This window comes from Clostridium nigeriense (genome assembly GCF_900086595.1).
GTDB lineage: Bacteria > Bacillota > Clostridia > Clostridiales > Clostridiaceae > Clostridium > Clostridium nigeriense.
In genome coordinates this window covers 2,334,687-2,796,059 of the sequence record NZ_LT575472.1, presented here as the reverse complement: position 1 = coordinate 2,796,059, position 461,373 = coordinate 2,334,687, and the positions used below count along the sequence as shown (strand labels likewise).

Genomic DNA, 461,373 nt, shown 5'->3' with positions numbered 1-461,373 from the left:
AAGTAATTGAACTTATTTCTGAAAGGGATGATTTGCTTTTAGAAAGATATTTAAATGGAGGTTACAACGAAGAAGAATGGATACTATCTTTAAAAAATCTTATTAAAGAAAATAAGATTTTTCCATGTCTTTCTGGTAGTGCTCTTCAAGATGAAGGAATAGATAATTTTCTAAGAATATTTAATATGTTAACCGTTAGTAGCTATGATGAAAATAGAAGTTTTTCTGGAAGAGTATATAAGATTAGGCATGATGATAATGGGACAAGACTTACCTTTATTAAAGCTTTAAGTGGAAGTCTTAAAGTTAGAGATGAAATATCTTATGGAAAAAATAATGATATAACTGAAAAAATAAGTAGTATAAGATTATATAACGGAAATAAATTTACAACTGTAGATAAAGTTTCTGCAGGGGATGTTTTTGCAGTTACTGGGTTAAGTGGCTTAGGAGCAGGAGAAGCTATTGGTAACTTAGAAGGAGATATAAATTTTAATATGGTACCAACTTTAATGTCTAAGGTTATTTTTGATAAAAGTTATAATGTTAAGGATGTTTTAAAATATTTTAGAATATTAGAAAATGAAGATCCTGCATTAAATGTTATTTGGAATGAAGTATTACAAGAAATACAAGTTTCAATAATGGGAAAAATTCAATTAGAAGTTTTAAAGGAAGTTGTAGAAGAAAGATTTAATTTAAAAATAGAGTTTGGTCCTTGTGAAATTATGTATAAAGAAACTATTAAAAATGCTACATATGGATATGGACACTTTGAACCATTAAAGCATTATGCAGAAGTGCACTTGAAATTAGAACCTAATAATAGAGGAGAAGGAATAACCTTTGAAAATAGATGTCATGCAGATGATTTAACTACAGGAAATCAAAACTTAATTAAAACGCATATATTTGAAAGAAATCATCATGGAATTTTAACTGGATCACCTATTACAGATATAAAAATTACTTTATTAACAGGTAGAGCTCATAATAAGCATACAGAAGGTGGAGACTTTAGAGAAGCTACTTTTAGAGCAATTAGACAAGGATTGGAAAAAGTAGAAAATATACTTTTAGAGCCATATTATAAGTTTAAAATAGATGTGGAATTAGACTATATGGGAAGAGTTATATCAGATATCCAAAGATTAAATGGAACCTTTAATACTCCTGATGCAAAGCTTAATAAAGTTACCATAACAGGGAGAGGGTCTGTAGCTACTTTTATGGATTATAGTGCTGAAATACTTACATTTACAAAGGGGAAGGGAAGTATAAATTTAATTTTTGATGGATATGATATATGTCATAATAGTGAAGAGGTAATAGAAAAAATAGGATACAATAAAAATGCAGATATAGAATACTCATCTAGTTCTATTTTTTGCTCTAAAGGTCAAGGTTTTGTGGTTCCATGGAATGAAGTAGAAAAGTATATTCATTGTGAAATAAAAGAATAAAAATATAAAAAGTACCATATTGATTATGACATATAAATTTTTAAGTCAGCACAATATGGTATTTTATATTTTGAAAATAATTTATCTTAATGAAAAACTTTTTAGTTCCCATTGAGAGGTGTCGTAATTAAAAGAAAGAGTTGCTATAATAGAAGGCTTTTCAAAATGCTTTCCTAAATGAACGGTAGTTTCTTCTGGAGTTCCAGATTCAGTTAGAACAGCTAAGTTTTTTACGGTTTCTTGGTTTAATTTATTTTTCACTCCATTAAATTCAAAGTAACCATTTGTTGTTAAGTCATTATTTATTTTATTTAATATATACCTTCCAGCAGATTCTCCTGGACTTATATCTTTTTCTTCAATATCTTTTATTTCAGATAATATCCACTTTTCATCTTTAAATTGAAAAATTAAATTACAATTTGTATCAATTTCTACAGTTTTATAGTTTATTATTAAATCTACATTTAAGGTGTAAGTTTTTCTATTGATTCTAGTTAAGTCATTTGTATTGAATAAATTAAAATAATATAACTCTCTATTAATTCCTGCATTTTGTGATGTAGCTTTATTCAAAGTATTAGGGAGATCAATATCGTAATTCATAATTTTTATTGCTTTTTCCTTAGTTAGTTCTGGAATATATAATAAGCTTTTCATTATAAATGAGAAAGGGATAGATAGTCCAAATATAATTATTAAAAAAAATGCAAATCTAAATTTAAATTTATCTGAAATCTTTTTTTCTTTTTTATTAATGAAAACTATATTATTGCTGTAGTTACCCATAAAACCTCCTAATATGTAAAGTTATTAATAAATATGTTAAAATAATTATATAGTAAAAAATAGCTAAATTAAAGGGGCTGGTATTAATGGAAATTAAGTTTAGATATATTGATAATGATTATATTGAATTAAATAAGTTTTATAATGAAGAAATAGGAATTGCTAAAACTGGAAGAATAGCTAATGCTATATTAATTCCAGCAGTTCTCTTTTTGGCTTTAATGATTATTGGAAAAGATTTAGATACTTTTATTGTTATACCTTTTATGGCTTGGATAATTGTAACTATAATTTGGTTGATTTTTAACAAATCTATTTATAATTATAGGCTAGGCAAAGCTTTTAAATATACTTTTAAGGATGAAAAATTAAAGGGAATAGACTTTTATAAAGATACTAGAATTACTTTAAATCATGAGGGAATAAAAAAAGAAATTGAAGGAATAGTAACACATGTAAAATGGGATGCTGTAGAGAAGGTATATATATCAGAAAAAAATATCTTTATAAGACTTGTAAATGCTACGTATATTAACGTTCCAATAAGAGCTTTAAAGAATAAATCAGGAAAAGAAGAGTTTTTGCAAATTATAAATGAAAACATAAAAAGTGATTTTAGTTTAATATATTAATTTAATATTAGTTTAACAATAGAAAGCTAAGTGGCTGTTTTTAGCAGCCACTTAGAATAAATGTGCAAATAGTTTATTGCCTTCTTCAAAAACTGTAACTGTAAAGTAGTTCCAAGGGACTACTGTTGCACCTACTCTAGATATTGCAACTCTTATTTTAAAGGTTGAGCCTGTATTAGTTTTAGAACTTGGACCTTCATAAGTAACTTTATCTAATCTTACTACCATCTCTGAGCCAGGAGTCAGCTCCATTTGAGTTCTAAGAGAATTTAAATCCTTCATAAGTTTTTCTTTATCTTCTTCAGTTATTGGAATATATCCTTTTTCATTAAGGGTATCATAAGATACTAAAAAGTCATAAATAGAAGGATCTTCATTTAGATATAAATATAATAAATCATTAGTAAAGTCTAGTTCCTTATATTCACCTTGAGTGTAATGAATTAATTGTTGGTCATCGTAAATATTAGTTCCTATTTCTATTTGTGATAAATCCTTTGAAGAAGTATAAGTTTTTCCTAAAGCATTAAATTCAGTTATCTTTTCAGGTTCTTCAACCACTATTTCAGGTTCTTTAGTATTTAAGTTTTCTTCATTAGTTGGTTTACTAGATGAGCAACTAATAAAAGTTAAAGCAAATAAAAGTAAAAATAAAATTAGCAATAGATTTTTTTTCATTACATCCTCCTAGAGTTATATATTCAAAAAATACCATGTAAACTAATTTTATGATAAAAACTAAGTAAAGTAAAACAATAGAAGAAAATTTAATAAAAGTTGATTAATTTATGATAAATAAATATAATGATGATATAAAAAGATTAAATAGGAGGATAAAATAATGTCAGTTAAAATGTTGCATACTTGTATAAGAGTAATGGACTTAGAAAAGTCATTAAAATTTTATAAAGAAGCTTTAGGATTAATTGAAACTAGAAGAAAAGATTTTCCTGAGCATAAATTCAGCCTTGTTTACTTATCAAATGAAGTAGGAGGATATGAAATAGAACTTACTTATAACTATGATGTGGAAAAGCCATATGAGTTAGGAAATGGTTTTAGTCATATTGCAGTAGAAGCAGTAGATTTAGAGGCTATGAGAGAAAAACATATTTCTTTAGGTTATGAAGTGACACCTTTAAAAGGGCTTCCAGGAACTAAGCCTTCATATTATTTCGTAACTGATCCAGATGGATATAAAGTAGAAGTAATAAGAGCTAAATAATTTATATAGTCTAGTAACTAGAAAAAGTTACTAGACTTTTTTTTGTAAATTTGCATAAAATAAAGAATGATTATATAATTGATAGTTATTATTAATTAGTATATAATATAAATAGATAAATAATTCTAAAAAAAGGATGAAGGTGTATATTTATGAGTAAAATATCAATCATTGGAGCAGGATCAATTGGAGCTACAACTGCCTTTGCCTTATTACAAAAAGAGGTTGCAAGGGAAATAGTTATAAATGATATTAATCAAGAAAAAGCATTAGGTGAAGTTCTTGACTTAATGCACGGTAGCTCTTTAACTAGTCCTTGTAACGTTACTTTAGGATCTTTAGAAGATACAAAGGGATCAGATATTATAATAATTACTGCAGGAGTTGCTCAAAAACCAGGAGAAACTAGACTTGATTTAGTTGATAAAAATTATAAAATTTTTAAGAGTTTTGTACCAACGTTAGCTAAGCTTAGTCCAAATGCAATACTATTAGTTGTTTCAAATCCTGTGGATATACTATCCTATATGACTTATAAACTTTCAGGATTCCCACGAGAAAGAGTTATTGGATCAGGAACAGTACTAGATACAACTAGACTTAGAAGCTTACTTGGAAAATATTTTGGTGTTGATGGAAGGATAGTTCAAGGTTATGTTTTAGGAGAACATGGAGATAGTGAGTTTGTTCCATGGTCATCTTTAACTATAGGAAATATTCCAATTAAAAACTTTTCGGAACAGTTATCAATTGAATGGGATAAGGAAACAGAAAAAGTTATAGCAGATGATGTAAAAAATGCTGCTTATGAAGTTATCAATAGAAAAGGAGCAACTGCATTTTCTGTTGCTGCTGTTTTAACAAGAATTGTAGAGGCATTTTTAAAAGATGAAAAGACTATATTATCAGTATCAACTTTATTAAATGATTACTATGGTGTAAATGAAACTTATTTAAGTGTTCCAACAATAGTAGGTAAAAATGGAGTAGAAAAAGTATTGAATATTGAATTTTCTGAAGAAGAAAAAGAAAAGTTTGTTTCATCAGCGAATTTAATGAAGCAGTATATAGATAGAATAAATGAAAATTAAATAATTATATTACAAAGTAAGAAGTGGATTATAACTTTTATATAGAGTTAAAATCTACTTCTTTTTTTCTATATTAGGCTATTGAAGTTTTAAAACAATGAAAATAAACATAGTATAGATTAGTTATTATTTTATTATAAGAAAGGTAGAGGGTATGATTAAAGAATTTATAAATAGAATAATTAAAAATAAGCTTATAGGTAAGGCTATTATAGTAATATCTTCTATAATTTTATTATACTTACTTTCTTCAATGTATTTTATTAATCATTTTTTCTTTAATACTAAAGTTAATGGAGTTGATTTATCTTTAAAGAATTATAAAGAGGCCAATAAGATTTTAGAAGAATCGGTAAAAGAATATAGTATTAAAATTGTAGGGAGAGATAATAGAATTGAGGAAATTAGAGGGAGTTATATAGACTTATTATTCAAAGAAAAAGATATTATAAAAGAAATAAAAAAAGAACAAAATTTATTTAAGTGGATAGCATCTTTAATTAATAAAAAAGAATATTATATCTATGGATTAGTTGAATTTAATGAAGAAATGCTAGTTGATGAAATAAATAGCTTGGATATTGTTAACAAAGATATTATAGAACCAGTAAATGTAACTTTTAAATATACTAATGGAGTTTATGAAATGGTTCCAGAAGTTTATGGAAATAAAATAAATAAAAATAAGCTAATAAAAACTATAATTGATAGCGTAAAAAAAGGTAATAGATTAATTGATTTAGATATAGAGACATGCTATGAAAATCCAGAATATACTATGGACTGCGAAAAAGCAATTGAAACAAAGAAATTAATAAATCAATATATATCTACTAAAATAACTTATTTATTTGGTGAAAATAAAGAGGAATTAAGTGCAGATATAATATATAGTTGGTTAACTGTTGATGAAGATTTAAACGTAGTAATCAATGAAAAGTATTTAAAGGAATACATAGCTAATTTAGGTGAAAAATATAATACTGTTGGTATAGAAAGAGATTTTAAAACTTCTATAGGAAAGGTTATAAAGGTAAAAGGTGGCTATTATGGTTGGAAAATTAACTCAATAGCTGAAGAAAAAATGCTTCTTGAAAATATTAAATTAGGAGCAGTTTTGGAGAAAGAGCCTATATATACTCAAAAAGCATTATATAGAGACGGCGATGATATAGGTAATACCTATGTAGAAATAAATATAACAAGACAATATATTTGGTTCTATAAAGAAGGAAAAGTAGTAGCAGAGGGATCAATAGTAAGTGGCGATCCAAGAAAAGGATATTCAACAGCTTTAGGAACATATATGATTAACTATAAGCAGAAAGATGCAATATTAAAGGGGCCAGGCTATGAAACTAATGTTACTTACTGGATGCCTTTTAATGGAAATATAGGAATTCATGATGCTAGCTGGAGATACTCCTTTGGATCTAACATTTATCAAAATAATGGAACACATGGGTGTGTAAATGCTCCAATTAGTTTAGCTAAAAAGATTTATGAGAATATTGATGCAGGTACCCCTGTTATATGTTATGAAGAATAAATAAAACAATAAAGTATTATATACCTCTTTGGTAAATTATGCTATAATGATAAAAAGGGGGGATATATTTATGAAAGATGAGAGAGTATTAACATTAACAAAATCATTAGTTTGGGGTTTAATATGGCTTATTATAGCATCTATAGTAGGTTTTATACTAACTAAATTTATGACTTCTAGAAGCTTTCAGGATATATTGTTTATTGAGGGATTAGTATTAATTTTTGCAGGGATTTTCGCTTCAATTTCTGGAGATCCTAGAGGAGTTTCTATGCAAGGATTAGGACAAAATAATGCTCAATATATAAATAATGCTAATTTAGAAGTAGCAAGGATGGAAAAAGAAAAAGTTCATATTAAAACTGATATTAAATTTGCACTAAGTACTTTTTCCTTAGTTATTGGTGGAATTCTATCTGTTGCATTAACTTTTATAATTTAGATTATAGTAATAATAAATACAAAAAGGAGTATATTTATGAAAGATGATAGAATATATTTACTTGGAAAAACTATAACTTGGTCATTAGTATGGTTTGCATTAGCAACAATAGTAGGAATAGTAATAACGAGGATTACTCAATTTAAGAGTCTTCAAGATATATTATTTATAGAAGGATTGTTACTAATTTTTGTAGGGATTTTTTCATCAATATCAGCAGATTCTATATCATTTTTTTTGAATGGAGGATTTAGAACTTATAGGAATAAAATAAATTTATTATTTTCTTTAGGAACATTCTCGTTATTTGTAGCAGGAGTTATATCTTCAGCAGTAACTTTTATAATGTAAGGAAAATTTAATAAGATATAATTAATGGGTTGTCTAAAACAACCCATTTTTATTTTTTATATATAAGAATTGAAGATAAGGTTTAAATTGTTATTAGTTAATAGAAATTATTAATTATACTTGCTTTAATAGTATAGGTTATAGTATTATTTAGTTACTAAAGGAGAAATATAATTTTATTAATATAGATTATGGAGGATACAATGTTAAATATAGGATGTCATTTATCAACAACTAAAGGTTTTGAAAATATGGGGAAGGAAGCTTTAGAAATAGGAGCAAATACTTTTCAATTCTTTACTAGAAATCCTAGGGGTGGTAAAGCAAAGGATATAGATATGAGGGATATGGAAGGTCTATTGAAAATTGCTAGGGATAATAATTTCGCTACTATTCTAGCTCATGCTCCTTATACATTAAACGCATGTTCAGCAGATGAAAGAACTAGAGAGTTTGCAAGAGAAATGATGGAAGATGATTTAAAGAGAATGGAGCTTATGCCAAATAATTTGTATAATTTTCACCCAGGTAGTCATGTTAAGCAAGGTGTGGAAATAGGGATAAATTACATAGTAGAGCTTTTAAATAATGTATTAAGAGAAGATCAAACAACTACAGTTTTATTAGAAACTATGGCCGGAAAAGGTTCAGAAGTAGGTAGAACTTTTGAAGAAATAGCAGAAATAATATCTAGAGTTAAGCTTAAGGATAAAATGGGAGTATGTTTAGATACTTGTCATATTTATGATGCTGGATATGATATTGTAAATAATTTAGATGGAGTTTTAGAAGAATTTGATAGAGTTATTGGTCTAGATAGATTAAAGGCAATTCATTTAAATGATAGTAAAAATCCATTTAAAAGTCATAAAGATAGACATGAGAAAATTGGAGAAGGATTTTTAGGATTAGAAGCAATAACTAATATAATAAACCATCCAAAGCTTAAGCACCTGCCATTTTTCCTTGAAACACCTAATGAATTAGAGGGATATGCTAAGGAAATAGAACTTTTAAGAAGCAAATACCAGGAGTAGATTTTTTCTTGCCAGATATTAATTTCTTGTATAATATTAAATAAGATTGCGAAGCAATCTTTTAATTTTACATTATAAAAATGCTAGCATTTTTATTCAAGGAGAGTTTTACATGGATGATTTAATAAAGGCAATTAAAGATATACTAAATGAAGAAGTTATAAAGGTTGTTATTAGCAATAAGGCTAATAAAGATATAGAGTATAACAAAATTAATATAACTTTGAAAACAAATAACAAAGGGAAAGGGTATTATCAAATAGAAAAATTTACAGATAAGCAAGTTTTTCATGAAAATATCCAGGTTAATGATTTAGAAAAGACAATATTTAATTTAGTAAATGATAATTATAAACAATTGTCAGCTTGGTCAAGTAATTTTACTTTTGATTTAAAAATATCTAAAAAAGGCAAGATTTTTCTTGGAAAGAAAAAAGCTAATAATGAAAACTTAGTTAACAAAAGTCATAATAAAGAAAAAAATTATATCTTAAAAGAAGGCATGATAATAGAGCCTTTAATAGATTTAGGTGTTTTTACTAAAGAAGGTAAAGTGGTAAATTCAAAATATGATAAATATAAGCAAATTAATAGGTTTATAGAAATTATTGATGATGAAATAAAGAAAAATAATTATAAAGAACTTACTATTTTAGATTTTGGTTGTGGAAAATCTTACTTAACCTTTGTATTATATTACTATTTTGTAGAAATAAAAAATATTAAAGTTAAGATGATTGGTTTAGATCTTAAGGCTGATGTTATAAAAAAATGTAATGAAATTGCTAAGAGATATAAATATGATAATTTACATTTTGAATTAGGAGATATAAATGGCTATAAGTATGAAAATAAGGTAGATATGGTTATAACTTTACATGCTTGTGATACTGCAACAGATTATGCCTTATATAATGCAATAAAGTGGAATGCTAAAATGATTTTTTCAGTTCCTTGTTGTCAGCATGAGTTTAATTCTCAAATGAATCCAGAATCATTATCCATACTTTCTAAATATGGAATAATTCAAGAAAGAGTTTCTGCATTAATGACAGATGCAGTAAGAGGTAATTTATTAGAGGTAGCAGGATATAAAACTCAACTTTTAGAGTTTATAGATATAGCTCATTCACCTAAGAATATTTTAATTAGAGCAACAAAGTCTAATATTTCATTAGAAAAGAAAGAAAAAGCTTTAGATGAAATTAATAAGTTAATTACTGAATTTAACTTTAAACCAACACTATTAAATTTATTAAAAAACGATAGCCTTATATAAAGAGTTGCCTTAAAGGCAACTCTTTTAACAATTATGGATTTAATTTATTATTTATTGTGAGTAAGCACTAAAATCTTTAATGTTATTAACATCTGTATTTATATATTCATTATCATTAAAGAGAATATGGCTACCTTCATAAGGTTTTCCATCGATTAAAATTATAACTTTGTTAACATTATAATTATAACCGTAAGTTAATGCTAAAGTTCTTAGAGCAGCTGCTTCAGTACCTGAACCGAAATTTTTTAGTAAATTGTAATAAGAATTAGATAAGTCAACAGTTAAATTATCATTATTTAATTTTGCAGATTTTACAACTAAATTATCACCGAATTTTAATAAGTTATTATTAGGGATATTTTTAATTTCTTTTGTTAAAGCTGTTACTAAGGCACTATCTACAACTTCAATTGATTTATCTTTATAATAGTACATATCATCATTAACACTATAATAATAAATTCTACAATTCATATTCTTTATAGTTGAGGATGTTGAGACATCCTTGTTATAATTTTCTTTAGAATAAGCAATAGCACCACTATAATTAACATCAAAATAGCCTTTAGGTAAATCGCCTCGAAGTGATGTATATAATTCGTCTTTAAAATATATAGCTACTTTTTTTACATTTAAGTTATATCCATAGGTTGAAATTAAAGAAGTTAAAAGACCACTTTCAGTAGCTGAACCTAGAAGCATCTTATCCACATAGGATGATGAAAAAACAACCTTTAAAACACCAGTAGATTCATCTATTGTAGCTGATGTTACTTCAACATCTTCAGTAAGATTTAAAAAGTTTTTATTTGGAGAATAGGTCTGAAGTTCAGATGTTAATGATTTAATTATTGCTTTATCATTAACTTCAATTTCTTTATCAACGTAGTATAATTCATAGTTTACTGTATCAAAGTAAAATAGTCTAACATTTCGTTTAGTGAAGTCTTCATTACTGCTAGAATTATTATTTTTTTCTTCATTAGTATTTGGATTTTCTTTTTCATTATTATTTTCTTCTTTAATGTTTTCATTTGGCTTATTAGGTAAATTAGAAGGGGGATTATTTTTATTGCATCCAATTAATATAAAAGAAAAGATTAAGGAAAATAATAATAAAAAGAATTTTTTTCGCATTAAATCACTTCCTTATTACATACTCAGTATATTCTATTTACTTATATTGATATTATTGACAAATATAATATAAAATAATGGTAAAATATATTAATAAATATTATTTACATAAAGGAGAGGATTATGAAGAAATTTTTTAAAGTTTTAAGTATCATTTTACTGCTAACAATATTTATAGGTGGAATTTTTCTCTTTTCCATTAAAGATAAAATAACATTGACAGTAAATATATTAAAAAAATATTCAGAGTTTATAGATGAAAATAATATATCTAAGGAAAATATTGATTCAATAGATTTAGAAAGCAATAAAGATTATAAGGAAGTTGAATATAAAAATACTAATGGAGTTCCTTTGACATTAGATATATTTGAGGCGAAGAAGGTTTTGAAAAAAGGATCACCTGTTCTTCTTTATGTTCATGGAGGAAGTTGGGTTTATGGAAACAAAGAAATTCCAGAAGCTATATCACCCCTTCTTGATGCCTTTAGGGAAGAGGGGTTTGTAATAATAAGTACAAGTTACGAATTAATGAGAGGGGAAGAAAATTTTAATAAACAAATATGCGATGTTAAGGATACTATTAGATGGATATATAAAAATAAGGAGGAGTATAATTTCAATACTGATAAAATTGGAGTAATAGGTGCCTCCTCTGGAGCACATTTATCATTAATGGCTGCATATAGTGGTGATAGTGAATTTATTGATGCTGATGAGCTTAAGAACTATCCATCTGATGTAGAGTTTTTGATTGATTTCTTTGGTCCAACAGATTTAAATACATTAGATATGAATAATGTTAATTGGGATTTACAACAAATAATAGATTCAGTAGGAAATGAAAAAGAAGAAATCTTAAATAAATATAGTCCAATTAACTATATAGATAATAAAGAACCAAATACATTAATAATTCATAGTAAAAAAGATTCCATAGTTCCATATGATAATGCTGAAATACTTTATAATAAATTAATAGAGAAAGAAAATAAGGCGACTATTATTACTTTAGAAGGTGCAAGTCATGATTTTTCGGAGTTTGATATAAATGAGGTAGTAGAAGTTGGAACAAAGATGCTTAAATTTGTAATTCAAAATATTTAATAATAGAATATTATAATTATCTTTAGCTAATTATATTTAATGAAATAAAAGATTTGAAAAGGAGAATATTTATGAAGGTAATAGTAGTAGGTTGTACACATGCTGGTACATCGGCAGTTGTGAATTTAAAGTTATTACATCCAAAGGCTCAAGTAACTGTTTATGAAAAAAACGATAATATATCATTTTTATCTTGTGGTATTGCGTTAAGTGTTGGAAAGATAGTAACAGAACCGGAAAAATTATTTTATAACTCTCCAGAAAACTTAGCTAAAGATGGAATAGTTACTAAAATGAAGCATGAAGTTTTAGAAATAGATTTTGAGAATAAAAAGGTTAAAGTTAAAGATTTAGTAACTAATGAAGAATATGATGATGTTTATGATAAATTAATACTAACTTTAGGTTCATGGCCAATTGTGCCTAACCTTGAAGGGATTGATTTGGAAAATATATTATTATGTAAAAATTATAATCATGCTAAGATTATAGATGAGAAAAAAGTAGATTCAAAAAATGTGGTTATTATTGGGGCTGGATATATTGGTGTAGAACTTGCAGAAGCTTTTGAAAGATTAGGAAAATGTGTTACTTTAATAGATGCTGAAGAAAGAATAATGTCTAAATATTTAGATAAGGAATTTTCAGATATTGCAGAAGAAGAATTTACAAAAAGAGGAATAAAATTAGTATTAGGTGAAAAAGTAGTAAAATTTGAAGGGAATAAAGGTAAAGTAGAAAAAGTTATTACAGATAAGGGAGAATATGAAGGGGATTTAGTAATATTATGTATAGGCTTTAGACCAAACACTAAGATAATTGAAGGTAAGTTAGAAACCTTAAAAAATGGAGCAATTATAATAGATGATTATATGAGGACCAGTAAAAAAGATGTTTTTGCTGCTGGTGATTGTTGTATGGTAAGATATAACCCAGCAAAAGATAATAGATATATACCACTTGCAACTAATGCAGTTAGAATGGGAATGTTAATTGCAAGAAATATAGAAAAACCAATACTAAAATATATGGGCACTCAGGGCACTTCTGGAATTAAAATTTATGATGTGTCTATTGCTTCAACAGGATTAACATATGAAAGTGCAAAAGCTACAACTAAGTTAGAGGTAGATACTGTTACTATACATGAAAATAATAGACCGGAATTTATGCCTACATATGAAGATGTCATGGTTAAATTAGTGTTTGAGAAAAATACTAAGAGAATAATAGGAGGACAAATAGCTTCCAAAGTAGATATGACTGAATTTATGAATACTTTATCAGTAGTAATTCAAAATAATATGACGATAGAAGAACTTGCTATGACAGATTTCTTCTTTCAACCACATTTTAATAAGCCGTGGGGAATACTAAATTCAGTAGCTTTAAAGAAAATAGATTAAAGAATGAAAACGGTCTTATCAAAATGATAAAAAGGGCAAAAAATAGCCTTAAAGCTAAGAAAATACTATAAATAACCAAAGTGATAAAGAGTTATCAATATGATAATTCTTTATTTTTTTTATAGAAAAGGCACATGTATAACCTTGAAATTTGATAAAAAACGAAAAAAATGTCTTAAAAAAGTTGGCACGGATTTTGCTTATAAGTATTAGTGAAAAGATTTAAAAAATAATATTTTATATAAAACTAAAAGGGGGAAAAAAACATGGATTTTAAGCAAATTAAATTAAGTGCAGAAGGTTATGAAAAACAAATGACTAAATTCTTAAGGGATTTAGTAGCTATTCCAGGTGAAAGTTGTGAAGAAAAAGGCGTTGTTGAACGTATAGCTGAAGAAATGAGAGCTGTAGGTTTTGATAAAGTTGAAATAGACCCACAAGGTAATGTTCTTGGATATATGGGAACAGGTAAGACTTTAATAGGATTTGATGCTCATATCGATACAGTTGGTATAGGAAATAGAGCAAACTGGGAATTCGATCCATATGAAGGATATGAAACTGAAACTGAAATTGGTGGACGTGGAACTTCTGATCAATTAGGTGGAATAGTTTCTGGTGTTTATGGAGCTAAAATAATGAAAGACTTAGGTCTTTTAAATGAAGAATATACAGCATTAGTTGTTGGTTCAGTTCAAGAAGAAGACTGCGATGGATTATGCTGGGAATATATAATTAAAGAAGACGGAGTTAAGCCTGAATTTGTAGTTTCTACAGAACCAACAGATGGTGGTATATATAGAGGACAAAGAGGACGTATGGAAATCCGTGTTGATGTTCAAGGAGTTTCTTGTCATGGTTCAGCACCAGAAAGAGGAGACAATGCAATCTATAAGATGGCTGAAATATTAATGAACATCCGTGATCTTAATGAAAATGATGCAGCTGATGATAAAGAAATCAAAGGCTTAGTAAAAATGTTAGATGAAAAGCATAACCCAGAATGGAAAGAAGCTAATTTCTTAGGAAGAGGTACTGTTACAACTTCTGAAATATTCTATACTTCACCAAGCCGTTGTGCAGTTGCTGATTCATGTTCAATTTCATTAGACCGTCGTATGACTGCAGGAGAAACTTGGGAAAGCTGTTTAGAAGAAATTAGACAACTTCCAGCTGTTAAGAAATACAATGCAACAGTAAGCATGTATAACTATGATAGACCAAGTTATACTGGATTAATTTATCCAATCGAATGTTATTTCCCAACTTGGGTTATTCCAGAAGATCATGTTGTAACAAAAGCAATGGAAGAAGCTTATGAAGGACTTTATGGAACAACAAGAAGTGGATCAGTTCAAACTGATGAAATGAGAAAAGCTCGTCCTCTTACTGATAAATGGACATTCTCAACAAATGGAGTTTCAATAATGGGACGTAACGGAATCCCTGTAATAGGATTTGGTCCTGGTGCAGAAGCTCAAGCACATGCTCCAAACGAAAAGACTTGGAAAGAAGACTTAGTTAAGTGTGCTGCTGTATATGCTGCATTACCAACAATTTATTGTAACAAGACAAAATAGAAATTTATTTAAATAACATATAAATAATAAAATAGATAAATGAAGGGTAGGAATATTAAAATGACTTTAATGGACAAACATATTAACGAACTTAACAAATTAGATTTTTCAAAAATGTATAATGATGATTTCATGGAAACTTGGAAGAAGAGCGATGACGAATTAAAAGCTGTATTCACAGTTGCAGAAGCTTTAAGAGATTTAAGAAAGAACAACATTTCAACTAAAATATTTGATAGTGGACTTGGAATTTCTTTATTCAGAGATAACTCAACAAGAACAAGATTTAGCTTTGCATCAGCTTGTAACCTTTTAGGATTAGAAGTTCAAGATTTAGATGAAGGAAAATCTCAAATAGCTCATGGAGAAACAGTTAGAGAAACTGCTAACATGGTATCATTTATGGCTGACGTTATAGGTATCAGAGATGATATGTATATCGGAAAAGGAAATACTTACATGAGAGAAGTTTCTAAGGCTGTAAGAGAAGGACACGAAGAAGGAACATTAGAGCAAATACCTACTTTAGTTGACTTACAATGTGATATCGATCACCCAACTCAAGCAATGGCTGATGCTTTACACTTAATCAATGAATTTGGCGGAATCGAAAACTTAAAAGGTAAGAAAGTTGCTATGACTTGGGCTTACTCTCCATCATATGGTAAACCATTATCAGTTCCTCAAGGAATAATTGGATTATTAACAAGATTCGGTATGGACGTTGTTTTAGCTCATCCAGAAGGATATGAAGTAATGCCAGAAGTTGAAGAAATAGCTAAGAAAAATGCTGAACTTTCAGGTGGAAAATTCACTAAGACTAATTCTATGGAAGAAGCATTTAAAGATGCTGATATAGTATATCCAAAGAGCTGGGCTCCATTTGTTGCTATGGAAAAGAGAACTGACTTATATGGAAATGGCGATTTCGATGGAATCAAGGAATTAGAAAAAGAATTATTAGCACAAAATGCTGAACATAAAGATTGGCAATGTACTGAAGAATTAATGAAGACAACTAAAGATGGAAAAGCATTATACTTACACTGCTTACCAGCAGATATAACTGGTGTTAGCTGTGAAGTTGGTGAAGTTGATGCTACTGTATTTGATAGATACAGAAAGCCTCTTTACAAAGAAGCTAGCTACAAGCCATATGTAATTGCAGCTATGATTTTCTTAAGCAAAGTTAAGAACCCACAAGAAGTTTTAGCTAAGTTAGAAGAAGCTAAAAAAGATCGTCAAGTTAAATAATCTTAACACTATATAATATAGGGGCTTTTATCCAATAAAATAAAAGGGTAAAGGCCCTAAACATTCAAGAAATCATATATTCGAAGAATTCGAGGGAGAGAATTATGAAAAAGAAAATTGTAATAGCATTAGGCGGAAATGCTTTAGGAAATAATTTAGAAGAACAAATGTCAGCAGTTAAATCAACTGCAAAAGCTATTGTCGACTTAATTGAAGAAGGACATGAAGTAGTTATATCTCATGGAAATGGTCCACAAGTTGGGATGATAAATCTTGCTATGGATGCTTTAACAAAATCAGATAGTAAGTACTCAACAATCCCAATGTCTGTTTGCGTAGCAATGAGCCAAGGATATGTAGGATATGATTTACAAAATGCGTTAAGAGAAGAATTAGTAAATAGAAATATCAATAAGTCTGTTGCTACAATAGTTACTCAAGTAGAAGTTGATAAAAATGATAAAGCATTTGAAAATCCTACAAAACCTATAGGAAGCTTTATGACAAAGGAAGAAGCAGATGCATTAATTGCAAAGGGAATTAATGTTGTTGAAGATGCAGGTAGAGGATATAGAAGAGTTGTTGCTTCTCCAAAGCCACAAAGCATTATAGAAATTGAAACTATTAAAAGTTTAGTAGATTCAGGAAATGTTGTAATTGCTTGTGGAGGTGGTGGTATTCCAGTAATTAAAGAAGGAAACCATTTAAGAGGAGCAAGTGCTGTTATCGATAAGGATTTTGCTAGTGCAACATTAGCAAAAGAATTAGATGCAGATTTCTTAATAATATTAACAGCTGTAGAAAAAGCTGCTATAAATTACGGTAAGGAAAATGAAAAGTGGTTGGATAATGTTTCTGTAGAAGAAATGAAAACTTATGTTGAAGAAGGACATTTCGCACCAGGATCAATGAAGCCAAAGGTTGAAGCGGGTATAGATTTTGCTCAATCAAAAGAAGGAAGACAAGCTTTAATAACATTGTTAGAAAAGGCTAAGGATGGGATACTAGGTAAGACTGGTACAAGAATAATAAAATAGTTTTAGGGGGAAATAAAATGTCAGAAAAGATTATGTGGAAGGAAAATACAATGCCTAAAAGCGAAGTAAGCTTAGACTTCTTAAGTAACGAAGAAATCAATAAGGTAAGAAATTTTCACAAAAGCTTCCCAGAATATAGTGTAACACCATTAGTTAATTTAGAAAATCTAAGTAAAAGAATAGGTGTTGGTGGAATTTATTTAAAGGATGAATCATATAGATTTGGACTAAATGCGTTTAAGGTACTTGGTGGATCTTTTGCAATGGCTAAGTATTTAGCTCAAAGATTAGATATGGATATCAATGATTTACCATATGAAAAATTAATTTCAGATGAAATAAGAGAAAAGCTTGGAGATATTACTTTTGTTACAGCAACTGATGGAAATCATGGTAGAGGAGTTGCTTGGACAGCAAATAGATTAAAACAAAAATCAGTAGTTTATATGCCAAAGGGATCTTCTTTAACTAGACTTGAAAATATCAGAAAAGAAGGTGCTGATGCATCTATTACTGATATGAACTATGATGATGCAGTAAGATTAGCAGCTAAATATGCAGATGAGCATAATGGTGTAGTAGTTCAAGATACAGCGTGGGAAGGCTATGAAGAAATACCAGCATGGATAATGCAAGGTTATGGAACTATGGGATTAGAAGCTTTAGAGCAATTAAGAAATGATTATAAAGTAAATAGACCAACTCATATTTTCTTACAAGCTGGAGTTGGTTCATTAGCTGGTGGAATTCAAGGATTCTTTGCATCAGTATTTGGAGAAGATTGTCCAACAACTGTTGTAGTAGAAGCTCAAGAAGCAGCATGCTACTATGAATCAGCTATAGCTAATGATGGAAAGCCAAGAGCAGTTGGTGGTGATATGCCAACAATAATGGCTGGACTTGCTTGTGGAGAAGTTAATATAACTGGATTTGAAGTATTAAAGAATTACTCAAAAGTTTTCGTTTCAGCACCAAACTATGTTGCTGCAAATGGAATGAGAGTTCTTGGAAACCCAATGACAGGAGATGACAAAGTAATATCTGGAGAATCAGGTGCAGTTACTTTAGGTCTTGTATATGAGTTAATGACAAATCCAGAATATAAAGATTTAAAAGAATCTATTGGATTAGATGAAAATTCTAGAGTACTTTTATTTAGTACTGAAGGAGATACTGATCCAGACAAGTACAGAGAAATTGTTTGGGAAGGTAGCTACAATAGATAAATTAATTAATAATATAAAGAAGCAATTTGTTTCAAGTTACTTTTTTTAATTCAAGGTGGATATATGTAAAAATTACATTTCTCTCATTTAATGAGAGTGTGTAGATTTACATAGTCCACTTTTTATTTATTAAAATTTTTAAACAATAATATTCTACTATAAATTTCTTAAAGAATAAAAAAATTGCTATATTAATAACTCTTTAGCATAAATTGGGTTATAATTATGAATATGAACCTATTAGATAGTTAAAACTGAATAATGCATAAAAATAGAAGTAGGAGGAGAAGGATGTTATCGTTAAAAAATATAAAAAAGTCATATGTAACAGGAGATTTTAAGCAAGTTGCATTAGGTGGAGTAAGTTTAAATTTTAGAGAAAATGAATTTGTTGCTATTTTAGGACCAAGTGGATCTGGTAAAACTACTTGTCTTAATGTAATAGGTGGATTAGATAAATATGATAGTGGAGATTTAATTATTAATGGAAAATCTACAAAGGAATTTAAAGATTCAGAATGGGACGCATATAGAAATAATAGTATAGGATTTATATTTCAAAGTTACAATTTAATTAGTCATTTAAATATTTTAGATAATGTTGAAATGGGAATGACTTTAAGTGGAATTTCAGCTGCTGAAAAGCATAAAAAAGCAAAAGAAGTATTAGAAAGAGTGGGCTTAAAAGAACATATGCATAAAAAGCCTAATCAACTATCAGGTGGACAAATGCAAAGAGTTGCTATTGCAAGGGCCCTTGCTAATGATCCTGATATAATTCTAGCTGATGAGCCAACAGGAGCTTTAGATACTAAAACTAGTATCCAAATAATGGAGCTTATAAAGGGTATAGCTAAAGATAAATTAGTAATAATGGTAACGCATAACCCAGAACTAGCTGAAAAATATGCCGATAGAATAGTGGAATTTAGAGATGGAAATGTTATATCAGATACAAATCCTTTAGAAGAAGAAAAAAGTAATATATCATATAGCCTTAAGAAAACAAGCATGAGTTTTCTTACAGCACTAAAGCTATCTGGAATGAACATAAGAACTAAAAAATGGAGAACATTTTTAACAGCCTTTGCTTCAAGTATAGGTATTATAGGAATAGCATTAATATTATCTTTATCTAATGGATTTGACAAACAAATTGATATATTTGAATCAGATACTTTATCTGGATTTCCTATTATGATAAGTCAAAAGGCTGCTGAAGTAGATATTAATAAGATGATGGAACATAGTAAAGAAATGAGAAAAGAAATGCTTGGAGAAGAGAAAGAAGATAGTAGTAAGTATCCAAATTCAAATGTAATATATCCTTACAATAGTAAGGAGAATACTTTTATGCATACTAACATAATTAATGATGAATATATCAATTATATTGAAGACATAGATAGCTCGCTATTATCAGGAATTTCTTTTACTCGTTTAGTAAATATGAATCTTTTGAAGAGTGATGGAAATGTAGCAACTCCAATTAATGCTTCAGACTTAAATCTATCTTCTTATCCAATAAAGATAGATAATGACACAGAAGGTTACTTAGAAGCATCATATGATTTATTATCTGGAAGTTATCCTAAAAGTATGAATGATTTAGTTTTAGTAGTTGATGAGTATAATAAAGTTGATACAGCAATTTTAGATGCTTTAGGAATAGAAAGTAATAAAGAAGAAATAAATTTTGATGATATTATTGGTTATGAAATAAAGGCAATTTTAAATAATGATTATTATACTAAGATTGGAAATTACTTTACTTTAGCTGGAAACCCTAAGGATATGAGTGAATTATATAATAATGAAAGAGCTATACCTTTAAAAATATCTGGTATCTTAAGAATAAAAAAGGATGTTACGATTCCTGTTTTACAACCAGGGTTAGCTTATTCAGATGAATTAAGTAAATATTTTATTGATGATGCTAAAAATTCTGAAGTAGCTAAGGCTCAAAAAGAAGTAAATTATAATATATTTACTGGAGAGAGCTTTAAAAAGGAAAGTAATAGGCCAGATTCTAATAATTCAAATACTAAGGAAAATATCCTAGCATCAATAGGAGCTACTTCAACTCCATATATGATAACATTATATCCTAAAGATTTTGCTACTAAGGAGAAAGTAACAGAGTATTTAGATAATTGGAATGAGGGTAAAGAAAAGGAAGATGTAATTATTTATAATGATATGGCAAGTACATTTGTAAGTTTATCAAGTGGGATAATGGATGCTATAACAATGGTATTAATAGCTTTTGCAGCTATATCACTAGTAGTTTCATTAATTATGGTTGGAATAATAACTTATATTTCAGTTCTTGAAAGAACAAAGGAAATAGGTGTACTTAGAGCTTTAGGTGCTAGAAAGAAGGACATAACCAGAGTATTTAATGCAGAAACTTTCATAGTAGGTAGTTGTTCGGGATTATTAGGAATATTTATTGCATATTTATTAACTTTTCCAACAAATAGTATTTTGTATAAAATTACGGATTTAAAAGGAGTAGCAGTATTAAACCCAATCCATGCTATTATCTTAGTAGTTATAAGTGTATGCTTAACTATGATAGGTGGTTCTATTCCTGCTAAAATGGCATCCAAGAAAGATCCCGTTGAAGCATTAAGAACAGAGTAGTATTTAAGGTTATAATATCTGTAATAAATCCGTATAAATATATACATTATTATATATTAACTAGGTGTTTACTATGATTATAAAAAGGGATATAATAGTAATAATTTTAATAAGAGAGGACGGATTTATATGAGATTAAAAGATAAGGTTGTATTAGTTACAGCTTCTACAAGAGGGATTGGGTTAGCTATAGTTAAAGCTTGTGCTAAAGAAGGAGCTATAGTATATATGGCTGCTCGTAATTTAGAGAAGGCAGGAGAAGTAGCTAAAGAATTAAATGATAAAGGTTATAGAGTAAAAACAGTATATAATGATGCATATAAAAAAGAAACTTATGTATCTATGATTGAAGAAGCCGTTAAAAATGAAGGTAGAATAGATGTGCTTGTTAATAATTTTGGTACTTCTAATCCGAAGTTAGATTTAGATATTAAAAATACAAGTTATGAAGAGTATATAAATACAATTGATACAAATTTAGCTAGTGTATTTATATCATCACAAAAAGCTATAGAGTATATGAGCAAAAATGGTAGTGGATCTATAATTAATATATCTTCAATTGGAGGTCTAGTACCAGATATTTCACAAATTGCTTATACTACAAGTAAGGCTTCAATAAATTATTTAACAAAACTTATAGCTGTCCAATGTGCTAGAGACAATATACGTTGTAATGCAGTATTACCAGGTATGACAGCTACTGATGCAGTTAAGGATGGTTTAACTGAAGACTTTAAAGAATTTTTCTTGAAACATATACCTATTAAAAGAATGGGAGAACCAGAGGAAATTGCAGCAACAGTAGTTTATTTGGCTAGTGATGAATCATCATATACAACTGGTCAAATTATAGATGTATCTGGTGGCTTTGGATTAGCAACTCCGATATATGGTGATATGATTAATCTAAAAAACAAAAGATAATTATATAAAAAAGTCTGTGATACTTTAATTAATATGATTTTTATCATATCAGCTAAATGTACACAGACTTTTCTGTTATCTTTTAGATAAAAATTCTTTTAAGGTAGTAACTACTTTAAATATATCATCTTTCTTTATCCAATAATGGGTAACAAATCTCATAAGTCCATTTTCTACATCATTAATTTTAATATCATTTTCTAAGAAATAATTAACTAATGCTTTAGTATTTATGGAGTTGTCATTGAATTTAAAGAATACCATGTTTATTTTTAAGTTATGTAAATCCACATCTATTTCAGGAATTTTATTTAACTCTTCAGCAAGTAGTTTTGCATTATCATGATCCTCTCTTAATCTTTTGGTCATTTCTTCCAAAGAAACTATACCAGCAGCAGCTAAAAATCCTGATTGTCTTAAACCTCCCCCCATTAACTTTCGTTTCTTTCTTGCCTTGCTAATAAATTCCTTACTTCCAGCTAAGATAGAGCCAACTGGAGCACAGAGACCCTTAGATAAGCAGAACATAACTGAATCACAATATTTTGTAATTTCGGTAACATCCACATTTAAAGCTGTGGAAGCATTAAATAATCTTGCACCATCTAGATGAATAGGTAAATTGTATTTTTTTGCAACTTCATATACCTCATTCATTTCTTCAAGGGTCAAAACATTACCACTTGAATGAGCATTTTCAATACAAATTAGAGAGGTAGATGGAAAGTGAATATCTTCATTTTCAAATCTTATTCTCTTTTCTATTTCTTTAGCTTTTAAAACCCCATTAGGAGCATCTATTGCTCTTAATTGTACTCCAGCAATAACAGAACTTGCTCCTACTTCATGTGCGATAATATGATTAGAATCAGCAATTATAACCTCACTACCTCTTGTGCAATGAGTAAATAAAGCTAGTTGATTTCCAAAGGTACCCGTTGGAACAAATAAAGCAGATTCTTTTCCAACAATTTTAGCAGCTAAAGATTCTAACTTAAGAATTGTTGGATCATCTCCGTATACATCATCACCAACTTCTGCATTAAACATAGCTTCTTTCATAAATATAGGTTGCTCAGTAACTGTATCACTTCTTAAATCGATAAATTTCATATTTTACGTCCCCTTTTATAGTTTATTAATACATTTTAATTTAATTATAATATAATAAAAGTAGGTAGTTAAGAAAATTTTTGCAAATAAGGAGTAGTTATTATGGGAACTATGGGATCTGAAAGACGAAATTTAGAGCAGTTAAGAATATTTTTTGCTTTTGGGTTAGTAATGGGCTTAATAGGAAATATATTATATTTTTGCAACTACAAAGGAATAAATATGGAGTTTTTAAAGCCTATTGACTTAAATGGGCTAAGTATAACAATGGCATTTTCAGTCTTAATTATAGGTATATTTTCTATTGGAAATATTAAATTAGATATAAGTGAAGATATTTTATTAGATGTTAAAAGAAAAACCTTATTTTACAAGATATTATGTGTATGTTTTTCCATATACACTATAGTAATAGCAATAATATTTAGAGACTTACTTTTAATAAGATTGGAGATACTAATTGAAGCTATTTTAATTATGCTTTATATTAATGAAAGAAAAATAAAGTCTATTCAATTAACAGACAAACAACTTAGATGGAAAAGAGATTTTGATTATCCAGGTAGTCTTGATAAAGAAAGTAATGTTTTTTGGAAAATGAAAATTAAGTTTTTTCCTCGTATTAATGTTAAGTGGGAAGACAGAATTAATAGAATAAGAAAATATAATATATTTGTTTTAACTCTATTAATTTTAAGTAGATTTGATGTAGGTATATTTATATTTTTAATAATTTTTATACCAGATATAATATATTTTTTGGAAGTTATATTTGGATTATATACAAAAACTAGTGGAATATGTACTGGAATTATAGACATTACAAGTAGTAAATCTAGAGTTCCAGTATACAAGATTTTTATAACTAATTATGAAACAGAAGAGGAGATTACATTTAAGGTTAGAAACTATTGCTATATTCAAGAAAGAGATGAAGTAGTAGTTGTTCATGGAATGATAAGTAAAAGAGTAATAGAAGTACAAGGTGTTAGAATGGATTTTATATAATAGCTTTTGGTTTGTAGTTCATTAATAGAAGATAATTTATTTATATGTTATTATAATTGTAAAATATTTTATAAAATTAAACAAAGGATAGGTGAAAATATGAAAACTAATTATCATACACATAATTATAGATGCAACCATGCTGTTGGAACTATAGATGATTATATAGAAGAAGCAATTAAAGAAGGATATGATGAAATAGGTATATCTGACCATTTGCCTCATCCAGGTAAAGATATAGACAATGAAAACAGAATGTCATATGAAGATTTAAAAGTATATTTTAAGGAAATAGATGAAGCAAAAGAAAAGTATGGAGATAAAATATCTATAAAAAAAGCTATAGAATGTGAGTATTTTGAAGACTATCATTGGTTATATGATGAATTTAAAGAAAAATATAAAGTAGATTACTTAATTCTTGGAGCTCATTTTTTCCCTTGTAATGGTGAGTGGTTATATGTAGGAGCAGTTAAGCTAAATCCAGACCTTTTAGAAATATATATAGATTATGTTATAAAGTCTATGGAAAGTGGATATTTTGATTGTTTAGCTCATCCAGATTTGTTTGGTGTTAGATATAGAGATTGGGATGAATATGCTATAAAAGCATCTAAAAGAATATTAGAAGCTGCTGAAAGGCTAAGTATGCCAATAGAAGTTAACATAAATGGGTTTAAAAGAGGGAAAGTTAAATATAACTTAGGAGAAAGAAACTTTTACCCTATAGAAGAGTTTTGGAGTTTATCTAAAGAATATAATGTAAAAAGAATTTTAGGAGTAGATGCACATTTTCCAGAAGATTTAAGAAATAGATATATTGGAGAGGAATTTGCTAAAAAGTTAAATTTAGAATTAATAGAGAAATTATAAAATGTAACTTATGTTACCGAATAAGAATATTTTTTATGTTAGACTATTTATAGAAAATTAAATTGTTGGAGGAAGAATATGAGTTTATTTTTAGGCAAAATTCATTATTGGTTATTTAATAAGATAGTTTGGTTTGAGGATCTTGAGGAAGAAATAAAAGTTCTAGCAAAAGAAGAAGGATTAGATGTAAAGGAATTATCAAAAGAAATTAATAATAGATATGGAGAAAGATTACCTAATCTTCCATTAGAAGAAATGATAGATACTTCTAATATACATGGTTGGCTACAAGAAAAAATTCATTCTGCAGAATATAGATTAGCAACTTGGACTGTAAATTTACTAGAAAAAGATAAAAGTAAAGAAAAACTTGAACTTTTGTATAAAAGTCAAGGTGCTAAAGCTGGAAAAGAAGCTATAAAAGAAGGTAAAGAATTAAATAATGCAATTAATATATTTAATTCTATAAATGACTATATTTTAGATGGAATGCCATGTGATAGAGTAAATGAAGTGATTTCACAAGAAGAAAATAAAGTATTGTGGAAGAGAAGAATTTGTGTTCATAAGGATATATGGGATGAAGTTAATGGTGATGTAGATTTATTTTATGCATTAAGAGATTTATGGATTGAAAGCTTTGTAAAAGAAGTTAATAGTAATTATAAATATAATTTCCTAGGAAATAATGAATTTTCTATAGAAAGAATATAGGTGATTATATGAATGCTATTGAATTAATGATGGAAGAACATAAAAATATAAAGGTTATGCTAAAAATAGTGAGAAAAGTATGTTTATCTATATTAGAGGGTAAGGAAATTAATTATGAAGATTTTAATAAAATAATTTATTTTATTAAAAATTATGCTGATTCACATCATCATAAAAAAGAAGAAATAATGTTATTTAATAGAATGATAGATGAAATAGGAGAAACAGCAGAAAAAGTAGTTAAATATGGAATGTTAGTAGAACATGATCTTGGAAGATTATACATTACAAGTTTAAATGAGGCTTTAGAGGCTTTCAAAAATGGAAATGATGAAGCTAAGTTAGATATAATAGCAAATGCAATTTCATATACTAATCTTTTAGAAAGACATATTCATAAAGAAGATAATGTGATTTACAAATTTGCTCAAAGAGAATTAAAAGAAGATACTATTTCTGTAATTAATAATGAATGCAATGAGTTTGAAGCTAAATTTAATAATATTAAAGACGAAAACTTATTAATTTTATCAGAATTAAAGGAAAAATATTGCATATAATTTCTGATACATTTAAAATTATTATATATTTAAAATAAATATAAGGATAGGTGATAAAATGATTACTAAGGATATGACAATAGGTGAAGTAGTAAAAATGAAGGAAAATGCTCCAGAAATATTAATGAGCTTTGGAATGGGATGTATTGGATGTCCTTCAGCTCAAGCTGAAAGCATTGAAGATGCAGCAAAAGTTCATGGATTAAATTTAGAAGATTTATTAGAAGCGCTAAATAAATAATTTTAATTGAAACTGTACTAAATAATTAAATTTAGTACAGTTTTTTTATTTCACATATTTTATACTTTTACATAATATATATTATAAACATTAAGGTTAATTAAGATTTTTATAAGAGCATATTTAAATAGTTAAGTAAATAAAATTAATTTTTTGTAAGTTTACAGAATAAATGAAATAGTAAAGTTTTCTAAAGAAAAAAATAAATAAAAACTAATATGGATAAGTTATTAAAATGGAGGATATATCTATGAATTCATGTCCAATTTCTTATTATGAATATGATAAAAGGGATAGAAAAAAAGAAGAAAAGAAATATCATACAATTATAAAATGTGGATGTCCTAGTTCAGCTTTAATTCCAACAGGAACTGCAGTAGGAACTACTTTTACACTTGAATCACTTAATTTAGATACTTCGTGCTTATGTAATCCAATTGTGAGGTTAGACTTTGTAAGTAATTTAATTTTAACAGGATTTACAGGAGCCTTAAGCATAAGAGTATTTAAACAATGTAGAGGTCAATTTAATCAAACACCTGTGGGACCTGCATGGACTTTTTCAGTTACAACAGGAACAACTGATGCAAGAATTTTCTCATTCTTTGTTTGTGATACGGATTCTTGTAATAAAGATTGTTGTAATTATTCAGTAGTTGCAACAGTTACAACAGCGACAGCGGGAACTATTAACGTTGTAAATGCAGAACTTTCGGCAATTGCAACTTCTAAAGAAACTTGTGAAGATAACTGTGGAAGAAACCTTTAATACTAGTAAATATAAAATAATAAATATTTAAAAATTAAATTAGTCCCGGATATGAATTTTTCATACCGGGATATAATTAATTTAGATCATTGTCATCTGAAGAATCACAATCAGGAAATAATGGCTCTAGGTTTTGATCAGGATAAAATTTAGGAACTGGAGCTTTTTCAAAAACTTCACAAGGATCTTCTTCCGGCTCATCCTCACAAGCAATTCTTATATTAGGACAATAATCATAAGCTGGAATCAATAATTGAACTAAAAGTTCACATTTAACAACAATATAATAGCCTAAAGTTATGTCTAGAACCTCATCACCGTTCTTATCTGTTAGTAAATCACCTCGTAACACATCTGCTACCATTTCAAGTTTTATTAAGTTGTTATCACATAAATCATCATCAAGACTTGTTGTAGCCTGGGAAACTGAATCTGGACAGTAGAACTTCCCGATTATATCAGTTCTATTAATTTCAAAGAATTCACTACGAGTTAACCCATCATAATCAATAAAATCAGCATAGAAAGTAATTAAATAATTTAAAATTATCTTTTTAAAACCTGGAGAATTACCTATGGGAATTTTATCAACATCTATTAATGTTATTTTAAAATTTCTGCTTGAAATATATCTTTTAGGATTAATAAGGGGATTACTTCTTAATTCACAATCAGTTGTATCAGTATCAGGCCCTGCACCATAAGTTAAACATCTTTTAATTAAACATTGATCAAAAACTTTAGGTACCTCTATACATACTAATTCAGAAGGATCAGGAAGACGTCCCTGCTTATTTACAAGTCCAGGTCTAGGTATAAACTTCTTAAATTTAATGGACATATATATTCTCCTTTATAAAATAGTAAATTATTACTTTACTAATAACAATATATGATATGAACTAAGGTAAAATGTGATATAAAAAGTAATAAATAAGTTTTCTTAGTATAAAATTGCATAATAATAGTTACTTATAAATATAAATTTATAAGTAGTTTATGTAATGTTGTAATTTCTTTATATATTAAAGAAATAAAAAGGAGCGATTTAATATGAGAGGGGTATGTCCGTGTTTATATATTGACTATAAACAATGGGTATGGAGGTTCTTTTTAAATAGAAATAATGAATTATGCTATGGAATAATGTACACAAATGGAAAATGGACAAAAGACAATTTAATTGATGTTAATATAATAGATTTTAATTTATTTATAGATGGTAATGAAGGGATTCATTTAATTTATTCAAATACTAAAGGCGAATTGAAATATTGTACTTTAAAGAAAAAACAATGGTTTGGAAAAGTTTTATATAAGATAGAAGATGAAAGCTATGGCATAGAAAGTATAAAAGTAGAAATGTTAGGGAGAGAAATGCATATTTTTTTTATTTTAGCTAGTAAAATTGGTAATCAACATGGTGTATTAATGCATTGTATATTGGATGATAATAAAATTAGTTTTAATAAGCTACAAGATATAATTTTGGAAGATGAAGTAAAGGAGCATTACCTAATTAAAATAAAGGATAATAAAGAAATTTACTTATTCTATTTATCAGATATGGGGGATGAAATATCATTAAACTACTCAATTTATAAAATTAATAAGTGGGGGGATTTTAGCAGACTTTATGGAATTAACGGTGAGTATATTTGTTTTGATGTTGAAATAGATGGTAGTAAGATACATATTTTAAATAGATATAAGGAAAATTCATTATACACACTAGATTATATAATGATAGATTATTTGGGAGTATATAAATATTACAATATTTATAATAGTAATATTCATATTAAAGATCCATTTATATTTAAAGAAAGCAACAACATTTGTGTATGCTGGATAGAAGATAATAAAATACAATACTCAAAATTTAATAATATTAAATGGGATAAACCTCTAAAGTTTATAAATGAAAATAATGATTGTCTAGAGAGGTATAACACGTATATAAGTAATATTAAAAAAGGGACTATTGATAAGTGTAAATTATATGGAACTACAGGATTAGACTTGTATTTATATTATCCAAAGTATTTTACGGTTAAAGAGAATAAAAATGAAAAGTACAATAGTGAAGTAAAAGAATATATTAATGAAATAAAGTTATTGCAAAACGAAATAGATATATTAAATAAAAAAATATCTTCTTTAATGGAAGAAAATAAAAGAATAAAAACTGAATTAGAAGTAGAAAAACAATCAGTAATGGAAAGACTTTTAAGAAGAGGAAAGGGGGGGCTATGAATAAAAATACTTATTATATATCTAACTTAGGTAAGAATACTGTATCTATTATTGATGGAGAAAAATGGGAATTGATTAAAGAAGTTCAAGTTGGATTAAGACCTTGTGATATTACTATGGATAATAAAAAAAATATATATGTTGCTACTGATAGAGATGATAAGATTTTTGTCATTAATCACTTAGATAAAACTAATAAAATTCTGGATATACCTAATAATGGGTATACTAAAATTGATCCTAATTCAAATAAATTTTATGTATCGAATACAGAAGAATTAAATATATATAACTTAGATAATGGTGATTTAATAGGTAGGTTAAAAGGATTTAGAGCTATTGATTGTATTAGGTTAAATAGTAGTGGTAGTAAACTTTTTATTCTTGATATAGTACAAAATGAAATAAGAGTTTATGATACTTTAACATTAAAGTTGATAAAAGCATATAATAATATTTGTTACTGTCCTAATTATATTTTTATAGGAGAAAATGAAAGGTATCTATATATAGCAAATAAGTATATAAATAAAGGTGAATATATTAGTAATATTTTAATATTAGATTTGATAAATGACAGTATATTAGAAATAGGATTCCCTAAAGGCTCCTTGATTAAATGCTTAGAAGGAAATTCAAATTATCTATATGCAATTAATGAGAATTTAGGGAGAATTGAGGTTATAGATATTGTAAAAAATAATCTAATTAGAAATATAAAAACCACCTTAGATTATCCGCAAAGAATGAAGATATCTCCAGATAAAAACTTCCTTTTAGCAACTAGTATAGATGATAAAGGAAGAGGAGCTCTAGATTTAATTAATATAAAGAATAATAAAATTGAATATACCTTTAAATTTAAAGAAAATAATTGTATTCCTTATGATATAGCAATTATTAACGAAGAGGTTTATAAAGATAAAAATTTTTTATACAGTAACTTATATAAGAAATTTGGAGAAGATCAAGATACATTTATTTTGGCTAAAAAAATAATATCTACTTATAAAGAAAAGACAATTTTTAAACAAGTTCATACTAAAATAATTTCAGAACATGAAGTGAAAATAAACAAAATAAATTTTGAAAAATGCCTAATAATTGAAGAGAGAAAAAGCAAAGAATTTATTAGGGATAAGGATAATTATATAATATTTAAGTTTGAATTTTATATTCCATACTATATGAATTGTATTAACTCAAAAAAAGAAAAATTTCTTTTAAAGGGAAATTTAAAGGGAAAACATAAGGCAATTTTATATATATCAGATAATGAAGATATAAGTGAGTTAAATTTTATAGTAAAAGCAAAAAACATAATTACATCAACGCCTTATAAAAAGGGAAACTTTTTATTATTTGATGTTACTTCAACAATTGCTACTTATGTTACTAAAGAAGAAGTTATTTTTTTGCCTTCTAAAATAGATATTTATTTTAAAAAAGGGGAGGTATAAAGGTTGAAAGAGAAAAATACAGATATTTTATTAAAGGTTGGAGAAGAGAAATTATTAAGATTTTCTTATAGTGATGAGCTTGGAATATATTATGAAATTATAAATAAGTGTAAGATTATAAAAAGAAAAATTATTTTTAGAAATAGTTTTAAATATTTTTTTGTAACATTAGATGTTAATAGAAATATTAATTTGATTTGTCAAGATGAAGTAGGGAATATAATATTATGTATTTTAATAGAGGGTAAATGGAAGTATAAAATACTTTTCCATATGAAGTATAATTTTATAACACCTATAAAGGCAAAAGGGTTCTTCAATAAAAAAGAACTTAAAATTTTATTTAATTTAGATAGTGATTATAAAAATATATATTATAGCGATAATTATAAATCTTTAAGTACAATTTATAATGATAATAACGACATTGATATAGACTATGATATTCTAGAGAATTATAAATATGTTTCTTTAATAATAAATAGTGTTTCATTTAATATATATAAGTTAATTTTTAAGAATTTTAATAAGGATGATAATATATGGAGCAATAATGAAATAATATATATATCAAGAAAAGATTATATAGATAAATCCTATTGTTTAGTTAATAATAAAATACATTTTTTAATTGTAACTCAAGAAGAAAATGAAAAGTTAATTGTTTATAAAAATATAACTTTATGTGAGAAGGAAGAGTTAACAAGGGAAACTATCATTTTTAATGATGAAAATATAGATTCATGTTTAATAATTGAATCAAAGGAAGTTTTATGGACTTTTTGGATAAGTAAAAATAAACTTTTTGGTTCCTACTCTGTAAATGAAGGAGAAGATTTTTCAAGTCCTTTAGTATATAAAATTTTTAAAAATGAAGATGTAAGAAAAATAAAATTTATTGAAGGAAATAAAAGTAGAGAAGTATATTTTTATGAAGAGGATGGAAAAATTAGGTTATTCCTAGAGGATATTTTAAAAGTTAATGAAGTTAAATTTAATATAAATTATAAAAGTATATCTTGTGGTTTAGATATAAAAGATGAAAAGATTATTGATAATGATAAGATAAAGAAATCAAAAGAATTTGAGGATAAACAAAGAAAATATACAATAAACTACTAATATAAGCTATATTAAACAAAAGAATTTTGAAATTAATTAGAAATAATAGTATAATGTGTATATAAAATAATCTTTATATAAAAGGGAGGGAATTAAATGGAATACAATATCTTAATCGGAGGAAGTGCTGGACAAGGTCTTGATACAGTAAGTGATTTTTTAGAAAGAGTTATTAAAAAATCAGGATTTTATTTGTTTTCTAATAAGGATTATATGTCAAGAGTTAGGGGAGGACATAATTTTATACAAATTAGGTTTGGGGAAAAGAAAGTATTTGCTCACAAGGATCAGTTAGATTTAATACTTGCTTTAGATGAAAATACAGTTTTTAATCATAAAAATAAATTAAATGAAAATGGAGTAATAATTGCGGACAAAGGGTTAAAAATAGATGATGAAAAAATACTAAAGTTGCCATTAATAGACGTAGCAAAAAGTTTAAGTCTATCAAAAGCCTTTACTTCAGTAGCGGCTGGAGTAGTGCTAAAATATTTTTCATTAAGTTTAGAGGGAATAGAAAGATTTTTTAGCACTAAATTGTCAGAAGATATTAGAATTAAAAATATTGAAGCAGTGAAGCTTGGATATGATTTAGTTGATTCAAAATTTAAATTAAAAGGAAAAGATTTATCAGGTCATATATTAATTAATGGAAATAATGCAATAGCATTAGGTGCAATAGCTGGAGGGTTAGATTTTTATTCTGCATACCCTATGACTCCAGCTACAAGTATAATGACTTATTTGTCTAAAAAGCAAAGTGAAATTGGAATTGTTGTGGATCAAGCAGAAGATGAAATTGCGGCAATAAATTTTGCAATAGGAGCATCTTATGCAGGAGCAAGAGCTATGACGGGAAGTTCTGGTGGGGGAGTTTCACTAATGGTAGAAGCCTTTGGACTTGCGGGAATTACAGAAACACCAGTAGTAGTTGTAGATTCTCAAAGACCAGGCCCAGCAACAGGATTACCAACAAGAACAGAGCAAAGTGACTTAAGTTTTTTAGTAACAGCATCACAAGGAGAGTTTCCTAGAGCGGTAATAAGTGTAAGAAATGCAGAGGATGCATTTTATAAAACTGTGAAAGCTTTAAATTTAGCAGATAAATATCAAACATTGGTAATATTATTAACTGACCAATATCTAGCGGATTCTAATATAACTATTCCGAAGTATGATTTAAGTAGTGTTAGAATAGAAAAGTATGTATCTAATGGAGAAGAATTGGATAATGGAGAAGATTATAAGAGGTATAAGATAACTGAAAGTGGAATATCTCCAAGAATGATACCAGGGAATGTTAAGGGACAAGTAGTTTTAGTTGATAGTGATGAACACAATGAAGAGTCACATATAACTGAATCAGTAGATATAAGAAATTCTCAAATGAAAAAGAGGATGAAAAAGCTTGAATTAATAAAAGAAGAAATGGAAGAGCCTGAATTTATCGGGGATGAAGATTTAGATATTCTTTTAGTAGGATTTGGTTCAACTTATGGAGCAATAAAGGATGCTATAAATGAATTAAATAAAAATGGTAAAAAAATTGGAGCTTTAAGCTTTGGAGATATTTATCCATTACCAGAAAAATTACTAATAAAATATGCTAATAAGGCAAAAAAAATTATAAATGTTGAACAAAATTTTAATGGTCAACTAGGAAAACTTATAACTCAAGAAACAGGAATATTAATGACAGGTAGCATATTAAAATATGATGGAAGGCAGATAACTGGAGAATATATTATTGAAAAACTAGGAAGGGAGGAGTTTTAATGTTAGATTTAAATATTTACAAAAGCAATGATGATAATGCATGGTGCCCTGGCTGTGGTAATTTTGGAATATTAGCATCCTTAAAAGAGGCTTTAGCAGAGTTAAATTTAAAACCAGAGGATGTAGTATTAGTATCAGGAATAGGTCAAGCTGCTAAAACACCACATTATATTAAAGCAAATGGATTTAATGGACTTCATGGTAGAGCTCTTCCACCAGCTCAAGCTATAAAGATGGTAAATAACAATTTAAATGTGATAGTAACTAGTGGTGATGGAGATTCCTATGGAGAAGGAGGAAATCACTTTATCCATTGTATTAGAAGGAATGTAGATATGGTTCATCTAGTTCATGATAATCAAATTTATGGATTAACAAAGGGGCAAGGCTCACCAACTACGGGAAAGGGACATGTAACTTCTATGCAATTTGAAGGGGTATATGTGGAACAGATGAATCCATTAGCAGTTGCAATTAGTGCTGGAGCTACTTTTGTAGCAAGAAGTTTTTCAGCAGATAAGGAACATTTAAAATCTATGATAAAGGCAGCTATAAATCATAAGGGATATGCTTTATTAGATATAATGCAACCTTGTGTTGTATTTAATAAGGTTAATACTTTTAAATGGTATAAGGATAGAATTTATAAATTAGATGATAAGTATGATCCAAGGAATAAATTTGAAGCTTTAAAGAAAGTAGAAGAATTTGGGGATGAAGGCATACCTATAGGTATAATTTACAAGGAAGAAAGTAAAGATAGCTACGAAAAATTACATCCAGTACTTAAAACTGGTAGGAATTTAATAGAAAGAAAATGGGATGTTAAAAATACTGAAAAGTTAATTGATGAATTTTTATTTAACTAAATTAATTTAAGGAGTATTATGAGAGTTTAAAGTATGAAACACTATATTGCATTTACTTTATAAAAGAAGGTAAATGCAATATGATTTCATACTTTTTATTTTATTTTAATGATTTTAAATATTCTATAATATCTGTAGAATTTCCTTCGAAAATTATTTTATTATTATCCTTGTCTTTTTGTAAGGTATAACTATACATAGGATCATAATATTCTTTTAAAAATAATTCTATCCAATATTTGTGATAATCTATTTTTTGAGTAGATAATTGAGTCTTATAAGCAAAATTTAATTCATCTAATACTTTTTTAAACCTATCGCCACCTAGCTTTTTCTTAAGTCTTTCCATACTTGAATATATGTAGTTAAACCATTCTGTAAGTCCATCTTCAACACCATAAACTTTTATGTATTCTTTTTGAGCATCAACTACATATTCAATTAAAGTATTTTCTATACGTTCTTCAATTGTAGAAGATACTAAGATTTTTTTGCCACTATGAAAAAAGTTATAAAAGTCTTGAGGAATAAAATTTTTACCAATATTTCTTCCTTCATCTTCAAAAATTAAATGCTGAAAATTTTTATTTTGTTTTTTTATTAAATCATAGGCTAAGTTATTTTCAAAATTAATTTGAGTAGGTTGTGGCGAAACGTGAGATCCGAAGGAAGATCCCCTATGATTAGCAATTCCCTCTAAATCTATTGAGTTATTTATTTTTTTGAGAATTTTTGTTTTACCTGAACCAGTATATCCTGTCAAAATAATAGGAGTATAATTTTGGTTTTCTACAGATAAATTTTCTATTAAGTAATTTCTAAAAGCTTTATAGCCACCTCTTAATCTAAAAATATCTTCCTTTAAAGTTTCAACTATCCATTCTTGCGCTATTCTAGAACGAGATCCCCCCCTAAAGCAGTAAAGTATAGAATTAGGATTAGCTTTTATAAAGTTTATCCAAGAATTCAATCTATTTTCTTTAATTTTTCCTGAAACTAATTTATACCCAAGCTTTGTAGCTTCTTCATTTCCTTTTTCTTTATAGCAAATACCTATTATATGTCTTTCTTCATTATTTAATATAGGAATATTAATAGAATTAAAAAAAGCCCCCTTTTCATATTCAATTGGTGCTCTAACATCAATTAATGGAATATTATTTAATACTATTTCTTTGAATTCACTTGTTTGTTTATCTTTTTTTAACATAATTCCATCCTTTTTAAATTTTTTGAAGTTTATCTTAAGATTTCTTGCTATGTAATAATTTGCAAGAAATATAAATGTTATATATACTTATTATAAAATTTTACTTCAATAATCTCAATAATTCAACAATTGTGACTTAGTTACATAAAAATTATAAGATTTAAGGTAGAATAAATATAACAAGTTAAGAGGAGATGATGTTATGTTTGGTTTATTTAATAAAAATTCAAGCAAAGTAATAAATGTTAATGATATTGATAATTTAATAGGAAAGATTAATTTAATAGATATAAGAGAGCCCTTTGAATATAAAAGTGGAAGTATAAAGAGTGCGAAAAATATTCCAATGGGAAATCTTTTAGATGAACCAGAAAAATATTTGGAAAAAGATAAGGAATATCATATAGTTTGTCAATCAGGGGCTAGAAGTTCTAGAGCTTGCAATAAGCTAAGTGGATTAGGATTCAATGTAGTAAATGTTTCTGGAGGGGTTGGATCTTATGTAGGAAGCAAAAGAAAATAAGAATATTTTCTAATGTATAATGCATGTTATTAATTATTAATTTGGCTGACTAAGACAGCCACTAGGAGGTTTTATTATGAAGAAGATATTAATAGTTGGTGGAGTTGCAGGTGGAGCTTCAGCAGCAACAAGACTGAGAAGACTAAGCGAAGAAGATAATATAATAATGTTTGAAAAGGGACCTCATGTTTCATTTTCAAATTGTGCACTACCTTACCATTTAAGTGGATTAATTGATGAAGCAGATAAGTTAGTTCTTATGAGTCCAGAGAAATTTAAAGCACAATATAATATAGAGGCTAGAGTAAATAGTGAAGTAGTTTCAATAGATAGAAAAAATAAAGAAATAGAAGTTAAAAATTATTTAACCGGAGAAATATATAAGGAAAGCTATGATAAATTAATTTTATCTCCAGGAGCAAAGCCAATAGTACCTAATATAAAAGGTTTAGATAAGGTTAATGTATTTACAATTAGAAATGTTGTTGATATAGATAAACTAAATAGATTTGTTAAGGAACTTAATGCTAAAGATATAGCTGTAATAGGTGGAGGATTTATAGGTGTTGAAGCTGCCGAAAATTTAAGAGAAGCAGGATATAATGTTTCTTTAATAGAAGCTATGAACCAGATATTAAAGCCTTTTGATTATGATATGGTTCAAATTCTACATAAAGAAATGTACGATAAGGGAATTAATTTAATTGTAGGAGATAAAGTTGAAAACTTTGAAGAAAATAAAGTAGTTTTAAGTTCTGGAAAAAAGGTAAATGCAAAGGCTGTAGTTATGGCAATAGGAGTTTCGCCTGAAATAACTTTAGCAAAAGAAGCTGAGCTTGAGATTGGTGTGACTGGAGCAATTAAAGTTGATAGTAATTATAAAACAAGCGATGATGATATATATGCAGTAGGTGATGCTATTGAGGTATATAATGCTTTAACTCATTCTATGACTAAATTATCATTAGCTGGCCCTGCATTAAAACAAGCTAGATCGGTAGCTGATCATATTAATGGAAAAAAAGGCATAAATAAAGGCTATATAGGATCTTCAGCCATTAAAGTATTTGATTATAATGCTGCTTCTACTGGTTTAAATGAAGGATTAATTAAAGCTTTAGATATGAATATCAATTATGATATAGTAAGGTTAATTACTAATGATAAAGTAGGAATTATGCCTGATGCTAAACCTCTTCACTTTAAATTGATATTTGAAGTTCCTACAGGAAAGGTATTAGGGGCTCAAGCTATTGGTTTAGGTGATGTAGCTAAGAGAGTTGATGTAATTGCAACTATAATTAAACTAGGTGGAACTGTAGAGGACCTAAAGGATTTAGAACTTTGTTATGCACCGCCATATAGCACAGCAAAGGATGTTGTAAACTATGCTGGATATATAGCATCAAATATATTAAGTGGAGACTTTAAACAAGTTAATGTAGATAAGGTTAGGGAACTTGTGGAAAGCAATGCTTATATTGTAGATGTAAGAGAAGTTAGAGAATTTGAAAATGGTCATATTAAAGGAGCTAAGAATATTCCTTTAAGTGAACTTAGAGAAAGAGTAAATGAAATACCGAAAGATATTCCAGTTTACTTACATTGTAGAACAGGTCAAAGAAGTTACAATGCAACTTTAGCATTGCAAAATCTTGGATATAAGAATATTTATAATATAACAGGTAGTTTCTTAGGATTATCTTTCTATGAATATTATAATGATGTGACTACAAATAGAGAAAGTATAGTTAATAAATATAATTTTAGATAAATATAGGATACTTATTGAGTTTAATATCTTTGTCTAATAATAGGATTAAATTATAAGTATTTAAAATGAAAAAATAGGTTGTGGCACTAATACTTTAGTGAGACAACCTTTTATATACAATAAAATGGATAATAATTATTATATAATAATTATTGAGTGATAGTTTTATAAGATTTTATATAAGGAGGATTTATTAATGGAACGTTTAAAGAATAAAGTAGCTATTATTACAGGGGGAGCACGTGGAATGGGTGCAGCTCATGTAAGACTATTTGTAAGGGAAGGTGCAAAAGTTGTCTTTACAGACTTAAATGAAGAGGAAGGTAGAATGTTAGAACAAGAAATGGGTAATAGTGTAAGATTTATTAAACACGATGTTACCGATGCTAAAGGCTGGGATAAAGTTGTAGAACAAACTGAAGAAATATTTGGACCAGTTAATATTTTAGTGAATAATGCTGGCATAGCTACAAATAAATCTATTTTAGAAATGACTGAAGAAGAATATAGAAAAATTGTAGATATAAATCAAGTATCCATTTTTCTTGGAATTAAAGCATTAGTTCCTTCTATGAAAAAAGTAGGAAATGCTTCAATAATAAATATTTCATCTATGAACGGAATAGTAGGAGGTGCAATTGGCTATACGGATACTAAATTTGCAGTTCGTGGAATGACAAAGGCAGCAGCGCTTCAGTTATCACAATTTGGAATAAGAGTTAACTCAGTACATCCAGGGGTAATAGAAACACCAATGGTTACTGAAGGTGGCGTAAACGAAGCAACTAAGCAGTTTGCTAAACAAATTCCAATGAGAAGAATGGCTAAACCAGAAGAAGTTTCAAAGTTAGTTCTTTATCTTGCTTCAGATGAATCAAGTTATTCAACAGGATCTGAATTTATTGTAGATGGTGGATTAACTGCAATGTAGGTTGATGCTAATATATATAAGCAACTATGTAATTATTATAGAAAAACCCTCTGTTTTTAAACAGCAGGGTTTTTTATTATCTTTATATTAAATATAATTTATAGATTATCAATTTTATTCTAAATTTGTTTATATAATAATTTTTGCTTTTGAAGTTTATTATATTGATATGTTAAAATATAGAGTATAAGATAAATAATGTAAAGTTAATATTTATGCTTATAGGTATAATTTATATAAATAAGTAATAAAACAATAGAAGAATGGAGAGTGACGTAATGAAAAAAGTAGAAGAAAGATTCTTAGAATACGTTAAGTTAAACACAAAATCAGATGAAACAACTAGAGTTACACCAAGTACTAAGGGACAGTTAGTACTTGCCGAAAAGTTATGTAATGAATTAAAGGAATTAGGATTAAAAGATGCAAGAATAAGTGAGCATGGATATGTATATGCTACATTAGAAAAAAATTGCAATAGAGATATACCGAAAATTGGATTTATAGCTCATATGGATACTGCACCAGATTATAGTGGAGAAAATGTTAATCCAAAGATTATAGAAAAGTATAATGGAGAAGATATTAAATTAAATGATTCTGTAGTATTATCTCCAAAGTTTTCACCAGAATTAAAAGAGTATATAGGACAAAGATTAATAACAACTGATGGTACAACTCTTTTAGGAGCTGACGATAAAGCAGGCATTGCAGAGATAATGACAGCAGTAGAATATTTAATAAATCATCCTGAAATAGAGCATGGAGACATAAAAATAGGATTTACTCCAGATGAAGAAATAGGTGAAGGTGCAGATCATTTTGATGTTGATGGATTTGGTGCAGATTTTGCTTATACTATGGATGGTGGAAGAATTGGAGAACTTGAATTCGAAAACTTTAATGCTGCAGGAGTAAAAGTAAAAATCAAAGGAGTAAATGTTCATCCAGGATATGCAAAGAATAAGATGTTAAATTCTATAATAGTAGCTAATGAATTTATAAATAGTCTTCCTTTAAATGAAGTTCCTGAAAAAACTGAAAAATATGAAGGTTTTTACCATCTTACAGATATAAATGCTACTGTTGAAAATACTACTTTAAGTTATATAATAAGAGATTTTTTTAATGAAAGCTTTGAAGAAAGAAAAAATAGAATAAGAAAACTAGAAAAAGAATTAAATGAAAAGTATGGAGAAGGAACTGTAGTAGCTGAAATAAAAGATCAATATAATAATATGAAAGAAAAAATAGAACCTGTAATGCATATAGTAGAAAATGCAAAGGAAGCTATGATAGAAGCTAAGGTTACTCCAAACATAAGACCTATAAGAGGTGGTACTGATGGAGCAAGATTATCATTTATGGGACTTCCAACTCCTAATATATTTGCAGGTGGAGAGAACTTCCATGGAAAATATGAATATGTACCAGTTGAGTCTATGGAAAAAGCTGTAGAAGTTATTGTTAATATAGTAAAACGTTATGGAAAAGCCTAAAGATAATAAATAATTAAAATGAATACTTAATAATTATATAAAAACTCCCTTAGGGGAGTTTTTAATTCTAAATTACTGCTGGGGGTGTTTATAATTAATAGTTATGATATATATATTTCAATTAAGTTAATATTAAGTATATATATAGCTTGGACAAGTATAGAAGAAAATAAGTTGAGCTTAATAGTAGTTTCTTTTATGATAATTTATATTATAGTTATTTTTCTTAAAGGGATATTAGAAAATAATAAATTTTATTTTAAAATTCTTTCTTTAATTGAGGGAATTTTAGTATTATTATTTAGTGCAAAATATATACAAGCAGCAATTTTAATGTTCAGTGTATTAGTAGCAGAATATTTTATAAAAGAAAAAAAGTCTATTTTTATTTTATCTTTTTCTATAGTTCCAATATTGTTTATTCTAAATAATAATAATTTGAAAAATATATTTATAATACTAGGTTTAATATTAATATTGATAATTAATAATGAAAATAAAAATAGCAAAATAAAAAATATAGATTTAACTCAAGAGGAACAAAGAAAAGTAATTTATGGATTACAAAAAAAGATATTAGAAGATAAAAATATTCAAGAGCAAATATTACATACTGCAAGATTAGAGGAAAGAAATAATATATCATCAAGATTACATGATAAAATAGGACATACTATTTCAGGTACTTTACTTCAACTAGAAGCAATTAAAATAATTTTGGATAGTGATAAAGTAAAGGGATTTTTAATGTTAGACACTTGTATAAATAATTTAAGAAATGGTATGGAAGAAATAAGAATGACTCTTAGAAATATAAAACCAGCAGAAGAAGAACTAGGAATTAATAGAGTTAAAAAGATATTAGATGAAAAAATAAAGAATACAAGTATAAGAGGAAAAGTTTTATATAGTGGTGACTTGGAAAAAATAGATTCTAAATTATGGATTATATTTATACAAGCTATAACGGAGTTGACAACTAATTCTGCAAAGTATTCTAAAGCAAAATTAATAATAGTTAATATAGAAGTACTAAATAGGTTTATAAAGCTAGAAGTTAAAGATGATGGCATAGGGTGTAAAGATATAAAAAAGGGTATAGGACTAAGAAATATAGAGGAAAAGGTAAGCGGTATAAATGGTAAATTAATAATAAATAATGAGGATGGATTTGGAGTTATTATTTTAATTCCATACTTGGGGGATATATGAGTATAAGATTAGTAATTGCAGACGATGATGCTTTAATAAGAGATAGTTTAAGGATAATTTTATCTTATGATAAGGAAATTGAAGTTGTAGAAGTGTTCGAAAATGGTAAGGATTTAGTTGACTTTTTACTTGATAATGAAGTTGATGTAGCATTAGTTGATATAAGAATGCCTTTAGTAAATGGTGTTAAAGCAACCTTGGAAGTATCTAAGAATACTAAAACTAAGGTAATAATTTTAACTACCTTTGATGAAGATGAATATATAAGAGAAGGAATTAAAAATGGTGCTAAGGGGTATTTATTAAAAAATACAAAACCTGAGAAAATAATTGAAACCATAAAGCTTGTTAATAAGGGGATAGCAGTTATACAGGAAGAGGTATTAACTAAGCTTAGCAATAATATCATTTCAGTAAAAAATAATAATCAAATAGATACAAGCCTATTTACTGAAAGGGAATTAGAAGTTATGTTAGCAATTTCAGAAGGGTTAAATAATAAAGAAATATCAAAAAAACTTTTTATATCTGAAGGAACAGTAAAAAATTATATAACATCTATACTACAAAAAACTAATTTAACACATAGAACTCAAATAGCTATTTACTATATAAAAAACTTGGAGAGTTAAATTTTTTATTATGTGGATTTATTTAAAGTCAAGATGGTTGTATGCTTAAATTTAAAAGAGAAAAATATATGACTTTTGTCATGGATAAAAGGTGACCTTTGCTAGATTATTTAGCAAGGTCTTTTTTATATAATGAAACTAAGATATAGGGAGGGGTATTTATGAAGGTAGTAGAAATAAAAGATTTAGTAAAGAAGTACGATAGTACAATAGCAGTTGATAATATTAATTTAAGTATAGAAGAAGGAGAGATATATGGAATTTTAGGTCCAAATGGAGCAGGAAAAAGCACTACTATAAGTTTAATTTGTTCTTTATTAAATCCAACATTAGGAGAAATAAAAATTTTAGGAGAAGATATAAGAAAAAAATCAATTAGTATAAAAAAGAATATAGGATTAGTTCCACAAAACATTGCACTTTATAGAAATTTTACTGCTTATGAAAATGTTAAATTTTTTGGAGAGCTATATGGGTTAAGGGGAAAAGAACTTAGTGAAGCAATAGATAAGTCTTTAGAATTTACAGGACTTTTAGAATTTAAAAAGAAGAAGGCAGAAGAATTTTCAGGTGGAATGTTACGAAGGTTAAATATAGCATGTGCTATAGTCCATAATCCTAAAATATTGATTATGGATGAGCCAACGGTAGGAATAGATCCTCAATCCAGAAATAATATTATGCAGGCAGTTAAATTATTAAATAAAAAGGGTGTAACAATAATTTATACAACTCATTATATGGAAGAAGCAGAAAGTTTATGTAGTAAAATTGCTATTATAGATAATGGGAAAATAATAGTTGAGGGTACTAAGGAAGAATTAAAGGATATGGTTAGTGATAAAAAGATTCTTAATATTGGGGTAGATAATGTATATAAAGTTAGTATAGATACTTTAAGAAATATAGAGGGAGTTATTGATGTTTCAATTGATGAAGGAAATATAATTATTACATCTTCTAAGGAAGTAAATAATTTAAGTAAAATAATTAAAGAAATTTCAGAAGAAGAGTTAATAATTAATGATTTAAGATTTAAAGAAATAACATTAGAAACTGTATTTTTATCTTTAACAGGTAAAAAATTAAGAGATTAGGGGGAAGAATATGATTGCAGTTATAAAAGCTACAATATTAAATTGCGTTAGGGATAGAAAAAATCTTATATTTATGATATTTTTCCCTTTATTTCTAGTTTTCTTAATTGGAAGCACCTTATCTTCTTATTTTGATAAAATGAATAATAATGTAGCAATAGAGGATTTGTTAATTTGTTATATAGATGAAGGAGACAATAAGATAAATGAAGTTTTTAATACCTTTACTAGTATTGTTAAAGAAAGTAAAGACATTAAAAATGTAGAGATAAAAGAAATAAGTAATATTGAGGAAGGCAAAAGAGAAGTAAGAGTTAATAGAGCAATATTATTATATTTAAAAGATAATAATATTGAAATGTATTCTAATGATAATTCTTATATAAGGTCATCTATTATATATCAAATATTAAAAAGTATATCTGATAGATATAATGCTGTGGCAGAAATTTATAGTATTAATCCACAAAGTGCTGAAGAAATAATAAAACAAAAAAAAGATAATTATATAGAAGAGAAGACTATTCCTTATAAAAAAAGTCCAAGTTCCATGGATTATTATGGTGTAGCAGAAATAGGTCTTATGTTATTTTATTTTGTAAGTTATCCATTATTTATTTTAAAGGATGATAAGAGAAGTAATATTAAGGACAGAATAAAAATATCTGGGTTATCTACTCCAAAATATTATTTATCATCATTTATAGGATTCTTTTTCTTTTCATTTGGGGTTTCATTAATAACTTATATATTAAGTAGTATTTTATTTAATATTAATTATGGGGATAATTTATTAGTAATGCCATTAGCTATGGTACCATTTTTAATACTTGTAAATGGAATAGGGACTATAATTCCTATAATATTTAAAGATAATAAGGTCTCATCAATAATATTGCAAAATATAATAATCCCAGTTTTATGCTTTTTAGGGGGAGGATATGTCGCTTTATATGGAGAAATGGATGGAATATTTAATTTAATAACTAAGATATCTCCACTTAGATGGTTTAATAGTAGTGTGTTCAGATATATATATTCTGATGATACTAGTTTATTAATAAATTGGATTATATTTGGAGTAATAACTTTAGGCTTAATAATAGTAGTGATTTATTTAATAACAGGAAGGGAGGATAATATGAATGAAAAATATATTAACATTAGTAAAAAATAATTTAAGAGTTGATATAGTTAAAAATCCCTTTGAATTTTTAATTGGATTGCTTGCTCCTGTAATAATTCTTTATATAATGCTTATAGTAATGAATACAAACTCTGGCTATATAAATATTGGGATTATTGATAATGATAATAGTAAAACAAGTAGTATTATTATAAACTCTTTAAAAAATAAAGAGGGATATAATGTAAATGAAATTAATAAGACAGATATTAACAACTTGTTTTCAGAAAAAGCTATAAATGTAGTAATAGAAATTGAAGACGAATTTGAAAAAGGAATAATTGAAGGAAATATTAATAAAGTTAAGGTTACTTCAATTGAAGATGATGGAGTTGGAAATTTAATTAAAGAATTTATTAATATGGATATGATGAATATTAAAGATATTTCATTAGCTAGTAATAAAGATGAAGAGGTATATTATAAGGCAATAGATAATTATAGTAAAAATATTTCTGTAAATATAAAGAAAGAAAGTTTAAGTGATTTGCATTCAGATTATTCTTCAAGTCAAATATATATAGGTTTTTTAATTATGTTTATGTTAATAAGGGGGATGAGGACAGCCTATAGGATATTTGATGAAAAAGATGAAAATATATATATGAGAATATTTATGGCACCAGTTAGAACATTAGAGTATTATTTAGCGAATGTAATAAGTGGGTATATATCTATTTTAATACAAGTTATATTAGGAATAATAAGTATTAATATGCTTAGTATTGAAATAGGATTAAAAAATATTGAACTATTTATAATACTTTCTTTAGTAGGATTAGTTTCAATAAGTCTTGCTTTATGTTGTGGTGCTTTTGCTAAAAATAGAACAGAAGCATCAAATACATTTAATTTTGCAAACATGTTGCTTCTTATGGTTGGAGGAGCATTTGTTCCACTTGAGATAATGCCATCTTTAATAGAGAAAATATCATATTTCACACCAATAAGGTGGGCAATGAAGACTATATCAGATATACAGCAAGGATATAATTTTAGTGAAACTTACAAATATTTATTCATACTTTTTTTATTTTCAGTAGCATTTTTTGTAATTGCGGCTCATAAGACAACTAAATCTGAGAAGAAAATTATGATAAACTAAAATATAAAAACTCCTTAAATAAGGAGTTTTTATAAATTTATTAAAGTTATTTATTACGCATTAATCTTCTATGTTGGTGCTTTCAGCATCAATTATATCAGATTTAGGGACTAGTGTATCTGAAGCTGAACTTTTATTTACAAAGTCGTTTATTACTTTTGATAAGTCAACACCTGTTAAATCTTTTAATACTTCAAAGCCATTAGCAGCTACATCTGTGACTATTTTAGAAACTTTAGAAGCACCTTGGTTTCCACCGTTGTCTATAACAGTCAGCTTGTCTATTTGATCTAATGGACTTGCAATTTCTTTCATTACATCAGGTAATCTATTTACTATCATTTCAACTATAGCAGCTTCTCCATACTTAGCCATAGCTTCTGCTAATCTATCTTTTGCTTCAGCTTCTGCAATACCTCTTGCTTTAATAGCTTCAGCTTCAGCAAGTCCTTTTGCTCTTATTGCAGCTGCATCAGCTTCCGCTTGTATTTTCTTAGCTTCAGCTTCAGCAATTGCCTTAACCTTAATGGTTTCAGCTTCAGCTTCAGCTTTTTTTATTGCTTGTATTTTGCTTGCCTCAGCAGCAACTTCTACTTCATACTTTCTTGCATCTGCTGGTTTTTTTACTTCAGCAATTAATTTCTTTTCTACAACTAAAGCTTCTTTTTCAGCAAGTTCAGCTTGTTGCTCTGCAAGTAAAGCATTATTTTCAACTTCTTGTAATTTATAAGCAACGTCGGCATTAGCCTTTGCTTTATCTTGTTCTGCTCTAAAGGATTCTAATTTTAGTTTTTTATCTCTTTCACTTTGAGCTATTTCAGTTTCTGCTTCAAGCTTTGCTTTTTGACCTTCTCTTGTAGCAATAGCAGTTTTAATTTCAGTATCTCTTCTTCTTTCAGCTTCAGCAATATCCGCTTCAGATTTTGCAGCTGCTATTTGTGGCTTGGCTCTATTTTCTAAATAGCCACCTTGAGTACTAATTTTTAATATTGTATAAGAAATTAATACTAATCCCATAGAACCAAGTTCATTTCTAATATCATCTTCAATTCTTTGCTCAAAAGAAGATCTATCTTCATTAATTTGTTCTACAGTTAAAGTTGATACTATTCCTCTAAGCTTACCTTCTAAAATTTGTTCAACAATTGTTCTTATAACATTAACAGTATTTTTTTCTCCACCATTACAAAATTGTTCAACGGCCTTTAAAACATTTTCAGAATCATTTTTTACTTTTACAACAGCAGTACCTACTATATTTACAAATATACCTTGCTTTGCTGGTGCTTCGCTTACATCTGTGGTCATAGAAATATTTTCAAGGGAAATAGTAGAAGCCGTCTCTAGTATAGGAATCATTAATCCCCCTCTACCTAATAAAACTCTTTTTCTTAGTCCTGTTATTACCATTGCCTTATCTGCAGGTACTCTTCTCCAGAATGAAAGGAAAAGCACTAGAACTACAACTACTATAATTATTATAGGTAGTGCAGCAATTAATTTTTCAAGTAAAGCATCCATTATTATTCTCCTCCTAAATTTTATAATATACATTATTATTTTAACATAAAATTACAGTAAAAGTAAAAATATCAAAATAATATTTAATAAAATAATATGATATAATATTGGTAGTTAATGGGGGTGAATTTAATGAAAAAGAAATTTGAAATATTTTTATTAATTATAGTTATAGTATCAGTAGGATCATATATTTATGCAGTATTTCCAAGGCGTGGAACTATAGAAACCTTGATATTAAATAAAATAGATAATATAGATTTTACTAACATTACAATAAGAGAAAGTAATGATAAAGAATATAGATATGAAAATAAATATGATATTAAAAACTTCTTAGATAATATAAAAGGAATAAAAATAAAAGAAGATAGGATAAAACAAGATAAAAGAAATGTTACTGAAGTTAGAATGTATTCAAAATACTCTTCAGGAAACTTAGGATTTGTTATTTTTGATGATAAATATATTAAGGTTTATAGTGATACAAAGGGAAGGCATAATACTGTAATATATAAAGTTACAGATGATACAAGTATTATTAATTATTTAGAGAATATTAAGAGTGAATAAATATTAGGGGGAGAAGATATGGGGATAATTCTTATTTTATTATATTTTATAGTACCTATTTTTATATTGTACTTTATTATTAAGTTTGCAGTAAAAAATGCTATAAAAGAAAGCTTAGAAGATGTAGAAGCTAGCATAAAAAAGTCTGTAAAATCAGTTTTAAATGAAAGAGATTTTAAGTAAGAGGGAGTTAGAAGAGATGAATCATTTATAAATGATTAATTTCACAATGTTCATATTATGAATTTGAGGAGTAGGTATTATGATAAAAAGAGTAATGAGGGAATTGAGGAATATTGCTATAACAATCACAGGAAGTATAATACTATTATCATTAATTAATACAAAGGTTTTTGCTATGGCAAAGGTTCAACAAAAATCTATGGAAAATACACTTCATAGTGGAGAAAAGCTTTTAGTAGATAAGCTAAGCTATAATTTTATAACTCCTAAAAGAGGAGATATTGTTATATTTTTAAAAGACGAAGAAAAAGGAAATTTGATAGAGGAAAGTTATACATACATAAAGGAAGTTATTTCATTAAATAATATTTCTGATAGTAGAATTAGATATGTGAAAAGAGTAATAGGAATACCAGGAGATGAAATTAATATTGAATCCGGAAATGTATATGTAAATGGAGAGAAATTAAATGAATCTTATATAAAGGGAGAAACTTATGGAAGGGATATAAGTTTTCCATTAATTGTTGGAGAAGATGAATTATTTGTACTAGGGGATAATAGAGAAGCAAGTAAAGATAGTAGAGACTTTGGAACTATTAAAATAGGACAAGTAGAAGGACGAGCTAATTTTAGAGCATTTCCTATAGAAAAGATTAAAAGTTTAAAGTAAAGAGAACTGGTTGTTTAAAAGGAAAATAAAATTTAATTATTTAATATATAAGGAAATAAATGCAACATTTTTGAAATGAAGTTCTATATTTAAAAAGTTTTGAGAAAGATAATACAGTAAGATATTATTTTGTTAATGATGATACTTTGACCTATGATGAAATAGAGCGTTATTTAAGTGAAGAAAATGGTTACGATATAATGCAGATATTAATTTTAAATAGAATATAAATTATTGCAAATATATTACAATTTTAAAAGGATATTTAAGTAAATTATTTATTTGGGTATAATTAGTAGTACTATAGCTTTGAAAATATAAATTTTAAGGAGTGTATATGAGTACTCAAATTATAATAGTATTAGTTTTAAATTTTGTAATTTCATTAATAGGGACCTTAGCTTATTCAACTAGATTAGTAGGAGTTAGAACAGGTAAAATAGCTGTTACTTTTGCGGTATTTAATGTCCTTATGTTAGTATCAAGAACCGCAGTTACATTTCAAAGCCCTTTATTAACTAAATTTGTAGAAAGTAACCCAAGTAGTAATGAGCTAATAAAAATATTTAACTTAATAATAATAATTTCAGGAGTAGCATCTATTGTAGGAGCTTTTTTAATACCAACCTTTCAAAAGATGTTTAGTAAAGCGGTGAATCACTTTTCTATTGAAAGATCAATACCTAAACTAATAATTCATAGCTTTTCTAAAACAGGAGTTAAGTATATGAAGGAAAGTATAGCTGTTCCTGTAAAGGAAAGTATAACAAGTATTAATTTTAAAAATCTTCCTAAAAGGATTTTATTTTATAATTTTATATCTGTAGCAATAATTACAGCAGGAGCATTTGCTCCTATATATGCAGGAAGTATAGTTCCAAAGTTTAGGTCAACTTGTCTATCACTTTCTCCAATAATTAATGGTACAGCAACTATATTAACTTCAATTTTTATAGATCCACATTTATCTATAATGACTGATGATGTAATAGAAGGGAAATGTAGTGAGGAAGATTTTAGAGGTTGTGTTATTGGAATGGTAGGAAGTAAGGTTATTGGAACCTTTTCAGCTTTATTAATATTTATTCCAGCAGCATACTTAATTGCTTTTGTTGCAAATTATATTTAGTCAATAAATAAGAAATTAATATAATAATTTTAAATTGTACACTAAGGGACTGCTTTTAACAGTCCCTTAGTTTTTATTTATATAAAAGTAGGAAGTAGTTCAGAAAAGGAGATACTTTTGCAGATAATAGGATTTATTTATACGTTTACATTTGATATTATTTAAATAAATCAAGTAAGTATTAAAATTTAAAAATTTAGGGGGAAATTATTATGAAAAAAGTTTTAGCTACATTAGTTTGTGCTTCAATGATGGTAAGTATGGTTGCTTGCGGTGGTAAAAATGAAGCAAATAGTTCAGGGGGAGAAGATACTGGCTCTAAGAATTTAGTAGTATATTGTCCTCATCCGCTAGAGTTTATAGATCCAATAGTTGCAGAGTTTGAAGATGAAACAGGGATACAAGTAGATGTTGTTGCTGCAGGAACAGGAGAACTATTAAAGCGTATTGAATCTGAAAAAGACAACCCACTAGGAGATGTGATGTGGGGAGGATCACTTGGAACCTTACAACCAAAGGTAGATTATTTTGAGGAATATACTTCAGCAAATGAAGGAGATATCTTAGATGATTGTAAAAATACAGATGGAAAAATAACAAGATTTTCAAATATTCCAAGTGTACTTATGATTAACACTAATTTAATAGGAGATATTAAAGTTGAAGGTTATGAGGATTTATTAAATCCAGAATTAAAGGGTAAAATTGCTCATGCAGATCCATCAAAATCATCATCATCTTTTGAACATTTAGTAAATATGTTATATGCAATGGGAAATGGTGATCCTGAAAAAGGTTGGGATTATGCAGATAAGTTAGCAGGAAATTTAGATGGTAAATTGCTTTCGGGTTCATCTGCTGTATATAAGGGAGTAGCAGATGGTGAATATACAGTAGGTTTAACCTTTGAAGAGGGTGGAGCAAAGTATGTAAAAGATGGAGCTCCAGTAAAAATAGTCTATATGAAAGAGGGAGTTATTTCTAAACCAGATGGAGTTGCAATAATCAAGGGTGCTAAAAATATGGATAATGCTAAGAAATTTATAGATTTCTTAACTAGTAAGGAAACGCAAACAATGGTAGCATCTGAATTAAGTAGAAGATCGGTAAGAAAAGATGTAGATCCAGCTGAAGGATTAAAAGCTATGAGTGATATAAATATTATTGAAGATGACTCAGAAGTTGTAAAGGAAAATAAGCAAGTTTGGATAGATAAATTTAAGGAAATATTCACTAACAAGTAAATATAACTAATAAATTAGTCTACTTCTCTATAGGTTGTAGACTAATTTTATAAAAGATAAGGAGGAAGTAGAAATGAGTGTATCAATTAAAGCAAGAGATATAATTAAAAAATATGGTGATAATATTGTAATACCAAATTTGAATTTAGATATAAATAATGGGGAGTTTTTTACTTTACTTGGACCTTCTGGTTGTGGAAAAACAACATTTCTAAGAATGATTGCAGGTTTTAATACAATTGAAGGAGGGGAGATAAGCTTTGAAGATAAGGTTATTAATGATATCCCAGCTCATAAAAGAAATATAGGGATGGTTTTTCAAAACTATGCTATATTTCCTCATTTAACGGTTAAACAAAATGTAGAGTATGGATTAAAATTAAGAAATCTCTCTAAGAAAGAAATGGAAAATAAAGTATCAGATATTCTGAAAGTAGTAAAAATAGATGACTATAAGGATAGATTACCAGAAAGATTATCAGGAGGACAACAACAAAGGGTAGCTTTAGCAAGAGCAATTGTAATTCATCCAAGTGTTTTACTTATGGATGAGCCTCTTTCAAACTTAGATGCTAAGTTAAGAGTTGAAATGAGAGGTGCTATTAGAGAAGTTCAAAAGGAAGTAGGAATAACTACTGTTTATGTTACTCATGATCAAGAAGAAGCTTTAGCAATTTCAGATAGAATTGCAGTCATGAAAGATGGAGTAGTTCAACATGTAGGAACACCAAAGGAGATATATACAAGGCCTAAAAATACTTTTGTATCAACATTTATAGGACATTCTAATTTATTTAAAGGAACTATAGAAATAAAGGAAAGAGAAACCTTTGTTAAGTTTGAAAAAGGCTATGCTGTAAAGATGGAAAATTTAAAAGATAATATAAAAGATGGAGAAAAAGTTATTATTGCTGTAAGACCAGAAGAGTTTTTAATTTCAAATAAGGGCTTAGAAACAAAAATAAAAACAGCTACTTTTCTTGGAAGATATACTAATTATGAGATTGTATTCAACAGTGATGAAATATTAGAAGGACAAGCAGCTATAGAATTATCAGAAGATATTGGTAGCGCAGAGCGTATATATGATGAAGGTGATAGTTTGTTTTTAGAAGTTAATCCAAAGAAAATTAATGTTTTCACTGAAAATGGAGAGGAAAATTTAATAAAAGGAAGTGAAAACTAATGAGCAAAGAAAAAAGAAAAATTAAATTGAATTTTGATTTTTGGACAGGAGTAACCTTAGTTATAGCACTTATATTTCTAGTATTTTTTATATATCCATTATTCTCGTTGTTTATTAGTGGCTTTAAGGATGCAGCCACAGGTGAGTTTACATTTGCAAATTTTATTAAGTTTTTTGAAAAAAAATATTATTATAATGCATTAATGAATTCCTTTACGGTTACTATTTGTGTGACTATATTAGCTATTTTAATTGGTTCACCTTTAGCTTATTTAACAACAGCTTTTAATATCAAAGGTAAAAAGCTGATAGAAATATTAATAATTATTTCTATGTTATCACCACCATTTATAGGAGCTTATTCATGGGTACTATTATGCGGAAGAAGTGGTGTTCTTACAAAATTTTTTGAAAATAATTTAGGAATAAGCCTTCCACCTATATATGGATTTGCAGGAATTCTTTTAGTATTCACCCTTAAGCTATATCCATTTATATATCTATACGTTTCTGGAGCTTTAAAGAAAATAGATGTTTCATTATTAGAAGCAGCAGAAAGTTTAGGCTGTAAACCAATAAAAAAAATAGTTACAGTAATATTACCATTAATATTACCTACACTTTTAGCAGGTGGATTATTAGTATTTATGAATGCTTTAGCTGATTTTGGTACTCCTATGTTAATAGGTGAAGGCTATAATGTAATGCCGGTATTAATATATTCAGAATTTATTAGTGAGGTTGGAGGACAAGCTAATTTTGCAGCAGCTCTAGCAACAATAATGGTTATTATAACTTCAATAGTATTTATTGCACAAAAATATGTTGTTAATAAAAAGTCATTTACAATGAGTTCATTAAGGCCTATGGTGTCTAAAAATTTAAATGGAGCTAAGAATATTTTTGCACATTTATTTGTTTATTTGGTAGTATTACTAGCAATAATTCCACAATTAACGGTAATATATACTTCATTTTTAAATACAAAAGGATCAAGATTTGTAAATGAGTTTTCATTAAAAAGCTATAAAACAGTATTTAATAAACTTGGTTCAGCTATAACTAACACCTATACTTATGGAGTCATTGCTATTGTAATAATTGTAATTCTAGGTATGTTTATAGCATATATATCAACTAGAAGGAAAAATCCACTTACTTCAGTTATTGATACTATAACAATGTTTCCATATATAATTCCGGGGTCAGTTCTTGGTATAACTTTACTACTTGCATTTAATAAAAAACCATTGGTATTAAGTGGGACTTTTGTTATAATTATAATAGCTTATGTTGTTAGAAGACTACCATATACTTTAAGGTCAAGTGCAGCAATACTATATCAAATTAGTCCAAGTATGGAGGAAGCATCTATTAGTTTGGGATATTCTCCAGTAAAGACATTTTTTAAAGTTACAGCTGTAATGATGTTACCAGGAGTATTTGCTGGTGCAATACTAAGTTGGATTACAGTAATAAATGAACTAAGTGCTTCAGTTATATTATATACAGGCGGAACGAAAACCTTATCAGTATCAATATATACAGAAGTTATTAGAGCAAGCTATGGAACAGCAGCAGCTTTATCTACAATATTAACAATTACCACTGTAATATCATTATTGATATTCTTTAAAGTTTCTGGAAGCAAAGAGATTAATCTTTAAAATAAGTAAAATTAATTAAATAAGGTCAGCTTTGCTGGCCTTTTTTGTAATATAAGGAAGAGATTTATGGGTAAAAAATACAAAAAATATAGTGAAGTAATTAGAAATACAATTATTTGGTATGGTATAGTTCCAATAATAGTACTTTCTTTAGTGGCATATTTAATTTTGTTTATTTGGGGAAATAAATTAATAGTTAAGGAAAATACTGATAGTAATAAAAAAATATCTAAATTAATGGAAGAGAATTTAAGTGAATATAGTTTATTAATAGAAAATATATCAAAGGATGAAGGAATAATATCTATAATTAATGATGGGGTGAAATCTCAAAAAATCTATGAAATATTGTATAAATTCGTAAATAAAAGAAGTGTTAAAAGTAATTTTTACGTATTCGATAAAGACGGGAATATGATTGTCTCTAATAAAAATATAAAACCGAAATATATTAGCGATGATAACTTATTTATGTGGGGAATCTTTAGTAGGATGAGGCTAAGGAAAGAAGAAGTAATTACAATGGTAAATAAAGTACAGCAAGATAAATATACTTATGGAACTTTAACATTGGGAAAGGCAATTAATTATAATGATGAAATCATAGGATATATTGTTTTTGATTTTTCGGAAGAAGATATATTTAATTTAATTACGGGATATACAACAAGTGATATTATTATAACTGATAAACACAACATTATAGCAGCTACAAATAACAAGTATAGTGATCAATTATATAGATTGAAAAATGATTTTAGACAAAAAGATGGATATTTAAAAATAGAAGGTAAAAATTATTTTGTTAAAGTAACATCATTAAAAGACACTAATCTTTTTGTTTATACAATAACAAATTTAGATTTCTTTAATAGAGCTTTTTTAATTGGAGGAATATTTCTATTTGTATTATTTCTTATTATATTTTATATAATGTTATTTATATCAAAAAAAGTAGCCTACAGTAAAACCTTGACTATTAACGAGATTGTAAAGGCAATAGAGAGTATTCAAGAAGGAAACTTAGATGCCAAGCTTAAAATTGAATCAGAAGATGAATTTGGAATAATTGCAAAAGCATATAATAATATGTTAGTAGATATAAAAAGATTAATAGAAAGCAATAAGGAAGAAGTATCACTAAGAATGCAAAGCGAAATAAAGCAATTAGAAGCGCAATTTAATCCACATTTTTTATTCAACACTTTAGAAACTATTAGGATAATGATAAAAATAGATAAGAATGTAGCAAGTGATATTATCATTAATTTATCATCACTATTAAGATATGGTATAAATAACGAAATTCATTCTGTTAAAATACGTGATGATATTGAGTATATTAAAAATTATTTAGCTATTTTAAAATATCGATTTGGAGATAAATTACAATTTAAAATAAATATTGATGATGAAGTATTAGATGCAATAGTTCCTAAGTTACTATTACAGCCAATTATAGAAAATTCAATAAAATACGGTTTTGAAAAAAAATCTACTATTAATTTAAATATAACTTCAATGATTAATGATGAAAAAATATATATAGTTATAGAAGATAATGGTTGTGGAATTAATAAGGAAAGAATGAAGTATATAAAAGAATTAATATATAAGAAGCAAAATGATACAGATACCATAGGATTATATAATGTACAAAGAAGACTTAGACTTATTTATGGTGATGAATATGGAATTGATATTAATAGTAGTGAAGGTGAAGGAACTACGGTAAAAATAATTTTACCATATATTAAAAAGGAGGTTTAAAGTTGTACAAGCTAATTATAGTTGAGGATGAAGAAATAATAAGAAAAGGTCTAGTTCATACTATAGATTGGCTATCTATGGGATTTATAGTTGTAGGAGAAGCAGAAAATGGAGAGGATGGTCTTAAACTTATAGAGGAATTAAAGCCAGATTTAGTAATAACAGATATTAAAATGCCATTTATGAATGGATTACAAATGTTATCTCTAGCTGAAAATAAAAGGTATTTTGAAAGCATTATATTAACTAGTTACAGTGAATTTGATTATGCAAAAAAAGCAATTTCTATTGGAGTTAGTGACTATATATTAAAGCCTATAAATGAAGAGGAATTATTTAAAATAGTAACAAAAATCAAAAATAAGATAGATGAAAGAAAATTATATGAAAATATAAAAAATTGCACAGGAAATAAAGAAAAAATTGAGTTTACAAATTTAAAAATATATATAGATTCTAAGGAAATTAATATTTATGTAAAATATGTAATTAATAAGATAAAAGAAAATTATAGTGAAAAAATTAGTATAGAAAATTTAGCTGAAGAGGTTGGAGTTAGTCCAAGCTATTTAAGTAGAAAATTTAAACAAGAAACATCTTATACTTTTTTAGATATGCTTAATAAATATAGAGTGCAAAAAGCTGTAGAATTAATGATGAAAGAAAAAGATAGGTATAGAGCATATGAAATTGCAGATATGGTAGGCTTTGGGGATTATAAACATTTTTGTACTGTTTTCAAGAAGTATACAAATTATGCACCTAAGGATTTTATGAAAGCTACAAGTATTATAATAAATTAATAGACCTTGTAAATAACAATCAAAGTTATATAATTAGCTTATATAAATTATACATTTAAGATATTAATATTGGAGGAAAAATGAATAGAAAAGTTATACTATATATTGCAGTTAGTTTAGATAATTATATAGCAAGAGAAAATGGTGAAGTAGATTGGTTAATGGGGGATGGAAGTAATCCTGAGGAGGATAATGGATATGAGGATTTTTATAAAAATATAGATGTTGTAATAATGGGAAAATCTACATATGATCAAGTAATGGATTGGGGAGATTATCCATATAAAAACTGTGAAAGTTATGTTTATACAAGAAAAGAAGTAAAAAATAATAAATATGTAAAATTTACAAATGAAAGTCCAAATAAATTAATTTCAAAATTAAAAGGAAAGCAAGGGAAAGATATTTGGATAGTTGGAGGTGCGGATATAGTAGATTTATTTTTAAAAGAAGATTTAATAGATGAATTTATTATAGCAACTATACCAACTATTTTAGGAAAAGGAATACCTTTATTTAAAGAAAATAATAATGAAATAAAATTGAAATTAAAAGAAAGTAAAATTTTTGACGGAATTGTTCAAAATCATTATATAAAAAAATAATAATCAAAGGAGAAGAAATATGAAAAGTGCAGAATATTATATAAAGAATTTAGAGATGGAAAAGCATATTGAGGGTGGATATTTTAAAGAATCTTTTGTTTCCGTAGACGAAGTAAGAAGTGATAAAAAATTATGGAGCAGTATATATTTTCTTCTAGAAACGGGGGAAGTATCTAACTTCCACAGATTACAATCAGATGAATTATGGTACTATCATGATGGTGAAGCTTTAACAATTTATATGATAAGTCCAGAAGGAGAACTTATAACTAGTCAGTTAGGAAATAACATTGAAAATGGTGAAAGACCTCAAGTTTTAGTACCTAAGGGGTATATTTTTGGATCAGCGATGAACAATGATGGATATGCATTAGTTGGATGTATGGTTTCACCAGCTTTTGAATATGACGAATTTGAATTATTTGATAGGGAATATTTATTAAATCTTTATCCTCAGCATAAAGAAACAATAATTAAATTAACAAGAGAAAGTAAATAAAATCTAAATAAAAAGGGACTGGGCTGTGTTAAATGTGAAATTAACACAACTCAGTCCTTTTTTATANAAATTTAATCTCATATTATTAATATGAGGATTAATGAAGAGGTGAAGAATTTGCGATATATAGGACCATATTTTAGAATGAATAAGTTATCTCATAAAGAGATTAATGGCCAGCTTTTTCACTTATCGAAAGAGGCCATAAGAACCTTGGTTCTAGAGTCAAAATGTGGATTAGTTGATTCTATTAAAAATTATAAAAAATTATCGTCCTCCATTGATATTACCACATCTACCAATTTTTCTCCACTACTATGTATATATAGAAAATCATCTCCTAACTATATTCATAGTAAGAATTACAATGGATTTGATGAAGAATCTTTTAAAAAAGATATATCACCAGCAACTAATGCACTTTTGACTACAAGTATACTTAATTTATCTACTTATTATTCAAGATTTAAAGATGTAGATGAAAAATTATATTCTTATAGTAAAGCCTATAAGAAGCTTTCCAAAAAGCAACTTGAATTTTACTCAATAAATCTTAGAAATAATGAAGGTATTTTTGTTGAAAAAAAGAACCTATCAGAAAATAACTACAAGGGATTTAATCTTGTAGATAAAAATGATAAATTTAAATTTTCTGATCAAGCTTTTATGATGGTTTCATATAACCTTTATTCAATATTATATCCAGAAGATGAAATTTCAGTAGACTATAATAAGTTTTCACTTGAAATACTTCATACACTAATTGAGTTTAAAGAAAAAATATATGATTGCTCCTTTGAAGAAATATGCAAAATCCTCCTAGCAATAAATATATTTTACAGCAATTCTAATAATAATGATGCCAAAATACTAATTATAGATTTAACAGATTTCTTAATTAATAAATTTGATGAAAAAGACTATTATGTTGATGAATTAGACTTCGCTTCATTATTTGCAATAAATCTAATGCTATCTTTTAAACATACTCAAATGATTACTTTCAATGAAAAAGCCAAAGAAATATTAAATAAACTAATATCTTTATATGATAATGAAAAGGATGCTTTTCTTAAACTATCTAGTAAAAAAGAATTAAAATACTCGTGTTTTGATATAGCTTTCTATTTCCTAGCTATATTTATGTATTCCAAAGAAGATAATAGAGAAAAAGAATATAAGAATATAATTTCTTCATTATATAGAAAATACTTTATTAACTCAGGAATAATTACTTCTTGGCCTGATGCTCCTACGTTAGATGATGCTGAAAGATATAGAGGATTAACTTTTAATTCCTCTGATATGTTAGAAGAAAACTTCTTTAAAATGGTTACTACAGCAACACCTTCTAGTTTAGGAATAGCACCGATATTTAGACGAAATGTTACTTATTCAAAAAAGAAAGATTCATTTTCTTCCTCTAATTCATCCTTCGATAGTTATAAAAATATTTTTATATATCAATTAATTATATTTTTGTTTAAGGATGATTTCATGATAGAAACATGTTTACCTAATAAGTCAATGTCCTTTAGACAGTTAGATGATATTAACGATGATACTATTGAAGAATCAGAGTTAGATGATACTGATGACTTAGAAAGAGAAGTTGATAATGAATGTAAAAAAGATATTTTAGAAGATACTTCAAATATAAAATCATAAAGACTGAGGATAAACTCAGTCTTTATGATTTTTGTATTTTGCTGAAATTGAGAGTGTAAAATAGTCTGTGTAAACTTCAGAAGATAATGTATAATAAATTATCTATACGAGGAGGACACAGACTATGTCATTTTCAAAAGAAGAAATTAAAAGGATTATAGCAGCAAATCCAAATATGAAAACAGCTGATGATGTTCAGAATGTTTTAAAGGATCTCTTTGGAGAATTGCTTCAGCAAATGCTTGAAGCGGAGATGGATAACCATCTTGGTTACTCTAAATATGATTATCAAAACAAAAATACTACTAACAGTCGTAACGGAAAAAGTAGTAAGACTATGAAATCTAATCTAGGTTATTTTGACTTAGACGTTCCAAGGGATCGAGAAGGTTCATTTGAACCTGAAATTGTTAAGAAACATCAAACGGATGTATCACACTTAGAAAACTCTATAATAGGCATGTATGCTAAAGGAATGAGCACAAGAGATATTGCAGCACAAGTTAATGAGATTTACGGTATGGATGTTTCACCGACACTTATATCTAATATAACTGACAAAGTAATTCCTATGATTAAGGAATGGCAAAATAGGCCTCTTGATGAAGTATATCCTATTATATTTATGGATGCTATTCACTTTAAGGTTAGAAAAGATAATGCAGTAGTTTCTAAGGCTGCTTATGCAGCAATCGGTGTGAATATACAAGGTAAGAAAGAAGTACTTGGGATTTGGATAGGTGCATCAGAGTCATCAAAGTATTGGCTTTTAGTTCTTAACGAATTAAAAAATCGAGGAGTAAAAGATATTTTAATAACATCTGTAGATGGATTAAATGGATTTACTGAAGCTATTAAAGCAGTATATCCTAATACTGAAATTCAAAAATGTATAATCCATCAAATAAGAAACTCAAGTAGATATCTATCATATAAGGATTTAAAGGCATTTAATGCAGACTTGAAACTTGTATATACTGCCAGCACTGAAGAACAGGCGTTAGCGCAGCTAGATAAGTTAGAAGATAAATGGGGAGAAAAATACTTGATTGCTATAAAATCCTGGAGAAATAATTGGGATGAGCTAGCTACATTTTTTAAGTATCCACCTGAAATAAGAAAGATTATCTATACTACCAATGCGATGGAAAGTTATAATCGCCAATTGAGAAAAGTAACTAAAACTAAGTCGATATTTCCAAATGATGAATCATTAATGAAAATCTTATATCTAGCTACAATTGATATTAGTAAAAAATGGACTCAATCTATTCGAGGATGGGCTCAAATATTAGCACAGCTTTCTATCTTCTTCGAAGGGCGTTTAGACGACCAATTGTTTTAAATTAAAATTGGGAACTCTTATTAAATCACAGATATCATTTCATATATTTTCTATAAATATAAAAATAAGGTTGGATGTATAAAGTATACTTCCAACCTACAATAAAAAAATATTTTTTCTAAAGTTTACACAAAATTATTGACATACTCTTTTTATATTTACAAATTAATTCTACTAATTAAACAAAAGCCTTGTAAATTGAATTTATAGCTTTTTCGAAGTCGTCAGTTTCTATTCCAATAAGAATGTTGATTTCGCTAGAGCCTTGATCTATCATTCTAATATTAATATTAGATTCACTTAAGGAATTGAATATTTTAGCAGCCACACCCTTATTTGAAGACATACCATTTCCAACTGTTGCAATTAGTGCCATATTAGGATGTACTACTATAGAATCAGGGTTGCATGTCCTTTTTATTTCATCAACTAATATTTCAGTTTTGTTTTTTAATTGAGCATCTGAAATAACTACACATACTGTATCTATACCAGAAGGCATGTTTTCAAATGAAATACAGTTTTGCTCTAAAATAGATAAAACTTTTCTACAAAAACCAAGTTCTGAGTTCATCATTGCTTTTTCAATAGAAATTACAGTGAAATCTTTTTTGCCGGCAATACCCTTTATTGGATTATTAAAGTCTGGCTCCATATCCTTTACTATTAAAGTACCAGGATCACTTGGAGAATTAGTATTTTTAATATTAATAGGAATACCTGCATTTCTTACTGGAAACACAGATTCTTCATGTAAAACAGAAGCTCCCATATAAGAAAGTTCTCTTAATTCTCTATAAGTAATTTTTCTGATTTGCATGGGATTTTTAACAATTCTTGGATCAGCCATTAAAAATCCAGAAACATCTGTCCAATTTTCATATAATTCAGCATTTATACTAGCGGATACTAAAGCACCAGTAACATCAGAACCACCTCTAGAAAATGTAACAATATTACCTAGTGAATCAGCTCCATAGAATCCTGGAATTACTGCTCTTGTATTTTCATTAATAATGTTTTGTAAGGCTTTATATGTAGCCTCTGTATCTATACATCCATACTTATTAAATAAAATAACATCTTTAGCATCAATAAATTCAAAATCAAGATAATTTGCAAGAATAATACCATTTAGATATTCGCCCCTACTTGCAGCATAATCTTTAGATGCACCATTTTCTATATCATTTTTTATTTTATTTAAATAGTAGTCAATATCTAATTGAAGATTAAGTTCTAAAACTATAGCCTTATACCTATTAGATATTAGATTAAAGACATCATCTAGTGGAATACTAGATTCAATATGCCCATGACAAAGATATAAAAGATCAGTGATTTTAAAGTCTTTAGAATTTCTTTTACCTGGTGCAGAAGGAACAACTATTTTTCTACTATTATTAGATAAAATAATTTCCTTAACCTTTTTAAATTGATTAGCATCAGCTAAAGAACTCCCCCCAAATTTTGTTACAATCATATTCAATTTTTAGCCCCCTTAAAAAAAGTATTTACTATATATTAGCAATAATTTAAAAAAATCTCAAATAAAAAATTAAATTAATTGGAGTAGGATAAGTTTTTTTAGGAATAATAAAATATAAATTTATATGTAGGTGATAATATGAAATATAAATTATTTATTATAAGTACTCTATTTTTATTTAATATATTAACTTTAAACCCTATGGCACTAGAGAATGAAGATAACTTATATATAATTAATTGTAAGAGAGATATTTTAACTTTAATGATGGCATATCCAGATGAAATAGAAGATATAGAAGTATCAGAAGATGGGTTTATTTATTTAATATTAAACAATAAAAAAATAATTTATGATGATAAAAAAGAAAAGAATAAATATGAAAAAATTTCAAATGCAGATATCCAAGATACCTTAGAAGTAGTATATCCTTTAGGTGATATAAATTCTGTAGTAGAAGGAATAGATCCAGGAAGAGCAAGAGCATATATATTTCTTAGCAATATATATGGAGAAAATCAAAGTGAAATAGAAAAAAATTTATCGTTTTTTTCAACATCTTGTGGGAATATAATGTTTAATAAAAATGCTAAAGCTGGTGAAGCTTTAAAAAAATCTTTGGATGAAGCTAAGAAACTAGCAGAAAAAGATAGTAAGATTAATAATTATATTTTTCCAATAAGTGGTAGTTATAATTATAGAGTTATTCAGGATACAGGAAGACTTAGTCCTCATGCTTATGGAATAGCTATTGATTTAACTAGAAATGATTCAGATTATTGGAAATGGGTCGATAAATCTAAGGGAAGCAAAAGAATAGAGGGATATCCTAAGGAATTAGTAAGAGTATTTGAGAATAATGGTTTTGTATGGGGAGGGAAATGGGAGCATTTTGATATTTTACATTTTGAGTATAGACCTGAAATAATTTTAAAAAGTAAATTTTTTGGTGATAAATTAGACCTTAATAAAAAAGAATGGTACGAAGGAGTTCCTATTAATGAACAAACTGAAGAAATAATAAAGATTATAAATAATAAGTTGTAAAGTATTACAAAAACTAAAGTGATTTAAAAATTAAATATAGGTATAAAACAAAAGTAAACTTAGATAAGTGTAATTTCATAAGGATTCTTTAAGAAATTTAAAAGTTGAAAAAATGCAAATCAAAAAATTTTATTGTATAATTGAAAAATGAATGTCTAAGAAAATATAATATAAAGTTTTATAAGTATTGAATTTTTAAAACTTAAAGGGGAGTAGATGGGTTAAATGAAAGTTATCAAAAGGGATGGAAGCGTAGTAAATTTCGATAAGAGCAAAATAAGAGAAGCTATAACGAAAGCTATGAAAAATGGTAGTGGGATTTATTTAGGGGATATAGCAAAGCTAATAGCTAATGATGCTGAAAAGTATTTTAGTAATGAAAATGAAACACCAACAATACATAAAATTGAATCCTATGTATATGATAGATTGGTTCATTATGGTCAAAGTGTAACTGCAAAATCTTATGAGGGCTATAGAGCAGTGCAAGAATTTAAAAGAAATACAAATACAACAGATAAGAGTATTTTAAGTCTTTTAAATAAAACTAATGAAGATGTAATAAAGGAAAATTCAAATAAAAACTCTGTAATAGCTGCTACTCAAAGAGATTTAATTGCAGGAGAAGTTTCAAAGGATATATCTAGAAGAAGACTTATACCAGCGCATATAGTTCAAGCACATGATGAAGGCGTAATTCACTGGCATGATATGGATTATACCCTTTCACCAATATTTAATTGCTGTTTAATTAATTTAGAAGATATGCTTGAAAATGGAACTGTTATTAATGATAAACTAGTAGAATCTCCAAAATCTTTTGGAACAGCTTGTACTGTCACTACTCAGATAATAGCGCAAGTTTCAAGTAATCAATATGGTGGTCAAAGTATTACAGTTAAGCATTTAGCTAAATATTTGAAAGTTACAGAAGATAAGGCTTATAAGCATTATTTAGAGTTATTAAATGATGAAGAATTAGCAAAAAGACTTGCTTATGATATGAAAATGAAGGAACTTAAAGATGGTGTTCAAACAATAAGATATCAACTATCTACTTTACAAACAACTAATGGGCAATCACCTTTTTCAACTATTTATTTAGAAATAGAAGAAGGTCATCCTTATGAAGAGGAAATGGCTTTAATTTGTGAAGAGATGATTAAGCAAAGATTAGAAGGAATGAAGAACTATAAAGGACAAGAAATAGGAGAAGCATTCCCGAAACTTGTATATCTTTTAGAGGAACATAATTGCCTAGAAGGTGGAAAGTATGATTATATAACTAAGCTTGCTGCTAAATGTACTGCTAGAAGATTAGTTCCTGATTATCAATCAGCTAAGATAATGAGACAAAATTATGAAGGAAATGCATTCCCACCAATGGGATGTAGATCTCACTTATCTCCATGGAAAGATGAAAATGGCAATTATAAATGGTATGGTAGATTTAATCAAGGTGTTGTAAGTTTAAACTTACCTCAAATAGCTATAGTTTCAGAAGGAGATATGGAATTATTCTGGGATATGCTAGATCAAAGATTAGAATTATGTAAGGAGGCATTATTAACTAGACATAACATGCTTCTTGGAACAAGTTCTGATGTTTCACCTATTCATTGGCAACATGGTGCAATAGCAAGATTAAATAAGGGTGAAAATATAGATAAGTTATTAAAAAATGGTTATTCAACTTTATCATTAGGTTATGTAGGAATACATGAGATGGTACAAGCTATGCTTGGAGAGAGCCACACTAGTGAAAAAGGTGAAAAATTTGCATTAGATGTAATGAATCATATGAATGAAGCGTGTCAAAAGTGGAAAAAAGAAACAGGCTTAGGCTTTAGTTTATATGGAACTCCAGCAGAAAATCTAATTTACAGATTCTGCAAATTAGATAGAACTAAGTTTGGGATTATTCCCAATGTAACAGATAAATTATACTATACTAATTCTTATCATGTTCATGTATGTGAAGAAATAGATGCTTTTAGTAAGCTAAAATTTGAGTCACAATTCCATGGAATTAGTTTAGGTGGATGTATTTCTTACGTAGAAGTTCCAGATATGAGCAAAAACTTAGATGCTGTAGAACAAATAATTAATTTTATATATCATAACATACAATATGCAGAAATTAATACAAAGCCAGATACATGTTATAAGTGTGGATATACTGGCGAAATAAAATTAGATGATAATTTAATTTGGTATTGTCCTTCTTGTGGAAATAGAGAAGAATCAGAAATGCAAGTAATGAGAAGAACCTGTGGATATATAGGAACTAATTTCTGGAATAAAGGAAGAACAGCTGAAATAGGTGATAGAGTATTACATTTATAAGGATGGTTTTATATGAACTATGCAAAAATCAGAAAGTTTGATGTTAGTAATGGGCCAGGAGTTAGGGCAACATTATTTGTAAGTGGATGTACTAATAATTGTGCTGGATGCTTTAATAAAGATTTACAAGACTTTAATTATGGTAATAAATGGACTAAAGAAGTTGAAGATGAATTTATTAAACAAATTAAAAATCCTAATGTAGTAGGAGTAAATATTTTAGGTGGAGAACCTATGGATCAAATTAAAGATAAATGTTTACCTAATTTATTAAAGAGAATAAAAGAAGAAACTAATAAAAGCATCTGGTTATGGTCAGGTTACATTTATGAAGATATAATTAATTGTAGAAAAAAGAGTGAAATTTTATCTTACGTAGATGTTCTAGTAGATGGAAGATTTGAGTTAGATAAGAGGAATATATCATTAAAATATAGAGGTTCATGGAATCAAAGAGTTATAGATATAATAAGAAGTAAAGAAAATAATAAAGTTATAGAATTAGAATATTAGATCTTTTAGAACTAGATAAAAATCGTCAAAAGGACTTAAATTTCCTTTTGACGATTTTTTAATTCTTTTGACAAAATTTATATTATAAAGGATAATTATGGAGTAATATTTTAAATTGATTGGGATGGTATAAAATATGATTAATAACCTAAAAGTACGTACTAAAATATTTATTTTAACTGTTATATTAAATATTATGCTTATTATAGTTGGTTTAATAGGGATATTTCAACTGAATAATGCTGATAAAAGAATGGAAAAGTTATATGACGAAAATTTTTCTTCAGTATTTAATTTATCAAATGCGTTAAATGAGGAATCTAAAATTGAAGCAAGCATTTATAAAATAATATTAAATGTGGAAAATAAGGAATATCAAAAACAGGAGTATGAAGCTTTAGTTAAGAGTAAAGAAAATTTTGAAGATATTTATAATAAGTTTAAAAATATAGAAAATGATGAATATACTAAAAAGGCCATAAAGAATTTAGATAGCAATTTAAAAAGCTATAGGAACCAGCAAGAAGAGGTAATTAACTTAGCAATGAGTGGTAATGATAAAGAAGCATATAAAAAATTAGAAGAAATAGAGTCCGATATTGGTGAATGGTTTAAATATGATTTAAATAGAATTTCTTCCTATAGTAGTTCTTTAGCTGAAACCATTAAAGTTGACAATGAAAAAACAATAGAAATAGCAAATAAAACTCTAATTGCCAGTGTTCTAATTGCATTATTAATTGATATAATTGTAGCTATTGCTATTATTAGAAATATAGTAAGACCATTAAAAGTTACTGTTGAAGAAATGACTATAATTTCTAAAGGAGATTTATCAAGGGATTTAGATAAAAAGCTATTAAAGAGAAAAGATGAGCTTGGAGTTATATTAAATAACCTAAAATCAATACAAAATTCTTTAGGCAAATTAATTTATAATGTGAAAAATGAATCTAATAATACAGAGAAAGCGATAAACCATATAGATAAAAATATTTATCAGTTGAATTCTAATTTAGAAATTATGGCTACTACATCAGAAGAAATAACTGCTGTAATGCAGGAAACTTCAGCATCAACTGAAGAAATCAATAATTCTATACATAATATTGAGTTTATTATTGAAACTATTAATAAAAAAGCTAAGGATGGAGTAAAGATTTCTAAAGAAAGTAGTAAAAGAGCATTATCTAATAAGAATTTTATAGTTTCTAACTTAAATAATGCTAATATCATTCTAGAAGAATCTAAATATACATTAAAGAAAGCAATAAATGAAACAAAGGTAATAAATAAAATTTATGAATTATCAGAAATAATAATAGGAATTACTGAACAAACTAATCTTTTAGCTTTAAATGCATCAATTGAGGCTGCTAGAGCAGGTGAAGCCGGTAAAGGATTTTCAGTAGTTGCAGAAGAAATTAGGAAATTAGCTGAGGAATCAAAGGAGTCAGTTATAAAAATAAAGGAAACAGGAAGTGCAATATCCAAATCAGTTAATGGACTTGTTAATGGATCAAATAGTCTAATAAGATTCATGGATGAAGATTTACAAAACGAGCTTAATAATATGATAAATATTATTGAAACATATGAAAAAGATGGAGAAGAGATAAATGAAATAATAAATGAATTTAGTAAGAATTCTAGTGAGTTATTAGCTCATATGAAGGAAATTTCTGATGCTACAGAAGGAGTTTCAAGAGCTACCATGGAAGGTACAAATGGTATAACAAATATAAATGATAAAATTTTAGATGTAAGTAATCAGTCGGAGATTACAAAAAATAATTCTAAAATTGCAATGGAGAGTTCAAATAACTTAAAGAAGTCCATTAATATATTTAAATTAAAAGAATAAGAAATAGCCTATAGCATTCTATAGGCTATTTTAATTTTATAAATTAATAATCTGCATTTTCGATAAAATCATCAACAAGGATTTCATTAGAAGTATCTCTTGAATAGTATTTATCTATATCAAAAGAGCCTTCTGATTTACTTATTATTATGGTGCAAATACAGTCGCCCATGGTATTTACTGTACTTCTACACATGTCTAAGATTCTGTCTATTCCAAGAATCAATCCTATTCCCTCAATAGGAAGACCAACAGATTGTAATACCATGGAAAGCATAACCATACCTACTCCAGGAACACCAGCAGTACCAATTGAAGCTAATGTAGCGGTAAGAATTATTGTTAATATGGCCGGTAGGCCTAATTCAATTTTGTAAACTTGAGAGATAAATATGGCAGCAACTCCTTGCATTATAGCAGTACCATCCATATTTATAGTAGCGCCTAAGGGAATTGTAAATGAGGAAATTGAATTATCAACTCCCATTTCGTTAATTGTTTCCAAAGTTACAGGTAATGCAGCATTACTAGAAGCAGTGGAAAAAACTATTGATGCTGGTTTTATAAATTTTTTGAAAAATGGTCTTATACTTAATCTGGTAAATATCTTGAACATACCTCCATATATAAAAAGTGAATGTATAACTAAAGCAAAAAGAATTACAAGCATATATTTTATTAGAGGTAACATAGCACTAAATCCAATAGTTGCAAAAGTATTTGTCATCAAAGCAAAAACTCCTATAGGAGCAAAATACATAACTATTTGAACAATTTTCATTATAACTTCATTTAAAGATTCAAAAGCTTTTTTTACTATTTCTGCTTTTTTTCCTATTAGACTAATTGAAATACCTAATAAAATTGAGAAAAATATAATTTGTAACATATCACCTTTGATTAATGATTCAAAAGGGTTTGTTGGAACTATACCAACTATAATGTCTATAAAAGATTTATCTTGGCTAATAGTAGGCTGGCTAATTAATAAATGAGACATATCTAATCCAAGCCCTGGCTTTACGGTTAATGCAAGAATTACACCAATGGTAATAGCAATACAAGTAGTTAAAATATAAAAAGAAAAGGTCTTAATACCAACTCTTCCAAGTTTTCTTATATTTTCTATGGAAGCAGCTCCGCAGGTTAATGAAATAAATACCAGTGGAACAACCATCATTTTTATTGAAGATAAGAAAATATCAGATAAAACCTTTACAAATCCATTTAAGATTATTGTGTTTTTTATAAAGTCAGAACTTATAGATTGAATTAGGATTCCTAGTATTGCTCCTAAAAACATAGATATAAATATTTTTTTTGTTAGACTTAAATTTTTCTTCATAAAAATCCCCCTTATAATAAAATTCCTTAAATTACCATAATAATATTATTATATAAAACATTACAATTGACAAGCTCTTTTTTAAAATAAGTTGTCAGATTTTTGCTTATAATTATAAGTTAAAAATTGTAAATTTGCTTTATGTTTTTGGATTTTAATACAAAAGCATTTAAAATTATAGAGAAAAAAATATAAATAAATTATACTTATAACAAGAATGTTTCTAATAAATGGTTATTAAGTTTAAAAATGGAAACGTTTCCAAGGTTCTTTGATAATTTAATAAAAGGAGGATTATTATGAGGGTAAATAATTTTTTAAAGCACAAATCTAAACTAGCTCTATTTACAGTATTAATGTTTATATTAACCCTTATACCTATTCCTAATAGTATAGCTAAAGCTAATGCTGAAACTATGGAAAAGGTAAAAATAAGGTTTGTAAAAGAAGATACTGATTATAGTAATTGGAGTATTTGGACTTGGTGGACAGGTAACGATGGAAAAGAGGTGAAATTTACTCACCAAGATGAACAAGGAGTTTATGCAGTTATTGAGGCACCTAAGGATTCAAAGCTTGGTTTTATTATAAAAAAAGGTAGTTGGGAGACCAAGGCAACTGGTAATGTTGAATATAATTTATCGGAGGGACCTAGAGAAATTATAGTTACATCAGAAAAAATAGATAAAGATAATCCAAAGGCGAAAATAGATTATGCAGATTTATATAAAGACTTTGATAAGATTAATGTTAAAGTTAATTATAATAGATCTGATAAGAAATATGATGGTTGGCAATTATGGAATTGGATAGTTGATGGGCAAGAGGGCTCAGAGGATACTGTAGTTAATTTAAGTGAAACAAATGATTATGGTTCATATGGAAATTTGATTTTTAATAATATATCTAAAAATAATAAAAAAATAGGAGTTATAATTAGAAAATCAGATTGGACAAAAGATGATACAGAAAAGTTCATAGATTTAGCATATTTAGATTGTAATGGTAATTTAGAAGTTTATTATAAGGAATTCGATAAAACAACTTATTATTCAAAACCTGAAATAATAAATGACGATATTGTAGCTGATGAATTAGTAAATCAAAATGGTGGAAAAAATACATGGTATATTCCTGGATTACTTAGTAATTGGAACAATTCAAGCAATGAATTGAAAATGAAACATTTAGTTGATGGATTCTTTGAGTACTCAATTGTATTACCAAAAGGAGATCATGAATTCAAAATAGTAAAAAATGGAACTTGGGATGGCTTTTCTGATAATGGTGGAAATTTTAAATTGAATTTGAAAGAAAAAACTAAAGTTAACATTTATGTTAATGAGAAGTTAAATGAGGCAAGAATTAATGTAGCTGGTGTTAATGGCTTATCTCAATATATTCCAGAATTGAGTAATGATAAATGGCCAAGATTAGTAGGAGATATTCAGGAAGTTTTTGGCGAAGGAAAGTGGGATCCAGGAAAATCTAAGCAAATGTTTGTAGATTATAATTTTGATGGTAGTGTATATAAATTACAAAGAAATATACCTATTGGAAAATTTGAAGCTAAGGTAGCATTTGGAGCAAACTGGGATGAAAGTTATGGATCAGATGATAATGGTAGCAATTTAATAATTAATACTTTAGATCCATCAGATGTAGTATTCACTATAAATTATAAAGGTGATAAGAAATTAACACATAATTATAAACCAAAAGAAGGCAATTATGATGGGCTAATAGATAAATCAAAGATAGTATTTGATTCAAGAAGTATAACCTATAAAAAGCCTTTTGGAGCTATTAAAGAGCAAACAGAAGACTTAACCTTAAGAATAGGTGTAGCAAGAGATGATGTTCAAGTTGCTAAGGTTGAAGTTACGGATGGTAATGGAATAGCAAAGAGTTATGATATGAGAAAAGCAACTACAATAGGAGATAAAGATTATTATGAGGTAACTATATTTAAAAAAGAGTTTGTTGGTATAGGAGTATGGGGGTATAAATTTATACTTGTAGATGGAAAGACTAAAATTGAGTATGGTGATGATAGCTTAAGTGGAGGAACTGGAGTGGCAGTTGAAGAAGGAGCTTTACCATATAATTTAACTGTATATGATAAAAACTATAAAACTCCAGATTGGATGAAAAACTCTACGGTATATCAAATATTCCCTGATAGGTTTTTTGATAGTAATAAAGAAAATAATAGAGCAAAGCTTATTGATGGCTACCGTGGATATGTTATGGAAGATGGAAAACTAGTTCCATACGATCTTCAATACTATGATGGAGGAGTAAAAAATGATCCAGCATCATCTAAAGTTTGGGGAAGTTGGGAGGACTATCCTGAAAACCCAAGGCAATCAACGCCTGAAAATAAGCCATATTATCCAAATGCTAAAACAGATAATATTTGGACAAATGAATTTTATGGTGGAGATATCCAAGGAATTCAAGAAAAACTTAATTATTTAAAAGATATTGGAATTACAGCAATTTATTTAAACCCTGTTGCTTGGGCATCATCAAATCATAAGTATGATGCAACTGATTATAAACATTTGGACCCAATGTTTGGTGGTCCTGTATATAATAAAGCTGGGGATCCAACTTCGGGATTAAATTACGAAAAAACAAGGGCAAAATCAGATAGAATTTATCAAGCTTTTGCAGATGCAGCAAATAAGGTTAACATTAAGCTTATTGCTGACGGAGTTTTTAATCATGTAGGAGATGACTCTATTTATTTTGATAGATATGAAAAGTATCCTGAAATAGGTGCATATGAGTACTGGAAGAGAGTTTTTGATAAAGTTAATGATGGAAAATCACAAGAAGTAGCTGAAAAAGAAGTAATAAAAGAGTATGAAAGCAAAATTAATCCTTTAACAAATAAAAGATATTCTTATCCAGAGGATTTTAAATTCACAACTTGGTTTAAGGTTGAAAATAAGTGGGTTGTTAAGGATAAGGATGGAAATTCTTTAGAAAAAAAGGATCAACATTATCAGTATGAGGGCTGGTGGGGATATGATTCACTACCTGTTATGGAATCTAAAGAACCACAAGAAGGTGACGAATTAGCTTTAGATGGTTATCATGAATGGAATAATGTAGACTATAGGGAAAACGTTATAGGATACAATCTAAGTGGTTTAAGTGAGAAAGAGGCACAAGAAAAAATGGAATTTGCAGCATCACAAAGATGGATATGGATGGGGTCTAGAGGTTGGAGATTAGATGTAGCACCAGATGTATCTACAGGAACATGGCAAAAGTTTAGAGAAGCTGTAAAGTCAACTGCTGGAAGAACTGATGCAAATGGTAATATTATTGATGACCCAGTAATATTAGGAGAAGAATGGGGAGTAGCAACTAACTATCTATTAGGAGATCAATTTGATTCAGTTATGAATTATCAATTTAGAGCTGCCCTCCAAAATTATATTATAAATGGAGATGCAGTAACCTTTAATAATGCTTTAGAGGTAATTAGGGAGAATTATCCTAAAGAGGCATGGCAAGCTATGTTAAACTTAGTTGATTCCCATGATACAGTTCGTAATATAACCAAAATAGACAATCCAACTTGGGAGGAAGAAAATACAAAAATTGCTCCAGAAGCTAGCGATAAGGCTTTAAAATTACAAGAGTTAACTGCAATATTCCAATTAGGATACTCAGGTGCTCCAACTATTTATTATGGAGATGAAGTAGGAGTTACTGGAACTAAGGATCCAGATTCAAGAAGAACTTTCCCTTGGGAGAGAATTAAAGAAAATAACGGAGAATATAGTGCACTTGGAAGGTATGAAAGTTTATTCAATGTATATAAAAGTGCAGCTAAAGTAAGAAATGAAAATTTAGATGTTTTTGCAACAGGCGATATATACACTGCTTATGCTGAAGGAAATACTATTGCTTATGCAAGAAAGAGTGAAAGCAAAGGCGGATTATTAGTTATTAATAAGGAGACAGTGGAAAAAACTATAGAAGCAAAGGTAGCGGGATTTTTACCAGATGGATTAGAGCTAAAAGATCAGTTATATGGAAAGATAAAAGCTAAAGTTCAGGATGGAAAAATAATAATAACTGTACCTGCAGAAACAGGCTTAATGATGGTTTCAACTAATAATATAATAAAAGTTAATAAGGTTGAGGGGTTAAAAGCAAAAGCAGAAGAAGGAAAAGTAAATTTATCATGGAAAGAAGTTTCTGAAGCTAAAGAATATAAGATCTACAGAACAAATTTAGAAGGTCAAAATATAGAGTTAATTGATACTGTAGATAAAGCAAGCTATGAAGATATTAATGTAGAAAATGGAGTTAGATATTATTATTATGTAACGGCCTTAAAAGATGGAGGAGAAAGTGAACTAAGTGAAGCAGTAACAGCTCTACCTTCTTATACAATTAAAGAAGTTTCAAAACCAAGCTTAGTTAAAGATATGATAATTGGAGTTGGAAATAAAACAGAGGAAATAACTATAAAGGTTAATATACCAGGTGTAACTAATAATAATGAATATACTGGAAAAGAGGTTCCAAATTTTGAAGCTAAGTTAATGTATTATAAGGCTGGAACTTTAAAAGATAATGCTTATAGTACTAAGCTAAGATATAAAGAAGATTCAAAGGAAGATGGAACGAAGGTTTACTTTGCAGATTTTGAGCCTACAGAAGAAGGCATTTATAAATATTATGCAAAGGCAACTACAAATTTTGGAGATACTTATGTGGAATCAGTAGAATGTGAGTTTAATGCACTTAAAAATGAAGATGATAGCTTAGCTATAGAAGCACCTATTTTAAAGGATATATTAGTTGAATCTAATAGAAGTAAGTTGGAATGGTCATCAAATGGAGAAAATGTTGAAGGATATGAAGTATATCGTAAAGAAGAAAATGGAGAATATGTAAAGGTTGCTGTTTTAGATAAATCTTCAAGAGAGTACATTGATTTTACTGTTAGTAATGGTAAAAAGTACACTTACAAGGTTTCAGCTTATAATAAGTTCTATAATAGAGCTTATTCAGATGAAAGGGATGTAACACCAACTTTAGTTATGGTGGATGTAACGTTAAGACTTCATATTCCAAGTTATACTCCAGTTACAAATGACATTTATATAGCTGGAGACTTTAATGGATGGAATGCATCAGGTGGAAAATTAAATGTACCAAGTGGTGCTACTTCTAGAGATGTAGTAGAGTATAAATTCAAAATGATGGCTGGAAAGAGCATTCAATATAAATATACAAGAGGTTCATGGGATACAGAGGCATATACTAGCCATAAACGTATTGCTAATGATACTGAAGATTATGGCAATTGGGCATATAGCTCAACAGATACTAATATGAAATTAACTATACAAAATCAAGGCGGAAACTCAATGATAATTGAGGATTATGTATTAGGATGGGTAGATATGCCTATGATAATTACAATGCCAAGAATATCCTATGGAGAAAATATTGAATACGAAACAACTGAGGAGAATTTTACTTTAAAGGCAAAGGTACCATATGGGGTTGAGTTTACTATAAACGGAGAAGACATTAATAATCTATATGAAAATGCTATGGATGCCTATGGTAATGTATATATGGAAGGGATTAAATTAAATCCAGGATTAAATGAGTATAAAATCCATATAGAGCCAACAGAGGAAACAATTAATTTACCATGGTACACTGATGATGGAAGAGCCTCTCAAGCTACTAGAGATATATTAATGAAAATTAATTATAAAGCTGATGATAGTTCTGAGGATATAAAGGTTACAGGGATTTCATTAAATAAAACATCTGCAAATTTAAAAATAAATGAAGAACTTAAATTAGTGGCAAGTATTTTACCAGAGAATGCAACTAATAAAGCAGTTTCTTGGACAAGTAGCGATGAAAAAGTAGCTATAGTAGACAATGATGGAAAGGTAAAAGCTTTATCAGAGGGAAAAACTATAATTACAGTTACTACTAAGGATGGAGAATTTGTGGCTAATTGTGAAGTAATAGTTAGTGATAAGGACTCAAATGGTGGAAATGGAGAAAATCCAGGAGAAAATCCAGGAGAGAATCCGGGAGAAAAACCTGGAGAAAATCCAGACAATGAATTTGAAGTTATAATTGAAAAATTAGAGAATATAAATGGTCAAAATTTAATAATTTTAGATAAAGAATCTAATAACCTTAAAGTTGAAATTAAAGATATTGAAGCTATAAAAAATGGTAATGGATACATTGAAATTAGAAATGGAGAAAACAATATAGTACTACCGTTTTCATTAATAGATAAAGATTTATTAAAAGAGGGAGCAACATTAATATTTGAAATGAAAATTACTCCTGATAAGATTATTACAGCTGGAATTAAGGGCGTAAAGAAAGTATTTGAGTTTAATTTATTTATAAAAAATGATAATGAGTCTATACCAATTCATAATTTCAAGGATGGATATGCTACTATTAAGTTAAAATTATCAGATGAAGAGCTAAAGGGATTAAATAAGGACAAATTAGCCGTATTCTATTATAATGAAGTAAATGGTGATTTTGAAATAATGGAAACAACTATAAATGGAAATGAGATAACATTTAAAACAAATCATTTTAGTAAATTCATTATTGCTGAAAAAACTACAAACGAAGAAGGACAAATATTACCACAAACAGGAGCTAACAATCCAACTTATATATTAATATTAGCCATGATAGTTGTTGGAATAGGAAGTGTGTTACTTTTAAAGAATAAAAAATCAAAGGAAAATAATAATATAGAAAATTAAATCAATAAAAAACTGCTGATTTTTATCGGCAGTTTTTTTATTAGGCTTTAAGTGTGCTATATAAATTTGAAATGGCTTAAAGGTAACATAAGGAGTAAGAAAATTTGTAAAACATACTTTTTATTAAAAATAAAGTAATTTAATGTATAAATATGAAACAATTTTTGGAAAATTAATAAATGTAAACGATGTTTTTTGACAGTATATTTTATTTGAGAATGTTAGAATTAACTTGATAAATAATTATATTTTAATTAGATATAAATTTTACCTTTTCATAACCTTTATTTAACATAAAATCAATATATTAACTTAAATATAACATATAAAGTAATTTTTTATTGCTAGAATATGAGTATAACCTACAAAGGAGGTGAATGCATGAGGAGATAGATAGTACTCTAAAAATTAAAATTTTTTTATTTATCTTAAGGGGGATGAAAATGAAAAAGCTTTTAAAAAGCAAATTGTTAAGTTTATTTTTAGCATTTACTATGACATTAGGACTAATAACTATTCCAGTAAAAGAAGTTAAAGCTGAAATAGCTACTTATATTGTAATAAGTGAAGTCTATGGAGGCGGAGGCAATACTAGTGCAAAATATAAAAATGACTTTATAGAATTGTATAATCCAACAGAAGTGGATATTGATTTATCTAGTTGGAAAGTACAATATGCATCTAAAACAGGAAGTTTTAGTGATAAAGATAATACCATATTAAGTGGAGTTATAAAGTCAAAGGGATATTTCTTAATACAAGAAGCAAAAGGTTCTAATGGTGATGTTGATTTACCTACACCTGATATAGCTGGAAATATAGCAATGAGTGGTACTGATTGTAAGGTAAGACTTGTTGATAATGCTGGTAATGTAATTGATTTAGTTGGGATTGGAACAGCTAATGAATCAGAAGGTAATAAATCAGCAAAAGGAATGAGCAATACTCAAAGCGTTCAACGTAAGGACAATGATGGTTCATCAGAAGGAATTACAAACGGTTGGGACACAAATAATAATGAAGCAGATTTCTATGCAAAGGAACCAACTCCAAGAAACTCTAAATATTCAATTGATATAGAGGTAATTGAATTAACATCTTTAAAAGTTGAAGAAGGTGTAACTTTAGAAGTTGGTGAAAGTAAAGCTCTAAAACTAGAGTACATCCCTGAAGATACAACAGAAAAGGGTGTAGAATACACAAGTTTAACTCCAGAAATAGTAGCAGTAGATGCTACTGGAAATATTACAGGACTTAATGAAGGTCAAGGCACTATAGAAGTTAAATCAAAAGTAAAACCTGAAATAAAGACAATAAGTAAAGTAACTGTAAATAAGGCAGTAGATAAGGTTGGACCAATAGTTACTGACTTAAAGCCAGCTAATGGGCAAAATATAGGGGAGTTAAGAAGACCAGAAATTAGCGTAACATTCCAAGATCAAACAGGCGTAGATATGGACTCAGTTAAACTATCCATTAATGGAGAAGATGTAAGCGCTAACATAACAAAGGAAGGAGAAACTATAAAATATTTAGTAGATAAAGATTTAGCTGATGGTTCATATACTGTTTCAGTTGAAGTTAAGGATAGTATTGGAAATTTAACTAAAGAAGAATGGAGTTTTACTGTTGGTAAGCAGGAAAAGAATTTGTATTTTGGACAACTACACTCTCATACAAATATATCAGATGGTACTGGTAGCATTGATGAGGCTTACCAATATGCATCAAATATTTCAGGGGTTGACTTCTTAGCAGTTACAGATCACTCAAACTGGTTTGATAACGATACTAAGGCTAATATTTCAGATGGATCAGCTAGTACAAAGTGGAAAACTGGAAAAGAAGCTGCTGATAAATATAATAAAAATGGTGATTTTGTAGCTATCTATGGATACGAAATGACTTGGTCTGGCTCTACAGGAGGGTATGGACATATAAACACCTTTAATACTGAAGGTTTTGAAACTAGAAGTAATAGTAAAATGAATTTACAAGCTTATTATAGTGCATTAAAAACACAATCTCAATCTTTATCACAATTTAACCATCCAGGAAAGACTTTTGGAGATTTTAGTGATTTTGCACATTATGATGGGAATATTGATAAGGTAATGAACTTAATTGAGGTTGGAAATGGAGAAGGAGCAATTAGAAGTTCTGGATATTTCCCTTCTTATGAATATTATACTAGAGCATTAGATAAGGGGTGGCATGTAGCACCAAGCAATAACCAAGATAATCATAAGGGTAAATGGGGAAATGCTAACACAGGAAGAACTGTTATAGAGGCTTCTGAACTTACAAGAGAATCAGTTTATGATGCAATAAGAAATATGAGAGTTTATTCAACAGAAGACGAAAACCTAAGGATTTCATATGAAGTAAATGGAAATACCATGGGATCTGTTTTATCTAAAACTGATAAGCTAGATTTTAATATTAATGTTAAGGACATAGATAATGGAGACAATATAAAGAGAATATCTATTATAGGTGATGGTGGAAAAGTTGTTAAAGCTATAGATGATGTAAATTCTACTAATAAGGAATGGAAGTTCAGTTTAGATAAGTCAAATAGTTCTTATTATTATGTAAAAGTAGAACAAGCTGATAAGGATATAGCTGTAACTGCACCTGTATGGGTTGGAGAAAGAGAGAACTTTGGAATATCTACAGTTGACAAAGATAAAGAAGTTATTGTAGCTGGAGAAACATTTAATGTAGAGACAAATATCTACAATAATGAAGGTAGTTCAGTAAGTAATATTAAAGTTGAATACTTTAAAAATGATGAAGAAAACCCTATAAAATCTGAAGTTATTGAAAGTATAGCTGCTGGTAGCACTCATATTTCAAAATTACCTTATAGTTTTGAAAAGCCTGGGGAGTATTCATTTGTAGTAAAAGTATCAGCAACAATTAATGGTATATTAAAAGAATTTAAGTCTTCAATTTCTATAGAAGTATTAGGGGAAAATGAAGTATCAATAGCTGTTATAGATGGGGCTCATCAAAATCAATATGTTACAGGAGATTATTCAGGAAAAGTTAGTACTTTAACTGCCTTAATGTCGCAAAATAATATTAAGTCAGTAATCAATACTGAAAAGATTACTGATAAAGTGTTGGAAAAGGCATCTCTATTAATATTATCAGACCCACAAAGTACAACTAATGCAACTTATGGATTAGTACCGCATAAGTATGCTCAAGATGAATTAGATGCAATAGCTAGATTCGTACAAAAGGGTGGTAATGTTGTAATATCCTCAAAGGCTGACTACAAAGATGCTACTGGAGAGTATGGAAATGCTACTCAAGGAAATTCAGTACTTGAAGCAATAGGTGCTAAAATTAGATTTAATGATGACCAAGCTACTGATGACGTTAACAATGGAGGACAAGCATTTAGACTTTATTTCGATAAGTATAATACAGATAGTCCTTGGTTAAATGGAATTGATACAAGTAAAAAATATAGTTTTTATAGTGGATCAACATTAATACTTCCATCTGATAAATCAAATATAGATGTATTAGTAAGAGGTCATGAGACAACTTATGGTAATGATGCAGATAAACAATCCGATAATACCCAAATAGGTAAAGGTGAAGTTGTTGGATTAGCTGTTGAAACTTTAAGTAATGGAGCAAAAGTATTTGTATCTGGTGCAACTTTCTTCTCAAACTTTGAAATGGATGGATTAGATTATTCCAATTATCAAATAACTGAAAAAGTTTTAAAAGAATTAGCTCCAGTACCAGAAATATCTGTAAGTAAAATAGCAGACGTTAGAGTAGATAAAGATAATGATAATATTCCGGATAGATTTGGTGAAACTGTAGTAGTAGAAGGCTATGTTACCTCTGCTTCAAATGCAGCAGCTCCAGGTAATTCATTCTTTGATGTAATTTATATTCAAGATGAAACAGCTGGTTTAACAGTATTTGGAGTCTCTGATTTAAATATAAAACTTGGACAAAAGGTAAGAATAAAAGGAAAAGTTTCATCTTATTTAAATGATGCTCAGGTAGCAATAAAGAATGAAAGTACAGACGTTAAAATAATTGATGAAAATATAAATTTAATTAATCCAAATAAGCTTTCTACCAAGGATAGTATGTTAGAAGAAAAAGAAGGACTTTTAGTTAAGGTAGAAGGAAAGGTTACTAGAATCGAAGGTCAAAATATTTTTGTTGATGATGGTTCTGGAGAAGCAAGAGTATATGTTGAAGGATATGTTAGAAGTAGTGAAAACCCTGGAGTAGATGATGAATGGAAATCAAGAATTGAAGTTGGAGATACCATATCTGCAATTGGACTTGCATCAGAAGATCCAGATGGTCATAGATTAAGGGTTAGGGATTCAGCAGAAATAGTAAAGCTAAAGGCTAAAGATATAGAAATTACATTATTCCATACAAATGATAGTCATGGTAGAGTTAAGACTGACAAGGATGTTATTGGAATAGATGTAATATCCGCAATAAAAAATAATACAATTAATTCACTTCTTTTAGATGCTGGTGATACTCTTCATGGATTACCATTTGCTACTTTAAAGAAGGGAGAGGACATTATTTCATTAATGAAGTTAGCTGGATATGATGCTATGACACCTGGAAATCATGATTTTAACTATGGATATGAAAGATTACTTGAATTAGCAAAAATGGCTAATGAGGGTGAAAATGGTTTCCCTATTATTTCTGCAAATGTAATGAAGGGAAAGGATAATTTAATTAATGCTAATACAATTAAAGAGGTTGCAGGAGTTAAAATTGGTATATTTGGTCTATCTACACCTGAAACTGCATATAAGACTAATCCTAATAATGTAAAAGGAATTACATTTGCTGAGCCTATAGAATCTGCAAGAAAACAAGTAAAGGACCTTAAGGAAAAGGGGGCTGATGTAATTGTTGCTTTAGCTCATATAGGTATAGATGAGTCTAGTGAAGTAGTATCTACTATGGTTGCAGATGAGGTAGATGGAATAGACTTAATAATAGATGGCCATAGCCATAGCACTTTAGCAGAAGGAATAACTACAAAAAATGGAACTCTAATTGCAAGTACTGGGGATTATGAAAAGAATTTAGGAAAAGTAGTAATTTCTTTAGATACTAATTCAAAAAATATAGTTAGCAAAAAGGCTAGCTTGATAGCTAAAAAAGATACAACAAGTATTAAAGGAAATATAGTTGTTTCTGATAAAATTAAAGAAATTGACAATGAGCAAAATGAGTTCTTATCAAAAGTTATTGGAAATTCTAAGGTTTATTTACAAGGAGCTAGAGAATATTCAAGAACTCAAGAAACTAACTTAGGAAATTTAATTACAGATGCTATGTTATATGAAACAGGGGCAGAAATTGCAATTACTAATGGTGGAGGAATTCGTGATAGTATAAATGAAGGAGAAATAACAAAGGGAGAAGTTATTAAAGTTCTTCCATTTGGAAACTTCATAGTTACTAAGTATTTAACTGGAGCGCAAATTAAGGAAGTTCTTGAGCATGGTGTTAAATCATATCCAGCAGCAGCAGGACAATTTACACATGTAGCAGGAATAAAATATGTGTTTGATGCAGATAAAGAAGCAGGAAATAGAATAATTACTGTAACTATAGATGGAAAATCAATAGATATGAGTAAAAAATATTTAGTAGCAACAAATGACTTTATGGCAGCTGGTGGTGATGAATATCCTCACTTTAAGGATGCTAAAACAGAAAATGAGTTCAAAGCTTTAGATGAAGCATTAGAAGGATATATTAAAAATTTAGGAGATATTAAACACTCTGTTGAAGGTAGAATAGTAGTAGGAAAGAATAATCTTCCAAATATAACAGCTAATGATTTAATTTTAGCAGTAGGAGATAACTTTGATCCACTTAACAATGTAACTGCAGTAGACCTAGAAGATGGAGATTTAACAAATAAAATTGAAATTCTTGAAAATACTGTAGATACCACAAAAGCAGGAGAATACAAAGTTGTATATCAAGTAAAAGATAGTCAAAATGAAGTTACTACTAAAGAAATAAAAGTTATAGTTAAAGTAAGGGTAACAGGAGTAGTTTTAGACAAGACTTTAGCAGAATTAAAGGTAAATGAAAGCATACAATTAAAAGCAACAATTTTACCAGCAGAAGCAACAAATAGAGAAGTTAATTGGGCATCAAGTGATGAAAAGGTAGCAAAGGTTGATGATAATGGAAAGATAGTTGCAGTAGGAGTTGGAAAAGCAACAATAACTGTTATAACTAGAGATGGAGGCTTTACAGCTACAACAGAAATAACAGTTAAACCTGAAGACGTAAGGGTAACAGGAGTAAGCTTAGATAAGACTTTAGCAGAATTAAAGGTAAATGAAAGCATACAATTAAAAGCAACAATTTTACCAACAGAAGCAACAAATAAAGAAGTTAATTGGGTATCAAGTGATGAAAAGGTAGCAAAGGTTGATGAAAATGGAAAGGTAGTTGCAGTAGGAGTTGGAGAAGCAACAATAACTGTTATAACTAAAGATGGAAACCTTACAGCTACAGCAAAAGTAATAGTTAAGCCTGAAGATGAAGATAATACTTTAGAAAATATAGTAGAAAAAATAGAAAATCCTAATGGTAAAAATGAAATAGTTATTAAGAATCCATCAAATTCAATTAAGGTTGAAATAAGAGATATAGAAGCTATAAAAAATGGTGAAGGTTCTTTAGATGTAAAAAATGGAAACCATACAATTTCTATACCATTTAATTTAATAGATTCTAATTTACTAAAAGAAGATTCAGTTATAATATTTGAGATGAATGTTATAGAGGATTTATCTATTACAACTGGTATTAAGGGAGTGAAAAAAGTATTTGAATTTAATTTATTTATAAAGAATGGAAATGAAAATATACAAATTCACGACTTTAAAGATGGATTTGCTACCATTAAATTAAAATTATCAGATGAAGAATTAAAGGGATTAAATAAGGACAAATTAGCCGTATTCTATTATAATGAAGTAACTGGTGATTTTGAAATAATGGAAACAACTATAAATGGAAATGAGATAACATTTAAAACAAATCATTTTAGCAAATTTATTGTGGCAGAAAAAACTACAAAACCAGAAAATCCAAAGCCAGAAGAACCAAAACCAGATGAAAACAAACCAGGATCAGGAGTAAACAATAATACTAATTTACCAACCACAGGTGGAAATAATCCAACTTATATACTATTAATAGCTATAGTAGCTATAGGGGTTGGTGTAACTTTATTCTTGAAGAAAAAGAAGAAAGATGTAGTTAATAAATAAATTTATGGTGGAAGATGTGTTAAATATATCTTCCACCTTTTTGATAATGTATTTAATTTTTAAAATACTCTTAAGAATGCTAATATAATTAGCATTGACCCAGATAACCAAGCAAGATTTAAATTTGTATTTTCAACAAATTTTTTACCAATAAATGAACCTAGTAAAATTACTAAAAAACCAATAATAATAGCAAAAATAAAAACCTCAATATAATTAATTGTTATAAGGCTACTACCAAAACCTACAGCTAAGCTATCTAAAGATAAGGCAAAAGCTAAATAAAGAGCTTCTTTAGAAGTAAGAATTTTAGACTTATCAAAATCAGCTTTTATTTCATCTGCATATACTTGGAGTACAAAGTGAAAATCAAATAGTCTAAATTTAAAAGGTGATAAATCACTGGATCTATTGTTAATATAAGATTTTAATAGCCCTTCAAATAGTCGATAGATACCTAAAAAAAATAAAATCATAAAGCTAATAGTTTTTGCTATGTTTAATGATATATAATCCTGAAGAAAGGTCCCAATTAGTAAAGAAATACCAAGCATAGTAGATGAAATTATATCTAATATTAATATTGAACTAAAGGGTATTTTTATTTTACTAGTACCATAAGAAATACTTGCTAAAAATGAATCTATAGATACAGATAAGACTAATATTAATGTTTCTAACATAACTTTATCCTCTGAAAATAAATTGATAATTTATCATATGAAAATAAATATACTATAGTTACATAAATTATTTCTAATATAAGATTAAAAAATGTAGAAACTACTAGAAAAAAATGAATTTTAAATATAAAATATAATGGACAATTAACATAAAGGAGAATAAAATGGATAAAAAGAATTTAAATATAAGTGAAGATGAAAAAGTTGTTATGAGTTTTTTAGATGAAAATGGAGAAAAAGTAGATTTTGAAGCAGTAGCAAAAGTTTACTTGAAAGAAATAGAATACTTACTTTTAGCTCCTATGGATGAGGAAAGTGAAGATGTATATGTTTTTAGAGTAGATGAAGTGGATGGAAAAGAAGAATTGAATCTAGTTGAAGATGATAAAGAATTTCTTGATGTAAAGAAGGAATATAAAAAACTATTATATTAATTGGAGGTTATTATGGATAGTAATAAGATAATTAAAATACTTGAAGAAAATAATCTATCAGAAATAGAAGAACTAAAGAATGAAAATGGAATTTTTCTAGTTAAGTTTTTTTTAGATTTTGATGAAGATGTACTAAGTGCAGCTAGAAGCTATTCAAATGAAGAAAGTGATTATGAAGAAGAAAGTAATGAATGGTTTAAAGAATACTTTATACCTTATCTTTATGAGTATGGTAATGATGAAGTCGTAGATATAATAGAAGAAATAGTAGAAGATTTAGATATATGTGGTGAAGTTATGGCCTTTCAAATGAATTCTTCAAATTATGAATTTATGCAGGTTATGGCGCTATTTACCGCTGAAGATCAAGATTTAACTATAGAAGAAGTGGCAAAAGAATTTATTTGTTAAAGGTTTACTTTACTTCCAGAATAATCTATTGCATTAGAGAGAATATATGATATAATAAAATCATAATTAATCCTGAGATGTGCGCTTAGCTTAAAATATTCAACCTACATTGAATATACGGGATTTGTAATATCTAATTATATGTCAGGCTCCAGTAATTCACAATAAAGTGGCAGGAGAAGGCAGAAGATTAGTGCGCTTAACCCACCTGCGAGGAGCAGGTATGAATATTTAAGTGACCGGCATGTTGGGAATATATTAGTATGTAATACCTCGAATACGAGGTATTTTTTTATTCTTTAGAAATTATATTATAATAAAAATATTAAATAATAATATATAGTTTAATATTTTCTAGAGAATAAAAAATAAAATACACTATACTAGTCTTTTATTTAATAAATTAATAAAATCTAGAATGTGTTGAAAATATCATCAATTCCAAAGTGGATATGACAAATTTTCTTTATGTTTATTTTAATAATTACAAAAGCAAAGATAAAAGTTTTTATACGCAAAAAGTAATATATATTAATCTTCTAAGAATTAATTGAATTAACATACTACATAATTTCAATATAGTAAAGTACTTAAGCAACCTTCTTTAGAGTATTTATATGTAAATTTTTACGCTTATACTTATTATAGATGCTTTTTTGATATTTACTTATTAGTTTGTCCAAGTCTTGAGAAATATATACTATTATCCTATTACTAGGAGAAAGATATCTTAATAAAAAATTAAGAAGAGCTTTTTTAAACATTAATTTTTTTCTACATCTCTTTATCAAATTTCACACCTCCGTCTATTTACAAAATCTATCTTGATATAACAATATTATACCAAAAAGTGTAAAAATGTAAAATAAAACTGTAATACAAAAATCTACAAATTAATGTAAAATTTATGGTGATAGCTATAGTAATTAATAGAGGAAGTTAATAGTAATAGTTTTAAAAAAGAATGTAATTAATTACAGATGTTGAAATTATATAAGTTGATATTGGCTTCAAATGAATGTAAAATATAATAAAAGAAGATTATTCAGAAAGGATGAACTAAAGATGGATTACGAAAATATGAAGATGGATGATGTAATTAAAAGGATAAATGAACTTTACAAAAAGAGTAAAGAAGAAGGCTTAAATGAAAAAGAAAAAGAAGAACAACAAATACTAAGAAGAAAATATATTGATAGTGTTAAAAGCAACTTCAGAGCTCAATTGGAGACGGTTGAACTTAAAAAAAGAAATTAAAGGGTGATAAATTTGTCAGTTACAGTTGAAAAGTTAATAAAAGATTTTGATTTAGAAATCTTATCAGAGGGCGAAAAAGGAATAGAGGTAGCAGTAAATGATATAAATAGACCTGGATTACAATTGGCAGGTTTTTATAACTACTTTGCACCTGAGAGAATTCAAGTTATTGGAAAAGCTGAATGGAGCTTTTTAGAAACTATGGGAGTAGAGCTAAGAAGAAAAAGAATAGATAAGTATTTTAGCTTTAATTTAAAGTGTCTAATTATAACTAGAGATTTAGAACCTCAAGAAGAATTAATGAAAGCAGCATTAAAAAATAAAGTCTGGTTACTTAGAACTAATTTAGTTACAACTAAATTTATGAGTAAATTAACAATTTATCTTGCAGGTCAACTAGCTCCAGAGACAAGACTTCATGGTGTTCTAGTAGATGTATATGGAATTGGTATTTTAATTACGGGTGAAAGTGGAATTGGCAAAAGTGAAACAGCTCTTGAGCTTATAAAAAGAGGTCATAGATTAGTAACTGATGATGCTGTAGATATTAGAGAAGTAGATGGAGAACTTATAGGAACCTCTCCTAGAATAACAATAGGAATGCTTGAGGTTAGAGGAATAGGAATTATAGATGTAGCATCTCTATATGGATTAAGTTCTGTACTTCCAGAAAAAGATATTCAACTTCTTATGCATTTTGAACATTGGAAAGATGATGGAGATTATGATAGACTAGGTCTAAATGATGAAAGACAAGATATATTAGGTGTAAAACTAAAGAAGTTAAGGGTTCCTGTAAGACCAGGAAGAAATATTGCAGTTATTATTGAAGCAGCAGCAGTTAACTACAGACATTCACTTATGTCAGATGTGACTCCTGTTGATATAATTGAAAGTAGAATGGATAAAATAATAGAATAAAATATAAATATTTTTACATGGAGGATAATTATGGGTAAACTTGAAGAAAAGAAAAATCCTTGGTTAGAGTATCAAGGAGAAAAAAGAGAGGAATTATTTGAATTTTGCAAAGGATATATAGAATATATGTCTACTTGTAAAACAGAAAGAGAATGCGTATTGACTAGCATAGATATGGCAATGGCTTTAGGCTTTAGAGATTTAGAAGAAATAATAGAAAATAAAGAGTCTTTAAAGGCTGGAGATAAGATATTCTTAAATAACAAGGATAAAGCTTTAGCTTTGTTTATAATTGGAGAAGAGCCAATGGAAAAAGGATTAAGAATTATAGGCTCTCATGTGGATTCACCAAGACTAGATTTAAAACAAAATCCTTTATATGAAGATTCAAACCTTGCTATGATGGAAACTCACTATTATGGTGGAGTTAAAAAGTATCAATGGGTTGCGCTACCACTAGCTTTACATGGAGTTGTAGTAAAAAAAGATGGTACTAAGATAGACGTTGTTATAGGAGAAGATGATACTGATCCTGTAATAGGAATTTCAGATTTATTAATACACTTATCACAAGATCAGCTTCAAAAGAAAGCTAATGTTGTTATAGAAGGTGAAGATTTAAACATATTAGTTGGAAGTATGCCTCTAGACGGGGAAGAAAAAGATACTGTGAAGGCTAATATTTTAAAGATTTTAAAAGAAAAATATGATTTTGAAGAAGAAGACTTTATATCAGCAGAAATAGAAGTGGTTCCAGCTGGAAGAGCTAGAGAATATGGGTTAGATAGAAGTATGATAATGGCTTATGGTCAAGATGATAGAGTATGTGCTTATACATCATTAATGGCATTATTAGACATAGATAAAACTAAATATACAAGTGTTGTACTATTAGTAGACAAAGAAGAAGTAGGAAGTAATGGAGCTACAGGTATGCATTCAAAATTTTTTGAAAATGCAGTAGCAGAAGTTATGGATAGAGTTGGAGATTATTCAAGCTTAAAGTTAAGAAGAGCATTAACTAATTCAAAGATGCTATCTGCAGACGTATCTGCAGCCTTTGATCCTAATTATCCTTCTGTAATGGAAAAGAAAAACTCAGCTTATTTTGGTAGAGGATTAGTATTTAATAAATATACAGGAGCTAGAGGAAAATCAGGCTGTAATGATGCAAATCCAGAGTTTATTGCTTGGCTAAGAAACATAATGGATAAAAATAATGTAGTATATCAAACTGCTGAGCTTGGAAAAGTAGATCAAGGCGGTGGTGGTACTATAGCTTATATATTAGCTGAATATAATATGGAAGTTATAGACTGTGGTGTAGCGTTACAAAATATGCATGCACCTTGGGAAATTGCAAGTAAGCTAGATATATATGAAACAATGAAAGGCTATAGAGCTTTCTTAGTAGAAGAAGATTAATAATAAGTTAATATAGTTTATAAGGAAATATTATATTGAGGTAGCTTAAATTTAAGCAAAATCAGTATAATATTTCCTTATTTTATTGAAGAAATTTACCTATATAATTTTGCGATAACCTGAAGTAAAGTATAAGCAAAGTTTATATAGGTGAATTTTTTTGTTCACATAAATAAATTATGTGAATAAAATATAATAGATATAATAAGGAGGAATTAAGATGAATTTTAATTGGTCAAGATTTAAAAATTATGGTTTATGGGTATCTATTATTGCCCTAATACCAATGATCTTAAATTCATTTGGAATAAAAGTAATACCAGAAGAATATCAAGCAGTATCCAATACAGTTCTATCAATTTTAGTTGCATTGGGAATAATAAGTAATCCAACTACTAATTGTAAATGGTATGTTGATGATAATTCCAAGAACAATAAAGAGTAAATAAATAGGTGTAAAAAATAAAGTTACAAGGCATTAGCCTTGTAACTGTAACCACCTTAACATATGTAATATACTATCATCTTGTGGTATATTTACATCACCAACATTTCCATGAGAAATATCATTGGGGATTCCATGGCAATCAGAACCACAAGAAATATATAAATTTAATTTTTGGGCTAAATCTAAAAATTTAATAGTATCAGTTTTAGAATTTCTATAATAAATTGCTTCAAGTCCATCAAAACCTAAATTTAATATATCTTCTACAGGAGTTTTTTTTATTAATACAGGGTGAGCTAAAAAAACTAAAGCATTAAATTCTTTTAATAGTTTTATTCCATCAATGGTAGATAGCTTTGTAGAAGGAATATAGGCAGGACAATTATTTCCTATGAAATTATTAAAAATATATTCATGATCATAATGGTATCCAGCATCTATGATAGCTTTTGCTATATGTGGTCTTGCAATAGTATCCTTTCCATTAGATAAAACCTTATTTATATCTAATTTTATATTATGGAGTTTCTTTAAATTTTCAACGATTTTATAAGCTCTTGCGATTCTATTTTCTTTAAATTCATTTAAAACTTTATTTAGTTTAGGATTATTATAAGTTTCTTTAGTAAAGAAGCCTAAAACATGAATTGACTCCCCATTATATTCTGTAGATAATTCAATTCCAGGAATAAAATTAACATTAAGTTTTTCAGCTTCTTCAATGGCTTCGTTTATTCCAGTAAGGGTATCGTGATCTGTTAGGGATATATAATTAAGTTCTTTTTTCTTAGCCATTCCAATTATTTCTTTAGGTGTAAATCTTCCATCAGAGCAAATTGAATGAGTATGTAAATCACATTTAAACATCCTATCTCCTTTCAAATTAGCAAATTAATATGATATAATCTATTCATTAAAAACATTTTAGCATATATAGAATATTTTTAACACAAAACTTGGAGGATAAAAATGCTTTTAATGATAGATAATTATGATTCTTTTGTATTTAATTTAGTTAGATATTTTGAAGAATTAGATGAAGAAGTTTTAATTTATAGAAATGATAAAATTTCAATAGAAGAAATTAAAAAATTAAATATAGATGGAATAATAATTTCACCAGGTCCTAAATCACCTAAAGAGGCAGGAATATCCTTAGATATTTTGAATAACTTTAAAGGTGTAAAGCCTATACTTGGAATATGTTTAGGACATCAATGTATTGGTGATTATTTTGGAAATAAAATTATAAAAGGAAGGGAACCAGTACATGGTAAAATAAGCTATATTAATCATAACGGAAAAGATTTATTCAATGAAGTGAAAAATCCATTAAGAGTAACAAGATATCATTCTCTTATAATTGATAATGATAATCTTAATGGAGATATGGAAGTAGTAGCTTATACAAATGATAATGTTATTATGGGAATTAAACATAAAAAGTATCCTATTTTTGGACTACAATTTCATCCAGAAGCAGAAATGACTGAAGAAGGTCATAAGATGCTGAAGAATTTTATAAATATTACGAAAAAGTTTAAGGAGGATAAAAATGATTAAAATAAGAGAAGTGAAAATAAATTTTAATCCTCTTGAAGTTTATAGTGTTTTTAAGAATGAAAAAGATACAATATTATTAGATTCATCAAATAAAGATGATAATTTATCCAAATTTTCATTTATAGGTATAAATTCATTTATGTCCTTTGAATCTAAAAAAGAAAAAGCCTTTATAGATAATTTTGAAGTTGAGGGCGCCCCCTTTGAAGTTTTAGATAATCTTATAAAAAAATATTATAATAATGAATCCAATTATAGTTATATTCCTTTATTATCAGGTGCTATAGGATATATTTCATATGATACTTGTAGAATATTAGAGGATATTCCTAATAAAAGTGAAGAAGACTTTAGTATAAGTGATATGAGATTTATTTTTTATAATAATATTATTATTTTTGATTTAATAAATAATAAACAGTTTATAACCTCTTTAAATGGAAAAGAAGATGAAATAGATTGGATTTTAAGTAAAATAAATAAATGTAAGCAAATAAAAGAAACTGAAGTAAAAGAAATAAATAAAAAGTTTGTATCTAACTTTAAGAAAGAAGATTATAAAGCAGCTATAAGAAAATTAAAAGACTATATAGTAAGTGGTGACGTATATATTGCAAATATGACTCAAAGATTTTATACGGAAAATAATGAGGATGCTTTTGAAATTTATAAAAAACTTAGAAGTATAAACAAAGCGCCGTTTTCAGCTTTTTTAAATTTTAGTGATTTTCAAATAGTAAGTTCTTCACCTGAAAGGTTTATTGAAATAAATAATAAAAAAGTTATTACTAGACCTATTAAAGGTACAAGGCCTAGAGGGGGAAATAAAGAAGAGGACATTAAAAACAGTCTAGAACTTTTAAATAGTGAAAAGGATAAAGCAGAATTATTAATGGTTGTAGATTTGGAGCGAAATGACTTAAGTAAGGTTTGTAAGCCACATTCAGTAAAGGTAACAGAGCTTTTTAAATTAGAAACCTATGCTACAGTATTTCATTTAGTTTCAACTATTGAAGGTGAGTTAAGAGAAGATGTATCAGCTATAAAATGCATTAAAGAATGTTTTCCAGGAGGTTCAATTACAGGAACTCCAAAAATTAGGGCTATGGAAATAATTGAAGAGCTCGAAGGTTTAAAAAGAAATATATATACAGGTTCTATAGGATATTTTGATTTTAGAGGAAATGCAGATTTTAATATTGCTATTAGGACTATAGTAAAAAAGGAGAATAAGGCTTATTTAGGCGTTGGTGGAGGAATTACTTACGATTCAAATGAGGAAGATGAGTATAATGAAACTTTAGACAAGGCAAAGGCGTTAATGAGGGTGTTATAATGAGAAAAGTAGTATTTAGTGAGGATTGTGTTGAAGTAGATAATGGATTTTTCTTTGGAAAAGGAGTATTTGAAACAATATTAATTAAGGATGAACCTGTTTTTTTATATGAGCATATAAAAAGACTTAATAAAGGAATAAAGTTTTTAAATATAGGTGAAGAAGTTAGTGAGTACCAAATAATAAATTTAATAGAAGAATTTAATATTAGGAATTGTGCTTTGAAAATTGTTGTTACTGAAAAAAATATAGTTTTAAGCACACGTAGTATTAGTTATAAATCAGGAGATTATTTAAGGGGATTTTCTTTAAAAATTTCTAAAGTTAATAGAAATTCTAAATCAAAATTAACATATTTAAAATCATTAAATTATTTAGAAAATATTTTAGAGAGAGAAGAAGCTATAAAAAATGGATATGATGAAGCTATATTTTTAAATGAATATGGATTTTTAGCAGAAGGAAGCATGTCAAATGTATTTATTATAAAGGATAATAAGATTTTTACACCTAGTATTAAATGTGGCTTGCTGCCAGGAGTAGTTAGAGGTTTCCTTGTAAAAGAATATGATGTAATTGAAAAAGAAATTACTTTAGAGGAATTATTAACTGCAGACGAAATATTTATCACTAATAGTTTATTGGGTATAATGGGAATAAGTAAAATTGAGAATAGAATTTTAAAAGAAAATAAATTAACCAATCTTATTAGAAAAGAATATGAAGCAAAAATTGAAAATTAGGAGGAGAATTTAATGATAGATAGTGAAAAAATAAAAGAAGGGGTAAGGCTTATAATTGAAGGAATAGGAGAAAATCCTAATAGAGAAGGATTGTTAGAAACTCCTGATAGAATAGCTAGAATGTATGAAGAAATCTTTTCAGGTATAGGCAAAACAGCAGAAGAAGAATTATCAAAAACTTTTACAGTAGAAGGAAATGACTTAGTTTTAGAAAAGGATATAACATTTTATTCTATGTGTGAACATCATCTAGTACCTTTTTATGGAAAAGCCCACATAGCTTATATACCAAAAGGAAAGGTTGCAGGTCTTTCAAAGCTTGCTAGATGTGTAGAAGTTTATTCTAAAAAACCTCAACTTCAAGAAAGACTTACAACTGAAGTTGCAGATGCATTAATGGAATATTTAAATGCAGAAGGTGTTATGGTAGTTATTGAAGGTGAACATATGTGTATGACTATGAGAGGCGTTAAAAAGCCTGGAACTAAAACTGTGACAACAACATATAGAGGATGTTTTAAAGAAGATTATCAACTAAGAAAAGAAGTAATGAGTTTAATTAAATAAATCACAACAAAAGAAGGTGATAGTTTGGAAAATGTAAATAGAATCTTAACTCATCCTAAGTATAAATCTTTATTAAAAGAATTAAATGAATTGGAAAGGCATAGAGAGTTTTGTAATCATACCTTGGAGCATTTTTTAGATGTTGCAAGAATTGCTTATATAACTGTGTTAGAGGAAGGACTTAACTATAGTAAGGAAGTGGTTTATTCTATAGCCTTATTACATGACATAGGTAGGGTTTTAGAGTATAATTATGGAGTAGATCACCATGAAGGAAGCGCAATCATAGCTGAAGAATTGTTAGAAGAAACATCTTTTAGTAAAGAAGAAAAAGCTTTAATTATTAAGGCTATTAAAGAACATAGAAGAGAAGCGGAAGATGAGCTATCTAAAATAATTTACAAAAGTGATAAGCTTTCAAGAAATTGCTTTAATTGTAAGGCATATAATAAGTGTTATTGGAAGGAAGATAAAAAAAATAATCATATAAAGATTTAGTAAAGGGAGAAAAGCATGAGGATAGGTAATAAAATTATTAATTTAGATGAAAGAACCTATGTTATGGGAATATTAAACGTAACTCCAGATTCTTTTTCTGATGGTGGTAATTATAATGAGATTGAAGCAGCTGTAAAAAGAGCTAAAGAAATGGTGAAACAAGGAGTAGATATCATAGATATAGGTGGAGAATCTACAAGACCAGGTGCAGACTTCGTTTCAGAAGAAGATGAAATAAAGAGAGTTGTACCTATAATTAAGGCTATAAAAAAAGAACTAGATATTTTAATTTCTATAGATACTTATAAGAGTAAAACTGCTGAAGAAGCTATTAAAGCAGGTGCAGATATAATAAATGATATATGGGGATTTAAAAAAGATAGTAATATGGCAAAGGTAGCAGTAAAATATGATGTTCCCTGTGTTTTAATGCATAATAGAGAAAAAAATAATTATACAAATTTAATGAAAAATGTGTTAGATGATCTAGTAGAGAGTATAAATATTGCATTAGATGCAGGAGTTAAAAGAGAAAATATAATACTTGATCCAGGTATAGGCTTTGCAAAGAATTATGAGCAAAATTTAATTGTAATGGATAATTTAGAAAAAATAGTAGAAATGGGATTTCCAGTATTACTAGCTACATCAAGAAAATCTATGATAGGACTAGCTTTGGATCTTCCGGTAGATAAGAGGGTAGAAGGTACTATTGCAACTACAGTTATAGGGATAATGAAGGGCTGCAAAATGGTTAGGGTGCATGATGTTCTTGAAAATAAAAGAGCTTGTGTTATGACTGATAAAATATTAAATAAGAAATAGAGGAAAAGCTATGGATAAATTATACTTAAAAGATGTAGAAATATTTGCTAATCATGGTGTGTTTCAAGAGGAAAAAAATCTAGGGCAAAAGTTTATATTATCTTTAGAGTTAGATGTTGACTTAAGAGAAGCAGCAGTAACTGGAGATTTAAACAAATCTGTTCATTATGGAGAACTATGTCATAATATTGAAAGGGAATTTCAAAAAGAAAGTTATGATTTAATTGAAACTGCTGCAGAAAAAATAGCAGAATATATTTTATATAATTATAATTTAGTAAATGGAGTTAAGATTTTACTTAAGAAGCCTTGGGCACCAATAGGAAGACATTTAGATACAGCTGCTATTGAGATATATAGGAAGTGGCATAAATGCTATATTGCTTTAGGAAGCAATATAGGAGATAGAGAATACAATATAAAGACAGCAATAGAAAGGCTTAAGGAATTTAAAGAAATTAAGGTTAAAAAAATTTCAAACATAATCGAAACGGAGCCTTGGGGATATGAAAACCAAGATAGTTTTAAAAATGCAGCAATAGAAATAGAAACCTTTCTTAATCCAAAAGAACTAATGTCCATATTATTAGATATAGAAAAAGATATGAAAAGAGAAAGAGTTATTAGATGGGGGCCAAGAACAATAGATTTAGATATTATTTTCTTTGACGATTATATAACATCTGATGATTATATAACTATACCACATCCAAGAATGGAAGAAAGAGAATTTGTTTTAGGACCATTGAATGAAATAGCACCAAATTTTATTCATCCATTGAGTAAAAAAAGAGTTTTTAAAATGTTAGAAGAAATTAAAAAAAATAAATAGAAATATTTTTTATTAGAGGAGGAATTTATAAAGAACTTACCTGTGAATAAGTTTTTATAAATTCCTTCCTTTAGCTGTTAAGTATTCCTATTAATTTTGTGATGACTTGAAGCTAATGCTACGGAATAAGCAAAATTATATAGGAGTACTTTTTTTATCCTTCAAATCCATGTGAAATTTTTTTGATATATTCACAATATTTATATAGGTTATAATAGTCGGGAGTATCTTCCATGGATATAGTATCCTCAGGATAAATTCCATCCCAAGGGTGGATAGATATTAAATTTTCATTGTAAGCATTTATTATATATTTACTATTAGGAAATTCAATTATTATTTTATATTCAGCCTTAAGGTTTTCATCTATTTTCATATCAAAATTATCTATGTTAATATTGTCTATAAATTCAGGAAGAATGCTATGTTCATTTTTATTAACTTCATAATATTTATATATATTCAAATCAAAAATTTTAATAGTATATTCTTCATTTTTGTTTATATGTTCTTTTATTTCTTTTGTGTAATAATTTGATATAGGTTTAGCTTTGGGCCTTATGTATTGGGATTCATTAAAGTTACAACTAATAAATAAGGATGTAACGGCTATTATTAAAATAAATCTAATAAATTTTTTCATAGAAACCTCCCTTGGATTAAGTTCTATATTAACTTATTCTTTATAAAAAGACTTTAGAACATTTTAAATAAAAAGGGAATAAAATGAACAAATAATATATTTTTATTGGAGGTAAGGTGAAATACGGTATTGATATAAATAATAAAAGAATATTTAATGATATATCGGAGGGGTTAAAAAATAAAGGGAATTTTATAGTAGACTTAACAGAAAATAGAATAACTACTGGTAGAACATTATTAAAAAAAGTATTAATTGCTAATGTAACTAATATAGATTTTTATTTTGCAATAGATTTTAAAAATGAAACTTCAAAATGTGAAATTTTTTATGATGAATATGGTGCTTCAAAAGTATGTGCAGAGAAACTAACAAATATTTTAAATAGAAAATTCCCTAATATAAGTTGTGAAAAAGGAGAGTATCTTTACTTAGTAAAGAATATCAATGCTGCTGTTCTTTATATAAGATTACCTGTAGGGGATGAAGATAAATTTGAAAAAATGGTTTTAGAAAATTTAATTAATATATTAGATAGTATTGAATTATGATACAAAAATCTATTAAATATAAATATTTATAGAAATTATATTTAATAGATTTTTGTAATAAAAGAGATATTTTTATAGTAAAGATAATTAATAATAATAATTTGGAGAGGAATATGAACATAATTGCAACTATAGGACCAAAATCTACTGATAAATGGGTAATTAAAGAGCTTATAGAAAACGGAGTAAATACCTTAAGATTAAATTGCTCCCATTTTAATAAGGAAGAGTTTGAAAATGTCATAAGCTATTCAAGAAATTTAAAAAGTAATGTACATATACTTGTTGATTTATCAGGGAAAAAAATAAGAATATCCAAAGATTTAAAATATATTTATAAAGTTTACAATAACCAAGAAGTATTTTTTTGTGGAGAAGATTACTATAAAAATTTAGATTTTGATAAACATAAGGATAAAAAATATATTCCATTAAACTTAACTTCAGATAAAATAAAAAAAAGCAATGTAGTATCAATATCTATGAAGGATAATACAATGAGTTTTAAAGTTTTAGGAGTAAATAATGGAGTAGTAAGAGCAAGGGTATTAAAAGGTGGAATAATAAGGGGGGGAAAAGGTTGTAATATTTCTGAAATATATGAAGATGGAAACTTACTAAGGGAAAAAGATAAGGAAAATATTTTATGGGCTATAGAACAAGATATTGATATAATATGCCAGTCTTTTGTGGAAGAAAGAGAAGATATAGAGAATATTACAAAATTAATAAATAAGAATAAGGGTAACTATAAATATGATATTTGGGCAAAGGTAGAGACTCCCAAAGGCATAGATAATTTGGATGAGATATTAGAAGTAGTGGATACTGTAGTTATAGGAAGAGGAGATTTAGTACCTGAATCAGGAATATTAAATTCTGTGAAGTTACAAGAGGTAGCAATAGAACGAATTAAAGAAAAAAACAAGAAAATAATTATAGCTACTCACTTATTAAATAGTATGAAAAATGGACATTTAGCTACATTGCCGGAAATAGAGAGTATTTATAGATTTGTTAAATTAGGAGTCGATGGATTCCTATTAGCAGGAGAAACCTCTATAGGCAAGGCACCTATACAAACTGTTAAGTTTTTGAAAGATTTACTAGAATACTATAATAGGTGAAAAGAATATGAGTAATGAAAAAAAGATAATTACATTTTTGTGGATAATTATGGGTATAATATTATTAACATTACTTCTATATTTATATAATATATTAATTAAGTTTTAGTAATAAAGATGAAATAAATTTTTATGGATTTTGTAACAATATTGACATATAGTCATAGTATTATATAAATATAGTTGTTAGTGCTTAACAATTAATTATTTATCCCCTTAATGAAAAATGATATCCTTACTTGGATATCATTTTTCATTTATTTTTATTTCTTACAAAAACTTTCACAACTTGTTTCACTATATAAATTAGCTCCATTACCAGAAACATGAATTGAGTCAAGGGAACATAGTTGATTATCATTATATTTGCAACTTTCAACATTACAAACTAAGCAATCACAAGGATTACCTTCCTCAAAAATATTATTAGTTAAGGTGCCATAGGTTTTACTATCTAAAAAGGACCCACAACAAGTATCATCATCTTTAGTAGAGTTTTTTCCAACAATGTTTATTCTATTAGAATGGCAAACCATGTCTTTATTATGAGAGCAGTTAACTGCATTACAATTAATCATATTCATTGAAATCTCTCCTTTATTTAAAATATCTATCTAATAGGCCTTTGAAAGCACATCCATGTCTAGCTTCATCTTTACACATTTCATGAACAGTATCATGAATAGCATCTAAATTGAGTTCTTTTGCTAAAGTTGCTAATTGTTTTTTACCATCACAAGCACCATATTCAGCTTCAACTCTTGCTTGAAGATTTGCTTTTGTATCAGCTACAACAACTTCGCCTAAGATTTCAGCAAATTTACTTGCATGCTCTGCTTCTTCATAGGCAATTCTTTTATAGGCTTCTGCAACCTCAGGATAACCTTCGCGATCAGCTTGACGAGACATTGCTAAATACATACCAACTTCTGTGCATTCAGCAGTAAAGTTAGACCTTAAAGCTTCTAAAACTTCTGAATTAAGATCTGATATAGTACCAATTCTATGTTCATCAGCCCAATCCATTCCTTCCTTTATTTCCTTAAATTTATCAGCACCTACTTTACAAACAGGGCAGATTTCTGGTGGGGTATCCCCAGTATGGATATAACCACAAATAGTACATACAAACTTTTTCATTAATATTCCTCCTTTTAGTAAATTTATCTAATATCTAAAAGACAATAGTAGTATTTACTAAATTAAATAAAAAATACATAAAAAAAGGAGTTTGCAAAATAATTATTCTGCAAACTCTATAATATTTAAAATAATTCATATATATCAGATAATTCTCTTAATATTTTTTCATCATCAACAATATAGTTATATTGATTTTCTCTAATAAAGCCATTTTTAAAATTATTAGGAAGTGATATTACAAATTCGCACCCGTTTGTATATTCTGTGTTTAATTCTATTTTTCCACCATGCATTTCAATTAAGGCTTTAGCAATGGTAAGTCCTATTCCGCTGCCTTCTGTGGTTCTTGATAATGAGGTATCAACTTTATAAAACCTATTAAATATTGAGTCTTGAAGGGAGTTAGGAATTCCAATTCCTGTATCTTTAATAGAGATATATAAATTTTTTTCACAAGTAGAGGTTGAAACTACAATATCCCCATTTTTTTTATTAAATTTTATGGCGTTGGATAGAATATTAAGTAAGATTCTTTCTAAGGCTTGAATATCAACCTTTAAATAGTGTTTTTCTATATCAGTATCAAAGGTGATATTTAAGTTTTTGTATCTAGTATAAGGAATTAGCGATAGTGTTAAATCTTCAATAAAAGGAATTACATCTAAAACTACTAAATCTAGTTTAGCAAGCCCAGAATCTATTTTTGTTATATCAATTAAATTATTAATAAGCTTTAGCATTCTTAGACAATTTTGCTTTATGCTTTTTTCATATTTATTAAAATATTCTGTTAAGGATTGGGAATCTCTATTTTTAATAGCTCCCATTAGTTGAATAGAAGAATATATTATATTAACAGGAGTCTTAAGTTCATGACTAAGATTAGAGAAAAAGTTATTATTAACTAAATTTGATGTGATTTTATTATTAAAATCTTCAAATAGATTAATATATAAAGGATAATTGTTATAATTATTATTACTTTCTAATATTTTTACGGACTCTTTATAGTATTTAAGAGATTCCTTATAATTAAAAAGATTTTCATAGTCTTCAGATATTAATCTGTATAATTTAATATTATTTTCATTTTGAGGTTTCTCTGAAAATAACAAAGCTTTTTTATGATGAAGTAGAGCTTTCTCATAATTGCTTAATGCAAAGTATAAGTTTCCATAAGATATTTCTATCCAATATTCAAATTCCATAAAAGTAAATTTATTAAAATTACTTTTATATATATAAGATGCATTATCTAAATAACAAAATAATTCCAAAAGAGATTTATGATTATAGGAATTTTTATTTTTAATTATTTTATAATAAACAATTAAAAGATTATATCTAGCGAGGTAAATATCGATATAAAAAGAATCTAATTTATATAAATTTTCTTTATATAACTCTAAGAGTTTTTTTGCATCATTAAGATTTTCTTTTGAATTGCAAAAACATTCTACAATATGACTATATATATTTAACCTTAAAATAACGGGTAAATCATCATTATAATAATTTAAAATATTTTTTAATATACTTATACCTTTATGTTTTTGAGACATAAATAAATAAGTGCACCCTATATTATACATTATTAAAATTTTTAGATTTGTATTATTATGTACTTTACAGTTTGATAATGCTTTTTCAAATAATTCAATTGCAATACTATATAGGTTTAGATATTTATAATAAATAATTCCAAGAATTAAAAAAGATTGAGAATGGTATATTCCATCATATTCAATTAATATATTAAATGAATTATTAATATTACTATATAAAATTTCATCCATGGTGTACATTTCTAATTTATTTAAAGAAGTATTTAAATATAAATAAAGTAAAAGATCATTCATGTTTTTTCTTTTCAAATATTTTAAGATAGTATTAAAATACTTAATATGTTTATCAATATTATTTAATTTTAAATAAGAGATAGATAATATTGTATATAGATAGCCTTTGATTTTATGATCAGAATTCAAGGATTCATTATTAGATAAATCTTCAAAAATATTAATAGCAGAAAAATAATCATTTAATTTATATTTACATAAACCAATTATAAATTTTATATATATAATTTCATTAGATTCTAAGTCATCTAATAATAATTTATTTTCCAATTTTAAGTTCATATCTTTAATATAAGTATTGCTAATAAAAGCATCTGGAGAATAAAATATGTAGTTAATTGTACTTAAATAAAACTCATTATTATTCAAAATTTTACTGTTAATAATTTGCATTTAAAAAACCTCCATATAATATGAAAGATATGATAATATATTACCATAAATAGAAAAAAATGAAAATAAATTGTATTTATTTATATAAAAAACTAGATTATATTTTATATTTTTTATGTTTTATTTGTTTATTATAATATATTTTGTTAAAATATAGTAAAGTATTTATTAATTATATGAGGTAGAGAAATATGAGACTTGTAAAAAAAATTATAAATATGATGAAAAATAATTTGAAGGTAAAAATAGGAATATCTATTTTTCTTATATTATCACTTGTTAGTGTAATAGTAAGTGGTGCGATATATTCTAATAATTTAAATAGCAAAAATTTATCTTTAAAGGTACTTAAAAAGAGTAATTCAACGGAAAGCAATAAAATAAACAAAGAAATAGAGAATGAAGAGAAAAAGAAAAATCAGTTAGAAGAAATAAAAAACAAGATTAAAGAATTAGATAACAATGTAGATTTAAGTAAAACTGAGGGTAGTTTAGATAAAGATATAATTTATTATGATAATTTATATAAAGAATTGATTAAAAATAAAGAAGATGAGGAAAGTAAAGAGAATGAAGAGGAAGTTTATATAGAAAATACATATAGTCCAGATGTAAATAATGGCAATAATAATCAAAATACCAATATAAAACCACCAGATACTAATACAAAACCACCGGCAGTGCCTATGAATCCAAAACCTGATACGAATAAACCTATAGAGCCTGCACCACCAAGTAATAGTGACGATGAGAAGGAACCAGTAATACCTCAAGAACCAGAAACTCCTCAAAAACCCGTAATACCAGAAAAACCAATTAATCCTGAAGAAGGAAACCAAGGTTCAGAAGATATAAATCAAGGGAATAGTGATAAGGAGCCAATAACAAATAGTGAAAATAAACCTAATAGTTTGGAGTAAAATTTAATATTAAATATATAAAAGATAATGAAAAAATTTTCATTATCTTTTTTGTTTCATTATAATTTTATAGAATATTCTGCTTGGCCAATTTTTCTTACTTCTAAATTGTTAGATTTTAGTACATCTATTAGTTTACTAACAGGATCTAAAGCAGAAAAATCAATTTTAATAATAATTTCATCTTTTGAATTTTTATCCATACCCATTGCTCCCTTTTATTTAAATAATTTCATATATAATTATAAGAAATTCACAAAAGTTTTACAAAGTTAATTAATGGTTTATAAACCATAAAAGCGCTAAAAATACAACTGGTTTTGTATATTGAAAATAGAGTTTGCATAAAGTATAGTAATAATAAAAGGAGAATTAGATATGGATTATATTATGAAGTGCCCAGTATGTGGCCATGAAGTAGATATGTTTGATATTTGCGATAACTGTGATTATAAGAATAGTGGACCAAAGGAAAATTTAGATGGCCCAACGGGTCCTAATAAAATGACATTAAGAGAAGCAAGAGAAGCTTATAAAGAAGGTAAAAAGATTGTTTAAAAGCACTTACTAAGTTAATAGTAGGTGCTTTGATTTCGCTTTAAGAAATACGAAATCAAGGTTTATTCTAAAAAGTTTACTTAGAGTAAACAAAAACTAGAATATTTTAATTTTAGGAATGGCTTAAAATTGTTAGTTATCTATATTTCTTAAAATTATGATTATACGAAATATAGATAAGAAATAAAAAAATATATTATATATGAAGGATTTTTACATTATTTGTAGAATTTTACAGTAAAGGAGGATGATGAGATAATGGAAAAATCGGATGTGCTTTATGAAAGTGAACCAGTAAAATGTTCTAATTGTGGCAAGGATCTATTTCAAGATCTATCTTTATCTATGGTACAGATAGCGACAAATGATGAAGAACTTATAACTAAAGTTGTACCTTGCTGTAAAGGTGAATGTGATAGAAGGTTAAAAAGATTATTAAGAGACAATGAACATGATGGGTGGAAGGATCTAGAGGACTTCACTAATCCTTATTTATTTTTAAAACATATAATGTCAGTCTTGAATTGCATGCATGAAGGTAAAGGTTTTGAAAATAAGGAAGCTTTTGAGGCTTATAAGGATTTAATAATAAAGTGTTATCCTTATATTTCAAAAAGTATGACAGAAAAAGAAAAAGAATCAGCAAGAATGAGCGAAATATTTCCTTTTTAGATTAAAGAACTCTATTAAATAGAGTTCTATTTTTTTATTTCCTAATTGTTGCAAAAGTTGTTGCAAAAAAAGAAAATAGCTTTATCAAAAGGGGTTTAAATCTAGTGATAAAGCCATTTCTTATATTTATTGGTGCCGGCAGTGGGAATCGAACCCACACGGTTTCCCGCATGATTTTGAGTCATGTGCGTCTGCCAGTTCCGCCATGCCGACCAGTCGCAAGAATTATTATAGCAAATTAGGTTCAAAATAGCAAGAGAGAAATTTTTATGAAGAAATGATAAGTTTTTTGTAAAAAATATTGTTAGACTTTTACTCTTCTGTTATTATAGATGTAGGATAAATATGCCCACAGTGGGATGTTGTTTGTCCCGATTAAAGTAGTTAGGTTTGAAAGTATATATAAACTATAATAACTACAGCGATCTATAATTAGGGAGGAGATATAATATGATGTATTCAAGAGAAGTGGAAGAAATGTGCGTTGTTGCTAAGGGACCAAATCATGGACCTGCACCAATTCCTGTTGAAGGAAGATGGGTACAAGCTAAAGAGGTAAAAGACATTTCAGGATTAACTCACGGAGTTGGTTGGTGTGCACCACAACAAGGAGCTTGTAAATTAACTTTAAACGTTAAGGATGGAATAATAGAAGAAGCATTAGTAGAAACAATAGGATGTTCAGGAATGACTCACTCAGCTGCTATGGCTTCAGAAATTTTACCAGGAAAGACTATATTAGAAGCATTAAATACTGACCTAGTTTGTGATGCAATTAACACAGCAATGAGAGAATTATTCCTTCAAATAGTATATGGAAGAAGTCAAACTGCATTCTCAGAAGGTGGACTACCTATAGGAGCTGGACTTGAAGATTTAGGAAAGGGGCTTAGATCACAAGTTGGTACTATGTACGGAACAGTTGCTAAGGGATCTAGATACCTAGAAATGGCAGAAGGATATGTTACTAAAATAGCTTTAGATGCTAATAATGAAATCATTGGATATAGATTCGTTCACTTAGGAAAGATGATGGAAATGGTTGCTAAGGGTATGGATGCTAATGAAGCTATGGAAAAAGCTACAGGACAATACGGTAGATTTGACGAAGCAGTTAAAGTTATCGATCCAAGACACGAATAATTTGAAGGGGGAACAGTATTATGCCATTATTTGAAAGTTATGAAAGAAGAATAAATCAAATCATTCCTGTATTAGAAAAGTATGGAATGAATAAAATAGAAGATGCAAAAACAGTTTGCGATGAAAAAGGTATAGATGTTTACGAAATAGTAAAATCAACTCAACCAATCGCTTTTGAAAACGCTATGTGGGCTTATACTTTAGGTGCTGCTATAGCTATTAAAAAAGGATGTACAAAAGCTGCTGATGCTGCTGAAGCTATCGGTGAAGGTTTACAAGCTTTCTGTATCCCAGGATCAGTTGCAGATGATAGAAAAGTTGGTTTAGGACACGGAAACTTAGGAGCTATGCTTTTAAGAGAAGAAACTAAATGTTTTGCTTTCTTAGCAGGACACGAAAGCTTTGCCGCTGCAGAAGGCGCTATTAAAATAGCTGAAAAAGCTAACAAAGTAAGAAAAGAGCCATTAAGAGTTATATTAAATGGTTTAGGAAAAGACGCTGCATATATCATATCAAGAATAAATGGATTTACTTATGTTGAAACAAATTTTGATTTCTTCACAGGTAAATTAGAAATAGTTAGAGAAGTTCCATATTCAAATGGACCAAGAGCTAAGGTTAAGTGCTATGGTGCTAACGATGTTAGAGAAGGTGTTGCTATAATGCATCACGAAGGAGTTGACGTATCTATTACTGGTAACTCAACTAACCCAACAAGATTCCAACATCCAGTTGCTGGAACATATAAAAAAGAATGCGTAGATCAAGGTAAGAAATACTTCTCAGTAGCATCAGGCGGTGGTACAGGAAGAACTCTTCACCCAGATAACATGGCAGCCGGTCCAGCTTCTTATGGTATGACAGATACAATGGGAAGAATGCACTCAGATGCACAATTTGCAGGATCTTCATCAGTACCAGCTCACGTTGAAATGATGGGTCTTATCGGAATGGGTAACAACCCAATGGTAGGAGCTACTGTTGCAGTTGCTGTTGCAATTGAAGAAGCAATGAAATAAAGTAAAATTAATTGTTGTGTAGGTTTTAAATTATTTTGTAAGTATATTAAAATCTAATAAAAACAAATAAAAATTGATTTTGTTAACGGATTGTAAATGGATTTTTATATACGTTGACATCATGTTAACAGATAGGAGAGAGTGACTATTATAATAGTTGCTCTTTTTTTATTTAGTATATCTAATGTTTTCTTTCGCATTTCATCTGTAACATTAGTATATACCTGCAAGGCTAGTAGTAGAGATACTTACTAGCCTTTTTATTTTGTCGAAAAATATGATGTAAAATATTAAGATAATTAATAAGCTTCTAAAATATAACTATTTAGAAGATGTAGATTAACTTATAGACAAAACTAAAAAACAGTTATTGACAAAATATACATTTATTATAAAATTATATTGAGAGGGGATAGAAGTATGAAAAAAGAAAGAGTAAAAAAGAAATTTTATAAGAAGTGGTGGTTTTGGTTAATAATTATAGTTATCTTTATTTCAGCTTTAGCTGGTGGTGGAAAAAATAACAATAATGATAACTCAAAACAAGCAATTTCAGATAATGCAAATAGTGATAATAATTCAAAAGAGGAAGTCAAACAAGAAGAAAAGAAAGATGAGAATAAAATAAAAGCAGGAACATATAAGGTAGGTACCGATATTCCAGCAGGTGAATACATGGTTATATCTAAATCGCTAGGATATATTGAATGTGCTAGTGATAGTACAGGAACGTTAGAAAGTATTGTATTTAATGATAATTTATCCAAAGGAAGTAATAGTTATGTTACTTTAAATGATGGAGAGTACTTTAAAATGACAGGAGCAGAAATGTATTCAATAGATTCGGCACCATCTATTGTTCCTGAAGATGGGCTATATAAAGATGGAATGTATAAAGTAGGTACTGATATTCCAGCAGGCGAATATAAAATAATATTAGATAGTTCTAGTGGATTAGGATATTATGAAGTATCTGCAGATAGTAGTCACCAATTGACAAGCATTATAACAAATGAAAATGTGCAAGCGGATACTTATTTAACGATTCAAGAAGGGCAATATCTAAAAATATCAGGAGTTAAAATTCAAAAATGATAACATAAAAGCACTTAGATTAAAACTAGGTGCTTTTTTATACTTTACAAAAGAACATTTGTTCGCTATAATTTTATTAAGAATTACCAATTAGGGGTGTTATTATGAAAGTTGTAGCAAAACCAATTCAAATGATAGCATGGTTTAATAAGGATGGATCTATTAATCCTATTAGATTTAAGATTGAGGAGGATGGGAATAAGGTTATTAAGGTAGATAGAGTACTAAAGGCAGAAAAAGAAAGATTATCAGGAAATATAATGGAGAAATTTACCTGCTCTAGTGTGATAAATGGAATAGAAAGATTATATGAAATAAAGTATGATTCTAATACTTATAAATGGATACTGTTTAAGTATTAGAAGTGGGGGAAATACCTTGAATGAAAGAGTAATATTTCATATAGATGTAAATTCTGCATATTTATCTTGGACTGCTGTTAGGATGTTACAGTTAGGGGAAACTAAAGAAGATATTAGGGAGATTCCATCTATAATTGGGGGAAATAGTGATGAAAGACATGGAATAGTTTTAGCAAGGTCTATACCGGCAAAGAGGTATAATATTCAGACTGGAGAATCTATAGTAGATGCATTAAAAAAATGTCCTAAACTTAAAATATTTAGACCGAATTATAGATTATATATGGATTCTAGTAATGCTATGTTTAATCTATTAAGTGAGTATTCTCCTAAAATACAAAGATACAGTGTAGATGAAGTATTCATGGATGTTAGCCATTATAAGGATAATTATCTTGAAATGGCTAAAAAAATTCAAGATAGAATAAGAGAAGAACTAGGTTTTAATGTCAACATAGGAATAAGTACAAATAAATTACTAGCCAAAATGGCTAGTGATTTTAATCCTAAAAATTCTATTCATACATTATTTCAAGATGAAGTAAAGCAAAAGATGTGGCCTTTACCAGTTGAAAACCTATTTATGGTTGGAAGGGCTACAAAAAGAAAACTAGAAAAATTAAATATAAATACTATAGGTGAATTAGCTGTATTTAATTTAGATATTTTAGAAAGTTTATTTAAGACTCATGGAAAAGTTATAAAAAATTATGCAAATGGAATTGAAAATTCAGAAGTGAGAAGATACAACTATATAGAAGTGAAGGGGATAGGAAATTCTACGACTATTTCTTGGGATGTATCTTCTAAAGAAGAAGCATTAAAGATAATATTGTCTTTAACTGAATCAGTATGTAGTAGGTTAAGAAGTACTAATAGCTTATGTAAAGTAGTATCTATATCTTTGAAGGATTATAGATTTAATATATATATACACCAAAGGACATTGCAAAATTATACTGATTCTACAGAAGAAATATACAAGGAGCTAATTAAGGCATTTATAGAAATTTGGAAGGGTGAAGCTATTAGGCAAATAGGTGTGAAAGTTACAAAACTATGTAGCAATGAATTCTTTCAAAATTCATTATTTGATAGTAAAACATTAGATAAACAAAAGACCTTAGATAAGACAATTGACAATATAAGAAAAAGATATGGTAATAACTCAATTATAAGGTCTACATTTTTAAATTCAGGTATAAAGCCTATTAATGGTGGTGTTGGAGAAGAAGATTATCCAATGATGGGAAGTATATTATAAATTATAAAATAGCACTTAGAATAATCTAGGTGCTTTTATGTTATAGATAATATAGCAATAATTACAAGTGAAATAAATATTTTTTCAAGTTGATATGCAATTAAGATATAAACTTATGGATAATGAATCACATATATAGAAGGATATATAATTAATAACATATATTGTTAATTGATAAAATATAACATAGTTCTTATATTGATTGATAAATTTAAAGGTAATTACAAAATATACTTATCAAATATTAAAAAAAATGATAAAAAATTAAAGAAAGTGAAAAAAACACATTGACATTATTAAATTTATAAGATAATATCTGTATAAGGAAATATTAACTAGATTTATAAAAAATATAAATAAAGATATATATTTACTTAAAAGGATATAAAAGTTAATTTACTAACAGATAAATTTATTGGGGTTAATAAATAAAATTTATATAAACATAATATTAAGGGGGAAATTTTAATGAAAAGCAATAAGCTAAGAAAAATTTGTGCTGTAGCACTAACTCTAGCTCTTGGAATGTCTGTTTTTGCAGGCTGTGGAAAGAGTGGTGGAGCAGCAGAAAGTGGAAGAAATTTAATTTATAATTTAGGAGCAGATCCAGAAACAATAGATCCTACATTAAATACTGCATCAGATGCTGGAACTATTATAGAAAATGCTTTTGAAGGATTAATGAGACTTGATGAAAATGAAAAGGCAGTTCCAGGAGTTGCTGAAAAAATGGATGTTTCTGATGATAAATTAGAATATACTTTCCATTTAAGAAAGAATGCTAAATGGTCAGATGGAGAGCCTGTTACTGCAAAAGACTTTGAATTTTCATGGGTTAGAGCATTAACTAAAGAAACAGCAGCAGAATATAGCTATCAATTATATTATATAAAAAATGCAGAAAAGTTCTATAATGGACAAGCTACTAGAGAAGAGTTAGGTATTGAAGTAGTAGATGATCATACTATAAAAGTAACTTTAGAAGCTCCAACAGCTTACTTCCCAGAACTTACAGCATTTACAACTTACTTCCCAGAAAGAGAAGATATAGTTACAGCTGATCCAGAAGGATGGGCAACTAATCCTGAAACTTATGTTTCAAATGGACCTTTCAAATTAGTTCAATGGGATTTAAAAGATCAATTAGTATTTGAAAAGAATAAAGAGTATTGGAATGCTAAAGAAATTAAACTTCCAGGACTTGTTTTTAAATTAGTTACTGATGAAAATACTGCTTACGCATCTTTAAAATCAGGTGAGTTTGATATGGTTGATACTGTTCCAGCAGCAGAAATTGCAGCAGGAAAAGAAGAAGGTTTAGTTACAATTTATCCAAACCTTGCAACTTATATGTTAGTATTTAATGTTGGTAAACAATCAACATTACCAGAAGATGTTAAAAAAGTATTAAGCAATGTAAAAGTTAGAAAAGCTTTAGCAATAGCTATAGATAGAAAAGCAATTACTGATAATGTTACTAAATCTGGACAAATTCCTGCATATAGTTTTGTTCCAAAGGGAATTTTAAATGATAAGGGAGAAGATTTTGCAGATAGAGAATACTATGATGCAAATAAGGCTAATATAGAAGAAACTAAGAAGTTATTAGCAGAAGCTGGATATCCAAATGGAGAAGGTCTTCCAACTTTAGAATTCATGTACAATACTGAAGGAGCTCATAAATTAGTAGCTCAAGCTATACAACAAGACTGGGCAAAAATAGGTGTTAATGTTGAATTAACTAACCAAGAATGGAAAGTATTCTTAAATACTAGACAACAAGGTGGTTATGAAATAGCTAGACACGGTTGGTCAGGAGACTATGTTGACCCAATGACATTCTTAGATTTATGGGTAACTGGTGGAGGAAACAACGATGCTGGATATTCAAATCCTGAATATGATAAGCTAGTTAATGATGCTAAGAAAGAAGCTGACTTAGAAAAGAGATGGGATATAATGAAAAAGGCCGAAGATATGGTAATGGCTGATATGCCAATTATCCCATTATATTACTACACTAAGGTTAAGGGAGCTAAACCAGAAGTTAAGGGTGTTAGAGTTTCTACTTTAGGACATGTATTCTTTGATAAGGCTTATATTGAAGAAAAATAATATATTTAAAGGACTGTACTTAGTACGGTCCTTTTCTATTCATAAAATTAAAGGGTATAATTAAACTTTTTAAACGATAATATATATCTCTTATTGAAAAAAATTATATTTTATGGTATAATGACCTCAAGTTAGAGAAAAATAATATTATTAATTAAAGAGGTAATTGATATGAGTGATAAGATTAAATCCTGGTTATTTATAGTGAGTACAATATTAATAATAGGTATAGTAGGAGTTCTAGCTTTTAAAATTCTATTATTCTTACTTCCAATATTATTAGTTATCTATATTATATTTAAAATTAAAGGATATATAGATAGAAAAAGTGAAAAAAAGAGGACAATTAACTATACATATGAATATAAAACAAGTTATAATAATGAAAGTATGGAAAATGTTGATGATTCTGTGGGAGAAGTCATTGATGTTGATTACGAGGATGTAGATAAATAGATATTTAATAAACTCAGCTTAGGCTGAGTTTTATTTAAAGGGGAGAAAAAATTTGAATTTTAGAAAGCTAAAAATATTTTATGAAACAGCAATGTATTTAAATATGACGAAGGTTGCAAAAGAGATGTATATAAGTCAGCCATCAATTAGTCAAAGTATAAATGAGTTAGAAGCTGAACTTGGAGTTAAACTTTTTGATAGAATAGGGAAAAAATTATTTTTAACACATGAGGGAGAGGTTTTTTTAAATTATACAAGAAGAATTCTTAATTTATATGATGAGGGAGTAAAAACTATTAGAGATTTTAATTTAAATGAAAAAGGAAGAATAGTTATAGGAGCTAGTACAACTATAGGAATATATATACTTCCAGAAATAATAAAAGAATTTTCAAGTAAATATAAAGATATAGAAATATCATTGATTATTGAAAATACTAAAAATATAGAAAAGTTAATTTTAGAAAATAAAGTAGATTTTGCTTATGTAGAAGGTGATATTCATTCTGAAGAAATAGAAAGAGAAATAATATGGAAGGATGAATTAGTATTTATATGTGGAGATAAGAATAATTTAAGGAATTATGATGAAATAGAAGGTAGGGTTCTTGAAAATGAAAAATTAATTATGAGAGAAGAAGGTAGTGGGACAAGGGAACATACGGAACTATTTCTAAAAAAGAATAAAGTTAAATTTACTACTTTTTTAGAACTTGGAAATACTGAGGCTATAAAGAAAACTGTAGAAGCTAATTTAGGGGTAGGATGTTTATCTTATAGAGTTGTAGAAGATAAGGTTAAAAGTGGTGAATTATATATGTTTAGACTATTAGAAGGGAAAATAGAAAGAGATTTATACTTAATAAGTCACAATGATAAGTTTATATCTAATAATATGAAAACTTTTATTGAATACACAAAAAAATTTTATATAGGTAAATAGTTATTATAATAATAAAATAATAGTATTTTTATTTTATGCTAATAATATCTATAATAAATTCTAGTGAAAAAATTATAGATATTGAGGTGTTAGTTTTGAAAAAATTAAAAAAATTATTACCAGGATTGGTAATCTGTTTAATTATTGGAATAATATCAGAGGTTCTTGGTAAAAAGTTTTCCACGGTAGGAGCGGCAACTTTTGCAATTTTCATAGGAATATTTGTTGGAAATACTATGTTTAAAGGTAAAAAGTATGATGATGGAACTAAATTTGCAGAAAAAGATCTTTTAAATTATTCTATTGTTTTAATGGGAGCAAATATTAATTTAAGTGAAATTTTAGGATTAGGATTTAATGGACTTATTTTTATAGTTTTACAAATGACTTTAACTATAATTGCAGCTTATTGGATAGGAAGAAAGCTAAAGTTTAATGAAAAATATTGCTTATTAATGGCTTCTGGAAACGCAGTTTGTGGTTCTTCAGCTATAGGGGCAACAGCACCAGTTATTAAAGCAAGTGATTCGGATAAAGTTATTTCTATTACAATCGTTAATGTAATTGGTACTATACTTATGATTTTATTACCAGCAATAACTTTGGCATTATATAATCATGAAACATTACATACATCAGCAATGATGGGAGGTATACTACAATCGGTTGGACAAGTAATTGGCTCTGCTAAATTTGTTTCTGATGATGTAGTTAAGTTAGCAACAGTATTTAAGATTATAAGAATAATATTATTAGTAGCTGTAGTTATAATATTTGAAAAGATAGAGTTAGATAAAGAGGAAAAACAAGATCAAGCAATGGAAGAAGTTGCAGTAGAAAAGAAAAGAAAATTCAATATTCCATGGTTTATAACAGGATTTTTTATAATTTGTGTTTTATATACTGTTGGTTTTGTACCACAATCAATTTCAAAAATATTTAAATGGATAAGTGGAAATTTTGAAATAATAGCACTTGCTGGTATAGGTATGAGAGTTAAAATCGGAGATTTAGTTAAAGAAGGACCTTTAGCAATGTTATACGGTGGAGCTGTAGGAGTTTGTCAAATAATATTTGCTATAGTGCTCATAAGTATTTTTATTTAAGTATATTTTTTAGAGTTTAACGACTTTAATGGGACTTTTAATATCTTATAAGATAAATAATTATGAAATAAGGATGGGATTGTTTAATACAATCCCTTTTTTATTTCAAAAATTAAAGATAATTGTAAAAACATAGCTTATAAGGTATAATTTATTTATTAAAATGATATGGGGGGCTAAAAATGAAGAAAATTAATATGATAAATCCATTAGTTGAAATGGATGGGGATGAAATGACAAGGATTTTATGGGGCATAATCAAAGAAGAATTATTAAATCCTTTTATTGAATTAAAAACTGAATACTATGATTTAGGTTTAGAGCATAGAAACGAAACTAATGATAAAGTTACAACTTTAGCAGCAGAAGCTATAAAAAAGTATGGTGTAGGAGTAAAATGTGCAACTATAACTCCAAATGCAGAAAGAGTTAAAGAGTATAATTTAAAGGAAATGTGGAAAAGCCCTAACGGAACTATTAGATCTATTTTAGATGGAACAGTGTTTAGAGCACCTATTATTGTAGATTCTATTAAGCCTTATGTTAGAACTTGGGAAAAACCAATAACAATAGCAAGACATGCTTATGGTGATGTTTATAAGGATGTTGAAATGAAGGTAGAAGGTAAAGGAAAAGCAGAAATTGTTTTTACTGATGAAAATGGTAAAGAAAAACGTGAATTGATTCATGATTTTAAGGATGGTGGAGTAATTTTAGGAATGCATAACCTAAATAAGTCTATAGAAAGCTTTGCAAGAAGTTGTTTTAATTTTGCAATAGATACAAAGCAAGATTTATGGTTTGCAACTAAAGATACTATTTCAAAGAAATATGACCATACATTTAAGGATATTTTTCAAGAGATATTTGATGCTGAATATAAAGAAAAATTTAAAGAACTTAACATAGAGTATTTTTATACATTAATAGATGATGCTATAGCTAGAGTTGTAAAATCACAAGGTGGATATATTTGGGCATGTAAAAATTATGATGGTGACGTAATGAGTGATATGGTTGCTACAGCATTTGGTTCTTTAGCAATGATGACATCTGTATTAGTATCACCAGATGGTTATTATGAGTATGAAGCTGCACATGGAACAGTTCAAAGACATTATTATAATTATCTAAAAGGAAAAGACACGTCTACCAACTCTATGGCAACTATATTTGCTTGGTCAGGAGCTTTAAGGAAAAGGGGAGAGATGGATAATAACAATGAGTTAATTGAATTTGCTAATAACTTAGAAAGAGCCTCTCTACAAACCATAAACGAAGGATATATGACTAAGGATTTAGCCTTATTGTCAGATTTAGATAATGTAAAAGTAATGAATTCTAAAGATTTTATAAAAGAAATAAGAATAAGATTAGAGAAAATATATAATAATTAATATTAAAGTAGTTACGATTTTCGTAACTACTTTTTTCCTAGAATAAAAAGATTCATATAAATTAACACTATCTTTGGAGGTGTTTTTATGTCTCATAAAAATAATAAAAATTCAAAGAAAAATAAAAAATCAGGTCAAAAAACTAAGGCTGAATTAAGGAAAATGCAAGTAGAAACTGCCGATGAAGTTGGATACTCAAAGGAATCTAGAAAACTTGGAAAAGATAAGCCTAGAAAAGAAGATAATTAGAATGAAAAAATAAAAGGATATGTAATCCTTTTATTTTTTTTATAGCTATTTTCTTAAAAAAATGTAATAATACTATTATAAGGATTTAAAACAAGGGGGATTAGAATTGAGTAATTATAATATAAAAGTAGTTATAAACCATCCATTAGAAAGGACTTTTAAAGTTTTTATAGACTTAAATAAAAGAGAGATTCCTAAATTTAATGATAAAGATCCTGTAGGTTGTAGCAATAAAAGAACAATAAAATATGTTGCTAAGCAAAAGATAGAAATGATTACTACTGTTACTGGTTATGAGAAAAATAAATTGTATGAGGTTACTAATACAATAAATGAAGATAGCTATATTTCAAGATATGAATTTAGTGAGATAGATGAAAATACAACAGAAATATACTTAAGTGAAATGCAAAACGTTAAAGGTTTTACTTCTTGGATAACTTTATTATTTGAAAAACTTAGTGCTAAAAAGAAACTAAAAAATAAGGCTAATAATATTAAGGAAGTAATTGAAAGTGAAGTTGAAAGAAGAGATAAAGGAAGTAAAAAATTAGAAGAAACAGATGATAATATAAATGAAATGAATTTAGAATAATGTAAAGCTGCTATACTTTAAAGTATAGCAGCTTATTTTTAGATATTAAAATGCCCAATTACCATTTCTAAATATTTCAATTTCCTTATTATCATAAGTATAGCCAATTATGTTTAAATCGTTTGTTCCTATCATAAAATCAACATGTATTATAGAATCGTTAGCACCTTTTTTAGAAAGTGCCTCTTTGTTTAAATTATCTCCATTAATTAAACAAGTTGGATAAGCCTTACCAAAGGCTAAGTGGCAAGCCGCATTTTCATCAAATAATGTATTATAAAAAATTAAATTTGAATTAGAAATAGGGGAGTCAAAAGGAACTAAAGCAACTTCTCCTAAATAACTAGCTCCTTCATCATTTTCCAATAAATCCTTTAATGTTTCATAACCTTCTTTTGCGTTGAAGTCTATTACTTTTCCATCTTTAAAAGTTAAGGAAAAATCATTAATTAAATTACCACCGTAGCTTAAAGGTTTAGAAGAAGTAACTGTACCATTGACTCCATTCTTTTTCGGTAGTGTGAATACTTCTTCAGTTGGCATGTTAGCATTAAATTCTATTCCTAAATTACATTTTTCAGAGCCTCCAAGCCAAATGTGTTCCTCTGGCAATTCAATAGTTAAGTCTGTTCCGTTAGAGTTTGTATAATGTAATGTTTTAAATTTGCTATTATTTAAAAATTCTAGCTTTTCAGCTATTTTAGCATTATGTTCATCCCAAGCTTTAATAGGATCTTCTTTATCTAATCTTACAACATTAAAAATTACATTCCAAAGTTTTTCTATAGCTTCCTTAGAAGTTGAACCTTCAAATACTTTTAATGCCCAAGCTTCAGTTGGTACTGAAACAACTGTCCAACGAATTTTATTTGACATAGAGTATTCATAATATTCATTTAAAGCTATTTGTCTACTTTTTTGATATGAAGATATTTTTTCCATTGGAATTCCTTTATAAGCATCTGGATCAGAAGCAGAAATAGAAATAACACAACAACCCTCTCTTGCATAAGAATTATAGGATTCAGAAAGCCAATTAGGTACTTCTTTTAAAGTATCAATTGAAGCATGCTCAAGTTTAAGTCTTTGTATATTTTGATCGCCATAGTGAACAATAACTTCTTTTGCACCTTCTTCATAAGCAACTTTGGCTATGGCTCTTGCAAAATCTATACATTCTACAGGGGAATTAACTAATAATACTTGGTTTTTTTGTAAGTTAACACCCTTTTTAACTGCTAATTTTGCATATTTTTCTAACATATTTTTCATATCCATTAAAATCACCTCTAGATTATATTTTATACTTACTATATAATTTATTCTTACATAATATAGTAAAATAGTCTAGTAAAAATATATAAGTATAAAATTTCTTGTCTATAATAATAAATATTAATATAATATAAATTGCAATAATCATAGGAAAATAAGAGGTGAAGCTTTATGTTTAGTTTGTTAAATACACTAGTAGAAAAAAATAGAGAATATGGTAAAGAAGGAAAGGTTGCATCTTATATTCCTGCATTAAGTGAGGCAAATCCAAATGAGCTTGGAATATATGTGGTAGATTCAAGAGGAAAAGAATATTATTCGGGAGATTATAATAAGAAATTTACTATGCAAAGTATATCTAAGATTGTTAGTCTTATTCTAGCTATAAGAGATAATGGAAGACATAATGTGTTTAAAAAAGTAGATGTAGAACCAACAGGTATGGGATTTAATTCAATAGTTAACTTAGAAGCTAGGGATAGCGGAAAGCCATATAATCCAATGATAAACGCAGGTGCCATAGTAACTACTTCATTAATAGATGGAAAAGATGTAGATGAAAAACTTGAAAAAATATTAGATTTCATGAGAACAGTAACAAATAATGATGATATTTCAGTTAATGAAAGAGTATATTTATCAGAAAAGGAAACTGGAAATAGAAATAGAGCTTTAGCATATTTTATGAAGAGTACTGGAGTTTTAGAATGTGATGTAGAAGAGGTCTTAGATTTATATTTCAAACAATGTTCTATAGAGTTAACAGCTAGAGACTTAGCTAGATTTGGGGTAGTGCTTGCTAATGATGGAGTTATTCCATGGACTAATGAAAAGTTTATTCCTAAGGAAGTATGCAGAATAGTTAAAACAATAATGGTTACTTGTGGTATGTACGATGCATCTGGAGACTTTGCTGTAAATGTTGGAATTCCAGCTAAATCAGGTGTTGGAGGGGGAATAATAGCTACTGTACCAAGAAAGTATGGTATTGGAATCTATGGCCCATCTCTTGATGAAAAAGGAAATAGTATAGCAGGAATTAATTTAATTAAGGATTTATCAAAGGAATTAGATCTAAGTATTTTTTAATTTAGTATTAATTAAAATGTAATGATTTATTTCATTAATAATAGTATAATTTATATTAAAAATAGCTTTAAGGAATTAACGCCTTAATTTGGAGGAAAAAATGGAAAGATTATTAATTTTAGATTCAAATGCCCTTTTAAATAGAGCATTTTATGCAATTCCAGAGCTTACAACTTCTGAGGGTATTCATACAAATGCAGTTTATGGATTTGTAAATATGTTATTTAAGATGAAAGAAGAATTAAAACCAGATTATATTGTAGCAGCCTTTGATAAAAAAGGTCCTACTTTTAGACATAAGGAATATGAAGATTACAAAGCAGGAAGAAAAAAAATGCCACCAGAACTTGCGGAGCAATTTCCTATTATAAAGGATTTGTTAGAATTATTATCAATTACAAAATATGAATTGGATGGTTTTGAAGCTGATGATATTATTGGTTCTTTAGCAAAGCATGCTGAAAAAAATAATATAGAAGTTTTTATAGTTACAGGAGATAGGGATGCTCTTCAATTAGCATCTGAAAATATAAATGTAGTTATAACTAAAAAAGGTGTAACTGAAACTGCAACATATAACTATAAAAGCTTTGTTGATGAATTTGGAGTTACTCCTACTCAATTTATAGATGTTAAAGGGCTTATGGGAGATAAGTCTGACAATATTCCAGGAGTTCCTGGAGTTGGTGAAAAAACAGCATATAAATTAATTCAAACTTATGGTTCTATTGAAGAAGTATTAAATAATATAGATAATATTAGTGGGAAGAAATTAAAAGAAAATTTAGAAACATATAGAGAACAGGCTATATTTAGTAAAAAGCTAGCAACTATAATAACAGAGGTACCAATAGAATTTGATTTAGAAGAAATTAAAAGCCAAGATTCTTATAATAGAGAAGGATTAAAAAAACTTCTCTTAAAGTTACAAATGAAGTCCATGTTAGATAAAATCTCAAAAGGTGAGGATATAGAAGAAGAGCAGAGTGAAAATATAGATATTAAGTATATAGATAACTGTAAGGATTTTTTAGATTTAGCTAATTTTCTAAAAGATAGAATTTATATCACTTATGAAGTGAAAAATAGTGAGAAGTATTCAGAAATTCAATTAGTTAATATAAATATATCCTTTAATAAAGAAAATCATTATATAAAGTTTGATGAATTAGTAAAAGAAGATAAAGAAACTTCTTATTTAGCTTTGAAAAATATAATGGAAAATAAGGATATTAAAAAGGTTATTCATGATGGAAAATCTCTAATTACAATACTAAATAAATTAGATATTGCAATTGAAGGTTTTGAATTTGATACAGCAATTGCTGCTTATTTAATAAACTCAGCAAGAAACTCTTATGATTTATTATCATTAATTAATGAATATCTTGGAGAAGATGTTAAAGGAAATGATGATGGATTTAAGTGTAAAATAAATAGCAAGCTTGAAGAAATTTATAATATACTTAGTATTAAGATTAAAGAAGAAAATATGGAAGAACTTTATTATAAAGTTGAGCATCCTTTAATATTTGTTTTATCTTCCATGGAATCTTTAGGTTTTAACATAAATCAAGATATGCTTAATGATTTAGCAGTAAAATTTAAAGAAGAAATAAAAACAACTGAAAAAGAAATCTTTGATTTAGCAGAGGAAGAATTTAATATTAATTCTCCAAAGCAATTAGGTAAAATCTTATTTGAAAAATTAGATTTACCAGTTATTAAGAAAACAAAAACAGGATATTCAACTAATGCAGAAGTTTTAGAAAAGCTTCAAGATAAACATGAGATAATACCTAAGATTACTTATTATAGGCAAATAACAAAACTTAATTCTACTTACGTGGAAGGACTTAAAAATGTTGTAGATGTTGATGGAAAAATACATTCAACCTTCAATCAAACAGTTACTACTACAGGGAGATTATCAAGTACAGAGCCTAATCTTCAAAATATACCTATAAAATATGAAATGGGAAGAGAAATAAGGAAGGTATTTATACCTAATGAAGAAGAAGATATATTATTGTCTTGTGATTATTCTCAAATTGAGCTTAGAGTTTTAGCGGAATTATCTAAAGATAAAAATATGATAGAGGGATTTAAACATCATAGTGATATTCATAGAAAAACTGCTTCTGAAGTATTTAAAGTTCCATTAGAAGAGGTTACTCCATTAATGAGAAGTAGGGCTAAGGCTGTTAATTTTGGAATAGTATATGGAATAAGTGATTTTAGTCTTTCACAAGATTTACATATAACTAAAAAAGAGGCTTCAGAATATATGGAAATATATTTTGATAGATATCCTAAAATAAAAGGTTATTTAGATAGTTTAATAGATGAAGCTAAGGAAAATGGTTTTGTTCTAACTATTTTAAATAGAAGAAGGTTTATACCAGAGATAAAGTCTTCTAATAAAATAGTTAAAGCTTTGGGGGAAAGACTTGCTATGAATGCACCTATACAAGGAAGTGCTGCTGATATTATTAAGTTAGCAATGGTTAATGTTTATAACACATTAAAGGAAAAAGAATTGAAAAGTAAGATTATTTTACAAGTTCATGATGAACTTATATTGAATGTTAAAAAAGATGAGCTAGAGCAAGTACAAAATATAGTTAAAAATGAGATGGAAAAGGTATTAGATATGAATGTACCTTTAGAGGTAGATATTAATACAGGAAATACATGGTATGAAGCTAAATAGGGGGGCCTAGTAAAAATGATAAAAATAGGGTTAACAGGAGGTATTGGTTCAGGAAAAAGCACTGTATCAAAAATGCTTATTAATAAAGGATTTACAGTAATTGATGCTGATAATATAGCAAGAGATGTATTAGTAAAATATCCAGAGATAATAGATAAAATAAAAATAGAATTTGGAACAGGCTTTTTTGACTGGAGAGGCGAATTTAGAAGACGAGAATTTGGAAATCATATTTTTAGGTTTCCAAAGCAAAGAAAAAAATATGAGGAAATTATAATGCCATATATTAAGAGTGAAATATTTAAGGCAATAGAAGAGTATGAAAAAAAAGGTGAGAAACTAATTGTCCTTGATGCTCCAACTTTAATAGAAAATGATCTTCATAATAATATGGATTATATAATAGTTGTTTGGGTTGATAACAATACACAAGTTATTAGATTAAAAAATAGAGATAGATTATCTAGAGATGAAGCTATAAATAGATTGAATTCTCAATTATCATTAGATAAAAAAAGAGATTATGCTCACATAATTATAGATAATAATGGAGACTTATTAAAAACTAAAGAGCAGGTAGATAAGGTAATAGATTTTTTAAATGTAATTAATAAGTAAGGAGAAAAGGATGAAATTTAAGCGTATATTAACTATTTTAATTGCAGTACTTATAGCTTATTTTGGATTTATGTTTGCAATGAAAAAATATGTATATCCTTATAAATATGGTGAATATGTAGATAAATATAGCGAGGAATATGAATTAGATCCTTATCTTGTTTTAGCAGTAATAAAGACGGAGAGTAATTTTGATAAATCTGCAGTATCTAAAAAAGATGCTAAAGGATTAATGCAAATAATGGATACTACTGGGGAATGGGTAGCAAAAGAGCTAGATATTAATTATTTTTTAACCTCAATGCTTTTTGATCCAGAGCTAAATATAAGAATGGGATGTTGGTATTTAAAAAACTTAGAAAAAGAATTTGATGATGACTTAGATTTAGTTTTAGCTGCTTATAATGGTGGAAGTGGTAATGTTAATAAGTGGCTAAATCATGAAGAATATTCTGAGGATGGAGAGACTTTAGATTACATTCCTTTTCCAGAAACAAAAAAATATGTAGATAAGGTAAAGGCGAATTATAACATATATAAGTATTTATATAATAAATAATCACTGATTTTTAATTTAAATAGGACTATGACACTAAAAGCAATATCTTTTACTTTTAGTATCATAGTCCTTAAATTACTTTTTATTATTTTGGAATAAATTATATTTATAATTTTGAGTTTTTAAATTTTCAAATTTAATTGAAAATTGCAGTTATCCATTCGTTAGTTTGATATTTCTCTTCTAATTTAAATCCATGACTTTCAACTATAGATTTTACTTTATCAAAGCTCCATTCAACTAAACCAGATACTAAAATCTTACCATTATTCAATAAGTGATCCTTTATAAATTCCATAAATAATTCAGTTTCTTCTCCGCCTATATTTATGTAAATCCAATCAAACTTATCATTAATTGTTATTTCTCCGTTAAGAGCATTTCCAATTAGAGTTTCTATATTATAAATTCCGTTTAATGAAGCGTTTAAATTTACTTCGCCTTTAACATCTCTAATATCTAAAGCTGTAACCTTAGAAGCACCAATTATTGCAGAAGCAATAGATAAAATACCAGATCCAGTTCCTATATCCAAAACTTTTTTATCAGTTAAATCAATTTTGGTTAAAATAATATTTAATAAGTCTTTAGTTGTTTCATGCAAACCTGTACCAAAAGCACCTTGAGATATGAAAGAAATTTTACTTATATTTTTATCACAAATATCATCATTAGGGGATGCTAGTACCCAGTTATCATTAATTTTAATAGTAGGAAAGTCATAATTTTCATAATCATAATTAACTTCCTCAACAGAAATACAGTCACTATTTAGTAATGAAGAAACCTTTTCCTTAAATGATTCTAAGTAATCTTTATCTTCATCATAAGCAATTTTTATTTCAATTGAATTAACTTCTTTTTCGAAATAGCCATATCCATATTCATCAGTTGTTATTTCTAAAGGGCTTTCATAAAAAACATTGAAGATATCGTTAATTTGTAATATTTCTATTTTTTCATCTAGTGCTTTAAATCCAATATTATAAGTTAATATAAACATAGCTTAATCCCCCGAACTAATTAATTATAACATTATAGAGTATAGATAGATTTTCAGCTAATGTCAAGGAAGCTATTGGAATTATGTAAAAATAATTATAAATTTTTGTATGTAATTTTATCCATAAATAAATTTTATTTTTTTCTTTTTTTCTTTTTTATTGAATATCCAAAGGAACCTAAAGGTTTTGCATTTAATCCAAAGTATTCGCCATGGTTATAACAAATAAGATTTGCTTTATTAAAGCAAATTTTTCCTTTATCATCAATAATATCTTCATTTACCTTAACATTAATAACATCTAGTAAAAACAAGTCATGAGTTCCAAGGGGAGTTATACTTTTTACTTTACATTCAAGAGCTACAGGAGCTAAGTCTATTGATGGTGTACTTATAGAGACTCCTTCATTTAATTTATAACCAAAGTGTTTAATTTTATCAATTTTTCTTCCTGATACTACACCGCAGTAATCAACAAATTTCACCATATCTCTTGAAGGTAAATTAATAACACATTCTCCACTTTCCTTAATATATTCATAAGATAAGCGTTCAGGTCTTACCCCCATAGCTAAGATAGGTTCTTTTGTACAAACTGTACTAATCCATCCTACAGTAAAGGCATTCACCTTATCCTCTTTATTTTTACTAGTAACCACAACGACAGGGGTTGGGTTTAACATTACACTTCCTTTAAAATTTTTCTTTTTCATAATATATCCTTTCTTTAACTATATAATTTTTGAAAAAGATAAGGTAGATTTAGTAACTAAACCTACCTATAAACTATTAATAATATCTTCTTCTACTTCTTCTTTTTCTAGTATTAATTATTCTAATAATAAATAATACTAAAACTAATATAATAACTATAATTAATAATGATAGTAAGTACAATGGTAAGTTGGCTTTAAGAAGTTCCATAGCTGAAATTTTAATTGTTCCAGTAACATCTTGTGAGTAACTAGGTGTTGAATAAGTTAATGTAACTTCCTTATTGCCACTTAATTTCCACGCATCTTTTATATCACCATTATAAGAAATAGTAGCATTTTTATCATTAAAATCATTTTTATAATATTCTACATTTTCATTCACATATATAGGAGCAGTTATTTGTTTTTCGGGTCCAAAGAATCTAAAAGTCTTATAAGTTAAGTCTATAGTACCTACTTCGTCACCAGCATTTTTAAACACTTCTTTTTCTGCACTATAACTGTAGTTTGCTATTTTTTCTGTATCTTCAAAGACATTAAGACCAGTTGCACCATATTCAGATTTAAGAACTACTGTGACTAAATCTCTTCCATCCTTTTCAAAGAAACCAACAAAACAATGACCAGCTAATTCTTCTGTACCAGTTTTACCACCTATATTGCCATATTTACCAAGAATTTTATTTCTAGATTCTATTTGCATTGGAGAACCGGATAAATTAATGGTAGTATCAATATTTTTAGGTGATATAGTATCTCTAACCCATTCATTATTAAATGCAGCAATACCAAGCTTAGCTAAATCATAAGCTGTAGTTTGATTAACTTCCGTATTACTTGGGTTTAAAGGGTCTATTTCAAGGCCGGAAGGATTAACAAAGTGAGTATCCTTAAGACCTAGTTCAGCAGCTTTTTCATTCATCATATTAATGAAATTGTCTACTGTTCCACCAACAGATTCTGCCATTAAATAAGCTGTATCATTTGCAGAGAAAATTAATACTGCTTTCATAGTATCTTCTGCTGATATCTTATCACCAGATTTTAAAGCTTTATAATTATTTAATGAAGTTTCCTTTACCTTTAAAACCGTATCTGAAAAAGTGAGCATATCTGCTTTAGATTTGTTTTCAGCAAATAGTAATGCTGTCATTAATTTAGTAGTACTTGCAGGTGAAAGTTTTAAATCAGCATTTTTAGAATAAATAACTTCACCTGTATTAATGTCCATAGTTATAGCAGCTTCGCCTATAATTTCTGGAGCTTGAATATTTGTCTCTTGTGCACTAACTTTATTAGCAAGTGGAGCTAATAGTGAAACAGAAAGAGTAAGTGCTAGCGTTTTTAATAAGTTTTTTACCTTCAAGTTCATCTCCCCATTTCTTTAGAATTTAAATTGTTATGTATACTTACTTTAACACTGTTTACAGTATAACATCTACCATAAATAATAACAATAATTAACCTTGTTGTTAAGTGGTTTAAATTACATATAATATAAATTTAATAATTGAACAAAATAGAATTATATAAAGGAGGTGGTTATTATAATAAAATTTAGAAATTTTGTTATTTTATTAATTTTTTTTCTAGTAACATTTAGTAGTAATTATATCCAGGTTTCAGCTCTGTATTCAGAGAAAATAAATAAAACACTTTACTTAACCTTTGATGATGGACCATCAATTAATGTGACAAAGGATATTCTTAAAATATTAAAGGAAAATAATATAAGGGGGACATTTTTTGTAGTTGGAGATTCTGTGAACTTATATCCTCATTTAATTAAAGAGTTAAATGAAAATAAAATGTGTATAATGCCTCATTGCAATATCCATGATTATAAAGGTATTTATAAAAATGAAGATAATTATTTTGAAGATTTAAATAAGTGTAAAGAAAATATCAATGCAATTATTGGAAATAAGAAAATGAATTTTATAAGGATGCCTGGAGGTTCAGACAATGAAATATGTAGCGATGAAGTATTATCTAAGATTAAGGGGAAAATACTAAATGATGGTGAGAATTATATTGATTGGACAATAGCAGTTGGAGACGCAGAAAATTTTGAGGTTTCAGCAGAACTAATAAAATCAAGAGTTAGAGATGAAGGGGGATTATACAATGTAGAGGTTGTATTAATGCATGATTCAGGTGTGAAAAAGTCTACTGTTGAAGCTTTGCAAGATATAATAAATATTTACAAAGAAAGAGGTTATACCTTTAAAGCTTTAGATGAAATTGAACCTTGGGAAATTGAATATCTTAAGGAAATTAATGTTTTAAATAAATAAAATAGCAAGATAAAAATTTTATCTTGCTATTTTATTTATTTATTTTCTAACTTATCTATTATTACTTTTTTTGCTTTAAGTTCTAAAGTATCGTCTAAAGGTTCTAAATTAATTTCTCCATACTTCTTCGATAATGCAATTTTTAAAAATCTATCAGCTAACTCAGGATTTTTAGATAGAAGAGAACCATGGAAATAACTGCAATAAGTGTTTTTATAAATACAACCTTCATAACCATCTTCACCATTATTTCCATATCCATGAAGGCATTTGCCTAAAGGTTTTAGTCCATTAATATATGTTCTTCCAGAGTGATTTTCAAAACCTACATAAGTTTCATTAAAATCCTCATTATATATTACAGTATTACCTATAAAACGATTTTCTCCAGCTTCAGTATAAATATCTAAAATTCCAAGACCTTCAATTTTTTCTCCATTTGGAGCTATATAATAATTCCCTAATAATTGATATCCACCACAAATAGCGATTACTACCTTTTCATCTTCAATATACTTTTTAAGCATAGGCTTTTTTATAGTCTTTAAATCATCAGAAACTATTGATTGCTCAAAATCTTGACCTCCACCAAAAAATAGAATATCAGTATTTTCTGCATCAAATTCATCATTTAAAGATAAGTTTATTAAGTTAACCTTTATACCTCTTTCTTCTGCTCTATGTTTTAATATTAATATATTACCAACATCTCCATAAACATTAAGTAAGTCAGGATAAAGATGACAAATATTTAATTCCATTTATAGGCCTCCTTTCTTACCAAAGCTTTTTAATATAACCTTTTGAGTATAAGTGTTTTCTATAATTAATCATTGCTGTGTATGTGGCTAGAATATAGATCTTATCATTAGCACTATTTTTAATTTTATTAGTTAATGAATCAAAGCTTTCTTCAATAATAAACTTTTCTTTATTTAGGCCAGCAATTTTAAGTCTTACTGCCATATCATAACATCTAATTCCTGAAATAAATAATTCATCAATATTTAAATCTTGGAGTTTTTCAAAATCAACATCCCAAATCCAAGATACATCTGTACCATCTGCATAGTTATCGTTTAATAAGAAAGCAGTAGAAAAACTTTCTTTGTTTAAACAAAGAGTATCTAAAGCTTGATTATAGCCAGCTGGATTTTTTACTAATATTATTTTAACTTCTTTTCCATCGATGTTTAAAGCTTCCTGCCTTCCAAAGCTTGAGTCTTGATTTTGTAATGATTTTTTTATTGAATCATTATCAATATTTAGTTCTTTAGTAATTGCATAAGCACATAATGCATTATAAATATTATAAACCCCTGATTGGCTTACGGTAATTTCTAAGTCATTTATCTTAACAGTAGAGCTGTCTGGAGTCAATTCTAATATTTCATTTACAGCATATTTTAAATCAGCCCTTTTGAAACCACAGCCTGTACAGTAAAAATCCCCCAAATGATTATAGGTAATATGATTATACTCATAAGGCGATTTACAGAACTTACAGAACTTAGCATCTGCATTGACTTCTATGTTTTTATTTTCATTTATCTTAGCATTGAAGCCATAAAAAATAGTTTTATTAGGAAGATCTAGTTTACCTAAAAGTGATTCATCACCATTTAAGACTAAAGTAGTATTTGGAGAAAGAGTTATACCTTCTAGTATTTTAGAAAGTGTTGTATAAACTTCTCCATATCTATCTAACTGATCTCTAAAAAGGTTCGTTACTGTAATTATTTCTGGAGAAATAAATTCAGTGATATACTTTAGATTGGCTTCATCTACTTCGATGATTGCATAAGATTCTTTCTTAGGATTAAAGAATTTGTAGTTATCTATAAAGGTTGTAACTATTCCTGGAAATAGGTTTGCGCCTGTATTGTTAGTTATTGCTTCTTTTCCAGATTCTTTAACTATATTGTAAATCATACTAGTCGTAGTAGTTTTACCATTAGTTCCTGTAACTAAAACAACCTTATAACCTTGGGAAACCTTTTTTAAAATATTTTTGTCTATTTTTAAGGCTACTTTTCCAGGAAAGGTAGTTCCCCCCTTTAGTATTGTTTTTGTTAGAAAAATTGTAATTTTTGAAGCTATAATGCTTATCGTTGATTTAATACTAATTTTTTTCACCACCTTATAATACTTATCAAATATTATGTACAATAATATCAATAGATAATCAAAGATTAAACTAATATTTGATTTTACTATGAATAGTATATCATAACTTTATATACTTAAAAATAAAGTTATGATAAGATTTTATTAAGAATTATTAAAAGGAAGTGTATTAATTGGAACAATATAATTTTAAAAATAAAGAAAATTCAACTATTATATATTATAAATGGGGAAATAATACAAAACCTAAAGCTATAATTCAATTAGCCCACGGCATGTCAGAATGGGCAGGAAGATATGATTACTTTGCTAATAAATTAGTTGAAGAAGGTTATTTAGTTTATGGAAATGATCACTGTGGGCATGGAAAAAGTAGTGAGAACATTGATAAGTTAGGGTATTTAAATGGTAATGATAAGTTTTATACAATGGTAGAAGATATAAAACATTTAAATGATATTATTAAAAATGAAAATAAGGATATTCCAATTATTTTATTTGGTCATAGTATGGGATCATTTTTAAGTCAAAGATATCTTGAGGAGTATGGTGATACTATAGATGGATTAATTTTATCTGGTAGTAATGGCAAACCAAAATTTTTTACTAAGATAGGATTGTTAGTTTGCAAACTTGAAATATTACTTAAAGGTACGGGGAATAGAAGTAAACTTATGGATAAGCTTTCTTTTGGAGGCTTTAATTCTAGTGTTAAAAATCCACAAACAGATTTTGATTGGTTATGTAGTGAAAAAGCAGAGGTTGATAAATATATAAAAGATGAATTTTGTGGATTTATCTATCCAACAGAATTTTATCAAGATTTAATTAATGGGCTATGGGATATTCATAAGGAAGAAAATTTGAATAAGATAAAAAAAATAGACATTCCAATTTATATACTTGCTGGAGATAGAGATCCTGTTGGATATTTTGGGAAAGGAATTTTAAATTTATATAATACTTATAAAAAGCTTGGTGTAAAGGATTTAAATTATAAATTATATAAAGAAGGTAGACATGAGATGTTAAATGAAATAAATAAGGATGTTGTGATTAAAGAGATAGTTTATTGGATAAATAGTCATAAATTTTGTTGATACTAAATTTTTTAGGGCTGCTTGTTAAAAAATGTTATATTTAAAATATATAATTATATTCACTTATAAAAGGAAATGATGTAAAATTATGTAGTAATGATATTGAATAAGGAGAAAAATAGTGGATTATAATAATTTTAAAGAAAAAATTTATTATATGAATTTAAAAGATATATTAGGGTATAGCTTCATTACTACATGTATATTTTCTTTTGCACTAATAATGTCTTTTTTTAATGAGCAGATTACATATAATTTATTTGATATGTTTGCTCTTATACTAAGTATAATTTTATTAATGTTTTCGATACATCTAGAAAGTATTACTAAAAAGCCAATTTATGGTTTGTTACAATTATATTTTTTAATAAATTGCTTTATTCAAATGATAGCATTAACACCAGATGGATATTTTCAAGTACTAAAGGTTTTCTTGAAAAAAATTGAATATAGCCAAGTTTATAATTTTAGATTCATTAATAGAATATTATTATATTATATGTTATCAAAATATAGAGAGATAGATAATAAGGATAAAAAAATATATATAGAATATTTTAGTATATTAATTTCTTTAACCACGTTAATATATTTAAATTCAAAATATTATTGGATTATAACCCCAATAATATATATTATATCTATTTCAGTATTATTGATATTAGCTTATAAATACATTTACTCATATAATATAGAGTTTAATAAAAAGATAGATTTACTTAAATTAAATTTATTTTTTACAACTTTTGACTATGTTATAAGGATTTTGGCAACTAGATATAGTATATATACTATAAATAATATTTCAGGGGTAGTTATGCAAATAGTTTTTATCTCAACTCTAATTGCTATAATTTTTAATATAACTAAAGAAAATTATAATTTTGTTTTTAAGGAAACAATAGATACAAGTAAACACTTAGAAAATATAAATAGAAAAATAATAAAAAATAATTATAAATTAGAAGAGACTTATAGAAAGTTAAAGGATAAACAGGGGTTATATAAAAGTTTCTTAGGAAGACTACCCAATCCAATAGTAATAATAAATAATAATTTAAGAATTGTTTACTGTAATTCAAAATTTTTGAAAGAAGTTCAAAAAGATAATTTAAGAGAAGTAGTAAATAAAAGAATAGATAATTATATAGATTTTAATTATGATTTAAGTAAAATAGGGAAGGAATTTAAGGGTTCTCCATATGCTTCTACTATTACATTGAACAATAAAAAAATAGAGTTACGGCTATTTAACCTGAATATTGAAGAATTAGAATACATTATATTATTTAAAGATTTAACTGAAGAAATAAAGTTATCAGAAATGAAAGAAGAGCTTGAAAATATTAAAATTAGAGAAGAGATAAAGAAAAATTTTTTATCAAATATATCTCATGATTTAAAAATACCTGTTAATGTAATATATTCAGCTATTCAACTTGAAAAAATATTAATTGATAATAATAATATAGAAAAAATAAAAATGTATAATGATATAAGCAAGGAGAATTGTTTTATATTAACAAAATTCACTAATAATTTAATCGATATAAGTAAAATAGATTCGGAAAATTTACAAGTAAATTTAATTTTAGATAATATAGTTGAGTTTATTGAGGATTATTTATTTTCTTTGTCCCCTTATATTAATAATAGTGGAATTGAAACTATATTTGATACTGATGAGGAAGAAATATATATTTATTTTGATAAAGAAATGATGCAAAGAGTAATATTAAATTTAGTATCGAATTCAATTAAGTTTACAAGTTCTGGAGGAATAATCTCTATTAAGATAAAAAATTTTAAAGATTATGTATTAATAGAAGTAAGTGATAATGGATTGGGAATGAGTAAAGAGTTTATTAATAAAGCTTTTAATAAATATGAAATGGAAAGTAGGTGCAAAAATAATAATCCTACAGGTTTTGGAGTTGGGCTATTTGTTGTATATAATCTAATAAAAGCTCAAAATGGATCCATAAATATCAATAGTGAAGTAGGAAAGGGGACTACTTTTATTATAAAGTTGTATAAGTAAAGGGTGTAATAGTATATATGATTGGGGAGAAGATAAATTATAAACATATTGGATTAATGTCTCACATATTTCTACCTGCAATTTTAGTTCTTATTATTATTGAATTAATTTTTAATATGACAAATGAATATATTTTTATAAATAGAGTATTATGTTTATCTATATCAGTGCTAATTTTTATTATAAGTATAGTAAAGGTGAAGAATAGAGATCTAGGAATATTAAAATATTTAGGGATAGGATGTTTTTTTATAGCTATTATTAGATTTTTAGATATAGAATTATCCCATTTTATAACGGATAATAATATAGTAATAGCCTTTACTCAAATTATAGTATATTTCGAAATGTTAAATATAATTCTAAGTATGATATTATACTACAAAAATTATAAAGAAAGAATTCAATGGATAATTCTATTTTTTATTATGATAATTATAAGTTTTATCTTAAAAGATGAAAATAATATTTTGAGTAAATTAGCTTTAATTTTTACAAGCAGAAGGGGAATTATTATAAATCAAGTAGTAGTTTCTATATTGTTTATATTAAGTGTAGTTTTATATAATAATTTTAAGTTACAAAAAGAAGATAGATGGATTCTAAGAATAAGTTTTTTTTCATTATTAAGTAACACTTTTTTATTTATTTCCTTATTAGTAAATATAGAATTGAATTTTTTTATTTGGATTAGCAAATCAATTTCATATTTTTTATTATATGATAAATTTGAAGAAACTTTATTATCAAATGCATATTCTAGTGCTTATGAAAGCTTAAATAGAGCAAAGGAAATTAAGAAAAGTTTAAATAAGAACTTAAAAAGAAGAGAAAAAGAATTAAAAGAGTTAAACTTATTACTAGAGAAGAGTGAAAAAAAATATTTTGATGTTGTACAAGCTTTTTCAAATGGAATTTTACTTTTTGAAAATGATATATTAACTTACTCTAATTATTCAGAAAATAAATATTGCAATATAATAAATGAACTTCAGTGTAATGATAGAATGTTAAATCTTAATGAAATTTTAAATGTTATAACAGGCAAAGAATATTCTAAAGAGAGGGAAGTTAACGAATTTTCAACTGAAATAAGAATAATAGCTGAATCTGGAGAAGAAAAGTATTTAGAAATATTATTAATGAAAATTTATGATAATAGAAAAATACTTGTATTTAATGATATTAGTGAAATAATAAAACAAAGAGAAGAAATAGTAAAAATAGAAAAAAAGATAAAAGAGGAAAATATTAAAGATGAATTTTATTCAAATATTTCTCATGAATTAAGAACTCCTATAAATGTTATTTATTCAGCACTTCAATTAAATGATGTGTACTTAGATAATAATCAAATACACAAAATAAATAATAATAATAATATAATTAGGCAGAATTGTTTAAGACTAATTAGAACTATAAATAATTTTATAGATAGCAATAAGCTATCAGAAGGATATTTAGAGAGAGATTGTAAAATTTATAATGTTGTAGATATAATTGAAAATATAGTTTTGTCTTGTGATTTTTATATGAAGCTGAAAAATACTAAATTAACTTATGATCCACAGTATGAGGAAATATACTTATATTGTGATAAAAGTCATATTGAGAGAATAATGCTAAATATATTATCTAATTCATTAAAATATGGAAAGGATAATGGAAATATTTATGTCACTACTAAGGTGTGCAATAATGAAAAAATAATTATTGAAGTAGTAAATGATGCAGAAGCAATACCAGAAGATAAAAGAAATGAAATATTCGATAAATTTACAAAGGTAAATACTTCTTTAAATAGACCATCAGAAGGAAGTGGACTTGGTTTATATTTAACAAAGGGGTTAGTTGAACTTCATGGGGGAGAAATAAGTATTAATGCTGGAAAGAAATATGGGAATATATTTAAAATAGAGTTACCTTATGACAAGAATATAAAGAGTAGTAAGGCTATAGTAAATAATAATATAGAAATTAATAATTTTAATCAAAAGATAGATATTGAATTCTCTGATATTTATTTTTAATAACATAACTTTATTTTTTTAGACATATATAATATAGAATAATATATGGGAGTGTATTAAATGAAAAATAAAGTTAAAAGAAATATAAAAATTATTCCTTTATTATTAAATATAATTATTCCTTTATTAGGAGGACTCATTGTAGGATATATTAATAGAAATTCTATGGATACATATAGAAATCTTAAAAAATTTGTTTTTACACCTCCGGATATAGTTTTTGCTGTGGTATGGATAATATTATATATATTAATGGGAATTGCAGCTTACAGAATTTATGTTAAGAACAAATCAAATATAGATGATAAGGGGGCTTATTTCTTTTATATAATCCAACTTATTTTGAACTTTATGTGGAGTTTTATTTTCTTTACTTTTAGATTGTATGGAATATCATTTTTATGGATAATAATGTTATTTGTTTTTGTAATAATAACTTTTATAAAGTTTATTAAAATCGATAAAATTGCAGGATTATTACTTATTCCATATATGATTTGGTTAGTGTACGCTGGATTTTTAAATTTCTTTATATGGGTTTTTAATGAAATGTAAAAAAATATATAGTATAATAAAAATAAACCTTCATATGAAGGTTTATTTTTATTAGAAAGGAAGTTTCTATGGGGAAAACTTTATTTATTGCAGAAAAACCTTCAGTAGCTATGGAATTTGTTAAGTTGCTAAATGTAAAGGGGAAAAGAAACAATGGATATATAGAGGGTGAAAGAAGCATATTCACTTGGTGTGTTGGACATATGGTAACTATGAGTTATCCGGAAGTTTATGATGAAAAATTGAAATTTTGGAATTTAAGAGACTTACCTTTTTTACCTAAAGATTATAAATATGAAGTAATACCTTCTGCTTCGGCACAATTTAATGTTGTAAGTAGTTTAATGAATAGGGAAGATGTAGATACTATATATGTTTGCACAGACTCCGGTCGAGAAGGAGAGTATATATATAGATTAGTTGATGATATGGCTGGAAAGCCTAATAAGGTAAAAAAAAGAGTGTGGATAGACTCTCAAACTGAAGAGGAAATAAAAAGAGGTATAAAAGAAGCCAAACCTTTAGAAGAGTATGATTCTTTAGCACATTCTGCTTATTTAAGAGCTAAAGAGGATTACATATTTGGTATAAATTTCTCAAGACTTTTGACATTATTATATGGAAAGACTTTAGCAAATGCATTACAAAAAGATAAGAATGTTGTTGTAGCAGTAGGGAGAGTTATGACATGTGTTCTTGGAATGGTCGTAGAAAGAGAAAGAGAAATTAGAGAGTTTAAGAAAAGGTCTTTTTATAAGATAATTGGAAATTTTTCTAAGGAGGATGATAATTCTGAGATAATAGCTGATTGGAAAGCTATAGAAGGCTCGGAGTATTTTGAGTCCCCTAAATTATATAATGAAGTTGGATTTAATAAAAAAGAAGAGGCAGAAGAATTAATAACTAAACTTAGAGATATTGGAAATGGTACTATAAAGGAAGTTAAAAAGACTAAGGAAAAGAAAAATGCGCCTCTTTTATATAATTTAGCTGAACTTCAAAACGAGTGTACAAAAAGATTTAAAATTAGTCCAGATGAAACATTAAAGATAGTACAAAATCTTTATGAAAAAAAGATGGTTACATATCCAAGAACAGATGCGAGAGTATTATCAACAGCAGTTGCAAAAGGGATAAAGGGTAATATTATAAAGCTTAGAAATATGCCTATAGGAGAAGAGTTATCCAATATAGCAAATGAAATTATAGATAAGGATTATTCTAAGGGAATATTAAAAAGTAAATATGTAGATGATAGTAAGATTACAGATCACTATGCAATTATACCAACAGGAGAAGGAAAAGATACTCTATTAAAATTACCTAGTTTAGATAAACAGGTTTATTTTGTGATTTTAAGGAGATTCCTATCTATATTTTATCCAGCAGCTCAATATAGTAAAATGGCTATTACAATTTTAGTTGGAAAAGAAAACTTTATTTTAAATAAAAAAGTATGTATTGATAAGGGTTATTTAATAGTACTTGGAAATGATAAAGAAGAAAGTGAAGAAAGTTTTCCTGAAAATTTAAGAAAAGGAACAAAAGTAGTTATAAATGAGTTAGAAATAAAAGAAGGGGAAACATCACCTCCCAAAAGATATACTACTGGGTCTATGATAATAGCTATGGAAAATGCAGGTAAGCTTATAGAAGATGAAGAACTTAGGGAGCATATTAAGGGAGCGGGAATTGGTACTTCGGCTACAAGGGCAGAAATACTAAAAAAGCTAATTAATATAGAATATATGCAAGCAAATAAAAAGACACAAATTATAACTCCAACTAATCTTGGAGAAATGATTTACGAGGCAATTAAGGTTTCAATACCTTCTCTTTTAAATCCAGCATTAACGGCATCTTGGGAGAAAGGGCTAAAGCTTGTAAATGATAAAGAAATTAAGCCGGAAGAATTTATGACTAAGCTTGAAGTATATACAAGAAATAATACATTTAGAGTATTAAAAGCTTCAAATATAGGGATATTAAATACTAAGTTATTGAAAATAAAAAATCAAGGATAGATAAAAAGGGGCTGTAAATAGCCCCTTTAATTTTAAAATAATCTTATTTTATTAACATAGATAGTAAGGCATAACAAGAAGGTGCTAAAAATACAGTCATAATTCCTGCGATTCCTATAGAGAGTGAACTCATAGCTCCTTCTGTTTCTCCAAGTTCTAAGGCCTTTGTAGTTCCAAGAGCATGGGAAGCTGTTCCAAGGGCTATTCCAATAGCTACATTATCATTTATTTTGAAAATTTTGCATAGAATTGGTCCTATAATCGCACCGAAAATTCCAGATATTACTATCGCTAAAACAGTAACAGGAGGTAATCCTCCAAGTTGATTAGTAATTTCTATGCCTATTGGTGTTGTAACAGATTTTGAAAGTAAAGATATAGTTAATATTTTTTCCATACCGAATATGTTAGCTAATAAAATAACTGAGGAAATACCTATAGCACTCCCTATTAAAATACCAATAAGTATAGGTAATAAATGTTTTTTTAATAATTGTAATTGCTTATATAGTGGTACTGCTAATACTACAGTAGCAGGTCCTAAAAACATATTTATAAACTGCCCACCTTTATTATATGAATCTACATTAATATCGAAAACAATTAAAAAACCAATAACTAATATTATTGCAATTAGAAGTGGATTGAAAAGAGGAAATTTAGTCTTCTTATAAATAAATAATCCTATTTCAAAGGCAATAAGTGAAATTATTATTCCAAATAAAATATTTTCTGATAAAATTCCCATTATTTTTTTTCATATCCTTTCTTAACTCTTTTTTCTTGAATGTTGATTATATATTGAACTATTAAACCAGTAAATATAATAACAATAGCTGTAGTAATTAGACATAAAATTAAAATATGTACAAGGCTATTCTTTATAGAATCAAAAGACGACATTAATCCTACCCCAGCTGGAATAAAGAAAAATGATAGGTGATTTAAAAAAAATGTAGATATACTTTCAACTTTTTCAACCTTAATTACTTTAGTACATAGTAATAATAATAAAATTATCATTCCAATTATATTACCAGGTAGTGGTAAGGAAAGACCTTTAGAAATAAGTTCTCCAATTAAGTAAATACCAAGAATAATAATGGATTCTCTAAAAATTTTCATTAGTTTAACCTCCTTAGTTACTATTAATAATTTATCACTATTAAAAACAGATGTAAATGGCATATAACCTTTACATTATTATAACCTTAAAAAATTATAATATCTTATTTTTTAACAAAATTTGCTATTAAGTCATATTATAAACCATAGATAAATTATAAATCTTTATGGAGGTTTAAATGAAAAGCAAGTTTATTAAAATTGCTTCAATAGTGGCTTTATTAGGAGTAACAACATTAAGTTTAATTTCTTGTAATAAGAAAACTGTTGATACAAACAAAGAATTAACAAAAGTTAGGTTAAATGAAGTAGTAAGATCAGTATTTTATGCACCTATGTATGTTGCTATAAACGAAGGATTTTTTAAAGAAGAGGGTATAGAAATAGACTTATCTACTGGACAAGGTGCAGATAAAACTATGCAACAAGTATTAAGTAAAAATGCTGATATTGGATTCTGTGGGCCTGAACAAACTATATACATTAATAATCAAGGTAGAGAGGATTACCCAGTTCTTTTTGCACAATTAACTCAAACAGATGGAGCCTTTCTAGTAGGAAGAGAAGCTAAGGATAACTTTAAATGGACTGATTTAAAGGGAGCTGAAATAATAGGTGGAAGACCTGGTGGAGTTCCTGAAATGGCCTTTGAATATGCACTTAAATTAAATGGTTTAGACGCTAAGACAGATGTAAACATGGTAACAAACATTGATTTTACGGCTACATCAGGTGCTTTCAAAGCAGGAACTGGGGAATATGTAACTTTATTTGAACCTACTGCTTCTATGCTTGAAAAAGAAGGTAGTGGAAAAATAATAACTTCTATTGGAAAGGAAGTTGGAAATTTACCTTACACTTGTTTCTTTGCTACAAAGTCATATATGGATAAGAATCCAGAAAAAATTCAAAGCTTTACTAATGCAATTTATAAAGGACAAAAATGGGTTGAGAGCCATAGCAATGAAGAAATAGCTGATTCTATAATATCCTTTTTCCCAGGAACAGATAAGGATATTATTATTTCCGTAGTTAAGAATTACAAGGAAATTAATGCTATTGCAACTAAGCCTACAATAGAAGAAGAAGATTTAACAAGATTAATGGATGTTATAGAAAGTTACGATAGTAACTTATTACCAGCAAGACCTTCCTTTGAAAAAATAGTTAATAATACATTTGCAAAAGAATCAATGAAGAAGTAGCAAAAATGTAAAAGAATTATGTATTGTTTACTATTAATTTGGCTGCCATTATGGCAGCCCTATACATATAGAAAGGAGGTTTAAAAATGAGCTTAATAGAGATTTCTGATATTAGCCTAACTTATTACTCGTTAAAGTCAGAGACAAAAGCAATAGATAATTTGAATTTTTCGATAGAAAAAGGAGAATTTGTAAGCATAATTGGGCCATCAGGTTGTGGAAAATCAACTTTATTAAATATAATTAGTGGCTTATTAAAGCCTACAGGTGGAAGAATAATTTACAATGATAAAGATATTAAAAATAGATTAGATAAAATGGGGTATATGTTTCAAAAGGATTATTTATTTGAGTGGCTTTCAGTTAAAAGTAATATAATGCTTGGACTTAAGATTAAAAAGTTAGCTACAGAAGAGAATATTAAAAGGGCAGAAATTCTTTTAGAAAATTACCAATTAGGTAGATTTAAAAATCATAAACCAGGAGAATTATCAGGTGGGATGCGACAAAGGGTTGCTTTAATAAGGACATTAGCCTTAAATCCTGATGTTTTACTTTTAGATGAGCCATTTTCTGCCTTAGATTATCAAACTAGACTAAAAGTTTGTGATGATGTAAAGGAGATAATAAAAAAAGAAAATAAAACAGCTATAATGGTTACCCATGATTTAGGTGAAGCTATAGCAACTTCAGATAGGGTAATAGTTCTTACTAAAAGGCCTGCAGTAATAAAGCTAGATGTAAAAATAAATTTTAATAACAAAGAAGCAACTCCTTTTCAAAGGCGAAAAGAGCCTGAATTTAATGAATACTTTAATTTATTATGGAAGGAGCTTGACATAGTTAATGAGTAAGGAACATTTAGAATATATAAAAAAAGTAAAAAAAGAGCTTATTAGTATTACTATATTTAGAGTTGCTATTTTAGTAATTTTTATTGCTTTGTGGGAGATATTAGCACAGCTAAAAATATTAGATCCATTTTTAACATCTAGTCCTAGTAGGATATTAGCATCATTAATATCTTTTATAAAGGAAGGAACATTATTAAATCACATACTAATAACCTGTTATGAAACAATACTAGGTTTTACCTTAGGTACAATATTAGGAGCAGTAATTGCAATAATTTTATGGGCATCACCTTTTGTATCAAAAATACTAGATCCATATCTGGTTGTATTAAATGCATTACCAAAAGTTGCACTAGCACCAATAGTAATATTTTGGGTTGGAAATGGCATGACTGCAATTATAGTTATAGCTCTTCTTATATCGATAGTTACAACTATAATTACTGTTTTAACTGGATTTAACGAAGTTGATAAAGGAAAATTAAAACTTATGGAAACACTACAAGCTACAAAGTTTCAAACCCTTAAGTATCTTGTTTTTCCAGCTAATATTCAAGTCATTATATCAGCTTTGAAAATAAATGTAGGTTTATCTTGGGTTGGAGTTATTATGGGGGAGTTCTTAGTTGCAAGAAAGGGATTAGGATTTTTAATAGTGTATGGAGGACAAATATCTCAATTAGATATGGTAATGATGAGTATAGTTATACTTTCAATTATAGCATTTATAATGTATAAGGCTGTTTCAAAGCTAGAAGAAAAATTGAAAAATATAAGTTGATTTAGTATAATGAAAAGCTAATAATATCAAGTATTATTAGCTTTTTAAATTTATAAGTATTATAATAGTGGTAAAATATTAATTGTAAATATTATAAATTTTTGATAAAATCAATTATGTATAAAAATAAGAACAAATAGATAAAGTTGTTTTGGAGGGAATTATGAAAGAAGTAAAGGGACTTTTTTCTAGGGTTAATAAGAACTTGAAATCGTTTTTTTTTAAGGTGAAAAAAGTATTAAAACCAGTTTATAAGACTTTAAATGATGGCTGTAAGAAATTAGCAGATAAATATAGAAAAGCAAATATGAAGAACAAGTATGTAGAACCAGTAATTGTTATTACAACCTCATGTATTTTTGTATTGATTATGATTTTAACTATTAAAGGATTTACAACTGTAGAAGAAGTTAACATAACTAAAAATTCTGGAGAACAGTTATATTATCAAAGTAAATATGATGAAGCTATAGAAGAATATAAAAAAATGCAAGAAAAAGATACTTGGCCAGAATGGACAGTAAAAATTGCAGATATATATTCTTTAAGAGGAGAAACTAAAAAATCAAGTACATTATTGAAAGAAGCTATAGTAAAAAGAGACAAGGTAATAAAAGATGAAGGTTACAATAAATTTAAAGATAAAGATGTAGAATTAATTAATTCTATGCTACGTACCTTTACTTTAAACAATGAATATGACGAGGCTATTTCTTTTGGGGAGCAGTATATTAGTGATTATGGAAAAAGTAAAGATATATTGAAAACTTTATTTATGGCATATATTTCTAATAATTATATTTACAAGGCTGAAGAACTTACAGAAAATTATCCTTTAGATGAAAAATCATCATATGACATTTCAGTATTGGCTAATATGAATATGCTAATAAATAGATGGGATAAAGGATTAGAATTACTTAAAAGTGCCTGGGAATTAGATAAGAATGAACTTAAAATTTATTATGTAATTGAGAGTATATATGAGTTTGATAAAGATTCATTAATTAAGGAATTAGAGACTAAAATAAAGGAATCTAATGATGATGCCTATAAAGTATTTTTAGCCAATGTATATGCAATGAATGCTGAGAGTGCTAATAAAGCATTTGATTTAATAGAGGAAATAGATAGTAAGGGTATAAATAATATAGGAATTGATTATATAAAGTATAAGATAAGTAAAAATTTAAACAATAAGGATGAAGCAATTGCTTATTTAGATGATGCTATAAATAAATCAAAGGTTATAGATAAAGAGTCATATACAACGTTTTATTTACTATCACTTAAAGCACTAAATAATAATAAGTATGACGAAGCTTTAAGTTATGCTAAAAAAAGCATCAATGCGAATAATAAATATGCTGAAAGTTATGGGATATTAATACCAGAAATTTTAATAAATAAAAATAATTTTAATTCCATTGAAGCATATTATAGAGAAGCTATAAAGAAAGAGCCTTATAATTATGAATTAATTATTAAATTAGCTGATTATTATACAAGTTATGTATCTAACAATGAAAAAGCTAAATATTACTATGGGATTGCATTAAAGTTTAATAAAGATAATCCAATAATATATAGTAAGATGATAGATATATATATAAAAGATAATAAAATTGATGAAGCTATAGAAAAATTAGAAGAGGCTATAAAAGTAGATGAAAGTAATCAAGATTACTACAGAATGCTTGGAGCTTTATATTTTGAAAAAGGTATGAATGATAAGGGGATTGAGCTTACACGTAAGGCGTATTCAATGAATGAAAAAGACCCAATTTCACTAAATAATGCTGCTTGGTATTATATAATGGTAGAAAATGATATAGCTAGAGGATATGATAACCTTAAAGCCGCTTATGAAGATATTTCAGCTGGATTAGATGAAGAAATTAAGACAATATTAATTGAAAATTATAATAAGGTGAAAAAAGTTTATGAAGAATTCCTAAATGATAATAGTAAAGAATTTGATAAAAAAGGAATTAAGTTAATTTATTAAAAGTGCTTTTTAGCACTTTTTTTATAAATAAAATAGTTTTGGATAATTATGGAGGGGTTTTGATGAGAAAGACTAAAAAAATTATTAATTCCATATTAGTAATATTGGTAGTTAGCATTGGGTTTACATTTATTTTCAATAATAAATTTAAGAAAGATTTATCAATAGAAAAATGGGATAATATTTATAATGAAAATAATATTAATTTTTTCTATAGTAACGAAGATGAGGATAAAATTAAAATATTGAAACAGACCTACAACCTAGAAGAAAAGGTTAAAGATGAGAAGGATTTAATTAAAAAAGCAATAAGGGTTTCAGAAGCTCTTAATGAAATAATAACTTTTGATGATATACCAAGTTCAAATAAAATTAATGGCTTTGATATATTAAAGGAGAAAAATGGATCTAAAAAGGCTTCAGGCAGAGATCTTGGAATAATATATAGAGATTTTCTTCAAAGCTTAGGATATACAGCAAGACTAGGGGAATTTAAAAGAACTAATGTTTCTTTTAGTAAAGAAAAATCTTATTATGTAGTTGAATTTTGGAGTAAAGAGTATAATAAGTGGATAATGATAGACTTTATTGATAGAGGTTATTTTGATAATAAAGACTTTCCATGTAGTGCTATGGAACTGTTAGATATAGACATAAGAAATTTAAACTATACCGGCAATAGTAAGAGAAGTGATTATATTCCTATGCTTAAAAAAGTTCTATATACTTATACAATAAGTATAGATAATACTTCAACAATGGAAAAAAGTAATAGTTATATAACTTATATAAAGGATGAAGATGATATAGCATTAAAATTCAAGGGAAATTTTTTACCACCAACTATATTTACTGAAAATAAGGACATAATGAATAGAAATCCAATTGAAAATAGTGTTATAAAAGATGAAAAAGCTTATATAGTTTTAATGAAGAAGCAAGAAAATAATGAAGAAGATAATTCTAAAGCAAAATCCTTTATTATAGGAGGATTTAAGGATGGTAAAATATTAGATGAATACTATATTAGAGAAAAAGAAGGAGAATTTATAAAGGTAAAAAAATATAAAGATATTCTCTTAACAGAAGGAGATAATATTTTTGAATTATCTTTAAATGGTAAAGATGTAATAAGCAGTATTGAAATTTATTTTAAATAATAAAATCTTAAGATTTTATGTAATAGACAGCCCTTATAGATAAGGGTATAATAAAATTTGTTGTGAAGAAGAAGTCATAAGGGAGGAAAAAGAATGGGTTTAGATTTTATCTATATACTTAAAGCTATAGTTATTGCTGTAGTAGAGGGTCTAACAGAATTCGTACCAGTATCATCAACTGGACATATGATTTTAGTTGGAAGTTTAATTGGATTTAGAACAGGATTACCTGGAGCGGAAGCATTTGCGAAAATGTTTGAAGTTGTAATACAACTAGGAGCTATATTAGCTGTTGTTATTCTATATTGGAATAAACTTTGGGGAGCAGTTGTAGAATTTTTCACTTTTATATTTTCACTAGGTAAAAAAGGTGAGAAAGGTTTTAAATTTGGAATAAATATATTAATAGGTTCTATTCCAGCCTTAATAGTGGGACTAACTTTATATGATAATATTAAAAGTTTATTTAAACCATCTGCCGTGGTTGTTGGATTTATAGTAGGTGGTATACTGCTAATAGTTATTGAAAATAGGTTTAGAAATAAGATTTCTAAACGAGGTAACATGGCAACTACGGATGTATTTGATATAACACCTATACAAGCAATAAAAGTTGGACTATTTCAAGTCTTATCAATGTGGCCTGGTATGTCAAGAAGTGCTTCTACCATTATGGGTGGTTGGATTGCAGGACTTTCAACACCTGTAGCTGCAGAATTTTCATTCTTCTTAGCAGTTCCAGCTATGGTAGGTTCATCAGCTATGGATTTATTTAATTTTGATTATTCAATTATGAATTCTACATTTATAGTAGCCTTAATAGTAGGATTTATAGTGGCTTTTATAGTATCTATAGTTGTTATGGATATGTTTGTAAGTTACTTAAAGAAGAAACCTATGAGAATATTTGCTATATATAGGGTTATAGCAGGAATAGTTTTATTAGCATTATCAGTTGCAGGAATTGTAACTTTAACAATGTAAATAAAAATAGGGATAAACTCCCTATTTTTATTTTTTTATTTCTTCCTCTAGTTTTATTTTTAAATTTTTTAATTCTTGTGTACAAATACTAGATCTATTATTTAAATTCATTTGTATGTTTGTTACTTTAGCTTTTAATTCAATACTTGCCTCTAATGCAGAGTTTATTTTCCCTTGAACAAAGTAATCAGTAAAGAAGTTATCAAATAAATAATCCATTACGCTAGATAAACCATCTAAGTTTAATGATATGTTTATTTTATCACTTAAATCATTTAATTCACTATTATATTTTTTCAACATCACTTTAATAGAATTAATAGCATTAGATGCTTCACTCATTTTAGAACGTTTAGCCATGGTAGCTATTAAATCTCCACCCATCATATCGTAAATACCCCAATTTTTTGCACTATTCAAATAGGAAATAGCTTTTTCTATACAGGGAATAAGTTTATCTCCTTCATATAAAGCTTCCCTAATTTCTCTTTGCTCAATAGAAGTAAATTTCATTTTCTCTAATATTTCAGAGACTATTTTACTTTTTTCATTATTTATCTTTAGTATGTATTCAGATGATTTATTTAATAAATCATCATGTTTTAAATCAATATCACCAATATTAGAAATTGATTCTAACAATTCTTTTTTATTAGAAATTAATCTTTTAAGGTAGTCATTAGCTTCTAAAAACTTTGCTTGAGCTTCTAAAAATTCAAATTTTTCCTTAGATATTTTTTCATCAATGCTACCTTTCATTTTATAATAAATATAAGATAAGCTAAAGGATTCTAATTTATCAACATCTGATTTTTCTTTAGATAGCCTTACTTTTAAATCTTCAACAGATTTATTAGTTTTATCAATTTCTTTTTCTAGATTTAAAAGTTTTGTTTTTAATTTTCTTAAAATAGTTCTTTCTTCTTCTAATTTTATAAATTCTTCATTAAAATTTATCATTTTCCCCTCCAACCAATATTAATAAATATATTATAAAGTATATAATACTATATATCAATGTTTTTTTGTTAAAAGTCATAAAGTTTTATTGGAATTTATTATATATTTACTAAATTCAAAAAATTCTTAAAAATATAAATAATTGCACTTTTCAGTCTAATATCTTTATGATATTATAAATATGAAAAGAAAAACAGTATTTTGAAAACAATTGCAGATATAAAAATCAGTAAAGAATAATATTTGATAGCAATTGACAAAATGTTTCAAAAAACTTTATGAATTCAAAGTAACTAAATGGGTAGGGGGAATTTTTATGACAGAACAAATTAGAAAAATAGCACTACTAACAGGTGGAGGAGATTGTCCAGGATTAAATGCAGTTATAAGAGCCGTAACAAGAACAGCTATCTTAAATTATGGAATGGAAGTAATAGGCTATAAATTTGGTTATAGAGGATTATATAACAATGATTTTGTACCTCTAACATTAGATAGTGTATCTGGAATACTTCATAGAGGTGGAACAATTTTATACAGTTCAAATAAAGATAACTTATTTGATTATTTAGTAGAAGAAGATGGAGTTATGGTTAAAAAGGACGTTTCAGATGTTGCAGTAGAAAATCTTAAGAAAGAAGGAGTAGATGTATTAGTTGTAATTGGAGGAGATGGAACATTAACTTCTGCAAGAGACTTTGCTAGAAAAGGTGTTAAAGTTATAGGAGTTCCTAAAACAATTGATAATGATTTAGCTTCTACAGATGTTACTTTTGGATTTAATACAGCCATTGATGTAGCAACAGAAGCTTTAGATAGACTTCATACTACAGCGGAATCTCATCATAGAGTTATGATTTGTGAAGTTATGGGCAGAGGTGCAGGATGGATTGCATTAGAATCTGGAATAGCTGGCTCAGCAGATGTTATACTTTTACCTGAAATTCCTTATGATATTAATAAAATTGTTGAGAAGGTCAAAGAAAGAGAAGCTTCTGGAAGACGATTTAGTATAGTAGTAGTAGCTGAAGGTGCTAAACCAAAGGATGGAGATGTAGTCGTTGCTAAAATTGTTGCAGATAGTCCAGACCCAATTAGATTAGGGGGAATAGGCAATAAATTAGCAGATGATTTAGAAAAGCTATTACCAGATAAAGAAGTTAGATGTACTGTTCTTGGGCATATCCAAAGAGGAGGAACAACATCAACATATGACAGAATTCTTTCAACTAGATATGGTGTAGGGGCAGTAGAGTTAATAGCTGAAGGAAAATTTGGAGAAATGGTTTGTTTAAAAGATAGTAGAATCTCAAGTGACAGCTTAGAAAACGTTATTGGTCAAAAATCGAAATTAGTTGATCCTAATGGCGAGTTGGTAAAAATGGCAAAGAAAATAGGTATTTCTTTTGCAGATTAGGGAATTATAAGTGGTGGAGATTTTCTTCACCACTTTTTGTATTAAATAATTTTGTTGAATACTTCAAAATTTTCTGACAATATGATATAATTATATTAGGCGGAGAATACAGTAAGAAAGCTGGAGGGTATTATGAAAGAGATAAAGAAATATTTAGAATCAAGGATTGGAACATATGGATTCTTTTTCGAGGATTTAAAGAGCGGTTATATTTATGCTTACAATGAAAACGTTCAAATGATTGCAGCAGGTTGTATGAAATTACCTATAGCTGTTTCATTGATCAAATCTGTACAGGATAAGAAGATAGACTTCTTAGATAAAATTAAAATAGATGGTAAGGATAAGGTTTATGGTACAGGAATAATTCATGAATTTAATGAAAGAGAGTACACGCTTTTTGAACTATTAGTTGCAATGTTAATTCAAAGTGACAATACAGCTGCGAATAAAATAATTGATATACTAGGTATGGAAAATATTAATAATGATATAAGAGCTATGGGATTAAAAAATACTGTATTAAATAGAAAAACTACTGATGAAAGAAATTGTAAAGATGAAATAGAAAATATGACATCAGCTTATGATCTTGCTCAAATATGGAAACACTTATATAATGGAACATATTTAAATAAAGAAAATAGCCAAATGTTAATAGATATATTAATGAGGCAACAAATAAAAAATAAATTAGCCTTGTATATTCCGGATGATTTAAAATATGAAATTTCTAGTAAAACTGGTGATAAAAATGGAGTTGAAAATGATACTGAGTTAATCAGATTGTCAAAGGGGAACTTTTCATTTACAGTTTTATCTATGGGAATACCTAACAGTGTATATGGAACAGTAACCCTTGCTAAATGCGGCAAAATGATGTGGGATGAAGTTATGAATAATTGGAACTAAAAGTATATTTAGTCTTTAATAAAAATTAGATAAGTATATAAAAATAAGGATTCAAACTTGAATCCTTATTTTTATGTTAATAATTCAATTTTATTACAGTTATAATGTTTTTAATTAGAAATTTTCTTTTCATAAGAAGAATATAGTAATATTGCAATAACTCCAAAGATAATAGGACCAGCAATTTGAAATATAGTTGATATATAGTCTTTTGTTTCTAAGGCAGGTTGCAATATTGTAAATACATTAGCAAAGCCAACTGTTAAAGTAACTATAATAGCAGCTACAGTTGCAAGTTTTGTGCTTTTATAGATTTCAAAAGGCTTTTGTATTTCCTTCTTTTTCTTAAAACTAATAAAAGCATAGGATAAAAACATATAAGGAATAGTCATTGCAACATTTCCCATTAGAACTAAGTAATTTAAAAATACGCTTGCACTTTTTCCGCCAAAGGAAGATATAAGAATAATTGCTACTACTATAATACATTGTACCCACATAGCATTTTTATGCATATTGTTTTCATCTTTTTCATTCCAGGATTTTGGCCATATACCAGATGGAGTACCTTCAATTAATTGTTTAAGTGGAGAATATGCCAAGGTAAAGAATGCACCTAATAATGCTAGAAACATTGAAAGCCCAATATATCTTGCAAATAATGATCCTAAAAGGTCTATAGTACTTTGTGAAAGGTTAAGAGCCTTTCCAATTTCAATACCTAAGTTTTTAATGACTATGTAAGATACGTTAGCCATATTAACCTCTGATCCAGTTAAAACTTCAGTCCAGTTTATAAAGAATCCTACAAATAAAATTGCTAATGAATATCCTATTGCAATAACAATTGCAGCAATTTTAATACCTTTAGGAAAGGTTACTTTAGGATTTTCAGTTGAGTCAACTAATCCTCCTACAACTTCTAAACCGCCATATGCAAATAAAGCAAAGACCAAAAATCCTAATATTCCAAGTGGAGTTTGATAGAAAGGGTTAGGTGATACCATAAAGGCACTTGCAGTTATAGGTTGAGCTAATTTAAAATTATTTGTGAACAATACTATTAATCCACCTATTAGTAAAACTAAATTTGCACTTGTAACAAATATACCACCAATAGAAGCTACTTTAGCTATTCCTTTTAAACCTTTAGAAGATATATAGGTTATTAATATTACAAAAATTATTCCTAAAATCCCTAAGGTTCTTGGAGCATTTAAACCGAATAAAGACCACGATGAAGTTATATCTTTTCCAAAGATTAAATTTGATAATGGTACCCAAATAGATGAAGATACATTAACCATCCAAATTAAATAGGAGCTATACCACATAAATGTTCCTACAAAGGCATATTTAGGACCAATAGATTTGTCCATCCAAGTATAAATACCTCCAGTTTCTTTTCTAAAGGCTGCCCCGAATTCTGCCATCATAAAGGCATAAGGGATAAAGAAAAATATTGCTGAAAAAATGTACCAAGGTATTGCAGAATATCCCATTAAGTAAAATGCTCTAGGAATATTATTAAATCCATATACAGATGTAAAAATCATTAATATAAGAGCTGACAATGTTAATTTATCAGTATTATTTTTATTAGACATTATTAATCCTCCTTTACAAGTTTATAGTTTATTTTGCTCATATTTTCCTTAATTATTAAGGGAAGTTTAACCAAGTAAAACTAGATAATTTAATTAAGAGAATAAATTTATGATATAATAAAAATATTTAGAAGATAGGGAGGATTAAAATGGAAAGAATTAAAATTAAAGATGATTTAGAGCTTTCAAGAATTATACATGGGTATTGGAGATTAATGGATTGGAATTTAAATAGTAATGAGATATTAAATTTAATCGAAGAAACATATGATTTAGGGGTAACAACAGTTGATCATGCAGATATATATGGTAACTTTTGCTGTGAAGAGAAGTTTGGTGAGGCTTTAAAGTTAAAAAAAGGCTTAAGAGAAAAGCTTCAGATAGTGACAAAGTGTGGGATAAAGTTTCCATCTGAAAATAGACCAGAAAATAAATCTCATTGTTATGATACAAGTAAAGAACATATAATTAAGTCTGCTGAAAGATCTTTAAAAAATTTTAATACGGATTATCTAGATGTATTATTAATACACAGAGTAGATGCTTTATTAAATCCAGAAGAAGTTGCTGAAGCCTTTTCAAAACTTAAAAAAGATGGGAAAGTTAGATATTTTGGTGTTTCTAATTTTTTACCATCTCAATTTAATATGTTAAACTCATATCTAGAAGAGGAACTTGTAACTAATCAAATTGAAATTTCTCCTTTATGTTTAAACTCTTTTGAAGATGGGACTTTAGATTTAATGCTTCAAAAAAGAGTAAAGCCAATGGCTTGGTCGCCACTTGCAGGAGGAAGAATTTTTAGTGGAGAAGAGGAAAAAGCTTTAAGAGTTAAGGAAGTATTAAATAAAATAAAAGATGAAGTTGGAGCAGAAGATATAGATGAAGTAGCATATGCATGGTTATTAATGCATCCAAGCAAAATAATGCCAATAGTTGGATCAGGTAAGATAGATAGGATAAAATCAGCAGTAAGAGCTACAGATATATTATTAACTAGGGATCAATGGTTTGAAATTTATGTAGCTTCAAGAGGAGTAGATATTCCCTAAGATATAATTAAGATCAGATATAACCTATTATTAAATAATTAAAAAAGGGGGCTCAATAGATGGCCCCTTAATAAAAAACAGTAATTATGTTCTAAAATCAAATTTATGAGAGCAACGTTTGCATGTAACAACTATTTTTCCTTTTTTTCGTGGAAGTCTTAGTTTTTGGCCACAATTAGGACATTTAGTTATTTTATAGTTTTTCTTTTCATTTAAGTTATTTTTTAAAACTTTAAAGGCATATGAAAAACTAGTAAAATCTATTGGTTGAGAATTATAAGGAATTCTTACTCCAAATCTTGATAGAAACTTATTTAAAAATGAAATTAATGCATTATTTTCAGCTTGTCTCTTATAAATATTTCTAGAAAATATTCTATATAATGAGATTATAATAAGTGCAGTACCAATAAACCATGTATATTTAGATAAATTAAATAATGAAGATAAAAATATTAATATTATGGATAATAAATCAACTCCATAAATACCTTTTAAAAAATTCATGCTAACACCTCTGTAAAATATATTAAATATATTATAGTACAAAGGTGATATCCTATCAATGAAGATAATATTATATTTTTATAAAATATATAAGTATAAGGAGTGAAATTATGAAGAATAATGTTCCAAAAGATTATATAAGTAGAATAACAAAAGCTTCAAGCTATTTTACTTTTAGGAATGGACCAATAAAAAAATTATATGAGGATGGAAAAATAAGTGATGATGAACTTAAGAAAGTTCAAAAATATATGGAAAGTCATTTAGCTTATCTTTTTAATATATTATTAGAAGAAAATAACTTAAATAAATTTGAACTAATTATATCCACTATGGATAAATTTTATATTAATGATAATGAAGAAGTTAATATGCAAGATGATGGATTTGATGAAATATATAATAGTATATTTAATTTAAATGGAAATAATAATGGTATCAAATTAAGTAAGTAATGAATTAATATAAAAATATTTTGTAATATTAATTATAATTTGGAGGTAAATATGTACATAGCTTTTGGAAAAAGAGTAGTTGACACAGAAGAAATAAAGAAGGAAATAGAAGATAATACTGAGTTTAATGTATTAAAGGATATGAGTAAGGGAACAAAAAGAGAAGACACTTTTGCATATAATTTAAGTATATCAATAGAGGTGTTAAATGAGATAATTAAAGATGATTACAATATTGATGATTTAAGTGAAGATGATTTGTTTGAAGAATATATGAGCCTAGCAGAAGAACTTGCGACAGATATGGAAGAAATATTACCAGAGGAATCTTTAATAGATGTTAAAGCTTATAAATGGGATTTATCAGATAATGATATAAGAGTAATAATAGCGGGGGTAAATGAGGAAACTGGAGAAGGAAAATTAAAGGACGTAATGAGAAGATTAATTACTCAATTAGAATAAAAACAAAAAATCACCAAATATATGGTGATTTTTTTGTTTTTACAAATAATTCAAAATATGATATTATAAGGATGAGTATATATAGGGGGGGAAGGGAATGGATAATAAAAAAATTACAAATAAGGTAGTTATATATTTAATGGGTATAATTATTTCCACTTTATTGATAACGTCTTCAGGAGCTTATTTTTTTGCAAATCAAGGATTAGATAAAATTAATGCCAAGGCTATATCAAATTCCTCAACATTTAATTATTTAAATAATTTAAGGATTTGGTTGATAGTATCTTCTATTTTTATTATTGTTATCAGTTTTATTATTATAAAAAGAATTTTTAGGAATTTAGCAAGGATGCTAGATGTTATTAAGAATAACATGGATGAGTTTGCTAAAGGAAACCTACAAAACACTTTTAATGAAAAGTATATTAATAGGGAGGATGAAATTGGAGGTATATGTAAATCTGTAGAAGAAGCAAGAAAATCAGTAGCCAGTACTATTAATGGAGTTATGGAACAGTCAAATGATACATTAGAAGACTCGGCAAATTTAGCATACATTTCTGAAGTATTAAATACTTCAACAGAGAATATTTATTTAGCTATGAATGAAGTAGCTAAGGGGACTGAAAAGCAATCCAATGAAATTTCAAATATAATTCATATAGTAGAGAATTTAGGAGAAAGTATAAAAGAGGCAGATTTAAATATTAAAGGCATAAAGTCTGTTTCGGAAGGTATAGATAAGGATTCCGAAAAAAGTAATGAGGACATGCTTAATTTAATAGAATCTATTAATCAATTTGATAAAAAGTTTAGTGAATTTATTCGTAGCATTAAGGCTATGAATAACGATATAGATACTGTGAAGAATATTTTTGTTCTAATTGATGATATAGCTGATCAAACTAATTTACTTGCATTAAATGCAGCTATTGAAGCTGCAAGAGTAGGCGAGGCCGGAAAAGGTTTTGCAGTAGTTGCTGATGAAGTAAGATCATTAGCGGAAACATCAAAGGAAGCTTCAAATAATATATATACAATACTAAATAACATAATAAACAATATGAAATTGATTACGGATGAAACAGAAGATATGGGGAAGGAAGTAGTAAATCAAAGAGAAGTTGTTCAAGAAACAATAAATTCATTTAATAGTATTTCAGATTCAATAAAAATTGTTAATCCTAAAATAAAGGATATTAATAATTCTTTTGTTAAAGTTGATGAAAATAAAAGCGTATTAATAGAAACTGTACAAGAAGTTTCGGCTTTATCAGAAGAAATAGCAGCATCGGCAGAAGAAGTTTTATCTTCAGCTGAAGAACTGAAGAGTAATGCTAATATGGTTGCAAAAAGTTCGCATAATCTAGCTATAAAAACAGCTAATATGAATGAAATAGTAGACAATTTCAATATATATTAAAAAATAGAGACAGTAAACTACTGTCTCTATTTTATTTTAGCACATTCCGCCACCCATATTATTTCCACCACCACACATATTCATATTATTTTGTTGTGGTTGATTACCTTGATTAGGTTGTTGAGGGTTTTGATAATTATTTTGTTTATAATAGTTTATAATATCTCCAGAGCGATTTCTAAGAGTAGTTAAAGTATCTTCATATTCTTTATTTCCTGGATCTAACTCTATAGACTTTACTATGTGCTGAACACCAATATCGAACCAACCTTTCTTAAAGTAAACAAAACCCATTAAATAATTCCATTCAGCTGAATTTTTTAAGTCTAAAAGATTTAATTTACTTTCTGCGATAGCAATATTATTACTATCTATATAAGATCTAATTTCTTTATAGACAGCACCATTTGTTAAAATGTCATAAGCCATATTAGCATCTTTAATGACATCTTCTGCTAAAGGGCGAGTATCGATAGAAGAATTTCCTAGGGAATATTCTTCTAATATATTTTTATAAGCTCTTTTAATTTCATCATTAGAAGCAGTAGGAGATATTCCTAAAACCTTATATGGATCCACTATATTTCACATCCTTTATAATTTAATTAATTACTTCATAATATTTAATATATTGGAAGAATGAATATAATATGATAAATTAATTTTATAAAAGTAAAAAAAGGAGATAGATTATGACAAGATTTAAGAAAATATACATAGAGACAACTAATATATGTAATTTAAGTTGCAATTTTTGCCCTAAAACAAATAGAAAATTAGGGTTTATGAGTACAGAAAGTTTTAAAGAAGTAATTAATAAAATAGATGGATATACAAATCACATATATCTTCATCTTATGGGAGAACCATTTTTAAATAAAAATTTAGAAAGTTTTCTTAAAATCTCAAAAGAAGCAAATATAAATGTTAATATTACAAGTAATGGAACTTTAATAAATAAAGTAAAAGAAGTTTTAATTAATTCAGAAGCTATTAGGCAAATAAATATATCTCTCCATAGCTTTGAAGCAAATGATAATGATATAGATTTCTATGAATATTTAGACAATGTATTAGAATTTATTAAAGAGGCAAATGAAAAATCAAAAATAATATGTGCTCTTAGACTTTGGAACATGGATACAGAAGAACTAAAGGCCAATAATGATTTGAATCTAAAAATTATAAAAACAATTGAAGATAAACTTGATATAGAGTTTTCTTTATTAGAAGCTTTTAAAGAAAAAAGAGGAATAAAACTAAAAGAAAGAATATATTTAAATATGGCTGAAAAGTTTAGCTGGCCAGATTCAAGTATTTCCTTAATAAGTGATGAAGTATTTTGTCATGGACTTAGAGATCAAATAGGGATATTACTAGATGGAACAGTAGTGCCTTGTTGTTTAGATAGTGAAGGAAATATATCTTTAGGAAATATATTTAATCAAGATTTAGAAGAAATTATTAATTCTAAAAGAGCAAAAGACATATATGATGGATTTTCAAGGAGACGTGCAGTAGAAGAACTTTGTAAAAGGTGTGGTTACGCAAAAAGAAATTTCAAATAGGGAGGGAGTTATTTGAAATATATATATAATTTAGCTTTTAAGATGTCTATATCAGCTACTATTGCTTTGATTTTAGCTAATTTAATAAATGTACAATTTTCATCTGTAGCAGCCGTTATAGCAATATTAAGCATACAAGATACTAAGAAAAAAGCATTAATTATAGGGAGAAATAGAATATTTGCCTGTATAATAGCTATCTTTTTATCTTTTATGGTGTATAAGGTCTTAGGACAAAATCCAATTACCTTTGGATTATTTTTATTAATGTTTATACCACTAACCTCAAGGTTAAGGATATCCGAAGGTATGGTACCAGCAGTGGTATTATCTACTCACTTGTTAGTTGCAACAGATATTGGTTTATATTGGATAATAAATGAATTATTAATAATGATAATAGGTATTGGTATCGCATCAATTGCAAATTTATTTATGCCTTCATTACACTCAGAGTTTAATAAGGATAAAGAATATATAGAAAAAAGCTATAAAGTAATTTTAACAAAAATGTCTAAATCTCTTTTAACTTGTTCTGTAGATAGAGATGAAGAAAAAATTATAAGAGAGATAGAAAAGAGATTGAATGAAAGCTTAGAAAGAGCTTATAAGATTTCTAATAATTATTTAATGAAAAGTAACTCTTATTATTTAGATTATATAAATATGAGAAAAAATCAATTTGATATTATTAAAAAGCTAAGATCACACTTTGAAAAATTTTATATGTCTTTTGAGCAAACATATATGATATCAAAGTTTACTAAAAATGTTGCTGATCAAATAAAAGATGAAAATGATTGTAAAGAGCTTCTAGAAAATTTAGAAATTTTAAAGTTAGGTTTTAAAGAAATGGCATTGCCAAAAACTAGGGAGGAATTTGAAAATAGGGCTCAGTTATTACAATTTTTAAATGATATGGAAGATTTATTGAGAATAAAAAGAAATTTTGTATCAACCTATAATCTATATAGTAGTAATAATTAATAATTTATCACCTTAAATTTACAATAAAGTAATTTAGATGTAAAATTAAGATGGGGGTGGAGATATGGAAAATAATAAAGTATTAGAATTAATAAATTTAAGAAAAAGTTTTGGAGAAAAAGATGTTCTAAAAGGAATTAATTTAACAGTAAATAGGGGGAGTGTAATAGGTTATATAGGGCCCAATGGAGCAGGAAAAAGCACAACTGTTAAATTAATAATGGGGTTAATTACTGGATATACAGGGGAAATAAAAATATTTGGAGAAGATATCTCAAAGATTGATGAAAGCTATAAAAAGAAAATAGGTTATGTGCCAGAAGTACCTGATATATATGACAGTTTAACTGGCAAAGAATATTTGACTTTTATAGGTCAGCTTTATGGTATAGATTATAATAAGGTAAATGATAAAGCACAAAGACTCATGGAGATATTAGGAATTTTAGATTCTTATGAAAAAAGAATATCATCCTATTCTAAAGGGATGAAACAGAAGTTGATTCTTATATCTAGTTTAATTCATAATCCGGAGATATTATTTTTAGACGAACCATTAAGTGGATTAGATGCTAATAGTGTAATGATAATAAAAGAAATTTTATTGAATTTAGCAAAGGAAGGTAAGACGATTTTTTATTCTTCTCATATTATGGAGGTAGTAGAAAAGATAAGTGATAGAATTATTTTAATTAATAATGGTGAAATAGTTGCTGATGGAAATTTTGAAGAATTAAAAAATAGCTTTAAAGAAAGTTCCCTTGAAAATATATTTAATGAAGTTACAGGATTTCATGAATATAAGGAGCTTTCAGAAGAATTTATTTCAGTAGTAAAAGAGGTATAGCTATGAAAGAATTTAAAGTATTAAAAATTTTAGATAAGCTATCAGGATTATATACAAAAGCTGGAGTAGATTATGATATGCTTAGAATAATAATAAATACTAAGCTAACTATGGATGGAAGAAGAAAGGCAACTGTTTTTAATAATGATGCTAATAAGAAAAATAAAGATTCTAATGAATTTTATAAAGCCTTATTAATGTATGCTTTTATTGGCCTTTTTCTTGGACTTACGCTTATTTTTGATATAAATAAGATGTATTTAATGTCTGGATTTTTTTCAATAATAATGTTTATGATTTTAACTATTTTTATTTCTGATTTTTCTTATGTTATTTTAGATGTGAGAGATAAAAATATTATATCAACTAAAGGAATAGATAATAGAACAATAAATGCATCTAAAATAACCCATGTTTTTATTTATATGACTTATTTGACTTTAGCCTTAGTAGGAGTTTCTTTTATAGTATCGTTAAAATATGGAATAATTTATTTTTTGTTATTTTTTATTGAGATTATATTGATAGATATATTTATGATAATTATTACAGCTTTAGCTTATCTTTTAGTATTAAAGTTTTTTGATGGAGAAAAATTAAAAGATGTAATTAATTTTGTACAAATTGGATTAAGTATATTTATGGTTGTAATATATCAGATTGTACCAAGATTATTTAATATTATTGATTTATCAAAGATAGATTATAATGAAAAAATATGGCATTTATTAATTCCGCCAATGTGGTTTGCTGCTCCATTATCAATTATTTCAGGTGAAAAAATAACAGGCATTAAGATTATAATGATTATTTTAGCACTAATTGTGCCTATTATATCTATAAGTCTTTACTTAAAACTTACGCCAACTTTTGAAAAAAATCTTCAAAAATTAAATAATAATGAAGCTAATATAAAAGAAAAAGGTAAGCATCTTATAAAAATAAATAATTTGTTTTGTAAAGATAATACAGAAAGGGCATTTTTTAATTTCTCTCTTGGAATTATGAACTCTGAAAGAGAGTTTAAGCTTAAGATTTATCCCAATTTAGCATTGGGAATGGTTTTACCTATAGTATTTATGATTACTGGAATAGATAGAAACAACCCAATGGGAATATTTGAATCTTTAAGGAACTCTAGACAATATTTATCTATATATGCTTTTGCACTAGTGATTCCTAATATATTAATTATGATTAGGTACTCAGAAAAATATATGGGAGCATGGATATATGAAATTGCGCCTATAAAAAATATAGCATCAATATTTAGAGGAGTAATAAAAGGAACAATATATAAGTTTATATTGACTCCATATTTACTTATTTCTTTAATTTATATTATAGTTTTTGGACCTAAAGTAATATTTCATTTAATTATAGCATTTTTAGTTATGATTTCTTTAATGATACTAAATTTCATGATTTTAAAGAAATATTTTCCATTTTCTAAAAAATTCGAAGCTACTAATGGTGGTGAAAGTATGGGAGCTATGATTCTTTATATGTTTACCGTACTAATAGCATTAGGAATTCATTTTGCTGTAAGTAATATTAAAATAGCAAGCTATATTTATATTGTATTTTTAGTAATATTTAATTTATTACTATGGAAATATTCATTTAATATATCTAAAGATAAATTAATAAATAAATAGAATATGTATCTAGTCTCTTTATTAATTGACATTTTTAGATTGGCAATAGTACCTTTCTATTTAACACATTATATTTTTAGTATATAATATACTTCAAGGATTAAGAAGAAATTAAGGAGATACATTATGGCAAAAGTTATAGTTATTGGAGCAGGACCAGCAGGAATAATGGCAGCATTATCAGCTTCAAAAAATAATGAAGTTATTTTAATAGAAAGAAATAATGAAATCGGTAAAAAATTAAAGCTTACCGGTGGTGGTAGATGTAATATTACTAATAATAGAGATATAGAAGAATTTTTTGAAAAAATAGTTACAAATAAGAAGTTTTTATATAGTGCTTTATATACCTTTTCTAACACTAGCCTTTTAGATTATTTTTCTAGTAGAGGTTTAGAATACAAAGTTGAATATGATCAAAAGGTATTTACAAAAAGTGATAAAGCAGACGAAGTAATTGAAATATTTAAAAGAGATTTAATGAAAAATGATGTTAGAATTTACTATAACACTAAGATAAATGATTTAATAATAGAAGATAATATTATTAAAGGTGTAATTACTGATGAGGGAAAAGAAATAATTGGGGATAAGGTAATAATTACAACTGGAGGAAAGAGTTATCCTACAACAGGATCAGATGGAAGCATGTTTGATATATTAAAAAAATATGGGCATACCATTAATAATTTTTACCCAGCATTAATACCATTAGTTATTAAAGAAGGATTTATTAAAAACCTTCAAGGTATAGCTATGAAGGAAGTAATTATAAGCACAAATGTAAAAAAGAGAAAAATTCAAAGACAAGGGGATATGATTTTTACACACTTTGGAATATCAGGACCTGGAGTTCTTAAATTTTCTTCATATATAAATAAATTATTAATAGATAATGACGTTAAAATATCAATAGATTTTTTGCCGGAAATTACAAAGGATGAATTATCTAAAATAATAAGAGCTAATAATAAAAGTATATTAAATAATTTAAAAACATATCTTCCACAAAATTTTGTTAAAGAAATAATAAACATTTTAAATTTAAATGAAGTAAAGGTTTCTGAATTAAAAAAAGAAGATGAAATAAAATTAATAGAATATATTAAGGAAATGGAATTAACAGTAGAAGATACCATTACTATTAAAGCTGCAATGGTAACAAGTGGTGGTGTAAGTGTCAAAGAGATAAATGCTTCAACTATGGAATCAAAAAAAATTAAGAATTTATTTTTTGCTGGAGAGGTAATAGATATAGATGCTGAAACAGGGGGATATAATCTTCAAATGGCATTTTCAACAGGATATTTAGCTGGAATGCAAGAGTAATTAAGAATATAAAATAATTTTTTCAATTAAAGAAGGCTGCCTTTATGGCAACCTTTTTTAATTTGGAAGTGGTTGATAGGTGCTCCTATCAAGATATTGATTAATTACTAATTCACCATTAGAATTATATCCATGTAAATAAGCATCTGCGCTTAAGGGACCTAGAGGGACTGAAACTGGTTCATAGGTTATCCCATTTTTAACTGAATTGTTAGACCAAAACTCTATAGTTAATGTTCCGTTCCCTGCATAAGAATTAACAACTATTGGATAGTCAAATTCATTTACAAATTTTAAATCTATAAGGTTATCTGCTAAAGTTGCATCAAGACCAATTGGAACATAAGAAACCTTCATCATATGATTTAATCTTTCAGTAGGGATAATACCAGCTCTTAGCATAGTATTATATAAAGTAGAAGCAACCTGACAAACTCCTCCACCTACTCCAGGGACTACCTCCCCGGCAACATAAGTATTGGCTTCAACAAATCCATTTTCTATTGTAGTTGGACCTATAGCTTTTTCTGTAGAGAATGTTTCTCCAGGCATAACTATTATATTGTCAATATTATTAGCAGCTATTTGAAGGTTTGTACCGCTTGGACCAGCTGGATAATGAGTTGTAAAGCTAGAAATTTTATTATTAACAGTACCTAAAGCATTAGCTTTAATATTTGCTTCTACAACTTCAACATCTCCAGTAATTTCAACTACATTAGGAGCCTTCATATCCTTTATTTTACTTTTAATATTATCTAGCAATGCTGAAGAATTTAATTTAAGTCCAGTAGAATCATTAGATATATTAATTCCAGCACCAGAGATATTTATGGATGCATTTATTGGAGAAACATCTACTGAATTTGAAATGCTAGATACAAATGAAGTTAGCTTTTCATCATTAAAAAGAACCTCAAATTCATATTCTCTATTTTCAGGCTTTTTAATTAGTTTTAATTTTTTAAAAAAGCCTTCATTTTTCCCAAAGCTTAAAATTTTATCTTCAAGCTCATTATAATTAATATTTGCATCTAAATCCTTATAAGAAATATTAAAAATCTGATCATTAGCTAGTACAGATACTTCTTTATTACTTATGTTATCTACTAAAGATACAAGGGTATTATGCAATTCATCTTTATTTAATCCTGATAAATCTTTACTTAATATATAAGCACCTGGATAAGTTCTGTTTGCATAATTATTAATTAAATTAATATTCCTAAAAAACCAGTAGCCTACTCCAATAATTAAAATTAAGGATATAATAAGTGTAATTTTAAGGAACTTTGGGGTGAAAATTGTACTTTTTTTATTGCTTTTTACCACTTCCTTTGGTGTTTTAGTGTTAAGATTGTTATTCTCCATAAGTACCAACTTTCTTTGTAAATTAATTTATCCTTTTATGGATATATATAGTTTAACGCGAATATATAATAATTTCAACAATTAATGGGAAAAATTACAACTTATGTAATGCTTTTCATTTGTTGATTTTTACAAGAAATTTTTGGGAAATAAAAATTTTACATTTTTATTAGTAAAAATATAATTATTTACAAAAAGATGCTAAAAGATTAAAATTATAACAGAAGTTATTTTTACATAGGGGGCAAATATGATTAAAAAATGTAACAATAAAAAAAGTAGAACAAAAACAATAGGCAAAAAGATCTTTAGTGCAACGGTAACAGTAACAGTTGTAGCAATGATTGCATTATTAGCTATTAACGTATTAATGTTTAATAGGATTTTAAACTCAATAGAAGGAGATATATTAACAAAGGGGAAAAATGTAAGGGGAGCTATATCAACAGCTGATATAGAAGCTGTTGTAAAAGATAGAACTACTGGTAGCTATGATTATAAAAAGCTTAAAAGTGACTTAATTAATGGAAAAAGTAATGAGAATATTAATTACGCTGCAGTACTGATAAAAAATGATTCAAAAAATATTGAAGTAATTAGTGATACAGAAAATAATTCACTTAATTTTGGGAAAAAACGTCCTTTGACAAATGAGTTAAATAAAGCTTTAAATGGAGAAGTAGTGTCTCAGACAGTTAAAGATAAAAATGCTACTAATATAATTGTATATTATCCAATTAAAGTAGCAAACAATGAAATAAATACAGTTTTAGAAATAAAGTCAGATGTTACAAATATAGTAAAAATAAAAGAGGTTATTTTACTGCAATTAGCAATATTATCAATAATATTACTTATAATTTATGCAGTTATGTCTTGGATAATTTCTAAATCAATAAATAGAAATGTGAAAACAGTTATTAATTCATTGGTTACAATTTCAGATGGAAATTTAACAAGTAAAATTAATATTAAGGGAGAAGATGAAATTGCCGTAATTGCAATTTATATAAATAAATTACAAGAGAAAATAACGCAAGTTATAAAAAAAATAATGGATTCATCAGAAAAGGGATTGAATAATATAGAAATATTATCGACTTCAAGTAAGGAAATGGCAGCTGCCTCTGAAGAAGTGACAGCAACTTTGCAAGAAATTGATTCTAACATCTTTATTCAAAATGAGGATACAAAAAAGATTAATAGATTATTAGATGGGTTTGGAAATCTAATTGAAAAAGTTAAGATATCTATGAATGAAATTAATGATTTATTAGTATCAATAAATCAAAAATTAGATTTAAATAATAAATCTTTAATAATGCTACAAAACTCTAAAAGTGATATAGAGAATTCAACTTATAATATGAGTGAAAAACTAGAAGGATTGTATTCTTCTTTAAGTAAAATTAAAGATATCACTACATTCATTGATTCGATTGCAGATCAAACTAATCTTCTGGCATTAAATGCGGCTATTGAAGCTGCTAGAGTAGGGGAAAGTGGAAAAGGATTTGCCGTTGTTGCTAATGAAATAAGGAAATTAGCTGAAGAAGTAAAAAATTCATCTTTAGATATAAATAATCTTTTAGTGAATGTTATCAATGAAGGAAATGAGGTTAAAGATATATCTTTAATAATGAATAATAAGTTAGTAAATCAATTTGAGGTTATAGATAATTCTATAATATCTTTTAAGGAAATAGTAAATAGAATAGTTAAACTAATTCCTGAAATATCTAATGTAAATAGCGAAATGGATAGTGTTCTTGAGGAAAAGGAAGTAATATTTGATGCTATTGATAAAGCAAGTAAGCTTTTAGATGAAATATCACATTCTTCAGAAGAAATAAAGAATTTTTCAGAGGAATTAAATATAATGGCTCAAGGAATATCTGAAGTAGGTGAAGAATTAAGTAGTAATACAAATGAAATGAATAGAGAGATAAATAAGTTTAAAATTAAATAGAATACAAAATTTGTGTATAAATATATTATTGAAAAAGTACTTTTATGCTTTTTGGAATAAAGTAGAAAAAACGAAATACCCATATTAATTGAAGTTATATACCACTTTAATGAGTTGAGACAAAGATAATATAAGAGTAGAATAATATCATTAGATTTTATTTTAAGGAGTGATATTATGAAAGCGGAAAGCAAAATGCTTAGATATTCAGCTGTTGGTGGATTGTTCTTCGCTATTTTGGGTATTGCATGGGGATGAGCTATAAAATCAGAAATGATTAGTTTTGATGGTTTATATTCATTAATAAGTTTAGGACTAGCTCTATTTGCAATTATAACAACTAATTTTATTAACAAGAAAGATTTTAAAAACTATCCGTTTGGTAAATACAATTTGGAGCCAATAATAGTTATTATTAAGTCTATTGTACTTTTAATAATGTGCTCTATAACCATGGTTTCAGCAATTAAACAAGTTTTAAATGGTGGTAATAGTGTTGAAGAAGGATTTGCACTTAGTTATGCTTTAATTTCTTCAATTGGATGTACTTGGATTTACTTATATATGAAGCGATCATCAAAGAATCTTAATTCTGAAATTGTAAAAGCAGAAAGTAATCAATGGCTTATGGATTCTATGTTAAGTGTAGGTGTACTAATAGGTTTTTTAATATCAATGTTATTTAAGTATATTGGATTTAATAATCTATCTAAGTATGTTGATCCAGGTATGGTAATCTTATCTTCTAGTATATTTTTGAGGATGCCAATAACTTCAATAATTGAATCTTTTAAAGAACTTATTTATTCTTCTGCTAATGATGAGATAAATTATGATATAAATAATTTAGTCAAAGAAATAGAAGAAGAATATAAATTAGAGGATTCTATAGCAAGAGTAGCAAAAGTAGGAAGAGAGCTTAGAATAGAAATAGATTTTATAGTTTCTAATGATTCTAAAATAAAATCAGTAGATGATATGGATAAAGTAAGAGAATTTATTGATAAAAACACTAATCATTTTGACTTAAAGAAATGGTTAAACATATCATTTACAAAAAATAAAAAGTGGGCAATATAATGTGATTAATAATGTACTTTGTATTATAAGCTGTGAAGCATTATAGTATAAGGTGCATTTTATTATTTTTAGGGAAATAAAAATTTACTAATTGGTAATTTTGTGATATTTTAAAATAGTTAATAAATTTTGAAAATGTAGTAGGAGGACCTATTGTGTACACAAAATATTCCGATATTAATATAAAAGAGATAATTAGTGAAGTCATTGAGGAAATTAATTTTGGCAAAAGCAAGATATTTAACATAGCTGATAAAATGAGGGATGAAATTGAAATAAAGAAGGAAGAACTTAAATCTATTAAAACGAAGTTATCCATAGTAATAGATGAAGTGGATTATTTAGAGAAGTTAGATAAATCCATGAGAGTAAAATTAGTTGAAGAGTCTAAAAAAGTACATAATTCAAATCAGGATTATTTTAAAAATATATATGAAGAGGCTTTAGATATAAGGGTAAAATATATTACAAAGCAAAGTGAAGAAAAAGAATTAATATTAAAAAGAGATGAAATTGAGAGATCTCTAAAAGGATACAATATTAGTATAGATGAAGCTGAAAGTGCAGTTAACCAAATTAATATTGCTTTAGGATATTTAGAAGGAAATATATTAGATGGGCTTAAAAGTAATGATGATAATTGTAGAATGTTAAATGAAATAAATATATTAGAAAATCAAGAAATAGAAAGAAGAAGAATAGCAAGAGAAATACATGATGGTCCAGCTCAATATATTGCTAATGCTATGATGAGAATAGACTTTTGTAAAGTGGTTTTAAAAAAGGATTTAGAAGAGGGTATAAAAGAATTAGATGATTTAAAAACTAATGTGAAAATGGCTTTAAAGGAAGTAAGAGGAATAATATATGATTTAAGACCACTATCCTTAGAAGAGAGAGGATTGAATGAAGCTATTAAAGAAATGATAAATATTATTTCAACTGAAAATAATATTGAAGTAAATGCTTTTGTACAAGAATATAATGGAGAAGTTGATAAAATAATTCAAATAGCAGCTTACAGAATAGTGCAAGAAATATTAAATAATATGAAAAAACATTCTGGTGCTAAGGTAGTGGATTTAAGATTTGACTATATAAAGGATTACATATATATTTTTATACAAGATGATGGAATTGGTTTTAATGTTAAAGAGACTTTGATAAATACAAAGAAAAAAGGAAATTGTTATGGTTTACTTGGCATTTATGAGAGAGTTAAATCGTTAGGGGGAAGAATTGATATAAAATCCTCTTTAGGGGAAGGAACTACATATAAAATAAAGCTTCCTATAGATAGAAAGGTTAAGAAAGATGAGTAATATGAAAATTAATGTTATGGTAGTTGATGATCATGATTTAATAAGAGAGGGATTAAATAGAATTATTAGCTTTGAAGATGATTTGCTTATCACAGGACAATATAGTAATGGTGAAGAACTACTAAGTAATATAAAGGATAAAGTACCTAATGTAGTATTATTAGATATAAATATGCCTATTAAAAATGGACTAGATACTTTGAAAATCTTAAAAAGTTTATATAGGGATATTAAAGTGGTTATGTTAACTGTGGAAAATGATAAAAAGACTATAATGGAGGCTATAGATATGGGAGCAGATGCATATATTTTAAAGGAATCTGCTGGAGTTGAAGTAGTTACAGCTATAAGAACTGTATTTTTAGGTGAAAAATACATAGATAAATCTTTGATAAAAGTAATGTTCTCTGATTTTAAAAGGGGAGGAGAAATAAATAATAAAGAAAGGGAAGTTTTAGATTTATTGACTAATAGAGAATTAAGTATACTTTTTGAAATATCTAGGGGATTAAAAAACAAGGAAATAGCTGAAAAATTGTTTTTATCAGAGAAAACTATAAAAAATTATATTACTAGTATATTTAAAAAAATAGGGGTAGAAGATAGAGTACAAGCTACCATTTATGCAATTAGAAATAATATAGATGAATTTTATAAAAATAAATTTAATTAAATAAATGTATTAAAAGATGCTTTAAGACTAAATATAAATTAAAGCATCTTTTTATAATTCTTTTAAAATTTAAAGATATGTATGTAAGCTTGTTTAAATAGCAGAAAGCACATATTTTATTGAGAATTATTATTGACAAAGCTACTAATAAGAGTATAATAAAACTATACTACACCCGTGGGGGGTGGTCTAGGAGGTTAATATGAAAGAAGAAAAGGTTAAGATAACAGGTATGACTTGTGCAGTATGCGCAAATAGAGTTGAAAAATTTGTTGGTAAACTAGATGGAGTCAGTGAAGCAAGTGTAAATTTTGCTACTGAAACTTTAAGTGTTAAATATGATAATAATAAATTAAATAATGAAGAAATAGAAAAAACTATAGAAAAGGCTGGGTATGGCGTAGAAAAAAAATTAAAGAACTATAGCTTGAAGGTAGAAGGGATGACTTGTTCAGCATGTGCAAATAGGGTTGAAAGAGTTACTAAAAAAGCTGATGGCGTTAGGGACTCGTCTGTAAATTTTGCTAGTGAAAAACTTAATATTACTTTGGATGAAAATAAAATAAGTATAAATGAAGTGAAATCAATAGTAGAGAAGGCAGGCTACAAATTAATTGTAGACGAGAAAAAGGATTTAAAGGAAAAGGATATTCCTCAATATAAGAAACTTTGGTATAGGTTCATTTTATCTGTAGTGTTCACCATTCCATTACTAATTATATCTATGGGACATATGGTAGGGATGCATTTACCACAAGCAATAGATCCTATGATAAGTCCATTAAATTTTGCCATAACACAATTAGCTTTAACTATTCCAGTTATGGTAATAGGATATAAGTTCTATATTGTAGGTTTTAAAAACTTGTTTAAGTTAAGTCCTAATATGGACTCTCTTATTGCTATAGGAACATCTGCAGCAGTAATATATGGTTTCTTTGCAATATATAAAATTAATATGGGAAATCATGATTATGCTATGCATTTATATTTTGAATCTGCAGCAGTAATACTAACATTAATTACATTAGGAAAGTACCTAGAGGCTGTTTCAAAAGGTAAAACCTCGGAGGCTATTAAAAAGCTTATGGGGTTAGCACCTAAAACTGCTAATATTATTAGAAATGATAAGGAATTAATAGTCCCTATTGAGGAGGTTATGGTAGGAGATATAGTAATTGTTAAACCAGGAGAAAAGCTGCCAGTAGATGGAGAAGTAGTTGAAGGTAATACTTCAATAGATGAATCAATGCTTACAGGGGAGAGTCTTCCAGTAGAAAAAAATATAGGAAGTAAGGTTGTAGGTGCAAGTATTAATAAAACTGGATTTATTAAATATAGAGCAACAAAAGTAGGAGATGATACAGCTCTTGCACAAATTATAAAGCTAGTTGAAGATGCGCAAGGAACTAAGGCACCTATAGCAAAATTAGCTGATGTAATTTCTGCGTACTTTGTTCCTGTGGTTATTTCACTTGCTATTATTTCAGCATTAGGATGGTATATATCTGGAGAATCAACGATTTTTTCACTGACAATATTTATTTCAGTTCTAGTAATAGCATGTCCATGCGCCCTTGGATTAGCAACACCTACAGCAATTATGGTTGGTACAGGTAAGGGAGCTGAAAATGGAGTTTTAATAAAGAGTGGTGAGGCTTTAGAGACAGCTTATAAAATACAAACTATAGTTTTTGATAAAACAGGTACTATTACTGAAGGAAAACCAAAAGTTACAGATATTATAACAAGGGGTTTAAGTGAAGATGAGATTTTAACATTAGCAGCTAGCGCCGAGAAAGGATCTGAACATCCTCTTGGTGAGGCTATAGTAAGAGCTGCTGAAGAAAGGGATATTAAACTTAAGGATATAGATAATTTTAATGCAATTGCAGGCCATGGAATAGAAGTAAAAATTCAAGGAAAAAATATTTTATTAGGTAATAAAAAGTTAATGATAGATAGAAATATAGATTTAGATATATTTGAAGAAAAATCTAATAAGCTTGCTGAAGAAGGAAAAACTCCTATGTTCCTTTCAATAAATAATGATTTAGAAGGAATAATAGCAGTTGCTGATACTGTTAAAGTAAATAGTAAGAAGGCAATAGAAGCAATTCATAATATGGGAATAAAAGTTGCTATGATAACTGGTGATAATGAGAGAACAGCTAAAGCAATAGCAAGAGAAGTTGGAATAGATATAGTATTAGCAGAGGTTTTACCAGAAGATAAGGCTAATGAAGTTAAAAAGCTTCAAGAAGGAAATAAAAAAGTGGCAATGGTTGGTGATGGGATAAATGATGCCCCTGCTTTAGTTCAATCAGATATAGGAATAGCAATAGGTTCAGGTACTGATGTTGCTATGGAATCTGCAGATATAGTTTTAATGAAGAGTGATTTAGTAGATGTAATAAAGGCAATTCAATTAAGTAAATCTACTATAAATAATATTAAACAAAATCTATTTTGGGCCTTTGCATACAATGTATTAGGAATACCTATAGCTATGGGAATACTTCATATATTTGGTGGACCTTTATTAAATCCAATGATAGCAGCTGGAGCTATGAGTTTAAGTTCGGTATCAGTACTGTTAAATGCTTTAAGACTTAAAAATTTTAAAGCTAATATATAAGGTTAAATATATTGACAAAAAAATATTTTTTGATAAACTTATAAAGTAAAAAAATAATAAACTTGATAGAGGCTGCAATAATTAAGAGTAGTATTAATGAGGTAAGCACGATGACTTAATATGAAAGGAGTTATTGCCGAAATGTATATCTTAGCTGAATGGATATATGTTGGGTTTGTATAAAATATATGCAAAACTGTCACAATAAAATTGTGGAGTGCTATCTTTGTAGTTGTTGATTTTGCGAAAATACAAGCTCAAAGAGACTTCTCTTTGAGCTTAATTTTTTAGGAGAAAAAAATGAAAGAAAAACAAATGAAGAAGGAAATCAACTTATTTATGGCAACGATGTTGGTTTGCGGAAATATGATTGGATCAGGGGTATTTATGTTGCCAGCTACACTAGCAGAAGTATCAGGACCATTAGCAACTATTATTGCGTGGGTATTAACAACAATAGGCTCTATATTAATAGCTTTATCTTTTGCTAATTTAGGTTCTAAGTATCCATCTACAGGAGGAGCTTATCAATATACCAAAGAAGCTTTTGGTGAATTTGCAGGTTTTTTAAGCGCTTGGCTATATTGGAATGGTTCTTGGATTGGAAATGCAGCTATAATAGTAGCTTTAGCAAGTTATAGTGCAGCTATAATTCCAGCATTAAATAATCCAATAATTTCGATAATATACACAAGTTCTATTTTATGGATTTTTACTATTATTAATATTATTGGGGTTAAAAAAGCAGGTAAAATACAATCCTTTGTAACTGTATTTAAAATTGGATTTTTTGCCTTATTTATTATAGTTGCATTTTTAAATTTTGATGTTAATAATATTATTCCACTTATGCCAGAAGGGAAGGGTATTAATACTATACCTTTAGCTGCAACATCAACTCTTTGGGCATTTGTAGGATTAGAAAGTGCTACTGTTACTGCAGGAGAAATAAGTAACCCTGAAAAGAATGTAAGGAAAAGTACAATCTATGGTTTGTTAATTGCTTCTGTAATATATATATTAATAAGTGTAACAAGTATGGGAGTAATGAGTAATAGTGAGTTAGCATTAAGTACTGCACCATTAACTGATATATTAACAAAAATTTTAGGAACTGGAATAGGGAAACCTTTAGTAATAGCAGTAGTTATATGTATTTTAGGTACAACTATAGGATGGCTTTTATCCACTGCAAGAGTTTCTTTTGCAGCAGGTGAGGATGGAGTGTTTCCTAAGATATTTGGTAAGTTACATCCTAAGTATGGGACTCCTGTGAATTCTTTAGTGATTGGCTCTATTTTAGTTAATATATTATTAGTTATGAATTATCAAAAAAGTATGGTATCAGCTTTTACATTTATTACGATTTTAGCTACATTAACATTTTTACCAGTTTATTTATTAACCGCAGCTGCAGAAATAATGATTTTATTTAAAAATGAAAAGAGTATAAATTTAAAAATTTTCTTAAAAAAATCTTTTGTTCCATTATTAGCTTTTATCTATGCTTTATGGACTATATATGGTTCGGGAGCAGAAATAGTAATGTGGGGATTTATATTAATGCTAATAGGAATACCGTTCTATATTTATAATTATCATAAAAATAAATTATCTTAGAAAACTCTATTTAACTGCCCTCATTGAAGTAATGAGGGCAGTTAATATAGGGTTTTTTATTTTCTCAAATTTTTATGCTCTACTATATTATTTCTTAAAAATATATTTAATGTAAATAATATAAATTTATGTTAAAATAAGTACTATGAATAAGTTTACATTAGATGGAGGGGGATTATGAGTAAAATTAAGGAAGTTTATAATGCTTTAAAGACATTAGAATTGAAAAATACTAAGGGAATAACAGCAAGTGAAGTTAGCAGTTTTATGAACTTAGACAGAGCTAATGTAAGCAGATATTTAAATCAGCTTTATAAAGAAGGTATAGTGAAAAAAAGTGATGGACATCCTGTTAAGTACACTTGTGCTACGGAAACTAGTGAAAAAGATAATACTGGAACTAAAAAAGCGCTTAAAGAAATACAAAGAAATACACTAGATACATTAGTTGGTGCAAAGCTTAGTTTACAAATGCCTATTCAACAAGCAAAAGCTGCTATTTTATATCCACCTAGAGGATTACACACTTTGATTTTAGGGGAAACAGGTGTTGGTAAATCTATGTTTGCTGAAGCTATGTATAATTTTGCAATTGAATCAAAAGTGGTAAGTGAAGAAGCGCCATTTATAAGGTTTAACTGTGCAGATTATGCAGATAATCCACAGTTAGTTATGGCTCAAATATTTGGGGTTAAAAAAGGAGCTTATACAGGAGCTGATTCTGATAGAGATGGATTATTGAAAAAAGCTAATGGTGGAATTCTATTTTTAGATGAAATTCATAGATTATCTCCACAAGGTCAAGAAATGTTATTTACTTATATAGATAAAGGGCATTTTAGAGTTTTAGGAGATACAGAAAAATTAGTTCATGTAGAAGCTCAAATCATTGCAGCAACTACAGAGGATCCTCAATCATTTTTATTAAAAACATTCACTAGAAGAATTCCAATGGTAATTACTTTACCATCATTAAAAGAAAAAAATATAAAAGAAAGGTATTATTTGCTAAGAGAATTTATAGAAAATGAATCACAAAGGGTGCAAAAAAGTATCTATATAAATAAAAGTGCATTTATATCATTCTTACTATATGATTGCCCTAATAATATTGGGCAACTTAAAAGTGATATTCAATTATCTTGTGCTAGAGCTTTTTTAAAGTATAAGGCAAAAAATAAAGATTATATATTATTAGAGCAAGAAGATTTACATCAAAGAGTAAAAATGGGGCTTATGAAGCTACAAGACTATAGAGATGAAGTTGATGAAATCTTGAGTAATATGGGAGATGTGCTCAAATTTTCATATAGAGACAAGATTAATTTAATAGAAGATGAGTATAGATTAGAAGAAATTAAAGAAGGTGTAATATTTTATGATAGGATAGAACAAAAGATAGAAGAACTTAAAAATGAGGGGATAGAAGAAAAAGAAATAGATGAGATTTTAAATATAGATATAGAAAAATATTTTAGAAAATATATTAGGGATCTTCCAGAGAAGTTTAGAAAAGATGGAATTTCTAAAGTAGTAGATGTGGAAATAGTAGACTTTGTAGAGGAAATATTACTATATGCTTCTAAAAAACTAAATAGGGATTTTGATGAAAAAGTATACTTTGGATTAGCACTTCATATACAAGGTAGCTTAGAAAGAATTAGAAAAGGAATAAAAATTTTTCATCCTAAACTAAATTTTATTAGAGGCGAATATGCTAAAGAATTTATAGTATCTATGGAGATAGCAAATATAATAGACAAAAGGTTTGAAGTAGAGGTTCCTCTTGATGAGATAGGGTATATTACTATGTTTTTAGCAAGTAATCCTTTTGAAAAAGATAAAGATAAAGTAGAAAAAGTATCAGTTTTAGTAATAATGCATGGACATTCTACAGCATCTTCAATGGTAGAAGTAGCAAATTCATTAATAGGTGAAGAATATGTTAGAGCATTAGATATGCCGCTTAGTATGAAGGCAGAGGATATGTATAAAATTACTATGGAAAAGATAAAAAACATAGATAATGGTAAAGGAGTATTTTTACTAGTAGACATGGGTTCATTAAATAATTTTGCTGATATGATTAGAGAAGAAACTGATATAAATGTAAAAGCTATTGATATGGTAACAACCTTGTTAGTTATAGAAGCAGGAAGAAAGGCACTAAATGGAAGGACTTTAAATGAAATATATGACTCCTGTTTAGGAATTAAGAAATATGGAATTCAAGGTGCAGGATTTAAAATAGATAGAAAAGAAAATATTATCATTACTTCATGTTTTACAGGAGATGGTTCAGCTCAAAGGCTTAAAGAAATAATAGAAAATAGTATGAATATAAATTCTAATATAAAAATATATGCTTTAAATATTATTGATAAAGATGATTTCTACAGCAATATTGAATCCTTGAACAAAAAGTATAACATTTTAGCCATAGTAGGAGTAATGAATACTTATGTTCCTAATATACCTTTTATATCAGCAGCAGATGTGCTTTCTGGAGAGGGAATAGAGGATTTGGAAAATATTGTAACACAGGAAGAAGAATATTATAAAATAGTCGAAAGTATGGAAAAGCAAATTGAAGGTATAGATTCCTATAAATTAGTATTTGATATTAGGGAAAGTTTGTTGAAAATTGAAGAACATTTAAGTATTAAGTTAATACATGAAGTAAAAGTAGGAATATTAATACATGTTTGTTTCCTTATAGATAAATTAAATAAAGGTGGTAAGGAAACTCCTTTTGTGATGTTAAATGAGTTTAGGCACTCGAATAATAGAGAATTTATACTCATTAAGCAATGCCTAAAACTTCTTGAAGAAAGATATGATGTAAATATTGGTGAAAATGAATTAGCACATATAGTTAAGATGATAATTAATAACAAAATATCTGTGTAAATATAAAATAATATTTTTTTATAATTATTAGTGTGTAAAGTTTTTTACACACTAAATAACTTTTGAAAATCTATTCTAATATTGATAGTACAAGGCTTTATATAGAATTTTTTATTTATTTTAATTTGGCATTAAAATTGCTTAATAATATAGTGTAATTAATTACAAAGTGAGGAGGATGAAAAATGAAAAGAATTTTATTAGTTTGCTCAGCTGGAATGTCTACATCTCTATTAGTTACAAAGATGCAAGCAGCTGCTAAAGCACAAGGTGTTGAATGTTCAATTAATGCTGTAGGTGAAGCTGAATTAAAGAAACATGAAAATGAAATAGATGTATTATTATTAGGACCACAAGTTAGATTTTTATTAAATAAGATGAAAACTAAGTTTGAGCCAAAGGGTATTCCTGTAGAAGTAATAAATACAGTAGACTATGGAACAATGAATGGTGAAAAAGTTTTAAAGCAAGCATTAGGAATGATGAATAAATAGCAGAAACTTAAAAGGGGTGTAACCAATGGAAAAAATTATAATGGATTTAATAATCTTTAGTGGAGAAGCAAGAAGTTACGCTATGGAGGCTATGCAGTTAGCTAAGGTAGGACAAATTGATGAAGCAAGAAATTTAATTGAAAAGTCCAAAGAAACTTTAGGTAATGCCCACGCAACACAAACTAGCTTAATTCAAAATGAAGCAGCTGGTGATAAATGCGAAGTATCTTTACTATTAGTTCATGCACAAGATCATTTAATGACTTCTATAGTTGTGAAAGATTTAGCTGAAGAAATAATAGATCTTCATGAGAGATTAAGTAAGGTGGAATGTAAAAATGCATAGATTAGGTATATCAATATATCCCAACAATTCGTCAGTTGAAGAAATTCAAGATTACATTAGACTAGCTGCTAAGTATGGATTTGAAAGGATATTTACATGCTTAATATCTGCAAGTGATAAGGACATTGAGTTAGTATTAGAAGAATTTAAAGCTATTTTAAAGGTAGCTAATGAAAATAGTATGGAAGTTATTGCAGATATTGATCCTTCAGTATTTAATAAATTAAAAGCATCAATATTTGATTTAAAAGTGTTTAAGGATATGGGGCTTTCAGGTATAAGGCTAGACATGGGGTTTAGTGGATATGAAGAGTCAGTAATGACTTATAATGAGTATGGTTTAAAAATTGAGTTAAATATTAGTAATGGGACAAGGTATGTAGATAATATATTATCCTACAAAGCTAATTTGAATAATTTATATGGGTGTCATAATTTTTATCCACATATTTATACAGGATTATCTTATGACAATTTTATATCTTCAAGTAAGCAATTTAAAGACTTAGGTATAAGAACAGCAGCTTTTGTTAATTCTCCTTCAGCAGAATATGGTCCTTGGCCAGTTTCAGAAGGTTTATGTACATTAGAAATGCATAGGGAATTACCTATAGAAGTTCAAGCAAAGCATTTATTTGCTACGGGGGTAATTGATGATGTAATAATTGCAAACGCATTTGCATCAGAAGAAGAGCTTAAAGCATTAAGCAATGTAAATAGGGATATGTTAGAATTTAGCGTTGAGTTAATTGATGGTATTAGGGATTTAGATAAGAAGATTGTTTTAGAAGAATTCCATTTTAATAGAGGAGATTCTTCAGAATATATGGCAAGAAGTACTCAAAGTAGAGTTAAATATAAAGGGGAAAGCTTCCCGCCATATAATGTGGTATATATAAAAAGAGGGAATATATTAATTGATACGGATTTATACACTAGATATGCAGGTGAATTACAATTAGCCTTAAAGGATATGAAAAACACTGGAAAAACTAATGTAGTTGGTAAGATAGTTGATGAAGAAATATTTTTACTAGACTACATTAAGCCGTGGAGTAAATTTTCATTTAAACTTAAGGAGTAAATCCTAATATTTAGTGGTAAAAAAATTCTGGTTTTTACCAGGATTTTTTTATATTATTTATTAATAAAATGTTACACAATTAAATTTCAATAAACATTGTGTAATTTGATTACACAGACTTTAAAAAGAGAGTGTGTAAAACTAAAAACTGCTTAAAGCTAGATATATCAATGGTTATACGAGAAATAAAAAACTTAAAAAGTTGGCATGCAATTTGCTTAATATATAAGTAAGAAAATTAAAAAAATTTACAATGTCTATTGTAAAGGATTTTAATTTTTGGAAATTATAAAATTATTAACTGATTTACTCTTTGTAATGAAATTATTAGTACAAATATTTTAGGGGAAATCAGTAAATATAAAAAATTTAAGGGGGAATTCAAATGCAAAAATTTATGGACTGGATGGAACGTTACATTGTTCCAATAGCATCTAAAATAGGTGCTCAAAGACACTTAGTGGCTATTCGTGATGGTTTTGCAACTATAATGCCACTTATGATTATAGGTTCTTTTGGACTTTTAATTCATAACTTCCCAATTCAAAAAGTTAAAGATATGTTCCCAGCAGGACAACCTTTACACTGGTTAGATGTTATTGGTCTTAATGTATATGGTGGATCAATGTTCTTAATGGGATTATTTGCTGCATTATCAATAGGATATGCATTAGGTAAATCTTATGATGTTGATGGATTTGCAACAGGATTAGTAACTATGGCATCAAGTTTAGTCTTAACTAATATGTTTGCTTACAAAGCACCAGTTACTTGGGGAGGATTTGACCTAGGAACAGTTGGTTGGGAGCCAGGTATATTTACAAAATGGCTTGGACCTTCAGGATTAGTAACAGTGCTTATTACTACTTTAATTACTGGTACAATCTTTGCTAAATTAATAAAGAGTGGTAAATTAAACATTAAATTACCAGAAGGAGTACCACCAGCAGTTGCAAGATCATTCTCAGCTTTATTACCAACAATGGTTACTTTAACTTTAGTAGGTATAGTATTTGCTATATTTGAAGCAGCTGGACTTGCAGATGTTTATCTACATGTTTATAATGGAATTTCTAAACCTTTAATGGTATTCTCAAATTCATTACCAGTATTACTAGTATTAATATTTATACAACAAGTTTTATGGTTCTTTGGATTACATGGATCAAATATACTAGCTCCAGTTATAAATGGTATATTCTTAGCTTTAACAGCTGAAAATATGGCAGCTATAGCAGCAGGTAATACAGAAGGAATATATATTATAAATAGCCAATTCTTAGATTCATATGTTAACCTTGGAGGATCAGGTTTAACAGCAGCATTAGTAATAGTAATGTTCTTTAAATCTAAGAGCCAAATTAACAAACAAATTAGAAACGTTGCAGGTGGACCAGCATTCTTTAACATTAACGAACCTATTATATTTGGATTACCAATAGTATTAAATCCAATATATATAATTCCATTTATTGCAGCACCTATGGTTTCAGCTTGTATCGCTTATGCATTTAGTGCAATTGGATTTGTTAGACCTGCAATAGCAGTGGTTCCATGGACTTGTCCTCCGGTAATTTCAGCATGGTTAGCATCAGGACAATGGCAAGGAGCAGCAGTAGCTTTAATAAATATTCTAGTTTCAGCTTTAATTTACTTCCCATTCGTAGCTTATGCAGATAAGAAGAACTTAGAGCTTGAACAAGCAGAGATAGCTGCAGCTTCAGCATCTCACTAAAAAAGCCCTATAAATAATAATATTAAAATAAATGTAAAAGGGATAGTTTTTATACTATCCTTTTTGCACAATATTTAGGAGGTGGCATAATGAGGAAACTTTTATATAAATTTACACATTTGTTTTCTTATACTACTGAGGATAAGAATGATGAAAGTGTACAAAAAAGAAAATCACAAGCTATTACTAATATTTGCGCAATTGTAAGTATACTTTTATTCTTTTATTTATTAACAGGTTTGAAATAAAAATAAATATTTTATTTAAAGATGGGAAAGTTATTAATGATTAAGAATTAATTTTAAGGAGGTTCCTATTATGAAATTTAAATCATTGATAATTCCTATGACGCTTTTGACTTTATTATCCGTTGGATGTGGGAAAACAGATAATAAGGCTAACGAAAACAATTCTAATGTTACAGAAGAAAGCAAGCCTAATACAGATAATAATGGTGGAACAGTTGATATGGTAACTTCACCATCTAGAGCAACAGATGAAGCAAAATTAATAAAGGCAGTTAATGAAAGCTGGATTGTAATATTAGAAAATGACATTACTACTACCAAGGATATTACTTTAGAATCAGGATTTAAAAAAGCTGATAAAGATGACCCAAGTAAAATGGTTGAAACTTCAAGAGTAGTAGCTTTATATAAACAAAATGAAAATAAAGAAAAAGTGGCTAACTATACTTTAACAGTACCTAAATTAATAATTAAAGATGAAAATGCTAAAATTGAAGGTGGCACTATTAAAGGGGATGTTTATATAGAGGCAAAAGGAGTTAAAATAGAAGGAACTACTATAGAGGGAAATGTCTATTTTAGCAATGAAGAAGAAAAAAATACTTTCCATATGGATGATAATTCGAAAGTAACAGGAACTATGGAAGTTAAATAAGATATTATAGGTAAATGAGTATTCATTTACCTTTTTTATTTTTATACTATATAGTATTTTGCAACTATGCACAATATAATATATAATAAATATTAAAATGTAAAACTTTCAATCTGCCTATTTTGTGCAACAACTATTATATGGAGGAGTAAATTTGAAAACTAATTCAACAGTTATTGAAAGAGCTAATATAAAAGCTAAGAAACCAAAGAATTATAAAGTTATTATGCATAATGATGATTTTACAACTATGGAATTTGTAGTTGCTATTTTAAATATTATCTTTAATAAGGATCTTGAAGAGGCTAATAAAATTATGATGGATGTCCATAAAAATGGTAAGGGTATAGCAGGGGTATATCCTTATGATATTGCTATTTCTAAAGCCAATAAGGCTATGTTAATGGCGAAAAATGAGGGATTTCCATTTAAACTTACAGTAGAGGAGGATTAAAATGGATATAAGTAAAATAGTAAGAGATGTTCTTTTAAGAGCATATAGTAAAGCGAAGGAAGATAAAAGTGAGTATGTTACACCAGAACATTTGTTGTTAAGCGCTTTAGAAGAAGACAGTTTTAAAGATACAATAATTAAATTAAATGGAAATGTTGATGAGTTAAAAAGTGATTTAAACAACTATATTGATGAATATATAGATAAAATTGAAGATGGGGAACCAGAAGAAAGTTTAGGAATTAAAAATATATTGATAATTGCAACACAGCAAGCTGTGTTTAGTGAAAGAAAATTTGTTGCTTTAGAGCATGTTATATCAGCTATTTATACTTTAAAAGATAGCCATGCTATTTATTATTTAGAAAAACAAGGAATAAGTAAACAAGAACTATTATTTGAACTCTCTCATAATAAAAGAGAAGAGGAGGATTTAGCAAAGGATGCAATTAAAATAATTAGAATTAATAAGACAGAAGAAAAAGAAGAGAAGGGTCTTGTTAATAATTTCTGTAGTAATTTAATAGATTTAATTGATGAAGATGAAAATTATTCCTTAATAGGAAGACAGGATATAATAGATAGAACTATACAGATACTTTGTAGAAGGACGAAAAATAATCCCATTCATATAGGTGAGCCTGGAGTTGGGAAAACTGCAATAACTATGGGGCTTGCAAAATTAATTAAAGAGGGTAATGTTCCAGATAAGCTGAAAAATGCAGAGATTTTCTCCTTAGATATAGGAACAATACTTGCAGGAACTAAATATAGGGGAGATTTTGAAGAAAGAATAAAGCAAATTTTAGATGAGATAAAAACTCATAACAATCCTATAGTTTATATCGATGAAATCCATAATATTGTTGGTGCGGGAGCTTTAAATGGAAGTTCTTTAGATGGAGGAAATTTAATAAAAAAATATTTATTAGAAGGTAAAATTAGATTTATAGGAGCAACTACCTATGATGATTATAAGAAGCACTTTGAAAAGGATAAAGCTTTAGTAAGGAGATTTCAAGTTATAGATGTAAAGGAAACTTCTATAGATGAAACAGTAAATATTTTAAACGGAATTAAGGAAAAGTTTGAAGAGTATCATAATGTTATTTATACAGATGAAGCTTTAAAGTCTGCTGTAAAATTAAGTGCAAAATATATAAATGATAGATTTTTACCAGATAAAGCTATTGATATTATAGATGAAGCAGGAGCATATGTTGATATTAATAGAAATAAATATAAAGAGCCAGTAGTGGATGGAGTTATTATTGAAGAAATAATTTCTAAAATGTGTAATATACCTAAGCAGACCATTGAAAATACGGAGATAAAATCTCTAAAAATACTAGAAAAAGAACTTAAAAACAGTGTTTTTGGACAAAATCAAGCAGTTGAAGAGGTTGCTAGATGCATTAAGATGTCAAGAGCTGGCTTAAATGATGAAAATAAGCCTATAGCTTCTATGCTTTTTGTTGGACCTACTGGAGTTGGTAAAACTGAAATAGCTAAGGTTCTTTCTAAAACTCTAGGGGTGGAATTAGTAAGATTTGATATGAGTGAATATGGAGAAAAACATTCTGCAGCAAAACTTATAGGGTCACCACCGGGATATGTGGGATATGAAGAAGGTGGTCTTCTAACAGATACCATTAGGAAAAAAAATAATTGTGTTTTGCTTTTAGATGAAATTGAAAAGGCCCATCCAGATATTTTAAGTGTGCTATTACAAGTAATGGATTATGCAACTTTAACTGACAATAAAGGAAGAAAAGCTGATTTTAGAAATGTAATCTTAATTATGACATCTAATGCTGGAGCTAGGGATATAGGAAAAAATCTAGTTGGATTTGGAAGAGGAACTGTAAATATCGAAGCTGTAGATGAGGAAGTAAAGAGAGCCTTTACTCCTGAATTTAGAAATAGGTTAGATAAGATAGTAGTATTTAATCAAATAAATGAAGAAGTAGCATTGCAAATTACTAAAAAAGAATTAAATAAGTTTAAGAATAAATTGAAGAATAGAAATATTAACTTAACATTTAGTAATAAGTGTGTAAAAACTATAAGTGAACAAGGATTGTCTAAAGAGTTTGGTGCAAGAGAAATTTTACGTGTAATAAACTCAGAAATAAAACCTTTATTAGTAGATGAACTATTGTTTGGAGAGTTATCAAATGGTGGGAATTGTTCTATAGTTGTTGAAAATAATAAGTTTAAAATAAGAAATAAAAAATAGTATAAAGCTGCCTAAAGGTAGCTTTATACTATTTTGTTTATTAAGTTTTCAATATGTAGTTTAAAAAAAACTACATATATATTAAAATGTATGGTATATAGTAAATTGTAATTGGAGGGGTTTTACTTGGGTTTATATATCTTTTTATTAATATGGGGAACTATAGAACTATTAATTGGAGGAATTGTAGCAACACAAAGAAAATTATTAATGATTAAAGGAATCGTTGAGAGCTTTTCCTTTATAAATAGAAATTTTAGTATAGAAAAAATAAGTGATATTAAGGCTTTTTCAAGGTGGATTGGAGAAATAGTTTTGCTTGAAGGTGCTTTATACATTTTTTTATCTTCTGCTTCAATATATTTTCAAATAAATATTTTTATAGTAATTATATTTATTTGTTTAATTGAGATTTTTTTCTTTAATGTAATAAACAAAGGCTTAAATAATTATACAGAAAAATAAATGAGGTAAAGATGGTAGATAAAAGATATATTTTTGAAAATTATTTAAATATAGCAAGAAAATTTATTTCGGAAAAAGAATATGCAAAAGCTTTAAAATTTTATAAAAAAGCATATAAGCTTGAAGAAGGGAAAAATGATATTGAGTTAATATTAGATATTGCTCTCTTATATGATAAGCTTGGCTACAAGGATTTAGCTGAAGAAAAGTATAAAGAAGTTATAAAAATTGAAAGTAATGATGCTAGAGCTTATTATGGATTAGGTGTTTTATATGATGAGGATTGTTTTTATGAAGATGCAATAGAGTATTATAAGAAAGCTATAGCTATTGATGAAAAGTACGATAGAGCATATTTTTACTTAGCTAATGCATATGATGAGTTAAATGACATTGAAAATGCTATAAAGTACTATAATAAAACTTTAAAGTTAGTTCCAAATGATCTTTGGGCTAATGCAAATTTAGGATGTATTTATGAAGAAATGAAGGATTATAATAAAGCTTTGTTTTATATGAAAAAGGCTCTTGAAATTAGTAGTAATAATTTTAGAATTTTATTTAACATGGGAGTGTTAATGAAGAATTTAAATAAGGAGAAAGAAGCAATACACTATTATAAAAAATCTATAGAAAGCAATCCTAATTACCCATATAGTTATTTAAACTTAGCTGTTATTTATAGAGAAAATGATGACTATAATAAGGCTATTGATGTTATATCTGAGGGAATTGAAAATAATAATGATGCTAGTTTTTTATATTATAATAGAAGTTGTTTTTATGCTAACGTAAATAACTTAGAGTTGTCTTTAAAAGATTTAGAAAAAAGTATTGAGATGAATGAAATCTTTTTAGATTATATGAAAAAAGATAGGGAGTTAGATAAAATAAGAAAATTAAAAGAATATGATGAATTATTTGGGAGTAAGCTTTAATAATGGCTTACTCCTTTTTAATGTTAAAAAAATAACTAATACTAATAAATATTAAAGAGAAATATAGAAAATATAGGTAAAAAATATAGAATTAATAAAAATTTATACAAAATATTTGAACATTTTATTAATTTTATCGTTAAAAAAATTTCAAAAGTTGTGGGAGGTCTGTAATTATGGTAATATGAAAATGTTCGTCAAATTATAAACTAAATAAGGGATGAGTACAATGAAAAAAGGAATTATTTCTAATTTGTATATATTTGTTTCAGTCCCTATAATAGGAGGTTTTTATAGTGTTAAGTAATCTTTTTAGCAATGTAAATGTCACTAATAAGCTATTTACATTAAATGATGCTAAAATATTTAAAACTTTGGCTAAAGAAGATAATTCAGAGGAATTATCAGCTAAAGAAATTGACGAAAGCTTAAGCTTACCTTTTGAAAAGAATAAAGGTAAAAAAGCATTAATTAAAGCTTTTAGCTTTCAACCTAATCTAAATGGATATGGAGTTATAGTAAAAGAAAGAAAAGAAGAACTAGAGAAGGGACTAGAAAAGATTAAATCTTTAAATGAAGTTAAATTTGTTGTTAGCAAAAAGGATAAGGTTATATCTGAAGATTTAAAAGCTTATGGAGATGTATTAAGAGTTTCTCCAATGACAGATTTATATGAAAAGAAGCTTATTTCTAAAGCTTATGAAGATAATGATGATGTTGTAATTTATGATATTTTAGATGTAATAAAACTAGGACAGGCTCTATTAGGAAAAGATATAGAAAGTTTTATTACTGTTTATGGAAGTGCTGTTAATGGAAATAAAGTAATTTCTATAAATAAAAATACAACTTATAAAAATGTATTTGAAGCCTTAGATGGAAAAGAAGACATTCTAATTAAAGTTATTGATGGTGGAAGCTTAAATGGTACACCAGTATATGACTTGAACTCAGTTATTAAAAGTGAATCAAGAGGAATATTATATTTAACTGATAAGGATGTACCTTCTAATAAAAGCTATAGCTGCATTAACTGCTCAAAATGCTTAAGAGTATGCCCAGAAGGATTAAATCCAATAAAATTAATGGATCTTTATAAAAGAAAAGAAAAAGAAGAATTTATAAAATTTGGTGGTAATAAGTGTATTGATTGTGGATTATGTAGCTTTGTTTGTCCAGCTAATTTAGAAATTGCTCAAACTATAAAAACTGCCAAGAAATTCAACTAATTAATAAAAATCTGAATAGGAGTGAAAAAAGTGGAAAGTAGAAATCTTAAAATATCACCAGGGCCTTATATAAAAAGGGGATTTGGTATTAATAAGATAATGATAGATTTTATTATAGCATTAATTCCAGCTATTTTTGCAGGTATTTATTTTTATAAAATGGATGCCGCTATAATAGTTATGACCACAGTTTTAACAAGTATAATAGCAGAAGGTCTATGGAATAAATTTGTAAAGAAAACATCATTTTTAACAGATTTAAGTCCAATAGTTTTAGGTCTTATATTAGCTCTAATAATGCCAACATACGTGCCTTTATGGATACCTATTATTGGTTCTATTTTTGCAACAATAGTTGTAAAACAATTTTTTGGTGGTCTTGGACAAAACTTTATGAATCCAGCAGCAGCAACTAAAGCTTTTCTAATTGCTTCTTGGGCTGGAGTTATGGCAAAACCAGCTACAGATGCAACTTCTTCTGCATCAGCAGCTGCTGAAGTAGTAGTTCCTTTAATAGATAAAATTATAGGACAGCCTTCAGGAAGTATTGGTGAAACTTCAATTTTAGCTTTATGTATAGGTGGGCTTTATTTAGCTCTTAGAGGAAGAATTAGTTTAAGAGGTCCAGTAGCATTTATATTATCTGCAATGTTTATGTATAATATATTTGACAAGGATTTATTATTACCAGGAACTTTTTTTGTGGCAGCTATATTTATGACTACAGATTATGGTACAACTCCAATGACAAGAATTGGACAATACATATTTGGAATTATAGCAGGGGTTTGTGCTTCAGTTATTGCAGTTAAGGGATTTAACCCAGAAGGACCTTATTATGCAATAATAATTATGAATTTATGTACTCCTCTTATAGATTATCTTGCAACTAAAAAATATAAGGTTAAGAAGGAGGCTTAAGAATATGAAAGAAAATTTTAAGCTAGGAGGAATCCTTCTAATAATAACTATGATAGCAGGACTATTATTAGGTTTTGCAAATGACTTAACTAGAGAAGCAATTATAGAAAACTCTAAAATAAGTAAAGAAGATTTAAATTATATAATGCCAGAAGCAGAAAAAATTCAAGATTCAAGTATTGAGTTAGATTCTGAAGGAAATATAAAGGAAATATACGAAGCAGTAAATGGAAGTGATGTTATTGGTTATGTTTTAAAGGTAACTAGTAAGGGTTTCCATGGAGCAATAGATTTTGTTGTTGGTATTTCAAATGAAGACACAGTTTCAGGAGTTAAAGTTTTAGCTCATAGTGAAACACCAGGACTTGGAGCAAAGATTTCTGAAGAAAAATTTACTTCAAGATTTAAAAATAAGCCAGCAACTGGTTATTTAGAAGTAGTTAAAGTAACTCCTAATAAGGATACTGAAGTGGAAGCTATATCAGGAGCTACAACTTCAAGTAAAGCATCTGTAAATGCAGTAAATGAAGCTATTACCTTTTATTTAGAAAAAATAAAAGGTGAGTCAGTTGAACCAAAGGAAGATACTGATGCAGATACAGGGGCTAGTTCAAATTAATAAAAAATTAGGAGGAAAGCAATGAATAAGTTAATTGAAAGATTAAAAAATGGAATAGTTACTGAAAATCCAATTTTTGTACAAGTTTTAGCTATGTGTCCAACTCTTGCAGTTACAACAAATGCTAAAAATGCCTTAGGAATGGGACTAGCTTCTACTGTAGTTTTAATATTTTCAAATATGATAATTTCAGCAATAAGAAAATTAGTTCCAGACAAAATTAGAATTCCAGCTTATATTGTAGTTATTGCATCTTTTGTTACTATTGTAGATATGTTAATGCAAGGATATGTTCCAAGCCTTTATTCTTCACTTGGAATATTTATTCCTTTAATAGTTGTTAACTGTATAATATTAGGTAGAGCAGAAGCTTATGCTTCAAAGAATCCTATTTTACCTTCTATATTTGATGCTATTGGAATGGGACTTGGTTTTACTATAGCACTATTTTTAATAGGGACTTTTAGAGAAATATTAGGTGCAGGTCAAATATTAGGAATTCAAATAATTCCTGAAACTATTAAACCAGCCTCTATTATGATATTAGCACCAGGAGCTTTCTTTACATTAGGTGGGCTAATGGTTGCTTTAAATGCTTATAATATGAGAAAAGCAGAAAAAACAGGTGAAGCAGTTAAGACTTTAGAACATAGTTGCGGAAGTTGCTCTGGATGTGGAACTGGATCTTGTGGTACTAATTCAGGAATTGAAATAAAAGAATCTAAGAAAAACTAAGAGGGGTGGAACTTATGGAATTATTTATGATCTTTATAGCAGCAATGCTTGTAAATAACTTTGTACTTTCAAAATTCCTAGGGATTTGTTCATTCCTTGGAGTTTCTAAGAAAAAAGATGCAGCTATAGGTATGGGTCTAGCTGTTACATTTGTTATGACTTTAGCTTCAATAATGTCATGGCTTGTTTATACACAAATATTGGTTAGATTTGAGCTTGAATATCTAAAAACAATAGCTAATGTATTAGTTATAGCAGCATTAGTTCAATTTGTTGAGATGGCAATGAAAAAATTATCTCCAGCTCTACATAAAGCTTTAGGTATATATTTACCTCTTATAACTACAAATTGTGCTGTTTTAGGTATGGCTACATTAAACATTCAAGAAGGATATAATTTTATAGAATCAATAGTTAATGGTTTAGGTGCTGCATCAGGCTATATGTTATCTATAGTATTATTATCTTTTATTAGAGAAAGAATAGATAACAATGAAAATATACCGGTTGTTCTAAGAGGGTTGCCAATTACATTATTTACAGCAGCTTTAATGTCAATTGCCTTTTTAGGATTCCAAGGATTAATTCACTAGGGGAGGGTTAGTATGAATATTTTATATGCAACTTTAAGCTTAGGAGTTCTAGGATTAGTTTTTGGAGTACTATTAGGTTTTGCGTCAAAGGCTTTTGAAGTAAAGGTTGATCCTAAAATACCTAAGTTAAGAGAGTGTTTACCAGGTGCGAATTGTGGTGGATGTGGTTTTGCAGGTTGCGATGCTTACGCAGAAGCAGTTGTAATGGAAGGTGCAAAGCCTAATCTATGTTCTGTTGGTGGTGCTAAAACAGCGGAAGATATAGGGGCAGTTTTAGGAATAAAGGTAGATTCAACTGAAAAAATGACTGCTTTTGTAAAATGTAATGGTAATTGCGATTCAGCGAAAACTAGATATGACTTAGAAGGAGTTAATGATTGTTTAACAGCTTCTCTTATGATAGATGGTGGATCTAAAGCGTGTTCATATGGATGTTTAGGTCTTGGTAGCTGTGTGAATGTTTGTGAATTTGGCGCTTTAGAAATTGTAAATGGCATAGCAAAAGTTAATATGGATAAATGTACAAATTGTGGAGCTTGTATAAATATCTGTCCTAAGGGATTAATTGAATCAGTTCCTGTTTCAAAGAAGGTAAGAGTTGAATGTAACAATATTGAAATAGGAAGACACGTTAAAGAAAATTGTTCTGTTGCATGTATAGGATGTAAGTTATGTGAAAGAAATTGTCCTAAAGATGCAGTGCATGTAGTAAATAATTTAGCGAAAGTAGATTATGACAAGTGTGTAAACTGTCAAATATGTACTAAAAAGTGTCCAACTGGAGCAATAAAATTAATTAATAATTAATAATATAATTTATAAAAGTCAAAACTCTGTAGAGAGTTTTGACTTTTATTTTTGACTTACAACTCTTTAATTTTAATCTTTATTGAATACTCCAATTAGAGATAAAGATTCAACTCTACTTTTAATTTTAATTTTATCGGTTGTATATAAATTTAATTTTTTCATTCTTTCAAAGTAATCTCCACCAGAGAAAGTATGCCTTAGACTTTTACCACTCTCTATATTTAAAGTTTCATTAGCAAAGGCTATAATATCTCCTATAGCAAGTTCTCTAGGTAGTTCTAAAAGAGATTGACCTAATACGTATTTTACTGCATTATATCCTGCTAGTGCCCCTGTTGCCATAGCCTCAGTATGACCTACAAAAAAACCTGATTTCTCACCTGCACAAAACATATTATTAAGCCCCTTAATTTTCATTGTATTATCTCTAGGACTTGAAGCTAAATATCTTATAGAGTTAGATGTTCCTCCAGATAAAGGATCTATATATCTTGCATCTTCAAGACCAGGGAGCTTTCTTAAAGTTTCAATAGGATAATAAGAAGTCATAAGCTTAATATGTCCAGTATCAAGTAAAATTACATTTTCTGCAAATTCCTTTAAAGCATATTGTTGACAAACTTTTTGCCCTAGCTTATCTAAATTAATATCTTCTCTAGGAATGGGTATTACAGCAACTCCTTTAGAGGTAAGCTCTTCTAATAATTGAGGAGATAAGGATTCTCGTGGAAGTTCACAAGAGCCACTCATTGCTCCTGGAGTACCATTTGCTCTTTCACCAATAATATCTGGTATACCAGCTTTGGAGCTTAAACTTTCCCTGCCACCGAATGTAGGACATCTTAACACACACATAGAGCAACCATTTCCATACCTATTACAGTTTGTCATAGGCCCAGTAGAACCTGTAGTTTCGATAAAAACATCTCCATCTATAAAGGAGCCATCAGATAACTTTATTTTAAGAATTGAATTATTATCTAAAACTACATTAACTGCTCTACTTTTAAAGTGTATGTTAATTCCTAAAGACAAAATATATCTTCTAATTTTAGGTTCAGCCTTGCCTATATCAGTTAAACTTGCATGTTTATGCCCAGCAAAATCAATATTTTCATGAAGAGCTAAATTGTCCATAATATCTATTATTTCATTAGCACCAAGATAAGACAATTCCTCAGCAGCAGTAAATCTTCCATTATTCCTCATTATACCTCCAACGTTTCCTACCCCAAGAAGCATATCCGTTCTTTCAATGATATGAACTTCAGCCTTCATCTTTCTTGCTTGTATTGCAGCTTGGCATCCTGCAAAGCCTCCACCTATAACAACAACTTTCATTATAAAATACCTCGAATATTACTATTTATAATAAAATATTCTAATATTTTAAAAGTGGTACTTATATATTTAATTAATAATAGGGATTATGTTGTATACTGGCTCTTCATATGGATGAATAGCTTTGATTACATTGATTACTTCTAAAGCTAAATCTTTATGACATTGAAATTCCATTTTTGCTTCCTTCTCAATAGATAAACTGTTTTCCTTACCTAGATAAGGAGTTGAACCTTTTAATGGTCTAAAGTAACCTGTAACTTCAGTTATGGAAATACAATTATCATAATTTCCAATAGTTAAAGCTCCAGTCTTGTTTATAGATTCCATAAGTTTATCAACATGGTTATAAGGAAGATAGATTTCAAACTTAACTTTTGTATAGTTCATAATAAGACCTCCTATAATAGCTATAATTAAATAATAGACTATTGTTAAAAGTTAGTAAACCAAATAAATGTCTAATAAAAATAAAAAATAAATTTATAAAAAATCATAAAATCCCCTAAATAACTAACAAATTATTATAAAAAATAAAAATAATGAAAAATAATATCAGATAATCAAATAAATTATTATAAAACTATGAAAGATAATCTATCATATATCTTTTGATAATTTGAAGCATATTATATAGTGAAAGAAATAAATTTAATTTGAGGGGATTGAAATGGGAGTTTTGTTTTCAATTATTGGTGTAACCTTAAGTTTTATTGCAGCTTTTACTTTAATTAGGAATATTATTATTGACAAAGTATTTGTTATCAAAAAAGTTAAAGTAATAGGATTTGATGCATATACCTACCTAACACCTGGATTAGAATATAATACTGTATATAATGCTAAAATCTATCCAATTGTAGAAATAGAAGAAAATAACAAGAAGATAAGAGTAGCCGTTTCTTTATTGGGAGATAGATGTAAATTAGAAAAGGGAGATGAAATAGAAGTTATATATCCAAGGGGAAAAGTTAATAAAATAAGATTATACACTAAGGAAGATATATATAACTTTTATTATTTAACTTTATTAATTGGAATACTGATAACTATTTTATCTATTGGAACGATTTAAAGATTCATATTATGCATTTAGAATATAGAGATAATAATTGCTATGATAGAATATAGTAATTATTATCTCTATCTTTTATTTTTAATAGAATTAACATTTTAATTTCATATTATAGAATTAGAAATATAATAATGAAAAATTTATGCTTTCTTTTCATTATATAAGGGGGCAATAGGAAAGATGAATTTAACTGTAAAAGAAATAATTCTAAGAATAGTTTTAGCCCTTATAATAGGGGGGATTATTGGCTATGAAAGAGAGTTGCAAAATAGAGCAGCTGGATTTAGGACTCATATATTAGTTTGCCTAGGAGCTACTATAGTATCTTTACTTCAAATTGATATAGGAAATAAAGCTATGGAAATTATAGAAGTAAATAAAAGCTTATCTGATGTAATTAAAATTGATTATGGAAGACTTGGAGCACAAGTAATCACTGGAGTTGGATTTATAGGTGCTGGAGCTATAATTCATACTAAGGGAAATATAAAGGGTTTAACAACAGCGGCAACTTTATGGATAGTAGCTTGTTTAGGATTAACCATAGGCATGGGTGGATATTTAATTAGTATATTTTCAACTATACTTATATTCATTACTTTAGTATTTCTTAAAAGGATAGAAGATAAATTTATATCAAGAAATACAATAATGGTATTAGAAGTAAGATATTTAGAAAATGAAAATATGAATTATGAAATTGATAATTTACTAGAAAAGAAAAAAATAAGAATAAAAAGGATAGAATATTATCATCAAGGAAATGGGAGTAAAGAAATTTATTCAAAGTATATAATTTGTAAACCTAGATATGTACATTTAGATGAAATTATAAAAGAATTAAAAGATAAAAACTATATAATAAGTATAAATATAATTAGTTAGTGGAAATATTTTGATTATCAAAATATTTTAGGACAAATATAGGATATCTAATTGAATTTTGTTGAAGTTTAGATTATTATTTAATAAGGAACAATAGAAAAAGGATGGGATATTTCATTATGCAAAAAGATGTAAGTATAGTTAATGAACTTTTAGTCAAAATATTTAACGAAATACTTCAAATTGAAGAAAAAACTTTAAAAAATGGGCATTTTTCAGATTTGTCAGTAAGAGAAATGCATACTGTTGAAGCTATAGGAAGAAAAGAAAAAAGAATGATGAGTGAAGTTGCACAAGATTTAGGAATAACAGTTGGAACATTAACTACATCAATAAATAGACTGATAAAAAAAGGGTATGTTGAAAGAAGTAGGATAGAAGAAGATAGAAGAGTTGTTTTAGTTGAGTTAACTAAAAAAGGTAAGGTGGCTCATAGATTACATGAAAGATTTCATAATGAAATGGTAAGAAGTATGATGGACAGTCTTTCAGAGAGAGAACAGGAAGTATTAATAAGTTCTTTAGGGAAGTTAAATAATTATTTTAAAATAAAATGTGAATCTATAAAATAATATAATTAATATGTGTAAGAAGTACGGGAGGATATTATGGTAAACACAAGTTTGGAAGTTGCTAAGTATGCAACAAGAATGGCTATTTCATCAAGGGAAGAAGAAGAGGAGCTTAAGATCGAACTTAAGAAGAGAGGGATTATAGTGACTGCTGTAAATATAGGTGGAAATATAAATGAGTCAACTTCCAAAATATTAGAAAGAGCATTAGTTGCATCTAAAAGAAATGGACTTATTAGAGAAGAACATTTACATGAAGGTGGAGTTATAGGAGCTACTAGGGATGCTTTAATGCAAGTATGGAATAGAGCGAGCGGACAAAATGTAGGTGGGAAAGTAGGAATTGCTAGAAGAGGAGAACATTTAAGTGTTTGTATATTTCTAAGTGTTGGACTTTTACACTTAGATGAGGTTGTAATAGGAATAGGACATAGAGCTATACCAGAGTAAAATTTTAAATGTGTATTGAATTTAATAATTCAATACACATTTTTTTTAGTATATTTTATTTATTTACAAAAAAAGCTAATTATGATATTATATGATAAATATCAAAATATCAATAATATATTAAATTAGATGATAGAATATTACTATATAAAGAAAATTATAGAATAATTAATAATAAATCTTTATATAAAATAGAAATGTAGAATTGTAGGTTGTAATGTTTTATTATTTTGGATAGCATTGATATAAAATAGGAGGATAGTTAATATGGTAGGAAAAAAGAAAATAGCAATAGTGCTAATGGCACTAATTGCATCAAGCTTTCTAGTAGGCTGTAAAGGGGATGAGAAAGCTTCATCTAATGAAGAAAAGAAATATAAGATAGGAATTAATCAACTAGTACAACATCCAGCTTTAGATTCTGCAAGAGAAGGGCTTATTGAAGGATTAAAAGAAAAGGGATATGAAGAAGGAAAAAATATTACTATTGATTATCAAAATGCTCAAGGTGATAATCCAACCTCACAAACTATAGCACAAAAGTTTGTTTCTGAAAAGAAGGATTTAATTTTAGCTATTGCAACAACTTCAGCACAAGCTGTATATAATGCAACAAAGGATATACCAACAGTATTTACTGCAGTAACTGACCCAATAGCAGCTGGAATAGCAAAGGATTGGAAAAATTCGGGAACTAATTTAACAGGTGTTTCAGATATGGTTCCGGTAGACAAGCAATTAGAGTTATTAATTAAGCTAAAGGGAGATATTAAAACTTTAGGGGTTATATACAATACATCAGAAGCTAATTCAGTAGTACAAGTTAATTCTTTAAAAGAAGAAGCTACTAAATTAGGAATAAACATAAAAGAAATTGGTATTACAAATATTAATGAAATAAATCAAAATTTAAGTGCAGTAATTAAAGATATAGATGCATTATATACTCCAACAGATAATACTGTTGCATCTGCTTATGATTTAGTTGGGCAAATTGCTATTAAAAATAATGTTCCAATTCTTGGAGCAGAAGAAGCGGTAGTATCAAAAGGGGGATTATGTTCAATAGGAATAGATTATTTTAAGCTAGGAAAAGAGACAGGATATAAGGCAGCAGAAGTATTAAATGGAAAGAATCCCAATGAAATAGAAATAACTACTTTAAGTGATATGAGCATTACTATAAATACAGATGTAGCAGCTAAATTAAATATAAGTATACCTAGTGATATTGAGAAGGATGTAAACAAGGTTACTGGAGGCGTGAATTAGTGGATTTAATTATTAATGTATTAGAACAAGGATTATTATTCGGAATAGTTGCTATTGGAGTTTATATAACTTACAAAATATTAGATTTTCCAGATCTTTCTGTAGATGGAACTTATCCATTAGGTGCGGCAATTTGTGCAGCATTACTTTTTAAGGAAATAAACCCTTGGTTTGCATTAATAATTGCAACTATTGGGGGAGCTTTAGCAGGATTTGTCACAGCATTTTTGAATGTAAAATTAAAGATAACTAATTTAATGTCAGGTATATTAGTTATGATTGGATTATATTCAGTTAATTTAATTGTTATGGGACAATCAAATATTCCTTTATTTAATACTAAAAGTGTTTTTAATGGTGAGAATAAAATATTTATAATCATAACTGTTGTTTTATTAATAAAATTAACTTTCGATTTATTCTTAAAAACTAAGCTAGGGAATTTATTGATTGCAGTTGGTGATAATGAACAATTAGTTACTTCTTTAGGAGTAAATAAAAGTAATATAAAAATATTAGGTCTTATGATAAGTAATGGATTAGTTGCTTTAAGTGGTGCACTTACTGCACAATATCAAGGATTTTCAGATGCTAGTATGGGAACAGGAGTAGTTGTAATGGGATTAGCCTCTGTAATAATTGGTTCATCAATGTTTAAAAGGATATCCTTTATAAAAGCGACAAGTCTTTCAATATTTGGAGCTATTATTTATAAATTAGCTATAGCAATGGCTTTAAAATTTGGTTTAAATCCTAATTATTTAAAACTTATGACAGCCATCATAGTTATTTTAGCTTTAAGTTTAAATTCTGATACCTTTAAGTATAAAAGTAGGAGGAAATCTAAAAAAGTTATATTGGAAAATGAAGGCGGTGATTTAAATGCTGAAGATTCAAGCATTGCACAAGGTCTTTAATGAAAACACAATTAATGAAAATAGAGTTTTTTCTAATTTTTCTTTTGAAGTAAAAGAAGGAGATTTTATTACTATAATTGGTTCTAATGGAGCAGGAAAATCTACACTATTAAATATTATTTCTGGAAATATAGATTGTGATGAAGGAATAATTGAGTTAAATGGTAAAGATGTTTCAAATATAGGTGAATTTAAAAGAGCTAAACTTATAGGGCGGGTTTTTCAAAATCCATCTTTAGGTGTAGCACCTAATATGACTATATTAGAAAACCTATCTTTAGCAGATAATAAAGGAAAGAAGTTTGGATTGGGTCTTGGAATTACAAAAAAAAGAATTCCTTATTATGAAAGTCTTTTAAAAGAATTAGACTTAGGCTTAGAGGGGAAGTTATATAACAAAGTCAATTTATTATCAGGAGGACAAAGACAAGCTTTGACTATGTTAATGGCTGTAATGTCAGAGCCCAAATTATTATTATTAGATGAGCATACTGCAGCATTAGACCCTAAAACTTCAATAAAAATAATGGATATTACTAAAAAAATATTGAAAGATACTAATATAACTACAATGATGGTTACTCATAATTTAAAGCAAGCTATAAAAACTGGAAATAGATTAATAATGATGCATAGAGGAAAGATTTTACTTGATGTTAGAGATAAAGAAAAATCTGAGCTTACAACAGAAAAACTTATGTATTTATTTAAGGATGCAAATATTAAAGATGATTTAAGTGATAGAAGCCTTTTAATATAATTATATTTAGTAGAGTATTTATAATGAATACTCTACTTTTTTATGTATAGAAAAAAATAAAAAAGTAGAATATTTTTTACATGTATATTAAATAAGTTTAAATGGAAAAGTAATAATATTTAAAGTTAAAATATTAAAAAAGAAAGATTGTTATATATATAACGAAAAATCTTTTCTAAGATATGTTTTTATAAAAATATATTAAGTTATCAATTTATCATAATACATGAAATTATTCAAAAAAATTTAAAAAATCAGAAAATAGCGAAAATAAACTTTCTAAGTTAGGATTTTTATATCAAATATTAGAAAAAAATGACTGATATAAGCATATAAAAGCCGTTTTTAAAGAATGAAAGAAAAAAATAGAAAAAATATGATAAAAATTTAACAAAAAAGATTGACAAAAAATAAACAATGAAATACAATGATATTGTAATCAAGTTAAGGAAATTTTATAAATAAAGAAAATAATTTAAAAATTATAAATCTTATTATTTTAGGAGGATTTAAAATGGCTGTAACAAATGCACAAGAATTAACTCAAAGAATCAAAGAATTAAGAGAGGCTCAAAGAAAGTTTGCAACTTATACTCAAGAACAAGTTGACGAGATTTTCAGACAAGCGGCTATAGCAGCAAATGATAATAGAATTAAGTTAGCTAAAATGGCAGTAGCTGAAACTGGAATGGGTATAGTTGAAGATAAGGTTATTAAAAACCACTTTGCAGCTGAATATATATATAATCAATATAAAGATATGAAAACTTGCGGTGTTTTAGAAGAAGACAAAACTTTTGGTATAACAAAAGTAGCTGAACCAATAGGAGTTATAGCTGCAATTGTTCCAACAACAAATCCAACTTCAACAGCAATTTTCAAAACTTTAATAGCTTTAAAAACTAGAAATGCAATTATAATATCACCACATCCAAGAGCTAAGAATGCTACTATTGAAGCAGCTAGAATAGTTTTAGAAGCAGCAGTTAAAGCAGGAGCTCCAGAAGGAATAATTGGATGGATAGACGAACCATCAGTAGAACTATCACAAAATGTTATGAGAGAATCAGATATAATTCTTGCAACAGGTGGTCCAGCTATGGTTAAGGCTGCATATTCATCAGGAAGACCAGCATTAGGAGTTGGAGCAGGAAATACACCAGCAATTATAGATGAGACAGCTCATATAAAAATGGCAGTAAACTCAATATTATTATCTAAGACTTTTGATAATGGTGTTATTTGTGCTTCAGAACAATCATTAGTAGTTTTAGAACAAGTTTACGATGAAGTTAAGAAAGAGTTAAGTGATAGAGGGGCTTATATACTAAAGGGTGAAGAAGTAGATAAGGTTAGAAAAGTAATCTTAAATGAAAAAGGCGGTTTAAATGCAAATATAGTTGGTCAATCAGCTTGTAAGATTGCTGAAATGGCAGGAGTTAAGGTTGAAGCTTCAGCTAAGGTTTTAATAGGGGAAGTAGAATCAGTAGAATTAGAAGAGCCATTTTCACATGAAAAGTTATCACCGATTTTAGCTATGTATAAGGTTAAATCTTATGAAGAAGCTTTAGAAAAAGCAGGCAGATTAATTGAATTAGGTGGTATGGGTCATACATCAATTCTTTACACAGATCAACTTAAGTCAAGAGATAGAATATTACAATTTGGCGAAAAAATGAAAACTGCTAGAACATTAATTAATATGCCAGCATCACAAGGTGCAATAGGTGATATATTTAACTTTAGATTAGCACCATCATTAACTCTTGGATGTGGATCATGGGGAGGAAACTCAGTTTCAGAAAATGTTGGTCCAAAGCATTTAATTAACATCAAGAGTATAGCTGAAAGGAGAGAAAATATGCTTTGGTTTAGAGTTCCAGAAAAAGTTTACTTTAAATATGGTTGTTTACCAATTGCTCTTGAAGAGTTAACTGATATGGGTAAAAAGAAAGCATTTATAGTAACTGATAAAGTATTATTTGATATGGGATATACTAATAAAGTTACAGAAGTTTTAGAAAGAAATGGAATACAATTTAAAATATTCTCAGATGTAGAACCAGACCCAACGCTTAGATGTGCAAAAGCTGGTGCAAAGGAAATGTTAAACTTCAACCCAGATGTTATAATAGCATTAGGTGGTGGTTCAGCAATGGATGCTGCTAAAATTATGTGGGTTATGTATGAACATCCAGAAGTTAACTTCCATGATTTAGCTATGACATTTATGGATATAAGAAAGAGAATATACAAATTCCCTAGAATGGGTGAAAAAGCTATGATGGTTTCAATTGCAACATCAGCTGGAACAGGATCAGAAGTAACACCATTTGCAGTTATTACTGATGAAACTACAGGAGTTAAATACCCACTTGCAGATTACGAGCTAACACCTGATATGGCTATAGTAGATGCTGAACTTATGATGACATCTCCAAAGGGATTAACTGCTTGTGCAGGTATAGACGTATTAGTTCACTCAATAGAAGCATACGTATCAATAATGGCTTCAGAATATACAAATGGATTAGCATTAGAAGCAATTAGATTAGTATTTAAATATTTACCAGATGCTTATGCTGAAGGAACAACTAATGTCAAGGCAAGAGAAAAAATGGCTCATGCGTCATGTATGGCTGGAATGGCGTTCTCAAATGCGTTCCTTGGAATTAACCACTCAATGGCTCATAAATTAGGTGCATTCCATCACTTACCACATGGTATGGCAAACTCATTATTAATGAATGAAGTTATAAGATTTAATGCTACAGATGCACCAACTAAGCAAGCTGCTTTTGCTCAATACAAATATCCAAATGCAGCATGGAGATATGCTAGAATTGCTGATCATCTTGGCTTAGGTGGAAATACTGAAGAAGAAAAGGTGGAACTGTTAATTAAAGCAGTAGAAGAATTACAAGCAAAAGTTAATATGCCAAAGACTATTAAAGAAGCTGGGGTATCAGAAACTAAGTTCTATGCAACTTTAGATGAAATGGTTGAGCAAGCATTTGATGATCAATGTACAGGTGCTAACCCAAGATACCCATTAATGAGCGAATTAAAAGAAATGTATATAAGAGCTTATGAAGGTCCAAAGGCTAAAGAAGTAAAAAAAGAAACTAAGAAAAAATAATAGTTAAAAGTATATAAATTTATCCAAAGCACTCCGAAAGGGGTGCTTTTATTATATTAAATATTATTAATTATTCTTATATATGAAGGATTTTATATAAATTAAGAAGGAAAAGATATTTTTTATAACATAATATATATTAATCTATATAATAAATAGAGAGAAGATTTAAAGAATAATTAATAAACTAAAGAAATAAAATTATATTTTTAAAAGGGTGGATATTAAAATGGTTAATATATTTGGTATAGATGTAAGTGTATGGCAAGGAAATTTTAATTTTAAGCAAGCTTCTGAAGAAGGAGTTAAATTTGCTATTATAAGAGGTGCTTATAACACAAGTAAGGATAGTAGATTTGAAGAATATTATAAAAATGCTAAAGCTATGGGATTAAGTGTTGGAGTTTATCAATATAGCATGGCAACTTCAGTAGAAAAAGCCATAGAAGAAGCTAAATTTTTAGAATCAAATGTTTTAATTAATAAAAAATTTGAACTCCCAATATACTTTGATATAGAAGACAATGTTCATAAGAATTTAAGTGCTAATGAAATTTCTAACATTTCGAAAGGGTGGTTAGACTATCTTGAGGAAAGAGGATTTTTCGTTGGAGTTTATTCAAATAAATATTTTCTTGAAAGTTATATTAATAATGAAATAAGAAGAAGGTATGCAATATGGGTTGCTCAATGGGCAGAAAAATGCACTTATGAAGGTCAATACGGAATGTGGCAATTTGGTGGGGAAACAAATTTAATTAGAAGTAATAAGATTGCTGGAGTGGTTTGTGATCAAAATTATATGTTAGTGGATTATCCTAGTATAATTATAGAAAAAGGTTTTAATGGATATGGAAATTCAAGTGATAATTCAAGTGGTAGTACAAATGAAAATAATAGCACAAGTTCTACTATAACTTATGTTGTTCAACCAGGAGATAATTTATCTTCAATAGCAGTAAAATATGGAACAACTTATCAAGAGATAGCTAGAATAAATGGGATAAGCAATCCCAATTTGATATATCCAGGGCAAGTATTAAAGATAAACTCAACAAAAGAAAATGAAATATATTATACAGTTAAGTCTGGAGATACATTATCTTCAATAGCAGCGAAATATGGAACAACTTATCAAGAAATAGCTAGAATAAATGGGATAAGCAATCCAAATTTAATATATCCAGGACAAGTTATAAAGATAAATTAAAAATAGATATTGGTAAAATTTATTCTAACATCTTATAATTATTTAGTTTTTAAAACTCCTTCGGGAGTTTTCTATTATTTATAGCATTATAAAAATACTTTATTGACAATAGATAGTATAAATGTTATTCTATAAAAAAAGATTACCTTTAATTTAATCCAGAGAGGTTAGTAAGGGAGATAAGAAGTATTATATACTTAGGTTTATTATGTCTTCCTTTAAATAAGGAAGTTTTTTTATGCGTAAAAACCTTTAAATTTAACACAGAGATGTTAACAAGGAGTGATAATTATGAAAAATAAACATTTAATTGATCCAATGGATTTTTCTAAGGAAGAATTAGAAGAAATATTCAATTTAGCTCATCAAATAATAGAAAATCCAAATGAGTATTCACATGTTTGTGATGGAAAGATATTAGCAACACTTTTTTATGAGCCAAGTACTAGAACAAGATTTAGTTTTGAAGCTGCAATGATGAGACTTGGAGGAAAAATTTTAGGCTTTTCTGAGCCAAATTCAAGTTCAACAGCTAAGGGAGAAACTTTAGCAGACACTATTACTATGGTATCTATCTATTCAGATATAATTGCAATGAGGCACCCTATGGAGGGATCAGCGAAACTTGCAAGTATGTATTCAGAAGTTCCAGTAATTAATGCAGGTGATGGTGGACATCAGCACCCAACTCAAACTTTAACAGATCTTTTAACAATAGAATCCTTAAAAAATGGTTTAGAAAATCATACAATTGGAATATGTGGTGATTTAAAAAATGGAAGAACAGTTCATTCATTAATCAAAGCAATGTCAAGATACGAAGGAACAAAATTTATACTTATATCACCAAAGGAATTATCAATTCCTTCATATATTAGAGATGAAGTATTATTAAAAAATAATATTGAATTCAAAGAAGTTGAAAAATTAGAAGATGTAATAGATGAATTAGATATACTTTATATGACTAGAATTCAAAAAGAAAGATTCTTTAATGAAGAAGAGTATTTAAGATTAAAAGATAGTTATATATTAGATGTTGAAAAAATGAATTTAGCAAAAGATGATATGATAGTTCTTCATCCATTACCAAGAGTAAATGAAATTGCTATAGAAGTTGATAAAGATAAGAGAGCATGTTATTTTAAACAAGCTGAATTCGGAATGTATGTAAGAATGGCTCTAATATCAAAACTTTTGGGGGTGCTATAAATGTTAGAAATAACTAGTATAAAAGATGGATTAGTAATAGATCATATAAAAGCTGGAATGGGAATAAAAATATTTAATTATTTAAAGTTAGACAAAGTTAATAGTCAAGTTGCTTTAATTATGAATGTTAAAAGCGAGAAAATGGGAAAAAAAGATATTATTAAAATAGAAAATTCTTCAGAGGTTGACTATACAGTGCTTAGCTTATTATCACCACATTTAACTATAAATGAAGTTAAAGAAGGGGAGATAAGAAGAAAGCTAAAACCAGAATTACCAGAAAAAGTGGTAGAAGTTTTAATATGTAATAATCCAAGATGTATAACTACAGCAGAAAGTTATGTACCTCACACATTTAGTTTAATAAATGAAGATAAAGGAACATACAAATGTGATTACTGTGATAATATTACAAAATTATCAGATTTGTAGACCTAGGAGGTTGAATTATGAATTTGCTTATAAAAAATGCTAGAATTGTGGATAGTTTACAGGATTTCAATGGAGATATTTATATTGAAAATGGGTTAATAAAAGAAGTCGGATTAAATTTAAATATAGAAAATGTAGAAACTATAAACGCAAAAGGCAGTGTAATAATGCCGTCTTTTATAGATACACATGCTCATTTTAGAGAGCCAGGATTAACTTATAAAGAAGATATAGAAACGGGTTCTAGATCAGCTTTAAGAGGAGGGTACACAGGGGTATGCTTAATGGCAAATACTCAGCCTATATGTTCAAATAAAGAAGTTTTAGAAAAGGTTAGAACTAGAGAAAAAGAATTAAAATTAATAGATTTACATCAGTGTGTTTCCGTTACTAAAGGATTTAATGGAAAAGATTTAAGTCACCTAGATAACTTTATAGATGATAAAAGACTTAAAGCAATTTCAGATGATGGTGTAGGGGTGATGGATTCTGAGATAATGTATAATGCTATGCTTAAGGCTAAGGAATATGGATGGGTGATTATGTCCCATGCAGAAGATAAAGGTTTTTCAGAGTTTGATATGAGAATAGCTGAAAATATAATGACTTTAAGAGATTTATATTTAGCAAAAGAAACAGGGGCTAGGCTTCATATGTGCCATGTTAGTACAAAGGAAGCAATTGAATATATTAGAGATGCAAAGAAAAGCTTTAGTAATATAACTTGTGAGGTTACTCCACATCATATATGTCTGACTAAGGATATTAATGATTACAGAGTTAATCCTCCAATAAGAGAAAAAGAAGATGTAAGTGAAGTAATAAAAGCCATTAAAGATGGTGTAGTAGATTGTATAGGAACAGACCATGCACCACATACAAAAGAAGACAAAGAAAAAGGTTCTCCTGGAATGATTGGGCTAGAAACTGCTTTTCCAATTTGTTATACAAGTTTAGTTAAAAGTGGAGAAATAACTTTAAATAAACTAAGTGAGATAATGTCTAGGAATGGAGCTAAAATACTTGGAATGAATAAAGGAATTATTAGCCCAGGTATGGATGGAGATTTAGTAATACTAAATTTGGATAAAAAGATAGTTGTAAATTCAGAGGATTTTCATTCAAAAGCTAAGAATACACCTTTTGAAGGTATGGAGTTTTATGGTGAAGTTCAAATGACTATAAAGTCAGGGAGAATTCTTTATAAGAAGTAGGAGGATAATATGAAAAGTTTTATAATAGATAAGTTATATAAGAGAGTAGAGGAAAGAGGAGTGGTATGCGTAGGTTTAGATACTGCTATTGAATATATACCAAGTCATCTTTTTGAAGGAAGAAGTGAGACAGAAGCTTTAGTTGAATTTAATAAACAAATAATAGATGCAACTATAGATGTGGCTTCTTGTTTTAAAGTTCAAATAGCTTATTATGAAGCTTTAGGATTAAAGGGAATGCTTGCATATAAAGAAACATTAGATTATTTAAAAGCAAAGGATGCAATTATAATTGCAGATATAAAAAGAGGGGACATAGCAGCAACAGCTAAGCAATATGCCAAAGCTCATTTTGAAGGGGATTTTGAAGTTGATTTTATCACTTTAAGTCCTTATATGGGAATGGATAGTATAGAACCTTATATGCCATATATGGAAAAAGGGAATAAGGGAGTTTTTACACTAGTTAGAACTTCAAATCCAGGTGCGGAAGATATAGAAATGTTAAAAGTAGAAGACGGAAGAGATGTTTACAAAGTTGTTGGAGATAAACTAATTGAAATGGGAAGTAAAGTGTCTGGAGACTGTGGTTATTCAAGTATAGGTGGAGTAATAGGATGTACTCATGTTGAAGAGGGAATTGAGATAAGAAAAAGATTTAAAAATATGTTCTTTTTAATACCTGGATATGGAGCTCAAGGTGGAAAAGCAGAAGATGTAGCTTTATATTTAAACAATGGAAATGGCGGAGTTGTTAATTCTTCAAGAGCTATACTTTTAGCTTATAAAAAGCAAGAAGGAAGAGAAAAAGAATTTGCAGCATGTGCAAGAGAAGAAGCTATTAGAATGAGAGATGAAATAAAAGCTGCAGTGGATAGTCTATAGGAGGAGAGCTAATGAAGATGGCTTATACTAAATCAAAAGTTATATCAAATGAGAATATAGTTCCTGGAATATACAAAATGGTTGTAGAGGATAACAATGAAGTAAGAGCTGGACAATTTTACATGTTAAAATTAAATGGACAAACTCTACTTCCAAGACCTATTAGTGTATGTGAAAAAAATGAAGGGACTATAACTTTCTTATATGCTGTAGTTGGAAATGGTACTAAAGAATATGTAGACCTTAAAAAAGGAGATTACATAAATCTTACAGGCCCCTTAGGTAATGGATTTAATGTTTATGAGGACCTTGGTAAAGTAGCATTAGTTTCAGGGGGAATCGGCACAGCGCCCATGTTAGAGGTGGCTAAAAAGCTAAGAGAAAATAATAAGGATTCAAAAATAGACTTATATGCAGGATTTAGAGATGATATTTATTTAATAGATGAAATAAAGGAATATGCTGATAATACATATGTAACTACTAACACTGGAAAGCATGGACATAAGGGATTTGTAACTGATATTCTTAAAGTAGAAGAATATGAAACAGTTCTTTGTTGTGGACCAGAGATAATGATGAAAAAAGTAATAGATATGTGTAAAGAGAAGAATGTAAAAATTTATGTATCTATGGAAAAGCATATGGCTTGTGGAGTAGGTGCTTGTTTAGTATGTACTTGCAAGACTAAGGATGGTAATAAGAGAACTTGTAAAGATGGTCCAGTTTTTGATGGATATTATGTTGAGCTTTAAAATCAAGGGAGGAAATTAAAATGTTAAAGGTAAATATAAATGGAGTAGAATTTAAAAATCCAGTAATAGCTGCCTCAGGAACCTTTGGATTTGGAGCAGAATATAATAATTTTTATGATGTAGGAATATTAGGTGGAATATCCTCAAAAGGACTTACCTTAAATCCTAAGGAAGGTAATGATGGAATTAGAGTTTATGAGACACCATCAGGAATGATGAATTCAGTAGGATTACAAAACCCAGGAATAGATAAGTTTATATCTGAAGAACTTCCAAGAATGAAAACTTTAGGAACTAACATTATTGCAAATGTTGGTGGAGGTTGCATGGAAGATTATGAAGAAGCTATAGAAAAATTAAGAGGAACTGACATTGATATGATAGAGCTTAACATATCATGCCCTAATGTTAAATCAGGTGGAATGGCTTTTGGAATAAAGTCTAATGTAGCTTATGATGTAGTTTCTAAAATAAAGAAAATAGCTGATAAGCCTTTAATGGTTAAATTATCCCCAAATGCAGAAGATATAGTTAGAATGGCTATAAGCTGTGAAGAAGCAGGAGCTGATTCTATATCTTTAATAAATACATTAAAGGGCTTTGCAATAGACCCTTATAAAAGAAAGCCTGTATTTAATAATATGTATGCAGGAGTTTCAGGTCCAGCTGTTAAACCTATAGCCCTTAGGATGGTTCATGAAGTATCAAAAGCTGTTAATATACCTGTAATAGGGTTAGGTGGTATTTCGAATGGACAAGATGCAATAGAGTTTATGATGGCAGGCGCTTCAGCAATTCAAATAGGAACTATAAACTTTATTAACCCTATGGCTGGTAAAGAAATTATTAATGAAATGGAAGCATTCTGTATATCACAAGGTATCAAGGATATAAATGAAATAGTAGGATGCATAAGATAATTAATAGTAAGTAATGTAGAAATAGTAAAAAGTATATTATAAAGGCTGTCTTAGACAGCTTTTTTTATTATACCAGTAATTGATAAAAGCAATACATTATATATAACTATTTCTTAAGAAAATTTTAAGAAATAGCTTTATATTGTTTGGCAAATAAGGTAGAATATATAATGAACAATAATATAATAAAATCATTGTATGAATAGAACTTTAGAGTTTTATTAATATAGTAGTTAAGGAGGATACAATGAGAATAAAAAAAGCAAGTATAGTTTTTAGTGTAGTTATTATAGTATTGTTATTACTTATAGGACTTATAGTAAGTAATATACTAAATAGAGGCACAAAGGAAGTAAAAGTTGCAAAGAACTTTATTTCAGATTTATATGATAGTGGAGTAATAGAAGAAAATAAAGAAATAAAAAATGAAGTTGTTAAAGAAGAAGCTTTAAATAAAGCCTCTAACGAAAATTCTAAAATAAAATATTCTGTAATAGTTGGAGATTATGCAGTTAGTATAGATAAGGATTATAATATATTAGGTTTTTTAAATAAAAGTATAGAGGATGCTAATACTAGATCAAATTATATTAAAGAAGATGATGCAATATATCTGGCAAAATCATATTTATCTAAAATTACTAAAGACGATTGTAAGTTTAAAGAAATTAGAGTTCAAGAAGGGGTAGCTAGTCCAGTATATAATATAATATTTTATAAATATAGAGATGGTTATCCATATTACACACAGGAAATAAATACGTTAATTAATAAAATTACAGGAAAATTAGAAGGTTATACTAATTATCCTATAAATGATATGAAATATATTGAAAAAATCAACATTGATGAAGAAGAAGCAACTAATATTTTAAAGGATAATTTTAAAAGATTAAAGTTAGATATAACTTTAGTAGAAGAACCAATGTTAGGATATGTTAATATTTCAGATAAAGAAATGGTACTAGCATATATATTTAACATAAAAATAAATAATGATAATAAAGAAGAAAATAAAAAAGATACTTGTATTTCATTAGTAAGAGCCGATACAGGCGAAATAGTTAATTACAATTTAGAAGCAGTAGCAAGAAAATAATAAAGAGCTGTCATTAGGCAGCTCTTTTAATATTACCATTCTGTTACTTCATTATCTAATTCTGAGATTGAGGATGCATTAAAGATTGGGTCTTTGATGCCTTTTCTTTTCTGAGATTTATAATCTTCTAAAGCTTTAAAGGCTACTTTACTTAATAAAACTATAGCTATTAAGTTAATAATTGCCATTAATCCCATAAATACATCAGCTAAATTCCACACAAGATCCATGCTTACTAATGATCCAAAGAAAACCATAAATCCAACAAAGACTCTATATATATTTAAGTAAATCTTTTTAGTAGTTATAAATTGAATATTAGCTTCACCATAATAGTAATTTCCAACTATTGAACTAAAAGCAAAAAGTAATATACAGATAGATATAAATATTCCACCCCATGATCCAACTTGGTTAATTAAAGCTAATTGAGTAAGTTCAATACCTTTGACTGAGGCATCTAGTGGAACATTAGATAATAGAATAATAAATGCTGTACAGCTACAAATTATTAATGTATCAGTGAAAACACCGAGAGTTTGAATAAATCCTTGTTTAACTGGGTGGGACACTGTTGCAGTAGCAGCTGCATTTGGTGCAGAACCCATACCAGCTTCATTAGAAAATAATCCTCTTTTTATACCTTGCATTAAGGCAGCTCCAATTCCACCACCTACAACTTGATGTACTCCAAAAGCATTTTCAAAAATCATTTTAAGTACATTAGGTAATAAGCTAATATTTTTGAAAACTATAAATAAAGCAACAACTATATATGCAATAGCCATAATAGGAACAAGAACTGATGAAACCTTTGCTATTCTATTTACTCCACCGAATATAATAACTAAAGTTAATATAGTTATAATAGAACCAATTACCATTTTATTAAAGCCAAAAGAGCTATTTAAGGAAAGTGCAATTGTATTGGCTTGGACAGAGTTAAATACTAATCCAAAAGCTATAGTTATTAGTACTGCAAATAGTACTCCCATCCATCTTTTTTTAAGCCCTTTTTCCATGTAATATGCAGGCCCACCAATAAAGTTATCTCCATCTTTTTGTTTATAAACTTGTGCTAAGGTAGATTCAATAAAGCTTGATGCGGAACCTATTAAAGCTATTAACCACATCCAAAATATAGCGCCAGGTCCACCAATAGAGATAGCAGTAGCTATTCCTGCAAGATTACCAGTTCCAACTCTTGAAGCTGTACTGATACAAAAAGCTTGAAAGGATGAAACTGAATTAGTATCTTTATCACCGGTTGCTCCATCAGATAATAATCTAAACATTTCTTTAATATTTTTAAACTGAACAAACTTTGTTTTAAAAGTAAAGTAAAGGCCAATTATTATTAGCATTGCTATTAAGATATAAGTCCATAATACGTCATTAAATGCGAGTATTGCATTATTTATATATTCCATAAAATTAGTCCTCCTTGTCATTAGTTATATTTTTATAAAAAATATAATATATTAAAATCAAAAAAAATGCAAGAAAAAAGTAATTATATTTCATATATTGTTAAAAAGAACCGATTTTTATATGTTGAAACTACATATATTGAATAATGTTTAAATATATTATTCATATTTTAAAATGAAAAATGAGAGCAATTTGCTCTCATTTTTTTATTATTAATCTTCAGCATCTTCTGTTGGATTTTCCACAGTAGGGGAATCATTACCATTACCAGTACCATTACCAGTACTGCTTTCTAATTCTATTATAATAGTATCACCTTTTTTAGCTTTATCAGAAGATAAACTCTTGATTTTTCTATTTGTAGATTCATTATTCTTAATATTCACAGTAACACCTTTAGATTTTAGTATATTTACTGCTTCATCAGCATTACTTCCTATAGTAATACCTAAATCTGATAACTTAAATTCTTCATTTTTTACAACTGCTTTTGTATCATCTTTTTCAGTTGGAAGAACATATTTATAATCAGCAGCATCCTTAGATGCATTTTCTTTCTTTATAAATACCCTTTCTTCTATTAAATCTTTTGGAGTATTTTCAGTAGCTAATTTATTATTATTTTTATTTACTTTAGCTGTTACGTGAACATCACATACTCCTGAAGGTTCTGTTCCAGATATAAACATTTCTGTATAAACTCTAGAGCCTCTTTGGTCTTTTGTACAAAGATCTGTAGCTCTTTTGCCTGAATCCTTACAAATTGCAACTGTAGTAACTCCACCAGGGTTTCCATCAAATTCCTTATATTCTAGATTGGCATGAATAGGAGCCATCATAGCACCCCATAATGATGCTGCAGATGAACTATAGCTTGCACCTCCCATTGGATCATGGTTATCATATCCAATCCAAACAGCTCCTGAATAATAAGGTGTTAATCCAGCAAATAAGAAATCTGTAACACGACTAGTAGTCCCTGTTTTACCTATAACAGGCATATTAGGAAGCTTTGCTAAAGCTCCATCAAAGGTTAAAGGTCCCTTTAACAAGTCTCTCATTATATAAGCTGTTTGTGGTGAAAAAATTTGCTCTTGGTTAGGTTTCTTTTCTAATAAAACTTTTCCATTAGCATCTACAACTTTAGTATATAGCATAGGTTCAGTGTATAATCCATTATTTCCAAATGTACCAAAGGCAGAAGCTAATATAAATGGATTTCCGCCATCAATGGTACCGTCACTGTTTGTACCAGTAAACTCACCTAATGATAAAACTGATATAGTTTTTGAATCTGGGCCATAAATTAGTCCTAATTTTTCTCCATAAGATAATCCGTTTTCAACCCCAAGTTTATCTTCAACCATAACAGTAGGTACGTTTTTAGATAATGCAAGTGCTTCTCTAACTGTAATATATCCATCAGATTTAAAATTCCAGTTTTGAGGATTATAATTATTATATTTAGCCCTAATTGAAGCAGGTAATAAAGCATCATCAAAAACTGTTCCAGCAGTTACTGCTTTTGTATCTATAGCAGGTCCATAAACTGTTAATGGTTTAGTAGTAGAACCTATGGATCTTAATGCATCATAAGCTCTATTAGTTGATCTTGCAGGTTGTTCACCTCTACCACCTACTAATACTTTAACTTCACCTGTTCTATAATCCATAATTGCAGCAGCAGCTTGAAGTGCTGGAGTTCCATTTTCATCAGTTACTTCTGGATTTGCATATATATCAAGTTGCTTTATACTATTTCTATCATCTAAAACAGCTTGAGTAGAATCTTGCATTTCTCTATCCATAGTAGTATATATTTTAAGACCACCTGTAGAGAAAAGCCTATCTACATCTTCATCAGTGTATTTATATGTCTCTTTTAAGTCATTTCTTACTTGTTCTAATGCTGGGTAAACAAACCATTCATAATTTATTTTATAAGTAACAACTGTTTGAGAAAATGCAAATTGATTTGCATCAACAAAAGCATATGCTTCATCATATTCCTCTTGAGTTATTTTACCTAAGTCCCTCATTTTCATAAGAACAGTTTTAGTTCTATCTAAGTAAATAGTTGGATCCTCAATATTATCTGGATTATATGGACTGTATGCTGAAGGTGCTTGAGTTAAACCTGCTATAAAAGCTGATTCTGGTAAATTCAAATCTTTTGCACTTTTATCAAAGAAATATTTAGCAGCAGCTTCAACACCATAAATCTTACCACCTAAAGGAATAGTATTTAAGTATGCTTTTAAAATTTCATCCTTTGAAAGTTTATTCTCTAAACTTATAGAAAGATAAATTTCTCTAATTTTTCTTTCTATCTTAACATCATTAGTTAATAAGGTGTTCTTTATTAATTGTTGTGTTAAAGTAGAACCACCTTGAATATTTCCTTTACCAGTAAAGAAATAAATTGCAGATCTAAAGGCAGATCCTAAAGTTCTCTTTATATCTATACCATTATGTTTATAAAAACGCTCATCTTCTATTGATATATAAGCATCCTTAAGATAGTCAGACATTTCATCTAAACCTATTTTATATCTTTCTTCGTTGGTTGGTAGGTTATCAATATATTCCCCTTTACTATCATAGAGCATAGAAGGTTCATTTAAACTTAAAACCGCATTTACATCTAGAGGCGGAGTGCTTTTTATTATTGCAAATACATAACCAAGTCCAACTACAAAGCATAGAAGGCCTGCTATTAGTATTCCAAGAAATGTACCTTTCAAAATTTTCTTATATTTAGGTTGATTTTTATTCTTTTTATTTTTTTTGCTATTGTTCTTATTTTTCTTAACATTAGCTTGGCTTTTTTCTGTTCTAGAAGTGTCTTTATTAGCCATTTGTTCCTCCCTTATAATTTATAATTATTTAATGGTGTAGAATAAATAATATAGTATATTATAGCATATTTATATAAAGAGTAAAATAATAACTCTAGAAGGTGCCCATGAAGTATTATACAAAAAAATCCAAAATACGATTTCAATTAAAACACCCTAAGATTATAATGGTTATTATTGCCATTTTTGTATTATTTAATTCTATTCTGTACTTTTTTAATAAAAATATTTTACCAGCTGTATTATCTATAGGAGAAGAAAGCCTAAGAAGAGAAGCTACAACTATAATTAATGAAACTGCTTTAGATATTTATTCAAAAGATTTCAATTATAATGATATTATAGTTACGGAAAAAGATAATGAAGGAAATATTACTATGCTTAGGGCAGATACTGTTAAACTTAATTATCTAGCATCAAAATTAATTTTGGCTTCAAATAATAAAATAAGTGATTTAGAAGCAGTTGGGTTAAAGGTGCCATTAGGTTATATGACTAAAAATTTTGTATTTTATAACTTAGGACCAAAGATTAATATTAAAATGACACAAGTTGGAAACATTACAAGTAGTTATGAATCTGTATTTGAAAGTGCTGGAATTAATCAAACAAGACATAAAATATATCTTAATGTAAATATGAAGATGAAAATAATAGTCCCTTTAAACAGTAAAGATGTAGAAATAGTTTCTCAGATTCCAATTTCAGAAACTATTATAGTTGGAAAAATACCGAACACTGCTATAGAACTTAATAAGCAATGAAATTTAAAGGATTAAAAATGAAGAATAAAGGAAAAACTCCCGAAAGGGAGTTTTAAAATTCTTTAAAGCAATTTATATAAATTACAGTATTAATTTCTAATTATTAAATGTTAATTATCATTGTTTTCCCAATTAAAAACATAGGGAACATTTCTATAAAAGCTTTCATAGTCAAGACCATATCCTACTACAAATAAATCTTCAATTTCAAAACAACAATAATCTGGCTTTAAATCTACCTTTCTTCTAGAAGGTTTATCTAATAATGTGCAAGTCTTTACAGATTTAGCACCACGTTTTTTTACATAATTAATAACGAATTCCATTGTATATCCAGTATCAATTATATCATCCACTATAAGAACATCCCATCCTTCAATATTATCAGGAATATCGTTAACTACTTTAACTTCCCCAGTACTTTCTTCTCCATGACCATAGCTTGAAGTTGTCATAAATCCAACTTTGGCTTTACAATCTATAGCTCTAAATATATCAGCTCCAAAAATAAAGCTTCCTCTAAGTAAAGGTAGAACATAAAGTTTTTTATCTTTATAATCTTCAGTAATTACTTTACCAAGATCCTTTATCCTATTTTTAATTTGTTCTTCTGTAAAAAGAATATTTCTTTTTTTATCTTCCATTTAAATGAATCCTCCTAAATAAAAATATAGACCTTAATAAACTTTATATTATATTTAATAGTACATATTTTTTATAATATTTGCAACTTTATTTTAAATATGTAAAAGAACATAAACTAATATATAAAAGTAATAATTATGTATTTAATGTGTAATAATTTTGTAACTTATCAATATGAAATGGGATTATAATTTTAAATAGAAAATTATATAAGAGGTGCTACTAATGAAAAGATGGTTATTAATTTTAGTAGGGATAGTTTTAATGTACGCAGGGATAAGAGGTATTTTTTTTAGCTCTAAATTGTTAAATGATCCTAAAAATATTAATGAAGCAATAATACGTTTGAAAAAAGATGAGGAAAAAGAGTTAGTTAAAATTAAAAATAAAATCGAAGAAGAAGAAAAGAAAAATGAAACTAAAAGTAGTATTGAAGACTATAAGGATGTAAGTTTTTTTCAATTTTATAAGGATACTATGTTTTTAGGGGACTCAATAACTGAAGGATTAATTGATTACCAATTTGTTAATGAATATAATGTTATGGCTGATAAGGGTGATAATGTAAAGGATGCTTTTAATAAAATAGAAAAAGTAAAACAAGTAAACCCTGATAATTTAGTGTTGTTTTATGGAATGAATGATGTCATTGAGTTTGATAGTCTAAATGAATTACTTACACCAAGCAATTTTAAAAAAATATATATAGACTTAATAAATAAAGTAAAACAGGATTTGCCAAATACAAAAATATATATAATTTCACCAACTAATGTAACTGATGAAGCTATAAATACAAATTATAGATTAACAAATAAAAATATCTCAATGTTTAGGGGCATCATTCAAGAAGTTTGTAATGAAACCGGCGTAATGTATATTGATATAAATTCAAAAATTATTGATAGAAGTGATTTGTATGAAGGCGATGGAATTCATTTTAAGTACGAGTTCTATAGTATATGGTTAGAAACATTAAAAGAAGGCATTTTAAAAGGAGCATAATATAAATGATTAGGGGAAAATATTTTAAGATATACATTATAGAAATTATTTTAGTAATGCTATTTTTTATACTAGCATATCCTTTTTTAAAGGTAAAAGAATTAAATATGACAAGCCTAAGAGAGAGTATTAGACAAAGCTTAGATGAAGATCTTAATGAAGGAACTCTAGAGGATATTAGAAAGATATATGGTATATCTAAAAATGATATAAATGAGTTTCTATTTTTTAAAACAAAAAATAATATGAATCCCAAAGAAGTCTTAGTAATTGAATTTAAAAATGAAACTTCATTAAATAATAATAAGAAAAATATCGAAAATGTTTTAGAAAATAAAAAAAATAGTTTTAAAGATTATAATGCAGATGCATATTCACTTTTAGATAAGAGTATTTTTGAAGTTAAGGGTTGTAACTTAATATTGATTGTTGAGGAAGATAACAAAAAAATAGAAAAAATAATAAATGAAAATTTTAGATAGTGTAAAAGAATGAGGTAGTAAATATGGTATTTAGTAGTTTAGCTTTTATTTTTGTATTCTTACCAATAGTATTAGTATTTTATCATATATCACCTTTTAAATATAAAAATATAATTTTATTAGGTTTCAGTGTTTTATTTTATACATTAGGTGAGCCAAAATATATTTTATTAATAATTATAAGTATGATGATAAATTATATATTATCTATATTAATGTATAATAATAGAAATGATAAAGAAAAGAAAAATATGATACTTTTTACAATAGTATTATTCAATATAGGAATTTTAATATTTTTTAAATATTATTCATTTTTAATAGATAATATAAATATAATTTTTAATTCTAATTTAAGAGTTAAGGAAATATCATTACCTTTAGGTATATCATTTTATACTTTCCAATTAATTTCTTATATAGTAGATGTTTATAGAGGAAAGATAATTCCACAAAGAAATATAATAAAATTTTCCTTGTATGTACTTATGTTTCCACAGTTAGTAGCTGGTCCTATTGTAGTGTACTCTGATATAGAAAAGCAGATAGATAACAGAAAAATAACTTTAATTAAATTTGGACAAGGTGTTGAAAGATTTATAATAGGCCTAGGAAAAAAAGTAATAATAGCTAATAACTTAGGAATTATATGGAGTGAAGTTAAGTTGGTTAATCAAAGTAATTTATCATTATTGTCAGCATGGATAGGTATAATAGCATTTACTTTGCAAATATATTTTGACTTTAGCGGGTACTCTGATATGGCTATTGGATTAGGGAAAATGTTTGGTTTTGATTTTTTAGAAAACTTTAATTTACCTTACATATCAAAAAGTATTACTGAATTTTGGAGAAGATGGCACATATCTCTTGGAAGTTGGTTCAAGGAATATTTATATATTCCTTTAGGAGGAAATAGAAGAGGAGAGTTAATACAATTAAGAAATATAATTATAGTATGGTTTACAACTGGATTATGGCATGGTGCAAGTTGGAATTTCATTGTATGGGGACTCTATTTTGGTAGTGTATTGTATTTAGAAAAAACATTCTTTAAAAAGCTATTAAAAAGGTTGCCAGGAAGGATATGTAATTTATATACCATGCTAATTGTTGTAATAGGATGGGTGTTTTTTGATTTTGAAAACATTAGTGTAGCTATAGATTACATAAAAGTAATGTTTGGATTTGGAAGTATTAATGTTGATAATTTAGGAATGTATTTATTAAGAACTAATATTATATTGATTATAATTTCCATTATGCTGGCAACAGGATTTTTTGATAATACATTAGAAAAAATGAAAAAATTTTTTAAGCTGAAGGACCTAACTTTAATATTATTTATAAAATTTATAATTTTTATAATAAGTATATCATATTTAGTTTCTGAAAGTTATAATCCATTCTTATATTTTAGATTCTAGAAACAGGTGAATGTATATGAAAAGTAATAATAAATATAGAAACTCAATAATTGAGAAAAAAATTAAAAAATTTAATAAAACATATTTTATAAGTATATCTTTAATTTTTATACTAATGCTATTTATTTTTGTCATAGCTAATATTATAACGGATGATAAAGAATTTTCAGAAATTGAAAATAGAAACTTGCAAAATAAGCCTAAAATTACATCTGAAAATTATGTGGAAAAATTTAATAGCTATGTATCAGATCAATTCTTTAGTAGAGAAAAATTTATTTCACTTAAATCAAGAGTAGACATAATATTAGGAAAGAATAAAATAAATGATGTTTATATAGGTAAAGACAATCAATTATATGAAGACTTTAAAATAAAATCAAAGGATGATTTACTTAATAAAGTAGATGTTATTAATGAATTTAAGAAGCAAAATAATGATTTAAATGTTAAGTTTATATTGGCACCTACGGCAACAAGTATTATTAATGATAAATTACCTAAAGATGCTCCTGTAGATGATGAGATAGAATATATAAAAAAGGTAGAAGAAAATCTAATAGATGACATTGAATTTATTGAAGTTTATGATGAATTAAAAAAGTATAAAAGTGATTATATTTATTATAAGACTGACCATCATTGGACTACTGATGGGGCATATATTGCTTATGATGCTTTTTGTAAATCTGTAGGAATAGAAGCTAAGAAAAAAGAAGATTTTGAACAAATTGTAGCTTCTAATGATTTCTATGGAAGTTTGTCTTCGAAGATTGGTTTATTTGGTTTAAATAAAGATGAACTTAAATTATACATTCCAAACAACTTAAATGTAATAGTTAATTATGTAACAGAGCAAAAAAAGGAGACTAGCCTATTTAGTAGTAAAAAGCTTGAAAGTAAAGACAAGTATCAAGTTTTTCTTGATGGAAACTATCCACTTATAGAGATAGAAAATGATAAAAATGTTGATAAAAAAATATTAATAATAAAAGACTCATATGCTAATAATTTTGTTCCATTTTTATCAGAAAATTATGGGAAAATATATCTTATAGATTTGAGATACTATACAGATTCCCTTAGGGATTTTATTAAAAATAATAATATAGAAGAGGTTCTTTTATTGTATAATGTGAATACTTTTAATGAAGATGATTCTATTTTTAACTTATCAAGCTAAGTTATTATGGCATAAATACTTGACAATAACTTATAATATAAACATAATTAATAGAAAGTAATAGGCTATATAGTTAATATAATAAAGTAGGGTGATATTTAATGATATTTGGAAATATAGATGGAGTAAAAAAGGCGTATATTGAGGAACTAGAAAATATTTATAGAATAAAAGTTCTTAAAGATGAAGTGTGTAGTGAGGAAATAATAAACATTATTTCAAGACTATCTTCTACAATAGAAAGAGAAATAAGTGTAGCTATAGATAGAAGAGGAAAAGTAGTTTCCGTTACTATTGGTGATTCTACATCAGTGGAAATTGGAATGATAGATATAAGAGAAAAAAGACTATCAGGAGTAAGGGTCGTTCATACACATCCAAATGGATTTTCTAATCTTTCGGCCTTAGATATGTCAGCTTTATTAAAATTAAAGCTAGATGCTATCGTAGCTATAGGCGTATATAACGGAAATATAACTGATTATTCATTAGCAATGATTACAATTAATGATGATTTGTTAGATTATGAAGAATACTTAAATCTTTCTTTAGATAAATTACTTTCAATTAATATATTAGATAAAATACACTATATAGAAGGCTTAATTAAAGAAGGAGAGGTTACAGAAGAGCAGGGAGAAAAAGCTATTTTAGTAGGGTCAGATACAAAAGAAAGCTTAGATGAGCTTAGAGAATTAACTAAAGCATGTGATATACCAGTTTTAGATTTAGTTTATCAAAGTAGAAGCAAGGTAGATCCAGCTTTTTATATAGGAAAAGGAAAAGTTTTAGAAATTGCTTCTTTAAGACAGAACAGACATGCAAACTTAATTATTTTTGATGATGAGCTTTCCGGTTCACAAGTAAGAAATTTAGAAGCAGCCCTTGGAGCTAAAGTAATAGATAGAACAACATTAATCCTAGAGATATTTGCTAGGAGAGCTAGAAGTAAAGAATCTAAAATTCAAGTAGAGCTTGCTCAATTAAAATATAGAATGAGTAGACTTCAAGGTCTTGGTACAGTTCTTTCAAGAACAGGTGGCGGAATTGGAACAAGGGGACCTGGAGAAAAGAAACTAGAAACTGATAGAAGACATATAAAAGAAACTATTTATGATTTAAATGATGAACTTAAAAAAATTAAGAAGAATAGAGAAGTTCAAAGAGAAAAAAGAAATAAGGAGAGTATTCCAAAGGTTTCTTTAGTAGGATATACTAATGCAGGTAAGTCAACTCTTAGAAACAAGTTATGTGATTTAGCAGCTCAAAAGGAAGTACAAGGGAAAGAAAAAGTTTTTGAAGCAGATATGCTCTTTGCCACTTTAGATATAACAACAAGATCCATTGTACTTAAAAATAAAGGTGTAGTAACTATAACAGATACCGTTGGATTCGTAAGAAAGCTTCCTCACGATTTAGTTGAAGCATTTAAATCAACGTTAGAAGAGGTTATTTATTCAGATCTTCTATGTCATGTGGTAGATGCATCTAGTAACTATGCATTAGATCAAATAAATGCAGTAGAGGAAGTACTCCAGGAGCTTGGGGCAAAAGATAAGGATACGATTTTAGTATTAAACAAAATAGATAAGGCTAGTGAGGAAAATCTAGAAAACTTAAGGGAAGCTTGTGCTGATTATTTAGTAATAGAAATATCAGCTAAGGAAGGTAATAATTTAGATGGATTATTAGATTTAATAGAAGAAAAACTACCTTATAAAATGAAAAAATGTGAATATCTAATACCTTATGATAGAAGTGACATGAATTCATATCTTCATAGAAATGGAAGGGTATTAGAGGAAGATTATAAAGATAACGGAACTTATATGTTAGTAGAAGTTGATGATGAAATATACAATAAGTCTAAAGAATTTGTTACTAATATATCTGTTTAAGTTTTATAAAATGAAAAACTGCAATAAAGGCTTCACTTTATTGCAGTTTTTATATATATTCTATATAATAATTGTAATAATACAATTCTATAACTAGGGGGAGTAGCATGGCAAAATCAGTAATAGATTATCAAAATGCCTATAAAGAAATAACAGAAATACTTAAAAAAAATACTAATATCCTTTCTATATTTGTTTTTGGTAGCATGGTAAGTGGTGACTTATGGGAAGGATCAAACATAGATTTATTTGCAATTTACAAAGATGATTTCAACGAAATTAGAGATGTATATTCAGAAGTTTTAGAAATACCTGTACATATAAAATTTTTAAGTAAGGATTCTTTTAAAAATTATTATAATGAAGCTGGAAAAATAAATTTAATTAAAGATTATCTAATATCTTCAAAATTAATTTACTCTATAGATAGTGAAATAACTGATTTATATCAAAAAATAATTTATATGATTGATTCAGATAAAGGTAGGTGGAACTTAGTTTATCTAGGAAATTTTCTTAAAGACGTTGGAATATGTAAAAAGTATTTAAGTAAGGGAAGTATGTATACTGCTCATGAACTTTTAATAAGAGCTTTAAATAATTTTTCTATGATTTATCTAAGTATAAATGGATATAATGTCAGTAAAGATTCATTAACAATGGCATGTAACTTAAATGATAACCTTAATGAAAGGGTAAAAAAATTATTATATAGCGATGTTAGTGAGGAAAACATAAATGATTTATTAACTTATACGGAAATTTACTTAGAATATAATATGGAGAAAATATCAAAGGATTTAATTAATTTTATTAAAGATCAAAATAAACCTTTAAGTTCTTATGAAATAAAACTTAATCCATATTTTAAGAATTTTAAGATAAAAGTAGAAGAAGTTTTAAAGGTTCTTTACGAGAATAATATTATAAATAAAGAAAAAAGAGAGTTTAGAGACTCTAATGGAAGCCTTTTAGCTATGGAAAATGTTTATAGCTATAAGAAATAATTGGGGGATTTATGAAAGAAGTTTATGAGATATCTTTTAAAGAAGATGTTCCTAAATATATTCAAATTGCTAATCATTTAAAGAAGTTAATAGATAGTAAGAAAATTAATGATGGAGAAAAATTACCTACAATAAGAGATTTATCTAATAATTTAGAGGTGAATAAGGTTACCATTGTAAATGCATATAAAAAATTACAAGCCGATGGATATGCTTATCAAAAGGTAGGTTCAGGAACATATGCCAAAAGAAAAGAAGTTATTTCTGTTTTTAATAGAGAATATTCTAAAATATTTAAAAATCTATCTTCTGATGATTTCCAGAAAATCATAGATTTTACAGGTGAAACAAATTCAGAGGTTTATTTTCCAATGGATGATTTTAAAACTGTAATTAATAAGGTTTTAGATAGGGATGGAGCTAATGCATTAATAATAAAAGAATCTCTTGGATATGAAAATTTAAGAAAAACAATAAATAAGTCTTTTTGGGAGAATAAATTAGATTTAAATAATATCCTTATAGTATCAGGTGCACAACAAGGAATAGATATTGCATCTAAGGCTATTGTAAATATAAATGATAATGTTATAGTAGAAAAGCCAACTTATGGTGGTGCTATATCCGTATTTAAATGGAGAAGAGCTAATATATTTGAAGTGGAATTAGATAAAGATGGAATAAATTTAGAAGTTTTTGAGGAAATATTAAAGAAAAATAGTATAAGCTGTTTTTATACTATGAGCTATTTTCATAATCCAACAGGAATAAGTTATAGCTTAGAGAAAAAAATAAAACTATTAGAGTTAGCTAATAAATATGACTTTTATATTATTGAAGATGATTATTTATCAGAACTTATATATAGTGATGAGATAAAACATGAACCTTTAAAAAGCTTAGATAAGTATGAAAGAGTTATTTATATAAAAAGTTTTTCGAAGATATTTTTACCTGGAATAAGACTTGGATATATGATTACACCATCTTCTTTTACAGAAAGTATTCAAAGATCTAAGATAAATACTGATATCGCCACTTCAAGTCTTATGCAAAGAGCTTTGGAACTATATATAAATGAAGGCTTTTGGAAAAAGAATATAGATTATCAAAAAAGCATATATAAAGAAAAATATTTATTAATGAAGGAATTAATAGATAAAGAACTTAGTGATGAGATAAAGTATATAGATCCACTAGGTGGATTATATATATGTTTAGAGTTGAAAAATAAAAGTATTACATCAAAGGAATTATTTTATAAATTAAAGAAGAAAAATCTTTATATTACTCCTGGAGTAATATTTTTTAAGGATTCTGTTAGGGGAGAAGAGTTTTTTAGGGTTAGTTTCTCACAAGCAAGTAAAGAAAAGATAAGGGAAGGGATAGCTTTAATAAAGGAGGAACTTAAATGAATTACGTTACAATAAGAAATTTTGGTGAAGATAAATTTATTGAAAAAAAATCAGAATTTATAGGTTATGCAAAAAGATGTGAAAATGAAGAGGAAGCTAAGGCCTTTGTAGCTGAAATAAAAAATATGCATAAGCAGGCAACGCATAATTGTTTTGCTTATATAATTGGAGAAAACATGGGTATTCAAAGATATAGTGATGATGGAGAGCCGCAAGGAACTGCTGGAATACCTATTTTAGAGGTAATGAAAAAAAGTAATATAACGGATTGTGCCATTGTAGTTACTAGATATTTTGGTGGAATACTGCTTGGTGCGGGTGGACTTACAAGGGCTTATACAAAGGGAGCTTCTGTTGCTTTAAAAGCAGCAGGAATAGTTGAAAAGGTAAGAGGAATTAAATTATCTTTAGAAATGGAGTATGATATGCTTGGGAAAATTCAATATACTTGCAATGAAAATAATTGGCATATTGAAGACACTGAATATACAGATAAAGTTGTAGTACATTTATTAGCTGAATTAGATTTAGCAAAAGAAATAGAAGAAAAAGCTATCGAAATATCTAATGGGAAAATATTAATTAGCAAAAGTGATGAGGATATTTATTTTAAGGAAGATAATAGACTGTATAAGTTAATTTAATAAAATTTGTCAGAGAAAAATAATTGTGATATAATTTCCACTGTATTTATAAATTTTAATTAATGTTGGGAGGAATAAAAAATGTCAGGACATTCAAAATGGCATAATATACAAAATAAAAAAGGAAAAGCAGATGCAAAAAGAGGAAAGATCTTTACAAAGTTAGGTAAAGAAATCGTTATAGCAGTTAAAAATGGTGGTCCTGTTCCCGACACTAACCCGAAATTAAGAGATGTAATTGCTAAAGCTAAGGCAGCAAATATGCCTAATGATACAATAACTAGATCAATTAAAAAAGCTTCAGGAGAACTTTCTGCAGTAAACTACGAAAAGATAGTTTATGAAGGATATGGTCCATCAGGAGTTGCAGTAATAGTAGAAACATTAACAGATAACAAAAATAGATCAGCAGGAAATGTAAGAAGTGCCTTTACTAAAGGCGGTGGAAATATGGGAGCTACAGGTTGCGTAGGTTTTATGTTCCAAGAAAAAGGAGAAATAGTTATAGAAAAAGAGGGTAAGGATGAAGATGAAATAATGATGCTTGCCTTAGATGCTGGAGCAGAAGATTTTTCAGCAGAAGAAGAAGTATTTATAATAACAACTACTCCAGAAGATTTTGGTACAGTAAGAGAAGCTTTAGAAGCAGAAGGATTAGAATTCTTAGAAGCAGCAGTTAAAATGATTCCAGATACATATACTGAAATCAACGAAGATGATGCTAAGAAGTTCCAAAAAATGTTAGATTTACTTGATGACGATGATGACGTTCAAGAAGTTTATCACAATGCTGAATTCCCTGAAGGTTGGGACGAATAGGTCTGTTTAAGTAATATGATAGATGACATAAATAACTTTTTAATATATAAAAGGAGCTTAAAGGCTCCTTTTATTAATTTAAAAAAGAGTAAACTTTTAAAATACACTTAAAATGGTGCATTTCCGATGTTTTATAATTAAATAGAATGTAAACAATGGTATTTACATTTATCAGCTTTTTAAAAAGAAATTCAGTAAAAATAACGAAATTGACAGTAAAAAACAAGGAATATATAATAGTGCTAAATACCGAGAAATAATTAACAAATATTTATTTCGGTTATATGTCATGAAGGAGAGCTTAATATGAAATTGTTAAAAAAAGTAAGCCCAGGCAGAATAATTGTTTTGGGATTTTTTTCTGTTATTGTATTAGGAACTATATTATTAAAGCTACCCATATCTATTCGTGAAGGAGCAAGTGTTTCTTTGGTAGATGCACTTTTTACATCAACTAGTGCAGTTTGTGTAACAGGTTTAATTGCAGTAGATACAGCTGACACTTTTACAGTTTTTGGACGAGCTGTAGTAGCTTTATTAATTCAAATAGGTGGGCTTGGAGTTACTTCTGTTGGAGTAGGCTTTATTTTATTAATGGGAAAAAAGATTGGAATTAAGGAAAGAGTTTTGATTAAAGAATCGATGAATTTAGATTCTATGAAGGGATTAGTTAAGCTTGTAAAATCAGTTTTACTTTTAACATTAAGTTTTGAAGTAGTAGGAGCAATATTAAGCTATATAGTATTTTCTAAGGATTATAAACCTTTGGATGCTTTAGGAATAAGCGTATTCCATTCAATAGCTGCTTTTAATAACTCAGGATTTGATATTTTAGGAGGTTTAAAAAATTTAATACCTTATCAAAACAATATATTATTAAATTTAACTACTTGTGGATTAATTATATTTGGTGGACTTGGTTTTTTAGTTATTAAAGAGATAATTAGAAAAAGGAATTTTAAGAAATTTAGTTTACATACAAAAGTAGTAATAACAACTACAGCAATATTGCTTATTGTAGGAACACTATTCTTAAAAGCTACTGAGGATATTACATGGCTTGGAGCATTTTTCTTTAGTACTTCTGCAAGAACAGCTGGATTTAGTACCTATCCTTTAGGGAATTTTACTAATGCAGGATTATTTACACTTACAATATTAATGTTTATAGGAGCATCACCTGGATCAACTGGTGGTGGGATAAAAACAACAACAATATTTACTTTATTTAAGAGTATATATAGCACTGCAACTAATAAACATTGTGTGGCTTTTAAAAGAAAAATACCAACAACAGTTATTTTTAGAGCCTTTAATATTATAATATTAGCTTTAGCTGTAGTATGTTTTGGAACATTTGCACTAAGTATAATAGAACCTCAATTTTCTTTTATACAATTATTAGTTGAAGTGACTAGTGCATTTGGTACAGTAGGTTTATCTACTGGAATTACACCAAATCTAACAGATTTAAGTAAGATTATTGTCTCAATAATTATGTTTATAGGAAGGCTTGGACCTATGACAATGGCTACAATTTGGTCTTTTAAAGAGTCATCTAATGCTTGTTACTCAGAAGAAACAGTTATAATTGGATAGGGGGATATATATGTTTAATCATAAGGCATCAATAGAATTTGGAATAATAGGAATAGGGAGATTTGGTTTTGCATTAGCTAAAACCTTAATTGAAGCAGGTAAGGATGTTATAGTTCTTGATAGTGATGAAAATAAAATAAAACAAATTAGATCTTTTACTGATAATGCATTTGTAGTAAATAACTTATCTAAAGAAACTCTAGAAGAAACAGGAATACAAAATTGTGAGACTGTATTTATTTGTATTGGTGAAAAAATAGATGTTAGTATATTAACAACTTTAAATATTATAAATATGGGGGTTAAGAGAGTAATTGCAAAGGCTAATACTTATGAGCAAGGCTGTGTATTAAAAAAAATAGGTGCAGAGATTGTGTATCCTGAAAATGATATGGCAATAAGAATTGCAAATAGATTATTAAATGAGGAAGCTTTAGAGTTTATAGAGTTAAATAATGATATTCATATAGAAGAAATAAGAGCTACAGAAATTATAGATGGAAAATCAGTTCTTAAATCTAAAATTAGGAATGAGTTTGGATTAAATATAATTGCGTTAGAAAGAAATGATGAGACTATTATTGAATTAGATCCTAACTTTATTTTAAGGGAAAATGACTTAATAGTAGTAATAGGTAAAAAAGATAGTATAAGAAGATTTGAAGATTATTTATATAGTCGATAAAAAGATGCTAGGGCATAATATGCCTTAGCATCTTTTATTTTACAAGAATAGGTTCAACATGAATTATTAAGTCAATTTTTTTATTAAGTCTATGAGAAAGAGTATCTTCAATATCATGTACTAGTTTATGAGCCTCATCAACTTTTAAGTTAGAATCTACTTTAATATGCATATCTAAGAAAATATAATCTTTATGTCCTCTAGACCTAATGTTATGGATATCCTTAATGGATTTAAATTCTTTAAGAATATCTAAAATAGCTTCTTCTTCTATCATAATTTTATCAGTTAGTGATGAAAGATTATCTTTAATTATTTCATAGGATGCATGTAAGATAAATAGAGCAACAATAAATGAGGTAATTGTATCAACAATAGGGGGAAGTCCTAATTTCATTGTTAGTAGAGCAAATAGAACTCCAATAGAAACAAATATATCGCTTTTAGTATGAAGAGAGTCAGCTATTAATAATTGACTATTTAATTTATGCCCTTGCTTATTTTCATATATAGCAACGAAAATATTTATGGCTAAAGTTATTAATATTATAAGTAAGCTTACAAAGGAAATTTCTAAGATAGAGGGATTAAACAGTTTATAAATAGAGGTTTTAATAACATTAAATCCTAGTATCAAGAGCATTAAACCTATAATTATACTTGAAATAGTTTCGAATTTTTTATGCCCATATGGATGTTCATTATCTTTAGGCTTAGATGCTAAGGTTATTCCTATAATTCCAACTATATTAGATGCACTATCTGATATAGAGTGAAAACCATCAGCCATTACACTAGAGCTATTAATTATTAAACCTACTATAATTTTAGATATTGCAACAAATAAGTTAGCACCCAAAAGTATTATTAGTATGGTTTTGACTTTTTTATAAGTTAACTCTATTTTAATCTCTCCCTTATAAATTAATATAGTTTATTTTATTCTTATTAACTATAAAAGTTACAATATATAAATATGTGTATTTTAGAAAGAAAAATGGTTAAACTAAGGAAGAAATTTATTAAGGGATGGTGTTAATATGACAATAATAAATTTTACTATATTTAATTTAATATTATATTCTATAGTAGGATGGATAATTGAAGGAGTATATAACTATATAATTACAGGAAATTTTAAAAAAGATGGTTTTTTAAGGGGACCTTATAAACCTATGTATGGCATAGCATTTACCATATTAGTTTTACTTGATAAGTATTATAATTTTAACATAATTGTCAGACTATTATTATATTTTATAGTTCCAACAGTAGTAGAATTTACAAGTGGATATTTAATTTTAAATTTATTTAATGAGAAGTACTGGGATTATTCAAAATTAAAGTTTAACTATAAGGGGTTAGTAACATTAAGATTTTCTTTTTATTGGATGATTTTATGTTATTTAGGAATAAATTATGTTCAACCATTTATAAATAATTTTTACATAAGTTTAGAGAAGTATTTTAAAGTATTTAATTTAGTAATGATATTAATTATAGCAATAGATTTAGTTTTTACATTAAGAACAAAGTTAAAGCTTAAAAAATTCAAGGTTGCTTAATTCTTAGTAATTTTATATGATATAAATAAGAAATTTTATTTATAAAAGGAGAACAATATGTCATTTGAATTATTAGATACCAAAGAAACTACAATTAATGAAGGAAGAAGTTGCATTATATTATGTAATTTTAATGGAAAAGAAGTTAAAACTGTAGGAAACTTAGCAGGAATGCTTGGAATAAGGGATAAAATCGTTATAAGCTATAAAAATGGAAATACATTAGTTAAAGATGTTTTGGATGGAAACTTATTAAATGATGCTGAAGATGGAGTTAAGAGCAGAGCTATAATATTTAATAATATACCAGGAGCTAAAATTGGATTGTTTATAGAAAACTTAAAAAAATTTAGATTAAACAATGTTTTAAAGGCTACAGTTACTGAAACTTCTAAGGAATGGACAGTAGATATTTTATTAAAGAATTTAGCTGCTGAAAAAATAGCAATGCAATCTGGAAAGTCTTATGATCATGAAGAATAATATAAGATTGAGAAGCAATCTTTAAATTAAGAATGAAGAATTAAGGGTGTTTTGAATAGCAAAACTTAATTCTTCATTCTTAATTTTTTATTATAAAAATGCCAATATTTTTATACAAGTTCCTTCATAACAGCTACTGCTAATAATCTTGGACCTGAATGAATTCCAACAGCAGGAGTTATAGTACCTTTGTACATAAAGGTTGTGTTATGATGAGATTTTAATATTTCTTTAAGTTTTTCAGCTTCTTCATGCATTGTACCAGTCATAACAATTACCTTTCCTTTTCCTTTATCTAAGATATTTGAAGCTAAGGAAGCTAGCTTTTTAAAAGCTTGTTTTGAGCCTCTTACCTTAGTGAAAGTTGTGTAAGCACCATCTTCATCCATGGTTATTATAGGTTTTAAATTAAGAATTTCTCCTATTCCACCAGTTACTTTTCCTATTCTTCCACCTTTAATTAAATATTCTAATGTGTCTACTGTAAAATACATCCATAAATTTTCTCTTAACTTTGGAATTTTATCACAAATATACTCAAAATTTTTATTAGCTTCTATCATTTTTCCTACTTCAATAACCATTAAACCCACTGCCATAGATAATATTTTTGTATCGAAAATGAATGTATTTATGTTTTTAAAGTTTTCACTAGCTAATCTAAAACTATTAATAGTTCCAGATAATCCAGAAGATACAGGTAGAACTACTGCATGAGTGTATCCTTCTTTTACTAAACTATCATATAAAATAGATACATCCTCTACAGAAGGCATAGAAGTTGTAGGAAGTTCATATGGTAATTTTGAATAAACTTCATCGGGAGTAATATTAACTCCATCTATAAATTCTTTATCTTTATAAAGTATTTTCAAAGAAGCAATTTTAACATTATATTTCTCTACGTATTCTTTAGGTAATCCACAAGTACTATCTGTTATTAAAGCAATTTTATTCATTACAACATCCCTTTCAATCATAGTATATTAATAATATACTATAAAATATTAATGTATGCAATATGTAGTTTATAAAACTATATGATATTTTAGGTGTATCTAGGTATCATAAAAGTAACTTATTTAGTTATTTTAAATATTATGATATATTAATAAAAAAGGAAAAGGAGTGGTTAAGTGAATTATTTTATTCTTTTTTTAGAGGGAATAATAACGTTTATTTCCCCATGTATTCTACCTATGTTACCTATATACATTTCATATTTTATGGGAGGTAATGAGGGTAAAAAGAATAGCAATGCTTTAATTAATTCTATTGGTTTTGTAGTTGGATTTTCAGTAATATTTACGATTTTAGGAGCGGCATCTGGCACCTTTGGGGTTTTTATACAAAAATATATGACAACATTTAATATAATTGCAGGTTTATTATTAATAATATTTGGACTAAATTATATTGGAATATTTAAAATTCCTTTATTAGAAAGAAGTTTTAAACTTAAAAATAAGACTAATTTAAATGATCTTAATTTAACAGCATCAATTATCTTTGGAATGATATTTGCAATTGGATGGACTCCATGCGTGGGAACATTTTTAGGATCAGCCCTGATGATAGCAGCTAATAGTCAAGATACATTAAAGGGAGTATTTATGCTTTTAGCTTATAGCTTAGGCTTGGGAATTCCTTTTATAATATCTGCATTACTTATAGATAGCCTAAAAGGTGCATTTAAATTTATTAAGAAAAATTACAAGATTATAAATGCTATTTCAGGAGTATTATTAATAATAATAGGATTACTTATGATGACTGGATATTTAAATTTATTATTATCTTGGTTAACATTTATTTAGGAGGGGATTGATTTGAAGGATAAGCAAAAATTAGTAGTATTATTAGTTTCATTAGTGTTATTAATATTAATAGTGAAATTTGGATATAGTTATTTATCAGGATCATATAATGAAATTGATAATAATATATCTTCAACAAATATGAAAGAAGCTAGAGATTTTACTGCGTATGACGAAGAGGGAAATAAAGTTAATTTATCAGATTTCAAAGGCAAAAAGCCAGTAGTAGTAAATATTTGGGCAAGTTGGTGTGGTCCATGTAAAGCTGAAATGCCTTATTTTGAAGATGCAATAAAAAAATATGGTGATCAAGTTGAGATTTTAATGGTGAATTTAACAGATGGTAAAAGAGAAACAAAGGAAAAAGCAATAAAGTTTTTAAAGGATAATAATTTAGATATGAAAGTCTTATTCGATGAAGATTTAAATGCTGCCAATACTTATACTATAATGGGAATACCAAGAACAATATTTATAGATATAAACGGTAAGATATCTTATGATAGAGAAGGATTAATAGATGAAGATATGCTAAAGACTAATATAGAAAAGATAATAAAATAATACAAATGATAGAAATATTATTAAATAATGTTTCTATCATTATTTTTTGAGTAATATATTATAAAGATAATATAGGTGGAGGTATAAATGGATAGCAAAAAATTACTTTCTTTGATAAAGAAAGAAGAAGGAATAAAATTAGATTTTAAATTAAAGCTATCCCTTGAACATGAAAGTAGTAAAAAAGAAATAGCAAAAGATATTTGTGCAATAGCAAACTCACGAGGTGGGAGAGGGTATATAATAGTTGGAATTGAAGACAAAACGAAAAAAGTTATAGGCTTAGAAGAAGGAGATGTTATAAGGGAAGAGCAACTACAACAAATTATAGCTTCTAGATGTGAACCACCTATACCTATAGCTGTAGATAATATTTTTATTGGAAGTAAGAAATTATGTATAATTACTATATTTTCTGGAGATCAGAAGCCATATCAAATTAGAGAAAATGGAGCTTTTTATATAAGAAGAGGCTCTACAACTGATACAATGAGAAAACAAGAGTTAATAGAAGCTTTTGAAGAAAATTTAGATTTTTTTATGGAAACTGCTATGATAAATAAGAGTGATAGTAGCTTTTTAAATGAGGATTTAATTAAAAATTATTTCAAAAATAAAGGAATAGAAATTAATGATGATAATAAAGATTTTCTTTTAGAAAGTGCAGGAATTACTAAAAGAGATAAAGAAGGTGGAAAAATTAATTGTTCTCTTGGAGGACTTCTTGTATTTTCTAGCTATAATAGTATGTGGTTACCTCATAATATGATAAAAATAATAAATAAAATAAATAAGAAAAAAGATGAAATAATAATAATACAAGGAAGTATATTAGAAATTATAGATAAATTTGAAAAAGAAATATTAGATATTTTTCCTAGAAATTATCCAATAAAAGCTATAATGGAATCAATTAATAATGCTGTTTTGTATAGAGATTATTCTACTTATGATAAGTTTATTGAAGTATATATTGATTTTAAAGAAATTAAAATTATAAGCCCTGGAGCTTTAATTACTAGGAGAGATATCTGTCAAAGCAAAAGAAATATGTGGCTATATGAAAAATTAATAACTCTAGATGATAATAAAAGGTTTTTAAATGATGGATTAGGATTTTATAGAATAAAAAAAACTTTTGTGAGTATTGGGAAAGTAAGATTTATTAACTCTATAAAAGAAGATTATTTTAAAGTTGTTTTATCTGGAATAAATGCATTTAAATAAGAGAAGTAGGTTTGTGATAAAATCACAAACCTATTCTCTTATTTAGTTTATAATAAAATTGAGGTGATAAGTTTGAAAAAATTTCTAATTGTAATATTAACGGCTTTAAGTATATTTATAATTTCAGGGTGTTCTAACTTGAACAAAGATGTAAATAATATAAATGAAATTAATAAAATAATAAAAATAAGTGCTGTTCAAGCTAAAGAAGAAATGAAAGATAGTAATACTATAGTATTAGACGTTAGAAGCCAAGAGGAGTACAATAATGGACATATTGAAAATAGTATACTAATTCCAATAGATAATTTAGAAGATGATGCAGAAACTAAATTAATTAATAAAGATCAAAAAATATTAATTTATTGTAGAAGCGGAAATAGAAGTGAAAAAGCCGCTGATTTATTATTACAAATGGGGTATACTAACATATATGATTTTGGAGGGATAAATGATTGGCCATATGAATTGGTTAAATAAAATTAATTAGTTGAAAAAATCATAAATTATGTTATAATAATTATTATTAAATAATAATAGGATTATAGAACAGGGGAGTTTAATATGAATAGTAAAGTGGAATTAATATATGAAAATAATGAATATAGTGTTTCAGTAAATGGATCAGTAGTGAATAAAGAAAAAGATTTAGATAAGGCTTTTGAACAATTTAAAACTGTTATAAATAATAATAAAACTTCTGAAGCAAGAGCTTGGGATGATATAGTTACTAAATTTGAAGCTTTAGATAACGATAATTTAGAAATAAATAATGAGTTTAGGACTATGACTTATGGAAACATGAAGTATTTCTACAATATGGGAAAAGTGTTTTACATGGGCAATGGACAAATGGTTCCATTAATAGGAGGATATAGCTTATTTAAATTTAATTTAAATATAGCAAGTGAAGGCAATCTAGAAAAAGCAAATGATTTTGCAGAATTTTGTAAGGATGTTATGCTTTCAAATGTAAACTATAGAGTAATTGATTCTAGTATAATAGTATCTAGTGCAAGCTTTAATTATGGATCAGCAGAATATAATTTTATGAGTGAAAAGATAAATAAGGGAGCATCAATAATTAAAGGATCATTTGATGAATTTAAAGAATATGTATTAAACATAATAAAATAAAGTTTAAATTTAAAGAATCATTTTATAATGGTTCTTTTTTATTTGATTAAAAGTAGCTTAATTTAAACGAGTTAAAATAAGCTAAAGAAATAAATATACTTAAATATATAAGTTTTTTAATATATAATAATTTATATTATATATTAAGAAGAAGAGGTAAAAATGAGGTTAGAAAAAAAATTAACTAGATTGACTATTGGAATTTTTATAACTGTTATATTAATTATAAGTGTATTTTCTTTAGAGATAATTAAGTTTAAGGTAACAGATGCAATAGGAAAGAGTTTAATAGATATAGCTTTTGTTGTATCTTCAAATCCTATGATACAAAACGAATTAGCTAATAATGCAGATCCAACTCATCTAAAAATTCAAAATTTTACTGAAAGAGTAAGATTAAAGACAGGTTTATTATTTATTACTGTTATGAATAATGATGGGATAAGATATTCACATCCAATTCCAGATAATATAGGGAGAAAGTTCATTGGAGGAGATGAAAAATTAGTTTTAAGTGATGGAGAAACCTATGTTTCAGAAGGAGAAGGTCATTTAGGGAAATCCTTAAGAGGATTTACACCTATATATAAAGATGGTGTTCAGGTTGGAGCTGTATCTGTTGGGATTTTAAAAAGAGATATAGTTAGTGAAGCTAGAGAGTATTTTATAGGTCTTATTCCTGTGTTTGTTGGAGTTCTAGTAATTATTATATTTCTAGCAAAAAAATTAGCTAGAAATATTAAATCAGATATTTATGGATTAGAGCCAGAAGAGATTGCAAATGAACTAAGAGAAAAAGAATCAATTATAAATAATATTGAGGAGGGGTTAATTGCAATTAACAATTTAGGAGAAGTTACTGTTATTAATAGTAAGGCTTATGAAATATTAAAGATAGGTTCATTTCAAGAAATAGATGAAAAAATAATTAATTTGCTTTACGAAGTTATATATAGAAGAGGCAGGATATTTAATAAAGAAATAAGACTTAAAAATAATATTATAATTATGGGGAATTTCTATAGTATTATTGGGGAGTATGGGAAAATAATAGGTGCTATAGCAAGCTTTCAGGATTTTACAAAAGTTCACAATATGGCTGAAGAATTGACAGGTGTAAAAGAATTAACTTGGAATCTTAGAGCTCAAAATCATGAGTTTATGAACAAGCTACATACAATTGCTGGATTAATTCAATTAGAGGAAAATGATAAGGCTTTAGAGTACATTTTTCAAACAACTGAAACAAGAGGAATTATAACAGATTCTTTAAAAAAGATAAAAGAACTATCTATTCAAGGATTAATTTTTTCAAAATATAACAAGGCTGATGAACTTAAAATAAAATTTGAAATTGATGAGGATTCCTTTTTGAAAGAAATTCCAAGTAATATTATGATACAAGAAATACTGACTATAATAGGAAACTTACTTGAGAATTCTATAGAAGAAGTTAAAGGAAAGAAAGATGGATACATTTATATAGGAATTTTTCAAACAGAAAAAATAAATATAGTCATAAAAAATAATGGAAGAAAAATAAATGATGATTTAAAAGAAAAAATATTTAATAGAGGATATAGTACTAAAGGAAGTCTTAGAGGATTAGGACTATATAATGTTAAAAATATAGTAACTTCTTTAAATGGAAATTTAAATTTAACATCTGATGAAATAACAATATGGGAGGTAGAAATTTAATGAATAAGATTAAAGTTTTTATTGTAGAAGATGATCCTATGGTTAAAGAAATAAACAAAAAATTTCTAGAAAAGCTAGGAGAATTTGAAGTTGTCGATGATGCAAGTAGTATAGAAGAAGCTAAAAGAAAAGTTAGAAAAATTGAAATTGATTTAATTTTATTAGATGTATTTCTACCTGATGGTAAAGGAATTGACTTCTTAAAGTGGATAAGAGTAGAAGAACTTTATTTAGATACTATTTTAATAACAGCAGATAAATGTAAGTTATCAGTAGATGAAGCTTTCAAATATGGAGCTATAGATTATTTAATAAAGCCTTTTAAATTTGAAAGATTTAAAGAAGCACTAATTAACTATAAAAATAGATTTATAGAGTTAAAAAACACTGAAGATATTAATCAAAATTATATAGATAAATATATTTTAAATATAAATATAGAAGATAAGGAAGAAGTTGATCTTTGTAAGGGGTTAAATTTAAATACATACAATAAAGTAATAGAATTTATAAAAAATAAAAGAAATGAAAAATTAACAGCTGAAGAAATTGCCAAAGGATGCGGTCTTGCAAGAGTCACAGCAAGAAGATATTTAGAAAAAATGGTTGAAGAAAACAAGGTTGATATTTATCAAGAATATGGAAAAATAGGAAGACCTACTAATTATTATAAAATGAAATAATTGAGAACAAAAAGACCAAAATAAACAATAAGAGCATAATATTGAATGTTTATTAATTAACAAATATACTAATGTTGTAAAAAAACTATAAGTTAAGGGGAGAAATAATACATGAAAAAGAGAACTTTAGCGTTAATCATGTCAGCTTTAATTTTAGTTCCTACAACATTAGTTGGGTGCGGTTCTAAGAAAGAAACTGCTGACATAGTTATCATAGGAGCTGGTGGAGCGGGTTTATCTGCAGCTGTACAAGCTAAACAAGAAGGTGTAGAAAATGTTGTGCTTTTAGAAAAAATGCCTATGGTAGGAGGAAATACTAATAGAGCTACGGGTGGATTAAATGCAGCAGAAACAGAACAACAAAAAGCTAAAAATATAGAAGACTCAATACAAACTATGATTGATGACACAATGAAGGGTGGATATAATAAAAATAACCTAGAATTAGTAGAAAAATTAGCAAATGAAGCAAAGGACTCAGTAGCATGGTTAACTGAACTTGGAGCAGATCTTACAGATGTAGGTAAAATGGCAGGTTCTACAAACTATAGAACACATAGACCTACTGGGGGAGCTGCTGTTGGAGCACATTTAGTAGATACTTTAAAAGTAGCTGCTGAAAATGAAAAAGTAGATTTAAGACTTTGGAATGAAGCAAAAGAAATAGTATTAGATAAAGAAGGTAAGGTTTCTGGAGTAAAGGTTATCGATAAAGAAGGTAAAGAATATACAATTAATACTAAAGCAGTAGTTATAGCTGCTGGTGGATTCTCAGCAAATCAAGAAATGGTAGTTTCTTATAAGGAAGATTTAAAGGGATTTGCTACAACAAATCATAATGGTGCAACTGGAGATGGAATAGTTTTAGCTGAAAAGCTTGGAGCAGACTTCGTTGATATGGGAGAAATTCAAACTCATCCTACAGTTGTTCCTGAAAAGGCTGTAATGGTTACAGAAGCTGTTAGAGGTAATGGCGCAATACTTATAAATAAAGATGGTAAGAGATTTACAAATGAATTACTAACTAGAGATGTTGTATCTAAAGCTATATTAGAACAAAAAGATGGTATTGCTTACTTATTCTTTGATGATGGACTTAGAGAAAGTTTAAAAGCTACAGAAGAGTATTTTAATATGGGATTAGTAACAGAAGCAGATTCTGTTGAAGAATTAGCAGAAAAATTATCTATAGATAAAGAAAATATGGTTAATAGCATTAAAAAATATAATGATGCTGTAGCAGCAAAAAAAGATTCAGAATTTAATAGAGAAGATCTTCCTAGACAGTTGAATAACGGAAAAGTATATGCTATACCTGTTACTCCAGCGGTGCATCATACTATGGGTGGAATAAAAATTAATACTAACGCTGAAGTTATTAATAAAGATGGAAATGTGATTCCAGGATTATTTGCAGCAGGAGAAGTTACTGGAGGAGTTCATGGTGGAAATAGACTTGGTGGAAACGCTTTAGCTGATATAGTAACTTATGGTAGAACAGCTGGGAAAAATGCAGCAGTATTTATAAATAATTAATAATAACTAATGGAGGAAGAATAATGAAAAAAACAATTAAAGTTATTGGATCAATTTCACTATTAGCTATGTTATTAGTTGGTTGTGGTGGAAAATACATTGATGGTAATTATACTGGTGAAGGACAAGGAGCTTCTGGAGTCATAAAGGTAGAAGTCGTAGTTGAAAAGGGCAAGATTTCAGAAATTAAATTAGTTGAACATAATGAAACTAAAACTTTAGTTGAAGGTGTTGAAGAAAATTTAGTTCCAGAAGTAATAGAAAAACAAGGAACGGAAGATGTACAAGCTATATCAGGTGCTACAAGCTCATCTAAAGGAGTAATAGAGGCCATTAATAATGCTTTAGAATCAGCTTCAAAATAAAATTAACCCTTAAATTTTAATATACAAACAGGTAATTTATTGAATAGATTACCTGTTTAATTTTTATATAAAAATATACAAATTGATGATTTTGATGTAAAATTTTAGTAAGATATTGAAGGGCTTTTAATAAATAGAATATAATATGTATATAATTATCATGTATATGGGGAGAGAATAGTTATGAATGATGGATATGAAAGCTTTGAATCAGATTTTAATATTTTTAATAACAAGATGTCTTTACTAATTGAATCTAGGGATAAAGAAGAAATAATAAAAACTATTAAGGAAAAACATATTTCAGAGGTTAATGATGATGTTGATAAAGATCATAAGAGGGATGATTTAATAATTTGGAATGCAATTTATACAAGAGAAATTATAAGAAACGGAATAGCTAAAAAATATTTACATCCAATGTATAATAAATTTTATAGAAAAATAAAAGAATCTACTTCTATTCAAGGATTGCAAGAAATAGAATTAAATATGATAAATGAATATATGGATTTGCTTATTAATGATACTGAAATAACAGATAGTTTTACAGTTAACAAACTTCTTCAAGCACTTCATTTAAATATAGAAAATCACACATCTTTAGAAGAGATATGTAAGAATTTAAATATATCAGTTGGATATGCTTCTACTTGTTTTAAAAAGTATAAGGGAATATCAATAATGAGATATCTTAGAGAAATAAAAATAGAAAGAGCAAAGACGCTACTTTTAAGTACTGAAAAGAGTATTTTAGAAATAAGTATTTTACTAGGGTTTCATGATCAAAGTCACTTTACTAACACTTTTAAAAAACTAGTTGGTATTTCTCCATTAAAGTTTAGAAATAAAAATTATACTATATAGTTGGATATTTATTGAAAAAATATTAAGTTAAGAATATAATCGTAATAAAAGATTAAAGGGGGCAATTGAATGTCAAATAATTGGAGTTTAAAAGAACTATATGATTCATTTACATCAAAAAAGTTTCTTGATGATTTAAATATGATAGATAAAGAAATCAATAGTTTAAAGGTATTTTCTGGAGAGTTAAATAATAGTGCTAATATTGAGGAAACATTAGAAACTGTAATAAATAAAATGGAAAAAATTTATTTATTAATAAGCAAAACTGGGTCCTTTGCAAGTTTAACTATAAGTGCAGATTCAAAAAATGCTGAGGGGAGAAAATACTTAGATGTTATAAATGCTAAGTCTAGCCTTTTAGCAGAACCGTTAACTAAAATATATAAATGGATAGCATCTATAGAAAATATAAATGAAGTTATAAATTCATCTAAATTATTAAAGGAACATGAATTCATAATTAAGGAAATAATTCAAAAAAATAAATATATGTTAAGTGATAAGGAAGAATCTATAATTGCTAAGATGAAGACTACAGGATCAGATGCTTGGTCAAATTATAAAGATTATTTAATATCAACACACAAAGTGGATATTGAAATAGATGGGAAGGAAGAATCTATTCCTCTTACTATGGTTTTAAATATGGCTTATAGCAAGGATTCTAACTTAAGAAAGAAAGCTTACGAAGCAGAAATAAAATCTTATGAGAAAATTGAAGAAGGTGTAGCAGCTGCTTTAAATGGTATTAAAGGTGAAGTTATAACTACTTCTGAACTTAAAGGCTATAAATCACCTCTTCATATGACTTTAGAAGAATCAAGAATGGATGAAGATATTCTAAATGCTATGCTTACAGCTATAAAGGAAAGTTTACCTACATTTAGAAAATATTTAAGAAGAAAAGCAGAACTTTTAGGACATAATAATGGACTTCCATTTTATGATTTATATGCTCCTGTAATAGAAAAAGAAATGAAGTTTAGCTTTGAAGAAGGTAAGGCTTTTGTTGAAAAGAATTTTAGAAGTTTTAGTGATAATTTAGCTAACTTTGCCCTTAAAGCTTTTGAAAATAATTGGATAGATGTATATCCAAAGGAAGGTAAGGTTGGAGGCGCTTTTTGTGCTAGTGTGAAAGACATTGGAGAGAGCAGAATATTATTGAATTATGGTGATAGTTTTAGTGATGTTGTAACTATGGCTCATGAGCTTGGACATGGCTTTCATGGTGAATGTTTGAATAAAGAAACAATGTTAAACTCAGAATATCCTATGACTTTAGCAGAAACTGCATCAAATTTCTGTGAAATAATAATTAAGAAAAGTGCAATAAAAGAAGCTGGTAAGGAAGAGGCATTTGCAATTCTAGAAGCAGAAATTTCAGATTGTAATCAAGTAATAGTTGATATATACTCAAGATTTTTGTTTGAAAGTGAAGTTTTTGAAAAGAGAAAAGAAAGCTCCTTATCGGTAGAAGAAATAAATAATGCCATGATTAAGGCTCAACAAGAAGCTTACGGAGATGGCTTAGATAATAATTATCTGCATAAGTATATGTGGACTTGGAAACCACATTATTATTATGCTAGCGCAAATTTCTATAACTTCCCATATGCTTTTGGAAATCTATTTGCTAAGGGATTATATGCTGAATACTTAAATAGAGGAGATAGCTTCTGCAAGGAATATGAAGATTTATTAGCAGTTACAGGCAAAAATATGGTTGCGGATGTAACTAAGATAATGAATATTGATGTTCATGATGTTAATTTTTGGAGAAATTCATTAAAAGTAATCGAAGAAGATATAGAGAAATTTATAGAGTTAAGTTACGAAATATAGATTACAGTTATATAGTGTAGAAATGAAATTAAATATTGTAAAACTAAATGGAGCAGTTGATAAAACAGCTCCATTTTTAATGTATAGGAAATTATAAAAATGTTATCATATGAAAAAGCCTATATAATTTCATTTTTTATTTTAAGTTAATTTGAACTATTTCGCTTTTACTTCCTAGTCTTAGAGGAGGTCCCCAGGTTCCGTAGCCTGAAGATACTACAACATTTAGACTATCTTTTTTAAAATATCCATAATGAATATCAAATAGTTTATTTGTAACTATATTGCCAGGGCTTATTTGACCTTTATGAGTATGACCAGATAGTTGTAAATCAATATTGTTATCTAAGCTTTCATTAACATATTTAGGGTTATGATCTATTAGAATTAATGGTTTATTTTTGTCTAAATTTATTGTTAAATCATTTAATGAAAGTCTAGGTTTATTATTAAGTTTATCTACAGAAATATCATCACGTCCAATAATATAAAAACTATCATTAATTAGAATTGCTTCGTCCCTTAAGACTTTAACAGAATTTTCATTAAGTATATTTACTATTTTCTCTTCAGATTTTGTTAGTATATCGTGATTGCCTAAGGTAGCAAAAGTTCCATATTTTGATCTAAGTTTTGAAAACTCTATTGCCATATTATTATTTAGAAATGGATTAATATCACTATCTATAATATCTCCAGCAATTATTATTATATCTGGATTTAATTTATTTATTTCTATAACCATGTTTTTTAGTCTATTATTTTTAACAATATTACCTAAATGTATATCGGAAACCATAACTATATTTAAAGGATATTCTAAGTTTTTGTTATGTAATTTAATATCAAAAGTTTTTACATATGAGTGTTTAGCATTATAATTTCCTATTAATAAGATTATAAAAAGCAATAAAGTTATTAATATAGCTTCGAATTTATATATTTCATTATTAAAATAAAATGATTTTTTTAATATATAGTTTAAAAGGCTTAAGAGTGGAAAAGTTAAAAGTGAATACATTATTAATCCTAGCCAGTAAGCACCTATTAAAGAAAACAAATCAATTATTTTATAAGATAAAAATTTGTTAGATATTATTGATATTATATAAGAAAATGCAAGCATCCAAAAAAAAGTCCAAAATATTAAAGGTGATATATTGAAAAAATAATTTATGTTTTTAAATATAACTTTACCTATATAATAATTTATTAAAGAATATAGACTAATAAAAATAGTAAATATTATAATATATTTTTCTTTCAAATTAAACAACTCCTTAATATTTTTAATAATTATAGCATATTAGCAATTTTTGTAAAGTTTTCGTTAGTTATTAATTAGAATATCAATAATTATTTGAAATAAAAAAGAATATGATAGAATAATATTATTAGTAATCAGGGGTAGGAGGTTTAAAATGATTTTAAATGAAGAGCAGGCCCTAGTTATAAATGAGCTAGAGAAAAATATATTACTTCTTGCATCAGCAGGTACAGGAAAAACTAATACATTATCACATAGAATTTCAAATATTATAGATTCTAAAAAAGCAAAGGCAGAAGAAATTTTATGTATCACTTTTACAAATAAAGCTTGCTTTGAAATGAGAAGTAGAATAGAAGAAGTTGTAGGGGAAAGTGCCAAAGATATTACAATAAGAACTTTTCATAGTTTTTGTTTTGATTTAATAAAAAGCGAAGCTAAAAAAAGATCAGATATATTTATAGATTCCTTAGTTTTTGATGAAGAAGATTGTAAGGAAATAATTAAAGAATGCAATTTTTATAATTATACAATAAGTAAACTTCAGCAATTTATAGAATTAGTAAAGCTAGAAAAAACTAAGCTTAATATTTCTAGTAAAGACTTACTTAAAGATTATAATATAGCTGTAAAAAGTATTTTTAAGTTTCAAACAGATAAAATTAATTCAATTTGCAGTAATAGAGGTAAACTAGATTTTAAAATGAAAGAAGATTTAGAACGGCAAGGTGGAGCTTTGGTAATGATCTATAATTCTTTACTTTATAATAATCATGGCCTTGATTTTATAGATTTAACTACTAAAGCTAAGGAATTGTTGTTAGATGAGGATTTAGTAATATATTTAAAAAATAAATTTAAATATATTAGTATAGACGAGGTACAAGATACTAGTACACTAGAGTATTCAATTATAGAAAAAATATTTGGCAATAACAATATTTTACTTTGTGGAGATATGTTTCAAACAATATATGGATGGCGAGGATCTGAACCTGATAAAATACTTAATTTATTTAAAGAAAAATATAATCCTAAGGAAATTATTTTTAATAAAAATTATAGGTCTACAAAATATATAACAAATGCTTCTTTAAGTTTTCTAGAAAATGCTTTTAATAAAAAGTATAATTCTATATATAAAGAAAAAATAACAGCTAACACAGAAATAGAAGGAAAGAAAATAAAAATTAAAAAGGCTAATACTTTAAGAGAAGAAGCTAGATACATATTTGATGAAATTAGAGACTTAGATAAAAATAATGAAGATATATCAAAGGTTTGTGTATTAAGTAGAGATAACAATTATAATATAAGTTTAAGCAGAGAGTTTCAAAATATAATAGGCTATGAAGGGTCTAGTTTTGAGTTTATATTAGTTGATCAGTTTAAGTTTTTTAGAAGGCAAGAAATAAAGGATATAATTGCATTTTTAAAACTTATAGCTAATAGGTACGATAATATAAGTTTAAAAAGAATAGTGAAAAGATTACCAACTGGTATAGGAGAATCTACTTTAAATGCTATAGACTCAAAAGAATATAGAGAGGTAGGAATATCATTAACAGATTTTATTGATGAAAATGCAAAAATATATGGTGAGAAATATTCATTATTAATAGAGGAATTTCAAAATGATAATATTATTGTTTTTGATGTTGAAAGTACAGGAACAGATGTTACAGAGGATGAAATAATTCAAATTGCAGCAATAAAAATAAATAAACAAGGAAAAGTAATAGAAAACTTTGAAAAGTTTTTGAAAAATAAAAAATCTGTACAAAGTTCCTTTAGGGTACATGGATTTAGTGATGAATTTTTAAATGAAAATGGTGAGGATAAAGAAAAGATATTAAAAGAATTTATTGAATTTTCAAAGGATGCAGTTATTGTTGGACATAATGTTCAGTATGATATAAATATTTTAACTAGCGAACTTACTAGAAATAATATTACTGGTCTTAGATTTAAAACATTTTATGACACTTTAGATATATATAGAAGATTTCATACAAAATTACCTAATTATAAGCTTGAAACCTTAAGTGAAATTTTTAGTACTGAAAACAAGCCAAGTCATGATGCTATGGATGATATATTAGCAACTAAAGACTTATTAGTAAGAGCAATAGAAAAAGATATAATAGCAACTTCTTTTAAAAGAATTAGTTTAATGAGTAAGCATTTGAAGTCCTTTAATAAAATTAATGATGCCTTAAATAACCTTTTTTCCAGAGCTAATGAGAAGAGGCCACAAGATATAATAGTTGATGTAATTAAAGGCTTTAATATAAAAACTTTATATAGTGGAAGAGGTAGTGAAATTGAAAAAGAAGCTAGTGAAAAAATAGATAGACTTAGAGATTTCTACGTATTAGTAAAGGATTTAGATGATAAAAGTAAAAGTAACAGAGATTCATTATTAGATATAATTAAAATAACAGGGCTTTCTAATGGAGAATTAGAAAATCTTATAGTAAATAGAATAAATAAAAAAAGAATACCTATAATAACTGTTCATCAATCAAAAGGTTTAGAGTTTGATACTGTATTTATATGTGGACTTCAAGATGGGGTATTCCCTTCCTATATGTCATTAAAATCTAATAATATTGAAGAAGAAATGAGAACTTTTTATGTGGCATTAACTAGAGCTAAACAGAGACTATATATAACTTATCATCTATATGAAGAGTATGGAAGAGAGAATAAAATTAGTAGATTTATTAATTTTATTAATAAAGAACATATGGATAATGATTATTAATTGTAGTATAATGAAGAAAATTTTATTTATACAGTGAGGAATTAAGTGATGAAACATGAATTAAATATTTATGAACTTGGACAATTATTAACCAAAGTTACAGAAGAATATAAACTTGAACTATTATCTAAGTTAAAATTAAGTGGTGGTTGGATGACTATGACAGGAGAAGTTAAAGTAGTGTCCGTTCCAGAAAATAAAGTGGTACTTAAAGGAAACAATATAATTACTTTAAATATTAATGATATTAATTGTAAAGGAAGCTTACTAAAAATTACGGGAGCAAAGGACGGTATTTTTAAAATAGATGTTGCACCTACTAAATATAAAGAATTTGGGGCAACTGGACTTAATTTAAATAAAACAAAAATCAATAATAATGAAACTAAGATTAGAATAGACGAAGATATGATATTTACAGTAAGAGAGGCATCAGTTGATTCTATTAATAATATAATAAAAAGTATTTAATTTATCATATAAAGTTGTATTTTTTCAATTTTGAAGTGTATTTATTAATTTTATTATGACTTAAATGTAAGTAGAGGTTATAAGCAAAATTGTATAAATACACTTTTTTTATTTATAAAATTATATTTTATAATATTTTGGTAATAAAAGTTGTATTTGATAGGCGCAAATATATTTTATTATTGAGTAAAATAAAACTAAAAAATATTATAATTTTTATAAAAAATCAATATAGACATGCTAAAGGCTATGATTGTATAATAAATATCAGTTGATTTTTATAAGAAGGGATAAAAAATGGAGATAAATGAAATACTTGAAGTGGCATCTTATGCAGGAAAGATAATGTTAGAAAGTGGTGCAGAAGCTTATAGAGTTGAGGAGACTATGAACAGAGTTTGTATGTCCTTAGGTGTAGATACAGCTAGTAGTTATGCAACTCCTACAGTAATAATAGCTTCGGTATCTTATAAAGGAATAATTAAATCTTTAGTTGTAAGGATATCTAATAGATCAGTAGATTTACAAAAGATTCATAAGGTTAATGATTTAGCAAGAAGGTTAAATAGTGAAAATATAAATTTAGAAGAACTAAAAAAAAGACTTAAAGAGATAGAAGAAGAAAAAAGATATTCAAATAATACCACTATTTTATTTTCAGCTATAGGAGCTTTTGGGTTTGTATTTTTATTTGGAGGTTCAATTAAAGATGCAGTAGCAGCTTTTATAATTGGACTAGCAGTAAAATATGTTTCAATAAAATGTGAAGAAATGGGTTTGAATTCATTTTTTATAACAAGTATTTCAGCTGGAATATTAGCCTTGCTAGCAATATTATCAATTAAAATTAATTTAGCTAATGATATGGACAAGGTTATTATTGGTTCTATAATGCTTTTAGTCCCAGGTCTTGCTATAACTAATGCAATTAGAGATACAGTAGCTGGTGATTTAGTTTCAGGATTAGCAAGGGGAGCAGAAGCTTTCCTAACAGCAATTGCTGTAGCAGTTGGTACAGGTGTAGTTTTAAGTTTTTGGATAAGTATATTTGGGGGAGTATAAAATGATAATTGAAGTTATAGCGGCATTTATATCATCTTTTGCATTTGGAATAGTTTTTAATATAAAAGGTAAAAATTTATTTTTTGCAGCATTATGTGGTGCTTTAGGATGGTTTGTTTATAAACTTTCCTTAAAATTAGGAATAACAGATACGACATCATTATTTTTAGCATCTCTAGCACTTAGCATATATTCTGAAATATTTGCAAGAATATTAAAAACTCCTGTAACCACCTTTGTTATTGCTGCTTTAATACCATTGGTACCCGGTGGTGGAATGTATTATACAATGGTAGAAGCAATAACTGGTGATGTTATGAAATCATTAGAAATAGGTATAAAGACAATAGCATCGGCAGGTTCTTTAGCATTAGGAATAATATTAGTTTCTACAATTACTAAGACTGTTATAAAAAATAAGAAAATCAAAATAGATGTGAATAAAAATATAATAAGCCACAAATAATAGAAGTGTAGTCAGAAGTTATTTATATTTTTTATTTGACTATGGCTATGGGGCGCTGCAGGACAAAATGTAGCGCCTTTTGACATTTTTAAAATTAATACATATAATATTTATTACTAAAAAATAAATAGGAGGAAAAACTTTGACTAAAGAAAATGACTTAAAAAAAGCCTTTGTTAGAAATATGAAAAAAAATAAAGGAAATAAAAAGGCTCAATTACTAACTATTATATTGTTTGGAGCTATAGCTGCCTTTTCATTATACTTTGGGAAGGATATAACAAAAACTAATATAGGAATACCAAGTGGAACTTTAGAAATTTCTTATTTAGATGTTGGACAAGGAGATTCGGCTTACATTAAGGTAAATGATTTTGATATACTTATTGATGCTGGTCCAAGAAGTGATTCAGATAAATTAATAAAGCAATTGGAAGATAAAAATATAGACGATTTTGAAATAGTTATAGCAACACATCCTCACGAAGATCATATTGGTGGAATGACAAAAGTATTCGATAGATATAATGTGGAAAATTTTTATATGCCAAAAACAACTAATACAACTAAAACCTTTGAAAATATGATGAAGGCAGTGAGTAATGAAGGGTTAAAGGCAAAAGTGATAAAAGAGGGGACAAGTTTTGAGCTAGGGGAAGGTGCTAGGATAGAGGTTTATTCTCCTATAGATGAAAATTATGATGATTTTAATAACTATTCACCTATTATGAAATTAACTTATGGTAATAATACATTTATATTTACAGGTGATGCAGAAAAGGAAGTAGAGAGGGAAGTTTTAGATAAATATTCTAATGATTTAAAGTCTGATGTTATTAAGTTTGGACATCATGGTTCTAGTACTTCATCTACTAAGGAATTTATGGAAGCTGTATCTCCGAAATATGGCATAATTAGTTGTGGTTTAGATAATACTTATGGGCATCCTCATAGGGAAACATTAGATTTAATAAATAAAATGAATATAAAAGCATATAGAACAGATAAACAAGGGCAAATAACTATTACATCTGATGGGAATAATATAAAAATAAAAACAGAAAAATAATTTTGATTAGTTTTTAAGTATAGAAATATAAAATTAGGTGAACTAGAGCGTGAAAACCTATATATTATATTTCTATACTTTTTTATTTATTAAACATAGAAATTATATTTTTGTGATATTATTTAAGAGAGAGTTTATAAGATTTTTATAAACTAAAAATATATTTATGGAGGATAGGATGAAAAAAGGTGTTCTAATTTTTATATTAATTATTAGTTTTCAATTACTTGTAGTTGGATGTTCTAAGAATTCTAATGGAATAACAAGTAGTGAAGAAAAGAAAGTCAAAGAGACTATTGATTTAGTACTATCATATAAAAATGGATATGATGAAACTATGAAAAAACATATTAGTGAAAAGAATTTTTATGTATGCAATTATGTAGAATTTTATTCTCTTTACGTTGGAGAATTAAATCTTGAGAAATATGAAAGTAGTATAGTTAGTATTAGAAATGAAGATGCTAGGTACGTAGTTTGCATGATTATAAACATGGAAGCTAAAGCATTGGAAACTCACGAAGATGAAAAGTTAAGTGATGAAGTTGTTGGTGAAGATGTACCAGTTGAAGTTATATTAAAAGAAAGAAATGGTGAACTTTATATTGAAGGGTTCACAGAATATGAAAGCTTAGATAAAGCTAAAGAATTAAATGAAGGTTTTAAATAAAAAAATAGAGAAAGAGTGAGGGTAATGAAGCCGCTAGCAGAATTAATGAGGCCTCAAATGTTAGAGGATTTTATAGGGCAAAATAACATAGTAGGTAAAGGAAAACCATTGTACAATTTAATTATAAGTAAGAGAATTCCAAATTGTATTTTATATGGACCTCCTGGAACAGGAAAAACAACTTTGGCTAATATTATGGCTAATTATAGTGACAAAAAATTTTATAAGTTAAATGCTACAACTGCATCTGTAAAAGATATACAGGAAATAACAGAAAGCCTAGATAGTTTACTAAATTATAATGGAGTTGTTATTTATATAGATGAACTTCAGCATTTTAGCAAAAAACAACAACAAGCTCTTCTAGAATTTATTGAAAATGGCAGGGTTACATTAATAGCAAGTACAACTGAAAATCCTTATTTTGCTATTCATAAAGCTATTTTAAGTAGATGTAATATCTTTCAATTTCAGTCTCTTTCTATAGATGAAATAATAGAAGGATTAGAAAAAGCTATAAACAAATTGGTTAATGAGGGCATAGAAGTTGAATATTCTAAAGAAGCTTTAAAATATATATCAGAGATATCACAAGGGGATTATAGAAAAGCCTATAATATTTTAGAACTTTCTATAAACTCTCAATTAAGTAAAGTGAAAAAAATATCTATAGAATATATTGAAGAGTTAAATCAATCACATATTAGAGCAGATGCAAGTGGGGATGAATATTATAATTTTTTAAGTGCACTTCAAAAGAGCATAAGGGGAAGTGATCCAGATGCAGCAGTTCATTATTTGGCCAGATTAATAAAGTCAGGTAACTTACAAGCAATAATAAGAAGATTGAGTGTAATTGTAGCTGAAGATATTGGACTTGCACATCCCAATGCATTAGGAGTTGTTAATTCAGGTGTTGAACTTGCTTTAAAGGTTGGGTTGCCTGAGGCTTCCTTGATATTATCAGAACTTGTAATTTATCTTGCAACTTTACCTAAGTCTAATAGTGCATATTTAGCTATTTCAAGAGCTATGAATGATATAGAAAGCAAAAATATAGGAGATGTACCTAAGCATTTAAAGGATGCTCACTATTCAGGTGCTAAAAGCTTAGGGGTGGGTGGATATAAATATCCACATGACTATGAAAATAATTATATTAAACAACAATATATGCCTGATAATTTAATAGATGCTAAATACTATAATCCACAAAATAATAAATATGAAAATAGCATAAAATATTATTGGGAAAATGTAAAAAATAATTTGTAAAACTAGCATAAAAGAAGGGTTTAAGAGGCATTGATATTATTGACAATATCAGAGTGTTTTGATAAGATATATGAAGTAAATACAAGTAAAATGGTCAACATTAAAAGGGGGAAGAATTATGAAGCTTTCTACTAAAGGTAGATACGGGGTGAAGGCTATGGTAGATTTAGCCATGCACTATGGAGATGCCCCCGTCTCAATAAAAACAATCTCTCAAAGGCAAAATATATCTGAATATTATTTAGAACAATTATTTTCGCCCCTTAGAAAAGCAAAACTTATTAAAAGTATAAGAGGAGCTCAAGGTGGTTATGTTTTAAATAGTGCTCCAAAGGATATAACAGTAGCAGATGTTATGTATGTTTTAGAAGGGCCTGTAGAAATAGCAGAATGTATTGAGGGATCTGAATGTGACAACATAGATTTTTGTGCTACTAGATTGTTATGGGAAAAAATAAAAAACAGCATTGATGAAGTAATGGAGAGTATAACACTTCAAGATATTGTAGATGACTATAATAGATTAAAACACGAAAGTGAATCCATTAAGTTTGTAAAGAGGAGCGAGTAAATATGAAAAACGTATATATGGACTATGCAGCAACTACTTATGTTAAGCCAGAAGTTTTAGAAGAAATGATGCCATTTTTTACTGAAAAGTATGGAAATCCATCATCTTTTTATGGGATTTCAAGAGAAACTAAAATGGCTATAGATAAGGCTAGAGCTAGAGTAGCCAAAGCACTTAACTGTGATCTAAATGAGGTTTATTTCACGGGTGGTGGTTCAGAAGCTGATAACTGGGCAATAAAGGGAATTGCATCAGCACATAGAAAAAAAGGAAATCACATAATAACAACTAAAATTGAACATCACGCAGTTCTTCATACTTGTGAGTATTTAGAAAAACAAGGATTTGAAGTAACTTATTTAAATGTAGATAAAGAAGGATTTATAGATTTAGAAGAACTAAAAAATGCAATTACAGATAAGACAATATTAGTTTCAATAATGTTTGCTAATAATGAAATTGGAACTATTCAACCTATAAAAGAAATAGGAGAAATATGTAGGGAAAGAAAAGTGTTTTTCCATACAGACGCAGTTCAAGCTGTAGGAAATATTCCTGTTGATGTTAAAGAAATGAATATAGATTTGTTATCTTTAGCAGGGCATAAAATTTATGGACCTAAAGGAATAGGAGCTCTTTATATAAGAAAGGGAGTAAGAATAGATAATTTAGTTCATGGTGGAGGTCAAGAAAGAGCTAGAAGGGCTGGAACAGAAAATACAGCTTCAATAGTGGGACTTGGAAAAGCTATAGAACTAGCTACAGAGAACTTAGAAGAGCATAATAAAAAATTAACTATTCTTAGAGATAAATTAATAGATGGACTATTAAAGGTTCCTCACACTAGATTAAATGGACCTAGAGGTGATAAAAGATTACCTGGAAATGCTAATATAACTTTCGAGTTTATAGAAGGTGAATCAATTCTTTTATCATTAGATTTTGAAGGGGTATGTGCTTCAAGTGGAAGTGCTTGTACTTCAGGATCATTAGATCCATCTCATGTATTATTAGCTATAGGATTACCTCATGAATTAGCTCATGGATCATTAAGATTAACTTTAGGTGATGGATCAACTGAGGAAGATGTAGATTATGTTTTAGAAGTTGTACCACCTATTATTGAAAGATTAAGAAACATGTCTCCTTTATGGGAAGACTTTATTAAGAAGGGAGAAAAATACTATGATGTACAGCGATAAGGTAATGGACCATTTTAGAAATCCAAGAAATGTAGGAGAAATTGAAGATGCAAATGGCGTTGGAGAAGTTGGTAACGCTAAATGCGGAGATATAATGAAGGTTTATTTAAAAATTGAAGATAATATAGTTAAGGATGTTAAATTTAAAACCTTTGGATGTGGATCTGCTATTGCTTCATCATCAATGGCAACTGAATTAATCAAAGGAAAAACAGTAGAAGAAGCTTGGGAATTATCAAATAAAGCTGTTGCTGAAGCTTTAGATGGACTTCCACCTGTAAAAATGCATTGTTCTGTATTAGCAGAAGAGGCGATACATAAGGCTATTAATGATTATAGAAAAAATTCAGGGTTAGAGCTTTGGGATTTTGAAGAGCATGATGATATTCATGATCATGTTCATGGCGAAGAGTAGGAATTAAAATGAAGAAGAAAGTTGTAGTAGGTATGAGTGGTGGAGTTGATAGCTCTGTTGCTGCCTACCTTTTAAAAGAACAAGGTTACGATGTAATAGGCGTAACTATGAAACATTTTGATGATGAAGATGAGGATTATGTTGAAAGAGAAGGCGGTTGTTGTTCTCTTTCATCAGTTGAGGATGCAAGAAGGGTTGCTGATAGAATAGGAATCCCTTTTTATGTACTTAACTTTAAAGAGTCTTTCAAGGAAAAAGTAATAGATTACTTTGTGCAAGAATATATTGAAGGAAAAACTCCTAATCCATGTATAGCATGTAATAAGCATATAAAGTTTGATGAATTTTTAAGAAGAGTTAAAGGCATTGGAGCTGATTATGTAGCCACAGGTCATTATGCAAAAATTGAAAAGGGGGAAGATGGAAGATACCTTTTAATAAAAGCAGATGATGATAGAAAAGATCAAACTTATGCTTTATATAATTTTACTCAAGAACAATTAAGTCAAACTTTAATGCCTTGTGGAGACTATACAAAGGACAAAATTAGAGAAATTGCAAAGGAAATTGGTTTAGCTGTTCATAATAAAAAGGATAGCGAAGAGATTTGTTTTATACCAGATAATAATCATGGAAAATATATTTCTTTAGTTAAACCAAATGAAGTTAAGCAAGGTAACTTTGTTGATAAAAATGGTAATGTTTTAGGTAAACATAAAGGAATAGTATATTATACTATAGGACAAAGAAAAGGATTAGGATTAGCTTTAGGAAGACCAGTTTTTGTTACTGATATAAATCCTAATACTAATGAAGTTGTTATTGGACCTGAAGAAGATATATTTAAAACTGATTTAATTGCAAAGGATATTAATTTTATACCTTTTGAAAATTTAGAAAAAGAAATGCATATTCAAGCAAAGGTAAGGTACTCGGCAAAACCTTCAGAAGCTACAATATATCCATTAGAGAATGGAAAAGTAAAAGTTTCATTTAAGGAAAAGCAAAGAGCCATTACTAAAGGTCAATCAGTAGTGTTTTATGATGGAAATATTGTAGTTGGCGGCGGAATAATAGAAAGCATTTTATAAAATAAAAATTCCTATATTTTAATATATAGGAATTTTTTTTATTCTTTAGGAAATAATAATTCTATGGTTTATAGAAGGGAGAAATAGCATGTTAAAAACTAAGGATTTTTATTTGCTAAAGGTTTATGATATAAGGGGGAAGTACTTAGGGGTAATTGAGGATATTTACATAGATTTCAATAAGGGAAGAATTCAAGGTTTTTTAATTTCAAACTATTTACTTTTTAACAAAAGAAATTTTATAAAAATAAATGATATTATTTCAATAGAAGATGTAATTATAATTAAAGAATTAAATAAAAAAGAAGGAATATCCTTTAAAACAATAAAGGATATGGATGTTAAAGATAGGAATAATATAATTAAAGGAGTACTAGAAGATATAATTATAGAAGAAAAAGATTTTTCTATTAAGGGATTAATTATAAGTTCAGGTATATTTGATCGAATAATAAGAGGGAAAGAAATATTATTACCAAAGGATTGCATACTAGGAGAAGATTTTATTTTGTATTTTGGTAGTAATGAAGTTAAATTTCAAAGTATGCCAAGAAAGAAAAAAACATGCTAGTAAGTAATAAGTATAGAAATATAATTAAATATATAATATTATTATTGTTAATATTTTTAATAATAATACTTTACTTAAAAGTAAAGACATTAAATAGTATAGTTAATATTATATTTTTAAGCTTTATATTTGCTTATACATTAAAACCCTTAAGAGATAATATTAGTGAAAAAATTAAAATTACAAAAAGAACATCTTCTATAATTATAATTTTTACTATTTTAATTGGTGTCTCACTATTTATATATATACTTATTCCTTCTATATTAAGAGAAAGTTATAATTTGGGAAACATATTAGATAATATAGATTCATATGTGGAGTCTTTAGCCCAAAAGATGAACTTAAATAATATTTCACTATTTGAAGATATATATATGAGGATCAGAGATGAAATGAATATTTTCTTAAGGACATTTTCTAATAATTTATTTGATAATATTTTATCTTGTTTAGAAAGCTTAATTTCATTGGCAATAATTCCAATAGTAACATATTACTTTTTAGTAGATGGTGAATTGATTTTTAATAAGCTATTATTAATTTTACCAACAGAAAAAAGAATAATTGCTAAGAATGTAATAACTCATATAGATAAGGTATTATCAAGATATATAATAAGTCAGTTGCTTTTATCTGTAATTATTGGTGTATTAACTACTGTGGCTTTGCTTATTTTAAATGTTAAATTTGCAATTGTTCTTGGAATATTTAATGGAATTTTTAATATTGTACCTTATTTTGGTCCAATAATAGGGGGAATACCTGCTGTTTTTGTAGCTCTTATGGAATCTCCCAATAAGGCTTTATGGACGGCATTTGTTGTATTTATAATACAACAAATAGAAGGAAATATTTTATCACCTAAAATAACTGGTGATAGTACTAATATGCATCCAATAATTATTATAATACTGCTTTTAATCGGTGAAAAGGTTGGTGGCTTTATTGGAATGATTATAATTGTTCCTATTGCTGTAATAATTAAAGTTATCTATGAGGACATCAATGATTATTTATTCTAAAATAAATAATTGACATATTTTAATAAATAAACTATAATTTCATTGAAATATAAGAAAATTTAATATTTAGCGTTGAAGAGAATGAGTAAATATACCCTATGTATTCAGAGAGGAAGTGGATGCTGAAAACTTCTTACATAATATATTGAAGCTATCTTGGAGCTATATTAAACTAAGTGATGCATTTTTTGCATAATTAGGGTGGTACCGCGGAATTTATGTTTTCGTCCCTTTTTTCAGGGATGGAAACTTTTTTTATTTTATAAATTGACTAAATGGAGGTAAGATTATGAAATTCATGGGAACTAATGAGCTTAGAGAAGCTTATTTAAGATTTTTTGAATCAAAAGATCACTTAAGACTAGAGAGTTTTCCTCTAGTGCCTAAAAATGATAAATCATTATTATTAATAAATGCAGGTATGGCACCACTTAAGCCTTACTTCACAGGACTACAAGAACCACCAAGAAAGAGAATTACTACTTGTCAAAAGTGCATAAGAACTGGTGATATTGAGAATGTAGGAAAAACATCAAGACATGGTACTTTCTTTGAAATGCTTGGTAATTTTTCTTTTGGAGATTACTTTAAAGAAGAAATAATTCCTTGGGCTTGGGAGTTTATTACTGAAACTTTACAAATTCCAAAGGATAAATTATATGTTACTATTTATTTAGAAGATGATGAAGCTTTTGATATTTGGTGTAAGAAGACAGATGTAGATCCAAAAAGAATTTTCAGATTAGGAAAAGATGATAACTTCTGGGAAATTGGAGTTGGGCCTTGTGGACCTTGCACTGAAATCCATTATGATAGAGGCGAAGGTGTTATTACAAATGTTGATGATTTCCTAAAAGCTAGCGATGAAGATAGGGTAGTAGAATTTTGGAACTTAGTATTTACACAATTTGATAAGGATGAAGATGGTAATTATAATAAATTAGCTAATCCTAATATAGATACAGGAATGGGACTTGAAAGAATTGCAACAATAATGCAAGGTGTAGATAATATATTTGAAATCGATACTGTTAAAAATATATTAAATAAGGTATCAGAACTTTCAGGAGTTAAATATGGAGTTGATTCTCAAAAGGATATTTCATTAAGGATAATTACAGATCATGTTAAATCTGTAACTATGTTAATTTCAGATGGAGTTCAACCAAGTAATGAAGGTAGAGGATATGTATTAAGAAGACTTTTAAGAAGGGCAGCTAGACATGGAAGGTTATTAGGAATTAAGGGATTATTCTTAACTGATATAGTGGAATCAGTAGTTAATAACTATGGAGGAGCTTATCCAAATCTTAAAGAAAGTAAAGAATACATTGAAAAGATAGTTTCTTTAGAAGAAGAAAGATTTAATGAAACTATAGATTCAGGAATGGGTATATTAAATGATTATATTGAAGAAATGAAAATCTCAAATGAAAAAATATTAAAGGGAGAAAAAGCATTTAAGCTATATGATACTTATGGTTTCCCTATTGAGTTGACTGAGGAAATACTAGAAGAAAAAGGGATGAGTGTTGACCATGAATCCTTTAAAAAAGAAATGGAAGAACAGAGACAAAGAGCTAGAAGTGCTAGAGGAGAATCATCTTACATGGGTAGTGATGAAAGTCCAATAAATAAAATTGAAGCTTCAATAAATACTGAATTTGTTGGCTATGGTAATTTAGAGATTTCTTCTAAGGTTGTTGTTTTAGCTAATGATGTTGAGTTTGTAGATGCGTTATCAAAAGGAGAAAAAGGATATATAGTAACTGAGAAAACTCCATTTTATGCTGAAATGGGTGGTCAAGTAGGTGATAAGGGTACTATAAAAACTGCTTCTGGAGAAGCTTATGTTTATGATACTAAGAAAAATATAGGTGGAAAGACTATTCATTACGTTAAGGTAAATGAAGGAACTATTAAAGCAAATGAAGAAGCAAACTTAACAATTGATCTTATAAGAAGAAGCAATATTGAAAAGAATCATACTGCAACTCATATGTTACATGAAGCTTTAAAGCAAGTGATTGGAAAGCATGTTAATCAAGCGGGTTCATATGTAGATGATGAAAGACTAAGATTTGACTTTACTCATTTTACATCATTAACTGAAGATGAAATAAATACTTTAGAAGATTTAGTTAATAGAAAAATAATGGAAGTATTTACTGTAGATACTGATCTTATGACTTTAGATGAAGCCAAAGAGTCTGGAGCGATGGCTTTATTTGATGATAAATATGGAGATAAGGTAAGAGTAGTAAGTGTAGGAGAATTTTCAAAGGAACTTTGTGGTGGTACGCATGTTCATAACTCTGGAGAAATTGGTTTGTTTAAAATAGTTTCAGAGGTTGGAGTTGCTGCTGGTATTAGAAGAATCGAAGCTATTACTGGAATAAATGCAATTAAGTATATGGAAGAAAAACAAAGGTTGTTAAAAGAAGCATGTAGTGCATTAAAGTGTAGTGAAAAAGATGTTCTTAAGAAGATATCTTCTCAAAATGCTGAAATAAAAGAAAAAGAAAAAGAAATAGTAGAGCTAAAGAGTAAATTAGCTTCAGGAGTAGAAGATGAAATATTAAATTCAGCTAAAGAAGTTAAGGGTGTAAAAGTAGCAGCTTATGCTGTAGAAGGAATTGACGGAAATTCTTTAAGAGATCTTGGAGATAAGGTTAGAAATAAACTTTCTAGCGGAGTAGTTGTATTATTTAGCAATGTAGGTGGTAAGGTGAATCTTATTGCAATGTCTACTAAGGATGTTTTAGATAAGGGAGTTCATTGCGGTAAGATAATTAAAGAAGTTGCTTCTATTGTTGGAGGCGGCGGAGGAGGAAGACCAGATATGGCTCAGGCTGGTGGTAAGAATCCTGAAAATATCAAAGATGCATTAGAAAAAACTTATTCAGTAATAGAATCTTTAGTAAAGTAGTGTACTTTTAAGCCTTTATAGGTTATAATATAAATAAGAAAAGTGAAGTATGTATAGAATTTTAAAATAATGATATACTATTACTAGGATACTATTAATTAAATATAAGTAAGGGGGTGAGCTGCAATTAGCAGCAGTTGTATGAATAATAACTTAGATGCGACAATGCAATTTAATTTGAACATCAACAAAGGAGATTTGACTAAATCTATTTTAACAGATGTTTATAATGCGTTACAGGAGAAAGGTTATAATCCAGTTAACCAGTTAGTTGGATATCTTATTTCAGGGGACCCTTCTTACATTACAAGCTACAACGGAGCAAGAGCTTTACTAAGAAAACTTGAAAGAGATGAAATTCTTGAGGAAGTTATAAAATCTTATTTAGAAATAAAATAAAGAGTGCCCGTTAATCGGGCACTCTTTAATATTTAAGGAGACATATATGAGGATATTAGGCTTAGATATAGGTTCAAAAACTATTGGAGTTGCAATTAGTGATCCTTTAGGTTGGACTGCTCAAGGCATAACTACTATAAAAAGAACTAAGAAAGAACATGATCTTGAAGAAGTAAAAAAGCTATGTAAGGAATATTATGTAGAGACCATAGTAATTGGTTTACCTAAAAACATGAATGGAACTATAGGAGAGTCTGGAGAAAAAGTTTTAGAATTTTCGGAACGTATTAAGGAATTTACAGGTGTAAATGTACAAATGTGGGATGAAAGATTAACTACAGTTGCAGCTCATAAGGCTATGTTAGAGGCAGACTTATCAAGGGGAAAAAGAAAGAAAATAGTTGATAAGATAGCGGCTACTTACATACTTCAAGGTTATTTAGATAGATTGAGTATGAAGTAATAATTAAATTTCAATTGAAAATTATTATTGACAACTCTAAAGGTAAAAATTACAATTATAAAAAAGGAGAATTTTTATGGATAAAGATTTAAAAACATTAGAACTATATGATGAGGATGGAAATTTAGTTAAATTAAATGTTGTTGCATTTTTTGATATGGTAAATCCAGACACAGAAGAAAAAAGTGAGTATGTTATAGTATATGACGATAATTATACTGAAGATGATATATTTGCTTTAAAGGTAGGAGTAGATGAAGATGGAGATGATTTATTAATACCTATAGATGATGAAGTAGAACTTGCAGCAGTTCAAGAAGCTTATGATACTATTTTTTCAGAAGAAGAATAGTTTTTTAAAATAAATTATAAAGAAAGGGGTGTGTTGTCTGTGGAACAATCAAATAGCGTAGACTTTAATGCTTTAAAAGAGGATTTAAAACAAAAAGGTTATAAATTGACTCCTCAAAGAAGGGCTATAGTGGATACTATAATAGAAAAAGAGGGCGAACATTTAACAGCAGAAGAAATATATGATGAAGTGAAAAAAAATTGTCCGGAAATAGGTTTAGCAACTGTATATAGAACAATAATTTTACTAGAAGAGTTAGGTGTAATTTGCAAGTTAGATTTAAATGATGGATGTAGTAGATATGAGCTAGTTCGTAAGGATGAGGGGCATAGGCACCATCACTTAGTATGCAATGAGTGTAAAAGTGTTATTGAAGTTCAAGATGATCTTTTAGATGAACTTGAAGAAGAGGTTGAAAGATCTTATGGATTTAAGATTATAGACCATAGTGTTAAATTTTTTGGGGTTTGTAGAAAATGCCAAAGTAAAATGAAAGAAATTAAATAGGGATAAGAAGGGGTCTTTGATTAGGGAACCCTTTGAATTACATATTTTAAGAAGAAGGAGGGGACATATTGAAAAACGAAAAGGCAAAGGTTAAGATTATTCCTTTGGGAGGAATTAATGAAATAGGTAAAAATATAACTGCAATAGAATATAAAAATGACATAGTAGTTATAGATTGTGGCCTGAAATTCCCAGATGAAGATATGTTCGGTATTGATTTAGTAATACCAGATATAAGTTATTTATTAAAAAATAAGGATAAGATTAGAGGAATATTCTTAACACACGGACATGAGGATCATATAGGTGCATTACCATATGTATTAAGGCAATTAAATGTACCTGTATATGGAACTAAGTTAACTCTTGGAATTGTTGAAACAAAGCTTAAAGAACACGGATTATTAAGCTCAACAGAATTAATTAGAGTAAAACCAAGAGATGTTATTAAATTAAATTCAGTATCTGTAGAGTTTATTAAGACAAATCACTCTATAGCAGATTCAGTTGCAATAGCGATTCACACACCACTAGGAGTGGTACTACACACAGGAGACTTTAAGATAGATTATACTCCAATTGATGGAGAACCAATGGATTTTGCAAGGTTCGCAGAAATAGGTAAAAAAGGAGTATTAGCTATGATGGCTGACTCAACAAATGTTGAAAAGCCAGGATATACTATGTCTGAAAAAGTAGTAGGGGAAAGTTTTGCAAGATTATTTTCTAAAGCAAAAGGTAGAATAATAGTAGCAACCTTTGCTTCAAATGTTCATAGAATACAACAAATTATAGATGCAGCTCGTATGCATGATAGAAAAGTAGCTGTATCAGGAAGAAGTATGGAAAATATAGTTGCTGTAGCAGCGGAGCTTGGGTATTTAGAGTTTGAAAAAGATATACTAGTAAGTATAGATCAAATTAACAAATATCCAAACGAAAGAGTAGTTATTATAACAACAGGTAGCCAAGGAGAGCCAATGTCAGCTCTTGCTAGAATGGCAAGTTCTGAGCATAGGAAGGTTAATATAGTTGAAGGAGATACTGTTATTATTTCAGCAACTCCAATACCAGGAAATGAAAAGTTAGTTTCAAAGGTAATAAATCAGCTATTCCAAAAGGGGGCTGAGGTTATATATAAATCTTTAGCAGAAATACATGTTTCAGGTCATGCTTGTCAAGAAGAGTTGAAGCTTATGCAATGTCTAGTAAAACCTAAGTTCTTTATTCCTGTTCACGGAGAATATAGGCATTTAAAGCAACATGGAGAACTTGCAATTTCTTTAGGAATGCCTGAAGGAAATGTATTAATACCTGAAAATGGTGGTGTTATAGAAGTAACTAGAAATAACATTAGAAGAAACGGCTTAGTTAATGCTGGTCAAGTCTTTGTAGATGGTTTAGGAGTAGGAGATGTTGGTAATATAGTATTAAGAGATAGAAAACATTTATCTCAAGATGGTATATTAACTGTTGTAGTTACCTTATCTAAGGAAAACAACTCAATTATTGCAGGACCAGATATTATATCTAGAGGATTTGTTTATGTTAGAGAATCAGAAGGATTAATGGACGAGGCTAAAGAAATAGTAAGAAATGTTTTAAGAGAATGTGAAGAAAGCAATATAACAGATTGGGCAAGCTTAAAATCTAAAGTAAGGGATGAACTTAGAACTTACCTTTATGAAAAGACTAAGAGAAAGCCAATGATATTACCAATAATAATGGAAATATAATCTGAGAGGTTGACAATTCTTTATAATAATCTTAGAATAATTATAGCTTAAATGATTTTTGAAAATTGGATACGCATGTATCCAATTTTATTTTGGAAAAAATGATTTATAGGTTTACATTATATAAATTAAATTGTATAAAAAACGTACTGGAGGAAATTAAATGAATTTAATTAGTAGAGATGATATCAGAAATATTGCAATAATAGCCCACGTTGACCACGGAAAAACTACTTTAGTTGATGCTTTATTAAAAGAAAGCCATGTTTTTAGATCAAATGAAAAAGTTGAAGAAAGAGTTATGGATTCTAATGACTTAGAAAAGGAAAGAGGAATTACAATTCTTTCAAAAAATACTGCAATTATGTATAATGGAGTAAAAATAAATGTTGTTGATACTCCTGGACATGCTGATTTTGGTGGAGAAGTTGAACGTGTACTTAAAATGGTAGATTCGGTTTTATTAGTTGTAGACTCTTATGAAGGACCAATGCCTCAAACAAAATTTGTTTTAAAGAAGGCTTTAGAACTTGGTTTACAACCAATAGTAGTTATAAATAAAATAGACAAACCAAATGCAAGACCAGAAGAAGTTATAGATGAAGTGTTTGAATTATTTATAGAGCTTGGTGCTGATGATGAGCAACTAGACTTCCCAATAATATATGCTTCTGCAAGAGAAGGATTTGCAAGATATAATGTTGAAGATACAAATAATGATATGGCTCCATTATTTGAAACTATATTAGAAAATGTTGAAGCTCCAAAGGGAGAAATAGATGGACCATTCCAAATGCTTGTAACTACATTAGACACTAATGAATATGTGGGAAGAATAGCAATAGGAAAAATTCATAGAGGTGTAGTTAAAAAGAATCAACAAGTTGCTTTAGTAAGAAGAGATGGAAGTACATCAAATTACAGAGTTTCAAGTATATTTACTTATAATGGACTTAATAGAGAAGATGTACAAGAAGCATCACTAGGAGATATTATTGCTTTAAGTGGTATTCCAGATTGTAATATTGGGGAAACTATAGCAGATTCACTAAATCCTGAAGCATTACCATTTGTAGAAATAGATGAACCAACATTAAGTATGAACTTTATGGTAAATGATTCTCCTTTTGCAGGAAGAGAAGGGGACTTTGTTACATCAAGACATTTAAGAGACAGATTATTAAAAGAACTAGAAACAAACGTAAGTTTAAGAGTGAATGAAATTTCATCTGATTGTTTTGAAGTTTCAGGTAGAGGAGAACTTCACTTATCTATATTAATTGAAACTATGAGAAGAGAAGGATATGAATTCCAAGTTTCAAAAGCTAATGTTATTTTTAAAGAAGAAAATGGTAAGAAATTAGAACCTATGGAATATTTAACAATAGATGTTCCAGAAGAATTTATGGGACCTGTAATGGAAAAACTTGGACCAAGAAAAGCTGAAATGGTTAATATGACTTCCGCTGTTAATGGATATACAAGACTTGAATTTATAGTTCCTGCTAGGGGATTAATAGGATTTAGAAATGAATTTATGACAGATACTAAAGGAAATGGAATAATGAACCATGTATTCCATGGATATGATAAGTTTAAAGGAGAAATTCCAGGAAGAAGTAGAGGATCTTTATGCTCATTTGAAGATGGAGATGCTATAACTTATGGTTTATTTAATGCTCAAGAAAGAGGAACTTTATTTATAGGAGCTGGTGTTCCAGTATATCAAGGAATGATAGTCGGTGAATGCTCAAGAGCAGAAGATATTGATATCAACGTATGTAAAGGTAAGAAACTTACTAATACAAGAGCTTCAGGTTCTGATGATGCATTAAAATTAACACCACCAAGACCAATGTCTTTAGAGCAATGTCTTGAATTTATAAATGCAGATGAATTAGTAGAAGTTACTCCTGAAAATATAAGAATGAGAAAGAGAATACTAGACGCTGCAGAAAGAAGAAGAGTAATAAGCAGAAGTAAAAAATAGAGAAATATCTTTATAAGTAAAAAGAAAAGTATTATAATAAGGTAAATAGCCTATAATGGCTATTTACTTTGTATGTAGGGGGTTTTTATGAGAAGACTAAATTTGAAAGCGATTCCCATAATAATCATTGTAATATTATTTCTAAGCATTTTAGTAGCTTTTACAAAAACAATAAATAAACCATTAAGAACTGATTCAGATGTAGTTATAAAAGTTAATGAAGGCGATAGTTTTTATAGTATAATTAATAGATTGTCAGAGGATGGTAAGATAAAGGGTGTTCCCTTTATAAAATTATATGTTAAGGTTTTAGGTAAAAATATTGAAGTTAAGCAGGGAGAATATCTTCTAAAAAAAGATATATCTGTAGATAAGTTAATTGAAACTTTAACAACAGAGTCTTCTTTAAATATAGTAAACTTTACTGTGCCAGAAGGATATACCATAGACGATATTGCTGAAAAGCTTGAAAGTGAAGGGGTATGTAGTAAGGAAGATTTTATATTAGCTATTAATGAATATGAGTTGCCTAAATATGTAAAGGTAGATAGTGAAAAAAGATATAATTTAGAAGGATATTTATTCCCAGATACATATTTAATAAAAGTTGGAGAAACGCCAAAAGAAATAATAGAAAAAATGGTTTTAAGGTTTGAAGAAGTTTTAAAAACAGCTATGGATGAAACCAATACTTCTGTAAAGGAAAAAGATGTAGAAACTGTTATAACTATAGCTTCTATGATAGAAAAAGAAGCGAGAATTAATGATGAAAGGCCTTTAATTTCATCTGTTATAGTTAATAGATTAAATGATGGAATGATGCTTCAAATAGATGCCACAGTTATTTATGCTTTAGGGGAACATGTAACTACTGTTTTAGATAGACACTTAGAAATTGATTCTCCATACAATACATATAAAAACTATGGTTTACCTATAGGACCTATATCTAATCCTGGATTAGAATCTATTAAAGCTGCATTAAAACCAGAAAAAACAGATTATTTATTTTATGTACTTCAAGATGATAAAACTCATTATTTTACAAATAATGATGTTGACTTTATGAATAAATTAAAGGAACTTGGATATTAATAACAAACCTAATAATTGGAGGATTTACATGAGTGAAATTACTTATGATTATATGGAAGAATATATAAGAAGCTTAATACCAGAGGCTTCTGAAAAGTTCAAGGAGTTAGAAGAATTTGCAAGAGAAAATAAAGTTCCTATAGCACAAAAAGAAACAGCTAAATTTTTAGAGTTTATAGTTAGTATGAAAAAACCATTGAGAGTACTAGAACTTGGTACTGCTATTGGATACTCTGCAATTTTAATGTATGAGGCTTCAGGATGTAAGGCAAGTATTACTACTATAGAACGTGATGAAAATATGATAAAATATGCTGAGGAAAATTTAAAAAAATACAATTTACAAGATAAAATAGAAATAAAAAAAGGGGAGTGCCTTGAAGTTCTAGAAAAATTAGAGCAACCTTATGACTTAATTTTTATGGATGCAGGCAAGGGACACTATAATCATTTTTTACCTCATTGTTTAAGACTATTAAATGAAGATGGAATTATAGTAGCAGATAATGTATTATTTAGAGGGATGGTTGCATCCGATGATTTAGTAAAGAGGAGAAAAATAACTATAGTAAAAAGAATGAGAAAATATTTAGATTTAGTATCTAAGGATGAAAATTTAATTACTTCTGTAATACCAATGGGGGATGGAATTGCAGTGACTAAAAGGAGGTAAGTATATGAAAAAACCAGAGATTTTAGCACCGGCAGGAAGTCTAGAAAGATTAAAGATAGCAATAGATTTTGGAGCAGATGCTATATATATAGGCGGAGGCAGATTAAACTTAAGAGCTTTTTCTGATAATTTTACAAATGAAGAAATGGCTGAAGGTATAAAATACTGTCATGATAGAGGAAAAAAACTATATGTAACTATGAATGTTTTCCCAAGAAATCACGATTTAAAAGGTGTGGAAGATTATATAAAAGGATTATATGATTTAGGAGTAGATGCAATTATAGTTGCAGATCCATCAATAGTAGCTGCAGCTAAAGAAGCAGCTCCAGAATTAGAAATACATTTAAGTACCCAAGCTAATATAACAAATTGGAGAGCAACTAAGTTTTGGTATGAGCAAGGTGTAAAAAGAATAGTTTTAGCAAGAGAACTTACATTAAAAGAAATAACAGAAATTAATGAAAATACACCTGAAGGATGTGAACTTGAAGTATTTGTACATGGTTCTATGTGTGTAGCATATTCTGGAAGATGCTTAATATCAAATTATATGCTAGGTAGAGATGCAAATAAAGGAATTTGTTCAAATGCTTGTAGATATAAGTATTATATAGTTGAGGAAACAAGACCAGGTGAGTATTATCCTATAATAGAGGATGATAATGGAACGTATATAATGAATTCGAAGGATTTATGCATGATAGAGCATATTCCTGAAATTGTAAAAAGTGGAGTTCATTCTTTAAAAATAGAAGGAAGAATGAAAAATGAATTTTATGTTGCTTCAACAGTAAAAGCTTATAGAGAAGCCGTTGATGCGTACTGTGATAATCCAGAAGGATATGAATTTAAACAAGAATGGTTAGATACAGTATTAAAAATAAGCCATAGACAATATCATACAGGTTTCTTCTTTGGAAAAATGGGAGAACAAACATATGATGTATCTTCATATGTAAGGGATTATGATATTGTTGGTATAGTTCAAAGCTACGATGAAGAAACTAAGGAAGCGACTATTCTTCAAAAAAATAGAGTTTTCCAAGGTGATGAAGTAGAAGTTTTAAGAGCGCATACGCCATACTTTAATGTTAAGCTTAATGAAATGTTTGATGTGGAGAAGAAACAAAAAACAGATGTGGCTAATAGGGCACATATGATATTCAAAGTTAAAGTGGATACTCCATTAAAAGAAAATGATATGCTAATAAAAGGAAAGAAAGTTTTAGAGCTTTAAACATAAGAAGGAGGAACTATAATGAAAAAGCCAATACTAATTGGAATAACTGGTGGAACTGGATCAGGTAAAAGTAGTATTGCAGATGCTATATATTCAAGCTTTTCTAATGAATGCATTGCCATGATACAGCAAGATATGTACTATAAAGACCAAAGTCATTTGTCTATGGAGGAAAGAGTAAAAACTAATTATGATCATCCAAAGGCCTTTGATAATGATCTATTAATTAAGCATTTAGAAGATTTGATGAATGGAAAAGCAATTGAAAAGCCAATTTATGATTTTTCATGTCATAATAGGGCGAAAGAAACGGTAAGAATAGAACCTAAGAATATAATAATAGTTGAAGGTATCTTAGTTCTTGAAGATGAAAGACTTAGAAATCTATTAGATATTAAAGTTTATGTAGATACAGATGCTGATATAAGAATATTAAGAAGGTTAGTTAGAGATATAAATGAAAGAGGTAGAACTGTAGATTCAGTAGTAGCTCAATATTTAGAAGTAGTAAGACCTATGCATTTACAGTTTACTGAACCAACTAAAAGATATGCAGATATTATAGTTCCAGAGGGCGGACAGAATAAAGTTGCAATAGATATACTTGTAACTAAAATTAAAGATATTTTAAAATAAAAAAATTGTATAAAAAACACTTCTCTAGGCTAGAATTTAGGCCAGGGAGGTGTTTTTTTGATTAAAAAAAAGAAAATTAGCATTAATAGAATTATGGTTATGAGTAGTTTTTATGGAATTATTGTTATTGCTTTAATAGTAAGATTATATTTTCTTCAAGTTCATCCATCTTTAATAGTTGAAGGAGAAATAGAAAATTATCAAGCTGAAAACTTATCCCAGATGAATTATAGAGTTTTTGATACTAATGGTAAAGATTTAATGAGCTATAATAAAAAGTATATTGTTGTATTAGATACAAAACCATTTATGCTTAATAATTATGAAGAAACATTAGAGGACTTAATGGCTTTAAATTTCATTATGAAGTCTGAAAGTCCAAATTTTAATTATTCAGAAGTCATGCAAGATGAAGGGAAAATTTACTACACAGTTAGTGAAGAAACCTATAATAAAATAAATAAATTAAAGAATGTTAAAGGTATATATACTTATATTTATGACGAAATAGATAAAAAAGAAGCTTGGAGCACTAATAATTTCTTAACAGATATTAAAGAAGATAATATAGTAGAAGATTCTTTAGAGTATAATTTAAATTCTTATATAAAGGAAAATGCCTATCCAGCAGCAAAGTTTTATTTAAATGAAAAATCTGTTTATGGGGATGGAGAATTAACTAAATCTAATAATAATAATATTAAATTAACTATTAATTCTGAATGGGAAGATAAAATAAGAGAAATTTTAAATAAAAAAGATTATTCATTTTTAAAAAATATAGGAGTAATTGTATCAGAAGCAAAAACTGGAAAAATAAGAGCTATGGTTCAAAAAGATGAATCACAAGCTAACATAAACTTAGGTATTGGTCAACTTGGATATGAACCAGGATCTATTTTTAAGGTTATTACAGAAGCTATAGCTTTAGATGAAGGTCTAGTAAGCCCTACTGATAAATTTTTATGTACTGGAGAAATATGCAGTAAAAATGGTAAATCATATGCCCATGGTATGTTGTCTGTAGAAGATGCTTTAAAGGTATCATGTAATGACGTTTTTGCTAAAGTAGGAGGAAATATAGGATATAGCAATATGATTGAATACTTAAGTAAGATGGGATTATTTAAACCGGTACTAAATTTAAAGGGGGAAAATAGAAATGAGGCTTCAGGAGTAAAGCCAACCTTTGAAAATAGTATGAATAATATATCAATAGGCCAAACTATAATGGTTACGCCTATTCAAATGGCTGGATTATATAATACTGTTGCAAATGATGGGGTATATATTAAGCCTACAATTGTAGAAGCTATAATTGATGATGATGATAATACAGTAAAGGAATTTAAGGAAGAAGAAAAAAGGATATTTAGTGAGACTGCTTCTAAGCTTACTCAAGAAACTATGTCAAAAGTAATATGGGAAGGTTCAGGCTTTGAAGCTAAGGTAGAGGGAGCTAACATAGGAGGAAAGACAGGAACTTCAACTGGAAATGGAGGAACAAATCATGGATGGTTTGCTGGATATTTTGAATTAAATGGTGAAAAGTATACAGTTGTAGTATTAGCACCTAATATTGGAGAAAAACATCCTGATGGAAGAGAACTAGGGGGTGGAAATACAGGAGCTCCTGTGTTTAGAGATATTGTAAGTGAACTTATAAAAGAATAGTATACTGGTAATATATTTAAAGAGCACTATTTGTGGTATTAAGCGCAGATGTAATTAAAAATGAATTTATTAAAAAACTCCTAATGGAGTTTTTTTCTTTAAGGTATAGAAAAGTATGAAAAGTTTATTCTAATTTTTAATTATGAAACTACTCCAGTTTTTTTATAATAATAAATTTTAAAACTAAAGCAATATTTTTAAAATTTATCATATTATATAATAAGCACTACTAGGAGGAAGTTCTGTGTTTTTTTTATCTAATATTATAGAACTGCTATGTAACTCAGTATTTTTAACTGGTTATATTACAGGCAACAATACATTCCCTAAACCACTAGATGAAGAAGAAGAGGAACGTTATTTAAAATTACTTAAGAATGGTGATAAGGAAGCAAAAAGCATATTAATAGAAAGAAATTTAAGGCTAGTAGCTCATATCGTTAAAAAATATAATTTTCCTAATAAAGATATAGATGAGTTAATATCTATAGGAACAGTTGGATTAATCAAAGCCATAGATTCTTTTGACTCTTCAAAAGGAACTAGGTTAGCTACCTATGCCTCAAGATGTATAGAAAATGAAATACTAATGCTTTTTAGAAATAATAAAAAACAAAAGAATGAAGTGTTTTTGCAAGATCCAATAGGAGTTGATAAAGAAGGAAATGAAATTTGCCTTATAGATGTTTTGAGTAGTGAAAAGGATTCTGTTTTAGAAAAGGTAGAAAGTAATCTTCAAATTAAACAATTATATAATAAAATAGGAATTTCTCTTACAGAAAGAGAAGGTGCAATTTTAAAAATGAGGTATGGGCTTATAGATGGTAGATGTAGAACACAAAGAGAAATTGCTGCTTTACTTGGAATATCTAGGTCTTATGTATCTAGAATAGAAAAGAAAGCTTTAAAAAAATTAAAGAAAGAGCTGTCAAGTAAATGAAAAATATACATTTCTTAAAAAAATTATACATTTTTAAGAAGGAAATTGGCAAATTTTATAGAATAAGTATAATGTAATAGTAGAGCAACGTGGAGGGGTAAAAATTGATTTATGTGTTAAATGAACTATTAAAAGAAACAATAAATAGAGGAGCATCAGATTTACATTTAACAGTTGGTTTAGCACCGACTATTAGAGTAAATGGTAAGTTAATAAAATTAGGAGAAGAAAAATTAACACCAAACGCCTTAAGAGAATTTGCCGAAGAAATATTAGAAGAAAAATTTAATGAGTATGATAAAATTGGGGAAATAGATACTTCCTATTCAATTTCTGGTACAGGAAGATTTAGAGTAAATATATTTAAACAAAGGAATAGTGATGCAATAGCCATTAGAGTCATAGCATTAAAAATTCCAACATTGGATGAATTAAAGCATCCTAAGGTTATAAAGAGTATAGTACAGAAGCAAAGGGGCTTAGTATTGGTTACAGGGCCTACTGGAAGCGGTAAAAGTACTACATTGGCAGCTATGATAAATGAAATAAATAATAACAGAGAGGCTCATATTATAACACTGGAAGATCCAATAGAATACTTGCATAAGCACAATAAATGTATAATAAATCAAAGAGAAATAGGAAAGGATAGCAAAAGCTATCAAAGTGCTTTAAAAGCAATTTTAAGAGAAGACCCAGATGTTATACTTGTAGGGGAGATGAGAGATTTAGAGACTATTTCAATTGCTATTACAGCTGCTGAAACAGGTCATTTAGTATTCTCCACACTACATACAATAGGTGCTGCTAAAACTATAGATAGAATAATTGATGTTTTTCCACCACATCAGCAACAACAAATAAGAGTTCAACTATCAGCAGTATTACAAGGAGTTATTTCACAACAATTAGTACCAGTAGCTAGTAATGATGGGAGAATAGCAGCTTTAGAAATAATGACTACAACTCCTGGAATTCAAAATTTAATTAGAGAAGGAAAAACATATCAAATAGAGTCTGCTATACAAACTGGTGGAAAATATGGTATGAAAACAATGGATATGGCTTTAGCAGAATTATATAAAAAAGGTATCATAACAGAGGAGACAGCATTAACATATTCTGTAGATAAGGAAACTATAAAAAGAATAATGATGCTATAAAACAGAGGAAACTCTGTTTTTTTCTTAAAAAATTACAAATTCAATAAAGGAGATTCAATATCTATGTTGAATATATGAAAAGAGAAATATTTTTTAGTTTCAGAATTTACGAATAGGAAAAAAATATAAAAAATATTTCATAAAACATAGGAAATAGTTGAGTTATTTTATACAAGATGATAAAATATAATTGAATTCTATTAAATTTAAAGAAAAAATTATGGGGAATTTTATAAAAGTAATTAAATTTTATATTATATTACATAATATTTCAACTGTTGCAATAAATTTACATATAAAACAACAAGAGAATTCAAAAAAATACATCTATCTGCTTTTAACTACAGAAACTTTCTCATTTACTTTATTAAAGTATTGTTAAAAAGGTAGAGTATGATGTAAAATTATTATATAATCAGAAATAGCGTTAATGAATTTGAAATTATTTAAATTATGAAAAGAAACAAAGTAGAAAATTACTAGTAGATATTTTCTAAAGGAGGAATTATTTTGTTAGATTTCGAAGTAGATATGCAAGAATTAACCAATATAAAGGTAATTGGTTGTGGTGGCGGTGGTGGTAACGCCGTAAATAGAATGATTGCTGAAGGGCTTAAAAACGTTGAGTTTATTGCCGTTAATACTGATAAACAAGCTTTAATGTTATCACATGCTAATGTAAAAATTCAAATTGGAGAAAAATTAACAAAGGGTCTTGGAGCTGGAGCTAATCCGGAAATTGGTAAAAAGGCTGCTGAAGAAAGTAGAGAAGAAATAGCAGAAGCAATAAAAGGAGCAAATATGGTATTTATAACTGCTGGTATGGGTGGAGGAACTGGTACTGGTGCAGCACCTATAGTTGCTGAAATTGCTAAGGCTATGAACATATTAACTGTTGGTGTTGTGACTAAACCATTCCCTTTTGAAGGTAAAAGAAGAATGAGACATGCAGAAATGGGAATTGAAAACCTTATGAAAGCTGTAGATACATTGGTTATAATTCCAAATGAGAGATTGTTAACTATGGCAGATAAGAAAACTACCCTTTTAGATTCATTTAAACTAGCTGATGATGTATTAAGACAAGGTGTACAAGCTATATCTGACCTTATTACAATTCCAGGGGTAGTAAATGCAGACTTTGCTGATATAGAAACTGTTATGCTAAATAAAGGATTAGCACATATGGGTGTTGGTCATGGAACAGGAGATAATAAAGCACAAGATGCTGTTAAACAAGCAATTTCATCACCTCTTTTAGAAACATCAATAGATGGAGCAACAGGAGTTATTATAAACTTTACAGGTGGAGTTGACTTAGGAGCTATAGAAGTATATGAAGCTGCTGATATAGTAAGAGAAGCAGCAGATCCAGATGCTAATATTATATTTGGTGCAGTTATTGATGAAACTTTAACAGATGAAATAAGAATAACTGTAATCGCAACAGGATTTGAAGAAGACAATAATAAATTATTAAATCGTGAACCTATTTTTGAAAAGAAGATAGTTAAGGAAGAGAAAGTTAATGTAAATGTTGAAGCTACAGAACCAATAAAAAGAGTAGATCCTCTTTTAGATATTGAAACTGATAGTGTAAATATTCCAAGTTTTTTAAGATCAAGAAAGTAATGAAATAAAGAGATAAAGGCCAAGAAAGTAAGTTTCTTGGTCTTTTTTTTATTTTTAAACATATTAATAATTATAGTATAACTTTGTTGGTTTTTATTTAAATACTTAAGTAACTGTAATTATATGTAATAAATTATAGATGAAAATAAAAAAAGTATTGAGTTATTATGACAAAATTTTGAAAAGAAAGAGTTTATAATTTAAATACAAAGGGGGAGAAAAGATGGTTATATACATAGATATACTTTTAATAGAAAATTTTATTGTAAATTTATTTTTATTATTAATTACATTAAAAGTCCTTAGATACAAATACTATAAGACCATTTATATAGCTGCTATTTTAGGTTCATTATATACATTAGTATTATTTATGAATAATAAAATTTTAGCATCTTTACCCTTTAAGCTTATTGTAGTTTTATTGATGCTTATTGTTAGCACTAGAAGTTTTAAAATATTGAGAATAGTGAAGTCTTCTATAACATTTATGATAATGTCCTTTACATTATGTGGATTTACCTTTGCATTTTCAATAATGGAAAACTATTATAGTATTTTTGAGGGGGTTAAAATAGAAAATTACTCCATTAAATACTTATTAATTTCAGTTATGATGCTTTATATATTTATAGTAAGGGTAAGTGATTATGTAAGGGATAGGGCATTAGTTAATAATTTTATTTATGACATAGAGATAATAAATGATAAAAAATCTATTTTTATAAAGGGGTTATTGGATACCGGAAATGCTCTTAGAGAGCCAGTTAGCAATTTACCTTGCATAATAATAGAAAGTGATTTTTTGAATAGCTTTAATATAAAAAGTAGTGATGAATTTTTAATACCTTACAGTACCATTGGGGAAGAAGGAAATTTAAAAGGCTTTAAAACTAAAGAGGTTAGAATAAGAGGTGAAGATAAAGAGTGGAAAGATGTAGAGGTAATAATTTGTAAATGTAAAAATAAATTAAGTAAAGAAAATGAGTTTAATGCATTATTATCAAGAGGAGTAATATAGTTATGATAAATATAAGGGTTTTATTAAATAGGATTTTAGAAAAACTAAAGATTTTAAAAGGCGAATTACATTATGTTGGAGGGAGCGAAGCTTTACCACCACCTTTAAAAAAAGATGAAGAAGAGGAACTGGTAGAAAAGTTAATCCATGGTGATGAATCCATAAGGGACATCCTTATAGAAAGAAACTTAAGATTAGTTGTGTATATAGCAAGGAAGTTTGAAAATACTGGAGTTGGTGTTGAAGATTTAATATCAGTGGGTACAATAGGTCTTATTAAAGCAGTAAATACCTTTAATCCAGAAAAAAAAATTAAGCTTGCTACTTATGCATCAAGATGTATTGAAAATGAAATACTAATGTATTTAAGAAGAAACAGTAAAGTAAAGGCGGAAATTTCCTTTTATGAACCTTTAAACATTGATTGGGATGGAAATGAACTTTTATTATCAGATATTTTAGGAACTGAAAATGATATAGTTTATAATATAATTGAAGATGAAATAGACAAAGAATTATTATTTTTAGCGTTAAAGCATTTAAATGATAGAGAAAAGGAAATAGTTAGGTTAAGATTTGGGTTAAATGGAGCAAGAGAAAAAACTCAAAAGGAAGTTGCAGATATGCTTGGAATATCTCAATCATATATTTCTAGATTAGAAAAAAAGATAATAAATAGATTAAAAAAAGAAATCAATAAAATGATTTAGGTTGTCTTGAGTATAAAAGATATAACTCTCGGGGATACTTTTTAATGCAGTATGTTATTACTTCATAAGGGGTTGATAAGCTTGATCATTAACAAGGTAGAAATATGTGGAGTTAATACATCCAAGTTACCTATCTTAAAGGAAAAAGAAAAAAGAGAGCTACTTTTAAGCATGAGGGATGGAGATAAAAGTGCAAGAGAAACTTTCATTAAGGGGAATTTAAGATTAGTTTTAAGTGTAATACAAAGATTTAATAATAGGGGAGAAAATGTAGATGATTTATTTCAAGTAGGCTGTATAGGGTTAATGAAAGCAATAGATAATTTTGATTTAAGTCAAAATGTAAAATTTTCTACTTACGCTGTACCTATGATAATTGGTGAAATAAGAAGATATTTAAGAGATAATAATTCCATTAGAGTAAGTAGATCCTTAAGGGATATTGCATATAAAGCTTTACTTGTAAGAGATAGATTAATAAAAGAAAATAATAAGGAACCAACGGTTTCTCAAATAGCAAAAGAATTAAATTTGCCTAGAGAAGAAGTAGTATTTGCTTTAGATGCAATTCAAGATCCAGTATCTTTGTTTGAACCTATTTATCATGATGGTGGAGATGCCATTTATGTAATGGATCAAATAAGTGATTCTAAAAATACAGATGAAAGTTGGCTTGAAAATATATCAATTAAAGAAGCTATGAAAAAGTTAAACGAAAGAGAAAAACTTATATTAACTTTAAGGTTTTTTAATGGAAGGACACAAATGGAAGTTGCTGATGAAATTGGAATATCTCAGGCCCAAGTGTCTAGGTTAGAAAAAACTGCATTAAAGCATATGAGAAAATATGTATAGAGCTCTTAAATGAGCTCTTTAAAATAATACTAAGTGTACATGCTACATAATTATAAAGGAGGATTTTTATGGGGTTTTTTGATAATATTAAAATGGATGAAGAAACACCAATAGAGGAAAATGAATTATTATTACATTCTTTAAATGCATTAAGAACTATGGAGGTAATAGATATTAAAACTGGTTCTAAAATAGGATATATAAAGGATTTTGTTATAGATATAAAAGCAAGTAAGGTAGTTTCAATATTATTACCAGGATTGCCAAAGGGATGGTTTAGCAAAGATGAAGATATAGAAATTCCATGGAATAAGGTTAAAAAAGCTGGTATAGAAGTAATATTAATAGATAGTACTGATATTGAAAACTTAAATTTGTAAATTAATATGGAAAAAACGCAAAAAAATATGTATAATTTATGTTATACATAAAATACTTAAGAAAGGCGTGAGTCAGATGAGATGTCCATTTTGTTCCTTTGAGGAAAGTAAAGTTGTAGATTCTAGATCAACAGATGATAATACAACTATAAGAAGAAGAAGAGAATGCTTAAAATGTAGTAAAAGATATACTACATATGAAAAAGTTGAAGATATTCCTATATTAGTTGTAAAGAGAGATTTAACTAGAGAAAATTTTAATAAGGAAAAAATTATAAATGGGCTAATTAGGGCTTGTCAGAAAAGACCTGTATCAAGAAAGCAAATTGAAGATTTATCAGATGATATCGAAAAAACTATTTCTAATAAAATGATTACAGAAGTAAATTCTAAGTTAATTGGAGAAATGGTTATGGAGAGATTAAAAGAAGTTGATGAAATTTCTTATGTTAGATTTGCCTCTGTATATAGAGAGTTTAAGGATATTAACACTTTTTTAGAGGAAATTAAAAATTTAGTTTCAACAAAATGATGGTTGTATTAAAAAGATTTAAGGTCGTTTTAATGCAACCTTTAATTTTTAGTAGATAATTATTAAATGTATATAACTATTAAGTTAAAAATAAGTTAAAAACAAAGATATTAAGGCAAAAGAAATAGAAATAGAAATTAATAAATGGTAAAATGTATTAAAATAAGTTAAATGAGGTGACTAAATGATAAATTTATATAAGGAAGATTTTAAAGAAAAAGAGGACTTTCTTATTTATAATTTAGGTAAAATAAATATAGTTTTTTCTACTGCAAAAAATGATAGAAGTTTTAATAGACATAAAGATTATGGAGTTAATAATTTAAATACTATAATGGAGACTTTTAAATTAAAAAATTTGGAGTATTTAAATCAAATTCATAGTGATAAAGTATATATTTATGATGGTGATAAAACTTTAATAAATGAAGAAGGCGATGCACTAATAACAAATGAAGAGGAAACTGCAATTGGAGTTTTTACAGCAGATTGTGTTCCTATAATAATAGCTGATGATAAAAATAATATTGTAGCAGCAATTCATAGTGGTTGGAGAGGAACTTTCAATTCAATAGTATTAAGAACTCTTGAAAAAATGGAAAGTAGATTTAATCTTGATAAAGATGAGGTTAAAGTTTTTATAGGTCCACATATAAGAAAGTGCTGTTATGAAGTTTCTGAAGAATTAAAGAAAGACTTTCTAGATAAAACTAAAATTGATGAAAATACTTTATTTGATAATAGAAATTTAAGTTTAGAGGAATGTATATTAAAGGATATAAGAAGTTTTGGAATAAAGGAAAATAATATATTTTCTTTAAAGTTATGTACTTATTGTGAAGATGAAGTTAAATTATATTCTTATAGAAAATCAGTAGGCACATACGGAAGACTATTTTCATTTGCTTTTATAAAATAAAGGGGGAATATCTATGTCGTCAGAAAAAATATTAGTAGTAGATGATGAGGATCATATTGTTGAGCTTATAAGCTATAATTTAATTAACTCTGGTTATAATGTTCTTACGGCTAATAATGGATTAGATGCTGTAAGATTAGCTAAGGAGGAAAATCCAGATTTGATTTTATTAGATTTAATGATTCCTGGTTTAGATGGATTTGATGTTTGTAAGGCCATAAGAAATGATAATGAAACTAAAGAAATATCAATAATAATGTTAACAGCTAAAGGAGAAGAGTTAGATAAAATATTAGGTTTGGAATTAGGTGCAGATGATTATATAACTAAGCCTTTTTCTATTAGAGAACTTTTAGCAAGAATTAAAGCAAATCTTAGAAGGGCTAAGACCTCAAATGGTAGTGAGGAAGTATATAAATCCAAGGATATTTATATAAATTTTGATAGAAGAGAAGTTGCTATATTAGATCAAAAAATAGAGTTAACCTTAAAAGAGTTTGAACTTTTAGAAATACTAGTTAAGAATAGAGGGAAAATATTAACCAGGGAAACTCTTTTGGATAAAATATGGGGGTATGAATATGTAGGTGAAACTAGAACCGTGGATGTTCATATAAGATATTTAAGGAAAAAGATAGAAGTTGACGATAAAAATCCTAGATTTATTGAAACTATAAGAGGAGTAGGATATAGATTTAATCCTAATAGTTAGATATGAAAAAAAGAATATTAGCATCATCACTAATTACTGTAATATTTGCTTTAATAGTAGTAACATGTTCTTTTATTGCATTAGTGAATGTAAAGGAAATTGATAAGACAAAAGAATCATTAGAAATATATAATGATATAATTATTAAAAATAATAGTTTTGAAGATTTAAGTGAATTTACTATTAATAAATCAAAAGTTAGATTTACTATAGTAGATAAAATGGGAAAAGTACTAAGTGATACAGAAAATACTAATCTTGAAAATCATTTAGATAGAGAAGAAATAAGTGGAGCGTTTAAAAAAGGAAAAGCATCTTCTACTAGATATAGTAACACTCAGGGAATTAATGTGGTTTATTTTGCAACTAAAATTGATGATAATACTGTCCTTAGAGCTTCAGTGCCATTAAGTAATATAAGAGTTTTTACTGAAAACTATGTAAAATATTATTTTGTTATAATATTTTTTGTAATCTTATTATGTATTGGGTTATCCCTAAAATTAATAAGAGCAATTATTTATCCTGTTAAAGAATTAGAATTAGCAACTAATAAAATAGCAAATGGAGATTATAGTAGGCGAGTTAATATTCATACCAATGATGAAATTGGATCACTAGCCAACACCTTTAATAATATGGCGGATCAATTACAATCAAAGATTATAGATTCCATGGATAAACAAAATAAACTTGAAGCTATTTTAGAAAGTATGGAAAGTGGTGTAATTGCTGTAGACAATAAGCAAAAAGTAATGCTTATAAATCCATATGCTAAGAATTTATTTGGAATTAATAAAAATATTATTGGAGAAAATATCTCAGAGTACATAATTGATTATGATATAATATCTTTCATGAGAAATATACCGGAGATAGAAACTAAGGAAATAAAGCTTATGCATCCTATTCCAAGGGAACTTAGAATGAAAAAAGCTCCAATTATTAATTCTAAAAAGATACCTATAGGAGTGGTATTAACTGTTTTAGATATAACTGACATAAAGAGATTAGAAAACATAAGGAGTCAATTCGTAGCTAATGTATCCCATGAATTAAAAACTCCTTTGACCTCAATAAAAGGTTTTGCAGAAACTTTAAAATATGTAGAAGATAATAACACTAGAAATAAGTTTTTAGATATAATAGATAAGGAAACAGAAAGATTAACAAATTTAATTAATGATATATTAATTTTATCTAATATTGAAAATAGCAATAAAATGAAAGAAGAAGCTTTTAGCCCTTCAGAAGTAATAGAAGATGTTATTAATATTGTAGTAAATAGTATTAATAATAAAGAAGTAAAAATAAATTTTGATAATAGAGGAATTAAAGATCTAATCGGAGATAGGGATAAATTTTATCAAATGATATTAAATTTAGTTGAAAATGCTATAAAATACTCCAAGGATAAAGTTATAATTAATATTAAGACTTATGATAAAAGAAATTATGCATATATAGAAGTTGAAGATAATGGGATTGGTATTCCAAAAGAAGATTTACCAAGAATTTTTGAAAGATTTTATAGAGTGGATAAATCTCGTGCTAAAGGTGGCACTGGCTTAGGGTTAGCAATAGTTAAACATATTGTTAAGATGTTTAATGGAGAGATATTTGTAGATTCAATTGTTGATAAGGGAACAAAATTTATTATAAAAATAAGAAAAACAAAAAAACTAACAGATTTAAATATATAAATTAAGTATGCTTATTGCTTTATAGAAAATGCAATAAGCATATTTTTTTTGTTAAAACCTTTTAACATAATCATAACTTTTCTTAACCTCAAACTAATATTTGTTTAACTTTTAGGGATTAATATAAGTATGTAAAGAAAATTAATAAAAATAAATATTTAATTATTAATTTGGAGGAGAAATTTATGAAAAGAAAAAGTTTAAAACTTTTATGTACAGCTTTATTAGTAACAATGGTAGGAGGAGCTGTTGTTGGATGTGGTAATAAGGAATCAGATAATAATTCAGAGGGTAAAAGTGTTACAATATCAGTTTCTGGATCAACATCTGTTGGACCGTTAATGGGAAAATTAGCTGAAAAATTTGAGGCAGAAAATAGCAATGTATCAATAGAAATAAATGAAGTAGGATCATCAGCAGGAATTAAAGATGCAATAAATGGTGTATCAGAACTAGGAATGTCTTCAAGAGAATTAAAAACTGAAGAAGCAAGTGCTGTAAAAGCAACAACTATTGCTTATGATGGAATAGCAATAATAACTAATAAAAATAATCCTATAAAGAATATAACAATAGATCAAATTAAAGGAATCTATACTGGAAAAATAACAAATTGGAATCAAATTGAAGGTGGAAAAGATGCTCCAATAGTTGTGGTTTCAAGAGAAGAAGGATCTGGAACTAGAGATGCATTCCAAGAAATTGTAGGATATAAATCAGAAGAATTATTACAAGATGCTATGATAGCTAATGCAACAGGAGCTGTTAAAGAAACAGTAGCTGGAAATAATAATGCTATTGGATTTGTATCTTTTGAATACTTAGATGACAAAGTAAATATAGTAAATGTTGAAAATGTTGAGCCAAAGGCTGAATTAGTACAATCTGGAGAATATAAGATTTCAAGACCATTTATTTTAGTTAATAAGGCAGATGGATTAAGTGCAGAAGGGCAAAAGTTAATAGACTTTATTCTAAGTGATGAAGGTCAAACTTTAGTTAAGGACAACAAAGCAATTCCAGTTAAATAGCTGATTCATTAAGAATGCTCTTTGTGAGCATTCTTACTTTCATAGGAGAGGATAAGGATGTTAAAGGATAGAAGTAAAAATAAAAGTAAGTATGTTATAGAAAGTATTTCAAAAGGAGTATTTTTAGCAAGTGCTCTTATTGCAGTAATAAGTTTATTAATAATTATAGGTTTTGTATTTTACAAAGGTTTAACACCATTTATAAGCAAAGGATATTCATTTAGCGACTTTTTATTAGGTACTAAGTGGGTACCAAGTGCAGATCAGTATGGAATTATGCCAATGGTAGTTGCATCTATATTGGGCACCTTAGGTTCGTTAATAGTAGGAGTTCCAATAGGGATATTAACGGCTATATTCATAGCTGAAGTTGCACCAAAAAGAATAGGCAAAATTATTTCAGGTGCAGTTGAACTTTTAGCAGGTATTCCATCGGTATTATATGGTGTATTTGGTCTGGCAGTAATAGTTCCTTGGATTATGAATACTTTTAATTTACCTAAGGGACAAAGTCTTTTAGCAATTATTATAGTTTTATCAGTTATGATGCTGCCTACTATAGTTACAGTTTCAGAAACTGCAATAAGAGCAGTTCCTAAATCATACAAAGAAGGATCATTAGCTCTTGGTGCATCACATATAGAAACTACTTTTAAAGTAGTTGTTCCAGCAGCAAAATCAGGAATTTTAGCTGCAGTAGTATTAGGAATAGGAAGAGCTATAGGAGAAACTATGGCTATAATATTAGTGGCAGGAAACTCACCTGTAATTCCACAATCAATTATGAGTTCAGTAAGACCGCTTACTACTAATATAGCATTAGAAATGGGATATGCCTTTGGTACTCATCAAGAAATGTTATTTGCCACAGGTGTTATATTATTCTTATTCATATTGCTGTTAAACTTAGTATTAAGTAAACTTTCTAGTAAGGAAGGTAACTAATTATGAGAAAATTTAAAGAAAATATATTAAAATTATTATTATGGATTTCTGCAACAATTACTGTAGGAATGTTAATATTTATATTAGGATTTATATTTTCAAAGGGATATAAATTAATAAACATAGATTTTATAACTAAAAATTATTCTGCTTCAGGAGATGGCGGAATTTTACCAATGATTATTACAACTTTATATACGGTATTTATATCAATTATGGTAGCAACTCCTATAGGAGTGTTAGCAGCAATATATTTAACTGAATATGCTAAGCAAGGTAAAATGGTAAAAATTATTAGATTTGCTACAGAAAGTTTATCAGGTATTCCTTCCATAGTTTATGGACTATTTGGATCTATATTTTTTGTTGTAGCATTAAAATTTGGATATTCTATTCTTGCAGGATCTCTTACAGTTGCCATTATAATATTACCGGTAATCATAAGAACTACTGAGGAGGCACTAAAAGCTGTGCCACCTTCTTATAAAGAAGCTTCTTTAGGACTTGGTGCAACAAGGTTTCAAACTTTATACAAAGTTATAGTACCTAGTGCAATACCAGGAATATTAGTTGGTGTAATTTTATCTGTAGGACGTGTAATTGGAGAATCAGCTGCAATTTTATTAACAGCTGGAACTGTTGCAAAAATGCCAAAGGGAATAATGTCAAGTGCAAGAACATTAACTGTTCATTCTTATTTAGTAACTCAAGAGGCTGGCGATATAGAACAAGCAGCTGCAATAGGAATAGTTTTAATAGTAATAATATTAATTTTAAATTTATTAGCTAAATTAATTACTAAAAAGTTTAATAAGGCAAATTATTAATTTTTATAATACTAAGAGGTGTAAGTATGTCAAATGAAGATATGAAAAAAATTCAAGTAAGAAATTTGAATTTATATTATGGTGATAATCAAGCTTTAAAAAACATAAATATAGATTTAGAAGAACATAAGGTTACTGCTTTTATAGGTCCATCAGGTTGTGGGAAATCTACATTTTTAAGAACCTTAAATAGAATGAATGATCTAATAGATAGTGTAAAAATAGATGGAGAAATTCTAGTTGATGGAGAAGACATTTATAAAAGTAAAGATGTAATTGCTTTAAGAACAAAGGTAGGTATGGTATTTCAAAAACCAAATCCATTTCCTATGTCAATATATGATAATATAGCTTATGGACCTAGATTACATGGAATAAAAGACAAAAAGTCTTTAGATGAAATAGTAGAAAAAAGTTTAAAGGGTGCTGCGCTTTGGGATGAAGTTAAAGATAGACTTAAAAAGAGTGCTTTAGGATTATCAGGAGGTCAGCAACAAAGATTATGTATAGCTAGAACAATAGCAGTATCACCTGAAATAATATTAATGGATGAGCCAACTTCAGCATTAGATCCAATATCCACAAATAAAATGGAAGAGTTAATGGAGGAGTTAAAGAAAAAATATACAGTAATAATAGTAACTCACAATATGCAACAAGCAGGAAGAATTGCAGATAAAACAGCATTTTTCTTAAATGGAGAAATTATAGAATATGGAGATACAGAAGATATTTTCTATAAACCTAAAGATAAAAGAACAGAGGATTATATTACTGGAAGATTTGGCTAAAATTAAAATGAGGTGATTAAAATGATGAGAGAAGTAATGGAAGGCAAAATTAAATTGCTTAATTCAGAACTAATTGAAATGGCTAGTTTAGTTGAAAAACAAATATATGATAGTATGACTGCTTTGAAGAATCAAGATGTGGAATTATCAAAAAAAGTTATGAAAAACGATGATAAGGTAGATAACCTTCAAAAGGTAATTGAAGAAAAATGCATTAAATTTATGGCTACAGAGTCCCCACTTGCAAGAGATTTAAGAAGTATTTATACAACAACTAAAATAGTTACAGATTTAGAAAGAATGGCTGATTATGCAGTAGATATTTGTAAAATAGTTCCTAGAGTTAAAGGTGTAGATTTTTCAGAAGAAATAGCTCCAGTATGGGAGCTTGTAGATATAATTAATAATATGATAAAGTTGGCTATAGAAGCTTATGTTAATGGTGATGAAAAAGCAGCTTATGAAATTTGTGATATGGATGACAGAGTAGATGCAATTTATCAAGGCATGTTTGCAATAGTTTTAAAGAAGATGGGAAAAGATGAATCCATGATAAATCAAGGAACTCAAATACTTTTTGCATCTAAATATCTAGAAAGAATAGGGGACCATGTTACAAACATTTGCGAGTGGATTATATTTTCTAAAAAAGGTAATTACGTTGATTTAAATGAATAAATAACAAAGAACATCCTCGAATAAGGGGATGTTTTTTATTGACTATATAATATTAATAATGTAATATAACATCAAGTGATTATTAAAATTAGGCTAATTATGCTTAATATAAAAAACAATAAATTTTATGTATTAATTATAGAGTTTAACTTTTTATAAATATATTTAATAATTCAAAAGATAATATAGATATTGAGGTGAAAAAATGAAAAATTTAATTAAGAAAGTGGATGTAGGAAGCATTGCAGAGGAAGTGGGAATTGAAGTAAATGATGTACTTATTTCAATTAACGGGACTCCTATAGATGATATTATAGATTACAAGTTTTTAGCTGTTGATGAAGAAGTTCTTTTAGAAATTGAAAAGCCAGACGGAGAAATTTGGGAATATGAAATTGAAAAAGAGTACGGGGAAGATTTAGGTCTTGAATTCCAAGGTGGAATAATGGATAAGGCTAAGAGTTGTTCAAATAAGTGTATGTTTTGCTTTATAGACCAACTTCCTAAGGGAATGAGAAATACATTATATTTCAAAGATGATGATTCAAGATTATCATTCTTGCAAGGAAATTTTGTTACTTTAACTAATATGAAGGATGAAGATATTGATAGAATAATTAGATATAAAATTAGCCCTATTAATATTTCGGTACATACTACTAATCCTGAACTTAGAGTAAAAATGCTAAAAAATAGATTTGCTGGATCTATAATGGAAAGGCTTAGAAAATTAAGAGATGCAGAAATTGAAATGCATGCTCAAGTAGTTTGTATACCTAATGTAAATAATGGTGAGGAATTAAGAAAAACTGTAATTGATTTATATGAACTTCAGCCATATATAAAAAATGTTGCTGTAGTACCAGTAGGGGTAACTAAGTTTAGAGAAAACTTACCTAAATTAGATACATTTACAAAAGAATCAGCAGAAAATGAAATTATGATGATTAAGGATTTACAAAAGAAATTTATTGAAGAAACAGGCGCACCATTTGTAAGATTATCAGATGAATTTTATATAACAGCTGGTTTAGATGTTCCAGAAGAAGAATTTTATTCAGAGTATGAGCAGCTAGAAGATGGCGTAGGAATGATAAGATATTATAGAGAAGTTGTTAAGAGGTCTTTAGAGTTTTTAGAGAAGGATGTTAAAGGAAGCTTTTCTATGGTAACAGGAGAATTAGCATATAATGAAATAAAGAAGTCAGCAGATCTTATAATGGAGCATAATCCTAATATTAGAATAGATGTCTATAAGGTTATAAATAACTTCTTTGGAAATACTATAACAGTAGCAGGACTTTTAACTGGAACTGATATAATAGATCAATTAAAGGGAAAAATAAAAACAGATTATTTAATTATGCCGAGCAACATGTTTAGAAAAGGATATGAATTAGCACCGGCTGACATGGTTATGTTAGATGATTTAAAAATTGATGATATAGAAAATGCTTTAAATGTTAAGGTTGTAGTTTGTGATTATACAGGTGATGACCTTATTGACTTAATAAATGCAAATTGTAAGGAGGACTAATAATGGGAAAACCAATAGTTGCAATAGTTGGAAGACCAAATGTAGGTAAATCTACTTTATTCAATAAATTAGCAGGACAGAGGATATCTATAGTACAAGATACTCCTGGAGTAACTAGAGATAGAGTATATGCTCAAGCTGAATGGCTAAATTATAATTTTACAATGATTGATACAGGTGGTATTGAACCAGAAAGAGAAGATATAATAGTTAAGCAAATGAGAAGGCAAGCTAATATTGCTATTGAAACAGCTGATGTAATAGTGTTTGTAGTTGATGGTAAAGAGGGATTAACTCCTGCAGATCATGAAGTTGCAAGTATGCTTAGAAAAAGCAAAAAGGAAGTAGTATTAGTAGTAAATAAAGTAGACTCTTTAAAGGATGAGGATAATGCTTGGGAATTTTATAATTTAGGAATAGGAGATCCAATAACTATTTCAGCATCTCAAGGTCTTGGTCTTGGAGATATGCTAGATAGAGTAACTGAAAACTTTGATAAGTTTAATGAAGAAGAGGAAGAAGATGAGTATATAAGAATAGCTATGATAGGAAAGCCTAACGTAGGAAAATCTTCTTTAATTAATAGACTATTAGGTGAAGATAGATTAATTGTATCTAATATACCAGGAACTACAAGAGACTCAATAGATAGTACTTTAGAAAGTGATTTAGGGAAGTTTATTTTAGTAGATACAGCTGGGCTTAGAAGAAAAAGCAAAGTTAAAGAGGAAATAGAAAGATACTCTGTAATAAGAACTTATGCTGCAATTGAAAGAGCAGATGTATGCATACTTATGATAGATGCTACTGAAGGTGTAACAGAGCAAGATGAAAAAATCATAGGATATGCTCATGAAATGAACAAAGCTATAATGGTTATAGTTAATAAGTGGGATTTAATAGAAAAAGATGACAAGACTATGCAAAGATATAAAGAAGATTTAGAAATGAAACTAAAATTCTTAAAATATGCTAAATATTTATTTATATCTGCAAAAACAGGTCAAAGAACTCATAAGGTTTTAGAAATTGCAAAAGAATGTTATGACAATTACTCTAAGAGAGTTCCAACAGGAATATTAAATGAAGTTATAAATAAAGCAGTACTTATGAAAGAGCCTCCAATAGTTGGGCTTAAGAGATTAAAAATTTACTATGCTACACAAGTAGCAACAAAACCACCTAAGTTTGTTTTCTTTGTTAATGATTCAAATGCAAGACACTTCTCTTATGAAAGATATATTGAAAATCAATTAAGAGATAGTTTTGATTTTAGTGGTACTGGTATTCAAATAGAATATAGGGAAAGGAAGGAATAGTTATGAGTAATGTGGCTTTTTTAGGAGGAGGTAGTTTTGGAACTGCCTTAGGTATCTTATTAGCTAATAAGGGATATAAAGTTAACATATATGATAGAGATAAAAATGTAGTTGACGATATAAACATTAATAGAAAAAATGATAAGTATATTAAGGAATTAAATATACCTAAAAATGTCACTGCCTATAATAATCTTGAAGAAACATTAAAAGATTCTAAATTTGTAGTTTTAGCTGTACCATCACATGTAATAAGAAGTGTTTCAAGATCTTTAAAAGGTAAGGTAGATAATGATGCTATTATTATAAGTATAGCAAAAGGGATTGAAGAAGGAACTAATTTAAGATTATCAGAAGTTATAGAAGAAGAATTACCTAATAATAAAGTTGTTATATTATCTGGACCAAGTCATGCGGAGGAAGTAGCATTTGATATTCCAACAACTGTTGTTGTTTCATCTAAAGATGAAGAAGCAGAAGATAAAGTTCAAGAGTTATTTATCACTAAGAATTTTAGAGTTTATACTAATAATGACCTAGTTGGGGTTGAAATTGGTGGTGCAGTAAAAAATATTATTGCACTAGCAGCTGGTGTATGTGATGGAATAGGATATGGTGATAATTCTAAGGCTGCACTTATGACAAGAGGTATGGCTGAAATAGTTAGAGTAGGATTAAAGCTTGGTGGTAATTCTGAAACATTTCTTGGATTAACTGGTATGGGAGACTTAATAGTTACTTGTACGAGTCTTCATTCTAGAAATAGAAGAGCTGGATATTTAATAGGTCAAGGTAAGTCTACTGAAGAAGCGATAAAAGACGTAGGAATGGTCGTTGAAGGTATTAAAGCATGTAGAGCATTTTATGAGTTAAAAGAAAAGCTTGGTGTAGAAATGCCAATTACTGATGTTTTATATAAAATTCTATTTGAAAACAAGGATCCTAAAGAGGCTGTTGTTGCACTTATGGAAAGAGAAAGAAAAAGTGAAATATATTATTAGGTTATAGGAGAAAAGCAATATTGTTTTTCTCCTTTTTATATTTTAAAAATTTAGTGTTAGAGGGGGGGGGATTCCAGGTGGATTAAAGATATGAGTATGGGAAAAAATTCCATGTCATATAATGGGGATTTGGCCTGGCAATGTCTTCAATATTAGAAGGATGACATTCAAAATGAATGAAATACATAGTTTGTCACATTTTTATGAAGAATTATCATTAGAAGTAGTACGTATTAAATTCTTTTATGCCTTTCACATATTCAGTACAAGCGTTAAGAGAAGTTATATCATGATAGTTTTATTTTGTATTCTCTCATTATAAAGAATTAAAAAATTTAAAAAGTTGTATATTTTTTCAGCTTTTAGAATATATATATAGTGTTAAAAATAAATAGGAGGGTACACCGTGGACAGCTTTAATATATATAAGGATATAGCTGAAAGAACACAGGGGGACATATATGTAGGTGTTGTTGGTCCTGTTAGAACTGGAAAGTCAACATTTATCAAAAAGTTTATGGACCTTATGGTAATACCAAAGATTGATAATAATTATAAGAAGGAAAGAGCTAAGGATGAACTTCCTCAAAGTGGTTCAGGAAAAAGTATTCACACAACAGAACCCAAATTTGTTCCTAATGAGGCTGTTGAAATTACAATCGATGAAGAAATAAAATTTAAAGTTAGAATGGTAGATTGCGTTGGCTATATCGTAAAAGCTGCTGTAGGTTATATGGATGGTGAAGAAGCAAAAATGGTAAATACACCATGGTATGAATACGAAATACCATTTGAAGATGCAGCTGAAATTGGAACAAGGAAGGTTATTACAGATCATTCTACTATAGGTCTTGTAGTTACAACAGATGGAAGTATAACAGGAATAGAAAGAGATGAGTACTTAGAAGCAGAGGAGAGAGTAATAGATGAATTAAAGGCAATAAATAAGCCTTTTATAGTTGTACTTAATACAAAACATATAAATTCTCCTGAGACAAGAGCTTTAAAAAAGGAAATTGAAGATAAATATGATGTTGCAGTTCAAGTTATGGATGTAGCTAATATGAATGAGGAAGATGTAGAAGATATTTTTAAGCATGTACTTAAAGAGTTTCCAGTTAAGGAAATAGAGATTGATATGCCATCTTGGGTAGAAAAACTAGAACCAGAAAATTGGCTTAAAAAAGATTTCTTTAATATCGTTAAAGGAATGTGTGAAAATATAAATAGAATTAGAGATATAAAGTCTACAGTAAATCTTCTTAAGGATAAGGAAAATCTAGCACCAATAGAGATGAATTCTGTAAATTTAGGTGAAGGAAAAGCTAATATTAAATTAAAACCTAAAGACGGAATATTCTATAATATATTAAGTGAAATATGCGATTTAGATGTAAAGAGTGAAAGTGATTTATTATCATTAATTAAAGAACTTAATTTTGCTAAAAAAGAATATGACAAAGTTAAAGATGCTTTAGTAGATGTTAGAGAAACTGGATATGGACTAGTACCTCCTCAACTTTCAGAAATGAAATTTGAAGAGCCTGAAATGGTTAAACAAGGTAATAGATTTGGTGTAAAATTAAAGGCATCAGCTCCGTCCTTACATTTTATAAAAGCAAATATTAAAACTGAAATTAGTCCTATTATGGGATCTGAAAAAGAAAGTGAAGAACTTGTAAAATCTTTAATGGAGCAATTTGAAAAAGATCCTGCATCCTTATGGCAAAGTAATATGTTTGGCAAGCCTTTAGAAGTATTAATTAGAGAAGGTCTACAAAACAAGTTATATAAAATGCCTGAAGATGTACAAGTAAAAATACAAAGAACTTTACAAAAGATAATTAACGAAGGTAGTGGAGGATTAATTTGTATAATACTATAAAAAATAAAAAAGCTGCTTTAGAGTAGCTTTTTTATTTTTTATGAAATTTATTTATAGCAATTGTATAGTATATATAAAAGGTCTTTTAAAAGCTAATATACACTATATAGAATTGAGGGGTATTATGGAAAAAAGATTTTGTACCTATAAGAGAGTTGGATATTTTAAGGATAGATTGGCTGAAAACTTAGGGGTGAAATTTACAGGTACCATTTATGCTTCCCCAGGGGTAATTAAGCATATTAAAAAAAGGCATGGGAAACATTTAGGGAAAAAAGTAATTAAGAATATTATAGAGTATATGAGAGAAATTTTAGAAAAACCAGATTATATAGGCGTATATAAGCTAACAGATAGAGAAATCCATATAGAACTTATAAAAAAAGATGACATTAATATCTTAATAGGAATAGATATTAATTATAAAAGTGATTATATATATGTCTCTACAATGTATCCAATAACTAATGGAAAGATAAATAGTAAACTTTATAGTGGTAAAATAATTAAATGCAATTAACAAATAGAAGTTGAAAGATTATAATGATAAATATATAATGTATTTGATAGATATGATAATTTTATTGTTGAGGTGAGAAATGGCTCCTCACGCGCTGAAGTTTCAGTAAAAAGAGATGTAGGATACGCCGACCTACCAACAATAATAAAAATTGAGTTTTAAACTTTTGGGAAACCAAGAGTTTTTATTTTGTTAAAGAGTATATTATATTTGGATTATTTATTAAACTTTAGGAGGAAAATATGAAGAAAGTAGCAGTTGTATTTAATGGTGGAACAATATCTATGAAGGTTGATGAAAGAATTAAGGCAGCAGTTCCAAGTTTGACAGGGGAAGAAATAATGTCCATGGTAACTGGGATAGAGAATTATGCTGATATAGAGTCTTATAGTTTTTCTAGTAAACCTTCACCTCATATGACAATAGAAAATATGTTAGAACTTAGTAAATTTATTAAAAATCTAGTTGATAGAGAAGATATTGATGGGGTAGTTTTAACTCACGGAACAGATACATTAGAGGAAACGGCATATTTTTTAGACTTAACAATAGATACTGAAAAAGTAATAGTAGTAACAGGGGCTATGAGGAGTAGTTCAGAACTTGGGTACGATGGTCCATTTAATTTAGCTACTTCTATTTGTACTGCAATATCAGAAGATGCGAGAGGAAGAGGAGTATTAGTTTGTTTCAATGGAGAACTAAATTCAGCAGCAGAGGTTACTAAAGTAAATTCTATGGCTCTTAATGCTTTTAAAACACCGAATTTTGGACCAATAGGAATAGTTGATAATAATAAGGTATTATTTTATAGAAATACTATTAAGCATAGAGTTTATCACGTTGAAAATATAAGAGAAGATGTTGCTTTAATAAAATGCGTTGCTGGGATGGGTTCGGATTTTATTGATTTTGTAATAGATAAAGGGTATAAGGGAATAGTTATTGAAGCACTTGGAAGAGGGAATGTTCCACCAGAAATGGTAAAAGGAATAAAGAAAGCTTTAAATAATAATATACCAGTTGTAGTTGTATCAAGATGTTTTGAAGGAAGGGTTCATGAATCTTATGGTTATGAAGGTGGAGGAAAGATGCTTAAGGATTTAGGTGTTTTTTTTGAAGAAAGTATGCCGGGACAAAAAGCTAGAATAAAGTTAATAGTAGCATTATCAAGTGAAAAGGCAATAGATATAGAAGAATCTTTTAAGAAAAATACGAATTTAAATATGAATTAGTACATATTTATACGGTTTAGGTTGACAATTATATGGGTAAAATATATAATAATATTCGTACAATGATAACTCATATAAAGTTGACAATAAGGGTCAAAAGTTTCTACCAAGATGCCGTAAATATCTTGACTATGAGTTAAATGCTTAAGTATTATAGGTTTTACTTTGGCATTTAGCAAAAAGCCCTTAAGTGATAAATAAACTTAAGGGCTTTTGAGCGTATAAAAATATTAGGAGGATGGAGAAATGGAAAGCTCATCAAAAAAACAGGGTTTATTACCTATACTATCAAATAAGAATGTGAACATAAAAAGAGAAATAGTAGCAGGTGTTACTACATTCTTAACTATGGCATATATAGTTGCTGTAAATCCCAATATATTATCAGCTACAGGAATGCCAGCAGGTGCACTTGTTACATCTACATGCTTAGCAGCAGCAATAGCATGTATATTAATGGGATTATTTGCTAATTTACCATTTGCACTAGCATCAGGAATGGGACTTAATGCCTTTTTTGCTTTTTCAGTTGTAATTGGAATGGGAATTTCATGGGAAATGGCATTAACTGCAGTATTTGTTGAAGGTATTATATTTATATTTTTATCATTATTTAAAGTAAGAGAAGCAGTTGTAAACTCCATTCCTATGACTATGAAGCATGCTGTTACAGCGGGGATTGGAATATTTATTGCTTTTATAGGAATGGTTGGATCAGGATTAGTAATAAATGATGATGCTACATTAGTAAAAATGGGAGAGTTTTCTCCAACAGTAATTATTGCTTTAATTGGAATTATTATCATAGCTGTTCTAGATAAGAAAAAAGTAAAAGGATCAATTTTATTCGGAATTTTAACTAGTACATTATTAGCATGGGGTTATGCACTTATTAGTCCAGAAGCTGCAGCTAATCTTGGAATTTATTTACCAGAAGGTATATTTAAATTTGAAAGCATAGCACCAATAGCAGGGAAATTAGATTTTACTCACTTCTTTACTGTAGAAGGTGCAGGTAAATTAATAGTTGTTGTTTGCACTTTCTTGTTCGTAGACTTTTTTGATACAGTGGGAACTTTAGTAGGTGTGGCATCAAGAGCAAATATGTTAGATGAAAATGGAAATGTTCCTAATGCTGGGAGAGCCTTATTAGTAGATGCTGTTTCAACTACTTTAGGAGCTGTATTAGGAGTATCAACTGTTACAACATATGTTGAGAGTTCAACAGGAGTTGCTGCAGGGGGAAGAACTGGTTATACAGCTATTACAACAGGAATATTATTTTTAGTAGCAATGTTCTTTTCTCCAATATTTATAGCAATTCCATCATGTGCTACTGCACCAGCTTTAATATATGTAGGATATTTAATGCTTGGAGCTGTAAAATATATTGATTTTGATAATATTACAGAAGGTGTTCCAGCTTTCTTAACTATCTCAGGAATGGCTTTGACTTATAGTATAGGAGATGGATTAACAATAGGAATATTATCATATGTTATTATAAACTTAGTTCATAATTTGTTCTGTAAGAATAAAGAAGAAAAAACAAAAGTTTCAGTAGTAATGATAATATTAGCTATAGTATTTATAATTAAATTAGCATTAATATAATTAATGCTAATTATATAATAGTAAGAGGTGACCCTCTTATATTGTAAATACAAAAAAAGTTGTAACTTTAAATAGTTACAACTTTTTTGTTAAAATGTTAATAAATTGTGAACAAATCATTGACATTGATCTTTATTATAAATTATATTAAATATGTTCAATAAATATATATTAGAAATTATTTTTATATTTTTATAAAAATCTTTGGAGGCATATATGGTTAAAAGTATGACTAGCTTTGGTAGAGCTAGTAATGATGAAGGAAGTAAGCACTTATTTTCTGTTGAAATGAAAAGTGTAAATAGTAGGTATTTAGATGTAAATGTAAGAATGCCTAAAAGTATTATTTCTTTAGAAGAAGAAATAAGAAAGCTAGTTAATTCAAAACTTTCAAGAGGTAAAGTAGATATATTTATAAATCAAAAGAGCTATTCTCAAGGTGAAGGTGTTGCTAAATTAAATTTTAAGCTAGCAGAAAGTTACTTTAATTGCTTAAAAGAAATAGAGGAAAAACTTCAATTGAAAAATGACGTTACAGTAACACAAATAGCAAGATTTCCAGATGTAATTGATATTGTTGAAGAAGAAGATTCAGTTGAAGAAATTTGGTTATCAATTAAACCACTTATTATTTCGTCCTTAGAAATGATGGAAAATATGAGAACAATAGAAGGCGAAAAACTTAAAGAAGATATTTTACTTAAGTTAGTTGAAATTGAGAATATAGTTTTAAATATAGAAAGAATATCGTATACTGTACCTAATGCATATAAGAAAAAGCTAGAGTTAAGACTAAAAGAATTGTTAGATGGAGTTGAAGTAGATGAAAGTAGAATTGCTCAAGAAGTTGCAATTATTGCTGATAAATCTGCCGTAGATGAGGAGATAACAAGACTAAAAAGTCATTTAAATCAAATGAGAATTACATTTGAAGAAGGTGGCCAAATAGGAAGAAAACTTGACTTTATTATTCAAGAAATGAACAGAGAAGCTAATACAATAGCTTCAAAATCAAGTGATATGGATATGACTAATTATGTCATTAACATAAAAAATTTAATAGAAAAAATAAGAGAACAAGTGCAAAATATAGAATAATTAGGAGGAAAGTAATGGGAATAAAATTGATTAACATTGGATTTGGAAATATAGTTTCGGCTAATAGGCTTGTAGCTATAGTAAGTCCAGAATCGGCACCTATTAAGAGAATAATACAAGAAGCTAGAGATAGGGGTATGCTTATTGATGCTACTTATGGAAGAAGAACAAGAGCAGTAATTATAACAGATAGCGATCATGTTATTTTATCAGCAGTTCAACCAGAAACAGTTGCACATAGATTAGTAGTAAAAGATGAAACAGTAGATGAGGTTGATGAATAATGCATAGTAATAGAGGTGTCTTAATAGTTATCTCCGGCCCTTCTGGAGCTGGAAAGGGAACTATTTGCAAAGCTTTATTAGAAAAGCATGATAATATTTATATTTCTGTTTCTGCCACTACTAGATCTCCAAGAGAAGGGGAAATAGAAGGTGTAAATTATTACTTTTTAACTAAAGAAGCTTTTGAAGAAAAAGTTAAGGAAAATGGTTTTATAGAATATGCAAATGTACATGGCAATTTTTATGGAACTCCTAAGGTTAACGTTGAAAAGATGCTAGAAGAAGGTAAGGATGTTATTCTAGAAATTGATATTCAAGGGGCATTACAAGTTAAGGAAAACTTTAAGGAAGGTGTATTCATATTCATTCTTCCTCCATCAATGGAAGAATTAAAGAAAAGAATAATTAATAGAGGAAGTGAAACAGAAGAATCCTTAATGACTAGATTTAAAAATGCATATAAGGAAATTAATTATGTTTCAAAATATAACTATGCTGTAGTTAATGATACTTTAGAGTTAGCTGTAGCAAAGGTAGAATCAATTATAGCAGCAGAAAAATGCAGAGTTGATAGAATAAAAGAAAATACAATTTTAGATTCTAAGGAGGGCTTAATTCATGAACAACTCTATGATTAATCCATCAATTATGGATTTACTTCAAAAGGTAGATGATAGATATTCACTAGTAATAGTAACTTCAAAAAGAGCTAGACAATTAATAGATGGTAGTGAACCATTAGTAGCAACAAAATCGAAAAAACCACTTACTATAGCTATAAATGAAGTAAATGAAGGTGAAGTGGGTTATGAATCTACAGTAACAAAAGAAGGTTCAAAATAAAATGAATACAAAAAAATGTGTATGTATAGGAGTAAGTGGAGGAATAGCGGCTTATAAAGCATTAGATGTTGTAAGTGCTTTAAGAAAAAATGATATAGACGTAAGAGTAATTATGACTGAGTCTGCAACAAAGTTTGTTACTCCTTTACCATTCCAATCTTTAAGCCAAAATATGGTTACAACTGATATGTTTGCAGAGCCAAAGGCCTTTGAAATACAACATATTTCTTTAGCAAAGAGAGCAGATGTCTTTTTAGTTGCTCCAGCAACTGCTAATATTATTGGAAAGGTTGCAAATGGAATAGCTGATGATATGTTATCTACAACTATTATGGCAACTAGAGCAAAGGTGATTTTTGCTCCAGCTATGAACACTAATATGTATGAAAATCCAATAGTACAAGAAAATATTGAAAAACTAAAGAGGCTAGGATATGAATTTATAGAGCCTGCTTCTGGTGTGCTTGCATGTGGGGATGAAGGAAAAGGAAAATTAGCAGACCCTAGTTTAATAGTTGAAAAAGTGATGGATACCTTGTATTACAGGGATGTAAAGAAAGATTTAGTAGGAAAAAGTGTTTTAATTAGTGCAGGTCCTACAAATTCTAGTATAGATCCAGTAAGATTTATAACTAATAGATCTACAGGAAAGATGGGATATTTTTTAGCAGAAGAAGCTAGAGATAGGGGAGCTAATGTAATTTTAGTTTCAGGTCCTACAAATCTTAATCCACCAAAAGGCGTTAAAGTTATTAATGTAATTACAAATGAAGAAATGAAAAATACAATTTTAGAAAACTACGATAATAGCGATATAGTTATAAAATCAGCAGCTGTTGCAGATTATAAAATTAAAAATTATAGTAATGAAAAAATAAAAAAAGGCGATGAAGATTTAGTTTTAACCTTTGTTAGAGATAATGATATTTTAAAAATATTAGGTGAAAATAAGAAACATCAAATTTTAGTAGGTTTTGCGGCTGAAAGCAATGATGTAGTAAAAAATGCAAGGAAAAAGATTGCTAAAAAGAATTTAGACTTTATTGTAGCAAATGATATAACAAGTAGTGATACTGGCTTTGCTAGCGATGACAATAAAGTTATTATCCTTTCTAAGGATGGAGAAGAAATATATTTAGAAAAGATGAGTAAAAGAAAAGTTGCATCGAAAATCTTTGATACTATATTAAGAAAGCGCTAAAATGCGCTTTCTTTCATATAAGATTAAAATAGAACCTAATAAAAGGGTGATGAATTTGAAAATATATGCAGAAATTATTATTAATAGTGATGCTTTAGAAATAGATAAACCTTTTACTTATGAAGTGCCGGAAGATTTAGTAAAAGATATACGTGTTGGACAATGGGTAAAAGTTCCTTTTGGCATTAAAAATAATCTTGTTGATGGTTTTATATTAAGAGTAAAAGAAGATGAAATAAATGGGATTAGAATAAAGAAAATCAAGTCAATTTCATTAATGGAACCACTTTTAACTATGGATGATATAAAATTAGTTAGCTTTTTAAAAGAAAACTATCTATGTAAATATATTGATGGAATTAAGCTTCTTATTCCCCAAGGAGTTTTAAAAGGAATAAATAATAAATATAAACTTGTGGTTGCTATAGGGGATAAAGCTATTTCTGATGAGATAAAAGAAAAATATAATGATATACTAAACTTTATTAAGAATAATAATGGAAAATACAATAAAAGTGAATTAACAAAGTTATATGGGATGTCTATATATAAGTTAAATAAGCTTATAAAGGAAGGATACTTAAAAGTAGAAGAGGAAATAGTATACAGATATAATTATAAGGAATATATTAACTATAATGAAAAATCATTAACAGAAGATCAAACTAATGCTATAAGGCAAATAGAGACATCAAATAAGAATGTAGTTTTATTAAAAGGTGTAACAGGTTCTGGAAAAACAGAAGTTTATATGAATTTAGTAAAGAAAGTTATAAATAAAAATAAGTCTGCAATAATTTTAGTTCCTGAAATTTCTTTAACCCCACAAATGATAGAAAGATTTAAAGGGCGATTTGGTAGAGAAGTAGCTGTTTTTCATAGTAAGTTATCTGATGGTGAAAGATATGATGAATGGTATAGGGTAAAAGAAGGAAAAGCTAAAGTAGTTATAGGAGCTAGAAGCGCCTTATTTTTACCACTGCAAAACTTAGGTATAATAATTATAGATGAAGAACATGAAAATACTTATAAGTCAGAACAAAATCCAAGATATGTTACTAAAGAGGTTGCAGAATATATTAGCACTCTTAAAAATTGTAAGGTTATTTTAGGCTCAGCTACTCCATCTATAGAAACTTATTATAGAGCTATATCTGGGGAGATAGAACTTGTAGAACTTAAAAGTCGTGTAGATAACAAACCTATGCCTAATATAGAAATAATTGATATGAGAGAAGAATTAAATAATGGGAATGTCTCTATGTTTAGTAGAAAGTTATTTTCAGAAATGAAATTAGCATTGGAAAATAAAGAGCAAATTATTTTGTTCTTAAATAGAAGAGGTTTTTCTACCTTTGTTTCTTGTAGGAGTTGTGGATATGTATTTAAATGTCCTAAGTGTGATATTTCAATGACTTATCATAAAAATGGATATTTACTATGTCATTATTGCGGGCATGGCCAGATTCAGCCTAAAACTTGTCCAAAATGCAAAAGTAAATATGTCAAACATTTTGGAACAGGAACTGAAAGAGTTGAAGAAGAAGTAAAAAAATACTTTAAAAATGTAAAAGTATTAAGAATGGATATGGATACTACAAGAAATAAAAATTCTCATGAAGCTATATATAATGCTTTTAAAAATGGTGAAGGTGATATATTAATAGGTACTCAAATGATTTCAAAGGGATTAGACTTTGAAAATGTAACCTTGGTAGGAATATTAGCTGCGGATATATCTTTAAATATTCCTGATTATAGATCATCGGAGAGAACCTTTCAAATAGTAACACAGGTTTCAGGTAGAGCTGGAAGAGGTGATAAAGAAGGTAAAGTTATCCTTCAAACCTATACTCCAAATCACTATAGCTTAAATTATGCAAAAAACTATGATTATGAAGGGTTTTATAATGAAGAATTTACAAATAGAGGTTTGATGTATTATCCTCCTTTTGGTAAAATACTATTAATAAACGCTTCATCAAAAAATGAAAATTCTTTAAAAAACTTTATGAATACATTGAAAAATGAATTAAGCACTATATATGAAAATGAATATAATATAGAACTACTTGGTCCTGCACCATGTATGATTTCTAAAATAAAGGATAATTTTAGGTGGCAAATTATATTCAAAGGTGATATATCTTTAGATTTTTGTAAAAAAATTAAAGATAAACTTTATCAATTAAACAAGAATGTATATAATGAAATAAAAGTAACAATTGATATTAACCCAAACAATTTGACTTAGGAGGTAAGATAAATGGCAATTAGAAATATTAGAACTAATGGTGATGAAGTTTTAAGAAAAAAATGCAAAAATATAACTGAAATAACATCGAGAACTATTAAATTAATAAATGATATGGCAGATACTATGTATGAAGCTGATGGAGTTGGTCTAGCAGCACCTCAAGTTGGAATTCTTCAAAGAATATTTGTTATAGATGTATATGATGATTATGGACTTAGAGTATTTATAAATCCAGAGATACTAGAGGTTTCAGGAAGTCAATTAGGGGAAGAAGGATGTTTAAGCGTTCCAGGAGAATCAGCAGAAGTTGAACGTCCAAATTATGTAAAGGTAAAAGCTTTAAATGAAAAGGGAGAAGAATTTGTTTTAGAAGCTACTGAGCTTTTAGCAAGAGCTATACTTCATGAAAATGATCATTTAAATGGTAAATTGTTTATAGATTACTTAAAATAACAAAGGAGGGTTAACATGAAAATAGTATTTATGGGAACTCCAGATTTTGCAGTACCATCTTTAAGAAAAATTATTGATACCTTTGGTGTAGAATGTATATTCACTCAACCAGATAAGCCTAAGGGAAGAGGGAAAAAAATATCATATTCACCAGTAAAAGAAGTGGCTTTAGAGCATAATATAAAGGTATTACAACCTATAAAGTTAAAGGATGATAGAGAAGCAATAGAATATTTAAAGGAATTAAAACCGGATTTTATTATTGTTGTGGCCTTTGGTCAAATTTTAACTAAAGAAGTTTTAGAGATACCAAAGTATGGATGTATTAATTTACATGCCTCACTTCTTCCAATGTATAGAGGAGCAGCACCTTTAAATTGGGCTATAATAAAGGGAGAAAAGAAATCTGGAAATACAACCATGTTAATGGATGTTGGTTTAGATACTGGTGATATGCTTCTTAAAGATGAAGTGGAAATACCAGAGGATATGACAGCAGGAAATCTTCATGATGTTTTAATGAAAAGAGGAGCGGATCTTTTAATTAAAACTATAGAAGGATTATATAATGGGGATATAACACCTGAAAAGCAAGAGGGAGAAACTTTTTATGCTAAGATGTTAAATAAAGAGTTAGCTCTTATAAATTGGAATAATTCAGCATATGATATTCATAATTTAATTAGAGGACTTAATCCTTGGCCAATTGCTTATACTAATTATGAAGATAAGAGTATGAAGATATATGAAAGTACAGTTCTAAAAGAAGATAGTAAAAAAGAACCTGGTACTATAATTAGCGTTTCTAAAGAAGGAATGAAGGTTGCTACTTTAGATGGAACTTTATTAATAAAGAAAATACAATTTCCAAATGGAAAGCCTTTAACTATAGAACAATATATAAATGGAAATGAAATTAAGGTAAATAATAAGCTTTACTAAAATTTAGTATAAAGGAGATGGATATATGTTTTATCCAGGATTTTATTTTGATCCAACCTATTTAATTTTAATACCAGCAATAATAATAGCTTTTTGGGCACAATTTAAAATAGATAACGCTTATAAAAAATATAAAGGCGTTAGAATCGCAAGTGGTGTTACAGGGAGTGAAGTTGCAAGAAGTATTTTAGATGGAGCAGGGCTTTTTGATGTAAGAATTGAAAGGTATGGAAAGCACCTTGGAGATCACTATGATCCTTCAGCAAGAGTAATAAGGCTTTCACCTGAAGTATATGATGGATCTACAGTTGCGGCAGCAGGAATAGCAGCACATGAATGTGGGCATGCAATCCAACATCAAACACATTATGCACCTTTAGTTTTAAGAACTAAGATAGCTCCAGCAGTAAATATAGCTAGTAATGCTTCAATATGGTTATTTATGATAGGTATATTCTTTGGTAACTCCCTATTTGCACAAATAGGTATAATATTTTTTAGCTTAGCAGTAGTTTATCAAATAGTTACTCTTCCTGTAGAGTTTAATGCTTCTACAAGGGCATTGAGTATTTTAAAAACAAGAACATTTTTATATGGTGACGAGTTAAAAGGAGCACAAAAGGTTCTAGATGCAGCAGCAATGACATACGTAGCAGCAACTTTAATGGCTATTTCTCAATTAATTAGATTAATAGCTTTAAACAACAGATATAATGATAATTAAGAGGTAGAAATATGAACAGTAGAAAACTTGCAAGACAAATAGTACAAAGAGTATTAGAAGAAGGAGCTTATTCTAACTTAGTTCTCTCAAAAGAATTAAATAGAGAAGATATAGATGAGAAGGATAAGGGGCTTATAACTGAAATAGTCTACGGTACTTTAAGGAGAAAAAGAACTTTAGATGTGCTAATAGGAAATTTCGTAAAAGATATAAATTTACTAGATAAAACAGTATTAAATATATTAAGAGTTGCAATATATCAAATGTATTTCTTAGACAAAATACCTGAATATGCAGCTTGTAATGAAGCGGTAGAAGAGGCTAAAGAAATTTCCATGGAAGCTTCAAAGCTTGTTAATGGAATTTTAAGAAATTATATTAGGGATGAAAAGGAAATAGTAGTTCCAGGTAATAGAATAGATGAACTTGCTTATAAATTTTCTTTTGAGCCGTGGATGATAAGACTTTTTATTAAACAATACGGTGAAGAAAGAACTATGAAGATAATGGCAGGTTTAAATGAAACTCCTAAGGTTACAGTTAGAGTTAATGAATTTAAAGCTGAGTATGATGAAGTTTATGAGAGATTAGAAGAAATTGGGTATAATATAGAGGAAGGATATGCTTGTCCTGAAGCTATAACAATTAAAGGGGGAAAAGGAGTAGAAAATAACGAAGTATTTAAAGAAGGACTTATTACAGTCCAAGATGAAAGTGCTATGTTAGTAGCTCCTTTACTAGAACTAAAAGAGGGAGATAAAGTTTTAGATTTATGTGCAGCTCCAGGTGGAAAAACAACACATATTGCAGAGCTATTAGGAAATACAGGGGAAGTTTTAGCTTTTGATTTACATGAAAATAAGCTATCTTTAATTGAGGAAAATGCTAAGAGATTAGGGTTAAGTAATGTTGTTTGTAAAGAAATGGATGCAACTAAACTTAATACTGAATATATTAGCTACGGTGATAAGGTCTTAATAGATGTACCTTGTTCAGGTCTTGGTATAATAAGAAAGAAACCTGAAATAAAATGGAACAAAACAAGACAACAATTAAGAGATTTAATTGAAATCCAAAGAAATATTATGGATAATGCATGGCAATATTTAAAGCCAAATGGGATAATGGTTTATTCTACATGTACTTTAAATAAAGAAGAAAATGAAGAAAATATAAAATGGTTTTTAGATAAACATAAGGATGCAGAAATAGAAAAAATTTATATAGGAAACAATAATAATTTTATTTATAATGTAGATAAAAGTTTAACTATATTACCGAATGATTCCATGGATGGTTTCTTTATAGCAAAAATAAAGAAAATAAAATAGGTGATATAATGGAAAATATTTTAGATTATAGTTTAGAAGAAATATCAGTATGGATGAAGGAAAATGGCGAAAGTGCTTTTAGGGCTAAGCAAATTTTTTCATGGATATACAAAAATGTTTGGAAATTTGATGATATGAAAAATTTACCTAAATCTTTAATTGAAAAGATGAAGGATAATTTTTATATAGGAGTTCCGGAAGTTGTGGAAGAATATGAATCTAACTTAGATGGAACAAAAAAAATATTATTTGCATTTAAAGATGGAAATATAATTGAAAGTGTCATTATGAGATATAAATATGGTAATTCTATTTGTATTTCAACTCAAGTTGGTTGTAGAATGGGATGTAAATTTTGTGCTTCAACTTTAGAAGGAAGAGTTAGAAATTTAACAGCTGGAGAAATTTTATCAGAAGTAATAGTTGCTCAAAAGGTTCTAGGTGAAAGAATTTCTAATATAGTATTAATGGGAAGTGGAGAGCCTTTAGATAATTATGAAAATGTAACTAAGTTTTTAGACTTAGTAAATGCTGAATATGGACTTAATATAGGCCAAAGACATATAACACTTTCTACTTGTGGTCTTGTGCCTAAAATTTATGAACTAGCAGATAAGGGTTATAGTATTACATTAGCTATATCTCTACATGCTTTTAGTGATGAAAAAAGAAGAGAAATAATGCCTATAGCTAATAAATATTCCATAAAAGAAATTTTGGAAGCCTGTGATTACTATTTTGAAAAAACAGGTAGACGTATAACTTTTGAATATTCTTTAGTTTCTGGAATTAACGATGGCAAAGAAGATGCAAAATCTTTAGCTAAGTTATTAAAGGGAAGACAATGCCATATAAACTTAATACCTGTAAATGAAATAAAAGAAAACACTTTAAAGAGACCTTCTAAAAAAACTATAGAAGAATTCGAAAAAATTGTAAGTGAACATGGATTAGATGTTACAGTAAGAAGAGAAATGGGTAATGATATAAATGCTGCTTGCGGTCAATTAAGGAGAAACTTCTTAAAGACTAAAAATTAGAGGAGTGGGTGTTGGTGATTGGTATAAAAAGTGATTTAGGTAATATAAGAACCTTAAATGAGGATTATGCTGAGTATTACGAAGATAATGATTATAAAATTTGTGTTTTGGCAGATGGCATGGGAGGTCATAATGCTGGTGAAATTGCTAGTAAAACGGCCTCTAAAGCCTTAATAAAATACATAAGAGATAATATGAATCTTTATAATTATAAAGAATTATTAGAAAAGGCTGTAAAACATGCTAATTCAAAAGTATATAATTTATCTCATTGTTCAGATTCTTATAATGGAATGGGAACTACTTTAGTAGCATGTTTAATAACAAATGATATAAATATAGTGGCTAATGTTGGGGATAGCTCTTGTTTTGGAATAAAGAATAAAAATATAGTTAAGATAACAAAGGATCATTCTTTAGTACAAGAACTTTTGGATTGCGGTAGTATTTCATCAGAACAAGCTATTAATCATCCTCAAAAAAATGTTATAACTAGGGCAATTGGAACAGAAGAGGATGTAAAAGTAGATTTATTTGAAATAAAAAAGGATGAATTTGATTTTTTCCTTATGTGTAGTGATGGACTTACTAACGAAATTAGTTTGGAAAATATTTTATCCTTTGACATTGAAGAAAATGAATTACAGAATATTTGTGAAAGACTTGTAGAAAGTGCTAAATTTAATGGTGGAAGAGACAATATAACTGTAATGTTATTTGGAGGAGAGGTGTAATATGAACGGAATTATTCTAGGTGGTAGATATGAGCTTCTTGAAAAAATAGGGGAAGGCGGAATGTCTGAAGTCTATAAGGCAAAGTGTAATAAACTAAATAGGTATGTGGCAGTAAAAATTTTAAAGAAACAGTTTGCTGACAATAGTGAGATAGCTCAAAAGTTTAAAAGAGAAGCAACTGCCATAGCAAATTTATCAGATACTAATATAGTTAATGTATTAGATGTTGGAACTCAAGAGGATTTAGATTATATAGTAATGGAATATGTAAGTGGAAAAACGTTAAAGGAGTTAATTAATTATAGTGGTAAGCTTAGCTATAATACTGCTATAAAAATAGCTCTTCAAATAGCAAAAGCCTTAGATTGTGCTCATAGGAATAATATAATTCATAGAGATATAAAGCCACAAAATATTTTAGTTACTGAAGCTGGAGAAGTTAAAGTTACAGATTTCGGAATAGCTAAATCTACAGACTCTCAAACAATAACTAATACTACAAGTATAATTGGCTCAGCTCATTATCTTTCACCTGAGCAAGCTAAAGGAACTTATATTGATTTTAGATCAGATATATACTCTTTTGGGATAGTTTTATATGAAATGGTAACAGGAAGACTACCTTTTGAAGGAGATTCCCCAGTTACAGTTGCTTTAAAGCATTTACAAGAAGAACCTGTTCCGCCTAAAAATATAAACCCTGCTATTCCAGATAGTTTAAATAAATTAATACTTAAAGCAGTACAAAAAGAACCTATAAAGAGATATCAAAATGCAAAGGAAATTATTCAGGATTTGCAAAAGATTCAAGAAAATCCTGATGTTATAATAGGAGATAATATTAATAATATGGATAATGATAGTACTATCATTATGGCACCAATAAATACTTCAAAGACACAACATATTTCTAAATTAGAAGATGATTATTATGATGATGAAGATTATGATGATGAATTTGATGAAGATTATGATGATGAAGATAAACCAAAAAAGAAAAATAATAAAAAAGGTTTAAAGAAAACATTAATAGCTATTGGAGTTATAATATTAATCTTAGTTTTAGGTTCTATAGGATTTTTCTTAGCAGGGGGAGTAGGAAGTGGCAGTGAGGTAGTTGTGCCTAATATAGTAGGAAAGACTACTGATGATGTAAAAAAAGAAATTGAAGAATTGGGATTAAAATTAGAAGTTAAATCCACTGAGGAAAGTGATAAACCAGAAAATACTATTTTACAAGCAGACCCTAAGGCTGGCATGAAGGTTAAAAAGGGAACTGTAATTAATGTTGTAGTATCTTCTGGAGAAGTTACAATAGAAATGCCTGATTTTAGAAATTTCGAAAAGTCAAGCGTTCAACAATTTTTTGATTCAAATAAATTAAATGCTGCTAAAATAGTTACAGAATATAGTGATACTGTACCAGAGGGATATGTAATTAGCCAAAAACCAGCTGCAAAAACAAAAATTAGTACTAATACTGAAATAGAAGTGGTTGTAAGTAATGGACCAGAATATAAAATGGTAGATATTCCAAATGTGGTAGGGCAATCATTATCTGCGGCTAAAGAGGCTTTAAAAGATCTTAATGTTCATGTTGCAGAAAAAGTTACAAATAATGAAAAGGAAGATGGAATAGTTTTAGAACAAAGTATTGCACCAACTAAAATTCTAGAAGGATCAGATATTACTATAACTGTTGGTAAATATGAAGAAGAAACAGTAGATGTTTCATCTTATGGTCTTGTAGAAGGTATGAAACTTAATGATGCTATAGACATATTAAAGAAAAATGATATAAAATATAAAGTTATTGGCAGCGGAGATATACTAGAAAGTTTTACTAAAGAAATAAAGGCTAGTGGAACAGTAGAACTAAAAGCTAAGAAATCAGATACACAAAAGCCATCTGAAAATAATAACAATAATAATGGAAATAATAATCAATAAAGAGTCAGCCTAATGGCTGATTCTTTTTTATAAAAAAATTTGCATTTTTTATTATAATCTGTTTATTATAAATATGAAGATAAAATTGTTTGGAGGAATTATGGAAGGAAAAATAATAAAAGGTATCGGTGGGTTTTACTATGTTAAAACTAAAGATGAAATTATAGAATGTAAAGCTAGAGGGAAATTTAGGCATAAGGATATGAAGCCTATGGTTGGAGATAATGTCCTTATTAATGTTTCTAATGGAAAGGGTGTAATTGAAGATATATTTGATAGATATTCAGAGCTAATAAGACCTACTGTGGCAAATGTTACTCAGGCCTTTGTAGTATTTGCAATAAAAAATCCAGATATAAATTTTGACCTTTTAAATAGATTTTTAATTTTATGTGAATATAACAATATAAAAGCAATAGTATGTTTAAATAAAGTAGATTTAGCTACAGAGGAAGAACAAGAAGAGATAAAAAATAAAATAAATGATATAGGTTATGATGTTTTATTTATAAATGCTAAAAAAGGAATGGGGATAGAACTTCTTAAAGAAAGATTAAGAGGTGAGGAAACTGTCTTATGTGGTCCTTCTGGAGCTGGAAAGTCAACTCTTATTAATACTCTTATAAACAGAACTCATATGGAAACTGGTGATATATCAGAGAAAATTGGAAGAGGAAAACATACTACAAGGCATAGTGAGCTTATTGAAATAGAAGAAGGTTATTTAGTTGATAGTCCAGGGTTTTCAAATATAGATATTAGTTTTATGGATAAAGAAAATCTTAGATATAGCTTTCCAGAATTTGAAGAATACAATCATGGTTGTAAATTTAGAGGATGCCTTCATAATAAGGAACCAGAATGTGCAGTTAAAAAGGCTTTAAATGAAGGAAAAATAAATGAATATAGATATAATTTTTATATTAGAATATTAGAAGAACTACAAGAGGGGGAAAAGTACAAATGGTAAAAATATCACCATCAATATTATCAGCTGATTTTTCAAAATTAGGTGAAGATATTATAAACGTAGATAAAGCAGGAGCAGATTTTATTCATATAGATGTAATGGATGGAAACTTTGTTCCTAACATAAGCTTTGGATTACCAGTAATAAAGTCCATTAGAAATAAAACAGAAAAGGTGTTTGATGTACACTTGATGATAGAAAATCCATCAAGATACATAGATGATTTTGTTGAAGCTGGCGCTGATATAATAACTATACATTATGAAGCAGAAAAACACATAGATAGAGCAATTGAGTATATAAAATCAAAAGGAGTTAAAGCCGGTATTTCTTTAAATCCTGGAACTCCAACCGTTGTTTTAAAAGATATAATTGAAAAGTTAGATTTAGTATTAATAATGTCAGTTAATCCTGGATTTGGAGGACAAAAGTTTATATCATACTCTTTAGATAAAATTAAGGAAGTTAAAGAAATGAGCTTAAAGAGAAATAAAGATTTACTTATTGAAGTAGATGGGGGAGTTGATAAAAACAATTCCAAGTCAATAATTGAAGCAGGAGCAAATGTTCTAGTAGCAGGTTCAGCTATATTTGGTGATGGAAAGCTTAAGGAAAATATAGAAGCAATAAGAGGATAATGAAATGAAAGTAGTAATTATATCAGGAGGAAAAGCACCATCAAAGGAAATATTACTTAATGAAATTAAGGAAGCTAATTTAATAATAGGTGCAGATAAGGGGTGCGAAGTACTATATAAGTATGATATTATTCCTGATTATATTTTAGGAGATTTTGATTCTGCAAATATGGACATAATAAATTCCATTGAAGCTAAAGCAGGCAGAAAGATTAAGTTTAAAAGAGAAAAAGATTATACCGATACAGAAATAGCTTATAATCTAGCAGTAGAAAGAGGGGCTAGTGAAATTATATTATTAGGTGCTACAGGTACAAGATATGATCATTCATTAAGTAATCTTGGACTTATGCTAAGAGGATTAAAAAAGTCAATTAAAGTCAAGGTAATTGATGATAATAATTATATATTTTTAACTGATAAACCTATAACCTTATATGGTAATAAGGGAGATACTATTTCATTTCACGCTTACTGTGATGTAGTTGAAAATTTTACTATAATAGGTGCTAAGTATAATTTAAGTAATTATACTTTAAGATTAGGTGATAGTTTAACTACATCAAACGAATTTATGGAAGAAAAAATAAATATTACTTTTGATAGTGGAATAGTAATGGTTCTTTATACAAAAGATTAAAAATTAATCACTCATTTTATTTATTTGCATACAATGTAAATAAAGAGATGAGTGATTTTTTATGGAGGACTAATATGAAGATAATAGCTATTAAACTACCTAAGTTTTTATCTAACTTGATTAAATTTTTTAGAAGAAAAAGATAATACATATGAAAAAACATAAAATTAAATAAAAAGCTAAACAAAATAAAAAATGCAATTGTATAATCAATTGCATTTTTTATTTGAACTTATATTGCTCTTTGAACCTTACCAGATCTAAGGCATCTTGTACATACATGAACTGTCTTTGGTGTTCCGTTAACTAAAGCCTTTACTCTCTTTATGTTAGGAGCCCAAGTTCTCTTTGATTGACGATGTGAGTGGGAGTATTGAGTTCCAGATACAACCCCTTTATTACAAACTTCGCATCTTCTTGCCACTTGAAAACACCTCCTTATTTTTGAAGATAATTTCTCTTCAATAGGACAGATTAAATTTTAACACAGTAATGCTTAGAAAAGCAAGGGGAAATAGTAAAAAAGTGAAAAAACTTTTAAAATCAAAAATTTAATATATATCTTAATATCTTCATATAATAGCTATATAATATTTACTTGAATAATAAATCTAAGTAATATAAAATATAGTGTATAGATATTTATAAGGAGGATTCTGTATGGTAGGATATTCAAATGAACTTGGAAATATACATTACTCTGAAGAGGTACTTGCAAAAATAGTAGGATTATCAACAATGGAATGCTATGGAGTTGTAGGTATGGTTTCCAAGAATGCAACAGAAGGACTATGGGAATTAATGAGAATAGAAAATTTAAGTAAAGGTGTAAAACTGAAATTTGATAATGATAAATTAATGGTTGAATTATATGTTATGGTTGAATATGGAACTAAGATTTCTGAAATAGCAAATAATATTATACAAAAGGTACGTTATAGTGTGGAAAACTTTACTGGATTAAAAGTTTCATCTGTTACAGTAAATGTTCAAGCAGTTAGAGTCTAGGAGGTAAAAAGATGAAATATCAGACAATAAATGGCCATGATTTTTATAACATGGTTGTTAATGCTAGCAATAGATTGTTGGAAGAAAGCGAATATGTTAACTCATTAAATGTATTCCCAGTGCCAGATGGAGATACTGGAACTAATATGTCTGCTACATTTAAGGCAGCAGTAAAAGAAATTGAAGGTTTAAATACTGAATCTATTGGTGAAGCTTCAAAAAAACTAGCTAAGGGAGCTTTAATGGGAGCAAGAGGGAACTCTGGAGTTATTCTTTCCCAAATTTTAAGAGGAATATCTAAAGGATTAGAAGGAAAAACTTCAGTAGATGCAGTAGAACTTGCTATAGCATTTAAAGAAGGTAGTAATTCTGCTTATAAGGCAGTTATGAGACCAACTGAGGGAACAATCCTTTCAGTTATAAGAGCAGCAGCTGAAGCAGCAATTGATACAGATGTTAAAGATATAATTGACTTAATGGATGTTGTTATAAAAGCTGCAAAGGAAATGCTTGATAAAACTCCAGAATTGTTACCTGCATTAAAGAAAGCAAAGGTAGTAGATTCAGGTGGGATGGGTCTTTATATAATTCTAAAAGGAATGCATGAAGCTTTAAAGGATGATATAAAGGCTGAAATAAAAGATATTATGCCTTCAGAAGCAAAGATGCAAGGAGCTCAAGGTACTGAAGATATAGATATTAAATTTGGTTATTGTACTGAATTTATTATATTAGCAGATGCAAGTAAAGCTGACAAATTTAGAGATGATATAATACCTATGGGAGATTCTCAAGTTGTAGTTGGATATGAAGATGTTATAAAGGTACATATTCATACTAATGATCCTGGAGCTGTATTAGCTAAGGCTGTTAAACTTGGAGAATTATCTAAGATAAAAATTGATAATATGAGAGAAGAACATAGGGAAGTTCTCCTAAGTAAAGAAGAATATAAGTTAAAAGACGAAAATAATGAAGAAGCAGTAGAAACTGAAGAAAAGAAATATGCTTTTGTTGCAGTAGCAATGGGAGATGGTATTACTAATATATTTAAAGATCTTGGTGTAGATTACGTTATTGAAGGTGGTCAAACTATGAATCCATCTACTCAAGACATAATGGAATGTATATCGAAGTTAAATGCTGAGCATATATTTGTTTTACCAAACAATAAGAACATAATAATGTCAGCAAACCAAGCGGCTGAAATTTCAGATAAAGATGTTAGAGTTATTCCAACAACTACAATACCTCAAGGTATAACATGTGTAACTATGTTTAATCCTGAAAGTGAAGTAGATGAAAATGAAGAAAACTTAAAGGATACTATGTCTATGGTTAAAACCGGTTCTGTAACTTATGCAGTAAGAGATACAGAAATGGATGGGATAGAAATTAAAGAAGGCAATATGCTTGGTTTAATTGAAGGGAAAATTAAAAAAGTAGGAGCATCATACTGTGATGTAGCAGAAGAAGTTCTAGATGAAATGATAGACGATGAAAGCGAATTAATAACTATATTCTATGGAGCTGATGTTTCAGAAGAAGAGGCAAATAATTTTGCAAGTAAGATAGAAGAGAAATATGAAGATTTAGATGTTCAATGCTATAGAGGAGCTCAACCTCTATACTACTTCTTAATGTCAGTAGAATAAAATTTAAGAAATTAGGGTATAAAAGGCACAAGTTACTACTTTATTTACAGAAGTGGAAACTTGTGCTTTAATATTTATTGAATAAAAATTTGAGGTGAGCAAATGAATATAGGAGTTGAAGTTTCAGCTTTAAAAGGTGTAGGTCCAAAGCTTACTGAAAAGCTTAATAAATGTGGTATTTTTACAATATATGATTTGCTTTTATATTTTCCAAGAGATTATGAATTTATAAGAAGTGATGTAGATTTTAATGAAATAGATGGGGAAGAAAAACAAATTTTAACATGTAGAGTTATAGGATATGACAGAGATGTAAAGACTAAAAGTGGAAAGAGTATATCAATAATAAAATTTGATTATAAAGGTCATATAGTCTTAGGAAAATGGTTTAATCAAAGGTATATAAGAAATAGTTTTAAACTTAATGAAACTTATGATTTAGTTGGTAAATTTAAGAAGAGTGGCAAACTATTAGAAGTTATTAATCCTATGGTAGGTTGTAAAGATGCAAAAGAAAGTGAGATTATTCCTAAATATCCTTTAAAGGGAGATTTAAATGATAAAGTTATAGCAAAAATAATTAATCAAGTATTAGATAATGTTGTTATAAATGACAATTTGCCTAAAAGTATTTTAGATAAATATAATATGATAGATTTAGATACTGCCATTAGAGAAATACATTTTCCTAAAGGGAAGGTAGAACTAAATAAGGCTATATCGAGACTTAAATTCCAAGAACTTTTTACGTATTCAATGAAACTTTTGTTACTTAAAAATAAATTAAGAAGTAATGATGGAATATCTTTTCAATGGCATGATGAATTAAAAGCTTTAAAAAAATCTCTCCCCTTTAATTTAACTGAAGCTCAAACTAATGTAGTAAGAGATATTTTAAGAGATCAAAAAAGTAAGTACTCAATGAATAGATTGGTTCAAGGAGATGTTGGTAGTGGTAAAACAATAGTTGCATTAATAGCTTTATTTAATGTTATTAAAAATGGATATGTAGGAGCATTAATGGCTCCAACTGAAATATTAGCAAATCAACATTACTTAGAAGCCTTAAAGATTTTTAATGGATTTAATATTGATATAGAGATTTTAACTGGTAGTACTAGTTTAAAGGAAAAGAGAAGGATAAAAGAAAAAATAGCTGAAGGAAAACCAATGCTAGTTGTAGGAACTCATGCCTTAATTCAAGAGGATGTTGAATTTACAAACTTAGGGTTAGTTATAACAGATGAGCAGCATAGATTTGGTGTTGAACAAAGAAATAAATTAATAAATAAGGGTAGAAGACCAGATGTATTGGTTATGACAGCAACTCCAATTCCAAGAACTTTAGCTTTATATATGTATTCAGATTTAGATGTTTCAATAATAGATAAACTTCCACCAGGAAGAAAGAAGATAGATACAAGATTTTATTCTGAAAATGAAAGAATGGCTGCCTATAAATTAGCATTAGAGGAAATAAAAAAAGGAAGGCAAGTATATATAGTTTGTCCTTTAATTGAAGAAAATGAAAAACTAGATTTAAATTCAGTAGAAAAATTATATGAAGAGTTAAAGGAAGATGTTTTTAGAAATATAAGTGTAGAAATTTTACACGGAAAAATGAAGCCTAAAGAAAAAGATGAAATAATTGGATTGTTTAAAGAAAATAAAGTAAAGGTTATAATTTCAACAACAGTTATAGAGGTTGGGGTGAATGTCCCTAATGCATCTATTATGATAATAGAAAATTCAGAAAGATTTGGATTAGCACAACTTCATCAATTAAGAGGTAGAGTTGGAAGAGGTGAATATGAATCCTATTGTATTTTAATTGGAAATGCTAAAAATGAAAGAACTAAGAAAAGAATGGAAATTATGACAACCTCTACAGATGGATTTTATATTTCAGAGCAGGATTTAAAACTAAGAGGCTCTGGAGAAATGTTTGGGCTTAGACAAAGTGGAGATATTGGATTAGTTTTAGCTGATATTTATGAAGATATAGATATTTTAAAATGTGCAAGATATGAAGCCAGCAATTTAATTAACTCTAAAGAAATAGAAAATGTAAAATTATGTAGTGAAATATCTAAGTCTATTGAAAGATATAGTCGATATATTTGTTTTAACTAAAAAAATTGTATATAAATAAATATTATGTTAAAATTGTAATAATAGTACCTAAGGAGGAAATTAAATGAGAATAATAGCAGGAAAAGCAAGAGGAAGAAAGTTAATATCTCCTGAAACTATGGAAACTAGACCAACTTTAGATAGGGTAAAAGAAGCTATGTTTAGTATGATTCAAAATTATTTATCTGAAGCTGTAGTTGTAGATGTTTTTGCAGGAACAGGAAGTTTAGGACTTGAGGCAGCAAGTAGAGGGGCTAAAGAAGTTTACCTTATAGATAAAAGCAACACTACTTTTCCTTTATTAAAGCAAAATGTTGATAATTTAAAGTTTCAGGATTTTTGTTTTCCACTTAGTTTAGATTCTTATGATGCTTTAAATATGCTAAGTAAGAAGGGAAAAATCTTTGATGTTATATTTATAGATCCACCTTATTGTAAGGAAATGATTCCAAAGGCAATTGAAATAATAAAAGAAAATAATATGTTAAAAAAAGACGGAATTATAGTTACGAAAATAGATTCCATAGAAGATATTTATGAAGGATATAAAGATATTACATTATTAAAAAGTAAAAAATATGGAAATACAACAGTGTGTTTATATAATTATGAGGAGTAAATAATAGGTGAGAGAGATGAATATTGCAATTTATCCAGGAAGTTTTGATCCAATAACTAATGGGCATTTAGATATTATAACTAGAGGAGCAAAAATATATGATAAACTTATTGTTGCAGTTTTAGTTAATGTTGATAAAAGGTGTTTGTTTACTATTGAGGAAAGAGTGGATTTAATAAAAAGAGTAACTAAACATATAGATAATGTTGAAGTTTTAAGCTTTGATGGATTATTGGTGGACTTTGCTAAATTACATAATTCAAAAGTTATTTTAAAAGGCTTAAGAACAATGTCTGATTTTGAGTATGAGTTTCAAATGGCTCTTATGAATTCAAAGCTTGATTCAGATATTGAAACTGTGTTTATGATGACTTCATCAGCATACTCTTATGTAAGTTCATCATCTGTTAAGCAGGTTGCGAAGTTTGGTGGTAATATTAGGGGACTTGTACCAGAAGAATTAATTTCGGAAGTTAAAGATAAGTTTAATTAGATATTAAAAGGGGGAATAGGGATGGAGAAAATTGAAGTTAACATTATTGAACTTTTAGAGTATTTAGAAGAATTAATAGAAACAGCACCGAAGGTTCCTATAACAGGTAAAAGCGTAATTGATAAAAAAGAGTTTTTAGAAGTAATTGATCAAATAATTAATTATCTACCAGATCAAATAAGAAAAGCTCAATGGGTTATGAACGAGAAAGATAGAATACTTGGAGATGCCCAAAAACATTATGAATCTACTAAAACTGAAATAATGGAAATGATGAAGCAAAATGTAGAAAATCATGATATTGTAAGGGAAGCTAAAGTTAGAGCAAATGAAATAATTGCCTTAGCTCAAAGGGATGCTAAGGCAATTAGGATAGGATCAAGAGAGTACTCTACTGAAATTCTAGCTCAATTAGATAGAGAAATAGAAGAAAAAAGAAATAAGCTTATCGAGGATATGCAAAAGTCTTTTGAAGCAACTGCAAAAGAAATAGATGAAAAATTAAGTAATACTGGAACAAGAATTAAGGATAATATTTCTGAATTAAGAGGAATGTAGTTTACTTTTTAAAAATTTGAAAATAATAGAGAATATAAGTGGAATTATCAGCAATATAATTAATGTAATAAATATTTTATATAATATTATTTTATTGGTATAGCTATTTGAATAATTAAATGTAGGTATTGAGGTTAAAATAAAAGTACTAGAAATAAAAGTTATAATAAAACCAAGTATTCCTTGAAGAAATTTAATAGAAATATACTTTTTGAAATTAGGATTATCATTACTTACTATAGATGATACTTGAGCTATTACAGATAGGCTTGAAAAGCATAATATAAAACTTATTATACTTAATTTCAAACTAATACCTAAGTTGATACTTGATATTAATTTACATCCATTAGTAAATTCAATACTTCCTAGAAAAAGATTATATAATATTCCATTAGGTAACTTAATTAATTTTTCTATGAAATTAAAAGCGGCACTTATTGAAGTGGTGCTTTTAATTATACTTATAACTACTGAAAAAATAATTACAAATGCACTTACATTTAAAGTAGTATTAATTGCACCTTCAATAGAAGTCTTTAAATAACTTCCAAAGTTTGCTTCCTTTAAAGGAATATTGGTTTCAACTTCTTTTGTTTTACTTTTAGATTGTTTTTTAGTAATAAATCCAATTATAAAACAAGATAAATAATTTGCTATTAAAAGGATATATCCATAGTTAATATTATTTAACATAGCAACGGCTACAGAACCTAATATGAAAATAGGACCTGCGTTAGAGGCTATATTTAATAATCTTTCGTACTCATCCTTATGTATATAGCCTAATTTGTAGATATCAGAAGAATATTTTGCTCCTAAGGGATATCCACAAATAAAGCTTGCTGCTAAGGGAAAGGATGAACTCTTAGAAAGTCCTAAGGGCTTACAAATTAAAGGTCCTAATATTTTTGAATAAAGAGTTATGCCATCATAACATATAAGTAAATTACAGATAACGCTAAAGGGAAAAATTGTTGGCAAAATGGCAGAAACAACAAGTTTTGCACCATTTATAGCAGAGTCTATACTAGTTTTTAAGTTAACAACGAAAATTATTATGAATATAGTTATAAGAAAACACATGATATAATTCTTTTTTACATCTAAAAGTTTAAATAATAGAACTAATAATAAAAAAATAAAAAGCCATAGAATATAAATACTAATCATAAAACCTACCTCCTATAGTATTTATATGCATAGAGCTTTTTAATATTATTATTTTATTATAGGTGAGTTTAAGTAATCACTTAATGGATTTAAAGTATTATTTAAAACTGAATAGGATTTCGTTCCCTGTATATCTAAATTTAAAAGTGGATTATTCATATTCTTAGATACTTTAGTTATAATTGGAATTCTAGATTTTTTCTTCATTTCTTTTAATATTAGTTTTCCGGTATCGTTAAATCCAAGGACTCTTGCGTATAGATGTTCATCTTTAATTAACTCATAAAAAGGATAATTATCTAGAGATAAGAATATTTGAGTCATTAACCTTGAAATTTTAGTATAAGTATATCTCTTGCTTTTAATTTTAAAAATTAAATCTTCGTAGGATGAGCTATGATAAATTTCTTTTAAAAATTTATTATCTAATCCTTCTTTTGCTTCAAAAAGATTGTTAAAATTAATGCAATTTGTATAGAGCCTATATTTAATATATTCATACATTTTTTCTTGAAAAACAAAGTTATAATTATTTTTATCTAAAATCTCTAAAGAAGATTTTGGTATATATGAATCTAATGAAGAAATATTTTTTCCGGATTTTAAGCTTTCTCTAATGCTAGTAGCAGAAGAAAAAATACTATCTAATTCCTTATCATTGTATTTTGAACCTTCTCTTTTTAAGGTTAAAGGAATTATATTGCTATTTATTTTAGTAAGAGCCTTAATATATTCAATTCCTAAAATATTATTTGAATTAGAAAGCACTTCCTTTAAAGAATCATCTTTTAATAAGTTTATTAATGCATTTTCACGAGCCTTTACATAGGTTACTCCAGATTTAAGATTATCTTTAACAATTTCTTGAAATTCATAAGATTCATAGGTTAAAAATTTCGCAATCTTATTTAATAATTCTATAGAGCCACATTCACTACCAAAAAAAATATTTTTTACAACTCCAATTTTATCAAGAATATTTATTGCACCTTTTGCAAAAAATTCTGCTGAGGAAACTGCATAAAAAGTTGGAAGTTCAATTACTAAATCTACACCGTTTAATAATGCCATTTCAGTTCTTTTCCATTTATCTATAATAGCAGGTTCACCTCTTTGAACAAAATTACCGCTCATTATACAAATTATGCCATCACAATTAGTTGTTTTTTTTGCTGAATTAAGATGAAATAAATGTCCATTGTGAAATGGATTATATTCTGTAATTATTCCTGTTATATTCATAAATACACTCCTTAATGGGAAATATAAAAATATTATAACATAATAATTTTATATGAAAAGTTAAATATATAGGCTATTAAGGATAAGAAAAATCATTATTCGAAATATTCTTAATATAAAGAATTAAATCTTTTGATTATTTTAGGTTGAAAAATATAGTTATTTAGGGGTATATTAGTATATGGGAAAAGTCCGTATTTTTTGAAAGGAGAAGATGTTATGGAACTTATGAATAAATTATGGGAATCAGCTAAGGCTGATAAAAGAAGAATAGTTCTTCCAGAAGGTGATGAGGAAAGAACTTTAGTTGCATCTCAAAGAATTCAAGAGTTAGGTTTAGCTTATGTAATTTTAGTAGGAGATAAGGATATAATAGAAAATAAAGCTAAGGAGTTAGGTGTAAACTTAGAAGGAATTGAAATAGTAGATCCTAACAAATCAGATAGACTAGAAACTTATGTTAATGCCTTTTATGAATTAAGAAAAAACAAAGGAATGACTTTAGAAAAGGCAGATAAAATAGTTAGAGACCCTCTATATTTTGGAACAATGATGGTTAAACTAGACCATGCAGATGGTATGGTTTCAGGTGCTGTACATACAACAGGGGACTTACTAAGACCAGGACTTCAAGTTATAAAGACAGCGCCTGGTGTTTCAGTAGTATCAAGTTTCTTCATAATGATGGTTCCAGGTTCAAAGTATGGTGAGGAAGGAATGTTATTATTCTCTGACTGTGCTGTAAACCCTAATCCAACATATGAGCAATTAGCAGCTATAGCTATAGCAACTGCTGATACTGCAAGAAATCTTTGTAAAATAGAGCCAAGAGTGGCAATGTTATCATTCTCAACTATGGGAAGTGCAGACCATGAGATGGTAGATAAGGTTAGAAAGGCAACTGAGCTTGCAAAGGAATTAAGACCTGATTTATTAATAGATGGTGAGTTACAATTAGATGCAGCTATAGTTGATAAAGTAGCAGCTCAAAAGGCACCAAATAGTAATGTTGCAGGTAAGGCTAATGTTTTAATATTCCCAGATTTACAAAGTGGTAATATAGGTTATAAATTAGTTCAAAGATTTGCAAATGCAGAGGCTATTGGACCTATGTGTCAAGGCTTTGCAAAACCAATAAATGACTTATCAAGAGGATGTAGCTCTGATGATATAGTTAATGTAGTTGCTTTAACTGCAGTTCAAGCACAAGCACAAAAATAATTATCCATTAGGAAGGAGTATAATACAAATGAAAGTATTAGTTATTAATTGCGGTAGTTCATCACTTAAGTATCAATTAATTGATATGTCTACAGAAGAATCTTTAGCTCAAGGATTAGTTGAAAGAATAGGAATTGAAGGTTCTGTTTTAACACAAAAGGTTGAAGGTAGAGATAAATATATAGTTAAACAACCAATGGCAGACCATAAAGTTGCTATAAAATTAGTTTTAGATGCTTTAGTAGACAAGGAAAATGGAGTAATTTCATCAATGGATGAAATTACAGCTGTAGGACACAGAGTAGTTCATGGTGGAGAAAAATATAAATCTTCAGTAGTTATAAATAATGAAGTTAAAGATTATATAAGAGAATGCTTTAAGCTTGCACCTCTACATAACCCTGCAAATATGATAGGTATAGAAGCATGCGAAGAGCTTATGCCAAATACACCAATGGTAGCTGTTTTTGATACTGCTTTCCATGGAACAATGCCAGAAGAAGCATATCTTTATGCTCTTCCATATGATTTATATGAAAAGCATGGAATAAGAAAATATGGATTCCATGGAACTTCTCATAAATATGTATCTCAAAAAGTTGCAGAAGTTATGGGTAAAGATATAAAGGATTTAAAGATAGTTACTTGTCATTTAGGAAATGGTGCAAGTTTAGCAGCTATAAAAAATGGAGTTTCTATAGATACTTCAATGGGATTCACACCACTTGAAGGTGTAGCTATGGGAACTAGAAGTGGTAATATAGATCCTGCTATAGTTACTTTCTTAATGAAAGAAGAAGGCTTATCAGTAGATGAAGTAAATGACTTATTAAATAAGAAGTCAGGTGTTCTTGGTATATCAGGAATTAGTTCAGACTTTAGAGACATTGAAGATGCTGCATTTAAGGAAGATGTTCATAGAGCAAAATTAGCACTTGCTATATTTGAATACAAGGTTAGAACTACTATAGGAGCCTATGCTGCTGTAATGGGCGGAGTTGATGCTATAGTATTTACTGCTGGTGTTGGTGAAAATGGACCAGAAACAAGAGAATCTATACTAACAGGATTAGAATTCTTAGGTGTTGAAGTAGATACAGAAAGAAATAAGGTTAGAGGAAAGGTTAGAGAAATCTCTAAAGAAGGCTGTAAGGTTAAGGCTTTTGTAATTCCAACTAACGAAGAATTAGTAATAGCAAGAGATACTGTTGAATTAATTAAGTAATAAATTATTAGAAGTGCATAATTATTAGTGAGTTATTTACATAAAATTGCTTGACTTTTAATCATGCACTTTATATAATAAATTGTGTTTATTCGGCAAATATTTATCTAAGGAGTGAAATGAAGCTTTGCTCAAGCTATGTACATAAGGTACATAATGTATCCTAAAGGATATGAGGACATGATCTAGAGCAAGATACATATGATTATACAGTTTTCAGACCTAATTTCATCAAAGAATAGAAAAAAAGAAGTCAATATAACATATGAATTAGCTCCACTTTATTTTGATGGAGAAAAAATAGAAGCTGTAGAAGCTTTAAATGTAGTTGGAAATGTTACCTCTGTTGGAGATGTTTTAACTCTAAGAGCTTCAATAAAGACAAAATTGAAACTGCATTGTTCAAGATGCCTAGAGGCCTTTATCTATCCAATAGATATTGATATAGAAGAAAGGTTTACAAATAATAAGGAACTTCAAAATGATGAAGAAATTATATTTGTAGATAGCAATACCTTTGATATTGCTAAAATTGTTGAAAATGTTATTATTTCAACCTTACCTATTAAGAGACTTTGCACAGACAACTGTAAGGGACTTTGTTACCAATGTGGTAAAAATCTTAACGAGAGTGCTTGTCATTGTGAAACAAATGATGTAGACTTAAGACTGGCAAAGTTACAAGAGTTGTTTGGAAATAAGGAGGTGTAGTAATGGGAAATCCTGCGAGAAAAACATATAGAGCAAAGAGAAATTCAAGAAGAGCTCAAACTTTTAAGGCGAGCTTACCTGGAATAGTTGAATGTCCACAATGTCATGAAATGAAGTTAGCTCACAGAGTTTGTAAGAACTGTGGATTCTATAAAGGTAAAGAAGTAGTTGCTTCAGTAGAAGAATAAAGAAAGTCAAATGACTTTCTTTTCTTTATATATAAGGAAAAGGGGTGAAAGGTATTATGAGAATAGCTATAGATGGAATGGGTGGAGATAATGCACCTAAAGCTGTAGTTGAAGGAGTTATAAAGGCTCTTAACGAATACCAAGGAATAGAATACTATATAACAGGACCTAAAGAAAAAATAGAAGAGGAATTAAAGAATTATACCTATGATAAATCTTTAATCAATATAGTTGATGCTAGAGAAGTAATTTCACCAAATGAACATCCTGTAATGGCTTTAAAGAGAAAAAAAGACTCAAGCATATGCAGAGCTTTAAAGCTTGTAAAAGATAAGGAATGTGATGCTGTAATATCAGGAGGTAGTACAGGGGCATTTTTAGCGGGATGTACCCTTATAGTAGGTAGGATTAAAGGTATTGAAAGACCAGCACTTGCACCTATAATGCCAGGTAAAAATGGTAGCTTTATGATAGTTGATGCTGGAGCAAATGTTGATTGTAAACCTAGTTACTTAGTTCAGTTTGCTAAAATGGGAAAGATATATTATCAAGGGGTATTAGGAAAGGAAAAACCATCAGTAGGCCTTGTTAATATTGGATCTGAAGAAGAAAAAGGAAATGAACTAACTAAAGCTGCCCATAAATTATTGAAAGAAGAAGAAAATTTAAATTTTGTAGGAAATGTAGAGCCAAGAGATACATCAAATGGAGATGTAAATGTTTTAGTTTGCGATGGATTTGTTGGAAATACATTATTAAAAATGTATGAAGGTGTTGCATCTACTCTTTTAAGTATGATAAAAGATGAAATTTTATCAAGTGGTTTAATTAGTAAAATAGGTGCTTTATTATTAAAGCCTGTATTTAAGGCGTTGAAAATAAAATTTGATTACAAAGAATATGGTGGAGCACCATTTTTAGGTGTTGATGGAATATGTATTAAGGCCCATGGAAGTTCGGATGGAAAGGCTTTTAAAAATGCTATAAGACAAACAAAAACCTTTTATGATAATGATGTATTAGGAAAAATTAAAGAAGAACTACAAAATAATATATAATTTATACCAATCTGTATATTGACTAGATAAATAATATATAATATTATCTAAATGATATATGTAGGAGGTGATTTAGATGTTCGATAAAGTTAGAGAAATTATAGCAGAAAAATTAAGTATTAATGAAGATGATATAACAATGGACTCTTCTTTTGTAGATGATTTAAATGCGGATTCATTAGATTTAGTAGAACTTATGATGGCTTTAGAAGATGAGTTAGATACTGAAATTCCAGATGAAGAAGCAGAAAACTTCAAGACTGTTGGAGATGTAGTTAAGTATTTAAAAAATCACGTTGAAGAGTAATTGAATCCCGCAAAATGCGGGATTTTATATTTAACATTTATAATAAAAATTAGTTTATTCTTGAATTTGCTCTCTTAAATAATATTAAAAAGCAAATTGAAGAATAAACTTCAAGGAGTTGTAAAAATGGCGAAGTTTAATATTAGTGAAGTTGAGGAGTATATAGGATTAAGTTTCAATGAGCCAAAGCTTTTAAAGACGGCATTAACTCATAGCTCTTATGCAAATCAGCATAGAGATGAAGAGTATAATGAAAGATTTGAATTTTTAGGTGATTCCATATTACAGTTATGCATAACTGAATATTTATTTTTAAATTATAAAAACAAAAGTGAAGGAGAACTGACTAAAATAAGAAGTCTGATTGTTTGTGAAAATTCTCTTTATGAAATAGGTAAAAAGTTAAATTTAGGATACTTTATTAGAATAAGTAAAGGTGAGGAATTAACTGGTGGAAGAGAGAGAGTTTCAATAATTGCAGATGCGGTTGAAGCTTTATTGGCAGCTATATATTTAGATAAAGGTCTTGAATTTGTTAAAGATTATATATTAGGACATTTTAAGGAGATTATAGATAAAGCAATTAATAATGATATAGTTTTAGATTATAAAACTAAACTTCAAGAAGAAATGCAGAAGGCAGGAGAAGTTACTATAGTCTATGAGTTATTAAAATATGAAGGCCCACCTCATAGAAGAAAATTCTATACATCTGTGATTGTAGAAGATAAAGAACTTGGTCAAGGAGAAGGCTACAGTAAAAAAGAATCTGAGCAAAATGCAGCAAAGGAAGCTTTAAAATCTTTGGAGGTAGTAGATGAATAGAAGACATTATATTATACCTATATTTATATCTCATATAGGTTGCCCTCATCAATGTGTATTTTGTAACCAAGATAAAATAGCAAAGGAAGTTGAAGAGGAAGTTACAGAAAAGGACGTAAGGAATACCATAGAAGAGTATATAAAAACAATAGATCATAGTAGTTCTACAATAGAAGTATCATTTTTTGGAGGGACATTTACTGCTATTGATGTTAAAAAGCAAAAAGAATTATTAAGGGTAGCTAGAGAATATAAAGAAAAAGGTTTTATAGATAAAATAAGAATGTCAACAAGACCAGATGCTATAAATAATTATATATTAAACTATTTAAAGGACTATAAAGTTGATATTATAGAATTGGGTGTTCAATCTTTAGATGATGAAATTTTAAAACTTTCTGGTAGAGGTCATACGGTAAAAGACGTTGAAGTTGCATCTAAATTAATAAAAGAGTTTGGCTTCACTTTAGGGCATCAAATTATGCCGGGACTTCCAGGAGATAGTTTTGATAAAGATATAGAAACCGCTAAAAAGTCTATTGAAATGAAGCCGGATATATGTAGAATTTATCCCTCTTTAGTTATAAAAGATACTCCAATGGAAAAGATGTATGAAAGAGGAGAATATAAGCCTTATTCTTTAGAAGATGCTGTAAATATTTCTAAGGAACTATATAAGCTTTATAAAGAGGCAAATGTAAATATAATTAGAATGGGATTGCAGCCAACTGAAAATATAACTTGGGGTAGGGACTTAATAGATGGACCTTTTCATCCTTCTTTTAGAGAATTGGTAGAAGGAAGTCTTATTTGTGAAAGTATAGAAAAAGCTACTAAAGAAGATGAAGATATAATAATTGAAGTTAATTCCAAGGATTTAAGTAAGCTTTATGCTAATAAAAAGTTATATTTTAATAATATTAAAAATAACCGTAAGGGAAGTATAACAGTAAAAACAAATGATAAATTAAAAAGAGGAAATTTTACTGTTATTGTTGTAAAAAGAATGGAGAATATAAGCATAGGGTAGGCAATAATTTGCCTACCTTATATTGATATTTTATTATCTTTACTATAAACTAAAATAGTAGAATAGGAGTGTAATTATGAAGAAGAAAACAAGACAAAGAGTTATGTATATAATTACTATATTTTTAGCTATTATGTTTTCTATGAGTTTGTTAGTATCATTGGTTAGATAAGGAGTGTATCTATGTTTTTAAAATCCCTAGAAATAAGAGGTTTTAAATCTTTTGCAGATAAAACCAATTTGAAATTTAAAAAAGGTGTAACAGCAGTAGTTGGTCCAAATGGAAGTGGGAAAAGTAATATTTCAGATTCTGTAAGATGGGTTTTGGGAGAGCAAAGCGTAAAGACTTTAAGAGGCGGAAAAATGGAAGATGTTATTTTTGCTGGAACTCAATTTAGAAAGCCTGTTGGATTAGCTCAAGTCTCTCTTACTTTAGATAACTCTGATAATTCTTTAGATACTGATTACTCAGAAGTGACTGTAACGAGAAGAATTTTTAGATCTGGTGAAACTGAGTATTTAATAAATAATCAAAAGTGTAGATTAAAAGATATTCATGGTTTATTTATGGATACAGGTATAGGTAAAGAAGGATATTCTCTTATAGGGCAAGGTAAGATAGAAGCTATCTTAAGTGGAAAACCTGAAGAAAGAAGAGCTTTATTAGAAGAGGCTGCTGGTATTGTTAAGTTTAAATCTAGAAAAGAAGAAGCAGAAAAAAAATTAGCTAATACTGAAAATAATTTAGTTAGAATTAGAGATATAATTTCAACATACGAAGAAAGAATAGAGCCTTTAAAAGAAGAAAGAGAAAAGGCTTTGAAATATAATAGCTTAGCAGATTCCTTAAAGGTAAAGGAAGTATCCTTATTAGTAAATAATATAAAAACTATAGATAAGGATATTAATGAAATTAATAATGAAATAAATAAAAGAAATGAAAAAATAAAAGAGAAAAAAATAGAGTTAAATAAAGCTAAGGAAGAAATATTATCTTTACAACATAAAATAGAGGAATTAGAAAATAAGAACAATAAAGAAAAAAGTGAGTATTATTCAAAAAAAGAAGAAGTAAATCAAAGTCTAAATGATATAGAAATTTTTAAAGAAAGAATTAAAAATTTTGAAGAGATAATTAAAAAAGATTTAATAGAAGTAGAAAATTTAGAAAAGACATTAATTACGTCAAAAGAAGAAAAAGAATCCTTAGTTAAGGAATTAGAAGAAAAAATTAAAGAGCAAATTTATAAAGAAAACCAAATTAAAGAATTTGAAAATATAAGTTATAAATTAAATAGTGAAATACAAAACCTTGAAGAAGAAATAACAAAAATTAAAGAAGAGGAGTTTGAAATATTAAGAAAATCCTCTGAAATAAATAATAGCATTTCTTTCTTAAACAAGGAAATATCCAATAAAGAAGAGCTTGCTGCAAGTGGTGAGAGTAATTTAAAATCTATTGAAGGAAATATAAGTATAAACTTAGCTACCATATCAAGTATTAATGATAAGATAAATACATTTAAAAAATTAAGGGAAGAAACACAAGAGGCTATTATAGAAAATAAGAAAAGAATAGGAGTCTTAAGTGGACAAGTAACTAAAAAAGAAGGCTTTATAAGAGAAAACTTAAAAAAAATAAATATATTAGAAGGTAAATTAACTACTCTTAAAGATTTAGAAAAAAGTTATGAAGGATACCAACTATCTATTAAGAGATTAATGGAAAGAATATATAGTGGACAAATATCCTATGGAAAAGGAACTAAGGTTCTAGGAGAAGTTTTTACTGTTGATAGAAAATTTGAAACCGCTATAGAAATTGCTTTAGGTGGAGCTATATCAAATATAATTACAGAAGATGAAAATATAGCAAAATTATTAATAGAATACTTAAAGAAAAATTCTTTAGGAAGGGCAACTTTTCTACCATTAAATATTATTAAGGGAACTAGAGTAAATGTTTCTAATGATATAAAAAACATAAAAGGGTATTTAGGTATTGCATCTGACTTAATTACTTTTGATTCTAGATTTAAAGAAATAATGGACTACTCTTTAGGAAAAACTATTATAGCGGAGACTATGGAGGATGCTTTAAAAATATCTAAATTAGGAGCGCATAAACTTAGGATAGTAACTTTAGATGGAGAAGTAATAAGTCCTGGAGGAGCTCTTACAGGTGGTAGTATATACAAGAAAAATAATTCAAGTATATTAGGAAGAAGAAGAGAGATTCAGGAACTAGAAGAATCTTTAATAAAGAGCAAAGAAAGTTATAGCTTAGAATTAGAGCTTTTGAAAAAAATAAGAGAAGAAATTAAAGAAATAGATGAAGATAATTTAAATAAAAGTGATGAAATTCATGGTAAAAATATTGATATTACAAGATTAGAAAGTGAAGTTAAGGCTTTAGAAAATGAAAGTTTAAAACTTAAAAACTCTTTAGAAATATCAAAAAATGAAATTATTTTAAATAACGAAAACTTAATAAAATTAAAGAAAGAAATTGAAAATAAAGAAGATAAGTTAAAAATGCTTAATGAAACTAAAGTTAATAACAAAGAGAAGGTGTTAACTTTAGAGAATAGCCTTTTAGAAAAAAAAGAATCCTACAATAAGATTAAAGAAGATAATATTCAAATTAAAATTAGTAAGGCTAAATTAGATGAGATAGTATATTCAAGGCAATCTGATGTTAAAAGAAAAGAAAGAGAAGAAAGAGAAAAGGAAGAAAGAATTTCATTACTTAAAAAAGATAATGAGGAAAAATATAATAATATTAGTTATTTAAGAAAGATAATAGATGATAAAATATTATTAATAGATTCTATAAATAAAAGACTTAAAGAGCTTGAAGATATATTTAAATTTGATGAAGCTAATAGAATAAGTTTAAAGGATAAGTTAAAAATAAGAGATGGTGAATCTACTGAATTAATTGAAGAAATAAGAATTTTAGAAAATGAACTTAATAAAAGGGATATATCTTTTGCAAAATTAGAAAGTGAAAGAGAAAACTATTATTTTAGATTAAATGAAGAATTAAATTTAACCTTAGCAGAAGCTACAGAGATTGCAATTGAAATAGATAATGTATCTAAAGTTAAGGATGAAATATTTAAGTTAAAAGCTGAAATAACTTCTTTAGGAACTGTAAATTTAGCAGCTATAGCAGAATATGAAGAAGTTTGCGAAAAGTATAAGTTTATGTCTTCTCAAGAAGAGGACTTAAATAAGGCAAAAGATGAGTTAATGACTGTAATAAATGAAATGACTGTAAAAATGCAGGAGTTATTTAGAGAAAACTTTAAAATATTAAATAAAAACTTTAATGAAACCTTCATAGAGTTATTTAAGGGTGGAAATGCAGAACTTATTTTAGGTGAGGGTGATGAGCTTACAGCAAATATTGAAATAAATGTTCAGCCACCAGGTAAGAAACTTCAAAATATTAATTTAATGTCAGGTGGAGAAAAAGTTCTTTCTGCTATTGCTTTATTATTTGCTATATTAAAAATGAAGCCTACTCCATTTTGTATTTTGGATGAAATTGAAGCTGCTCTAGATGACGCAAATGTATATAGGTATGCAGAATTTTTAAGAGAGTTCTCTGAAAACATTCAATTCATAGTTATTACACATAGAAAGGGAACTATGGAAGCAAGTGATGTAATGTATGGAGTTACAATGGAAGAAAAAGGAGTTTCTAAAGTAGTTTCTGTAGATTTAAGTAAAGAAAATTAGGAGGTAATTATGGCTATATTCGGAAAAATATTTGATAATTTAAAATCGGGATTATCAAAGACAAAGGATGCATTAACAGATAAAATAAATGAAACTTTAAAATTAGCTATTACAATAGATGAGGATTTATACGAAGAGCTTGAAGAAATATTAGTTATGTCTGATATTGGAATGGATACAACTATAGAAATAATAGATAGGTTAAAAGCTAAGATAAGAAAAGAAAAAATTAATGATCCTAGTGAAGTATATCCAGCATTAAAGGAAGTTATAAGAGATATGCTACTTGAAGGTACTGATAACTCTTCTAAAGAAGAGAGTGGAAAAAAGGTTATGCTAGTAATAGGAGTAAATGGAGTAGGTAAAACTACTTCCATAGGAAAACTTGCTGCAAAGAATAAAGCAGAAGGAAAGAGAGTATTACTTGCGGCAGCAGATACATTTAGAGCAGCAGCTATAGATCAGTTAGAAGTTTGGAGTGAAAGAGCTGGTGTTGATTTAATAAAACATAGTGAAGGTTCAGATCCTGCGGCAGTGGTTTTTGATGCTGTTAGTGCAGCTAAATCAAGAAAGACAGATTTATTAATATGTGATACTGCAGGTAGACTTCATAATAAGAAAAATCTTATGGATGAATTAGCTAAGATAGGAAGAATAATAGATAGAGAATTTGAAGGTGCAGCTAAAGAAACTCTATTAGTTTTAGATGCCACTACAGGACAAAATGCAGTAATACAAGCAAAGCAATTTATGGAGGCATGTCCTATAGATGGAATAATATTAACTAAATTAGATGGAACTGCAAAGGGTGGAGTTGTGATATCTATAAAAAACACTTTAAATATTCCTGTTAGATACATAGGAGTAGGAGAAGGAATAGAAGATTTACAAGAATTTGATGCAGAAAGCTTTGCAGAAGCACTATTTTAAATTAAAAATTAAGAATTAAGAATGAAAAATTTATGTTGAAATTCAGAGGAATCTGAATTTCTTAAAATTTATAACTTAGCAAAGCTAAGTTATTTCCATAATTCTTAATTCTACATTTTAAATTTTACATTTTTTTATAGGGTGTTAAGTAAAAGTACTTGACAGTGTAGAGTTGTTTTGTTAAAATCTCTTTTGTGGGTAAGGTGATGAAATGGAAGATAGGGTTGAGATTTCATTATTAATGGATTTATATGGACCATTATTAACTGAAAAACAGTATAAAATTATGGAGCTTTATTATAATGAGGATTTATCCTTAGCTGAAATTGCTGAATTAAATAACACAAGTCGTCAAGCTATCCATGATTTAATAAAGAGATGTTATAAACAATTTCTATCCTATGAGGAGAAACTTAATTTGCTTAAAAAAAGTTTTAAGCAAGAAGAAATAATTATTAATCTTCTTAATGACTTAAAAGACAAATATTCTTTAACTAAAGAGGATTATAATAAATATAAAAGTATATTAGAAGAGTTATAAAATCATAGGAGGGTTTAATATGGCTTTTGAAGGTTTATCCGATAAATTACAGGAAGCTTTTAAGAAACTTAGAGGCAAAGGGAAGCTTACTGAAAAAGATATAAAAGAAGCCATGAGGGAAGTAAAACTAGCTTTGCTAGAAGCTGATGTTAACTTTAAAGTAGTTAAACAGTTTATATCTAGAGTTAGCGAAAAGTGTGTTGGAGATGAAGTTTTAGAAAGCTTAACTCCAGCTCAACAAGTTATAAAAATAGTTAACGAAGAACTTACTGAACTTATGGGTGGTAGTGAAAGTAAATTAAACTTTAACTCTGTAGGTCCAACTGTAATAATGATGGTTGGTCTGCAAGGGGCTGGTAAGACTACAATGAGTGGAAAACTAGCACTACAACTTAGAAAGCAAAATAAAAAGCCTCTATTAGTAGCTTGCGATATATATAGACCAGCAGCTATAAAACAATTAGAGGTAGTTGGAAAGCAAATTGATATTCCTGTTTTCCAAATGGGTGATAAAGTTAGTCCAGTTGATATTGCAAAAGCTGGAATAGCACACGCAAGGGAAAATGGTAATAATGTAATAATAATAGATACAGCTGGTAGACTTCATATAGATGAAGCACTTATGGATGAATTAAAATCTATAAAGGCGGAAGTTAAACCACAAGAAATATTACTTGTGGTAGACTCTATGACAGGTCAAGATGCAGTTAATGTTGCTGAAAGTTTTAATAATACATTAGATGTTTCAGGTGTTATATTAACTAAGCTTGACGGTGATACTAGAGGTGGAGCAGCTTTATCAATAAGACATATTACTGAAAAACCAATTAAATATATTGGTGTAGGCGAAAAAATGAGTGACTTTGAAGTTTTCTATCCAGATAGAATGGCTTCAAGAATATTAGGAATGGGTGATGTCCTTTCATTAATAGAAAAAGCTCAGCAAGCCTTTGACGATAATGAAGCTAAAGAACTAAGTGCTAAAATGCTAGAAAATGATTTTACTTATGAAGATTATTTAAGTGCAATGGAGCAAATGAAAAAACTTGGATCTTTGAGCAAGATTATGGAAATGATACCTGGATTACCGAAGGAAGCGAAAAATATAGATTTTGACGCTGGTGAAAAAGAGTTAAATAAAGTCAAATCTATAATATATTCTATGACACCTAAAGAAAGAAGAAATCCAAAGCTTATAGCGGGATCTTCATCAAGAAAGAAAAGAATTGCTAAGGGATCAGGTACTTCTCTACAAGATGTTAATAAACTCATTAAGGGCTTTGATATGATGAGAAAGCAAATGAAACAAATGAAGTCTTTTCAAAAGAAGTCTAAAAAAGGATTCTTTGGTAAATTACCTTTTATGAGTTAATATAAACTATAATTTTTAAAGGAGGTGAAAAAACATGGCAGTAAAAATCAGATTAAGAAGAATGGGTGCTAAGAAAGCTCCTTTCTATAGAATAGTTGTTGCTGATTCAAGAGCACCAAGAGATGGTAGATTCATCGAAGAAATAGGATACTACAATCCTTTAACTGAACCAGCTGAAATCAAAATCAACGAAGAAAAAGCTACTAAATGGGTTCAAAATGGAGCTCAACCTACAGATGTAGTTAAGAGACTATTTACTCAAGCAGGATTAAATAAGTAATTTTTTAGGAGGTGAACTCTGTAATTAAATATAATTACAGGTGTTTATGAAGGAATTAATTGAAGGTATAGCTAAATCCCTTGTGGATAATCCAAATGAAGTTCATGTAAATGAAATACAAGGAGAGCAATCAATTATTCTGGAACTAAAGGTTGCTCCTGCAGACATGGGAAAAGTAATAGGCAAACAGGGAAGAATAGCAAAAGCTATTAGAACTGTTGTAAAAGCAGCAGCCATGAGAGAAGATAAAAAAGTAGTAGTTGAAATTATTGATAAGAAGAGTTAGGATTATCCTAACTCTTTTTAATTAACTGTAGAGATGTAAGTATATTTTTATTAATAGGTTGTAATACTTCTAATGTATCTATATAATAACAATGGAAATATTAGAAATATTAATATATAGTTTAATTTAAAGTTAATAAATAACTAAGGTGAAAGTAATTTATTTATAAGAGGTGCAATATGAAAGAAATTTTAAGAGTTGGTAAAATAGTTAATACTCATGGATTAAAAGGAGAAGTTAAAGTAATACCATTAACTGATGATCCTAAAAGATATAATGAATTAGAATTTGTTCTTATAGATGGAGTAAAGAGAAATATAGAAAGTTGTAAATATCAAAAAGATAGAGTTATAGTTAAAGTGGAAGGAATAAATTCCATTGAAGAAGCTGAAAAGTATAAAAATAAATATATGGAAATTCCAAGAGAATATGCAGTTCCTTTAGAAGATGATACATATTATATTGCTGATATAATAGGATGTAGGGTGTATGATACTGAAGGCAAAGATTTAGGTGAAGTTTATGATGTAATTCAAACTAAAAATAATGATGTGTATTGGATTAAAAAACCTAAAGAACTTTTAATACCAGTACTACTAGATATAGTAATAGATATTGATGTTGAAAGTAAAAAAATAATAATAAAACCTGTGGGAGAATGGCAAGATGAAGATTAATATTCTTACATTATTTCCTGAAATGTTTGATATTTTTAATCATAGTATAATTGGAAAAGCTAAAGATAAAGGACTTGTGCAAATTGAGCCAATAAATATTAGGGATTTTACATTGAATAAGCATAAGAAAGTAGATGATTATCCTTATGGAGGAGGAGCAGGAATGGTAATGACTCCTCAGCCACTTGTAGATTCTATAAGGCATTGTAAAAAAGCAAATAAAGGTAAAGTAATATTTTTAGGACCAAGAGGAAAAACCTTTAATCAGAAAATGGCTATGGAATTATCAAAAGAAGAAGAACTCATTTTTATATGTGGACATTATGAAGGAATAGATGAAAGAGTATATAAGCATATAGATTTAGAAATATCTTTAGGTGATTTTATATTAACAGGTGGAGAAATGGCAGCTATTCCTGTAATAGATTCTATTTTAAGATTAAAAAATGGAGTTTTAGGGAAAGAGGAAAGTTATGAAGAGGAATCATTTTCAGAAGGATTACTTGAATATCCTCAGTACACTAGACCTGAGGAGTTTGAAGGGGACAAAGTTCCAGAAGTATTACTTTCGGGGCATCATGAAAATATAAGAAAATGGAGAAGAGCAAAATCTATAATTCTTACAAAAGAAAGAAGAAAAGATTTATACGATAAAATTACACTAAGTAAAGAAGATAAAAAAATATTAGAAAAATATAAATAAATTATTGAACAATAACATTAATTATGTTAAAATTACCTTTGTGTTAGTACGGGCGGTCCTCTGTCAAGGATTTGTTAAGAACGTCTAATAAAAATTTAAGGAGGGACTACACAATGAACGAAATAATAAGAGCTATAGAAGCAGAACAATTAAGAAACGATCTACCAAACTTCAACGTAGGAGATACTGTTAAAGTTTATGTTAAGATCAAAGAAGGAACAAGAGAAAGAATCCAAATGTTTGAAGGAACAGTTATTAAGAAGCAAAACGGTGGATTAAGAGAAACTTTCACTGTAAGAAGAGTTGCTTATGGAACTGGAGTAGAAAGAACTTTCCCAATGAACTCTCCAATCATTGATAGAATGGAAGTAGTAAGAAAAGGTAAAGTTAGAAGAGCTAAGTTATTCTACTTAAGAGATAGAGTAGGTAAGGCTGCTAAAGTTAAAGAATTAAACGTTAGATAATGATCTAATGATTAAGTAAGGGACTTTTTTAAGTCCCTTTTTCTTTAATGAAAAGGAAAGTATAAAAATTTACTCTTATCATTACGTTTTATACTTTCTTTCCTTTAGCTTTTAAGTGTGCTATATAAGATTGTTATGACTTGGAGCTAAGGCCACGGAATAATCAAACTTATGTAGCATATTTTTTTATTATTTTGAAAACTATAAATAGTAACAAATTGATGATAATTGTAGCCTTTAACAATATAAGTATAAATAAATAAAGAAATAATATAGATTTTTATCTGTAAACAGTAAAACATATATAGATAAGAGTAAGATTTATATAGTGAAATTTTAGATATTATAATAAATATTTGATATGGAGGAAATAGAAATGGGTAAAATAAATTGGTTTCCAGGGCATATGAAAAAAACTCAAAGGGAAATTAAAGAAAATTTAAAATTAGTAGATGCAGTAATAGAAATTAGAGACGCAAGAATTCCAAGAAGTTCTGCTAATCCTGATATAGATAAACTTTGTGAAGGAAAGCCTAGAATAATACTTTTAAACAAAAGTGATTTATCAGAAAATAGAGTAACAAAAATGTGGATTAATCATTTATCTTCTGAAAATGTTAGGGTTTTAGAAGTGAATTGTTTAACGGGTAAAGGTCTAAATCAAATAAAGCCAACATTAGATGCATTGCTAAAGGAAAAGCATGATAGATTAAAAGCTAAAGGATTAGTGAAAATTCAAATGAGAGTTATGGTAGTTGGAATACCTAACGTTGGAAAATCTACATTTATAAATAAAATGGCAAAAAATAATATAGCAAAAACAGGGGATAGACCAGGAGTTACCAAGAGTAAGCAATGGATAAAAACTAAAATGGATATTGAGATGCTTGATACTCCAGGGGTTTTATGGCCTAAGTTTGAAGATGATAATACAGCTCTTAATTTAGCTTTTACAGGAGCTATAAAGGACGAGATAATGGATATTGAAGAATTATCTTTTAATTTAGTTAAAAGATTACAAGAACATTATAAAAGTAATCTTATAGAAAGATATAAAATAGATGATGTTAATGAGGATCCATTAGAAACATTAAATAATATTGCAAGAAAAAGAGGCTGTTTAGTTAAGGGTGGAGAAATAGATTATAACAGAATAGCTGTAATTTTATTAGATGAATTTAGAGGTGGAAAGATAGGAAACATTTCATTAGAGCATCCAAATGAAGAAATTGAGGGATAGTATGGAATTATTAAAAATGAACATTGAAGCTTTAAGTTATAAGGATATAAAGAGTTATGTAGATAAAATAAATATAAAAGAAGAAAGAAATAATGCAGAACTTGTATATTTAATTGATAAACTGGCTTTAGATAATAGAAAAAATGTTAAAGCCTTAAGTGCAAAAATTGAAAAAGAAAGAGAAAAAATAAAGAGTGAAAGTGATAGGGTAAAAAAAATGTATAATTTCGACAAGGGATTTGGAAATTATACATATGTAGCAGGTGTAGATGAGGTTGGACGTGGACCTTTAGCTGGACCTATTGTAGCCTGCGCAGTTATTTTAGACTTAAATGTATTAGAGGATGAACTTATTCTTTGGCTTAATGATTCAAAAAAACTATCTGAAAAGAAAAGAGAAGAGCTTGCAAAAGAGATTAAGAATAAGGCATTAGCATACTATATAGCAGAAAAATCAAATGATGAAATTGATGAGAAGGGGATAGCCTTCTGCAATAATAATATATTTTTAGAAGCATGTACTTCTATGTCAATAAAACCTGATTTGGTTTTATCAGATGGATACTTAGTTAAGGGGATAGATATAGAAAATAAATCTGTTATTAAAGGTGATGCAAAATCCGCATCTATAGCTGCAGCTTCTATTTTGGCGAAAGTTTACAGAGATAACTTAATGAAAGAGTATTCAAAAGAATATCCTTATTATTCTTTTGAAGAAAATGCCGGTTATGGTACAACTAAGCATATAGAAGGATTAAAAGAGTTTGGACCATGTAAAATACATAGAATGTCTTTTTTAAAAAATATACTGTAAGGATTTAATATAATCTAAATGCATCTTTTATATGATTTATATTATATAAATTGTTATTTTTATTAAAATAAACTTCTATTACATCAAATCTACAATTATAATTAAATAATTTGTTTTTAAGTAAAAAATATTTAGATATATTAATTATTTGTTTTTGTTTTAAGTAGGTAACAGCTTCGCTTGGAAATCCAAAATTGTAGCTATACCTACTTTTTACTTCTATAAAAACTATAATATCTTTAAACTTACATATTATATCTATTTCACCATTTCTAATTCTAAAATTTTTATAAAGAATATCATAATCATTTCTATTTAAATAATCTAAGGCTAAATTTTCTCCATAGTCGCCAATATCTTTATTATATTTTTTCATAAAATCACCCCTTTTAAATATTGACTGTAATAATATAAAAAATTCACCAAGTTAATGATTAATAAATAATTCTTATGGTCAATAATCTTTAAAGAGGTGAGTGATTTGTCAGTAGAAATTATAAGTGCAACACATAATGGTTTAGATGGAATGCTTGTAAGTGTTGAGGTAGATATTAACAAGGGGATGCCAAGCTTTAGTATAGTAGGCCTTCCAGATGCATCTATAAAGGAATCAAAAGAAAGAGTAAGATCCGCCATTGTAAATAGCGGATATGAATTTCCGTTAGGAAGAATTACAATTAATTTAGCTCCGGCTGATATAAAGAAAATAGGTTCATTACTTGATTTGCCTATAGCATTAGGAATTCTTATGAAGTCTAATCAAATAGAACAAGTACAGTTAAAAGAATTTATTATATTTGGCGAACTTTCCTTAGCTGGAAGCTTAAAAGAGATAAAAGGAATATTACCTATTATTTTTGAAGGAGATAATAGAAAAAAGAATAATTTTATATTCCCATTGAATAATTTAAAAGAACTTAGATATTTTAATTTAGGAAACTTCTATCCTTTTAATAATTTAAAAGAAGTTATATCTTTCATTGAAAATAAGGATTTATTACCATATATATTTGATGAAGAAGAAAAAGAAAATAAAGAATTTATTTTTGATTATGGAGAAATAGTAGGACAAAGAACTTCCAAGAGAGCTATGGAAATTTCAGCGGCAGGGAGACATAATGTGCTTTTATATGGAACTCCTGGATCAGGAAAAACAATGCTTGCTAAAGCAATGCCTTCTATTATGCCACCATTAAGTTATAAAGAGGTAATGGAAATAGCTAAAATATATAGTGCTTCAGGATTATTTAAAGGAGAAGAAGAAATTATGAGACCATTTAGATCTCCTCATAATACAATAACAAAAACTGCGCTAGTTGGAGGCGGAAAAGAAGTTAAGGCTGGAGAAATAACTTTAGCTCATAATGGAGTATTATTTCTAGATGAAATCTTAGAGTTTAAAAAGGAAGTTCTAGAGGTATTAAGAGAACCACTAGAAGAAAAAATAATAAATATAAATAGATTAAATGGGACATATAAACTTCCTTGTAATTTTTTGTTAATAACTGCATGTAATCCTTGTCCATGTGGCATGTATTTGGGTGCTTTTGGTGATAACAAATGTACTTGCAGTGAGGTGGAAAGAAAAAGATACATGGGAAGGCTTTCTAGAGCTTTATTAGATAGAATGGATTTGTTAAATTATGTACCAAAATTAAAATATGAAGATATAAGCAAAAAATCAGATAATTTAAATTCAGATAAAATGAGAGAAAATGTTATTAAAGCAAGGAAAATACAACAAAAAAGATTTAAAGAAACTAAGTATAACTATAATTCCGAGGTTAAGAGAAAAGATATAGATGCTTTGTTTAATATATCAACTTCAGCAAAAAGTTTATTGGCTAGTTATTATGAAAAATTTGATTTAAGTATGAGAGGTTATGATAAAATTCTCAAAATTTCTCGTACAATAGCAGATTTAGATAACAGTGATATGATATGTGATTATCATATATTTGAAGCTTTAGGATATAGAAAAAATATTGAAGGTGAAATTATATAGGAGGTAATTCTATGAGAAATGATGAATTATGGTTTATTTTAATAAAAATATCTAATGAAAAGAAAGTTAATTTAATTAAGAAATATAAAGATGAAGAAAATATAAGAAAAAATAAAAGGAATATAAAAGAATTTAGTAATATAGATATAAATGAAGTAACAGATGATAAAATAAATAATTTTAAAAATTATATAAAAAATAATGGAATAGGATATATTACTATTAATTATAAAGAATATCCAAATGATTTAAACCACGTTGATGATCCTCCTTATGTATTATTTTATAAAGGAAATTTAGAATTATTAAAAGGTGAACTTGCTGCAGTAATAGGAGCGAGAAAATGTACTAATTATGGTGCTGAAGTTGCTAAAATTATAGGTAGGGAATTAAGTGAAAACAATATAACAGTAGTTAGTGGATTAGCAGCTGGAATAGATTCTATAGCTCATAAAAGCGCTATAAATTATAAGGGGAAAACTATAGGTGTTTTAGGTTGTGGTATAGATATAGTATATCCTAAGAATAATAAGTTTTTATATGAGGAAATAATAAAAAAAGATGGATTAATAATATCGGAATATTTACCTAAAACTCCTCCAATGGCCTATAATTTTCCTAGACGGAATAGAATAATTAGTGGAATAAGTAAGAGGTTAATTATAATAGAAGCAACAAATAAAAGTGGAAGTTTGATTACAGTAAATTATGCATTACAAATTGGACGCGATATAATGGCGATACCTGGTCCTGTCATTAATGGAAATAGTGAGGGTTGCAATAAATTAATAAGGGATGGAGCAAAACCTTTTACAGAAATTGAAGATTTATATGATTTTTTTGGAATAAAAAAAGAAAATGTTATGAAATCAGATAAAAATAGTTATAAAACTGTATTATTACAAGTTATAAATAGTGAACCAAAACATTTAGATGATATATTAACAACTGTAAATGTTGACAGAAAGGTATTGTTTGAGTTATTATTTGAAATGCAAAATAGAAATGAAATTATTTGCCTTCCGGGCAATTATTATGCTAAATCAATATGAATTAAAGGGGGTGTAACTCCAAAAGAAAAATGGAGTTTTATATATGGGACAAAATCTTGTAATAGTGGAATCGCCTGCAAAGGCTAAGACTATAGGAAAGTATCTTGGTAAAAATTATACAGTTGAGGCATCTATGGGACACGTAAGAGACTTGCCAAAAAGCAAGCTAGGGGTAGATATAGAGGATAATTTTAATCCAAAATATATAACTATTAGGGGAAAAGGGGATTTAATTGCTAAGCTAAAAAAAGCAGCTAAAAAAGCTGATAAAGTATACCTAGCAACGGACCCTGATCGTGAAGGGGAAGCTATATCATGGCATTTAGCAAATATTTTAAATATACCAGAAGATAAAAAATGCAGAATAGTATTTAATGAAATAACAAAAACAGCTGTAAAAGCTTCTATTAAAGAAGCTAGACAAATTAATAATAATTTAGTAGATGCACAACAAGCAAGAAGAATTTTAGATAGATTAGTGGGATATGAAATAAGTCCAATTTTATGGAAAAATGTTAAGTGGGGATTAAGTGCCGGTAGAGTACAATCAGCAGCATTAAAGCTTATTTGTGATAGAGAAGAAGAAATTAAAAAGTTTATACCAAAAGAATATTGGACTGTTGATTGTATAGCAACTAAAGATAGAAAAAAATTCCCTATTAAATTAACTCAATATAAGGGTAAAAAGATTGAAATAAGTACTAAAGAAGAAAGTAATGAAATTATTGAAAAATTAAAAAATAATAAATTTATAGTCTCAAAGGTTAAAAAAGGAACTAAAACTAAAAATCCACTTCCACCTTTTACAACTAGTACTTTACAGCAAGAAGCTTCGAAAAAATTAAATTTTATGACAAAGAGAACAATGTCTATAGCTCAAGTTCTATATGAAGGAGTAGAAGTAAAGGGATATGGTACAGTTGGTTTAATTACTTATATGAGAACTGATTCTGTTAGAATTTCTGATGAAGCTCAAGGTAAGGCTTTAGAATTTATAAATTCTAATTTTGGAAATGAATATGTTCCAAGTAAGGCAAGAGTATATAAAGGAAAGAAAAATATTCAAGATGCTCACGAAGCTATTAGACCATCAATTATAGAAATAACACCAGAAATAGCAAAAAAATCCTTGACATCAGAACAGTATAAACTGTATTCGTTAATTTGGAATAGATTTATGGCAAGTCAAATGGCTTCATGTGAATTAAATACTAATAGTATTGAGATAATGAATGGAGATTACAAGTTTAAAGCAAGTGGCTCAACTATAAAGTTTGATGGATTTATGAAGATTTATGAATATCTAACAGAAGAGGATAGTGAAGATGTTTCATTACCAAACTTAGAAGAAAATGATGAACTAAGTAAAGTTAATATAGAAGGAAAACAACACTTTACTCAACCACCTGCAAGATATACAGAAGCGTCCTTTGTTAAGCTACTAGAAGAAAAGGGGATAGGAAGACCAAGTACCTATGTTCCAACTATATCAGTATTATTAAGTAGGGATTATGTAAATAGAGAAAAGAAAAACTTACTACCTACGGAACTAGGGTTTATTGTTAATAATATAATGAGTGAGTATTTTGAACAAATTGTAGATGTTGAATTTACAGCTGATATGGAAAAAAACTTAGACCATATTGAAGAAGGGCAAGAAGAATGGAGAAAGGTAGTTGGAGAATTCTTCGCTCCATTAAAAAATGCTTTAGAAAAAGCAGAAAAAGAAATATCTAAGGTTGTAATAGAGGATGAAGTAAGTGATGTACCTTGTGATAAATGTGGAAGAATGATGGTTATTAAGCACGGAAGATATGGAAAATTTTTAGCTTGTCCAGGATATCCAGATTGTAAAAATGCTAAACCTATTGTTGAAGAAATAGATGCACCTTGCCCGAAGTGTGGAGGGAAAATCCTAGCTAAAAAGAGTAAAAAGGGTAAAAAGTTTTTTGGCTGTGCTAACTATCCAAGTTGTGATTTTGTAAGTTGGAATGAACCACTAAAGGAAAAATGTCCTGAATGTGGAGCTTATATGGTTTTAAAGTATAGTAAAACAAAAGGTAACTATGCTCAATGTTCTGATAGCAATTGTAACAAAATTGTTAATATAACTAAGGAAAACAATGAAGAATAAAAAAAAGAAACTGATTACAGATTAATAAACTGTTAAAATATATAAATTTTCAAGAGTAATGTCGAAAATACTAAGAAATTTGTTGAAAATAAAAACTTCCTATGATAGACTTAATAAGTAATGAGTATGTTTTTGGAAAATTTATATAATTTCAAATTTTCTAAAAATTTAACGGTTTATTCATAGGAGGAAGGTTGAATGTCAACATTATTAAATAAAACAAGAATGTTAAATAAGATATTACAAAAATCAGGAACGGACCCAGTAGCTTTTGAAGATATATGCGATTTATTAAGTGATGTTTTATCATGTAATGTATATGTAACAAGTAGAAAAGGTAAAGTACTTGGATATGCATTTTCAAAGAGTTTTGAATGTGATGTTATGAAAAAACAAGTTGTTGATGAAAAAAGATTTCCAAAGGATTATAATGAAAATCTATTAAATATTCATGAAACTGTAGCTAATTTATCAAATGAAGGATTATGTGTTTTCGAAGATGAAGGAAATTGCATAATGGAAAATAAAATAACTACTATTGTTCCTATAATAGGTAATAGAGAGAGATTAGGTACATTAATACTTGCAAGATTTGGAGAAAACTTTACTGATGATGATTTAGTTCTTGCTGAATATAGTGCAACTATAGTTGGATTAGAAATATTAAGAGCTAAGCAAGTTGAAATTGAAGAAGAAGCAAGAAAGAAAGCAGTAGTACAATTAGCAATTGGTACATTATCTTATTCTGAACTTGAAGCTGTTGAACATATTTTTGGAGAGTTAGAGGGCAATGAGGGATTATTAGTTGCTTCAAAAATTGCAGATAAAGTGGGAATTACTAGAAGTGTAATAGTTAATGCTTTGAGAAAATTTGAAAGTGCTGGAGTAATAGAGTCAAGATCTCTTGGAATGAAGGGAACACATATTAAAATATTAAATGAAAAACTACTTGATGAATTAAAAAAGATTAATTAACATAAACTAAAAACGTTAAATTACTTCTGTAATTTAGCGTTTTTATATTAATAAGGAATTTAAGTATTTATTAATATTTGAATGAAAAAAATGTTGCTACTATAATAAGGTTATGTTATACTAACAAAGGTAAGAAATACACACATTATCCAATTTATAAAGTTGGTGCCTAAATAGGAAGCTTTATAAGAAGATAATGGAGGAAATAACCAGGAGGTAGAAAAATGGCAGTTATATCAATGAAACAATTATTAGAAGCAGGTGTACACTTTGGACACCAAACAAGAAGATGGAACCCTAAGATGGCTCCTTATATATTCACAGAAAGAAATGGAATATATATAATAGATCTTCAAAAGACTGTTAAAAAAGTAGATGAAGCTTATGAGTTCATTAAAGAAGTTGCAGCAGAAGGAAAAGATATCTTATTTGTAGGAACTAAGAAACAAGCTCAAGAAGCTATCGAAGAAGAAGCAATAAGATCAAACATGCACTTCGTTAACAATAGATGGTTAGGTGGAATGTTAACAAACTTCAAAACTATCAAAACTAGAATTAACAGATTAGAAGCTTTAAAAACTATGGAAGAAGATGGAACATTTGAAGTTTTACCTAAGAAAGAAGTTATTAAGTTAAAAGGTGAAATGGAAAAATTAGAAAAGAACTTAGGCGGAATCAAGAACTTAGATTCTAACAACATTGGAGCTATATTCGTAGTTGACCCAAGAAAAGAAAAGAATGCTATTTCAGAAGCTAAAATTTTAGGAATTCCAGTAGTAGGTATAGTAGATACTAACTGTGATCCAGAAGAAGTAGATTACGTAATTCCAGGTAACGATGATGCAATAAGAGCTGTTAAATTAATAACTGCTAAAATTGCTGATGGTATAATCGAAGGAAGACAAGGCGAACAATTAGCTGAATAATAAAATAAAAAGGTAGGTGAGATTTCTCATTTACCTTTTAACCTAGATAATAAGGTTTACAATAAGTTAGGAGGAATGAACATTATGATAACTGCTCAATCAGTTAAAGAATTAAGAGAAAAAACTGGTGCAGGAATGATGGACTGCAAAAAGGCTTTAACAGAAGCTCAAGGAGATATGGAAAAAGCTGTTGAAATATTAAGAGAAAAGGGTCTTGCTGCTGCTGCTAAGAAAGCAGGAAGAGTTGCTGCAGAAGGTATTGTAAAAACTTACATATCAGAAGATAGCAAACTAGCTGGTATAGTTGAATTAAACTGTGAAACTGACTTCGTTGCTGCTAATGAAGAGTTTGTAAGCTTTGCTAATAGATTAGCTGAAATGGCATCAACAACTTCAGCTACTACAGTAGAAGACTTTGTTGCTGAAAAATATGATGCTGAAAATACAGTTTCAGAAGCACTTACTGCTTTAATAGCTAAGTTAGGTGAAAACATGACTGTAAGAAGATTTGCAAAGTTTAATGTTGCAAATGGAGTAGTTGAAAGCTATATCCACGGTGGCGGAAGAATTGGTGTTGTAGTTGAATTAAACTGTGAAGCTGATAATGTTGCTGTATTAAAAGAAGTAGCTAAGGATGTTTGTATGCAAGTTGCTGCTGCTAACCCAGCATTCTTAAGCAGAGAAGATGTAGATACAGAAGCTTTAGAAAAAGAAAAAGAAATCTACAGAGTTCAAGCTTTAAATGAAGGAAAACCAGAAAACATCGTTGAGAAGATGGTAATGGGAAGAATTCAAAAGTACTATAAAGAAGTATGTCTTTTAGATCAAGCTTGGGTAAAAGATGGAGATAAGAGCATAAGCAAGTATCTTCAAGAAAAATCAAAGGAAGTTGGTTCTCCTATAACTATCAATAAGTTTGTAAGATTCGAAAGAGGAGAAGGTATCGAAAAGGCAGAAGATAACTTCGCTGAAGAAGTAGCTAAGATGACTAAGTAATACAAAGGAGGACACATATTGTGTTCTCTTTTTTTAAGAAGTAACTTAATATATATGGAGGTACTAAGAATGGAGAAATGTCAATATAAGAGAGTTATACTTAAGGTTTCTGGCGAAGCTTTAGCAGGAATAAATGGATTTGGATTTGATTTTGATACGATAAAAAGAATAACTTTAGAAGTAAAAGATCTAGTAGATATGGGTGTGGAAGTTGGATTAGTTGTAGGTGGCGGAAACATTTGGAGAGGCAGAAGTGGAGAAGGCATGGATAGATCACAAGCAGATCATATGGGAATGTTAGCTACTTGCATTAATGCTTTAGCATTACAAGACTCACTTGAACAAAATGGAGTAATGACTAGAGTTCAAACTGCTATAGAAATGAAAGAAATAGCTGAACCTTTCATAAGAAGAAGAGCAGTTAGGCATTTAGAAAAGGGAAGAGTAGTTATATTTGCAGCTGGTACAGGAAATCCTTACTTCTCAACTGATACAACTGCAGCTTTAAGAGCGGCTGAAATAGAAGCTGATGTAATATTATTAGCTAAAAAAGTTGATGGAGTTTATGATAAAGATCCATATAAATATCCAGAAGCTAAAAAGTATGATACACTTACTTATATAGAAGTTCTTGAACAAGGATTACAAGTTATGGACTCAACAGCAACATCTTTATGTATGGATAATAATATTCCAATCTTAGTATTTGGATTAGATGAACCAGGAAATATAAAAAGAGCTATTTCTGGTGAGAAGATAGGAACTTTAGTTTCATCTAAAAAATAGGAGGTTATTATGATTAAGGACATTATTGTAAAAGCAGAAGATAAAATGAAAAAAACTATTTCTGTATTAAAATCTGATCTTTCAACTTTAAGAGCAGGTAGAGCTAACCCTACGATGTTAGATAGAATTAAGGTTGATTATTATGGAAGCCCATGTCCATTAAGTCAAGTAGCTAATATTTCTGCTCCAGAGCCAAGAGTATTAGTGATTTCACCTTGGGAAAAAAGTTTAATGAAAGAGATTGAAAAAGCTATTTTAGTTTCAGATTTAGGAATTAATCCTTCAAATGATGGAAGTGTTATTAGATTAGTAGTTCCAGAATTAACAGAAGAAACTAGAAAGAACTTAGTTAAGGTTGTAAAAAAGACTGGTGAAGAAGCTAAGGTTGCTTTAAGATCTATAAGAAGAGAAGCTAATGATAAAGTTAAAGCACTTAAAAAGGATGGCGACATAACAGAAGATGAACTTAAGAATGCTGAAGAAAAAGTGCAAAAAATAATAGATACTTACGTTAAGGAAGTAGATACTTTAATCTTGGCAAAAGAAAAAGAGATTATGTCAATTTAAAACCTGCCTTTAGCAGGTTTTTTTCCATATCAAATGGTGGAGGGAACATAAAGTTATGTTAGATGTTTTTAAAACTAGCAAAAATAAAAAAGAAAATAATGAAATAGTTTTAGATAAGAATAATATACCAAAGCATATAGCTATAATTATGGATGGCAATGGTCGTTGGGCAAAAAAAAGAAAACTTCCAAGAACTATGGGCCATAAAGCTGGTGTAGAAACAATAAGAAGAGTAATCAAGGAAGCCCATGTATTAGGTATAAAATACTTGACTCTTTATGCTTTTTCAACTGAAAATTGGAAAAGACCTGATGATGAGGTTTCAGCTTTAATGAAATTACTAGTGGAATATTTACGTAGTGAATTAGCAGAGCTGAATAGAAATGGAGTAGTAATTAAGGTCTTAGGAGATATAACTAAACTTCCTACTGATGCTCAAAAAGAAATTTTAGAGGCTATAGAAGTAACTAAAAATAATACAGGAGTAGTTGTTAATATAGCTTTTAATTATGGTGGTAGAGATGAAATAATTAGAGCTGTCAAATTAGTATGTGAAGAAGTTAAATGTGGAAAGATAGATAGTGAAGATATAAATGAAGATATATTTGAAAGATTTTTATATACTAGAGATATTCCAGATCCAGATTTAATTATAAGACCTTCAGGTGAACAAAGAATTAGCAACTTTTTACTATGGCAATGTGCTTATTCAGAGTTTTGGTATTCTAATGTTTGTTGGCCTGATTTTAAAGAAGAGCACTTACGTAAGGCCATATATGATTATCAACATAGAGATAGAAGATATGGTGGAGTATAGTATTTGAGGTGAAGAAATGAAATTAAATAGTAGATATATAGGAGCAGCTATGATAGCCCCATTTATACTTTTTATATTTTTAGGAGGTATTTGGCTTAAAGGATTTACAATAGTCCTTTCTATTGCTGGACTATATGAATTTTATAAAGCATTAAAGGTGAAAAAGTTTAATCCTATACCTTTAATTGGATATGTACTTTTGGGGATTTTTTACATTCTAGGTAATGACTTTGAATATCTTATGTATGTTATTGTATTGGCTACTATATTATTGTTAATAGTACCTATAATTAATTTAAAGTACACTTTTATAGATGCTTCAATAACATTAATAGGCTTTTTATACGTAGGAATATTATTCAGTTTTATACCTTTGGTTAATAGTAAAGCTTCAGGACAATTTTTAGTTTGGCTTATATTTATTGGATCTTGGGTATGCGATACGGCTGCTTACTATGCTGGAAAATATTTGGGGAAGAGAAAGTTATGCCCAGAGGTTAGTCCTAAAAAAACTATTGCTGGTTCAATAGGAGGATTACTAGGAAGTACAATAGGTTGTGGAGTATTTGGTGTAATAGTTTCATCTTATGTGCCAGAAGTTCAAGTAATTCATTTCTTTTTAATAGGAGCTCTATGTGGAATTATGGGGCAATTTGGAGATCTAGTTGCATCATCAGTAAAAAGATATGTTGGAATTAAAGATTATAGTAATTTGATACCAGGACATGGAGGAATATTAGATAGATTTGATTCTATATTATTTAATTCTGCTGTAGTATTTTATTACTTAACTTTCATTGTAGGAATTTAAAAACTTAATATATAAAAAAGGGTTAGTATATCTAGCCCTTTTTTAACGTATAAAAATTTTATTGAAATAAAATCAATTTATTATTAGTATTAACCTTGTATATTTTAATACCTTTTAAAAGGCATGTATTATAAAGGATATTAATATAATCATAGTATGAAATAATAAGGAGTAGTGCTATGAAAATATACAATACATACAATAAAATCATTAATATAATAATAGCTTTTATTATTATTGCAATTATAACCATAGCTATAAAAAAATATTTTGCCCCCTTTTTTATAGTAATAATAATGATTATGATTACACATCCTATATATAAATTTTTACTAAAAAGTAATATGAATAAATCTCTTTGTGCTATTATTAGCATATTGTTAGTTAATATAAGTTTGTTTATAATAATATATTATTTTGGTAATAGATTACTTGAAATGTTTTATAGATTTTATATAAATAATATGTTGGAGGTAGATGGATTAGTTAATAATATCAAAATGTTTTTAAATTTAGATATTAATAAAACTATACAAAATTTAAGTAGATTTTTTAATAGTACTATGATAATGCAAGGAGCTATTATTACTAGTGAGAGTATTATCTCTTATTTATTAGCAAATATTATTAGCTATTTTATGTTAGTAGATAAGGATATGATTTATGATTTATTTAATCATCTATTTCCAAAGAACTTTATAAAAAACTTTTTCGAAAAAACTAAAAATTTAAAAGAAGTATTAAAGATAGAAGTTAAGCTAATATTTTTAAGTGCTTTAATAATTACAGTAGGATTAAAAATATTAGGAATAGATAATAGTTTGTTATTAGGGGCGGTATGCTCTATTTTAGATATACTACCTTTTGTAGGAACAACAATTGTTTTTATACCAATAATAATATACAATATTATAATAAAGAGGTACATATTAGTAGTAGGATTAATTTCATTATATATATTAGAAAGGTTTACAAGAGAGATTTTAGAAGCAAAATTTTTAAGTAGTAAACTTGAAATACATCCTTTAATAATAATATTATCTATTTATATAGGGGTAAATATGTTTGGATTTATTGGTATAATAGCAGGTCCAATTTATAGTATAATAGCAAAAGATATAATTTATAGTGAGTAAACTAAAACTAGGAGGAAGAAATGAAGAAAATTTCAATTTTAGGAGCTACAGGCTCAATAGGCACTCAAACTTTAGATGTAATTAGAAATTCTAATAATGAAATAGAGTTAGTAGGTATAAGTGCTAATTCATCAGTAAACAAAATAATAGATATAATTAATGAGTTTATGCCTAAATATGTTGCTATGATGGAAGAAGAAAGTGCAAAATCTATAAAAAATTATTGTCTAGAAAATAATTTAAATATAGAAGTATATTCAGGCATTGAAGGGTTAGAAAAAATAGCTTCTTTAGATGAAATAGAGATGGTTGTAACGTCTGTAGTTGGTATGATAGGCTTAAGGCCTACATTAAAGGCAATAGAGTCAAAGAAAGATATTGCTTTAGCTAATAAAGAAACTTTAGTAGTAGCTGGAGAACTTGTTATGGAAAAAGCTAAGGAAAATGGAGTGGAAATTTTACCAGTTGATTCAGAGCACAGTGCTATATTCCAAGCTCTAAATGGATATACTGAGAAAGATGTAAATAAAATTATATTAACAGCTTCAGGGGGACCTTTTAGAGGTAAAGATATAGAATATTTAAAAAATGTTACAGTTGATGATGCTTTAAAGCATCCAAAGTGGAATATGGGCCAAAAAATTTCTATAGATTCGGCTAGTTTAATGAATAAGGGGTTAGAAGTAATAGAAGCACATTTTTTATTTAATTGCCCATATGAGAATATTGAAGTTGTTGTTCATCCACAAAGTATAATTCATTCAATGGTTGAGTATAATGATGCAAGTGTTATAGCACAATTAGGATCAACAGATATGAAATTACCAATACAATATGCAATTAATAAAAAAGAAAGAAAAAAAGCTGTAGCGAAAAGATTAAATTTTTATGAAATTGGTAATCTAACTTTTGAAAAACCTGATTTAGATACATTTAAATGCCTTAAACTTGCTTATAAAGTTGGTATAGAAGGTGGCTTAGCTCCATGTATTTTAAATAGTGCTAATGAAGAAGCAGTAGCCTTATTATTAGAAAGAAAGATTAAATTTTTAGATATACCAAAAATAATTGAAGAAGCTTTAGAAGTATTCAAGGAAGATAAAACAAAAAAAGTTACTTTAGATAATATAATTAATTTAGACAATAAGGTTAGAAGGTATATAAGGGCAAGTTGGAGTTAGGAGGAGTTTATAGTGTATATAGTTTATGCGTTATTAGGTTTTAGTTTACTTATAATAGTACATGAGCTTGGTCATTTTATAATGGCGAAGGTAAATGGGATAAGGGTTGAAGAATTTTCTATAGGTATGGGTCCTAAAATATTTTCTACTGAAGGAAAAGAAACTAAATATTCAATTGGTTTGTTTCCAATCGGTGGATATGTTAAAATGATGGGGGAGGAAGAAGAGGTTCAAGATGAAAGAAGCTTTTCTTCAAAGTCGCCTATTAGAAGAATAAGTGTTATTATAGCAGGAGCAGTTATGAATTTTTTACTTGCTATAATAATATTTACAGTTTTCTTAAATAAATTTGGGTATAGCCTGCCTAAGGTGAATAGTTTAATAGAAAATATGCCTGCTATGGAGGCTGGTCTTAAAGAAGGCGATGAATTTTTAAAAGTTAATGGTAGTAAGGTGTTTTCAGCAGATGACTTATCTATAGGGATTAACCTTTCTAAGGATAAACCTATTAACTTCTTGATTAAAAGAGATGGGGAGAAAAAGGAAGTTGTGGTTACTCCTAAGTTAGTAGAGGAAAATGGAAGGGAAAGATATATGATTGGCTTTGAATTTCAAAGAATAAACAATCCAGGAATAGTTCAAAGTTTTAAACAAAGCTTTAAAGAAACAGTAGCAGTAGTAAGTCAGACATATAAAAGTCTAAAAATGATGCTTACTGGAGAAGTTAATTTTAAAACTGATGTTGGGGGTCCTGTATCTATTATTCGAATGTCAGGAGAAGCTGCAAAAAATGGTATATGGAATCTTATGTACTTTATAGCATTCATAAGTATAAACTTAGCTGTATTTAATATGTTGCCATTTCCAGCTTTAGATGGTGGATGGACTGTTATATTATTAATAGAGTTAATTACAAGAAGAAAGGTTCCTGAAAAAATAGTTGGTGCAGTAAATTATGTAGGACTTATGCTTCTTTTTGGACTTATGATATTAGTGACTATAAAGGATATATTATTCCCTATACAGCTATAGGAGATGAAAGAAGATGGAAAGAAAGAATACAAGAAAAGTTAAGGTTGGAAGTTGTTATGTAGGTGGTGACGCACCTGTATCTATACAATCTATGACTAATACAGATACAAGAGATATAGAAGCAACATTAGATCAAATCAATAGCTTATATGAGGCAGGTTGTGAAATAATAAGATGCGCTGTACCCGATATGGAAGCAGCAAAGGCCCTAAAAGGTATATGCGAGAAATCTCCAATACCTGTGGTAGCAGACATACACTTTGATTATAAGCTAGCTTTGGCAGCTATTGAAAATGGAGTTTCTGCATTAAGAATTAATCCGGGAAATATAGGGAGTGTTGAAAAAGTTAAAATTGTTGTAGAAGCAGCAAAGGAAAAAAATATTCCCATAAGAATAGGGGTTAACTCTGGATCTTTAGAAAAAGAAATTTTAGAAAGAGATGGGAAGCCAACAGCAAAAGGACTTGTAGAGTCCGCATTAAAGCATGTTAAAATTCTAGAAGAGTTAGAGTTTTATGATATAGTAATATCTATAAAGTCATCAGATGTAACAATGATGATTGAGGCTTATAGATTAATGAGTGAAAGTTGTAATTATCCTCTACACTTAGGAGTAACTGAATCAGGAACTCCATTTAGAGGAACAATTAAATCAAGTATTGGACTTGGTACATTACTAGCTGAAGGAATTGGTGATACTATAAGAGTTTCTTTAACTAGTGATCCAATAGAAGAAATTAAAGTTGCAAAAGAAATTTTAAAAGCTTTAAAGCTAAGAAAAAGTGGATTACAATTTGTATCTTGTCCAACATGCGGAAGAACTCAAATTAATTTAATTAAAATCGCAGAAGAGGTAGAAAAGAGATTAGAAAATATAAATAAAAATATTAAAGTTGCTGTAATGGGATGTGCAGTAAATGGACCAGGAGAAGCTAGAGAAGCAGATATTGGAATAGCTGGTGGAAGAGGCGAAGGTTTAATATTTAAAAAAGGTGTAATAGTTAGAAAAGTAAAAGAAGAAGATTTAATTGAAGAACTAATGAAAGAAATAGAAAATATGTAGTGGAATTAATTGACAATGAACTATGAATAATTAAGGTGATATAATACTTAATAGTCATTTTACATTGTCAATTTTCCGTTTAAATAATGACATTAAAGGAAGAAGGGGGTGTTTTATTGGGTGAAAATGCTTTAAAACTTATAAAAAAAGAAATTAATAAGTATGATGATTTAGAAGATAAGGAGCTTAGCATAGTAAAATTTCAATTTCTAAGAAAAAGCAATGTTTTAAAAGTAGTAATAAGAGGGAAGGATTCTTTAAATGATGTTGAAGAAGAAAAGATTAAAAGAGCTATAAAAAATGCATTAAATATTGATATTAATATTGAGGTGCTATTTTATAGGGATATTTCCAATTTAAGCATAAATGAAATAGTTGAAAAACATTGGATAGAAGTTGTAGGTAATATTATTAAAACTGTACCCTTATCTAAATCAGTACTGACTAAAGGGATAAAAAATATAAAAGATAATAATATAATTATTACTAGTGGATATGAAAAAATAAATGAGCATTTAAACACAAGAGGAATACCTAAGCAAATAGAATTAAATATTGAAAGTGTATTTGGTTTAAAATCAAAAGTTAAGCTAGAATATGATAGTAGTTTAGAGTCTAAAAGCAATTATGATGAAAAAATTCAAGAAGAAAGAGAAGTTTTAAAGGAAATATTTAATGGAAGGAATATTTCAAAAGAAAATTCATCTAATAAAACAAATTCAGAAGAAAAACAAGGAGCTAAGCCTAAGAAAAATTACGAAAAACGTGAATTTAAAAGAGAGCCTAAAAGTGAAAATAGTATTTTAGGAAGGTCTATAAGTCAAGAGGCTATTCCTATTAATGGAATTGACGAAACCTCTGGAGTTGTTGCTATAATTGGAGAAGTATTTAAAACTGATATAGTGGAAACTAAAACTGGAAAGACTATTCTTACTTTCTATATAACTGATTATACTAGTTCTATTACTGTAAAATGTTTTTTGAAACCTCAAGATACAGAAGAAGTTTTAGAAAATGTGAAGAAGGGATTGTATTGTAAAGTGAGGGGAGAGGCCGTTTATGATACATATGCAAGAGAAGTAGTAATAATGGGTAGAGATATTCTGAGGATGAGTAAAATAGAAAGAATGGATGGTTCTGAAGCAAAAAGAATAGAGCTACACTGCCATACAACTATGAGTGCTATGGATGGAGTAACTTCTGTTAGTAAATTAATAGAAAGAGCAGCAAAATGGGGACATAAGGCTATAGCAATAACAGATCATGGTGTTGTTCAAGCATTTCCTGATGCTCAAATAGCAGCAAAGAAGAATAAAATTAAGGTTTTATATGGAGTGGAAGGATATTTAGTTAATGATGGTGTTCCAATTGCTATAAATGATAAAAATGAAGACTTTACTGATACTTTTATAGTTTTTGATATAGAAACTACAGGTTTTTCTCCAAATAACGATAAAATTATAGAAATTGGTGCTGTAAAAATAAGAAATAGGGAAATCATAGATACTTTTAGTGAGTTTATTTATCCAAAATGTAAAATTCCATATAAAATTACTGAACTTACAGGGATTACTGATGAAATGGTAGAAAATGCAGATCCTATAGAGATTGTTTTACCGAAATTTATGGAGTTCATAGATGGAGCAGCAGTAGTAGCTCATAATGCTGCCTTTGATACAGGTTTCATTAAGAAAAATTGTAAAGATTTAGGGTTGGAATTTACATCTACTATCTTAGATACTGTACCTATGGCAAGATTTTTATATCCAGATTTAAAAAGAGTTAAATTAAATTTAGTTGCAAAATATTTAGGAGTATCTCTTGAAAATCACCATAGAGCTGTTGATGATGCAAAGGCTACTGCTGAAATTTTCTTAATATCTTTGAAAAAGATGATAGAAGAATTAAATATAAATAATGTTAGAGAGTTAAATAATGAATTCCTTGATAAAATGGATATAAAAAAGGAAAAGACTTTTCACATAATTATCTTTGCTAAAAGTCAAGCTGGAATGAAAAACTTGTATAAATTAATATCAGAAGCTCATTTAGATAACTTTCATAAGCATCCAAGAACTAGGAAGAGTAGACTTATGGAGATGAGAGAAGAGTTCATAATAGGTTCTGCCTGTGAAGCGGGAGAAGTTTATAGGGCTGTATTAGATGGAAAGTCAGATGAAGAGCTTAAAGACATTATGAGTTTTTATGATTATTTAGAAATACAACCTATTGCAAATAATAGTTATCTCATTGAAAAAGGAAATGTAAAGGATGAAGAAGAACTAAGAGCCTTAAATACTAAGATATATAAGTTAGGAAAAGAATTAAATAAGTTAGTAGTTGCTACAGGAGATGTCCATTTCCTAGATCCACAAGATGAAGTATTTAGAAGAATAATAATGGCTGGTCAAGGTTTTTCAGACTCCGACAATCAACCACCATTATATTTAAAAACTACTGAAGAAATGCTTAGGGAATTTTCATACTTGGGAGAAGAGGGAGCAAAAGAAGTTGTTATAACTAATCCAGGAATAATTGCAGATTCTATAGATGCCTTAAAACCTATACCAGATGAAACTTATCCTCCTAAAATAGAAGGAGCAGATGAAGAGATAAGAGAGATGACAATGAATAAGGCATATTCTATTTATGGCAATCCATTACCTGAGATAGTGCAAACAAGATTGGATAAGGAATTAAACTCAATAATAAATAATGGATATGCTGTTTTATATCTTATTGCACAAAAACTAGTTGCAAAATCATTATCAGATGGTTACCTTGTTGGATCAAGAGGATCTGTTGGATCTTCCTTTGTTGCAACTATGTCAAATATAACTGAAGTAAATGGTCTTCCTCCACATTATGTCTGTCCTGATTGTAAGAATTCAGAATTCTTTTTAGATGGATCAGTTAGCTCAGGAGCAGATTTAGAAGATAAGGATTGTCCAAAATGTGGAGCAAAATATATAAAAGAGGGTCACGATATACCATTTGAAACTTTCCTAGGATTTGAAGGGGATAAAGAACCGGATATAGATCTTAACTTTTCAGGGGATAACCAAGGTGAGATACATAAGTATACAGAAGTTTTATTTGGTAAGGGATATGTATTTAAAGCTGGAACAATAGGTACTGTAGCAGAAAAAACTGCGTATGGATATGTAAGAAAGTACTTGGATGAAAGAGGTCTTAGGGCTTCTAGTGCAGAAATAGAAAGATTAACTATTGGATGTACTGGTATAAAAAGAACAACAGGACAGCATCCAGGGGGAATCATGGTTGTTCCAAGTGATAATGAAATTTTTAACTTTACACCAATACAACGCCCAGCAGATGATTCAACATCAGATGTGACAACAACACATTTTGATTATCATTCAATATCAGGTAGACTTTTAAAACTTGATATACTTGGTCACGACGATCCTACTATGATTAGGATGTTACAAGATTTAACCGGTTTAGACCCTAAAACAATACCGTTAAATGATAAAAAAGTAATATCACTGTTTACTTCTCCAGAGGCATTAGGAGTGACTAAAGAAGAATTAGGTTGTGAAGTTGGTAGTTATGGATTGCCGGAGTTTGGGACTAAATTTGTTAGAGGTATGCTTGTAGATACTCAGCCAAAAAGTTTTGCTGATTTAGTAAGAATATCAGGACTTTCCCATGGTACTGATGTATGGCTTAATAATGCTCAGTATTTTATTAAAGAAGGGTATACAACCCTTAAAGACTGTATTTCTACTAGAGATGACATTATGGTTTATTTAATGTATGCTGGAGTTCCTCCTAAAATGGCCTTTACTATAATGGAAAGTGTTAGAAAGGGAAAGGGTTTAACAGAAGATTTTGAAAAAGTAATGAGGGAAAATAATGTTCCTGATTGGTATATAGAGTCATGTAAGAGGATTAAATATATGTTCCCTAAAGGGCATGCTGTTGCATATGTAATGATGGCCGTTAGAATAGCTTATTTTAAGGTTTATTATCCTGAGGCTTATTATGCAACATATTTTTCTGTTAGAGCTGATGATTTTGATGCAGATCTTATTTGTAAGGGACCTGGAGCTATAAAAGCAAAGTTAGATGAACTTTATGAATTAGGAAATAAGGCTACTGCAAAGGACAAGGGGCTCATTACTGTTTTAGAGCTTTCTTATGAACTATATGCTAGAGGTCTTAAGTTTAAAAAAGTTGATTTATATATTTCTGAAGCCACTAAATTTACAATAGAAGAGGATGGTATTAGACCTCCTATTAGTGCACTTCAAGGTGTAGGAGATAATGCCGCTAAAAGTATAGTAGAAGCAAGAAAGTCTGGAGAATTTATATCAAAGGAAGATTTAAGAATAAGAGCTAAAGTTTCTAAAACTGTAATTGAAACTTTAAGTAATCATGGTTGTCTTGAAGGGATGTCTGAAACTAATCAATTATCTTTATTTTAAAGTAGTATAATAATTACATATACAGGGAAAGTAATAAGTAGAATAGAATGAATAAATTCCTTACTACCCCTTGTATTAATTAGGAAATTATGATAGGATAAAAAAAGAAGTGATTTACTAATAGCTAAGAATGTAGAGTGGGAGTGAGAATTACCCGCTCTTTCTATTTAATTGCAACTACCTTTAGTTGCTTTTTTTATAGAGTATCTAAATTAGTAGCTTCAATTTAAGAAAACTGAATACAAAAGGAGGTTAATTATGAAAGTTGATGCATTAATAGAAAAAATTTATCAATTAGTAAGGCCTGTTGCAGATGAACTAAATTATGAAATTTATCACATTGAGTATGTAAAAGAAAATGGAGAATATTATTTAAGGATATATATTGATAAAGATGGTGGAATAACTTTAACAGATTGTGAAAAGTTATCAAGAAGAGTAAGTGACATAATGGATGAAGAAGATCCAATTCCAGTAGCTTACTTTTTAGAAGTATCATCTCCAGGTTTAAATAGAGGATTATTTACTGAAGAACATTACAAAAAGCAAATTGGAAAAGAAGTACTTATTAGATTTACAAAATCTTTTGAGGGCAAAAAAAATGTAAAAGGCTTATTAAAGGAAGTAAATGAAGATTCAATAGTTATTGAAGTTGAAGAAAATAATTTATTTACCGTTCCGAAAGATAAAATAAAGTCAGCAAATTTAGAAGGGGAAATATAATAAGGAGGATATTAAAATGAACCAAGAGTTTATAGGTGCTCTTAAAGAAATTGTTAAAGATAAGGGGATTAGCGAAGATTTAATTTTTACAACTATAGAAGATGCCTTAGTTGCAGCTTATAAGAAAAATTATGCAAGTCCTACAACATCAGCACAAAACGTTAAGGTAAGCATAAATAGGGAAACAGGCGAAATACATGTATATGCACAAAAAGTAGTAGTTGAAGATGTATATGACTATGTAACAGAAATAAGTTTAGAAGAAGCTAAGGAAATCAGTCCAAGATATGATCTTGATGATATAGTAGATTTAGAAGTAACACCAAAGAACTTTGGAAGAGTTGCAGCACAACTTGCTAAAGGAGTAGTTACTCAAAGAATAAGAGAAGCAGAAAGAAATATAGTATATTCTGAGTATAAGGAATTAGAATATGATATTATAACTGGAACTGTTTTAAGAAAAGATAAGGGGAATGTTTTTGTAAACCTTGGTAGAATAGAGACATCTATAGGACCTAATGAACAAATTCCAGGAGAAGAATATAAGTTTAATGAAAGAATTAAACTATATGTTGTAGAAGTTAAAAATGGGTCAAAGGGAGCACAAATTCTAGTTTCAAGAACTCATCCAGGTTTAGTAAAAAGATTATTTGAGTTAGAAGTACCTGAAATTTATGAAGGTATTGTTGAAATAAAGAGTATTTCAAGAGAAGCTGGTTCAAGAAGTAAAATAGCAGTTTATTCAAATGATGAAAATGTGGATCCAATGGGAGCATGTGTTGGACCAAAAGGAACTAGAGTACAAAACATAGTTAATGAACTAAAGGGTGAAAAGATAGATATAATTAAATGGAGCAAAAATCCAGAAGAATTTATTGCAGCATCTTTAAGTCCTGCAAAAGTTTTAGAAGTTGAAGCTTTCGAAGAAAGTAAATCTGCTAAAGTTGTTGTAGATGATAATCAATTATCCCTTGCTATAGGTAAGGAAGGTCAAAATGTTAGACTTGCAGCAAAATTAACTAATTGGAAAATTGATATAAAAAGTAAATCACAAGCAGAAGCACTAAAGAAAGAAGAAGTAAAAGAAGAATCAGTTGAAGAAATTGAAATCTTAGAGTAAGGGAGGCTTTTTATGAAAGTAAAGAAAATTCCTTTAAGAATGTGTACTGGATGCATGGAAATGAAGCCTAAAAAAGAGCTTATAAGAGTTGTTAAAAGTCCAGAAGGAGAAGTTTCTGTTGACTTAACTGGCAAAAAGTCAGGTAGGGGTGCTTATATTTGTAAAGATAAAGAGTGCTTAGAAAAAGCATTTAAAGCAAAGAGACTTTCAAGAAATTTAGATGTAGCTATAAATGAAGAAATTTATAATAGATTAAGGGAAGAAATAAATGGATAAGTTTTTTAATTTTCTAGGTTTAGCTAAAAGATCAGGTAATGTAATTGAAGGGTATAGTAAATGTGATGAAGAAAGAAATAGAAGATCTATTTATTTATTCATAATTTCTAAAGATGCTTCAAACAGTACTAAAAAGAAATTTAAAAACCATTGCTTATTAAAGAATATTAGGTTTATAGAAAATTTTTCAAAGGAAGAAATAGGTCTTTCTATTGGAAGAGAAGAGGTAAAAATATTAGCTATTACTGATGAAAATATGGCTAACAAGCTTTATACCCTTTATGAAACACAAAGTATTAAAAATTAACCGGGGGTGATTTTATTGTCAAAAATCAGAGTATATGAATTGGCAAAAGAACTTAAAATAAGTTCAAAGGAACTTATAGAATTATTAATGAATGAATTTAGCGTTGATGTAAAAAATCATATGAGCGTTATAGAAGATGAGGATGCAGAATTAATTAAAGAATTAATAGGTGAAACAGAAAATCCTGATAATAAAACAATAGTAGATGAATATGAAGAAATTTTAGCAGAAGAAGTTAATAATCAAGCTAAAAAGAAAAAGAGAAAGAAAAATGAAGAATTAGTTGAAACTATTGGAGAAGGTGGATCAGGAGTAGTTGAAATTGGAGAGACTATAACTGTTAAAGAATTATCTGAAAAATTAGGAAAACCAACTGCAGATGTTATTAAGACTCTTATTTTTACAGGTGTTATGGCTGGAATAAATCAAGAAATAGATTTTGCAACAGCTGAAAAAGTGTGTGAAAAATATGAATGCTTAGTTGTTAAAAAAGAAGAAAAAGAAGAATTAGAAATAGTTGAAGAAGAAGAAGTAGTGGAAGAAAACTTAGTTAAGAGACCACCTATAGTTACAGTTATGGGTCACGTTGACCATGGTAAGACTTCACTTTTAGATGCTATAAGAAAAGCAAAAGTAACTGCTAGCGAAGCTGGTGGAATTACTCAACATATAGGAGCATACACTGTTAATTTAAATGGAGAAAAATTAACATTTTTAGATACTCCTGGCCACGAAGCTTTTACTGCAATGAGAGCAAGAGGAGCACAAGTTACAGATGTAGTTATATTAGTTGTTGCTGCAGATGATGGAATAATGCCACAAACTAAAGAAGCTATAAGCCACTGTAAAGCAGCTGGAGTTCCTATGATAGTAGCTATAAATAAAATAGATAGACCAGGAGCTAATATAGACAGAGTAAAACAAGAGTTAACAGAATATGAACTAGTTGCAGAAGATTGGGGTGGAGACACTATTTGTGTTCCTGTTTCAGCTAAAACTGGGGAAAATTTAGATCAATTATTAGAAATGGTATTACTAACATCAGAAATGGCTGAGCTTAAAGCAGATCCAAAGAGAAAAGCAAAGGGAACAGTTATAGAAGCTAAGCTTGATAAGGGTAGAGGAGCAGTTGCAACTTTACTTATCCAAAACGGAACATTACATGTTGGAGATTCTATTTTAGTAGGCTCTACTTATGGTAGAATAAGAGCAATGTTTGATGACAAGGGTAAATCAATAAAAAATGCAGGACCTTCAATACCAGTAGAAATATTAGGTCTTTCAGAAGTTCCATCTGCAGGAGATAGATTTACAGTTGTAAAAGATGAAAAAACAGCAAGAAATATGGCTGAAACTAGAAAACAAAAAATTAAAGACGAAAGTTTCCATTCAGCAAATAGAGTTTCATTAGAAGATTTATATAGCCAAATTCAAGAGGGAACAGTTAAAGAACTTAGTATAATTGTAAAAGCTGATGTTCAAGGTTCAGTTCAAGCTATAAAACAATCTTTAGAAAAACTTTCTACTGAAGACGTAAAGGTAAGAGTGATTCATGGTGGAGTTGGTGCCATAACAGAAACAGATGTAACTCTTGCTACAGCATCAAATGCTTTATTAATAGGATTTAATGTAAGACCTGACTCAAATGCTAGTACAATAGCAGATAAAGAAGGAGTAGAAATTAAAACTTATAGAATAATATATGATGCAATAGAAGATGTTAAATCAGCAATGATAGGAATGCTTGATCCAGAATATAAAGAAGTTGTAAATGGTAAAGCCGAAGTTAGAGTTGTTTACAAAATTTCTAATGTGGGAACTATAGCTGGTTGTTATGTTACTGATGGTAAGATTTTAAGAAATTCAGAAGTTAGAGTTATAAGAGATGGAATAGTAATATTCGAATCAACGCTAGCATCATTAAAAAGATTTAAAGATGATGCAAAAGAAGTTAACACAGGATATGAGTGTGGCTTAAGTGTTGAAAAGTTCAATGATATAAAAGAAGGCGACGTAATAGAATCCTTCAGTATGCAAGCAGTTGAAAGAAAGCAGCTTTAAACAAAGAGGTGATTTTAAATGGCTAATTATAGAGGCGGAAGGATAAATGAAGAAGTAAAGAGAGAAATAAGCGTTATTATAAGAGATGAAATTAAAGATCCGAGAATGACTGCTATGGTGTCAATAACATCAGTTAAGGTTAGTAAGGATTTAAGATATGCAAAGGTATTTGTAAGTATTTTTGGTAAAACTGAAGAAGAAAAAAACGAAACCTTTGCTGCATTAAAAAGTGCAAGTGGATATGTAAGAAGAGAAGTAGGTCAAAGAATGAACTTAAGAAATACTCCTCAAATAATCTTTGAATTAGATGATTCAATAAGCTATAGTATGAGAATTGAAGAGCTTATAGATAAGGTTAAAGATAAGTAATGAATACTTTACAAGATATTAGTAAAATAATATTAAGAAGTAGTAAGATAGGCATTACCTACCATGTATCACCTGATGGTGATGCAGTAGGTAGTGCACTTGCACTATTAAATGCTTTAAAATTTTTAAATAAAGACGCTTATTTAATTTCAAAGGATATAATTTCAGATAATCTTCAATTTCTAAAATGTTCTAATGAAGCTAATGGGTTAGTAACAAAACCACTTAGTGAAACTGATTTAGTAGTTGTAGTAGATTGTGGCAATTTTGAACGTATATCAGCAGAACTAAAAGAATTTAAAGGAACAATAATTAATATAGACCACCATATTTCCAATGATAAATATGGTGAATTAAATTATGTTGATACTAATGCAGCAGCAACAGCCGAAATAATATTTGAACTTTTAGAAACTCTAGGAATTAATTTTGATAAAGTTAATGAAGATTTATATGAAATAGGAACATGTCTTTATACTTCTTTAGTAACTGATACTGGTGGCTTTAGACACTCAAATGTTACCTCTAGAACTCATAAAATTGCATCAAAGTTAAAAGAACTTGGCGTAAATAATACTTATATTTATCAAAGTCTATTCGATAATAATAGTTTTGAAAAAATAAGATTAATAGGGAAATCAATTAATAATATGGAGTTATTATTAGATAGGAAAGTTTCTCTTATAAAAATACCAAAGTCTTATGGTGAAGAACTTAATATAGAAATTGGTGACACTTCAGATATAATCTCTTTTGGGTTACAAATCAAAGGTGTAGAAGTTTCAGTATTAATAAAAGAAACAGACAATGGGTCAAAGGCAAGTTTAAGATCTAAAAATCAAATTGATGTTAGAAAAATAGCGGAAAAACTAGGTGGTGGTGGTCACGTAAAGGCTGCTGGGATAACAATGAATGGTTTAAGTTTAGAAGAAGCTAAAGATAAGATTCTAGAAGAAATAGAGAAAGAGTTGTTATAATGGATGGAGTAATTAACATTTTTAAAAATACTGGTATGACTTCCTTTGATGTTGTAAGAATAATTAAAAAGGCTTCAGGAACAAAAAAGGTTGGACATACTGGCACTTTAGATCCAGAAGCATCAGGTGTACTTCCGGTATGCATAGGAAAAGGCACTAAAATTATTGATTATATTATGAATTCAGATAAAGTGTATGAAGTTGAATTAAAACTTGGTATTATTACAACAACATATGATTTAGAAGGAGAAATAATTGAAGAGAAAGATCCATCTAATATAGATAACAAAGAAATTTTAAATGTTATAAATTCTTTTATAGGTGAATATAGCCAAATTCCACCTATGTATTCAGCTTTAAAGCAAAATGGCGTAAGGCTTTATGAACTTGCAAGAAAAGGCATAGAAGTTGAAAGAGAAGGAAGAATTATAAGTATATATAATATTGAAGATATTAAAATTAACAATCCATATATATGTATGAAAGTAACATGCTCAAAGGGCACATATATTAGAAGTCTTTGTTATGACATTGGAAAGCAATTAGGGGTAGGTGCAGCTATGACAAAGCTAAAGAGAAGTAAAACCTCTAAATTTTCTGAAGATGATTCAATAAATATAAGTGAAATAAATTCAGAAAATATTAAAAACTTTATTATAAGGATAGAAGATGCTTTAGATGCTTATGATAAAATAGTTGTTTTAAATAATTATTGCAGACTTTTAATTAATGGTGTTAGAGTTTTTGATAAAAGATTTACAAGAGATAATATTGAAGTTGATAAACTATATAGAGTTTATGATGAAGACAATAATTTTATAGGACTTGGAAAGAGCAATCATCAGGGCTTTAAGATAGAAAAATTGTTAATTAATTAGGAGAGCAAGATATGATAGTAATAGATGATATTATTATGGATAATAAAGAGAGTGCTAATTATGTTGCACTAGGAAGCTTTGATGGACTTCATTATGGTCACTTATCCCTTGTTAGAAAAACAGTTGAAGTTGCTAAAGAGAAAAATGGGAAAAGTATGGTTTTTACTTATAAAAATCATCCAAAAACTGTAGTTAAACCTGATTGCGTACCTAAGTTAATTATGGATTTAGATACTAAACTTGAATATTTAGAAGAAGAAAATGTTGATATAGTAGTACTTAGAACTTTCACAAAGGAATTTATGGGAATAGAAGCAGAGGATTTCATTAAATTACTGTGTGAAGGATATAATGTAAAAGGAATAGTAGTAGGATTTAACTTTAGATTTGGTCACAAAAATTTAGGGGATATAGAGTTACTAAAAAAGCTTAAAGAAAAATATGGATATGAATTATATATAATTGAACCATATACATATGAAGATAAAGCTATAAGTAGTACCAGAATTAGAAATTGTATTTTAGAAGGAAATGTTTCTGAAGCTACTAAAATGCTTTCAAAACCATATTTAATTAAAGGAAAAGTTATTCATGGTAAACAACTTGGAAGAACAATAGGAGTTCCTACTGCAAATTTAAATTTTAATGAAAAAATGATAATCCCTTCAAATGGAGTATATTATACAAATGTTGAATATAAGAACAATAAATATAAAGGTCTTACTTCAGTTGGGAATAATCCAACAGTAAATGGGCAAGAATTAACTATAGAAACATACATCTTAAATTTTGATGAAATGATTTATGGTGAAGAACTTAAAGTATACTTTATTGAAAGAATACGAGGAGAAATTAAATTCGATTCTTTAGATGAGCTAGTTTTACAAATAAAGAAAGATGAAGAATTTATTAAAAATAAAGAAATAATAATCTAATTATTATAAATTTATAATTTACAATAATAATATGATTTGTTATAATAGCAAGGAAGAACCTAATTCTAAGATATGAGGGTGCTAGCTCACATCATGGATATAGGGGATAATTTTACGGAGGTGCGATTAATGGACGCAATAAGAAAGCAAGAAATAATTAAAGAATACGGAAGACACGAAGGAGATACTGGTTCACCAGAAGTGCAAATAGCTTTATTAACAGAAAGAATTAATTCTTTAACTGATCATTTAAAGATGCACAAGAAAGACCACCACTCAAGAAGAGGTCTTTTAATGATGGTTGGTAGAAGAAGAGGTCTTCTAAACTACTTAGCTGATCAAGATATCGAAAGATATAGAGCTATAATCAAAAAATTAGGCTTAAGAAGATAGTCCTTAGAGCGGTTTTTAAGCCGCTCTATTATTTTAACAATTTTAAATGATAAGTGAGAAGCCTTGAAGGGAGGTTACAAAATGAACAATGTAATGAAAACAACTATAGCTGGAAGAGAGTTTAAGTTAGAATTTGGTAAGATTGGAATGTTATCAAATATAGCTGCTTTTATTAGCTATGGAGACACAGTAATTTTAACTAATGTTAATGCTTCAGAAAAACCAAGAGAGGGTATAGATTTCTTCCCCCTAAGTGTTGAATATGAAGAAAGATTATACTCAGTAGGAAAAATCCCAGGAGGATTTATAAAAAGAGAAGGAAGACCTTCAGAAAATGCTATTTTATTTGGAAGAGCAGTAGATAGACCTTTAAGACCTTTGTTTCCAAAGGGATATAGAAACGATGTGCAAGTAGTTTGTACAGTAGTATCAGTTGAAAAAGATAATTTACCAGAAATTCTAGCTATCAATGCAGCGTCATTATCATTATGCTTATCTAGCATTCCTTTTACGACACCTGTTGCAGCTGTGCAAGTAGGCCTAATCGACGGGAAATTCATTTTAAATCCAACATCTAAAGAAAGAGAAGAAAGCATTCTTCAATTAACTGTTTGTGCAACTAGCGAAAGAGTTATGATGATTGAAGCTGGTGGTAACGAAATACCAGAAGATGTAATGCTTGATGCTATTAAGTTTGGTTTTGATAGTTGCCAAGATATAGTTAAATTCCAAGAAGAAGCTATGAAGAAGTTTGGAAAAGAAAAGATAGTTCCTGAACTATATAAACCAAGCGAAGAATTAGAAGGCGAAATAAGAGAATTTGCTAGCGATATGATAAAGAAAGCTATGTGGATAACAGATAAAGATGAAAGAAACGCTGCTATTGACGAAATTAATGAAAAAGTTTATGCAGAATTTGAAGAAAAATATCCAGATAATATAGGTGATATAAAAGAAATAATGTATAACCTACAAAAAGAAGTTGTAAGAGATATGCTTTTAAATCATCATAGAAGACCAGATGAAAGAGCATTTGATCAAGTTAGACCAATATCTTGTGAGGTAGGAATATTACCAAGAACTCATGGAACTGGATTATTTACAAGAGGATTAACTCAAGTTATGACTGTCGCTACTTTAGGCGCAGTTGGAGATATCCAAATTATAGATGGTATAGGTGAAGCAGAATCAAAGAGATATATGCACCATTATAATTTCCCAGGATATTCAGTTGGGGAAGTTAAGCCATTAAGAGGTCCAGGAAGAAGAGAAATTGGTCATGGTGCTTTAGCTGAAAGAGCTTTAGAGCCATTAATACCTTCAGAAGAAGAATTCCCATATACTATTAGATTAGTTTCAGAAGTATTAAGTTCTAATGGATCAACTTCTCAAGCATCTGTATGTGGAAGTACTTTAGCATTATTAGATGCTGGTGTGCCTTTAAAAAGACCAGCAGCGGGTATAGCTATGGGACTTATAACTTCAGAAGACCTTTCAAGAGAGGAAGTTTTAACAGATATTCAAGGTATCGAGGATTTCTTTGCTGATATGGACTTTAAGGTTGCAGGTACTGTAGAAGGAATAACTTCTATTCAAGTAGATACAAAAATTAAAGGTTTAAGCTTTAAGGTTATAGAAGATGCTATAACAGGAGCAAGAAAAGCTAGACTAGAAATTTTAGATAAAATCACAGAATGTATTCCAGAAGCTAGAAAAGAAGTTTCAGAATATGCACCTAAAACTTCTATTATTACTGTAGATACAGAAAAAATTAGAGATATAATAGGTGCTGGTGGTAAAGTAATCAATAAGATTATAGAAGAAACAGGAGTTAAAATAGATATAAAAGAAGATGGTACAGTATTTGTATCTTCACCAGATCATGAAGGTGTTAAGAAAGCCATTTCTATTATTGAAGGTTTAACTAAAGAAGTTAAGGCTGGAGAAGTTTACTTAGGAAAAGTAACTAAAATAGCTACTTTTGGAGCATTCGTTGAAATTCTTCCTAACAAAGAAGGCTTATGTCATATTTCAAAATTAGATAAGGCAAGAGTTAACAAGGTAGAAGATGTTGTTTCAGTTGGAGACGAAATATTAGTTAAGGTAACTGAAATAGATAATCAAGGAAGAATAAATCTTTCTAGAAAAGATGCTTTAATAGATAGTTCAGAAGAAGAGAAAACTGAATAAAAAATCATAGTAAAGGGCAATTTATTGCCTTTTTTCTTTATATTATAAAATTTTTATTATTACTACATAAGTATAAGATAAAATAGAATAATATTAATATATAACAAGATAATAAAGGAGGGCGTATGTATAATTTTTATAAATTAAAAAATGGTTTAAGAGTAGTTACTGAATATATTGAGCATGTAAACTCCATAAGTGTAGGAGTAATGGTTCAAAATGGTTCTAGAAATGAAGATTTAAGCTTAAATGGTATTTCTCATTTTATTGAACACATGTTTTTTAAAGGGACAGAAAAAAGAACTTCAAAAGACATAGTTCAAGAAATAGAAAATGTAGGTGGACAAATAAACGCCTATACAAGTAAAGAAGCTACTTGTTACTATATAAAAAACTTAAGTACACATCTAGACTTGTCCATAGAAATATTAGCAGATATGATTATAAACTCTAAATTTGATGATGAAGAAATATTAAAAGAACAGGGGGTTGTAATTGAAGAAATTAATATGAGTGAAGATTCTCCTGAAGATGTTTTAGATAATAATCAAGCTCAAGCTATTTTTGGTAATAATCCATTATCCTATCCTATATTAGGAACAATAGAAAATATAAAATCTTTTGATAGCAAAAAAATAAAGAATTTTGTTAGATCTCATTATAATCCACTTAATTCAGTAGTTTCTATATGCGGTAAATTTGATGAAAAAGAATTAATGAAAATTCTTGAAGAAAATTTTGGGGATTGGGAAGTAGATAAGGATTATTCTCCTAAATATGAGAGTCCTATTTTATTAATGGATAGCAAATATACAAATAAGCAAATTGAACAACTTCACATAAATTTAGCTTTAAAAGGACTTCCTTATGCTCATGAAAAAGCTTATTCATTAGTTTTACTTAATAATATTTTTGGGGGCGGAGCCTCATCAATATTATTTCAAAAAGTAAGGGAAGAACTAGGACTATGCTACACTATATACTCTTATGGTCAACCATATTTAGGTGTTGGAATAAATAATATATATACAGGAGTAAGTAAGCAATATGCAGAAAAAGCTTTAAGTGTTATTAATAAAGAACTTAAGAAATTTGCTGAGAATGGAATTTCAAAAGAACTTCTTGAAATAAATAAAGAAAAGATAAAGGCTAACTATATATTAGGTCTTGAAAGTACATCATCAAGAATGTTTTCTAATGCTAAAAATATGCTATTACAAAATAAAATTAAAACTCAAGAAGAAGTAATAAATAAAATTAACAATATAAATGGTGATGACATAAATTATGTATTAGGTACATGCTTTAAACCAGGTATAATAAGCTCAGCATATGTAGGTCAAGATATAGATTATGAAAAACTAAATCATATTATAGAGCCTAATATTAAAGCTTACGATAACTCCAATATAGAAGGATTTTCAAGGGTATAAATTAGTAGTAATAAAATTAAATTTTCTATCATAAGATTTACATAAGATGATATGGAGGTGTATCTTATGTTTAAAAATGATAGAAGAAGTGAAAAGTATTATGAGGAAGATGATAAAAGAGAGTCAAGATATAGGCTACTTAGTGATTTAGAGAGATATGAAATTTTCAATACTGAAGAAGCGGAAAAATATGATACTCAACAAGCTTTAGATTTTATTATTGATGAAGATGGTAATTTACAATTTATAGTTGCTGCTGTTGCTGGAAGTAAACTAGGATTGTTCGGCGGTAGGGAATACGTTGAAATCCCATGGAACTATATTACTAAAATTGGTGCAAATGTAATTGTAGTTTCAGCTGATAAGGATAAGATAAAGAGAGCAAGAGCGTAAACTTAGGGAGGTTATTGCTTGAAAATAATTATACAAAAATTTGGTGGAACCTCAGTTTCCACTAAAGAAAGAAGAGGACAAGTTGTATCAAAAGTTAAAGAAGCATTACAAAAAGGCTTTTTTCCTGTAATTGTAGTTTCAGCTATGGGAAGAAAAGGAGAGGCTTATGCAACAGATACATTATTGTCTTTAGTTGATGATAATTTTAAGAGAAATAACCTACAGGCTGTAGATATGCTTATGTGTTGTGGAGAAATTATTAGTGCTGTTGTAATTAGTAATATGCTAATAAATGAAGGAATAGAATCAATTCCACTAACTGGTGGTCAAGCAGGTATAATCACAAATGATAGTTTTTCAGAAGCAGAATTACTGTACACAAATCCAGAAAATATTATAAAAGTAATAAAGTTAGGAAAAATACCAATAGTTGCAGGATTTCAAGGCATTACTGAAGAAGGGTATTTAACTACTCTTGGAAGAGGTGGAAGTGATACATCCGCTTGTATATTAGGTGAAGCTTTAAAGGCTGATGAGATAGAAATATATACTGATGTTGATGGTATAATGACAGCAGATCCAAGAATCGTTAAAGAGGCAACTTTGATTAACACTATAAGCTATAATGAAATTTTTCAGCTTGCAGATCAAGGTGCAAAGGTTATACATCCAAGGGCTGTTGACTGTGCTAGAAAAGCCAATATACCTATAGTAATAAAAAACACTATGAATAATTCCAAGGGAACTTTAATTAATGATTTTGGAGATACAAATAAGGGAAAAATAATTTCCGGAATAACTCACTTAAACAATAGGACTCAAGTAACTATAAAACTCAATGATAATAAAAATAATAATAATTATAGATATTTATTAGAAATTTTGGCTAAGAATAATGTTAGTTTAGATTTGATAAATATTTTTCCTACTGAACAAATATTTACTATAAATTCAAATAAAAAGAAAAAGGTTGAAGAAATTTTAAATAAAAATAAATTAGTTTATAAATTTACAGATGATTGTAGTACCATTGCAATAGTTGGCATTGGAATGAGAGGAGTACCAGGAATAATGGCAAAAATAATTAATACTCTAGGTGAGAATTCTATAGAAATTCTTCAAACTGCTGACTCTAACATGACTATATGGTGCTTAATAAAATCTGAATATGTAGATATTGCTTTGAATTTACTTCATAAAGCTTTTAATTTGGGTGAATAAAATAAATCCTCTTGTACAAAATAGTAATGTATAGGAGGATTTTATTATGCAAGAAATATACAGTAAATTAAATAGTGAAAATAAAGAAGATGAAAAGTTAAGAGAGGAAAAAGAAAAAAGAGAAGAAATTATAGAGTTTGGAACGTCAAATGGAACATCTCAAGATGACAGTATTCAAATTTTACCTATAATTGGCCAAATAGAGGGACATCAAGTATTACCAGCTCAAAGCAAATCAACAAAGTATGAGCATGTGATTCCTCAGCTAATATCAATGGAAAGAAGTGATAAAGTTAAAGGAGTACTAATAATTCTAAACACCGTTGGAGGAGATGTAGAGGCAGGTCTAGCTATAGCTGAAATGATTAACTCTTTATCTAAGCCAACAGTTTCCATAGTTATTGGAGGTGGGCATTCCATAGGAGTACCTCTTGCAACATCATCAAGCTATTCTTTTATAACTCCTTCAGCAACTATGATAGTACATCCAATTAGAATGAATGGTTTCGTAATAGGGGTAGCTCAAACCTTTAATTATTTTCAAAAGATGCAAGAAAGAATAGACAATTTTATTGTTAGGACTTCTAAAATAAAAAAAGAAGAACTTAAGAAAATGATGTTAAAATCTGATGAACTTTTAAATGATATGGGAACTATTTTAATTGGAAAACAAGCAGTTGAATGCGGCCTTATAGACGAAGAAGGTGGAATAAAGGATGCAATATGTAAATTAAAGGATTTAATAAAGGAAAAAGAAAATAATAAGGAATTATAATAACTTATGAAAATAACATTTAATAATATGATTAATAGTGAAGCAATTTAAGTAATAGACTTTTATTTAAATTGCTTTTTTTTTATTAAAGTTTATAATAATATTATGTAAAGAAATAGTTTACAATAAATGGGAAAATGGCGAGGTGATTCTGTGTCTAAGAGTAAGGTAAAAAAGACTAGCAATAAAAAAGACACAAGTAAGAAAAATAATAAAAAAGAAAACGGAGATATTAAAGGTGTAATTTATATAGCTTTAGGTGTATTGCTAGGCATAGCTATTTATACAACTTGGGCAGGAGCCCTATCAACTATATCTAAAGAAGTAATTTATAAGATGATAGGTACATCTTCTTTTATTCTACCATTATACTTAATTTATTTTGGTTATTATATTATAGCATCAAAAGGAAATATAAAAATAACTAGGAGGGTTTTTGGAATAACAATAATCTTAATTTCAATTACCTTAGGTTGTGCAACTGCAAGTATTAATGTTCTAGAAATTAAAGAAGGTTTTTCAGAAACGTGGAAACAAATAGTTGAAGTAGATGGAATTCATGGTGGACTTTTAGGTCATTTAATAACTTACCCTTTAAGTAAATTAATAGGATTTATAGGATCATATATTCTATATTTAGCTTTAATATCAATAGGTATCACTCTTACTTCTGATATAACACTATATGATGTAGTAATAATGTTTAAAGGAAAATTAAATAGAGAAAATTCTAAAGTAAAAGAGAAGGAAATAAAAAAGAATAGCAAAGAGGAAGATGCTCCTATGATAGAAGTAGTTCCGAAAATTGAAGAAAAAGAAAGAGAAGAATTTATAAATGGAATAAATAATAAGATAAAGATTTTAGATTTTATGAAAAATTCTTCATTAGAAGATAGTATTTTAGAAGCATCAATAGATGAAAGTAAGATTATAACAGATTCTAATCCTTTTAATATTGAAGTTTTTGATGAAGATAAACAAGACTTTAGTAAAGTAAGCACTTATGAAGAAAAAAGTAAAAAGAAGGAAAAGTTAGACAATTCAGTTAAAGAAGTTGTTAGCAAGGAAATAGAAGAAAGTTTATATGAGGAGAAGAAGGAAGAAAAGGAATATATACATCCTTCGGTGGAACTATTAAATATAAATAGTAAAATGAAACTTAAAAGTGAGGATAAAAAAGAACTTATTGAAAATGCTGGTAAGCTGGAAGGGATCCTTAATGATTTTGGCGTTGATGCTAAAGTGATACAAGTTACAAAGGGACCATCTGTAACTAGATTTGAAATTCAACCAAGTCCAGGAGTTAAGGTTTCAAAGATTGTTAATCTGCAAGATGATATAGCATTAGGACTTGCCGCAAGTGGTGTTAGAATGGAAGCTCCTATTCCTGGAAAGGCAGCTATAGGAATTGAGGTTCCAAATAGTAAACAAACAGCAGTGTTTTTGAGAGAAGTATTAGACTCAAAGGAGTTTGAAACTACTAATAAAAAATTAGCTTTTGCATTAGGAAAAGACATAGCAGGAAAATGTGTAGTTGGAGATTTATCTACTATGCCACACATGTTAATTGCAGGGGCTACTGGTTCAGGGAAATCTGTTTGCATAAATACTCTTATAGTTAGCTTATTATATAAATATAGTCCTAAAGAAGTTAAACTTTTAATGGTAGACCCAAAGGTAGTAGAACTTAGTGTTTACAATGGAATACCACATCTTTTAATACCAGTTGTAACAGACCCTAAGAAAGCTGCAGCAGCACTAAATTGGGCAGTTAATGAAATGAATAAAAGGTATAAACTATTTGCAGATGCTTCAGTAAGAAATATTGAAAGCTATAATGCATTATTTGATAAAGGGATAATAGAAGAAAAATTACCATATACAGTTATTATTGTAGATGAGCTTGCTGACTTGATGATGGCATGCCCTAATGATGTAGAGGATTATATCTGTAGATTAGCCCAAATGGCTAGAGCTGCTGGAATGCATCTTATAATAGCTACTCAAAGACCTTCGGTAGATGTAATTACAGGGGTGATAAAAGCTAATATTCCTTCTAGAATTTCTTTTGCAGTTTCATCAGGGATAGATTCAAGAACTATATTAGATCAAACAGGTGCAGAGAAATTATTAGGTAGAGGAGATATGCTTTATTGTCCTATAGGAGAAAATAAACCAATTAGAGTTCAAGGGGCATTTATATCTGAAGAGGAAGTAGAAAAGGTTGTAAACTTTATAAAGAGTGAAGATGAAGTACTAGATTATGAAGAATCAATAATTGAACATATTGAAAATGAAAGCAGAGATACTGGAAAAAGTCCTGAGAATAATGATAGTGATGAATTAATTAATGAAGCAATTAAAGTTGTGGTTGAATACAATCAAGCTTCTACATCTTTCTTACAAAGAAAGCTTAGAATCGGATTTAATAGAGCGTCTAGAATAATGGATGAGCTTGAAGAAATGGGAATAATATCTGAAAAAGATGGAAGTAGACCAAGACAGGTTTTAGTTAGTAAAGAAGAAATGAATATAGATGATTAAAAAAACTTGTAAAACTTATTTTTCTACATTAAAATAGGATTTAGGCTAAATTAGTATAATCTAATACATAGGAGGAAAAAAACTTTGGAAAAGTATAAAGTAGGTATGGTAAGCTTAGGTTGTGATAAAAATAGAGTTGATTCTGAGCTTATTTTAGGAACTATAAATAAATTTTATGAAATAACTAATGACCCCAAGGAAGCAGAAATAATAATTGTAAATACCTGTGGGTTTATAGAAAGTGCAAAGCAAGAATCTATAGATACTATTTTAGAAATGGCAGAATATAAGAAGAAATACAAATGTAAAATGCTTATTGCTACAGGGTGTTTAACTCAAAGATATGGTGAAGAACTTTTAGAACTTATGCCTGAAATAGATATACTTATGGGCGTAAATGATTATATGAAGATTCATAAGTTAATACTAGATTTTATTAAAGGTGAAAGAAAATTATTTGCGGCAAATTATAGTGATGAAAATATAAATGAAGGAATAAGATTATTAACTACAGATAAACATACTGCTTATGTTAGAATAGCAGAAGGTTGTGATAATTATTGCACATATTGTATAATTCCTAAAATAAGAGGTAAATTTAGAAGTAGAGCAAAAGAGGCTATATTAGATGAAGTAAAATTACTTTCAGAAAATGGTGTCAAAGAAGTAATATTAATAGCACAGGATTTAACCTATTATGGAATGGATATATATAAAGAAAATAAATTGCATGAACTAGTAAATGAAATATCAGAGGTTGAAGGGATTCAATGGATAAGGCTTCTATATTGTTATCCAGAAGAAATTACAGATGAATTAATTGAAGAAATAGCTACAAATAATAAAGTAGTTAAATATTTAGATTTACCTATACAACATATAAGCAATAATATTTTAAGAAAAATGGCAAGAAGAACTAATAAGGAAACTATTACTGCAATAATAAAAAAACTTAGAAGTAGAATTCCAGGAATAACATTAAGAACCTCTTTAATAGTAGGCTTTCCTGGAGAAACTGAAGAAGATTTTAATGAATTATGTGATTTCTTAAAAGAATACAAATTAGATAATGTAGGTGTATTTAAATATTCTAAGGAAGAAGGAACTCCTGCTGCTAATATGATAGATCAAATAGACGAAAACATAAAAAGTAATAGACAAGATACTCTTATGTTGATTCAAAAAAAGGTTGTAGAAGATTTAAACAAATTGAAAATATCAAAAGTTTATGATACTATTATAGAAGGAAGAAAAGGTAAATATTTCATTGGAAGAAGTTCAGAAATGGCCCCTGAAATTGATGGAACCATATTAGTTGATAGTACTGAAAATATTAAAAAAGGTGATATCGTAAAGGTCAAAATAAAAGAAGCTTTAGAGTATGATTTAGTGGGAGAGATATGTGATGAATTTAGCAAATAAGCTAACTATGATAAGAATATTCTTAGTTCCAGTATTCTTGATTTTTATAGCAGTAAAAAATATTCCATATGGAACTTTTATAGCTACTTTTATATTTATAATTGCTTCATTAACAGATCAATTGGATGGTTATATAGCAAGAAGTAGAAATCAAGTCACTACATTTGGAAAATTTATGGATCCACTTGCAGATAAACTTTTAGTTACAGCAGCTTTAATATCCCTAGTAGAATTACAAGTTGTTCCTGCTTGGGCGACAGTAGTAATAATAGCTCGAGAGTTTGCTGTATCAGGTCTTAGAACAATAGCAGCTGCTGAAGGTAAAGTTATTGCAGCAAGTATGTGGGGAAAAGTAAAAACAGTAACTCAAATTGCTGCAATTATAGCTTTATTACTACAATTAAACATAGGTTCATCTAAATATCTAATGTCTTTAGTTGGAAGTAGTGAGATTTTTAAGGAAATTATTGTGCATGGACCAAGAGTTATATTATTATTAGCAGTAATTATGACCATAGTGTCAGGGTACGATTATTTTAAAAAGAATATTAAAATTATTAACCCAAATAAATAGTTTATAATTACTATAAATTGGTTATAATTTAAAAAAGAGTTCCTTCTCTTGGAGTTGGAACTTTTATTATGAAACATAGAATATAGTTATGAAATACATATTGACTATAATCAATATATGATTTATAATTTAAATACAGAACAAATGTTCTATGAGAGAGGAAGGTGCTATATGGGAAATATAGATATGGATAAGCTAAAAGCTATAGAAAATGCAATGAGTCAAATTGAAAAACAATTTGGAAAAGGTGCAGTTATGAAACTTGGCGAAAATAGTTCATTAAATATAGAAGCCATTTCTACTGGATGCCTTGATTTAGATATAGCTTTAGGTGTAGGGGGAGTCCCTAGAGGAAGAATAATAGAAATATATGGTCCAGAAAGTTCTGGTAAAACAACTGTTGCATTGCATATTGCAGCAGAAGCTCAAAAAAGAGGTGGAGCAGTTGCTTTTATAGATGCGGAACATGCTCTTGACCCAAGTTATGCTAAGAATTTAGGTGTTGACACAGAAAATCTTATAGTTTCTCAACCGGATACAGGGGAGCAAGGACTTGAAATTGCAGAAGCTTTAGTTCGTTCAGGAGCTATAGACGTTATAGTAGTTGACTCAGTTGCGGCTTTAGTACCAAGAGCTGAAATAGATGGTGAAATGGGAGATTCTCACGTTGGTCTTCAAGCAAGACTTATGTCACAAGCTTTAAGAAAGTTAACGGGAACAATACAAAAGACTGGATGCGTTGCTATATTTATTAACCAATTAAGAGAAAAAGTTGGAGTTATGTTTGGTAATCCAGAAACTACAACCGGTGGTAGAGCGTTAAAGTTCTATTCAACAATAAGACTTGATGTTAGAAGAATAGATTCTATTAAACAAGGTGAAAATATAGTAGGAAACAGAACGAGAGTTAAGGTAATGAAAAATAAGGTAGCTCCTCCATTCAAACAAGCAGAATTTGATATAATGTATAACGAAGGTATATCAAAAACTGGAAATATAGTAGATGTAGGAGTTAAAGAAGGAATAGTTCAAAAAAGTGGTGCATGGTTCTCTTATGGAGATATAAGATTAGGTCAAGGTAGAGAAAATGCTAAGCAGTACTTAAAAGATAATCCTGAAATTTCTTTAGAAATAGAAAATAAGATAAGAAGCAAGTATGAGTTACCTATAATGCAAGAAGTGGTTGTTACTACAGATAAGGATAGTAAAAAAGAGTAATAAATTTATAATTACTTGAATATAATTAGATAAATATGCTAATAATATAATCGATAGTATAATTTTATTATACTATCGATTTTTTAGTATATAAAAAATATAAATAATTCTATAAAAAAATGCTATAAACTGTCTTATTGTATTATATAAGTAACTTGACATAATTTTAATTTTAATATAAAATAATAACAAATACTGGTTTTATCATATTTCAAATATCAGTTAGGTTAAATATGATACCTCTACATTTTCATTTAAGCATAATTGTTTATATGAATGGAGGAGGTGTTGTTATGGATAAGATTCTTATTGCAATAATAGTTGATGCTGTAATATTAGTCATATCTGGCTTATTACTTTATAAAGCTATAAAAAGCGCTTCTAAAAATAAAATAGAAGGCTTAGAAAGAGAAGCTGAAACCCTTTTAGAAAATGCTAAAAGAGAAGCGGAGGCTACTAAGAAAGAGTCAATTTTAGAAGCTAAGGAAGAAGTTCATAAACTTAGAAATGATTTAGAAAGAGATTCAAGAGAAAGAAGAAATGAAATTCAAAGGCTTGAAAGAAGAATAATTCAAAGAGAGGAATCTTTGGATAAGAAAGCAGATCTTTTAGAAAAGAAAGAAGAAGCTCTAAATAAAAAATTACAAGAAATCGATGAAATGGAAGCAAGTGTACAGGAACTTCATACTAAAAGAAGGGAAGAACTTGAGAGAGTTGCGTCTTTATCTACTGATGAAGCAAGAGAAATTCTTTTAGAAGAAGTTAGAAGAGAAATTACTCATGAAACTGCTATAATGATCAAAGATATAGAATCTAGAGCCAAAGAAGAAGCTGATAAAAAGGCAAGAGAAATTATAACAACTGCCATTCAAAGATGTGCAGCTGATCATGTATCAGAGTCAACAGTACATGTTGTTGCCCTTCCTAATGATGAAATGAAGGGAAGAATCATAGGTAGAGAAGGTAGAAATATCAGAACTCTTGAAACATTAACAGGAGTAGATTTAATAATAGATGATACTCCGGAAGCTGTTATTTTATCAAGTTTTGATCCAGTAAGGAGAGAAATTGCTAAAATAGCCTTAGAAAAGTTAATTGTAGATGGTAGAATTCATCCAGCTAGAATCGAGGAAATGGTAGAAAGAGCTACTAAGGATGTCGAAAATGACATTAAAGAAGAAGGAGAACAAGCAACTTTAGAAACTGGAGTTCATGGTGTTCATCCTGAAATTATAAAATTACTTGGTAGACTAAAGTATAGAACTAGTTATGGACAAAATGTGTTAAAACATTCCATCGAAGTTTCATATTTAGCTGGTGTTATGGCTGCTGAATTAGGTTTAGATGTAAATTTAGCTAAGAGAGCAGGATTATTACATGATATTGGTAAAGTAGCAACACAAGAAGAAGAAGGTCGCCACGCTGTTATAGGTGGAGACTTGGCTAAAAAATATGGAGAATCACCAGTGGTAGCAAATGCAATAGCCGCTCATCATGGAGATGTTGAGATGTTAACACTAGAAGCTGTATTAGTTCAAGCAGCTGATGCAATATCAGCAGCGAGACCAGGTGCTAGAAGAGAAACTTTAGAAGCTTACATTAAGAGATTAGAAAAACTTGAAGAAATTGCAAATTCTTATGAAGGTGTAGAAAAGTCATATGCGATTCAGGCTGGTAGAGAGATTAGAATTATGGTTAAACCAGATCAGTTAGATGACGCTGGATCTGTAGAGCTAGCTAGAAGTTTAGCTAAAAATATAGAAGAACAATTAGAATATCCAGGTCAAATTAAAATTAATGTTATAAGAGAAACAAGAGCAGTAGATTATGCTAAATAATATAAGGTACATTTTGTTTAATACAAAATGTACCTTATTTTTATTTTAAAAAGAATAAATAAAATATTTATAAAAAATATCAAAAATTTTGAAAATAAAGAAGGATTTTAAATATAGATATAGAATATATATATAGCAAGAGTAAATTCTTGAATAATTGTAAACGATTTTTATCTAGGAGGTAAAGACAAAGTGGAAGTATTAAAAGTTTCAACAAAATCAAATCCTAATTCTGTGGCAGGTGCATTAGCTGCCATTATTAAAGAAAAGAATATAGTAGAAATTCAAGCAGTAGGAGCAGGTGCTATAAACCAAGCAGTAAAAGCAATTGCTATAGCAAGAGGCTTCGTTGCCCCTAGCGGAAAAGATATTGTTTGTGTTCCAGCATTCACTGATATTGAAATTGATGGTGAAGAAAGAACAGCAATAAAACTAATCGTTCAACCAAGATAATATTTTATAAGGAATTATTTAGTGGATTTTATTTAGGGGAGATAAAAAAGGACTACATTTCGTAGTTCTTTTTTAGTATTACTTAAATTAGCACTTTATAAGCCTTGAATTTTTTTGAATTTCCATATATAATGAAATAGTTAAATAGATAACTATTTTAAATTTAAAGTAAAGAGGTGTGTTTAATGGTATCTAAAGAAGTTGTAGTAAACAACGGAACTGGTTTACATGCAAGACCAGCGACTTTATTAGTTAAGAAAGCTTCATCTTTCAAGTCAGATGTAAGCATAGAATTCAATGGAAAGAAAGCAAACGTTAAGAGCTTAATAGGAGTTCTTTCTTTAGGAGTAACTAAGGGAGCAACTATAACTGTTTTAGCAAGCGGAGATGACGAAGCTTTAGCAGTAGAAGAAATAGCTAACTTAATAGCTAACTTAGAAGACTAATAAAAAAGTGCCTTAGGGCACTTTTTTTACTTTAATAGGAGCTGTATATCTACAGCTCCATAATTTTTTATGTAGTTAGTTATTAAATTTGAAAGGATTGCATTTATAAATTAGAACTATAAGATCTATGGCTGCTGCAAATATTATAATGTATATTAATCTTTGTAATAGTACTGAACCAGCTGTAAATAAACTTACGATATTTATACTTAATAATCCAATAAGTCCCCAGTTAATTGCACCTATTATTACTAATAAAAAAGATATTTTATCTAAAAGGCTTATTTTACACATTATTTATCCCCCTTTATAAACTATTACAGTATAGTATATTATAGAAATATAAAAATATAACTTGAAAATAACTTAAAAAAGCTGAAAGTTAATTTAAAATATGATATAATACGAATGATGTATTTAAAAAAGAAAAATTTATTCGGAGGTTTTCAAAGGATGAGAGATTTATATAATTCACCATTAAATTCAAGATATGCATCAAAGGAAATGAGCTACATATTTTCGGATAATATGAAATTTTCAACTTGGAGAAAATTATGGGTAGCTTTAGCTGAAGGAGAAAAAGAATTAGGTTTAAATATTACAGAAGAGCAAATAGAAGAATTAAAATCTAATATATATAATATAAATTATGATGAAGCTATAAAAAGAGAAAAAGAAGTTAGACACGATGTTATGAGTCATGTATATGCTTATGGATTACAATGTCCAAATGCTAAAGGAATAATTCATTTAGGAGCTACAAGTTGTTATGTAGGAGATAATACAGATATAATCATTATGAAAGATGCGTTACTTTTAGTTAAAAAGAAATTAGTAACAGTATTAAATCATTTATCAAATTTTGCACTTAAGTATAAAGATATGCCAACTTTAGGATTTACTCATTTTCAACCTGCTCAATTAACGACAGTAGGTAAAAGGGCTACTCTTTGGATGCAAGATTTAGTACTAGATATAGAAAATATAGATTTTCTATTATCTACATTAAAATTAAGAGGTGTTAAAGGAACTACAGGAACTCAAGCTAGTTTTATGACGTTATTTAATAATGATGAAGAAAAGGTAAAAGAATTAGATAAAATAGTGGCTAAAAAAATGGGCTTTGAAAATAGTTATGGTGTGACTGGTCAAACTTATCCACGAAAATTAGACTCCATAGTTTTAAACAGATTATCAGAAGTTGCTCAAAGTGCTTATAAGTTTAGTAATGACTTAAGATTACTTCAAAGTATGAAAGAAATAGAAGAACCTTTTGAAAAAAATCAAATAGGATCTTCAGCTATGGCTTATAAGAGAAATCCTATGAGAAGTGAAAGAATGAGTTCTTTAGCTAGATATGTTATTGTAAATTCTTTAAATCCAGCAATAACAGCAGCAACACAATGGTTTGAAAGGACACTAGATGATTCTGCTAATAAAAGAATTGCAGTGGCAGAAGCATTTTTAGCATTAGACGGTGTTTTAAACTTATATATTAATATTGCTGAAAATATGGTGGTTTATGAAAAAGTTATAAGTGCGCATGTAAATAATGAATTACCATTTATGGCAACAGAAAATATTATGATGGAAGCAGTAAAAAGGGGTGGAGATAGACAAGAATTACACGAAAAAATTAGAGTTCATTCTATGGCTGCTGCTCAGAGGGTAAAAGGTGAAGGTTTAGACAATGATCTTATTACAAGAATAATAAATGATAATAGTTTCATGCTAAATAAAGAAGAAATACTAAATATTATTGATCCTAATAAGTTTGTAGGAAGAGCTCCAAGTCAAGTTGTTGAATTTATAGAAGAATACATAAAGCCAATTATTGAAAAAAATAAGGATGCTTTAGAAATTAAAAGTATAATAAATGTTTAACTTTTTACTTAAAAATATTCCTATGTTTTATTTATAATTATATTTAATTGAATAAAAAAAGAATATATGTCAATAATTAGTTATAGATAGCAAAGGAGGATATTTTATGGAGCTAAATTGTAATGATTTTATTAGTACTTGTATTAGTTGTAATGGAACTGGTAGGATAAGTTGTGACTGTGGTACTGATGAAGGTCCTAATACAAGATGTGTAACTTGTTTAGGAGAAGGAAGTTTTAAATGTCCTGTTTGTGAAGGTGAAGGAAAATTATAATATTTTTATAATAAATCTAAGATAGGTAATAAACCTATCTTTTTTTTATAACAAAAAGAATTTAAAGTAATAGTATAATATTATATTAATAAATGAGGGGTTTAAATGATTAATAATGAAAATCCATTAAAAGAAATTATTATGACTAAAATTTCAAATATAAAAGGTAATTTAGAAGATGAAGTGATTTATTTAATAGGTAAAAAAGATGGAAGTGGAAAAAATGCCCTTTATAAGGAGATGGAAATAATAATATCTGACGGTGATAGTGGAAAGTTAAGTTGCCTTGAATTAAAAGGTTTAGAAGGGTACAATCCTAGAATAATAATTGAAAAATATAAAGTTTAAAATAAAAATCAAATACTTTTTATAATACAACAAAAGGAAGAAGATAAAGGAATAAAAGCAGTAATATATGACTTTAATGAAGATAATTTAATTAATATTTTTAATACAGACTACTATAATAATTATGAATATAAAGTTGTTTATAATGATAATTGTAAAGTTCAAGTGACTAATAGTAAAGAAGAGTTGATATACAATATAGATATAGAAAATAGAGAAAAAAAGTATATTGAAGAGAAGTATGATAAAAATAGAAAGTTAAAAAGAACAATAATTGGAAAGGTATCACCTATATATGATGTTTTATCAATTAGAAATTATGAAAAAGATGTAGTTGATATTTTAATAAAGCAAAAAATAATAGGCGAAAATAATAATGATGTTATTGGAGAATTAATAAATATTTTAAGCTTTGACAAAGATAAGTTTAAAATTATAGAAACAACAGTATCGGTATATAGTGTGAAAAATAATAACTTAAATTTAAGAAACATTGAATTTATAAATAATAAATACGATTTTTCTAAAGTAGATTTTATTGAATCAGAATATAAGTCTAATTATAGATTAGAAAGAGTTATAGAAAAAGAATTTTTACTTATTCCGAAACATGACAAGTTAAGTTATTTATATAATAAAGTTAATTTAAGAAACTTTTCAGAATATGAAATATTAGCATATTTAGAAGGTCCCAAATTTTGTAGTGAAAAGGGTGGAACACTATTAGTTGTAGAAAAAAGAAATGATGATTATATTATAAATTCTGAAATAAGAGGTATTATTCCTCCTATAATTATTTCAGATAATAAGAATAATGGATATAATGATTTGATAGTTAAAATAATGAATAATGAAGATGAAGAGTTTAGAATTTTAAAATATAATGGAAATTCTTATCCTATAAATCCATTAAACGGAGAAAAGTTAAAGAAAGGAATTAAGATATCTGGAATAGCAGTTATATCTGATGATTTATTTTATAAAAAGGGTATTGAATATTAGAAAAAGGTCATGTCCATATTTAATATAGACATGACCTTGAATTATTTTAATTCTATGGAACTCTTTAAATCTACTTTAAAAGCTTCACCTTCAGCTTTTAAAATATGACCTGAAGAATAAGGTTTTCCATCTAAAGTTATAATAACATTATCAACATTGAAATAGCTGCCAAAAGTATTACATATAGCAGTAAGAGTACTTGACTCTGCACCAGCGCCTAAGTTTTGCGCGCTTACAAAATTAGATGAAAAATCAACTGTTATAGTTGAAGTATCTTTATCTACATTAGCTGAGTTTAAAATAATCTCACTAGAAATTGATGGAGATATATCATCATTTGGAGATTTTTTTAATTCATTAACTAAAGCTGTAGCTGTTTTATTATCTTCAATTTTAATTACTTTATTTATGTACACAACTTTATCAGTTACAACATCATAATAATATATTTTAGCATTTGCCTCTTTTACAGATTCTTTGCTTTCATTTTCTTTATTATTATTATTATCATTATCATTTTTATCTTTAGAGGTTGTCTCTTTATCAACTACATTAGTTGAAGTATTAACTTTATTTCCATCGTCTTTTATTTTCTCAGAAGAATCTTTACAAGAAATTAAAGAAAAAGGAATTGATAATGATAATAGTATTGCTAGTATTTTCTTTTTCATTTAAAACGCCTCCAATCTTAATATCTTTAAAATGAAAAATTGTTAATGTAATTATAACATAATTAAGATATTGTTACAAATTTACATAAAATAAAAAATTTAAAGTATTGATTACAGTAATGTTTGAAAAAAATATGTAAATATCATATAATATAAAACATCGGCTTAAACATCATTTATTAAAGTCTAAATACCATAAAGAAAAAGGAGAAAATAAGTAATGCAAAAAACAACTGAAGTAAATAATGAAAGATATTTAGAAATTATGAGAATAATTGAAGAGGTATGTAAAAACAATTTAAATGAAGAATACTTGTTTCTTGCAGAAAACTTATGTAAAGAAATATTTATGCTAGAAGATTCTAACATAAATAAGGGGAAGGCAAACTCATGGGCTTGTGGAATAATTCATGCTTTAGCATTAAAAAATGGATTATTTACAAATAAATCTAATATAGATATTAAGGCTTCTGATTTTTATAAATTATTTAGCGTAAGTAGTAGTACAGGCCTTTCTAAATCTAAAGAAGTTAGAAGTATGATAGATATTGATGAAGATAAATGGTTAATTTCTTTAGATAATGAAGAAATTAAATTAACTGAAGAATTAATTGTTGCTAAAGAGCAAGAAAAAGAGAAAAGTGTAAATTTAGATGAAATTATAATTAAAGAAGATAAGGACTTAATAGAAGCTAATAAAATAGCAAGTGATGCATGGAATCAAAAGAATTTTAATAAAAAGGTTAAGTTAGCAAAAGAAGCATTAGAAATTAGTAATAAATGTGCAGAAGCATATATTATATTATCTTATGATAACTCCTTAAGTAAAGATGAACAAAAGAACTTAGCTAATAAAGCAGTAGAAGTAGCTAAAGAAGTTATAGGAGAAGAAAATATAGATAAGTTTATTGGAAAGTATTTAGATTTAGAAATTACTAAGCCTTATTATAGTGCAAAATATAGACTTGGAAATTTATTATGGAGTATAAATGAGAAAAAAGAAGCCATTAAAGAGTTTAAGGAGTTATTAAGATTGTGCCCTGAAGATAGATTATTAATAAGAGGGGTTTTACTTTCTTGGCTAATTTCAGAAAACCTAGATGAAGAAATAGAGGAAATTTTATCTAAGTATAAAGATGATTATATTTCAGCAACTAAGTTTTCAAAAGCACTTTATTTATTTAAATTAGGTAAATTAGATGAAGCAGAAAGAGCTTTAAGAATTGCTAATGCATCAAATCCTTTTGTTGTTAGTTATATTACTAAGCAAAAAAGAGTTCCTAAGATACAGCCGGAATTTAAGAGTTTAGGCTCGGAAGAAGATGCAATTTACTATATAAAAAATGCAGAAGTTGCTTGGAACTCAGTAGCTGGAGCTAGAAATTGGGTAAAACAAATAAAAAATAATCTTTAATTAAAATAGTGTCTGGCTTTTCCAGACACTATTTTAATTATTATATAAATTTATTAAATTTAGGAGTAATTTTCTATAGCCTTCACAGGAAGATACAGAAGGTGGCATATTATTTTCGTTACGAAGATAAGAAATATTTTCGATTTCATTATTAAAATATAAATTATATAATTTATTATAGTAAGGAATTTTTAATCCATCATATATTTTTTGCGAAATATTATCATTTATAGTAAGATCTTTATTTAATATTTTAAGATATATGAAATAGTATAAAATGGAGAGAGAAGTTTTTTCTACTTGCCTATAATCATATACTTTTATATTGTCATAATCTTTTATAATACTTTCAAAAAAAGTAGAAGTAGAGGAATGTAAAGTTAATATGTCATTATTTAAATAGCTAAGAAGAGAATTTGTATAAAATGATAGATTGTTTAAAAAATTCCATAAGTCATTTACATCAAAGGTATCTATGGTGATATTTTCTGAAATTTCCATATGAAAATCTGTGAGTATTCTTTTGCTTGCATGGGAAACTTCTCCATTGCCACATAATGTATAGTTCCTAACTACATCAAAGGCAATTCTAGTATCTTCTTTAGCACCTATAGCATATTTTCCATCACTATTAAAAAAGTTAATGGTAGACAAAGAAAAATGAATCAATGCAATTAAGGCTAAATAAGAATACTCTATTTTAGTAACTCCAATTGAAAACAGTGCTACAAATATAATAAAATCAAAAATAGGTCCAATAAAGAAGAAAAATCTAATTTTTTTTAATAGAATATTATATTGAAGCTTTGAAGATATTGATATGGAATTAAAATGTATTTTGCTAGTAATAAAATTATCTTTAAATAATAAAATTTTTAATTTTAATTTAGATTTATTTTTTTCTAAATTAAAAGGAATTAAGTAATAATTAGAAGTTTTAAAACCTAAGAATAATGATGAAATATAATGGACTAATTCATGAAAGAATAAAATTAAATATTCAATAATAATTATTTTAAATGCTGTTATTAAATAATTCAAAAAATCATCCTTAAATATTGTTCCTAATAATTAATATACTGTTAATTGATAAAAAAGTGATTATTTTTACGGCATATATTATCTTATTAAAATAATTTTTATGATATAATAAATAAGCAACTTTATAAAGTAAAGGAGAAGTAAATGAATATACAAATATTTGGCAGAAAAAAGTGTTTTGAATCAAAAAAGGCTGAAAGATATTTTAAGGAGAGAAAAATTAATTTTCAATATATAGATATAGATATAAAAGGATTAAGCAAGGGTGAATTGAACTCAGTAAAGAAAAGTATTTCTATAAATAATCTTATTAATGAAAAATCTAAGGAATTTAAAACATTAAATTTAGATAAAATAAGAAGTATTGATATGAAAGAAGAAATTCTACTTAAAAACCCTAAATTATTTAAAGCTCCTATTGTTAGGAATGGAAATTTAGCTACTTTAGGTTACAAAAAAGAAGTTTGGGATAATTGGGAATAGAAATATAGGGTGAAACAAATGATTAAAATTAAAATACAAAAGGGAAAAAATGATAATCCAATTTTTAAAATAAATATAAAGGATAAAGAAATAGATAAATATAAATTTTTAAAAAGAGCATTAATTGAGGGGAGAAGTATTAAAGGAAATTTTAATTATGAAATCCCTCTTAGATATTTAGTTCCAATAGTAAATAATTTAGATAAAGATAGTTTATCTATTGATAGATATAGTAAGTTAGAGTTTTTAGAATTTTATGATGAGTATGAAGAGAAATATTATGCTAGCTTTACAGCCACACCAAGATTTATGAAGTTATGGAGAATGGAAAAGTGTCCTAATATATTTAAAATAAAGATTGACCCTAAAACATTAAATTTGACTAAGGAAATTGCATTTAGAAAAGTACAGATAGAATTTGACTCAATAATATAAAAAGAATCAAAGCCACTAAGCTTTGATTCTTTTTTATAATTAATGAAGGAGATGAATTTATATGGATTAGCCTTTAAAGCTAATAGCTAGTATAATATATGAAAATATAAATATAAGTGTTACATATAAATTATTTTTGTAATTTTACACAATTAAAATAGGGCGTAGTTAGTTATATAATAAGATAGAAAAACAAGATATTATGGAGGTTACTTATGGATAGAATATATAGTTATGGGAGAAGTTTTTTTAAAACAATAAAAGAAGGTAATGAATTAAATTGGGTTATAGGGAATGGAATAGGAGGTTTTTCTAATTCAACTATTACAGGAGGAAGTTCTGTTTTACATCATGGATATTTAGTAGCAGCTTTAAATCCCCCTGTGAATAGGTATTTAATTCTTACAAGAACTCAAGAAGAAATAGAAATAAGTAATAGGAAGTATGATTTAACTTCTCAATCGTATATTAATAAATCGAAAAATGGGCACGAATATTTAGAAAGATTTACTTTCGATTGTATTCCAGAATATAGATATAGAGTTGAGGATGTTTATATAAAAAAGACTATATCTATGGATTATGGATATAATACAGTAGCTATATGCTATGAAATTGAAAATGGTATTGAAGAATCAAACTTTAAAATTACTCCTGTATTTAATTATAGATTAGCAGGAGAAGCTATAGAAAAGTCAAAGTTGAAATTTAATCAAGAAATAAAAGATAATATGCTTACATTGATTCCTAATGAAAATAAGAATATTAAAATTACACTAAAAACTTCAGAAGGTGACTTTTATGATAGAAAGTTAATTCCTACAAATCTAGCTACTCCTAATTATTTATATGAGGATAATAATTACTACCAAATAGAAAATAGAACAGGCTTTTTAGGACTAGATAATCACTATACTCCTTATGACATTAATATTAAAATTAAAGCTAATGAAAATAAGAGGATCTACTTAATATGTACAATAGAAGATGAAATTAGCAAAACAGGATTTCAAATAGAAGAAGAATATAAAAAAAGGACTAATGACTTAGTATTAAGAGCTGGATATAATGATAATTTTGCCAATAACTTAGTTAAAGCAGCAGATCATTTCATTGTAAAAAGAAATAGTACTGGGCTTAAAACAATTTTAGCTGGATATCCATGGTTTACGGATTGGGGAAGAGATACAATGATAGCTTTTGAAGGGTTGGTGCTATGTACGAAAAGGTTCGATGATGCAAGAGAAATATTAGAGTCTTTTTCTAGATATGTAAAAGGTGGATTAATACCTAATTTATTTCCAGATACTAATACAGACCCTTTGTATAACACTGTAGATGCTTCTCTTTGGTATTTTCAAGCTGTCTATAAATATTTAAAGTATACAGAAAGAGAAGAGGACTATAAATTTATTGAGAACAAAATATATGATAAATTAGTTGAAATATTTAAGGCATACTCAACAAGAACAGAATTTTCTATAGGAATGGATACTGATGGATTAATATTTGCTGGATCAGGATTAGATCAAGTAACTTGGATGGATGTAAGAGTGGGGGAAATAGTTGTAACACCTAGACATGGTAAGCCAGTAGAAATTAATGCTCTATGGTATAATGCACTATGTATAATGGAAGAGCTTAGAATTAAACTTAATAAAGAAGATTTAAAGTATAGAGAATTATCTGAAAAAGTTAAAAAAGCTTTTAATAAAAAGTTTTGGAATAATGAAAAACAGTGTTTGTATGATGTAATAGACAAAAAAGATGATAGTATACGTCCAAATCAAATTTGGGCAGTATCACTACCTTTTTCTATTTTACCAAAAGAAAAAGAAAAATTAGTTGTAAGTACAGTGCATAAGCACTTATATTCTACTTATGGATTAAGATCTCTATCCTTCATGGATGAAAATTATAAAGGGAAGTATATAGGAGAACTTATAAATAGAGATTTAGCTTATCATATGGGAACAACTTGGAGCTTTTTAATTGGACCGTTTATTACAGCTTATATAAAAGTTAATGATTTTAGTGAAACTTCAATCATTAGGGCTAAAGGAATGTTATCAGTATTTGAAGATCATTTAAAAGATGGTTGTATAAATGGAATTGCTGAAATTTTTGATGGAGATTTTTCATCTACAAGTAGGGGATGCTATACCCAAGCTTGGGGGGTAGCAGAAGTACTTAGAGTGTTTAAAGAAATATATAGAAAATAAATAATGAAATTATAAGAAAATATGCTATAATAAGTGTGTATAAGAAAGGAATAAAGTAATGAAAAAAATTATTAGTTTTTCTAACAGTATATTTATTATTGCTATAGCTATATTTTTATATGGGATATATAAAATTTATACAATTAGGAAAAATTTACCGATTGGAGCATGTCCAATAGATGATAATAGACCTATATTATATTTATCAATTATATTAATGATACTTTCTATAATAGTATCTTATGTTGAGGATAGAAAATTGAAAAGAATGTAAAAAGTATTAACAAAATATCTCAAAATGATAAAAAATTATTATAATGATATAAATAAGGAATAATTGGCAATTGAAGGGTTTCCATAATCTTTATTTATCATTTTAATATGAGAAATATATTTAATTAATTAAGAATATTTCTATAGATTAAGGAAATAAAGGGGATTTCCAAGATTAAAGAGCTTGTTAAGGTTTTGGCATACTTATTGCTTCAATAAGTAATGAAACTTTAAAGGCTCTTTTTAGTTTTTTAAGATTTAAAACATATAGCTATGTGAAAAAAATTTAATTAAAACGATTACTTATGTGGTATGAAGGAATAGGATTATTATCAAAATGAGAATATTTTTTCGTAGTGATAATAATCATATATTCTCGAGTGATGTATAAGCTTAATCTAATTAACTTACATGAGGGGGAATATATTATTATGTTAGAGGTAGGAAAAAAAGTAAAGAAAAGTACTTCGATTTTTGATGTAGATGGAGTACCAAGCCTAAAAAAGGCTATACCATTATCCGTACAACATTTACTTGCTATGATAGTTGGAAACGTTACTCCAGCTATAATAGTGGCTGGTATTACAGGAATGGACTTAAGTGACAAAACCTTATTAGTTCAATGTTCATTGTTTATGGCAGGTATCGCAACTTTAATGCAATTATATCCAATATGGAAATTAGGATCAGGGCTACCTGTAGTAATGGGAATAAGTTTTGCTTATGTACCAACTTTAACTGCCATAGGTTCGGCTTACGGAATTGAGGCAATTTTTGGCGCTCAATTAATAGGAGGAATTGCGGCAATTTTAGTAGGGGCATTTATTAAGCCGTTACGAAAGTTATTTCCACCATTAGTTGCTGGAACAGTTGTGTTTACTATTGGTTTATCATTATATCCAACAGCAATTAAATATATGGCTGGAGGAGCAGCAGCAAGTGACTTTGGTGCTCCAATTAATTGGGCTATAGCTCTTGTTACTTTAGTTGTTGTTTTATTCTGTAATCATTTTACAAAGGGATATGTAAAATTAGCTTCTATATTAGTAGGTATAATAGCAGGATATGTTTTTTCTATAGCAATCGGAAAGGTAAGTTTTGATGCTATTTCATCAGCAGGATGGATACAAGTTCCAACACCATTACATTATGGAATGAAATTTATACCTTCAGCTATTATTTCTATGGTTATTATTTATATTGTTAATTCTGTTCAAGCTGTTGGAGATTATTCAGCAACAACAGAAGGTGGATTAGGTAGAGAACCTAGGGATACTGAATTATCAGGAGGAATAATGGCAAATGGAGTTTCAAGTATAATTGGTTCATTCTTTGGAGGTTTGCCTACAGCAACCTATAGTCAAAATGTTGGAATAGTTGCTATGACTAAAGTTGTAAGCAAGTATATCATTATGATAGCTGCTGTGTTTATGCTAATAGCAGGATTTATACCAAAGTTTGGTGCTTTAATTACTACAATACCACAAAGTGTATTAGGCGGTGCTACTATAATAGTATTTGCAATGATAACAATGACTGGTATAAAGGTAATTATAAAAGATGAACTTTCTAGTAGAAACACAAGTATAGTTGGGCTTTCTGTTGCCCTTGGAATGGGAGTAACACAAGTTCCAGGAGCATTAGATGCTTTCCCAAGTTGGGTTAATATGGTTTTTGGAAGTTCACCAGTTGTAATAACTACTATAACAGTTATTTTATTAAATTTAATACTGCCTAAAAAAACTATTAAAGATGAAGATAATGAGAGAAGCAAAATAGAAAAATAATAGTAAAAGGCTGTATATAGAAATAATAATTTTATATATAGCCTTTGATTTTTATAGAGTTACAAATAAAATAATAAAAATTTGGAATGTAAAATTATCAAAATGAGAAGTAATCTTAAATTAATAATTGAAGCAAATCCCAATATTAGTTTTATTTTATTGATTACATAAGGGGGAGTCATAGATATGGTAGAGATATGGAAAAGAAATGGTGAAGATAATAGAAATACTTCTGTTTTTGATTTAGATGGGGTACCACCAATTAAAAAGGCAATACCTTTATCATTGCAGCACTTATTAGCAATGATAGTAGGAAATGTAACACCAGCAATAATAGTTGCAGGGGTTACTGGAGTAAGTTCAAGTGATAAAGCTCTTTTAGTACAGTGTTCATTATTTATAGCAGGTATAGCTACATTGTTACAACTATATCCTATATGGAAATTTGGATCAGGTCTGCCTATTGTTATGGGAGTTGGATTTGCATATGTACCAACTTTAACTGCTATAGGTGCAACTTATGGAATAGAAGCTATTTTTGGAGCTCAATTAATAGGGGGAATAGTTGCAGTTTTAGTTGGAATATTTATTAAACCTTTAAGAAAATTATTTCCACCTTTAGTTGCAGGAACTGTTGTTTTTACAATAGGCTTATCATTATATCCAACTGCTATTAAATATATGGCTGGTGGAGTAGGAGCATCTGATTTTGGTTCAATACAAAATTGGATAATAGCCTTTGTAACTTTAGGAGTAGTATTATTTTGTAATCACTTTACAAAAGGATATTTTAAACTTGCATCTATATTAGTAGGGATAATTGTTGGATACGTATTCGCTATAATATTTAATAAAGTTGATTTTAGTGCAATAGCCAATGCTGGTTGGGTACAAGTTCCTAAACCACTACACTTTGGATTAAAGTTTTATCCATCAGCAATATTATCTATTGTTATTATCTATATAGTAGATTCAGTACAAACTGTTGGTCAATATTCAGTTGCTACTGAAGGCGGCTTAAATAGAGAACTTAAGGATTCAGAATTATCTAATGGAATAATAGGAAATGGAATAGTAAATATAATTGGCTCAGTAATGGGGGGATTACCAACATCAACATATGGACAAAATATAGGAATAGTTGCTATGACAAAGGTTGTAAGTAAATTCATAATTGCTTTAGCAGCAGCTTTTATGTTAATAGCAGGATTTATCCCTAAGATTGGAGCTTTAATAACTACAGTACCACAAAGCGTACTTGGTGGAGCAACCATTATAGTATTTGCAACAATTACAATGACAGGTATTAAGCTAATTTTTAAGGATGAATTATCTACTAGAAATATTACTGTTGTTGGATTATCAGTTGCTTTAGGAGTAGGAATAACACAAGTCCCAGGAGCTTTAGATGCTTTTCCAAGCTCAATAAGTATTTTATTTGGAAGTTCACCAGTAGTGATTACTACTATTTCCGTAATATTTTTAAATTTAATATTACCAAAACAAAGTTTAAAAGAAGAAGAAGAAGAAAGACAACAAATAGATAATAAATAGATAAAAAGCTATATAATAATTTAAATTATTATATAGCTTTTTATATTAATGGCATAAAAATTGCTTTTAAAATTAATTGGAGATTAATTTAGCAAAAGAGGTGTTTAAAGATGCCATCTATTTTGAAAGAAATTCAAGGCGCAGTAATGAAATACATAAATATCGTTGAAAAGATATTAAATGTTGATGTAGAAGTTGTGGATGAAAACTTAATTAGAATAGCAGCTACAGGAGCCTATAGAAATAGAATAGATAAGGATATATCAAAACAAGGTTATGCCTATAGGGAAGTACTGAAAACTGGGGAATTCAAGGCTATTACAGAGCCAGGTAAAGATAGTATATGTAGAGACTGTATAAAAAGAGGAAAGTGCGAAGAATTATTTGAAATGAGCACTCCTATAAAATTTCAAGGCAGAATAATAGGTGTTTTAGGATTAGTATGCTTTAATGAAGAACAAAGAGATCAAATTCTTGAAAGGTTTGAAAATTATAGGGCTTTTATAGAGCAAATTGCAGAATTTATAAGCACAGCAGCTTTTGAATATTATCAAAAAAAACGTGATGATATTGTGGTAAAATCATTAAACTTAATAATTGATAAAATGGACCAAGGTGTAATGGTTTTAAATAAGAATAATAAGGTGACCCATATAAATTCTAAGGGTGCTGAAATTATTAAACAAGTAGATAATTTCTTTGCTTTAAGTGTTTCTATTGAACCAACAGGAGACAGTTTGTTTCAAATGGATATATTTAAAGTTTTAATTGGGAATCAAAGCTTTCAGTTTATAGGTAATCTATTTCCTATGGAGCTAAATGATAAACAATTTGATAAAATATTTGTCTTTCGAGATTATAAGGGATTTAGAGATAATATATCAGAATATACAAACATAAAAAACTCTATAAAAACTGATAATATATTAGGAAAAACTCAAATTATGGAGGACTTAAAGGGAAGAGTAAAAAAAATAGCCCTATCATCTTCAACAGTTTTAATTACTGGCGAAAGTGGAACAGGAAAAGAAATATTTGCAAGATCAATACATAACGAAGGGAATAGGAGAGATAAAGCTTTTGTAGCTATAAACTGTGGTGCTATACCAGATACACTTCTTGAAAGTGAATTATTTGGGTACGTAAAAGGTGCATTTACAGGTGCAGATCCTATGGGGAAGATAGGTAAGTTTGAATTAGCTAATAAGGGAACTATTTTTTTAGATGAAATAGGAGACATGCCTATTTATCTTCAAACTAAATTATTAAGAGTACTTCAAGAAAGAAAAATAACAAGAGTAGGCTCTAATAAAGAAATTGATATAGATGTAAGAGTAATTGCAGCAACAAACAAAAATTTAAAGGAATTAATAAAAGAAAACAAATTTAGAGAAGATTTATATTACAGATTAAATGTTATTCCATTTGAAATTCCAGCTTTAAGGGAAAGAATAAAGGATATAGATATTTTAATAGAATTTTTTATTAAAAAATACACTGAGCTTTTAGGTAAAACCTTTAGTTCCATAGAAATAACTGAAGAGGTAATGGATGCTTTCTATAAATACCCTTGGCCGGGTAATGTTAGAGAGTTAGAAAATACAATTGAATTTATTGTTAATATGATTGGAACAGATGGAATTATAGATAAAGAAGTTATTCCTAAAAATATATTAAATAGCGAAGGATATGAAAAGTCAGTAGATAATGATGAAGTAGTTACATTAAAAGAGTTAGAAGAAAGAGAAATAAAAAAAGCATTAAAGATGTATGGAACAACTACTGAAGATAAAAAGAAAATTGCAAAAAAATTAGGGATTGGAATTGCAACCCTTTATAGAAAAATTGATGAATATAATTTATTAAAATAAAGTTAAGGTCAGTATTCTTTGAAAGAATATTGACCTTTTTATTTCAATTACATCAAAATCCTTTATTGATAATATTTGTAAATAAATATAAAATTAGAGTATAGGTAATGGTTAATATTTATTTTGGAGGTGCAATATGGCTTATAAAGTAATAGGAAGCAGTGTGAATAGGCTAGATGCTATTGCAAAGGTTACTGGAAAAGCAAAATATGCTGATGATTATTTTGAAAGAGATATGTTAATTGGAAAAGTTTTAAGAAGTCCCCATGCCCATGCATTAATAAAAAATATAGATACTGGTGAAGCTGAAAATTTAGAGGGCGTAGAAGCTATTATAACTTATAAGAATTTACCAAGTATAAAATTTTCTACTGCAGGTCATCCTTGGTCATTAGATGAAAAACACAGGGATGTAGAAGATAGATTGATTTTAACTAATAAAGCTAGGTTTGTAGGAGATGCTATAGCAGCAGTTATAGCGGAAAATGAAATAATAGCAAATAGGGCCTTAAATTTAATTAAGGTGGAATATGAAATACTACCAAATATAATAAATCCTGAAGATGCATTTAAGGAAGGGGCTCCTGTAATACATGAAGATAGACCTGATAATATTATAAGTGATTTTGGATCAGAATCAGGAAATGTAGTTGAAGACTTTAGGAATGCTGATTTTATTTTTGAAGACGATTTCGAAACTGGTATAGTTCAACATTGTCAAATGGAAAATCATACTGCATATGCGTATGTGGATGCTGAAGGCAGAATAGTTATTGTATCATCAACACAAATTCCTCATATAGCAAGACGAGTTGTAGGTCAAGCTCTTGGGATTCCTTGGGGAAGGGTAAGAGTTATAAAACCTTATATAGGTGGAGGGTTTGGAAATAAACAGGATGTTGTAATTGAACCATTAACTGCAGCTATGTCTCTTGCAGTTAATGGGAGACCTGTAAGATATACATTAACGAGAGAGGAAACTTTCATAGATTCAAGAACAAGACATGCTATGAAGTTTCACTTTAAGACAGCAGTATCTAAGGATGGCAAATTACTTGGAATAGCAATTAATAATTTAGTTAATAATGGAGCTTATGCTTCTCATGGACATTCAGTAACTATGAGTGCTGGAGGAAAATTTAGACCTTTATACGATTTTAATTCAATTAAGTATTCTCCTAGAACAGTGTACACTAATTTACCCGTTGCTGGAGCTATGAGGGGGTATGGAGCACCACAAATGTTTTTTGCTATAGAAAGCCATATTGAAGATATAGCTAGAAATTTAAATATTGATCCAATTGAGTTTAGATTAAAAAATTTAATAAAAGAAGGTTATGTAGAGCCTGTTAGTAAAAATATTGCACGCTCCTTTGCATTGCCAGAATGTATAAATAAGGGAAAAGAACTTATTAAATGGGATGAAAAGAAAGAAAAATATAAAAATCAAAAAGGCAATAAAAGAAAAGGATTGGGAATGGCTTGTTTTAGCTACTTTAGTGGAACTTATCCAGTTTCCCTAGAAGCAGCTGGAGCTAGAATAGTAATGAATCAAGATGGTTCAGTACAATTGCAAATAGGTGCTACAGAAATAGGTCAAGGAAGCGATACAGTTTTTGCTCAGATGGTAGCTGAAACTCTAGGTATAAATATTGATATGGTACATGTAATAAGTACACAAGATACTGATATAACCCCTTTTGATACTGGGTCCTATGCATCAAGACAAAGCTTTGTTTCTGGAGCAGCAGTAAAGAAGGCGGCAGTAGAGGTTAGAGATAAAGTATTAAGCTTTGCTAGTGAAATTTGTGGGATGCCTAAGGAAGCTTTAGATATTGAGGATTGTAATATAATAGAAAAAGATTTAAAAAGAGTTATTTGTACATTGGAAGAAATAGCTATGAACTCTTACTATCATAGGGAGAAGGCTTGCCCTATAACAAGTGATACTTCTGTTAATATTAGAAATAATGCAATAGCTTATGGAGTAACATTTACCGAATTGGAAGTAGATATTAGGACTGGAAAAATAGAGATATTAGAAATATATAATATACATGATTCTGGAATTATTTTGAATCATAGTCTAGCAGAAGGACAAGTACATGGTGGTGTTAGTATGTCTTTAGGTTATGCATTAACAGAACAAATGCTCTTTGATGAAAAAACAGGTAGAGCATTAAATAACAATTTATTAGATTATAAACTTCAAACAATAATGGATACTCCAAAGATTGATGCATATTTTATCGAAAAATTTGAGCCGGCAGCAGGGTTTGGACAAAAATCATTAGGAGAAAATACAACTATTTCTCCAGCTCCTGCAATAAGAAATGCAGTATTAGATGCAACTGGTGTTGCTTTTAATAAGATTCCTATGAATCCACAAGCTGTATTTGAAAAATTTAAGGAAGTTGGATTAATTTAGGAGGAGAAATTTTATGTTTGATATTAAAAATATTTATGAGCCTAATACTATAGATGAAGCTTTAGAAATATTATATAGAGAAAATTCCAAGATAATTGCAGGGGGGACAGATATATTAATTAGTTTACAACATGGTAAATTTTCTGAGGTTACTTTACTAAGTTTAAGAAATATTCAAGAATTAAAAAATATAGTTAAATTGGAAAATGGAAATATTGAAATAGGAGCCATGGCATCTTTTACTGATATATTTAGAAGTGAAGAGATTAATAATAATATACCAGTTCTTGCAGAGGCTGCAGTATCTATGGGAGGACCTCAAATAAGAAATATGGCGACTATAGGAGGCAATGTTTGTAACGGTGCAGTTTCAGCTGATAGTGCTACTACTTTATTTAATTTAAATTCCAAGTTATTAATTAAGTCTAAAGAAAAAGAGAGATTAGTATCAATAAAGGAGTTTTATTTAGGACCGGGTAAAGTAAATATTGATTCAAATGAAGTTTTAGTAAAAATAATAATTAATAAAAAAGATTATGAAAACTATTATGGTAATTATATAAAATTTAGTAATAGAAAAGCCATGGATATTGCAATGCTTGGAGTATCTGTATTAGGGAGCATAAAAGAAGGAAAATTTAATGATTTAAGAATATCACTAGGAGTAGCTGCGCCAGTTCCAATAAGGTGTATAGAAGCTGAAAATTATGCTAGGGGCTTAAAAATTACTATGGAAAATATAGATAAAATTTCAGAAATGGCACTATTAAATGCAAAGCCAAGAAATTCATGGAGAGGCTCAAGAGATTTTAGAATACATTTAATAAAGGAATTAACAAAAAGAGGTATATTAAAAGTCATTGAAAGAGCCGGAGGTAATATATATGAATAGTAATTATATAAAAAAAATTAATTTAATAGTAAATGAAAAACAATATAATTTAGAAGTTGATATTAGAGAAACACTGCTTGAAGTGTTAAGAGAAAGATTGCATTTTACTGGAGTAAAAAGAGGATGTTCTGTTGGAGAATGCGGAGCATGTACAGTTTTAGTAGATGGAGAGCCAATTGATTCATGTATTTATCTGGCGGTATGGGCTAATAATAAAAGAATTACTACTGTGGAAGGGTTGGAAAAAAAAGGACAATTATCTTCTGTTCAAAAGGCTTATATTGAAGAAGGGGCTATTCAATGTGGGTTTTGTACTCCGGGATTAGTTTTAACTACTACATCATTAGTAAATAGCGGGAAAAAATATACTGATGAAGAAATAAAAAGGGAGATATCAGGACATCTTTGTCGTTGTACAGGCTATCAAAAAATATTTAATGCCACTAAAAGGGCCTTGGAGAAAAAATAAAATTTGTCTGGAGGAATTACAATGAGCAAAACTTTATTTATTAAGAAAATAAAAGCTTTAGTAACTTGTGACAATAAAGATAGTTTATTAGAAAATATAAATTTATTTATAGAAGATGGTATAATAAAATACATTGGGGAAGATACTTTTGAGGCTGATGAAGTAATAGATGGTAAGGATATGTATGCTTATCCTGGATTAATAAATAGTCATCATCATCTTTTTCAGACTTTTACAAGAAATCTTCCTCAGGTTCAAAATATGGAATTATTTGATTGGCTTACTACTCTTTATGAAATATGGAAGGGAGTAGTATCGGAATCTGTAAGATATAGTTCACTAGTTGGAATGGGAGAGCTTATAAAGTATGGATGCACAACTTGTTTTGATCATCATTATCTTTTTCCAACAGCTGCCGAAGAAACTTTAATAGATGAACAATTTAACTCTGCAAAAGAATTAGGCATAAGATTTCATGCTTCAAGAGGAAGTATGAATTTAAGTAAAAAGGATGGAGGGTTACCACCGGATTCAGTAGTGCAAAGTATTGATAAAATTTTATATGATTCAGAAAGGGTAATAAAAAAATATCATAATGATAAAGAATTTTCTATGAGTCAAATTGTGTTAGCACCTTGCGCTCCTTTTAATGTTACTGCTGAACTTATGAAAGAAAGTGCAACCTTAGCAAGAAAGTATAATGTTAGATTGCATACACATTTGGCAGAAACTAAAGATGAAGAAAAATATACCATGGAAAGATTTAAAATGAGACCATTAGAGTATATGGATAAGTTAGGTTGGGTAGGTAGTGATGTTTGGTATGCTCATGGCATTCATTTTAATGATGAAGAACTTAAAGTTTTAGCTAAAACTCAAACAGGAGTAGCCCATTGTCCTATATCTAATATGAAATTATCCTCAGGAATTGCGAGAATACCTGAAATGATTAAAATGAATATTCCAGTAGGATTAGCTGTAGATGGTAGTGCAAGTAATGATGGATCTAATTTATTAGAAGAGCTTAGAGTTTGTTATTTGCTGCATAGATTAAATTGGAGTAATAAAGCACCAACAGGATATGATATACTTAAGCTAGCTACTAAGGGTAGTGCTAGAGTACTAGGTAGGAGTGACATTGGAAAAATTGAAGTTGGAAAAGCAGCTGATATATTTATGATAAACTCTAATAGAATAGAATTTATAGGAGCAGAGTATGATCCAAAATCAATACTTGGAACTGTGGGATTAAAGTCACCTGTAGATTATACTATAATCAATGGTAAGGTAGTAGTTAGAAAAGGAAAGCTAATCACAATAGATGAAGAAAAAATTGTATTTGAAAGTAGGAAGGCAGTAGAAAATTTATTTAATAAAATATAAAGGTGAAATATGAATGGAATAATATTAGCTTCTGGTTTTAGTACTAGAATGGGGAAAAATAAATTATTGATGAAAATAAATAATGAAGAAATTATTAGACGCGTAATTAAAGAAGTGAAAAAAAGTAACATTAGCAATATTATTTTAGTTGCAAGAGAAAAAACTATATTAGATATGGGAAAATTAGAAAATATAAAAGTTGTGGAAAATAAGGAAGCACATTTAGGACAAAGTTCTTCAATAAGGCTTGGAATAAATAGTTCTAAGATTGAGGAAGATTTTATGTTCTTTTGTGGAGATCAACCTTTTATAGATTTTAAGTCAATAAATAAACTTATAGAGGTCTCAAAGAAGTCAAATGAGAGTATTATAGTTCCTAGGATGAATGAAAGGACTGGTAGTCCAGTCATTTTTCCTAAAATATATAAAAAAGAATTAAATTTATTAACTGGAGATATTGGTGGAAGAGAGATAATAAAAAATAATAAAGAGAAAGTAATATATGTGGATATAATGAATCCATTATTTTTAGAAGATGTAGATACCAAGGAAGATTATATGAAGTTATCAAAGATATAAAAAAATTACTAAGTAGTTATCATTATGATATATTTTATCATAATGATAACTACTTATGTTGTATTTTATCTGGAAAATGTGAAGTTTTCATTGGCATAGAAAATGCTTCACTTAATAATAAATAAAGGATAAATAGGTGGAGGGGCAGTATGGATTATACAAATATCTTTGATAAGGTTATGAGATGTGCAGAAAAGTACAGAGATGATATGAGTAGCTTTTTAAGAGAAATTATTGCAATACCTTGTGAAAGTTGTTACGAAAAAAATAAGATATTACGAATAAAAGAAGAGATGGAAAAAGTAGGCTTTGATAAGATAGAAATAGATCCTATGGGTAACTTATTAGCTTATTTAGGTAAAGGAAGTCATTTAATTGCTCTTGACGGACATGTAGATACAGTTGGGGTAGGAGATCCTAGTCTTTGGAATTATAATCCTTATGAGGGGGATGAGGATGAAGAAGTAATTTTAGGTAGAGGTGCTAGTGATCAAGGTGGTGGCATAGCTGCTATGATTTATGCTGCAAAAATAATTAAAGAATTAGAATTAGAGGATGATTATACTCTTTTAGTGACATGTACAGTACAAGAAGAAGATTGTGATGGTTTATGCTGGCAGTATATTATTAATGAAGATGAAGTACGACCTGAGTTTGTAGTAATTACGGAGCCAACTTCCTGTAATATATATAGAGGACACAGAGGAAGAATGGAAATTAAAATTAGTACTTCAGGAATTAGTTGCCATGGATCTGCTCCGGAAAGAGGAGATAATGCTATATTTAAAATGGCTTCAATTCTTAACGAACTTAAGGAATTAGATGAGAAGTTATCATATAATGATTTTTTAGGTAAAGGTACATTAACAGTATCTGAAATATTTTATTCATCACCATCGAGATGTGCTGTTGCAGATGGATGTAGTATTTCTGTAGACAGGAGACTTACCTATGATGAAACTTATGAATCAGCTATAGAACAAATAAAGAATCTACCTTCTGTTAAAAAAGCTAATGCTAGAGTTTCTATTTATGATTATGACAAAGTATCATATACAGGTCTTTCCTATAATACAAAATCATATTTTCCTACTTGGGTAATACCTGAGGAACATGATGTATGTCAAACCTTAGTGGAAACATATAGAAATCTTTTTAGAGTTGAGCCTATTGTTGATAAATGGACATTTTCAACTAATGGAGTTTCTATAATGGGTAGATATGGTATACCCTGTATAGGTTTTGGGCCAGGACATGAGGATCAAGCCCATGCTCCAAACGAGAGAACATGGAAAAGTGAAATAGTAAAATCAGCTGCAATGTATGCTTTAATTCCTAAGATGTATTTAAAGAAGATTGAAATTAGGTAAGTGGTAATTATTATTAAATAAATTTAATAAGTGTGTTATATAATGTTGTAATAATTAGTTTAATAATATTATATGGCATACTTTTTTTATTCATAGTAATATATGGCTACCCTTTTATTTGTAGAATTAAATGAAAAATGGTAACATATAGTTAAGACTTTATAAATACTATGGAATAAAAGGTGGTAGCATGGAAGAAAGATTTATTACAGATATTGCTAATAAAATTAGTGATGGAATTATAATTTTAAATGCCGAGGATAAAGTAATTTATGCTAACAATTATGTGAGAAAAGCCTTAAGTGTTGGAAATAATGAAGTTACAAAAATAAAGGTAGATTTAAAAAATAGGGACGATGAAAATAAGATTAGAATTAAGTTCAAAGAAAAGGATTATGATGGAATAGGTGAAGTTTTAAGTTTTGATAGTGATTCCTATAATTATAGTAAGATAATCATATTAAATAAAATTTGTAATAAAGATAAATGCAATTATGAAACAAAAAATAATGTTTGGGGAGAAGTTCCACTTGAAGATGTAATTGGAGAATCAGAAGCTATGAAAAGTATAAAAAATAAAATCTTTAAAATAGCTAATTCAACTTCATCGGTACTAATAACTGGAGAAAGTGGTACAGGAAAAGAAGTAATAGCAAGGGCAATACATTCTCAAAGTAATAGAAGAGACAAGCCGTTTATAGCTATAAACTGTGCAGCAATACCGGAACCGTTATTAGAAAGTGAACTTTTTGGCTATGCAAAGGGAGCTTTTAGTGGAGCAAGTAATTCAGGGCGTGTTGGAAAATTTGAATTGGCAAATGGTGGGATAATATTTCTGGATGAAATAGGGGATATGCCTTTAGCATTACAAGTTAAATTACTTAGAGTCCTACAGGAAAGAAAGTTTGCAAAAGTTGGCTCTAATAAAATGATAAATTTAGATATAAGAGTTATTGCAGCAACTAATAAAAATATTAAAGAAATGATTAAAGAAAAAACTTTTAGAGAGGATCTATATTATAGAATAAATGTAATACCTATAGAATTACCTAGTCTTTCAGAAAGAAAGGAAGATATAAAGCCTTTAGTTCTGAATTTTATAGACAAATATTGTATAAGTTATGGATTACCTAAGATAAAAATAGAAGAAAAAGTTATAGAAAAACTGAAAAATTATCCTTGGGAAGGAAATATAAGAGAGTTACAAAATGCTGTAGAATTTATGATGAATTTAGTAGGAGAGGATAATTTAATAACTGTAGATATCTTACCAGATTATATTGCTGAATATTATAGTAATAAAAAAAATGATACATTGACAAATATAATAGAAGATGACTTTATAACCTTAGAAGAATTAGAAAAAAAATATATAAATTTTGCCCTATCAAAGTATGGTAGGGATACAAAGGGAAAATCTAAGGCTGCAAAAAAATTAGGAATTGGACTTGCTACCTTATATAGAAAGAGTTAGAAAGGTAAAAATATTATGAAATATAAATGTTTAATTTTAGATCATGATGATACTGTAGTACAAAGTACTCCTAGTATTCATTATCCTTCTTTTATAGAAGCACTTAAGGTTTTGAGACCAAATTTAAGCAATTTAACTATTGAAGAGTTTATTTTAAAGTGTTTTAAACCTGGATTTTCTGAATTTTGTAAGGATATTTTAAAATTTAATGAAGAAGAACAAAAATATCAATATGAAATATGGACAAATTATACAAAAGCAAATATTCCTAAATTTTATGAAGGATTTAGTGAGTTAATAAAAGAATTTAAAGAAAAAGGTGGCATTATATGTGTTTCTTCTCATTCTGAAAGTAATCAAATTGAGAGGGATTATATATATAATTGCGGAGTAATACCTGATAAAATATTTGGCTGGGACTTGAAGGAAGAACAAAGAAAGCCTAATCCTTTCTCAATTAAAGAAACTATGAGGCTATTTAACTTAACTGAAAAGGATATTTTAATGGTAGATGATTTAAAGCCAGGATTAGATATGGCTAAAGCTTGTGATGTTGATTTTGCAAGTGCTGGTTGGTCTCATGTTATTCCAGAAGTAATTGAATTTATGAAAAGTAATTCTACCTATTATTTTAAAGAAGTAAAAGAACTAAAAAAATTAATACTAGAAGATGTTAATTAAATTTATTTAACATATTTTTATGATTTTATTTAATATTGAAGTGGATATATGTAGGTTGCAGTGAATAGCAAACTATATATATCCACTTTTTTATTAAAATGATAATTATATTTACTAAAATGATAAAAAATATAAAATTTATCAATTTAAATATATTGTTAAGAAAAAGTTAGATACAAAAAGACTAAATGAAGGTAGATATATTGTTAAAATTTTATTTTGGCATGATTAATGCTTTAAATAATAATAATTCTATTATATTGGAGGGAGAAAAATGATTCTAATAGGAAATGGGATGTTAATAACTCAAGATATTAAGAATCCTTTTATAACTAATGGAGCAGTAGTATTAAAAGATAATGTAATACTAGAGGTTGGAAATTATGAAGATTTAAAAGATAAGTATAAAGAGTGTGAGTTTATTGATGCAAAAGGCAAAGTTATTATGCCAGGATTAATTAATACTCACCATCATATTTATAGTGCCTTTGCAAGAGGTATGGACAACAAGGAAGAACCTTCTCAAAATTTTAATGAAATATTAGAAAGATTATGGTGGAAGTTAGATAAGAAACTAACTCTTGAAGATACAAGATATAGCGCATATACAACATATATTGATTGTATAAAAAATGGAGTTACTACTGTATTTGATCATCATGCAAGCCCCATGAATATAACTAATAGTTTATTTACAATAGGAGAAGTTGCTAAAGAGCTTGGAATAAGAACATCATTATGCTATGAGGTTTCGGACAGAGATGGAATAGAAATCACTAATGAAGGAATTGCTGAAAACGTAAACTTTATAAAATATGCAAATAAAGATGACAGTGATATGATTAAGGGTTTATTTGGATTACATGCCTCCTTTACATTAAGTGATGAAACTTTAGAAAAATGTGCTAAGGAAATTGAGGGATTAAATTCAGGATTCCATGTTCATGTTGCTGAAGGAATTACAGATGTACATGATTCATTAAAAAATAATGGCAAGAGAATAGTTGAAAGATTATTTGATTATGGAATCTTAGGTGAAAAGACTTTAGCAGTACATTGTGTTCATATTAATAATAGAGAAATGGATTTATTAAAAGCAACTAATACAAATGTTGTAAATAATCCTGAGTCAAATATGGGAAATGCTGTTGGATGTGCGCCAGTATTAGAAATTCTTAATAAAGGAATAAATATTGGAATGGGAACAGATGGCTATACTAGTGATATGTTTGAATCAATGAAGGTTTTCCCTATAATACAAAGACATAACAGATGTAATCCAAGTGTAGCATTTAATGAAACATTCAAATTACTATTTCAAAATAATAGAAATATTGCAAATAGATACTTTAAAAAAGAACTTGGAATTTTAAAAGAAGGTGCTTATGCAGACGTAATTATAGTAGATTATAATCCGCTAACACCTATGAATTCAAGCAACTTATTTGGTCATATGTTATTTGGATTTACTGGAAGATCAGTTATTACAACAATAATTAATGGAAAAATTGTAATGAAAGATAGAGAACTAATTAATATAGATGAAGAAAAAATATTTGCAGAATCTAGAGAAGTAGCGCAAAAATTATGGGAAAAGATGTAAAGTTATATATATATTTAGGAAGGTGGAGCAAAAATGAGTGATGTAATGAAAATAATGTCCTTTGAAAGAATTCTTAATTTAGCCCTTGAAGATTATTATACAAAGGGAAAAATATTTGGAGTAGAAGAAAAAGATTTCTATAGAGATATAGATAATAGTATAGAAATGGATTTCTGCGGAGAGTATTTAAGATTCCCAATAGGACCAGCAGCTGGTCCCCACACACAATTAACTCAAAACTTTTTAGCTGCTTATTTAACTGGATGTAGGTATTTTGAACCTAAGACTGTGCAGATAGTAGACGGTAAAGAAATGCAAGAAATGATAGCTAGACCATGTATAGATGCAAAAAATGTTGGATATAACGTTGAATGGTCAACAGAGTTAACAGTTGAAGAAGCAAAAGAAGAATATATTAAAGCTTCTATATTATTACAAGTTATGGCAATTGAATTAGGATTATCGGATTCTAAAGATTTTATACTTAATATAAGCGTAGGATATGATTTAAAGGGAATCCAATCAAAGAAAATTTCTGATTTTATAGATGATTTAAAAGAAGCTAAAGACACTAAAGTATTTAATGAATGTATTGAAGTATTAAAGAAAAATATTAATAAATTTAAGAAATTTAAATTAGAAGATATAGAAAAAATTACTTCTAAGATAACTAATATAGTTACACTTTCTACAATGCATGGTTGTAAGGCAAGTGAAATATTAGATATAGCAACTCATTTAATATCAGATAAGAAAATAAATACATTATTAAAATGCAACTCAACATTGTTAGGATATGATAATGTAAGAAAGATTTTAGATGATTTAGGTTATAGCGACATAGAATTAAAGAGAGAAGATTTTGAACATGATCTACAATTTGATATGGCAAAAGAAATAATAACAAAGCTTTTAGCTGTAGGTAAAGAAAATAATTTAACTTTTGGAGTTAAGTTAACAAATACATTACCTGTAGTAAATACAAGAAATGTTATGCCTGGTGATGCAATGTATATGTCAGGAAAACCTCTATATCCTATAGCAATTAATGTAGCAAAATTAATTGCAAATGAGTTTAAAGATATAAAGATATCAATATCAGGTGGAATAGATAAGAATAACGCATTAGATGTATTTACAACTGGTATAGCTCCTATTACTATTGCAACATTATTCTTACAACCTAAAGGATATGCAAATAATAATGCTGTATTAAATGAAATGAAAAAATTAGGACATGCACCAGAAGGTTTAAATATTAAAGCTTTAGAAGAATTAGCAGAAAAAGCTAAAAATGATGCTAATTATAAGAATAAAGGCAACGGTAGAGTACTTGAAGATAAATTAGAAACTTTTGATTGTTTAAAGAGCTGTGGAATATGTGTAGATGTATGTCCAAATAGAGCTAATATGAAGGTTGCTGTTGAAGGACTTGCAGCTAATTATCAAATTACTCATATTGAAAATATGTGTAATGAATGTGGTAACTGTCATATGTTCTGTCCTAAGGGTGGATTCCCATACTTAAAGAAAACAACTATATATCAAGACTTAGAAGAATATCAAAACTCTAATAATACTGGACTTTTAAGAGTCGGAGAAGAAAAATTCTTGTTAAGAGAAGATGGAAGAGAATATATATATGAAGTTAATTCTAAAGAAGATAAGAGTAAATTAGAAATTACAGTAGAAACTATTTTAAAAGATTATCCTCATTATATTGATAAAGTAAATGTTATAAAGGAAGAAGAGTTAAAACAATACGTTTAATAAATTTGCATAAGAAAATAATAAATTATTAGTATGATAATTTAAGGGGGAAGGGTAAATGTTTAGTTTCAAACTAAATGGAAGAGCAGTATCTCACGGAGAAGATATGGGCTTATTAGATTATTTAAGAGATGTTGAGCAACTTACATCCGTAAAAAATGGTTGTGCAGAAGGTGCTTGTGGAGCTTGTATGGTTTTAATAGATGGAGTAGCACAAAGAGCATGTCTTCAAAAATTAAGTAGATTAGAAAATAAAGAAGTAATAACTGTTGAAGGTATAAGTGAAAGAGAAAGAGATGTATTTGCTTATGCTTTTGGAAAGTGTGGAGCTGTACAATGTGGTTTTTGTATACCAGGTATGGTTATAAGCGCAAAAGGTTTATTAGATAAAAAATTAAATCCTACAGAAGAAGAAATAAAGAATGCTTTAAAGGGGAATATTTGTAGATGTACTGGCTACGTAAAAATAATGGAAGCTATAAAACTTGTAGCAGAATTATTAAGAAGTAATGAAGAAGTTCCTAAGGTTTACTGCAAAGGATTAGTTGGAGAAAATTTACCTAGAATTGATGCAGAAGTAAAGACTTTAGGAGTAGGAAAATATGCTGACGACTTATACTTTGATGGAATGTTACAAGGTTCAGCATTAAGAACAAAATACCCAAGAGCATTAATTAAAAATATAGATACATCTAAAGCTAAAGCATTAGATGGAGTTTATGCAGTATTAACTGCTAAGGATATCCCTGGAGATAGATATATAGGACACTTAGTTCAAGATTGGCCAGCATTAATTGATATAGGTGAAACTACAAGATATTTAGGAGATGCTTTGGCCTTAGTAGCTGCAAAGGATAAGAAAACTTTAAAAGAAGCATTAAGCTTAATAGAAGTTGAGTATGAAGAGTTAGAACCTTTAACTAACCCAGAAGTAGCTATGAAAGAAGGAGCTCCTAGTATTCACCCTAATGGAAATATATTAAGTAAGCAAGCATTAAAAAGAGGAAATGCAGAAGAAGCTATAAAAAACTCTAAATATGTAGTAACTGAAAGATATAGTACTCCTGCAACAGAACATGCCTTCTTAGAGCCAGAATGTGCAGTAGCTAATTATGAAGATGGAGTATTAACTGTATATACTGGCGGACAAGGTATTTATGATGAATTAAGAGAAATAGGTAAGCTTTTAGATTTAGATCCAACTAAATTAAGAATTAAAAGTATGTTAGTTGGTGGTGGATTTGGTGGTAAGGAAGATATGAGTGTACAACACCATGCTGCACTTTTAACCTATCATACTAAGAAACCAGTAAAAGTTGCTTTAAGTAGAAAAGAAAGTATAATAATTCATCCTAAGAGACACGCTATGGAAATGGAATTTACTACAGCATGCGATGAAAATGGTATTTTAACTGGAATGAAGGCGAGAATAATTTCAGACACTGGAGCTTATGCTTCTTTAGGTGGGCCAGTATTACAAAGAGCTTGTACTCATGCAGCAGGTCCTTATAACTATCAAAATGTTGATATAGAAGGAACAGCAGTTTATACAAATAATCCACCAGCAGGAGCTTTTAGAGGCTTTGGTGTAACTCAATCATCTTTTGCTAATGAGTGTAATATAAATAAGCTTGCCGAATTAGTTGGTATATCTCCTTGGGAAATAAGATATAGAAATGCAATAAGGCCTGGACAAGTTTTACCAAATGGTCAAATTGCAGATGAAGGAACTGCATTAGTAGAAACCTTAGAGGCTGTTAAGGATGTTTTTGATAATAACGAGCATGTAGGAATAGCTTGTGCATTTAAGAATTCAGGATTAGGAGTTGGTATTCCAGATACAGGAAGATGCAGGTTGGTTGTTAAAGATGGAAAAGTTACTATTAGAACTTCAGCTGCTTGTATAGGACAAGGAATGGGAACTGTAGCCACTCAAATTGTTTGTGAAACGACAGGAGTTGATCCTAAGAATGTAATCTTTGAAAATCCAGATACATTTGAAGCACCTAATTCAGGTACAACAACAGCATCAAGACAAACAGTTCTTACTGGAGAAGCTACAAGACTTGCAGCATTAAAGTTAAAGGAAGTACTTGATAATAAAGCTCTTGAAAATATAGATAATGAAGAATTTTATGCAGAGTTCTGTCCACCAACAGATCCAATGGGAAGCGACAAACCTAATCCAGTTAGTCACGTTGCTTATGGATATGCTACACAAGTAGTAGTTTTAGATGATAACGGTAAAGTGCTTAAAGTTGTTGCGGCACATGATGTAGGAAGAGCTATAAATCCAATAGCTGTTGAAGGACAAATAGAAGGTGGAGTTGTAATGGGTCTTGGTTATGCACTAACAGAAGATTATCCATTAAAAGATAGTGTTCCACTTGCTAGATTTGGAACGTTAGGATTATTTAGATCTACTGCTATACCAGAAATAGAACCAATTTTAGTAGAGAAAAATAAGGAAGATTTAGCATATGGAGCTAAGGGTGTTGGAGAAATAGTTGTAGTGCCAGCTGCACCAGCTATTCAAGGAGCATACTTTAAATTAGATGGAAACTTTAGAACAAAGTTACCTCTTGAAAATACATTTTATAAGAAAGTAAAAAAATAAATAAAAAAGTACTAGTATTTATGAACTGCTCCCTGTCAAGTAGACAGGTCAAATAATATAAAATTATGCTGCTAAGGTGTGGCTTCTATATTCAATAGGAGCCATGCCTTTTAATTTCTTTTGTAATCTTTTGGTGTTATAAAAATTTATGTATTCATCAATAGCTTGTTCAAGTTCTTCAAATGTATCAAACTTTCGCAGATAATACATTTCAACTTTTAGAGTACCCCAAAAAGCCTCCATAGGGCCGTTATCAATACACCTACCAACTCTAGACATACTTTGTATTGCATTAATTTCATTTAGTTTATACTTAAATGCTTTAGATGTATATTGAAATCCGCGATCACTATGAAATAGTGGCGTTGCGGTCGGATTAGTTTCTATAGCTTTATCTAAAGTATCAAAAACCAATTTATTATTGTTAGACCTACCAAGAACATAAGAAATAATACTATTATCACCAAGATCTAGTATTGCACTTAAATAAGCTTTACTTCCATTAGTTAGTTTAAACTCAGTAACATCTGTTAGCCATTTTTCATTTGGATTATCAGCCACAAACTTTCTATTTAAAATATTCTCAGCTGTAATTTGTGGAGTACTATTAATATATTTTTTCTTTTTTCTCCTAATAACAGCAGTAAGCTTTACAGATTTCATAAGTCTGTATATACGCTTATGATTATAGTTTGAATTTAGTCTATTATTTATATTTAGCGTTATACGGCGATAGCCATAAATCCCTTTAACTTCTGAGTATAATTTAATAATTTCATCTAGAATAACCTTATTTTCTTTATCTCTTTCAGTCTGTGAGCGATTTAACCACTTGTAGTAAGAAGCACGTCCGATCTTAGCGCATTTACATAGTTCAACAATTGAATACCCTAATTCATGTAATTCCTTAATAGCAATATACTTATCTGTAGATGAAATAGTGTATTTATCTACCTCCTTTCTATCTCTTCTAATTTTTTTAAGAAATCATTCTCCATTTTTAAACGTCTATTTTCTGCTTCTAAAAGTTTTAATTGTGCAGAAAATCTTTCAGATTCAGTTAACTTCTCAAAGGGTTTATTTTTACCGCGTCTATCGACTAGCGCGTTATAGCCATCCTTATTGTATTTTTTCACCCAAGTATAAACTTGTTGATATGAAACATTAAATTTATTAGCAGTTAAATTATAATCCTGAGCGTTAGCAATACAAAATGATACTATTTCAATTCTTTCTTCATAAGTTGTTTTTCTTCCGGTAATCATAAGTTTCTCTCCTTTAGATGAATGAGATTTAAATATCTTATGATCATTATACTTCTTAATCCATTGCTGGAGAATACCAATAGCACTTATCTTATATTTAATACAAATATCATCTAATGATCCTTTACCATCAAGATAATCGATAACGGCTTGAGTTTTAACTCGAGCAGAATAAGATGTATTATATCCTTTGTTTAGCAAACCGTCTTTCCCGAAGGTTTTATATTTGCGGACCCAAGCCGAAATAGCACTTCTGTAGATATTTAGTTCATTACTTATTTCAGATAAACTTTTTATACCCATTAAATAATCTTCAACGGCTTGGACTTTTATCTCAGTTGATACTTTTGCTTTTCTTGACATAAAAAAATCCTCCCATTATAGAACAGTTTTATTATTTTAACTGTCTACTATAATGGGAGCATATCATTTATAAATACTAGTACTTTTTTATTTATTTCATTAAATATTATTAACAGAATGTTTACATAAAAGTACAAATTTTTAGAAAAAATAAATTAAAAAATAAATTATTATTTTTTAAAAAATATTAAAGGAAAATTATTATTATGAAAAAAAATATAAAATTATTGAGAAATATTGTGAGTTTATGGTATATTTTATTTAAAATAAATAGTAAATCTGTTTATTAGATGTATAAAATTTGAATAAAAACAATGCAATATATTTGCTGATAAAAAAATTATATGTAGTGTATAATTTTTTTTTTTGTAAAAATATAAAGGAGGTTAAATTATGAATAGAAGAAAAATATCAGCTATGGTAGCAGCTGCTTTAATAACAAGCCAAGTACAGAATATAGCAATTGCAGAAACTATAAATAATAAACAAGATACAAACGTGACAAGTGAAGTTGTTTCTGAAGTTGTAAATGAAAATGAAGAGATAAAAAATATTGAAGAAACAAAACCATTTTTAGACAATAGTAATGAAGAAGTTGATATAACAGAAGAAAACAAAATAGAAGAAGAACAAAAATTAGATAATATGATAGTGGAAGATTCTGATAAAGAAGAATCAATAAAAGATGAAACTTATAATTTGACTGGAAAATTAGAAGTAGACTTAAATTTTGCAACACCTATAAAGATAGATACAAAAGAAAAAACAAATATAAAAATTAACTTGAAAAATTCAAATGGAATTAGCATAGGTGAAATTTCCTTAGGAAATGATATTACATCTGGAAAAATTGGAGATGCAAACTATTATTTAGAAGCTTTGGATTCAACGAGAAAAAGTTTAGCGAATGATGCAACAGAAATAGGTTTTTATCATTTAACAATTGATAAGATTCCTGTTGGGACTTATTCAATAGAAATTTTAGGAAGTGGATATACAAATGCAAAGATAGATAATATCGTTATTGAAAATACTTCTAAGAGAGTTTTGGTTGGAACTTCAGATAATGTAATAGTTTTAGATGATAATGGAACAGTAGAAACTGAAGATGATGTTAAGGAAGAGTATTTTGGGACATTTTTAGTTGGAGATGTAGATGGGAATAATATTATAAATGATAAAGATTATGAAGATTTAAAATCTGCAATAAAAGAAGGAACTAAAGATGTAAAATATGATTTAAATAGAGATGGAAAAGTAGACATAACAGATTTAACATACATACATCAAAATTTAAATAAAGAAATAAAAGAAGCTAAAATAATTGATACAGATATAATAATAGATCCTAACAGTGTTAAAGCTGAGGCTGTTGAAGGAACTTCAGTAAGTGAAGGTTCTGATATTACGGATTTATTAAAAGATAATGGTAATAGTGTAAGTTTAAAGAGTACAAAGGGAGAAACTTTAAGTGAAGAAAATCCTATTTCTGTTAAGTTAGACTTAAATGGAATTACTAAAGGCTTAAATGAATTAGAGCAAATAGTAATAAAAGCTCCAAGTGTTAATGCTCCAACAAAAGGTAGTGTAGTTATTGGTGGTGAAATTTTTAAGTTTGATGAAAGCAATATTGAATCATTAAATTCAGGAGCTCGTACAGCAGAAGAAAGTATAGTAATTAATTTAGGGAAGCAAGTAGCAGTAAGCGAAATAACGATAAATGTTACTGGTTCTAGAAATAATAAAAATTTAGCAGAAATAGCTAAAGTTGAATTTTTAAACAATGTTTATAAAGAAATGCCAAAACCAAAAATGAATATACCAGTTATAAATAAGTTTACAAGTACAACTCAAGTTGGACAAGAATCTATGACAATAGGATGGGATCATGAAACTAATGTAACTGGTTATGAAATAAAAGTTGAAAAATTAAGACCAAATAGTGCAGAAGTACAGAGTACAAGTTATTATAAAACAAGTGAAAATTCTTTAAGAATAGAGAAAGTAGAAGCTTATGGAATTTATAGAGTAAGTATTCAATCCTTATCTGGAGATTGGAAAAGTGGATATAAAGATGAGCAAGATGGATACAATGAGTCGATAACTGGTGAAATAAATTCAAGTAATAATAGTAATGATAAGGATGGTAAACCTGATAACGTTGATGAAAATTACAATCCAGTTGCTTGGGACTCTAAAACTGGAAAGCTTAGTGAAGGGGATTCTAACTTCGGTAAAGATTCAATAATTGAATTACAAGTAATACCAGAAACAGCACCAGAAGGTCCTGAAGGAATAACTGTAAAGGGAGGATACAAAAATCTTACAGTTTCATGGAAATCACATGCAAAAGCAAAAGATTATGAATTATATTACAGAAAAGTTGGAGAAAAGGCTTGGGTAAAAGCTAATGATAAAGGTGAGAAGTATATCGATTCTGATATAGAGGATAATATTCCAACAGGAGCTTCTAATTTAAAACCAGAAGAAACTAATAAAGAAGATTTTATAAGAGCGACATCATATACAATAACAGAATTAGAAGATACAAGTAGTTATGAAATAATGATGACGGCAACTAATCACCATGGAACAGGTGGATTATCCCAAGTTTATATAGGTTCTACAACTAAATTAGTACCTCCAGTAACAACTAACTACAAACTTATAAATACTCCTAAGGGAACAAATGAATTAACTAATCATATAGTAGATGTGGAGCTTCCTAAAGGGAATATTTGGGCTGATGCTAATGCTACTGATGAAGATGCTATTGTAGATAATGATTATACTACTTACTGGGAACATATGGATTGGGATTATGGTGATGGTGGTCCAGTTGTAACATTTGATAAAGAATATGAGATTGGAAGTCTTAAGGTTATAAGAAGATTAGATGTAAAAGAATCTACAGAAAGAACTAGAATAGATTACTATAACGAAGAAACACAAAGATGGGAAACAGTAAAATCTAATTCTTATGATAGTAACAACGGGCAAGTAGTAAATATAGTATTAGAAAAACCAATAAAGACAAAGAAAATAAAAGTAGGAATAACTGTTAATTATTGGTACGGAAGACGTGCTGTAAGTATGTCAGAAATTAAGTTCTATGAATATGATAGCTTAGAAGCAAATGTAGATGCTTTATTTGTAGATGATTTAAAATTAGAGCTAAAAGATGATGTAAATCAAGGAATGTTAGATGAACTTACCAAGAGAGCTAATACAATTGACCCAATAAATTTAGAATATCATCCAAATCAATCAGAAATTTTAAAAGATTTACAAAGAGCTCAAGATTTATTAGATGATGTAATGCTTAAGGATGAAATAATAACTTTAGATTCAAAAATACATAATCTAGCGCCGCAAAATACTATTGGTCAAACAAATAACTATCAGTCATTAGGTGTTGCAGTTAAACCAGGAGATAAAGTAAATATATATATAGGTAGCCCTGATAGAAAAGATACTAAGTTTGATTTAGTATTAACTCAATTTAATGCAGAAAGTGGTACAGCTTATAAGGTTATTAAAGAATTATCAATAGGCAAAAATGAGATAGAAATACCAGCAACTGGATTTGATATGAACTACGAAAAAGGTGGAAATCTTTATATAGGTCTTAAGAGTAAATTTGCAGAAAATAATACTTTTAGAGTTAGAGTAAGTGGTGGAACAGAAATACCTCATTTAAATGTTAATAATATAATAGATGATGTATCTAAAAAAGATGAAGTTAAAGAAAAAATAAGAACTTATATTAAAGAATTAAAAAATTATGTAAGTTCATTACCTAATAGATATCCAGATAGTGCAACTACAGAGGATAATGTAAATAATATTTATACTTATGATCCACAAACTTCTATATTAAATGCTACAGAAATAGAAGGGGAAAGAGTAATGCTTTCTCTTGCAGCAGATCAAGTTCTTGCTGGAATACAAAATGGAATAATAGGAGATGAAGAGGCTCAAGTAGATAGAGTTTATAATACATTACTTGCCTGGGAACAATTAATGAAGGTTTCTTATTCTCAACAAGGTTTACTTGAAGAGGCAATAGACTTTGATAAGGATGGAAAAATAACTGACATATCTTTAGAGGCACTAGGTGGGAAAAGTGAAAATCAATACTACAATGAAAATAGAGCTCCTAAAAACCGTATGAATATTAAATATCAAAGAATGTTTACTGGAGCATTTATGTATGCATCAGCACATCACGTTGGAATAGGTTATGGTTCTATACCAGGAATGATGACAGGAGTCCCATTTGAATTTAACGAAAATGGTCAATTAGTAAATTCAGATAAAGGTGAGTTATTTGGATGGGGAATATCGCATGAAATTGGACATGTTCACGATATAAATGGATTAACATATACCGAAACTACAAATAATATATTAGCACTCATAACTCAAACATTTAATGATGTAAATAAGTCAAGATTAGAAGGTGGATATAGTAGTATTTACGATAAGGTAACTTCTAATAGTGTAGGTATTGCAAGTGATGTATTTACTAGACTTGGAATGTTCTGGCAATTACATTTAGCTTATGATAATGATTATACTTATAATATGCTAAATTTAAATTCTGATAACAATCTAAATAATGATACCTTCTTTGCTAAATTGTATAGAAATACAAGAATAAAAGGAATAGCAGTATCAGAGCCTGGATATGATAGAACAGCTCAAACATTTATAATGAGAGCTTCGGATGCAGCAGGTAAAGATTTGAGAACATTCTTTGAAAAGTGGGGATTAGTTGCTAGTCCACAAACAAATATATATTTAAATAATATGAAATATCCAAAAGAAGATAAATCAATTTATTACTTAAATGATGAAGCAAGAAGACTTAGACTAGCAGCTGGAAGCGACACAAGTATATTAGATATGTCAAATGATACTAAGGTTAGTGCAACTTTTGGATTGAATGCTTCAGGACAACAAATTAAAGATAGAAGTTATTTAAATCAAAAAGAAGTACCTTTAATATTAAGTGTAAATAAAGATTCAGATAAAATACTAGGATATGAAATAATAAGAAAAGAATCAACTTCTACAGGAACAAAAGAGTTTGTTGTTGGTTTTGTGGAAAGAGATAAAAATGGAAATAATGGTTTAACTAGCTATGTAGATGAAATAGATGCTGTTAATAATAAAACTTTTGAATATAAAGTTAAAGCATATGATTATAACTTAAATGTTACAGAAGAAACTGTAATTGGAACTGTAAAAGTAAACCATGATGGAAGTATAGCTAAGAGTAATTGGGTATTCGATACAAATACAAGAAGCTTAGAAGATGTTTCAGATGAAAATTCAGGACATGGACAAGCTCAAAATGGAAGTATTAAGAAAATAAATGATAATGATCCAAATACAATTTATACAGCTTCAAAGACTACTAATAATAGTGGTAATATCGTTTCAGGAGATCCATACGTAACTATAGATTTAGGAGATTCTAAGTCAGTGATAGGTTTAAGATATAATCCAGGCCAAAATTCAAATAGTAAGTTCTCTTTAAAGAGATTCTTTAACAGAAATTCACAGGCTACATATTCTCCAATAAGTAAATATGAAGTTTTTGTAAGCAAGGATGGAAAGTCATGGACTAAGGCTCATTCAGGAAGCTTTAACACAAACAAAGAAAATACAATTTACTTTAACGAAAATGGAAGTAGTTTAAATACTCAATTATGGGCATATGATGCACAATACGTTAAGTTAGTGGCTAAGGGAGCAAGTTCTATTTCTATAGCAGAGCTTGATATATTAGGACCTACAGGAGACAACATAGAGATAGGTATAGATAATGGGGATAAAGTTTATAAAAATGGTGTAGGTAGATTAAAATCAGATTATGCTTATGCTGATGGTAAAGTTATACCTGCCGGATCAATAATAATTACTGGGGAATATAAAGGAGATCCTGCTTTTAATGTTCCGTTAGTATTAAATGAAAATGATGATAATTTTGCATTAAAAGCACAAGCTATATTATTAGCTGAACTACCAGAAAATGCAGAACTTGGAGAAGTTGCAGAAGGAAATTGGTTATATTGGATAACTCCTGAGCAACAAAAAGAAGAGGGAAATATAGAAGGTAAAAAAATAAAGGCAGAGCTTTACAGATATAATAAACTTGATAATACAGGAGCTCCAATAGGACAAAGATTAGTTAGTGATACTTTCTTATATGAATTACCAAGTGACTTAAGTAACTTACCTGAAATAGAATTAAATAACTCTAAAGTTAGAACTTTATCAGAATCAAATGAAAACATAATTGAGATAAAGAGTGAATTAATGAAAAATATATTTGACAATAGAAAATAATTAAAGGTGACTATCTCTTTTGAGATAGCACCTATATAAAAAGAAAGGAGAAGAAGTATGAAAAAGAAAAAAATAAAGCCATCTTTAAAGATTGCTTTAGCATCTACCATAGCAGTAACATCAGCAGCAGCTATAGTATATGCTACACCTGAAATTATAAAAACAGTTGCATCTGAAAATAATGAAAATAAATTTATATTGGATATAAAGAATATAGACCAAGATACAATAAAAGTATCATTAGATAATATAGAAGATATTCCTAAAGCTTTACAATTTAGTTTAAAGTTAGATGGAGTAGTATTAAAGGAAAATGAAGGAAATCCAGTAATAAAGGATTTAGTAAATACTAAAAAATCAGATAGTATAATTACAGATTATTCGTATAATAAAGATACAAATACAATAGATGTTTTAATAACTTCTCAAGATTCTATACCTAAAAAAGGAAATGAAATAGAAGTTTTTGAATTAGATATAGAAAAATCTGATGATAATGAAACAAGAAATTATAGTGTTACAGCTAAAGAAAACTCAGAATATAAATATATAAGTAAAACAAATAAAGAATATGTAAAAGCTGTAGAAGTTGCTAATAAAGAATTGTCTATAAATACAGCACCTACAATAACAAAGAAAAATGAAAACTATATAGAAGTAAAGGTTGCTGAAAAATTCTCATTAACAAAAGAAAACTTAAGTAACTATATAGAATTTAATGATATAGATAATGATGAAATAACAATTGAAGTAAAAAATGTAGAGGAAAAGGTTATAGAGGAGTTTACTTCAAGTACAGCAGGAATATATGATATATATGTAACTGCAATAGATAATTTTGGAGCAAAATCTGAAACTTTAAATATGCAAGTTAAGGTTAATCAAATTGAACAAGATCCTATAATAACTAGAAATGATGAAGATCTTAAAGATATTACAATCAATGCGGGTGAAGTATTTAATTTAATGGATGGAATAAAAGCTGTAGATGCTATTGGAAATCCTGTAAGTGTTACTGTTAAATCAGATAAGGAGCTTAACTTAGATCCAATAGAAAATACAGTATATAACATAACTTACACAGCTATTGATAACCTTGGAAGAAAAACAGAAAAAACTATTCAGTTAACAGTAAAAGCAAATAAGGCACCAATTATTAAAGGGGTTAAAGAAGAACATATTTTAAAAGTTGGCGATAAATTTGATCCAAGAGAAGGAATTACTGTTGAAGATGAAGATAAAGATATAAAACTAGTTGTTGAAAGTAATGTAAATACTAATATAGCTGGTGTTTATAAGGTTAATTATAGTGCAACAGATAGTGGAAATAAAACAACTAGAGCTCAAAGTATAGTTATTGTAAATCCAAAACCTGAATCAATTAATACTGCACCAGTAATTAATGCAACTGATAGAGTAATTCAGTTAGGAGAAAAGTTTGAGCCTTTAAATGGAGTAAGTGCAACTGATGCTGAAGATGGAGAAATAAATACTATAAATATTGTTATAAATGAGGTTAATGAAAACATAGCTGGAAAATATAAAGTTACATATAGCGTAACAGATAGTGTTGGAGCAAGCACAATAAAGACAATAAATGTAATAGTAAATGATCCTCCTAAAATAAATGCTGAAGATAAGATTATAAAAGTAGGTAGTGAATTTAATCCATTATCAGGAGTAAGTGCAAGTGATAAAGAAGATGGAAATATAACCAAAATAGAAGTTTTAGAAAACAATGTCGATACAAGTAAAGAAGGCGAATATAAAGTTAAATATAGTGTAGTAGATAGTTTAGGAGGAAAAACTACTAAAACAATAACTATATATGTTAAAAATGACATTATATTGGCAGATAGTATAACAATAAATAATAAAATAGATTCTTTATACATTGGAAGTAGTAAAGTTTTAACAGCTAAAGTAGATGAAAAAGCAGATATAAAAGATATTGAATGGTCAACAAGTGATGAAAGTATAGCAAGTATAGAAATTATCGGAAACAATGCAAAAGTAATTGCAAAGTCTGAAGGAAAAGTTACTATAACTGCTAAAACAAAAGATGGTGGTAATAAATCAGATAGTATAACTATAGAAATATCTAATTATGAAGATAATGTGAAAGACTTTATAGTAAATATAATTGATACTAATGTAGTTATACCAGTAGTTGGAACTGGAGAATTTGACTCACCTGTAGAAATGGAAGTTCAAAATGTATCTTTAGAAGAATTTGAAGGATTTATATTAAAATTTAAAGATTTAAATCCAATATTAGAAAGTAAATATGAAGATGGAGACTATACAGTATATAAAATTAGGGTTAGCAATAATTCTATAGCTTCTAAAGTTATGAGTTTATTTGCATCAAAAAGCTCTGAAGGATATATAGAGTTAAAAATAGCAAATAATTTAGATAATAAGTCTGAAATGATAAGTAAACTAGAAGAAATATTAACTATAGAAGAAACACCAGGAGAAGATAATAACCAAGGTGGAAATGAAGGTACAGAAATACCAGGAGAAGACAATAACCAAGCTGAAAGTGAAAATACAGAAAAGCCAAATAAAAACACTAATAGCAAGTTACCTGCTACAGGACAAGAAAGTATTTTGGGGGTATTAGGCTTATTAGCAGTTGCTATAGGTGGAGTAATATATAAAAGGAAAAAGTAATGAAAAATAAGCTATATCAATTATACTTGATATAGCTTATTTAATATTATAAAAATTTAAGTAGGTATAAAGCTTACAAATTTGAAATGTTATTGTAATAGAAATAGATTCATTATATTTATAAAGCTTAGTATAATAATCTCATAAAGTTAATATAACAGGAGATGATTATATTGAATAAAATAAAAGAAGTAATAGTGATTATAGCATTAGTAGTTTTTGCTGGATACGATGAGAAAAAATTTGACTTATAATATAATAATAAAGTAAAATTGCTTTGTATTTATAGATTTATTAAGCTATACTTAAAAGGATTAGAATTATTTTTTGGTAAGAAAATGTTTAGGGAGAATCTATATGTTGATGAAGGTAGAGGATAAGACAAAGGCAAGGCTAAAAATCATACTAATAATTAGTATTTTTATAGTTATACTTTTGCAATTTAAAAAAATTTTTTCCGATTTTGATATACATACATTTTATACATATAAGGACAAGCTTTCTTTTATAAGTTTAAGTTTTATTGCAGTTTTAGGATTAATATCTTATTTACCATTATCCTTATATGATTTTGTAATAAAAGATACTTGCAAGATTTCTTTAAATAATAAAGATTTATATAAATCTTCTTGGATAGCAAGCTCTATTTCAAGTATTGTTGGTTTTGGAGGAACAGCAGCCATAGCTCTCAAGAGTTATTTTTACTCTCCATACATTAAGGATAAAACAGCTTTAGTAAAAGAAGTATCTAAGGTAGTATTATTGAATTTTACTGGTTTTTCTGTAATTTGTTTTATTTATTCTATATCCAATATAAGAAGGTTACATCATATAGATGTAGTGAGGCTTGGAATATTATTAGCATCATTATATGCACCATTTTTAATTATACATAATTTGAATAGGTGTAGGAGTAAAGAAAAAAGAAATTGTGCTATTAATACTCTTAAAATAATGATACTTTCAACTATAGAGTGGATAGCAATGGCTTTGTTATTGTTTTGTATTCTAAAGTTATTAGGAGCGTCTTTACCAATATCAAAAATATTTCCTATATATGTAATAGCATCTGCTATAGGCATTATTAGTATGATGCCAGGAGGTATTGGTGGTTTTGATATTTCTTTTATTTTAGGGGTAAGTTCTTTAGGTATAAATAAAGAAGAAGCTTTATTAGCCTTAGTGTTATATCGTATAAGCTACTATATAATTCCTCTTACAGTTGGGATATTTTTATTTCTATATGAGACAAAAAAGAAAATAAATAAAAACTATTTTCAGATAATAAAGTTAGGATTAAAAAGAATAAAATATAAACTTAAAGATGATAAACCTAATAAAAGATATGAAAGTAAAGAAATTTAAAGCTAAAATCCCTTATAAAAAGGGATTTTTTTATTTCATAGTAACCTTACAAAAATGAAAGATTAATGAAAGTAATATAAATATGTAAAAAAATAATCTTAGTATAAACTATAATTGTAAGAAAAATATTTAATAATTAATTGGAGGATATTATGAAAAATGTTTTAAACGTAGAAAAAATAGAAAAATATTATGGAAATAAAGAAAATATAACTAAGGCAATAGATAATATAAGTTTTAAAGTTGAAAAAGGTGAGTTTGTTGGAATAATGGGACCATCTGGTAGTGGTAAAACAACACTTCTTAATTGTATTTCTACTATAGATACGGTAACAACAGGAAATATAATAATAAATGGAAAAGATATTACAAAGTTAAAGTCAAAACAATTAGAAAAATTTAGAAGAGATGAACTTGGATTTATATTTCAAGATTTCAATCTTTTAGATACTTTAACTGCATATGAAAATATAGCATTAGCTTTAACAATTCAAGGAAGTAATCATAGTAAGATTGATGCTTTAATAAAGGATGTTGCTAGAAGTCTTGGAATTATAGAAGTATTAAATAAATATCCATATCAAATGTCTGGAGGACAAAAACAAAGAGTAGCATCAGCAAGAGCAATTGTTACAAATCCATCCCTTATACTAGCAGATGAGCCAACAGGTGCATTAGATTCCAAATCATCAAGGTTACTATTAGATTCATTTGAGGCCTTAAATAAAGATTTAGAAGCAACAATCTTAATGGTTACTCATGATGCTTTTACTGCAAGCTATGCCCATAGAATTTTGTTTATAAAAGATGGGAAAATATTTAATGAACTTATAAGGGGTAGAGATTCTAGAAAAGAATTCTTTAATAGAATTATAGAAGTAGTTACTCTTTTAGGAGGTGATGCAGGAGATGTATTCTAAATTAGCAATAAACAATGTAAAAAAAAGCATAAAAGATTATTCAATTTACTTTTTAACTTTAACCTTTGCAGTTTGTATTTTTTATAGTTTTAATTCTATAGAATCTCAAAAGGTTCTATTTGAGATAAATAGCTCTGAATCAGATATTATAAGTGATTTAAGTAAAATTATAGGGATGGTATCCATATTTGTTTCATTTATTTTAGGAAGTTTAATAATTTATGCAAATAATTTTCTAATTAAAAAAAGAAAAAAAGAACTTGGAATTTATATGACTTTAGGTATGGGGAAAAATAAAATTTCTAGAATATTGTTAAGTGAAACTTTGATAATTGGAATTGTTTCATTAATAGCAGGAATAATATTAGGGATTATTTTTTCTCAAGGACTATCAGTATTTACAGCTAAGCTTTTCGATATAGAGATGTCCGAGTATAAATTTGTTATTTCATATGAAGCTATTGTGAAAAGTAGTATTTATTTTGGAATAATGTTTTTATTAGTTATGATTTTCAATACTTTAGTAGTTTCAAAGTATAAGTTAATAGATATGTTAACAGCAGCTAGAAAAAGTGAAAGTATGAAGATTAAAAACTCTATAGTTAACATTATAATTTTTATACTATCTGTTATTCTTATATCTGTGGCATATTATTTAGTAATAAAAGCTGGATTGAGCCCAGAAGATACTAAATTTAAATCATCTCTTATTTTTGGGGTAATAGGAAGTTTGTTATTTTTTATTAGTTTAGGTGGAATTATAATAAATATAATAAAAAAGAATAAAAAAATATATTTTAAGGAGTTAAATATATTTGTTCTAAGACAAATAAGTAGTAAAATAAATACTAATTTTATATCTATGACAGTAATTTCCTTAATGTTATTTTTAACTATAACTACTCTTTCAACAGGCTTAAGCTTTAAAAATGCCCTTGAAAGTAGTTTAAAGGATACAACTCCATTTTCTGTATCAGCTATCATGTATATAGATGAAAGAAATAATACAAAAAACATAGAAGAAAACTTAGAAAAATTAGATTTTCATTTTAGTGAAGATGAAAAATATATGGTTTATACAGAATATACTACAAATGAAAAATTAGAAGATGTGTTTAAAGATTATATAAAAAAATCAGAGGATTTAAAAGGATTCGGAGATAATTATTTAGATGTTATAAAAGTAGATGATTATAATAAAATCTTAAAACTAAAAGGCGAAAAAGAAGTAAGTTTAAAAGATGATGAAGTTTTAATAGCTTCTACTTATGAAAATAAAATTAAAATAATAGGAAATTTTATTAAAGAATCAGATAGCATTAAGCTTAGTGATAAAAATTATAAAATATCAAACAAGGAATTGATAACTGAAAGTTTTTACACTGATATATTATCGGGAAATGTATTTACAGTAATAGTTCCAGATAGTTTTAAAGGAAATTTAAATCCATATAGATCTATATTAAATGTTAATTACCCTGATAAAAAATATGAAGAGAAATATTCTAAATTATTTTTAAGTTTTAGGGAAGGGAATTATACAAGAAATGAGGATACTGATTTTGTTATAGGATATACAAGAGATCAAATTTATGCTTCAAATAAGAGTATGACAACAGTTATATTATTTATTGCAATATATTTAGGAATAGTATTTTTAATCTCAAGTGCTGCAATATTATCTCTACAACAATTATCAGAAGCGGCAGACAGTAAAGAAAGATACAATTCACTTAAAAAAATTGGTGCATCTAAAAAAATGATAAATAAAACTATTTTTAATCAGACATTAATTTATTTTATGATTCCACTTATTTTAGCTATAATACACTCTACAATAGGTATTTTAGTTGTAAATGACTTTATAACACTATTCAATAAACCAAGTATAGGGCTATCATCCTTTGTAACTTTATTTACATTAGTTGCCATATATTCTGGATATTTTTATGCAACTTATACAGGATATAAAAATATAGTAAAATAAAATTAGCTGCCTTTTAGGCAGCTAATTTAGTATATTCAAGCTTTATTATGATAAATACTGTTATTTGTAATATAATATTTATAGAATACTAAAGTAGAGGTGAAATTATGTATAAGATTATTATTGTAGAAGATTCTGAATCTATAAGAATAGAGTTAAAGACTTATTTAGAGAAATATGGTTATGAAGTTATTGCTCCTGATACTTTTGAAAATATAATTGAATATATAGATAATAGTAATGCTAATTTAATATTATTAGATATAAACCTTCCTCTTTACGATGGATATTATATTTGTAGAGAAGTAAGGAAAAAATCAGATATACCAATAATAGTAGTAACAAGTAGGGATAGCCAGGTTGATGAACTTATGAGCATGAACTTGGGGGCAGATGATTTTATAACTAAGCCATATAATACAGAGATATTGCTTGCTAGGGTAGCTGGGGTATTAAAAAGAACTTATGGAAAAAGCATTAATGAAGATGTTATAAGCTATGGTGATTTAAATTTAAATCTTGCAAATGGTAGTATTTCTTATAATTCAAATACAATAGAACTTACTAAAAATGAACTTAAAATACTTGCATATTTAATTAAAAATAAAGGTAAGATTGTATCGAGAGATGCATTAATGGATGCGCTTTGGCAATCAGATTTATTTTTGGATGATAATACCTTATCAGTTAATGTTACAAGGCTTAGGAAAAAGATAGAAGAAATTGGTCTTAGTAATATTATTGAAACTAGAAGAGGATTAGGTTACATAATGCCATGAGTATAATTGAATATATAAAAGATAAAAAAACAATAATTATAATAAATATTTTTTTGTTTATACTAGTTGCAATAACATTATTTGTAGCAAATATTAATAAGTGGCTAATAATATTAATTTTTATAACATGGATAGGATCTCTTCTTGCAAATATATTTTTTGATTACTTTAGAAAAAATTCTTTTTATAAAAATATGATATTAATGTTAGATAAGCTAGATAAAAAGTATTTATTACCTGAAGTAATTGAAGAGCCAGAGTTTTTAGAGGGGAAAATAGTCTTTGATGTATTGAAAGATACAAATAAAAATATGAATGAAAATGTAAAGTATTATAGAGAAAAGCAGGAAGAATATAGAGAATACATTGAAACTTGGGTACACGAAATAAAAACTCCCATAGCTTCAAGTAAGTTGATATTAGAAAATAGTGAAGGAGAAATAGTTTCTAAGATATCTTATGAGTTGAAAAAAATAGAAGGTTTCATAGAGCAAGTATTATACTATTCAAAAAGTGAAGATGTAAGTAAGGATTATATAATAAAAGAATTCAATTTAGCCGATGCAATTAAACTTGCAATTAGAAATAATTCTAGAGATTTTATAAATAAAAAAATAACTTTAGACTTTAAAGAAGAAAATGTGATGATTTTTAGTGATATTAAGTGGGTTACTTTTATTGTTAATCAAGTTATAGGAAATTCTATAAAGTATTCTCCAAAAGGTATTGGTAAAATAAAAATATATATAAATAGAAATGATAACAGTAATTCTTTAATAATAGAGGATAATGGAGTAGGAATTAATGAAAGAGATATAGACAGAGTTTTTGATAAGGGGTTTACAGGTGAAAATGGTAGAATATATGGTAAATCCACAGGAATGGGATTATACTTATGTAAAAGCTTATGTGAAAAATTAGGGCTTGGAATAAATATAAAATCAAAGGTAAAGTTAGGAACGAGAGTAGAAATAATATTCCCAGTAGGGAAATTAACTTTATTTAATTAATAATTAAATAAAGTTAAGTGGTCTTTCTATATTGAAAGACCACAACCTTAAAATTAGATTTATTTATTTTTCTTTATTAATGATATGCCTCCAATTGTAAGCATAGAAGCAAAGCTTAAAAGAAGTGAGGAATTTCTACCACCAGTAATAGGTAATTTATTGTTTTCATTATTTTCTTTAACATTATTTTTCTCTTCATTATTATGATTTTCTTTTAATTCTTTTAACCTTAACTCTGCTTTAATTAACTTATCTAAATTTGTAATAGCAGAATCATTATTAGCAATTTCAACTAATTTTCTAGCATCTAATATATTAGCTTCATCATTTAAAGTGATTTTATTGATATCTGGAATTTTATTTATAGCTTCTATAGCAGCAGTTTCTTTTTTCTTTTGCTCTTCTTGTTTATTTCTTTCTTCCTTTAGAGTAGAAATTTTATTTTCAAGAGATATAAGTTTATCTAAATTAGTTATTAAGTTATTATTATTAAATTCATCAACTAATTTTCTTGCTTCAGCTACTAGTTTTTCATCCTCTAAAGTTAAATTATCTAAGCTTGGTAAGTTTTCAATTGTTTCAATAATCTTAATTGCTTTATCTTCAGTATCTAAAATTTCTTTGTTAAATAACCTAGCTGTATTTTCCACTGAAGCATTATCAATTACTGTAACTGCATAAGTATAAGTTTTATTAGTATCTATATTTTCGTCAATATACTCTGTGCCTAATTCTACTCCAAAACGAGCTATTAAATTTCTAGGATTTGTAATGTCTACTTCTTGTAAAATTCCTTCTTGTCTATATACGCAGTAAAACTTACTGTCTGAATTTAAATCATTCCAACTTAACTTAATATTATCTGCATTAATTTCATATTTAGGGTTTGAAACAGGAATAGTTTCAAGCTTATCTAGCCATGGTTTACCAGGAGTGTTAGCAGGTAAATTCAAATAGTCATTTTTTAATATGGTATTTGAATGATTTAATATATCATACTTATCTCCAGGAGCTTGTACATTCTTATCTAACAATTTATCAAATGAGAAAAATGCACTACCTTTAACGTTTACAAATTTTTGATTATATTTAAGTTGATTTGCAATTTCGTAAGGATTTTTAAAATTATTATCCCATGAAGCATCAGTGTACTTATAATTTGGATGACCTATATATAAATGTGAAGTACTAACCCCTTCAAATTGATTATCCCACCATTTTACTAACTCTCCGTAAGGGGCAGCAGCTGTATTAAATGCCCAATAAACTTGAGGTGTTAAATAATCAACTAAACCTTCCTTAACCCACTTTCTAGTGTTAGCAAATTGATCTCTAAGACTAGATGTTGATCCTGTTGGAGTTACTGAACCTTCAGCATATTCTGCTGAGTGCCCCCAAATACCAAAAGGCGATATTCCAAATTGTACTGATTTATTATATTTATTATTAATGTTAGTAACAGACTTACTTACTTCACTTACTAGCTTAGTTACGTTGTCTTCTCTCCATTTAGCTGCATTTGAATAATTATATTCTCCATATCCATCAGCATATTTTTCAAAAGTTTCTTTATCTAAATTTTGTTTATAGAAAAATATATCTTCTCCATTAGAATTATATTTATATGGATAAAAATAATCGTCAAAGTGAATAGCATCGACATTATACTTTGTTGCAACTTCTGTTACTCTAGCTACTGCATATTCAATTACCTTTGGTTCACCTGGATCTAAAAATAATTTGTTTTGAAATTCGTAAACTAAATCAGGATTATTTCGTGCAAAGTTATTATCAGCTAGTTCATTTAGTTTCACATCAACAGGTCTTGTGTCTACAGCATTAGTAACTCTATAAGGATTAAACCAAGCATGAAATTCCATTCCTCTTTTATGAGTTTCAGATATTAACCATTCTAGTGGATCAAAACCATTAAATCCTGGGTCTTTACCTTGATATGTGTAACTATTTCCTCCATTATGAAGATATTGCGACCAAGGTGCAATTTCAGATGGATACCAAGCATCTAACATAGGGCTAACTTGGAATGTTACAGCATTAAGATTAAGTTCTTCAAACTTATCTAATATTGATGTTAGTTGTTGTTTAAATGATTCTTCTGGTGACAAATTAGGATTACTAGTGACATCTTTAATATCTATATTTGCTACTGTTGATAGCCAAGCTGTTCTAAAGTCTTCTTTCTTGTTAATATACTCATTTGGAATTGTAACTTGTTCAGTTTTATTCCCATTTAAATATACAGGAGTACTTTCATCATATATAGACTCCATAGTATTAAAGTTGTAAGATTTAAAGTTAAAAAGTGGTGATTCATTTACCTCAGCAAAAGTCTTTTGTAAAGTAATAGTTTGACTTGTAATACTAGCAAGTAAAAATAGAGTTAATGCTTTTTTCTTCATTAACAAATCCCTCCTAAATAATAATAAAAATATTAAACTCATGGTAAATGTTTACATATTAACTTTATTGTAACTTAAAAGAATTATAATTTCAATATGTATTTTAAAAATATGAAATATGTTTTCATACTTAAGTTATAAAGATAATAATATAACTCTGGGGCAATAATTTAAATGTAAGCATAAAATATAATAGAACAGTATTGGAGTTGGAAAATGGTTATGAATATTACAAGTCCAAATAAAGAAGGGGTATTAAAAATAAAAGCATCTTGTAATGTATTCTATTTAGGAGAAGAAATAGAGTTAATTGCATTAAAAGAATCAGTTTATGGAATTGAAGAAATAAAGAAAGTCAAATGGAGTATTGATTATATAGGAGAAGAAATTAAATTAAAAAATAATATAATAGTAATTAGTAATTCACTAAAGGATATTAGAGTTTTAAGTGTAGCTTGTGAAGATATAGACACAGGGGAGAAATCCTACAGGAAATTTACAATCGTATTAGAGGAAAGGAAAGAAACCTTAATACATTTTATAAAAAATGATGGGGATTATTTTGGAAGTGGATATAAGTGGGATTTTTGGGTATTCTCTAATGCTGGAGTATCCTATGATGTGCCTTTAGAAGAAGACAGTGATTTTGGTAAATGTGCTTTCATTAAAGAAGAAAATGTCATAGCACGAAGAAGAGCATGGGGAGAAAATTGGGGGAATGATTGGTCAGAACAAAGCATAACCTTTGAGATACCTAAAAAAATTAAAAATTGTTATATAGTTTATGGAGAAAATAAGCTTATAACTAATATAGAAGAGGTAATTGATTATATAAAGCCAAGAATTGAAGTAGCAATAATGGATATAGAAAATAGTATAGTAGCTTTTTTATCAAGAATTCCATTAGATATGACTGAATTTTATATTTATATAAATGGAGTTAAAAAAGATGGAATTAATTATTATATTGATAAGGCTTCAAAAAAAGTAGAATTTTTAGATTTAAACTTAAATATTCTAGCAAATGATTTAATTGAAGTAAGAGCAAGCAATACATTTTTGCCTTGTAAGGTAACATTAAGAAAATTTTTAGATAAATTCAATTACCAAGGTAATGATATGGGGGTAACCTATAGTGAAAATTATATAAAATTAAGATTATGGGCACCTACAGCTTTTAATGTGGATTTATGTATTTATGAAAATTGGTATGATAAAAAAGAAAAAATATATTATAAAATGAAATACAATGAAATTTATGGAACATTCAGTATAGAAATAGATAGAAAAATAAATGAAAATAAGTTTTATTTATATAGAATTTCTTTTAAAGATATAGACAGAAATGGTAGTGAGTATGTAAAAATAAATTATGCTGTGGATCCATATAGTGTTTCAGTAGGAATAAATGGAGAAAAAGGATACTTAGTAGATATAAATAGTAATAAAACTATGTCTGATGGGTGGTTTTTAGATGAAAGACCAAAGTTGTTGAAAAAAGAAGACAGTATAATATATGAATTGCACTTAAGAGATTTTACCATATGTGAAGAAAGTGGGATTGAAAAGAAATATAGAGGAAAGTATTTAGGATTATCTAAAGAAGGAACAAAATATTATGATAAATCAAATAATATAAGTGTAAAAACTGGAATAGATCATTTAAAAGAACTTGGTATAACACATATTCACATACTTCCTATATTTGATTTTGGTTCAGTTGATGAGAGGAAATCTAATAAAAAAGGAAATAGAAACTGGGGATATGATCCTAAAAATTATAACGCCCCTGAAGGCAGTTATTCTAGTGATCCATACTGCCCTATTGCAAGAATTGTAGAACTTAGAAAAATGATTAAAACTCTCCATAAAAATAATATAAGAGTAGTTATGGATGTAGTTTATAATCATATGTATGAAACTAGAAATTTTGATAATATAGTTCCAGGATATTACTTTAGAAGTAATTATAGAGGTCGATTTACTAATGGTTCAGGTTGTGGAAATGAAATTGCAACAGAGAGACCTATGGTTAGAAAGTTTATTATAGATTCTATAAAGCATTGGATATCTAACTACAATATAGATGGATTTAGATTTGATCTTATGGAATTAATAGATTTAGATACTATGAAGGAAATAGTAAAGATTACAGAAAGCTTTAATGAAAATATCATTGTATATGGGGAGCCTTGGAGAGGTGGAGAATCTGCAGTAATAAATGGAACTTATAGAGGAAGTCAAAAGGGCAAGGGTTTTTCTATATTCAATGATAAATTTAGGGATTATATAAGAGGAGATAATACTCCTTCAATGGGTTTTGTAAATGGGAATCAACATGATGGTCCTACAGCATGGAGCATAATAGAGGGCTTGAAGGGCTCAATAAATACTTTAACTGAGGAGCCAGGAGAAAGTATAAATTATGTAGATGCTCATGATAATTACACTTTGTGGGATCATATTGAAAAAAGTTTAAATTATAATATAAAAGAAGAAGATTACAGAAAAATTACAGAAGATAATATTTTTGATAACCATTTAGTAAGAAGAAATATATTGGCACTTTCTATAATTATATTTTCTCAAGGAATACCATTTATACAAGGTGGAGCTGAGTTATTAAGGACTAAAAATGGTGATCATAATAGCTATAAAAGTCCAGATAACATTAATGCTTTTTATTGGAGTGATAAGGTTAAATACTTAAAAGTATTTAATTACGTAAAAAATTTAATTGAAATTAGAAAGAAATTCAATGAATTTAGATTTAATAAAAGGGAAGATGTAAGTAAGATAAATATAAGCTTTTTAAATGGTGATGAAAGGGTAGGAGTAATAAAATGGCATTATAAGGACTTAGATGATAAAGAGTTAATTGTATTATTTAATGCAACATCAATAGATAATTATAATGTTAACCAATATATAGAAAAACCTAAGAGTGAAAAATGGTGTCTATTAGCAGTTAATGATTTAATTAATTCTAATGGAATAAAAACTATAAAATATAATGAAATTCCAGAGATAAGATCTTTTTCTATTTTAATTATGTATTCATATAGCTAAGAGGATAAAAAATTACCTCTTAGCTTTTTTTATCCCTAGAGTATAGAAAAAGAGTATTTATTTAGTATCCTATGGCAATGAAAATGAAAAAATAGAATGATATATTAATATTAAAGTAATTAATATTTATTATTAATACGCAGTATTTATGTAAACATATACAAAAGACAGTGTAATAGTTGGTGTTTATGTAAAAATTCAAAAATAGGGGGATTTTTATGAAAATCAAGCAAAACAAATTAATACTTTTTTTAGGAATCATTTTTACTACCTTACTATTTAATACTACGGTGTTTGCAGCGGATACAATGCAAGATGTACAAACACCACAAGGGTTTAAGGCTCTTTTAACAATAGTACCTCTTATTGTTATAATAGTTCTATTAGTTAAAAGAGTAGACATGCTAGTAGCAGGATTTATTGGTGGAGTATTAGCTATGATAATTGGAGGAATCGGATTAGCTCAAGCTAATGATTTCTTATTGCAATCAATTCCATCAATGTTAACTATCACTGTTCCTATTATTAATTCAGCTTTAGCAATGGCAGTTTTTGCAGCAGGTAGTTATACATCTTCATTAACACTTGTAAAACGTGCTATTAAAGGAAAAGTTGAATACTTAGCGGCATTTATCGTAATATTACAAGCAGCAGCTACTTATATGTCAGGTATTGGCGGTGGTAGCGCAATGGTTATAGCACCTTTAGCATTTGCAGCAGTAGGAGCTATACCAGAATTAGTAGCTGGTATGTCAATAGCAGCAGCAGTGTCATTTACTACTTCTCCAGCATCATTAGAAACTGGAATAGTATCAAAATTAAGTAATGTACCAGTAGCAGATTATGTAGCTCAAATGAGAGTTTTCTGGTTAGTATTTGTAGCTATATCAGTTATAATAGCTATATATGGTACTAAAAAGAGAAAAGTTTTATTTAAAGAAGAAGAAAATGAAGAATTTAAGAATATGAGCAATAAAGAATTATTAATTAATACAATACCAGCTATATTCTTATTATCAGCAGTTATTATAGGACCTCTTGTAAACAAATTAATAGGATTCTCTTTAGTTACACCTTTAGTATATACAGTAATTACAGTTGCATTAATATTTGTTTGCACTAAGATGACATTAAATCAATCTGTAAATGCTATGGTTGATGGATCAAACTATATATTAGTTAGATTATTTAGCGTTGGAATATTCTTAGCATTTATAAATATTATTAACCAAACAGGTGCATTTGTAACAATAGTTAGTGTAGCTAAATCAGCACCAGCAGCTTTAGTTGTTCCAACAGCAGTATTAGCAGGGTTCTTAATAGGGGTTCCAGCAGGAGCATATGTTGGTTCAGTTTTAACATTAGTTTTACCAGTTGTAACATCTCTTGGATTCTCACCAGTTGCATTAGGATTTGTTGCAATGGGAGTTGGCCTTGGTAGCCAAATGAGTTTTGTTAATATAACAATGCAAGCATTATCATCAGGATTTAAAATTCCTATAATAGATGTTGTTAAAGGAAATTCAAAATGGGTATTAGGTTGTGTAGTTATATTATTAGGACTTGCTTTTATATTCTAAAATTATAAAATACAAAATTTAAAAATAGAGAGGGGAATAAACATGGATATTCTTATAAAGAAGGCTAGAATAAGTAATGATGAAAATTTAAAAGACATAGCTATAAAGGATGGAAAAATTATTAAGATAGAAGATAACATAGAAGGAGAAGCCTTAAGATTAATAAATGCTGATGGTAGAGTTTTAATCCCAGGGTTAGTTGAAAGCCATATACATTTAGATAAAGCTTTAATAGCTGATAGGCTTCCAAATAAAAGTGGTACACTAAAAGAAGCTATTGAAGTAACAGGAAAGTTAAAACCAACATTTACAAAAGAAGATGTTGAAGAAAGAGCTAAAAAAGCTTTAATGATGCTTGTAAAAAATGGTACTACTCATATTAGAACTCATTCTGAATTTGATCCATCACAAGGATTTACAGGTTTTGAAACTGTAATGAAATTAAAAAAGGAATTTAAAGATATTATTGATATTCAAGTTGTAGCTTTCCCTCAAGAAGGAATTTTTAAAGCAGAAGGTACTGAGGAAATGATGTATCAAGCTATGGAGATGGGTGCAGATGTTGTAGGTGGAATTCCATATAATGATCATCCAACTAAGGAGCATATTGATTTAGTATTTGAAATAGCGAAAAAATATGACAAGCCTATAGACTTCCATCAAGATTTTAAAGATGATGCAGATGGAATAAGTATTGAATATGTATGTAAAAAAACTATAGAAGAAGGTTACCAAGGAAGAGTTTCTGTTGGACATCTTACTAGCTTAGCAGCATTACCAAAGGAAAAACTAGAACCTATTATAGAGCTTATGAATGAAGCACAAATTAGCGTTATGAGTTTACCAGCTACAGACCTTCATCTTGGAGCAAGAAATGATGAATATAATGTTAGACGTGCAGTTACTCCAGTAAGAGCATTAAGAGATGGTGGAGTAAATATGTGTTTAGCAACAAACAATATAAGAAACGCATTTACACCATACGGAAATGGAGATTTAATACAAATAGCTATGCTTGCAATTCCTGTATCACATTTAGGTGGAGCAGATGATTTACCAACTGTACTACCAATGATTACAACTAATCCTGCTAAAGCTCTTGGGTTAAAGGATTATGGAATTGGAGTAGGAAAAAATGCTGATTTAGTGCTTTTAGATACAAAAGCTTTAAATGATGCCATTATAGACATACCTGATAGGCTATTTGTAATAAAAAATGGAAAAGTTACTGTGGAAACAGAAAAAACAATTAAATTTAATTTTTAATAAAAGCAGGGTTTACCCTGCTTTTATTTTAATGTATCTAATAAAATTATTGTACAAATGAAGAATTTTTATTTAAAATTCTTAAAATTGGTAATAAAGCTAATATAACTAAGATAACTAATAAGTTACCTCCTACTACAGAACCATTAACTACAAATGAATAAAGTACTGGAGACCATCCTTCTGGAGCAAACTCACCAAAAAATAATACTCCAGATATAAAGTGAAATATAAATCTTATGAACATACCAAAGGTTGCTCCTAGTAATTTTTTGTTTTTAAAGAAGCCAGCTAGTCCAACTGCCATGAATGGAAGAGGGTAATCAAATAATACTTGTATTGGATGTAATATATAAGGACTTATAATCAAGTATATGATTCCAAACAAAAATCCTGTAAGCATACCAATTTCAGGACCATACATAAAGGCTATTATTAAAATGGGAACCATACTACCTAAGTTTATACTCCCAGCACCATTAGGTAAATCAACTAGTTTAACAAGATGTAATATTGTAGCTAAAGCTAAAGCTATTCCTATTCTAGCCATAACCTTAGTATCTAATTTTAATTTCTTAAATTTAATAAGAGCTAAAATTAGGATAACAACTCCTATAAGAGTTGCTAAAGATAAAGGGCTTTTTATTATTTCACTAAATCCTTCCTTTATTGTGTTGATAAAATTAAACATAAAAAATACCTCCTATAAATATGCTAGGAGGTACATTAGTAACTAGTTAAATTATCACTAATATATTCTTTGTGACTTTCCTACGCTGGTATTATCCAGATCAGGTAAAGAGGGTTAATGATAAATCATTTCTCAGCCATAAGGCACCCCTAGCACTTAAATATTATGTTATATAAATTGTACATAAAATGGATATAAAAGTCAATAATAATTATTTTAACCATATCTATATATGCGTTTCTTTCTAGGATTTGCAAGATAGTCATAGGATGCAGTCCAGTAAGGTAACAGCTCAGGTTTATATTGTAATAAATCTTTTAAAAATTTATCAAATAAATGGTACTTAACTAATATTTTTACTATATCCTTGGGATAAGGTGTTATTTTACTATATGGTTTTCTTGGATCAATAACTTTAATTTTTCCTTTGGAATTTACAAAAATATGTGCATTTCTAATATTAAGTCTTTTAAACTTAAGTCTTTTTAAATCTTCAATTAAGTCTACTATTTCTTTAGATAAATTATAGGGAAGCCCATGTTTAGAAATATATTCTTTAAGGTTTATGCCACCAACATATTCCCTTATTAATATGTTACCTACCCTTACTATAGAATTTGGAAAGAAGGGGCTATCAGAAGTTTGTTTAAGTATGTCATCTTCGCTCTTAGCGTTTTTTATATTTTTAAAGACTTTAAATGCATATCCTTCAGGAGTTAAATATACTGATCCTTCGGCACCTGATCCTAGTAATTTAAAATCCTTAGCCTCTATAAGGTAATTCATTACACACACCTATAAATATTACTTTTATTTATTATATGCGAATAAATTTATTATGATATTAAAGTAAAAAATTAATATAAATATATAAAGTATGTATATTAGTATTTAGATAAGGATGATTATAAATGAATAATAATATTGGTTTTTTATTGTTAGGGCATGGCAGTTTTGCATCTGGAGTTAAGAGCGCTCTTGATATTTTAAAAATAGAAAATGAAAATTTAGAATTAGTAGACTTCCATTATTCTAATAGTATTAATGAATTAGATAAAAAAATATATAATGCTTTACTTAGGCTATCAGAATATAACTATGTAATAATATTATGTGATTTATTCGGTGGAACACCTTTTAACAGAATAATGATGAGTATTTTAGATAACCAAGAAAGATATAATGTATTGTGTGGTATTAATTTGCCTATAGTTATAGAAGCTCTTATAAAATATAAAGACTTTAGTACGGCAAGTGAATTGGTAAATCATTTAAAAGGTATATTTAATAATACATTAGTTGATGGAATTCAATAAATATATAAGCATTAAACTTTTAAAGTATAATAAAATTAATGTTTAATTTATGATATAATTTAAATAAAAAAATAAACGGTGAGAGTATGATTTGGAAAATAAAAAAGTTTAAAGATTTAACAGCTGAAGAATTATATAAAATTTTAAAATTACGAAGTAGTGTTTTTGTAGTAGAGCAGGAGTGCATATACCAAGATTGTGATGGAAAAGATTTAGATGCATACCATCTATTTTGTATGGACAAAAACAAAGTAATTGCTACTCTTAGAATATTGGATAAAGGAGTTTCCTATGATGAAATATCTATAGGGAGAGTAGCAGTAGATAAAGAATATAGAAGAAATAATTTAGGTAGAAAAGCTATGGAAGAGGCTTTGAATTTTATTAAATGTACTTATGGGGAAGCGAAAATTAAGATTTCTGCCCAAGTATATATTAAGGATTTTTATAAAAGCTTAGGATTTAAAGAGTGTTCTAAAGAATATTTGGAAGATGATATACCTCATATAGAAATGATAAATAATTTTATATAATTTTTAGGGTGTTGCAAGATAAAATAAATTTTGCAACACCCTTTAAGCCTACTGAATAGATATTTGTTTTTCCTTCATAATAATGTTTATTCTTTTGTAATAAGTTATCATAAGTGGAATTATAGCAGCCAACCAAGCAGCTGGATCAGCTAAAGCTATTCCAGTAAAATCTAAAACTAAAGGTAAAGTAAAAGCAACAACAGTTCTAGCAATCATTTCAGCAAATCCAGCCATCATTGGAACAAAGCTTTCACCAACACCTTGTAAAGTATTCCTATATATGAAAATAAGCCCTAGAGGTATATAAAATATAGAAACTGTATTTAAGTAGTGTCTAGCATAGTATATAACATCTAAATCATTTCCACTCATAAACAATTTAGTAAAAGTACCACCAAATAGTACTACAATAATTGTTGAAATTATACTGACTAATATACTTATAATGCTGCATTTTTTAACACCTTCTTTTATACGGTCAATCCTTCCAGCACCTAAGTTTTGTCCAGAGTAAGTTGCCATTGCAACACCAAAAGTAACTGCAGGTTGCATAACTAATTGTTGTACCTTTGAAGCAGCTGTATAAGAGGCTATAATTTTAGAACCAAAATTATTAAGAGCACCTTGTAGAACCATTGCACCAGCAGCAGTTATAGAAAATTGTAGTGCCATAGGAACTCCTATTCTAAGTTGCTTTTGAACATAGGTTTTTCTTATTTTCCAGTGATTTTTATTTAGTTTTAATATTGGAAATTTTTTAACGATATATATAGCACATAGTATTGCAGAAATAGATTGAGAAATAATTGTTGCATAGGCGGCACCAGCTACACCCATGTTAAAGTTAACTATAAATACAATATCTAAAATAACATTTAATATGGAAGCTATAATTAAGAAATATAATGGAGTTTTACTATCTCCAAGAGCTCTTAATATACTAGCTAACATGTTATAAAAAATAATTGCAATATTTCCAGCATAAATAATAATAATGTAAGATAATGAATCCGTCATTATATTATCAGGTGTATTCATAAGTTCTAGTAACGGTTTAGCAGATGCCATACTTATTGAAGTTACTACTATAGTCATAACAGAAGATAGTACTAAAGAACTAGCAAAAGACTTTTTTACGCCTTCATCATCGTTTGCCCCAAATCTTTGAGAAACTAAAACAGCAAATCCACTAGTTAAGCCAATTACAAATCCATTAACTAAAAAGGCCATTGCACCAGTTGAACCAACAGCAGCTAATGCATCTACACCAAGATATCTACCAACTATTATGGTATCTACCATACTGTAAAACTGTTGAAATATATTTCCGATAAGCAAAGGAATCGAAAAAGTTAAAATTAATTTTACGGGACTACCCGTTGTCATATCTTTAGTCAAGTCTCATTCCCCCTTTTAAACTTTTGTAAAAAATATAACTTTTTAGCAATATAAATGATACCATTATAGTAAAATCATATCAATGTTATTTCAAAATTAGAAAATTATTTAACAACTTTGTAATAAGTTATTATAACTATTTAAAAACTTCCATTTATTATATAATTAAATAAGGTAAAGGGAGGTTTTTTAATGAAAAAAGTTCTTTCATTAATTATAGGAATATTAGTTACTATAACATTAATTAGTTGTGATACTACAAAGGTTATAGAGGAAAATACTAAAGAAAACAATGAATCTAGTAAATATACTATTACAGAAAGGAATATTGAAAATATTCCTGATAACAATTTTTTTACTCCATTATTTTATAATAATGATAAGATATATGGAAAGTTATTGGAAAAATCTGGTGATGAATTTAATAAATCTTCTATTTTTTCATATTCATTTAAGAATGGAAAATTTAAAGACGTAGAAGAAGAATTTACTGATGAAGAGATAAATTTTATAAATAGTTTTAGTGGAGGAACTGGAGAAGGAATATGTATGATTGACTCAAATAAATTAAGTGATAGAAAATTTTATTTTATGGATGTAAAAAATAAAGTTAAATTTGAACTTAATGAATTTGAAAAAACATATAGCTCAATGGAATTTAATCTTAAAAATTTTATAAATTTAGGATATAAATTAGATGGAAATGATAATTATTTTATTTATAGATATTTATCTCAAGAAAATAATGAAATTGGAGAAAATCAAGAAATTATAATAATAGATATACAAAATAAAAATTACTATAGATTTAATAATAAAGATAAAATATTTATTTATTTTTATTATGATAATAGCCAGGAATCTATTATGGCTATAGATGAGGCAGGGAAAATAAGTAAAGTTACATTAGAAGAAAATAATGTATTTTTTAAAGAACATAGTGAAATTAAACTTGGTGATGAAAAAATATATAATAAATTCGGTTACTACAAACCTGATTTTAATAATAATTCTTTAATTCTTAGAGTTGAAAATAAGCAATCTAAGCAATATATGGATTACTATAATATTATATATAATACTATATCTAATGAAACTATATTTTTAGATAAGGAAAAGATAATATTAGAAAGTGTAAATAATAGTAATTTTTATATAGTTTTATATAAGGACAATAGGTATTTAGCTGAAGTAAGTGAAACAGGGGATATTAATTTGATTTATAAATTAGATAATGAATATAAATATATGTATTCATTTGCAAATGAAAAAGGAGATAATATACTTATAGCTAGAATAAAGGTTTCTGAAGAAAATTCAAAAAATCCTGATAAACCAATAGTAAATGAAGAAATAAAATACTTCATTTTAGAAATAGAAGAAAGGGAATAATTTATTTTATGGAAAAGAAGAAGATACTAGTTGTTGAAGATGAATATTCAATAAATGATGCAATAACCTTTGCCCTTAGAAAAGAAGGGTATGATGTAAGAAGTTCATTTAATGGAAAAGATGCATTAGAAAGATTTAATGAATTTAAACCAGATTTAGTATTACTAGACTTAATGCTTCCTGATATAAATGGATTAGACATTTGCAAAGAGATATCTAAGAAAGCATATATTATAATGCTAACTGCTAGAGGAGAAATTATAGATAAAATATTAGGCTTAGAGCTTGGAGCAGATGATTATATAGTGAAACCATTTGAAATAAAAGAAGTATTAGTAAGGATAAAAGTTATTTTTAGAAGAGGGGAAAAAAACATAAATAAAGCTATTGAAGAACAAGAAAATCAATCAGTGAAAATATATCCTAATAATAGACAAGTAATAAAAGAAGGAAAGGAAATATTACTAAGAAGAAAAGAGTTTGATTTATTAAATTTCCTTTATGAAAATAAGGGAATAGTTTTTTCAAGAGAGGATTTACTAGAAAAAATATGGGGATATGATTATGAAGGTGATACAAGAACAGTAGATGTTCATATTAGAAGGCTTAGAGAAAAGCTTAATGAAAATAAGGATAACTCTATAATAGAAACGGTCTTTGGCATAGGATATATAATGAGGTGATAAATTGGATAAAACCTTAAAAGGAAAGTTATTAAAAGGGAGCATGGTTTCTGTTTTAGTTATAAATATAATATTTACTGTTTTTATATCTATATATTTAAATAATTCTTTTAAAAATAGTATTATACAAGAAATGAATAATATAAAAATAGCAGCATTAAGTATAGTAAACCAAAATGAAATAATGGAAGAGCCGATTTGGAAAAGTCTTTCTCCAATAAATGAAATTATACAAGACTATGTTGGTTTTTCAAATGAAAATAGAAAAATAAATCAATCAGTTGGCAAGCTTATAAATGATAAAGAAATTTATAATATTCTAACTGAAAGTAATAATATTAAATCAATAATTAAATTCAAATATATAAATAACTCTTATTTTATAACATATAATTATCCAATTTATATTAAGGATGCTTTTATTGCAAATTTGGTAATACAAAAAGACTATTCTTATAAATATAGAGAGATGATAAAAACTGTTTTAATTATAATTTTAGGACAAGCATTTGTAGTAATAGCTTTAATATTAACTATATCCTTAATAATTAATAAATCTATAAAGCCATTAAATGATTTAAAAACCTCTATGAAGGAATTTAAATTAGGGCAGGAAATAGAGGATATAGAAATAAATTCTAAAGATGAAATTTCAGATTTAGCTAAAACCTATAATTTGATGAAGAATAAACTAATATCTCAAGATAAGGTATTAAGAGAATTCTTTAATAATGCAACTCACGAACTTAAAACACCAATTACTTCAATATCTCTTTATTCTCAAATATTTAGAGATAATAATATTAAGGAAATGGATGATGATTTTATAAGTAGGGCAAGTAGTAGGATAGTTTTAGAATGTGAAAAAATAAAAAACTTAGTTGAAAAAATGTTAGAAGCTTCAAGAGGTAAAATTAATAAAAATAAATTTAAGAGTACTTTTTCTATTAAAGAAATAATAGAAGAAGTAGAAGAGGATTTTGAATTAAGAATTAATAATAAAAATTTAGATATAAAAAATGAATTAGAAGAAATAAATTACTATGGAGTTTTTGAAGACTTGGAGCAGATATTTATGAATTTATTAGACAATAGCATTAAATATGCTTCCTCAGAAAAAATAGAAATAAAGTTGTTTGAAGAAGATGATAATATAAAATTAACTATAAAAAATGAAGTTTTAAATATTCCAGAAGAAATTAAGGATAGATTATTTGAACCATTTATTAAGCATAATAGCTTCATTAATATAAGTAAAGAAGTAAGTAGTTCTGGTTTAGGATTATACCTATGTAATGAATTAGCTAAAGAAAATAACTGGAATTTATCATATGAAATTATAGAAGAATACATTAAGTTTGAGTTAATACTAAAAAAAGAGTTGCCATAGGCAACTCTTTTATGTTGTAGCAAATTGACTATTATATAAATTTGAATAGAAACCATTTTTCTTTAATAATTCTTTGTGATTTCCTTGTTCTATGATTTTTCCATCTTTCATAACTAAAATTAAATCAGCCTCTTTAATAGTGGAAAGTCTATGAGCAACAATAAATGAAGTTCTTCCTTCCATTAATTTATTAAATGCTTTTTGAATATAGATTTCAGTACGTGTATCTATACTACTTGTTGCTTCATCCAATATTAACATAGGTGGTTTAGAAAGCATAACTCTTGCTATACATAAAAGTTGTTTTTGACCCTGAGATAAAGAACTGTCCTCTGAAAGTACAGTATCGTAACCTTTAGGTAACCTAGTAATGAACTTATGAGCATGGGCAGCTTTTGCAGCTTCAATAACTTCTTCTAAGGTAGCATCTTCTTTTCCATAAGCTATATTATCTTTTACAGTTCCAGAGAAAAGCCAAGTGTCTTGAAGAACCATTCCATAAAGACCTCTAGTACTTTTTCTAGTTATATTATCTACATTAATATTGTCAATTTTTATTTCACCAGAATTTATATTGTAAAACCTCATAAGTAAATTAATTAAAGTAGTTTTTCCACAGCCAGTAGGACCAACTATTGCAATTCTTTCACCAGGATTAACCTTTAAATTAAAGTTATCAATTAATGGTTTATCTTCATTGTAAGAAAAACAAAGATTTTCTATGCTTACAGAGCCTTCACAGGACTCTAAATTAATAGCATTATCCTTATCTTGAATTTCAGGAGTTTCATCAAGTATTTTAAAGACTCTATTAGCAGAAGCAAAGGCTGCTTGTAATTCAGTAATAACTCCAGAAATTTCATTAAAAGGTTTAGTATATTGATTTGCATAGCTTAAAAAGGCAGAAAGGTTACCTATTGATAAATTACCGTTAATTGCACTTAAGGCACCTACAATACCAACAGCAGCATAAACTATTCCATTTACAAATCGAGTTACTGGGTTTGTAATAGCAGAGTAAAATTGTGCTTTTTGTCCATATTTATAGAGCTTTTTATTGATTAGTTCAAAATTTTCTAAAGATCTATCTTCATAAGAAAAAGCCTTTACAACCTTTTGATTTCCTATCATTTCTTCAACATAACCAGTTAATTCACTACGAACCTCTGATTGTTTTCTAAACATTGAGTGACAACGCTTAGCAATTGTAGAGGCAGTAAATAATGATAAAGGAGTAATTATAACTACTAATAAAGCAATTTTAACATTAATTGAAAGCATAAATATTAAAGTTCCTAATATAGTTATAACACCAGTGAAAAGCTGTGAAAAACCTTGTAGCAATCCATCAGATACTATTTCAATATCATTTATGACTCCATTAATAATTGACCCATGAGCATTAGCATCTATATATTTAAGAGGTAATTCATTTAATTTATTAAATACATCTATTCTTAAATCTTTAATAGTTTTATAGCTTACTATATTAGTACATCTTGTCATAATTAGTTGAAATAATGCAGAAAAAATTATAGTTAGTAATAATAAAATTAATATTTTTATAAGGTTATCAAAATTAACATTATCTTTTCCTACAATAAGATCAACTCCATTACCTATTAATATAGGAGTTAATAAAGTTAAACTTACATTAATAATAGCGCTAATAAATGCTATTATAATAAACTTTTTATAAGGCTTTGTATAATTTAAAATTCTTTTTATTATTTTAGTATTCAAAGAATCACCTCCTAATTATTTAATTGAGAAGAATATATTTCATTATATACTTCGCAATTTTCAAGAAGATAATCATGAGTTCCTATTCCAGCTATTTCACCATTATCTAAAACTATTATTTTATCAGCATTTTTTATACTACTAGCTCTTTGAGATACTATAAGTACTGTAGTTTCCTTAGTTTTTTCTTTTAATGCTTTTCTTAAAGCTGCATCTGTTGCAAAATCAAGAGCACTTGAACTATCATCTAAAATTAAAATTTCTGGTTTTGAAATTAAAGCTCTAGCAATAGTAAGCCTTTGTTTTTGTCCACCTGAAAAATTTTTACCACCCTGTAAAACTTTTGAATAAATTCCTTCAGGCAAAGTTTCTATAAAGGATTTAGACTGAGATATTTCTAATGCTTCGTTAATTTCATAAGTAGTAGCATCTTCCTTTCCCCATTTTAAATTATCTAAAATAGTACCTTTAAATAGTACAGCTTTTTGGGGAACTATTCTTATTAAATTTCTAAGATCCTTTAACTTATAGTTTTTAGTATCTATTCCTTTAACGAGAACTTGTCCTTTGCTAGTATCATAAAATCTAGGAATTAAATTAATTAAAGTAGTTTTCCCTGAACCAGTTCCACCAATTATTCCAATTGTTTCATTTTTGTTCATTATTAAATTAATATCTTTTAAAGAATATTCATTTGAATCCTTGTAAGAAAAAGAAACATCTTTAAATTCAATTAAAGCATCATTATTTTTACAAGTATATTCATTACTAAGTTTATTATCAATAATTGTAGGTGAAATATTCATTATTTCTAAAACTCTATTTGCTGAAGTTGCACCTTTTGTTAAAGTTACAATTAATTGAGAAAATACAATTAAAGAAAGTAATATTTGAGTTATGTAATTAATAAAAGCAATTACTTCACCTTGAGTTAATGAACCTATATTAACTCTAATTCCTCCATACCATAATATAGCAATTATAGCTACATTCATAATCATATATGTAATTGGATTAAGAAGTGCAGAAATTTTACCAACATTAATTGAAGTGTTAGAAAGTCCACTAGTAGCAATTTTAAACCTCTCTTTTTCATTGTCTTCTTTTGAAAAAGCTTTAATAACTCTTGAACCTTCTAGGTTTTCTCTTGTAATTAAAGATAAATTATCTAATTTTCCTTGAATAACTTTATATAGTGGGAGAGATTTACTCATAACTAAATAAATAACTAATGCAATTAAGGGAGTAGTTATTAAGAAGATTATTGAGAGCTTTAAATCAATTGATATAGCCATAATTGTAGAGCCAATAATTATAAAAGGGCTTCTTGTTCCAAGTCTTATTAGCATGGCTATTCCAGTTTGTATTTGATTAATATCATTAATTAATCGTGTTATAAGAGTTGGTGTTCCTATTTCATCAATTTCTGTATAAGAAAGATTGTTTATATGTTTATACAACTTACTTCTAATTGAAGTTCCAGCACCCTGTGAAGCAATAGAAGCATAGTACTGGCAAATAAGAGCAAAAGCTAGTCCCACAGCCCCTAAAAGGATTAATACGCCTCCCATTTTAAAAACATAATTAATATCCTTATTTTGAACGCCAATATCAATAATTTTAGCCATAACAATTGGGACAAATAATTCTAATATAGCTTCAATTAATTTAAATATTGGACCAAGTATTGCTTCTTTTTTATAATCTTTCATAAAGTAAATAAGTTTTAACAATTAAATCAGTCCTTTTTGCAAATTTTATAATAATTATCATTATATCACTAAATATAATGAATTAAAAAATATCTTTTAGTACAATAATAAAGAATATCTTAAGATTTTAGTAATGCTTTGACTTTTAAAATTAAATTATGATAATATATGAAAATCATAATATTTACATTAGGAGTATAGAAATGGAGTTTTTAAAGAATTTTTTTAAAGGATTAGCAATAAGTATATCTCAAATAGTTCCTGGAGTTAGTGGTGGAACTATAGCCATGATTCTAGGAATTTATGATAAACTTTTACATGCAATTAATAATATTTTAAAAGACTTTAAGAATCAATATAAAATTTTATTACAAGTAGGTATTGGTGCAGTAGTAGGTATTTTTTTATTTAGCAATATAGTAAAAAACTTATTTGATAATTATCCTATTCCTATAGGTTATTTATTTATTGGAGTAATTTTAGGTGGAGCACCACTTATGTTTAAAAAGGCTACTGTAAAAGGATTTAATAAAAAGAGTATTCTTTATTTAATAGTAGGTATAATTGTTGTATTAATGATGGGAACACCTAATAATGATGCCTCATCAATAGTAACTTCATTAAGTTTTGTTAATTTTATATGGTTATTTATTGGAGGAATGGTAGTTGCTATAGCTCTTATTTTACCTGGCATAAGTGGATCATTTATGCTCTACATATTGGGGCTTTATAATACCGTAATAACAGCTGTTGTTCAATTTAATGTACCGATACTAATACCAATTGTTCTAGGTGGAATTTTCGGAACACTTTTAACTGCAAGAATAATTGAAATGTTATTAATTAAATATCCAGAGCAAACTTATATACTGATTTTTGGATTTATACTTGGTTCTGTATTTTCTGTATTTCCAGGAGTTGACGGAATAAAGAGTCTTATAGGAGTTTTGCTTGGAGTAATTGGTTTTGTATTTACATATTATATAAGTAGAAATGAATAAAATTAGATAGATTGATGATAAATTAGGTATTTATTTTTAGAAGTACCTATTAATTTAGTTATAATTTTAATATTAAAGTTATAACTAAATTAATAGGTACTTTTTTATTTAATAAAAATACTTAGAATCTTTTACTAATATTTAAATATCTATATTAATATATAAAGAGTTTAAGAGGTAAATTATGACTACTGGTCAAAAGTGTAAGAATCTTTATTATGATGAAAATTCACAAAACTTTTTAGTTGAATATAGTTCAGGATTTATAGAAGAAATGTCTAAAATTGATTATGCTTGTGGAGATATAATTACAGAAAGAATTGGTGTAATTTCAGTAGAATTTAATAATTTGGATAGATTAATAAATGAAGTAAAAAGTATTGTTTTTTTAGAACCTAGAAGTGTCTATGTTTTGCAAAGCGTATCACTAAATGATGTAGATGAAATATATTCAATTAAGCAAAATCCATATTTAAATTTAACTGGTAAGGGAGTATTAGTTGGGCTTGTAGATACTGGAATTGATTATCTTAACGAAGAATTCCTTAAAGAAGATGGAAAGACTAGAGTTTTAGAAATATGGGACCAAACAATTAAAGATAGCAAAAGCAATGAAGTATATATTGGAGAAGTATTTAAAGAGGAAGATATAAATAAAGCTATTAATTCATATAAAAATAATGGAGATCCCTATAGCATAGTCAAAAGTAAAGATACCAATGGGCATGGAACTCAAATGGCAAGTATTATAGGGGCACGTGGGTATAATAAAAATGTTAAAGGTATAGCACCAGATTGTGAATTTGTAGTAGTAAAACTTTCAGAATCAGCAAGCTTAAAAAGAATACTAAGAGAAAATAATCTTCAAGATAAAGTTTTATATAATTCCTCTGAAATATTAGCTGGTATAGATTTTCTTAAAAAATATGCTACGAAAACAGGTAAACCAATGATTATTTGTCTTGGAGTTGGCACTACAGAAGGAAGTCATGATGGAAATGGGCTTTTATCAAGGTACATTACAGATGTAGCTACTAATGTAGGAATTGTTTTTGTTGCAGGAACAGGAAATGAAGGAGCAGCAAATGGGCATACATCAGGGTATATTAGAAATTCAAATGATGTAAAAAGTATAGAATTAAAGGTATCAAAAATAATGAAATATTTATCTTTTTATATTTGGGTACACAGACCTAATACTGTATCAATCAATATAGTATCTCCAGAAGGAGAAGAGTCTAAATATGTACCAGCCAAAAAGAAGGGATCTGAAGAAATTAAGTTTGTTCTTAGTAATACAACATTAGAATTATATAATTTTATACCAGAATTTTTCACTGGTCATCAAGCTTTTGTTGTGGTATTAAGAAATATAGTTCCCGGAGTATGGCGGATTAATTTAAAAGGCGATTATATAGTAGATGGCCGATATGATATATGGCTTCCACCACAAGAGTTTTTGCCAGAAGGCACATTTTTTTTAGAACCAGATCCATATATAACACTAACAATTCCATCAACTGCAAGAAATGTATTAACTGTAGCATATTATAATAATGAAAAGAACTCTAGTATATCCGAATCAGGAAGGGGTTTTAATTTAAACAATTTAATAAATCCAGATGTAGTAACAGCTGGTATAAATATATTAACTACAAAACCACTGGGAGGAGAAAGTACTTTTTCAGGAAGTTCTGCCGCTACCGCAATAACTGTAGGAGCATGTTGTCTTTTATTACAATGGGGAATTATAGACAAAAATGATTTGAAAATGAACTCTATAAAGGTAAGAGCATATTTAATATATGGAGCAAAAAGGAGAAGAGAAATCTCTTATCCTAGTAAAGAGTTAGGTTATGGAATGCTTGATATTTTTGGAACCTTCAAATTTATTGGTGGAATATACGAAAATTATAGTAGAGGGGAAGTTATAGAAGAAAATATAAGGGAAAGTTTTTATGAGTACTATGTTGGAAAATTATTTGTAAGACTTCCCCAATATTTTAAAGGAGAAAATCATGGAAAATATTAATGTTAATAAGGTTTCTGATAAATATTTTATTGATAAAAATTATAGGCAATACATGGTATAAAGGTGATATAAAAAGTGAATTAGAAAGTATAGAAGGAATATACGTATATTTAATAGATAATAGATACGCTTTAGTATCTGCAATAAACACTATAGATTTAGATTTAATATATACAAAATTTAATAGTATTATAAATGTATTTTACCCAGAACTATTTACTTTGCAAGATATAAAATTAATGCCAGAATATAAAGAAAACATTATAAGAATAGAATCGCCTATAGAATTAAGTGGTGAAGGAACAGTTGTTACTATTATAGGAACGGGTATAGATTATTTATCAAATGTTTTTATTGATGAAAATGGAAAGAGTAGAATAGAGTTTATTTGGGATCAAACCATTCCTTCCAATGGGAAGAAGCAAGAAATTGAAGTACCATATGGTAGTGTATATACAAATGAAATGATAAATAATGATTTAGATTCATTTAAAAATGGTGGTAATCCATATGAAATAGTTCCAAGCAAAGATTTGGATGGACATGGAACAGGTTTAGCTGCAATAGTTGGAGGAGAGGATAAAAAAATAAATTTTACCGGAATAGCAAATAAGTGCAAATTCATTGTGATAAAGTTAAGAGAAGCAGAACAATTTAAAATAGAGTATGGAATAGATATTCCTATATATAATTTACCCACTGTATATATTGCTTTAAAATTTATATACGATTATAAATTAATATATAATAAACCTATAGTGGTTTTATTTCCTTTAGGAACTAATTCAGGGAATCATAAGGGGAATGGTGTGCTAGAGGAGTTTATTGAGTCCATTGCAATTAGCATTGGTATAGTTATAGTAAGTGGAACTGGAAACGAAGGAGCTAATGGGGGGCATGCATCAGGAATAATAAATGAAGTTGGTGGTAAAAAAGTAATTCAATTAGATGTAGATGAAAAACAAAAGTTTTTATCAGTAGAAATTTGGGTTGATTTACCTAATTTTATGACTTTAGAAGTCATATCTCCATCAGGTGAAAGTACTGGATTAATCCCTTCTTTAAAGAACTATTCTAGTATATATAAATATGTGTTAGAAGATACTAAAATAGAAATAATGTATTTTATTCCTGAAATTACATCAGGAGATGAGCTAATTAGAGTAGTATTTTATGATTTAATTCCAGGAATATGGCAATTTAGATTAACAGGTGATTTAATAATGGATGGTACCTTTGACGCATGGTTACCTCAAAAAGGTATAACTCTAGGAAACACTAGATTTAGCCCCTTTGATCCATATAACACTATTACAAATCCAGCAAATTCTAGATATTTAATTACAGTTGCAGCATATAATGAAAGAAACAATAACATAGTAAATTTTTCTGGTGTAGCAAGCTTAACAGACTATATAGACAGAGTTGATGTTGCAGCTGCAGGAGTTAATGTTTTAACTATAGCTCCCAATAATAAGATAGCAATTGTTAGTGGAACAGCTGTTTCAGCAGCTATAGTGGCAGGAGTTTGTGCCTTATTATTTGAATGGGGAATAGTTAAAGGAAATAATCCTTATCTTTTTGGACAGACATTAAAGTCTTATTTAGATAGAGGAACTTATGAAAGAAAAGGAGATATTTATCCTAATCCTCAATGGGGATATGGTATATTAGATATAGCAGCTATTTTTAGGAATATGATGTAAATATATGAATAAAAGAGGCATAAATTAATTTAACTAATCTTAAAAATATTTAACATAGATTTAATATAATTATAATAGTGAAATGATAATATTTATTTGAAAGCTATTTAACCATATATTTAGCTAACATACTTATCCTTTTAAAATGAAAAATCACTTTATTTAAAATAAGGTGATTTTTCATTTTAAGAAATATATAGGTTATTATATTAATTTGATTATTTGTAGTTATTTAAGAAGATTGTAATAAATTAGAAAAAACAATAAATAAGTATTTACAAATCATGGATAAAGTCATATACTAATAAAGTAGTAGAATATAAATTTAAGGAGGTAGAGGTATGTTTAATTTAATAATAAAAGAAATAAAATTTAATAAAGATAATATTTTATTAATAACTCTACCAATTAAGGAAGTTTATATTTTTTAAAGAAAATATAATTTTTGAATTAGTAACTATGAGTTATTATACTCATGGTTTTTTTTTGTGCTTTTTTATAGTAATAAAGTTATAACTTACGACCTTGGGAAACCAAGGTTGTTTTTATATAAAAATAAAATAAAGGAGGATACTGTATTATGAGTAATTTTAGAAAATCAAAAAACAAATTTAATGAAGTAAACTGGAGGAATAGAAATGGAAAAATTTTATATGTTAATTGGCGGAGAATTTAGCAATACAAAAAAAATTAGAATTAAAAATATGGAGTTTGAAAGATATTGTAAAGATGAAGGGGTAAACTCACTTCAAATAAAAAGAGATATTTATAATTTAAATTATAATAAAAGAAGAAATTTTTTGAATTTCATATTATCTTTAGTAAGGAATTAATTAAATTAATATGCAAAATATAAGGGTAGGTTTTCCTATCTTTATATTTTTATAAAATTTAAAAAAATTTAATAGAAATTTATTGTAAAGGAATATCAGTTTATTGACTATAAATAAAATAAGAGATATAATTGGTTAGAAGTCTAACAAAAGTGGTGAGAAAAATGAATGAAATTAAACATGTTGGAAGAAAAATAAATATACTATCACATAAGATAAAAAGAAGAATAGGAAAAGTTGGGCTAGAGTATGGAATTAGTACCATGCAAGCAAAAATTTTAGGATTTATACATAATAATTCTTCTAAAAAGGATATATTTCAAAAGACTATTGAAGAAGAATTTGATGTTAGACGTTCTTCTGTAACTAGTGTTCTTACATTAATGGAAAAAAATGAACTTATAAAAAGAGTAAGCGTATCTGAAGATGCAAGACTTAAAAAGATCATTATGACAGACAAAGGAATGGAGATTCATAAATTAGTTTATAAAGAAATAGAAAAAATTGAAGAACTTATAGAAGAAACATTATCAGAAGAAGAACTACAAAATTTTATAAATACTTTAGAAAAATTAACTAAAAAAATAAGTGATTAGTTTTTATTTAAATTTTTTGTTAGAAACCTAACAAAAAAATAATGATTAATTCTAAAAATATATACAAAAGGAGGAATAGTATGATAAAAAAATTAGCTAGCTATATTAGGGAGTATAAAAAAGATTCAATTTTAACTCCTGTATTTATAGCTTTTGAAGTAATACTAGAAGTTATTATTCCAGTTTTAATGGCTATGATAGTAGACAATGGTATAGAAAAAGGAAATATGAAGTATGTAACTATAGTTGGAATAGGCATGCTGATTATGGCATTCTTTTCTTTAACTTTTGGAGCTGCTGCAGGAAGAACAGGGGCAAAGGCATCGACAGGTTTTGCAAAGAATTTAAGAAGAGGAATGTTTAATAAAATACAAGATTATTCATTTTCCAATATAGATAAATTTTCAACAGCGGGATTAATAACAAGATTAACAACAGATGTTACAAATGTTCAAAATGCTTATCTTATGATTATTAGAAGTTTGGTAAGGGCACCATTTATGCTTATAGCAGCAATGTTTATGAGCTTTTATATTAATTCCAAAATGGCATTAATTTTTCTTTTCGCTACAATTTTTCTTTCAATTTCCCTTTACTTTGTTATTTCTAATGCTCATCCTATTTTTAAAAATGTATTTAGAAAGTACGATGATTTAAATGCCAGTGTTCAAGAAAATTTAACCGGAATTAGAGTGGTAAAGGCGTATGTTAGAGAAGAACATGAAACAGGAAAGTTTCATAAAGCTTCACAAAATTTATATGAAAAGTTTTTAAAAGCTGAAAAATTAATTGTATTAAACGCACCAATAATGCAATTTACAACTTATACAATTATTCTTTTATTTTCTTGGTTTGGAGCTAAAATGATAGTTTCTAATGAAATGACAACTGGAGAACTTATGAGTTTATTCACATACACAGGAAATATTTTAATGAGTCTTATGATGATATCGATGGTATTAGTTATGGTTACCATGGCTAAATCATCTGCTGAGAGAATAATAGAAGTTTTGGATGAGGAAAGTGATTTAAAAAATCCTGAAAATCCTATCTTTGAAGTAAAAGATGGTTCCATTGAATTTAATAATGTAGATTTTAGCTATAGTAATAATAAAGATAATTTAAATTTGGAGAATATTAATTTAAAAATAGAGTCTGGTGAAACTATAGGAATAATAGGGGGGACTGGAAGTGCAAAATCTACTTTTGTTCAACTAATTCCAAGACTTTATGATGTTACTTCTGGTAAAGTAAAAGTTGGTGGAATTGATGTTAGGGAGTATGATATAGAAGCATTAAGAAATGCTGTATCAATGGTTTTACAAAAAAACGTATTATTTTCAGGCACAATAAAAGAAAATTTAAGATGGGGTAATAAAGAAGCAACTGACGAAGAAATAATTGATGCATGTAATGCTGCACAAGCAAGTGAGTTTATTGAAAATTTACCTGATAAATATGATACTTATATAGAACAAGGTGGAACTAATGTTTCTGGTGGACAAAAGCAAAGACTTACTATTGCAAGAGCTTTGCTTAAAAAGCCTAAAATATTAATTCTTGATGATTCAACCAGTGCAGTAGATACAAAGACAGATGCCTTAATTAGAAAGTCATTTAAGGAGTCTATACCAAATGTAACAAAGATTATTATTGCACAAAGAATTTCTTCAGTTGAAGAAGCTGATAAAATTATAGTTCTAAATGATGGAAAAATTGATGGTTTTGGAACTCATGAAGAACTATTAAGTACTAATGAAATATATAAAGATGTGTACGAATGTCAAGTGAAAGGAGCTGATAAAAATGAGGCCTAGTATGGGACAAGGAAGAAAAGGTGGATCAGGAGCTCCGGGGAAAACACCTATAAGAGGAAGTAAAAATCCTATGAAGACATTAAAAAGGCTTTTAGGATATGTATTTAAGGAATATAAATTTAAATTCATATTAGTAATTTTATTAATTTTAGTTAGTTCTCTTGCAACAGTAGCAAGTACACTATTTTTAAAAACATTAATTGATGATTATATAACACCATTTTTAGGTCAATCAAACCCTAATTTTGCTCCTTTATTAAAGGTTATAGGAATTATGGCTATTATATATTATGTAGGTACATTATCGACTTATTTGTATAATAGAACAATGATTTTTGTTTCTCAAGGAACCTTAAAAAAGATTAGAAATGATATGTTTGAGCACATGGAAAAATTACCTATAGGTTATTTTGATACTCACCCTCATGGGGAAATAATGAGTCTTTATACAAACGATACAGATACATTAAGACAAATGATAAGCCAAAGCTTACCACAACTTATTTCATCAGTAATTACTATAATAAGTGTGTTTGCTTCTATGATAATATTAAGTATTCCTTTAACATTAGTTACTATATTTATGATGTTTGTAATGTTTAAAACAATAAAAACTATTGGTGGAAAAAGTGCTATGTACTTTGGCAAACAACAAAGAGATTTAGGTAAGCTTAATGGTTATATTGAAGAGATGATGGAAGGACAAAAAGTAGTAAAAGTCTTTTGTCATGAAGAAGAAAGTAAAATTAATTTTAATAAATTAAATGAAGCATTATGTGATAGTGCTGATAAAGCTAATACCTTCGCTAATATTTTAATGCCTATTATGGGAAACTTAGGATATATAAATTATGTTTTAACAGCTATAGTTGGCGGAGTTTTTGCAATAGGAGGAGTAGGAGGCTTCACAATTGGTTCATTAGCATCCTTCTTACAATTAACAAGAACATTAAATCAGCCTATTGGGCAAATGTCACAACAATTTAATGCTGTTATAATGGCACTTGCAGGAGCAGAAAGAATATTTGAAATGCTAGATGAAAAGCAAGAAGTAGATGAAGGATATGTCACATTAGTTAATGCCAAAATAGATAAAGATGGAAACATTGAAGAAGTTAATGATCGTACAGGATTATGGGCTTGGAAGCATCCCCATAGTGATGGAAGCATAACTTACACTAGAATGCTTGGAGATATGGTATTTGATGATGTTGATTTTGGATATAATGAAAAGAAAACTATACTTCATAATATAACACTTTTTGCAAAACCAGGGCAAAAAGTGGCCTTTGTAGGCGCAACAGGAGCCGGAAAAACAACTATAACTAATTTAATTAATAGGTTCTATGATATTCAAGATGGTAAAATTAGATATGATGGAATCAATATTAATAAAATTAAAAAAGATGATTTAAGAAGATCTCTTGGTATAGTTCTACAAGATACTCATTTATTTACTGGAACAATATCAGATAATATTAGATATGGTAAGTTAGATGCTACTGAAGAAGAAGTATATGAAGCAGCAAAACTTGCTAATGCAGATATGTTTATTAAACATCTACCTAATGGTTATGATACTATGATAACAGGAGATGGAGCTAATTTATCTCAAGGACAAAGACAACTTATAGCAATAGCAAGGGCAGCAATAGCTAATCCACCTGTATTAATACTAGATGAAGCTACTTCAAGTATAGATACTAGAACTGAAGCAATAGTACAGGAAGGTATGGATAAGTTAATGGAAGGTAGAACCGTATTTGTAATTGCGCATAGACTTTCTACTGTTAAGAATTCAGACGTAATAATGGTTTTAGAACAAGGAAGAATAATAGAACGTGGAAATCATGAAGATTTAATTGAGAAAAAAGGAAAGTATTATCAGTTATATACAGGTGCCTTTGAGTTAGAATAATATAATATTTTTGTACACCTAATTAATTTTTAATAAAAGTTAATTAGGTGTATTTTTATGATTTATTATTAAATTTGTTACTATTAAAAAGAAAAAATATGGTAAATACATTATAATTAATAGTGAAGTATTTGTTAATCTTATTATATTTTATAAGTTATTATTATATATTAGAGGAGGGTGTTTTATGTATTTTAATGAATTAGCACGGAAATGGGATACAGATATTAGAATAGAACGTGGAAAATTATTAGCTAAAAGTATTTATAAGAATATTGAGTTAAAAAAAGATATAACAGCATTAGAAATAGGCTGTGGAACAGGCCTTATAACTATGGAACTAAGAGAGATATTAAAAGAAATATACTGTACAGATATTTCTAAAGAAATGCTTAAAGTATTAAAAGAAAAAATAGAGAAATATAAAGCAGATAATATACATTTAATAAATAATGAGGCAGTATACAAAGAAGAATTTTATAAATATTTTGACTTAATATATAGTTCAATGGTTTTTCACCATATTGAAGATATTGAAAAGGAATTATGTAAAATATATAAAATTCTAAAAAGGAATGGAATTTTAATTATTATAGATTTAGATGAAGATGATGGTAGTTTTCATAAGGATGAAGAAGAATTTAGAGGATATAACGGATTTAATAGAGAAACATTAAAAATCATATTAGAAAAACAAAGATTTAAAAAAATTAAATTTGAAACTGTTTTTAGAGGAGAAAAGAAGACAAAGGATAAACTTATACAATATTCTTTATTTTTGTGTATAGCAAAAATATAAACATAACAAAATAATTAGCTTTTAATTAAAATACTCGTAAATAAGTATAAATTTAAAATAAAATTAAAAGCAATTAATATCCATAAATTTTAATAAATATCTGAAGAGGTTATATTATATAGCCTCTTCAGATATTTATTTTTAGTTTTAAGATTTTTTTTTACTTTTAATATCTTGTATTAGGTTCAAAACAAAAAAAATTATTAATGTGAAAATTGAAAATATGAGAACAAAAAATATTTCTAAAATATTCTTTAAAATGGATATTTCCTTATAAGAGTTAATTAACATTGTGATAATATAAAGTACAATTGACATTAATATAAAGCTTATTATATAACTAATAATTATTTTGAATTTAGCAATATACATATCTTTTTTAGTTAAAGGGATAATATCATATTTTCTTAAAATAAAAATTTTTTCACCTTGTTCTTTAATAAAAAATAATTTATTGTTTAGGTAAGCTGTTAGTATTATTATACCAAAAAGTAGTATGGGATTTATCAAAGGAAGGGGGATGGAATCAAGACCTTTTCCAAAAATAACTTTATGGGTGCTAACATTAGATTGAAGAACGATAAAATATAAAAATAATAATAATCCTAATAATAATTTTTGATAATAAAATTTTATTCTATTTTTTTCATTTTTAAAAAAATCCATTTATTCATCTCCTTTTAGAGTAAATCGCTAATAGTAAATTTTTTATTTAATGAGCTTTCTATCTTTTGGCTTTTAAAATCATCTTCTAAAGCTTCTTTCGTATCATTTATTTTAATATTACCATTTTCAATTACAATAATATAATCTGCTATCTTATCTAGATCACTAGTTATATGTGTGGACATAAGAATTCCTATATCTTCATTTATAATATCTTGAAGTATATTTAAGAAGTCTCTTCTAAAAACAGGATCAAAACCAGCTGTAGGTTCATCTAAAAGAAGAAATTTAGGCTTATGTGCCATTGCAAAGCTAACTTGAAATTTCATTTTCATACCTTTAGAAAATTGATATAATGGTTGACCTTTAGGAATATTCATTTTATCTAGCCAAATATAGTAATTTTCCATACTCCAATTATTATAATAACAACCAAGTAATAAACCATTTTCATAAGCAGTTTTATCTAAAAAGAATGAAAGTTCTTCTGAAACTAAACCTATCTCTTGTTTTGCTTTTACAGTATTATTTTTAACATCTATTCCATCAATAAAAATATTTCCTTCAAAATCAGCATCTAAACCAGCTATAATATTTATAAGTGTAGTTTTTCCAGCGCCATTTACTCCAATAAGGCCAGTAAGATATCCAGATTTTATTGATAAAGAAATTGCATTTAATGAAAAATCTTTATATATTTTTTTGACATTTTCACATTTTATAATTTTTCTCATTTTGAAACACTCCCTTCGTATAATGTTATTAATATTTCTTGCATATCAGTAAGCTCAAGACCTAGATTTTTTCCTTCAATAATTAAATTTTCAAAATCAATTTCAAAGTTTCTGAGTTGTTCTTCTCTAAGTTTTTCTCTATTAGGTTCTTTTACATAAAACCCCTTACCAGGAACAGAATAAATAAGACCTTCTTTTTCAAGTTCATCGTAAGCACGTTTTGTAGTAATAACACTTATTTGAAGATCTCTAGCAAGTGAACGAATAGAAGGTAACATATCTTTAGGTAAAATTTCTTCATTTATAATTGAATTTTTTATAGATTTTATTATTTGTTCATATATTGATAAATTGCTTTCAGAATCTAGAATAATATTCATTAATGAGCCTCTTTCTTATCAGGTATTTGTCTATATATGTTTTCAAATGAAATAGACTTTTTTAAAATAGGTAATGTACATTTTAGTGTTATATATGAGTTAATAACAAATACAATAATCCATATCAGAACTGTATAAAAATTTAATTTAATATCAAATGCGTAGAGAGTATAAAATAAAACAAATTCTAAAATTAATAAACAAGGCCAGTAATAATTAACTACTATTTCTTCTTTAGAATAAATTAAATATCCTTCTGAATCTTTTTCTCTTGCGCCTTCTTCTCCTATACCAATTTTCAAATTTATATCTAATATAATAAAGAGCCATAATAATATTTGAATAATATTTAATAAATAGCTATTATTACTAAAAAATTTACCTACAATTAAAAATGATAATGAAAAAATAAATATAAAACTAAATACTATTTTTATTAATAGTTGTAATAAAAGAAAATTAATTTTATCCCTTTCTCCAGCAGCACAAACAAATATTGCTTTACTAAATCTTAAAGGTATTTTATTAAATATACCTAATAAAATATATGCAGCAAAACCATTAATAATAGGGAGTATTTGCTTTATAATACTTTCATTTCTTATAAAATTTGAAATTCCTTCATTTCTTAGATTAGGATCATTTGTAAGAGAATAAGTTAAGGTTATAGTATAATTACTTAGAAATATAAATAATATTAAATTTAATATTATAGTTATCCATGATTTTTTCAAATTTATAAGTAAATCATTTAAAACTATTTTAAACATTAGGATACCCTCCTTTTTCTAGATAATATATTATATCTTCAATAACTGGCATTTTTACTTCCAAGCCTGAGTAATTATCAGAAAAAATTTTTTCAATAAAAGCGCAATTATGATAATCTCCATATTCTCTATAAATAATATGAGAGCAATTAAGGTTTTCAATTTGTTCTTTTGTTCCCTTAACAATTAGATATTTTTCTAAGAGTTCTTCTTTATTTAATGAAAAAAATATTTCTCCATTATTAATAAGTACAATATAATCTCCTATTTTATCAAGATCCTCTGTAATATGAGTAGAAAAAAGAATACTTCTTGTTCCATCTTCAACAATCTCTTGCATGCAGCTAATTAAATCTTTTCTAAAATTAGGATTTAATCCAGCAGAAGGCTCATCCATTATAAAGAGTTTTGCATCATGAGATAAAGCAAAGGCTAACTGAAATCTAGTTTTTAAACCAGTGGAAAGTTTTCCAAGCTTTTTTTTAAGAGGAACATCAAAGCGTTCACAAAATTTGTAAAATAATTTTAAGTCAAAATTACTATAAAGATTTCCAAATAATTTAGCATTTTTAAGTACTGTAATTGAATCTTCAAACATGTTTTCATCAAGAACAAATCCAATTAAATTTTTTGCTTCTTTTTCATTAGTTTCCATAGAAATACCATTGATTTTTATAGAGCCACTATCTTTTTTATATAAATTAAGAATAGTTTTAATAAGTGTAGTTTTACCAGAACCATTTACCCCTATTAACCCCATAATATAACCTGGATTTAAATTAATACTTATAGATTTAAGATGGATATTTTCAAGTTTTTTTTCTAAGTTATTGACTTCTAATAAGTATGTCATAATTGTTACTCCTCTCATACAGTGTATATACTGTTTATATTTATATATACAGTATGTAAATAATAAAAATTAATGTCAATATGAAATTGGATTCAAATTTATAATTTGGTATAATATAGAAAAATGAATGTATAGTAGATAATTTATTAGAGAAAGGAGGATAATAATGAAAAATATAAATAATGATTTATTTAATCAATATATAATTTTGAAGAAATACTTAAATGAAGAAGAAAAAATAGAAATAGAAAAATTAGAAGATATATGTAAAAAATATGATGAGGTTATTTTAAAGCTAGAATTAGATTATAAAAATAAGCTAGAAAAGGATTATAAAAATAATATAAATGAGATAAATGAGTTTTTATATTATTCAAATAAAGAGTTAATTGGATATGCAAGTATTTCATGCTTTAATGGTAATGTTGCAGAGATAAATGGTATGGTTCATCCAGAGTTTAGGAGAAATGGAATTTTTACAAAAGTGATTGATTTAGTTTTAAATGAGTGTAAAAAAAGAAGTTTTAGTGAAATATTATTACTATGTGATGATAAATCAGATTCAGGTAGAAATTTTATAGAATATTTTAATGGAAAGTATTCTTTTTCTGAATGTAGAATGAATTGTAAAGAGTTAAATTTTAATAGTGTAGATGAAAGGATTAAATTTAAAAAGGCTAATAATAAAGACATCAATAAAATAAATGAACTTAACAGGCTATTTTTTGGAGAAGGTTGTAACGAAAAAATCCTACCGGAAGATGAAGAGAGAAATGGTGCTATAACATATTTAATATGTCTAAGTGATGAAGTTATTGGTAAAATAAAAGTTACTAAAGAGTTTAATGGAGCGTATATTAGTGGCTTTGGAATACTTCCTAAGTATAGGGGAATGGGATATGGAAAAAGATCAATAATTAAAGTGTTAAAGAAGTTAAACGAAGAAAAAATAACAAATATTACATTAGATGTGGAAATAAAAAATAAAAATGCGTTAAATTTATACAAGTCATGTGGTTTCAAAGAAGAATCAATAATTAATTATTATAGAATATATATTTAAATATTCATATTATTAGAAAAATTAGTATTCTTGTGGTATAATAGAATTAATAGCATGTAGTTCCTAGGGATTTTAGCTGTAGGGACTACTTTTTTCATTGTCTATTACACAAGGAGGAAAATTATGTTTAAGGTAAATGATTATGTTGTATATGGTTCAAATGGTGTATGTAAGGTCCAGGATATAGAAAAAATATCTTTAAGACGTGAGGAGCATGAATATTATATTTTATCACCTGTTTATAATAGTAAAATGACTATTAAGATTCCAGTTAATAATAAAAAATTGTCATTAAGAAAGCTTATGACTAAGGATGAGGTTATGGATCTTATAGAAGGAATTAGTAGGAATGAAACTGTTGAAGTTGAGGATGCAAGAAAGAAAATTCAAGAATACAAATCTATAATTAAGAGTGGAAATGCTGAAGAAATCATCAAGGTAATAAATTCTATAAAATTAGAAGAGAATGAAAAAGCTTCTTTAGGTAAAAAGCTTAATAAAACAGATGAAGATATTATGGTTGTTGCTAAGAAGCAACTATATGAAGAATTTGCAATAGTTTTAAAAATTAATGTGGATGAAGTAGGAGATTATATTAAAAATAATATTTAATATGTATTAAAATTAATGGATAAAACAGTTCTTTTTAACTTTAATAGTTTATCTTATTTCTTAAAATGACTGGAACACAATTGTTGTGTAACAGCCATTTTAATTCAATACATCTATTCTCATAATATTTTTATATCTAGGTGACTACTATATATATTCATAAACAAAAGATTTATAAAAATAACAAAAAGGTATAGTAAGTTTACTATACCTTTAAAGTTTTTTATTATAAATAAGTTTATAGTTTTATGTACTTTATAATTGAAAATTGCTAAATAGGTAAATAAAAGTATCTTTTAATATAATAAAAGAAAAGGTTTCAAATATAAATATTATTATAAATTCAAATAAGATTATTGGATAATTATAAAAATTGATAAATCCTTTAAAAAATACTAAACAATATTCGATAATATAATTTACACAAATGATTAATAGAAGAAAGGATGAAAAAAATGAAGTTTTTTATTGATTTAAAAATAAAAAATAAACTTATAGTTATATTTACAATAATATGTATTTTTATTTTATCAATTGGTGCAGAAGGAATAATAGGAGCAAATATTATAAATAAGAACTCCAATGAAATTTATTCTAATAATATAGTTTCAATTAGAAATTTACAAAGTTTAAAAGCTAATTTGTACTATGATTATGTTAATATGGTAAAAATGACATATGAGGGAGATAAATCTAAGATAAAGGATGAAATGGAAATTATAAATAATATAGTTTCTAAAAATGAGAAATTAATAAAAGAATATGAGGATTTAAATAAAAATCAAGAAGAAGAGAAGTTATTTTCTGATTTTAAAAATGACCTATACAAATATAGAGAATTAAAAGCTAAGTCTATGGAATTTTTAAAAAGTGAGAAATATGATGAAGCTTTAGAAGTATATAATTCAGAAATAACCCCTATACTAACTTCTATGTTTGACAAATTAGAAAAGTCTATTTCAATAAATGATAATCTAGCTAATGAAAGTAATATAGAAAATTCTAAAATATTTAGAGGAATTTCTATAATGACACTTATTTCAACTATTTTAATATTTGGAATTATAATTTTTATAGCGTATGTTTTAAGTAAAAATATTATAAATCCACTTAATAAAATTGGGGAACTAGCTAAAAGATTATCTGAGTATGATTTTTCAATACCTATAACTATCACTAGAAAAGATGAATTTGGAGATATTGGAATAGCATTAAATACTGCGCAAGATAATGTAAATAATTTAGTTAGAATAATTATGGAAAACTCAGAGGATATTAGTGCTTCTTCAGAAGAACTTTCAGCAACTGCACAGGAATTACTTTCGAAAACTGAAACCATAGATGAAGCAGTAAATAACATTTCTTTAGAAATGCAAGAATCTAGTGCTACATCAGAACAAATAAGTGCATCTGTACAAGAAGTAGATGCAAGTATAAATGTATTATCTTCAACAGCTTTAGATGGAAGTAATAATGCTAATAGTTCAAAGGAAAGAGCGTTAGAAGTTAAAAATAATAGTGAAAAAGCAATAGCGGAAATGGTAAAGATTTATGATGAAAAGAAAAGTAAAATGCAGAAGGCTATTGAGGAGAGCGAAGTAGTCCAAACTATAAAAGTAATGGCGGATACAATAAGTGGAATAGCGGAGCAAACAAATTTACTTGCTTTAAATGCAGCCATAGAAGCAGCTAGAGCTGGAGAACAAGGGAAGGGATTTGCTGTAGTTGCAGAAGAAGTAAGAAAACTAGCAGAAGAATCTAAATCATCAGCACTAATAATACAAGAAACTATTTTAAAAGTACAAAATGCATTTAAAAGTAGCATAGAAACAGGAAATGATATATTAGAATTTATAAATAAAAATGTATATGAACAATTTAAAGCTTATAAGGAAGCTGGTAATCAATATTATGATGATTCAGATATAGTTAGTAAAATGTCAGATGAAATTGCCTCTATGTCAGAAGAGGTTACAGCTACTGTTGGACAAGTTAGCGAAGCAGTTCAAAATATGGCAGAAGCATCACAAAAAACAAGTGAAGGATCCTTTATAATAAAAGAAAGTATGGATGAAACTACAAAAGCAATAGAGCAAGTAGCATTGACTGCACAAAGTCAAGCAGAATTAGCACAAAGACTTAACGAAATGATACAAAAGTTTAAGGTTTAATTTAAATGGATATCTAAATATTAGAGAAGTAAATCTAATATTTAGATATCCTTAATTTTTACAATAAAGAATTTAGTTAAAATATTTTATTAAAAAATAGAGGAGTTGAATATAATTTTGTATCGTTATATCTTAAATAAAATACTCGTAAATGATAATAAAAATAAACAAAAAACAAAAATATTTACAAAAATAAATATTATATATAAAATGTAAATTATAAAATAAACAAAGGAAAAATATATAGGAGTTAACACATGAGTCTTAATTTAATAGCAGTAATAAGTATTATATTAATAGCGATAATTTTAATTAGAAAAAGATGTTATAGCAAAGAAGTTAATTTAGGAGAACAAGAAGTAAGTAATGTATTAAATAAAATAAAAGGATATAAACTTTTAAATGACATAATGGTAAAAGGAAATAATGGTACAAGTCAAATTGATCATATATTAATAGGTAAAAAAGGTATATTTGTTATTGAAACAAAGGATTATAAAGGATCAATTTATGGCGATGAGTATTCAAGGGAATGGACTCAAATTATAAATATGAAAAAGAATAAATTTTACAATCCAATAAGACAAAATTATGGACATATTAAGTCTTTAGAAAAGCATATAAAAAGAAATGATGTCTTTATATCTTTAATAGTTTTTACTAATAAATCAAAGTTAAAAAAAGTTAAAACTAATACACCGGTTATTCAATTAAAAAAATTAAAGAGGTTTATAAGAAAATATAAATCAGATATTAAATTATCAAAAGTAGAAATAGAAGATATATATAATTTAATTAAAAAATCTAATATTAATAGTGCTAGAGCAAGGAAAAAACATGTGAAAAGAATAATTAAAAATATTTCATTATAATTATCTAAAATTATAATAGGTGTATACAAAATATACACCTATTATAAAATAAAAATATCATATTCTTATGCTAACTTCACCAGAAGATAAAAGTCTAATGCTTCCATCCTCCATTTTAACTCTAAGTCGACATTCATCATCAATCTCAATGACATTAGCTTTTTCTAAAGAATTTTTAGAAAAAATATTTATATCTTTTCCTATTAATAATGATCTTGATTTGTAGGAAGCAATAAATGATTTATTTTCAATAGTTTCATAATATAGCCAAAATCTATTCAATACTTCAGCTATAAGTCTACTTCTTATATCAACTGATATTGATGGATCGTAATCTAAGATACTAGTAGCAATATCTTGAATTTCTTCTGTAAAACCTTCTTTAGGTGGTTTTACATTTATTCCGATGCCTAAAATAGCATAATCAACCATACCACTTTCAAAGTCAATAGATGCCTCTGTTAAAATTCCAGATACTTTTTTATTATCACAATATATATCATTAACCCATTTTATTTTAGCTTCTTTATTAGAAACTGATTCTATAGCTTCTGAAACAGCAACAGCAGCAGCCGTAGTTATAAGAAATGAATTTGATGCATGGATTTTTGGTCTTAACAAAATAGTCATATAAATGCCTGTCTCTTTAGGCGAATAAAACTTTCTGTTAAATCTACCACGACCATTAGTTTGTTCTTCAGCTATAATTACTGTACCTTCCTTTTCGCCTTTAATTGCAAGTTCTTTAGCTAAATCATTAGTTGAAGTTATACTTTTGTAAACATTAATATTAAAGTTTACTAAGTCATTTTTTAAATACTTATCAATACTTTGAGGAGATAATATATCAGTATCAATAGAGAGACAATATCCTTTATTATTTACTGCTAATATATTATACCCTTCATCTTGTAATAGCTTTATTGCCTTCCAAACTGCATTTCTACTTACAGAAAGCTTTTTTGCAATTTCAGCACCGGAAATAAAATCTCCTTTATTATTTTCAAGTACACTTAAAGTTTTATCTTTTACACTCATGTTATCTCCTACTATAATATATTCTTATTATAAAATATATTATAACATAAATAATGTCAACTTAAATTAAAATATAGTTGACTATTCCGTGGTAAGGAAGTATCATTTATAATATGTCACACATAAAAAAGATTTTGAAAAATCATTAGTAAATTTATATTTATAAAAAGGGGGGATTAGTATGAAAATAAAAGAATTAACTAAAATGTCAATTTGTATTGCAATAATTTGTATATCAGCATATATTGCTTTTCCATTGCCTTTTAGTCCAGTAATGGTAACAGCTCAAACAATTGCAATTAATTTAGTAGCATTAGTTCTTACACCAAAACAATCTTTTTTAGTTGTAATCCTATATATTTTTCTTGGGGTTTTTGGATTACCTGTTTTTTCTGGTGGGACAAGTGGACTAGGTAAATTGTTTGGGCCAACAGGAGGATTTATATTAGGGTTTTTAATTATTACACCACTAATTAGTTACTTAAAAGGTAAAAATAATAGTTTTAAAAGATATTTATTTATCACTATATTTATTGGGATGATTGTTCTATATATAATTGGATCAATATTTATGAGTATAGTTCAAAATGTAAGCATAATTTCAGCATTATCATTGGCAGTTTTTCCTTTCATAGTAGGAGATATCTTCAAGTGTTTTTTAAGTTCTTTTATAGCTGTAAAGTTAAATAAAGTTTTAAAAGATTAGTATTTTATTATATAGATATATATTTATATGTTTTTTGATATTGAGTAGTAAAGCTACTCTTTTTTTTTGAAATATTGTAACAGATAAATATCATTAACATATAATATAGATATATATCAATATATTTAGTATAAAAATCTTTAGAAATACATATTATATTGACAGTATATAGATAATAATCTATATTTATGGTATATAGGTAACAATCTATATAAAGGAGGTTTATATGGAAAATGTATATGAACAAAATTCTAAAATACTAAAGGCACTTAGCGATCCTAACAGATTAAAAATTATAGATATTCTTTCTTGTGGCGAAAGATGTGCTTGTAATATATTAGAATTTTTTGATTTTACTCAGCCTACATTATCGCATCATATGAAAGTCCTTATGGAATGTGGATTAGTTGAAAGTAGAAAAGAAGGGACATGGAATCACTATAGGCTAAAAATTGATAATGCAAATAAGTTAGTTTTATTTTTAATGGGTACAATTACTAAAACGGATGATTGTATTTGCAAATTTAGTCAATATATATGTAAGAAATAAAAATGAAACAGAAGCAATAATGTAACATTTAATACTACAAATAAGATATTAAAAGCTAAAGCAAGTAATGAAATTAAGTTTATAAATAAGGAGAAAAAAGATGAGTAAACCAAAAGTAGCATTTATTTGTGTTCACAATTCTTGTAGATCACAAATGGCAGAAGCATTAGGAAAAATATATGGAAGTGAAGTATTTGAAAGTTTTTCTGCTGGAACAGAAACAAAGCCACAAATTAATCAAGATGCAGTAAGAATAATAAAAGAACTATATAATGTAGATATGAATAAAACTCAAAAATCTAAGCTACTTACTGATATCCCAGAAGTTGATATTGTTATAAAGATGGGATGTAATGTAGTTTGTCCAGTAGTTTTAGCAAAGCATATTGAAGATTGGGGATTAGAAGATCCAACAGGAAAATCTGATGTGGAATTTATTAAAGTAGCAAAAACAATTGAGGATAAAATAAAAGATTTGGTAGAGAGAATTAAAGAAAATAAAATTTTATAGGAGAATATTATGGAGGATAATAAAAAGAAAGGAATAGGCTTTTTCGAAAGGTATTTAACTATTTGGGTATTTATATGTATTGTAATTGGAGTTGCTATAGGCAAGTTTATACCTATAATTCCAGAAACTTTAAGCAAATTTGAATATTATAATGTTTCTGTACCTACAGCAATTTTAATTTGGATAATGATAATACCAATGATGTTAAAAATAGATTTTTTAAGTATTATAAATGCGAGTAAAAAACCAAAAGGCTTAGCAGTTACATGTGTAACTAATTGGCTTATAAAACCATTTACTATGTATTTAATAGCAGCATTTTTCTTCTTTGTCGTATTTAAAAGTCTTTTGCCAATAGAATTAGCAAAAGAATACTTAGCCGGAGCAGTTCTTTTAGGGGCAGCACCTTGTACAGCAATGGTATTTGTATGGAGTCATTTAACCAAAGGTGATGCAGCATATACATTAGTTCAAGTTGCTGTAAATGATTTAATTATTTTAGTTGCATTTGCACCAATTGTAGCATTTTTATTAGGTATAGGTAATATAAAAATACCTTTAGAAACACTAATTCTTTCGACAATACTATTTGTTGTAATTCCGCTTTTAATAGGTTTTTTAATAAGAAACATTGTAATTAAGCAAAAAGGTTTAGCATATTTTGAAGATATATTCTTAAAGAAGTTTGATTCAGTTACTATTATAGGATTATTATTAACACTTATAATGATTTTCTCTTTCCAAGGAGATAAAATATTAGAAAACCCAGTACACATAATATTAATAGCAATTCCTTTAGTAATACAAACATTTATGATTTTTGCAATAGCATATTTATGGGCAAAGTTTTGGAAACTACCTCATTCAATAGCATCACCGGCAGGAATGATAGGTGCTAGTAATTTCTTTGAATTAGCAGTTGCAGTTTCTATATCATTATTTGGTTTGCAATCAGGTGCTACCTTGGCGACTGTGGTGGGTGTTCTAGTAGAAGTACCAGTTATGCTAACTTTAGTTAAAATATCAAATAGGACAAGGAAGTATTTTAAATAATAATAAGTGAAAGATATAGAGAAATCTATATCTTTTTCTATATAAATAGTTGTATATTGAAATTCACTTATACTAAAATTATTTTATGAATTATATTGAAGAATATTATATCAAGAAATAAAACCGTATAAAACATGAAAATGGAGGAATGCTTATGAGATATTTTATTAAAGTAATGACAGAAGAGAACTGGGAAGAGGTCTCTAGAATTTATAAAGAAGGAATAGATACAAAAATTGCTACATTTCAAAACAAATTACCAACATGGGAAGAATGGAACAAAGGACATTTAGAGTATTGCAGATTTATTATAACCGATGGAGAAGCTGTTATTGGATGGGTAGCATTGAGTCCTACTTCTAGTAGATGTGTGTATAAAGGCGTTGCAGAATTAAGTATTTATATTTCAAAAAATTTTAAGGGAAAAGGACTTGGAACAATTTTATTAAATAAAGTTATTGAAGAATCTGAAAGATATGGTATATGGACTTTGCAATCAAGTATAATTAATGAGAATTTTGGTAGTATTAAATTGCATGAAAAATGCGGCTTTAGAAAAGTTGGAATTAGAGAAAAAATTGCTAAAATGGACAATGGTAGCTGGAAGGATGTTACTCTTATGGAGCGTAGAAGTAGTAAGGTTGGTTTACAATATAATTAATTTCATTTTTGTATGTTTTTATGAAAATAACTTAATTTGTTTAGAAAAAAACAATAAATTGAAGATAATAAGACTTAATTTAAAATTTGTATAGAATTAGGTCGAAAATATTAACTTTTTTTGAACAAATTGATGTAGACATTAAAAGTTTATGAGATTATAATAAGTTGAAGTAATTTTATGGCAATTAAACGAAGGAGATAATCAAAAATGAACAAAAAAATTACTGTAGCATCTTTACTTGTGGCATTAGGAATAGTTTATGGAGATATTGGTACTTCACCTCTCTATGTTAT

416 protein-coding genes, 1 tRNA gene, 1 other RNA gene, 1 pseudogene, 3 riboswitches and 1 other annotated feature (2 of these 423 running past the window's edge) are annotated in these 461,373 nt (G+C 27.8%); of the genes and pseudogenes, 360 read left to right on the top strand and 59 right to left on the bottom strand.

Annotation, left to right across the window (positions count from 1 at the left end):
- Positions 1-1,463: the 3' portion of a GTP-binding protein gene (locus BN6774_RS13140; RefSeq protein WP_066894529.1), read on the top strand. Its footprint begins 487 nt before the window's first position; the window shows 1,463 of its 1,950 coding nt (coding positions 488-1,950); the start codon falls outside the window, past its left edge; it ends in the stop codon at positions 1,461-1,463.
- Between the two features lie 81 nt (positions 1,464-1,544).
- On the opposite strand, the gene BN6774_RS13135 is transcribed toward BN6774_RS13140, so the two are convergent.
- On the bottom strand, positions 1,545-2,252 hold the full coding sequence (locus BN6774_RS13135; protein WP_066894527.1) for a hypothetical protein: 708 nt from the start codon (positions 2,250-2,252) through the stop codon (positions 1,545-1,547).
- Positions 2,253-2,338: 86 nt separating this feature from the next.
- Between BN6774_RS13135 and BN6774_RS13130 the strand changes: the two genes are divergently transcribed.
- Positions 2,339-2,884: a YcxB family protein gene (locus tag BN6774_RS13130; RefSeq protein WP_066894525.1), complete on the top strand. Its 546-nt coding sequence runs from the start codon at positions 2,339-2,341 to the stop codon at positions 2,882-2,884.
- A gap of 51 nt (positions 2,885-2,935) precedes the next feature.
- On the opposite strand, the gene BN6774_RS13125 is transcribed toward BN6774_RS13130, so the two are convergent.
- The gene (locus BN6774_RS13125) at positions 2,936-3,562 is read right to left on the bottom strand and encodes a hypothetical protein (RefSeq protein ID WP_066894523.1); all 627 of its coding nucleotides are present in this window, start codon (positions 3,560-3,562) and stop codon (positions 2,936-2,938) included.
- Positions 3,563-3,725: 163 nt separating this feature from the next.
- Here BN6774_RS13125 and gloA point away from each other — a divergent pair, with 163 nt between their 5' ends.
- The 7 genes from gloA (at position 3,726) to BN6774_RS13090 (ending at position 9,858) form a co-directional block, all read left to right on the top strand.
- Positions 3,726-4,109: a lactoylglutathione lyase gene (gene gloA, locus BN6774_RS13120; protein ID WP_066894521.1), complete on the top strand. Its 384-nt coding sequence runs from the start codon at positions 3,726-3,728 to the stop codon at positions 4,107-4,109.
- A 152-nt stretch (positions 4,110-4,261) separates the two neighbouring features.
- Positions 4,262-5,200, top strand: a complete 939-nt coding sequence (locus BN6774_RS13115) for an L-lactate dehydrogenase (protein WP_066894519.1) — start codon at positions 4,262-4,264, stop codon at positions 5,198-5,200.
- A gap of 154 nt (positions 5,201-5,354) precedes the next feature.
- A complete protein-coding gene (locus tag BN6774_RS13110) occupies positions 5,355-6,749 on the top strand; it encodes a L,D-transpeptidase family protein (RefSeq protein ID WP_066894517.1) in 1,395 nt (464 codons plus the stop codon).
- A gap of 70 nt (positions 6,750-6,819) precedes the next feature.
- Positions 6,820-7,191 (top strand): hypothetical protein, encoded by a 372-nt coding sequence (locus BN6774_RS13105; RefSeq protein WP_066894515.1) that lies wholly within the window; start codon positions 6,820-6,822, stop codon positions 7,189-7,191.
- 36 nt (positions 7,192-7,227) lie between these two features.
- Positions 7,228-7,542: a hypothetical protein gene (locus BN6774_RS13100; protein WP_066894513.1), complete on the top strand. Its 315-nt coding sequence runs from the start codon at positions 7,228-7,230 to the stop codon at positions 7,540-7,542.
- 203 nt (positions 7,543-7,745) lie between these two features.
- Complete coding sequence (locus BN6774_RS13095; RefSeq protein WP_066894511.1) at positions 7,746-8,579, top strand: deoxyribonuclease IV; 834 nt, start codon at positions 7,746-7,748, stop codon at positions 8,577-8,579.
- 112 nt (positions 8,580-8,691) lie between these two features.
- Positions 8,692-9,858: a class I SAM-dependent methyltransferase gene (locus tag BN6774_RS13090; protein ID WP_066894509.1), complete on the top strand. Its 1,167-nt coding sequence runs from the start codon at positions 8,692-8,694 to the stop codon at positions 9,856-9,858.
- Between the two features lie 51 nt (positions 9,859-9,909).
- Here BN6774_RS13090 and BN6774_RS13085 read toward each other — a convergent pair whose 3' ends face one another.
- Positions 9,910-10,998, bottom strand: coding sequence for a GerMN domain-containing protein (locus BN6774_RS13085; RefSeq protein ID WP_066894507.1), 1,089 nt, complete (start codon positions 10,996-10,998; stop codon positions 9,910-9,912).
- A gap of 123 nt (positions 10,999-11,121) precedes the next feature.
- Here BN6774_RS13085 and BN6774_RS13080 point away from each other — a divergent pair, with 123 nt between their 5' ends.
- From BN6774_RS13080 to hdhA, 8 genes are all read left to right on the top strand, one after another.
- Positions 11,122-12,105: an alpha/beta hydrolase gene (locus BN6774_RS13080; RefSeq protein ID WP_066894506.1), complete on the top strand. Its 984-nt coding sequence runs from the start codon at positions 11,122-11,124 to the stop codon at positions 12,103-12,105.
- 71 nt (positions 12,106-12,176) lie between these two features.
- Positions 12,177-13,511: an FAD-dependent oxidoreductase gene (locus tag BN6774_RS13075; protein ID WP_066894504.1), complete on the top strand. Its 1,335-nt coding sequence runs from the start codon at positions 12,177-12,179 to the stop codon at positions 13,509-13,511.
- A gap of 266 nt (positions 13,512-13,777) precedes the next feature.
- The gene (locus tag BN6774_RS13070) at positions 13,778-15,091 is read left to right on the top strand and encodes a YgeY family selenium metabolism-linked hydrolase (protein WP_066894502.1); all 1,314 of its coding nucleotides are present in this window, start codon (positions 13,778-13,780) and stop codon (positions 15,089-15,091) included.
- A gap of 60 nt (positions 15,092-15,151) precedes the next feature.
- Complete coding sequence (ygeW, locus tag BN6774_RS13065; protein WP_066894500.1) at positions 15,152-16,345, top strand: knotted carbamoyltransferase YgeW; 1,194 nt, start codon at positions 15,152-15,154, stop codon at positions 16,343-16,345.
- A gap of 104 nt (positions 16,346-16,449) precedes the next feature.
- Positions 16,450-17,382, top strand: coding sequence for a carbamate kinase (arcC, locus tag BN6774_RS13060; RefSeq protein WP_066894498.1), 933 nt, complete (start codon positions 16,450-16,452; stop codon positions 17,380-17,382).
- 17 nt (positions 17,383-17,399) lie between these two features.
- Entirely contained in the window at positions 17,400-18,608 is a 1,209-nt protein-coding gene (gene dpaL / locus BN6774_RS13055) for a diaminopropionate ammonia-lyase (protein ID WP_066894496.1), read from the top strand.
- A gap of 291 nt (positions 18,609-18,899) precedes the next feature.
- Complete coding sequence (locus tag BN6774_RS13050; RefSeq protein ID WP_066894494.1) at positions 18,900-21,254, top strand: ABC transporter ATP-binding protein/permease; 2,355 nt, start codon at positions 18,900-18,902, stop codon at positions 21,252-21,254.
- Positions 21,255-21,383: 129 nt separating this feature from the next.
- Positions 21,384-22,181 (top strand): 7alpha-hydroxysteroid dehydrogenase, encoded by a 798-nt coding sequence (hdhA, locus tag BN6774_RS13045; RefSeq protein ID WP_066894492.1) that lies wholly within the window; start codon positions 21,384-21,386, stop codon positions 22,179-22,181.
- A 75-nt stretch (positions 22,182-22,256) separates the two neighbouring features.
- Here the strand turns inward: hdhA and ltaE are convergent, their stop codons facing one another.
- Positions 22,257-23,294, bottom strand: coding sequence for a low-specificity L-threonine aldolase (gene ltaE / locus BN6774_RS13040; protein WP_066894490.1), 1,038 nt, complete (start codon positions 23,292-23,294; stop codon positions 22,257-22,259).
- Positions 23,295-23,396: 102 nt separating this feature from the next.
- Here ltaE and BN6774_RS13035 point away from each other — a divergent pair, with 102 nt between their 5' ends.
- The 6 genes from BN6774_RS13035 to BN6774_RS13010 all read left to right on the top strand — a co-directional run bounded on the left by BN6774_RS13035 (position 23,397) and on the right by BN6774_RS13010 (position 27,459).
- Positions 23,397-24,302, top strand: coding sequence for a hypothetical protein (locus BN6774_RS13035; protein ID WP_066894489.1), 906 nt, complete (start codon positions 23,397-23,399; stop codon positions 24,300-24,302).
- Between the two features lie 99 nt (positions 24,303-24,401).
- Complete coding sequence (locus tag BN6774_RS13030; protein WP_066896666.1) at positions 24,402-25,175, top strand: histidinol-phosphatase; 774 nt, start codon at positions 24,402-24,404, stop codon at positions 25,173-25,175.
- Positions 25,176-25,253: 78 nt separating this feature from the next.
- Positions 25,254-25,889 (top strand): hypothetical protein, encoded by a 636-nt coding sequence (locus BN6774_RS13025; RefSeq protein ID WP_066894487.1) that lies wholly within the window; start codon positions 25,254-25,256, stop codon positions 25,887-25,889.
- A gap of 8 nt (positions 25,890-25,897) precedes the next feature.
- Positions 25,898-26,449, top strand: a complete 552-nt coding sequence (locus BN6774_RS13020) for a hemerythrin domain-containing protein (protein ID WP_066894485.1) — start codon at positions 25,898-25,900, stop codon at positions 26,447-26,449.
- Between the two features lie 58 nt (positions 26,450-26,507).
- Positions 26,508-26,690, top strand: coding sequence for a DUF1858 domain-containing protein (locus BN6774_RS13015; protein WP_066894483.1), 183 nt, complete (start codon positions 26,508-26,510; stop codon positions 26,688-26,690).
- Between the two features lie 250 nt (positions 26,691-26,940).
- Complete coding sequence (locus BN6774_RS13010) at positions 26,941-27,459, top strand: DUF4489 domain-containing protein (RefSeq protein WP_066894480.1); 519 nt, start codon at positions 26,941-26,943, stop codon at positions 27,457-27,459.
- A gap of 76 nt (positions 27,460-27,535) precedes the next feature.
- Here the strand turns inward: BN6774_RS13010 and BN6774_RS13005 are convergent, their stop codons facing one another.
- Complete coding sequence (locus BN6774_RS13005) at positions 27,536-28,300, bottom strand: hypothetical protein (protein ID WP_066894478.1); 765 nt, start codon at positions 28,298-28,300, stop codon at positions 27,536-27,538.
- A gap of 212 nt (positions 28,301-28,512) precedes the next feature.
- Here BN6774_RS13005 and BN6774_RS13000 point away from each other — a divergent pair, with 212 nt between their 5' ends.
- The 5 genes from BN6774_RS13000 (at position 28,513) to BN6774_RS12980 (ending at position 34,942) form a co-directional block, all read left to right on the top strand.
- Positions 28,513-29,715 (top strand): coiled-coil domain-containing protein, encoded by a 1,203-nt coding sequence (locus BN6774_RS13000; RefSeq protein WP_066894476.1) that lies wholly within the window; start codon positions 28,513-28,515, stop codon positions 29,713-29,715.
- The gene (locus BN6774_RS12995; RefSeq protein WP_066894474.1) at positions 29,712-31,175 is read left to right on the top strand and encodes a YncE family protein; all 1,464 of its coding nucleotides are present in this window, start codon (positions 29,712-29,714) and stop codon (positions 31,173-31,175) included. Before BN6774_RS13000 ends, BN6774_RS12995 begins: the two co-directional genes overlap by 4 nt.
- 3 nt (positions 31,176-31,178) lie before the next feature.
- A complete protein-coding gene (locus BN6774_RS12990; protein ID WP_066894472.1) occupies positions 31,179-32,297 on the top strand; it encodes a hypothetical protein in 1,119 nt (372 codons plus the stop codon).
- Between the two features lie 96 nt (positions 32,298-32,393).
- The gene (locus BN6774_RS12985; RefSeq protein WP_066894470.1) at positions 32,394-34,073 is read left to right on the top strand and encodes a 2-oxoacid:acceptor oxidoreductase subunit alpha; all 1,680 of its coding nucleotides are present in this window, start codon (positions 32,394-32,396) and stop codon (positions 34,071-34,073) included.
- Entirely contained in the window at positions 34,073-34,942 is an 870-nt protein-coding gene (locus BN6774_RS12980; RefSeq protein ID WP_066894468.1) for a 2-oxoacid:ferredoxin oxidoreductase subunit beta, read from the top strand. The genes BN6774_RS12985 and BN6774_RS12980 overlap by 1 nt, the downstream gene beginning before the upstream one ends.
- A gap of 100 nt (positions 34,943-35,042) precedes the next feature.
- Here the strand turns inward: BN6774_RS12980 and mnmH are convergent, their stop codons facing one another.
- The gene (mnmH, locus tag BN6774_RS12975; RefSeq protein WP_066894466.1) at positions 35,043-36,152 is read right to left on the bottom strand and encodes a tRNA 2-selenouridine(34) synthase MnmH; all 1,110 of its coding nucleotides are present in this window, start codon (positions 36,150-36,152) and stop codon (positions 35,043-35,045) included.
- Between the two features lie 202 nt (positions 36,153-36,354).
- Between mnmH and BN6774_RS12970 the strand changes: the two genes are divergently transcribed.
- The 9 genes from BN6774_RS12970 (at position 36,355) to BN6774_RS12930 (ending at position 46,111) form a co-directional block, all read left to right on the top strand.
- Positions 36,355-36,675 carry a rhodanese-like domain-containing protein gene (locus BN6774_RS12970; protein ID WP_066894464.1) on the top strand — a complete coding sequence of 107 codons (321 nt, stop codon included), beginning with the start codon at positions 36,355-36,357 and terminating at the stop codon, positions 36,673-36,675.
- A 73-nt stretch (positions 36,676-36,748) separates the two neighbouring features.
- The gene (locus tag BN6774_RS12965) at positions 36,749-38,449 is read left to right on the top strand and encodes an FAD-dependent oxidoreductase (protein WP_066894462.1); all 1,701 of its coding nucleotides are present in this window, start codon (positions 36,749-36,751) and stop codon (positions 38,447-38,449) included.
- A gap of 196 nt (positions 38,450-38,645) precedes the next feature.
- Positions 38,646-39,380: a glucose 1-dehydrogenase gene (locus BN6774_RS12960; protein ID WP_066894460.1), complete on the top strand. Its 735-nt coding sequence runs from the start codon at positions 38,646-38,648 to the stop codon at positions 39,378-39,380.
- A 263-nt stretch (positions 39,381-39,643) separates the two neighbouring features.
- Entirely contained in the window at positions 39,644-40,879 is a 1,236-nt protein-coding gene (gene pepT / locus BN6774_RS12955; RefSeq protein ID WP_268873140.1) for a peptidase T, read from the top strand.
- 84 nt (positions 40,880-40,963) lie between these two features.
- On the top strand, positions 40,964-42,091 hold the full coding sequence (locus BN6774_RS12950) for a sensor histidine kinase (RefSeq protein ID WP_066894456.1): 1,128 nt from the start codon (positions 40,964-40,966) through the stop codon (positions 42,089-42,091).
- The gene (locus BN6774_RS12945; RefSeq protein WP_066894454.1) at positions 42,088-42,723 is read left to right on the top strand and encodes a response regulator transcription factor; all 636 of its coding nucleotides are present in this window, start codon (positions 42,088-42,090) and stop codon (positions 42,721-42,723) included. Before BN6774_RS12950 ends, BN6774_RS12945 begins: the two co-directional genes overlap by 4 nt.
- A gap of 161 nt (positions 42,724-42,884) precedes the next feature.
- Positions 42,885-43,820 carry an ABC transporter ATP-binding protein gene (locus BN6774_RS12940; RefSeq protein WP_066894452.1) on the top strand — a complete coding sequence of 312 codons (936 nt, stop codon included), beginning with the start codon at positions 42,885-42,887 and terminating at the stop codon, positions 43,818-43,820.
- A 10-nt stretch (positions 43,821-43,830) separates the two neighbouring features.
- Positions 43,831-44,997, top strand: coding sequence for an ABC transporter permease (locus tag BN6774_RS12935; protein WP_066894450.1), 1,167 nt, complete (start codon positions 43,831-43,833; stop codon positions 44,995-44,997).
- A complete protein-coding gene (locus BN6774_RS12930) occupies positions 44,966-46,111 on the top strand; it encodes an ABC transporter permease (protein WP_066894448.1) in 1,146 nt (381 codons plus the stop codon). The genes BN6774_RS12935 and BN6774_RS12930 overlap by 32 nt, the downstream gene beginning before the upstream one ends.
- A gap of 60 nt (positions 46,112-46,171) precedes the next feature.
- On the opposite strand, the gene BN6774_RS12925 is transcribed toward BN6774_RS12930, so the two are convergent.
- Positions 46,172-47,632 carry a flotillin family protein gene (locus BN6774_RS12925; RefSeq protein ID WP_066894446.1) on the bottom strand — a complete coding sequence of 487 codons (1,461 nt, stop codon included), beginning with the start codon at positions 47,630-47,632 and terminating at the stop codon, positions 46,172-46,174.
- A gap of 132 nt (positions 47,633-47,764) precedes the next feature.
- On the opposite strand from BN6774_RS12925, the gene BN6774_RS12920 reads away from it, so the two are divergent.
- From BN6774_RS12920 to BN6774_RS12865, 13 genes are all read left to right on the top strand, one after another.
- Positions 47,765-48,205: a hypothetical protein gene (locus BN6774_RS12920; protein WP_066894444.1), complete on the top strand. Its 441-nt coding sequence runs from the start codon at positions 47,765-47,767 to the stop codon at positions 48,203-48,205.
- Between the two features lie 18 nt (positions 48,206-48,223).
- Positions 48,224-48,388 carry a DUF6019 family protein gene (locus tag BN6774_RS18650; RefSeq protein WP_167349600.1) on the top strand — a complete coding sequence of 55 codons (165 nt, stop codon included), beginning with the start codon at positions 48,224-48,226 and terminating at the stop codon, positions 48,386-48,388.
- A 79-nt stretch (positions 48,389-48,467) separates the two neighbouring features.
- Positions 48,468-49,061 (top strand): signal peptidase I, encoded by a 594-nt coding sequence (gene lepB, locus BN6774_RS12915; protein ID WP_066894442.1) that lies wholly within the window; start codon positions 48,468-48,470, stop codon positions 49,059-49,061.
- A gap of 337 nt (positions 49,062-49,398) precedes the next feature.
- Complete coding sequence (locus tag BN6774_RS12910) at positions 49,399-50,190, top strand: lipid II flippase Amj family protein (RefSeq protein WP_066894440.1); 792 nt, start codon at positions 49,399-49,401, stop codon at positions 50,188-50,190.
- A 212-nt stretch (positions 50,191-50,402) separates the two neighbouring features.
- On the top strand, positions 50,403-51,434 hold the full coding sequence (locus tag BN6774_RS12905) for an ABC transporter substrate-binding protein (protein ID WP_066894438.1): 1,032 nt from the start codon (positions 50,403-50,405) through the stop codon (positions 51,432-51,434).
- A 73-nt stretch (positions 51,435-51,507) separates the two neighbouring features.
- Entirely contained in the window at positions 51,508-52,620 is a 1,113-nt protein-coding gene (locus tag BN6774_RS12900) for an ABC transporter ATP-binding protein (protein WP_066894436.1), read from the top strand.
- Positions 52,620-54,287: an ABC transporter permease gene (locus BN6774_RS12895; protein ID WP_066894434.1), complete on the top strand. Its 1,668-nt coding sequence runs from the start codon at positions 52,620-52,622 to the stop codon at positions 54,285-54,287. The genes BN6774_RS12900 and BN6774_RS12895 overlap by 1 nt, the downstream gene beginning before the upstream one ends.
- 66 nt (positions 54,288-54,353) lie before the next feature.
- Positions 54,354-56,057 (top strand): sensor histidine kinase, encoded by a 1,704-nt coding sequence (locus BN6774_RS12890; protein ID WP_066894432.1) that lies wholly within the window; start codon positions 54,354-54,356, stop codon positions 56,055-56,057.
- 2 nt (positions 56,058-56,059) lie between these two features.
- Positions 56,060-56,860, top strand: a complete 801-nt coding sequence (locus tag BN6774_RS12885; RefSeq protein WP_066894430.1) for a response regulator transcription factor — start codon at positions 56,060-56,062, stop codon at positions 56,858-56,860.
- 80 nt (positions 56,861-56,940) lie between these two features.
- Positions 56,941-57,465 (top strand): dihydrofolate reductase family protein, encoded by a 525-nt coding sequence (locus tag BN6774_RS12880; protein ID WP_066894428.1) that lies wholly within the window; start codon positions 56,941-56,943, stop codon positions 57,463-57,465.
- A 19-nt stretch (positions 57,466-57,484) separates the two neighbouring features.
- A complete protein-coding gene (locus BN6774_RS12875; protein WP_066894426.1) occupies positions 57,485-57,964 on the top strand; it encodes a cupin domain-containing protein in 480 nt (159 codons plus the stop codon).
- A gap of 144 nt (positions 57,965-58,108) precedes the next feature.
- Positions 58,109-59,632 (top strand): hypothetical protein, encoded by a 1,524-nt coding sequence (locus tag BN6774_RS12870; protein WP_235829617.1) that lies wholly within the window; start codon positions 58,109-58,111, stop codon positions 59,630-59,632.
- Between the two features lie 124 nt (positions 59,633-59,756).
- The gene (locus BN6774_RS12865; protein WP_066894422.1) at positions 59,757-60,977 is read left to right on the top strand and encodes an IS256 family transposase; all 1,221 of its coding nucleotides are present in this window, start codon (positions 59,757-59,759) and stop codon (positions 60,975-60,977) included.
- A gap of 178 nt (positions 60,978-61,155) precedes the next feature.
- On the opposite strand, the gene BN6774_RS12860 is transcribed toward BN6774_RS12865, so the two are convergent.
- Positions 61,156-62,466: an aspartate kinase gene (locus BN6774_RS12860; RefSeq protein ID WP_066894420.1), complete on the bottom strand. Its 1,311-nt coding sequence runs from the start codon at positions 62,464-62,466 to the stop codon at positions 61,156-61,158.
- Positions 62,467-62,604: 138 nt separating this feature from the next.
- Here BN6774_RS12860 and BN6774_RS12855 point away from each other — a divergent pair, with 138 nt between their 5' ends.
- The 4 genes from BN6774_RS12855 (at position 62,605) to BN6774_RS12840 (ending at position 68,236) form a co-directional block, all read left to right on the top strand.
- Complete coding sequence (locus BN6774_RS12855; RefSeq protein WP_066894418.1) at positions 62,605-63,513, top strand: M15 family metallopeptidase; 909 nt, start codon at positions 62,605-62,607, stop codon at positions 63,511-63,513.
- Positions 63,514-63,738: 225 nt separating this feature from the next.
- Positions 63,739-65,859, top strand: coding sequence for an anaerobic ribonucleoside-triphosphate reductase (gene nrdD / locus BN6774_RS12850; protein ID WP_066894416.1), 2,121 nt, complete (start codon positions 63,739-63,741; stop codon positions 65,857-65,859).
- Between the two features lie 12 nt (positions 65,860-65,871).
- The gene (gene nrdG / locus BN6774_RS12845; RefSeq protein WP_066894414.1) at positions 65,872-66,372 is read left to right on the top strand and encodes an anaerobic ribonucleoside-triphosphate reductase activating protein; all 501 of its coding nucleotides are present in this window, start codon (positions 65,872-65,874) and stop codon (positions 66,370-66,372) included.
- 136 nt (positions 66,373-66,508) lie between these two features.
- Positions 66,509-68,236, top strand: coding sequence for a methyl-accepting chemotaxis protein (locus tag BN6774_RS12840; protein WP_066894412.1), 1,728 nt, complete (start codon positions 66,509-66,511; stop codon positions 68,234-68,236).
- 43 nt (positions 68,237-68,279) lie between these two features.
- Here the strand turns inward: BN6774_RS12840 and BN6774_RS12835 are convergent, their stop codons facing one another.
- Positions 68,280-69,581, bottom strand: coding sequence for a dicarboxylate/amino acid:cation symporter (locus BN6774_RS12835; RefSeq protein ID WP_066894410.1), 1,302 nt, complete (start codon positions 69,579-69,581; stop codon positions 68,280-68,282).
- Positions 69,582-69,880: 299 nt separating this feature from the next.
- Here BN6774_RS12835 and BN6774_RS12830 point away from each other — a divergent pair, with 299 nt between their 5' ends.
- Both BN6774_RS12830 and BN6774_RS18870 read left to right on the top strand, forming a co-directional pair.
- Entirely contained in the window at positions 69,881-76,378 is a 6,498-nt protein-coding gene (locus BN6774_RS12830) for an alpha-amylase family glycosyl hydrolase (RefSeq protein WP_066894408.1), read from the top strand.
- A gap of 443 nt (positions 76,379-76,821) precedes the next feature.
- Positions 76,822-83,697, top strand: coding sequence for a 5'-nucleotidase C-terminal domain-containing protein (locus BN6774_RS18870; protein WP_159426837.1), 6,876 nt, complete (start codon positions 76,822-76,824; stop codon positions 83,695-83,697).
- 59 nt (positions 83,698-83,756) lie between these two features.
- On the opposite strand, the gene ytaF is transcribed toward BN6774_RS18870, so the two are convergent.
- Entirely contained in the window at positions 83,757-84,380 is a 624-nt protein-coding gene (gene ytaF, locus BN6774_RS12820) for a sporulation membrane protein YtaF (RefSeq protein ID WP_066894406.1), read from the bottom strand.
- Between the two features lie 164 nt (positions 84,381-84,544).
- Between ytaF and BN6774_RS12815 the strand changes: the two genes are divergently transcribed.
- From BN6774_RS12815 to BN6774_RS12780, 7 genes are all read left to right on the top strand, one after another.
- Positions 84,545-84,814 carry a DUF1292 domain-containing protein gene (locus tag BN6774_RS12815; protein ID WP_066894404.1) on the top strand — a complete coding sequence of 90 codons (270 nt, stop codon included), beginning with the start codon at positions 84,545-84,547 and terminating at the stop codon, positions 84,812-84,814.
- 12 nt (positions 84,815-84,826) lie between these two features.
- The gene (locus BN6774_RS12810) at positions 84,827-85,225 is read left to right on the top strand and encodes a hypothetical protein (RefSeq protein ID WP_066894402.1); all 399 of its coding nucleotides are present in this window, start codon (positions 84,827-84,829) and stop codon (positions 85,223-85,225) included.
- A 66-nt stretch (positions 85,226-85,291) separates the two neighbouring features.
- A non-coding RNA gene (ssrS, locus tag BN6774_RS12805) (6S RNA) lies at positions 85,292-85,483 on the top strand.
- A gap of 807 nt (positions 85,484-86,290) precedes the next feature.
- Positions 86,291-86,482, top strand: coding sequence for a DUF896 domain-containing protein (locus BN6774_RS12795; RefSeq protein ID WP_066894399.1), 192 nt, complete (start codon positions 86,291-86,293; stop codon positions 86,480-86,482).
- 12 nt (positions 86,483-86,494) lie between these two features.
- Entirely contained in the window at positions 86,495-87,403 is a 909-nt protein-coding gene (hprK, locus tag BN6774_RS12790) for an HPr(Ser) kinase/phosphatase (protein ID WP_066894397.1), read from the top strand.
- A gap of 30 nt (positions 87,404-87,433) precedes the next feature.
- Positions 87,434-88,828, top strand: a complete 1,395-nt coding sequence (locus BN6774_RS12785) for an aminopeptidase (RefSeq protein ID WP_066894394.1) — start codon at positions 87,434-87,436, stop codon at positions 88,826-88,828.
- Positions 88,829-89,048: 220 nt separating this feature from the next.
- Entirely contained in the window at positions 89,049-89,273 is a 225-nt protein-coding gene (locus BN6774_RS12780; RefSeq protein WP_066894392.1) for a phage holin, read from the top strand.
- Positions 89,274-89,306: 33 nt separating this feature from the next.
- Here the strand turns inward: BN6774_RS12780 and BN6774_RS12775 are convergent, their stop codons facing one another.
- Positions 89,307-90,143 (bottom strand): PHP domain-containing protein, encoded by an 837-nt coding sequence (locus BN6774_RS12775; RefSeq protein ID WP_066894390.1) that lies wholly within the window; start codon positions 90,141-90,143, stop codon positions 89,307-89,309.
- A gap of 102 nt (positions 90,144-90,245) precedes the next feature.
- On the opposite strand from BN6774_RS12775, the gene BN6774_RS12770 reads away from it, so the two are divergent.
- From BN6774_RS12770 to folK, 7 genes are read left to right on the top strand one after another with little or no spacing between them, the layout of a single operon-like run.
- On the top strand, positions 90,246-90,839 hold the full coding sequence (locus BN6774_RS12770) for an anthranilate synthase component II (protein WP_066894386.1): 594 nt from the start codon (positions 90,246-90,248) through the stop codon (positions 90,837-90,839).
- On the top strand, positions 90,832-92,175 hold the full coding sequence (gene pabB / locus BN6774_RS12765) for an aminodeoxychorismate synthase component I (RefSeq protein ID WP_066894384.1): 1,344 nt from the start codon (positions 90,832-90,834) through the stop codon (positions 92,173-92,175). The genes BN6774_RS12770 and pabB overlap by 8 nt, the downstream gene beginning before the upstream one ends.
- A complete protein-coding gene (locus BN6774_RS12760; protein WP_066894381.1) occupies positions 92,175-92,918 on the top strand; it encodes an aminotransferase class IV in 744 nt (247 codons plus the stop codon). The genes pabB and BN6774_RS12760 overlap by 1 nt, the downstream gene beginning before the upstream one ends.
- Before the next feature lie 15 nt (positions 92,919-92,933).
- The gene (gene folE, locus BN6774_RS12755; protein WP_207644600.1) at positions 92,934-93,485 is read left to right on the top strand and encodes a GTP cyclohydrolase I FolE; all 552 of its coding nucleotides are present in this window, start codon (positions 92,934-92,936) and stop codon (positions 93,483-93,485) included.
- 24 nt (positions 93,486-93,509) lie between these two features.
- Positions 93,510-93,983, top strand: a complete 474-nt coding sequence (locus BN6774_RS12750; RefSeq protein ID WP_066894378.1) for an HD domain-containing protein — start codon at positions 93,510-93,512, stop codon at positions 93,981-93,983.
- Positions 93,984-93,998: 15 nt separating this feature from the next.
- A complete protein-coding gene (folP, locus tag BN6774_RS12745) occupies positions 93,999-94,808 on the top strand; it encodes a dihydropteroate synthase (RefSeq protein WP_066894376.1) in 810 nt (269 codons plus the stop codon).
- A gap of 10 nt (positions 94,809-94,818) precedes the next feature.
- A complete protein-coding gene (gene folK, locus BN6774_RS12740) occupies positions 94,819-95,640 on the top strand; it encodes a 2-amino-4-hydroxy-6-hydroxymethyldihydropteridine diphosphokinase (protein ID WP_066894374.1) in 822 nt (273 codons plus the stop codon).
- 154 nt (positions 95,641-95,794) lie between these two features.
- On the opposite strand, the gene BN6774_RS12735 is transcribed toward folK, so the two are convergent.
- A complete protein-coding gene (locus tag BN6774_RS12735) occupies positions 95,795-96,283 on the bottom strand; it encodes a DUF4883 family protein (RefSeq protein WP_066894371.1) in 489 nt (162 codons plus the stop codon).
- A gap of 116 nt (positions 96,284-96,399) precedes the next feature.
- On the opposite strand from BN6774_RS12735, the gene BN6774_RS12730 reads away from it, so the two are divergent.
- Positions 96,400-96,834: a hypothetical protein gene (locus BN6774_RS12730; RefSeq protein WP_066894369.1), complete on the top strand. Its 435-nt coding sequence runs from the start codon at positions 96,400-96,402 to the stop codon at positions 96,832-96,834.
- A 113-nt stretch (positions 96,835-96,947) separates the two neighbouring features.
- Positions 96,948-97,961, top strand: coding sequence for a pyruvate kinase (locus BN6774_RS12725; protein WP_066894367.1), 1,014 nt, complete (start codon positions 96,948-96,950; stop codon positions 97,959-97,961).
- Positions 97,962-98,224: 263 nt separating this feature from the next.
- Here BN6774_RS12725 and BN6774_RS12720 read toward each other — a convergent pair whose 3' ends face one another.
- From BN6774_RS12720 to BN6774_RS12710, 3 genes are all read right to left on the bottom strand, one after another.
- Positions 98,225-98,545: a DUF1540 domain-containing protein gene (locus BN6774_RS12720; protein WP_066894365.1), complete on the bottom strand. Its 321-nt coding sequence runs from the start codon at positions 98,543-98,545 to the stop codon at positions 98,225-98,227.
- A 13-nt stretch (positions 98,546-98,558) separates the two neighbouring features.
- Complete coding sequence (locus BN6774_RS12715; RefSeq protein ID WP_066894363.1) at positions 98,559-99,101, bottom strand: NADH peroxidase; 543 nt, start codon at positions 99,099-99,101, stop codon at positions 98,559-98,561.
- Positions 99,102-99,226: 125 nt separating this feature from the next.
- Complete coding sequence (locus tag BN6774_RS12710; RefSeq protein WP_066894361.1) at positions 99,227-101,356, bottom strand: ATP-binding protein; 2,130 nt, start codon at positions 101,354-101,356, stop codon at positions 99,227-99,229.
- Positions 101,357-101,547: 191 nt separating this feature from the next.
- Between BN6774_RS12710 and BN6774_RS12705 the strand changes: the two genes are divergently transcribed.
- Positions 101,548-102,276 carry a hypothetical protein gene (locus tag BN6774_RS12705; protein ID WP_066894359.1) on the top strand — a complete coding sequence of 243 codons (729 nt, stop codon included), beginning with the start codon at positions 101,548-101,550 and terminating at the stop codon, positions 102,274-102,276.
- Positions 102,277-102,335: 59 nt separating this feature from the next.
- On the opposite strand, the gene BN6774_RS18535 is transcribed toward BN6774_RS12705, so the two are convergent.
- Complete coding sequence (locus BN6774_RS18535) at positions 102,336-102,479, bottom strand: hypothetical protein (RefSeq protein ID WP_159426836.1); 144 nt, start codon at positions 102,477-102,479, stop codon at positions 102,336-102,338.
- Between the two features lie 175 nt (positions 102,480-102,654).
- Here BN6774_RS18535 and BN6774_RS12700 point away from each other — a divergent pair, with 175 nt between their 5' ends.
- Both BN6774_RS12700 and BN6774_RS12695 read left to right on the top strand, forming a co-directional pair.
- Positions 102,655-102,834, top strand: coding sequence for a CPCC family cysteine-rich protein (locus BN6774_RS12700; protein WP_066894358.1), 180 nt, complete (start codon positions 102,655-102,657; stop codon positions 102,832-102,834).
- Between the two features lie 258 nt (positions 102,835-103,092).
- Complete coding sequence (locus BN6774_RS12695) at positions 103,093-103,506, top strand: hypothetical protein (RefSeq protein WP_066894356.1); 414 nt, start codon at positions 103,093-103,095, stop codon at positions 103,504-103,506.
- Between the two features lie 130 nt (positions 103,507-103,636).
- Here the strand turns inward: BN6774_RS12695 and BN6774_RS12690 are convergent.
- Positions 103,637-103,719, bottom strand: a tRNA-Leu gene (locus BN6774_RS12690).
- 237 nt (positions 103,720-103,956) lie between these two features.
- Here BN6774_RS12690 and BN6774_RS12685 point away from each other — a divergent pair.
- The 12 genes from BN6774_RS12685 (at position 103,957) to BN6774_RS12630 (ending at position 115,250) form a co-directional block, all read left to right on the top strand.
- Positions 103,957-104,649 (top strand): iron-sulfur cluster assembly scaffold protein, encoded by a 693-nt coding sequence (locus tag BN6774_RS12685; RefSeq protein WP_066894354.1) that lies wholly within the window; start codon positions 103,957-103,959, stop codon positions 104,647-104,649.
- Between the two features lie 20 nt (positions 104,650-104,669).
- Complete coding sequence (locus tag BN6774_RS12680) at positions 104,670-105,668, top strand: GGGtGRT protein (RefSeq protein ID WP_066894352.1); 999 nt, start codon at positions 104,670-104,672, stop codon at positions 105,666-105,668.
- 420 nt (positions 105,669-106,088) lie between these two features.
- The gene (locus BN6774_RS12675; RefSeq protein ID WP_066894350.1) at positions 106,089-106,763 is read left to right on the top strand and encodes a hypothetical protein; all 675 of its coding nucleotides are present in this window, start codon (positions 106,089-106,091) and stop codon (positions 106,761-106,763) included.
- 104 nt (positions 106,764-106,867) lie between these two features.
- Positions 106,868-107,125: a hypothetical protein gene (locus tag BN6774_RS12670; protein ID WP_066894348.1), complete on the top strand. Its 258-nt coding sequence runs from the start codon at positions 106,868-106,870 to the stop codon at positions 107,123-107,125.
- 16 nt (positions 107,126-107,141) lie between these two features.
- Positions 107,142-108,389, top strand: a complete 1,248-nt coding sequence (locus BN6774_RS12665) for a DNA polymerase Y family protein (protein WP_066894346.1) — start codon at positions 107,142-107,144, stop codon at positions 108,387-108,389.
- A gap of 468 nt (positions 108,390-108,857) precedes the next feature.
- Positions 108,858-110,504 carry a peptide ABC transporter substrate-binding protein gene (locus BN6774_RS12660; RefSeq protein ID WP_066894344.1) on the top strand — a complete coding sequence of 549 codons (1,647 nt, stop codon included), beginning with the start codon at positions 108,858-108,860 and terminating at the stop codon, positions 110,502-110,504.
- Between the two features lie 171 nt (positions 110,505-110,675).
- Complete coding sequence (locus tag BN6774_RS12655; RefSeq protein ID WP_066894338.1) at positions 110,676-110,960, top strand: hypothetical protein; 285 nt, start codon at positions 110,676-110,678, stop codon at positions 110,958-110,960.
- Between the two features lie 52 nt (positions 110,961-111,012).
- On the top strand, positions 111,013-111,903 hold the full coding sequence (locus tag BN6774_RS12650) for a LysR family transcriptional regulator (protein WP_066894334.1): 891 nt from the start codon (positions 111,013-111,015) through the stop codon (positions 111,901-111,903).
- A 35-nt stretch (positions 111,904-111,938) separates the two neighbouring features.
- Positions 111,939-113,009 carry a YeiH family protein gene (locus tag BN6774_RS12645; protein ID WP_084767014.1) on the top strand — a complete coding sequence of 357 codons (1,071 nt, stop codon included), beginning with the start codon at positions 111,939-111,941 and terminating at the stop codon, positions 113,007-113,009.
- Positions 113,010-113,191: 182 nt separating this feature from the next.
- Entirely contained in the window at positions 113,192-114,406 is a 1,215-nt protein-coding gene (locus tag BN6774_RS12640) for an NADP-dependent isocitrate dehydrogenase (protein WP_066894331.1), read from the top strand.
- 87 nt (positions 114,407-114,493) lie between these two features.
- On the top strand, positions 114,494-114,655 hold the full coding sequence (locus BN6774_RS12635) for a small, acid-soluble spore protein, alpha/beta type (protein ID WP_066894330.1): 162 nt from the start codon (positions 114,494-114,496) through the stop codon (positions 114,653-114,655).
- A 106-nt stretch (positions 114,656-114,761) separates the two neighbouring features.
- The gene (locus BN6774_RS12630; protein ID WP_066894329.1) at positions 114,762-115,250 is read left to right on the top strand and encodes a DUF3284 domain-containing protein; all 489 of its coding nucleotides are present in this window, start codon (positions 114,762-114,764) and stop codon (positions 115,248-115,250) included.
- Positions 115,251-115,295: 45 nt separating this feature from the next.
- On the opposite strand, the gene BN6774_RS12625 is transcribed toward BN6774_RS12630, so the two are convergent.
- The gene (locus BN6774_RS12625; protein WP_066894327.1) at positions 115,296-116,528 is read right to left on the bottom strand and encodes an aminopeptidase; all 1,233 of its coding nucleotides are present in this window, start codon (positions 116,526-116,528) and stop codon (positions 115,296-115,298) included.
- 168 nt (positions 116,529-116,696) lie between these two features.
- On the opposite strand from BN6774_RS12625, the gene glsA reads away from it, so the two are divergent.
- From glsA to BN6774_RS12605, 4 genes are all read left to right on the top strand, one after another.
- Entirely contained in the window at positions 116,697-117,614 is a 918-nt protein-coding gene (gene glsA / locus BN6774_RS12620; RefSeq protein ID WP_066894325.1) for a glutaminase A, read from the top strand.
- Positions 117,615-117,714: 100 nt separating this feature from the next.
- Complete coding sequence (gene polA / locus BN6774_RS12615) at positions 117,715-120,327, top strand: DNA polymerase I (RefSeq protein ID WP_066894323.1); 2,613 nt, start codon at positions 117,715-117,717, stop codon at positions 120,325-120,327.
- A gap of 15 nt (positions 120,328-120,342) precedes the next feature.
- Positions 120,343-120,945 carry a dephospho-CoA kinase gene (coaE, locus tag BN6774_RS18645; RefSeq protein ID WP_066894321.1) on the top strand — a complete coding sequence of 201 codons (603 nt, stop codon included), beginning with the start codon at positions 120,343-120,345 and terminating at the stop codon, positions 120,943-120,945.
- Positions 120,946-120,955: 10 nt separating this feature from the next.
- On the top strand, positions 120,956-121,504 hold the full coding sequence (locus BN6774_RS12605; RefSeq protein WP_066894319.1) for a lytic transglycosylase domain-containing protein: 549 nt from the start codon (positions 120,956-120,958) through the stop codon (positions 121,502-121,504).
- Positions 121,505-121,640: 136 nt separating this feature from the next.
- Here BN6774_RS12605 and BN6774_RS12600 read toward each other — a convergent pair whose 3' ends face one another.
- From BN6774_RS12600 to BN6774_RS12590, 3 genes are all read right to left on the bottom strand, one after another.
- Positions 121,641-122,507 carry a 50S ribosomal protein L11 methyltransferase gene (locus tag BN6774_RS12600; RefSeq protein ID WP_066894317.1) on the bottom strand — a complete coding sequence of 289 codons (867 nt, stop codon included), beginning with the start codon at positions 122,505-122,507 and terminating at the stop codon, positions 121,641-121,643.
- Between the two features lie 134 nt (positions 122,508-122,641).
- Positions 122,642-123,220 (bottom strand): flavin reductase family protein, encoded by a 579-nt coding sequence (locus BN6774_RS12595; RefSeq protein WP_066894315.1) that lies wholly within the window; start codon positions 123,218-123,220, stop codon positions 122,642-122,644.
- Between the two features lie 76 nt (positions 123,221-123,296).
- Positions 123,297-124,595 (bottom strand): D-alanyl-D-alanine carboxypeptidase family protein, encoded by a 1,299-nt coding sequence (locus BN6774_RS12590; RefSeq protein ID WP_235829616.1) that lies wholly within the window; start codon positions 124,593-124,595, stop codon positions 123,297-123,299.
- 166 nt (positions 124,596-124,761) lie between these two features.
- Between BN6774_RS12590 and BN6774_RS12585 the strand changes: the two genes are divergently transcribed.
- Entirely contained in the window at positions 124,762-125,520 is a 759-nt protein-coding gene (locus BN6774_RS12585) for a polysaccharide deacetylase family protein (protein WP_084767012.1), read from the top strand.
- Between the two features lie 35 nt (positions 125,521-125,555).
- Here BN6774_RS12585 and BN6774_RS12580 read toward each other — a convergent pair whose 3' ends face one another.
- Positions 125,556-126,281, bottom strand: coding sequence for a type 1 glutamine amidotransferase (locus BN6774_RS12580; RefSeq protein WP_066894311.1), 726 nt, complete (start codon positions 126,279-126,281; stop codon positions 125,556-125,558).
- Positions 126,282-126,297: 16 nt separating this feature from the next.
- On the bottom strand, positions 126,298-127,656 hold the full coding sequence (locus BN6774_RS12575) for a Mur ligase family protein (RefSeq protein WP_066896660.1): 1,359 nt from the start codon (positions 127,654-127,656) through the stop codon (positions 126,298-126,300).
- Between the two features lie 164 nt (positions 127,657-127,820).
- Between BN6774_RS12575 and BN6774_RS12570 the strand changes: the two genes are divergently transcribed.
- The 5 genes from BN6774_RS12570 (at position 127,821) to BN6774_RS12550 (ending at position 135,397) form a co-directional block, all read left to right on the top strand.
- A complete protein-coding gene (locus BN6774_RS12570) occupies positions 127,821-128,747 on the top strand; it encodes an alpha/beta fold hydrolase (protein WP_066894309.1) in 927 nt (308 codons plus the stop codon).
- Between the two features lie 121 nt (positions 128,748-128,868).
- Positions 128,869-130,788 carry a sensor histidine kinase gene (locus BN6774_RS12565; RefSeq protein ID WP_066894307.1) on the top strand — a complete coding sequence of 640 codons (1,920 nt, stop codon included), beginning with the start codon at positions 128,869-128,871 and terminating at the stop codon, positions 130,786-130,788.
- A gap of 56 nt (positions 130,789-130,844) precedes the next feature.
- The gene (locus BN6774_RS12560) at positions 130,845-132,818 is read left to right on the top strand and encodes a sensor histidine kinase (protein WP_235829615.1); all 1,974 of its coding nucleotides are present in this window, start codon (positions 130,845-130,847) and stop codon (positions 132,816-132,818) included.
- Positions 132,819-132,878: 60 nt separating this feature from the next.
- Positions 132,879-133,373: a TspO/MBR family protein gene (locus tag BN6774_RS12555; RefSeq protein WP_066894302.1), complete on the top strand. Its 495-nt coding sequence runs from the start codon at positions 132,879-132,881 to the stop codon at positions 133,371-133,373.
- Between the two features lie 68 nt (positions 133,374-133,441).
- Positions 133,442-135,397, top strand: a complete 1,956-nt coding sequence (locus BN6774_RS12550) for a DNA topoisomerase (RefSeq protein ID WP_066894299.1) — start codon at positions 133,442-133,444, stop codon at positions 135,395-135,397.
- 43 nt (positions 135,398-135,440) lie between these two features.
- Here BN6774_RS12550 and BN6774_RS12545 read toward each other — a convergent pair whose 3' ends face one another.
- Together BN6774_RS12545 and BN6774_RS12540 are read right to left on the bottom strand one after the other, a co-directional pair.
- On the bottom strand, positions 135,441-136,145 hold the full coding sequence (locus BN6774_RS12545; RefSeq protein WP_066894296.1) for an LrgB family protein: 705 nt from the start codon (positions 136,143-136,145) through the stop codon (positions 135,441-135,443).
- Complete coding sequence (locus BN6774_RS12540) at positions 136,145-136,522, bottom strand: CidA/LrgA family protein (RefSeq protein WP_066894293.1); 378 nt, start codon at positions 136,520-136,522, stop codon at positions 136,145-136,147. Before BN6774_RS12540 ends, BN6774_RS12545 begins: the two co-directional genes overlap by 1 nt.
- 179 nt (positions 136,523-136,701) lie before the next feature.
- Between BN6774_RS12540 and BN6774_RS12535 the strand changes: the two genes are divergently transcribed.
- The 6 genes from BN6774_RS12535 to BN6774_RS12510 all read left to right on the top strand — a co-directional run bounded on the left by BN6774_RS12535 (position 136,702) and on the right by BN6774_RS12510 (position 143,514).
- A complete protein-coding gene (locus BN6774_RS12535) occupies positions 136,702-137,727 on the top strand; it encodes an ABC transporter substrate-binding protein (RefSeq protein ID WP_066894290.1) in 1,026 nt (341 codons plus the stop codon).
- An 86-nt stretch (positions 137,728-137,813) separates the two neighbouring features.
- Complete coding sequence (locus tag BN6774_RS12530; protein ID WP_066894287.1) at positions 137,814-138,581, top strand: ABC transporter ATP-binding protein; 768 nt, start codon at positions 137,814-137,816, stop codon at positions 138,579-138,581.
- On the top strand, positions 138,574-139,362 hold the full coding sequence (locus BN6774_RS12525; protein ID WP_066894285.1) for an ABC transporter permease: 789 nt from the start codon (positions 138,574-138,576) through the stop codon (positions 139,360-139,362). The genes BN6774_RS12530 and BN6774_RS12525 overlap by 8 nt, the downstream gene beginning before the upstream one ends.
- A 163-nt stretch (positions 139,363-139,525) precedes the next feature.
- A complete protein-coding gene (locus BN6774_RS12520) occupies positions 139,526-141,370 on the top strand; it encodes a tetratricopeptide repeat protein (RefSeq protein WP_066894282.1) in 1,845 nt (614 codons plus the stop codon).
- A gap of 62 nt (positions 141,371-141,432) precedes the next feature.
- Entirely contained in the window at positions 141,433-142,530 is a 1,098-nt protein-coding gene (locus tag BN6774_RS12515) for a hypothetical protein (RefSeq protein ID WP_084767010.1), read from the top strand.
- Positions 142,531-142,623: 93 nt separating this feature from the next.
- Positions 142,624-143,514, top strand: a complete 891-nt coding sequence (locus tag BN6774_RS12510; RefSeq protein ID WP_066894275.1) for an undecaprenyl-diphosphate phosphatase — start codon at positions 142,624-142,626, stop codon at positions 143,512-143,514.
- Between the two features lie 27 nt (positions 143,515-143,541).
- Here the strand turns inward: BN6774_RS12510 and BN6774_RS12505 are convergent, their stop codons facing one another.
- The gene (locus tag BN6774_RS12505) at positions 143,542-144,474 is read right to left on the bottom strand and encodes a V-type ATP synthase subunit I domain-containing protein (protein WP_066894272.1); all 933 of its coding nucleotides are present in this window, start codon (positions 144,472-144,474) and stop codon (positions 143,542-143,544) included.
- A gap of 316 nt (positions 144,475-144,790) precedes the next feature.
- On the opposite strand from BN6774_RS12505, the gene BN6774_RS12500 reads away from it, so the two are divergent.
- Both BN6774_RS12500 and BN6774_RS12495 read left to right on the top strand, forming a co-directional pair.
- A complete protein-coding gene (locus tag BN6774_RS12500) occupies positions 144,791-145,891 on the top strand; it encodes a 6-phosphofructokinase (RefSeq protein WP_066894269.1) in 1,101 nt (366 codons plus the stop codon).
- 132 nt (positions 145,892-146,023) lie between these two features.
- On the top strand, positions 146,024-146,803 hold the full coding sequence (locus BN6774_RS12495) for a serine hydrolase (protein ID WP_066894266.1): 780 nt from the start codon (positions 146,024-146,026) through the stop codon (positions 146,801-146,803).
- A gap of 110 nt (positions 146,804-146,913) precedes the next feature.
- Here BN6774_RS12495 and yjeM read toward each other — a convergent pair whose 3' ends face one another.
- Positions 146,914-148,410, bottom strand: a complete 1,497-nt coding sequence (gene yjeM / locus BN6774_RS12490) for a glutamate/gamma-aminobutyrate family transporter YjeM (RefSeq protein WP_066894263.1) — start codon at positions 148,408-148,410, stop codon at positions 146,914-146,916.
- 149 nt (positions 148,411-148,559) lie between these two features.
- Between yjeM and BN6774_RS12485 the strand changes: the two genes are divergently transcribed.
- Positions 148,560-149,462, top strand: a complete 903-nt coding sequence (locus BN6774_RS12485; protein ID WP_066894259.1) for an aldo/keto reductase — start codon at positions 148,560-148,562, stop codon at positions 149,460-149,462.
- An 84-nt stretch (positions 149,463-149,546) separates the two neighbouring features.
- On the opposite strand, the gene BN6774_RS12480 is transcribed toward BN6774_RS12485, so the two are convergent.
- Complete coding sequence (locus BN6774_RS12480) at positions 149,547-149,969, bottom strand: zinc ribbon domain-containing protein (RefSeq protein WP_066894257.1); 423 nt, start codon at positions 149,967-149,969, stop codon at positions 149,547-149,549.
- Between the two features lie 110 nt (positions 149,970-150,079).
- Here BN6774_RS12480 and BN6774_RS12475 point away from each other — a divergent pair, with 110 nt between their 5' ends.
- The 3 genes from BN6774_RS12475 (at position 150,080) to BN6774_RS12465 (ending at position 152,315) form a co-directional block, all read left to right on the top strand.
- On the top strand, positions 150,080-150,424 hold the full coding sequence (locus BN6774_RS12475; protein WP_066894255.1) for a hypothetical protein: 345 nt from the start codon (positions 150,080-150,082) through the stop codon (positions 150,422-150,424).
- A 51-nt stretch (positions 150,425-150,475) separates the two neighbouring features.
- On the top strand, positions 150,476-150,889 hold the full coding sequence (locus BN6774_RS12470) for a hypothetical protein (protein WP_066894251.1): 414 nt from the start codon (positions 150,476-150,478) through the stop codon (positions 150,887-150,889).
- Positions 150,890-150,986: 97 nt separating this feature from the next.
- A complete protein-coding gene (locus BN6774_RS12465; protein ID WP_066894249.1) occupies positions 150,987-152,315 on the top strand; it encodes a methyl-accepting chemotaxis protein in 1,329 nt (442 codons plus the stop codon).
- A 36-nt stretch (positions 152,316-152,351) separates the two neighbouring features.
- Here BN6774_RS12465 and BN6774_RS12460 read toward each other — a convergent pair whose 3' ends face one another.
- Positions 152,352-152,894 (bottom strand): J domain-containing protein, encoded by a 543-nt coding sequence (locus BN6774_RS12460; protein WP_066894246.1) that lies wholly within the window; start codon positions 152,892-152,894, stop codon positions 152,352-152,354.
- A gap of 113 nt (positions 152,895-153,007) precedes the next feature.
- Between BN6774_RS12460 and BN6774_RS12455 the strand changes: the two genes are divergently transcribed.
- The 5 genes from BN6774_RS12455 (at position 153,008) to BN6774_RS12435 (ending at position 158,704) form a co-directional block, all read left to right on the top strand.
- Positions 153,008-153,883, top strand: coding sequence for a radical SAM/SPASM domain-containing protein (locus BN6774_RS12455; RefSeq protein ID WP_066894243.1), 876 nt, complete (start codon positions 153,008-153,010; stop codon positions 153,881-153,883).
- Between the two features lie 12 nt (positions 153,884-153,895).
- On the top strand, positions 153,896-154,870 hold the full coding sequence (locus tag BN6774_RS12450) for an aromatic acid exporter family protein (protein WP_084767007.1): 975 nt from the start codon (positions 153,896-153,898) through the stop codon (positions 154,868-154,870).
- Positions 154,871-154,934: 64 nt separating this feature from the next.
- Positions 154,935-155,717: an ABC transporter ATP-binding protein gene (locus BN6774_RS12445; RefSeq protein ID WP_066894240.1), complete on the top strand. Its 783-nt coding sequence runs from the start codon at positions 154,935-154,937 to the stop codon at positions 155,715-155,717.
- Between the two features lie 2 nt (positions 155,718-155,719).
- The gene (locus BN6774_RS12440; RefSeq protein WP_066894237.1) at positions 155,720-157,375 is read left to right on the top strand and encodes a hypothetical protein; all 1,656 of its coding nucleotides are present in this window, start codon (positions 155,720-155,722) and stop codon (positions 157,373-157,375) included.
- A 126-nt stretch (positions 157,376-157,501) separates the two neighbouring features.
- Positions 157,502-158,704 carry a BaiN/RdsA family NAD(P)/FAD-dependent oxidoreductase gene (locus tag BN6774_RS12435; RefSeq protein ID WP_066894234.1) on the top strand — a complete coding sequence of 401 codons (1,203 nt, stop codon included), beginning with the start codon at positions 157,502-157,504 and terminating at the stop codon, positions 158,702-158,704.
- A gap of 57 nt (positions 158,705-158,761) precedes the next feature.
- On the opposite strand, the gene BN6774_RS12430 is transcribed toward BN6774_RS12435, so the two are convergent.
- Positions 158,762-160,075, bottom strand: coding sequence for a VanW family protein (locus BN6774_RS12430; protein ID WP_066894232.1), 1,314 nt, complete (start codon positions 160,073-160,075; stop codon positions 158,762-158,764).
- A gap of 250 nt (positions 160,076-160,325) precedes the next feature.
- Between BN6774_RS12430 and BN6774_RS12425 the strand changes: the two genes are divergently transcribed.
- From BN6774_RS12425 to BN6774_RS12320, 23 genes are all read left to right on the top strand, one after another.
- On the top strand, positions 160,326-162,044 hold the full coding sequence (locus BN6774_RS12425; RefSeq protein WP_066894229.1) for a methyl-accepting chemotaxis protein: 1,719 nt from the start codon (positions 160,326-160,328) through the stop codon (positions 162,042-162,044).
- 273 nt (positions 162,045-162,317) lie between these two features.
- On the top strand, positions 162,318-163,124 hold the full coding sequence (locus tag BN6774_RS12420) for a cation diffusion facilitator family transporter (protein WP_066894227.1): 807 nt from the start codon (positions 162,318-162,320) through the stop codon (positions 163,122-163,124).
- Between the two features lie 155 nt (positions 163,125-163,279).
- Positions 163,280-164,446, top strand: a complete 1,167-nt coding sequence (locus tag BN6774_RS12415; protein WP_235829614.1) for a sensor histidine kinase — start codon at positions 163,280-163,282, stop codon at positions 164,444-164,446.
- Between the two features lies 1 nt (position 164,447).
- The gene (locus BN6774_RS12410; RefSeq protein ID WP_235829613.1) at positions 164,448-165,119 is read left to right on the top strand and encodes a response regulator; all 672 of its coding nucleotides are present in this window, start codon (positions 164,448-164,450) and stop codon (positions 165,117-165,119) included.
- Between the two features lie 202 nt (positions 165,120-165,321).
- Positions 165,322-167,757, top strand: a complete 2,436-nt coding sequence (locus tag BN6774_RS12405) for a heavy metal translocating P-type ATPase (RefSeq protein ID WP_066894220.1) — start codon at positions 165,322-165,324, stop codon at positions 167,755-167,757.
- A 58-nt stretch (positions 167,758-167,815) separates the two neighbouring features.
- A riboswitch (Lysine riboswitch) is annotated at positions 167,816-167,988 on the top strand.
- 69 nt (positions 167,989-168,057) lie between these two features.
- A complete protein-coding gene (locus BN6774_RS12400; protein WP_066894218.1) occupies positions 168,058-169,377 on the top strand; it encodes an APC family permease in 1,320 nt (439 codons plus the stop codon).
- A gap of 177 nt (positions 169,378-169,554) precedes the next feature.
- The gene (locus BN6774_RS12395; RefSeq protein ID WP_066894216.1) at positions 169,555-172,287 is read left to right on the top strand and encodes a sigma-54-dependent transcriptional regulator; all 2,733 of its coding nucleotides are present in this window, start codon (positions 169,555-169,557) and stop codon (positions 172,285-172,287) included.
- Positions 172,288-172,472: 185 nt separating this feature from the next.
- Positions 172,473-172,781, top strand: a complete 309-nt coding sequence (locus BN6774_RS12390) for a PTS sugar transporter subunit IIB (RefSeq protein ID WP_066894214.1) — start codon at positions 172,473-172,475, stop codon at positions 172,779-172,781.
- 25 nt (positions 172,782-172,806) lie between these two features.
- The gene (locus tag BN6774_RS12385; protein WP_066894212.1) at positions 172,807-173,127 is read left to right on the top strand and encodes a PTS lactose/cellobiose transporter subunit IIA; all 321 of its coding nucleotides are present in this window, start codon (positions 172,807-172,809) and stop codon (positions 173,125-173,127) included.
- Positions 173,120-174,211: a DUF871 domain-containing protein gene (locus BN6774_RS12380; protein WP_066894209.1), complete on the top strand. Its 1,092-nt coding sequence runs from the start codon at positions 173,120-173,122 to the stop codon at positions 174,209-174,211. The genes BN6774_RS12385 and BN6774_RS12380 overlap by 8 nt, the downstream gene beginning before the upstream one ends.
- Before the next feature lie 385 nt (positions 174,212-174,596).
- A complete protein-coding gene (locus BN6774_RS12375; RefSeq protein ID WP_066894208.1) occupies positions 174,597-175,946 on the top strand; it encodes a PTS sugar transporter subunit IIC in 1,350 nt (449 codons plus the stop codon).
- An 89-nt stretch (positions 175,947-176,035) separates the two neighbouring features.
- Positions 176,036-176,194 carry a hypothetical protein gene (locus tag BN6774_RS18530; protein WP_159426835.1) on the top strand — a complete coding sequence of 53 codons (159 nt, stop codon included), beginning with the start codon at positions 176,036-176,038 and terminating at the stop codon, positions 176,192-176,194.
- A 70-nt stretch (positions 176,195-176,264) separates the two neighbouring features.
- Positions 176,265-176,849 carry a hypothetical protein gene (locus BN6774_RS12370; RefSeq protein ID WP_066894207.1) on the top strand — a complete coding sequence of 195 codons (585 nt, stop codon included), beginning with the start codon at positions 176,265-176,267 and terminating at the stop codon, positions 176,847-176,849.
- Positions 176,850-177,003: 154 nt separating this feature from the next.
- Positions 177,004-177,303: an ATP-dependent Clp protease adaptor ClpS gene (locus BN6774_RS12365; RefSeq protein WP_066894204.1), complete on the top strand. Its 300-nt coding sequence runs from the start codon at positions 177,004-177,006 to the stop codon at positions 177,301-177,303.
- Between the two features lies 1 nt (position 177,304).
- The gene (locus BN6774_RS12360; RefSeq protein ID WP_066894201.1) at positions 177,305-179,542 is read left to right on the top strand and encodes an AAA family ATPase; all 2,238 of its coding nucleotides are present in this window, start codon (positions 177,305-177,307) and stop codon (positions 179,540-179,542) included.
- 126 nt (positions 179,543-179,668) lie between these two features.
- Positions 179,669-180,007 (top strand): hypothetical protein, encoded by a 339-nt coding sequence (locus BN6774_RS12355; protein ID WP_066894198.1) that lies wholly within the window; start codon positions 179,669-179,671, stop codon positions 180,005-180,007.
- 11 nt (positions 180,008-180,018) lie between these two features.
- Entirely contained in the window at positions 180,019-180,945 is a 927-nt protein-coding gene (locus tag BN6774_RS12350; protein WP_066894195.1) for a tetratricopeptide repeat protein, read from the top strand.
- Between the two features lie 296 nt (positions 180,946-181,241).
- Positions 181,242-182,174 (top strand): 4Fe-4S dicluster domain-containing protein, encoded by a 933-nt coding sequence (locus tag BN6774_RS12345; protein WP_066894191.1) that lies wholly within the window; start codon positions 181,242-181,244, stop codon positions 182,172-182,174.
- A 30-nt stretch (positions 182,175-182,204) separates the two neighbouring features.
- The gene (locus BN6774_RS12340; RefSeq protein ID WP_066894188.1) at positions 182,205-183,095 is read left to right on the top strand and encodes an RnfABCDGE type electron transport complex subunit D; all 891 of its coding nucleotides are present in this window, start codon (positions 182,205-182,207) and stop codon (positions 183,093-183,095) included.
- A 4-nt stretch (positions 183,096-183,099) separates the two neighbouring features.
- On the top strand, positions 183,100-183,714 hold the full coding sequence (locus BN6774_RS12335) for an RnfABCDGE type electron transport complex subunit G (RefSeq protein ID WP_066894185.1): 615 nt from the start codon (positions 183,100-183,102) through the stop codon (positions 183,712-183,714).
- 21 nt (positions 183,715-183,735) lie between these two features.
- Positions 183,736-184,449 carry an electron transport complex subunit RsxE gene (gene rsxE / locus BN6774_RS12330; protein ID WP_066894182.1) on the top strand — a complete coding sequence of 238 codons (714 nt, stop codon included), beginning with the start codon at positions 183,736-183,738 and terminating at the stop codon, positions 184,447-184,449.
- 14 nt (positions 184,450-184,463) lie between these two features.
- Complete coding sequence (rsxA, locus tag BN6774_RS12325) at positions 184,464-185,042, top strand: electron transport complex subunit RsxA (protein ID WP_066894179.1); 579 nt, start codon at positions 184,464-184,466, stop codon at positions 185,040-185,042.
- A 12-nt stretch (positions 185,043-185,054) separates the two neighbouring features.
- On the top strand, positions 185,055-185,849 hold the full coding sequence (locus BN6774_RS12320; RefSeq protein ID WP_066894176.1) for an RnfABCDGE type electron transport complex subunit B: 795 nt from the start codon (positions 185,055-185,057) through the stop codon (positions 185,847-185,849).
- 72 nt (positions 185,850-185,921) lie between these two features.
- Here BN6774_RS12320 and BN6774_RS12315 read toward each other — a convergent pair whose 3' ends face one another.
- Together BN6774_RS12315 and BN6774_RS12310 are read right to left on the bottom strand one after the other, a co-directional pair.
- Positions 185,922-187,193, bottom strand: coding sequence for an FAD-dependent oxidoreductase (locus tag BN6774_RS12315; protein ID WP_066894173.1), 1,272 nt, complete (start codon positions 187,191-187,193; stop codon positions 185,922-185,924).
- Positions 187,194-187,262: 69 nt separating this feature from the next.
- Positions 187,263-187,583 carry a YqfO family protein gene (locus BN6774_RS12310; RefSeq protein WP_066894170.1) on the bottom strand — a complete coding sequence of 107 codons (321 nt, stop codon included), beginning with the start codon at positions 187,581-187,583 and terminating at the stop codon, positions 187,263-187,265.
- Between the two features lie 280 nt (positions 187,584-187,863).
- On the opposite strand from BN6774_RS12310, the gene BN6774_RS12305 reads away from it, so the two are divergent.
- The 16 genes from BN6774_RS12305 to BN6774_RS12230 all read left to right on the top strand — a co-directional run bounded on the left by BN6774_RS12305 (position 187,864) and on the right by BN6774_RS12230 (position 203,990).
- Entirely contained in the window at positions 187,864-188,268 is a 405-nt protein-coding gene (locus tag BN6774_RS12305) for a hypothetical protein (protein ID WP_066894167.1), read from the top strand.
- A 180-nt stretch (positions 188,269-188,448) separates the two neighbouring features.
- Positions 188,449-189,153 (top strand): MgtC/SapB family protein, encoded by a 705-nt coding sequence (locus BN6774_RS12300; RefSeq protein ID WP_066894164.1) that lies wholly within the window; start codon positions 188,449-188,451, stop codon positions 189,151-189,153.
- A gap of 119 nt (positions 189,154-189,272) precedes the next feature.
- The gene (locus BN6774_RS12295) at positions 189,273-189,725 is read left to right on the top strand and encodes a MarR family winged helix-turn-helix transcriptional regulator (protein ID WP_066894160.1); all 453 of its coding nucleotides are present in this window, start codon (positions 189,273-189,275) and stop codon (positions 189,723-189,725) included.
- Positions 189,726-189,761: 36 nt separating this feature from the next.
- Positions 189,762-190,175, top strand: coding sequence for a HutP family protein (locus BN6774_RS12290; RefSeq protein WP_066894158.1), 414 nt, complete (start codon positions 189,762-189,764; stop codon positions 190,173-190,175).
- A 267-nt stretch (positions 190,176-190,442) separates the two neighbouring features.
- Complete coding sequence (locus tag BN6774_RS12285) at positions 190,443-191,447, top strand: ABC transporter substrate-binding protein (RefSeq protein WP_066894155.1); 1,005 nt, start codon at positions 190,443-190,445, stop codon at positions 191,445-191,447.
- Positions 191,447-192,364: an ABC transporter permease gene (locus BN6774_RS12280; RefSeq protein WP_066894152.1), complete on the top strand. Its 918-nt coding sequence runs from the start codon at positions 191,447-191,449 to the stop codon at positions 192,362-192,364. Before BN6774_RS12285 ends, BN6774_RS12280 begins: the two co-directional genes overlap by 1 nt.
- On the top strand, positions 192,330-193,124 hold the full coding sequence (locus BN6774_RS12275; protein WP_066894149.1) for an ABC transporter ATP-binding protein: 795 nt from the start codon (positions 192,330-192,332) through the stop codon (positions 193,122-193,124). The genes BN6774_RS12280 and BN6774_RS12275 overlap by 35 nt, the downstream gene beginning before the upstream one ends.
- A 514-nt stretch (positions 193,125-193,638) precedes the next feature.
- Positions 193,639-196,263: a bifunctional acetaldehyde-CoA/alcohol dehydrogenase gene (gene adhE, locus BN6774_RS12270; RefSeq protein WP_066894146.1), complete on the top strand. Its 2,625-nt coding sequence runs from the start codon at positions 193,639-193,641 to the stop codon at positions 196,261-196,263.
- Positions 196,264-196,492: 229 nt separating this feature from the next.
- The gene (locus BN6774_RS12265; protein ID WP_066894143.1) at positions 196,493-197,473 is read left to right on the top strand and encodes a LysM peptidoglycan-binding domain-containing protein; all 981 of its coding nucleotides are present in this window, start codon (positions 196,493-196,495) and stop codon (positions 197,471-197,473) included.
- 288 nt (positions 197,474-197,761) lie between these two features.
- On the top strand, positions 197,762-198,685 hold the full coding sequence (gene pyrB, locus BN6774_RS12260) for an aspartate carbamoyltransferase (protein WP_207644598.1): 924 nt from the start codon (positions 197,762-197,764) through the stop codon (positions 198,683-198,685).
- Positions 198,686-199,117: an aspartate carbamoyltransferase regulatory subunit gene (locus BN6774_RS12255; protein ID WP_066894140.1), complete on the top strand. Its 432-nt coding sequence runs from the start codon at positions 198,686-198,688 to the stop codon at positions 199,115-199,117. It abuts the gene before it with no gap.
- 17 nt (positions 199,118-199,134) lie between these two features.
- Positions 199,135-200,331: a dihydroorotase gene (locus BN6774_RS12250; RefSeq protein WP_066894137.1), complete on the top strand. Its 1,197-nt coding sequence runs from the start codon at positions 199,135-199,137 to the stop codon at positions 200,329-200,331.
- A gap of 9 nt (positions 200,332-200,340) precedes the next feature.
- Positions 200,341-201,216, top strand: coding sequence for an orotidine-5'-phosphate decarboxylase (gene pyrF / locus BN6774_RS12245; RefSeq protein WP_066894134.1), 876 nt, complete (start codon positions 200,341-200,343; stop codon positions 201,214-201,216).
- Between the two features lie 11 nt (positions 201,217-201,227).
- Positions 201,228-201,971, top strand: coding sequence for a dihydroorotate dehydrogenase electron transfer subunit (locus BN6774_RS12240; RefSeq protein ID WP_066894131.1), 744 nt, complete (start codon positions 201,228-201,230; stop codon positions 201,969-201,971).
- 20 nt (positions 201,972-201,991) lie between these two features.
- Entirely contained in the window at positions 201,992-202,891 is a 900-nt protein-coding gene (locus BN6774_RS12235; protein WP_066894128.1) for a dihydroorotate dehydrogenase, read from the top strand.
- 247 nt (positions 202,892-203,138) lie between these two features.
- A complete protein-coding gene (locus BN6774_RS12230) occupies positions 203,139-203,990 on the top strand; it encodes a hypothetical protein (RefSeq protein ID WP_066894125.1) in 852 nt (283 codons plus the stop codon).
- Between the two features lie 32 nt (positions 203,991-204,022).
- On the opposite strand, the gene BN6774_RS12225 is transcribed toward BN6774_RS12230, so the two are convergent.
- Entirely contained in the window at positions 204,023-205,420 is a 1,398-nt protein-coding gene (locus BN6774_RS12225) for an alanine/glycine:cation symporter family protein (RefSeq protein ID WP_066894122.1), read from the bottom strand.
- A gap of 213 nt (positions 205,421-205,633) precedes the next feature.
- The gene (locus BN6774_RS12220) at positions 205,634-208,279 is read right to left on the bottom strand and encodes a transglycosylase domain-containing protein (RefSeq protein WP_066894119.1); all 2,646 of its coding nucleotides are present in this window, start codon (positions 208,277-208,279) and stop codon (positions 205,634-205,636) included.
- Positions 208,280-208,386: 107 nt separating this feature from the next.
- Between BN6774_RS12220 and yunB the strand changes: the two genes are divergently transcribed.
- Complete coding sequence (gene yunB, locus BN6774_RS12215) at positions 208,387-209,043, top strand: sporulation protein YunB (protein ID WP_066894116.1); 657 nt, start codon at positions 208,387-208,389, stop codon at positions 209,041-209,043.
- A 110-nt stretch (positions 209,044-209,153) separates the two neighbouring features.
- On the opposite strand, the gene hpt is transcribed toward yunB, so the two are convergent.
- Positions 209,154-209,687 carry a hypoxanthine phosphoribosyltransferase gene (hpt, locus tag BN6774_RS12210; RefSeq protein ID WP_066894113.1) on the bottom strand — a complete coding sequence of 178 codons (534 nt, stop codon included), beginning with the start codon at positions 209,685-209,687 and terminating at the stop codon, positions 209,154-209,156.
- Between the two features lie 226 nt (positions 209,688-209,913).
- Between hpt and BN6774_RS12205 the strand changes: the two genes are divergently transcribed.
- The 11 genes from BN6774_RS12205 to BN6774_RS12155 all read left to right on the top strand — a co-directional run bounded on the left by BN6774_RS12205 (position 209,914) and on the right by BN6774_RS12155 (position 221,852).
- A complete protein-coding gene (locus BN6774_RS12205; RefSeq protein ID WP_066894110.1) occupies positions 209,914-210,693 on the top strand; it encodes a GDSL-type esterase/lipase family protein in 780 nt (259 codons plus the stop codon).
- 5 nt (positions 210,694-210,698) lie between these two features.
- On the top strand, positions 210,699-211,175 hold the full coding sequence (locus BN6774_RS12200; RefSeq protein ID WP_066894107.1) for a DUF4358 domain-containing protein: 477 nt from the start codon (positions 210,699-210,701) through the stop codon (positions 211,173-211,175).
- Between the two features lie 23 nt (positions 211,176-211,198).
- The gene (locus tag BN6774_RS12195) at positions 211,199-212,602 is read left to right on the top strand and encodes an MBOAT family O-acyltransferase (protein ID WP_066894104.1); all 1,404 of its coding nucleotides are present in this window, start codon (positions 211,199-211,201) and stop codon (positions 212,600-212,602) included.
- 16 nt (positions 212,603-212,618) lie between these two features.
- On the top strand, positions 212,619-213,785 hold the full coding sequence (locus BN6774_RS12190) for a DHHW family protein (RefSeq protein WP_159426834.1): 1,167 nt from the start codon (positions 212,619-212,621) through the stop codon (positions 213,783-213,785).
- 101 nt (positions 213,786-213,886) lie between these two features.
- A complete protein-coding gene (gene hflX / locus BN6774_RS12185) occupies positions 213,887-215,683 on the top strand; it encodes a GTPase HflX (RefSeq protein ID WP_066894101.1) in 1,797 nt (598 codons plus the stop codon).
- A 107-nt stretch (positions 215,684-215,790) separates the two neighbouring features.
- Positions 215,791-216,690: a nucleotidyltransferase domain-containing protein gene (locus BN6774_RS12180; protein WP_066894098.1), complete on the top strand. Its 900-nt coding sequence runs from the start codon at positions 215,791-215,793 to the stop codon at positions 216,688-216,690.
- Positions 216,691-216,701: 11 nt separating this feature from the next.
- On the top strand, positions 216,702-218,105 hold the full coding sequence (gene pdxR / locus BN6774_RS12175) for a MocR-like pyridoxine biosynthesis transcription factor PdxR (RefSeq protein WP_066894095.1): 1,404 nt from the start codon (positions 216,702-216,704) through the stop codon (positions 218,103-218,105).
- Positions 218,102-218,749: a YigZ family protein gene (locus tag BN6774_RS12170; RefSeq protein ID WP_066894092.1), complete on the top strand. Its 648-nt coding sequence runs from the start codon at positions 218,102-218,104 to the stop codon at positions 218,747-218,749. Before pdxR ends, BN6774_RS12170 begins: the two co-directional genes overlap by 4 nt.
- A gap of 81 nt (positions 218,750-218,830) precedes the next feature.
- Positions 218,831-219,568: a YebC/PmpR family DNA-binding transcriptional regulator gene (locus BN6774_RS12165; protein WP_066894089.1), complete on the top strand. Its 738-nt coding sequence runs from the start codon at positions 218,831-218,833 to the stop codon at positions 219,566-219,568.
- Positions 219,569-219,874: 306 nt separating this feature from the next.
- Positions 219,875-221,167, top strand: a complete 1,293-nt coding sequence (locus BN6774_RS12160; protein WP_066894086.1) for a TrkH family potassium uptake protein — start codon at positions 219,875-219,877, stop codon at positions 221,165-221,167.
- A 10-nt stretch (positions 221,168-221,177) separates the two neighbouring features.
- Positions 221,178-221,852: a potassium channel family protein gene (locus BN6774_RS12155; protein ID WP_066894083.1), complete on the top strand. Its 675-nt coding sequence runs from the start codon at positions 221,178-221,180 to the stop codon at positions 221,850-221,852.
- A 34-nt stretch (positions 221,853-221,886) separates the two neighbouring features.
- On the opposite strand, the gene BN6774_RS12150 is transcribed toward BN6774_RS12155, so the two are convergent.
- Positions 221,887-222,726: a cation diffusion facilitator family transporter gene (locus BN6774_RS12150; protein WP_328586448.1), complete on the bottom strand. Its 840-nt coding sequence runs from the start codon at positions 222,724-222,726 to the stop codon at positions 221,887-221,889.
- A gap of 166 nt (positions 222,727-222,892) precedes the next feature.
- Here BN6774_RS12150 and BN6774_RS12145 point away from each other — a divergent pair, with 166 nt between their 5' ends.
- The gene (locus BN6774_RS12145) at positions 222,893-223,417 is read left to right on the top strand and encodes a putative ABC transporter permease (protein ID WP_066894077.1); all 525 of its coding nucleotides are present in this window, start codon (positions 222,893-222,895) and stop codon (positions 223,415-223,417) included.
- Positions 223,418-223,474: 57 nt separating this feature from the next.
- Positions 223,475-223,900: a DUF3783 domain-containing protein gene (locus BN6774_RS12140; protein ID WP_066894074.1), complete on the top strand. Its 426-nt coding sequence runs from the start codon at positions 223,475-223,477 to the stop codon at positions 223,898-223,900.
- 110 nt (positions 223,901-224,010) lie between these two features.
- On the opposite strand, the gene BN6774_RS12135 is transcribed toward BN6774_RS12140, so the two are convergent.
- The gene (locus tag BN6774_RS12135) at positions 224,011-224,859 is read right to left on the bottom strand and encodes a DegV family protein (RefSeq protein ID WP_066894071.1); all 849 of its coding nucleotides are present in this window, start codon (positions 224,857-224,859) and stop codon (positions 224,011-224,013) included.
- 177 nt (positions 224,860-225,036) lie between these two features.
- Here BN6774_RS12135 and BN6774_RS12130 point away from each other — a divergent pair, with 177 nt between their 5' ends.
- From BN6774_RS12130 to BN6774_RS12080, 11 genes are all read left to right on the top strand, one after another.
- Entirely contained in the window at positions 225,037-225,717 is a 681-nt protein-coding gene (locus BN6774_RS12130; RefSeq protein ID WP_066894068.1) for a cytochrome c biogenesis CcdA family protein, read from the top strand.
- 12 nt (positions 225,718-225,729) lie between these two features.
- Positions 225,730-226,281 carry a TlpA family protein disulfide reductase gene (locus tag BN6774_RS12125; protein ID WP_066894065.1) on the top strand — a complete coding sequence of 184 codons (552 nt, stop codon included), beginning with the start codon at positions 225,730-225,732 and terminating at the stop codon, positions 226,279-226,281.
- A gap of 87 nt (positions 226,282-226,368) precedes the next feature.
- Positions 226,369-227,508 carry an AlbA family DNA-binding domain-containing protein gene (locus tag BN6774_RS12120; RefSeq protein WP_066894063.1) on the top strand — a complete coding sequence of 380 codons (1,140 nt, stop codon included), beginning with the start codon at positions 226,369-226,371 and terminating at the stop codon, positions 227,506-227,508.
- Between the two features lie 72 nt (positions 227,509-227,580).
- Positions 227,581-227,988 carry a rhodanese-like domain-containing protein gene (locus BN6774_RS12115; protein WP_066894060.1) on the top strand — a complete coding sequence of 136 codons (408 nt, stop codon included), beginning with the start codon at positions 227,581-227,583 and terminating at the stop codon, positions 227,986-227,988.
- An 84-nt stretch (positions 227,989-228,072) separates the two neighbouring features.
- Entirely contained in the window at positions 228,073-228,645 is a 573-nt protein-coding gene (locus BN6774_RS12110; RefSeq protein ID WP_066894057.1) for a hypothetical protein, read from the top strand.
- Between the two features lie 162 nt (positions 228,646-228,807).
- Entirely contained in the window at positions 228,808-230,346 is a 1,539-nt protein-coding gene (locus BN6774_RS12105; RefSeq protein ID WP_066894054.1) for an ATP-binding protein, read from the top strand.
- Positions 230,346-231,029, top strand: coding sequence for a response regulator (locus BN6774_RS12100; protein ID WP_066894051.1), 684 nt, complete (start codon positions 230,346-230,348; stop codon positions 231,027-231,029). Before BN6774_RS12105 ends, BN6774_RS12100 begins: the two co-directional genes overlap by 1 nt.
- A 111-nt stretch (positions 231,030-231,140) precedes the next feature.
- Positions 231,141-232,565, top strand: coding sequence for a flavocytochrome c (locus tag BN6774_RS12095; protein WP_066894048.1), 1,425 nt, complete (start codon positions 231,141-231,143; stop codon positions 232,563-232,565).
- 23 nt (positions 232,566-232,588) lie between these two features.
- Positions 232,589-232,930 (top strand): FMN-binding protein, encoded by a 342-nt coding sequence (locus BN6774_RS12090; RefSeq protein WP_066894045.1) that lies wholly within the window; start codon positions 232,589-232,591, stop codon positions 232,928-232,930.
- Between the two features lie 183 nt (positions 232,931-233,113).
- On the top strand, positions 233,114-233,797 hold the full coding sequence (locus tag BN6774_RS12085; protein WP_066894043.1) for a helix-turn-helix domain-containing protein: 684 nt from the start codon (positions 233,114-233,116) through the stop codon (positions 233,795-233,797).
- 69 nt (positions 233,798-233,866) lie between these two features.
- On the top strand, positions 233,867-235,642 hold the full coding sequence (locus BN6774_RS12080) for a M3 family oligoendopeptidase (RefSeq protein ID WP_066894040.1): 1,776 nt from the start codon (positions 233,867-233,869) through the stop codon (positions 235,640-235,642).
- A 136-nt stretch (positions 235,643-235,778) separates the two neighbouring features.
- Here BN6774_RS12080 and BN6774_RS12075 read toward each other — a convergent pair whose 3' ends face one another.
- Complete coding sequence (locus tag BN6774_RS12075; RefSeq protein WP_066894038.1) at positions 235,779-236,909, bottom strand: metallophosphoesterase; 1,131 nt, start codon at positions 236,907-236,909, stop codon at positions 235,779-235,781.
- A gap of 154 nt (positions 236,910-237,063) precedes the next feature.
- Here BN6774_RS12075 and BN6774_RS12070 point away from each other — a divergent pair, with 154 nt between their 5' ends.
- From BN6774_RS12070 to BN6774_RS11755, 64 genes are all read left to right on the top strand, one after another.
- Positions 237,064-239,676, top strand: a complete 2,613-nt coding sequence (locus tag BN6774_RS12070) for a 3'-5' exonuclease (protein WP_066894035.1) — start codon at positions 237,064-237,066, stop codon at positions 239,674-239,676.
- A 48-nt stretch (positions 239,677-239,724) separates the two neighbouring features.
- Positions 239,725-240,147: a UDP-N-acetylglucosamine pyrophosphorylase gene (locus BN6774_RS12065; protein ID WP_066894032.1), complete on the top strand. Its 423-nt coding sequence runs from the start codon at positions 239,725-239,727 to the stop codon at positions 240,145-240,147.
- A 297-nt stretch (positions 240,148-240,444) separates the two neighbouring features.
- Positions 240,445-241,209, top strand: a complete 765-nt coding sequence (locus tag BN6774_RS12060; protein ID WP_066894028.1) for a threonine/serine exporter family protein — start codon at positions 240,445-240,447, stop codon at positions 241,207-241,209.
- Position 241,210: 1 nt separating this feature from the next.
- Entirely contained in the window at positions 241,211-241,675 is a 465-nt protein-coding gene (locus BN6774_RS12055; protein ID WP_066894025.1) for a threonine/serine exporter family protein, read from the top strand.
- 184 nt (positions 241,676-241,859) lie between these two features.
- Positions 241,860-242,744 (top strand): ComEC/Rec2 family competence protein, encoded by an 885-nt coding sequence (locus tag BN6774_RS12050; RefSeq protein ID WP_066896648.1) that lies wholly within the window; start codon positions 241,860-241,862, stop codon positions 242,742-242,744.
- A gap of 178 nt (positions 242,745-242,922) precedes the next feature.
- Positions 242,923-243,414, top strand: coding sequence for a hypothetical protein (locus BN6774_RS12045; RefSeq protein WP_066894022.1), 492 nt, complete (start codon positions 242,923-242,925; stop codon positions 243,412-243,414).
- A 24-nt stretch (positions 243,415-243,438) separates the two neighbouring features.
- Positions 243,439-244,689, top strand: a complete 1,251-nt coding sequence (locus BN6774_RS12040; protein WP_066894019.1) for a replication-associated recombination protein A — start codon at positions 243,439-243,441, stop codon at positions 244,687-244,689.
- 118 nt (positions 244,690-244,807) lie between these two features.
- Positions 244,808-245,260, top strand: coding sequence for an RrF2 family transcriptional regulator (locus BN6774_RS12035; protein WP_066894016.1), 453 nt, complete (start codon positions 244,808-244,810; stop codon positions 245,258-245,260).
- A 2-nt stretch (positions 245,261-245,262) separates the two neighbouring features.
- Positions 245,263-246,462, top strand: coding sequence for a cysteine desulfurase NifS (gene nifS, locus BN6774_RS12030; protein ID WP_066894013.1), 1,200 nt, complete (start codon positions 245,263-245,265; stop codon positions 246,460-246,462).
- A complete protein-coding gene (gene nifU, locus BN6774_RS12025) occupies positions 246,446-246,877 on the top strand; it encodes a Fe-S cluster assembly scaffold protein NifU (protein ID WP_066894010.1) in 432 nt (143 codons plus the stop codon). The genes nifS and nifU overlap by 17 nt, the downstream gene beginning before the upstream one ends.
- Before the next feature lie 8 nt (positions 246,878-246,885).
- Positions 246,886-247,968, top strand: coding sequence for a tRNA 2-thiouridine(34) synthase MnmA (gene mnmA, locus BN6774_RS12020; RefSeq protein ID WP_066894007.1), 1,083 nt, complete (start codon positions 246,886-246,888; stop codon positions 247,966-247,968).
- An 88-nt stretch (positions 247,969-248,056) separates the two neighbouring features.
- Positions 248,057-248,539, top strand: a complete 483-nt coding sequence (locus BN6774_RS12015) for a PRC-barrel domain-containing protein (RefSeq protein ID WP_066894004.1) — start codon at positions 248,057-248,059, stop codon at positions 248,537-248,539.
- Positions 248,533-249,564 carry an AI-2E family transporter gene (locus BN6774_RS12010; protein WP_066894001.1) on the top strand — a complete coding sequence of 344 codons (1,032 nt, stop codon included), beginning with the start codon at positions 248,533-248,535 and terminating at the stop codon, positions 249,562-249,564. Before BN6774_RS12015 ends, BN6774_RS12010 begins: the two co-directional genes overlap by 7 nt.
- A 63-nt stretch (positions 249,565-249,627) precedes the next feature.
- Positions 249,628-249,799, top strand: a binding site (T-box leader).
- 54 nt (positions 249,800-249,853) lie between these two features.
- Positions 249,854-252,493, top strand: a complete 2,640-nt coding sequence (alaS, locus tag BN6774_RS12005; protein WP_066893998.1) for an alanine--tRNA ligase — start codon at positions 249,854-249,856, stop codon at positions 252,491-252,493.
- A gap of 141 nt (positions 252,494-252,634) precedes the next feature.
- Positions 252,635-252,892, top strand: coding sequence for an IreB family regulatory phosphoprotein (locus BN6774_RS12000; protein ID WP_066893994.1), 258 nt, complete (start codon positions 252,635-252,637; stop codon positions 252,890-252,892).
- A gap of 46 nt (positions 252,893-252,938) precedes the next feature.
- Positions 252,939-253,355: a Holliday junction resolvase RuvX gene (ruvX, locus tag BN6774_RS11995; protein ID WP_066893991.1), complete on the top strand. Its 417-nt coding sequence runs from the start codon at positions 252,939-252,941 to the stop codon at positions 253,353-253,355.
- 76 nt (positions 253,356-253,431) lie between these two features.
- The gene (locus BN6774_RS11990) at positions 253,432-253,707 is read left to right on the top strand and encodes a DUF1292 domain-containing protein (RefSeq protein ID WP_066893988.1); all 276 of its coding nucleotides are present in this window, start codon (positions 253,432-253,434) and stop codon (positions 253,705-253,707) included.
- A gap of 39 nt (positions 253,708-253,746) precedes the next feature.
- Positions 253,747-254,214, top strand: a complete 468-nt coding sequence (locus BN6774_RS11985) for a Fur family transcriptional regulator (protein WP_066893984.1) — start codon at positions 253,747-253,749, stop codon at positions 254,212-254,214.
- Between the two features lie 68 nt (positions 254,215-254,282).
- Positions 254,283-255,950 (top strand): ribonuclease J, encoded by a 1,668-nt coding sequence (locus BN6774_RS11980; RefSeq protein WP_066893981.1) that lies wholly within the window; start codon positions 254,283-254,285, stop codon positions 255,948-255,950.
- Positions 255,951-256,113: 163 nt separating this feature from the next.
- Positions 256,114-257,940: a translational GTPase TypA gene (typA, locus tag BN6774_RS11975; RefSeq protein WP_066893978.1), complete on the top strand. Its 1,827-nt coding sequence runs from the start codon at positions 256,114-256,116 to the stop codon at positions 257,938-257,940.
- A gap of 87 nt (positions 257,941-258,027) precedes the next feature.
- The gene (gene mltG / locus BN6774_RS11970; protein WP_066893976.1) at positions 258,028-259,035 is read left to right on the top strand and encodes an endolytic transglycosylase MltG; all 1,008 of its coding nucleotides are present in this window, start codon (positions 258,028-258,030) and stop codon (positions 259,033-259,035) included.
- 28 nt (positions 259,036-259,063) lie between these two features.
- The gene (locus BN6774_RS11965; RefSeq protein ID WP_066893973.1) at positions 259,064-259,708 is read left to right on the top strand and encodes an O-methyltransferase; all 645 of its coding nucleotides are present in this window, start codon (positions 259,064-259,066) and stop codon (positions 259,706-259,708) included.
- Between the two features lie 4 nt (positions 259,709-259,712).
- Positions 259,713-260,948 carry a peptidase U32 family protein gene (locus BN6774_RS11960; RefSeq protein ID WP_066893970.1) on the top strand — a complete coding sequence of 412 codons (1,236 nt, stop codon included), beginning with the start codon at positions 259,713-259,715 and terminating at the stop codon, positions 260,946-260,948.
- Positions 260,949-260,969: 21 nt separating this feature from the next.
- On the top strand, positions 260,970-261,587 hold the full coding sequence (gene udk, locus BN6774_RS11955; RefSeq protein ID WP_066893968.1) for a uridine kinase: 618 nt from the start codon (positions 260,970-260,972) through the stop codon (positions 261,585-261,587).
- A gap of 93 nt (positions 261,588-261,680) precedes the next feature.
- Positions 261,681-263,261 carry a penicillin-binding transpeptidase domain-containing protein gene (locus tag BN6774_RS11950; protein ID WP_066896645.1) on the top strand — a complete coding sequence of 527 codons (1,581 nt, stop codon included), beginning with the start codon at positions 261,681-261,683 and terminating at the stop codon, positions 263,259-263,261.
- 244 nt (positions 263,262-263,505) lie between these two features.
- On the top strand, positions 263,506-264,201 hold the full coding sequence (sigK, locus tag BN6774_RS11945; protein ID WP_066893966.1) for an RNA polymerase sporulation sigma factor SigK: 696 nt from the start codon (positions 263,506-263,508) through the stop codon (positions 264,199-264,201).
- A 107-nt stretch (positions 264,202-264,308) separates the two neighbouring features.
- The gene (locus BN6774_RS11940) at positions 264,309-265,364 is read left to right on the top strand and encodes a type IV pilus twitching motility protein PilT (protein ID WP_066896642.1); all 1,056 of its coding nucleotides are present in this window, start codon (positions 264,309-264,311) and stop codon (positions 265,362-265,364) included.
- Positions 265,365-265,874: 510 nt separating this feature from the next.
- On the top strand, positions 265,875-266,996 hold the full coding sequence (gene ftsZ, locus BN6774_RS11935) for a cell division protein FtsZ (RefSeq protein WP_066893963.1): 1,122 nt from the start codon (positions 265,875-265,877) through the stop codon (positions 266,994-266,996).
- A 223-nt stretch (positions 266,997-267,219) separates the two neighbouring features.
- Complete coding sequence (locus tag BN6774_RS11930; RefSeq protein ID WP_066893959.1) at positions 267,220-268,017, top strand: sigma-E processing peptidase SpoIIGA; 798 nt, start codon at positions 267,220-267,222, stop codon at positions 268,015-268,017.
- A 2-nt stretch (positions 268,018-268,019) separates the two neighbouring features.
- On the top strand, positions 268,020-268,727 hold the full coding sequence (gene sigE / locus BN6774_RS11925; RefSeq protein ID WP_066893956.1) for an RNA polymerase sporulation sigma factor SigE: 708 nt from the start codon (positions 268,020-268,022) through the stop codon (positions 268,725-268,727).
- An 81-nt stretch (positions 268,728-268,808) separates the two neighbouring features.
- Positions 268,809-269,582, top strand: a complete 774-nt coding sequence (gene sigG / locus BN6774_RS11920) for an RNA polymerase sporulation sigma factor SigG (RefSeq protein WP_066893953.1) — start codon at positions 268,809-268,811, stop codon at positions 269,580-269,582.
- A 68-nt stretch (positions 269,583-269,650) separates the two neighbouring features.
- A complete protein-coding gene (locus BN6774_RS11915) occupies positions 269,651-269,962 on the top strand; it encodes a YlmC/YmxH family sporulation protein (RefSeq protein ID WP_084767002.1) in 312 nt (103 codons plus the stop codon).
- A 76-nt stretch (positions 269,963-270,038) separates the two neighbouring features.
- Positions 270,039-270,494: a transcriptional regulator NrdR gene (nrdR, locus tag BN6774_RS11910; RefSeq protein WP_066893950.1), complete on the top strand. Its 456-nt coding sequence runs from the start codon at positions 270,039-270,041 to the stop codon at positions 270,492-270,494.
- 184 nt (positions 270,495-270,678) lie between these two features.
- Complete coding sequence (gene pgeF, locus BN6774_RS11905; RefSeq protein WP_066893947.1) at positions 270,679-271,413, top strand: peptidoglycan editing factor PgeF; 735 nt, start codon at positions 270,679-270,681, stop codon at positions 271,411-271,413.
- Between the two features lie 13 nt (positions 271,414-271,426).
- On the top strand, positions 271,427-272,125 hold the full coding sequence (locus BN6774_RS11900; RefSeq protein WP_066893944.1) for a winged helix-turn-helix domain-containing protein: 699 nt from the start codon (positions 271,427-271,429) through the stop codon (positions 272,123-272,125).
- A 2-nt stretch (positions 272,126-272,127) separates the two neighbouring features.
- A complete protein-coding gene (locus tag BN6774_RS11895; RefSeq protein WP_066893941.1) occupies positions 272,128-273,828 on the top strand; it encodes a sensor histidine kinase in 1,701 nt (566 codons plus the stop codon).
- A gap of 185 nt (positions 273,829-274,013) precedes the next feature.
- A complete protein-coding gene (locus tag BN6774_RS11890) occupies positions 274,014-274,859 on the top strand; it encodes a phosphate ABC transporter substrate-binding protein (protein WP_066893938.1) in 846 nt (281 codons plus the stop codon).
- A 57-nt stretch (positions 274,860-274,916) separates the two neighbouring features.
- A complete protein-coding gene (gene pstC, locus BN6774_RS11885; protein WP_066893935.1) occupies positions 274,917-275,804 on the top strand; it encodes a phosphate ABC transporter permease subunit PstC in 888 nt (295 codons plus the stop codon).
- Between the two features lie 2 nt (positions 275,805-275,806).
- Positions 275,807-276,631 carry a phosphate ABC transporter permease PstA gene (gene pstA / locus BN6774_RS11880; protein ID WP_066893932.1) on the top strand — a complete coding sequence of 275 codons (825 nt, stop codon included), beginning with the start codon at positions 275,807-275,809 and terminating at the stop codon, positions 276,629-276,631.
- Between the two features lie 41 nt (positions 276,632-276,672).
- Positions 276,673-277,422, top strand: coding sequence for a phosphate ABC transporter ATP-binding protein PstB (gene pstB / locus BN6774_RS11875; protein WP_066896637.1), 750 nt, complete (start codon positions 276,673-276,675; stop codon positions 277,420-277,422).
- Between the two features lie 21 nt (positions 277,423-277,443).
- Positions 277,444-278,100, top strand: a complete 657-nt coding sequence (gene phoU / locus BN6774_RS11870) for a phosphate signaling complex protein PhoU (protein ID WP_066893929.1) — start codon at positions 277,444-277,446, stop codon at positions 278,098-278,100.
- Positions 278,101-278,305: 205 nt separating this feature from the next.
- Positions 278,306-279,637, top strand: a complete 1,332-nt coding sequence (locus BN6774_RS11865) for a DUF512 domain-containing protein (RefSeq protein ID WP_066893926.1) — start codon at positions 278,306-278,308, stop codon at positions 279,635-279,637.
- 2 nt (positions 279,638-279,639) lie between these two features.
- Positions 279,640-280,956, top strand: coding sequence for a ribosome biogenesis GTPase Der (gene der, locus BN6774_RS11860; protein ID WP_066893923.1), 1,317 nt, complete (start codon positions 279,640-279,642; stop codon positions 280,954-280,956).
- Positions 280,957-280,958: 2 nt separating this feature from the next.
- The gene (locus BN6774_RS11855; RefSeq protein ID WP_066893920.1) at positions 280,959-281,957 is read left to right on the top strand and encodes an NAD(P)H-dependent glycerol-3-phosphate dehydrogenase; all 999 of its coding nucleotides are present in this window, start codon (positions 280,959-280,961) and stop codon (positions 281,955-281,957) included.
- A gap of 406 nt (positions 281,958-282,363) precedes the next feature.
- Complete coding sequence (spoIVA, locus tag BN6774_RS11850; protein ID WP_066893917.1) at positions 282,364-283,842, top strand: stage IV sporulation protein A; 1,479 nt, start codon at positions 282,364-282,366, stop codon at positions 283,840-283,842.
- A 124-nt stretch (positions 283,843-283,966) separates the two neighbouring features.
- A complete protein-coding gene (locus BN6774_RS11845) occupies positions 283,967-284,362 on the top strand; it encodes a PBECR3 domain-containing polyvalent protein (RefSeq protein WP_066893914.1) in 396 nt (131 codons plus the stop codon).
- Positions 284,363-284,604: 242 nt separating this feature from the next.
- Positions 284,605-285,597: an asparaginase gene (locus tag BN6774_RS11840; protein ID WP_066893911.1), complete on the top strand. Its 993-nt coding sequence runs from the start codon at positions 284,605-284,607 to the stop codon at positions 285,595-285,597.
- A 50-nt stretch (positions 285,598-285,647) separates the two neighbouring features.
- Positions 285,648-285,749: riboswitch (purine riboswitch) on the top strand.
- Between the two features lie 94 nt (positions 285,750-285,843).
- Positions 285,844-287,211, top strand: a complete 1,368-nt coding sequence (locus BN6774_RS11835; RefSeq protein ID WP_066893908.1) for an NCS2 family permease — start codon at positions 285,844-285,846, stop codon at positions 287,209-287,211.
- A gap of 216 nt (positions 287,212-287,427) precedes the next feature.
- A complete protein-coding gene (locus BN6774_RS11830) occupies positions 287,428-288,309 on the top strand; it encodes a YicC/YloC family endoribonuclease (protein WP_066893905.1) in 882 nt (293 codons plus the stop codon).
- Between the two features lie 14 nt (positions 288,310-288,323).
- Entirely contained in the window at positions 288,324-288,593 is a 270-nt protein-coding gene (gene remA, locus BN6774_RS11825) for an extracellular matrix/biofilm regulator RemA (RefSeq protein WP_066893902.1), read from the top strand.
- Positions 288,593-289,231, top strand: a complete 639-nt coding sequence (gene gmk, locus BN6774_RS11820; RefSeq protein ID WP_066893899.1) for a guanylate kinase — start codon at positions 288,593-288,595, stop codon at positions 289,229-289,231. Before remA ends, gmk begins: the two co-directional genes overlap by 1 nt.
- A complete protein-coding gene (gene rpoZ / locus BN6774_RS11815) occupies positions 289,212-289,436 on the top strand; it encodes a DNA-directed RNA polymerase subunit omega (RefSeq protein WP_066893896.1) in 225 nt (74 codons plus the stop codon). Before gmk ends, rpoZ begins: the two co-directional genes overlap by 20 nt.
- A 1-nt stretch (position 289,437) precedes the next feature.
- On the top strand, positions 289,438-290,637 hold the full coding sequence (gene coaBC / locus BN6774_RS11810) for a bifunctional phosphopantothenoylcysteine decarboxylase/phosphopantothenate--cysteine ligase CoaBC (protein WP_066893893.1): 1,200 nt from the start codon (positions 289,438-289,440) through the stop codon (positions 290,635-290,637).
- Positions 290,638-290,692: 55 nt separating this feature from the next.
- The gene (gene priA / locus BN6774_RS11805; protein ID WP_207644576.1) at positions 290,693-292,891 is read left to right on the top strand and encodes a primosomal protein N'; all 2,199 of its coding nucleotides are present in this window, start codon (positions 290,693-290,695) and stop codon (positions 292,889-292,891) included.
- 12 nt (positions 292,892-292,903) lie between these two features.
- Entirely contained in the window at positions 292,904-293,347 is a 444-nt protein-coding gene (gene def, locus BN6774_RS11800; RefSeq protein WP_066893889.1) for a peptide deformylase, read from the top strand.
- Between the two features lie 15 nt (positions 293,348-293,362).
- On the top strand, positions 293,363-294,289 hold the full coding sequence (gene fmt, locus BN6774_RS11795) for a methionyl-tRNA formyltransferase (RefSeq protein WP_066893886.1): 927 nt from the start codon (positions 293,363-293,365) through the stop codon (positions 294,287-294,289).
- 25 nt (positions 294,290-294,314) lie between these two features.
- Positions 294,315-295,013: a zinc metallopeptidase gene (locus BN6774_RS11790; RefSeq protein WP_066893883.1), complete on the top strand. Its 699-nt coding sequence runs from the start codon at positions 294,315-294,317 to the stop codon at positions 295,011-295,013.
- 11 nt (positions 295,014-295,024) lie between these two features.
- Positions 295,025-296,344, top strand: coding sequence for a 16S rRNA (cytosine(967)-C(5))-methyltransferase RsmB (gene rsmB, locus BN6774_RS11785; RefSeq protein ID WP_066893879.1), 1,320 nt, complete (start codon positions 295,025-295,027; stop codon positions 296,342-296,344).
- Between the two features lie 8 nt (positions 296,345-296,352).
- Positions 296,353-297,384: a dual-specificity RNA methyltransferase RlmN gene (rlmN, locus tag BN6774_RS11780; protein ID WP_066893876.1), complete on the top strand. Its 1,032-nt coding sequence runs from the start codon at positions 296,353-296,355 to the stop codon at positions 297,382-297,384.
- 14 nt (positions 297,385-297,398) lie between these two features.
- Complete coding sequence (locus tag BN6774_RS11775; RefSeq protein WP_066893873.1) at positions 297,399-298,118, top strand: Stp1/IreP family PP2C-type Ser/Thr phosphatase; 720 nt, start codon at positions 297,399-297,401, stop codon at positions 298,116-298,118.
- 1 nt (position 298,119) lies between these two features.
- Positions 298,120-300,069 (top strand): Stk1 family PASTA domain-containing Ser/Thr kinase, encoded by a 1,950-nt coding sequence (pknB, locus tag BN6774_RS11770; protein ID WP_066893870.1) that lies wholly within the window; start codon positions 298,120-298,122, stop codon positions 300,067-300,069.
- 100 nt (positions 300,070-300,169) lie between these two features.
- Entirely contained in the window at positions 300,170-301,039 is an 870-nt protein-coding gene (gene rsgA, locus BN6774_RS11765) for a ribosome small subunit-dependent GTPase A (protein ID WP_066893867.1), read from the top strand.
- Positions 301,033-301,677: a ribulose-phosphate 3-epimerase gene (gene rpe, locus BN6774_RS11760; protein WP_066893865.1), complete on the top strand. Its 645-nt coding sequence runs from the start codon at positions 301,033-301,035 to the stop codon at positions 301,675-301,677. The genes rsgA and rpe overlap by 7 nt, the downstream gene beginning before the upstream one ends.
- 4 nt (positions 301,678-301,681) lie before the next feature.
- The gene (locus BN6774_RS11755; RefSeq protein WP_066893861.1) at positions 301,682-302,317 is read left to right on the top strand and encodes a thiamine diphosphokinase; all 636 of its coding nucleotides are present in this window, start codon (positions 301,682-301,684) and stop codon (positions 302,315-302,317) included.
- Between the two features lie 232 nt (positions 302,318-302,549).
- On the opposite strand, the gene rpmB is transcribed toward BN6774_RS11755, so the two are convergent.
- Entirely contained in the window at positions 302,550-302,741 is a 192-nt protein-coding gene (gene rpmB, locus BN6774_RS11750) for a 50S ribosomal protein L28 (RefSeq protein WP_008678335.1), read from the bottom strand.
- 236 nt (positions 302,742-302,977) lie between these two features.
- On the opposite strand from rpmB, the gene BN6774_RS11745 reads away from it, so the two are divergent.
- From BN6774_RS11745 to BN6774_RS11720, 6 genes are all read left to right on the top strand, one after another.
- Positions 302,978-303,325, top strand: coding sequence for an Asp23/Gls24 family envelope stress response protein (locus tag BN6774_RS11745; protein ID WP_066893859.1), 348 nt, complete (start codon positions 302,978-302,980; stop codon positions 303,323-303,325).
- A gap of 11 nt (positions 303,326-303,336) precedes the next feature.
- Positions 303,337-304,980 carry a DAK2 domain-containing protein gene (locus BN6774_RS11740; protein ID WP_066893857.1) on the top strand — a complete coding sequence of 548 codons (1,644 nt, stop codon included), beginning with the start codon at positions 303,337-303,339 and terminating at the stop codon, positions 304,978-304,980.
- 102 nt (positions 304,981-305,082) lie between these two features.
- A complete protein-coding gene (gene recG, locus BN6774_RS11735) occupies positions 305,083-307,113 on the top strand; it encodes an ATP-dependent DNA helicase RecG (RefSeq protein WP_066893855.1) in 2,031 nt (676 codons plus the stop codon).
- Positions 307,114-307,177: 64 nt separating this feature from the next.
- Positions 307,178-307,732, top strand: coding sequence for a 16S rRNA (guanine(966)-N(2))-methyltransferase RsmD (rsmD, locus tag BN6774_RS11730; protein ID WP_066893851.1), 555 nt, complete (start codon positions 307,178-307,180; stop codon positions 307,730-307,732).
- Positions 307,733-307,748: 16 nt separating this feature from the next.
- Positions 307,749-308,225: a pantetheine-phosphate adenylyltransferase gene (gene coaD, locus BN6774_RS11725; RefSeq protein ID WP_066896632.1), complete on the top strand. Its 477-nt coding sequence runs from the start codon at positions 307,749-307,751 to the stop codon at positions 308,223-308,225.
- A 21-nt stretch (positions 308,226-308,246) separates the two neighbouring features.
- Positions 308,247-308,783 (top strand): ATPase, encoded by a 537-nt coding sequence (locus BN6774_RS11720; protein ID WP_066893849.1) that lies wholly within the window; start codon positions 308,247-308,249, stop codon positions 308,781-308,783.
- Here the strand turns inward: BN6774_RS11720 and ylbJ are convergent.
- Both ylbJ and BN6774_RS11710 read right to left on the bottom strand, forming a co-directional pair.
- Entirely contained in the window at positions 308,769-309,956 is a 1,188-nt protein-coding gene (gene ylbJ / locus BN6774_RS11715; protein ID WP_066893847.1) for a sporulation integral membrane protein YlbJ, read from the bottom strand. The genes BN6774_RS11720 and ylbJ overlap by 15 nt on opposite strands.
- A gap of 48 nt (positions 309,957-310,004) precedes the next feature.
- On the bottom strand, positions 310,005-311,198 hold the full coding sequence (locus tag BN6774_RS11710; protein ID WP_066893845.1) for a nucleotidyltransferase: 1,194 nt from the start codon (positions 311,196-311,198) through the stop codon (positions 310,005-310,007).
- Between the two features lie 219 nt (positions 311,199-311,417).
- Here BN6774_RS11710 and pta point away from each other — a divergent pair, with 219 nt between their 5' ends.
- The 19 genes from pta (at position 311,418) to BN6774_RS11615 (ending at position 328,817) form a co-directional block, all read left to right on the top strand.
- Complete coding sequence (gene pta, locus BN6774_RS11705; RefSeq protein WP_066893843.1) at positions 311,418-312,419, top strand: phosphate acetyltransferase; 1,002 nt, start codon at positions 311,418-311,420, stop codon at positions 312,417-312,419.
- A 28-nt stretch (positions 312,420-312,447) separates the two neighbouring features.
- Positions 312,448-313,644: an acetate kinase gene (locus tag BN6774_RS11700; RefSeq protein WP_066893841.1), complete on the top strand. Its 1,197-nt coding sequence runs from the start codon at positions 312,448-312,450 to the stop codon at positions 313,642-313,644.
- A 201-nt stretch (positions 313,645-313,845) separates the two neighbouring features.
- A complete protein-coding gene (locus BN6774_RS11695) occupies positions 313,846-314,355 on the top strand; it encodes a YceD family protein (RefSeq protein ID WP_066893839.1) in 510 nt (169 codons plus the stop codon).
- 2 nt (positions 314,356-314,357) lie between these two features.
- On the top strand, positions 314,358-314,543 hold the full coding sequence (rpmF, locus tag BN6774_RS11690) for a 50S ribosomal protein L32 (protein ID WP_008678357.1): 186 nt from the start codon (positions 314,358-314,360) through the stop codon (positions 314,541-314,543).
- A 56-nt stretch (positions 314,544-314,599) separates the two neighbouring features.
- Entirely contained in the window at positions 314,600-315,601 is a 1,002-nt protein-coding gene (gene plsX, locus BN6774_RS11685; protein WP_066893837.1) for a phosphate acyltransferase PlsX, read from the top strand.
- Positions 315,602-315,677: 76 nt separating this feature from the next.
- Positions 315,678-315,908: an acyl carrier protein gene (gene acpP, locus BN6774_RS11680; RefSeq protein WP_066893835.1), complete on the top strand. Its 231-nt coding sequence runs from the start codon at positions 315,678-315,680 to the stop codon at positions 315,906-315,908.
- Positions 315,909-316,034: 126 nt separating this feature from the next.
- The gene (gene rnc / locus BN6774_RS11675) at positions 316,035-316,733 is read left to right on the top strand and encodes a ribonuclease III (protein ID WP_066893833.1); all 699 of its coding nucleotides are present in this window, start codon (positions 316,035-316,037) and stop codon (positions 316,731-316,733) included.
- On the top strand, positions 316,726-317,763 hold the full coding sequence (locus BN6774_RS11670) for an elongator complex protein 3 (protein ID WP_066893830.1): 1,038 nt from the start codon (positions 316,726-316,728) through the stop codon (positions 317,761-317,763). The genes rnc and BN6774_RS11670 overlap by 8 nt, the downstream gene beginning before the upstream one ends.
- A gap of 183 nt (positions 317,764-317,946) precedes the next feature.
- Positions 317,947-321,510, top strand: a complete 3,564-nt coding sequence (smc, locus tag BN6774_RS11665; RefSeq protein ID WP_066893828.1) for a chromosome segregation protein SMC — start codon at positions 317,947-317,949, stop codon at positions 321,508-321,510.
- A 15-nt stretch (positions 321,511-321,525) separates the two neighbouring features.
- A complete protein-coding gene (ftsY, locus tag BN6774_RS11660) occupies positions 321,526-322,440 on the top strand; it encodes a signal recognition particle-docking protein FtsY (RefSeq protein WP_066896630.1) in 915 nt (304 codons plus the stop codon).
- A 211-nt stretch (positions 322,441-322,651) separates the two neighbouring features.
- Complete coding sequence (locus BN6774_RS11655) at positions 322,652-322,981, top strand: putative DNA-binding protein (RefSeq protein ID WP_066893826.1); 330 nt, start codon at positions 322,652-322,654, stop codon at positions 322,979-322,981.
- A gap of 19 nt (positions 322,982-323,000) precedes the next feature.
- The gene (ffh, locus tag BN6774_RS11650) at positions 323,001-324,353 is read left to right on the top strand and encodes a signal recognition particle protein (protein WP_066893823.1); all 1,353 of its coding nucleotides are present in this window, start codon (positions 323,001-323,003) and stop codon (positions 324,351-324,353) included.
- 34 nt (positions 324,354-324,387) lie between these two features.
- Positions 324,388-324,633 carry a 30S ribosomal protein S16 gene (rpsP, locus tag BN6774_RS11645; RefSeq protein ID WP_066893821.1) on the top strand — a complete coding sequence of 82 codons (246 nt, stop codon included), beginning with the start codon at positions 324,388-324,390 and terminating at the stop codon, positions 324,631-324,633.
- A 46-nt stretch (positions 324,634-324,679) separates the two neighbouring features.
- A complete protein-coding gene (locus BN6774_RS11640; RefSeq protein WP_066893819.1) occupies positions 324,680-324,919 on the top strand; it encodes a KH domain-containing protein in 240 nt (79 codons plus the stop codon).
- Positions 324,920-325,098: 179 nt separating this feature from the next.
- Positions 325,099-325,596, top strand: a complete 498-nt coding sequence (gene rimM, locus BN6774_RS11635) for a ribosome maturation factor RimM (RefSeq protein ID WP_066893817.1) — start codon at positions 325,099-325,101, stop codon at positions 325,594-325,596.
- Positions 325,586-326,299, top strand: coding sequence for a tRNA (guanosine(37)-N1)-methyltransferase TrmD (gene trmD, locus BN6774_RS11630; RefSeq protein WP_066893815.1), 714 nt, complete (start codon positions 325,586-325,588; stop codon positions 326,297-326,299). The genes rimM and trmD overlap by 11 nt, the downstream gene beginning before the upstream one ends.
- Positions 326,300-326,412: 113 nt before the next feature.
- A complete protein-coding gene (gene rplS / locus BN6774_RS11625) occupies positions 326,413-326,763 on the top strand; it encodes a 50S ribosomal protein L19 (protein ID WP_066893814.1) in 351 nt (116 codons plus the stop codon).
- A gap of 376 nt (positions 326,764-327,139) precedes the next feature.
- On the top strand, positions 327,140-328,003 hold the full coding sequence (gene ylqF, locus BN6774_RS11620; RefSeq protein ID WP_066893812.1) for a ribosome biogenesis GTPase YlqF: 864 nt from the start codon (positions 327,140-327,142) through the stop codon (positions 328,001-328,003).
- 1 nt (position 328,004) lies between these two features.
- Positions 328,005-328,817, top strand: a complete 813-nt coding sequence (locus BN6774_RS11615; protein WP_066893810.1) for a ribonuclease HII — start codon at positions 328,005-328,007, stop codon at positions 328,815-328,817.
- Positions 328,818-328,821: 4 nt separating this feature from the next.
- Here BN6774_RS11615 and BN6774_RS11610 read toward each other — a convergent pair whose 3' ends face one another.
- Positions 328,822-329,193, bottom strand: a complete 372-nt coding sequence (locus BN6774_RS11610) for a YraN family protein (RefSeq protein WP_066893808.1) — start codon at positions 329,191-329,193, stop codon at positions 328,822-328,824.
- Positions 329,194-329,298: 105 nt separating this feature from the next.
- Between BN6774_RS11610 and BN6774_RS11605 the strand changes: the two genes are divergently transcribed.
- The 37 genes from BN6774_RS11605 (at position 329,299) to BN6774_RS11425 (ending at position 371,295) form a co-directional block, all read left to right on the top strand.
- A complete protein-coding gene (locus BN6774_RS11605; protein WP_066893806.1) occupies positions 329,299-330,822 on the top strand; it encodes a YifB family Mg chelatase-like AAA ATPase in 1,524 nt (507 codons plus the stop codon).
- 11 nt (positions 330,823-330,833) lie between these two features.
- A complete protein-coding gene (gene dprA / locus BN6774_RS11600) occupies positions 330,834-331,874 on the top strand; it encodes a DNA-processing protein DprA (protein ID WP_066893804.1) in 1,041 nt (346 codons plus the stop codon).
- A 43-nt stretch (positions 331,875-331,917) separates the two neighbouring features.
- The gene (topA, locus tag BN6774_RS11595) at positions 331,918-334,008 is read left to right on the top strand and encodes a type I DNA topoisomerase (RefSeq protein WP_066893802.1); all 2,091 of its coding nucleotides are present in this window, start codon (positions 331,918-331,920) and stop codon (positions 334,006-334,008) included.
- Between the two features lie 198 nt (positions 334,009-334,206).
- Positions 334,207-334,983 (top strand): GTP-sensing pleiotropic transcriptional regulator CodY, encoded by a 777-nt coding sequence (gene codY / locus BN6774_RS11590; protein WP_066893800.1) that lies wholly within the window; start codon positions 334,207-334,209, stop codon positions 334,981-334,983.
- 224 nt (positions 334,984-335,207) lie between these two features.
- Positions 335,208-335,909 (top strand): 30S ribosomal protein S2, encoded by a 702-nt coding sequence (gene rpsB, locus BN6774_RS11585; RefSeq protein WP_066893798.1) that lies wholly within the window; start codon positions 335,208-335,210, stop codon positions 335,907-335,909.
- A gap of 84 nt (positions 335,910-335,993) precedes the next feature.
- On the top strand, positions 335,994-336,905 hold the full coding sequence (gene tsf, locus BN6774_RS11580) for a translation elongation factor Ts (RefSeq protein ID WP_066893796.1): 912 nt from the start codon (positions 335,994-335,996) through the stop codon (positions 336,903-336,905).
- 69 nt (positions 336,906-336,974) lie between these two features.
- Positions 336,975-337,691 carry a UMP kinase gene (gene pyrH / locus BN6774_RS11575; protein WP_066896627.1) on the top strand — a complete coding sequence of 239 codons (717 nt, stop codon included), beginning with the start codon at positions 336,975-336,977 and terminating at the stop codon, positions 337,689-337,691.
- Positions 337,692-337,700: 9 nt separating this feature from the next.
- Positions 337,701-338,258 carry a ribosome recycling factor gene (frr, locus tag BN6774_RS11570; protein WP_066893794.1) on the top strand — a complete coding sequence of 186 codons (558 nt, stop codon included), beginning with the start codon at positions 337,701-337,703 and terminating at the stop codon, positions 338,256-338,258.
- Positions 338,259-338,313: 55 nt separating this feature from the next.
- Positions 338,314-339,075 (top strand): isoprenyl transferase, encoded by a 762-nt coding sequence (locus BN6774_RS11565; protein WP_066893792.1) that lies wholly within the window; start codon positions 338,314-338,316, stop codon positions 339,073-339,075.
- Positions 339,076-339,091: 16 nt separating this feature from the next.
- Positions 339,092-339,886: a phosphatidate cytidylyltransferase gene (locus BN6774_RS11560; protein ID WP_066893790.1), complete on the top strand. Its 795-nt coding sequence runs from the start codon at positions 339,092-339,094 to the stop codon at positions 339,884-339,886.
- 179 nt (positions 339,887-340,065) lie between these two features.
- Positions 340,066-341,022, top strand: a complete 957-nt coding sequence (locus BN6774_RS11555; RefSeq protein ID WP_066893788.1) for an AI-2E family transporter — start codon at positions 340,066-340,068, stop codon at positions 341,020-341,022.
- A gap of 20 nt (positions 341,023-341,042) precedes the next feature.
- The gene (gene dxr, locus BN6774_RS11550; protein WP_066893786.1) at positions 341,043-342,203 is read left to right on the top strand and encodes a 1-deoxy-D-xylulose-5-phosphate reductoisomerase; all 1,161 of its coding nucleotides are present in this window, start codon (positions 341,043-341,045) and stop codon (positions 342,201-342,203) included.
- Positions 342,204-342,215: 12 nt separating this feature from the next.
- Entirely contained in the window at positions 342,216-343,235 is a 1,020-nt protein-coding gene (rseP, locus tag BN6774_RS11545) for an RIP metalloprotease RseP (protein ID WP_066893784.1), read from the top strand.
- A gap of 13 nt (positions 343,236-343,248) precedes the next feature.
- Entirely contained in the window at positions 343,249-344,298 is a 1,050-nt protein-coding gene (gene ispG, locus BN6774_RS11540) for a flavodoxin-dependent (E)-4-hydroxy-3-methylbut-2-enyl-diphosphate synthase (protein WP_066893782.1), read from the top strand.
- 116 nt (positions 344,299-344,414) lie between these two features.
- A complete protein-coding gene (locus BN6774_RS11535; RefSeq protein WP_207644575.1) occupies positions 344,415-348,749 on the top strand; it encodes a PolC-type DNA polymerase III in 4,335 nt (1,444 codons plus the stop codon).
- Between the two features lie 258 nt (positions 348,750-349,007).
- Entirely contained in the window at positions 349,008-349,472 is a 465-nt protein-coding gene (gene rimP, locus BN6774_RS11530; protein WP_066893777.1) for a ribosome maturation factor RimP, read from the top strand.
- A 16-nt stretch (positions 349,473-349,488) separates the two neighbouring features.
- Positions 349,489-350,592 (top strand): transcription termination factor NusA, encoded by a 1,104-nt coding sequence (gene nusA, locus BN6774_RS11525; RefSeq protein ID WP_066893774.1) that lies wholly within the window; start codon positions 349,489-349,491, stop codon positions 350,590-350,592.
- A 12-nt stretch (positions 350,593-350,604) separates the two neighbouring features.
- The gene (gene rnpM, locus BN6774_RS11520; protein WP_066893772.1) at positions 350,605-350,868 is read left to right on the top strand and encodes an RNase P modulator RnpM; all 264 of its coding nucleotides are present in this window, start codon (positions 350,605-350,607) and stop codon (positions 350,866-350,868) included.
- Positions 350,861-351,175 (top strand): ribosomal L7Ae/L30e/S12e/Gadd45 family protein, encoded by a 315-nt coding sequence (locus BN6774_RS11515; protein WP_066893770.1) that lies wholly within the window; start codon positions 350,861-350,863, stop codon positions 351,173-351,175. The genes rnpM and BN6774_RS11515 overlap by 8 nt, the downstream gene beginning before the upstream one ends.
- Positions 351,176-351,190: 15 nt before the next feature.
- A complete protein-coding gene (infB, locus tag BN6774_RS11510) occupies positions 351,191-353,236 on the top strand; it encodes a translation initiation factor IF-2 (protein ID WP_066893768.1) in 2,046 nt (681 codons plus the stop codon).
- An 18-nt stretch (positions 353,237-353,254) separates the two neighbouring features.
- Entirely contained in the window at positions 353,255-353,605 is a 351-nt protein-coding gene (rbfA, locus tag BN6774_RS11505) for a 30S ribosome-binding factor RbfA (protein ID WP_066893766.1), read from the top strand.
- Positions 353,605-354,582: a DHH family phosphoesterase gene (locus BN6774_RS11500; protein WP_066893764.1), complete on the top strand. Its 978-nt coding sequence runs from the start codon at positions 353,605-353,607 to the stop codon at positions 354,580-354,582. The genes rbfA and BN6774_RS11500 overlap by 1 nt, the downstream gene beginning before the upstream one ends.
- The gene (truB, locus tag BN6774_RS11495) at positions 354,582-355,460 is read left to right on the top strand and encodes a tRNA pseudouridine(55) synthase TruB (RefSeq protein ID WP_066893762.1); all 879 of its coding nucleotides are present in this window, start codon (positions 354,582-354,584) and stop codon (positions 355,458-355,460) included. The genes BN6774_RS11500 and truB overlap by 1 nt, the downstream gene beginning before the upstream one ends.
- An 11-nt stretch (positions 355,461-355,471) precedes the next feature.
- The gene (locus BN6774_RS11490; RefSeq protein WP_066893760.1) at positions 355,472-356,395 is read left to right on the top strand and encodes a bifunctional riboflavin kinase/FAD synthetase; all 924 of its coding nucleotides are present in this window, start codon (positions 355,472-355,474) and stop codon (positions 356,393-356,395) included.
- A 129-nt stretch (positions 356,396-356,524) separates the two neighbouring features.
- Positions 356,525-356,788 carry a 30S ribosomal protein S15 gene (gene rpsO / locus BN6774_RS11485; RefSeq protein ID WP_066893758.1) on the top strand — a complete coding sequence of 88 codons (264 nt, stop codon included), beginning with the start codon at positions 356,525-356,527 and terminating at the stop codon, positions 356,786-356,788.
- A gap of 81 nt (positions 356,789-356,869) precedes the next feature.
- Positions 356,870-358,978: a polyribonucleotide nucleotidyltransferase gene (locus tag BN6774_RS11480; RefSeq protein WP_066893756.1), complete on the top strand. Its 2,109-nt coding sequence runs from the start codon at positions 356,870-356,872 to the stop codon at positions 358,976-358,978.
- 125 nt (positions 358,979-359,103) lie between these two features.
- Positions 359,104-360,411 (top strand): M16 family metallopeptidase, encoded by a 1,308-nt coding sequence (locus tag BN6774_RS11475; RefSeq protein ID WP_066893754.1) that lies wholly within the window; start codon positions 359,104-359,106, stop codon positions 360,409-360,411.
- 66 nt (positions 360,412-360,477) lie between these two features.
- The gene (locus tag BN6774_RS11470) at positions 360,478-360,804 is read left to right on the top strand and encodes a YlmC/YmxH family sporulation protein (protein WP_066893752.1); all 327 of its coding nucleotides are present in this window, start codon (positions 360,478-360,480) and stop codon (positions 360,802-360,804) included.
- An 18-nt stretch (positions 360,805-360,822) separates the two neighbouring features.
- Positions 360,823-362,025, top strand: coding sequence for an aspartate kinase (dapG, locus tag BN6774_RS11465; protein ID WP_066893750.1), 1,203 nt, complete (start codon positions 360,823-360,825; stop codon positions 362,023-362,025).
- Between the two features lie 46 nt (positions 362,026-362,071).
- Complete coding sequence (locus BN6774_RS11460) at positions 362,072-362,800, top strand: ClpP family protease (protein WP_066893748.1); 729 nt, start codon at positions 362,072-362,074, stop codon at positions 362,798-362,800.
- Positions 362,801-362,929: 129 nt separating this feature from the next.
- On the top strand, positions 362,930-365,344 hold the full coding sequence (locus BN6774_RS11455) for an FtsK/SpoIIIE family DNA translocase (protein WP_374111477.1): 2,415 nt from the start codon (positions 362,930-362,932) through the stop codon (positions 365,342-365,344).
- A gap of 84 nt (positions 365,345-365,428) precedes the next feature.
- Positions 365,429-366,766: a 30S ribosomal protein S12 methylthiotransferase RimO gene (gene rimO / locus BN6774_RS11450; protein ID WP_066893744.1), complete on the top strand. Its 1,338-nt coding sequence runs from the start codon at positions 365,429-365,431 to the stop codon at positions 366,764-366,766.
- Positions 366,750-367,340 (top strand): CDP-diacylglycerol--glycerol-3-phosphate 3-phosphatidyltransferase, encoded by a 591-nt coding sequence (gene pgsA / locus BN6774_RS11445; RefSeq protein ID WP_066893742.1) that lies wholly within the window; start codon positions 366,750-366,752, stop codon positions 367,338-367,340. Before rimO ends, pgsA begins: the two co-directional genes overlap by 17 nt.
- 171 nt (positions 367,341-367,511) lie before the next feature.
- Positions 367,512-368,558 carry a recombinase RecA gene (gene recA / locus BN6774_RS11440; protein ID WP_066893740.1) on the top strand — a complete coding sequence of 349 codons (1,047 nt, stop codon included), beginning with the start codon at positions 367,512-367,514 and terminating at the stop codon, positions 368,556-368,558.
- A gap of 293 nt (positions 368,559-368,851) precedes the next feature.
- Positions 368,852-370,396, top strand: a complete 1,545-nt coding sequence (gene rny / locus BN6774_RS11435) for a ribonuclease Y (RefSeq protein ID WP_066893738.1) — start codon at positions 368,852-368,854, stop codon at positions 370,394-370,396.
- Between the two features lie 192 nt (positions 370,397-370,588).
- A complete protein-coding gene (locus BN6774_RS11430; RefSeq protein ID WP_016206312.1) occupies positions 370,589-370,849 on the top strand; it encodes a stage V sporulation protein S in 261 nt (86 codons plus the stop codon).
- 185 nt (positions 370,850-371,034) lie between these two features.
- Positions 371,035-371,295: an HPr family phosphocarrier protein gene (locus tag BN6774_RS11425; protein WP_066893736.1), complete on the top strand. Its 261-nt coding sequence runs from the start codon at positions 371,035-371,037 to the stop codon at positions 371,293-371,295.
- 75 nt (positions 371,296-371,370) lie between these two features.
- Here BN6774_RS11425 and BN6774_RS11420 read toward each other — a convergent pair whose 3' ends face one another.
- Entirely contained in the window at positions 371,371-371,589 is a 219-nt protein-coding gene (locus BN6774_RS11420; RefSeq protein ID WP_066893734.1) for a DUF378 domain-containing protein, read from the bottom strand.
- 159 nt (positions 371,590-371,748) lie between these two features.
- Here BN6774_RS11420 and purB point away from each other — a divergent pair, with 159 nt between their 5' ends.
- The 4 genes from purB (at position 371,749) to BN6774_RS11405 (ending at position 374,803) form a co-directional block, all read left to right on the top strand.
- Positions 371,749-373,179 (top strand): adenylosuccinate lyase, encoded by a 1,431-nt coding sequence (gene purB, locus BN6774_RS11415; protein ID WP_066893732.1) that lies wholly within the window; start codon positions 371,749-371,751, stop codon positions 373,177-373,179.
- A 106-nt stretch (positions 373,180-373,285) separates the two neighbouring features.
- Positions 373,286-373,453, top strand: a complete 168-nt coding sequence (locus BN6774_RS18525) for a DnaJ-like cysteine-rich domain-containing protein (RefSeq protein WP_159426833.1) — start codon at positions 373,286-373,288, stop codon at positions 373,451-373,453.
- Between the two features lie 105 nt (positions 373,454-373,558).
- Positions 373,559-373,801, top strand: a complete 243-nt coding sequence (locus BN6774_RS11410; RefSeq protein WP_066893729.1) for a hypothetical protein — start codon at positions 373,559-373,561, stop codon at positions 373,799-373,801.
- A gap of 165 nt (positions 373,802-373,966) precedes the next feature.
- The gene (locus BN6774_RS11405) at positions 373,967-374,803 is read left to right on the top strand and encodes a hypothetical protein (RefSeq protein WP_066893727.1); all 837 of its coding nucleotides are present in this window, start codon (positions 373,967-373,969) and stop codon (positions 374,801-374,803) included.
- Between the two features lie 41 nt (positions 374,804-374,844).
- Here BN6774_RS11405 and BN6774_RS11400 read toward each other — a convergent pair whose 3' ends face one another.
- On the bottom strand, positions 374,845-375,474 hold the full coding sequence (locus tag BN6774_RS11400) for a GerMN domain-containing protein (RefSeq protein WP_066893725.1): 630 nt from the start codon (positions 375,472-375,474) through the stop codon (positions 374,845-374,847).
- 220 nt (positions 375,475-375,694) lie between these two features.
- On the opposite strand from BN6774_RS11400, the gene BN6774_RS11395 reads away from it, so the two are divergent.
- Positions 375,695-376,888 carry a DUF6398 domain-containing protein gene (locus BN6774_RS11395; RefSeq protein ID WP_066893723.1) on the top strand — a complete coding sequence of 398 codons (1,194 nt, stop codon included), beginning with the start codon at positions 375,695-375,697 and terminating at the stop codon, positions 376,886-376,888.
- A 33-nt stretch (positions 376,889-376,921) separates the two neighbouring features.
- On the opposite strand, the gene BN6774_RS11390 is transcribed toward BN6774_RS11395, so the two are convergent.
- Positions 376,922-377,929 (bottom strand): hypothetical protein, encoded by a 1,008-nt coding sequence (locus BN6774_RS11390; protein WP_066893721.1) that lies wholly within the window; start codon positions 377,927-377,929, stop codon positions 376,922-376,924.
- A 144-nt stretch (positions 377,930-378,073) separates the two neighbouring features.
- Between BN6774_RS11390 and BN6774_RS11385 the strand changes: the two genes are divergently transcribed.
- The 18 genes and pseudogenes from BN6774_RS11385 (at position 378,074) to xdh (ending at position 401,820) form a co-directional block, all read left to right on the top strand.
- Positions 378,074-378,412, top strand: coding sequence for an arsenate reductase family protein (locus BN6774_RS11385; RefSeq protein WP_066893719.1), 339 nt, complete (start codon positions 378,074-378,076; stop codon positions 378,410-378,412).
- 18 nt (positions 378,413-378,430) lie between these two features.
- The gene (locus BN6774_RS11380) at positions 378,431-378,847 is read left to right on the top strand and encodes a hypothetical protein (protein WP_066893717.1); all 417 of its coding nucleotides are present in this window, start codon (positions 378,431-378,433) and stop codon (positions 378,845-378,847) included.
- Positions 378,848-379,062: 215 nt separating this feature from the next.
- Entirely contained in the window at positions 379,063-381,069 is a 2,007-nt protein-coding gene (locus BN6774_RS11375; protein ID WP_066893715.1) for an amylo-alpha-1,6-glucosidase, read from the top strand.
- 58 nt (positions 381,070-381,127) lie between these two features.
- Positions 381,128-381,343, top strand: coding sequence for a hypothetical protein (locus BN6774_RS11370; protein ID WP_066893713.1), 216 nt, complete (start codon positions 381,128-381,130; stop codon positions 381,341-381,343).
- Positions 381,344-381,773: 430 nt separating this feature from the next.
- Positions 381,774-383,129, top strand: coding sequence for a uracil-xanthine permease family protein (locus BN6774_RS11365; protein WP_066893711.1), 1,356 nt, complete (start codon positions 381,774-381,776; stop codon positions 383,127-383,129).
- Between the two features lie 186 nt (positions 383,130-383,315).
- A complete protein-coding gene (locus BN6774_RS11360; protein WP_066893708.1) occupies positions 383,316-384,683 on the top strand; it encodes a uracil-xanthine permease family protein in 1,368 nt (455 codons plus the stop codon).
- A 110-nt stretch (positions 384,684-384,793) separates the two neighbouring features.
- On the top strand, positions 384,794-386,554 hold the full coding sequence (locus BN6774_RS11355; protein WP_066893706.1) for a sigma 54-interacting transcriptional regulator: 1,761 nt from the start codon (positions 384,794-384,796) through the stop codon (positions 386,552-386,554).
- Positions 386,555-386,690: 136 nt separating this feature from the next.
- Positions 386,691-388,982, top strand: a complete 2,292-nt coding sequence (gene xdhA / locus BN6774_RS11350; RefSeq protein ID WP_066893704.1) for a xanthine dehydrogenase molybdenum-binding subunit XdhA — start codon at positions 386,691-386,693, stop codon at positions 388,980-388,982.
- A gap of 13 nt (positions 388,983-388,995) precedes the next feature.
- Entirely contained in the window at positions 388,996-389,874 is an 879-nt protein-coding gene (xdhB, locus tag BN6774_RS11345) for a xanthine dehydrogenase FAD-binding subunit XdhB (protein ID WP_066893702.1), read from the top strand.
- Positions 389,867-390,343, top strand: a complete 477-nt coding sequence (xdhC, locus tag BN6774_RS11340) for a xanthine dehydrogenase subunit XdhC (protein WP_066893700.1) — start codon at positions 389,867-389,869, stop codon at positions 390,341-390,343. Before xdhB ends, xdhC begins: the two co-directional genes overlap by 8 nt.
- A 21-nt stretch (positions 390,344-390,364) precedes the next feature.
- Entirely contained in the window at positions 390,365-391,726 is a 1,362-nt protein-coding gene (locus tag BN6774_RS11335; protein ID WP_066893698.1) for an 8-oxoguanine deaminase, read from the top strand.
- A gap of 9 nt (positions 391,727-391,735) precedes the next feature.
- Positions 391,736-392,305: a molybdenum cofactor cytidylyltransferase gene (gene mocA, locus BN6774_RS11330; protein ID WP_066893696.1), complete on the top strand. Its 570-nt coding sequence runs from the start codon at positions 391,736-391,738 to the stop codon at positions 392,303-392,305.
- A gap of 149 nt (positions 392,306-392,454) precedes the next feature.
- Positions 392,455-393,675 (top strand): YgeY family selenium metabolism-linked hydrolase, encoded by a 1,221-nt coding sequence (locus BN6774_RS11325; RefSeq protein ID WP_066893694.1) that lies wholly within the window; start codon positions 392,455-392,457, stop codon positions 393,673-393,675.
- Between the two features lie 523 nt (positions 393,676-394,198).
- Positions 394,199-395,149, top strand: a pseudogene (locus BN6774_RS11320) (sigma-54 interaction domain-containing protein); the annotation flags it as partial.
- A gap of 15 nt (positions 395,150-395,164) precedes the next feature.
- Complete coding sequence (locus tag BN6774_RS11315; protein WP_066893691.1) at positions 395,165-395,830, top strand: HAD family hydrolase; 666 nt, start codon at positions 395,165-395,167, stop codon at positions 395,828-395,830.
- 274 nt (positions 395,831-396,104) lie between these two features.
- Positions 396,105-397,433 (top strand): putative aminohydrolase SsnA, encoded by a 1,329-nt coding sequence (ssnA, locus tag BN6774_RS11310; RefSeq protein WP_066893689.1) that lies wholly within the window; start codon positions 396,105-396,107, stop codon positions 397,431-397,433.
- Between the two features lie 33 nt (positions 397,434-397,466).
- Positions 397,467-399,203, top strand: coding sequence for a 4Fe-4S dicluster domain-containing protein (locus tag BN6774_RS11305; protein ID WP_066893687.1), 1,737 nt, complete (start codon positions 397,467-397,469; stop codon positions 399,201-399,203).
- Positions 399,204-399,261: 58 nt separating this feature from the next.
- Positions 399,262-401,820, top strand: a complete 2,559-nt coding sequence (gene xdh, locus BN6774_RS11300) for a selenium-dependent xanthine dehydrogenase (protein WP_066893685.1) — start codon at positions 399,262-399,264, stop codon at positions 401,818-401,820.
- 63 nt (positions 401,821-401,883) lie between these two features.
- Here the strand turns inward: xdh and BN6774_RS18740 are convergent, their stop codons facing one another.
- Positions 401,884-402,732, bottom strand: coding sequence for an IS3 family transposase (locus BN6774_RS18740; RefSeq protein ID WP_235829653.1), 849 nt, complete (start codon positions 402,730-402,732; stop codon positions 401,884-401,886).
- A gap of 38 nt (positions 402,733-402,770) precedes the next feature.
- Entirely contained in the window at positions 402,771-403,448 is a 678-nt protein-coding gene (locus BN6774_RS18735) for a helix-turn-helix domain-containing protein (RefSeq protein ID WP_066893682.1), read from the bottom strand.
- 393 nt (positions 403,449-403,841) lie between these two features.
- On the opposite strand from BN6774_RS18735, the gene BN6774_RS11285 reads away from it, so the two are divergent.
- The 7 genes from BN6774_RS11285 to BN6774_RS11255 all read left to right on the top strand — a co-directional run bounded on the left by BN6774_RS11285 (position 403,842) and on the right by BN6774_RS11255 (position 418,542).
- The gene (locus tag BN6774_RS11285) at positions 403,842-409,805 is read left to right on the top strand and encodes a M60 family metallopeptidase (RefSeq protein ID WP_066893679.1); all 5,964 of its coding nucleotides are present in this window, start codon (positions 403,842-403,844) and stop codon (positions 409,803-409,805) included.
- A gap of 57 nt (positions 409,806-409,862) precedes the next feature.
- Positions 409,863-412,481, top strand: coding sequence for an immunoglobulin-like domain-containing protein (locus BN6774_RS11280; RefSeq protein WP_066893677.1), 2,619 nt, complete (start codon positions 409,863-409,865; stop codon positions 412,479-412,481).
- A gap of 357 nt (positions 412,482-412,838) precedes the next feature.
- Entirely contained in the window at positions 412,839-413,846 is a 1,008-nt protein-coding gene (locus tag BN6774_RS11275) for a lysylphosphatidylglycerol synthase domain-containing protein (RefSeq protein ID WP_066893675.1), read from the top strand.
- Between the two features lie 152 nt (positions 413,847-413,998).
- Positions 413,999-414,766, top strand: coding sequence for an ABC transporter ATP-binding protein (locus BN6774_RS11270; protein WP_066893673.1), 768 nt, complete (start codon positions 413,999-414,001; stop codon positions 414,764-414,766).
- Positions 414,756-416,753, top strand: a complete 1,998-nt coding sequence (locus tag BN6774_RS11265; protein ID WP_066893671.1) for an FtsX-like permease family protein — start codon at positions 414,756-414,758, stop codon at positions 416,751-416,753. Before BN6774_RS11270 ends, BN6774_RS11265 begins: the two co-directional genes overlap by 11 nt.
- A 107-nt stretch (positions 416,754-416,860) precedes the next feature.
- Positions 416,861-417,532: a response regulator transcription factor gene (locus BN6774_RS11260; protein WP_066893669.1), complete on the top strand. Its 672-nt coding sequence runs from the start codon at positions 416,861-416,863 to the stop codon at positions 417,530-417,532.
- Complete coding sequence (locus tag BN6774_RS11255) at positions 417,529-418,542, top strand: sensor histidine kinase (RefSeq protein ID WP_066893667.1); 1,014 nt, start codon at positions 417,529-417,531, stop codon at positions 418,540-418,542. Before BN6774_RS11260 ends, BN6774_RS11255 begins: the two co-directional genes overlap by 4 nt.
- A 59-nt stretch (positions 418,543-418,601) precedes the next feature.
- Here BN6774_RS11255 and BN6774_RS11250 read toward each other — a convergent pair whose 3' ends face one another.
- A complete protein-coding gene (locus BN6774_RS11250; protein WP_066893665.1) occupies positions 418,602-420,962 on the bottom strand; it encodes a glycoside hydrolase family 10-like protein in 2,361 nt (786 codons plus the stop codon).
- A gap of 216 nt (positions 420,963-421,178) precedes the next feature.
- Between BN6774_RS11250 and pulA the strand changes: the two genes are divergently transcribed.
- The 3 genes from pulA (at position 421,179) to BN6774_RS11235 (ending at position 426,877) form a co-directional block, all read left to right on the top strand.
- The gene (gene pulA, locus BN6774_RS11245) at positions 421,179-424,031 is read left to right on the top strand and encodes a type I pullulanase (RefSeq protein ID WP_066893663.1); all 2,853 of its coding nucleotides are present in this window, start codon (positions 421,179-421,181) and stop codon (positions 424,029-424,031) included.
- 218 nt (positions 424,032-424,249) lie between these two features.
- Positions 424,250-425,611, top strand: a complete 1,362-nt coding sequence (locus BN6774_RS11240; RefSeq protein WP_066893661.1) for a citrate transporter — start codon at positions 424,250-424,252, stop codon at positions 425,609-425,611.
- A gap of 42 nt (positions 425,612-425,653) precedes the next feature.
- A complete protein-coding gene (locus tag BN6774_RS11235) occupies positions 425,654-426,877 on the top strand; it encodes an amidohydrolase family protein (RefSeq protein ID WP_066893659.1) in 1,224 nt (407 codons plus the stop codon).
- A 46-nt stretch (positions 426,878-426,923) separates the two neighbouring features.
- Here the strand turns inward: BN6774_RS11235 and thiT are convergent, their stop codons facing one another.
- Positions 426,924-427,568 (bottom strand): energy-coupled thiamine transporter ThiT, encoded by a 645-nt coding sequence (gene thiT / locus BN6774_RS11230; RefSeq protein WP_066893657.1) that lies wholly within the window; start codon positions 427,566-427,568, stop codon positions 426,924-426,926.
- A 59-nt stretch (positions 427,569-427,627) separates the two neighbouring features.
- Positions 427,628-427,729: riboswitch (TPP riboswitch) on the bottom strand.
- Positions 427,730-427,784: 55 nt separating this feature from the next.
- Complete coding sequence (locus tag BN6774_RS11225; protein ID WP_066893655.1) at positions 427,785-428,354, bottom strand: protein kinase family protein; 570 nt, start codon at positions 428,352-428,354, stop codon at positions 427,785-427,787.
- 125 nt (positions 428,355-428,479) lie between these two features.
- On the opposite strand from BN6774_RS11225, the gene BN6774_RS11220 reads away from it, so the two are divergent.
- Together BN6774_RS11220 and BN6774_RS11215 are read left to right on the top strand one after the other, a co-directional pair.
- Positions 428,480-428,884, top strand: coding sequence for a PTS sugar transporter subunit IIA (locus BN6774_RS11220; RefSeq protein WP_066893653.1), 405 nt, complete (start codon positions 428,480-428,482; stop codon positions 428,882-428,884).
- Between the two features lie 86 nt (positions 428,885-428,970).
- Entirely contained in the window at positions 428,971-429,417 is a 447-nt protein-coding gene (locus tag BN6774_RS11215) for a GNAT family N-acetyltransferase (RefSeq protein ID WP_066893651.1), read from the top strand.
- Positions 429,418-429,465: 48 nt separating this feature from the next.
- Here the strand turns inward: BN6774_RS11215 and BN6774_RS11210 are convergent, their stop codons facing one another.
- Positions 429,466-430,815 carry an MATE family efflux transporter gene (locus tag BN6774_RS11210; RefSeq protein ID WP_066893650.1) on the bottom strand — a complete coding sequence of 450 codons (1,350 nt, stop codon included), beginning with the start codon at positions 430,813-430,815 and terminating at the stop codon, positions 429,466-429,468.
- A 192-nt stretch (positions 430,816-431,007) separates the two neighbouring features.
- On the opposite strand from BN6774_RS11210, the gene BN6774_RS11205 reads away from it, so the two are divergent.
- Genes BN6774_RS11205 through BN6774_RS11195 form a run of 3 tightly spaced genes read left to right on the top strand, consistent with a single transcriptional unit; the run spans position 431,008 to position 434,280 of the window.
- Positions 431,008-432,207 (top strand): hypothetical protein, encoded by a 1,200-nt coding sequence (locus tag BN6774_RS11205; protein ID WP_066893648.1) that lies wholly within the window; start codon positions 431,008-431,010, stop codon positions 432,205-432,207.
- An 8-nt stretch (positions 432,208-432,215) separates the two neighbouring features.
- The gene (locus BN6774_RS11200; RefSeq protein ID WP_066893647.1) at positions 432,216-432,890 is read left to right on the top strand and encodes a response regulator transcription factor; all 675 of its coding nucleotides are present in this window, start codon (positions 432,216-432,218) and stop codon (positions 432,888-432,890) included.
- Between the two features lie 4 nt (positions 432,891-432,894).
- Positions 432,895-434,280 carry a HAMP domain-containing sensor histidine kinase gene (locus BN6774_RS11195; RefSeq protein WP_066893640.1) on the top strand — a complete coding sequence of 462 codons (1,386 nt, stop codon included), beginning with the start codon at positions 432,895-432,897 and terminating at the stop codon, positions 434,278-434,280.
- Positions 434,281-434,289: 9 nt separating this feature from the next.
- Here the strand turns inward: BN6774_RS11195 and BN6774_RS11190 are convergent, their stop codons facing one another.
- On the bottom strand, positions 434,290-436,023 hold the full coding sequence (locus BN6774_RS11190; protein WP_066893638.1) for an ABC transporter ATP-binding protein: 1,734 nt from the start codon (positions 436,021-436,023) through the stop codon (positions 434,290-434,292).
- 11 nt (positions 436,024-436,034) lie between these two features.
- A complete protein-coding gene (locus BN6774_RS11185) occupies positions 436,035-437,756 on the bottom strand; it encodes an ABC transporter ATP-binding protein (protein ID WP_066893636.1) in 1,722 nt (573 codons plus the stop codon).
- Between the two features lie 182 nt (positions 437,757-437,938).
- Between BN6774_RS11185 and BN6774_RS11180 the strand changes: the two genes are divergently transcribed.
- From BN6774_RS11180 to BN6774_RS11145, 8 genes are all read left to right on the top strand, one after another.
- On the top strand, positions 437,939-438,736 hold the full coding sequence (locus tag BN6774_RS11180; RefSeq protein WP_066893634.1) for a DUF368 domain-containing protein: 798 nt from the start codon (positions 437,939-437,941) through the stop codon (positions 438,734-438,736).
- A 184-nt stretch (positions 438,737-438,920) separates the two neighbouring features.
- The gene (locus BN6774_RS11175; protein ID WP_066893632.1) at positions 438,921-440,768 is read left to right on the top strand and encodes a S8 family peptidase; all 1,848 of its coding nucleotides are present in this window, start codon (positions 438,921-438,923) and stop codon (positions 440,766-440,768) included.
- 29 nt (positions 440,769-440,797) lie between these two features.
- Positions 440,798-442,474 carry a S8 family peptidase gene (locus BN6774_RS11170; protein WP_159426832.1) on the top strand — a complete coding sequence of 559 codons (1,677 nt, stop codon included), beginning with the start codon at positions 440,798-440,800 and terminating at the stop codon, positions 442,472-442,474.
- A gap of 638 nt (positions 442,475-443,112) precedes the next feature.
- Positions 443,113-443,307, top strand: coding sequence for a hypothetical protein (locus BN6774_RS11165; RefSeq protein WP_066893627.1), 195 nt, complete (start codon positions 443,113-443,115; stop codon positions 443,305-443,307).
- Between the two features lie 164 nt (positions 443,308-443,471).
- On the top strand, positions 443,472-443,903 hold the full coding sequence (locus tag BN6774_RS11160) for a MarR family winged helix-turn-helix transcriptional regulator (RefSeq protein WP_066893625.1): 432 nt from the start codon (positions 443,472-443,474) through the stop codon (positions 443,901-443,903).
- Between the two features lie 80 nt (positions 443,904-443,983).
- Entirely contained in the window at positions 443,984-445,720 is a 1,737-nt protein-coding gene (locus BN6774_RS11155; protein WP_066893623.1) for an ABC transporter ATP-binding protein, read from the top strand.
- Position 445,721: 1 nt separating this feature from the next.
- A complete protein-coding gene (locus BN6774_RS11150) occupies positions 445,722-447,638 on the top strand; it encodes an ABC transporter ATP-binding protein (protein ID WP_235829610.1) in 1,917 nt (638 codons plus the stop codon).
- Between the two features lie 187 nt (positions 447,639-447,825).
- Positions 447,826-448,437, top strand: a complete 612-nt coding sequence (locus tag BN6774_RS11145; RefSeq protein WP_066893615.1) for a class I SAM-dependent DNA methyltransferase — start codon at positions 447,826-447,828, stop codon at positions 448,435-448,437.
- 147 nt (positions 448,438-448,584) lie between these two features.
- Here BN6774_RS11145 and BN6774_RS11140 read toward each other — a convergent pair whose 3' ends face one another.
- From BN6774_RS11140 to BN6774_RS11120, 5 genes are read right to left on the bottom strand one after another with little or no spacing between them, the layout of a single operon-like run.
- Positions 448,585-449,103, bottom strand: coding sequence for a hypothetical protein (locus BN6774_RS11140; protein ID WP_066893613.1), 519 nt, complete (start codon positions 449,101-449,103; stop codon positions 448,585-448,587).
- Positions 449,104-449,117: 14 nt separating this feature from the next.
- Positions 449,118-449,837: an ABC transporter ATP-binding protein gene (locus tag BN6774_RS11135; RefSeq protein ID WP_066893611.1), complete on the bottom strand. Its 720-nt coding sequence runs from the start codon at positions 449,835-449,837 to the stop codon at positions 449,118-449,120.
- The gene (locus BN6774_RS11130; protein ID WP_066893608.1) at positions 449,834-450,217 is read right to left on the bottom strand and encodes a GntR family transcriptional regulator; all 384 of its coding nucleotides are present in this window, start codon (positions 450,215-450,217) and stop codon (positions 449,834-449,836) included. The genes BN6774_RS11135 and BN6774_RS11130 overlap by 4 nt, the downstream gene beginning before the upstream one ends.
- Positions 450,217-450,987: a hypothetical protein gene (locus BN6774_RS11125; RefSeq protein WP_066893607.1), complete on the bottom strand. Its 771-nt coding sequence runs from the start codon at positions 450,985-450,987 to the stop codon at positions 450,217-450,219. The genes BN6774_RS11130 and BN6774_RS11125 overlap by 1 nt, the downstream gene beginning before the upstream one ends.
- Positions 450,980-451,840 carry an ABC transporter ATP-binding protein gene (locus BN6774_RS11120; RefSeq protein ID WP_066893606.1) on the bottom strand — a complete coding sequence of 287 codons (861 nt, stop codon included), beginning with the start codon at positions 451,838-451,840 and terminating at the stop codon, positions 450,980-450,982. The genes BN6774_RS11125 and BN6774_RS11120 overlap by 8 nt, the downstream gene beginning before the upstream one ends.
- Positions 451,841-452,006: 166 nt before the next feature.
- On the opposite strand from BN6774_RS11120, the gene BN6774_RS11115 reads away from it, so the two are divergent.
- The 4 genes from BN6774_RS11115 (at position 452,007) to BN6774_RS11100 (ending at position 456,558) form a co-directional block, all read left to right on the top strand.
- The gene (locus BN6774_RS11115) at positions 452,007-452,903 is read left to right on the top strand and encodes a GNAT family N-acetyltransferase (protein WP_066893604.1); all 897 of its coding nucleotides are present in this window, start codon (positions 452,007-452,009) and stop codon (positions 452,901-452,903) included.
- 123 nt (positions 452,904-453,026) lie between these two features.
- The gene (locus BN6774_RS11110; RefSeq protein ID WP_066893603.1) at positions 453,027-453,515 is read left to right on the top strand and encodes a CarD family transcriptional regulator; all 489 of its coding nucleotides are present in this window, start codon (positions 453,027-453,029) and stop codon (positions 453,513-453,515) included.
- A gap of 455 nt (positions 453,516-453,970) precedes the next feature.
- A complete protein-coding gene (locus BN6774_RS11105) occupies positions 453,971-455,686 on the top strand; it encodes a methyl-accepting chemotaxis protein (RefSeq protein WP_066893601.1) in 1,716 nt (571 codons plus the stop codon).
- 257 nt (positions 455,687-455,943) lie between these two features.
- Complete coding sequence (locus BN6774_RS11100) at positions 455,944-456,558, top strand: nuclease-related domain-containing protein (protein ID WP_066893599.1); 615 nt, start codon at positions 455,944-455,946, stop codon at positions 456,556-456,558.
- A 57-nt stretch (positions 456,559-456,615) separates the two neighbouring features.
- Here BN6774_RS11100 and BN6774_RS11095 read toward each other — a convergent pair whose 3' ends face one another.
- Complete coding sequence (locus BN6774_RS11095; RefSeq protein ID WP_066893593.1) at positions 456,616-457,596, bottom strand: biotin--[acetyl-CoA-carboxylase] ligase; 981 nt, start codon at positions 457,594-457,596, stop codon at positions 456,616-456,618.
- A gap of 181 nt (positions 457,597-457,777) precedes the next feature.
- Here BN6774_RS11095 and BN6774_RS11090 point away from each other — a divergent pair, with 181 nt between their 5' ends.
- The 6 genes from BN6774_RS11090 to BN6774_RS11065 form a co-directional block, all read left to right on the top strand.
- Positions 457,778-458,302, top strand: coding sequence for a biotin transporter BioY (locus BN6774_RS11090; protein WP_066893591.1), 525 nt, complete (start codon positions 457,778-457,780; stop codon positions 458,300-458,302).
- Between the two features lie 226 nt (positions 458,303-458,528).
- Entirely contained in the window at positions 458,529-458,852 is a 324-nt protein-coding gene (locus tag BN6774_RS11085) for an ArsR/SmtB family transcription factor (RefSeq protein WP_066893589.1), read from the top strand.
- 100 nt (positions 458,853-458,952) lie between these two features.
- Positions 458,953-459,363 (top strand): arsenate reductase ArsC, encoded by a 411-nt coding sequence (locus BN6774_RS11080; protein ID WP_066893587.1) that lies wholly within the window; start codon positions 458,953-458,955, stop codon positions 459,361-459,363.
- Between the two features lie 9 nt (positions 459,364-459,372).
- Positions 459,373-460,416 carry an ACR3 family arsenite efflux transporter gene (gene arsB / locus BN6774_RS11075; RefSeq protein ID WP_066893585.1) on the top strand — a complete coding sequence of 348 codons (1,044 nt, stop codon included), beginning with the start codon at positions 459,373-459,375 and terminating at the stop codon, positions 460,414-460,416.
- Positions 460,417-460,570: 154 nt separating this feature from the next.
- Complete coding sequence (locus BN6774_RS11070) at positions 460,571-461,077, top strand: GNAT family N-acetyltransferase (RefSeq protein WP_066893583.1); 507 nt, start codon at positions 460,571-460,573, stop codon at positions 461,075-461,077.
- A 210-nt stretch (positions 461,078-461,287) separates the two neighbouring features.
- On the top strand, positions 461,288-461,373 hold the 5' portion of the coding sequence (locus BN6774_RS11065) for a KUP/HAK/KT family potassium transporter (RefSeq protein WP_066893580.1). The gene runs 1,852 nt beyond the window's last position; only the first 86 of its 1,938 coding nucleotides appear in the window; its start codon is at positions 461,288-461,290; its stop codon lies off the right edge, out of view.

What these genes read in the sequence shown, in the direction of transcription:
- dpaL (WP_066894496.1), top strand. Translation starts at nt 17,400, where the DNA reads ATGTCAGAAAAGATTATGTGGAAGGAAAATACAATGCCTAAAAGCGAA.
- xdh (WP_066893685.1), top strand. Translation starts at nt 399,262, where the DNA reads ATGTTTAGTTTCAAACTAAATGGAAGAGCAGTATCTCACGGAGAAGAT.
- plsX (WP_066893837.1), top strand. Translation starts at nt 314,600, where the DNA reads ATGAGAATAGCTATAGATGGAATGGGTGGAGATAATGCACCTAAAGCT.
- BN6774_RS11865 (WP_066893926.1), top strand. Translation starts at nt 278,306, where the DNA reads ATGAAAAATTTAATTAAGAAAGTGGATGTAGGAAGCATTGCAGAGGAA.
- BN6774_RS18535 (WP_159426836.1), bottom strand. Translation starts at nt 102,479, where the DNA reads ATGGATAAAAATTCAAAAGATGAAATTATTATTAAAATTGATTTTTCT.
- pgsA (WP_066893742.1), top strand. Translation starts at nt 366,750, where the DNA reads ATGAATTTAGCAAATAAGCTAACTATGATAAGAATATTCTTAGTTCCA.
- BN6774_RS12230 (WP_066894125.1), top strand. Translation starts at nt 203,139, where the DNA reads ATGAGAATAAAAAAAGCAAGTATAGTTTTTAGTGTAGTTATTATAGTA.
- rsgA (WP_066893867.1), top strand. Translation starts at nt 300,170, where the DNA reads ATGGAAGGAAAAATAATAAAAGGTATCGGTGGGTTTTACTATGTTAAA.
- BN6774_RS11845 (WP_066893914.1), top strand. Translation starts at nt 283,967, where the DNA reads ATGGAAAAAAGATTTTGTACCTATAAGAGAGTTGGATATTTTAAGGAT.
- BN6774_RS12830 (WP_066894408.1), top strand. Translation starts at nt 69,881, where the DNA reads ATGAGGGTAAATAATTTTTTAAAGCACAAATCTAAACTAGCTCTATTT.
- BN6774_RS12160 (WP_066894086.1), top strand. Translation starts at nt 219,875, where the DNA reads ATGAAATTGTTAAAAAAAGTAAGCCCAGGCAGAATAATTGTTTTGGGA.
- BN6774_RS12445 (WP_066894240.1), top strand. Translation starts at nt 154,935, where the DNA reads ATGGAAAATAATAAAGTATTAGAATTAATAAATTTAAGAAAAAGTTTT.
- ispG (WP_066893782.1), top strand. Translation starts at nt 343,249, where the DNA reads ATGGAAAGAAAGAATACAAGAAAAGTTAAGGTTGGAAGTTGTTATGTA.
- BN6774_RS12715 (WP_066894363.1), bottom strand. Translation starts at nt 99,101, where the DNA reads ATGAAAAAGTTTGTATGTACTATTTGTGGTTATATCCATACTGGGGAT.
- BN6774_RS13050 (WP_066894494.1), top strand. Translation starts at nt 18,900, where the DNA reads ATGTTATCGTTAAAAAATATAAAAAAGTCATATGTAACAGGAGATTTT.
- BN6774_RS12510 (WP_066894275.1), top strand. Translation starts at nt 142,624, where the DNA reads ATGGGTTTAGATTTTATCTATATACTTAAAGCTATAGTTATTGCTGTA.
- BN6774_RS12945 (WP_066894454.1), top strand. Translation starts at nt 42,088, where the DNA reads ATGAGTATAAGATTAGTAATTGCAGACGATGATGCTTTAATAAGAGAT.
- BN6774_RS11130 (WP_066893608.1), bottom strand. Translation starts at nt 450,217, where the DNA reads ATGAATATTATTCTAGATTCTGAAAGCAATTTATCAATATATGAACAA.
- BN6774_RS12275 (WP_066894149.1), top strand. Translation starts at nt 192,330, where the DNA reads ATGCTGAAGATTCAAGCATTGCACAAGGTCTTTAATGAAAACACAATT.
- BN6774_RS11370 (WP_066893713.1), top strand. Translation starts at nt 381,128, where the DNA reads ATGAAAAAAATTATTAGTTTTTCTAACAGTATATTTATTATTGCTATA.
- BN6774_RS12410 (WP_235829613.1), top strand. Translation starts at nt 164,448, where the DNA reads ATGAAAATTAATGTTATGGTAGTTGATGATCATGATTTAATAAGAGAG.
- coaD (WP_066896632.1), top strand. Translation starts at nt 307,749, where the DNA reads ATGAATATTGCAATTTATCCAGGAAGTTTTGATCCAATAACTAATGGG.
- BN6774_RS12695 (WP_066894356.1), top strand. Translation starts at nt 103,093, where the DNA reads ATGGAAAAATCGGATGTGCTTTATGAAAGTGAACCAGTAAAATGTTCT.
- BN6774_RS12495 (WP_066894266.1), top strand. Translation starts at nt 146,024, where the DNA reads ATGAAAGAGATAAAGAAATATTTAGAATCAAGGATTGGAACATATGGA.
- nrdD (WP_066894416.1), top strand. Translation starts at nt 63,739, where the DNA reads ATGAAAGTTATCAAAAGGGATGGAAGCGTAGTAAATTTCGATAAGAGC.
- BN6774_RS12060 (WP_066894028.1), top strand. Translation starts at nt 240,445, where the DNA reads ATGGAGATAAATGAAATACTTGAAGTGGCATCTTATGCAGGAAAGATA.
- BN6774_RS12300 (WP_066894164.1), top strand. Translation starts at nt 188,449, where the DNA reads ATGAATTTAACTGTAAAAGAAATAATTCTAAGAATAGTTTTAGCCCTT.
- BN6774_RS11830 (WP_066893905.1), top strand. Translation starts at nt 287,428, where the DNA reads ATGGTTAAAAGTATGACTAGCTTTGGTAGAGCTAGTAATGATGAAGGA.
- BN6774_RS12515 (WP_084767010.1), top strand. Translation starts at nt 141,433, where the DNA reads ATGAGAAAGACTAAAAAAATTATTAATTCCATATTAGTAATATTGGTA.
- BN6774_RS11355 (WP_066893706.1), top strand. Translation starts at nt 384,794, where the DNA reads ATGCCATCTATTTTGAAAGAAATTCAAGGCGCAGTAATGAAATACATA.
- BN6774_RS11455 (WP_374111477.1), top strand. Translation starts at nt 362,930, where the DNA reads ATGGGAAAATGGCGAGGTGATTCTGTGTCTAAGAGTAAGGTAAAAAAG.
- rimP (WP_066893777.1), top strand. Translation starts at nt 349,008, where the DNA reads ATGAAAGTTGATGCATTAATAGAAAAAATTTATCAATTAGTAAGGCCT.
- BN6774_RS12815 (WP_066894404.1), top strand. Translation starts at nt 84,545, where the DNA reads ATGGATAAAAAGAATTTAAATATAAGTGAAGATGAAAAAGTTGTTATG.
- BN6774_RS12375 (WP_066894208.1), top strand. Translation starts at nt 174,597, where the DNA reads ATGCAAAAATTTATGGACTGGATGGAACGTTACATTGTTCCAATAGCA.
- BN6774_RS12070 (WP_066894035.1), top strand. Translation starts at nt 237,064, where the DNA reads ATGATTTTAAATGAAGAGCAGGCCCTAGTTATAAATGAGCTAGAGAAA.
- BN6774_RS12760 (WP_066894381.1), top strand. Translation starts at nt 92,175, where the DNA reads ATGAGAAAAGTAGTATTTAGTGAGGATTGTGTTGAAGTAGATAATGGA.
- pstB (WP_066896637.1), top strand. Translation starts at nt 276,673, where the DNA reads ATGAAAAAAATTCAAGTAAGAAATTTGAATTTATATTATGGTGATAAT.
- BN6774_RS12675 (WP_066894350.1), top strand. Translation starts at nt 106,089, where the DNA reads ATGAAAAAAGAAAGAGTAAAAAAGAAATTTTATAAGAAGTGGTGGTTT.
- BN6774_RS11215 (WP_066893651.1), top strand. Translation starts at nt 428,971, where the DNA reads ATGATTTGGAAAATAAAAAAGTTTAAAGATTTAACAGCTGAAGAATTA.
- BN6774_RS13110 (WP_066894517.1), top strand. Translation starts at nt 5,355, where the DNA reads ATGATTAAAGAATTTATAAATAGAATAATTAAAAATAAGCTTATAGGT.
- BN6774_RS11280 (WP_066893677.1), top strand. Translation starts at nt 409,863, where the DNA reads ATGAAAAAGAAAAAAATAAAGCCATCTTTAAAGATTGCTTTAGCATCT.
- BN6774_RS11095 (WP_066893593.1), bottom strand. Translation starts at nt 457,596, where the DNA reads ATGAGTGTAAAAGATAAAACTTTAAGTGTACTTGAAAATAATAAAGGA.
- coaBC (WP_066893893.1), top strand. Translation starts at nt 289,438, where the DNA reads ATGAATACAAAAAAATGTGTATGTATAGGAGTAAGTGGAGGAATAGCG.
- arsB (WP_066893585.1), top strand. Translation starts at nt 459,373, where the DNA reads ATGGAGGATAATAAAAAGAAAGGAATAGGCTTTTTCGAAAGGTATTTA.
- BN6774_RS18530 (WP_159426835.1), top strand. Translation starts at nt 176,036, where the DNA reads ATGAGGAAACTTTTATATAAATTTACACATTTGTTTTCTTATACTACT.
- BN6774_RS13090 (WP_066894509.1), top strand. Translation starts at nt 8,692, where the DNA reads ATGGATGATTTAATAAAGGCAATTAAAGATATACTAAATGAAGAAGTT.
- BN6774_RS12190 (WP_159426834.1), top strand. Translation starts at nt 212,619, where the DNA reads ATGAAAAGTAATAATAAATATAGAAACTCAATAATTGAGAAAAAAATT.
- BN6774_RS11090 (WP_066893591.1), top strand. Translation starts at nt 457,778, where the DNA reads ATGAAAATAAAAGAATTAACTAAAATGTCAATTTGTATTGCAATAATT.
- BN6774_RS11225 (WP_066893655.1), bottom strand. Translation starts at nt 428,354, where the DNA reads ATGAATTACCTTATAGAGGCTAAGGATTTTAAATTACTAGGATCAGGT.
- rnpM (WP_066893772.1), top strand. Translation starts at nt 350,605, where the DNA reads ATGAAAGTAAAGAAAATTCCTTTAAGAATGTGTACTGGATGCATGGAA.
- BN6774_RS11555 (WP_066893788.1), top strand. Translation starts at nt 340,066, where the DNA reads ATGAAAATATACAATACATACAATAAAATCATTAATATAATAATAGCT.
- BN6774_RS11145 (WP_066893615.1), top strand. Translation starts at nt 447,826, where the DNA reads ATGTATTTTAATGAATTAGCACGGAAATGGGATACAGATATTAGAATA.
- BN6774_RS12875 (WP_066894426.1), top strand. Translation starts at nt 57,485, where the DNA reads ATGAAAAGTGCAGAATATTATATAAAGAATTTAGAGATGGAAAAGCAT.
- tsf (WP_066893796.1), top strand. Translation starts at nt 335,994, where the DNA reads ATGATAACTGCTCAATCAGTTAAAGAATTAAGAGAAAAAACTGGTGCA.
- BN6774_RS12600 (WP_066894317.1), bottom strand. Translation starts at nt 122,507, where the DNA reads ATGTTTATATTAACTTATAATATTGGATTTAAAGCACTAGATGAAAAA.
- frr (WP_066893794.1), top strand. Translation starts at nt 337,701, where the DNA reads ATGATTAAGGACATTATTGTAAAAGCAGAAGATAAAATGAAAAAAACT.
- BN6774_RS12200 (WP_066894107.1), top strand. Translation starts at nt 210,699, where the DNA reads ATGATTAGGGGAAAATATTTTAAGATATACATTATAGAAATTATTTTA.
- BN6774_RS11100 (WP_066893599.1), top strand. Translation starts at nt 455,944, where the DNA reads ATGAGTCTTAATTTAATAGCAGTAATAAGTATTATATTAATAGCGATA.
- codY (WP_066893800.1), top strand. Translation starts at nt 334,207, where the DNA reads ATGTCAACATTATTAAATAAAACAAGAATGTTAAATAAGATATTACAA.
- BN6774_RS11265 (WP_066893671.1), top strand. Translation starts at nt 414,756, where the DNA reads ATGTATTCTAAATTAGCAATAAACAATGTAAAAAAAAGCATAAAAGAT.
- BN6774_RS13005 (WP_066894478.1), bottom strand. Translation starts at nt 28,300, where the DNA reads ATGTCCATTAAATTTAAGAAGTTTATACCTAGACCTGGACTTGTAAAT.
- nifS (WP_066894013.1), top strand. Translation starts at nt 245,263, where the DNA reads ATGAAAAACGTATATATGGACTATGCAGCAACTACTTATGTTAAGCCA.
- BN6774_RS11260 (WP_066893669.1), top strand. Translation starts at nt 416,861, where the DNA reads ATGTATAAGATTATTATTGTAGAAGATTCTGAATCTATAAGAATAGAG.
- BN6774_RS12555 (WP_066894302.1), top strand. Translation starts at nt 132,879, where the DNA reads ATGAAAAATAAAGTTAAAAGAAATATAAAAATTATTCCTTTATTATTA.
- pepT (WP_268873140.1), top strand. Translation starts at nt 39,644, where the DNA reads ATGGAGAGTGACGTAATGAAAAAAGTAGAAGAAAGATTCTTAGAATAC.
- BN6774_RS11110 (WP_066893603.1), top strand. Translation starts at nt 453,027, where the DNA reads ATGTTTAAGGTAAATGATTATGTTGTATATGGTTCAAATGGTGTATGT.
- pta (WP_066893843.1), top strand. Translation starts at nt 311,418, where the DNA reads ATGGAACTTATGAATAAATTATGGGAATCAGCTAAGGCTGATAAAAGA.
- rny (WP_066893738.1), top strand. Translation starts at nt 368,852, where the DNA reads ATGGATAAGATTCTTATTGCAATAATAGTTGATGCTGTAATATTAGTC.
- pgeF (WP_066893947.1), top strand. Translation starts at nt 270,679, where the DNA reads ATGATAAATTTATATAAGGAAGATTTTAAAGAAAAAGAGGACTTTCTT.
- BN6774_RS12400 (WP_066894218.1), top strand. Translation starts at nt 168,058, where the DNA reads ATGAAAGAAAAACAAATGAAGAAGGAAATCAACTTATTTATGGCAACG.
- pulA (WP_066893663.1), top strand. Translation starts at nt 421,179, where the DNA reads ATGGTTATGAATATTACAAGTCCAAATAAAGAAGGGGTATTAAAAATA.
- BN6774_RS11410 (WP_066893729.1), top strand. Translation starts at nt 373,559, where the DNA reads ATGATTAATAATGAAAATCCATTAAAAGAAATTATTATGACTAAAATT.
- BN6774_RS12550 (WP_066894299.1), top strand. Translation starts at nt 133,442, where the DNA reads ATGGGGAAAACTTTATTTATTGCAGAAAAACCTTCAGTAGCTATGGAA.
- BN6774_RS11615 (WP_066893810.1), top strand. Translation starts at nt 328,005, where the DNA reads ATGGAATTATTAAAAATGAACATTGAAGCTTTAAGTTATAAGGATATA.
- trmD (WP_066893815.1), top strand. Translation starts at nt 325,586, where the DNA reads ATGAAGATTAATATTCTTACATTATTTCCTGAAATGTTTGATATTTTT.
- BN6774_RS11160 (WP_066893625.1), top strand. Translation starts at nt 443,472, where the DNA reads ATGAATGAAATTAAACATGTTGGAAGAAAAATAAATATACTATCACAT.
- BN6774_RS11890 (WP_066893938.1), top strand. Translation starts at nt 274,014, where the DNA reads ATGAAAAGAAAAAGTTTAAAACTTTTATGTACAGCTTTATTAGTAACA.
- pdxR (WP_066894095.1), top strand. Translation starts at nt 216,702, where the DNA reads ATGAAAGAAGTTTATGAGATATCTTTTAAAGAAGATGTTCCTAAATAT.
- BN6774_RS12135 (WP_066894071.1), bottom strand. Translation starts at nt 224,859, where the DNA reads ATGAATAAAATTGCTTTAATAACAGATAGTACTTGTGGATTACCTAAA.
- gmk (WP_066893899.1), top strand. Translation starts at nt 288,593, where the DNA reads ATGCATAGTAATAGAGGTGTCTTAATAGTTATCTCCGGCCCTTCTGGA.
- BN6774_RS11475 (WP_066893754.1), top strand. Translation starts at nt 359,104, where the DNA reads ATGTATAATTTTTATAAATTAAAAAATGGTTTAAGAGTAGTTACTGAA.
- BN6774_RS11305 (WP_066893687.1), top strand. Translation starts at nt 397,467, where the DNA reads ATGAGTGATGTAATGAAAATAATGTCCTTTGAAAGAATTCTTAATTTA.
- BN6774_RS11275 (WP_066893675.1), top strand. Translation starts at nt 412,839, where the DNA reads ATGTTGATGAAGGTAGAGGATAAGACAAAGGCAAGGCTAAAAATCATA.
- BN6774_RS12640 (WP_066894331.1), top strand. Translation starts at nt 113,192, where the DNA reads ATGAAGAAAATTAATATGATAAATCCATTAGTTGAAATGGATGGGGAT.
- typA (WP_066893978.1), top strand. Translation starts at nt 256,114, where the DNA reads ATGAATTTAATTAGTAGAGATGATATCAGAAATATTGCAATAATAGCC.
- phoU (WP_066893929.1), top strand. Translation starts at nt 277,444, where the DNA reads ATGATGAGAGAAGTAATGGAAGGCAAAATTAAATTGCTTAATTCAGAA.
- BN6774_RS11950 (WP_066896645.1), top strand. Translation starts at nt 261,681, where the DNA reads ATGGTTATGAGTAGTTTTTATGGAATTATTGTTATTGCTTTAATAGTA.
- nifU (WP_066894010.1), top strand. Translation starts at nt 246,446, where the DNA reads ATGATGTACAGCGATAAGGTAATGGACCATTTTAGAAATCCAAGAAAT.
- BN6774_RS11960 (WP_066893970.1), top strand. Translation starts at nt 259,713, where the DNA reads ATGAAAAAACCAGAGATTTTAGCACCGGCAGGAAGTCTAGAAAGATTA.
- BN6774_RS12700 (WP_066894358.1), top strand. Translation starts at nt 102,655, where the DNA reads ATGGATTATATTATGAAGTGCCCAGTATGTGGCCATGAAGTAGATATG.
- BN6774_RS12930 (WP_066894448.1), top strand. Translation starts at nt 44,966, where the DNA reads ATGAAAAATATATTAACATTAGTAAAAAATAATTTAAGAGTTGATATA.
- ffh (WP_066893823.1), top strand. Translation starts at nt 323,001, where the DNA reads ATGGCTTTTGAAGGTTTATCCGATAAATTACAGGAAGCTTTTAAGAAA.
- BN6774_RS11720 (WP_066893849.1), top strand. Translation starts at nt 308,247, where the DNA reads ATGGAGAAAATTGAAGTTAACATTATTGAACTTTTAGAGTATTTAGAA.
- BN6774_RS11755 (WP_066893861.1), top strand. Translation starts at nt 301,682, where the DNA reads ATGAAAGTAGTAATTATATCAGGAGGAAAAGCACCATCAAAGGAAATA.
- BN6774_RS12540 (WP_066894293.1), bottom strand. Translation starts at nt 136,522, where the DNA reads ATGAAAATTTTTAGAGAATCCATTATTATTCTTGGTATTTACTTAATT.
- BN6774_RS12140 (WP_066894074.1), top strand. Translation starts at nt 223,475, where the DNA reads ATGTCATTTGAATTATTAGATACCAAAGAAACTACAATTAATGAAGGA.
- ygeW (WP_066894500.1), top strand. Translation starts at nt 15,152, where the DNA reads ATGACTTTAATGGACAAACATATTAACGAACTTAACAAATTAGATTTT.
- BN6774_RS12065 (WP_066894032.1), top strand. Translation starts at nt 239,725, where the DNA reads ATGAAACATGAATTAAATATTTATGAACTTGGACAATTATTAACCAAA.
- BN6774_RS12895 (WP_066894434.1), top strand. Translation starts at nt 52,620, where the DNA reads ATGAGCAAAGAAAAAAGAAAAATTAAATTGAATTTTGATTTTTGGACA.
- hflX (WP_066894101.1), top strand. Translation starts at nt 213,887, where the DNA reads ATGATATTTGGAAATATAGATGGAGTAAAAAAGGCGTATATTGAGGAA.
- BN6774_RS12985 (WP_066894470.1), top strand. Translation starts at nt 32,394, where the DNA reads ATGGAATACAATATCTTAATCGGAGGAAGTGCTGGACAAGGTCTTGAT.
- BN6774_RS12035 (WP_066894016.1), top strand. Translation starts at nt 244,808, where the DNA reads ATGAAGCTTTCTACTAAAGGTAGATACGGGGTGAAGGCTATGGTAGAT.
- BN6774_RS13075 (WP_066894504.1), top strand. Translation starts at nt 12,177, where the DNA reads ATGAAGGTAATAGTAGTAGGTTGTACACATGCTGGTACATCGGCAGTT.
- BN6774_RS12900 (WP_066894436.1), top strand. Translation starts at nt 51,508, where the DNA reads ATGAGTGTATCAATTAAAGCAAGAGATATAATTAAAAAATATGGTGAT.
- BN6774_RS12360 (WP_066894201.1), top strand. Translation starts at nt 177,305, where the DNA reads ATGGATATAAGTAAAATAGTAAGAGATGTTCTTTTAAGAGCATATAGT.
- rpsO (WP_066893758.1), top strand. Translation starts at nt 356,525, where the DNA reads ATGGACGCAATAAGAAAGCAAGAAATAATTAAAGAATACGGAAGACAC.
- BN6774_RS12935 (WP_066894450.1), top strand. Translation starts at nt 43,831, where the DNA reads ATGATTGCAGTTATAAAAGCTACAATATTAAATTGCGTTAGGGATAGA.
- pyrH (WP_066896627.1), top strand. Translation starts at nt 336,975, where the DNA reads ATGGAGAAATGTCAATATAAGAGAGTTATACTTAAGGTTTCTGGCGAA.
- coaE (WP_066894321.1), top strand. Translation starts at nt 120,343, where the DNA reads ATGATAAAAATAGGGTTAACAGGAGGTATTGGTTCAGGAAAAAGCACT.
- BN6774_RS12520 (WP_066894282.1), top strand. Translation starts at nt 139,526, where the DNA reads ATGAAAGAAGTAAAGGGACTTTTTTCTAGGGTTAATAAGAACTTGAAA.
- BN6774_RS12010 (WP_066894001.1), top strand. Translation starts at nt 248,533, where the DNA reads ATGCTAGTAAGTAATAAGTATAGAAATATAATTAAATATATAATATTA.
- BN6774_RS12770 (WP_066894386.1), top strand. Translation starts at nt 90,246, where the DNA reads ATGCTTTTAATGATAGATAATTATGATTCTTTTGTATTTAATTTAGTT.
- BN6774_RS11200 (WP_066893647.1), top strand. Translation starts at nt 432,216, where the DNA reads ATGGAAAAGAAGAAGATACTAGTTGTTGAAGATGAATATTCAATAAAT.
- BN6774_RS12980 (WP_066894468.1), top strand. Translation starts at nt 34,073, where the DNA reads ATGTTAGATTTAAATATTTACAAAAGCAATGATGATAATGCATGGTGC.
- BN6774_RS11610 (WP_066893808.1), bottom strand. Translation starts at nt 329,193, where the DNA reads ATGAAAAAATATAATAAAGATATTGGCGACTATGGAGAAAATTTAGCC.
- BN6774_RS11655 (WP_066893826.1), top strand. Translation starts at nt 322,652, where the DNA reads ATGGAAGATAGGGTTGAGATTTCATTATTAATGGATTTATATGGACCA.
- mnmH (WP_066894466.1), bottom strand. Translation starts at nt 36,152, where the DNA reads ATGTTAAAAAAAGATAAACAAACAAGTGAATTCAAAGAAATAGTATTA.
- BN6774_RS12380 (WP_066894209.1), top strand. Translation starts at nt 173,120, where the DNA reads ATGCATAGATTAGGTATATCAATATATCCCAACAATTCGTCAGTTGAA.
- BN6774_RS11915 (WP_084767002.1), top strand. Translation starts at nt 269,651, where the DNA reads ATGGGGTTTTTTGATAATATTAAAATGGATGAAGAAACACCAATAGAG.
- sigE (WP_066893956.1), top strand. Translation starts at nt 268,020, where the DNA reads ATGATAAATATAAGGGTTTTATTAAATAGGATTTTAGAAAAACTAAAG.
- recG (WP_066893855.1), top strand. Translation starts at nt 305,083, where the DNA reads ATGAATATAGGAGTTGAAGTTTCAGCTTTAAAAGGTGTAGGTCCAAAG.
- BN6774_RS12285 (WP_066894155.1), top strand. Translation starts at nt 190,443, where the DNA reads ATGGTAGGAAAAAAGAAAATAGCAATAGTGCTAATGGCACTAATTGCA.
- BN6774_RS12155 (WP_066894083.1), top strand. Translation starts at nt 221,178, where the DNA reads ATGTTTAATCATAAGGCATCAATAGAATTTGGAATAATAGGAATAGGG.
- BN6774_RS12455 (WP_066894243.1), top strand. Translation starts at nt 153,008, where the DNA reads ATGACAAGATTTAAGAAAATATACATAGAGACAACTAATATATGTAAT.
- pstC (WP_066893935.1), top strand. Translation starts at nt 274,917, where the DNA reads ATGTTAAAGGATAGAAGTAAAAATAAAAGTAAGTATGTTATAGAAAGT.
- rplS (WP_066893814.1), top strand. Translation starts at nt 326,413, where the DNA reads ATGAACGAAATAATAAGAGCTATAGAAGCAGAACAATTAAGAAACGAT.
- BN6774_RS11835 (WP_066893908.1), top strand. Translation starts at nt 285,844, where the DNA reads ATGGAAAGCTCATCAAAAAAACAGGGTTTATTACCTATACTATCAAAT.
- BN6774_RS12095 (WP_066894048.1), top strand. Translation starts at nt 231,141, where the DNA reads ATGAAAAAGAGAACTTTAGCGTTAATCATGTCAGCTTTAATTTTAGTT.
- BN6774_RS11375 (WP_066893715.1), top strand. Translation starts at nt 379,063, where the DNA reads ATGGATAGAATATATAGTTATGGGAGAAGTTTTTTTAAAACAATAAAA.
- BN6774_RS11515 (WP_066893770.1), top strand. Translation starts at nt 350,861, where the DNA reads ATGGATAAGTTTTTTAATTTTCTAGGTTTAGCTAAAAGATCAGGTAAT.
- BN6774_RS12840 (WP_066894412.1), top strand. Translation starts at nt 66,509, where the DNA reads ATGATTAATAACCTAAAAGTACGTACTAAAATATTTATTTTAACTGTT.
- BN6774_RS11140 (WP_066893613.1), bottom strand. Translation starts at nt 449,103, where the DNA reads ATGGATTTTTTTAAAAATGAAAAAAATAGAATAAAATTTTATTATCAA.
- BN6774_RS12220 (WP_066894119.1), bottom strand. Translation starts at nt 208,279, where the DNA reads ATGGCTAATAAAGACACTTCTAGAACAGAAAAAAGCCAAGCTAATGTT.
- BN6774_RS11965 (WP_066893973.1), top strand. Translation starts at nt 259,064, where the DNA reads ATGAGTGAAATTACTTATGATTATATGGAAGAATATATAAGAAGCTTA.
- BN6774_RS12670 (WP_066894348.1), top strand. Translation starts at nt 106,868, where the DNA reads ATGAAAGTTGTAGCAAAACCAATTCAAATGATAGCATGGTTTAATAAG.
- BN6774_RS18870 (WP_159426837.1), top strand. Translation starts at nt 76,822, where the DNA reads ATGAAAAAGCTTTTAAAAAGCAAATTGTTAAGTTTATTTTTAGCATTT.
- BN6774_RS12655 (WP_066894338.1), top strand. Translation starts at nt 110,676, where the DNA reads ATGAGTGATAAGATTAAATCCTGGTTATTTATAGTGAGTACAATATTA.
- BN6774_RS12290 (WP_066894158.1), top strand. Translation starts at nt 189,762, where the DNA reads ATGGTAAACACAAGTTTGGAAGTTGCTAAGTATGCAACAAGAATGGCT.
- BN6774_RS11385 (WP_066893719.1), top strand. Translation starts at nt 378,074, where the DNA reads ATGAATATACAAATATTTGGCAGAAAAAAGTGTTTTGAATCAAAAAAG.
- BN6774_RS11105 (WP_066893601.1), top strand. Translation starts at nt 453,971, where the DNA reads ATGAAGTTTTTTATTGATTTAAAAATAAAAAATAAACTTATAGTTATA.
- BN6774_RS11255 (WP_066893667.1), top strand. Translation starts at nt 417,529, where the DNA reads ATGAGTATAATTGAATATATAAAAGATAAAAAAACAATAATTATAATA.
- BN6774_RS11745 (WP_066893859.1), top strand. Translation starts at nt 302,978, where the DNA reads ATGGTAGGATATTCAAATGAACTTGGAAATATACATTACTCTGAAGAG.
- BN6774_RS11500 (WP_066893764.1), top strand. Translation starts at nt 353,605, where the DNA reads ATGAATACTTTACAAGATATTAGTAAAATAATATTAAGAAGTAGTAAG.
- BN6774_RS11285 (WP_066893679.1), top strand. Translation starts at nt 403,842, where the DNA reads ATGAATAGAAGAAAAATATCAGCTATGGTAGCAGCTGCTTTAATAACA.
- BN6774_RS12710 (WP_066894361.1), bottom strand. Translation starts at nt 101,356, where the DNA reads ATGCAAATTATTAACAGTAAAATTTTGAATAATAATGAGTTTTATTTA.
- BN6774_RS12165 (WP_066894089.1), top strand. Translation starts at nt 218,831, where the DNA reads ATGTCAGGACATTCAAAATGGCATAATATACAAAATAAAAAAGGAAAA.
- BN6774_RS12505 (WP_066894272.1), bottom strand. Translation starts at nt 144,474, where the DNA reads ATGATAAATTTTAATGAAGAATTTATAAAATTAGAAGAAGAAAGAACT.
- BN6774_RS12265 (WP_066894143.1), top strand. Translation starts at nt 196,493, where the DNA reads ATGGTTAATATATTTGGTATAGATGTAAGTGTATGGCAAGGAAATTTT.
- BN6774_RS11120 (WP_066893606.1), bottom strand. Translation starts at nt 451,840, where the DNA reads ATGACATACTTATTAGAAGTCAATAACTTAGAAAAAAAACTTGAAAAT.
- BN6774_RS12310 (WP_066894170.1), bottom strand. Translation starts at nt 187,583, where the DNA reads ATGAACTATACAAAAGTTAAGTTTGAAATCTATCTTCCTTATAACCAT.
- rpoZ (WP_066893896.1), top strand. Translation starts at nt 289,212, where the DNA reads ATGAACAACTCTATGATTAATCCATCAATTATGGATTTACTTCAAAAG.
- remA (WP_066893902.1), top strand. Translation starts at nt 288,324, where the DNA reads ATGGGAATAAAATTGATTAACATTGGATTTGGAAATATAGTTTCGGCT.
- BN6774_RS11670 (WP_066893830.1), top strand. Translation starts at nt 316,726, where the DNA reads ATGAATAGAAGACATTATATTATACCTATATTTATATCTCATATAGGT.
- nusA (WP_066893774.1), top strand. Translation starts at nt 349,489, where the DNA reads ATGAACCAAGAGTTTATAGGTGCTCTTAAAGAAATTGTTAAAGATAAG.
- BN6774_RS12920 (WP_066894444.1), top strand. Translation starts at nt 47,765, where the DNA reads ATGAAAAAGAAATTTGAAATATTTTTATTAATTATAGTTATAGTATCA.
- BN6774_RS13115 (WP_066894519.1), top strand. Translation starts at nt 4,262, where the DNA reads ATGAGTAAAATATCAATCATTGGAGCAGGATCAATTGGAGCTACAACT.
- BN6774_RS12015 (WP_066894004.1), top strand. Translation starts at nt 248,057, where the DNA reads ATGTTAAAAACTAAGGATTTTTATTTGCTAAAGGTTTATGATATAAGG.
- BN6774_RS13020 (WP_066894485.1), top strand. Translation starts at nt 25,898, where the DNA reads ATGAATGCTATTGAATTAATGATGGAAGAACATAAAAATATAAAGGTT.
- der (WP_066893923.1), top strand. Translation starts at nt 279,640, where the DNA reads ATGGGAAAACCAATAGTTGCAATAGTTGGAAGACCAAATGTAGGTAAA.
- polA (WP_066894323.1), top strand. Translation starts at nt 117,715, where the DNA reads ATGGAAAGATTATTAATTTTAGATTCAAATGCCCTTTTAAATAGAGCA.
- BN6774_RS13015 (WP_066894483.1), top strand. Translation starts at nt 26,508, where the DNA reads ATGATTACTAAGGATATGACAATAGGTGAAGTAGTAAAAATGAAGGAA.
- BN6774_RS11325 (WP_066893694.1), top strand. Translation starts at nt 392,455, where the DNA reads ATGGATTATACAAATATCTTTGATAAGGTTATGAGATGTGCAGAAAAG.
- BN6774_RS13130 (WP_066894525.1), top strand. Translation starts at nt 2,339, where the DNA reads ATGGAAATTAAGTTTAGATATATTGATAATGATTATATTGAATTAAAT.
- BN6774_RS13010 (WP_066894480.1), top strand. Translation starts at nt 26,941, where the DNA reads ATGAATTCATGTCCAATTTCTTATTATGAATATGATAAAAGGGATAGA.
- BN6774_RS11250 (WP_066893665.1), bottom strand. Translation starts at nt 420,962, where the DNA reads ATGAAGAAAAAAGCATTAACTCTATTTTTACTTGCTAGTATTACAAGT.
- BN6774_RS12595 (WP_066894315.1), bottom strand. Translation starts at nt 123,220, where the DNA reads ATGAAAAAGAAAAATTTTAAAGGAAGTGTAATGTTAAACCCAACCCCT.
- BN6774_RS12735 (WP_066894371.1), bottom strand. Translation starts at nt 96,283, where the DNA reads ATGAAAAAATTTATTAGATTTATTTTAATAATAGCCGTTACATCCTTA.
- BN6774_RS11480 (WP_066893756.1), top strand. Translation starts at nt 356,870, where the DNA reads ATGAACAATGTAATGAAAACAACTATAGCTGGAAGAGAGTTTAAGTTA.
- BN6774_RS12865 (WP_066894422.1), top strand. Translation starts at nt 59,757, where the DNA reads ATGTCATTTTCAAAAGAAGAAATTAAAAGGATTATAGCAGCAAATCCA.
- BN6774_RS11710 (WP_066893845.1), bottom strand. Translation starts at nt 311,198, where the DNA reads ATGAATATAACAGGAATAATTACAGAATATAATCCATTTCACAATGGA.
- adhE (WP_066894146.1), top strand. Translation starts at nt 193,639, where the DNA reads ATGGCTGTAACAAATGCACAAGAATTAACTCAAAGAATCAAAGAATTA.
- BN6774_RS12105 (WP_066894054.1), top strand. Translation starts at nt 228,808, where the DNA reads ATGAGGTTAGAAAAAAAATTAACTAGATTGACTATTGGAATTTTTATA.
- ltaE (WP_066894490.1), bottom strand. Translation starts at nt 23,294, where the DNA reads ATGAAATTTATCGATTTAAGAAGTGATACAGTTACTGAGCAACCTATA.
- BN6774_RS11360 (WP_066893708.1), top strand. Translation starts at nt 383,316, where the DNA reads ATGGTAGAGATATGGAAAAGAAATGGTGAAGATAATAGAAATACTTCT.
- BN6774_RS12170 (WP_066894092.1), top strand. Translation starts at nt 218,102, where the DNA reads ATGAATTACGTTACAATAAGAAATTTTGGTGAAGATAAATTTATTGAA.
- BN6774_RS11335 (WP_066893698.1), top strand. Translation starts at nt 390,365, where the DNA reads ATGAGCAAAACTTTATTTATTAAGAAAATAAAAGCTTTAGTAACTTGT.
- rnc (WP_066893833.1), top strand. Translation starts at nt 316,035, where the DNA reads ATGGCGAAGTTTAATATTAGTGAAGTTGAGGAGTATATAGGATTAAGT.
- BN6774_RS11240 (WP_066893661.1), top strand. Translation starts at nt 424,250, where the DNA reads ATGAAAATCAAGCAAAACAAATTAATACTTTTTTTAGGAATCATTTTT.
- BN6774_RS12180 (WP_066894098.1), top strand. Translation starts at nt 215,791, where the DNA reads ATGGCAAAATCAGTAATAGATTATCAAAATGCCTATAAAGAAATAACA.
- BN6774_RS11990 (WP_066893988.1), top strand. Translation starts at nt 253,432, where the DNA reads ATGGATAAAGATTTAAAAACATTAGAACTATATGATGAGGATGGAAAT.
- BN6774_RS11740 (WP_066893857.1), top strand. Translation starts at nt 303,337, where the DNA reads ATGAAATATCAGACAATAAATGGCCATGATTTTTATAACATGGTTGTT.
- BN6774_RS12910 (WP_066894440.1), top strand. Translation starts at nt 49,399, where the DNA reads ATGAGTACTCAAATTATAATAGTATTAGTTTTAAATTTTGTAATTTCA.
- BN6774_RS13125 (WP_066894523.1), bottom strand. Translation starts at nt 3,562, where the DNA reads ATGAAAAAAAATCTATTGCTAATTTTATTTTTACTTTTATTTGCTTTA.
- BN6774_RS12085 (WP_066894043.1), top strand. Translation starts at nt 233,114, where the DNA reads ATGAATGATGGATATGAAAGCTTTGAATCAGATTTTAATATTTTTAAT.
- BN6774_RS11930 (WP_066893959.1), top strand. Translation starts at nt 267,220, where the DNA reads ATGGTTATATACATAGATATACTTTTAATAGAAAATTTTATTGTAAAT.
- BN6774_RS12685 (WP_066894354.1), top strand. Translation starts at nt 103,957, where the DNA reads ATGATGTATTCAAGAGAAGTGGAAGAAATGTGCGTTGTTGCTAAGGGA.
- BN6774_RS12080 (WP_066894040.1), top strand. Translation starts at nt 233,867, where the DNA reads ATGTCAAATAATTGGAGTTTAAAAGAACTATATGATTCATTTACATCA.
- ylqF (WP_066893812.1), top strand. Translation starts at nt 327,140, where the DNA reads ATGGGTAAAATAAATTGGTTTCCAGGGCATATGAAAAAAACTCAAAGG.
- mltG (WP_066893976.1), top strand. Translation starts at nt 258,028, where the DNA reads ATGAGAAGACTAAATTTGAAAGCGATTCCCATAATAATCATTGTAATA.
- folK (WP_066894374.1), top strand. Translation starts at nt 94,819, where the DNA reads ATGGATAAATTATACTTAAAAGATGTAGAAATATTTGCTAATCATGGT.
- rimM (WP_066893817.1), top strand. Translation starts at nt 325,099, where the DNA reads ATGAAAGAAATTTTAAGAGTTGGTAAAATAGTTAATACTCATGGATTA.
- BN6774_RS12050 (WP_066896648.1), top strand. Translation starts at nt 241,860, where the DNA reads ATGAAAAAAAATAAAGGAAATAAAAAGGCTCAATTACTAACTATTATA.
- rpsB (WP_066893798.1), top strand. Translation starts at nt 335,208, where the DNA reads ATGGCAGTTATATCAATGAAACAATTATTAGAAGCAGGTGTACACTTT.
- BN6774_RS12335 (WP_066894185.1), top strand. Translation starts at nt 183,100, where the DNA reads ATGAAAGAAAATTTTAAGCTAGGAGGAATCCTTCTAATAATAACTATG.
- BN6774_RS12725 (WP_066894367.1), top strand. Translation starts at nt 96,948, where the DNA reads ATGAACATAATTGCAACTATAGGACCAAAATCTACTGATAAATGGGTA.
- BN6774_RS11175 (WP_066893632.1), top strand. Translation starts at nt 438,921, where the DNA reads ATGACTACTGGTCAAAAGTGTAAGAATCTTTATTATGATGAAAATTCA.
- rpmF (WP_008678357.1), top strand. Translation starts at nt 314,358, where the DNA reads ATGGGAAATCCTGCGAGAAAAACATATAGAGCAAAGAGAAATTCAAGA.
- pknB (WP_066893870.1), top strand. Translation starts at nt 298,120, where the DNA reads ATGAACGGAATTATTCTAGGTGGTAGATATGAGCTTCTTGAAAAAATA.
- BN6774_RS12870 (WP_235829617.1), top strand. Translation starts at nt 58,109, where the DNA reads ATGAATAAGTTATCTCATAAAGAGATTAATGGCCAGCTTTTTCACTTA.
- fmt (WP_066893886.1), top strand. Translation starts at nt 293,363, where the DNA reads ATGAAAATAGTATTTATGGGAACTCCAGATTTTGCAGTACCATCTTTA.
- pyrF (WP_066894134.1), top strand. Translation starts at nt 200,341, where the DNA reads ATGAAAAGTTTTATAATAGATAAGTTATATAAGAGAGTAGAGGAAAGA.
- BN6774_RS12645 (WP_084767014.1), top strand. Translation starts at nt 111,939, where the DNA reads ATGCTAATAATATCTATAATAAATTCTAGTGAAAAAATTATAGATATT.
- BN6774_RS11220 (WP_066893653.1), top strand. Translation starts at nt 428,480, where the DNA reads ATGAATAATAATATTGGTTTTTTATTGTTAGGGCATGGCAGTTTTGCA.
- BN6774_RS11115 (WP_066893604.1), top strand. Translation starts at nt 452,007, where the DNA reads ATGAAAAATATAAATAATGATTTATTTAATCAATATATAATTTTGAAG.
- BN6774_RS12000 (WP_066893994.1), top strand. Translation starts at nt 252,635, where the DNA reads ATGAATAATAACTTAGATGCGACAATGCAATTTAATTTGAACATCAAC.
- acpP (WP_066893835.1), top strand. Translation starts at nt 315,678, where the DNA reads ATGTTCGATAAAGTTAGAGAAATTATAGCAGAAAAATTAAGTATTAAT.
- BN6774_RS12925 (WP_066894446.1), bottom strand. Translation starts at nt 47,632, where the DNA reads ATGGATGCTTTACTTGAAAAATTAATTGCTGCACTACCTATAATAATT.
- BN6774_RS13095 (WP_066894511.1), top strand. Translation starts at nt 7,746, where the DNA reads ATGTTAAATATAGGATGTCATTTATCAACAACTAAAGGTTTTGAAAAT.
- BN6774_RS12995 (WP_066894474.1), top strand. Translation starts at nt 29,712, where the DNA reads ATGAATAAAAATACTTATTATATATCTAACTTAGGTAAGAATACTGTA.
- BN6774_RS12405 (WP_066894220.1), top strand. Translation starts at nt 165,322, where the DNA reads ATGAAAGAAGAAAAGGTTAAGATAACAGGTATGACTTGTGCAGTATGC.
- BN6774_RS12435 (WP_066894234.1), top strand. Translation starts at nt 157,502, where the DNA reads ATGGCAAAAGTTATAGTTATTGGAGCAGGACCAGCAGGAATAATGGCA.
- purB (WP_066893732.1), top strand. Translation starts at nt 371,749, where the DNA reads ATGAGAGATTTATATAATTCACCATTAAATTCAAGATATGCATCAAAG.
- rbfA (WP_066893766.1), top strand. Translation starts at nt 353,255, where the DNA reads ATGGCTAATTATAGAGGCGGAAGGATAAATGAAGAAGTAAAGAGAGAA.
- BN6774_RS12195 (WP_066894104.1), top strand. Translation starts at nt 211,199, where the DNA reads ATGGTATTTAGTAGTTTAGCTTTTATTTTTGTATTCTTACCAATAGTA.
- BN6774_RS12295 (WP_066894160.1), top strand. Translation starts at nt 189,273, where the DNA reads ATGCAAAAAGATGTAAGTATAGTTAATGAACTTTTAGTCAAAATATTT.
- BN6774_RS11380 (WP_066893717.1), top strand. Translation starts at nt 378,431, where the DNA reads ATGATTAAAATTAAAATACAAAAGGGAAAAAATGATAATCCAATTTTT.
- BN6774_RS12485 (WP_066894259.1), top strand. Translation starts at nt 148,560, where the DNA reads ATGGAAAGAATTAAAATTAAAGATGATTTAGAGCTTTCAAGAATTATA.
- BN6774_RS12120 (WP_066894063.1), top strand. Translation starts at nt 226,369, where the DNA reads ATGGATAGCAAAAAATTACTTTCTTTGATAAAGAAAGAAGAAGGAATA.
- BN6774_RS11895 (WP_066893941.1), top strand. Translation starts at nt 272,128, where the DNA reads ATGAAAAAAAGAATATTAGCATCATCACTAATTACTGTAATATTTGCT.
- BN6774_RS11695 (WP_066893839.1), top strand. Translation starts at nt 313,846, where the DNA reads ATGATTATACAGTTTTCAGACCTAATTTCATCAAAGAATAGAAAAAAA.
- BN6774_RS12545 (WP_066894296.1), bottom strand. Translation starts at nt 136,145, where the DNA reads ATGGGAATTTTATCAGAAAATATTTTATTTGGAATAATAATTTCACTT.
- BN6774_RS12320 (WP_066894176.1), top strand. Translation starts at nt 185,055, where the DNA reads ATGAATATTTTATATGCAACTTTAAGCTTAGGAGTTCTAGGATTAGTT.
- BN6774_RS12425 (WP_066894229.1), top strand. Translation starts at nt 160,326, where the DNA reads ATGATTAAAAAATGTAACAATAAAAAAAGTAGAACAAAAACAATAGGC.
- BN6774_RS12660 (WP_066894344.1), top strand. Translation starts at nt 108,858, where the DNA reads ATGAAAAGCAATAAGCTAAGAAAAATTTGTGCTGTAGCACTAACTCTA.
- BN6774_RS11790 (WP_066893883.1), top strand. Translation starts at nt 294,315, where the DNA reads ATGTTTTATCCAGGATTTTATTTTGATCCAACCTATTTAATTTTAATA.
- BN6774_RS13070 (WP_066894502.1), top strand. Translation starts at nt 13,778, where the DNA reads ATGGATTTTAAGCAAATTAAATTAAGTGCAGAAGGTTATGAAAAACAA.
- BN6774_RS12960 (WP_066894460.1), top strand. Translation starts at nt 38,646, where the DNA reads ATGGAACGTTTAAAGAATAAAGTAGCTATTATTACAGGGGGAGCACGT.
- BN6774_RS11560 (WP_066893790.1), top strand. Translation starts at nt 339,092, where the DNA reads ATGAAATTAAATAGTAGATATATAGGAGCAGCTATGATAGCCCCATTT.
- BN6774_RS18650 (WP_167349600.1), top strand. Translation starts at nt 48,224, where the DNA reads ATGGGGATAATTCTTATTTTATTATATTTTATAGTACCTATTTTTATA.
- BN6774_RS12500 (WP_066894269.1), top strand. Translation starts at nt 144,791, where the DNA reads ATGACAGAACAAATTAGAAAAATAGCACTACTAACAGGTGGAGGAGAT.
- BN6774_RS12525 (WP_066894285.1), top strand. Translation starts at nt 138,574, where the DNA reads ATGAGTAAGGAACATTTAGAATATATAAAAAAAGTAAAAAAAGAGCTT.
- BN6774_RS12110 (WP_066894057.1), top strand. Translation starts at nt 228,073, where the DNA reads ATGAATAGTAAAGTGGAATTAATATATGAAAATAATGAATATAGTGTT.
- BN6774_RS13085 (WP_066894507.1), bottom strand. Translation starts at nt 10,998, where the DNA reads ATGCGAAAAAAATTCTTTTTATTATTATTTTCCTTAATCTTTTCTTTT.
- topA (WP_066893802.1), top strand. Translation starts at nt 331,918, where the DNA reads ATGGGACAAAATCTTGTAATAGTGGAATCGCCTGCAAAGGCTAAGACT.
- hdhA (WP_066894492.1), top strand. Translation starts at nt 21,384, where the DNA reads ATGAGATTAAAAGATAAGGTTGTATTAGTTACAGCTTCTACAAGAGGG.
- rlmN (WP_066893876.1), top strand. Translation starts at nt 296,353, where the DNA reads ATGGAAAATATTTTAGATTATAGTTTAGAAGAAATATCAGTATGGATG.
- BN6774_RS11165 (WP_066893627.1), top strand. Translation starts at nt 443,113, where the DNA reads ATGGAAAAATTTTATATGTTAATTGGCGGAGAATTTAGCAATACAAAA.
- BN6774_RS12625 (WP_066894327.1), bottom strand. Translation starts at nt 116,528, where the DNA reads ATGGATATGAAAAATATGTTAGAAAAATATGCAAAATTAGCAGTTAAA.
- BN6774_RS13000 (WP_066894476.1), top strand. Translation starts at nt 28,513, where the DNA reads ATGAGAGGGGTATGTCCGTGTTTATATATTGACTATAAACAATGGGTA.
- BN6774_RS12890 (WP_066894432.1), top strand. Translation starts at nt 54,354, where the DNA reads ATGGGTAAAAAATACAAAAAATATAGTGAAGTAATTAGAAATACAATT.
- BN6774_RS12855 (WP_066894418.1), top strand. Translation starts at nt 62,605, where the DNA reads ATGAAATATAAATTATTTATTATAAGTACTCTATTTTTATTTAATATA.
- BN6774_RS12430 (WP_066894232.1), bottom strand. Translation starts at nt 160,075, where the DNA reads ATGGAGAATAACAATCTTAACACTAAAACACCAAAGGAAGTGGTAAAA.
- BN6774_RS12605 (WP_066894319.1), top strand. Translation starts at nt 120,956, where the DNA reads ATGAAATTTAAGCGTATATTAACTATTTTAATTGCAGTACTTATAGCT.
- BN6774_RS11085 (WP_066893589.1), top strand. Translation starts at nt 458,529, where the DNA reads ATGGAAAATGTATATGAACAAAATTCTAAAATACTAAAGGCACTTAGC.
- alaS (WP_066893998.1), top strand. Translation starts at nt 249,854, where the DNA reads ATGAAATTCATGGGAACTAATGAGCTTAGAGAAGCTTATTTAAGATTT.
- BN6774_RS13080 (WP_066894506.1), top strand. Translation starts at nt 11,122, where the DNA reads ATGAAGAAATTTTTTAAAGTTTTAAGTATCATTTTACTGCTAACAATA.
- ruvX (WP_066893991.1), top strand. Translation starts at nt 252,939, where the DNA reads ATGAGGATATTAGGCTTAGATATAGGTTCAAAAACTATTGGAGTTGCA.
- yunB (WP_066894116.1), top strand. Translation starts at nt 208,387, where the DNA reads ATGAAGTATTATACAAAAAAATCCAAAATACGATTTCAATTAAAACAC.
- BN6774_RS11070 (WP_066893583.1), top strand. Translation starts at nt 460,571, where the DNA reads ATGAGATATTTTATTAAAGTAATGACAGAAGAGAACTGGGAAGAGGTC.
- gloA (WP_066894521.1), top strand. Translation starts at nt 3,726, where the DNA reads ATGTCAGTTAAAATGTTGCATACTTGTATAAGAGTAATGGACTTAGAA.
- BN6774_RS12705 (WP_066894359.1), top strand. Translation starts at nt 101,548, where the DNA reads ATGAGACTTGTAAAAAAAATTATAAATATGATGAAAAATAATTTGAAG.
- BN6774_RS12225 (WP_066894122.1), bottom strand. Translation starts at nt 205,420, where the DNA reads ATGGAATATATAAATAATGCAATACTCGCATTTAATGACGTATTATGG.
- BN6774_RS12100 (WP_066894051.1), top strand. Translation starts at nt 230,346, where the DNA reads ATGAATAAGATTAAAGTTTTTATTGTAGAAGATGATCCTATGGTTAAA.
- ylbJ (WP_066893847.1), bottom strand. Translation starts at nt 309,956, where the DNA reads ATGATTAGTATTTATATTCTATGGCTTTTTATTTTTTTATTATTAGTT.
- thiT (WP_066893657.1), bottom strand. Translation starts at nt 427,568, where the DNA reads ATGTTTAATTTTATCAACACAATAAAGGAAGGATTTAGTGAAATAATA.
- rsmD (WP_066893851.1), top strand. Translation starts at nt 307,178, where the DNA reads ATGAGAATAATAGCAGGAAAAGCAAGAGGAAGAAAGTTAATATCTCCT.
- BN6774_RS11855 (WP_066893920.1), top strand. Translation starts at nt 280,959, where the DNA reads ATGAGTAATGTGGCTTTTTTAGGAGGAGGTAGTTTTGGAACTGCCTTA.
- BN6774_RS13025 (WP_066894487.1), top strand. Translation starts at nt 25,254, where the DNA reads ATGAGTTTATTTTTAGGCAAAATTCATTATTGGTTATTTAATAAGATA.
- smc (WP_066893828.1), top strand. Translation starts at nt 317,947, where the DNA reads ATGTTTTTAAAATCCCTAGAAATAAGAGGTTTTAAATCTTTTGCAGAT.
- pabB (WP_066894384.1), top strand. Translation starts at nt 90,832, where the DNA reads ATGATTAAAATAAGAGAAGTGAAAATAAATTTTAATCCTCTTGAAGTT.
- BN6774_RS12480 (WP_066894257.1), bottom strand. Translation starts at nt 149,969, where the DNA reads ATGAATTTTTTAAAAGGTATTTATGGAGTTGATTTATTATCCATAATA.
- BN6774_RS12390 (WP_066894214.1), top strand. Translation starts at nt 172,473, where the DNA reads ATGAAAAGAATTTTATTAGTTTGCTCAGCTGGAATGTCTACATCTCTA.
- mocA (WP_066893696.1), top strand. Translation starts at nt 391,736, where the DNA reads ATGAATGGAATAATATTAGCTTCTGGTTTTAGTACTAGAATGGGGAAA.
- BN6774_RS12315 (WP_066894173.1), bottom strand. Translation starts at nt 187,193, where the DNA reads ATGAAAGTTGTTGTTATAGGTGGAGGCTTTGCAGGATGCCAAGCTGCA.
- lepB (WP_066894442.1), top strand. Translation starts at nt 48,468, where the DNA reads ATGATAAAAAGAGTAATGAGGGAATTGAGGAATATTGCTATAACAATC.
- rpe (WP_066893865.1), top strand. Translation starts at nt 301,033, where the DNA reads ATGGTAAAAATATCACCATCAATATTATCAGCTGATTTTTCAAAATTA.
- BN6774_RS12385 (WP_066894212.1), top strand. Translation starts at nt 172,807, where the DNA reads ATGGAAAAAATTATAATGGATTTAATAATCTTTAGTGGAGAAGCAAGA.
- BN6774_RS11180 (WP_066893634.1), top strand. Translation starts at nt 437,939, where the DNA reads ATGGAGTTTTTAAAGAATTTTTTTAAAGGATTAGCAATAAGTATATCT.
- pstA (WP_066893932.1), top strand. Translation starts at nt 275,807, where the DNA reads ATGAGAAAATTTAAAGAAAATATATTAAAATTATTATTATGGATTTCT.
- BN6774_RS11840 (WP_066893911.1), top strand. Translation starts at nt 284,605, where the DNA reads ATGAAGAAAGTAGCAGTTGTATTTAATGGTGGAACAATATCTATGAAG.
- BN6774_RS11155 (WP_066893623.1), top strand. Translation starts at nt 443,984, where the DNA reads ATGATAAAAAAATTAGCTAGCTATATTAGGGAGTATAAAAAAGATTCA.
- BN6774_RS11460 (WP_066893748.1), top strand. Translation starts at nt 362,072, where the DNA reads ATGCAAGAAATATACAGTAAATTAAATAGTGAAAATAAAGAAGATGAA.
- rsxA (WP_066894179.1), top strand. Translation starts at nt 184,464, where the DNA reads ATGGAATTATTTATGATCTTTATAGCAGCAATGCTTGTAAATAACTTT.
- BN6774_RS12970 (WP_066894464.1), top strand. Translation starts at nt 36,355, where the DNA reads ATGTTTGGTTTATTTAATAAAAATTCAAGCAAAGTAATAAATGTTAAT.
- BN6774_RS11700 (WP_066893841.1), top strand. Translation starts at nt 312,448, where the DNA reads ATGAAAGTATTAGTTATTAATTGCGGTAGTTCATCACTTAAGTATCAA.
- BN6774_RS11425 (WP_066893736.1), top strand. Translation starts at nt 371,035, where the DNA reads ATGGTATCTAAAGAAGTTGTAGTAAACAACGGAACTGGTTTACATGCA.
- folP (WP_066894376.1), top strand. Translation starts at nt 93,999, where the DNA reads ATGAGGATAGGTAATAAAATTATTAATTTAGATGAAAGAACCTATGTT.
- BN6774_RS13100 (WP_066894513.1), top strand. Translation starts at nt 7,228, where the DNA reads ATGAAAGATGATAGAATATATTTACTTGGAAAAACTATAACTTGGTCA.
- BN6774_RS12720 (WP_066894365.1), bottom strand. Translation starts at nt 98,545, where the DNA reads ATGAATATGATTAATTGTAATGCAGTTAACTGCTCTCATAATAAAGAC.
- BN6774_RS12145 (WP_066894077.1), top strand. Translation starts at nt 222,893, where the DNA reads ATGACAATAATAAATTTTACTATATTTAATTTAATATTATATTCTATA.
- BN6774_RS11400 (WP_066893725.1), bottom strand. Translation starts at nt 375,474, where the DNA reads ATGAAAAAGAAAATACTAGCAATACTATTATCATTATCAATTCCTTTT.
- BN6774_RS12635 (WP_066894330.1), top strand. Translation starts at nt 114,494, where the DNA reads ATGTCTCATAAAAATAATAAAAATTCAAAGAAAAATAAAAAATCAGGT.
- BN6774_RS12775 (WP_066894390.1), bottom strand. Translation starts at nt 90,143, where the DNA reads ATGTTTAAATGTGATTTACATACTCATTCAATTTGCTCTGATGGAAGA.
- hpt (WP_066894113.1), bottom strand. Translation starts at nt 209,687, where the DNA reads ATGGAAGATAAAAAAAGAAATATTCTTTTTACAGAAGAACAAATTAAA.
- BN6774_RS12795 (WP_066894399.1), top strand. Translation starts at nt 86,291, where the DNA reads ATGGATTACGAAAATATGAAGATGGATGATGTAATTAAAAGGATAAAT.
- BN6774_RS13105 (WP_066894515.1), top strand. Translation starts at nt 6,820, where the DNA reads ATGAAAGATGAGAGAGTATTAACATTAACAAAATCATTAGTTTGGGGT.
- BN6774_RS12580 (WP_066894311.1), bottom strand. Translation starts at nt 126,281, where the DNA reads ATGGAATTAAATATTTGTCATCTTTATCCTGACTTACTTAATGTTTAT.
- recA (WP_066893740.1), top strand. Translation starts at nt 367,512, where the DNA reads ATGGGAAATATAGATATGGATAAGCTAAAAGCTATAGAAAATGCAATG.
- BN6774_RS12880 (WP_066894428.1), top strand. Translation starts at nt 56,941, where the DNA reads ATGAATAGAAAAGTTATACTATATATTGCAGTTAGTTTAGATAATTAT.
- BN6774_RS11270 (WP_066893673.1), top strand. Translation starts at nt 413,999, where the DNA reads ATGAAAAATGTTTTAAACGTAGAAAAAATAGAAAAATATTATGGAAAT.
- BN6774_RS12590 (WP_235829616.1), bottom strand. Translation starts at nt 124,595, where the DNA reads ATGAACTTGAAGGTAAAAAACTTATTAAAAACGCTAGCACTTACTCTT.
- BN6774_RS11135 (WP_066893611.1), bottom strand. Translation starts at nt 449,837, where the DNA reads ATGAGAAAAATTATAAAATGTGAAAATGTCAAAAAAATATATAAAGAT.
- BN6774_RS13030 (WP_066896666.1), top strand. Translation starts at nt 24,402, where the DNA reads ATGAAAACTAATTATCATACACATAATTATAGATGCAACCATGCTGTT.
- ssnA (WP_066893689.1), top strand. Translation starts at nt 396,105, where the DNA reads ATGATTCTAATAGGAAATGGGATGTTAATAACTCAAGATATTAAGAAT.
- BN6774_RS11205 (WP_066893648.1), top strand. Translation starts at nt 431,008, where the DNA reads ATGAAAAAAGTTCTTTCATTAATTATAGGAATATTAGTTACTATAACA.
- arcC (WP_066894498.1), top strand. Translation starts at nt 16,450, where the DNA reads ATGAAAAAGAAAATTGTAATAGCATTAGGCGGAAATGCTTTAGGAAAT.
- xdhC (WP_066893700.1), top strand. Translation starts at nt 389,867, where the DNA reads ATGAATAGTAATTATATAAAAAAAATTAATTTAATAGTAAATGAAAAA.
- BN6774_RS12235 (WP_066894128.1), top strand. Translation starts at nt 201,992, where the DNA reads ATGTTAAAGGTAAATATAAATGGAGTAGAATTTAAAAATCCAGTAATA.
- BN6774_RS12205 (WP_066894110.1), top strand. Translation starts at nt 209,914, where the DNA reads ATGAAAAGATGGTTATTAATTTTAGTAGGGATAGTTTTAATGTACGCA.
- BN6774_RS12470 (WP_066894251.1), top strand. Translation starts at nt 150,476, where the DNA reads ATGTACATAGCTTTTGGAAAAAGAGTAGTTGACACAGAAGAAATAAAG.
- ytaF (WP_066894406.1), bottom strand. Translation starts at nt 84,380, where the DNA reads ATGTTAGAAACATTAATATTAGTCTTATCTGTATCTATAGATTCATTT.
- BN6774_RS12530 (WP_066894287.1), top strand. Translation starts at nt 137,814, where the DNA reads ATGAGCTTAATAGAGATTTCTGATATTAGCCTAACTTATTACTCGTTA.
- BN6774_RS12905 (WP_066894438.1), top strand. Translation starts at nt 50,403, where the DNA reads ATGAAAAAAGTTTTAGCTACATTAGTTTGTGCTTCAATGATGGTAAGT.
- BN6774_RS11365 (WP_066893711.1), top strand. Translation starts at nt 381,774, where the DNA reads ATGTTAGAGGTAGGAAAAAAAGTAAAGAAAAGTACTTCGATTTTTGAT.
- BN6774_RS11490 (WP_066893760.1), top strand. Translation starts at nt 355,472, where the DNA reads ATGATAGTAATAGATGATATTATTATGGATAATAAAGAGAGTGCTAAT.
- BN6774_RS12250 (WP_066894137.1), top strand. Translation starts at nt 199,135, where the DNA reads ATGAATTTGCTTATAAAAAATGCTAGAATTGTGGATAGTTTACAGGAT.
- mnmA (WP_066894007.1), top strand. Translation starts at nt 246,886, where the DNA reads ATGAAGAAGAAAGTTGTAGTAGGTATGAGTGGTGGAGTTGATAGCTCT.
- BN6774_RS12440 (WP_066894237.1), top strand. Translation starts at nt 155,720, where the DNA reads ATGAAAGAATTTAAAGTATTAAAAATTTTAGATAAGCTATCAGGATTA.
- BN6774_RS11315 (WP_066893691.1), top strand. Translation starts at nt 395,165, where the DNA reads ATGAAATATAAATGTTTAATTTTAGATCATGATGATACTGTAGTACAA.
- BN6774_RS13135 (WP_066894527.1), bottom strand. Translation starts at nt 2,252, where the DNA reads ATGGGTAACTACAGCAATAATATAGTTTTCATTAATAAAAAAGAAAAA.
- BN6774_RS11125 (WP_066893607.1), bottom strand. Translation starts at nt 450,987, where the DNA reads ATGTTTAAAATAGTTTTAAATGATTTACTTATAAATTTGAAAAAATCA.
- BN6774_RS12680 (WP_066894352.1), top strand. Translation starts at nt 104,670, where the DNA reads ATGCCATTATTTGAAAGTTATGAAAGAAGAATAAATCAAATCATTCCT.
- BN6774_RS11150 (WP_235829610.1), top strand. Translation starts at nt 445,722, where the DNA reads ATGGGACAAGGAAGAAAAGGTGGATCAGGAGCTCCGGGGAAAACACCT.
- BN6774_RS12055 (WP_066894025.1), top strand. Translation starts at nt 241,211, where the DNA reads ATGATAATTGAAGTTATAGCGGCATTTATATCATCTTTTGCATTTGGA.
- rsxE (WP_066894182.1), top strand. Translation starts at nt 183,736, where the DNA reads ATGAATAAGTTAATTGAAAGATTAAAAAATGGAATAGTTACTGAAAAT.
- BN6774_RS18735 (WP_066893682.1), bottom strand. Translation starts at nt 403,448, where the DNA reads ATGTCAAGAAAAGCAAAAGTATCAACTGAGATAAAAGTCCAAGCCGTT.
- BN6774_RS12255 (WP_066894140.1), top strand. Translation starts at nt 198,686, where the DNA reads ATGTTAGAAATAACTAGTATAAAAGATGGATTAGTAATAGATCATATA.
- BN6774_RS12780 (WP_066894392.1), top strand. Translation starts at nt 89,049, where the DNA reads ATGAATTTTAATTGGTCAAGATTTAAAAATTATGGTTTATGGGTATCT.
- BN6774_RS12940 (WP_066894452.1), top strand. Translation starts at nt 42,885, where the DNA reads ATGAAGGTAGTAGAAATAAAAGATTTAGTAAAGAAGTACGATAGTACA.
- truB (WP_066893762.1), top strand. Translation starts at nt 354,582, where the DNA reads ATGGATGGAGTAATTAACATTTTTAAAAATACTGGTATGACTTCCTTT.
- BN6774_RS12090 (WP_066894045.1), top strand. Translation starts at nt 232,589, where the DNA reads ATGAAAAAAACAATTAAAGTTATTGGATCAATTTCACTATTAGCTATG.
- BN6774_RS11080 (WP_066893587.1), top strand. Translation starts at nt 458,953, where the DNA reads ATGAGTAAACCAAAAGTAGCATTTATTTGTGTTCACAATTCTTGTAGA.
- BN6774_RS12785 (WP_066894394.1), top strand. Translation starts at nt 87,434, where the DNA reads ATGGGTAAACTTGAAGAAAAGAAAAATCCTTGGTTAGAGTATCAAGGA.
- BN6774_RS12040 (WP_066894019.1), top strand. Translation starts at nt 243,439, where the DNA reads ATGAAGCCGCTAGCAGAATTAATGAGGCCTCAAATGTTAGAGGATTTT.
- BN6774_RS12420 (WP_066894227.1), top strand. Translation starts at nt 162,318, where the DNA reads ATGATTAGTTTTGATGGTTTATATTCATTAATAAGTTTAGGACTAGCT.
- BN6774_RS11395 (WP_066893723.1), top strand. Translation starts at nt 375,695, where the DNA reads ATGCAAAAAACAACTGAAGTAAATAATGAAAGATATTTAGAAATTATG.
- BN6774_RS12810 (WP_066894402.1), top strand. Translation starts at nt 84,827, where the DNA reads ATGGATAGTAATAAGATAATTAAAATACTTGAAGAAAATAATCTATCA.
- BN6774_RS11420 (WP_066893734.1), bottom strand. Translation starts at nt 371,589, where the DNA reads ATGTGTAAAATAAGCCTTTTAGATAAAATATCTTTTTTATTAGTAATA.
- udk (WP_066893968.1), top strand. Translation starts at nt 260,970, where the DNA reads ATGAAAAAGCCAATACTAATTGGAATAACTGGTGGAACTGGATCAGGT.
- rpsP (WP_066893821.1), top strand. Translation starts at nt 324,388, where the DNA reads ATGGCAGTAAAAATCAGATTAAGAAGAATGGGTGCTAAGAAAGCTCCT.
- BN6774_RS12475 (WP_066894255.1), top strand. Translation starts at nt 150,080, where the DNA reads ATGAAGAATAATGTTCCAAAAGATTATATAAGTAGAATAACAAAAGCT.
- BN6774_RS12305 (WP_066894167.1), top strand. Translation starts at nt 187,864, where the DNA reads ATGGGAGTTTTGTTTTCAATTATTGGTGTAACCTTAAGTTTTATTGCA.
- BN6774_RS12395 (WP_066894216.1), top strand. Translation starts at nt 169,555, where the DNA reads ATGAGTAAAATTAAGGAAGTTTATAATGCTTTAAAGACATTAGAATTG.
- nrdG (WP_066894414.1), top strand. Translation starts at nt 65,872, where the DNA reads ATGAACTATGCAAAAATCAGAAAGTTTGATGTTAGTAATGGGCCAGGA.
- BN6774_RS11565 (WP_066893792.1), top strand. Translation starts at nt 338,314, where the DNA reads ATGTTAGATGTTTTTAAAACTAGCAAAAATAAAAAAGAAAATAATGAA.
- BN6774_RS11470 (WP_066893752.1), top strand. Translation starts at nt 360,478, where the DNA reads ATGTTTAAAAATGATAGAAGAAGTGAAAAGTATTATGAGGAAGATGAT.
- def (WP_066893889.1), top strand. Translation starts at nt 292,904, where the DNA reads ATGGCAATTAGAAATATTAGAACTAATGGTGATGAAGTTTTAAGAAAA.
- BN6774_RS11640 (WP_066893819.1), top strand. Translation starts at nt 324,680, where the DNA reads ATGAAGGAATTAATTGAAGGTATAGCTAAATCCCTTGTGGATAATCCA.
- BN6774_RS11235 (WP_066893659.1), top strand. Translation starts at nt 425,654, where the DNA reads ATGGATATTCTTATAAAGAAGGCTAGAATAAGTAATGATGAAAATTTA.
- dprA (WP_066893804.1), top strand. Translation starts at nt 330,834, where the DNA reads ATGAGAAATGATGAATTATGGTTTATTTTAATAAAAATATCTAATGAA.
- yjeM (WP_066894263.1), bottom strand. Translation starts at nt 148,410, where the DNA reads ATGTCTAATAAAAATAATACTGATAAATTAACATTGTCAGCTCTTATA.
- rsmB (WP_066893879.1), top strand. Translation starts at nt 295,025, where the DNA reads ATGAACAGTAGAAAACTTGCAAGACAAATAGTACAAAGAGTATTAGAA.
- BN6774_RS18525 (WP_159426833.1), top strand. Translation starts at nt 373,286, where the DNA reads ATGGAGCTAAATTGTAATGATTTTATTAGTACTTGTATTAGTTGTAAT.
- BN6774_RS12535 (WP_066894290.1), top strand. Translation starts at nt 136,702, where the DNA reads ATGAAAAGCAAGTTTATTAAAATTGCTTCAATAGTGGCTTTATTAGGA.
- BN6774_RS12465 (WP_066894249.1), top strand. Translation starts at nt 150,987, where the DNA reads ATGGATAATAAAAAAATTACAAATAAGGTAGTTATATATTTAATGGGT.
- xdhA (WP_066893704.1), top strand. Translation starts at nt 386,691, where the DNA reads ATGGCTTATAAAGTAATAGGAAGCAGTGTGAATAGGCTAGATGCTATT.
- nrdR (WP_066893950.1), top strand. Translation starts at nt 270,039, where the DNA reads ATGAGATGTCCATTTTGTTCCTTTGAGGAAAGTAAAGTTGTAGATTCT.
- dxr (WP_066893786.1), top strand. Translation starts at nt 341,043, where the DNA reads ATGAAGAAAATTTCAATTTTAGGAGCTACAGGCTCAATAGGCACTCAA.
- BN6774_RS13035 (WP_066894489.1), top strand. Translation starts at nt 23,397, where the DNA reads ATGGGAACTATGGGATCTGAAAGACGAAATTTAGAGCAGTTAAGAATA.
- BN6774_RS12560 (WP_235829615.1), top strand. Translation starts at nt 130,845, where the DNA reads ATGTCTCACATATTTCTACCTGCAATTTTAGTTCTTATTATTATTGAA.
- BN6774_RS12045 (WP_066894022.1), top strand. Translation starts at nt 242,923, where the DNA reads ATGAAAAAAGGTGTTCTAATTTTTATATTAATTATTAGTTTTCAATTA.
- BN6774_RS12350 (WP_066894195.1), top strand. Translation starts at nt 180,019, where the DNA reads ATGGTAGATAAAAGATATATTTTTGAAAATTATTTAAATATAGCAAGA.
- BN6774_RS12240 (WP_066894131.1), top strand. Translation starts at nt 201,228, where the DNA reads ATGAAGATGGCTTATACTAAATCAAAAGTTATATCAAATGAGAATATA.
- glsA (WP_066894325.1), top strand. Translation starts at nt 116,697, where the DNA reads ATGTTTAGTTTGTTAAATACACTAGTAGAAAAAAATAGAGAATATGGT.
- BN6774_RS11900 (WP_066893944.1), top strand. Translation starts at nt 271,427, where the DNA reads ATGTCGTCAGAAAAAATATTAGTAGTAGATGATGAGGATCATATTGTT.
- BN6774_RS12370 (WP_066894207.1), top strand. Translation starts at nt 176,265, where the DNA reads ATGAAATTTAAATCATTGATAATTCCTATGACGCTTTTGACTTTATTA.
- xdhB (WP_066893702.1), top strand. Translation starts at nt 388,996, where the DNA reads ATGTTTGATATTAAAAATATTTATGAGCCTAATACTATAGATGAAGCT.
- BN6774_RS12835 (WP_066894410.1), bottom strand. Translation starts at nt 69,581, where the DNA reads ATGAAGAAAAATTTAAGTCTAACAAAAAAAATATTTATATCTATGTTT.